We start from the raw sequence: 402,656 nt of genomic DNA, 5'->3' as shown, positions 1-402,656 counted from the left end.
AAAAGTCATCGCACGTCCTCTCTCCGAAAAATCTACAGAACTTATACAACTTTTTTATCAAACTCGACAATCACCCGAAACACCGTTTCTGCAGATTCCGTTATCGAGCGGATCGCGCCGGAAAAACGATCAACGGTGCGGGCGCAAAGCCGGTTTCATCGGCGCCTGATCCCATGTAGCGTCGGCCGCGAATCTCGCCAACGGCCTCGCCTTGCGCAGCGGGCGTCGTCGATGGCAGCGCTCCTCCCACGGGATTCCGACACGATAAAAGAGGTATGTTCATGACGGAAAGCAACCACAGAACCGCCGACCACCCGATCGACACGATGTTCCTGAAGCGCTGGTCGCCGCGTGCGTTCACCCAGGAGGAAATCAGCGAGGAAGACTTGCTCCTACTGCTCGAAGCCGCCCGGTGGGCACCGTCTGCGAGCAATAACCAGCCCTGGCGGTTCGTCTATGCCCGCCGCGGCACAGAGCATTTCGCGCGTCTGCTGGATATCTTGAACGAGAGCAACCAGCGCTGGGCCAAGCATGCCGCCGCGTTGGTGATCGTCATCTCCAAGACCCATACGCAGGCGGCCTCCGGCGAAATGCGGGCCGCCTACACCCATGCCTTCGACACCGGTGCTGCATGGTTCAGCCTTGCGCTGCAGACAACGGTTTCCGGCTGGCACGCGCACGCGATGGCCGGCATCGATCGCGACAAGGCAATGATCACCCTCGGCGTCCCCGAGCACCATCGGGTCGAGGCCGCGGTGGCAATCGGCCGGCTGGCCGACCCCTCGACGCTGCCGGACGATCTGCGCGAACGGGAAAAGCCGAGCCAGCGCAAGCCGCTTGCAGAACTCGCCTTCGAAGGCCGCTTCAAGGCGGAATAAACAAAAAAGATCCCGGTGCCTTGCGGCACCGGGATCTGCGAAGCGATTGCGACAGTCTTTCGATCAGATATCGAGGTTGGCAACGTTCAGTGCGTTTTCCTGGATGAAGTCGCGGCGCGGCTCGACCTCGTCGCCCATCAGGCGCGAGAACAGTCCATCGGCGTCGGTCGCATCGTTCACCCGCACCTGCAATAGCGAGCGCACGTTCGGATCGAGCGTCGTTTCCCAAAGCTGCTCGGCATTCATTTCGCCCAGTCCCTTGTAGCGCTGCATCGAAAGACCCTTGCGGCCTGCCGCGAAGATCGCATCCAGAAGCGCGCGCGGACCGCTGATGTCCTGTGCGCCATCGCGACGGCGAAGCACTGGCGGCGCGGAGTAGATTTCCTTGAGCTTAGACGTCAGCTGGTCGATATGACGGGCGTCGGACGAGCCGATCAGCGCCATGTCGAGGACGGCGACTTCCTTGACGCCACGCACCATGCGCTCGAGCTTGAGGCCACCTTCGGCGGTCACTGCTCCGCTCCAGCCGCGTTCGGTCTCTTCGGCGATGACGTCGAGTCTGCGGGCCACTTCGATCGCGACCTGCGCGTATTGTTCGCGCTGGCCGTTCAGTTCGACATTCAAGGCGCCGGCAATTGCCGCCTGTTCGACAATCGAGCGATTGTAGCGCGAGTGAAGGCCATCCATCAGATTGCGCACGCGAAGCGCATCGTTGATCACTTCGCGCAGGTCCTGACCGGCGCGAACCTCGCCGGATGCCAGTTGCAGCGTCGCTTCCTCGAGACCCATGGAGATCAGGTAATCTTCCAGCGCCTGCTCGTTCTTCAGATACTGGGCGGACTTGCCACGCGTCACCTTATAGAGCGGCGGCTGGGCGATATAGAGATGACCGCGTTCGATCAGCTCCGGCATCTGCCGGAAGAAGAAGGTGAGCAGCAGGGTGCGGATGTGGGCGCCATCGACGTCAGCGTCCGTCATGATGATGATCTTGTGATAGCGCAGCTTGTCGGCGTTGAACTCGTCCTTGCCGATCGACGTGCCGAGCGCGGTGATCAGCGTGCCGATTTCCTGGCTCGAGAGCATCTTGTCGAAGCGCGCGCGTTCGACGTTGAGGATCTTGCCGCGCAGCGGCAGGATCGCCTGGTTTTCGCGCGAGCGTCCCTGCTTGGCCGAACCACCCGCCGAATCACCCTCCACCAGGAAGACTTCAGACTTTGCCGGATCGCGTTCGGAGCAGTCGGCCAGCTTGCCCGGCAGCGAGGAAATGTCGAGTGCACCCTTGCGGCGCGTCAGTTCGCGTGCCTTGCGGGCCGCCTCGCGCGCAGCCGCCGCTTCGACGACCTTGCCGACAAGGATCTTGGCGTCGGAAGGATGTTCCTCCAGCCAGGTGCTCAAGGCTTCGTTGACGAGGCTTTCGACAACAGGACGGACTTCCGAGGAAACCAGCTTGTCCTTGGTCTGCGACGAGAACTTCGGATCCGGCACCTTGACCGAGAGAACGGCGGTCAAGCCCTCGCGGCAGTCGTCGCCGGTCAGCGTCACCTTTTCCTTCTTGGTGATGCCGGATGTTTCGCCATAGGACGTGATCTGCCGGGTCAGCGCGCCACGGAAGCCAGCCATATGCGTGCCGCCGTCGCGCTGCGGAATGTTGTTGGTGAAGCAGAGCACGTTCTCGTGGTAGCTGTCGTTCCACCACATCGCGACTTCGACGGTGATCCCGTCCTTTTCGCCGCGGATCGAAACCGGCTTCTGCACCAGCGGCTTCTTGGCGCGGTCGAGATAGGCGACGAAGGCTTCGAGGCCGCCGTCATACATCATCTCGTCCTGACGCACGTCCGAATGGCGCTTATCGGTCAAGACGATGCGCACGCCGGAATTGAGGAAGGCGAGTTCGCGCAGGCGATGTTCGAGCGTGCCGTAGTCGAAGTCCGTCTTGGTAAAGGTTTCCGTGCTCGGCAGGAACGTCACCTCGGTGCCGGTATCGCTGCCGGCGTCGCCGATCACCTTCAACGGAGCATCAGCCACGCCGTGGGTGAAGCTCATCTCGTGGATCTTGCCCGCCCGACGGATCTTCAGCCGCAGCATCACCGACAGCGCGTTGACCACCGAAACACCGACGCCGTGCAGACCGCCGGAAACCTTGTAGGAGTTCTGGTCGAACTTACCGCCGGCGTGGAGCTGCGTCATGATGACCTCAGCCGCCGAGACGCCCTCTTCCTTGTGGATGTCGGTCGGGATGCCGCGGCCGTTGTCGGTGACCGTCACTGAGCCGTCGGCATTGAGCGTCACCGTGACGATATCGGCGTGGCCCGCCAGCGCCTCGTCGATCGCGTTGTCGACCACCTCATAGACCATGTGATGCAGACCGGAGCCGTCGTCGGTGTCGCCGATATACATGCCCGGCCGCTTGCGTACGGCATCCAGGCCCTTCAACACCTTGATGGAGTCGGCACCATATTCGGCGGCGGCGCCGGTATCGGTTTCAGGAATATCGGTCATTCGGCTTCGGGTCTTTCCAGGTTCTTCGGACGTGGTGATTCGTTGCGAATCACGTCTCGGACGCCTCGCGGACTATAGAAAATTTGTCCACGGTTCCAAATCCCGGACCGCGCGGAGCGGCCGGAAAACAGCTGTTCATCCCCTGTCATTAGCAGGAAATGTGGCTTTTTCCAAAACATCTTCCAGGGCGCGTATCGTGTCGACGGACAAATCGCGGATTTGCCCGCTCAACCGGTTGGCAAAGGCGGTATGTTCCGGTGCCAGCCCCGAGGTATCCAGCACCACTTTCGGTGCGGAGACATGGGCGATCTGGAACAATTCCTCGGCCTCGTCCCAGATGACGTTGAAGTAACCGGCCACGCGCTGCAGGAAATCGAAGCTCGGAGCGCCGCGTTTTCCATGCTCGAGCGCCGAGAGATAGGCGGCCGACACGCCGATCGCCGCGGCCATCTGCTTCTGCGATACGCCCTTCTTGCGACGCAGATCGCGCACCGCCGCGCCGAAGGGGGTCACGTCGGGCTCCCCTTGCGTGCCAGGCGGACATAAAGCGCGCCATCGCCGCCGTGATTGCGCGCAGCCGGCTCGTAACTCGAGATCAATGGCCGGAACTCCGGCAGCGAGAACCAGAGCGGAACGGCACGTTTCAAGGCGCCATCGCTGCCGATCGACGTTCCCTTGCCAGTGATAACGAGAACATGGCGCAGCCCGCGCTCATGGGCTCTCAGAAGAAAATGCAGGAGGAAGCCATGGGCTTGGCTCTGGATCATGCCGTGCAGATCGATCCGCGCTTCGAGAGCCAGATGCCCCTTCGACAGCTTGCGCTTGACGGGTTTTTCAAGCGGATAGTGATGCCGGCCGTTCGAGGTGTTGGCGAGCGCGATTCCCTGCTGTTCACCGGCCCCACCGGCCGGCGACGCCGCTTGCGTCTTTTGCGGCTCATCCTTGGGCGCGGCTGGAACGTCCTCGCCGAGAAACTCCCGGAGATCGTCGAGGCGGCCGGGCATGGGCCTGGTCGTGCGCGCGACCTTTCCCCACAGAATCCGCTCTTCGGCTGAAAGCTTCTTGCCCCTAGCCATTGCCGTATCTTGCCGCAGCCGCACGGGGGATGAAGATGTAGAAATCGGCGTCGTTGCGAACGGCACCCGCAAGCTCGCCTGCCACGTCGCCCGATCCGGTGAAGATGTCGCCGCGAGCCGGACCGACGATCGCCGATCCTGTGTCGAGCGCCAGCATCAGATGTCTAAACGGCTGTCCGGCATCAAGACGCGTCAGGCTGTCACTGGAGATGAAGAACGGTACACCGAAGGTATGGATCAGCCGATCGACGGCAAGCGACCGTCCCGGTTCCAGCGACACCTTGGCGGCGGCGACCGGCCCGAGCCGCTCGTCATGCACATCAGCCTCGCGGAAGAAGATGAAGGAGCGATTGTGCCAAAGCACCTCGTCGACCTGATCCGGATTGGCGGCCAGCCAACCCCGGATGCTCATCATTGAAACGGTAGCGGCATCGATTTCGCCGCGATCGATCAGCAGCTTGCCGATCGGAGAAAAATAGTGGCCGGTCTTGGCGGCATAGGTGATGCGCCGGCGCGAACCGTCGGGATAGACGAGCCGCGCGGCACCCTGGACGTGGACGAAGAACACATCGACCTTGGATCTGGCATAGGCGATCTCCAGGCCGCGCCCCGCCAGAAAGCCCTGCTCGATCGCAGGGCGATCGGGATACTCGCCGACCAGGCCGTCATGCAGGCGGCCGAAGGCGAAATAGGGATCCATGTCCACGGGCCGGTTGGTATCATCGATATCGACGAGATCAATCGGACGGCGGTAGATCGGATATCGGAATGTGTCGTCCGCTGTCGCCTGCACCTCGATCTCGGGCTCATAGAACGCGGTCACGAAACCGGTCTTGCCGGTTTCCGGCCGGATCCTGAAGGCGACGAACTGCTGCTCGAAAAATGCGCGCGCCGCAGCCGCATCGGCGACTTTCACGCTTGCGGCCGAAAATGCCGGCATCAAGTCATCGACGGAAATGCCAAGCGAACCCGTGCGATAGGGCTTCGCCGTCGAGACATGATGATGACAGCGGCGCAGCGCTTCAATCACCGCGGTCGGATCGTCGTCCTGCCACCCCGGTAGATCGGAGAAGGTGACAGGCTCAAGTCGAAGCGTCATGGTCGCACCTTGCCGATCAGTTTTCGGATTCGGTCGCGATCAGCTTCCAGTTCGGATCACGCGAGCGAATGTCGCGCGAGAAGGTCCAGAGATCGTTGACTTCGGCCACCGACTCCGCGTCGCCATCGATGATGGCGCCTTGCTTGTCGTAGGTCGCCGAGATCAGCTGGCTGACGATCCGGATCGTGATGTTTTCTTCGCTGTCCTTGACTTCGGCGTGGACGATGTCGGCCTTCTCGATGCCGACGAAGGTGGACTTCACCACCTCGCCCTTGCGCTCGCGCTCGGCAATCGCGGCGTCGAAGCCTTCATAGACCTCGCGCGACAGAAGGTTCTTGAGCGTCTTGCGGTCGCCGTCGGCAAAAGCCATGACGATCATCTCATAGGCCATCTTCGCGCCGTTGACGAACTCCTTCGGGTCGAAGCCATTGTCGGCGTCGGTCAGCGAACGGAGCTGATCGTTGAGCGGCGTTCCCGCTTTGGCGAAGGCGTCGATTGCAGCGTAGCGCGCCGAATCATCCTCGACATTGTCGCGGCGCGGCAGTTGGACGACTTTGCCATTGTCGGCCTTTTCAGGCCCCTGGCTCATATCCCGCGGCGAATAGGGATCAAACGGTGGTCGTTCGTTGCCGGTCCGGCGACCGAGCACGCTGCGCAACTGCAGGAAAATGACCACTGCGGCGATCAAGAAAAAAAACGTGATGAAGTCGAAAGAGCCCATTTCCACCTGAAACCGCTGTTAGAATTTCTCGTAGCTATTCCATATAGTCCGCAAGGATAGATCATTCAAACCGCGTTGTCGCACCCTTAGATCGGAGGTGACGATGCGAAGACCCTTTCAGGCACCGATAATGCGCTCAATGTTAATTCCCCTGGTCATTCTTGGACTGCCGCTCGCCGAGATTGCCGGCTTCGTCATCGTCGGCCGCGAGATCGGCCTCGCCATGACCCTTTTACTCGTCCTGTTGAGTGCGATCGCCGGGGTCGTTCTACTTCGCGTTCAGGGTTTTGCCGTGATCAGGCGCGTTCAGGAAGCAACGCGCACCGGCAGCGACCCCGGACGCGAGGTCCTCGGCGGCGCCTTGATGTTCGTCGCAGCACTTTTGCTCATGGTGCCCGGCTTCATCAGCGACATCTTCGGCCTGCTTCTGTTCGTGCCACCTGTCCGACAGGCGATCGCCAGCTATCTCCGATCAAGAATGACTGTCGTGACCACCGCTTCGAGCCAGTCCTGGCACGGGCCGAGCCATGCGCCGCAGGAGCGCAGCCAACCACGCGTCATCGACCTTGGCGAGGGCGAGTTCTCTAGGACCGACGACGACGAAACCAACCCGTCCGAAGAGCGCCGGCGGCAATAGCAAAGGCCTGTGGCGCAGGGTTGTAAGCCCTTTGGCGAAATGCTAGATGGCCTCACCGAATTTGAAGTCGAGGAAACCCTTATGACGACTGATACCGCATCCAACGGCAACGGCAGCGCGCAGCAGAGCCCGTCGCTCAACATCCTCGCCCAGTACGTCAAGGATCTCTCTTTCGAGAACCCGGGCGCACCGCGTTCGCTGCAGGCCCGCGACAATGCACCGTCGATCAACATCAACGTCAACGTCAACGCCAACCCGCTTGCCGAGAACGATTTCGACGTCGTGCTCTCGCTGAACGCGGAAGCCAAGGATGGCGAGCGCGTTCTGTTCAACGTCGAGCTCTCCTACGGCGGCGTTTTCCGTGTTGCCGGCTTCCCGCAGGAACACATGCTGCCGCTGCTCTTCATCGAGTGCCCGCGTCTGCTGTTCCCGTTCGCGCGCCAGATCGTTTCCGACGCGACCCGCAACGGCGGCTTCCCGCCGCTGATGATCGATCCGATCGATTTCGCTCAGATGTTCGCCCAGCGCATGGCCGAAGAAAAGGTCCGCTCGCAGGTGGCAAACGCCAACGAGACCGCCAACTGATTTCGCTCAGTCTGGATCGTATTTAGGAAAAAGCCCGGTTTGACCGGGCTTTTTTCATTTCAGCGGATCGTATTTCGCCCAGATCGCCTTCGCTCCCATCTTGGCGACCAGCGCGGCATGCGCCGCCTCATCCGCCTCAGACAAACGGTTTGGCAATGGCCGTGGTCGCTGCGCGACGGCAATCGGTGCATCATCGTGTTCGACGGTTTGCCCCGCACCCTTGTTGCTCGACACCAATCCGAGCGCCGCCTGACGACCGCCGAGCATCTCGATATAGACTTCGGCAAGAAGCTCGGAGTCGAGAAGCGCGCCGTGCTTGGCGCGATGGGAATTGTCGATGCCGTAACGCCGGCAGAGCGCATCGAGCGAGTTCGGACCCATCGGATGCTTGCGGCGGGCAAGAGCAAGCGTATCCGTCACCCGTTCCCCGGCAATGGCGGGAAGCCCGATGCGGCCGAATTCGGCATTGATGAAGCCCATGTCGAAGGTCGCATTGTGCGCCACCCACCGGGCATCGCCGAAGAAATCGATGATCTCTTGGGCGACATCGGCAAAAGGCGGCTTGTCCTTCAGGAACTCGTCGGTGATGCCGTGAATGGCAAGCGCATCCGGATGAACCTTGCGATTGCCGGGATTGATGAAGATGTGCAGCGTGCGGCCGGTCGGAAACTGGTTTTCCAGCTCGACGCCGCCGATTTCGATCACCCTGTCCTCGCGGTTGTCGAGGCCGGTCGTTTCCGTATCGAAGATGATCTCACGCATCGAGCGCTCCATTTTTGGTGAGATCGTCGACGACTGCCCTCACCTGTTGGCGTGTATTGTCGAAGCTGTGGCTGGTATCGACGATGTAATCGGCGCGTTCGCGCTTCTGGCTGTCCGGCACCTGACGCGCCAGGATCATGGCAAATTTCTCTTCGGTCATCCCTGGACGTTTCATCGCCCGCTCTCTTTGAAGGTCGGGTGCGCAGCTGACCACGACCACCCGATCGACACGCGCCTCGGCCCCCGTCTCAAACAACAGGGGAATATCGAGCACGACAAAGGGGACATTGGCCGCGGCATTCCTGTCAAGGAACTCGCGTTCCTTCTGACGAACAAGTGGGTGCACGATGCTTTCGAGCTCGCGCAGCCTTTCCGGTGTTGCCAGGAGCTGACGCGACAGCTCGGCCCGATCGACCGCCCCATCCTTCACCGTTCCCGGAAAAGCTGCCTCGACAGGAGCAACGGCCTCATCGCGATAGAGCGCATGCACCACTTCATCGGCGTCGTTGACCGGCACCCCGAACTCGCGAAACATCTGCGCCGTCGTCGACTTGCCCATGGCGATCGATCCGGTCAGGCCAACGATCATCATGCGTGCGACCCCATGTCATCGATGACGAGTTGCCGAAGGTTGGCATCGACGACAGGCCGGCGGCCGAACCAGCGTTCGAAGCCGGGCACTGCCTGGTGCAGCAACATGCCAAGCCCATCGACGATGGCAAAGCCCTGTCGCTCGGCCTGACGAAGCAAAGGCGTCTTCAACGGCACATAGACGATATCGGTGACCACCGCGCCGCTCGCCAGGACGGTGAAATCGATCTGCGGCGCTTCCTGTCCGTCCATGCCGAGCGATGTCGTGTTGATGAAGAGGCCGGCACCCCTCATCACTTCGCCCAATGCCTCCATCGGATGGGCGTGCACGGTCGATCCAAAACGGTCGGACAGCTCTTTCGCCCTTGCCACCGTACGGTTGACGACATGGATCGTCTTGACGCCTCGGTCGCGCACGGCCTGGATGACGGCGCGGCTGGCGCCGCCGGCGCCGAGCACCACCGCGGTCGAACACTGGTCCCAACCATCAGCGCGCTCATCGAGATTGGCGACGAACCCGCGGCCATCGGTATTGGTCGCGTGAACTTCTCCGGCTTCGATCCACAGCGTGTTGGCAGCGCCGAGTTCCAGACAGAGATCATCGGGGCGGTCTGCCAGACGATGGGCAACCTCCTTGTGCGGAATGGTGACGTTGCCACCGCAAAAGCCCGACGTGCCTTGTTTCAACTCCGCGATGAAGGTGGAAAAATCTTCCGGCTTCACTTCATGTGCGCGATAGCTGCCCTCTATCCCGAGCTGTTTCAGCCAATAACCATGGATCAGCGGCGACCTCGAATGCTTGATCGGGTAGCCGGTGACGAAGGCGTGGTTAACAAATGTTTCACGTGAATCACGCATCGATCGTTCCCAATTCCCGGAGTTTTGCGAGCAGCGGCAGCATCGGAAGACCGAGGATGGTGAAGTAGTCGCCGTCGATCCTGTCGAACAACTGGATGCCTTCGCCCTCCAATTGATAGGCGCCGACGCTGGACAAGGCCTTGCTGCCGACACGCTGCAGATGGCGATCGACGAATTCCGGCGTCAGCGCGCGCACGGACATCTGTGCTGACGAGACGTGGCGCCAGAGAACCGCGTCGTCGCGGATGAGGACGACCGCACTGTTCAGGCGATGGGTCTTGCCCGAAAGCGACAGGAGATGTTGTCCGGCTTCCGCCATGTCCTTCGGCTTGTGGTAGACCCTTTGGCCCAGAGACATGGTCTGGTCGGAGCCGATCACCAATGCTCCGGGGAAATGCCCGGCGACATCTCTCGCCTTGGCTTCGGCGAGCGTCATCGCCACCTCTTCAGGCGCGGCGCCTTCTTCCTCGAGCGGCTTTTCAAGCGCGCGCTCGTCAATCTCGGCAGCGCGTGCGGCAAACACCAGCCCGGCATTTTCCAGAAGCGCGCGACGGAACGGGCTTGCTGAAGCCAGGACGAGTGAAGGTGTCATCATCGAAGTTCCCGAATTGTTCGGATTCGCTCTATCGCAGCCGCGGACGCAGGGCAACAATTGCCGCGGCGGTTTCCTCGATCGAGCGTCGGGTCACATCGATGAGCGGCCAATTGTTGCGCGCGCAAAGCGCGCGGGCATATTTCAACTCCTCGGCGATCGCCGCCCGATCCGTATACTGATCGCCGTGGAAGCCCTGCGTGGTGCCCAGCACCCTGTGTTGGCGAACCTGCGAAATGCGATCGGCGGTCGCGATCAGGCCAACGACCAGCGGCTTGGTGGCCGCCATCAGTCGATCGGGAAGCGGCACGCCTGGGACGATCGGAATGTTGGCCGTCTTGATGCCGCGGTTGGCCAGATAGATCGATGTCGGCGTCTTCGATGTTCGGCTGATGCCGATCAAGACCACATCGGCGTCATCAAAGTCGGCCGGCAGCTGACCGTCGTCATGGTCCATGGTGAAGTTCAACGCGTCGATCCGCGCGAAGTAATCGGCGTCCATCACGTGCTGCGCGCCGGAACGGCGTCGCGACGGCGAGCCGAGATAGGACTGGAACAGTTCGATGATCGGATCGAGCACGGAGACGCACGGCACACCCATCTCACGGCAGCGTTGGTCGATGATGCCGGCCAGCTCGCGATCGACGATTGTATAGAGCACGATGCCGGGCGCGCCATCGATGGCGTCGAGAACCTGCAGCAGCTGCCGGCGATTTCTGATGAGCGGATAGACGTGTTCAAGCGCATGCGACGCCTGGAATTGTGCGGCTGCCGCGCGCCCTGCGGCGATCAGCGTCTCCCCTGTCGAATCGGAGATCAGATGCAGGTGGAAGTAGTTTTTCTTGTTCTCCACGCTATTCTCCGGGTGCTGTTGATAAACCGGGATAAAAACCGCCGATGACGCGCCGTCGGCTCGGGCGACGGGAAAACCTCTGACTTATTCACAATTGGTCCAGCGCGGAAGAAAGCTTCGCGGAGCTTGTGGACAAGACTCATGGCAATGACAAAGTGTCACGTGTTTCCATTCGTTGTCCACAGCTATGCGCGCTTTTTCGAACGCGGCAATCGCCTGATTCCCATCGGCTTTTTGCACTTATCCACGAAATGCGGCCGCAGCTGCGATGCTGGCTCCCGCCCGCCTTGATCCGATCGGGCCGTCGTGGATGACGTGTGGTCATCTTTTAATCCTTGATACCCACCGACTCTAAGAAATAGAAAGAGTCTAAATACCTTTGTTTATATATTGGGAGAGACCATCCGTGGCCGAGACACGAAGGAAAGTTCTGGAGGTTTTGGACGGGAAGACAATCAGTCCCCCTCCCATCTGGCTCATGCGCCAGGCCGGTCGCTACCTTCCGGAATATCGGGCAACGCGGGCCGTTGCCGGAAGCTTCCTCGATCTCTGTTACACGCCGGATCTGGCCGTCGAAGTGACGCTGCAGCCGATCCGACGTTATGCTTTTGATGCAGCCATTCTCTTTTCCGATATTCTCGTGATCCCAGATGCCCTGAAGCGCAACGTTCGCTTCGAGGAAGGGCATGGACCAAGAATGGATCCGATTGATGTCGACGGCATCAAGGCTCTGAAGGCTGACGGTATCTCCAATCACCTGAAACCGGTGTTTGAAACGGTGTCGCGGTTGCGTGCCGAACTCCCCGGGGAAACAACGCTGCTCGGTTTTTGTGGTGCCCCCTGGACGGTCGCGACATACATGATCGCTGGCCATGGAACACCGGACCAGGCCCCCGCCCGGCTATTCGCCTATCGGAACCCGGAAGCATTCGAATGGCTTTTGACGTTCCTCGCCGATGTGTCCGCCGATTATCTGGTCGAGCAGATCGATGCTGGCGCCGACGCGGTGCAGATTTTCGATTCCTGGGCCGGCGTTCTCGGTGAGGAGGAATTCGAGCGTTTTGCGGTCAAGCCCGTTGCCCGAATGATTGCGTCGGTCAGAGCGCGACGCCCGCAGGCGAAGATAATCGCTTTTGCCAAGGGCGCAGGGCTCCTCCTGAAGCAGTATCGCCAGAAAACGGGTGCCGATGCCATCGGGCTCGATTGGACCGTTCCCTTGTCCTTCGCTGTCGATTTGCAGAAGGACGGACCGGTGCAGGGCAATCTCGATCCGATGCGGGTCGTTTCCGGTGGCGTTGCGCTCGATCAGGGTATTGACCGTATTCTCGATGCGCTCGGAAATGGGCCGCTGATTTTCAACCTTGGACACGGGATTACGCCGCAGGCTGATCCGGAAAACGTCTCGGCGCTGGTGTCGCGGGTTCGCGGGAAACGTTGATGAGCGAACGCCAGACGGATAGTGCTCCCGGAAACAGGGCGCGGCTGAGGGCGATGATTGCGCTTGGTGGATTTGCCGCGCTGCTCGTCGGGCTTTTCGTCTGGCAGCCGGAGAGCCTCTACCTCTGGATCAAGGCGCTGCACGTGATTGCCGTGATGTCGTGGATGGCAGCGCTGCTCTACATGCCTAGGCTGTTCATCTACCACACCGATGCAGCGCCAGGCTCCGAACAGTCCGAGACGTTCAAGATGATGGAGCAGCGTCTGCTGAAGGTCATCATGAACCCGGCGATGATGATCTCCTGGGTGCTTGGACTTTACCTCGCCTGGAGCGTCTATGGTTTTCAGGGCGGCTGGCTTCACGCCAAACTCCTGTTCGTGGTGATGCTGACTGTGGTGCATGTGCGCTTCAGCCGGGCGGTACGGGCCTTCCAGCGGGATGAGAACCGCCGCACTGCACGCTACTGGCGCTTGATGAACGAGGCCCCGACGCTGCTGATGATTCTGATCGTCATCATGGTCGTGGTGAAGCCGTTTTGAATTTTATCGATTGCTAATTGTAAGAGTTCTCGCTAATTTTCGACAACCCCTTGCGGCGTTTCACGTGAATCGCTATTTTCTGCCATCTCCTCTTCATGGCTTGTGACAAAGACCAGAGCCTGCCCCCCTGCCGCAGCTCCCTTCAGAAAACACGCCGTCTTCCCATTCCCGTACGAAACATGGATCCTTCATGGCTGAAATGAAGCTACAAGAACTTAAGAACAAGACGCCGACCGATCTTCTGGCCTTTGCCGAAGAGCTCGAGGTGGAAAACGCCAGCACCATGCGCAAGCAGGAGCTGATGTTCGCCATCCTCAAGATGCTCGCTGCCCAGGATATCGAAATCATCGGTGAAGGCGTCGTCGAGGTTCTGCAGGACGGTTTCGGCTTTCTGCGTTCTGCCAATGCCAACTACCTTCCCGGCCCTGATGATATCTACATCTCGCCCTCCCAGATCCGCCGCTTCTCGCTGAAGACCGGCGACACGGTTGAGGGACCGATCCGCGGACCGAAGGAAGGCGAACGCTACTTCGCGCTGCTCAAGGTCAACACCATCAATTTCGACGATCCGGAAAAGATCCGTCACAAGGTTCACTTCGACAACCTGACGCCGCTCTATCCGAACGAACGTTTCAAGATGGAACTCGAGATCCCGACCTCGAAGGATCTGTCTGCCCGGGTGATCGACCTGGTCGCCCCGCTCGGCAAGGGCCAGCGCGGTCTGATCGTCGCTCCGCCGCGCACCGGTAAGACGGTTCTCCTGCAGAACATCGCTCACTCGATCACCGCCAACCATCCGGAATGTTATCTGATCGTTCTCTTGATCGATGAGCGTCCGGAAGAAGTGACCGACATGCAGCGCTCGGTTAAGGGCGAAGTTGTCTCCTCCACCTTCGACGAGCCGGCGACGCGCCACGTTCAGGTTGCCGAAATGGTGATCGAAAAGGCGAAGCGCCTGGTCGAACATGGCCGTGACGTCGTCATCCTGCTCGACAGCATCACCCGCCTCGGTCGCGCCTACAACACCGTTGTTCCGTCATCGGGCAAGGTTCTGACCGGTGGTGTCGATGCCAACGCCCTGCAGCGCCCGAAGCGTTTCTTCGGTGCTGCGCGCAACATCGAAGAAGGTGGATCGCTGACGATTATCGCGACCGCGCTGATCGACACAGGCAGCCGCATGGACGAAGTCATCTTCGAAGAGTTCAAGGGTACCGGCAACTCGGAAATCGTGCTCGACCGCAAGGTCGCCGACAAGCGCATCTTCCCGGCGATGGACATCCTCAAGTCCGGAACGCGTAAGGAAGACCTGCTGGTTCCGCGCCAGGATCTGCAGAAGATCTTTGTTCTTCGCCGGATTCTGGCTCCGATGGGCACGACAGACGCCATCGAGTTCCTTATCGACAAGCTGAAGCAGACGAAGAACAACGGCGACTTCTTCGACTCGATGAACACCTGATACGGTCAGGCCACCTTACCAAGATTGAGACCGGGCAAGATGAATGCCCGGTCTTTTCATTTCTATCCGTTATTTCATTAGCCGGATTCTCTGACTGAAGTTCTTGACGACTGCTTTTCGATTCGTGGTCGCAACGAATTTCGAGCTGCTCTCCCTGAGATGAGCATTCGTCGTGTTTGGTGATTCACGTGAAACACAATCGCCGAGCAGCCTCAGACTTGATCTTTCCCTGACTATTCGGCATAAGCTCCCAACCGCTCTTAACCTCTGCGCTTGCCGGGAAACGCCGATTGTCGCGTCTCATCCCGCAACCGACAAAGAGGGGTCAGAAAAACGCGCCTGAACTCAATTCCAGAGCCGGGCGTGCGCAGAGCGATCAGTCTCATTCGGGCCCAGGTGATAACAATGCCATCCGTGGATACGATTTACGCGCTTTCCAGCGGGGCGTTGCCGGCAGGCGTGGCGGTCATCCGCATCAGTGGACCGAGGACGATCGAAGTCGTTGGGTCGCTGTGCGGCGCCGTTCCGGAACCGCGCGTTGCTTCGTTGAAACCGATTCGTTCCCGCAACGGTTTGGCGATCGACAGCGGCCTGGTCATCTGCTTCCGGGGCCCTGCCTCCTTTACCGGCGAGGACTGCGCTGAACTGCAGGTCCATGGTAGCCGTGCCGTCGTTCAAATGCTGTTGCACGAATTGTCCGGCTTCGATGGCTTGCGTCACGCGGAGGCTGGAGAGTTTTCACGGCGTGCTTTCCAGAACGGCAAGATGGATCTTGTCGAGATCGAGGGTCTGTCGGACCTCATTGTTGCCGAGACGGAGATGCAGCGCCGTCTGGCGCTCGAGCATTCCGAAGGGGGTCAGTCGGAGGTCTATGATAGCTGGGCGAAGCGCCTGATCCATGCGCGGGCGATGATCGAAGCGGAGCTCGATTTTGCTGACGAGGAAGATGTCCCAGGCTCGGTCAGTGAGCGGATCTGGAGCGACATGGAACGGCTGCGCGATGAAATCGACGCTCATATCGCCCAAGCTCCAATTGGAGAGATCATTCGCGACGGCCTGAAGATCGTCATTGCCGGCGAACCCAATGCCGGCAAATCCAGTTTGCTTAATGCACTGGCGAAACGTGATATCGCGATCGTCACCGAAATTGCCGGCACCACGCGTGACGTGCTTTCGGTCGATCTTTCCTTAGCCGGATTCTCCGTCAAGTTGTTCGACACGGCCGGCCTGCGCGAGACTGACGAGACGGTCGAGCGCGAGGGCATTCGCCGTGCCCGTGACGTGATCTCGCGCGCCGATCTGGTTCTTCTCCTGTCGGAAACGAAAACGGGCTTTGATACCCTGCAGGAACTCGATCTCGCCGAGATTCCGGTATTGAAGGTTGCAACGAAGTCCGACAGAGAAGACGGCGATGGCTTTGTTGGTGCCGATGTCGCGATTTCGACCAGGACCGGGGCGGGGATGGACCAGCTCTTGCGTGTGATTGCCAGCTATCTCCCTGATTTAACTGGTGTTACGGCGCTTTCCATCCCCTCGCGGCGCAGGCACGTGGATGCCCTGCGCCAAGCCAGTATCGCGCTATCGGACAGCCTGACACTCGACCAGCACGGGCTGGATATACGTGCGGAGCTGCTCCGCGTCGCTGGTGATGCTATCGGCCGCATTACCGGGCGGGTGGATGTCGAAAACCTGTTGGATGTGATATTTTCCGAATTCTGTATCGGTAAATGACGCTTGACTAAAACAATGCAACGCTAGCGAGTCATGAGACGTGTTTCACGTGAAACGATTCGAACCCGGAATGCGTTTGATCGGAGATAGCAACAATGGTCCATTTTGACGTCATCGTCATAGGTGGTGGTCACGCAGGCTGCGAGGCTGCTGCCGCTTCCGCGCGTCTTGGAGCACGAACCGCTCTGATCACGCACAAGGCGTCAACGATCGGCGTGATGTCCTGTAACCCCGCGATCGGTGGACTCGGCAAGGGGCATCTCGTGCGCGAGATCGATGCCCTTGACGGTCTCATGGGACGGATCGCCGATGCTGCCGGCATCCAGTTCCGCCTGCTCAATCGGCGTAAGGGACCGGCTGTTCGTGGCCCACGCACCCAGGCTGACCGCAAGCTCTATCGCGAAGCGATGCAGCGCGAGATTGCCGCCACTGAGAACCTCAGCGTGATCGAAGGCGACGCCTTTGATCTCATAGAGCACGACGGGAAGATAACCGGGGTCGTCATGAAGGACGGCCGGTCCTTCGGCGCGGCTGGAGTGGTGCTGACGACAGGCACCTTTCTAAAAGGGTTGATCCATATTGGTGATCAAAAGATACCGGCTGGCCGTGTCGGTGAAGAGCCATCACTTGGTCTCTCCGCCACCCTGGCGCGTTATGGTCTTCGCCTGGGACGATTAAAGACCGGGACCCCAGCACGCTTGGACGGCAAGACGATTGATTGGGACCGCGTCGGCCGTCAGGGGCCAGACGAGGATCCTGTGCCCTTCTCGTTCATGACCGATCGGATCACCAATCGGCAGATCGATTGTGGCGTAACGCGCACGACTGACGCGACGCACAAGATCATCGCCGACAATATCGGCAAGTCGGCGATGTACTCCGGGCAGATCGAGGGGGTTGGTCCGCGCTATTGTCCTTCGATCGAAGACAAGATCGTTCGCTTCGGCGAGCGGGACGGCCACCAGATCTTCCTCGAGCCGGAAGGCTTGGATGACGACACCGTCTACCCAAACGGCATTTCAACCTCCCTGCCGGCAGATGTTCAGGACGCGTTCATCCGAACAATCCCTGGTCTTGAAGCAGTGAAGATCCTGCAACCGGGTTATGCAATCGAGTATGATCATGTTGATCCGCGCGAACTGGATGCGACGCTGGCTGTGCGCAAGATGCCGGGTCTGTTCCTCGCTGGCCAGATCAATGGCACTACCGGTTATGAGGAGGCTGGCGCTCAAGGCCTGGTCGTAGGCTTGAATGCAGCGAAAGCGGCGATGGGACGCGAGGCCGTCATCTTCAGCCGCACCGATTCCTACATTGGCGTAATGGTTGACGACCTGACCTCTCGGGGTATCACCGAGCCCTATCGCATGTTCACGTCGCGAGCCGAGTACCGTCTGTCTCTGCGGGCCGACAATGCCGACATGCGTCTGACGCCGAAGGCAATCGAGATTGGTTGTGTCTCTGAGGCACGGAAGGAGCGCTTTGCCGAATGGAAAGCGCAGTTCGACAGCGGACGGGCGTTGCTCAAGCGATTGTCCGTCACGCCCGCCGAAGGGAACCGCCATGGCCTCAAGCTGAACCAGGATGGCCAACGGCGAACCGCATTTGAGATCCTATCCTACCCGGACCAGACAATTGATGCCTTGGTGTCTCTATGGCCCGAGCTGCAGGATATTCCGCGTGCGGTGGTAGAGCCACTTGAGATCGACGCGGCCTACGCCGTCTACATGGATCGCCAGGCATCGGACATTGCCGGTATCCGCCGCGAGGAGACGATGGTCATTCCTGCTGATTTTGACTTTGCGGCCCTCGCTGGTCTATCGAATGAACTGAAGCAGAAGTTGACGACGCAGGCGCCGCGAAATCTGGCGCAAGCGCTCAAGGTCGACGGGATGACCCCGGCCGCGGCGTCGTTGATCCTGGCTTGGTTGAAACGGGTCAACCGCTCTGCGGTGCGAGACGAGAAGGTAAGTGCGCAATGAAAACGAGTCCTTTCGCTGGCTTGAACGGACTGCGTGTTTCACGTGAAACGAATGAACGACTAGAGCACTTCGCTGCGCTGTTCCAGAAATGGGCGAAGTCCATCAATCTCATTGCGCCTTCCACCCTCGAAGATCTTTGGCGTCGCCATATCGTCGATAGCCTCCAGTTGGTGCAACTGTCGCCCGGTCCGAAGACCTGGGTCGATCTTGGCAGTGGTGGCGGATTTCCCGGTGTCATTACGGCCATCTATCTTTCCGAATTCTCCGACGGCTGGGTGCATCTGATCGAGAGCAACAACAAGAAGGCTGCGTTCTTGCGCGTCGCGCTGATGGAAACGGGCGCGCGGGGTTCCGTTCATCCGATTCGAATCGAAGACGCGAGTTCCGTTGCGCCGAAATGTGACGCGATTTCGGCGCGTGCGCTGGCCGACCTTAGCCTGTTGCTTGACTATTCGTCACCCTGGATGATGGCCGAGGGCGGCAAAACAGTCGCTTACTTCCATAAAGGGCGGGATTACCAGCGGGAGATCGACAAAGCCGTTGGCCGCTACGACTTTGATCTGGTAAAACATCCAAGCATTGTCGAGCGAGATTCTGTCGTGCTCGAGATCGCAAATCTTTCGCGAAGAACACAGTGATTGGCGAGCGGAAACATGTTTGGCGCAAAAAACCGGATCATCACGATAGCAAACCAGAAGGGTGGCGTCGGCAAGACGACGACTGCGATCAATCTGGCAACCGCACTGGCGGCCATTGGCGAGAAGGTTCTGATCGTTGACTTGGACCCGCAGGGCAATGCGAGCACGGGTCTCGGCATTCAGCGCCGTGACCGCCATCTGTCGTCCTATGAACTGATGGTTGGATCGCATTCGATCGCCGAGATCGTTCAGCAGACCGCTGTGCCGAACCTCGCCATCGTCCCCTCGACGATGGATCTTTTAGGCGTCGAGATGGAAATCTCAAGGGAAGCCGACCGAGCCTTTCGTCTGCGCAAGGCCTTGGCCAGCCCGGAGGCGCTGGAGTACACCTACGTTCTCGTTGACTGCCCCCCGTCTTTCAACCTTTTGACGATGAACGCCATGGCGGCCGCGCATTCGGTGCTGGTGCCGTTGCAGTGTGAGTTCTTCGCATTGGAAGGTCTGAGTCAGCTGCTGGAGACGGTCGACCAAGTGCGCAGAACCGTTAATCCCAGCCTCGATATCCAGGGTATCGTGCTGACGATGTTCGACTCGCGCAACAATTTGGCTCAGCAGGTGGTGAGTGATGTTCGCACGCACCTGGGGGACAAGGTCTACCATACGCTCATTCCGCGGAATGTTCGTGTCTCCGAGGCGCCGTCCTATGGCAAGCCGGCCATCCTTTACGATCTGAAATGCGCAGGCAGCCAAGCTTATCTTCAGTTGGCATCGGAAGTGATCCAGCGTGAGCGGCAACGCAAGGCCGCCTAATTATTTCGGTACCGGAATTAAAATCGGGTGATACTATGAACGACGATAGCTCGAAGAGAAGGCTTGGTCGCGGACTGGCTGCATTGATCGGCGAGATGGATCAACCGATCCAGGCGGGCGCTGCCCCTGCCCCGGTCAATCCCGATCGACGGGTGCCGATCGAGTTCGTGTCGCGAAACCCGAGAAACCCTCGCCGGCAGTTCGATGAGGGTGAGTTGCAGGACCTCGCCAGCTCTATCCGACAGCACGGCATCGTTCAGCCGGTCGTTGCCCGCACGATTGGCACGGACCGCTACGAGATCATTGCCGGCGAACGCCGTTGGCGAGCAGCGCAGCTGGCTGGTTTTACCGAAATTCCGGTTATCATCCGGGATGTTGACGACCGGACGGCGCTCGAGATTGCCATCGTCGAGAACGTGCAGCGCTCAGACCTCAACCCACTCGACGAGGCTCTGGGCTACGAGCAGCTGATCGCTGAGCACGGCTACACGCAGAACGACCTTGGCGAGATCATCGGCAAGAGCCGTAGTCATGTCGCCAACAGCCTGCGGCTTCTCAAGCTGCCTGAGCCCGTGCGGGACATGTTGTCCGAAGGAAGCCTTTCGGCCGGGCATGCGCGCGCTCTCATCCCGACGTCGGATCCGGCGACGCTTGCCCGAAACATCGTTGCAAAGGGTCTTTCGGTTCGCGACGCCGAACGCTTGGCGCAGAACGATATTCGCGCCCAGAACGACCCCAATTACGCCAAGGCCGCGCGACGGGACGAGAAGGACGCCGATACGCTGGCGCTGGAGCGGACATTGTCCGATAGCTTGGGGCTTGACGTAACCGTCAGCCACAAGGCTTCCGGCGGCCACCTCCGGATTTCCTACAAGACACTGGATCAACTGGAAGAGATCTGCCGTCTGCTCGAGCGTCGCTGAACGCACGGCGTCGGCTTTCCCCATGTTCGGCATGGCCTGATTTAGGCTCGTGAATGCGGGCCGAGTGCGATGGCAATCCTTGAAAAGATGTGTTGCCCGGAGGCTCGTTCAGGTCTCCCTCATTTCGGCCTCGTGCCGGACACCAGGGACCTGACGTCGGCTGCATCAAAGGACCTTACAGCGCAAGGGATTGGGCTTGCTATGCCTGTGGCGGGCACAGCAATTGTCTGCTGTTTTCGTGCTGAAGGCGGCGATGCGACCCCGAAGTGAATACCCCCCGATATCCCCGGGCAGGCGGTCTTTCTGGCAATAGCTCTTGCGCCGGCCTTCATCCGGATCCTGCTGCGCCAGCCTCGCATCGCTTGCTGGCTTGAAGGGACGAGTGCGATGGTCGGCCTGCAGACGCTGCGATGCATCGAGGTCCTGAAGGGATCAACACCATCGTGCATGCTATACACGCGATGCTGATACGCTCACAAACAACTGAGTTGGCAACGGGAACCTGGAGAATGCCGAGCCTTCTCATGCATGGTGCTGACCTTGTCAGCCACCCGAGCCGCGACAGCGATTGTTCAGCGTCTGGCTGATTGCACGGCAATCGCCATCAGGTTCTGCAGCACCATGCTCTCCTCGAGGCTCTGGCGGGTGCGGCTCTGAAAAATCGTATTCTGCAGCCGTGTCAGCTCACGGCGGATCGCCGGCGCCGACCAATGCCGAAGCGCTGCCTCGATGATGGGTTTGCGGCGAAAGTGCAGATGGCGACCCATAGTGGCGATCACCTGACCGGGCTGCTGGCGCGATGAATCCATCTCGGCGCGCATCAGATCGAGCTGCTGAAATTGCCGCAAGCACCCTTGCAAAACAAGGAAAGCCGGTGTTTTCGAGGTGGTTATCTTCTGCATTGCGTGCAGAAGACCGTCAAGATCACCTTTCAACACGGCATCGACCGCATCATCAACGGAGATAGCGCTGGCATCGCCGACGATGTCGGTGACATCTGATTCATCGACGGTCGCCTTGCCGCGGCAATAGAGCGCCAGCTTGCGCACTTCGTTGCGCGAGGCCAGTCGGTCGCCGCCCAGCGCCTCCATCAGTCTTTCCCGTGCAGCCGGTGTTATGCCGAGCTTTTCCTCGCCGAGTTCTTTGTCGATCAGGGCCTGCAGACTGCGGGCATCGTCGCTATAGCAGGCAATGGTCGCGATCGAACGAGCGGTCTCCGCGACCTTGCGCAGCGCCGATCCCTTCTTGAGATCACCCGCTTCGACAAGGACGTAGCTACCGGTCGGAGGTTCGCCGGCGAGGATCTGTAACGCATCGACGAGCGCCTTCTCGTTGGCGGCTCCGCGCACCCAGACCAGCTTTTCACCGCCGAAAAGGCCGATCGAGTTGACCTCGTCGAGAAGCCGGCCGGGGCTCTGCTGCAGATCGCTGGCGTCGAGCTTGGTGATGGAAAAAGGGTCGTCGAGCGGCACGCCACTGAGCGACGCGATCGCCCCTGCCCGCTCCGAGACCAGACCACGGTCTGGCCCGTAGAGGACAAAGAGGCGATAGAGGCCCGCTGACTTCTGAAGGAAAGAGTCGAACTCGTGCGATTTGACTTCGCTCATTCCGCCACCGACCTAGCGGCTAAGGGCCGCGGCGATGTCAGCCCGGATCAGCTCTGCCAGTTCCTTTGCAGCGCGGTTTTCGCCGTCGCGCACGGCGCGAACCTTGGCGAACTCCTGCACCGGGAAGTCGACAAGTGCGACAGCGGTGCGATTGCCCGACTTGATGGTCTCGCCGGTTCCGATCTTGGAGAGGTTGTAGTCGGCCTTGACGACGATACGGCCAGCCCCTGCCCGATCCCGCGCCTGATCGTAAAGTACGCCCATGGTGCGGCTCGCAACCGTCAACGCCAGATGATACTGCGGATTGACTGGTTCTCCCTGGCCGCCGGCGACGAGGAAGATCAGGGCGTTGCGCACTTCCTGCTCGACGCGTTCGTCGGCGTCGGAGATTTCGATCGACGCAAGCGCGGCGGGTGTGCCGACTGCATCGGAATAAAGCGGCCTGACCTGGCAGCCGGCGAGCGCGGTCAACATAAGAACACCAGCCAGCATCGGGATCGACCGCATGCGGGAGCCAGCTCTATCAGACAACGACATTGACGATCCTCTGAGGCACGACGATGATTTTCTTGGGGCTGCTGCCGTTGAGTATGGTCTTGACGGCATCGAGAGCGAGAACTGCATTTTCGATTGCAGTCTGATCTGCATCGCGCGCGATTGTCAAATCCGCGCGCTTCTTGCCGTTGACCTGAACCGGAAGCGTGACTTCATTCTCGACGACGAGCGCGGCATCGAACTTCGGCCAGCCGCTTTCAGCGATCAGGCCCTTGCCGCCGATCGCCTGCCAGCATTCCTCGGCCAGGTGCGGCATCATCGGTGCGATCAGGCTGATCAGGATCGATGTTGCATCCTTGGCGGCCGCCGTCAGTGCCGCATCGGCCTTGCCGGTGGCAACCTGCGTCAGCGGGGCTGCAAGCACGTTGACGAGCTCATAGATACGCGCCACGGCCTTGTTGAAGGCCAGCTTGTCGTAGTCGGCTTCGACTGCGCGCAGCGTCCTGTGGGCCGCTTGCGAGACCGCCAGGCCGGCGCCGTCGTGTGCGGGGGCTGCCTCGACCGTGCGAAGCGTGTCTGCCGCCTCGCCGATCAGGCGCCAGACGCGCTGAACGAAGCGGTGGGCGCCTTCGACCCCGGCCTCGGACCAGATGACGTCACGGTCGGGAGGCGAATCGGACAGGACGAAGAAGCGTGCCGTGTCGGCGCCGTAGGAGGCGATGATGTCGTCCGGGTCGACGACGTTCTTCTTCGACTTCGACATCTTCTCGATCGAGCCGATGGTGATGTCCTCGCCGGTCTCAAGCAGAACGGCGCGGCGTTGTCCATCGACCTCGTCGATGCGGATTTCCGCCGGCGTGATCCATTCGCGCTGAGCGCCTTCGCCGCGGCTGTAGGTCTCGTGCACCACCATGCCTTGGGTGAACAGGCCCTTGAACGGCTCGTCGAGCGCAACGTGACCGGTCGCCTTCATCGCGCGGGTAAAGAAGCGCGAATAGAGCAGATGCAGGATCGCGTGCTCGATGCCGCCAATATACTGATCGACGGGCAGCCAGTGGTTGGCCACCTTCGGATCGGTCGGGTTGTCCTCCCAGGGCGCTGTGAAGCGTGTGAAATACCAGGACGAATCCACGAAGGTGTCCATCGTGTCGGTTTCACGGCGAGCATCCTTGCCGCAATGCGGGCAGGCCACGTGCCGCCAGGTCGGATGGCGATCAAGCGGGTTGCCCGGCTTGTCGAAGGTAACATCCGGTGGCAGGACGACGGGCAGGTCGGCCTTGGGAACGGGAACGACGCCGCAGTCATCGCAATGGATCACCGGGATCGGGCAGCCCCAATAGCGCTGGCGGGAAATACCCCAGTCGCGCAGGCGGAAATTGACCTTGCGTTCGGCGCACGGTGCACCGGCCAGCTGTTCTTTCTCCAGCTTCGACGCCACTTTTTCAAAGGCGTCTTCCGTCGACAGGCCATTGAGGTCGCGCGAATTGATCATGACGCCGTCGCCGATATAGGCCTCGTCGCCGATCGCAAAGCTCGCAGCGTCGCCGTCGCGCGGCATGACCACCGGAACGACCGGAAGGCCATACTTGCGGGCAAAATCGAGGTCGCGCTGGTCGCCCGATGGGCAACCGAAGATCGCGCCGGTGCCATAGTCCATCAGCACGAAATTGGCGACGTAAACCGGCAGCTCCCAGCTTTCGTCGAGCGGGTGCCTGGCGCGGATGCCGGTGTCCATGCCCTTCTTTTCAGCGGTCTCGAGCGCTGCCAGCGACGTGCCGGCGCGGCGGCACTCCTCGCAGAAGGCCTCGATTGCCGGATCCTTTGCCGCAGCTTGCCTGGCGAGCGGGTGATCAGCGGAGATCGCGAGGAAAGACGCACCGAACAGCGTGTCCGGACGGGTGGTGTAAACGGTCAGCTCGGTCGTATCGGCGTCGGCGGTGCCTTCGACGATCTGCCAGCGAATGGACAGGCCTTCGGAGCGGCCGATCCAGTTCTTCTGCATCAGCCGCACTTTTTCCGGCCACTGATCGAGCGTATCCAGCGCGTCCAGCAGCTCCTGGCTGAAGTCTGTGATGCGGAAGAACCATTGCGTCAGTTCGCGCTGTTCGACGAGCGCGCCCGAACGCCAGCCGCGGCCATCGATGACCTGCTCGTTGGCCAGAACAGTGTTGTCGACCGGATCCCAGTTGACCTTGGACTGCTTGCGGTAGACCAGGCCCTTCTCGAGGAAATCGACGAACAGGTGCTGCTGACGCTGGTAGTATTCAGGGTCGCAGGTCGCAAATTCGCGGTTCCAGTCGAGCGACAGCCCCATGACCTTCAGCTGCGCCTTCATCGAAGCGATGTTCTGATAGGTCCAGGTCGCTGGATGCACGCCGCGCTCCATGGCGGCGTTTTCCGCCGGCATGCCGAAGGCATCCCAACCCATGGGGTGAAGCACGTTGAAGCCGCGGGCGCGCTTGTAGCGAGCGACGACGTCGCCCATCGTGTAGTTGCGCACATGACCCATGTGGATGCGCCCGGACGGATAGGGGAACATCTCGAGCACGTAATATTTTTCGCGCGGGTCGTCGTTCTCGGTCTGGAAGACCTGGCCGTTTTCCCATTCCTGCTGCCAACGCGGCTCGGCATCACGCGGATTATATCGTTCGGTAGACATGTCTTTTAGGTGTTCCGGAAGTTCTGCGGGGCAAGGAAGCGCCCTCATGATAGTTGGGGTGACCTTCATCATGAAACCGCTTGATGGTCAAGTTTTCGAAGGGTTTGGCGCGACACTTTGGCGGATTTGAGCCGGCGCGCGCGGCGATGGCCTTGGCAAGGCGCGCAAGTTTGCCTAATCCGCTAAGTCATCGTCCGAAAGGTCGTCATGTCGGAGAACAGGTCCATGGAAGTTCAAGAGCGGTTGCAGGATGTCGTGAGCCGGATTCACGCGGCGGAGAAGGCGGCAAAGCGCCCGAAGCATGCCGTCAGCCTCGTTGCCGTCTCCAAGACATTCGACGCGGATGCGATCCGTCCGGTGATCGAGGCCGGCCAGCGCGTGTTCGGCGAGAACCGCGTGCAGGAAGCCCAGGGCAAGTGGCCGTTGCTGAAGGGCGAGACGCCGGATCTGGTGCTGCATCTGATCGGGCCGTTGCAGTCCAACAAGGCGGCCGAAGCCGTTGCCCTTTTTGACGTCATCGAGACTGTCGACCGCGAGAAGATCGCCCGGGCGATATCGGCGGAAATGAAGCGTCAGGAAAGGACACTTCGTCTCTACATCCAGGTCAACACCGGGCTGGAACCGCAGAAGGCGGGTATTGCGCCGAAGGACACCGTTGCGTTCGTGACCTTCTGCCGCGAGGAACTCGATATGGCGATCGAAGGGCTGATGTGCATTCCGCCGGTCGAGGAGAATCCCGGCCCGCATTTTGCGCTGCTGGCGAAGCTTGGCCGCGAGTGCAAACTCGACCGGCTTTCGATGGGCATGTCCGGCGATTTCGAGACGGCGGTGCAGTTCGGCGCCACCAGCGTGCGCGTCGGCTCGGCGATCTTCGGCTCGCGCTGATACCAAAACGCCGCATTACGCTTTCGTCGGGGTTCACCTTCGTTCTCATTAGCCTATCCTTGTGCATGAGGAGGCCGGGCATTGCCTGGCATGCATTGGGAGGAGAACGGATATGGCGAGCCGCTATTCCGAAGTGTACGGCGCGTGGAAGACGGATCCGGAGGGGTTCTGGTCAGAGGCGGCTGAGGCGATCGACTGGTTCGAGAAGCCGGAGCGGGTCTTCGACACCGAACGGGGCATCTATGGCCACTGGTTTCCCGGTGGGTTGACCAACAGCTGCTACAACTGTCTCGACCGACATGTCGAATCGGGCCGTGGCGAGCAGATCGCCTTTATCTACGACAGCCCGGTTACGTCCAGCATCGAGCGCATCTCCTATGGAGCGCTGCTTGACGACGTCAAGGCGCTGGCCGCCGTCTACCGCAAGCTCGGCGTCGACAAGGGCGACCGCATCATCATCTACATGCCGATGATCCCGCAGGCAGCGGTGGCGATGCTTGCTGCCGCGCGCATCGGCGCCGTGCACTCGGTGGTGTTTGGCGGCTTTGCCGCCAATGAACTTGCCGTGCGCATCGATGACTGCCGGGCCAAGCTCGTCGTTTCCGCGAGCTGCGGCATCGAGCCTGGCCGGACGGTTGCCTATAAACCGCTGCTGGATGCGGCGGTGACAATCGCTGAGCACAAGCCGGCGCATTGCCTGATCTACCAGCGTGACATGCTCAAGGCGGAGATGACGCCGGTGCGCGATGTCGACTATGCCGCGGCCCTGTCAGCGGCAAAGGACGCTGGCGATGAAGTTGGCTGCACGCCGGTTGCGTCCAACGACCCGCTTTATGTGCTCTATACGTCCGGCACCACCGGCCAGCCGAAGGGTGTGGTGCGCGACAATGGCGGCCACATGGTCGCACTCAAGTGGTCGATGCCGAATTTCTTCGGCGTTCAGCCCGGCGAGGTCTTCTGGGCCGCGTCCGACATCGGCTGGGTCGTCGGGCATTCGTTTATCGTCTACGGCCCTCTTCTCAACGGCAACACCTCGGTCCTGTTCGAGGGCAAACCCGTCGGCACGCCGGATCCGGGCACCTACTGGCGAATCATAGCGGAGCATGGCGTGGCCGTGATGTTCACGGCGCCGACGGCGTTGCGCGCCATTCGCAAGGAAGATCCCGACGCCGCGTTGGTGTCGAAATATGATATCTCGGGCTTTCGTGCGTTGTTCCTTGCTGGCGAGCGCGCCGATCCCGATACGATCCGCTGGGCCGAGAGGGCTCTGGGTGTTCCTGTCATCGACCATTGGTGGCAGACGGAAACGGGATGGCCGGTCGCGGGCAATCCGCTCGGGCTCGGGCTTCTACCGGTAAAGTATGGCTCTCCTGCCGTTCCATTACCCGGCTACGATGTCCAGATTCTCGACGATGCCGGTCACCCGGTCGAAGCGGGAACACTGGGCAATGTTGTGGTCAAGCTGCCCCTGCCCCCAGGGTGCCTGCCGACCCTGTGGAACGCCGACCATCGCTTTCGCGCCGCCTATCTCGACGAATTTCCCGGCTACTACAAGACGGCCGATGCCGGCTATCTCGACGATGACGGCTATGTGTTCATCATGGCGCGTACCGACGACATCATCAATGTCGCCGGCCACAGGCTGTCGACGGGCGCCATGGAGGAAGTGTGCGCCAGCCACCCGGATGTGGCGGAGTGCGCAGTCATCGGCATCGCCGACGAACTGAAGGGGCAGATCCCGGCCGGATTTCTCGTCATCAACTCGAATGTTTCACGGGAAACGTCCGAGATCGAGCGGGAGGTCATCAGCCTCGTGCGTGATCGCATCGGCCCGGTCGCTGCGTTCCGCACGGCGATGTGTGTCAAACGGCTACCGAAGACCCGATCCGGAAAGATCCTGCGGGCGACGATCCAGAAGATAGCCGATCGCCAGCCATGGAAGATGCCGGCGACGATCGACGACCCGGCGATTCTCGACGAGATCGCCGCCGTGCTCCATGCCAAGGGCATCGGTATCTGATTGCGTGTCGCAACATCAGCGCATGTCGCTGTCGGGTGCGGTCGATCGCGCAACGACGGAACTGAACCACGCGCTGAACGCGGCGACCGCTTTTCCACGCGCGTTTCTGGTGATGAGAAAATAGCTTTCGTCTTCAAGCGTCGCGACCGTCGAGAGGATGATGAGATCACCCCCGTCGATCTCGCGGCGGAAGACCTCGACCGGGCAAAGCGCAACGCCGTGGCCGGCAATCACGGCTGTTGCCAGCAGGTTGAAGTCTTGAAAGACGGGGCCGCGGGGCGGGCCGGTCATGGGCTGGCCGGTCTTGGCAAACCAGTCACGCCAACGGGTCGCCGTTTCATCGTGGAGCAGGTCGGCAGCTGCAATCGCGTCTGCGGTGTCGAGCGCGCCCTTGCGCTCTATGTAGCGCGGACTGGCAACCGGACGGTTCGCCCGTGAAAACAGGCGGTCGTTCTGCACGCCGTCCGACCCGTCGGCGCCAAGGGTTATCAAGACATCGCAGCCCGTTTCCCGAAGTCGTTGCTCGGCCATCGCATAGATCACCTTCACGTCGATATCAGCGTGCTGTTCGAGAAATTCGTTGAGCGCCGGTATAAGCCACCGCGTGGCGATCGACGGGATGCAGGCGACGGTGATCGCCGACTTGGCGTTTGCCCGCAGCATGTCCGTTTCTGTTGCGATCCGGGCAAAGCACGACGTCAAGGCATCCGCCAGCCGCTCGGCGTCAGGAAGGAGACGGACGCCGCGTTTCTCCCGCCGAAACAGCGGCCTGCCGAACCATTCCTCAAGCAACCGGATCTGGTGGCTGACCGCGGCGTGCGTGACGTGAAGCTCGTCGGCGGCGCGCGAGAAGCTGGCGAGACGGGCGGCGGCTTCGAATGCGCGAAGCATGCCAAGCGGCGGGAGCATCTGTAATTTCTCCTCAACTATCGCCCGAGAAATCGTCGTTTGTCGACGAGGACACCAAGCGAGATAAGGGGTCAAGCATAGCGAATGCGCATTTCGACGCCCGCGATGCAAAAATTTCTCATAGGAGGGCATAGCATATGTTCGTACGCAGTCTGCAGGATATCGAGGCCACCGATCATTTCGTCGAATGGGGAAGCGGTACCAGCCATCGGTTGCTGACCGAAAGGGATGGAATGGGCTTTACGGTCTGCCATACCGTCGTTCGTGCCAACACCGTCTCGTTGCTGGAGTATCGCAACCATCTGGAAGCCTGTTATTGCATCGCCGGGAACGGCGAGGTGGAGGACATGCAGGGCAATGTCTTTCCGATCCGACAGGGCGACATCTACGTGCTCGACCAGCACGACAAGCATTTTCTGCGGGGCGGAAAGGACGAGGATCTGATCCTGATCAGCATCTTCAACCCGCCGCTACAGGGCACCGAGCGCCATAATCTCAGGGATCAGTCCGGTTCGGCCTACTGAAAACAAAAAAAGCCCGGATCGAGCGATCCGGGCTTTTCGTCAGCTCATGACAGGAGGCGATCAGTACTGATCGTCTTCGTCCTCGTCCTTGCGATCCGACTTCAGCGACTTGAGCTTGGCGAAGACGGCATCGGCGTCGATTTCCTTCTCTTCTTCGCGCTCGTAGCTGAAGTTGAGCTTTTCGGTCTCCTGGGCGGCTTCCAGCGTCGCGCCGAGTTCGGCGGCTGTCGGCAGCGGGCGGCCCTTGGCGGCGCGTTCGACCTCGAGGTCGAGATCGATCTGCGAGCACAGGCCCAGCGTGACCGGGTCCATCGGCGTCAGGTTCGTCGAGTTCCAGTGGGTGCGTTCGCGGATCTGCTCGATCGTCGACTTGGTGGTGCCGACGAGGCGGGAAATCTGCGCGTCCTTCAGCTCGGGATGGTTGCGAACCAGCCAGAGAATGGCGTTCGGGCGATCCTGGCGCTTGGAGACCGGCGTGTAGCGCGGGCCTTTGCGCTTGCTATCGGGAACGCGAACTTTCGGCTCGGACAGCTTCAGCTTATGGTTCGGATTTCCCTCGGCGCGGGCGATCTCGTCGCGCGAAAGCTGGCCGGTTGCGATTGGATCTAGACCCTTGATGCCCTGCGCCGATTCACCGTCGGCAATCGCCTTCACTTCGAGCGGATGCAGCTTGCAAAACGTGGCAATCTGTTCGAACGACAGTGCGGTATTGTCAACGAGCCAGACGGCTGTTGCCTTGGGCATAAGCAGTTGCTGAGCCATGGATATAGTCCTTTTGTCCGCCGCGCCGGTGTCGCGGGCCGTGGAGTCTACCACTGATTTCCGGGAATTGAGCGCCTCTATAGCGTCGTTGTCTCAAAATTGCAATTCTCCAGTTCCAAATGTCCTTTTGTCTAATTGCGGCTTGGCTTTGACCTGCTATGTATCGTCGCCGAGGCGGGGTCTCCGGGAGTGAGAACCCCAGACAGGAATGCGCAGGGAGGAAAGAATGTCCGCCAAGATCTATCCGGTGTTGAAGTCTGCCAAGAGCCGGACGCTGCTCGACAACACGACCTATCTGAAGTGGTATGAGGAGAGCATCTCCGACCCGGCCAAGTTCTGGGGCAAGCACGGCAAACGGATCGACTGGTTCAAGCCCTATACCAAGGTCAAGAACACCTCTTTCAAGGGCAAGGTCTCGATCAAGTGGTACGAGGATGGGCTGACCAACGTCTCCTACAACTGCATCGACCGCCACCTGAAGACGCACGGTGAAAAGACGGCGATCATCTGGGAAGGCGACAACCCCTATATCGACAAGAAGATCACCTACAACCAGCTCTACGAGCAGGTTTGTCGTCTGGCCAACGTGCTGAAGAAGCATGGCGTCAAGAAGGGCGATCGCGTCACCATCTACATGCCGATGATCCCTGAAGCATCCTATGCGATGCTTGCCTGCGCCCGCATCGGCGCGATTCATTCGGTCGTCTTCGGCGGCTTCTCGCCTGACGCGCTCGCAGGTCGCATCGTCGATTGTGAATCCACGTTCGTCATCACCTGTGACGAGGGCGTGCGCGGCGGCAAGCCAGTGCCGCTGAAGGAAAACACCGACACCGCCATCGATATCGCTGCCAAGCAGCACGTGATCGTCAACAAGGTGCTGGTCGTGCGCCGCACCGGCGGCAAGATCGGCTGGGCGCCGGGCCGCGACCTCTGGTACCACCAGGAAACGGCGACCGTGAAGCCGCATTGCGAGCCGGCGAAGATGAAGGCGGAAGACCCGCTGTTCATCCTCTACACCTCTGGTTCCACCGGCAAGCCGAAGGGCGTGCTGCACACCACCGGCGGTTACCTCGTCTATGCCTCGATGACCCACGAATATGTCTTCGACTATCGCGACGGCGATATCTACTGGTGCACGGCGGATGTGGGTTGGGTGACCGGCCATTCCTACATCGTCTACGGTCCGCTCGCCAATGCCGCGACCACAGTGATGTTCGAGGGCGTTCCGAATTTCCCCGACGCCGGCCGTTTCTGGGAAGTGATCGACAAGCACAAGGTCAACGTCTTCTACACCGCGCCGACGGCGATCCGCTCGCTGATGGGCGCCGGTGACGATTTCGTCAAGCGCGCCTCGCGCTCGTCGCTTCGCCTGCTCGGCTCGGTTGGCGAGCCGATCAATCCCGAAGCCTGGGAATGGTACTACAACGTCGTCGGCGATCAGAAATCACCGATCGTCGACACCTGGTGGCAGACGGAGACTGGCGGCATCCTGATTACGCCGCTGCCAGGCGCGACCGATCTCAAGCCCGGTTCGGCAACGCGGCCCTTCTTCGGCGTCCAGCCGCAGCTGGTCGACAACGAAGGCAACGTGCTCGAAGGGGCGGCCGACGGCAATCTCTGCATCACCGACAGCTGGCCGGGTCAAATGCGCACGATCTATGGCGATCATGCGCGTTTCGGCCAGACGTACTTCGCCACCTACAAGGGCAAGTACTTTACCGGTGACGGCTGCCGCCGCGATGAGGATGGTTACTACTGGATCACCGGCCGCGTCGACGACGTGCTCAACGTCTCCGGCCATCGCCTCGGCACAGCCGAAGTCGAATCGGCGCTCGTATCGCACCATCTGGTGTCGGAAGCCGCCGTCGTCGGCTATCCGCATCCGATCAAGGGACAAGGCATCTATTGCTACGTCTCGCTGATGGCCGGCGAAATCGGCAATGACGAGCTGCGCCAGGCCTTGGTCAAGCACGTCCGCTCGGAAATCGGACCGATCGCCACACCGGACAAAATCCAGTTCGCCCCAGGCCTGCCGAAGACCCGCTCGGGCAAGATCATGCGCCGCATCCTGCGCAAGATCGCCGAGGACGATTTCGGCGCGCTCGGTGACACCTCGACACTCGCCGATCCGGCGGTTGTGGACGACCTGATCGCCAACCGGCAGAACAAAGCTTAACAAGCGACAGATAGTGAAAAGGGCGGCATCAGCCGCCCTTTTTGATTCATGCTCTCTTCCGACCGCGGCCTTGAACGCGGCCGGAGATCAAATCACCGTCTCGACTTTATGAGCCGGATTCCAATTAAAAGTGTCGAACGAAATCAGGCGTCGCTTGCGGCAGGCCTTGGCTGCTTGCAAGCGGAAGAAGGAAACTGTTCCACAAGCTCAAACGGTGAGATCTCTCAGAAATCGATCGCCCGGCCCTTGATTTCCCAGTCGCCGAAGCGTGCCGGGTCGGCGCCGCCGCGGCCGCCGATCTCCGTTGGCAGCACCTTCTCCGCTTCTGCCTGCCGCCGTTCCTCGGCTTCTTTCAGCGCGCGCAGGGCAGCGGCCGGTAGCGGTTTTTTCGGGTGGTCGGGGGCATTGTCGTTGTCGTTCTGCATCTCGCCAGTATCCGGATTCGTGCATCTGTATTGAAGAACGGGGCATTTGCACCCATCATATAAGGCGCCGTTGCCGCAACGGAAACCCTGATTCACGTGAAACGTAGACGACCCGGAGCCCATCATGAACCTCGTTCGCACCGCCATGCTGCTCGCAGTGATGACCGCCCTGTTCATGGCGGTCGGCTTTGCCATCGGTGGACGTGGCGGCATGATGATTGCCTTCGTCATGGCGGCGGGCATGAATTTTTTCTCCTACTGGAATTCCGACCGCATGGTTCTGCGCATGTATCGTGCGCAGGAAGTCGATGAACGCAGCGCGCCGGAGTATTACGGCATCGTGCGCGATCTTGCCGCCAATGCCGGCCTGCCGATGCCGCGGGTCTATGTGATCGACAGCCCGCAGCCGAACGCCTTTGCGACCGGACGCAACCCCGAGAATGCCGCTGTCGCTGCCTCCACCGGCCTGCTTCAGGCCCTTAACTATGACGAGGTTGCAGGTGTCATGGCGCATGAACTGGCGCACGTCCAGAACCGCGACACCCTGACGATGACGTTGACGGCGACACTTGCCGGCGCGATCTCGATGCTCGGCAATTTCGCCTTCCTGTTCAGCGGCAATCGCGAAAACAACAACAATCCTCTGGGCTTTGTCGGTGTCCTGATCGCGATGATCGTCGCGCCGATTGCGGCGATGCTGGTGCAGATGGCGATCAGCCGCACGCGCGAATATTCCGCCGATCGCCGTGGTGCCGAAATCTGCGGCAAGCCATTGGCTCTGGCTTCGGCTTTGCAGAAAATCGCCGGTGCCGCACACCGGATTCACAACGACGATGCCGAACGCAATCCGGCGACCGCGCATATGTTCATCATCAATCCGCTCTCCGGCGAGCGCATGGACAACCTGTTTTCCACCCATCCGAACACTGAAAACCGGATCGCCGCCCTGCAACAGATGGCGCAGGAGATGTCGATGGGGTCGACGTCGCCGGTTCGGGCTGATAATCCGGTGCGCAAATCGCGCTCTGTTCCCTCTACCGGTTGGGGTCGCGGTGGTTCCGAACCGCCGAAAGGTCCCTGGTCCTGATGTCTGCCGAAAACAACAACGATTCACGTCCGAAACAAAACCGCTCGCACAAGCAGCCGGTCAGGTCGAAAAGGCCTGCACAACAGGAACGCGGCCCAGAAAAGCCCGGTCTGCGCACGCGTCAGGCGGCGGCCAAGATCCTCGGCGCGGTTGTTGATCGCAAGACGTCGCTCGATGGCATGCTCGATCATGAGCATGGCAATCCCGCCTACCGCGAACTGAACGAGGCCGATCGGGCGCTGGTGCGCGCCATTCTCAATTCGGCCCTGCGCCACCTGCCGCGCATCCAGGCGGCGATCGGTTCGATGCTGCAGACCCCACTTCCCGAGGGCGCGCGCGCCCTCGACCATGTTCTGGCCGTGGCCGCCGCGCAGATCCTCTACCTTGACGTTCCCGACCATTCCGCCGTCGACCTTGCCGTCGAGCAGGCACAGGCCGATCCGCGTAACCGCCGGTTTGCCAATCTGGTGAATGCCGTCCTTCGCCGCTTGTCGCGCGAAAAAGACGCGATCCTCGAAAGCCTGCGCACCCTTCCGGCAATGCCGGATTGGTTCTTCGACAGGCTAGTCCAGCGTTATGGGCGCGAGCAGGCCGACCTCATCGCCGAAGCGCAGCTGACGCCGGCGGCGATCGACCTGACGGTCAAGTCGGACGCCAATGGTTGGGCTGAACGGCTCGGCGGCACGGTCTTGCCGACAGGGTCTGTCCGCCTTGCCGAATTCTCCGGCTCCATCCCTTCCTTAGCCGGATTCTCTGATGGCGAATGGTGGGTTCAGGATGCGGCCGCATCGATCCCGGCCCGCCTGTTCGGACCGCTTGCCGGAAAGACCGTTGTCGATCTCTGCGCTGCCCCCGGTGGCAAGACGGCGCAGCTCATCCTCGCCGGCGCAGACGTCACGGCGTTCGATCAGTCCGCAAGCCGCTTGCGCCGCTTGAAGGGCAATCTCGAGCGTCTGGGCCTTCAGGCAGAGATGAAGGAAACCAACATGGCCGATTTTCGGCCTGAGGACCTCTTCGATGCCGCCTTGCTCGATGCGCCCTGTTCTTCGACCGGGACGACCCGCCGCCACCCGGACGTGCTTTGGACCAAGGGGCCGGAGGACATCGAGAAGCTCGCGCTGCTGCAGGAGCGTTTGCTGCGCCACGCGCTGACGGTGGTCAAACCTGGTGGTATCGTCGTCTTCTCCAATTGTTCGCTTGACCCGCGTGAAGGCGAGGAAGTGGTTACCCGGGTGGTAGCTGCCGGCGCTGACTATGAACGCGTTCCGGTTCTGGCCAAGGATTGGCCGGGGCTGGAAGATGCGATCACCCCGCTGGGTGAAGTGCGCACGACCCCGTCGATGTTCCCGCTCGATCCGCCTTTCGCTGGTGGACTCGACGGGTTCTACGCCGCAGTGATTCGCCGCAAATAAGTCTGGAAAAGTCGAATTGCCGTCCGGACAGCCTCGGATGCGGGCTGTTTTGTTGTGTCAATTGACGCTTTAAGGCTGCGAGCCTATCAAAGACGAAATAATTGTTAAAAGTTTAATGATCTTTCCGGCACCATACGGAGTTGACGTTGAGCGCCGCCTGACCGTTCGGACAGACAAGGACGCTCTGACATTTTGAAACGGCGCATGGTGCGTCTCGAAAATCGAATACGGATCTTCGGGGGGGCGCATGCGTTATCGATACTGGCGCGAAGCCGACGCATCCGTTCGACGAACTCGCACGGCTTGCTTCAGGAATGAGGAAACCGGCGGGCGTTGATGGTGTTTTCCGGCAGGCGAAGGCTTTCCTATCTGTATGCGCGTGAAGGCTGGCGCCGCGTGTCGCGCCGGCTTTCGGTCGGCCGCGTCTCGTCGCTGCGCTTTACCGGTTCGACGCCCAGCCGCCTGATCGTGGCGCCAACGGACCTCAGGGCTGTCGATCCCTTCGTGGCCGAGGAAATTCTTGAAGGTCGCTACCCGTTGGCCGGTCGCGTGCTCGACACCGAAGGCGAATCGCCGTTTGAAATCGACCTACCATCGCTTGAATTCGCCGTCCGGCTGCATTCGTTCGGCTGGCTCCGGCATTTGCGGGCCATCCGCGAGGATGCCGGCTTCGTGCGCCTGCGGCAGATCGTCGACGACTGGATCGCCACTCACGGCCGTAATTTGGGTGGCATTGCCTGGGATGCCGACGTCATTGCCCAACGCATCATCGCGTGGCTCTCGCACTCGCCGGTGGTGCTGCGCAATGCGGAGCATGGCTTCTATCGCCGTTTCCTGAAAAGCGTGGCCTTCCAGGTCCGTTATCTCCGACACATCGCCGAAACGGTCAGAGATGGCGAAGCGCGCCTGCGTGTCCGGATGGCGCTTGCCATGGCATCGGTCTCGATGCCGTCGACGCCCTCGGCCATTCGCAAGGCGTCGCGTCACCTCGATTTCGAACTCGACCGGCAGATCCTTGCCGATGGCAGTCATTTTTCGCGCAGTCCGCGCGCCGGCCTGGAGCTGCTGCTCGACCTGCTGCCGCTGCGCCAGACCTATGTCAATCTCGGGCATGACGTGCCGTCACGCCTCATTCCCTGCATCGACCGGATGTATCCGGCCTTGCGCTTCTTCCGCCACCAGGGCGGCGAATTGGCGCTCTTCAACGGTGCCACCTCGGTGCTGGCGCATGAACTGGCCTCGGTGCTGCGCTACGACGAAACAGCCGGTGAGCCGTTCCGCTCGCTGCCGCTTGCCCATTACGAGCGCCTGTCGATCGAAAACACCGTCGTCATCGTCGATACCGGTCGGCCGCTTTCGGTCGATCTGTCGCGCAGCGCCCATGCGGGCTGCCTGTCGTTCGAAATGTCCTCCGGCAAGACGCGGTTCGTGATCAATTCGGGCGCGCCGAAGTTTGCCGGCGAACGGTTCCGCCAGATGGCGCGGATGACCGCGGCGCACTCCACCGTCACCGTCAACGACACGTCGTCCTCTCGCTTTTCGCAGTCACGGTTTCTGGGACCGATCATGACCAGCGGCGTCTCGCGGGTCGTCGTGGAGCGCAAGGACGAACCGGGCCGACTCGAATCCGTCGCGGCCAATCATGACGGCTATCTCTCATCGTTCGGGCTGTTACACGAGCGCGACATCGGCGTGCTCAACGGTGGCCGGATAATCCGCGGGCGCGACCGGCTTTCGCGTGCCGACGGCAGCGATCCCGAGGAAACCAACACCGCCGTGGCGGTCGCCCGCTTCCACATTCACCCGGCCGTCACAATTCGCCAGAACAGCGGCCGCGAGATCTACCTCACCGCACCCGACGGCGAAGTCTGGCTGTTTGCCTGCCAGGACGGCGAACTGGCGGTCGAGGAAGACATTTTCTTTGCCGATCCCTCGGGCATCCGCGCCTCGTCACAGCTGACGGTCACCTTTGCGGTTGCCAGGCAGCCGGAGATCCAGTGGACCTTCTCGCGCACAAACTGAGCTTATTTTAGGATGTGCGCTTGCCGAGGTTCCTTCGGCCGGCAAGCTATGCTAACGGGCAGCCATCCCAATGCCGGAGCATCCTCCCCGCGCGTCCGGCGCCGCCAAAGGAGCATGGTTGATGGCTGTCGCCTCCAAGAAAATTCCCGCCCCGAACGAGGTTCCTGTCCGGACCGCTCTCCTCTCCGTGTCCGACAAGACCGGCGTCGTCGAGCTTGCTCGGGCGTTGCACGAAAAAGGCGTGCGCCTGGTTTCGACCGGCGGCACGCACAAGGCGCTGGCACAGGCAGGTCTTCCCGTCAGCGACGTTTCGGACCTCACGGGCTTCCCTGAGGTCATGGACGGCCGGGTCAAGACCCTTCACCCCGGTGTCCACGGCGGCCTGCTGGCGATCCGCGACGATGCCGAGCACCAGGCGGCGATGTCGGCCCACGGCATTACCGCGATCGATCTGGCGGTGATCAACCTCTATCCCTTCGAGGAAGTCCGTGCGCAGGGCGGCGACTATCCGACGACGGTCGAAAACATCGATATCGGCGGCCCTGCCATGATCCGCGCATCGGCCAAGAACCACGCCTACGTCACCATCGTCACCGATCCGGCTGATTATCCTGTCCTCATCGAAGAGTTGGCGTCGGGTGCCACCACCTATGCGTTCCGCCAGAAGATGGCTGCCAAGGCCTATGCCCGCACGGCCGCCTATGATGCCGCCATCTCCAACTGGTTTGCCGAGGCGCTCGACACGCCGATGCCGCGCCACCGCGTTCTCGGCGGCGTCTTGAAGGAAGAGATGCGCTACGGCGAAAACCCGCACCAGAAGGCGGGCTTCTACGTCACCGGCGAGAACCGTCCGGGCGTGGCGACCGCCACGCTGCTGCAGGGCAAGCAACTCTCCTACAACAACATCAACGACACTGACGCCGCCTTCGAACTGGTGGCCGAGTTCCTGCCGGAGAAGGCGCCGGCCGTTGCGATCATCAAGCATGCCAACCCTTGCGGCGTGGCCACGGCCCCGACGCTGGTCGAAGCCTATCGGCGGGCGCTCGCCTGCGATTCCACCTCGGCCTTCGGCGGCATCATCGCGCTCAACCAGCTGCTTGATGCGGAAACGGCCGAAGAGATCGTCAAGCTCTTCACCGAGGTCATCATCGCGCCTGAGGTCAGCGATGAGGCCAAGACGATCATCGCCCGCAAGCCGAACCTGCGGCTGCTGACCACCGGCGCCCTGCCCGATCCGCGCATTCCGGGCCTTTCGGCCAAGACGGTCTCCGGTGGTCTTTTGGTCCAGACCCGCGACAACGGCATGGTCGAGGACCTGGAGCTGAAGGTGGTGACCAAGCGCGCACCGACGGCGCAGGAACTGGAAGACATGAAGTTTGCCTTCAAGGTGGCGAAGCATGTGAAGTCGAACGCCGTGGTCTACGCCAAGGACGGTCAGACGGCCGGCATCGGCGCCGGGCAGATGAGCCGCGTCGATTCTGCCCGTATCGCTGCGATCAAGGCGGAAGAGGCGGCCAAGGCGCTCGGTCTGGCAACGCCATTGACGCGCGGCTCGGCCGTCGCCTCCGAAGCCTTCCTGCCGTTCGCCGATGGATTGCTCTCGGCGATCGCGGCCGGCGCTACCGCCGTCATCCAGCCGGGTGGCTCGATGCGCGACGAGGAAGTCATTGCCGCGGCCGATGAACATGGCGTCGCCATGGTCTTCACCGGCATGCGCCACTTCCGCCACTGACAGGGCCCGGGGACGACGCTTCACGCCGGCCCCGGATTTTCGCACCTAGCTTGAGACCATCAGAAGCCGTCGCGCCCAAAGGACGCGGCGGCTTTTTTGCGCCCGTCATCCGCCGGATAGGGCGTGCGCAGCAGGATCATGAGGCCGGCGACCAGGAAGGCGATGAGGGCCATCATGCCGATGCGGGCCGAGTCGGTGGCAAGCGTGATCGTGGCGACCGATGCCGGGGCCAGGAACGATGTCGCCCGACCGGAGAGGGCGTAGAGGCCGAAATAACGGCCGGCTTCGTCGATGCTGACACTGCGGGCGAGATAGGAGCGCGACGAGGCCTGCACCGGGCCGAAGGCGATGCCGACCAGCAGGCCGTAGAGGATGTAAGCCTTCTCGGCCGCTGTGCCGAACAGGCCGCCGGAATCGTCAGTCGACAGCGGCATGAGGCCGAACAGAGTGAATCCCGGACCCGTCGAAACAATGCCAAGCGTCGCGATGATGAGACACACGAGGCTCGCGGTAACGATGACCTTGGAGCCGAGCCTTGCATCGAGCCTGCTCGCATAAAGACACCCGCCGATCGCGACGATGTTCAAGATGATGCCGTAGATTCCGAGTTCGAGGGTCTGCCAGCCGAACATGGCGGCGGCGAAGGTACCGCCGAGCGCCAGCAGCCCGTTGACACCATCCTGGAAGATCATGCGCGCGATCAGGAAACGCATGATGCCCGATCGTTGCCGGAGTTCGCCGAGCGTACCCTTCAGTTCCCGCAGGCCCGTGGCGGTCGCCTTGCGCAGCGACATCGTCGCTTTTGTGGCGTCGGGTGTGAAGAGGAACATCGGAATGATGAACACTAGGTACCAGAGCGCCGATATCGGTCCGGTTATGCGTGCGTCCTCGCCCTTGCCCGGATCGAGGCCGAACAGCGGGTCTATACCAGCAGCAGTCTTGCCGGTTTCCGGATTTGCCGCAAGAAGCGCCACGACGGCGATCAGGACGATCATGCCGCCGAGATAACCGAGCCCCCAGGCGATGTTGGAAATGCGGCCGACATCCTTCTCGTCCACCAGCCGCGTCATCATCGAATCGTTGAAGACGATCGAAAATTCGGCAGCGACCGTGGCGAGAACGATGAAGAACGCGGCGTAAATGATCGGTGAACCGGGGGCAGCAAACCAGAGCATCGCCAGGGATGCGATCTTGATGACGGCGAAAAAGCCGATCCAGGGCTTGCGCGGTCCCGTCGCGTCGGCGATCGAGCCGAGCACGGGGGAAAGAATGGCGATGATGATGCCGGAAACGGTGAGCGTATAGCCCCACATCGCCTGACCGACAGCGTGATCCTCTGTCAGCCGCGAGACGAAGTAGGGGCCGAAGATGAAGGTGGTGATGACCGTGAAGAAGGGTTGCGCTGCCCAGTCGAAGAGCATCCAGCCGGCTATGCCCGCGCGTGACGCGCGCGGTCGTTCGTCTGTCCTGTCGGCCGAAATCTGCAAGTGCCCCTCCCGAAAAAGACTGCGCCGCGCATCCCCTCGAACGCGCGGCGCAGACTATCTTCAATCTGATCGTTTCCAAATGGTCCAGAGCGTAATGCAGGCGAAAAAACTGCCCACATTTCTGCTCCCCGGATGATCAGTCCCTAAGAGGCAGGATTACCTCGCCCTTCCGCGTGCCAGGTCATTCAGAAGGCCCGCAGCGACGGTGATCTTGGCAAGCGTGGTTTCACCCTTCTCGGTCAACAGACGCAGCTGGCCCGTTGCTTGGGCGACCCGCTCGCGCTCGTTCTCCTCCCAGGCGGCGACCGGGCTGCGTTCCTTTTTCTGCTCGCGCAGTGCCGCTGCAGTGATATCGCGCCGCGCGGCGGCGATATCGGATACCGCCCGTGAAAGCGCCATCGCCTCGAACTGCTCGGTTGCCGGCACACGATCGGAGGCGGCCAGCAGCCGGTTGATCCGAAGCGTGTCGGTGACGGCGAAGTATCCTTGCGCGGTACGGTTCAGCGTCTCGCCGGTTTCGGCAGAAATCTGCATGATTTCCGGCACCAGCGTCATCAGGGCCAGTTCCGAGATCTCCTCGGCAAGCTTGGCGGGTACGCCGCCCTCGACGAAGGCAGCTGTCTTCACCTGTGCTTCTTCGGCGCTCTCGCCGGAGACCGCGGTCCGCATCGTGCCGCGCAGCTTCTGAAGCCCGTCGCGCAGCCGCGATACGGCCTCGGAAACCGAGCCGGTTGCCGCATGGGTGCGCAGCGCCCGCTCGGTCACGAGCGTGAAGATGCGGCCGACTTCCTGGTAAAGGACGTTCTGCAGCCCGCCGCCGATCTTGGTGTCGAGGGCGTCGATCTCGTCATAGATCCGCGGCAGGTCGAAGCCATCGAGCGCCAGAACGGCCGCCTTGACGACATCCGCCGAGAGGAAACCTGTCGCATCCGTCAAGGTCGATACGAAGGCAGGGCCGCCACGGTTGATGACCTCGTTGGCGAGCACGGTCGCGATGATCTCGCGGCGCAGGCGGTGGCCATGGATGTCGCCGGCATAGGTCTTGCGCATCTTGCCGGGGAAGTAGCGTTCCAGTGTCGCCGTGAAATACGGGTCGTCCGGAAGGTCGCTGGCGATCAGCTCGTCGAACAGAACCAGCTTGGAGTAGGAGAGCAGCACGCCGATTTCCGCACGGGTCAAGGGCTTGCCCGCCTGGTAGCGCTCAGTCATCGCCTGGTCGGTCGGCAGCGTCTCGACCTTGCGGTTGAGATGACCGTCGACCTCCAGCCGCGTCATCAGTCGGCCGAGCGTCGTGCGGTTGCCGGCACCCTGCATGGCGGTCAAAGAGATCGCCAGCGACTGCTCGTAGTTGTTGCGCAGCACCAGATGGCCGACTTCCTCGGTCATCGACGCCAGCAGCGTGTTGCGCTTTGGCCGGGTCAGGCGACCGTCTCGCATGGCGGACGCCAGCGCGATCTTGATGTTGACCTCGACGTCGGACGAGTTGACGCCCGCCGAGTTGTCGATGGCGTCGGAGTTGCAGCGACCGCCATTGAGGCCGAAGCCGATGCGGCCCTTCTGGGTGACGCCAAGGTTTGCGCCCTCGCCGATGACACGGGCGCGGACCTCTTCGGCTGCCACGCGGATCGCGTCATTGGCGCGGTCGCCGACTTCGGCATCCGTCTCGTTGCTGCCACGCACATAGGTGCCGATGCCGCCGAACCAGAGGAGATCCACCTGGCTCTTCAGGATCGCGTTCATGATCTCGAACGGCGTCGCCTTCTGCTTGTCGATGCCGATCGCCGCCATCGCTTCCGGCGTCAGCGTCACCGACTTTTCGGCACGCGAAATGATCATGCCGCCTTCCGACAGCGTCTTGCGGTCATAATCCTGCCAGCTCGAACGCGGCAGGGCGAACATGCGCTTGCGCTCGGAGAAGGACACGTCCGTATCCGGGTTGGGATCGATGAAGATGTCGCGGTGGTCGAAGGCTGCAAGCAGTCGGATCTTTTCCGACAGCAGCATGCCGTTTCCGAAGACGTCGCCCGACATGTCGCCGACGCCGGCAACCGTGAAGGGGGTCGTCTGGATGTCGATGTCCATCTCGCGGAAGTGGCGCTTGACGGTTTCCCAGGCGCCGCGGGCGGTGATGCCCATCTTCTTGTGGTCGTAACCGGCCGATCCGCCCGAAGCAAACGCGTCGTCCAGCCAGAAGCCGGCTTCCTGCGCCAGACCGTTGGCCGTGTCGGAGAAGGTCGCCGTGCCCTTGTCGGCGGCGACGACGAAATAGGGATCGTCACCGTCGCGGCGCAGCGTGTCCACTGGCGGCACGACATCCTGGCCGACGATGTTGTCGGTGACCGACAGCATGGTCCGGATAAAGGTCTTGTAGGCTTCGGTACCGGCCTTGAACACCTCGTCGCGGTTGCCGCCGACCGGCAGTTGCTTCGGATAGAAGCCACCCTTGGCGCCGACGGGCACGATGACGGCGTTCTTGACCTGCTGTGCCTTCACCAGGCCCAGCACTTCGGTGCGGTAGTCCTGTGCCCGGTCGGACCAGCGAAGACCGCCGCGGGCGACCTTGCCGAAGCGCAGGTGCACGCCTTCGACCTCGGTGCCGTAGACGAAGATTTCGCGGAACGGACGCGGCTCGGGCAGGCCGTCGAGCTGCTTGGGGTCGAGCTTGAGGGCAAGCACCGCACGCGGCTTCCCGTCGGCGTCCTTCTGGAAGTAGTTGGTCCTGAGCGTCGCCTCGATGGCGTTGACATAACGGCGCAGGATCCGGTCCTCGTCGAGGCTCGGGACCGACGATAGCGCGGTTTCGATCGAGGCGATGAGCGTGTTGCACTTCTTGGCCCGTGGCTTCTCTTCGAGCGCCGGGTCCATGCGGGTGACGAACAGCTTGAAGATATCGGCGGCAATACCGGGATACTTGTTCAGCGTGTCGGCGATATACCCTTGAGAATAGGTGATGCCGGCCTGGCGAAGGTAGCGGGCATAGGCGCGCAGCACCGTCACTTCACGGGCGTTGAGACCTGAAAGCAGGATCAGCCGGTTGAAGTTGTCGTCCTCGATCGTGCCGTTCCAGGCGGCGAGGAAGGCTTCCTCGAGTGCTGCACCCGACTTGTCGAGATTGAGCGCAAGCCCGTCGCGATGGACGAGTTCCATGTCGTGCAGCACGACGCGGTGCTTGTCCTCGCCATGCTTGCCGACGTTGAGGTCGTAGGTCTGTTCGCTGATGACACGGAAGCCGAGGTTTTCGAGCAGTGGCACGCGGCGCGACAGCGATACGGGCTCGCCGGCATGGAAGATCTTCAGCTCAGCCGTATCCGGTCGGTTGACCGGGCGGTTGTAGTTGTAAAACGAGATCCGGATCGGATCTTCCGCCTTGCAGGCGGCGATGTCAGCGAGGTCCGCATAGGCTTCGGCCGGCGTGAAGAACGACTGGTAGGCGCCGTCGACATCGAGTTCGATGCCGTCCTTGCGGGCAAGCAGGTCGAATCGATCGATCCAGCGCGTGACGATGCCGCGCACGGCCTCTTCGAGCTTGGCCTGCGGGATGCGCGGGGTCTTGCCGCTGGTGCGGCCGATGATGAAATGGACGCGCGCCAGGCCACCTTCCGGGAAGGCCGGATAGTAGGCCGAAACGCGACCGTCATAGGCTGTCTTCAGATAGTCGCCGATCTTCTCGCGCACGTCGGAATCATATTGTTCGCGCGGCACGAAGACGATGACCGAAACGAAACGGTCGAAATGGTCGATGCGTGGCAGAACGCGGATGCGCGGACGGTCGCCGAGCTCATTGATCTGTTCGCAGAAGGCGGCCAGCAGCCCGACGTCGATCTGGAAGAGATCGTCACGCGGGTAGGATTCGAGCGTGTTGTCCAGCATCTTGCCGGAGTGGCTCTGCGGATCGTAGCCGAAATGGTCGACGATCTTCTCGATCTTGTGGCGCAGCAGCGGAATTTCGGCCGCCTGGCGGGTATAGGCCGATGAGGTGAACAGGCCGACGATGCGCAGTTCGCCGGCGACATTGCCGTCGGCATCGAAACGCTTGACGCCAATGTAGTCCATATAGGCGCGGCGGTGCACCACCGATTTCACGTTGGCTTTGGTGACGATCAGGAAATCCGGGCTTTCGAGGAAGGCCAGAATTTCCGGCGTCGTCAGAACCGCGTCCTTGCCCTGGCGCAGCACGCGCACATCGGGGTTGGAAAGGATGCCGAGACCCCTGCCCGTGCCACGCTCGACCGAGGCCTTCCCGCCCTTGCCCGAATAGGTGTACTCGCGCATGCCGAGGAAGGTGAAGTTATTGTCCCGGAGCCAGCGGAGGAAGGCGAGCGCTTCGTCGCGGTCGCTCTTCTTGCGCGAGGCATTGTAGTCCTCAAGTTCCTGCATCGCCTGATCGAGCAGCGTCGTCATCGCCGGCCAGTCGTGCACGGCCTGATGAACCTGTTCGAGCACGTCGCGGATACGGTTGCTCAGCGACTGCGCCTCGACCGGCGTCAACTTGTCCAGATGGATCTGGATATGGCTGACGCGGTGCGCCGGGTCGCTCGGTTCGTCCGGATCGAACAACTTGACGGGCTTGCCCGGCTCCTGGACCAGAATGGGATGGATCGCGAGATGGATGTCGCGGTGCGTGCTCGTCACCTCGCCCATGACCGAATCGTAGAGGAACGGCATGTTGTGTTCGGTGACGGCAATGATCGAAACCTCGGTGCCGCCAGGCGCGACGCCGGGCACCGTTTCAACAGAAACCTGAGGTTTTCCGCCGTCCCAGCGCGCGAGTTCGCTCCTCGCATGGGCCGCCGTCAGTGCCAGCATGTCCGCCGAATAGAGATCGAGGTCGTCGTTGCTGGCCCCGCCGAAGAGGATCTCCGGCGCCAGCGCGTCGGTGCCCAGTTTGATGGCGGCCGCCTTCGCTGCGTCGATGTGTCTGTCCCGCTTCGGATTGTATTTCACGCCCATGAAGTTTCTCCCATTCATGATAGGCTAGACCCTATCAGAACCATGGCTAATGGCGACCGCTTTTTATGACGATTTCGGCAAAAACGAGCCCAAAATCGGAGAATCTCACGTGAAAACAGCTTAAATCCATTTAAATCGAAGGCAAATTGGCGAAAATTGCTCGAATTCCGATGAAAAAGCATGAAAACGCCAGCGGCTTGTGCGGAAGCTCTCTGCCATAGCCTGTTGACATGGCGGTGACAGTCGGTGATCAGAGGTCAAATCGAAGGATTGGACTGGCCGATGCCCGAAATGCCCTCCTTGCCCGGTGCCGTGATCGTCATTTCCAGTCACGTGGTGCGTGGTACCGTTGGCAATCGGGCCGTTGTCTTCGCCCTGGAGACGCTCGGCCATCCCGTCTGGGCACTGCCGACGGTTATCCTCCCTTGGCATCCTGGCCATGGCCGTTCGACGCGAATCACCATCCCGGACGCGGAATTCCAGTCTGTCATCGACGATCTCGCTCAGGCGCCCTGGGCCGGCGAGGTTCGCGCGGTGCTTTCGGGTTATCTCGGATCCGTCGGACAGGCAGACGGCGTTGCCCGGCTGGTGACGACGCTTCGCGCCCGCAACCCCGATCTCGTCTATGCCTGCGATCCTGTGATTGGCGATGCCGAAGGGCTCTACGTTCCCGAAGCGACGGCGACGGCGATCCGTGACCGGCTGCTGCCACTTGCAAGCCTGGCCACGCCCAACCGTTTCGAACTGGCCTGGCTTGCAGGTGCAGCGCTCGAGACCAATGCGGCCATCCTCGATGCGGCGCTCGGGCTTGGCCCATCGCGCATGCTGGTCTCGTCGGCGATCCCGATGATGAATGGCGGCACGGGAAACCTCTATCTCTCCGGCAACCATGCGCTTCTTGCAGAACATCGGCTGATCGAGAACCCGCCGAACGGGACGGGCGACTTGTTGACGGCGGTGTTCCTGGCGCGATTGCTGGAGGGGCTTTCGGAGGAGCGGGCGCTGCAGATGGCGACAGCCAGCGTGTTTGAAATCATCGCGCGCACGGTCAAGCGCGGTGCCGATGAACTGACGCTTGAACAGGACGCGTCCAGTCTCTCGACGCCGATGGCCATGGTGCAGATGCGGCGCCTGCTGCATCCGAGCCAGATGCGCCGGAAATAGAAGAAGCTGTTCACGGTTTGCCGTCGAATGGCTTGGTGGATTGAACTCTCGACTACAGCGGGGTAACCGATGGATATGCAGCGTTTTCCGGACCACCTTCTGAACGGCTATCATAATTTCATGAATGGCCGCTTCAGCGAACAGCAGCAGCGTTACAAGACATTGGCCGACAGCGGGCAGAAGCCCAAGACCATGGTCATTGCCTGTTGTGACTCCCGGGCAGCCCCCGAGACGATCTTCGACAGCGGCCCGGGCGAACTCTTCGTCGTGCGTAACGTCGCCAATCTGATGCCACCCTACGAGCCCGACGGCCATTATCACTCGACCTCGGCGGCGCTTGAGTTTGCCGTGCAGTCGCTGCGCGTCACCGACATCGTCGTCATGGGCCATGGACGCTGTGGCGGCATCAAGGCGGCGCTCGATCTCGACGCCGAGCCTTTGTCGCCGGGCGATTTCATTGGCCGCTGGATGCACCTCTTGAAGCCCTCGGCCGAGCAGATCCAGAGCAACGAAGTGATGACCCAGGCCGAGCGGCAGCGGGCGCTGGAGCGCGTCTCCATCCGCAACTCGATCGCCAATCTGCGCACCTTTCCCTGCGTCCAGATCCTCGAAGCCAAGGGCAAGCTCAACCTGCACGGCGCCTGGTTCGACATTTCGACCGGCGAGCTCTGGGTGATGGACCCGAAGACCGGCGATTTTGCCCGCCCGGGCATGTGATCAAAGTGAAAAAAGAAGCCCGGTCCTTTCGAACCGGGCTCCCCAATCTGCAAATCTCGTAATGCTCGCGGTCAGTCGCCGTCGATTTCGGCGCCGATGATGGCGATGGCCTGCTGGTAGACGCTGGCCGCATTCCAGCCCTGGATCGCGGCGAAATTCGCCTGTCCCTGCTGGTATCCGGCGCCCGGCTGCCAGCCGTGACCACGCAGGAAGTTTGCGGTCGACGCCAGCGCGTCGGCCTTCGAGCGAACCATGTCCACATGACCGTTGCCGTCGCCATCGACGCCGTACTTCAAGACGTTTGCCGGAAGGAACTGGGTCTGTCCGATTTCGCCATGGGCCGCACCCCGGGCATCGGGGCTGAGGTCCCCGCGCTGGACGAGCTGGAGCGCCGCGTAGAGCTGGTTGGTAAAGTAGTCGGAACGGCGGCAGTCATAGGCGAGCGTCGAAACGGCAGAGAGCGTGTGCTCCTTGCCCATGAAGCCGCCGAAGCCGGTTTCCATGCCCCAGATGGCAATCAGCGGGCCCGCCGGCACGCCATAGCGCTGCTCGATGCTGTTGAAGAGCGCCGCATTCTGGGCCTTCATCTTCTTGCCGCGCGAAATGATCGTCTGGCCGCCACGCTTCTGCATGAACTGGCTGAGCGAAAGCTTGAAGCTCTTCTGGCCACGGTCGGCGCGGATCGTCGCCTTGTTGTAGGAGACGTTCGAGAGTGCCTTGTTCAGAACCGCAGGGCTGATGCCGTTGCCGGCGGCTTCCTGCTTGAACTGCGTCATCCAGGCGGCAAAGCCGCTGCCGTCGTTGCCGCACTGTGCCGCGGAAGCGGTCGCTGGAAGCACCGCCGTTGAAATCAGGGCCGCAAGCCCAATCGCTACGCACTTTGCCGTGTGCATGAAAAACCCCGTGATTGCCCGAATCTGGTTGCCGTTACAAAGATGCCAGCCTTCGCCGGCTCTGTCACCCGCCCCTCAATGGCGGAAAATACCTAACGGTTTCACGTGAATCCGATCAAATCTTCACACGGATACGTGAAACAGCAAACCCCGCAGGCCGATAACGGGCCAGGCGGGGTTCTTATTTGTGTCTTACCGTCTGTTTGTTCAGGCGGCCTGCTTCTTGGCGCGGATCAGGCCGCGGTTGATGAGCAGCTCGGCGATCTGGATCGCGTTAAGTGCTGCACCCTTGCGCAGGTTGTCGGAAACGACCCAGATGTTGAGGCCGTTCTCGACGGTTGCGTCTTCGCGGATGCGCGAGATGTAGGTCGCGTCTTCGCCGGCGCACTCGTAAGGCGTGACGTAGCCGCCGTTTTCGTGCTTGTCGACAACAAGGCAACCCGGCGCTTCGCGCAGGATATCGCGCGCTTCGTCAGCAGTGATCTCGTTTTCGAACTCGATGTTGACCGATTCCGAATGGCCGATGAAGACAGGAACGCGCACGGCCGTGCAGGTGACCTTGATCTTCGGATCGAGCATCTTCTTGGTCTCGGCCAGAACCTTCCACTCTTCCTTGGTGTAGCCGTCTTCCATGAAGACGTCGATGTGCGGAATGACGTTGAAGGCGATGCGCTTGGTGAACTTCTTCGATTCGATCGGGTCGGCAACGAAGACCGCCCGGGTCTGGTTGAAGAGTTCGTCCATGCCGTCCTTGCCGGCGCCGGAAACCGACTGGTAGGTCGAGACGACGACGCGCTTGATCTTGGCATGGTCGTGCAGCGGCTTCAGCGCGACGACGAGCTGGGCGGTCGAGCAATTCGGGTTGGCAATGATGTTCTTCTTGGTGAAGAGCGAGATCGCGTCCGGGTTCACTTCCGGCACGATCAGCGGCACTTCAGAATCGTAGCGCCAGGCCGAGGAGTTGTCGATGACGACGCAACCCTGCTGGCCGATCTTCGGCGAATACTTCAGCGAAACCGCGCCGCCGGCCGACATCAGGCAGATATCGGTGTCGGAGAAGTCGTAGTTTTCGAGGTTCTTGACCTTGAGCGTCTTGTCGCCGAAGGAAACTTCCGTGCCCTGGGAACGGGCGGAAGCAAGGGCGACCACCTCATCGGCGGGAAAGCCGCGTTCCGAAAGGATGTTCAGCATCTCCCGGCCGACATTGCCGGTAGCGCCTGCGACTGCAATCTTGAAACCCATGATCTAAGCTCTCTTTTCTGTCTCTCCTCGTCGGGTGGAGGGGGAAACCGCGCGATCCGCCGCGAGGGTTCCTGTCCCCGGCCAAACCGGGGAGAGAGCGGAGGGCCAGAGACGTCAGACGGTTTTCGTCGTCGTTTTGGCCGTTGTTTTGAAGGAAGCTGGGAAACGCATATCCTGCCCGGCGATTTCTGCCAGGATGCTGCTGTCAGCGAAGTTATGTTCGCGGCGAAGCATGGAATGCCTTCCTTTCCGAGGCTCCTAATAATTGTTTCTATCGGCGAGTCAAGCGTACGATGCTTGGGCACCCGCAAACGTGATCGTTATGTCACGTCGCTGTCATCGCCGGGCGTTAGGACCGCGGCATCCGACACCTCAAAGGGACGATCGCCATGCGCACGCTTCTTGTCACCCTCTTCGCCACAACGGTTCTGGCCCATGCGGCCCAGGCCGCAGACGTCTATCCGATTGATCGTGCGACGATTCTCGCCGGCTCGCCGTTCGATTTCAAGGTCGAGCTCAAGGGTGCCGTCAAGGCGGAAGACATCAAGGTGACCGTCAACGGCCAGGATTACAAGGCAGCGCTCGGCGCTGAGGCGGCCTATGTCGCGATGGAAAAGGGCAAGGAAGACAAGGAACTCGGATCGGCCCTACTCTTGCGCAACGCCGTCATCGGCGCGCCGGGCAGCTACAAGGTCGAGGTAACGTCGGGCGAACAGACGAAGACCGTGACCTGGGACGTCTTTGCCACCGCTGAGCAGCCGAAGGCCAAGAACATCATCTTCCTGCTTGGCGACGGCCTTTCGGTCGCCCATCGCACCGCCGCCCGCATCATGTCGAAGGGCATGACCGAGGGGAAGGCCAATGGCCGCCTCAACATGGACGATCTTGAGCGCATGGCCTTCATCGGCACGTCGGCCACCAACTCGATCGACACCGACAGCGCCAACACCATGTCGGCCTACATGACCGGCCACAAGACCGTGATCAACGCCGTCGGCGTCTATGGCGACCGCACGCCCGACAGCCTGGACGATCCGCGGGTCGAAACGATCGCCGAGGCGCTGCGTCGCCAGACGCAAAAGTCGATCGGCCTCGTCACCACCTCGGAAATCGAGGATGCGACGCCTGCCGCCGTCGTCTCCCACACCCGCAATCGCAATGACAAGGCCGAAATCGTCGGCATGATCTACGACGTCAAGCCGGAGGTGATCCTCGGCGGTGGCTCGGCCTATTTCCTTGGTAAGGAAACGCCAGGTTCCAAGCGCAAGGACAACCAGGACTACATCAAGCTGTTCCAGGACGCTGGTTACGCGCTTGCCACCGACAAGACCGAACTTGCCAATGCGCCCGCCGACGGCAAGCTTCTCGGCCTGTTCCACACCGGCAACATGGACGTGACGCTCGACCGCGAGTTCCTGAAAAAGGGCACGGCCGAAAAATTCCCGGGCCAACCGGGCCTCGTCGAGATGACGAAGACGGCGCTCGACCGGCTGTCGAAGAACGAAAACGGCTTCTTCCTGATGGTCGAGGGCGCCTCGATCGACAAGATGAGCCATCCGCTCGACATGGAGCGCGCCGTCGTCGAGACCATCGAGTTCGACCAGGCGATCGGCGTTGCCCGCGAATTTGCCAAGAACAACCCGGATACGCTCATCGTCGTGACCGGCGACCATACCCACGGCGTCTCGCTGCTCGGCATTATCGACGACACCGTCGAGGGCAAGGAAGGTCGCGACAAGGTCAAGACGGGTTCCTCGGCCGGCTTCCCGAACTACACCGACGAAAACAAGGACGGCTTCCCCGACAAGATCGATGCCAGCCGGCGCCTGGCCATGTTCGTCTCCAACTTCCCCGACTACTACGAAACCTTCAGCCCCAAGCTGGATGGCCCGTTCGAGCCAGCGGTGAAGAACGACAAGGACGAGTATGTCGCCAACGAAGCCTACAAGGACATGCCCGGAGCCGTCTTGCGTGTCGGCATCCTGCCGAAGGACGAAAGCACCGGCCAGCACACGGTCGATGACGTGGTTCTGCAGTCGGAAGGCCCTGGTAGCGAGGGCTTCAGGGGTTACATGGAGCAGAGCGACGTCTATCGCGTTCTCGTCGACGCACTTGCGCTTGGCGTGAAGCAGACCAACTGATCGGTCAACGACCTACCTTCCCCCCGGCAACGGGGAGAAGGTTTTGTGCTGACACTTTGTTCCGGCCCCATGTTCATGCGTTGCCGCGACATCAAATGGCGATAAGACGATGCCCCTCGCGAACCCCATTTCCTTGAGCCGTCGCACTATGCTTGGCCTGATCGCCGGCGCGGCCGTTGCGAGCGACGGGCGCGTTGCCCGGGCGGATGCCAGCCTCACCTTCGACGAGCTCTATGGCAAGGTCAGCGTGCTTGGTCTCGAATTCTCGCAGAAGGTCAAAAGCCTTGCCGGCCAGGAGGTACGCATGCGCGGCTTCATGGCACCGCCGCTCAAAGCCGAGGCGGCGTTCTTCGTGCTGACGGAAATTCCGATGGCGCTTTGCCCGTTTTGTTCGTCGGATTCCGACTGGCCCGACAACATCATCGTCGTCTACCTCGGCGAGAAGCAGACGTTCGTGCCGCCCGGCCAGACGATCGAGGTGCGCGGGACACTGGAGGTCGGCTCCTGGACCGACCCGGAGACCGGCTTCGTCAGCCTGCTGCGCCTGCGCTCCTCCGAATTCTATACGGTCTAGCCGTATGCTTGGTCTTCAGCTTCAAGGGATCGATATGCGCTTTCCCGGGCTGGCCGCGCCGGCCCTTGCGATCGATAGCTTGAGCATTCCAGCCGGCAGCCGCGTGGCGCTCACCGGTGCGTCCGGATCCGGCAAGAGTACGCTGATCAGCATCCTGACCGGCCTGGAGCGGGTCGGACAGGGTCGCATCCTCTGGGGCGACGTCGATATCTGCACGCTTTCCGAAGGCGGCCGTGATCGCTGGCGCGGTGCCAATATCGGCCTCGTCCTGCAGAATTTTCATCTTTTTCCGGGTTTGAGCGCGTTCGAGAACGTTCTGCTGCCTGCACGGCTTTCCGGCGCGATGGCCCGTGATATCCGTGCCCGTGCGCAGGATCTGCTGCTGCGCGTCGGGCTCGCCCGGCCGACACAGATGATCGAGACCATGTCGCGCGGCGAGATGCAGCGGGTGGCGATTGCCCGGGCTCTTCTGCGCCGGCCCGGTGTGGTCATAGCCGACGAGCCGACTGCCAGTCTCGACAGCGATGCCGGCGATGCCGTTGGCGACCTGCTGATCGAGCTTTCCCGTGAAAGCGGCTGCACGCTTGTTGTCGCGACGCACGACCCGGCCCTTACCCGACGTCTGGACCGCCGCATCCGGCTTGTCGCCGGGCGCATCGTCGAAGACGGCGTGATCGGGGAGCGTGCGGCATGATCGGCTTTATCCTTGCGGATCTGCGGCGTCTGTGGGCAGGTTCGCTCGTCGTCGTCCTGTTGGTGGCGCTGGCAACGGCGCTCGGTGTTGCCGTCACCTTGCAGGAGCGGGCGCTTCGGCTCGGCAGCGCCCGTGCTGCCGGCAAGTTTGACCTTGTGATTGGTGCCCCCGGCAGCGAGACGCAGCTCGTGCTGTCGTCGATCTTCCTGCAGCCCTCGCCACTGCCTCTGATGGATGGCACGGTCCTGCCGCGCCTTCTCGCCGACCCGCGCGTTGCCTCCGCAGCGCCGGTCGGGTTCGGCGACAGTTTTGGCGGCTATGCGGTGGTCGGCACTTCCTCCGGGCTGGTGCGCGACCTCGAAGCGCTTGCCGAAGGACGTGTCTTCGCCGTCGCCGGCGAGGCTGTTGTCGGCGCTGCCGTCGATCTGCCGATCGACTATGCGGTCAAGCCGACCCATGGGCTGGCCGAGCTTGGCGGCCATGCCCACACCGAGCTTTCCTACCGCATCGTCGGGCGCCTCAAGCCCACGGGAACCGCCTGGGACCGCGCCATACTCGTGCCGATGCAGGCCGTCTGGGCGCTTCATGGAATGGAAGCCGAACACGACGAGGCTGACGCACATCACGACCACACCCATGACGAACACGCGTCCGGTGGCGAAGCGGCTCATCAGCCTATAGAGGCGGACGCGGCGCTCGATGAGGACTGGAGCAAGGTCACGCCCGGCCTGCCGGCGATCCTCGTCAAACCCAAATCGATCGCCGACGCCTACAAGCTTCGCCAGGATTATCGCGACAACGCGACGCTGGCGGTCTTTCCGGGCGAAGTGCTGACCAATCTCTATGCCACGCTCGGCGACGCTAAGAAGGTGCTCGTCGGGGTGACGACGGGCGCCCAGGTTCTGGTTGCCGCCGCGATCCTGCTCGTGACAGTCCTGCATGTCGGCCAGCGCCGGCGGCAGATCGGGGCGCTGCGCGCTTTCGGCGCGCCGCGCCGGGCGGTGTTCGTCATCGTCTGGAGCGAGTTGTTTGCGCTGACAGCATCCGGCGTGCTTCTCGGTTTTTCGCTCGGCTTCGGTGCCGCGAAATTCATAGCCGGATATCTTTCTGCCGAAAGCGGCGTTGCCATGCCCGTCATGTTCGCGGCCGGCGATGGATTTCTTGTCTCGGTCATTCTCGCTTTCGCAGCCGTCCTCGCGGTGCTGCCGGCGATGCTCGCCTACCGGCAACCGCCCGCGGCAGCGCTGCGCTCCTGAAAACCCGGGATTTCTTAGACGAAAGTCATAAGCCCAAAGCATCCCTGCCTGCGGCCCTTCTTTTCTGACATCCTGTGATCAGGCGCACCACGTTCGGACGTTCTTGGGAGGAATGTCCGGACCAGCCAATGGGCGCTCCAATGGGCTGTTTTGGAGTGGAGGATAAACAAAATGGCAAATGTCGCGACTGCGGACGACGCAAAGACGCGTCCGATGACCGGCGAGGAGAAGAAGGTCATCTTCGCCTCGTCGCTTGGTACCGTGTTCGAATGGTACGATTTCTATCTCTACGGTTCGCTTGCCGTTTACATCGGCGCGACCTTCTTCAGTTCCTATCCGGAAACGACGCGAAACATCTTCGCGCTTCTGGCGTTTGCCGCGGGCTTCCTGGTTCGCCCGTTCGGCGCTCTGGTCTTCGGTCGCCTCGGTGACCTCGTCGGCCGCAAATACACCTTCCTCGTGACGATCCTGATCATGGGTCTGTCGACCTTCCTGGTCGGCATCCTGCCCGGCGCTGCCCAGATCGGCATCGCTGCACCGATCCTGCTCATCGTCCTGCGCATGCTGCAGGGCCTGGCGCTCGGCGGTGAGTATGGCGGTGCTGCCACCTACGTGGCCGAGCACGCGCCGCACGGGCGTCGCGGCTACTTCACCTCCTGGATCCAGACCACGGCGACGCTCGGTCTGTTCCTGTCGCTGGTGGTGATCCTGCTCGTGCAGTTCGCTCTCGGCAAGGAAGCCTTTGCCGCCTGGGGCTGGCGCATTCCGTTCCTGCTGTCGTGCGTGCTTCTCGGCATTTCCGTCTGGATCCGCCTGAAGATGAACGAATCCCCGGCCTTCAAGAAGATGAAGGAAGAGGGCAAGGGTTCAAAGGCTCCGCTGAAGGAAGCCTTCGGCCAGTGGAAGAACGCCAAGATCGCGCTTCTGGCTCTGTTCGGCGCCGTGGTCGGCCAGGCGGTTGTCTGGTACTCCGGCCAGTTCTACGCCCTGTTCTTCCTGACGGGCGTGCTCAAGGTGGACGGTCAATCGGCCAACATCATGGTCGCTATTTCGCTGCTGCTCGGTACCGGCTTCTTCGTGTTCTTCGGCTGGCTCTCCGACAAGATCGGCCGCAAGCCGATCATCATGGCCGGCCTGCTGCTTGCCATGCTGACCTACTTCCCGCTGTTCAAGGCGCTGACCTGGGCCGGCAACCCGGCACTCGCAGAGGCCCAGGCAACGGTACGGGCGACCGTGACCGCCGCACCTGGCGACTGCAAGTTCCAGTTCAACCCGACCGGCACGGCGAAGTTCACGACCTCGTGCGACATCGCAACCGCGTTCCTTACCAAGAACTCCGTGCCCTATGACGTGGTCACGACGGCAGCTGCCGGTACACCGGCAACGGTCAAGATCGGCGAAACGACGATCAACAGCTACGACGCTGTTGCCGCAGGCGACGGTGCCAAGGCTGCCAACGGCGCCTTCGAAAAGCAGACCAACATGGCGCTTCACGATGCCGGTTACCCGCTGGTTCGTGGTGCGGCAAAGGTTCCGGAATCCAAGCTGGACGGCTTCGTTGCCGCCAACCCGGAACTGGCTCTCGATGCTGCTGCCGTTCGCGGTGGCGAAAAGACCGTGGTTCCGGCCGACAAGCTCGTCACCGACAAACTGCTGACGAAGGACGAAGTCGGCACCGCTACCGAGATGGCCGTCTACACGATTGCCGGCGGCGGTACCTTTGCGATGGTGGCAGATCCCGCCAACGTCAACTGGACGAAGATCGTCGCGGTCCTGACCGTTCTCGTCATCTACGTGACGATGGTCTATGGCCCGATCGCCGCCCTGCTCGTCGAGATGTTCCCGACCCGCATCCGCTACACCGGCATGTCCCTGCCCTACCATATCGGCAACGGCTGGTTCGGCGGTCTGCTGCCGGCGACGGCCTTCGCAATGAGCGCGGCCCAGGGCGATATCTACTACGGTCTCTGGTACCCGATCATCTTTGCGGGCATCACCTTTGTTATCGGCATGCTGTTCTTGCCGGAAACCAAAGATCGCGACATTCACGCGATGGACTGAAGCATTTCCAGAACAAGGGCGAAGCGGTTCTTCGCCAGGAAATGCGTGACAAGCAAGAGACGGAGCGTTTCTGAGACTCAGGTCTGAGCCGGAAACGCTCCGAAGACTTCCCCGAGAGGCATCACGGCTCTCCTGACTCCGGCGCGGTCTTTTCGCGCCGGCTTTTTTTATGAGCGGGAGCCCGAGCGTTTGGGGATGGGCCAGCCGCCCTCATCGGCGTGGAAAAGCCAGCCGCGTTTGGCAAAGAGAAACGCCACCATCAGCGACGTCCAGAGGCCGAGCAACAGCCCGGCGGCGACGTCGCTCGGATAGTGCGCGCCGACGATGACGCGTGAAACGCCAATCACCAGCGCTAGAGCGAAAAAGAACGGCCGAAGTCTCGGCAGCAGCATGGCAAAGACGCCAAAAAAGGCGCCGGCTGCCGTCGAATGGCCCGATGGAAAGCTCTCGAACAGATTGTCGCCGGTAAAAGGCGTCAAGCTATAGGCGCCGAGATCGACCAGAAGCTCCGGCCTTGCCCGCCCGATCAGGAACTTCAGCGCATGCACCAGCACGCTGGCGGTGCCGATTGTCAGGAAGAAATAGGCGGCAAGGTTGCGCACGGTGCGGGCCCTGCGTTGAAGCGGTGCCTTGCGAACCGCACGCCGCAGAATGAAGGCGACTGCAAGCACCAGGCCGGAGAGGTAGATCATCCAGCCGAACGTGCCGAAGTCGGTGATCAGGCGGTTGAAGGCGACGACGCTCTCAGGCAGGGCCTGCGCCCGCGTCGAGAGAAACGGATCGAGCGGGATGAAAGCAAGCACGAGGATCAGCGTCGTCACGAGGATCCATCCGGTTGATGCGAGCGGTCGATTCATCATTGCCTTCCCAAACGGTCTGCATGCGCAAATGTGGCGCGGTCCTTCTTCCCACCCATGGCTCGCGGCGGATTTGCCTGCATGTGTCGGTTCGGCCGCCAAATTCAAGGTCACCGAACGCAAAACACCTCCGGATCGCTCCGGAGGTGCCTTAAAAAATGCGCCGCCCGCCGGGCGCGCGCTCTTCGCAGGTCAGGCCGACAGTGCCTTGAACTCCGTAAGGATGGCTTCGCCCATCTCGACCGTTCCGACCTGGCGTGCGCCTTCGGCCATGATGTCGCCGGTGCGAATGCCCTTGTCGAGCACGGTGGCGATCGCCTTTTCCAGATTGTCGGCTTCCTTCGTAAGGTTGAAGGAATAGCGCAGGCACATGGCAAAGGACGCGATCATGGCGATCGGGTTGGCTATGCCCTTGCCGGCAATGTCGGGTGCCGAGCCGTGTACCGGCTCATAAAGCGCCTTGCGCTTGCCGGTCACCGCATCCGGTGCACCGAGCGATGCCGAAGGCAGCATGCCGAGCGAACCGGTCAGCATCGCCGCCACGTCCGAGAGCATGTCGCCGAACAGATTGTCGGTGACGATGACGTCGAACTGCTTGGGCTGGCGCACCAGCTGCATGCCGCCGGCATCCGCCAGCATGTGCTCGAGCTGAACGTCGGAATACTTCGCCTTATGCGTCTCGGTCACCACCTGGTTCCACAACACGCCCGACTTCATGACGTTGCGCTTTTCCATCGAGCAAACGCGGTTGTTGCGGGTGCGCGCCAGTTCGAAGGCAACACCGGCGATGCGCTCGATCTCGTAGGTATCGTAGACCTGGGTGTCGATGCCACGCTTCTGGCCGTTGCCGAGATCGATGATTTCTTTCGGCTCGCCGAAATAGACGCCGCCGGTCAGCTCGCGCACGATCAGGATGTCGAGGCCCTCGACCAGTTCCGGCTTCAGCGACGATGCGGCCGAAAGAGCGGGGTAGCAGATCGCCGGACGCAGGTTGGCAAACAGCTGCAGGTCCTTGCGCAGGCGCAGAAGGCCGGCTTCCGGACGGACTTCGTAGGGGACGGCATCCCACTTCGGACCGCCGACGGCGCCGAACAGCACGGCGTCGGCGGCAAGCGCCTTTGCCATGTCCCCTTCCGAAATCGCCTGGCCATGGGCATCATAGGCCGAGCCGCCCACAAGGCCTTCGTCCGTGACGAAGCCGGCGCCGAGCTCGGCGTTCATGTAGGCAATGATTTTGCGGACTTCCGCCATGGCTTCCGGGCCGATGCCGTCGCCGGGCAGAAGGAAGAGATTGCGCACTGTCATGGAAAGTCCTTCTCGCGGGGAAAACTCGCGCGCGTCTTAGCGCAACTTCGTATCGAGGGAAATGATCGTAACGAAAGAATTGTGCGTCACCGTCCCGGTCCGATGCCCGTTCCCGGAGAAACAGCGCGCAACCCGAAAGGATGGAATTCTCACATCCGCGGCCTGAAGCCGCCAACGCCCGAACACCCGGAAGGACCCGGACCATGCGCACTTTCACTCGTGAGATCACCGCGCTTCTCGGCGCCAGCATCAATGCCCTCATCTTCGGCAATCGCCGGAACGATGCGCTCCATCGCTAACATTGTTTCTTCGCGCGACCACTCTGCGGTCGAAGCGCATTTTCGTTTCGACATTCGCCAACGCCTCGCCTTTCCGCTTGACGGAATCGCTGGCGGGGGATCGAATGGCCGGTGAAACAACCGGGGACTTGCCATGTCCGAGACGCTGCTGATCGGTGCCTTTCTCGCCGCCCTTTCCTATACGCTCATTCCCGGGCCAGCCTTTCTCGCCTTGCTCGGCATCGGCGCCGGCCAGGGCCGCAAGGCAGGCGCGCTGTTCATGGGGGGCCATCTCGCCGGCGATATCCTCTGGTCGGCGCTGGCGCTGGTTGCGATCATCGGCGCCCGTTCCGTCGGCACGACGGTCTTCGATATTCTCGGTCTCTTCTGCGGCCTTTATCTCGGCTGGATCGGCTGGACCGCCCTGCGTGCCCGGCCGAAAGGCGACAACAGGGCGCTGGTCACGGTGGAGAAGCCGCTGCGGCGCGGGCTGATCTTCGGCCTGACCAATCCCAAGGGCTATCCGGTGGCGCTCGCCACCTTCACTGCCTTGCTCGCCGGCTCCGCCAACGCACTGGAGTTCGACGCGCTGCCGATGCTGCTCGGCGTCTCGCTCATCGGCTTTCTTGTCGCCGACCTGATCCTGATCGTCATCATCGGCGCTTCGGTGGTGCGGCGCTTCTATCGCCGCCATGAGCTGGCGATCGTCCGGCTATCGGGCCTGTTGTTCATCGGTTTTGCCGTCCAGGCCGTGTGGCATGCCGCCCCCGGTCTTCTCGGTTTGCGCAAGCCTTGACGTCAATGCCTTGACGCCCAAGCCTTGACGGCAGGGACGTTAGCGACCACCTCAAGCTCTTCCGCCCGAGATGCCCTGCGGCTTCCGGGCGCTTCCCTCCCCGGCCTTGGGCCGGCATCCGCATGCGAAAGGATCCTTCATGACCGCCAGCACCCCGCTCAATCCTGCCCTGACGACCTGGACCGGGCATGAGGGCCTGCCTCGCTTCGATCTGGTGAAGGACACGGATTTTGCGCCGGCCTTCGAGGCGGCCTTCAAGGCGCATGAGGTTGAGATCGACGAAATTGCGGGAAATCCTGCGGCGCCGACCTTCGACAACACCGTGATCGCGCTCGAGATTGCCGGGGACGAGCTGTCGCGCATCTCCTCGATCTTCTGGAACAAGGCCGGTGCTGACACCAACGAAACCATCCAGGCGTTGGAGCGTGACATCGCGCCGAAAATGTCGCGGCATTATTCCAAGATCGGCATGAATGCCGCGCTGTTCAAGCGGATCGACACGCTCTGGGAAAACCGCGAAGGCCTCGGTCTCGATCTGGAGGCGACGCGAGTGCTGGAGCGGCACTGGAAGGGGTTCGTCAAATCCGGCGCGAAGCTCGGCAAGGACGAGCAGGAGCGGTTGGCTGCGATCAACGAGACGCTCGCTGGCCTCGGTGCCAAGTTCGGCCAGAACGTGCTCGCCGACGAGAAGAGCTGGGCGCTCTTGCTTCAGAGCGACGAGGACCTGGCCGGCGTTCCCGATTTCTTGCGCGACGCGATGGCCGCCGCCGCCGCTGACCGTGGCGAAAATGGCAAATATGCGGTGACGCTGTCGCGCTCGATCATCGAACCGTTCCTGACCTTTTCCGACAATCGCGAGCTTCGCGAACAGGCGTTCCGCGCCTGGATCGCCCGCGGCGAAAATGGCGGCGAAACCGACAATCGTGGCCTCATCGGCGAAACCCTGGCGCTCAGGGCCGAGAAGGCCAAGCTGCTCGGTTACGACAACTACGCGGCGCTGAAGCTCGACAACACCATGGCCAAGACACCTTCAGCCGTGAACGGCCTGTTGATGCAGGTCTGGGAAAAGGCGGTTGCCCGCGCCCGCGAGGAAGAGGCCGATCTTGCCAAGCTGGTCGCTGCAGAAGGGCGCAATCATGACGTCATGCCGTGGGACTGGCGCCACTATGCCGAAAAGCTGCGCGCCGAAAAATTCAACTTCTCGGAAGGCGAACTGAAGCCCTATCTGCAGCTCGAAAAGATCATCGACGCCTGCTTCGATGTAGCCCAACGGCTGTTCGGTATCACTGCGACCGAGAAGAAGGGCATTGCCGGCTATCATCCTGACGTGCGCGTTTTCGAGATCCGCTATGCCGGCGGAAAGCTGGTGGCGCTGTTCCTCGGTGACTATTTCGCACGGTCGTCGAAGCGGTCCGGCGCCTGGATGAGCTCGTTCCAGTCGCAGCACAAGTTGACCCTCAAGAACGGTGCCGTCGGCGAGCTGCCAATCATCTACAACGTCTGCAACTTCGCCAAGCCCGCCGAGGGCAAGCCCGCACTGCTGTCGCTCGACGACGCGCGCACCCTCTTCCACGAATTCGGGCATGCTTTGCATGGCATGCTATCCAACGTCACGTACCCCTCGGTGTCCGGCACGGGCGTCTCGCGCGATTTCGTCGAACTGCCGTCGCAGCTCTACGAACATTGGCTGACGGTGCCCGATATCCTCAAGCGCTATGCGGTGCATTACCAGACGGGCGAGCCGATGCCGGAGGCGCTGCTCGACAAGGTGCTTGCCGCACGTACGTTCAACTCGGGTTTCGCGACGGTCGAGTTCACCTCGTCCGCCCTGGTCGACATGGCCTATCACACGGCGGAAACGCAGGGCGAGCCGATGGCGCTCGAGGCAGCAACGCTCGACAAGATCGGCATGCCCCAATCTATCGTCATGCGCCACCGCAGCCCGCATTTTCTGCATGTGTTCTCCGGTGACGGCTATTCTGCCGGCTATTACTCCTACATGTGGTCGGAAGTCCTGGATGCGGATGCGTTTGCCGCCTTCGAAGAAACTGGCAATCCCTTCGACCCCGGCATGGCCAAAAAACTCAAGGACTACGTCTATTCGGTCGGCGGCTCGATCGATCCGGAAGACGCCTACAAGCGGTTCCGCGGCAAGCTGCCGAGCCCGGATGCGATGCTCGCCAAGAAGGGTCTGGCGGCCTGAGGCGCGGCGGCGGGTTTATCGCGCCATTTGGCGCGATCGGCCCGCCCAAAGCGCCCGCGCTGTCTCGCAGGCTGCTTCGAAGTCCGCGGCATTGCCGAGGCTGAGAAGGGCTGCCGCTGCCGTGGTGACGATCGTCGTCTCGGCGCGTTCGTCGCGGGCCGCTCCCGTCCAGACCGCTTCCCAGTATTCGCGGGTGCTGAGGCCAGTGCGCGCTTCCGCCGGTGGCGTCGGCAGGGCCGGAATGACGAGATCGGCGGCCTCGCCCCCGACCAGGCGAAACAATGGTGTCTGGCGATAGGGCGTAAACTCCGCATGGTCACGCGTATTGCCGAGGATCGTCAGTTCCTTCACGTCGAGCAGAAGCGCAATGTCGCGGCTCAGGGTTCGGGCTGCGGAATTGGCAACCCCAAGCAGGCACGTGCGCGCGCCTGTGGGGTTGGTGAGGTGCACGGCGGAACCAAGCGGGATGCGCATTTCCATCAGCCCATAGAGGCCGAGCAGGCGGTAGATCTGCGGTGAAAGTGCCGGTAGCGGAAGATAGGCGATCCCGGTTTCTTCCAGCGCCATGTTGGCCTCATCGAGCGAGGAGCAAACGGCTATGCCGGCGCGGGTGGCGGCGATTTCGAGTTTGCCGCGCTCTGCGCCCTCCTGACCATAATGGCCGTGCAGCATGACGCGGTAGCCGGCGCTTGCCACCAGCCTTGCTGCGTGCAGGAACCAAGGTGCGGTCTTCAGCTTCGGCGAGAGATAACACGGCCAGTCGAGGTCAGCCGTGCCCTTGCCGGCCGAAACCGCGCCGACATGGCGGCGGATCGCCCTGACGAAGCCGGCGATCTCTACGGCGGTCGCGCCGCGATATTGCAGCGCCGCCATCAGGGCGCCGACCTGAACAGGATCCGCCTCTCCGGCAAGGATGATTGCCAAGGCATCTTCCGCTTCCGCTTCGCTCAGCGGACGGCTGCGGCCGGCACCGGTGCCGATGGTCGCGATGCTGCGGGCGAGTCGGCGTTGAGGGGCAGCATCGTCGCCGATCCGCGCCAGCTTGGCGGCAAAGGCTTCGGGTGTCGGCTCGCCGTCCAGCATCAGGCTTGGTCGAACTGAGAGCGGCGGCGCTGCGATCAGCCCTGCCCCCTCCCAGCCGCTATGGTCCTCAGGGCTGGCCGCTGTGGCCGGGCCTGCTCGTTCGAAAAGCGCCTCCGTCTCTGCGGCAAGGGCGCGCACCCGCAGTCTCAGCGTTTCAGCAAAAGGCGTTGGTCGCAGCCCGTGTCCTGTGCGCAGGAAAAGCGGATCGCCATACTCTTCGCGCAACTGGGACAGCAGCCGGCTCATTGCGGAGGGCTGCAATCCGACGCCAGCGGCGGCACGGCTGACGCTGTTTTCCCGCAACAGCGCATCGAGCGCCAGTAGCAGGCGCAGCCTGCTCATATCGGTCTGCCGTTCGTGCGAGGGTAAAGACGTCTGCGCTTGAGCCTTCATCACTGTTCGTTCCCTCAAACATGAGTCGGGCATATTCGAAGCCGGTGTTTTGCGCCCGTTCATATTTAGAAGCGTTCTAAAACAGCGTCGTTGTCACCCATGTCGCCAATAACTAAGTGGACTGCAATACTCAAGTTATTTGTGGGGACAGAGATGAGCATTGAGGCACGCGGCCTGGCGGAAAAAGGCATCGAGCGACACACATTCGCGTTACCGGTTTGGCGCAAGTCCGCTCAACGGTCGTCGGGTCGTCGTCGGCGCTTTGTCTACGCCTGCCTTGCCGGCACGGCGCTGACGGTGCCGATGGAAGCGCAGGCGCAGAAAGCCAAGGACAAGGGGAAAGACACGGAGCTCGAACAGATCGTCGTCACTGCGACGGGCTTCGAGCAGAACGTCAAGGATGCCCCGGCGAGCATCACCGTGGTCACCGGCGAAGAGCTGGAAAAAGGCTCGTTCCGCGACCTGACCGATGCGCTGCGCGATGCTCAGGGCGTTGCGGTGACCGGCGTTGCCAATGAGCGCGATATCTTCATTCGCGGCCTGCCGGGGTCCTACACGCTGATTCTCGTCGACGGTAAGCGTCAGAGCACGCGCGACGCCCGCACCAACGGCAACTCCGGTTTCGAACAAAGCTTCGTGCCGCCGGCGGCCGCGATCGAGCGCATCGAAATCGTGCGCGGACCCATGTCGTCGCTCTATGGCTCCGATGCCATGGGCGGTGTCATCAACATCATCACCCGCAAGGTCTCCGACACCTGGAATGGCTCGATCACCACGGATGCGACGATGCAGCAGCATGCGCGCTACGGCAATTCCGGCCAGCTGTCGTTCTATGCCAACGGCCCGATCCTGAAGGATACGCTCGGCATGCAGATCTGGGGGCGCGGGCTGAAGCGCGGCGAGGACACGTTCCTGTCCGGCATCACCGGCGCCCGCGAGCACGACCTGACGGCACGGCTTGCCTATACGCCGAACGAGGACCACGACTTCTACCTTGAGGGAGGCACGGCAAGGCTTCGGCGCGACGCCAATGTCGGCAACACGATCGAGACAGGTCCAAGGGCCGTCAGCACCTACAACGACAATGATCGCGATCACTGGTCGCTTTCCCACACCGGGCGCTGGGGACCGACCACGTCCGATTTCTCGATCCTGCAGGAATGGGCAGAGCGGCGGAACTACAACTACAATGCGACGCAAGGCCGCTTCGACAAGCAACCGCGCGCGCCCGAGGTTCGCAACACCGTCATCGACGGCAAGTTCACGACGCCCTTCGACCTCGGCGGCGGCCACACGCTTGTCACCGGCGGGCAGTATTTCGAGGCGCGTCTGTCAGACCAGAACCCCGGACGGCGCACCGGTCTCACCGAAAAATTCTCGGCGACACAGTGGGCGCTGTTTGCCGAAGACGAATGGCGCATGCTCGACAATTTCGCGCTGACGGGCGGCTTGCGCCTCGACCACCACGAGGAATATGGCTACCACCTCAGCCCGCGACTTTACGGTGTCTGGGACGCGACCGACAGCCTGACGGTCAAGGGCGGCATCTCCACCGGCTTCCGCGCGCCTGATATCCGCAGCATCGCTCCGGGCTATGCCTACACGACCGGCGGCGGCGGTTGCTCCTATGGGCCGGCCGGCACCTGCGGCGTGATCATCGCCGACCCGAACCTGAAGGCCGAGTCGAGCACGAGTTATGAAATAGGTGCGGTCTGGGATAATGGCGACGTTATCCTCGGCGGCACCTATTTCTACACCGACTTCAAGGACAAGATCTCCAACTCGCTGGTGCTCGATGCCGCGGGCAATCCGGTGCGCTGGAGCGAGGACCCGAACTACCGGCTCTGGTACAACTACAATATCGACGATGCCGTCATTCAGGGTGTCGAACTGACGGCGACCTGGAACGCGACGGCGGATCTGACGCTTCGCGGCAGCTACACCCACACGCTGTCGGAACAGATGACCGGAACCTATGCCGGCTTCCCGCTGGCCCGTACGCCGGAGCATATGGCCAATTTCAGGGCTGACTGGTTCACCCCGGTCGAGGGTCTGGAAGCCTGGACCTCGGTCAATTATCATGGCGAGGAGATCGCCGCCGGCGCGCGCATCGGCACCAACGGCAAGCCGGTGACGATCAACGGCCAGCAGGGTCGGAAATACGACGCCTACACCACCGTCGATATCGGCACGAAATATGCGCTCGGCGAAGGTCTGACGCTGAATGCGGCTGTCTACAACCTTCTCGACAAGACGGTTGAGCAGACCGACTTCAACACGGTGATGGAGGGGCGCCGTTTCTGGATGAGCCTGACGGCGACGTTCTGAGGCAATTCGCCGAGGTCCCTGCCCCGGTTACGGACGACGCCCTCGCGGGCGCCGTTTTCGCTTTCAGCCGGCCTGCTCTACGCCAAGGGTCGCGAGAAAGCTCTCCATCCGCTTTACGGCAAGGTCCGGCCGGTCGAGCACATTGGCCTGGTCGGCAAGCCGGAAGATGTCGGCATAGTGAAGCAGGCCACGGGCCGACTGCATGCCTGCCGGCATGGTGAAATGGCTCTGGTGGCCGTTCAGCCAGGCGAGGAAGACGACGCCGGCCTTGTAGTATTGTGTCGGAGCCTCGAAGATCTTGCGCGACAGTGTCACCGTCGGCTCGATCACGCCGCGGAAGGTGGCCACATCGCCCTTGGCCAGGGCCGCGAGCGCCTTGGAGGCCGAAGGTGCCACCGCATCGAATATGCCGAGAAGCGCGTGGCTGTATTTTTCCCCGTCGCCCTCGATCAGTTCCGCATAGTTGAAATCGTCACCGGTGAAGCAAAGCACGCCTTCCGGCAGCCGGTTGCGGAGCACGACTTCTTTCGCGTTGTGGAGCAGCGAGATCTTGATGCCTTCGACCTTGTCTCGGTTGGCATCGATGATCGACAGCACGGCATCGAGCGCCGCATCGAAATCGTCGGCTCCCCAGTAACCCCCAAGCTGTGGATCGAACATGTCGCCGAGCCAGTGCAGCACCACCTTGCCCTTCGTCTGGCGCAGGATATGGCCATAGACGTGACGATAGTCGTCGGGCGAGCGGGCGACGCGGGCAAGCGCGCGGCTTGCCATCATGATGGCGCGGCCGCCCTCACCCTCGACGAAGCCGATCTGTTCCTCATAGGCGGCAATCACATCGTCGAGCGAACGGGCATCGGCCGGTGAAAGGTGATCGGTGCCGGCGCCGCAGGCAAGATCGGCCCCCGGCACGGTTCGGGCTTCTGCGAGCGAACGGCGGATCAGTTGCTGCGCGCCAGGCCAGGCCAGGCCCATGCCGCGCTGGGCCGTGTCCATCGCTTCGGCGATCTTGAAGCCCAGACCCCAGAGATGATGGCGGAAGGCCATCGTCTGCTCCCAGTCGATGGCGGCGTTGCCCCAGGGATCGGCATCGCGAAGCGGATCCGAAACCACGTGGGCAGCCGCATAGGCGATGCGGTTGAAGGTCGGCGTCGCGTGGGGTCGCTCGATCGGGGTGCCCGTCAGCCGGTATTGCTCGAGTGAACCATCTTGGCGTGGCAACGTCAGGCTTGTCATCGGCTTTCGTCTCCTCCTCGGACCGTTGCATTCGAATAATTTAGATCGTTCCAAATTTCAAGCAGCATTTCTCGCCGTCGTCTCGCGAAGCGTGGTCATCGATCAGTGAGAGTGGCCCTAACGTCACGATAAGTCGTTGGAAATAGGCAATGTTATCTTAAATTCCGGCATTCGAAGATTACGGATAATGTCGCGGATGTCCCTGCTTCCCTTGTCAGTCTTCGTCGATAACATCGCGCCAAAAGCAAATTCCTCTTGACGAATTTGGAACGTTCCAATTATGAATGTGAAAAATAGGGCACGTTTGGGAGGATGCTGTGATCAAGGAACGGGTAACGGTGGTCGATATTGCCCGCGCAGCCGGCGTGTCGAAGTCGACCGTGTCGCTCGTCCTGCAGGGCAGCTCGCTGGTCAATGAAGTCACGCGCGCCAAGGTCAATGCGACCATTCGTGAGCTTGGCTATGTCTACAATCGCAGCGCCGCCAATTTGCGCCAATCCAAGTCGAAGATCATCGGCATCGTCGTCAACGACCTGACCAACAGCTTCTTTGCCGAGCTGGCGGTGGGCGTCGATACCGTCGTGCAGTCGGCCGGTTTCGTCCAGTTTCTCGCCAATACCAGCGAAAAGATCGAGCGCCAGCGCGAGGTGGTGGCCTCGATGCGCGAGCATGGGGTTTCCGGGCTGATCATTTCGCCGGCGCGTGGCACCGAGGCGGCCGATCTGGCGCCGCTGGTCGAGAGCGGCATTCCCGTCGTGCTCGTCGTTCGCGATATCGCCGATGCCGGCGTTTCGTCACTCACGTCCGACAATCATGCCGGCGCCATGGCGGCCGTGCGCCACCTGATCGAGCGCGGTCATCGCCGCATCGCCTTCCTTGGAGGCTTTCCCGATACCGCAGTGTTCGAGGCGCGCATGCGCGGATACCGCGAAGCCTTGCTTGAGGCCGGGCTCGATGCGGCCGACGGACTGGTCATCGGTTCGGCGCCATCGCGCGCCGGCGGCGTGACGGCGATCGAACAGGCGATGATGCTTTCCGACAGGCCGACGGCCGCGCTTTGTTTCAACGACGCGGTCGCCTTCGGCGTCTGTGACGGACTGCGGGCGCGGCGGCTGGAGCCGGGCGCCGACTTTGCCGTGATCGGTTTCGACGACGTGATCGAGGCGAAGACCGCGGTGCCGGCGCTGACGACCGTGTCGGTCGATCCGCAGGGCATGGGGCAGCGGGCGGCGGAATTGCTGCTGAAGCAGATCAATGCGGGAAGGGCAGAGGCAGAATCGATCATCGGTTCGGTGCGTCTCGTCGTTCGCCAGAGTTGCGGTGCTGCGATCGAGCGCAAAACGAGGGAGGCATTGTCATGACAGGGTGGGGTCTGATCGGCGCAAGCACGATCGCGCGCGAATGGGTGATCGGCGCAATCCGCGCGACGGGTGGCGAGGTTATCTCCGTGATGAGCACCAGCGCCGAGCGCGGTGCTCTCTATGCCACGGAAAACAGCATCGGTAAGTCGGTGACGTCGGTCGAGGACCTGGTTGGTGATCCCGATGTGAAGGCCGTCTATGTCTCGACCACCAACGAGCTGCACCGCGAGCAGACGCTAGCGGCCATCCGCGCAGGCAAGCATGTGCTGTGCGAAAAGCCCCTGGCGATGACGCTTGAGGATGCGCGCGACATGGTGGTCGCTGCGCGCGAAGCCAGCGTGGTGCTGGCCACCAATCATCACCTGCGCAACGCCGCCGCCCACCGGGCGATGCGGGATGCTATCGCCGAAGGCCGGATTGGCCGGCCGATTGCCGCAAGGGTCTTTCATGCCGTCTATCTGCCGCCGCATCTGCAAGGCTGGCGGCTGGAGCGGCCCGAGGCCGGCGGCGGCGTCATCCTCGACATCACCGTGCACGATGCCGATACCCTGCGCTTCGTGCTCAACGACGATCCGGCCGAAGCCGTCGCCATCAGCCATTGTGCCGGCATGGGCAAGGCGGGGCTGGAAGACGGCGTCATGGGCGTCCTGCGCTTCCGTTCCGGCGTGATCGCCCAGTTCCACGACGCCTTCACCACCAAATTTGCCGAAACCGGGTTCGAGGTGCATGGCACGGAGGGCTCGCTGATCGGCCGCAATGTCATGACGCAGAAGCCGGTCGGCACCGTCACCTTGCGCAACGCCGAGGGCGAAAGCCTGCTGCCGCTCGATCCGGCCAATCTCTATGAGACGGCGCTCGCCGCCTTCCATGCCGCCATCGAAGGCAACGGCCAGCCGTCGGCAACCGGCGAGGACGGTGTCTGGTCGCTGGCAACCGGGCTTGCCGTCGTCAAGGCGGCGGCGACCGGCCACGCCGTGGCGATCGAAACGGGACTTTGAGTTGATGTCGATGAACAAGCATATTTCACCCGCTGAAGCCGCCGCTCTGATCCCCGATGGGGCGGTCGTTTCGGTCTCGTCCTCGAGCGGCCTTGGCTGCCCGGACCTGATGCTGAAGGCAATCGGCGAGCGGTTCGAGGCGACCGGCCATCCGCGCGACCTGACGACGCTGCACCCGATCGCCGCCGGCGACATGAGCGGCATCAAGGGTGTCGACTACATCGCCAGGAAGGGCCTCCTGAAGAAGATCATCGGCGGATCCTATCCGTCGGGTCCGTCGACCGCCGAGCCGCCCTTGATCTGGCAGATGATCGGCGCCGACGAGGTGGCCGCCTACAACGTTCCCTCCGGCATCCTGTTCGACATGCACCGCGAGGCGGCGGCCAAGCGCCCCGGCGTCATGACCAAGGTCGGGCTCGACACCTTCGTCGACCCGTCGCGTGAAGGCTGCGCCATGAATGCTTCCGCCGCAGCCGAACCGGTGGTCAAGAAGGTTTCCTTCGAAGGCGAGGACTGGCTCTACTTCAAGGCGATCGCGCCTCAGGTGGCGATCATCCGCGCGACCACGGCGGACGAGCGAGGCAACCTCACCTATGAACATGAGGGCGCTTATCTCGGCGGTCTCGACCAGGCGCTGGCCGCCCGCAACAATGGCGGCATCGTCATCGCCCAGGTCAAGCGCATCACCAAGGAAGGTTCGTTGAAGCCGCACGACGTGCGTGTGCCGGGCGTGCTCGTCGACTATGTCGTCGTCGACCCCGACCAGAAGCAGACGACGCAGACGCTTTACGATCCGGCGATCTCCGGCGAGATCTTCCGTCCGCTCGATAGCTTCCGGGTGCCGGAATTCAACATCCAGAAGGTGATTGCCCGCCGGGTGGCGCAGGAGTTGCAGACCGGCAGCGCCGTCAATCTCGGCTTCGGCATTTCGGCCAACGTGCCGCGCATCCTGCTGGAAGAAGGGCTGCATGGCGCGGTCACCTGGGTGATCGAGCAGGGCGCCGTCGGCGGCGTGCCGCTTCTTGATTTTGCCTTCGGCTGCGCCTCGAACGCCGACGCCTTCATGCCGTCGCCCTATCAGTTCACCTATTTCCAGGGCGCGGGCTTCGATGCGTCGCTGCTCTCTTTCCTTGAGATCGATCGTAACGGCTCCGTCAATGTCTCGAAGCTTTCCTTCCGCCCGCATGTGACGGCCGGCGCCGGCGGCTTCGTCGACATCACCGCGCGGGCGAAGAAGATCGTCTTTTCCGGCATGTTCAATGCCGGCGCCAAGCTGGCCGTCGAAGGCGGCAGACTGGTGATCGAGAAGGAAGGCAAGCTGAAGAAGCTGGTCAACGAGGTCGAACATGTCACTTTCTCAGGCCGTCGCGGCATCGAGCAGGGGCAGGAAATCACCTATGTCACCGAGCGCTGCGTGATGAAGCTGACGCCCGAGGGTGTGATGCTGACCGAGATCGCGCCGGGCGTCGACCTCAAGGCCCATATTCTCGACCAGTCCGAGTTTCCGCTGATCGTCTCCGATCGGTTGAAGACCATGGAAGCGGCCCTGTTTCACGAAGCACCGATCGGTCTGACATTACCGGCAAAGCCTCCTGCCCGCACCCTTGCAGGAGGCGCCCGTGTCTGAGGAGCGCATCCGGATTGCCATCGACGGCGCAATCGCCACGATGACCGTTGCCCGTCCCGAAAAGCTCAATGCCTTCGACATCGACATGCTGAAGGCTCTGGCTGGCGCCTGCGACACGGTCGAGGCGAACCGCGAGGTCCGCGTGCTGATCCTGACGGGCGAGGGCAAGGCATTTTCGGCCGGCGGTGACATCAAGGCCTGGGGCGGCATGGATGCGGCCGCCTTCGGTCATGACTGGGTGCGCTTCGGCCATCGCGTGTTCGAACGGCTGGCAACGCTCAGAATGCCCGTCATTGCTGCCCTCAACGGCCATGCGCTCGGCGGCGGGCTGGAATTGGCTGCCGCAGCCGACATCCGCATCGCCGAAAGCCAGATCAAGATCGGCCTGCCGGAAACGAGCCTCGGCATGGTTCCCGGCTGGTCGGGGACCCAGCGTCTCGTCACCCGCTTCGGCGCCCAGATCGTTAGGCGCATGGTCCTCGGCGGCGAGATGTTTACGGCCGAGACGGCGAAAGCCGAAGGCCTGGTCGATGCCGTCGTCGAGACCGGCACGGTGATGCAGGCCGCGCGGGACTACGCCGCGCGCGTTGCCAAGCGCGGTCCGGCCGCACTCGAAATTTCAAAGCTGATGATCGCTTGCGCTGACGGCGAGGACAAAGGTGCTGCGGTCGAAGCGCTCGGCTCCATCCTCGTCGCCAAGACCGGCGATCTCAGGGAAGGCGTCGCCGCTTTTACCGAAAAGCGCGAAGCCCAGTTCAAGGGAGAATGGTAATGACGGTTCTGGTGAGGCCCAAGGCACTCAGCGATCACAAGGTGCGCACGTTCCAGATGCTGATCGACGGCAAATGGGTCGACAGCGCTGACGGACGCACGCTCGAACGTGTTGCACCCGGTCACGGCGTCGTCGTCAGCCGTTATCAGGCGGCCTCCGGCGTCGATGCCGAACGGGCGATCGCCGCCGCCCGCCGCGCCTTCGACGATGGTCCCTGGCCACGCATGACGGCATCCGAGCGGTCGCTGGTTCTGCTCAAGGCGGCAGATATGATTGCCGCGCGCGCCGACGAGCTTGCCTTCCTCGATGCGATCGAATCCGGAAAGCCGATCAGCCAGGCCAAGGGTGAGCTTGGCGGCGCTGCCGATATCTGGCGCTATGCCGCAGCCCTTGCCCGCGATCTTCACGGCGAAAGCTACAATACGCTGGGAGACGGCACGCTCGGCGTCGTCCTGCGTGAAGCGATCGGCGTCGTTTCGATCATCACACCGTGGAATTTCCCGTTCCTGATCGTCAGCCAGAAGCTGCCTTTTGCGCTCGCTGCCGGCTGCACGACGGTGGTCAAGCCTTCCGAAATGACCTCCGCCTCGACGCTGGTGCTCGGCGAAATCCTGGAAGCTGCCGGCGTGCCGGCCGGTGTCGTCAACATCGTCACCGGCACGGGTCCGGAGGTCGGCGCGCCGATGACGACGCATGGCGATGTCGACATGATCTCGTTTACCGGCTCGACCGGCGTCGGCCGTCTGACGATGGCCAACGCCGCGCAGACCTTGAAGAAGGTGTCGCTCGAACTCGGTGGCAAGAACCCGCAGATCGTCTTTCCCGATGCCAATCTCGACGAGTTCATCGATGCGGCCGTGTTCGGCGCCTATTTCAACGCCGGCGAATGCTGCAATGCCGGCTCGCGGCTGATCCTTCATCGCGATATCGCCGACGAGGTGACGGCGCGCATCGCGGCGCTCTCGGCCAAGGTGAAGGTCGGCGATCCGCTCGACCCGGAAACCCAGGTCGGGGCGATCATCACGCCGCAGCACCTGGAAAAGATTGCCGGCTATGTTTCTGCCGCATCGAAGGACGGTGCAGCGGTCGCTCATGGCGGCGAAACGCTCGATCTCGGCATGGGTCAGTTCATGGCGCCGACTATTCTTTCTCAGGTTCGGCCCGACATGGCCGTTGCCCGTGAAGAAGTTTTCGGGCCGGTTCTGTCGGTGCTGACCTTCGAGACCACCGACGAGGCCATCCGTATTGCCAATTCGATCGACTACGGTCTTTCGGCCGGCGTCTGGAGCCGCGACTTCGACACCTGCATGACCATCGGCCGCCGGGTGCGCGCGGGCACGGTCTGGATGAACACATTCATGGACGGGGCATCCGAGCTGCCCTTCGGCGGCTATCGCCAGTCCGGCCTTGGCCGCGAACTCGGCCGCCATGCGGTCGAAGACTATACCGAGACCAAGACGCTCAACATGCATATCGGCGCGCGCACCGGTTGGTGGATGCCGCGCTAATCGCGGGATGTGAGGAGACGGATGATGAGGGCACTGATCGCAACAACGAAACGGGACGAGGCGCCATCGCGCGCCGCGGGCCTGCCGTCGTTGTGCGCCTCGGCCCGGTATCTACCAGTTGGCCGGGATCTGCGGAGAAAGCAGCAGCTGCAGCTTGCTGACGTCGGTTTCGCCGCCGATACGCTGCAGCAGCACGCGGCCCATGTCTTCGCCCGTGGCCGTCAGGTCCTCGTAGATCGTCTCCACCTGAGGCTGGATCGCGCCCAGCAAGTGCGACGTCTGCTTGGCGACGATGTCATATTCGTTGCCGAGCGTCAGTCCGCAATCGCTCATGCCGGTAATGGTGGCAAGAGCGCAGACCTCGCCGCCGCACATGAAACTGTCAGGCGGATCAGCCTCGGTATAACGCTGGCGCACACGGTCGCGAATGTTGCCGGCGGGGCTGTCGAGATCGATACCGGAGAGGATTTCGTAGGCGCAGCCCGCCTCGCGCACCGCAGTCATGAAGCCGTGTTGCAGATGGCCGGTGAAGGTGAAGCCGGCCGGGCCGCTGATCAACGCCGGCTTGCGGCGCCCCTTGGCGATCAGGCGGCGGGTTGCCTGATAGGCGAAGGTGAAGTTGTCGTAATCGACATAGGCGTGCGGCGTCGAAAGCTCGGTGCGCCCGTGGGTGACGAACGGAAAGCCGATCTCGGACAACACCATGACACGCGGATCGAGCGGTTCGGTACGCGAGAAGATCACGCCATCGGCCATGCTGTTGCGGGTGATGTAGTTCACCGCCTCGACATTGGTGGTGTTGAGGAAGTTCGGCATGACGATCACGTGGTAGGACGTGCCCTGCAGCGCCTTGGATATGCCGCTCATGATCGAGGTGCCGTAGCCGAGGATTTCCTCGTGCGGGTCGAGCAGAACGGCAATGACGTTGGTGCGGCCGGTCTTCAGCCGCTGGGCGGCGCGGTCGGGCGAGTAGCCGATTTCGATCGCCACCTCGCGCACCCGCCTGCGCGTCTCGGCGGAAATCTGCGGCGCTTCGGCAAGCGCGCGCGAAACGGTGGTGACCGCAAGGCCGGTGATCTCGGCGATCGTGCGAAGGGTCGGCTTGCCGCGTCGGACGGCCAGGCCATTGTCTTCGGAACGGGCGGGCTTGGAGGGATCGGCCAATGCTAGTCATCCTCAAGGCGGTCAAGAGCGGCTTTTGTAACGTGGCACGAACGCTTAGGCAATCGAATCATGAAAACGTTTTAAATCTTGCGTCGCGGCAAGGATTGCTGCACTGCGAAACGTCTGAAGCTGTATATAAGTCAGTAAATTCAATTGCTTCTTGAGGTGGAGAAGCGCACGCGTGCGGAATGCTTGACTTGCTGAATTTATAACGTTTTAAATTGGCCAGCCGCCGCCTTAGGCGGTGCGATATCCGAGGCGGGAGGAGGTTCCGCTTCGATAACTTGCAAACGGGAGGATAACGATGCGCAAGTTGATGACGACGACGGCTGTTGTGGCGCTGATGATGGCGGCCACGGCCGCGCGCGCAGCAGAGAACGTGGAAGTGCTGCACTGGTGGACATCCGGTGGCGAAGCTGCCGCGCTCGACGTCCTGAAGAAGGACCTCGAAGGCAAGGGCATTTCCTGGACCGACATGCCGGTCGCCGGCGGCGGCGGCACGGAAGCCATGACCGTGCTTCGCGCTCGCGTCACCTCGGGCAACGCCCCGACCGCCGTGCAGATGCTCGGCTTCGACATTCTCGACTGGGCCAAGGAAGGCGCGCTCGGCAACCTGGACGAGACCGCATCCAAGGAAGGCTGGGACAAGGTCATCCCGACGGCCCTGCAGCAGTTCTCGAAGTATGACGGCCACTGGATCGCAGCTCCGGTCAACGTGCACTCGACCAACTGGGTGTGGATCAACAAGGCAGCTCTCGACAAGGCCGGCGGCAAGGAGCCGACCAACTGGGAAGAGCTCGTCGCGCTCCTCGACAACTTCAAGGCTCAGGGCATCACGCCGATCGCCCATGGCGGCCAACCGTGGCAGGACGCGACGATTTTCGACGCTGTCGTGCTCTCGCTCGGCACCGATTTCTACAAGCAGGCCTTCATCGACCTCGACCCGGCAGCGCTCGGCGGCGACAAGATGAAGGAAGCCTTCGACCGCATGACGAAGCTGCGCTCCTATGTCGACGACAACTTCTCCGGTCGCGACTGGAACCTTGCTTCGGCAATGGTCATCGAGAACAAGGCCGGCATGCAGTTCATGGGCGACTGGGCCAAGGGTGAGTTCCTGAAGGCGAAGAAGGTGCCTGGTACCGATTTCGTCTGCATGCGCTACCCGGGCACGCAGGGCTCCGTCACCTTCAACTCCGACCAGTTCGCGATGTTCAAGGTTGCCGACGACAAGATCCCGGCTCAGCTGCAAATGGCATCGGCGATCGAAAGCCCGACCTTTCAGTCGGCGTTCAACGTCGTCAAGGGTTCGGTTCCGGCCCGCACCGACGTTCCGGACACGGACTTCGACGCTTGCGGCAAGAAGGGCATCAAGGATCTCGCCGAAGCCAACACCAACGGCACGCTGTTCGGTTCGATGGCCCATGGCCATGCCAATCCGGCTGCCGTCAAGAACGCGATCTACGACGTCGTGACGCGCGAGTTCAACGGTGAACTGACCTCCGACGAGGCAGTCAAGGAACTCGTTGCCGCCGTTGCGGCTGCGAAGTAACGGGCAAGACCCGGTCCGGGACGCGAAACAGGCGTCCCGGACACCCATTCTGACATGCAAGCGTCTTTCAAGCGCCGCGTTTCACCGCGGACGCGAGGAGGCGTTTTGATACCAAGAACCTGCGTGGATGCCGTACCGGGGAGGGTCCCTGATGGCTGAGCGCCAGAAGTGGTGAACGTTCATGGATAACCGCAGTCGCCTGCAGGACCTGATACCGAAACTGGTCCTTGCCCCGAGCTTCGTTATCGTCCTGATCTTTGTTTATGGCTTCATCGCCTATACCGGCTTCCTGTCGATGACGGACAGCAAGATGCTGCCGTCCTACAATTTCGTCGGTTTCAGCAATTATCAGAAGCTCTGGGCCCTGCCGCACTGGTGGCGGGCGGTGAGCAATCTGGCGATCTTCGCCTCGCTCTACATCGTCATCTGCTCGGTGCTGGGGCTTGGACTGGCGATCCTGCTCGACCAGAAGATCCGGGCGGAAGGCTTTTTGCGGCCGATCTATCTCTATCCGATGGCGCTGTCGTTCATTGTCACAGGTACGGCCTGGAAGTGGTTCCTCGATCCCGGCATCGGCCTTGAAAACACGATGCACCTCTGGGGCTGGGAGAGCTTTTCGTTCAACTGGATCAAGGACCGCAACTACGCCATCTACTGCGTGGTGATCGCGGCCGTCTGGCAATCGACCGGCTTCATCATGGCGATGTTCCTTGCCGGCCTTCGCGGCGTCGACAACGAGATCATCAAGGCGGCGCAGATCGATGGCGCACCGACGTCGACGATCTACCGGCGGATCATCATTCCGCTGATGCGGCCGGTTTTTCTTTCCGCCTTCGTCGTTCTCGCGCATCTCGCGATCAAGGCCTACGACCTGATCATCGCGCTGACGGGCGGCGGGCCGGGCCAGGCCACCGAACTGCCGGCGACCTTCATGTATTCCTACACCTTCACCCGCAACCAGATGGGCATCGGCGCCTCGTCGGCCATCATCATGCTGGTGATGATCTTCTCGATCATCGTTCCCTATCTCTACTCCGAAATCCGCGGAGGAAAACGCTCATGAGCGCCCCCAGCCCAGACAATGTCATCTCGCACAACCGCCTGATGCGGGCGCTGATCTACACGATCCTGATCGTCTTTGCGCTTTATTCGCTGCTGCCGCTCTACGTGATGCTGGCCAATTCGCTGAAGCCGCTCGACGAGATCCGCCAGGGCGGCATGCTCAACCTGCCGCAGACCCTGACCTTCGAGCCCTGGCTTCAGGCCTGGTCGAAGGCGCAGATCGGGGTGCAGCCGACGGGCCTGAAGCCGTTCTTTATCAACTCCATCCTGATGGTGGTGCCGGCGGTCGCGATCTCGACGATCATCGGTGCGCTCAATGGCTACGTGCTGACCAAGTGGCGTTTCCCCGGTGCCAACATCTTCTTCGGCATGCTGCTCCTGTCGTGCTTCATCCCGTTCCAGATCGTGCTGATCCCGATGGCGCGCGTGCTGGGGATCATCGGCCTTGCCGGCTCGATCTGGGGCCTGATCTTCGTCCATGTGATCTACGGCCTCGGCTTCACCACGCTTTATTTCCGCAACTACTACGAGGCTTTTCCGACGGAGCTGGTGCGCGCCGCACAGATCGATGGCGCCAGCTTCTTCCAGATCTTCTGGCGGATCATGCTGCCGTCGTCCGGCCCGATCATCGTCGTCTCGGTCATCTGGCAGTTCACCAATATCTGGAACGACTTCCTGTTCGGGGCGTCCTTCTCCGGCGCGTCGTCGACGCCGATGACGGTGGCGCTCAACAACCTGGTTTCGTCGTCGACCGGGGTCAAGGAATACAACGTTCACTTCGCGGGCGCGATCCTCGCCGCCCTGCCAACGCTCATCGTCTACATCGTGTCCGGCCGCTACTTCGTGCGCGGGCTGATGTCTGGCGCCGTGAAAGGATAAGCTCATGTCGTTCCTCAAAATCAGCAACCTGCGCAAATCCTACGGCTCGCTCGAGATCCTGAAGGACATCAACCTGGAGATCGACGAAGGCGGCTTCCTCGTGCTGGTCGGCCCGTCGGGCTGTGGCAAGTCCACGCTGCTCAACACCATTGCCGGCCTGGAGCCGATCACATCTGGCGAGATCGCCATCAACGGCCGCTCGGTCGCCGATCTGCACCCTTCCAAGCGCGACATCGCCATGGTGTTCCAGTCCTACGCGCTCTATCCGAACATGACGGTCGCCGGCAACATCGCCTTCGGCATGGAAATCCGCGGCGTGCCGAAGGACGAACGCGAAAAGGCGATCAAGCAGGTTGCCGACATGCTGCAGATCGGCCATCTGCTGGATCGAAAACCCAGCCAGCTGTCCGGCGGCCAGCGCCAGCGCGTCGCCATGGGCCGTGCGCTCGTTCGCAACCCGCAGGTCTTCCTGTTTGACGAGCCGCTGTCGAACCTCGACGCCAAGCTGCGTGTCGACATGCGCACGGAGATCAAGCGCCTGCACCACCGCATGAAGACGACGATCGTCTACGTCACCCACGACCAGATCGAGGCGATGACGCTGGCAACCAAGATCGCGGTGCTGAAGGACGGCGTGCTGCAACAGTTCGGAACGCCGGCAGAGATCTACAACAACCCGTCCAACATGTTCGTCGCCGACTTCATGGGCTCGCCGGCCATGAACCTTCTGACCGCGCGGATCGAAAAGAACGGCGCCGATGTCGCGGTCACGCTCGCGCGCCCGAATGCCGAGCCGATGAAGCTGACCGTGCCCCATGCCAGCGGCGCGCTCTCGGGCTACGCCGGCAAGGACGTCGTCTTCGGCATCCGTCCGGAAGCCTTGACCGACCCTGACGGTGCCGACCGCAATGCCAAGGCGATCGTCGAAGGCGAATGCCTGATCGAGGTGGTTGAGCCTGCCGGTTCGGACACCTTTGCGGTCACGCGGCTGGGCGGCAAGGAAGTCGTCGCCCGTCTTCGCGCCGATGCGCGCATCGCGCCCGGCCAGACATCGCAGCTCGCCTTCAACCTCGACAAGGCGGTGTTCTTCGACCCCCAGACGCAGCAGCGGATCGCGTAACCAACGATGCATCAGCCGGATATCGTCATCATCGGGTCGGGCATTGGCGGTTCCACCGTGGCGGCGGGGCTTGCCGGCTCCGGCGCGCGCATCGTCATCCTCGAGCGCGGCGAACGACTGCCCGACACTCCGGAAGCGCGCAGCTACAGCTCGATCTTCGTCAAGGGCCATTTCCGGCCGAAGGAGATGTGGCGCGAAGCTGACGGTACCGAGTTCAATCCGGGGAATTTCTATTTCGTCGGCGGCAACTCCAAGCTCTTCGGCGCGGTGCTGTTGCGCTACCGCGCCGAGGATTTCACCGAGATGCAGCATCTCGGCGGCGTCTCGCCGGCCTGGCCCTTTGCCTATGACGAGCTGGAGCCGTGGTACGGCAAGGCCGAGCGATTGTTCGAAGTTCGCGGCGAACTGGGCGACGACCCGACGGAGCCGTTCCATGCCTCGCCCTATCCTCACGGCCCGGTGCCGGACGAGCCGGCCATTGCCCGCGCCCGCACTGAGCTGAAGGCGCAGGGGCTCCATCCGGCGACGCTGCCGCTCGGGGTCGACATCGACACCTGGCTTGCCGGCGGGCGCACGCCCTGGGATGGGTTTCCCAACACCGGCAAGGGCAAGAAGGACGCCGAGACCGCGTCGCTGGCCGCCGCGCTGAACGACCCCAATATCGAGCTGATCACATCGGCGCATGTCGACACGCTGGAGGCAGGTCCGAGCGGCCGGATCGAGGCGATCCACTACACTGAGAGGGGCGAGAAGAAGCAGCTGTCGCCCAAGCTGGTGATCCTGTCGGCGGGGGCGATCAACTCGGCCGCCATCCTGCTGCGCTCCGGCGACGGCAAGGGGCTTGCCAATACCTCCGACCAGGTCGGCCGAAACTTCATGAACCACAATTGCAGCGCCATGCTGGCGATCAATCCGTTCCGGCGCAACGACAGCATCTACCAGAAGACGCTAATGCTGAACGACTATTACTTGACCGGCGGCCGGGACGGCTTGCCGCTCGGCAATGTCCAGCTGCTCGGCAAGATCAACGGCGACATCCTGAAGGCCAATGCGCCGAAGTGGGCGCCGCGTTTCGCCTTGGACTTCATGGCCGGCCACGCGGTCGACTGGTACATGATGACGGAGGACCTGCCGAACCCGGAAAGCCGGATCATGGTCGACGGCCGCGGCATCATCATGCAGTGGCGGCGCTCGAACATGGAGGCGCTGTCCGGGCTCGAAGCCAAGATGCGCGTCCACTTCAAGGCTGCCGGCTATCCGATCGTGCTGTCCCAGGCCTTCGACAAGCGCACGCCGTCGCATCAGTGCGGCACGGTCCGAATGGGCACCGATCCGGCAAAGGCGCCGCTCGACGTCTATTGCCGCGCTTTCGACCATCAAAACCTCTTTGTCGTCGACGCCGGCTTCCTGCCGACCTCGGCCGCCGTCAACCCGGCGCTGACCGTGGCGGCGCAGGCGCTGCGCGTCGCCGACCATATCGTTGCCAAGGAGCTCACATGACGACATCGGCCCGTCCCGTTGCGATCGTGACCGGCGGCCGGCGCGGCATCGGCCTCGGCGTTGCCCGCGCGCTGGCGCGCGACGGTTTCGATATCGCTCTGACCGGCCTTGGCGCCGCCGACCAGACGACGGAAGCGACACTTTCGGAACTGTCGGCTGGGGGAGGCCGCGCCATCTATCTCGAAGCCAATCTCGCCGATGTCGGCGCGCATGCCGGGACCGTCGAGCGTATCCGCAAGGACTTGGGCCCGATCCGCTGCCTCGTCAACAACGCCGGCATCGCCTCCGTCGTGCGCGGTGACTTCCTCGATCTGCAGCCGGAGAATTTCGACACGATCGTTGCCACCAATCTGCGCGGCACGGTGTTCTTCACGCAAGCGGTGCTGCGCTCGATGCTGGCCGACGAGCCCGGCGCGGCGGCACGCTCGATCATCAATATCACCTCGGTTTCGGCGACCATGAGTTCGCCCGAACGGCTCGACTATTGCATGAGCAAGGCCGGTCTTGCCGCCTTCAGCCAGGGACTTGCCCTGCGACTGGCCGACACCGGCATCGCCGTCTTCGAGATCCGGCCGGGTATCATCCGGTCCGACATGACCGCCGGCGTTTCGGCGAAGTACGACGCCCTGATCGACGGTGGCCTGGTGCCGATGAAGCGCTGGGGCGAGCCCGAAGACATCGGCAATATCGCCGCCAGCCTTGCCGGCGGAAAATTCGGTTTTGCCACCGGCTCGGTCATCCAGGCGGATGGTGGCCTGTCGATCGGAAGACTCTAGGAGAAGTGCAGTCATTCATCAGCTCGCACGGGCGAGCAAAGTTCGGGTTTGTCACGTCGGAAATTTGGATCGTTCCAAATGGTCGGGCCGTGGAGGAAGACAGCAAATGACATACGACTACATCATTACCGGCGCCGGCCCCGCGGGCTGCGTTCTCGCCAACCGCCTTTCCGAGGATCCGTCCGTGCGCGTGCTGTTGCTGGAGGCGGGCGGCGGTGACTGGAACCCGCTGTTTCATATGCCGGCCGGTTTTGCCAAGATGACCAAGGGCGTTGCCAGCTGGGGCTGGGAGACCGTGCCGCAGAAGCACATGAAGGGCAGGGTGCTGCGCTATACGCAGGCCAAGGTCGTCGGCGGCGGCTCGTCGATCAATGCCCAGCTCTACACCCGCGGCAATGCCGCCGATTACGACCTCTGGGCATCGGAGGACGGGTGCACCGGCTGGGACTATCGCAGCGTTCTCCCCTATTTCAAGCGCGCCGAAGACAACCAGCGTTTTGCCGACGATTATCATTCCTACGGCGGGCCGCTCGGCGTCTCGATGCCCGTGGCGACACTGCCGATCTGCGATGCCTATATCCGCGCCGGCCAGGAGCTTGGCATTCCCTACAATCACGATTTTAACGGTCGCCAGCAGGCGGGCGTCGGCTTCTACCAGCTGACGCAGCGCAATCGCCGGCGGTCGAGCGCGTCGCTTGCCTATCTCTCGCCGATCAAGGATCGTCGCAATCTGACGGTGCGCACCGGCGCGCGCGTCGCCCGGATCGTGCTCGAGGGCACTCGTGCCGTCGGCGTCGAAGTTGTCACGGCCAAGGGCAGAGAGACCATTCGGGCGGAACGCGAGGTCCTGGTCACCTCCGGCGCGATCGGCTCGCCGAAGCTGCTCTTGCAGTCGGGCATCGGGCCGGCGGATCACCTGAAATCGGTGGGGGTTGGCGTCAAGCACGACCTGCCGGGTGTCGGTGGCAATCTGCAGGATCACCTCGATCTGTTCGTGATTTCCGAGTGCACCGGCGATCACACCTATGATGGCGTCGCGAAACTTCATCGTACGCTATGGGCAGGTCTGCAATATGTGCTCTTCCGCTCGGGCCCTGTGGCATCCTCGCTCTTCGAGACCGGCGGCTTCTGGTACGCCGATCCGGACGCCCGCTCGCCGGATATCCAGTTCCATCTCGGACTCGGCTCCGGCATCGAGGCCGGTGTCGAAAAGCTGAAGAACGCCGGCGTGACCTTGAACTCCGCCTATCTGCATCCGCGCTCGCGCGGCACCGTCAGGCTCTCCGCAGCCGACCCGGCCGCCGCCCCGCTGATCGACCCCAATTACTGGGAAGACCCGCACGACCGCAAGATGTCGATCGAAGGGCTTAAGCTCGCCCGTGAGATCATGCAGCAGGCGGCACTCAAGCCGTTCGTGCTGGCCGAACGCTTGCCGGGCAATAGCGTCGTCTCCGATGAGCAGTTCTTCGATTATGGCTGCGCCAATGCCAAGACCGACCATCATCCTGTCGGTACCTGCAAGATGGGCACCGACGCCATGGCCGTCGTCGGGCTCGATCTGAAAGTGCGTGGGCTCGACGGTCTTCGCGTCTGCGACAGTTCGGTCATGCCGCGCGTTCCCTCTTGCAACACCAATGGGCCGACGATCATGATGGGCGAAAAGGGCGCAGACATCATTCGCGAGCGCCAGCCCCTGCCGCCGGCGATCTTCGCCCATGAACGAAACGATATCAGGCCGCGTGCCCGTGCCGCTATCCGCTGAGGAAAATCATGATCCGACACTGTGTCTTCATTCATTTCCGTCCGGAAATTTCGGCGGAGGAGAAAACGTCGATCTTCGCCGAGATCGCCGGGCTGAAAAGCCGGCTTCCCGGCCTTGTTGCGACCCATGAGGGTGCCAATGTCAGCCCGGAGATCGGTATGGACAAGGGCTATGCCGAAGGCTTCATCGTCGACTTCGCCGATGCCGGCGCGCGCGATGCCTATCTCGCCGATCCGGAGCACCAGAAGACCGGCGCGAAGATCGTTGCAGCCGCAGAGGGCGGTATCGACGGCATCTTCGTCTACGACCTCGAAATCCCGGATTGACGGATATGGCAGATTTCGATGCGCGTGCCTTTCTCACCACTCTTTTCGAGGCGGCCGTGCGCGCTGCCGACCCTTATGAGGCGATCCGTGCGCATCTGCCGGAAAAACCCAAGGGGAGAACGGTCGTCGTCGGGGCTGGCAAGGCCGCAAGCCAGATGGCGGCGGCCTTCGAGAAACTGTGGGATCACCCGCTGACAGGCACTGTCGTTGCCCGCCACGGGCCGATCGAGCCCTGCGAGCGCATTCGCGTGCTGCAGTCGGCCCATCCGGTGCCGGATGAGGCGGGCCTGCGGGCGTCTGAAGAACTGCTGAAGCTGGTGGAAGGCTTGACCGCAGACGATCTGGTCGTTGCGCTGATCTCAGGCGGTGGGTCGTCGCTGCTGCCGGCGCCGCCGGAGGGCCTGACGCTTGCCGAAGAGATCGCCGTCAACCGGGCGCTGCTTGCCTCCGGCGCGCCGATCTCTGCGATGAACGTTGTGCGCAAGCATGTGTCGCGCATCAAGGGTGGGCGTCTGGCTGCAGCCGCCGGTCCGGCCCGTCTCGTCACCCTCGTCGTCTCCGACGTGCCCGGCGACAATCCCGCTTTCGTCGCCTCCGGCCCGACGGTGGCGGACGGCTCGACCGCGAAGGAAGCGCTTGAGATCGTCGATCGCTATGGCATGGTCCTTCCCGAAGGCGTGATGGCGCATCTGCGATCCGAACGAGCGCATGCGCCCGATCCATCGGATGCGATTTTCCGCAGGCACGAATGCCATGTGATCGCTTCGGCGAGCGTCTCGCTGCAGGCGGCCGCGGGCAGAGCTAGAGAGTTGGGCGTCGAGGCCCGCATTCTGTCGGATGCCATCGAAGGCGAGGCGCGGGATATCGGCCGCATGCATGCCGCTCTGGCGCGTGAAGTCGCGCTGCGCAATCGGCCGTTCGAAAAGCCGGTCGTGCTCCTGTCCGGCGGCGAGACCACGGTGACGATAACAGGCAAGGACTACGGCAAGGGCGGCCGCAACAGCGAATTGCTGCTGTCGCTGGCGCTCGACATCGAGGGGCTCGACGGGGTCGACGCTCTTGCAGCGGACACCGATGGCATCGACGGCTCCGAGGACAATGCCGGTGCCTTTGCCGATGGCAAAAGCGTTGCCCGCATGCGGGCTGCGGGCGCCGATCCGCGCGCGCATCTGGCCCGCCACGACGCCTGGTCGGCATTTTCGGCGAGCGGCGATCTGTTCGTACCCGGTCCGACCGGAACCAATGTCAATGACTTCAGGGCGATGCTGATCCGTTAGGGCGCAAGCGCCCCCACCAAGACGGTTAGCCGGATTCTGCGTTGAATCTGAAACAGCGACACCGCCGCCGAGATTTTCGGCGGCGGTGTCGTTTCACGTTACTTGGCGCGCTTCAGCGCATCGCCGAGGATCGAGACGATTTCTCCGAAGTGATTTTCGTCGGCGATCAGCGGCGGCGAGAAGGCGATGATGTCGCCGGTGACGCGGATCAGCAGGCCCTTTTCGAAGCAATCGACGAAGACATCGTAGGCGCGAGCGCCGATGGCGCCGTCGCGCGACTGCAGCTCGATGCCGGCGATCAGGCCGATGGTGCGGATGTCAATGACATAGGGCAGGCCCTTCAGCGAATGCATGGCGTCGTGCCAGGCATCCTGCAGATCGGCGGCACGGGTCATCAGGCCCTCGTCGCGGTAGATGTCGAGTGTGGCAATGCCGGCGGCGCAGGCGGCCGGATGGCCGGAGTAAGTGTAGCCGTGGAAGAGTTCAATCGCGTTTTCCGGGCCATGCATCAGCGCGTCATGCACCTTGCGGCTTGCAAAGACAGCGCCCATCGGGATGGCACCGTTGGTGAGCCCCTTGGCCGCCGTCACCATATCCGGCGTCACACCGAAGAAATCGGTGGCGAAGGCAGCGCCGAGGCGACCGAAACCAGTGATGACTTCGTCGAAGATCAGGAGGATGCCGTGCTTGTCGCAGATGGCGCGCAGCCGCTCGAGATAGCCCTTCGGCGGGATCAGCACGCCGGTCGAACCAGCGACCGGCTCGACGATGCATGCGGCGATGGTCTCGGCGCCATGCAGTGCCACCAGCCGTTCGAGATCGTCGGCAAGCTCGGCGCCGTGCTCGGGCTGGCCCTTGACGAAGGCATTCTTGGCGGGATCGTGGGTGTGGCGCAAGTGGTCGGAACCGGGAAGCTGCGGGAAGACGCGGCGGTTGTTGAGGATGCCACCGACGGAAATGCCGCCGAAGCCGACGCCGTGATAGCCACGCTCGCGGCCGATCAGGCGCGTGCGGGTGCCCTGGCCGATCGCGCGCTGATAGGCGATCGCCATCTTCAGCGCAGTGTCGACCGATTCAGAGCCCGAGCCGGTGAAGAACACGCGATCGAGCTTCTGGCCTTGCGGGCCTGGTGCGATCTCGGCGAGGCGTTCGGCAAAGTCGAAGGCGATCGGGTGGCCCATCTGGAAGGAGGGCGCGAAATCCATTGTCGTCAGCTGGCGTTCGACCGCAGAGGCGATCTGGCGGCGACCGTGACCGGCGTTGACACACCAGAGGCCGGCAGTGCCGTCGAGGATCGTGCGGCCGTCGGTGCTGGTGTAGTGCATGCCTTCGGCGGAGGCGAGCAGGCGCGGGGCCGCCTTGAACTGCCGGTTGGCGGTAAAGGGCATCCAGTAGCTGTCGAGTACCGGGGCGTTGGGCTTGGTGTGCTGGTTCATGGCATCCTCCTGAGGTCGGCGATTGACGCCATGATTTGATTTGCCAAACAAGTCCTTTTCTGCTGTCGTTCAAGCTATTGAATCTTATAGGATGAAGGTTTGGAAATTGCGGTATTCCGAACAACCTGAACACCTGGATGGGTAGCCATGAGCGTCGACATCGGAAACCGGCTTCGTCACCTCCGGCTGATGCACAATCTGTCGCAGCGCGAACTGGCGAAACGGGCGGGTGTCACCAACTCGACAATCTCGCTGATCGAGTCGAACGCGTCCAATCCTTCCGTCGGCGCACTGAAGCGCATCCTCGACGGCATTCCGATCGGGCTGGCGGAATTCTTCTCCTTCGAGCCGGAGCGACCGCGCAAGGCGTTCTATGCGGCAGAGGAACTGGTCGAGATCGGCAAGGGTCCGATCTCCTATCGCCAGATCGGCGAAAACCTCTTCGGCCGCAGCCTGCAGATCTTGAAGGAATGTTACCAGCCGGGCGCCGATACCGGAAAAGTGCCGCTGGTGCATGACGGCGAGGAGGGCGGCATCGTGCTTTCGGGGCGGATCGAGGTCACCGTCGACGACGAGCGGCGGATCCTCGGACCGGGCGATGCCTATTACTTTGAAAGCCGGCGGCCGCACCGGTTTCGCTGCGTCGGGCCGGTGCCCTGCGAGGTGATCAGCGCCTGTACGCCGCCGACGTTTTGAGGGAGCGGAGTTCGGGACCGCCCCTCATCCCGCTGCCGCGACCTTCTCCCCGTTCTGACGGGGAGAAGGGATACGCCGCCCGCGCACGATTCCGTCTCAAGACCTGTGACTATGCGGGAAATGCGTGTGTAAAGCTAACGCGATTGGAAACCGTGTCATTTCAGGTGGAAAGGGGGCAGGTGGAAAAGGAGGCGATGCCGCGTCCTCGACGGCGTTCCCTCTCCCCGCAGGCGGGGAGAGGGCTAGGGTGAGGGGCCCTTCTGAGCTTAGAGGCCCGATGTTGACCGATCAGGAAAGCTTTGCGCAGGCGTCGGCGATGCGCTTCAGAGCTTCCTTCAGTTCCGCTTCCGACGTCGCATAGGAGATGCGGAAGAACGGTGACAGGCCGAAGGCCGAGCCCGGGACGACGGCCACATGGGCATCGTCGAGCAGGTAGGCGCAGAAGTCCGTATCCGTCTCGATCGTCTTGCCCGAAGGCGTGACCTTGCCGAGCATGCCGGCGCAACCCGAGAAGGTGTAGAAGGCCCCTTCCGGAACGCGGCAGTCGAGACCGTCGATGGCATTGAGGCCGTTGACGACCAGGTCGCGGCGGCGCTGGAAGCTGGCGGTGCGTTCCTTGAGGAACTCCTGCGGGCCCGTCAGGGCTGCCACCGAAGCGGCCTGGCTGACTGACGAAGGGCAGGAGGTCGCCTGGCTCTGGACGACGGCCATTGCCTTGATCAGCTCGCGCGGACCACCGGCATAACCGATGCGCCAGCCGGTCATGGCATAGGCCTTGGAGACGCCGTTGACCGTCAGGGTGCGGTCTTTCAGGCGCGGCTCCAGCTGGGCGGGCGTAACGAAGCGGAAGCCGTCATAGACGATATGCTCGTACATGTCGTCGACCAGCAGCCACACATGCGGATGCCTGAGGAGCACGTCGAGCAGCGGCCGGTAGTCGTCGGCGCTGTAGGCGGCACCCGAAGGGTTGGACGGCGAGTTCAGGAGCACCCAGCGCGTCCTGGGCGTGATCGCCGCTTCGAGCTTGTCGGCGGTCAGGCGGAAGCCCGAGGCCGCGTCGCAGGGGATCAGCACCGGCTTGCCTTCGCAGATCTGGACGATATCCGAATAGGAGGTCCAGTAGGGCGTCGGGATGACGACTTCGTCGCCGGCATCGATCGTCGCCATCATGGCGTTGAACAGGATCTGCTTGGCGCCGGTGGCGACCGTGATCTCGTCCTGCTCGTAGGCAAGGCCGTTTTCGCGCTGGAACTTTTCGCGGATCGCCTTCTTCAGTTCCGGCGTGCCGTCGAGGGCGGTGTATTTGGTATCACCGCGCTTGATCGCCGCGCAGGCGGCATCCTTGACATAGTCGGGCGTGTCGAAGTCCGGCTCGCCGGCGCCGAGAATGATGACCGGCTTGCCCTCGCGCTTCATGGCTTGGGCGCGTGCGCCGATTTTCAGGATTTCGGATACCCCAATCGAGGAGATCCGCGAGGCGGGCTTGAAGCCCGCCTCCTTGACCGTTGCGTTGATGGTCATGGTCGATCCTACTCGATGTCGAACGAAACGCCCTGCGCCAGCGGCAGAGCCTTCGAGTAGTTCACCGTGTTGGTGGCGCGACGCATGTAGGCCTTCCAGGAATCGGAGCCCGATTCGCGGCCCCCGCCGGTTTCCTTTTCGCCACCGAAGGCGCCGCCGATTTCAGCACCTGAGGTGCCGATGTTGACGTTGGCAATGCCGCAATCCGAGCCGTCGACCGCCAGGAAGAGTTCGGCTTCCTGCATGTCACGGGTGAAGATCGACGAGGACAGGCCGGCAGCGACCGCATTGTGGTCGGCAACGACGGCGTCGAAGTCGCTGTACTTCATGACGTAGAGGATCGGCGCGAAGGTTTCTTCGAGAACCGGACCGGCCTGCTTGGGCATTTCGACCATGGCAGGCTTGGCGTAGTAGCCGTTGGCATAGCCGAGTTCGACGCGTTCGCCGCCGGTGACGGTGCCGCCATGGGCCTTGGCTTCGCCGATCGCCTTCTGCATGCCGTCAAACGCAGCCTTGTCGACCAGCGGGCCGACGAGGGCAGTGGTTTCGAGCGGGTTGCCGACCGAGACGGAACCGTAAGCCTTCTTCAGGCGCGGAACGAGCTGATCGTAGACGCTTTCGTGCACGAACAGTCGGCGCATGGTGGTGCAACGCTGGCCGGCGGTGCCCATGGCGCCGAAGGCGATGGCGCGCAGCGCCATGTCGAGATCGGCCGACGGGCAGACGATGCCGGCATTGTTGCCGCCGAGTTCGAGGATGGCGCGGGCAAAGCGCTTGGCAAGGCGCGGGCCGACGTCGCGACCCATGCGGGTCGAACCGGTTGCCGAAACCAGCGGCACCTTCGGGTTGTCGACCAGGACTTCACCGACGGTGCGGTCGCCGATCAGAACCTGCGACAGGCCTTCCGGCGCATCGCCGAAGCGGGCAAGCGCACGTTCGAAGATAGCCTGCGATGCAAGCGCGGTGAGCGGGGTCTTTTCCGACGGCTTCCAGACGACGGAGTTGCCGCAGACGAGCGCCAGCGCCGTGTTCCACGACCAGACGGCGACCGGGAAGTTGAAGGCGGAGATGACGCCGACGACGCCGAGCGGATGCCAGGTTTCCATCATGCGGTGGCCGGGACGCTCGGTGGCGATCGTCAGGCCGTAAAGCTGGCGGGACAGACCGACTGCGAAATCACAGATGTCGATCATTTCCTGGACTTCGCCGAGGCCTTCGGAGGTGATCTTGCCGGCTTCGATCGAAACCAGGCGGCCGAGGTCGGCCTTGAAGGCGCGGAGCTCTTCGCCGAGCAGGCGGATCAGTTCACCGCGCTTCGGCGCCGGCACCAGGCGCCAGGCCTTGAAGGCTTCATGGGCCTTGTCGATCTTGGCGGCTGCTTCCGCGGCCGAAACCGTCTTCAGGCTGGCGATCTGCTCGCCGGTAACCGGGCTGAAGGACGGCATGTCGCCGCCGGTGTAGAGTTCCTTGGCGACGCCCATCTTTTCGAGCAACGCTGCTGCTTCCTTGGTGACGTCGATCTTCTTCGTTGCAATGTTCATGGTCTGACTCCCGTTTTCCTGTCTTAGATCATTGGTTAGAGCGGAATGTGGGCGGAAAAGCGCAAACACTTTTCCTCATTCCGCTCGGGCCTATCCGAAGCGCACGCTGCCGAGTTTCCCCGGCGAGGTGAGCGTCTTCAGGCCTGCGGCCATGTCCTTGAGTTTGTCGTTTGTATAAAGGTCGTAATAGGCCTGGTTGCGGCGGCCGATCGCATGTTCCGCGCTGAAACTGCCGTGATACTCCTCGACGGCCACGGCGAAAACCCATTCTCGCAAACGCGGCTCGAAAGTCGGATCGCCGAGAAGCGGGCTGTCCTTCGCCACCACGAGATTGAAGTGTACACCACCATCGCCGATATGGCCGAAGTCGCAGACGGAGACGCCTGGAAACTTGTTCGGCATTTCCGCTTTCATATGGTCGCAGAAGGCCATGATGTCACCCCGGCGGAAGGAGACGTCGAAGGCGATCAGCTTGCCAAGGTGCTTCACACCCTCCGAAAGCGCGTGGCGCAGCGCCCAGATTTCATGCGGCGGACCGACGAAGGCGTCGGCAAGCGGTGCCGTCTCCATCTCCCAGATTTCTGCCAGCACGGTTTCGAGCACGGCGTCGAGCGACTGCTCGCCTTCGCGTGGTGCCCAGCTGCGGCTGATCTCGGCGAGGATGACGTAATCAGGCACATGCCCGCCCTGGAACGGGTTCTTCAGCGACGGCACATGCGCGAATGCCGCCTTGACGGCGTTGCTCGACATGCCCTCGAAGGCCGAGAGATAGGCGCCGAGCCGCTCTTCCATGGCGCGCAGCAGCGGCATCACATGGGCGCCGCTTGCCGGCACCAGCAGCGCCGTTGCCGTCTGTTGCGGCAGGCGCTCCAGATTGAGCACGCATTCGGTGATGATGCCGAAGGCGCCCGACGTGCCGACGAACAGCTGTTTCCAGTCGACGCCGGTGTTGTTCTTGCGCAGGTCGCACTGAAGATCGAGCACGGTGCCGTCTTCATCGGCGAGAACGACGGTCATGCCCAGCACATTGCGGCGCACGTCGCCATATTTCAGGAAGCGCGAGCCGCCGGTGTTGGTTGCGATCATGCCGCCGACGCGCGGATCGGCACCGAGATCGATGGGGAAGAACAGGCCATGTTCTTCGAGCCGGCGATTGAGATCGGACAGTCGGAGCCCGGCATCGATGCGCACCGAACGGTTGTCGAGGTCGAGCGCGAAGGTTTTCGTCAGGCGGTCGAGGCTTAGGATCGCTTCGCTGCCGGATGCGTCCGGGGTCGAGCCGGAGACCAGTCCGGTGTTGCCCGATTGCGGGATCAGGGCGATGCCGTGGCGCACGCAATAGGCAACGGTGGCCGAGGTTTCCTCTGTCGTTGCCGGGCGCAGAACGACCGAGGCCAGGCCGTGATCGTAGCGGGCGCCGGTCTCGTAGGCTTGCCTGTCTTCAGCGCGCGTGACCACACCCTTGTCGCCAAGGATGCCGGTCAGCGCGTCGATGTGTGCCTGTTCGATCATCGGGACGACATCATTCCGCAGCGATGGCTGCGGTCAAGGCCCGCAGGCAGCTTTCGATCGATGCCGCTTCGATGCCGGCATAATGATCGAACTCATTGAGCACGGTAGCGCCGAGGTCGATCTCGAAACGCTTCTGGTTCGGGCTTGCGACAAAGTCCTGCTGCGCGCCGTCGCCGAGATTGGACTGGAAGATGCCCGCGGCACTGACCGGCAGGAAGTCCTCGTAGACGATGGCGTCGAACTGTACGAGGCCGTCGGCGATTAGCCTGTCGAGGTCGCGGCGTTCGGATATGCGTGTGATCCGGCCCCTCTCGGTCAACGAGTAGCTGAAATAGCCGAGACCGGCTTCGCGGATGCCTGCCCAGGTATCCGGGAAGCTTTCAAAGGCCTTGGCCAGTGCCGCCTCGTATTGCCGGGCGTTGGAGCCGTCGGCTGCCGGGCGGACGATCTTGCGCGAGGCTTCCAGCAGCTCGTCATAAAGCGCGCGGCCCTTGGGGGTGAGCGCAATGCCGCGCTGCTCGATCTCGCCGAAGCGGGCGGTGTGCGAGCCGGCCTTCCACTCGCCGTCGGCATCGCGGTAGGACACGGCTTCTTCCAGCGCCTTGAACGAGGTCTGGCGAAGCAGGATCGGGCATTTGCGCGTCGGCGGTCCTTCGACGACGGCCTTCGGGGCGATACCATACTCCGGCATCAGCGCCTGGACCTGGTCGATATCCAGCGTGCGCGGCGTCAGGTGGTTGATGTGTGGGCCCTTGAACGACACGACGTCGGCAATCAGCCGGTGGGCGTCATGCAGGCGCTTGTACATGTCGGCGCTGACATTGGCCTTGTCGTGCCAGCGGAAGGTTTCCAGCACCTCGGAAACGAAGCGTTCGGCGTCGGCCTTGTCGAGGCCGCCGTCCCGCTCGGCCTTTTCGGTGAGCTCGACTGCAACGGGGGTAAAGATCCGGCGCTCGGCAAGAATGGCCGCCGATTCAGCGCGCAGGCTCTCGTCGGCGATCAGGTCCAGGCGCAGAAGCGAGGTGAAGACGCGGAAGGGATTGCGCTTCAAGGCGGCGTCGCCGACCGGGCGGAAGGCCGTCGAATGCACCGGCACGCCGGCGGTCGAAAGATCGTAGTAACCGACCGGGTACATGCCCATGACGGCGTAGACGCGGCGCATCATCGACAGTTCGGCAGGTGTGCCGAGGCGGATCGCGCCGTGGCGCTCCTCGGAGATGCGATCGAGCGAATCCGTCGCATCGAGGCGTTGCTTGAGGGCCGGATCGGCACTGAGCGTATCGTCGTTGACCTTGGCAACCAGCTCCATCAGCGTGCCGTAGGCCGGCACTTCCTCGCGGTACATGACCGACATGGCTGCGGAAAAGGCCGAACGGATGTCATCGGCGGATACGAAACTATTCTCTTTCACTGGGGCTCGCCTCGCGCTATGGGTGAAGGACAAGGTCATTCTCATTTCGGATCATATCTGAAGGAACTGGGCATTGATCGCGTTGCTTGTGACTATGTTGATGCGAGGCTGGAATGAAGTTAAGCCGCAGACTGGTTCCTGACGTTACGACGCTGCAGGCTTTCGAATGCGCGGCCCGGCACGGCAGCTTCACGCAGGCGGCCGCCGAGCTCAATCTCACCCAGAGCGCCGTCAGCCGGCAGATCAAGGATCTGGAAAACCAGCTCGGCGTGCTCCTGTTCGAGCGGGTGCGCCAGCGGGTCATTCTCTCCGAGGCCGGGCAGAAGTTCCTGCCCGAGGTTCGCCGCCTGCTCAACCAGACCGAAGAGCTGATGGTGCGGGCGATGGCCTCGGCGCGCGCCGATTCGACACTGTCGATCGCGTCGCTGCCGACCTTCGGCAGTCGCTGGCTGGTGCCGCGGCTGCCCGATTTCCTTCGCCAGCATCCCGACACGGTGGTCAATATCGCCTCGCGCTCGGCACCGTTCGATTTCGACGAGCAGAACTTCGACATCGCCATCCACTACGGCCAGCCGGTTTGGGCGCACGCGACCTGCAGCTATCTCTGCAGCGAGATCATCGTGCCGGCTGCGAGCCCGAAGCTGCTTGCCGCCAATCCGGTTTCGACATTGGAGGATATCGTCGGCGGTCCGCTCCTGCACCTGGCGACGCGGCCCAAGCTCTGGGCGCAATGGTTCGAGGCCAACGGCATGGACGGCCGCGGTGCTTATCGAGGCAATCGCTTCGACCAGTTCTCGATGGTGATCGAGGCGGCGACCGCCGGTCTCGGTTTCGCCTTGCTGCCCCGCTATCTGATCGAGCAGGAGCTGGCAGCGGGAACATTGCGCATCGTTCTCGACCGGCCGATGCAGACGGAGAACAACTATTATCTCGCCGTTCCGGAAGGCAAACTCGAAAACCCGATCAGCCTCGCCTTCCGTGAATGGATCACCGAACAGGTCGCGTCGGTTCCTGTCGCGTCGACCTGATTGGGGCATTGATCGGAACCTTCCGGAAGCCTCGGCGTTTGGCGACGGACTGCTACCCAGAGATGCGCGGGGAAGGGGCGAAATTGACACGGATATTTGAGGGCACCATCGGCGGGCGCGGACACTTGCGTTTTCGCCCGATGAGAACGTGCGCAATTCATTCAAACTTGCGTCGCCGATCCTTGCAAGCTGTTGGCAGCACGGCTAAAAAATGCCACTTTCATGCATCACGCGGCCTTGAAAACGAATGCGCCGCCGGCTTTGCTTTTTCCGATGCCCAGTTCAGGGGCGGTGCCAGTTTCCGCCAGTTTCCGGTTCTCCGGAAAATGACGGCGGATGGGAGGACACATGACCGTGTCTAGCAACGCGCCGGCCAAGCCTGGAACCTCAGGACCGCAGCCAACCCGGCACAACAACGAGAGCCGGGCCGATCAACCCCGGTTGGATTCAGAACCAGCACCCATGCCCCTTCATAACACGCCGTCCTCCTCTTCTCGCGAACCGGAAGCGAAACAGATCGATTACAACGATTCGATCCGCTCGACCTTTTTCTCGATGGAGGATTTGCGGCAATGCGGCGAGACACTTGCGCTCAAGGGCGCACCGTCTCTGCCGGGCTTCTTCCCGTTCGAATTTCGTCCGCGCCACCGCGAGAATGAAAACGAAATCCTGAGGGTGTATCGGGCGACAGCGGCCGACGTCGAGGCGGGGGCGTCGATCACGCCGGCCGCCGAATGGCTGCTCGACAACCATCACGTGGTCGAGGAAGCCATCCAGGAAGTCCGTCGTGACTTCCCGCGCAAGTTCTATCGCCAGCTGCCGACGCTGTCGGTTTCCGGAACCGTCATTCCGCGCACCATGGCGCTTGCCTGGCTCTATGTCGCCCATACGCACAGCACGGTCTCGCGGGAAAGCATCACCGCGATGGTCGAGGGCTTCCAGAAGCACGACACTTTCAAGATCGGCGAATTGTGGGCTTTGCCCTCGATCCTGCGCTTCGTCCTGATCGAAAACCTCAGGCGCATCGCCATCCGCGTCGAGCGTTCGCGCGGCATGCGGCGCAAGGCCAACGACATCGCCGACCAGATCATCCGTCACAACGACCCGGAAAAGTGCAGGGCGCTACTTGCCGAATCCGAGGCGCTTGCGACCGACAATACCTTTGTTGCCCAGCTGCTCTACCGCATGCGCGATGGTTCGCAGACCTCCGGCTCGGTGATCGCCTGGATCGAGGAACAGCTCGAGAAGCGCGGCAGCGATGTCGAGGACGCGCTGGTCGCCGAGCAGAACCGCCTGTCGTCCGGCAATGCGACGATGAGCAACATCATCCGCAGCCTGCGCGAGATCGACGACACCGACTGGGCCGTCTGGTTCGAAAGCGTCAGCAAGATCGATGCGGCGCTGCGCGACGGCTCCGACTATGCCGCGCTCGAATTCGGCTCGCGTAACAAGTACCGCGATACGATCGAAAAGCTGGCGCGCCGCTCCGGCCACAGCGAATACGAAGTCACCCAGATCGCCATCGAGATGGTAAAGGAAGCGGAAGCGGCGGCGGCCGTCGAGCCGCAGCTTCAGGAGCCGAACGTCGGTTCCTTCCTCGTCGGCAAGCAGCGCAAGGCGCTCGAGCAGAAGATCGGCTACCGCCCGTCCCTGCTGCAGAGCATCATCCGCCTCAGCCGCAAGCTCGACTGGTTCGCGATCGCCGGGCCGAACATCCTGCTGACGATCCTCGCGATGTTCGCCGTCTATTCCTTCGTCAGCCCGATGGATATTCCGAACGGCGCAAAGCTGATCATGCTCTTGCTGTTTGCGCTGCCGGCATCGGAAGGCGCAATGGGACTGTTCAATACGCTGGTCACGCTCTTCGTCAAACCGTCGCGCCTGGTCGGCTACGAATTCCTCGAGGGCGTTCCGGAATATGCCCGCACGCTTGTCGTCGTGCCCTGCCTGATCTCAAAGCGCGATCATGTCGACGAGCTCGTGCGCAACCTCGAGGTCCACTACCTCGCCAACCCGCGCGGCGAGATCTATTTCGCGCTGCTGAGCGACTGGGTCGACAGCAAGCTCGAGGAAACGCCGGCTGATACCGACGTGCTCGACTACGCCCGGCGCGAGGTTGCCGAGCTTTCGGCGCGTTATGCCTATGACGGCAAGACCCGATTCTTCCTGCTTCACCGTCGCCGCCTGTTCAACGAGGCGGAAGGCGTGTGGATGGGCTGGGAGCGCAAGCGCGGCAAGCTGCATGAGCTGAACCTGCTCTTGCGCGGCGATCGCGACACCTCGTTCCTCCAGGGCGCCAACACCGTGCCGGAGAATGTCCAGTACGTCATGACGCTCGATGCCGACACACGCCTGATGCGCGATGCGGTGACGAAGCTCGTCGGCAAGATGTACCACCCGATCAACCGCCCGGTCGTCGACCCCGAGACGCAGAAGGTGATCGCCGGCTATAGCCTGCTGCAGCCGCGCGTGACGCCGTCGCTGACGACGGGCAGCGAGGCATCTGCCTTCCAGCGCATCTTCTCCGCCAACCGCGGCATCGACCCTTACGTCTTCACCGTGTCCGACGTCTACCAGGACATCGCCGGCGAAGGCAGCTTTACCGGCAAGGGCCTCTATCACGTCGATGCCTTCGAGGCGGCACTCAAGGGCCGGATCGAGGAAAACGCCGTTCTCAGCCACGACCTGCTCGAAGGCTCTTATGTGCGCTGCGCGCTTGTGACCGACGTCGAGCTGGTCGAGGATTTCCCGACCCGCTACGAGGTCGAGATGTCGCGTCAGCATCGCTGGGCTCGCGGCGACTGGCAGCTTTTGCCCTACATCTTCAATCCGTCGAACGGCCTGTCGATGCTCGGCCGCTGGAAGATGTACGACAACCTGCGCCGCTCGCTGATCCCCTGCGCATGGCTCGTCGCCTCCGTCATGGGCTGGTACTACATGCAGCCGACCGAGGCGCTGATCTGGCAGATCGTGCTGATCTTCAGCTTGTTCGTCGCCCCGACGCTGTCGCTGATCAATGGTCTCCTGCCACGGCGCAATGATATCGTCGCCCGCGCCCACCTTCATGCGGTGCTGACCGAAGTTCGAGCCGCCAACGCCCAGGTCGCCCTTCGCATCGTCTTCATCGCCCATGGCGCGGCGATGATGGGCGACGCCATCGTTCGCTCGCTCTATCGCACTTTCGTCAGCCGCAAGCTGATGCTGGAATGGCGCACCGCCGCCCAGGTGCAGAGTGCGGGACACGGAAGCATCGGCGACTATTACAAGGCGATGTGGATTGCGCCGGCGCTGTCGGCGATATCGCTGGCGCTGGCTGCCATTTCCGATACCGGCCTGCCCTTTATCGGCATCCCCTTTGCGCTCCTCTGGGCGCTGTCGCCCGCCGTCGCCTGGTTCGTCAGCCAGTCGGCTGAGACCGAGGACCAGCTCGTCGTTTCCGACGAAGCGATCGAGGAAATGCGCCTGATCGCACGGCGCACCTGGCGGTATTTCGAGACCTTCGTCACCGCCGAGCAAAACTTCCTGCCGCCGGACAATTTCCAGGAGACGCCGCAGCCCGTGCTGGCCGAGCGGACGTCGCCGACCAACATCGGCGTCTACCTGCTCTCGGTGATGTCGGCGCGCGACTTCGGCTGGATCGGCTTCGAAGAGACGATCACCCGCCTGGAGCAGACGATCGCCACCATCGACCGGATGCCGAAATACCGTGGGCACCTGTTCAACTGGTACCGCACCAACACGCTCGAAACGATGGAGCCGCGCTACATCTCGTCGGTCGACAGCGGCAACCTTGCCGGCCACCTGATCGCGGTGTCGTCGATGTGTCGGGAATGGGCGGAAGCGCCGTCTGCGCATGTCCAGGGTAGTCTCGACGGTATCGGCGACGTTGTCGCCATCCTTGCCGAAGTGCTGAAAGACCTGCCGGACGACCGCAAGACCGTTCGCCCGCTGCGCCGTTTGATCGAGGAACGCATCGTCGGCTTCCAGAACGCGCTGGCAGCGGTCAAGCGCGAGCATGAATTCGCATCGATCCGTGTGATCAACCTCGCCGTCCTGGCGCGCGACATGCACAAGCTGACCGTCAACCTCGACCACGAGGTGCGCACGGGCCAGAGCAGCGAAGTGACGAAATGGGCAAATGCGCTCGTCACCACCTGCGAAGCGCATATCGCCGATGGCGTGTTCGATCTCAGCGCCATCGAAGCGCTGCGCCAGCGATTGGTGGTTCTGAAGGACCGCGCCCGCGACATCGCCTTCTCGATGGATTTCGGCTTCCTGTTCCGGCCGGAACGCCGCCTGCTGTCGATCGGCTTCCGTGTCAACGCAAACGAGCTCGACGAGGCCTGCTACGACCTTCTGGCGTCCGAAGCGCGCCTGACGAGCCTGTTCGCCATCGCCAAGGGCGATCTGCCGACCGAGCATTGGTACAAGCTCGGCCGCCCGATCGTGCCGATCGGCGCGCGGGGCGCTCTGATTTCCTGGTCCGGCTCGATGTTCGAATATCTGATGCCGCCCCTGGTCATGCAGGAGCGCCAGGGCGGCATCCTGAACCAGACCAACAATCTGGTGGTCAAGGAGCAGATCAATCACGGTCGCCGCCTCGGGACGCCGTGGGGCATTTCGGAAGCGGCTTTCAATGCCCGCGACCATGAGCTGACCTACCAGTACACCAACTTCGGCGTGCCGACGCTCGGCCTCAAGCGTGGCCTCGGCCAGAACGCCGTCATTGCGCCCTATGCCTCGATCCTTGCCTGCATGTACGATCCGAAGGCGGCGCTCGCCAATCTCGGTCGGCTGCGCGAAGTCGGTGCGCTCGGTGTCTATGGCTTCCACGATGCCGTCGACTTCACGCCGACGCGCGTGCCCGAGGGGCAGAAATGCGCCGTCGTTCGCAACTACTATGCCCACCACCATGGCATGTCGATTGCAGCCGTCGCCAATGTCGTCTTCACCGGCAAGCTCAGGGAATGGTTCCACGCTGATCCAGTGATCGAAGCTGCCGAACTGCTGCTGCAGGAAAAGGCGCCGCGCGACATTCCGATCATGAACGCCAAGCGCGAGCCGGAATCGCTCGGCAAGGGACAGGACGACCTGCTGCGGCCGGAAGTGCGGGTCATCGAGAACCCGCTCGCCCAGGACCGCGAAACCGTGTTCCTATCGAACGGCCACTATGCAGTGATGCTGACGGCAACCGGTGCCGGGTATGCGCGCTGGAACGGCCAGTCGGTCACCCGCTGGAAGCCGGACCCGGTCGAAGACCGCACGGGCACGTTCATCTTCCTGCGCGATACGACGACGGGCGACTGGTGGTCGGCGACATCGGAGCCGCGGCGTGCCGTCGGCGAAAAGGTGCAGACGCGGTTCGGCGACGACAAGGCCGAATTCGTCAAGACCGTCGGTGACCTCACCAGCGAAGTCGAGTGCATCGTCGCCACCGAGCATGATGCCGAGGGGCGCCGCGTCATCCTGCTCAACACGGGAACGCAGGACCGCTTCATCGAGGTGACGTCCTACGCCGAGCCGGTGCTTTCGACCGACGAAGCCGACAGCGCCCATCCCGTCTTCTCCAAGATGTTCCTGCGCACGGAAATCAGCCGCCGCGGCGACGTCATCCATGTCAGCCGCAACAAGCGCAGCCCGAGTGATCCGGATATGGAGGTGGCGCATCTCGTCACCGACAATGCCGGCAGCGACCGCCCGACCGAAGCCGAGACCGATCGTCGCCGCTTCATCGGCCAAGGGCGCACGCTTGCCGAGGCCGCCGCCTTCGACACGGACGCGGTGCTTTCCGGAACCGATGGCTATACGCTCGACCCGATCATGTCGCTGCGTCGCGTCGTGCGCGTTCCAGCCGGCAAGAAGGTCAGCGTCGTCTTCTGGACGATCGCCGCGCCGAACCGCGAAGCCGTCGACCGTGCGATCGACCGTTACAGGCACACGGAAACCTTCAATCACGAGCTGATCCATGCCTGGACGCGCAGCCAGGTGCAGATGCGCCATGTCGGCGTCACCTCGCAGGAGGCGGCAAGCTTCCAGATGCTCGGCCGCTACCTTGTCTACCCCGACATGCACCTGCGCGCCGATACCGCGACGGTTCAGGCGGGGCTGGCGTCGCAGTCGACGCTTTGGCCGCTGGCGATCTCGGGAGACTTCCCGATCTTCTGCCTGCGCATCAATGACGACGGCGACCTTGGCATTGCCCGTGAGGCGCTGAGGGCGCAGGAGTATCTGCGCGCCCGCGGCATCACCGCCGACCTGGTGATCATCAACGAGCGGGCCTCGTCCTATGCGCAGGACATGCAGCACGCGCTCGATTCCATGTGCGAGAACCTGAGGCTCCGCGGACTTTCCGACGGGCCGCGCCAGCACATCTTCTCGGTGCGCCGCGACCTGATGGAAGCAGAGACCTGGTCGACGCTGCTGTCGGCCTCGCGCGCCGTCTTCCACGCCCGCAACGGCACGATCTCCGACCAGATCGCCCGTGCCAACTCGCTCTACTCGACGCCGCCGGTGAAGGGCAGCGACAGCAATGTCCCGTTGTTGGCAGCCCCGCTGCAGCCGGCGGATGCGGTCGACGCCGAGATCGTCGGCGACGGCCTCGACTTCTGGAACGGCTACGGTGGCTTTGCCGAAGGCGGGCGCGAATATGTCGTGCGCCTGCGTGGCGGCGAGGCGACACCCCAGCCGTGGATCAACGTCATCTCCAACGAGCAGTTCGGCTTCCATGTTTCTGCCGAAGGTGCGGCCTTCACCTGGAGCCGCAATTCGCGCGACTACCAGCTGACGCCCTGGGCCAACGACGTGGTCGTCAACCGTCCGGGCGAGGCGTTCTTCATCCGTGACATGGCGAGCGGCACGGTGCTGACCCCCTACGCTGCGTTGTCGCGCAGCCGGTCGGTCGTCTTCGAGACGCGCCATGGGCTCGGCTATTCGACTTTCCGCAGCACCCAGGACGATCTCGATATCGAGGCGACGCATACTGTCCATCGGACCCTGCCGGCTAAACTCGTGCGTATCTCGATCCGCAACCGCTCCACGGCTGCCCGCCAGCTCAAGGTCTACGGCCTCGCCGAATGGGTGCTCGGCAACAACCGCGCCCGCATGGCCCCGTTCGTCCTGTCGAAATGGGACGAAGCCTCGGATGCGCTGGTTGCCACCAACCCCTACAGCATCGACTATGCCGGTCGGTCGGCCTTCTTTGCCGTCGAGGGCGGTGAAGGGGTGAGCCATACGGCAAGCCGTCGCGAGTTCCTTGGACGGATCGGCGGCATTCTGGTGCCGCAGGCGGTTCTGGCTGGGGCCGAGCTCTCCGGCTCGATCGATGTCGATGGCGACGCCTGCGCGGCGCTCGCGACCGATCTCGTCATTGAGCCCGGCGCTGAAAAGCAGCTCACCTTCATTCTCGGCGATGCCGACAATGACGAGCAGATGCGCTCGGTGCTCGGCGAGCTGCGCCAGACCGCGTTCGACACGGTCATCGACGCAGCCAAGACTTTCTGGAGCGAGTTCACCGATATCGTGAAGGTGGACACGCCGGATGCGGCCTTCAACACCATGATCAACAACTGGCTGCCCTATCAGAGCCTCGGTTGCCGGATCATGGCGCGCTCGGCCTTCTACCAAGCGAGCGGCGCCTTCGGTTTCCGCGATCAGCTGCAGGATACGTTGGCGTTCCTCATCCATCGGCCGGAACTGGCGCGGGCGCAGATCCTCAACGCCGCTGCGCGACAGTTCGTCGAAGGCGACGTGCAGCATTGGTGGCTCCCGGGCACCGGTGCTGGTGTCCGTACGATGATCTCGGACGATGTCGTCTGGCTTGCCCATGCGGTCACGCATTATTGCGACGTCACAGGATCTGACGACATTCTGGGTGAGAAGATCGCCTTCATCACCGGTCCGGCACTCGAGGAAGGCCAGCACGACAGCTTCTACAAGCCGGAGATCTCCGACGAGATCGCCGACGTCTACGAGCATTGCGCTCGCGCACTCGATCTCGCGATCAAGCGTAGCGGCGAAAACGGGCTGCCGCTCATTCTCGGCGGTGACTGGAACGACGGCATGAACCGGGTCGGCATCGCCGGCCGCGGCACCAGCGTCTGGCTCGGCTGGTTCCTGGCGGGCACGTTGCGCGGCTTCCTGCCGTTTGCCCGCGAGCGCAAGGACAAGGCGCGCGTCGGACAATGGGAGACACATCTTGCTGCCTTGAAAAAGGTGCTCGATGAAGCCGGTTGGGATGGCGATTACTATCGTCGCGGCTACTACGATGATGGCGCGCCGCTCGGCTCTAGCGAAAGCGACGAATGCCGGATCGATTCGATCGGTCAGTCCTGGAGCGTGCTTTCGGGCGAGGGCGACGAACAGCGATCGCAACATGCGATGGATGCCGTGATGGCAGAACTCGTCGATCCCGACCGTCGCATCGTCCGGCTGTTCACCCCGCCGCTCGAAAGAACCAGGCAGGACCCGGGCTATATCAAGGCCTATCCGCCCGGCGTGCGCGAAAACGGCGGCCAGTATACCCATGCAGCAACTTGGGTGGCGTTGGCCTTTGCCGAACAGGGCCGGGCCGAGGAAGCCTGGCGCGTCTTCCAGATGCTGAACCCGGTCTCGCATGCCCTAAACCGAGAAGGCGCCGATCACTACCGTGTCGAGCCCTATGTGGTTGCCGCAGATATCTACGGCGAAGGTGCGCTCGCCGGGCGCGGCGGCTGGACCTGGTACACAGGGTCTGCGGGCTGGCTCTACCGCGCCGGCGTCGAGGGCATTCTCGGCATTCGCCGGCAGGGCGAAAAGCTGGTGATCCGTCCGGTGCTGCCGGAGGCTTGGGATGGCTACTCGGCCGAGGTGACCCTGAACGGAAAGAAACACAGGATTTCGGTCAAGCGCGACGCGAAAAGCCGCCAGCCGATCGTCAGCATCAATAATAGTGTCACAAAAAACGCGCATGAAGGCATTTTGCTGTAACTGCCGGTACTGAATGAACGCTGAAACCGGCTTTGCACCCGAACGGGCAAGGCCGGTTTTTTCTTGCAGATTTGCCGGCGGGCGACCTCTTCACGAGGTCGCGTATCAATCGACGGCATCGGGACGTTCATTGGCCGTGGCGGCTTTGGACATTCCGGCGCCCGTTTCAACAGGGGTGGGGCAGGGGCGCCAGATCCCGGATACCAGAACGCATGCTGCAAAAGACTTTTGGGGGCGGCTCGAACCCGACGATATCCGCCCGCATCGTTCCCAAGGAGCGCGACACGCGCCTCGACGTATTGCGGGCGCTTTGCCTGCTGACGATCTTCGTCAATCACGTTCCCGGGCAATATCTCGAATATCTGACCCACAAGAACTACGGCTTTTCGGATTCCGCCGAGGCCTTCGTCCTGATCTCCGGCCTCTCCGTCGGGCTTGCCTATGGCGGCAAGTTCGTCTCCGGCGCGCGTCTGGCGCTGGCGTTGAAGATCTGGCGGCGGGCGCTGGCGCTCTATGTCGCCCACATCATGACCAGTATCGTCACCCTGGCGATCTTTGCCGGCGGCGCGCTCTATTTCGGCAGGCAGGACCTGATCGGCGAGATCAACATCCGGCCCTTCGTCGAGCAAACCGAACAGGGCATCGTCGCGATGGTGCTGCTCGGGCACCAGCTCGGCTACAACAACATCCTGTCGATGTATGCGGTGCTGTTCCTGATGTTGCCCGGCATTCTCTGGCTGAACGGCATCAGCAGCCGGTTGCTGCTCGTGGTTTCCGCACTGCTCTGGCTTGTCGCCGGCGTGTTCAAGCTGGTGCCCTCCAACTTCCTCGACGAGGGCTACTGGTTTCTCAATCCGTGGTCCTGGCAGTTCCTCTTCGTCATCGGCATCGTCGCGATGACGGCGATCCGAGAGGGCGCAGTGCTGCCGCGCAGACCGCTGCTGATCGCGATCGCAGCAACCTATCTGGGCCTCTCGGCGCTATGGGTGCTGTTTTCCTGGTGGAGCATCGACCTGTCCTTTGGCCTTCCGGCGGTGCTGACGGGTTTCGACAAGACCTTCCTGTCGCTAACGCGCCTGACGCATGTTCTGGCGCTCGCCTATCTCTTCGCCGTGCTTCCGGCCGTCAATCGCCTGGCGCGGCTCGATGCGGACCATCCGCTGGCGATGCTCGGGCGTCATTCGCTGCCGATCTTCATCTTCGGCACGATCCTCGCCATGGTCGGCCAGGTGCTTTTGTTCGTGACCGGCCGGAGCCCGCTCGCCGGCACGCTCTTCGTCATCGTCGGCATCGGCCTGCACTTCGTTTACAGCTATTATCTGGAGTGGCTGAAGGGCCTCTCCAGCGCCAAGCCGGTGCGGGCGGCGTGACCGAAACCGGGTACCGGCAGGAGGTTTGGGTCACGATTGTACTGCCCATCCAGATGCCGGAGCGCCGACTGAGGGAAGTGAGTTCGGGAACCTGCGCAGCCAGAATTTAATCGCCTTGCCATTGGCGAAGGACGGTAATCCCGTCTGCCGAGCCGGGCCAGAGATAGACGGTGTAACGATCCTCACCATCGAGCCCGTATTCGCTGAGGGTGCGAAGTCCAGTCGATACGATCATGGCACCCAGAGCTCCCTTGGGAACGCGAACACGCGCAGCCTCCGGAAGGTAGTCCGTGAGCCCGGCTATGACGATTTCGCCTGCGGTGTGAAGCCGTGCGATCACGACATGATCTGCATTTTCGATGTCGACCTCCGGCTTGTGTTCGCGCAGCTCCACCACAAGCGCAACATCCATGTTTCGGGCGGTCATGACGACAATTGCACCGTCGCCCGCAAGCAGTCGGACGCTCAAGTCCTCGTCCGTCCAGCTTGATGGCAGATCTTCGGCGCGGGACGTGTCTGCGAGATAGAACTGATGGTAATCGGCCATCACCATGCCATCGAACAACACCGTCAATTGAGCCCCCTTGCAAGTATGTTGACCAGCGCCTGCAGCAGATACAAGCGATCGACCGATTGTCGCGAAACCGAAAGACGCGCATGCGACTGGCTGTAGATATCAGGCTAGGCTGATCACCCAATGAGCCGGATTGCAAGGGCCAGCTTGATATGCGCGGCCTGAACGAAAAAGCCCCGGTGACGATCCGGGGCTTTCGTATTGCAAGTGGAATGGGGTGTCTGCTCAGGCGGCCGTGTGGCTCATGCGGACGTCTTCGTCCGTCAGGATGCCGCTGGCGCGCAGCAGAGCGGCGAAGCGGCCGTTGCTCGCGCTGAGCTCGTTGAAGCCGCCCATCTCGACGATCCGGCCCTGATCCATGAAGATCACCAGATCGGCCTCGCGCACCGTCGACAGGCGGTGGGCGATGATGAAGGTGGTGCGATCCTTGCGCAGCGCATCGATTGCATCCTTCACCCGAGCCTCGGTCTCGACGTCGAGCGCGCTGGTCGCCTCGTCGAGCACCAGGATCGGTGCATTCTTGAGGATGGCGCGGGCGATCGCGACGCGCTGGCGCTCGCCGCCCGACAGGCGGTTGCCACGCTCGCCGACGACGGTGTCGTAGCCATTGTTGCGGCTTTCGATGAAGTCGCTGGCGGCAGCCGCTTCGGCAGCAGCCATCACTTCGTCGAGCGACGCGTCGTCACGGCCAAGCCGGATGTTCTCGCAGATCGAGCGGTTCATCAGGCCGGCGTCCTGGAAGACGGTGGCGATAGACCGGCGCAGCGACTTGCGCGTCACCTTGGAGATGTCGACGCCGTCGATCAGGATCTGGCCGTCGCGCGGCTCGTGAACGCGCTGCAGCAGGTTGACGAGCGTGGTCTTGCCGGCGCCAGTCGGGCCGACGATCGCGATCGTCTGTCCCGCCTTGGCCGTGAACGACACGTTGCGCACGCCCTGAGTGGTGTTGGCAAAGTCGAAGGAGATGTCGCGGAATTCGACTTCACCCTTGACGGCACCCAGGTCCGTGGCGCCAGCCGGCTCTTCGCGTTCGCGCACCGAATCCTCCAGCTGGAAGAAATCTTCAAGCTTGGCGCGGGCTTCGAAGATCTGCGTGACAAAGGCCTTCATCTGGTCGAGACGGCCGATCAGCAGGTTGGCAAAGCCGATGAAGGCGATGACTTCGCCGACGCGCAGCTCGCCGCGCTGGACCAGCACCGTGCCGATGACGAGGATCACCATCATCGAGATGGTCGAGGCGACGCGGTTGAGCGCGCTGGCCAGCGCCCACCAGTCGAGGACCGGGAACTGGGCGGAGATCAGGCGTTCGGTGAACTTCTTCAGTTCGCGTGTCTCGGCTTCGATGCGGTTGTAGCTGTGAACGACTGAGACGTTGCTGATGGCGTCGGACACGTGCGAGAAAACCGTGTGGTAGTGGTTTTCGACCGAGGCCTGGCCTTCCTTGGTGCGGCTCATCACCACCTTGCTGATCATGACATAGGCGATGCCGAGCACGACGAGTACCAGCGACAGGCGAACGTCCATGGCAAAGGCAGTCGGGATCAGGAGCATCAGGGCAACGGCAGTCGCCAGATGCTGGCGCATGAATTCGAGCCAGAGGCCGAACAGCGTTTCGCAGGCGCGCAGCAGCGTATGCAGCGCATTCGACGTGCCGCGCTGGGTGTGCCAGGACAGCGGCATCGAAACGATACGCCCGAAGGCCTCCGTCAAAAGCGTGGCACGGCGGCCATGGGCCAGCCGGTCGGCTTCGCGGGCGACGAGAACGAAGGCGACGGTGTTGAACACGCCAAGCGCTGCCCACATCAGGAGCATCGGCGTGACTTCGCCCTTGGAGGAAATGGCGTCGATGATGCGGCCGAACAGGATCGGCTCGGCAATCGTGATGGCGGCGAGCACGACGTTTGCGAGCACGATCGCCGAGACACGGAACTTGTGAACCGCAAGATACTGGAGCGCTCTCGCATACACTTGGAACAATGACACTGTCTCACCCCTTCCGGGTACCGGATTGTGCGCCGCACCAAACATTCGTGCGGCAAATGCGTACGCCTCAACAAACTCCGGCAGCCGGGCACGAGGCTCGATTCTGCCGGCCGTCAAGGCCGCTGTGGGACGATCATTGGCGATATCCTAGGGAAATCAGAAACTTGAGACGGCTTTGACGGCGGAACCCCGTTTGCCCATCGGCGGGCTTGGTGCGGGTATTCATAGTTTGCTATCTTTTCCGTCCAATTCCGATTTCTTGCGATTTCCGCACAAGACCGGGCATGGTATGTCGAATTATCGCGGGTGCAACATGAATGGCCCCTGAACGGCTCATTCATGTCCGGTTTGCGGGCCCCGCACGCCTGTTCTACCTGGAAGGTGATCCATGAATATCACGCTGCTCGTGCAATTTCTTGCGCTGATCGAAGAGATGAAGACGCGCGAAGAAATCGTGCCGGAATTCGAACGGTTGCTCGACCGCTGCGGCTTCGACTTCTATGGTGTCGTCCGGCAGCCGAAGCCGCACGAAAATCCGCTGAGGCTGCTGCTCGCCGGTCGCTGGCCGGAAGGCTGGCCGCAGATCTACATCCGCAAGAAGTATGTGGTGATCGATCCGACCATCCGCTACCTCGGCCACGCCCAGCGCGGTTTCCGTTGGCGCGACACGCTGTTTGCCTTCCGCTCCGATCCGCATCGCAAGCGCATGGAAAGCATGATGATCGAGGGCCGCAACCACGGCCTTCACGATGGCTACATCTTCCCGGTGCACGGCCGCCGCGGCCTGCTCGGCAACCTGACGGTGGGCGGCCGGGTCGTCGATCTCAGCCCCGTCGAGATCAGCCTGTTCGACCAGATCGCCAAGCGCCTGTTCTGGAAGCTGCTCGAACTGACCGACCCGGAGATCTCGGCCGATCTGGCATCCCGCGTCGAAGTACAGATGACGCGGCGCGAAATGGAAGCGCTCAACTATCTGGCCGACGGCATGACCTCGAACGACATCAGCAAGGTGCTCGACATCTCCAGTCACACGGTCGACTGGTACATGAATGGCATCCAGGAGAAACTGAAGGGCAAGAACCGCCATCACGTCGTAGCGATTGCCTTCCGGCTAGGACTGATTTCCTGATCCAATTCTCTCGGATTTCTGCTCGACTCTGAAATTGCGCTTCATTCTGCGACCCGCTAATACTTCATTTCGCGGGTGCAGCATTTCCCGCGTTTCAAGTCTTGAGGAGTCCGACTTGCCCATCTCTAAGATCCTTGTTGCCAACCGTTCTGAAATTGCAATCCGCGTGTTCCGCGCGGCCAATGAACTAGGTCTGAAAACGGTCGCGATATGGGCTGAAGAGGACAAACTGGCGCTGCACCGCTTCAAGGCGGACGAAAGTTATCAGGTCGGCCGTGGCCCGCATCTGGCGCGCGACCTCGGCCCGATCGAGAGTTATCTGTCGATCGAGGAAGTGATCCGCGTCGCCAAGCTTTCCGGCGCGGATGCCATCCATCCGGGTTACGGCCTGCTGTCGGAAAGCCCTGAGTTCGCCGAGGCCTGCGCGGAGGCGGGTATTACCTTCATCGGTCCGAAGCCGGAAACCATGCGCCAGCTCGGCAACAAGGTTGCTGCCCGGAACCTCGCGATCTCGATCGGTGTCCCGGTGGTGCCGGCAACCGAACCGCTTCCCGACGACATGGCGGAAGTCACAAAGATGGCCGAGGCAATCGGTTATCCGGTGATGCTGAAAGCCTCCTGGGGCGGCGGCGGCCGCGGCATGCGCGCGATCCGCGACCCGAAGGATCTCGCTCGCGAGGTCACGGAAGCCAAGCGCGAAGCCAAGGCTGCCTTCGGCAAGGACGAAGTCTATCTCGAAAAGCTGGTCGAGCGTGCGCGCCACGTCGAAAGCCAGGTGCTCGGCGATACCCACGGCAATGTCGTGCATCTGTTCGAGCGCGACTGCTCCATCCAGCGGCGCAACCAGAAGGTCGTCGAGCGTGCGCCGGCGCCCTATCTCAGCGCCAGCCAGCGCGAAGAGCTTGCCGCCTATTCCAAGCGCATCGCCGAGGCGACGAACTATATCGGCGCCGGCACCGTCGAGTATCTGATGGATGCCGACAGCGGCAAATTCTATTTCATCGAGGTCAACCCGCGCATCCAGGTCGAGCACACGGTGACCGAGGTCGTCACCGGCATCGATATCGTAAAGGCGCAGATCCACATCCTCGACGGCTACGCTATCGGCACGCCGGAATCGGGCGTGCCCTCGCAGGAAAACATCCGCCTCAACGGCCACGCGCTGCAGTGCCGCATTACCACGGAAGATCCGGAGCAGAACTTCATTCCGGACTATGGCCGCATCACCGCCTATCGCGGAGCCACTGGCTTCGGCATCCGTCTCGACGGCGGTACGGCCTATTCGGGTGCGGTCATCACTCGCTACTATGATCCGCTTTTGGAAAAGGTGACGGCCTGGGCTCCAAATCCGGACGAGGCGATCCAGCGCATGATCCGCGCGCTGCGCGAATTCCGCATCCGCGGCGTGGCGACGAACCTGACCTTCCTCGAAGCGATCATCAGCCACCCAAAGTTCCACGACAACACCTACACCACGCGCTTCATCGACACGACGCCGGAGCTGTTCCAGCAGGTGCGCCGTCAGGACCGCGCCACCAAGCTGCTCACTTACCTCGCCGACGTCACCGTCAACGGCCACCCGGAAGCCAAGGGTCGGCCGCGTCCGTCGGACGAGATTGCCGCTCCGGTCGTGCCGTTCATCGGCGGCGAGATCAAGCCGGGCACCAAGCAGAAGCTCGACGAGCTCGGCCCGAAGAAATTTGCCGAATGGGTCAGGGCGCAGCCGCAGGTTCTCGTCACCGACACAACGATGCGCGACGGCCACCAGTCGCTGCTCGCCACCCGCATGCGCACCTACGACATCGCCCGTGTCGCCGGCACCTATGCCCGCGCGCTGCCCAACCTGTTCTCGCTCGAATGCTGGGGTGGGGCGACATTCGACGTTTCGATGCGCTTCCTGACCGAAGATCCGTGGGACCGGCTGGCACGCATCCGCGAGGACGCGCCGAACCTGCTCTTGCAGATGCTTCTGCGCGGCGCCAATGGCGTCGGCTACAAGAACTACCCCGATAACGTCGTCAAATACTTCGTCCGCCAGGCGGCACGGGGCGGCATCGACGTCTTCCGCGTGTTCGACTGCCTGAACTGGGTCGACAACATGCGCGTGTCGATGGAAGCGGTCGCCGAAGAGAACAAGATCTGCGAAGCGGCGATCTGCTATACCGGCGACATTCTGAATGCCGCACGGCCGAAATACGACCTGAAGTACTACACCGCGCTTGCCGCTGAGTTGGAAAAGGCCGGCGCCCACATCATCGCCGTCAAGGACATGGCCGGACTGCTGAAGCCGGCCGCCGCCCGCGTGCTGTTCAAGGCGCTGCGTGAAGCGACCGACCTGCCGATCCACTTCCACACCCACGACACCTCGGGTATTGCGGCTGCCACCGTGCTTGCAGCGGTCGATGCCGGCGTCGACGTCGTCGACGCGGCGATGGATTCGCTGTCCGGCAATACCTCGCAGCCCTGCCTCGGCTCGATCGTCGAAGCCTTGCGCGGCTCCGAGCGTGATCCGGGCCTCGATCCCGAATGGATCCGCCGCATCTCGTTCTACTGGGAAGCTGTGCGCCACCAGTACGCCGCCTTCGAAAGCGATCTCAAGGGTCCGGCGTCCGAAGTTTACCTCCACGAAATGCCGGGCGGCCAGTTCACCAACCTCAAGGAGCAGGCCCGCTCGCTCGGTCTCGAAACCCGCTGGCACGAAGTGGCGCAGGCCTATGCCGACGCCAACCAGATGTTCGGCGATATCGTCAAGGTGACGCCGTCGTCGAAGGTCGTCGGCGACATGGCGCTGATGATGGTCAGCCAGGACCTGACCGTCGCCGATGTCGAGAACCCGGCCAAGGACATCGCTTTCCCGGAGTCTGTCGTGTCGATGCTGAAGGGCGATCTCGGCCAGCCTCCGGGTGGCTGGCCCGAAGGCTTGCAGAAGAAGGCGCTGAAGGGCGAGAAGGCCTATGTGGTGCGCCCGGGTTCGCTGCTGGAAGCCGCCGACCTCGACGCAGAGCGTAAGGTCATCGAAGAGAAGCTCGAGCGCGAGGTCAACGACTACGAGTTCGCCTCCTATCTGATGTACCCCAAGGTCTTTACCGACTATGCGCAGGCAGCCGAGACCTATGGCCCCGTCAGCGTGCTGCCGACGCCGGCCTATTTCTACGGCATGGCGCCGGGCGAAGAGCTGTTCGCCGACCTCGAAAAGGGCAAGACGCTCGTCATCCTCAACCAGACCCAGGGCGAGATCGACGAGAAGGGCATGGTCAAGGTGTTCTTCGAACTCAACGGCCAGCCGCGTCCAATCAAGGTTCCCGATCGCAACCGCGGCGCCTCCAGCGCCATCCGCCGCAAGGCGGAGGCCGGAAACGCCGTGCAGCTCGGCGCGCCGATGCCAGGCGTGATCTCGACGGTTGCAGTCCATGCAGGCCAGGCGGTCAAGGCCGGCGACGTGCTGCTGTCGATCGAGGCGATGAAGATGGAAACGGCGCTGCACGCGGAGAAGGACGGCACGGTTGCCGAAGTTCTGGTGCGCGCCGGCGACCAGATCGATGCCAAGGACCTGCTGATCGTCTTTGGCGGCTGACGCTTTCGACGAGATAAGACAAGAACGGCCGGACGCGAGTCCGGCCGTTTTTTTTGCGCGAAGGGAAGAATAGCAACTCCACCCCCACATCCGCCTTCTCCGTCATCCATCTCTTCCTCCGTCATCCTCGGGCTTGACCCGAGGATCCATTGAGACGGCGGCGATAATCCGCGATCGCCCGATGCGTCTCGGGGCGCGACGAAGGCTGGGGTTTGTGGTGTGGATCCTCGGGGCAAGCCCGAGGATGACGATGGAGAGAGGCGGAGAATGACCGGAGGGGAGCTCGCCTCCACCCACCATGCTCCCTGAGGCGCCGCTCAGATATCGTAGCTGTGCGGTGCGCTCAGCGAGGCAATGAACTTCTTGGTGCGCTCGCGCTCGGGCGTCGAGAAGATGGTTTTCGGGGCACCGCTTTCGACGATCACGCCGCCGTCGAGGAACACCACCTTGTCGGCGACGCGCGAGGCTAGCCGGAGGTCGTGGGTCGCCATCACCATGGTCGTGCCTTCGCGGGCAAGCCGGCTCAATACTTCGACCACTTCCTCGGCCAGTTCCGGATCGAGCGCCGAGGTCGGCTCGTCGCAGAGAAGGACGCGCGGCGATGGCGCCAGCGCCCGGGCGATTGCCACCCGCTGCTGCTGTCCGCCCGACAGCGTTGCCGGCCAGGCATCGGCCTTGTGCGCCATGCCGACCTTTTCGAGCAGTTCCATCGCGCGTGCCCGCGCCTTGTCGGCAGGCCATTTCAAGACGGTGACCAAGCCTTCCATGACATTACCGAGCGCGGTCTGGTGCGGGAAGAGCTGGAAATTCTGGAACACCATGCCCGTCTGGCGGCGCAGGCGCTGGATCGCCTGCCAGCCGGTCTTGCGTCCTGGCTGAAAGTCGAGCTTGTCGTCGCCGAGCCGGATCGAACCTGACGTCGGGATCTCCAAGAGGTTGATGCAGCGCAAAAGCGTGCTCTTGCCGCCGCCCGACGGGCCGACCAGCGCCGTCACCGTGCCCTCCGCCAGCGTCACGGAGATGTCCTTCAGCACGAGGTTGTCGCCGAAGCGCTTTTCGATGTGGGAAAGCTCGATCATGTGCGCGCCTCCAGAAAGCCGCCATAGCGGGCGAAGCGGCGCTCCAGTCGCACCTGCAGGGCCGACAGCACCGAGCTCATCGCGAGATAGATCAGCGCCGCCTCGATATAGAGGATCAGCGGCTCATAGGTGGTGGCGACGATGCGCTGGGCCGTCTGGAAAAGCTCTGGCACGGTGATCGCAGCCGCCAGCGAGGTATCCTTCACCAGCGAGATGAAGGTGTTGGACAAAGGCGGCACGGCGACGCGGGCTGCCTGCGGCAGGATCGTGCGCCGCATTGCCTGGCTCCAGCTCATGCCGATGGAATAGGCGGCTTCCCATTGGCCGCGCGGCACAGACGAAATCACCGCGCGGATGATCTCGGAGGTGTAGGCGCCGACATTGAGCGTGAAGCCGATCAGCGCTGCCGGAAAGGCGTCGAGCAGGATGCCCATGCTCGGCAGGCCATAAAAGATCACGAACAGCTGGACGAGCAGCGGCGTGCCGCGGATGACCCAGACATAGAACCGGGCGACGGCGACGACGGGCGCCGGGCCGAACAGGCGGGCGATTGCGGTCGCGAGGCCCAGCGTCAGCCCGAGAATGAAGGAAAGCAGCGTCAGCGGGATGGTGAATGTCAGCCCGGCCCACAGCAGGGACGGCAGCGAATCCAGCATGAGTTGGAGCCAGGTGGGCAAGGGACAGGCCTTTCGAAAAAGCGCGATCCGCCCCGGGGACCGGAACGGATCGCTTTTCATAACCGAGATTGGCCGGCGGAGAAACCGGCGCTGATCTCAGCCCGATGTTACTTCGAGACGTCGGCGCCGAAGTACTTCTGCGAGATTTTCTCGTAGGTGCCGTCGGCCTTGATGTCGACCAGCGCCTTGTTGATGGCTTCGAGCAGTTCCGGCTCGTCCTTGCGGATGATGATGCCGGAATAGTCGGCGTCGGCCTTCTCGGCGGCGATCTTCACGTTGGCATCAGGCTTCTGCTTCTTGAAGTCGAGGAAGGAGAGGCTGTCGTTGATGGTCGCATCGGCGCGGCCGGTGAGCACGAGCTGGATCGACTGGTCGAAGCCGTCGGTGCCGACGAGTTCGGCGCCGGAGGCCTGGGCCAGCTTGCCGAAGTTGCTCGTCAGTGACTGGGCGGACTTCTTGCCCTTGAGGTCGGCAAAGTCCTTGATCTCGGCGTCGTCGCCCTTGACGATCAGCACCGCCTTGGAGGCGATATAGGGCTCGGAGAAGTCGTACTTCTTCTTGCGCTCCTCGGTGATGCCGACCTGGTTGATGACCGTGTCGTAGCGGTTGGCATCGAGGCCGGCGATCAGGCCGTCCCACTTGCCTTCCAGGAACTCGGCCTTGACGCCCAGCTTCTCGGCAACGGCCTGGCCGATCTCGACGTCGAAGCCGACGAGCGCGCCTGACTTGTCGTGGTAGGTGAAGGGCGCATAGGTGCCCTCGGTGCCGATCTTCAGAACGCCGGCGGACTTGATCTGGTCGAGGTTCTCACCGGCCTGAGCGGGCACGAGGGCGGCAACCTGCAGGAGGGCGGCGGTAAAGAGCGTGGGGAGGAGTTTCATCGTGTCTTTCCATCTTTCTAAGTTCCGGCCCGTCGTCCGGATTGAGGGGAGAATCGCACAAAAAAACCGGCGCTTGAGCGCATAAAACTCCAATTCCTGAGCGTTTTGATGAAGATTTTTCCCCGGATTGGGAGAATTTTCATCCAAAATGCGCGCCTGTCGCCAAATCTGGCCGTTTTCGATTTTGTCGCGCCGGTGCAGTTGAAATCGCTTTCAAAATTCGCTATGCACATTTTCATCGATTCATGCACGTTTATGCACGATTGGCGAAATGTCGACAGACCTTCTTCTTCGAGAGCGAAAGACACTGATCCAGGAGCGGCTGAAGGCCGATGGCCGGGTGCTGGCCGCAGACCTTGCTGCAGAGTTTCGGGTGTCTGAAGACACGATCCGGCGCGACCTGCGCGAGATGGCGGCAGCGGGCCTCTGCGAACGGGTCTATGGCGGGGCGCTGCCGCTTGCGCCGAGTTCGCTGACCTTGAGCCAGCGCGTGGCGATGGCGCCGGAGCGAAAGGCTGCCCTTGCCCGCGCCTCGGTTGGCTTCATTGCGCCCGATAGCACCGTGTTCCTCGATGCTGGCTCGGCCAACCTCGCCATCGCACAGCTGATCGCGCCGGACCTGAAGGCGACGATCGTTACCAACACGCCGCTGATTGCCGCCGCCCTGATGGAAAAGCCTGAAATCGACCTGATCCTCGTCGGCGGCCCGCTCAACCGTGCCGTCGGTGCGGCCGTCGGCGCGCGGGCGCAGCGCGATATCGAGCAGCTTCGACCTGACCTGTGCATTCTCGGCACCTGCGGCGCCGATGCCGAGGCGGGCCTGACGGCGATCTATTTCGAGGATGCCGAGTTCAAGCGGCTGGTGGCTTCCCGCAGCCGCGCCCTGCTCGTCGCCGTTACCAACGACAAGCTCGGCACGGCCGCCTCCCATACGGTCGTCGGCATCGACCAGGTGACGACGCTGGTGCTGGAGGCAGATGCGCCGGCGCATCACGTGACCGCCTTCGAACGCTCAGGAACGACCATCATCACAGCGGAGGCAAGCGACCGATGAGCATTGCGCATGTGGCTCTTTGGACGAGGGATCTGGAGGCTGTTGCCGCCTTCTGGTCGAGCTTTCTGGGCGCTGGCGTCGGCGAGATCTACGAAAGTCGCCGTCGGCCAGGCTTCCGCTCCCGCTTTCTGACGCTCGGTGACGGGCCGGCGATCGAGATCATGGAGGGCCCCTGGGTGGCGCCGGCCGATCCCCAAGGCACCGAACGCACCGGTCTTGCCCATGTGGCCCTGTCGCTCGGCAGCGAGGCGGCGGTCGACGCGATGGCGGCCCGGGCGGTTGCCGAGGGCATTCTGGTAGCGCCGGCACGGTGGACGGGAGACGGCTTCTACGAGGCGGTGCTTCGCGACCCCGACGGCAATCTGATTGAAATCACCATTTGAGCCGGCGGCTTCCGGCATAGAGGCATAGATCCATGGACCAACGTTCCCCTTCCACTGCCGTTCGGCAAGGTTACATGACCCGAAACCGGCTCGCCGTGTCGCTGCTGTTCCTGATGAACGGTTTCGTCACCGGAAGCTGGGCCCCGAAAATCCCCGAATTCAAGGATCGCCTGGGCATCAGCGAAAGCGTGCTCGGTCTGCTCATCCTGATGTTCGGTATCGGCTCGCTGGTGCTGATGCCGATCGCCGGCGGCTTCATCGCACGGGTCGGCTCGCAGAAGGTGGTCAAGGTCACCGCCATCCTGCTGTCGCCGCTGCTGCTGCTTTTGACGTTGCTGCCGAATGTCTGGGCGGCCGCCGTCGGCATGTTCCTGCTCGGCGGTTTCGTCGGCGCGATGGACGTGGCCATGAATGCCAATGCGGTGGAGGTCGAAAAGTCGATGCGCCGCGCCATCATGTCCTCCTGCCACGCCTATTGGAGCCTCGGCGGCCTGATTGGCGCCGGCATCGGCGGCTTCCTGATGGCGCGTTTCGGCGTCCTGCCGCATGTCCTCGTCGTAACAGTGCTGTCGCTGACGGTCATTGCCATTGCCTGGCCGATGATTCTTGCCGACAAGCCGCACCCGGCAGCCACCAAGGAAAAACTGCGTCTGCCGATGACACCGCTTCCCTGGCTGATCGGCATCATGGCGCTGTTTTCGATGGTGCCGGAGGGAACCGTGCTCGACTGGGGCGCGCTCTACCTGCGCAACGAACTCGGCGCTTCGGTCGAACTGTCGGGCTTCGGCTTTGCCGCCTTCTCGGCGACCATGGCAACCATGCGCTTTGCCGGCGACCATGTGCGCGATCGTTTCGGCGCCAAGCGCACGCTGCGCATCTGCACGGTGACCGCGCTTGTCGGCATGGTGCTCGCAGGTCTTGCGCCCAATGCCTACATTGCCATCCTTGGTTTTGCGATCGCCGGCATCGGCATCTCCAACATGGTGCCGATCGCGTTCTCGGCCGCCGGCAACATGCCGGGCCTGCAGCCGGGCATCGGCCTCTCGGTCGCAACCTTCATGGGCTATTCCGGCATGCTGTTTGCACCGTCGCTGATCGGCTTTGTCGCCGAGCACACCGGCTTTGCGATCATCTTCGCCTCGGTGCCGGTGTTGTTCATCGTCGTGCTCATGCTGTCGCATCACGCGCACCATGCGGACCACGCAAAGGGGCATTGAGGCCGGGCGCGCGCCATCAAATCGCCGTCAGGGCATGATGTCGCCGTTGACAACGATGCTTTCCTCATCCACCTGATGGACGAAAAGCAACAGTGGGATGGGAAGAAATCCAAGCGGTTTCCGCCTGCATCCCGCGCTGAAACGATAAGACCGGGTCACGACGTGTGACCTGGGGGACCAAGAGGCCTTCATGTCTGCCGCCTTCGATTTTGATCCGCAGCCCCGCCGCGCGTCCGTCGCCGTCGATGTCGGCGGGGTCATAGTGGGTGGGGGCGCGCCGGTGGTCGTCCAGTCGATGACCAATACCGACACCGCCGATATCGACGGAACGGTGGCGCAGGTGGCCGCCCTTCACAAGGCCGGCTCGGAGCTGGTTCGCATCACCGTCGACCGCGACGAGAGTGCTGCCGCCGTGCCGAAGATCCGCGAACGGCTCGAGCGCCTCGGCCTCGATGTGCCGCTGGTCGGCGATTTCCACTATATCGGCCACAAACTGCTTGCCGACCATCCGGCCTGCGCCGAGGCGCTGGCGAAGTACCGCATCAATCCGGGCAATGTCGGCTTCAAGGACAAGAAGGACAAGCAGTTCGCCGAGATCGTCGAAATGGCGATCCGCTACGACAAGCCGGTGCGCATCGGCGTCAACTGGGGTTCGCTTGACCAGGAACTTTTGACGCGGCTGATGGACGAGAACCAGGCGAACGGCTTTCCGCTGACGGCCCAAGAGGTGACGCGCGAGACGATCGTGCAGTCGGCGCTGCTGTCGGCCGAGCTTGCCGAAGACATCGGCCTTGCCCGCAACCGCATCATTCTTTCGGCCAAGGTTTCGGGCGTGCAGGACCTGATCGCCGTCTACGCCATGCTGTCGACGCGCTCCGACCATGCGCTGCATCTGGGGCTGACCGAGGCCGGCATGGGCACCAAAGGCATCGTCGCCTCGTCGGCCTCGCTCGGCATTCTCATGCAGCAGGGCATCGGCGACACCATCCGCATTTCGCTGACGCCGGAGCCCGGCGGCGACCGCACCCGCGAGGTGCAGGTGGCGCAGGAACTGCTGCAGGTCATGGGCTTCCGCCAGTTCATTCCCGTCGTTGCCGCTTGTCCCGGATGTGGCCGCACGACCTCGACGGTGTTTCAGGAACTCGCACAGAAGATCCAGGACGACATCCGCCGCAACATGCCGGTCTGGCGCGAGAAATATCCCGGCGTCGAGGGCCTCAAGGTCGCGGTCATGGGCTGCATCGTCAACGGCCCCGGCGAAAGCAAACATGCCGATATCGGCATTTCGCTTCCGGGCACCGGCGAAACGCCCGCGGCTCCCGTCTTCATCGACGGCCAGAAGGCGATGACGCTGCGTGGCCCCAACATCGCCGGCGATTTCGAGACGTTGGTTTCCGACTATATCGAGAAGCGTTACGGCCAGGGTCAGGCCGCGGCCGAGTAAGCGGTCAGAGCCGTTCCCGCCCGGAAGCGTCAAGGTTCAGATCTACAGCCGCGATGTCAGCAGCTTCAAGCCGGCAAAGGCGAAGAAGCCGGCCATCAGGCTTTCGATCAGGCGTTTCGACTTGAGATAGGCGCGGTGCACCGGCGACAGCGAGAACACGAGTGCGAAGCCGCAGAACGTGATCAGGCCAAGCACCATGCAGCCGCCGATGAAGATGGCAGTGACGCCGACGGGCGCACCCTCGGGCATGCCGAGCGAGACCAGCATGATCCAGGAGAAAATCGCCTTCGGATTGGTCAGGTGAATGCCGAGCCCCTTGAGGTAGAGCCGCTTCAGCGAGGTCTGTGCCTTCGCCACGGCGACGATCTCGTTTCTGTCGCTTCGCATGGCTGCGCGCAGCGCATTGTAGGCGAGCCAGAAGAGATAGCAGGCGCCGGCGATCTTCAGCACGATGATCGCGTGGCCATAGGCGCGGATCAGCGCCGAGAGGCCGGAAGCCGTCAGCATCGCCCAGGTATAACTTCCGGTGAGAACGCCCAAAGCGAGCGCAAGGCCGGCCTTGCGCCCCTCGCTGACCGAGGTGGTGATGATCGCCAGGATCGCCGGTCCGGGCGAAGCGGTCGCGATCAGATAGGCTGTCCAGGCGACGAGAAGTTGCGGCAGGTAGGGCGTCGGGTCGAACATGCGAAAAAGCTCCAGCTCGTTCGCCGGAGGCTAGATCAGTTCTTCCTTTGTTTGAAACGGCGAAATGTGACCGTGACAAGATCTCAGAGAATCTCGTCGAGCGCCTCGATCAGCCTTGTGCATTCGGCATCGGTGCCGATGGTGATGCGCAGGAAATCGCCGATCCGCGGTTTGGCGAAATGGCGCACCAGCACGGCGCGCTCACGCAGCGCCTGCATCAGCGTCTCCCCGGAATGGCCGGGATGGCGGGCAAAAACGAAGTTCGCCTCGGAGGGCAGCACCTCGAAACCGCGCTCGGTAAGCTTTTCGGTAAGGCGCTCACGCGATGCGATGATCTTCTCGCGCGTCGCCTCGAACCACGCCTCGTCCTCGATGGCGGCGGTTGCCCCGGCCTGGGCCGGGCGGCCGAGTGGATAGGAATTAAAACTGTCCTTCACCCGCTCCAGCGCCTCGATCAGCGGCCGCTGGCCGATGGCGAAGCCGACGCGTAGGCCGGCAAGCGCGCGGGATTTGGAGAAGGTCTGGACCACCAGCAGGTTTTCGTATTTCGGCACCAGGGCGATCGCCGACTGGCCGCCGAAGTCGATATAGGCTTCGTCGATGACGACGGGCTGATCCGGATGAGCTGCAACGAGCCGCTCGATCTCGGCGAGCGGCAGGCCGATGCCGGTTGGTGCATTCGGGTTCGGCAGGATGATGGCGCCGCAGGGCCTTTCATAGTCGGAGAGGTCGATGCGGAATTGCGCGTCGAGTGGCACTTCGACGGCGTCTATCGCAAACAGCCGGGCGTAGGTCGAGTAGAAGCTGTAGGAGATGTCGGGGTAGAGAAGCGGAGCGTCGTGCTTCAGCAGGCCCGCGAAGATGTGGGCCAGAACCTCGTCCGAACCGTTGCCGACAAAAACCTCGCTGGCGGTGAGGCCGTGACGGGCGGCGATCGTTTCACGCAGGCGAAGTGCCAGCGGATCCGGGTAGAGCCTGAGATCGCCGTTGGCGGCTGCGGTGACGGCGCTCAGAACCTTATCCGACGGACCGTAAGGGCTCTCGTTGGTGTTGAGCTTGACGAGGTTGGCGATGCGCGGCTGTTCGCCCGGCACATAGGGCTTCAGCGTCGAGACGATGGGCGACCAGTATTTGCTCACGGTTCAGTTCCTGCGATTGGCGATGAAGCGGGCAGTTTCGGCAAGGATCGACGAGCGCGCGCCATAGGGTTCGAGCAGCGCTTCGGCCTCCGCCACCAGTTGTTCCAGCCGGGTTTCGGCCCAGGCCTGTCCGTGCAGCGCAACGAGCGTGCCCTTGCCGCGCGCAGCGTCCTTGCCGGTTGCCTTGCCCATGGTCTCGGCGTCGGCCGTCAGGTCGAGCAGGTCGTCGGCAAGCTGGAAGGCGAGGCCGATCTTTTCGCCGAAGCTGCGCAGACGCTGACGGTCGGTGGCGTCGGCACCGGCGACGATCGCGCCCGCTTCGCAGGCAAAGCGCAGCAGCGCGCCTGTTTTCATCGCCTGCAGCGTAACGATGCCGGCTTCATCGGGAGCGGATTTCTCGGCTGCCAGATCAAGCGCCTGCCCGCCTGCCATGCCGCCATGACCGGCAGCGCGCGAAAGCGCCAAAACGAGTGCGGTCTTCTGCACGTCGGCAAGCGGCGTTTCCGGCGAGGCGACGATGTCGAAGGCGAAGGTCAGAAGGCTGTCGCCGGCGAGAATGGCCGTGGCCTCGTCAAAAGCCTTGTGCACGGTCGGCTGGCCGCGCCTGATATCGTCGTCGTCCATCGCCGGCAGGTCGTCGTGAACCAGCGAGTAGCAGTGTACGCATTCGAGCGCCGCACCCACGCGAAGTGCTGCATCGACGCTGCCGCCCAGGAGATCAGCGCATTCGATCACCAGAAACGGCCGCAGCCTCTTGCCGCCGTTGAGCACGCCATGGCGCATCGCGCCGAGCAGGTTTTCTGGCCGAACGATCTCGTCGGGTTCGGTGCTCAAACCCAAAAGGCGTCCAAGCAGCGTCTCGATTGCGAGCGCGTTGCGCTTCAGTCGGGTCTCGAAGGTCGGTGTTTCCTGTCTCATGCTGCGCTCTTTGGCATGCGCGAAAGCCGCTTTCAACGGGCTTTCGTGTCGCGGTAGTGCGCTTTGTCGAGGACAGAGCTGTGAGTGCCTTGCCTTTTGCCAGAAAGCCCGTTCAACTTTGTGAGCCCATGCACTAAGAGAAACGGATGGACAGAGAGGTGGACAGTCAGGCCGTGGACATCGTTCCCGAGGCGCGTGAGGAGGGCGATATGCCCGCCAGTCGCTGGTCGTCCCTCCGTCGGACGTGGCGCCTGCACCGCCGTCGCATCGTTCTTGCCGTTGTCGGCCTCGTGCTTCTGCCCTATGCGCTGATTGCGCTCTACCTCATCGACTTCATTCGTCCGGTCTCGACGCTGATGCTGCGCGACCTCGTGCTGCTGCGCGGCTACGACCGGCAGTGGGTCGAGTTCGACCAGATCGCGCCGGTCTTGGTGCAGTCGGTGATGATGTCCGAGGACGGACAGTTCTGCATCCACGACGGCGTCGACTGGGGCCAGATGCGCGGCGTGGTGCAAGATGCGCTCGAGGGGGAATCGACGCGTGGCGCCAGCACCATCCCGATGCAGACGGTGAAGAACCTGTTTCTCTGGAACGGCCGCTCCTTCGTTCGCAAGGCGATGGAACTGCCGCTCGCCATCGCCGCCGATTTCGTCTGGAGCAAGCAGCGGATGATGGAGATCTATCTGAACGTCGCCGAGTGGGGTGATGGCATCTACGGTATCGAGGCTGCCGCCCGTCATCATTTCGGCGTTTCCGCCGCCAAGCTTTCCAGGCGCCAGGCGGCCCTGCTTGCCGTGTCGCTGCCCAACCCTAGGGAACGCAACGCCGGCAAGCCGGGGCGCGGACTGAAGCGCCTGGCATCGTTGATCGAGCGCCGTGCCAGCCGGTCTGGCGAATACATCACCTGCCTTTATGATTGAGATGACGTCTATTCATTGGTCCTGATGTTCGCCGTGGCCTAAGGGTTACGACCGGATACACAGGGAGACCCAATGATGGACAAGCTCGTTCTCTACGTCGGCAACAAGAACTATTCGTCCTGGTCGCTGCGGCCGTGGCTGGCGCTGGAGGCTGCCGGCATAACCTTCGAGGACGTGGTGATCCCCTTCGATTTCGCCGCCGGAAACCCGAAGCTGCGGGAAATTTCGCCGACCGGTCGCGTGCCGCTTCTCATCCATGGCGACACGAAGATCTGGGAATCGCTGGCGATCATCGAATATGTCGCCGAGCTCTTTCCGGAAGCTGGCGTGTGGCCGTCAGACCAGCAAGACCGGGCGCGGGCGCGCAGCTATGCCTGCGAAATGCTGTCCGGCTTTCGCGCCTTGCGTGGCGCCTGCCCGATGAACATTCGCCGAAAGAAGCAGGCACTGGCTGTCTCCGACGAGGTGCGCGCCGACGTCGCCCGCATCGAGACGATCTGGGCAGAAGCGCTGGCGCGCTCCGGTGGTCCGTTCCTGTTCGGGTCGTTTACGGCTGTTGATGCGATGTACGCGCCTGTGGTTAACCGCTTCGACGTTTACAATCTCGTTCGCGATCCGACGACTTTGGGGTATATCGAACGGATGAAGGCGCACCCGGCGTTCCGGAAATGGGAAGCGGCCGCACGCGCGGAACCGTGGATCGTTGCCGAGGACGAAGTCTGATTCGATCTTCCTCGAGCGAGGAGTCGAAAAATTGCGCTCGGGGACTGGTCAAGTGGCAGTTCGCCATGTATAAGCGCGCCAAATTTCCGTGATTAACATCTGTTTTATACGGCCATTTCGGCTGCTGAACAGTGTTTTGCCCGATAAGTGGAGAATGAAATGGCTGTACCTAAAAGAAAAACGAGCCCGTCCAAGCGTGGCATGCGCCGTTCTGCCGACGCCCTGAAGACGCCGACCTACATCGAAGACAAGAACTCCGGTGAACTGCGTCGTCCGCACCATATCGACCTGAAGACCGGCATGTACCGTGGTCGCCAGGTTCTGACCCCGAAGGAAAGCGCATAAGCGCTGACATTGGCGGACCGAGTTAAAGGGCTGGCTTTGCCAGCCCTTTTCTTTTGCGGGGCCTGACACCGTATCGACGGAGACGTTGGGTTATAGCAATACCGATTGGTCCTGCAGCGCCGCGCGCCCGTTCAGACGGGCAAGGATCGCTGTGTCACTTTGATTTGCTGCACCATGCAGCAAGCAAGCTGGTGATCTCGGGCGTCACGGGGCGCATGGCGATCACGCATCGAAGAGGGAGCGCATTTTTCCATGCTTGCCGCCATTCCATTGCTGATCCTGCCCTTTGCCATCTACAATCTCGCCATGCTCGGCCTCTTCGGCGGCACGGCCGGGCTTGATGCCGGCGTGATGTCGCTGTCGATGCTGTCCGGCGCGACATGGGCGATGAGCTTCGGCGACCTCCTGATCGTCGTGGCCCTGCTTCTGCTTTTCGCGGAAATTCTGAAAGCGACCCGGACCGGCACGCGGGCACTGATGGACCATCTGCTGTCGATGGTGCTGTTCATCGCGTTTCTGGTCGAATTCCTACTGGTTGCGCCTGCGGCCACCCAGATCTTCTTCATCCTGATGACGATCAGCTTCATTGACGTCATCGCCGGTTTCTCCGTGTCGATGCGCACGGCCGGCCGGGATGTCTCGATCGGTCTTTGAAGTGGACTGAGGAGCGTTCACGCCGCGCATCGATGAGGATTGCGGCGTTGTCGCGACTGGCTTAGCCGAGATTGTCGAGCTTGGTCTGAAGGGCGCGCAATTGCTCCTTCAGTTCGTCGATATCCTTGGCTTCCGCCTTCTTGGTCTCCTTGACCGGAGGCGAAGCGATGAACGGCGAAAACATCTGCATCGCCTGATGGAACATCTCGGTGTTGCGGCGAACCTGTTCTTCGACCAGTTGCAGCGGGGCTTGCAGGTTCTTGCCAAGCGGCGTGTCGCCGAAGGCCTTGTTGATCTGCTCGCGCATCTGCACCTGCTGCTCGGTAAAGGCCTGCATCGAGTGCTCGAGATAGCTCGGTACGACCATCTGCATCTGGTCGCCATAGAACGAAATCAGCTGGCGCAGGAACGAGATCGGCAGCAGCGTGTTGCCGGTCTTGGATTCCTGCTCGAAGATGATCTGCGTCAGGACCGAGTGGGTGATGTCTTCGCCTGATTTGGCGTCCTGTACGGTAAATTCGTCGCCCTTCTTCACCATCACTGCCAGGTCGTCGAGCGTGACGTAGGTGCTGGTCCCGGTGTTGTAGAGCCGCCGGTTCGCATATTTCTTGATTACGATCTGGCCGTCATTCTTCGCCATCAGGCTCTCCTCAATTACCCGCGGTCCGTCTTTTTCTACTTTTCAGAGTATCCGCAAACGAACACCGCTGACAATGTCTTTGTGCGATGCGACGACGCAAGTGCGAAATCTCACGGTCGGCGCGCCATGACGGTTTTGCGGCAGTGCATCAAGGCGTTTGACTTGCGCTCCGCGCTTTGCCAGTCTGCTGCCTGACCGCAAGAAAATCTGAGGAAACGTCCCCATGAGCAATCCCTCCATCGTGATCGCCAGCGCGGCCCGTACCGCCGTCGGATCCTTTAACGGTGCCTTTGGCAACACGCCGGCCCACGAGCTTGGCGCCGCCGTCATCAAGGCGGTGCTCGAACGCGCCGGCGTCGAGGCAAGCGACGTCGACGAAGTTATCCTCGGACAGGTGCTGCAGGCAGGCGAAGGCCAGAACCCGGCCCGCCAGGCCGCGATGAAGGCGGGCATTCCGCCGGAAAAAACCGCCTGGGGCATGAACCAGCTCTGCGGTTCGGGCCTGCGCGCCGTCGCGCTCGGCATGCAGCAGATTGCCAACGGCGATGCCGATATCATCATTGCCGGCGGCATGGAGTCCATGTCGATGGCGCCGCATTGCTCGCATCTGCGTGGCGGTGTGAAGATGGGCGACTTCAAGATGGTCGACACGATGATCAAGGACGGCCTGACGGACGCCTTCTACGGCTACCACATGGGCATCACGGCAGAGAATGTCGCGCGCCAGTGGCAGCTCACCCGCGAGGAGCAGGACCAGTTCGCGCTCGCTTCGCAGAACAAGGCCGAGGCCGCCCAGAAGGCCGGCCGCTTCGCCGACGAGATCGTTCCCTTCGTGGTCAAGGGCCGCAAGGGCGACGTCGTCGTCGACCAGGACGAATATATCCGCCACGGCGCCACGCTCGACCAGATGACCAAGCTGCGCCCGGCCTTCGACAAGGAAGGAACAGTGACCGCCGCTAACGCGTCCGGCCTCAATGACGGTGCGGCCGCCACCCTGCTGATGACCGAGGCCGAGGCTGCCAAGCGTGGCATCAAGCCGCTCGCGCGCATCGTTTCCTGGGCAACGGCCGGCGTCGATCCGCAGGTGATGGGAACGGGCCCGATCCCGGCATCGCGCAAGGCGCTTGAGAAGGCCGGTTGGGCAATTGGCGACGTCGAGCTTGTGGAAGCCAACGAAGCCTTCGCGGCCCAGGCCTGCGCAGTCAACAAGGACCTCGGCTGGGATCCGTCGATCGTCAACGTCAACGGCGGCGCGATTGCGATCGGCCATCCGATCGGCGCCTCCGGTGCCCGCGTTCTCAACACGCTGCTGTTCGAGATGAAGCGCCGCGGCGTTTCCAAGGGCCTTGCGACGCTCTGCATCGGCGGCGGCATGGGTGTTGCCATGTGCGTCGAGCGCCTCTGACCGGCCGCCGCATGCGTCATGTCAGCGGATTGATCCTTTCAGTCCCGTTCGTCGCCTCTTCGACGGCTCATGCGTTTGCGGCGTCCTCGCCGTTCGACCAGGAAAAGGTGGTTCAGTGCATGCTGGACCACACGACGGCCGACGACGAAACCGTGTTCAAGAACCTGCTGGTTGCGGCGCTCAACGACGACACCGGCGGCGTCAAATCGCATATCGTGCAGGTGAGCAGCCTGTTGATGAACCTCGCGCTGACCAAGTGCGAGGTCGCAATGTCCATGCTTGCCGATCCGCAGTTTCAGGCCGCAGCCGCGACCTACGGGCAGCATCTGGGCGAAAAATTGATGAAGAAGGCCTTTGATAAACTGAATTAATCAAGCGGGAGGCGAACATGAGCAGGGTAGCATTGGTTACGGGCGGGTCACGCGGCATTGGCGCTGCGATTTCCATCGCGCTGAAGAATGCCGGATACAAGGTTGCTGCCAACTACGCCGGCAATGACGAGAAGGCAGAGGCCTTCAAGGCGGAGACCGGCATCCCGGTCTACAAGTGGGACGTCTCCAACTATCAGTCCTGCGTCGAGGGCATCGCGAAGGTCGAAGCCGACCTCGGACCGGTCGAGGTGCTCGTCAACAACGCCGGCATCACCCGAGACGCCATGTTCCACAAGATGACGCCGGAGCAATGGGGCGAGGTGATCAACACCAACCTGACCGGCCTGTTCAATATGACCCACCCTGTCTGGACGGGCATGCGCGACCGCAGCTTCGGTCGCGTGATCAACATCTCGTCGATCAATGGCCAGAAGGGCCAGATGGGACAGGCGAACTATTCCGCCGCCAAGGCCGGCGATCTCGGCTTTACCAAGGCGCTCTCCCAGGAAGGCGCTGCCAAGGGCATCACCGTCAACGCGATCTGCCCGGGTTACATCGGCACGGAGATGGTGCGGGCGATACCGGAAAAGGTCCTCAACGAGCGGATCATTCCGCAGATCCCGGTCGGTCGCCTCGGCGAGCCGGAGGAAATCGCTCGCTGTGTGGTTTTCCTCGCATCCGACGATGCCGGTTTCATCACCGGCTCGACGATCTCTGCCAACGGCGGACAGTTTTTCGTCTGATCCGCGCGATCGCTCACAATTTCGACGGCGCTCCGACGGGGGCGCCGTTTTGTTTTTCAGCGGCTACCGCAGGCAACGTTGGAAGGTTAACGGCACACAGGAATTCCATCCGAGATTGGGAGAAAAGTGGTCCTGGGCCTGTTGCTCGCCATGGCACTGGATACTATATCTTGTGGAGAACAAAAGTCGAACGTTGGGATGTCAGCGATTCGTCGCCGATTCGTTCCGGCTTTGGTCGATGTGTTAACGCAGCGATTCCCATTCCTTGAATCCGACGAATCAGTCGGATTCTTCGGTTAAAATTTCCTAAACTTTCCAGAGTCTTGGATTCCGAATCCTTTGCCTCTTTTAACGCTTCGGCAGTACAGATTAACGCCTGCCACACGCTCGGCACACCCCGTTGGCGAAGTGATTCAGCATCTGGTGCGACATTGGCAGTTGAAATCTATATGTAGCCGTGAACATACAGTGAATCGACTGGAGTCAGCGATTCGTCGCCGATTCGTTCCGTTGCTGTTCCAGACCTTAATTTCGTACGTCCAGATATGGTGGTGCGGACTGGTTCTGATTTGTCTGGAAATGGTTTTAGTTGTCGGCGCCCCTTGCGTTTGCTGCGGTGCGTGGGCATGTGTTTGCCGCCGGCGCGTAAAGGCGCCTCTTATGTTTCTGAATGCCCGGGATCGATGACGTGTCCGTTCACCCCATGATCCTGAGCGGCCGCGGTGTCACCGCGGTGCTCGGGCCAACCAATACCGGCAAGACGCATTATGCGATCGAGCGCATGATCGCGCACGACAGCGGCGTCATCGGGCTGCCGCTGCGCCTTTTGGCGCGCGAGGTCTATACGCGCCTGGTCGAAAAGGTCGGTCATCACAACGTCGCGCTGATCACCGGCGAGGAAAAGATCACCCCGCACCGTGCCCGCTATTCGGTCTGCACCGTCGAGGCGATGCCGCGCGAGACGACGGCATCTTTCGTCGCCATCGATGAAGTGCAGCTTGCCGGCGATCTCGAGCGTGGCCACATCTTCACCGACCGGCTGCTCTATCTGCGCGGCCGCGGCGAGACGTTGCTGCTCGGGGCTGCAACGATGCGGCCGATCCTCGAGCAGCTGTTGCCGGGCATCACCGTCGTCGAGCGCCCGCGCATGTCCCAGCTGCTCTATGCCGGATCGAAGAAGATCACCCGCCTGCCGCCTCGTACGGCGATCGTCGCCTTCTCGGCCGACGAGGTCTATGCGATCGCCGAGCTGATCCGCCGCCAGCGCGGCGGTGCTGCCGTCGTGCTCGGGGCGCTGTCGCCGCGCACGCGCAACGCCCAGGTCGCGCTCTACCAGGAAGGCGACGTCGAATTTCTGGTGGCGACAGACGCGATCGGCATGGGCCTGAACCTCGATGTGGACCATGTCGCCTTTGCGCAGGACCGCAAGTTCGACGGCTACCAGTTCCGGAACCTCAATCCGGCCGAGCTGGCGCAGATCGCCGGACGCGCCGGGCGGCATCTGCGCGACGGTACCTTTGGCGTCACCGGCCGGGTCGATCCGTTCGACAACGAACTGGTGCACCGCATCGAGGCGCATGAATTCGATCCGCTCAAGGTGCTGCAGTGGCGCACCAAGGCATTCGACTATGCGTCGCTCGCCGCCCTGAAGCGTAGCCTCGATGCCGCGCCGACAATTCCTGGGCTTGCGCGCGCACTACCTGCGGTGGATCAGCAGGCGCTCGAACATTTGTCTCGCTATCCCGAAGTGGCGGATCTCGCGACCACGCCGGACCGGGTCGAGAAATTGTGGGAAGTCTGCGCATTGCCGGATTATCGCCGCATTACACCGGCTCAACACGCCGATCTGATCTCGACGATCTATGCCGATCTCGTTCGTCGCGGTACCGTGAACGAGAATTTCATGGCCGAACAGGTCAGGCGGGCGGATTTTACCGATGGCGAGATCGACACACTTTCGGCGCGAATCGCGCAGATCAGAACCTGGACTTATGTGTCGAACCGGCCCGGTTGGCTTGCCGATCCGACACACTGGCAAGAAAAGACGCGGGAAATTGAAGATCGATTGTCCGACGCACTACATGAACGGTTGACGAAACGCTTTGTTGATCGCAGGACATCTGTGCTCATGAAGCGCCTGAGAGAGAATGCTATGCTGGAAGCTGAAATCAGTGTGAATGGTGACGTCTTCGTTGAAGGCCATCACGTAGGACAACTAACCGGTTTCCGGTTTACGCTGGCGACCGGCGGAGACGGACCGGACGCCAAGGCTGTGCAGGGTGCTGCGCAGAAGGCGCTGGCGCTCGAGTTCGAAGCGCGTGCGGCGCGTCTGCACGCCTCCGGCAATGGCGACCTTGCGCTGTCGTCCGACGGCCTCGTGCGTTGGCTCGGAGATCCCGTGGCCCGGCTGACCGCCAGCGACCACGTCATGCGTCCGCGCGTCATCCTGCTTGCCGACGAGCAGCTGCAGGCCAATGCACGCGAGCATGTCGTCGCCCGTATCGAGCGCTTCGTGAACCATCATATCGGCACCGTGCTGAAGCCGCTCGACGATATCTCGCGCGCCGAGGATCTCGAGGGCCTTGCCAAGGGCCTGGCCTTCCAGCTCGTCGAAAATCTCGGTGTGCTGTTCCGTCGCGACGTCGCCGAGGATGTGAAGTCGCTGGACCAGGACGGCCGCGCTTCGATCCGCAAGTACGGTGTCCGCTTCGGCGCCTACCACATCTTCCTGCCCGCTCTGTTGAAGCCGGCTCCGGCCGAGCTGATCACCCTGCTCTGGGCGTTGAAGAATGACGGCCTCGACAAGGCGGGCTACGGCGACCTGATTCCGATGCTGGCTGCCGGTCGCACGTCTGTTGTCACCGATCCCTCGTTCGAGCGGACCTTCTACAAGCTCGCGGGTTTCCGTTTCCTCGGCAAACGTGCCGTTCGCATCGATATCCTCGAGCGTCTGGCTGATCTCATCCGTCCACTGCTGCAGTGGAAGCCGGGTGCGCAGCCGCGTCCGGAAGGGGCCTATGACGGACGCCGCTTTACCGCGACCACCTCGATGCTCTCCATTCTCGGCGCAACGCCTGACGATATGGAAGAAATCCTCAAGGGTCTTGGCTACCGTGCAGACAGCGTGAAGGCCGAAGACGCAGCCGCGTTCCTGGCAAGCCAGGGCGGCGCTGTCGCCGCTCAGGCAGAGCCTGCTGCCGAAGTGGCTGCCGATCACGACGATGCGGATGCAAGCGCAGACGCCGAGCCGGCGGCCGAAGCAGAGGCATCAGCCTCTGCCGAGCCTGCGGCCGTCGAAGGCGAAGCGGTCGCTGTTCAGGCGCCCGCGGAAGACGGGGCCGAGGCTGTCGAAGCCAAGCCGGTACTCCTCTGGCGTCCAGGCACCCGCCAGGACAACCAGCGTCAGGGTGGCCGTCCTCAGGGCGATCAGCGCCGTGGTGGCGGTCCGCGCCAGGGCCAAGGTCAAGGCGAAGGACGTGAAGGACGCGAAGGCGGCGGCCGCAAGGGCGGTGCACCCGCTCGCGGCAAGCGCCACGACGGCAAGCCCGAGGGTGGCCAGCGGCAGGATCGCCACGATCGTCACGATCGCGGCGGCAAGCCCAACGCTGCCAAGTTCGAAGCCCGGCCGCCGCGCAAGGAGAAGCCTATCGATCCGGATTCGCCCTTTGCCAAGCTTGCTGCTCTCAAGGAGCAGATGAAGAAGTAGGATCGCCATGGAGAAACAGTCAGCGTCCAACCCGGCATCACGCCAGCGTCTCGACAAATGGCTGTTCTTCACGCGCCTCGTGAAGTCCCGCTCGCTCGCCCAGAAGGCGATCGAGGCGGGGCATGTCACCGTCAATGACGAACGGGTCAAGCAATCCTCCGCCCAGGTGAAGGCGGGCGATATGCTGACCCTGTCTCTCGAGCGCCGCGACGTGATCGTGCGCGTGCTTCTGCCCGGCGAGCGCCGCGGTCCTTACGAGGAGGCGCGGTTGCTCTACGAGGACCTGACGCCGAACGAGCCGCGGGAAAAGCTGTCGGCTTTCGACCTGGCGACGCGCGAGCCTGGGGCCGGGCGCCCCACCAAGAAAGAGCGGCGTGAAATCGACCGGCTGAAGCCTGGTTTCAATCCGCTCGACGATTAGAAAACTCTGCCTTCAGCGCGGCGTTTCGCGCATTGAATATTCTTGCAAAGGGTCCATAAAGCCTTTACCTGACAACCCACGTTGGGTGCATCGGTCCTGCTTCGGCAGCTATGCGCGCCGGACATTCCTAGCATGCGCGGACACGAGCATCACCATTGATTGCGGTCTGCCATCAAACGTGAGCATTGGCTGGAGTACCTCATGACGTATGTCGTGACCGACAATTGCATTCGCTGCAAGTACATGGATTGCGTTGAAGTCTGCCCCGTGGACTGCTTCTACGAAGGCGAGAATTTTCTCGTCATTCACCCCGACGAATGCATCGATTGTGGCGTCTGCGAGCCGGAATGTCCCGCCGAGGCCATCAAGCCGGATACCGAGCCGGGCCTTGATATGTGGTTGAAAGTGAACGCTGATTTTGCCACCAAGTGGCCGAACGTCACCATCAAGCGCGATGCGATGCCGGAAGCCAAGGAAATGGACGGGGTCGAGGGCAAGTACGAGAAGTACTTCTCTGCCGAACCCGGCCAGGGCGACTGAGGCGTCCGGTTCCGGCCCGCTGATCGGGCGTGACGGAACCAAGACGGCCCCGGCGTCAAATCTGGGGAAAATCACACTCCGCCCTCGCAGATGCGAGAATGGCGGCTTGATGGCTGCCCTGCAGCAAATTATTGATTTCCGCAGTTTTTTGTGATAGGGTCCTTCTACTGATCCACACAGGGTGTTTTTGCGCGCCCGAAAACCTCACGAAAGCAAACGTTCTCCACACCGCGGCTTTTCTAGATACGCACCGTTGCGTTTCTCTTTTGTGACCGCGTTTGATGGGATTGTTTGCGTTCTTGGACGGACCAGGATGGACCCACCCGGCGGTATCCCCGTCTATCCCGGGCCTCACTGACCCGGCCCCGGCCAACAATGGCCGGGTGCGAAACAGGGAGTTTTTGAAACGAATGACGACCCAGCAGAAAAAATCTTCGACACGCCACGGCTTCAAGACCGGTGAATCGATTGTCTATCCGGCCCATGGCGTCGGACAGATTGTTGCTATCGAGGAGCAGGAAGTTGCCGGCATGAAGCTTGAGCTTTTTGTCATCGATTTCGAAAAGGACAAGATGCGCCTGAAGGTGCCGGTCGCAAAGGCCGTCAGCATCGGCATGCGCAAGCTCTCGGAGACCGATTTCGTCGATCGCGCGTTGAAGGTTGTGCAGGGCAAGGCTCGCGTGAAGCGGACCATGTGGTCGCGCCGCGCACAGGAATACGATGCCAAGATCAACTCCGGCGATCTGATCTCGATCGCAGAGGTTGTGCGCGACCTCTACCGCGCAGAAAACCAGCCGGAACAGTCCTATTCCGAACGCCAGCTCTATGAAGCTGCGCTCGACCGCATGGCGCGCGAAATCGCGGCCGTGAACAAGATGTCGGAGACCGAGGCGGTTCGCCTCGTCGAAGCCAATCTTAACAAGGGTCCGAAGCGAGGCAAGGCGATCGAAGAAGACGACGCACAGGACGAGGCAGCTTAAAGAGCGCCAGTCCTTCCCACCACGACAAGAAAAAGCCCGGCCATCGCGCCGGGCTTTTTCGTTCTCAGCGTTATCGCTCGCAGCTTTCTCGGCCGGGCGAGGGAACTTTTTCCGCCGCCGCGCATTTACCAAGGCCGGCAGGGATGCGCCGCCTTCCTGCCGGGGCGATCTGGGTCCTGTGATCTTTTGTCAGAATTCAGCTTCGTAGTTTGGAAGTAGGGCGCCTCACCGTTTCTTCAAGTTTCGGTGTCGCCGCATACGCCGCCGCCGGCGCCGGTAGGGTTTGCCCCCGTCCGGCCCTTGGACTTCACCCGAAAGCGGCGTCCAGGCGCCCGCCATGGAGCGATCGATGAGGACTCTCACAGCAGACAGGCGCATGATCAAGATTGCGATGGAGGCACCTTATCTCGAGCGTGAAGAAGAGCACGCCCTGGCAAAGGCTTGGCGCAACGATCATGATCAGGACGCCCGCAACAAGATCGCCATGTCGCATATGCGGCTGGTCATCTCCATGGCGGCAAAATTCCGCAATTTCGGCCTGCCGATGGGCGACCTCGTCCAGGAGGGGCATATAGGCCTGCTCGAAGCCGCAGCGCGCTTCGAACCCAGCCGCGAAGTCCGCTTCTCCACCTACGCCACCTGGTGGATTCGCGCCTCGATGCAGGACTACGTGCTGCGCAACTGGTCAATCGTTCGCGGCGGCACCAGTTCGGCGCAAAAGGCACTGTTCTTCAATCTTCGCAGGCTGCGCGCGCGGCTGGCGCAAGGGGATCGTCAGCTGACATCGCAGGCGATGCATGAGGAAATCGCCGTGGCACTCGGCGTCAGTATCGCCGACGTGCAGACCATGGATGCCCGCCTGTCCGGCAGCGACACGTCGCTGCAGGCGCCTGTCGGCGGCCCGGATTCCGATGGCGGAGAGCGCCTCGACTTTCTTGCAAGCGATGCGCCCCTGCCTGACGAACAGGTGAGCGAGATGATCGACGGCGAGCGTGCCCGCATCTGGCTTCATGACGCCATGGGTGCGCTGACCGAGCGCGAGATGAGGATTATTCGCGCGCGGCGCCTGTCGGAAGAGGGGGCCACGCTGGAAGAGCTCGGTCTCGATCTCGGCATCTCCAAGGAGCGGGTCCGCCAGATCGAGACGCGGGCACTCGAGAAGCTGCGGGCGGCACTGGCAACCAAAGCACCGGCGCTGACATCGGTCGTGCATTGAGGCATTTCCGGAAGTTTCCAGGCGGCCCTCCGTCAGCGACGGATGGCGCATGCGAGGCAAGGCTCGTGGTTGCGGCTGGACGCGAACGCGAAACGGCAGTGTGCGCAGCTCAAATGCATCTTCACGGCAATGACATGGGACGACGTCGAACCTGAGATGGGTGCGGCGCCGTCTGCGTCTATTCGGAAATGATCTTGACCCGATCGCCCGGCTTGATCGTCGAGGTGACCTGCATGGCGTTGATCAGCCGGAACAGATCGAGCTTGCGGTCGGTGCCCATCATCCGGGCGGCCAGGGTGGCGATCGTTTCTCCGGGCTTGACCACGGCGACGCGGATACGCAGCGGCTTCAGCGACTGGGCTTCAGCCGGGGTCATCTTGCGGAACGAGGTGCGCAGTTGGTTGGCTGTCGGCTCCAGCGCACGTGATCCCTTCGGAACGGCGGTCAGGAAGCGGTAGATGCGGTTGTCGATGCGTACCACGGTCACGTCGAAGTCCCAGCGATCGGCGGACGCGCGCGCCGTTGCGGCCTCAAGGCCATTGACGCTGATCGGGCGGATGGTTTCGGGTTGCAGGCCCGTTACCCAACCGCTGGCGATATAGTCCGTCAGGCTCTTGCGGGCCGTGTCGGCAATGCCGTCGAACCGGACCGCCACGTCGCCGGGGCCTGTTGCCAGGACAGCCTCCGCCTTGTTGTCGATCTGGAAGCCGGCCGGCACATCGAAGCGGATGCCGAGCTGCCCGTGCATGAAAGTCTGGCCGCGGACATAGCCCTCCTGCGGGCTGTCGCCATAAAGCAGTCCGTCAATGCCGGCGAGGTAATAATCGCGCCCGCGGTCACCGCTGGTGCCCTCGGCGCCAAAGGCGCGCGCGTGTCGGCGCGCGAGATCGACGCGCTGCGGCGCATTCGGGTGGCTCGAGAGGAAGTCGAGGCTCTGGTCGGCTTCCGGATCAACGGCGGAGAAGCGGCTGTAGGCGGCCATCGAATCGAGGAAGCGCGCCGCCGCATAGGGGTCGTAGCCCGCCTCTCCGAGCATGCGCACGCCGATGACGTCGGCCTGGAGCTCCTGGTTGCGGGAGAAGGCGGCCAGCCGCAATTTGCCCCGTGCCAGCGCCTGCTTGCCGGCGAGATCCGAGGAGAGCACTTCGGAGACGACGCGGCTGGCGATGACTTCCGCCTCCTCGCGTTGCTGGCGCTCGATGCCGTGATTGGCGGTGACGTGTGCCATTTCATGCGACAGCACGGCTGCAACTTCGGACGCGTCATTGGCGAGCGCTAGCAGGCCGCGAGTGACGTAGAGATAGCCACCGGGCAGCGCAAAGGCGTTGATCGCCGGAGAATTGAGAATAGTGATGCGGTAGGACTGCTGCGGATTTTCCGAAACGGCCGTCAGCGCGCCGGCGATGCGGGCGACCAGCCGCTCCGTCTTTGCATCCTTGTACTCTCCGCCGTAGCTGGCGACGATGCGCGGGTGTTCGCGCGCGCCGAGCTGGGCACGGGGGTCGTTCTTCTGGACTTCGTCGACGATCTGCGGATTGGAGGACGGCGATACGGTCGGCTCGTAAGTCTGCTCGATCACTGACTGGCAGGCGGAAAGCAGCGTTGTCGCGAGCAATGCAACCACAGCACGTGTCCGGAGGCCTCCGCGCTTGGGCGGGAACCGGTCGTTTCTGACTGTATGACTTTCCATGCCTCAGCCCGTTTCCCGTCCAACGCCACTCCACCCTGGGAACTCTGTGGCGTTGAAAGTCTTACTTTTTCAGCCGGATAGGTCCGCTCCGGCACGCGTATTCCAGCCCAGGTCTTGCTGTATCCATTTCAGCGCCACCTGCCTAGTTTACCCCGACAGAAATAGTTGCCCCGTGGTATCACGGCAACGGATACGCGAATATTCGTGCCTCGTGCGCCGGATAATCCGCGCGTCGCATGGCGCGACGGTCAAATTGTGGCGAAGTGCCTCGTACGGCACGATTCTAAGCCGCATTACTCGTTGCCGAGAAAGCGGTTGATCGCCGCCATGTCGCGACGCTCGAGGAAGCGTTCGACCGGATCATGGGCGATGATACGCCCCTGGTCCAGAAAAAGCACGCTATCGGCCAGCGCCCTCACGTCATCGGGATGGTGCGTGATCATCAGGATCGTATTGTTCTCCTGGCGATGCAGGTCCCGCAGCAGCGCCCGCATGCCGGCCCTCATGCCGGGATCGAGAGCGGCAAAAGGCTCGTCCAGCAGCAACAGCGGGCGATGTCGCACCAGGGCGCGGGCGAGCGCCACACGCTGACGTTCGCCGCCGGACAGTGTCGGCGGCAGCCGCTTGCCGAAACCGTCGAGCCCGACGCGGCCAAGGGCATCATCTATCCGCGCCCGATCACCCGCGGAAAGGCGAAGCGAGGGGCTGATGCCGAAACCGACATTGGTGGCGATGTCGAGATGTGCAAACAGGTTGTTGTCCTGGAAGATGACGGATACCGGCCTTTCCGACGGTGCCTGTTCCGACATAGTCTTGCCGAGAATGCGAACCTCGCCCCGATCCGGATCCTCGAAGCCGGCGATGACGTGAAAGAGCGTCGACTTTCCGGACCCGGACGCGCCGGCGACCGCGACGATGCCGCCTGGCGCAACGGTGCAGTCGAAGTGAAGCGCCGTTGTGTCGTAGAGGATATCGACGCCGACGAGCTCGACCGCGCTTTCCGGGTTCATGCGTTACGTCCTTCCGGCACGCGCCTGTCGCCGGCCGTGCCGAGCATGGTGAAGACCAGGCAGAGCAAGCCGAGGAATAGCGCCAGCCCGGCTGCATCCGCTGTGCGATAGCTGCCCATCCGGCTATAGAGCAGCCATGGCAGCGTGATCATGTCCTGCGAGCCGAATAGCGCCACGGCGCCAAGGTCGCCGAGGGATAGCGCCATGGCGAAGGAAAAGGCCATCAGCAATGGTTTCTTCAGCGGCGGCAGATCGATCCATCGCAGGCGATGGAGGCCGCGGATGCCGAGGCTTGCTGTCAGCCTGTCGGTGCGCGCCGCATGGGTTGCCATCGCCGGGGCCAGGATCCGATGGACGAAGGGCAACGCCATCAAGCCATTGATGGCAACAACGATGGCGGGGGCAAAACGGGCGACATCGCCGAAGGGGCGCAGAAACAGGAACCAGCCCGCTCCAAGCACGACCGGCGGCACGAGCAGAACCAGGGAGGTGCTGGCCGTGACTGCGCCTGCAAAAAACCTTGCCAAGGTGGGTGCGTGGCGACCCGCCGTGACGGTACCAGCGGCCCGGATCATCGCGGCGGCGATACCGACACAAAGCAACGCCGAGCCGACAGCAATGGCGATGCTGGTGATGAGGGCGCGATGCACGGTCGGATCGCCCGCCAGCTTCGCCAGGTCGGCGCGCAGGCCGGAACCGACAACGGCGGTCAGTGGCGCACCGATGAAGACAAGCGCGAACAGGATCCAGCCGGTATCGGACAGGCGGGAGAGGCCGGTGTCTGCATCGTACCGCATTGAGGCTCGACCGCCGGTGACGCTTTGCGCCGGCTCCGTCGCGACACGGGCGAGGACCAGGAGCAGCGCGCCGGTCATGACAATCTGCAGGGCAGAGAGTGCAATCGCCCTCTGAGGATCGAAGTCGAAGCGTAGCGCCTGATAGATTGCCACCTCGATGGTGCTGGCGGCCGGCCCGCCACCGAGCGTCAGCACCAGCGTGAAGCTGGTGGCGCAAAGCATGAAAACGAGGCCGGCGGCACCTGGCAGCAATCCGCGCAGGATCGGCCACTCGACAAAGCGGAAGAGTGCGGCGGGCGGCATGCCAAGATTGGCGGCGGTTCTCCAGTATTCCGAGGGGATGCGCTCCAGCCCGGCAAGGAAGAGGCGTGCGACCAGCGGCATGTTGAAGAAGACGTGAGCAAGCAGGATGCCGAAGAGGCCGTAGATGCTGACAGGCTGTTGAAGCCCGAGCCCGGCCAGAGCCGTATTGAGCACACCCTGCCGGCCCCAGATCTCGATTAAGCCCAGGGCGCCGACCAGAACAGGAAGGCCGAGCGGCAGGGCCATGAGCCGCAGCACCCAGACGCGGCCGGGAAAACGCGCCCGACGCGCCAGTGCGCGGGCGATCGGAATGGCGAGCAGAACCGAGAGCAGCGTCGAAAGGCTCGCCTGCAGCAATGTGAAGCGCGTGACCCGCCAGATATAGGCATCGAACAGCACGCCATTGCCGAAGCCGCCGGCCTGGAACAGAAGCGCTGCGACCGCCAGACAGACGAACAGAAGGATGCCGCCGAGACTTAAAGTCCCGGCGGTGATCGTGATCCTGTTTTCGGCAGGCGCAAACAAGCTCGCCTCAGTTCTTGCTCATGGCTGCGAGCCATTCGTCGATCCAGGCCTTGCGGTTTGCCGCCACGTCTTCCGACGGCAGCAGGAAGGTCTTGGCCGGATTGACCAGCTTGCCGAAGGCTTCAGGCAGCGGCTCCTTGGTGGCGGCGACAGGCATCATCCAGTTGGTGGTCGGGATGATCGACTGGAACTCCGGACCGGTCATGAAGCCGAGAAACTGCTTGGCAAGCTCCGGCTCCTTGGCGCTCTTGGTCATGCCGGCGACTTCGATCTGGATGTAGTGGCCTTCCGAGAATTCGGCCGCCTGGTAGCGGTCGGTGTTCTCAGCCACCATGTGGTAGGCGGGAGACGTGGTGTAGGAGAGCACCATCGGTGCTTCGCCCTTGGTGAAGAGACCATAGGCTTCCGACCAGCCTGGCGTCACGGTCAGAACCCGATCCTTGAGCTTGGCCCAGGCGGCACCGGCTTCGTCGCCATAGACGGCCTTGACCCACAGGAGCAGGCCGAGACCCGGCGTCGATGTGCGCGGATCCTCGATGACGATCTTCTGCGACGGGTCGCCTTCGACCAGGTCCTTCAGGCTCTTCGGCGGGGTCTTCAGGGTCTGGGTGTCGTAGACGACGGCGAAATGGCCGTAATCATAGGGAAGGAAGGTGTCGTCGGTGAAGTCGCCGGGCACCTTGACGTCCTTGGCCTCGATGCCGTGCGGCGCGAAGAAGCCGGTGGCCTTGGCTTCGGCGACGAGGTTGGTGTCGAGGCCAAGCACGATGTCAGCCTTGGAGGCAGCACCCTCGAGTTTCAGGCGGGTCAGAAGCTCGACGCCATCGGCGACGCCGACATAGGTGACCTTGCATTCGCAGGTCTTCTCGAAGGCTTCGGCGACCTTGGCGCCCGGGCCCCATTCGGTGATGAAGCTCTCATAGGTGTAGACGGTCAGAGTCTTGTCTGCGGCAGACACGCCGGTCGTAAAGACAAGGCTGGCGGCAGCGGCAAGCGCTAGCCGGCTAAGGAACTTCAGTTGCGATGATTTGGACATGGCAGGCACCTCTCCCTAAAAATAATGTTGCATGGGAAAAGGGCGTATCGATCCGATCGCGTCTAATCCCTCCGCCGGTATGAGCCGGATCAGGTTCCGCGGGTTGGCGTTAAACGCCTCTCAGCCTTCGGCCAGCATGTGGTCGGAAGGCACCCCGTTAGAGCGGGTAGAGATTTACCGCCGTGACGGTTTGATGGCAAGCGGAGTTTGAACGCGGTATCCAGCAGCCCGACGCCCGCCGATGCTGCCAAGCCTGATGACATCAACGCAAAATCGCCGGATCGCCCCCTCGTTCGGTTTTCTTGCTTTTCCTTGGCAGTGCCTTTGCGCTATGGGCTTTGCCATGGCCCGATCCACCTTCACCATTCTGCTCGGCGGTGCACTGACCCTTACCGATCGCCTTGCGCGCCAGCTTGCCGGCAGCCGCTTCGTTGCGGCCGATGGCGGCATGCGGCATGCGCGCACCCTGTCGGTGATCCCCGATGTCTGGGTTGGCGATTTCGATTCGACCGAGGAGACGCTGCTTGCCGAGTTTGCCGGCGTCCCGCGCGAACCCTATCCCGCCGCCAAGGCTGCAACCGATGGTGAAATCGCCGTCGAGGCTGCGCTTACGCGCGGTGCGGGAGCCCTGATCTTTGCCGGTGCGCTCGGAGGATCCCGCAGCGATCATGCCTTCCTGCACCTGCTTCAGGCCGCTTCGCTGGCCGAACGCGGCTTGCCGGTGTTCATGACGTCGGGCGAGGAAGAGGCCTATCCGCTGCTTTCAGGCGAGATCGAGATCGATCTGCCGAAGGGCAGTCTGTTTTCGATCCTCGGACTGACCGATCTCTTCGGCCTGACGATCGTCAATGCGCGCTATCCGCTGACCGATTTCACCTTGCCGTTCGGGTCGTCCCGCACCGTTTCCAATGTTGCGGAGGGTCCCCTTCGCATTTCCCTCGACACCGGCCGGGCGATTGTTCTCGCTCGCCCCTATGACCTTTCCGGAGCCTGAGCCTTGGCGCCTCCCATTCTGAAACTCGACGATATCTTCCTCACCTTCGGGGGCACGCCGCTTCTGGCCGGCGCCAACCTGCAGGTGGAGCCGGGTGATCGCATCTGCCTTGTCGGGCGCAACGGTTCCGGCAAATCGACGCTGATGAAGATCGCTGCCGGTCTTGCCGAGGCGCAATCGGGTGAGGTGTTCCGCCATCCGTCCTCGACGGTCCGTTACCTGCCCCAGGCACCGGATTTCGAAGGCTACGACACGGTGCAGGCCTATGCGGAATCGGGTCTTGGTCCGAGCGACGATCCGTACCGCGTCGCCTATCTGCTGCAGCATCTGGGCCTGACCGGCGAAGAAGACCCGTCGCGCCTTTCCGGCGGCGAGGCGCGCCGCGCAGCACTTGCGCGCGTGATGGCGCCGGAGCCGGATATTCTTCTGCTCGACGAGCCGACCAACCATCTCGACCTGCCGACGATCGAATGGCTCGAAGACGAGCTGACCCGCAGTCGCTCGGCCCTGGTGCTGATCTCGCACGACCGGCGCTTCCTGGAAAAGGTATCGACCGCGACGGTATGGCTCGATCGCGGCCAGTCGCGCCGGCTCGACCGGGGTTTCGGCCATTTCGAGGCCTGGCGCGACGAAGTGCTGGAGGCCGAAGAACTGGAACAGCACAAGCTCGGCAAGGCGATCGAGCGTGAGGAGCACTGGCTGCGCTACGGCGTCACCGCCCGGCGCAAGCGCAACATGCGCCGTCTCGGCGAGCTGCAGGACATGCGCTCGCGCCATCGCGGCCACAAGGGGCCGCAGGGCTCCGTCCAGGCGACTGCGTCGGACGCCAAGGAATCCGGCAAGCTGGTCATCGAGGCGGAAAAGATCACCAAGGCTTACGGCGAACGGACGATCGTCGCGCCGTTTTCGATCCGTGTGCATCGCGGCGACCGGATCGGCCTCGTCGGTCCAAACGGTGCCGGCAAGACCACGCTGTTGAAGATGCTGACCGGGCAAATCGAGCCGGATACCGGCACTGTGAAGCTCGGCACCAACCTGGAGATGGCGACGCTCGACCAGAAGCGCGAGGATCTGAACCTCGAGGACACGCTGGCCCATTACCTGACCGACGGACGCGGCGAGAGCCTGATCGTCAACGGCGAGCAGCGCCATGTGACCGGCTACATGAAGGATTTCCTGTTCCAGCCGGAGCAGGCCCGGACCCCCATCCGCGAGCTTTCGGGCGGCGAGCGCGCCCGGCTGATGCTGGCGCGCATTCTTGCCCGCGCCACCAACTTGCTGATCCTTGACGAGCCGACCAACGACCTCGACATCGAAACGCTCGACCTGCTGCAGGAAGTCGTCGCCGGCTTTGCCGGAACCGTCATCCTCGTCAGCCACGATCGTGACTTCCTCGACCGCACTGTCAGCTCGACCATCGCGCCGGGCAATCCGGAAGCGCCTGATGGTCGCTGGATCGAATATGCCGGCGGCTATACCGACATGATGGCGCAGCGCAAGGGCGCGATCGAGGAGCGACGCAAGGCCGAGAAGGCGGAAAAGGCGAAGGTGTCCGACGCCGCGGCCCCTGCAGGCGAAACGTCGAAGGCCAAGGGCAAGCTCTCCTACAAGCAGAAGTTCGCGCTTGAAAACCTGCCGAAGGAGATCGCCAAGGCCGAAGCGGAGGCTGCCAAGCGCGAGGAGCGGATGGCTGATCCCAATCTCTTTGCCAAGGATCCGAACACGTTTGCGAAGCTGGCGCAGGAGCTGGAGAAGCTTCGCGGCGATCTCGCGCGCATGGAAGAGGAATGGCTGGAGCTGGAGATGCTGCGCGAGGAACTGGAAGGCTGAGGCTCACCGGCCCCCCGCGTTGAAAGTTGGCAAGGAGTATGATAAGGAAAGCTTATTATATCTCTTGTGAACGATCCTGATGCCGACAAAACTCGAATCTGAAACCATCGGCATGTTGCTGACCGATGTCTCCCGCCTTCTGCGCGGCGCCTTTGACCGCAAGGTCAACGCGCTCGACCTCGGCATCACACCAGGCGAAGCCCGCACACTGATCCAGGTGGCGCTGACCGAGGGCATCAAGCAGGCGGAAATCGCCACGCGCATGGGCATAGAGCCGATGACGCTGTCGGCCTATCTCGACCGGCTGGAGGCAATGGAGCTTGTGGCCCGGATGCCCGACCCGGCCGACCGCCGGGCCAAGAACGTTGTCATCACCGACAAGGCGGATCCGCTGCTCGCCGAGCTGATGGCGGGCCTGCGTGAAATGATGAATGCCTATACGGCTGGGCTCGACGAGGCGACGCGCGAGATGCTGCGCGGCAACCTGCGCATCCTGCGTGACAATCTGCGCCGCCTCGACCCCTGCGTCGCCGGCAAGGAGAAGGGTGCAAAGGAATGACGCGTCGCATGAGCGAACGGCGCACCAGCATCATCGGTGCCTTCCTGGTGGCGCTCGGCCCCGTTTCCATGGCGCTCTATACGCCGGCGATGCCCGAACTGGTGCGGGCCTTCTCCTCCAGCGAGGCGGCAATCAAGATGACGCTGTCGCTCTATTTCGCCGGCTTCGCCTTCGCGCAGCTGGTATCGGGCACGCTTTCCGACGTCATCGGCCGCCGGCGCACGACGCTGATCTTCATGGCCATCTACCTTGCCGGCAGCCTGATGGCGGCCTTTGCGCCGTCGGTTGCGGTTCTGCTTGCCGGGCGCCTGGTGCAGGGCATCGGCGCCTCGGTGGGCATGACGGTTGCGCGCGCCATCGTGCGCGACCAGTTTACCGGCCTGCAGGCAGCAAGGATCATGAACATGATCGGCATGATGCTGGCGATCGGCCCGGCGGTGTCGCCGACGCTCGGCGGCCTGGCGCTCGGCCTCTTCGGTTGGCAGTCGATCTTCTTCCTGATGGTCGGCTTTGCGCTGATGGCCTGTGTCAGCGTTCAGTTCTTCATGGCCGAAACCGCGACGCCCGATCCGGCGAAGGGGCATCTGCGCCCGATCCTTGCCGCCTATCGCGAGCTTGTGACCGACAGCCGCTTCGTCTCCTCGACCCTTGTGATCGCCGGTGCCGTCGGTGCGCTCTATGCCCAGGCGACCATGCTGCCCTTCGTCCTGATCGGGACGGTCGGGCTGACGCCCACCCAGTTTGGCGTCGGCATGCTGATGCAATCCGGTTTCTTCTTCTCGGGTACCGTCACGGTCAGGCTGCTGATGCGGAAATTCACGCCGCAAGCGCTGGTGCCGGCGGGGCTTTGTTTCATTGCCATCGGCAGCGTGGCGCTTGCCTACACCATGCATGCGCTCGAGCCGAGCTTCCTGTCGGTGATGGCGCCGGTCGGCGTCTATGCCTTCGGCATCGCCTTCGTCATGCCTTACATGATGACGGCGGCCATGGCGCCTTTCCCGCATATTGCCGGCACGGCCTCGGCGATGATGGGGTTCATCCAGATGGGCGCCGGCCTTCTCGGCGGTGCCCTGGCGGCCGTCGTCGGCGTACCGGTGCTGGCGCTCGGCACGATCATACCGAGCTTCGGCCTTCTCTGCGTGCTCAGCTATCTCTGGTACCGCCGCACCGTCCGCCTGGCGCCAGCGGCGGCGCCGGCCGATGGCAAGCAGGCCCTGCCGGAGGCGGCTGAGTAACAACGGCTCTGCCTGAACAGGACGCATAAAAAAGCCTCCGCGACCCAGGTCGCGGAGGCTTTGTATTAGGCTCTCGCAGTTTAGCGGTTGCGCGCGGCCAGCGTGCGCAGACGCAGCGCGTTGAGCTTGATGAAGCCGGCTGCATCCTTCTGGTCGTAGGCGCCCTGGTCGTCCTCGAAGGTGACCAGCTTGTCGGAATAGAGCGACTTGGCGCTTTCGCGGCCGGTAACCATGACGTTGCCCTTGTAGAGCTTCAGTGTCACTTCGCCTTCGACATGTTCCTGGCTCCGGTCGATCGCCGCCTGCAGCATTTCGCGCTCCGGCGAGAACCAGAAGCCGTAATAGATCAGCTCGGCGTAGCGCGGCATCAGCTCGTCCTTGAGGTGGGCAGCACCTCGGTCGAGCGTGATCGATTCGATCGCGCGGTGGGCGGCAAGCAGGATAGTGCCGCCGGGGGTCTCGTAGACGCCGCGCGACTTCATGCCGACGAAGCGATTTTCGACGAGGTCGAGGCGGCCGATGCCATTGTCGCGGCCATAGTCGTTGAGCTTGGCCAGCAGGTTTGCCGGCGACAGGCGCTCGCCGTTGATCGAGACGGCGTCGCCGCGCTCGAAGCCGACCTTGATGACGGTTGCCTTGTCGGGGGCCGCTTCCGGCGAGATCGTGCGCATGTGCACGTACTCAGGAGCTTCCTGCGACGGATCTTCCAGAACCTTGCCCTCGGACGAAGAGTGCAGCAGGTTGGCGTCGACGGAGAAGGGCGCCTCACCCTTCTTGTCCTTGGCAACCGGGATCTGGTGCTTCTCGGCGAATTCGAGCAGGTCGGTGCGGCTCTTGAACGACCAGTCGCGCCAGGGCGCGATGATCTTGATGTCGGGGTTCAGCGCATAGGCCGACAGCTCGAAGCGGACCTGGTCATTGCCCTTGCCGGTGGCGCCATGGGCGATGGCGTCAGCGCCGGTCTTCCTGGCGATATCGATCAGGTGCTTGGAAATCAGCGGCCGGGCGATCGAGGTGCCGAGCAGGTATACGCCTTCGTAAACGGCGTTGGCACGGAACATCGGGAAGACGAAATCCCGGACGAATTCCTCGCGCACGTCCTCGACGTAGATTTCCTTGATGCCGAGCATCTCGGCCTTCTTGCGCGCCGGTTCCAGTTCTTCGCCCTGGCCGAGGTCGGCCGTGAAGGTGACGACTTCGGCGCCGAGTTCGGTCTGCAGCCACTTCAGGATGATCGAGGTGTCGAGACCGCCCGAATAGGCGAGAACGACCTTTTTCACGTCTTTATGCGATGCCATGGTTTCCGTCCGTCTGGTCTTGGGAGAGGGCGGCGTGCCGCCTTGGAAATTCTGCGGCACTTTATCCAGAACACGCCTGGATACAAGCGGAACAACGCTGCAACAGGCGAATCCGCTCGCAAAAGCCGACGAGGCGGAATAGACCGGGCGACCGAGTGTTCCGGGGATCGCATACATGAACTTCCTTCCCAGCCTGCCAACGCTGTTCGGCTTCGCCGCAGCCACGCTTCTGCTTGCGGCAACGCCCGGTCCCGACATGACGCTGTCGATCAGCCGGGCGCTGTCGCAGGGCAAGAAAGCGGCGATGTTCGTGGTGCTCGGGACAAGCTTCGGCATTGTCGTCCATACGTTGCTCGTTGCCTTCGGCATCTCGGCGCTGATCACGGCCTCGCCGACGGCGTTTCTGGTGCTGAAGACCGGCGGTGCCGCCTATCTGCTCTGGCTTGCGGTGCAGGCGATCCGGTATGGATCGACGCTCTCGGTCAAGACGGTCGATAGCGCGGCGGTCACTGCGCTTTCCAACATCTCCTCGGGTTTCTGGGTGAACCTGCTCAACCCCAAGGTCATCATCTTCTTCATGACCTTCCTGCCGCAGTTCGTCAGCGCCGGCGATGCGTCGGTGACAGGCAAGCTTCTGTTTCTCGGCGCGCTGTTCATCGTCATCGGCATGCCGGTGAACATGCTGGTGGTCTTGACCGCCGACTGGCTGTCCGCCTGGCTGCAACGCAACAAGGCTTTCATGCGGGCGCTCGACTACAGCTTTGCCGGCGTCTTCTCGGTCTTTGCCGCGAAGATTTTTATGGCGACGGCACGATAGGTTTCAGCAAAGAGACCGCCCCTCATCTGCCTGCCGGCATCTTCTACCCGCCTGCGGGTGAAGAGCGTTTGCCGCATCGTTTGGCGGCAACAGCGGTCGCTGGAACAGCGTCGGGGGGAACGGCCTTTGGGTGCGCAACCTACGCCATTGGCCGGAGAGGGCTGAGAGGTCGCCACGTGTCTCTTCTCCCCGTATTGACGGGGAGAAGATGCCGGCAGGCAGATGAGGGGCAGGCAATGACGCCGAGGCTGACCGGATCAGCCGATCAGCAGAGCGTCGTCGTCGAGCGTCTGGCCTCGGATGCGGCGGAACATGGCGATGAGGTCCTCGACCTGCAGTTCCTTGCGGCTGTCGCCGGCAACGTCGAGCACGATCTCGCCACCGTGCAGCATGACGGTGCGGTGTCCATAATCGAGCGCCTGGCGCATCGAGTGGGTGACCATCATCGTCGTGAGCTTGCGTTCCGACACGATCTTCTGCGTGAGGTTCATGACGAACTCGGCCATGCCGGGGTCAAGGGCTGCGGTATGCTCGTCGAGCAGCAGCACTTCGGAGCCGGCAAGCGTCGCCATCACCAGCGAAACCGCCTGGCGCTGTCCGCCGGAAAGCAGATCCATGCGGTCGCCCATGCGGTTTTCAAGGCCGAGATTGAGTTCGGCGATGCGCTCGCGGAAATGCTCGCGGCGCTTGGGCCCGAGCGCTGCCATCAGCCCGCGCTTCTCGCCGCGCTTGGCGGCAAGTGCCAGGTTTTCTTCGATCGACAAGGCGCCGCAGCTGCCGGTCAACGGATCCTGGAACACGCGGGCGACGAGGCCGGCGCGGGCGGCGGTGCCCTTGCGGGTGACATCGGTCTTGCCGATCGTCACCTGGCCGGCGCTCGGCAGCACGTCGCCGGCGAGAACGCCGAGCAGCGTCGACTTGCCGGCACCGTTGGAGCCGATGACGGTGACGAAGGAGCCTTGCTCGATCGTCAGGTCGACGCCGTTCAGCGCCTGCTTCTGCAGTGGCGTTCCCTTGCCGAAGACGACCTGGATGTTCTTGACGCTGATCATGCCGCACCTCCGCGACGAAGACGGGGAAGGATGAGGGCAAAGGTCACGAGCACGGCAGTGACGAAATTGAGGTCGGATGCCTGCAGGCCGAGCATGTCGGTCGACAGCGCCAGCTGGATGGCGATGCGGTAGAGGATCGAGCCGAGCACGCAGCCGATCAGCGCAATCAGGATGCCGCGCGCGCCAAGCAACGTCTCGCCGATGATCACCGCGGCAAGACCGACGACAATGGTGCCGACGCCCGAGGTGACGTCGGCAAAACCGTTGGTCTGGGCAAAGAGAGCGCCGCCGAAGGCAACGAGCGCATTGGAGATCGCCATGCCCAGATAGATCTGCTTGTTGGTGTCGACGCCCTGCGCGCGGGCCATGCGGGCATTGGCGCCGGTCGCGCGCATCGCAAGGCCGGCATCGCTTTCAAGGAAGCGCCAGACAACGATGACGGCCACGAGAACGAGCACGCCGATGAAGAGCGGGCGAACGTAGAACTCACGCAGACCCAGTCCGAAGAACGGCGAAAGCATGGTATCGGCGTTGATCAGTGCGACGTTGGGTTTGCCCATGACGCGCAGATTGACCGAGAACAGCGCAATCATCGTCAGGATCGAGGCCAAGAGGTTGAGGATCTTGAAGCGCACGTTGAGCATGGCCGTGACGATGCCGGCGGCAGCCCCTGCCACCATGGCAACGCCGGCCGCGATCCACGGATTGACGCCGGCGATGATCAACACAGCGGTAACCGCAGCACCGAGCGGAAAAGACCCGTCGACTGTCAGGTCAGGGAAATCGAGAACCCGGAATGCGAGAAAGACGCCGATGGCGACGAAGGCGTATACCAGCCCCAGCTCGACGGCTCCCCATAAAGCGATTTGACTCAAATCCCCGACCCTCTTTTCCTGCCGCCCGCCCCAAGCTTCTTATATCGGCGCGGCGTCCCCGGTTGGCGCATGACGCCCGAAGATCCGGCGTCGGCGCAGTTTCAAACTGTCTGAGCGTATCTTGCGTAGCGCAAGGCAACCGCAGCGCTCCAATAACGAACCGCCCTCGTATGGAACGAGGGCGGCCAAAACGCAATAAACTTGAACCTGAAAAGGCTCTAAGCCTTATTCTACAACGCGTGTAGCGCGCTTGACGACACTTTCCGGAAGGGTGACGCCCATCTTTTCAGCGGCCTTCTTGTTGATCACCAGGTCGGAGCCGGCGGCAACCTTGACGGCGATATCACCCGGGTTTTCGCCCTTGAGGATGCGTACGACGATTTCGCCGGTCTGCTTGCCGACGTCATAGTAGTTGAAGCCGAGGGCTGCGAGCGAGCCGCGCGAGACCGAATCCGTATCGGCGGTGAAGAGCGGCAGCTTGGCTTCTTCGGCCACGGAAACCGCACCTTCAAGTGCGGAGATGATGGTGTTGTCGGTCGGAACGTAGATCGCGTCGGCACGGCCGACGAGCGCGCGGGCAGCGCCCTGGACTTCAGCGGACTTCGTCGCTGCGGACTCGACCACTGTCAGGCCGGCCTTTTCGGCTTCCGTCTTCAGTACCGCCAAAAGCGATACCGAGTTGGCTTCGCCGGAGTTGTAGAGATAGCCGATCGACTTGACGTTTGGCAGGATCTCCTTGATCAGCGCCACGTGCTCGGCGACCGGAGACATGTCGGAAAGGCCGGTGACGTTGCCACCCGGCTTGTCCATGTCCTTGACCAACTGCGCGCCGATCGGGTCGGACACGGCGGTGAAGACCACGGGAATGTCACGCGTCGAGGAAACGACGGCCTGGGCCGACGGGGTGGAGATCGGGACGATGACGTTCGGCGCTTCGCCGGCGAACTGGCGGGCGATCTGTGCGGCGGTTGCCGGGTTGCCCTGGGCCGACTCGTAGAGGAACTTGAGGTTCTCGCCTTCCTTGTAGCCGGCGGCCTTCAGCGCATCCTTCACGCCGTCGCGCGCAGCATCGAGAGCCGGATGCTCGACGATCGCGGTTACGGCGACAGTCACCTCATCGGCGCGCGCGGGCAGGGTAAATGCCACCGTGGCGGCAAGGGCGATGAGAAGTGAGCGCATGGGTGTCCTCCTAGATTGATTGCCCGCTTTCTTAGGAAACCGGGACCATGAAATCAATCGATAGGAATTGCATCACCCATCAAAGTTCTTCATCGATCCCGACATGCCTGTGGTTGATGCCGGGGATCGCTGCAATCTTTGGGCGTCGCAAGGCGCTGCAGGGGGGAGATGTCAGGTGCGGCGGGAAAAGCGCGCCACACTCATCGGTCCCTCAATCCTCGCCGTGATTGGCGATCATCATCGCTTCGAAGGCGAGGCGGTCGACCTTGCGCATGCGCTCGGATTCGGACTTCAGCTGGCCGCAGGCGGCAAGGATGTCGCGGCCGCGCGGCGTGCGGATCGGCGAGGCATAGCCCGCTTGGTTGATGAAGTCGGCAAACTTCTCGATCTGCTCCCAGTCGGAACACTGGTAGTTGGTGCCCGGCCAGGGGTTGAACGGGATGAGGTTGATCTTCGCCGGCACGCCCTTCAAGAGCTTGATCAGCTCCTTGGCGTCCTCGAGGCTGTCGTTGACGTCCTTCAGCATCACATATTCGAAGGTGATGCGGCGCGCATTCGACAGGCCCGGATAGGCGCGGCAGGCGTCCATCAGTTCCTTCAGCGGGTACTTCTTGTTGATCGGCACTAGCATGTCGCGCAGGTCGTCGCGCACGGCATGCAGCGAGATCGCCAGCATGACGCCGATCTCTTCGCCGGTCCGGTAGATTTCAGGCACGATGCCGGAGGTCGAAAGCGTGATGCGGCGCTTGGAGAGCGACAGGCCCTCGCCGTCGGAGGCGATCAGAAGCGCGGTCTTGACCTCTTCGAAATTGTAGAGCGGCTCGCCCATGCCCATCATGACGATGTTGGTGATCTTGCGGCCTTCGGCCGGCACGATCGCGCCCTGGGGCGTGTCGCGCTCCGGGAAGTCACCGAGCCGGTCGCGCGCCAGAAGCAGCTGCGCCAGGATTTCCTCGGCCGTCAGGTTGCGCACCAGCTTCTGCGTGCCGGTGTGACAGAACGAACAGGTCAGCGTGCAGCCGACCTGGCTGGAAATGCACAGCGTGCCACGGCCTTCCTCGGGAATATAGACCGTTTCGATCTCGACCGGACGGCCGGCGCCGCGAGCGGGAAAGCGCAGCAGCCATTTGCGGGTGCCGTCGCCCGAGGTCTGTTCCTCGACGATCTCAGGCCGGGCAATGGTGAAATGCTGCTTCAGCATCTCGCGCATGTCCTTGGACACGTTCAGCATCTCGTCGAAATCGGAAACGCCGCGCACATAGAGCCAGTGCCAGAGCTGGCTGACCCGCATCTTGACCTGACGCTCGGGCACGCCCTTTTCGACGAGCGCCTTGGCCATGTCCTCGCGCAACAGCCCGATCAGGGAAGGCTTCTCGGCCTGCGGGGCGATGCGCGCCTGCGGTGCCCTGACGGTATCCACCCGGTTCAAGATTTCAGTGGCTGCCATGCTGTGGTGTCCTGTCGTACAGAAAACGCCCGTCCGGAGAAGGGGTCCGGAGATTGTCCTGATGCTCGAATTGAAATCGGTCGAGCCTTCAAGCGCAGCCATTGGGGGCGCGGGGCTCTGAATTTTCCGGGGCTTTAGCATTGTTTTGGCCCGGAGTCACGCGCAGTCGATCCTGAATGCAAAAAGGCCGGCGTCGAGCGCCGGCCTTCGACTTTGCCTCAAAGGCGAAAGCTTACTTGCAGGCTTCGATCTGCTTCAGTGCAGCCGAAATGCCCGACAGAGAATAGGCGTAGGTGGTCGTCGTGCCCTTGCGGGATTTGGCGTTGACCGACATCGCCTTGCCGGTTTTCATCGCCGCGACGAGCGCCGGCTCTTCGGCCGCGTTCTCGACCCAGGCGGAGTTGCCCTTGGTGAACATCACGAAAGTGCGGCCGTCGATGACGACGTTGACCTTGGAGTTCTCCTGCAGCGGATAGCCCATCATCGCCTGCGGCTCATAGCTGATGTTCTGGCCGGGGCGCTGGGAAACCAGGAAGAAGATGTCGCCGTGGTCGACGCCGGCCGGGCTCTTTTCCTTCGGAACCGACAGGACATAGCAGACCTTGCCGCCGCCGGAATTGTAGGAATAGGCGCCCCAGGCATTGAACTGCTGGATGCGCGTCGGCGACTGGGCGGCAGCCATGCTGGCGGTTGCCAGAACGAGTGCGATTGCAGTTGCGATCTTTCTTACAAACATGAGGTCCTGCCGCTTTTCTTGCTTTTCGATCACCCGAAACAGGTCAGACGGGCGACGCGTAGTCATGATTTCATTTGTTGTGACTTAATTCAGGTTACCAAACCGTCAACGAAGGCCAAAATCCGCTGATTCCAGCCCCGAAACGAAGCATTTGTGGCCTTCGCTCCGGCGTCGCCAGATCTGCCGTCCATTCATCTATCCAGCGCTCTGCTGGCTTCGAATGCTCGGCGCCTCGGGCCGTTGTTCCGGATTGTTTACCGCCTAAACCATTTCAGACGACGCCCGTCTCGACGAAGACGTCCCAACGCGCGCTGTTCTCAAATGTCTATGCCACAAAGATTCGGGCAAGAGTTTGACTTTTGGGCAGGAATACGGCGCGGTTGCGGATATGCTGCGTTTCCCTCGGTCAATCCTGCGGATTGTCGGCCAGCGTTTCGTCGGCCTTGAGATAGTGGGCTTCCTTGATCTGCCCGCTGATGGCGGCGAAGGCGGCGGTCAGAACCGCGACGTCATCGGAAAAGCCGACGACGGCGAGAAAATCGGGAAGGAAGTCGAGCGGCAGCACGAAATAGGCGAGCGCCGCCAGCAGGATGCCGCGTGTGCGCGTCGGGGTCTTCGGGTCGATGGCGCAATAATAGGCGGCGACGAGTTCGCGGCTGAACGGTATCTGACGGGCGGCGCGGCGGAAGGTCGGCCAGAAGCGCCGCTTGACGCGCTTTTCCCTGCGCTCCTGTTCGGATTCTTCGCCGGGCAGGAGAATTTCACCAATCTTTACGTCGTCCATCGCCTCTTTCCGATGTTGCAACGCTCACAATATGGGACGTGCCGGCGTTATTTCAAATGGTCGGGCATGCGACCCGCCGCTGCCTTGTCCATCCTGGCGGCCAGCTTGAAGTCGAGATCTGTCAGGCCGCTGGCGTCGTGCGTCGTCAGCGTGACGTCGACGCGATTGTAGACGTTGAACCATTCCGGGTGGTGATCGAGCTTTTCGGCAACGATCGCCATCTCCGTCATGAAGCCGAAGGCTTCGACGAAATTCTTGAAGCGAAAAGCCTTCCAGATGGAGGCGCCGTCCTCGGCCCTGACCCACCCTTCCATCTTGTGCAGCTGTTCGGCGATCGTCGCCTCGTCGAGTTTCTCCGGCCTCATCCGTTCCTCCCAACTCAATCCCTGTTCGAAGGCTGCATGGCCGCGTATATGTCGACCTGCCCCTATCTCCTTGAAATGGATAGCATGAAACCGATCCGAATTCTTTTTGTTTGTCTCGGCAATATCTGCCGTTCACCGCTGGCCGAAGGCGTGCTTCGCGAATGCGCCGCACGGCAAGGGTTGGCGTCGCAGATCACCGTCGATTCGGCGGGAACGGGCGCATGGCATATTGGCGATCCGCCGGACCGCCGGTCGATCGATGCGGCGCGCCGCCACGGTATCGATATTGCGGGGCTTCGCGGGCGCAAGGTATCGAAGGCCGACTTCGAGGCTTTCGACCTCATTCTCGGCATGGACGGAGAAAACGTCAGCACCCTTCGCCAGATCGCGCCGGCCGGTCTGGCCGGCAAAATTGACCTGTTTCTCGCTTACGCTTCGGGGCGGGACCAGGACGTTCCTGATCCCTATTATGACGGCCCTGAAGCATTCGAACGGCTTTACCAGATGTTGGAAGCCGGATGCTCGTCGTTGCTCGACAGGCTCGAAGAGCGGGCTTCGTGAAGCGGAAATACCTCTTCGGTGAGGTAGGGGCCACCGCCGACCGAATCGCGCGACGACAAGAGCACGAAGCGTGAAACGGTGAAGGGCGAGGCCATGAAGTTGCCGCGGCCGGAGAGATATTCGACTACATCCTCGACGCGGCTGGAGCGCAGCCTTGCAAGCGTGACATGCGGCGTGAACTTGCGCGGATCCGCCGGCAGCCTGAGCCTCTGGCAGATGCGCTCGATTTCGGCCTGCAGCGCGTACATTTCCGGATGGTTGCTGACCCCGGCCCAGACGGAGTGCGGTTTCTTCGAGCCGAAGGCGCCGGTGCCGGTGAGCTGCAGCTGGAACTCCGGTCTTTCGATCCGGTCGAGCTTGTCGATGATCTCGTCTGCGGTGCGCCAATCGACGTCACCAATAAAGCGCAAGGTGATGTGGTAGTTCTCCACATCGATCCAACGAGCTCCGGGAAGACCTCCGCGCAGCAATGAAAGACTCATCGCAACATTGCGCGGAATTTCGAGGGCGGTGAATAGTCTCGGCATGGCGAGCTCCCCGAATCTCTTGCAGATGTCTCAGCGAATCACGCATCGAGTCTGCAGGCAACTACTATTTGACGCTTGCGAATATTAACACTCTCTTAACTGTGGATGATTTGTTCACTCCGCCTTTCCCAGTGTTGCGATGAAACGTTCGACGGTGGGCAGCGCCTTTTCGACAATGATGCCGACGCCGTTGCCGTTCGGGTGCATGCCGTCTTCAAGCTTGAGTGCCGCGTCGGTTACGACGCCATCGAGGAAGAACGGGTAGAGCTCCAGCCCGTATTTCTCTGCAAGGTCCGGATAGATCGGGTTGAAGCGGGCGGCATAGTCGGCGCCCATGTTCGGCGGAGCCATCATGCCCGCGAGCAGGACAGCGATGCCGCGCTCCTTCAGCCGCGCGATCATCGCCTCGATGTTCTTGCGGGTTTCCTCCGGCGGGATGCCGCGCAACGCGTCGTTGGCGCCAAGCTCAAGGATCACGCCCTTGGTGCCGTCGGGGATCGACCAGTCGATGCGCGCGAGCCCGCCGGAACTGGTGTCGCCGGAAACGCCGGCGTTGGCCACGGTGACGTCGAGACCCTTTTCCTTCAGCGCCTTTTCAAGCCGCGCCGGGAAGGCATCCTCGGGTGGCAGCTGGTAGCCCGCCATCAGGCTGTCGCCGAAGCCGACGAGGCTGATCGTTTCCGCCCGTGCGGTCGCCGATAACGCAATTGTCATTGCGAGCCCCAAGAAAAACCGTTGAAAACCTTTTAATGCCATGGGTCTGTTCCTAAATCGCGGGAGCCGTTTTCTTTTTCTCTTTCCGTTTCATATAGGGTTATTTCGCTTGGCCAGTACCATCATCGAGCTCAAAAATGCCGACCTCACCCTGGGCGAGGCCGCAGCCTCGGTGCATGTGCTGAAAGGCATGAGCCTGACCATCGATGCGGGAGAGTCCGTCGGCATCGTCGGGCCCTCCGGTTCGGGCAAGTCGACGCTGCTGATGGTGTTGGCCGGTCTCGAACGTTTGGACCGTGGCGAAATCGTCATCGACGGCACGCCGTTGCACCGGCTGAACGAGGACCGGGTCGCCGATTTTCGCGGCCGCAACATCGGCATCGTCTTCCAGTCCTTCCATCTCATCCCCAATATGACGGCGCTCGAAAACGTCGCCGTGCCGCTCGAGCTTGCCAACGTTCCCGGCGCCTTCGACATCGCGCGCAAGGAACTCGTCGCCGTCGGCCTCGGCGAGCGGCTCAGCCACTATCCCGGCCAGCTCTCAGGCGGCGAGCAGCAACGCGTGGCGATTGCGCGCGCGCTTGCGCCGTCGCCGAAGTTGCTGATCGCCGACGAACCGACCGGCAATCTCGATGCCGAGACGGGCCGGCAGATCGCCGACCTGCTTTTCGCCGAACAGCGTGACCGTGGCATGACACTCGTGCTGGTGACCCATGACGCGGCCCTGGCGGCCCGTTGCTCGCGGCAGGTGCGGGTGCGCTCCGGCGAGATCATTTCCAGTGGCGCGCTCGAATCCGTCGTTGAAGCACAGCGACAGGAAGCGGCATCCGCATGAGTGAGGCTGCTCCGATCCGTTTGCGTCCTCTGCTTGCCCTCCGGCTGGCGCTGCGCGAAATGCGCGGTGGCCTCAAGGGGTTTTACATCTTCCTCGCCTGTATCGCGCTCGGCACGGCGGCGATCGCCGGGGTCAACTCGCTGTCGCAATCGATCACCGCGACGATTGCGTCTCAAGGTCGCGAATTGCTTGCCGGCGACATTCGCTTCGAACTCAACAATCGTGTGGCGACGGTAGAGGAGCGGGCGTTCCTCGACGGGCTCGGGCCGGTCTCGGTTTCCGCCGGGCTGCGCTCGATGGCCCGTTTGCCTGACGGTTCCAACCAGGCGCTCGTCGAATTGAAGGCTGTCGATGCGGCCTATCCGCTCTATGGCAAGCTCGAAAGCCAGCCGGATCAGCCGCTTGGCAGTCTGCTGGCGCGCCAGGGCGGCGGGTTCGGCGCGGTTGCCGCACCCTTGCTGCTCGACCGTCTTGGCATTTCCGTCGGCGACGACATTCTGCTCGGCAATGCCCGCATCAGGATTTCAGGCACGATCCTGCGCGAGCCGGATGCACTCTCCGATGGTTTCGGCTTTGCGCCGCGGTTGATGGTGTCTGCCGAAGCGCTCGACGCCTCGGGTCTTGTGCAGACGGGAAGTCTGGTCGAGCACGGCTACAAGGTGAAGATCAGTGATCCCACACAGGTGGCCGCTGTGCGCACCGATGCCGAGAAACGTTTTCCCGCCGCCGGCTGGTCGATCCGTACCAGCTCCAATGCCGCGCCGTCGCTGACGGCCAATATTACCCGCTTCTCGCAATTCCTGACGCTTGTGGGCCTGACGGCCCTGATCGTCGGCGGCGTGGGTGTTGCCAATGCCGTGCGCGCGTATCTCGATCAGAAACGCAGCGTCATCGCCACCTTCAAGTGCCTCGGCGCGCCCGCCTCGCTGGTGGCCATGATCTATCTCGCGCAGATCCTGCTGATCGCGCTGATCGGCATTGCGATCGGGCTTGTTCTCGGCGCGCTCATCCCCTTCGTCGCCGCGCAGTTCCTGGCCGATCTGCTACCGATTTCGACCGAGTTCCGCCTCTATCCGGGCGCGCTTGGCATCGCCGCTCTTTTCGGTGTGCTGACGGCGCTTGCCTTTGCCATCCTGCCGCTCGGCCGGGCACGCGGCATTCCGGCAACGGCGCTCTTTCGCCAGCAGGGCTTTGATCCCTCGGGCTTTCCCGCCTGGCCCTATCTCACCGGTGCGCTCGCCTGCCTTGGAGCGCTTGCGGGGCTTGCCATCTTTACCGCCTATGACCGCTACATCTCGCTGGTCTTTCTGGGCGCGATCGCCTTTGCCTTCATCGTGCTGCGGCTCGTTTCGCTGCTGATCTCCTGGCTTGCGCGCCGCAGTCCGCGGGTGAGTTCGCCGGCGTTGCGGCTGGCGATCGGCAACATCCATCGGCCAGGGGCGCTCACGCCCTCGGTGGTGCTGTCGCTCGGCCTCGGGCTTGCGCTCCTCGTCACGCTTGCGCTGATCGACGGCAATCTTCGGCGCGAACTGACCGGCAGCATGGCAGAGCGTGCGCCCAATTTCTTTTTCGTCGATATCCAGGGAAGCGAAATCGAAGGGTTCCGTACGCTGCTTGAGGGCGCGATGCCGGACGGCAAGGTCATCGAAGTGCCGATGCTGCGTGGCCGGATCATCGCCTTTAACGGTGAGGACGTGAACGCCCGGAACGTGCCGCCGAGCGGCCAGTGGGTGCTGCGCGGCGACCGCGGCATTACCTATGCCAAGAACAAGCCCGAGAATTCGACGCTGGCCGAGGGTACTTGGTGGGCGCCCGACTACAGCGGCGAGCCGCTGGTGTCGTTCTCGGCCGAAGAGGCGGGTGAACTCGGGCTGAAGATCGGCGACAAGGTCACCGTCAACGTGCTCGGCCGCAACATCACCGCCAGGATCGCCAATTTCCGCAATGTCGAGTGGGAATCGCTGTCGATCAACTTCGTCATGGTGTTCTCGCCCAACACCTTTGCCGGTGCGCCGCATGCGTGGCTGGCAACGGTGATCGATCCGGGTGCCACGCCCGAGGAGGAGGCGACAGTGCTGAAGGCGGTCACGAACGCCTATCCGACGATCACCAGCGTTCGGGTGAAGGACGCTCTCGACATTGTGAACGCGCTTCTCGGGCAGCTGGCAACGGCGATCCGTGCCGCGGCGGCCGTGGCCCTGCTGGCGTCCGTGCTGGTGCTGGCCGGCGCGCTCGCCGCCGGCAACAGGGCACGCATCCACGATGCCGTGGTGCTGAAGACACTCGGCGCCACGCGCACCACGCTGATCCGTGCCTTCAGCTACGAATACATCATCCTAGGCCTTGCAACCGCGGTTTTTGCGCTGTTTGCCGGCGGTGTTTCCGCCTGGTTCGTCGTCAGCCGGATCATGAAGCTGCCGTCAAGTTTCCTGCCGGATGTCGCGGTTGCGACCGTTGTCATCGCACTGGTGATGACGGTCGGCATAGGGCTTGCCGGTACCTGGCGTGTGCTGGGCCAAAAGGCGGCGCCGGTTCTGCGGGAGCTTTGAGCGACGAAGTTAACCGTAAATCCCTGTCCTACAAGGCCATAAACGCTAAGGCTGTACCGAATCAGGGGGCCAAAGGTCTTGTACCCAAAGGCTTTCGGCATCATATTTATCCACAGGCATGCTGGAGCCCCGCAGCGGCGCCTGGGCATGGGATGGCGACCTCTCGTTGGGTCTGAGGTCATCCGCCCGACACCGTAAGTTCAACCGGGGCTTAAATGAGGAAACAATGGCTGATCTGAGAAACTACCAAACCCGAATGTCGCCTGCCGGCGCGCAGGCGGGTGCCATGATCGACGAAGGCCTTCGCACCTACATGCTGAAGGTCTACAACCTGATGGCCCTGGGCCTGGCGATCACCGGCCTGGCAGCTTACGGAACATTCGCGCTTGCCGTCTCCAATCCGGCATTCGCCCAACTTCTTTATGCGTCGCCCCTGAAATGGGTCGTCATGCTCGCTCCTTTGGGTCTCGTGTTCTTCATGAGCTTCCGCATCAATAGCATGAGCGTTTCTGCCGCGCAGATGACGTTCTGGGTCTATGCGGCGCTGATGGGCGTTTCGCTGTCGTCGATCTTCATGGTCTTCACCGGCCAGAGCATCGTGCAGACGTTCTTCGTGACCGCGGCTTCCTTCGGTGCGCTGTCGCTCTACGGCTACACCACGAAAAAGGACCTGTCCGGCATGGGCTCGTTCCTGATCATGGGTCTGTTCGGCGTCATCATCGCGTCGATCGTCAACATCTTCCTCGCCTCTTCGGCGCTCGGCTTCGCGATCTCGGTGATCGGCGTGCTGATCTTCGCAGGCCTTACCGCCTATGACACGCAGAAGATCAAGGAAATGTACTACGATGCCGATGACAGCACCGTTGCCGGCCGCAAGGCGATCATGGGCGCCCTGACGCTCTACCTCGACTTCATCAACCTGTTCATGTTCATGCTGCAGTTCATGGGCAACCGGAACAACTAAGCTTTGACTGGATTGACGGAAAAGGCGGCTTCGGCCGCCTTTTTTGTTGCCCGGAAAAGGCTTGATCCACGGCTGCGATCCGTGTGACTGAATGGAAAACCGGACCTTCAAGATCTTCCCATGCCATTGACCTTGCGCGACGCCACCGTTTCCGATCTGCCCGCCATCACCGAAATCTATCGCGAATCCGTTCTGAACGGTGTGGCGACCTACGAGATCGTGCCTCCCTCGGAGGTGGAGATGACGACGCGCTTCGCGACCATCGCCAGCCACGGTTATCCCTACATCGTTGCGACTGACGCGGCGGGCACGATCGTCGGCTACGCCTATGCCTCCGCCTTTCGCACGCGCGCTGCCTACCGCTTCCTGGTCGAGGATTCGATCTATCTGGCGCCGTCGGCGCGGGGGAAGGGAGCCGGCAAGATGCTGTTGGTCGAGCTTGTCCGTCGCTGCACAGAACTCGGGTTTCGCCAGATGGTGGCGGTCATCGGCGGCGCTCATCCCGCATCGATCGCGGTCCACCGCTCTGTCGGTTTCGAAGATCAGGGGTTGATGAAGGCGACAGGCTTCAAGCACGGGCGCTGGCTCGATACAGCGATCATGCAGCTGGCGCTTGGCGATGGCTCGACGAGCGACCCCTCTGCGGGCGTCTACCCGGATACGCTTTACCAGGGCTGAGAACGGGCGTCAGGAAGCGCGCGAGGCAATTCCTTCGGGAAATGGCTTGAAAACATGCGGCCGCCGCACTTTCGGGACATTGTCGAAGGAAGCGGATGCCAGTGCATCCAACCTCGGCTGGTTGCCCCCGCTCGCATCTCCGATCGGCTTGGAACCGGTCTCTCAGGTTTCGATCAGCTTCAGAACCTTGTCAAAAACCTTCAGCACCTGCCCGAGTTCGTGTCCACGCTTCAGGATCGTCCCGTGCACGTTGAGAACGCTGAAGGCACCCTGCTTGGCAGCGAGTTTCGGGTTTTTCTCGATGCGGTAGAGCGGCATCTCGCCCGATCGCTTGAATACGGAGAAGACGGCCCGATCCTTCAGGTGGTCGATGGCGTAGTCGCGCCATTCGCCTTCGCCGACCATGCGGCCATAGACCCACAGGATCTGGTCGAGTTCGCGGCGATGGAAGGTGATGGGAGGAGCGTTCCGGGCGTTCTTGTATTCCGAGAGATCAACGACCACTTCGGACGCGGTCTGGCGCTGATGTCGCGCCTCGCCTCGCGGCAAATCCGGCTCATCGGTCATCGGCAATCCGGCCTTCTGTTGTGACAGAACGATAACAGTTTGCCTGACACGAGCCGAAAAGCAAGCCGGAAGCAGCCAGAGCCTCTGGGCGCAGACGGCATTTCTTGCCTCCGCCCCATTTCAGTCAAATCGGCGCCCCAATTCACCGCAAAACTCGCGGGCGCTGACGGACAGAGTCGTTGCCACCGTATGTCCGTTCAGATCGTCATGCTGCGTGACCTTCAAAGAACGCAGTCATGGCCGGTTCGGTCCGGTAACTTCGAACCCTCAGCCCCAGCCCCTCGATGCTGCCGGGCCGAACCACCCCTTATGGCTTTAGGCGCTACCTTCGGCGCCGTGAAGCCGGTACGGCACCTTCGTCTTTCTGCTGGTATTCCTTGAACCGCTCGCGGCCCCAGACGCTACGCCGTTCGCTAGAGCTTGCCTTGAGGGCCTGCGAGCACGGCCGTGGCTCCGATGATCGGACCCGGGGTTTCGGCATCCTTCATCGACTGCAACAGCACCGCGCAGCCGCTTTTGCCACGCTGCTCCGTCAGCACCGTTGCAGGCAGGGTAAAGGTCGCGGGCTTGCCATCCCACATGCCGATGGTCTGGATGTCGCGCACCGCGTGCCAGTAGGAAATCTTCTTGCCGATGTTTTCGCCCTTCTCGACATCGACGACCTTCGCCCGGTCGAAGTAGACGACGACGACATTCGCCTTGCCGTCACCCGCCCCGACCTTGATCGAGATCTCCTCGCCGTTGATCTTCGCCTCGACCGGAACGGCCAGCCCCTTGCCGGCGGCTTTCATCGTGTCGAGCCGGGATCTGATCGCCTGCAGGTTGGCGCCGTTGACATGGTCGCGGCCGTTGAGGATCGCCTGTGGCGTGTAAACGCCGTTGCGACCCAGCATGCGGGCATAGGCATATTGTCGGTCGGTGTTGTCGCTCGAGGCGAGCGTGTCCTTCCAGCCGAGATAGTTCCAGTAGTCGACGTGATAGGACAGCGCCACCACGTCGCCGTCATCCACCAGCTTCTTCAAGGCGGCATCAGCTGGTGGGCACGAGGAGCAGCCCTGACTGGTGAAGAGTTCGACGACGCCTTTGATAACCTTGCCGTCTTCCGCCATCGCCGGAACCGACGCTGCCGCAAAGAGCCCGAAAGCCAGTGCAACAGGGCGAAGGAAATATCTGTCTGCGAATGTCATGGCGTCACTTCATTGGCGGCCGACAGGCCTACTTCACGGGGAAGTCCATTACATACGACGCCGTTGCTTCAACGGGAAGTCACGTTGGAGTGAGGATATGGACAGGCAACCTGCAGGAAACGTGAAAGGGCCGGGACACCTTGCGGTATCCCGGCCCCTCTATGCCTCAGGCAAGCTGAACGATCAGGCGGCGAGGTCGCGCAGAACCGTCTGCAGGATGCCGCCGTTGTTGACGTAGGTCACTTCGTCGAGCGTATCGATGCGGCAGACCAGCGGAACGTCCTTCACGGTGCCGTCGCCATAGGTGATCTTGGCGACGCGCTTTTCGCGCGGCTGGACCTTGGCGAGGTTGTCGATCGTGACGATCTCGTCACCCTTCAGGCCAAGCGATTCCCACGTCGTTCCTTCTTCGAAGACGAAGGGGATGACGCCCATGCCGACCAGGTTCGAGCGGTGAATACGCTCGAAGGACTGGGCGATCACGGCCTTGACGCCGAGCAGGTTGGTGCCCTTTGCGGCCCAGTCGCGCGACGAACCGTTGCCGTATTCGACGCCGGCGAAGATGACGAGCGGAACGCCTTCTTCCTTGTACTGCATGGCAGCGTCGTAAATCGACATCTCTTCCTTCGACGGGTAGTGGATGGTGTAGCCACCTTCCTTGCCGTTCGGGCCGAGCATGTGGTTGCGGATGCGGATGTTGGCAAAGGTGCCGCGCATCATCACCTCATGGTTGCCGCGACGCGTACCGTATTGGTTGAAGTCGGCAACGCCAACGCCATGACCGATAAGGTATGCACCGGCCGGCGAGGCAGCCTTGATCGAACCGGCCGGCGAGATGTGGTCGGTGGTGATCTTGTCGCCGAACAGGCCGAGGACGCGTGCGCCCTTGATGTCGGAGATGCCCGAGCCGGACTTGCCCATGCCAACGAAGTAGGGCGGGTTCTGCACGTAGGTCGAACCGTCGTCCCAGGCGTAGGTCTGGCCCGGGGGAACCTGAACGGCCTGCCAGTTTTCGTCGCCCTTGAAGACGTCGGCATACTTGCTCGCGTAGAGTTCGCGCGTGACGTACTTGAAGATGAACTCCTGGATCTCCTTGGAGGTCGGCCAGATGTCCTTGAGGAAGACCGGGTTTCCGTCCTTGTCTTCGCCGAGCGGCTCGTTGGTCAGGTCCTTCTGGACCGTACCGGCAAGCGCGTAGGCGACGACGAGCGGCGGCGAGGCGAGGTAGTTCGCCTGGACATCAGGCGAGATGCGGCCTTCGAAGTTGCGGTTGCCGGAGAGAACACCGGCGGCAATCAGGCCCTTGTCGTTGATCGTCTTGGAGATCGGCGCCGGCAGCGGACCGGAGTTGCCGATGCAGGTGGTGCAGCCGAAACCGACCAGGTTGAAGCCGAGCGCGTCGAGGTCCTTCTGCAGACCGGACTTTGCCAGGTATTCGCCGACGACCTGCGATCCCGGTGCAAGCGAGGTCTTGACCCACGGCTTGGATTTCAGGCCCTTGGCAACAGCGTTGCGGGCGAGAAGGCCGGCAGCGATCAGAACCGACGGGTTGGAGGTGTTGGTGCACGAGGTGATCGCAGCAATGGCAACGTCGCCATGGCCGAGATCGAAATCGGTGCCTTCGACGGCGTAGCGGTTAGAAAGCTGGCCCGGCTTCTTGTAGTCGCCTTCGAGCGCGGTCGCGAAGCCCGATGCGATGTTTTCGAGCGGGATGCGGCCTTCCGGACGCTTCGGGCCAGCCATGGCGGGCACGACGTCGCCGAGGTCGAGTTCGAGCGTGTCGGTGAAGACGAGCTCCGAGCCGTCACCGTCGCGCCACATGCCCTGTGCCTTGGAGTAGGCTTCGACGAGTGCGATGCGTTGCTCTTCGCGGCCCGACATGGTGAGGTAGTTGATGGTTTCGCTGTCGACCGGGAAGAAGCCGCAGGTGGCGCCGTATTCCGGACCCATGTTGCCGATGGTGGCGCGGTCGGCGAGCGTCATGTTGTCGAGGCCTGGGCCGAAGAATTCGACGAACTTCGAGACGACGCCCTTCTTGCGCAGCATCTGCACGACCATCAGCACGAGGTCGGTCGCGGTGACGCCTTCCTTGAGCTTGCCGGTCAGCTTGAAGCCGATGACCTCAGGCAGGAGCATGGAGACCGGCTGGCCGAGCATGGCCGCTTCAGCCTCGATGCCGCCGACGCCCCAGCCGAGAACGCCCAGGCCGTTGATCATCGTGGTGTGGCTGTCGGTGCCGACGCAGGTGTCCGGGTAGGCGGTGATTTCGCCGTCTTCTTCACGGGTCCAGACGGTCTGGCCCAGATATTCCAGATTGACCTGGTGACAGATGCCGGTGCCGGGCGGTACGACGCGGAAGTTCTTGAATGCCTGCTGGCCCCACTTCAGGAAGCGGTAGCGCTCGCCGTTGCGCTCGTATTCGAGCTCGACGTTGCGGGCAAAGGCGGTCGGCGTGCCGAATTCGTCGACGATGACGGAGTGGTCGATGACGAGGTCGACAGGCACGAGCGGGTTGATCTTTTCCGGATCGCCGCCGAGCGAGACCATGGCGTCGCGCATCGCTGCGAGGTCGACGACGGCGGGAACGCCGGTGAAGTCCTGCATCAGAACGCGGGCCGGGCGGTAGGCGATTTCGTTTTCGGCGGTGCCCTTGTCGTTCAGCCAGGCGGCGACGTTCTCGATGTCCTTCTTGGTGACGGAGCGACCGTCTTCGTTGCGCAGCAGGTTTTCGAGCAGCACCTTCATCGAGTAGGGCAGCTTCGAAACGCCGGCGAGACCGTTCGCCTCAGCCTTGGGCAGGCTGTAATAGACGTAGTCGACACCGTTGACGGTGAGCGTGGAGCGACAATTAAAACTGTCTAGGGATTTGGACACTGGATAATACCCCGTTTCCGTCTGATCGCCAAAAACTGACGTACGAACGCCCGAGCGCAATGAAGCGCGAATTGGGATGCGGGTGCGGCCATTTCCGCTGTCCGTACGTGGAAATTCATTCCATGTTCGGCGCTAGGATGAAATTCACGCCGACCGCTGGCGTGTTGGCCGCCTTATAGATAATTTCTCCAAATCGTGCCAGACCAACCAAGGTCCAATCGGGACTTTTTTTTGCCTTGCGGCAAAGAGCGTAAAGGGAAGCTGAAAATTGATGCGCCTGCTGGCTGAAGGTCTGAGTGCGAGGCGAGGCGAGGATTTGATTTTTAACGATATTTCCTTTGCGCTCGGTGCCGGTGAAGCCCTTGTGGTGACGGGCCAGAACGGGTCTGGAAAGTCGACTTTGCTGCGTGTTCTGGCCGGTCTTCTGATGGCGGAAAAGGGCAGTCTCAAACTTGAGAATGGCCCTCCTGAAATCCGTCACCCATCGGAGCTCAGCCACTATCTCGGCCATCGAAATGCGATGAAGCGCGAGCTGACCGTCGCGGAAAATCTTTCCTTCTGGAAAAACTTCATGGGTGATTCGCCCGGCGGCTCGGGCAGAGATCTTGTCGAAGCGGTGGAGGCCGTCGGCCTTCCCGGTATTGCGCATCTGCCCTTCGGCTACCTGTCAGCCGGCCAGCAGCGCCGCATGGCAATGGCCAAGCTCATCGTCGCCTACCGCCCGATCTGGATCCTCGACGAACCGACGGCAGCACTCGATGCCGGCGCCGACAGGCTTTTTGCCGGCCTGGTCAATGCGCATCTCGACAAGGGTGGCATCGTCATCGCGGCGACACACCAGCCGCTCGGGCTCGAGCGTACCAAGGAATTGCGCATGACCGGCTTTACCGGCGTCGGCGGAGGCTTGTGGCATGACGCGTGATCTGGCGGCCGCGGGCAGAGACATGAAGGGACCGTGCAAGTGATCGCGCTTTTCCTCCGCGACCTCAAGCTGTCCGTTCGCGCCGGTGGCGGTGCGATGATCGGCGTCCTCTTCTTCATGACGGTCGTCGCCGTCATTCCCTTTGGTGTCGGCCCCGACCTCAACCTGCTCGCGCGGATCGGGCCTGCGATCCTGTGGATCGGAGCCCTGCTCGCATCGCTACTCGGTCTCGACCGCCTGTTCCAGGCGGAGCGCGAAGACGGCTCGCTCGATCTGATGCTGATGCAGGAAACGCCACTGCTGGTCACCGTGTTCGTCAAATGCGCCGCCCATTGGACGGCCACCGGACTGCCGCTGGTCATCGCCGCGCCCCTTCTTGGCCTGTTCATGAACATGGACGAGCTTGCGATCGGCGCGACCATGTTGACGTTACTTGTGGGAACGCCGGCGATCACCTTCATCGGCGCGGTCGGTGCGGCCGTTGCCGTGTCGCTGCCGCGTGGCGGCCTGCTGGTATCGATCCTGGTGCTGCCGCTTGCCATTCCCGTGCTGATCTTCGGGGTCAGCGCCGTTTATGCGGCGATCGAAGATCCCGCTCCGTTCCTGCCGCCACTGATGATCCTTGCGGCAATCACCCTGTTTTTTGCCGTCATCGGACCCGTCGCTGCCGCAGCGGCGCTTCGTCATGCGTCCGACTGACGCGGATCAGGTGGAATAAGGATAAACTGTTTGCGGTTTTCGGACGTGTTCCGCTCTAACCCTTTAATATCGAAGATGTTTATGGCGGATGAGCCGACAGGACGCCAAACTCATCGTGATCGGGGTGTTTGACGGGGATCAATTGCAGCAACAGGCCTTAAGCGTTAAAGAGCGATCATGAGCGAAAACAGCCTTGCCATCCGCAAATTCAGCGATCTCGCCAACCCGACGCGGTTCCTGGCGCTGGCCGATCGCGTGCTGCCGTGGCTTGCCGTGGTGACGGCACTTTTCTTCGTCGTCGGCCTGTGGCTGTCGTTCACGACGGAAGGCGATTATCAGCAGGGCGAGACGGTGCGCATCATGTATGTGCATGTGCCTGCCGCCTGGCTGTCGATGATGTGCTACTCGGTGATGGCTCTCGCCGCCCTCGGCACGCTCGTCTGGCGGCACCCGCTTGCCGACGTGTCGTCGCGGGCAGCCGCCCCGATCGGTGCCTGCTTCACCTTTCTGGCGCTTGTCACCGGCTCGCTCTGGGGCAAGCCGATGTGGGGCGCCTGGTGGGTCTGGGACGCGCGGCTGACGTCCGTCTTCGTGCTGTTCCTGATGTATCTCGGGCTGATGGCGCTGAACCGCGCCATGGACGATCCGGCGCGCTCGTCGCGGGTCTCGGCGGTGCTGGTGCTGGTCGGCTTCGTCAATATTCCGATCATCAAGTTTTCGGTCGAATGGTGGAACACGCTGCACCAGCCGGCAAGTGTTTTGAGGCTCGACGGCCCGACGATCGACCCGGAGTTTCTCCGCCCGCTCGTCGTGATGGCAATCGCGTTTACGCTGCTGTTCTTCACGCTGCATATCGCCGCCATGCGCAACGAGATCTGGCGCCGGCGCGTGACGTCGCTTCGCCGTCTTGCAGCCCGCAGCGCCGGCCGGGAGGTGTGATCTGATGATGAGCCATGCGGCCTATGTTTTTGCCAGCTATGGCATTGCGACGCTGACAGTCGTCGGCCTCTGTCTCTGGGTGATCACCGACGGGCGGGCGCGCCAGCGCGAATTGCGCGAACTCGAAGCGTCGGGCGTGCGCCGACGCTCGGCGGAAGCATCAAACGGAGAGACACGATGACGAGCACGCCCGCGCCCGGCAGCGAGGAGCGCAAGCCGGGGCTCTTGCGCGTCGGGCTTGCCCTTCTACCGCTCGCGATCTTCGCAGCCCTTGCGGCCATCTTCTGGAGCCAACTCAACTCGGGCAAGGATGTGAGCGAAATCCCCTCGGCGCTGATCGGCACAAAGGCGCCAACACTCGACATGCCGCCACTTGAAGGTGCTACGCGAAACGGCCAGCCGATGCCGGCGCTGACGGATGCGGCAATCAAGGGCAAGCTGACGCTGGTCAATGTCTGGGCCTCCTGGTGCGTGCCGTGCCGGCAGGAGCATCCGTTCATTCTCGAACTGTCGAAGGACGAGCGGCTGACGGTGGTCGGCATCAACTACAAGGACCAGAACGAAAACGCGCTGAGGTTCCTGGGCGAACTCGGCAATCCCTTTGCCGCCGTCGGCGTCGATCCGCGCGGCAAGGCGGCGATCGACTGGGGCGTCTATGGTATCCCCGAATCCTACCTCGTCGGTGCCGACGGTACGATCCTCTACAAGCGCGTCGGGCCGTTCGACGAGAGGAGCGTGAAGGAAGGGCTGATGCCGGCGATCGAAAAGGCTACTGCCGGGTCGTAAGAGCCTAAGCGCTGTCGTCGGAAAATGCCCCTCATCCGGCCTGCCGGCCACCTTCTCCCCGCATGCGGGGCGAAGGCTACTCGCGGGATCTGCCTGCCCAAATCTCGTCCGCTATGCACCAAGACGATGCGCCAAGTTCTTTCTGCTCAAGTGTGAGGAGGAGGGTAGCGGGTGACCCAAGTTCCTTCTCCCCGCTCGCGGGGAGAAGGTCGAGGCAGCGGGTTGAGGGGCAGCGGCGAACTCTGAAATTCCGTTAAATCCCCGCCTGCCACTCGCGGACCGCATCGAGCGGCCAGACGAGCATCAGCACATTGAGCGTGAGATTGTCGCGGATCAGCCAGCCGGTGAACAGTTCGAAGCCGATGGCAATCAGCACCGTCAGCCAGACGGGCATGCGGGCCGCGAACATAAAGCCGGCGACCATCGCCAGCGTATCCATCGTCGAGTTGAGGATGCTGTCGCCGAAATAGTCGAGCGAGATCGTCGCCGAGCGATAGCGATTGATGATCATCGGCGTGTTTTCGGCAATCTCCCAGGCGGATTCGATGACCATCGCGAGGAACAGCTTGGCGGTCAGCGGCTTACCGCGCAGAAGCAGGTGGCTGAGGCCATAGAACAGGAAGCCGTGGATGATGTGGGACGGCGTGTACCAGTCGGCGATATGTTGGGAGTTGCCGCTGGATTTGACGACGGGTTCGAACAGTTTGACGTAGCCGCAGTCGCAGATCCAGATCCGGCCCATCAGATGCTGGGTGATGACCTGGATCGCGAGAACGCCGATGCAGGCTATGAACCAGAGGAGCGCATGCCGGTTCTGACTGTCGTTGCCGTCGATGGCTGTGCTCACTTGGCGTTATCCTGATCGAGCGAATGCTTCATGATCAACGGCATCTGCGCCAGTGTAAACAGGATGGTGATCGGCATCGTGCCCCAGACCTTGAATGCGACCCAGAAATCGGTGGAGAACGAGCGCCAGATAACCTCGTTGAGCACGGCGAGCACGAGGAAGAAGAAACCCCAGCGCAGTGTCAGCTTGCGCCAACCGTCTTCGTCGAGCTTGAAGGCGGAGTGGAAGACGTAGCCGAGCAGCGACTTGCCGAAGAGCAGGCCGCCGAGCAGGATCGTGCCGAACAGCGTGTTGACGATCGTCGGCTTCATCTTGATGAAGGTGTCGTTCTGCAGCCAGAGCGTCAGCGCGCCGAAGACGAGGACGACGATACCCGAAATCAGCGGCATCATCGGCAGCGTGCGGGTCAGCATCCAGGAAACGATGAGCGCGATGGCGGTGGCCGCCATGAACAGGCCGGTCGCGATGAAGATCGGGCCGCCGAGTTCGGAGAGCGTCGGAAAATGCCCGGCCAGCCACTCGCCGCGGGAGTTGGCGAAGAAGAAGACCATCAGCGGTCCCAGTTCCAGCACCAGCTTCAACAGCGGGCTGACTTCCTTCTGCGGCTTTGTAGCCTCGATCGTCGACATCTGGGGATCCTGTTTTTGCATCTGCCTGCCGCTCATAACACCAGCTTTGCGGCAAAACCATATCAAGGCAGCCAGCTTGCGCAAACGCTTCCAGACGATTCCGTAAATCGGAGACGATTTACGGACAGATCATAGGTCGCCGTGTGGCGGTGCGCGTCGTGTGGCGCGCGCGAAGATCTGGCGTCAGGCGGCAACGCCCGCGATCGCCTCGGCGAAATCCTTGGCCTCGAAAGGTTCGAGATCGTCGATGCCTTCGCCGACACCGATGAAATAGACCGGCAGCTTGTGCTTGGCGGAGATGGCGACAAGAATGCCGCCCCGCGCCGTGCCGTCGAGCTTGGTCATGATCAGCCCACTGACGCCGGCGACGTTGCGGAAGATCTCCACCTGCTGCAGCGCGTTCTGGCCGGTGGTGGCGTCGAGCGTCTGCAACACCGTGTGCGGCGCATCCGGGTCGAGCTTGCCGAGCACGCGCACGATCTTTTCGAGTTCCGCCATCAGCTCGGTCTTGTTCTGCAGCCGGCCGGCGGTATCGATGATCAGAACGTCGGCCTTCTTTTCGCGTGCCTGCTGAAATGCCTCGTAGGCAAGGCCGGCGGCATCGGCGCCGAGCTTGGAGGAAACGATGTCTGACTTGGTTCGCTCGGCCCAGATCTTCAGTTGTTCGATTGCCGCGGCGCGGAAGGTATCGCCGGCGGCGAGCATCACCTTGAGGCCGGCACCCGACAGCTTCGCCGCGAGCTTGCCGATCGTCGTGGTCTTGCCGGTGCCGTTGACGCCAACCACGAGAATGACGTGCGGCTTGTGGCTGAGATCGAGTTCCAGCGGCTTGGCGACGGGCGACAGCACCTTGGTGATTTCGCCGGCCATGATGCGCGAGACGTCCTCGCCGGAAACATCCTTGCCGTAGCGCTCGGAGGCGAGCGTATCGGTGATGCGCATGGCGGTCTCGACGCCGAGGTCGGCCTGGATCAGCAGATCCTCCAGATCCTGCAGCGTCGCCTCATCGAGCTTGCGCTTGGTGAAGAGGCTGGCGATCTGGCCGGTCAGTTGCGACGAGGTGCGGGCAAGGCCGCGACGCAGGCGCTGGTACCAGGTGAGCTTGGCCTGTGGCGCGGCAACCGGCTCTTGCCCGGCGCGCTCGGCAGCGCTGGCAAAACCCTTTGGCAGGCTGGTTGCTGCGGGAAGTTCGGAAACAGGAGTTTCGAGGGCTGGCTCTTCGAGAGCCGGCGTTTCGACGACTGGCGCCTCGGAAGCATCGTCGATTGCCGCGGCGACGTCCTCGATCGGCTCGGCGTCGGCGGCCGGTGTAGCGCTCGTTTCGTCGCTAACCGGTTCGGCTTCCACGGCTGCGATTTCTGCCTGCTCGGCCAGCGCTTCCGGCGTGATATTCGGCTCTTCGGGGGCAGTTTCCTGAAGCGCTGCGTAGGTGTCGAGCGCTTCTTGCGCGGCCTCAGAGAGCACTTCCGGCTTCACGGCTGCTTCGACAGGCGCTGCTGCGTCTTCGTCGGTCACGGGCGTGTGGCGGTGGGCGTCGTCCGGTGCTGGTCCGCCTGCGGTCTCGATCTCGGCCGGCCGGATCGGGTCCTCGGCCGCAAGCGGCAGCGCTTCGATGTCAGACAACGGCTCAAGCAGCTCTTCGGAGGCTTCTTCGGCGCTCGGCTGCTCGGCAACGGGCTCATCGACGGCGACGTCGACCGGGGCGATCTCCTCGGCGAGGGCCGGCTCCGGAGCGGGCAGCGCTTCGGCGGCAACCGCAGCTGCGATCTCCGCTTCCGGCGCGGCATCCTGCGGCTTGGCTTCCTCGACAGTGCCCTTGCCGAAGTTGAAGATCTTCTTGATGAAACCGATTGCCATTCAGGGATTCCGCATGAGTCAGGCCGCAGCCATCTGTTTTACCTGCATCGTCAGGTGCTTGCCATTGTGGCCGGTGATCGTGACCGGCACAAGCGCACGGGATTTTAGACCGGCGGCATCGACGAGCGTGAAATTTTCGGTGTGGGCGAGGCCGTTGTTTTCGACCAGCAATGTCTGTTCGCTGCCAACCATGCCGTCGAGGTGGCGGGCATGCAGCGCCGCGCCCGTAGCGCGAAGCCGCGCGGCGCGATCCTTGACCAGCGCCCGGTCGAGCTGCGGCATGCGCGCGGCCGGCGTGCCGGGGCGGGGGCTGTAGGGAAAGACGTGCAGATGGGCGATGCCGCAATCCTCGGCCAGCCGCATCGCATTCTCGAACATCTCTTCGGTTTCCGTCGGGAAACCCGCGATCATGTCGGCGCCAAGGCTGATCTCCGGGCGAAGGCGCCGGACCTGATCAGCAAAGGCGCGGGCGTCGGCGCTCGAATGGCGACGCTTCATGCGCTTCAGGATCATGTCGTCGCCATGCTGCAGCGACAGGTGCAGGTGCGGCATGAAGCGTGTTTCGCCGGCGATCAGATCGAACAGATGGCTGTCCGCCTCGATGCCGTCGATGGAGGAAAGGCGCAGACGACGGATATCCGGAACCTGCTTCAGCAGTGTCTTTGCCAGCAACCCCAGTGTCGGCGTTCCCGGCAGGTCGGCGCCGTAGCTGGTGGCATCGACGCCGGTCAAAACGATCTCGCAGTATCCGCCATCGACGAGCTTGTGCGCCTGGTCGACCACGGCCCCCATCGGCACCGAGCGTGAATTGCCGCGGCCGTAGGGGATGATGCAGAAGGTGCAGCGGTGATCGCAGCCGTTCTGGACCTGGATGAAGGCACGCACGTGGCCGTCGATATGCTTGACCATCTGCGGCGCGGTGGCGCGCACACTCATGATGTCGTTGACGCGCAGTTTTTCTTCTGCCGAGACGCCGAAATCGGGCAGCGATCGATAGGAGGCGCTTTTCAGCTTCTCTTCGTTGCCGAGCACGGCGTCGACCTCGGCCATGCCGGCGAAGGTTTCCTTCTCCGTCTGCGCGGCGCAGCCGGTGACGATGATGCGGGCATGCGGGTTGTCGCGGCGGGCACGGCGGATGGCCTGGCGCGCCTGGCGCACGGCCTCACCGGTCACCGCGCAGGTGTTGACGAGGATGGCGTTATTCAGCCCCGCCTTTTCGGCTTCCGCCCGCATCACTTCGGATTCGTAGGTATTGAGACGGCAGCCGAAGGTTATGACCTCGACGCCGCTCAAAGCGCCCGGGCCTCGGCGGTTCCCGGTTGGGTCTCGTCGCGTTGCCACGCGCCGGTTGCCGGATCGACGGTTCCAGACCATTCCCATTCGGCAGGTCCGGTCATGACGACATGGTCGTCGTCGCGCCACTCAATTGTCAGCCGGGCCGGCGCGGGGGCGGAGGCCACGTCGATCGCCACCTTGCGACCGGTGCGACCGGTGCGCGCGGCACTGACGGCAGCCGCACAGGCGGCCGAGCCGCAGGCAAGCGTCAGTCCGGCGCCGCGTTCCCAAGTGCGAGTGCGCAGCGACGAGGGCGAAAGCAGCTGTGCCAGCGTGATGTTGGCGCGCTCGGGGAACATCGGATGGTTCTCGAGGAGCGGGCCGAACCGATCGAGGTCGAAGGACATCGGGTCCTTGTCGACCCAGAAAACCGCGTGCGGATTGCCCATCGACATGGCCGACGGCGAATGCAGGACGGGACTATCGATCGGCCCGATCTGCAGTTCGATACGGCTGGTATCGGCAAACTCCTCGGCAAGCGGGATCCTGTCCCAGGCAAAGACCGGCTTGCCCATATCGACGGATATCGTGCCGTCCTCGTGTTCCCGGGCGTTCAGGATGCCGGCGATGGTCTGGAAGGTGAATGCCTTCTTGCCGGTCTCGGCGGCGAGCGCCTGGACGACGCAGCGGGTGCCGTTGCCGCAGGCCTGCGCCATCGAGCCGTCGCAATTGACGATATCGATCCAGGCGTCGGTGCCGGCAGCCTTGGGATCGTGGATCGCCATGATCTGGTCGAAGGCGGTTGCAGGGTCGGCGTTGAGCGCGATGGCTGCGTGCGGCGTCACGCGGTCTCGGCGGCCGCGCATGTCGACGACCAGGATCTTGTTTCCAAGCCCGTTCATTCTGGCAAATTGCACGTTGTCGGCCATGTCGCGATTGTCCAAACCGGCCTCGCCAAGCGGAGGCACCCTTCATTCGGGCTGTATATGGCGGAAAAGCCCGGAAATTACCAGTGCCGGCTTCCCTGTGTCGGCTTCATTGGCCCGTGAGTGGAGAGGGCGGTACATCGAAGATTTCGCCGGGGCGCAGGGCCCTGAAGCGGGTGCGCGCAATTTCGGCTTCATCAAGCGCCTGCTCGAGGGCGCGCACCGGAGCATCGACACCCTCGTCTGTCAGGCGGAACGTTCCCCAGTGGTGCCCGGCCACATGTTCGGCAGCGCAGTCGAGCATACCCTGGACCGCCTCCTCCGGATTCTGGTGATGATCTTGCATGAACCAGCGCGGCTCGTAGGCGCCGAAGGGCAGGTTGGCGAGACGGAAGCCGCCATGTTTTTCGCGCGCTGCGCGATAGTTGATGCCGCCGTGAAAGCCGGTGTCGCCGACATGGTAGATCTTGCCGACCGGCGTTTCGATGACGAAGGCCGCCCACAGCGCCATGCGGCGGTCGCCGGAGCCGCGCGCCGACCAGTGATGGCAGGGCTCGGCATGGATCACGAGCTCGTCTTCGAGGCCCAGCCGGCCACCCCAGTCGAGAACCGATATGTTGGCGTCCGGTGCTGCGCGGCGGATGATCGTATCGTTTCCGAGCGGCGTGACGATTAGCGGACTGTGCTCCTCGTTGAGCGCTGCCAGCGTGTCGAGGTCCAGGTGGTCGTAGTGGTTATGGGTGACGAGCACGAGATCGATCGGCGGAAGATCGTCCATCTCGATGCCGGGCGGATTGCGCCGCGATGGGCCGACAAGGGCAAAGGGGCTCGCCCTGTGCGCCCAGACGGGGTCGGTCAGGATGTTGAAGCCGTGCACCTGGATGAGCAGCGTCGCATGCCCCACCATCGTCACCCGCAGGCGGGCGGCCTCGACGCTCAACTCCGGTTTTGCCTGCTGAAATGGGCTTGGATAATGTGCCGGCCACTTCACCTTGCCGCGTCCGAGCTGCCAGCGCAGGAGGTCGGCCATGCCCCGCGGCTGCCGGCCGTTGGGGTTGAAGAATCGCGTTCCGTCGAAGTGGTCGGAGGTGGGTCCCCGATAATAGGCATTGACCTTCGGCATCGTCGTTCTCTCGGCGATTGTTCGGTAGCTTTCGATGGAAAAAGATAGGCGCTTTGAAGCCGTCGTCACAGGGTGCAGGCGAAGAGCTTAAGAATTTCTTGAATAGAGCAACTCGATTGCTATTGTTCCCTATGCTTGTTCGCTTCGACAAACAGGAACGTCTCTACAAGGCCATCAAACTGGTTCGGCCGATCCATCTCAATGTGCACCGTTCGATCGAACGCATGCTGGAAGGTTCGGGCATATCGGTTGCCGAAAGAGCGGTGCTCGAGCTTCTCTGCGGGGAGCCGCTGACGGTGCCGGAAGCGGCCCGGCGATTGTCGATGAAACGGCAGTTCGTGCTGCGCGTCGTCGTCGGCCTCTTGGAAAAGGGACTTCTGGAAAAGCGACCCAATCCGGAACATCGACGTGCCTATTTCTGTGCGCCGAGCGCTGCCGGTCGCGACCTGTTCGAGGCGATCCACCGGCGGGAACTCGAGTTGCTGCACGCGGTTCTGGGCGATATCAACCAGACCGAAGTGGTGGCGGCGCTCAGGGTCATGACGCGCGTCGCGACTGCCTTTGAAGACCTGGCGCGCGAACTCGCGGCACCGGACACCGACGAAGGCCCATGATCGCGGCTCTGCTGGCTTGGTGCGGTCGTAACCGGCACCGCTGACGCCAATGTGTGAAGTCGCTGCTCAGGGATTTGCCCGCCGTTCTTGACTTTTCGGCCGCTTTCCTGTTTATCGCGGCAAATTCCTTCGCAAGTGATGACTTCGAAGCCACCGACCCGGCCCCGTAAAGGTATAAAGAGAGCCAGGAGGTCAACATCCGACAGCGCGTTGCGCCCTCGGGTGGTTTTTGGCTTTGCGCCTTGTTTTTCAGGCGAAGGAACCCACGTTTCCGGCTAGTTTGCATGCTACCGGAAACCAGAAGGAAGTGAGAATGTTCGAGAGCCTCCAGGACCGCCTTGGTTCCATATTGAATGGACTGACCGGCCGCGGCGCATTGTCGGAAGCAGATGTTTCCGCGGCGCTTCGCGAGGTTCGCCGTGCGTTGCTCGAAGCCGACGTCGCGCTCGACGTCGTGCGCTCCTTCACTGAAAAGGTTCGCGAGAAGGCGGTTGGCGCCGAGATCCTGAAATCGATCAAGCCTGGGCAGATGGTCGTCAAGATCGTCCATGACGAGCTGGTCGACATGCTGGGCTCCGAGGGCGTCACCATCGACCTCAATGCACCGGCTCCGGTCGTCATCATGATGGTCGGTCTGCAGGGCTCGGGCAAGACGACGACCACCGGCAAGATCGCCAACCGGATGAAGACGCGGGACAAGAAGAAGGTCCTGATGGCTTCGCTCGACACGCGTCGTCCGGCCGCTCAGGAGCAGCTTCGCCAGCTCGGCGTCCAGACCGGCGTCGATACGTTGCCGATCATTGCCGGCCAGTCGCCGACCGATATCGCCGCGCGCGCCGTGCAGGCCGCCAAGCTCGGCGGCCACGACATCGTCATCCTCGACACCGCTGGCCGCACGCATATCGACGAACCGCTGATGATCGAGATGGCGGAAATCAAGCGGAAGTCCAATCCGCATGAAATCCTGCTGGTCGCCGATGCGCTGACCGGTCAGGACGCCGTCAATCTTGCCCGCAACTTCGACGAACGCGTCGGCATCACCGGCCTCGTGCTCACCCGTATGGACGGCGACGGCCGCGGCGGTGCAGCGCTTTCGATGCGCGCCGTCACCGGTAAGCCGATCAAGCTCATCGGCGTCGGCGAAAAGATGGGCGAACTCGAAGAGTTCCATCCGCGCCGCGTCGCCGACCGCATCCTCGGCATGGGCGACATCATCTCGCTGGTCGAGAAGGCTGCCGAGAACATCGACGCCGAAAAGGCGGCGGCCATGGCCGCCAAGATGGCCAAGGGCAAGTTCGACCTGAACGACCTCGCCGACCAGCTGCGCCAGATGCAGAAGATGGGCGGCATGGGTGGTATCATGGGCCTGATGCCCGGCATGGCCGGCATGAAGGACAAGATGGCGTCGGCCGGTCTCGACGACAAGCTGTTCGGACGCCAGATCGCCATCATCTCCTCGATGACCAAGGCCGAGCGCGCCAACCCCGACATGCTCAAGCATTCCCGCAAGAAGCGCATCGCAGCCGGTTCGGGCACCGATGCCGCCGACATCAACAAGCTTCTGAAGATGCACCGCCAGATGGCGGACATGATGAAGATGATGGGCGGCAAGGGCAAAGGCGGCATGATGAAGCAGATGATGGGCGGCCTTGCCAGCAAGATGGGCCTCGGCGGCCTTGGCGGCGGCGGCATGCCCGATCTGTCGAGCCTCGACCCCAAGCAGCTTGAAGCACTTCAGAAGCAGGCGGAAGCGGCCGGCCTCAAGCCCGGTGGCATGCCGGGCCTTGGCGGCGGTGGCCTTCCCGGTCTCGGCGGCGCCAAGCTTCCGGGCCTTGGCGGTTTCCCCGGCCTTCCCGGCCTGCCGAAGAAGAAGTGAGGATCGGTGAGAGATGATTGATCCCGAGATCAAACGAGAATTGGCGGGTTACCGGCAGTCGATCGACAACATCGATGCCGCGCTCGTCCACATGCTGGCCGAACGGTTCCGCTGCACCCAGGCGGTCGGCGTTCTCAAGGCCAAGCACAATCTGCCGCCGGCCGATCCGGCGCGCGAAGAATACCAGATCGAACGTCTTCGCCATCTGGCGAAGGATGCCAATCTGGATCCGGATTTCGCCGAGAAGTTCCTGAACTTCATCATCAAGGAAGTCATCCGGCATCATGAAGCCATCGCCGCCGATCGCACGCAGTCCGCGGGCACCGTCGGCACCACCCATTCCGCTTGAACGAAGCGGTCAATAAAGCCTGCAAGGAGTTACTCAAATGGCACTGAAAATTCGTCTCGCCCGTGGCGGTTCCAAGAAGCGTCCTTACTACCAGATCGTCGTTGCCGACGCCCGCAGCCCGCGTGACGGCCGCTTCCTCGAGAAGATCGGTTCCTGGAACCCGATGCTCGGCAAGGACGACGAAAAGCGCGTCGAGCTGAACGCCGAGCGCATCAGCCACTGGATCGCCCAGGGCGCCCAGCCGACCGACCGCGTTCTGCGCTTCCTCGACCAGGCTGGTATCGCCCAGCGTCCGGCTCGCGCAAACCCGAACAAGGGCCTGCCGGGCAAGAAGGCTCAGGAGCGCGCTGCTGAAGCCAAGCAGAAGGCCGAAGACGCCGCTGCTGCTGCTGCCGCAGAATAAGTTCCGGTAAACGGATGAAGGAAACGGGCGGCATTTCCATGCCGCCCGTTTTCCGTTATGTGCACGCTGAAATCCCGAAACGGATGCGGATGATGAGCAAAATCGAAAACCCGGTTCTGATGGCGACAATCGGTGCGGCCCAAGGCCTGCGCGGCGAGGTCAGGGTGAAGTCGTTCACCGACGACCCGACGGCACTCGGCGACTATGGCCACCTTCATAGCGCCGACGGGCGCGTGTTCGAGGTGCTGGAAGTCCGCGAAGCCAAGAACGTGGTCGTCGTCCGCTTTCGCGGCGTCAACGATCGCAACGCCGCGGAGGCGCTCAACGGTCTCGAACTGTTCATCGACCGGGACAATCTGCCCGACGACGATCTCGACGAAGACGAATTCTTTTACGCCGACCTTGAGGGCCTGGAAGCCGTCGACGGCAGCGGCAAGAGCTATGGCACCGTGACCGGCGTGTTCGATTTCGGTGCCGGCGACCTGCTCGAGCTCAAGGGGCCGGGCAAGCGTCCCGTGCTCATCCCCTTTACCGAATGGTCCGTTCTGGAAATCGACCTTGAAGGCGGCAAGCTGCTGGTGGATCCGCTGGCCGCTGGTCTCATCGACGACAAGGACGAGCCCGGCAGCCCGTTTTCGGCCAAGCGCAAGTGAGCGGCAAGGCAATGTCCTTCCGCGCAACGGTGCTCACGCTTTATCCTGAAATGTTTCCCGGCCATCTCGGCGCCTCGCTTTCCGGCCGGGCGCTGGAGCGCGGCCAGTGGTCGATCGATGCCGTCCAGATCCGGGACTTTGCTGAAGACAAGCATCGCACAGTCGACGATACGCCGGCCGGCGGCGGCGCCGGCATGGTGTTGAAGCCCGACGTTCTCGCCCGCGCGATCGACGCGGTGTCCAGGGACGATCATCGCCCACGACTGTTGATGAGCCCGCGCGGAAGGCCGTTGACGCAGAAGCGCGTGCGCGAACTTGCCGATGGCCCCGGCGTGGTGATCGTCTGCGGCCGGTTCGAAGGCGTCGACCAACGCGTCATCGACGGGCGCGAACTCGAGGAAGTGTCGATCGGCGATTACATTCTTTCGGGCGGCGAGCCGGCGGCGCTGACACTGCTGGATGCCGTCGTTCGCATCCTGCCAGGGGTGATGGGCAACGAGCTGTCCGGCGTTCACGAAAGCTTCGAGGGCGGACTGCTGGAGCATCCGCACTATACCCGGCCGCAGGTTTTCGAGGGCCGGGAGATCCCGCCGGTTCTGACCTCCGGCAACCACGGCGCCATCGCCAAATGGCGCGAGATTGAGGCGCGCCGGCTGACCGAAGAGCGTCGGCCTGATCTCCTTGTTCAACCCGTGAAGAAATAGTAGGCGGCGAGCAGCAACCCGATCGCCACGACCAGGGCCCGGATCACCGCCTGCGGCACACGCCGTGCCGCCCAGACGCCGATGTAACCGCCCAGGGCCGCGCCAGGAACCATGACCGCTGCGTGCAGCCACGACACGACGCCGCCGGCAGCAAAGACGACGATAGCGATGGTGGCGATGACGATCGAGATGAAGTTCTTGAGGGCGTTCAGGCGGTGATAGCCGCCGCCGGTGGCAAGGCCGAGCACCGCCAGCATCATGATGCCCATGCCGGCGCCGAAGAAGCCGCCATAGATCGAGGTTACGAACTGGCTGACGATGCCGGCCGGACTGATCGCATGCTCGTCTATGCGCGCCTTGGGCTTCAGCAGTGGTCCGGCGGCGAAGATCGCCGTTGCGGCGATCAGCAGCCACGGGACGAGCGCGCGAAACGAGGCGTTCGAGAGCGAGATCAGCAGCACGGCGCCGGCGAGCCCACCGACCGCCGAGATGATGCCGAGCTGGATCGCCTGGCGGCGATCGGCGCGGATCTCCTTGGCATAGGCAAGCGCCGAGGTGATGTAGCCGGGAAGCTGGATGATCGACGAGGTCGCATTGGCGACAATCGGCGGCAAGCCGCCAAGGGTCATGGCGCCGAAGGTAAGGAAGGTGCCGCCGCCGGCAATCGCATTGACCATGCCCGACAGGAAACCGGCGACGAAAAGCAGAAGTATTTCGAAGAACTGCATGGTCTCCCCCCACTACCCAGCCCGGCATAGCCCGCAGGCTTTGCGGCCGCAAGCCCGCGTTCGCCTGCGTTTCCATGCGCGTTCTTTCGAAATCTCTGATAGAATTCGCGCCGAACGCCTCCATGGCCCGGAAAATATGGCTTTCGGGGATGACAAGCGGAGTTTCTTCGTGTAAGTGCCGCCCCGGTTCGGGTTTTTGCCCGTCGACCACCAACAAAGAATGGTGAATTCGCTCCTGCCGGGTCCGGCAACATCTGAAGGCATGTCCGACAGGTCGATCGAGAGCGCTCTGGCTGTTTCAGAAGAACTTGAAAGGTTAACCCGATGAACATCATCCAGCAGCTGGAAGCCGAACAGGCCGCCAAGATTGCCGCCAAGCGCACGCTCCCCGATTTCTCCGCAGGCGACACGCTGCGCGTCAACGTCCGCGTTGTCGAAGGCTCGCGTACCCGCGTTCAGGCTTATGAAGGCGTTTGCATCGCTCGTTCGGGCGGCGGCATCAACGAAAGCTTCACCGTTCGCAAGATCTCCTACGGCGAAGGCGTCGAGCGCGTATTCCCGGTTTACTCGCCGCTCGTCGAGAGCGTTGAAGTGGTTCGCCGCGGTAAGGTCCGTCGCGCCAAGCTTTACTACCTGCGCGATCGTCGCGGCAAGTCGGCTCGTATCGTGGAAAACACCGGTACGCGCGCTCGCAAGCTGAACGACGCCGAGCGCCAGGCCGTTGCCGAGGAAAAGGCACGCATCGAAGCTGAAAAGATCGCAGCAGCTCAGGCTCTGGCCGCCGAAAAGGCAGCAGCCGAAGCCGCAGAAGCCAAGGCAGCAGCAGAAGCCGCCAAGGCAGCAGAAGCTGCAGCGGAATAAGATTTCAATCCTTTCGGATTGTTGGAAAGGCGGCCTTGGGCCGCCTTTCTTTTTTGGTACTATGCGCTTGTCTTTTCTCCACAATCCGTGACATTTTTCGCTGCCACACTTTTCGGGAGTTCTTCCAATGACAATCCGTCGCCATGTGCTTGCGGGCATCGCAGCCGCACTTGCCGTTCCATTTGCTTTTTCTGCATCGGCTTTCGCCAGCGACCTGCCGGATCTCGGCGGCAAGACGGTTGTCGTCGTCACGGAAAACGCCTATCCGCCGCTGCAGTTCGTCGATCCGAAGACCGGCGAGGCGATCGGCTGGGAATACGACGCGATGAACGAGATCGCCAAGCGTCTCAATTTCAAGGTCGAATATCAGAACACCAGCTGGGATGCGATGATCCAGGCGGTTCATGACGGCCAGTACCAGATCGGCATGACCGGCATCACCATCAAGGACGACCGCAAGGAGAAGGTCGACTTCTCCGACCCCTATATGCGCTCGCAGCAGTTCATGCTGGTACGCGGCGACGAGGCTCGCTTCAACGACGGCAAGAGCTTCGGCGCCTTTGCCGACGGCCTGGTTGGTGCGCAGCCGGGCACCTCGCCGTTCTACACCGCCGTCTACGAAATGCTCGATGGCAACGAGCAGAACCCGCGCGTCAAGCTGTTCGAAACCTTCGGTGCGACCGTGCAGGCATTGAAGGCCGGGGACGTCGATGTCGTTCTCACCGACAGCGTTGCCGCCAAGGGCTATGTCGATTCGTCGGAAGGCAAGCTGAAGGTCGTCGGCGGCCCGCTCGGCACTGAGGATTTCGGCTTCATCTACCCGAAGGGTTCCGATCTGGTCGCTCCGATCAACGCCGCGATCAAGGCGCTGAAGGCGGACGGAACCTTCGACGCCTTGGACAAGAAGTGGTTCCTCGATTACAAGATGGGCGGCTGATCGCAGGCAATGGCCTCCCCAAATTCTTCTGACATGTCCGCAAAGGGCGACTATCCCTGGTGGCTGGTCGCCCTTCTCGTGATTGCCGTGGCGCTCGCCGCCGTTATCGTCACCAATGATATCTATACCGAGGTCTTCAACGTCGTCCTCAAGGGCATCGGCGTCACCGTTTTCGTGACCCTGATGGGCTTCGTGCTGGCGACGACGCTCGGCCTCGGCATCGCACTGATGGCGCTGTCGGAGCATGCGGCCCTTCGCCAGATCGCACGCTTCTACACCGAAGTCATTCGCGGCGTGCCGATCCTTGTCCTCCTGTTCTACATCGCCTTCGTCGGCGCGCCGGCGCTCGTCGTGGTCGCGAATTTCATCACCGCGCCGCTGATTTCGGCGGGCTGGATGGAGCCGGTGGTGGTGCGCGACATCTCGCTGATGTGGCGGGCGATCATGGCGCTGATGATCGGTTACTCCGCCTTCATCGCCGAGGTCTTTCGCGCCGGCATCCTCTCGGTCGACAAGGGCCAGGTCGAGGCGGCCAAGGCGCTGGGGCTGACGCGTTACCAGCGGTTTCGCCTGGTGATCTTTCCGCAGGCAATCCGCGTGATCCTGCCGCCGCTCGGCAACGATTTCGTCGCCATGGTCAAGGACTCATCGCTGGTCTCGGTGCTCGGCGTTGCCGACATCACCCAGATGGGCAAGGTCTACGCTTCCGGTTCCTTCCGCTTCTTCGAGACCTATTCGATCGTTGCCTATGTCTACCTGGTCCTCACCATCGGCCTGTCGTTGGGCCTGAGGGGGGTCGAGCGGCGTTTGCGACGCGCCGAGCAGCGTTGAGGCCGCTTCCACCGATTGCCGAAGTGTCAAAAAATTGATATGTACGGCCTCATGGAATCCAAGTTCGGATGTCGAGAGCAGAAAATCGTCGTGCTGCAGGACCACAAGCGTCTGCCGGCACGCTTTTTCGCGCGCGTATCCGGGGCGCTGACAAGCCTCCTATCCTGATCCCTTGATCAGCGTTTCCGGCCGCCCTGCTGCCGGCTTTTCCCTTCTTTACGAAAATTCGATGGATATATCGCCATGAGCGCACCGCGTACTCTCTATGACAAGATCTGGGACGACCACCTGGTCAACAGCCAGGACGATGGAACCTGTCTTCTCTACATCGATCGTCATCTCGTTCACGAGGTGACGAGCCCGCAGGCATTCGAAGGTCTGCGCATGGCCGGCCGCAAGGTCCGTGCTCCGGAAAAGACACTCGCCGTCGTCGACCACAACGTGCCGACCTCGCCTGATCGCCACCTCGGTATCAAGAATGAGGAAAGCCGCATTCAGGTCGAGGCGCTCGCCACCAATGCGGCCGAGTTCGGGGTTGAATACTACTCCGAAAACGACAAGCGCCAGGGCATCGTGCATATCGTCGGCCCCGAGCAGGGCTTTACGCTGCCCGGCATGACCATCGTCTGCGGCGATAGCCACACCTCGACGCACGGCGCCTTCGGTGCGCTGGCACACGGCATCGGCACGTCCGAAGTGGAGCACGTGCTGGCGACCCAGACGCTGATCCAGCAGAAGGCCAAGAACATGCTGGTGCGTGTCGACGGCCAGCTGCCGCCTGGCGTCACCGCCAAGGACATCATCCTTGCCATCATCGGCGAAATCGGCACTGCCGGCGGCACCGGCCACGTCATCGAGTTTGCCGGCGAAGCCATCCGCGCGCTGTCGATGGAAGGTCGCATGACCATCTGCAACATGACGATCGAAGGCGGCGCCCGCGCCGGCCTGATCGCGCCTGATGAGACGACCTTCGAATACATCAAGGACAAGCCGCGCGCGCCGAAGGGCAAGGCGCTGGAGATGGCGATCGACTATTGGAAGACGCTGCACACGGACGAGGGCGCACACTTCGATCGCGTCGTCGTGCTCGACGCGGCCAATCTGCCGCCGATCGTCTCCTGGGGTTCGTCGCCCGAGGACGTCATTTCGGTTCAGGGCATCGTCCCGAACCCGGATGAAATCCCGGAAGAAAACAAGCGCACCTCCAAGTGGCGCGCGCTCGACTATATGGGCCTGAAGCCCGGCACCAAGATCACCGACATAGCGATCGACCGCGTCTTCATCGGCTCGTGCACCAACGGTCGCATCGAGGACCTTCGCGCCGTTGCCGCCGTCGTCGAGGGCCGCAAGGTCGCGTCGACGGTTTCGGCGATGATCGTTCCGGGCTCCGGCCTCGTCAAGGAGCAGGCGGAAGCCGAAGGCCTCGACAAGATCTTCCGCGAAGCCGGCTTCGACTGGCGCGAGCCGGGCTGCTCCATGTGCCTGGCGATGAACGACGACCGGCTGAAGCCGGGCGAGCGTTGCGCCTCGACCTCCAACCGCAACTTCGAAGGACGTCAGGGCTTCAAGGGACGCACGCACCTGGTGTCGCCGGCAATGGCGGCAGCCGCTGCGGTCGCCGGACATTTCGTCGACATTCGCGAGTGGAAATGATCGGGCGCGCGCGGAAATAATCCCGCGCGCGTGGACATAAGCCGGTTCTTGAGCTTTTCCGGCGTTGATGGCCGCCCTTCGGGGCGGCCTTTTTTATGGTCCACTCTTGCCGGGACAAAATGGCGGTGTGATGCCAGAATAACCCGATACCTGTCAGTGAGGATCGCACGTCGTTGCGAGGGAGGACGTAATGGCCAGGGATCACAGGACGCAGACATACCGCCTGATGCTGTTGCGCCACGCCAAGTCCGCCTGGCCCGAAGGTGTTCCTGACCACGATCGACCGCTTGGCGAGCGCGGCCGCAAGGCGGCGCCGCTGGTCGGCGCCTACATGGAGCGAAAAGGGTTGATCCCCGGACTGGCGATCGTTTCCACGGCGCGGCGGGCTCGGGAAACCTGGACGCTGGTCAAGGGTATCCTGCCGCCGCCAATCCCTGCCCGTGAGACACGCGACATCTACGAAGTTGCAGCACCGGCCATTCTGGCCACCATTCGTGCGGTCGACCCGGCCATCCGCAACCTGCTTGTCGTCGGGCATAATCCGGGCATGGAGGATCTCGCCCTTCAGCTTGCCGGTTCGGGTAGGCAAGAAGCGCTTGCGCGCATGCAGCAGAAATTTCCGACGGCGGCGCTTGCCGTGTTCGAGTTCGACGGCTCCAGCTGGGAGGACCTGGCTGCAGGCGGGTGTCGTCTCGTCGATTTTGTCACGCCGCGTCAGCTGGGCTGAGAAGACTGCCCGGCTCGGATCTTTCGCATCACAAGCTTTTGCACCAGGGCGGCCGGCAGGCGCCTTGCCAAGGCCTTGGCCATCGGTTGCAGTCGCGCCAGGACGAGCGCGCGCAGCAACCGGCCGCGCCAGGAATATGCGAAGGCATAGTCCCTGATGGCCACAAGCCCGTCGGCATGCTGCATCTTGTAGCAGTCCGCCGGCGCCAGCAGATCAAAGATCGTGTTGCCACGGTGGGCGGCCGCCGCGAATGTTCGATGGATGAGCAACCGTCCGAGGCCCTCGCGCTCGTAGCCAGGGTCGGTTGCCAGCACGTGGCCGAAGGTGTGGCCCTTGCAGTCGAAGGACAGGTCGACGCCGATCACTCTCCCGTCGCGGGTGATTGCCGAGACGTGCAGGCCCGTCGCGAGATCGCCGGCAAGATCTTCGAAGAACGCCTGGAAGCGGCTGTCCATGACGGTCGGCGACAGGATCGCGTTTTCGAGCAGCCAGTTTTTCTTGATGGCGATTGCGGTCGTGACCGCTGCCTCGGCTGCCGGGCCCGAACCGGGCTCGGAGAAGCGGATGTCGCCGCGTTCGCGGAGCCTTCGCAATCGGCGCCGGTAGTTCGATCGCTCGCGCGCGGAATAGGCGATGCCCGGACCATCGGCCGTCACCCGACGCGACAGGCATGCGAACGGCGCCTGCACGTCGCCCGGCAGGCACGCGCCGACCGCGATGGCTGATCCGCAGAGGGCGGCGTCTGACCGCACCCGGCGGGCCCAGAACATGTCGGCACCGAGCGCTTCCACGGCATTCCAGCCGGCTTCGAGCAAGGCGTGTCCGGTATCGCCGGCTTCCACGAGCACGTCGCCGAACTGCGCCACCGGCGCGCCCATGAAGCCGAGCGTGTCGATGCCGAGCTCGCGACGACGCACCAGCGGCCAGACGGTGACAAGGCGTCCGTCGATACGGCCGGTGAGAATAGAGAGCTGCGTCTTTGCGTCGAGATAGTGCCGTGTCCAGTAGCGCAGGAAGATATGGCGCTGGAAGACCTGCTGAGGTGCTGCCGCTCGCTCGAACAGATCGTCCCAGTCCCCCTGCAAGGCCATGAAGCCTTCGAGGCTTGTGACGACACTGATTTCAAGGTCGTCTCCCAAACGGCCGAGGATCGGACTCCGTTCGATTGTCTCGGCGATCGGCGACGTCGCTCGGCCGGGCATGGCTCAGCGGCTTCGGAAGTGATTGACGAGCCGCCGCGTTCCCTTGATCGGGAAACGGGCGAGATAGGCAACCATGAGAGCGGGATGGAGCGCGGCAAACGGGGCGTCGTTTTCGACCAGATGCCGGATCGCCAGAACCGGCATCGGCGAGCGCAGCGGCCGGAAGTCCGGATTCCACAGGCCGCGATCCTCGGAACCTGCATGCATCATGCCGATCATCCGGGCGCGCGCGAGCGAGTAGAACCGGTGCCGCCGCTGGATCCGCTTCAACATCGCGATCCCGTCCTGATCGGCGCAATCCGGAAAGCCGACGATGACGGTGCGGAAATGCTTCATCGCGGGCTTGCAGGGGATGGCTTCAAGCGCGCCGAACGCACCACGGATAAGGGCGAAAGCGTCGTCTTCGTCACCGGGGCGCGCGCGGGAAATCGCGAGGCGAACCGTATCGATCTTGGCGGCCTGGCGGGTAAAGGGGCAGACGGCGCCGGCTCGTCCGAGATCGGGATGACTGTTCATCAGATAGGATTCGACCCAGTCGAGCAGCCGCGCAATATCGGGCCCTTGCAAGGGGCCGTCCGCGAGATCGCGAACCTCCCCTATCCCGAAGAAGCGTCCATCGGTCACCGGTATCGCTTTGGCCATCGTCGTCAGCATCGGCTGCACTCGCCCTGCAAATCTTGCCCTGCAAATCTTGCTTGTGGCTACATAGATGTCAGAGCTTGCGGAAGTGTTTATGGTTGTGCGCGACGAGATTTCTCGTTCGGGTTATGCTTTCCGAATTCTCATGTCGAACGCCGATATGGGGGCATATTGGCGCAGATGCGGAAGGGTTACAGAACCTTGACGATGGTGCCGCGACGCAGGTGCGGGATCAACCGGCGCATGGAGGCCAGGCTGATGGCGACACAGCCCTGGGTCGGCTCGTAGCCGGGACGGATGAGGTGAAAGAAGATCGCCGACCCGGCATGACGGCGGCGGCTGGTCATGTTCCAATCCATCACCAGGCAGACGTCATAGAGCCCATCGTCACGCATCATCTCCTCATGGCTCGGCGCGAACGGCGCCTTGGCCGGGCGATTGTAACAGGCATGATCGGGAGCATCGCACCAGAGCATTCCCTGGCGCGTTGCCATTGTCGGCAGTGACGTCGGCGGCAGCACGATCCTGTCGCGCCTGACATAGCCGCCGACGAGCTTCATCGCTGCGCGTGGCGTCGCGCCGTCGCCCTCGCGCTTGCGGCTGGTGATGCCGCTGCGGCCGATGGCGGCTTGCTCCGTGCGGCCATCGAAGGTAACCAGTGCACGCCTGCGATCAAGCGGGGCAGGTCGGACGGTGATGACGGATTTGACTGGCCTTCTTCCCGACGTTTTCTTGCGCATCTCTCTCACAGATTTTTGAATTGTCCGTGATTTGGCGGGCACCATAAGCACGGTTGCATATATAACGCGGTTCCAAAACCGGTTCGCTTGCCAACACGGGCATTTGAGTTAGTTTGAAACCGGAAGCAAACAGGAATTGTCCCATGGCGACCCGTACCATTCTTCTTGTCGATGACGACAATGACCTGCGCGAAACGTTGGTCGAGCAGCTTTCGCTCTACGAAGAGTTCGATCTTCTCCAGGAAGCCTCTGCCGGCAAGGGTGTACAGGCGGCGCGCGCCCAGCAGGTCGACCTGTTGATCATGGATGTCGGGCTGCCCGACATGGATGGGCGTGAGGCGGTCAAACTCCTGCGCAAGGGTGGCTTCAAGGCGCCGATCATCATGCTTACCGGCCACGATACCGATTCCGATACGATCCTGGGTCTCGAAGCCGGTGCCAACGATTATGTCACCAAGCCATTCCGCTTTGCCGTGCTGCTCGCGCGCATCCGCGCGCAGCTACGCCAGCACGAGCAGAGCGAAGATGCGACGTTCAGCGTCGGTCCCTATACGTTCAAGCCCAGCCAGAAGCTGCTGACGCTCGAAAACGGCCAGAAGATCCGCCTGACCGAAAAGGAAGCGGCGATCATCCGCTACCTCTATCGTGCCGACCAGAAGGTGGTGACGCGCGACGTGCTGCTCGAGGAAGTCTGGGGCTACAATTCCGGCGTGACGACGCACACGCTCGAAACGCATGTCTACCGGCTTCGCCAGAAAATCGAGCGCGACCCTTCCAATGCCGAGATTTTGGTGACAGAGAACGGCGGCTACAAGATCGTTCCGTGAGGCGGCGACGTCGGATGATTTTCCGTATGTCAGTCGCTCCAGACTATTTGCATCGATTGCGATGCTCTTGGGTACCGAGCCCGAAAGCGTCGTAATTCAGGGAGGTTAGCCGCTTGGCGCTCAACGACGACATCGTTCTTCTGTCCAACGTGCCGCTTTTTGCCGATATCAGCGAGGACAAGCTGAGGCTGATCGCCTTTGGTGCGGAGCGTCGCCGGGTGTTCAAGGGGCAGGAGCTGTTTCGCGAAGGTGCGCCGGCCGATTGCGCGTTTGCCATTGCCAGCGGCAGTCTCTCGCTTTCGAAGGCCAATGCCGATGGCGCGATGGAAGAGATCACCACCGTCGGTCGCGGCGCGCTTCTGTCCGAGCTGGCGCTGATCTCGATGGTGGAGCGCAAGTTCACCGCGACCGCCGACGAAGACAGCGAAGTAATCCGCATCAATCGCCCGCTCTTCCGGCGCATGCTGGAAGAGTATCCGGAAGTTGCCGCCCTCGTCGAGGCGCGCATCCGTGAGAACTTGCAGGCGATGATCAGGCGCGCTGGGGCGCTCGCCGGCCGCTTCGCCTGACGGTCATCCAGTCAACGGTCTGACGCCAGGCGCTTTTGCCCGCCACCGTATTTGCGCGCATGCGGGCGCTGCGCCCGGCCGGCGACCCGACAGCCGTCGGCGATCCGGAGGCTAGATATCGAAATGCGCGATCACCGGCACATGGTCCGACGGCCGCTCCCAGCCGCGTGCCTCACGCAGGATGTCCACCTGTGTGAGCGTCGGTGCGAGGTCGGCCGACGACCAGATATGGTCGAGGCGCCGGCCGCGGTCGGCCGCCTCCCAATCCTTCGCGCGGTAGCTCCACCAGGTATAGAGCTTGGTCGGTGATGGTGCATGCTGGCGCATCAGATCGACCCAGGCGCCGCCGGTCATCACCGAGGTCAGGCCTTCGGTTTCGATCGGCGTGTGGCTGACGATCTTCAGGAGTTGCTTGTGCGACCAGACGTCGTCTTCAAGCGGAGCGATGTTGAGATCGCCGACGAGGATCGACGAGATGCCGGCCTCGGCTTCGGCGTGCAGCAGCTTCATTTCATCGACGAAATCGAGCTTGTGGCCGAACTTCGGATTGATCGAGCGGTCCGGTTCGTCGCCGCCGGCCGGAACGTAGAAATTGTGCAGACGGATCTTCTTGCCGCCCGCTTCAAATACCACCGAGAGGTGGCGCGCATCGCCGACGCCACAATAGTCGCGGCGATCGCTGAGTTCGTGCAGCGGCAGCCGCGAGATCGTCGCGACGCCGTGATAACCCTTCTGGCCGTGCATTTCGATATGGTTGTATCCAAGCGCCTTCAGCGGCTTCGACGGAAACTGGTCGTTGGGGCACTTGGTTTCCTGCAGGCAGAGAATATCGGGCTGCCAGGTCTTCAGGAGGTGTTCGACCAGCGGCATGCGCAGGCGAACGGAGTTGATGTTCCACGTGGCGACGGAAAGGGCCATTGCGCATTCCCCATGATCGGGTGGGTCCGGGCGTTCGACCAATGGGAAGCCGGCTCAGGACGGGTGTATTCTCGATGTCCGAGCGGTTTAAGCAGGTCCGGCGGCCGGCGACAAGGAAGGCATGAAAAAGGCCGCCAGAAGGCGGCCGATGTCCACAAGCACGGCTACGGAAAAGGCCGTCAGCGGCCCTTGTTGCGCACTTCGTCGTAGGGGATCTTGAATACCTTGTCGTCCAGCGCCATGCCCGTCTGGACGTTGAAGATCATCACCGAGGTGTCCTTTTTCTGCGCATCGGTGATCGTCCACTGGCGCAGGTCGTAGGTCTTCGGGTCGAACATCATGGTGATGGTCGAATCGCCGAAAATCGAGCGATCGCCGAGCACGATGGTGATGAGGTCGGATTCTTCCTTGACGCCGCGCACCATCTTGCCGGTCAGGTCGATCCGTTCGCTGAGCAACAGGTTCAGCGGCGTCTTCGACAGCGGATAGATGTCCCAGGTCTTCAGCTTCATGTTGCCGATGACCACCGACTTGCCGTCGGCGATCACGCGCATGGGCGAAGGCGCCTCGTAGTTGAAGCGGATGCGGCCAGGGCGGCGGATGTAGAACTTGCCACCGGTCTGCTCGCCGCGCGGCCCGAATTGCACAAATTCCCCGGCCATGGTTTTGACGGACGAGAAATGGTCGGCGATCTTCTGGGCGGAGCCCGTGGCCTGCGCAAAGGCCTTCGTGATGTCGAGACCGGCACCACCCATGCCCGCAAGCGCCGCAAGGCCACCAACGAATACACGGCGCGACATCGCGGGATTGTTGCCTTGGGTGGTTTTCGTCTCTGTCATCGCAGTCTCCTTCATTTCCTTGATCATCTGGAGCGCAAGTGCGGCACCTTCAAGGCGTTTTTCATGGCCTTCGGCGGGCCGCGCTCTCACATGACCGTTACCGGGCTTTGAACACCGCCCGTGACAGGAGCCGGGTTTACCGGCCGGTGATATCCGCTTCCGTGGGCACGAGGATTTCTCGTTTGCCGGCGTGGTTCGCCGGGCCGATGATGCCTTCCTGCTCCATGCGCTCGATCAGCGACGCGGCCCTATTATAGCCGATCCCGAGGCGACGTTGCACGTAGGATGTGGAGGCCTTGCCGTCACGCAGGACGATCGCCACGGCCTGGTCATAAGGGTCGTCGGAATCGGCAAGATTGGACGTGCCGGCCGGGCCGCCGCCATCACTGTCCTCGTCGTCATCTTCGGTGATCGCGTCGAGATACTGCGGCGTGCCCTGGGTCTTGAGATAGGCGACGACTTCCTCGACTTCGGTGTCGGACACGAACGGCCCGTGCACGCGCTGGATACGCCCGCCGCCGGCCATATAGAGCATGTCGCCCATGCCGAGCAGCTGCTCGGCGCCCTGTTCGCCAAGAATGGTGCGGCTGTCGATCTTCGAGGTCACCTGGAAGGAGATGCGGGTCGGGAAGTTGGCCTTGATCGTGCCGGTGATGACGTCGACCGAGGGGCGCTGCGTTGCCATGATCACATGGATGCCGGCGGCGCGCGCCATCTGCGCCAGCCGCTGCACAGCACCTTCGATGTCCTTGCCGGCGACCATCATCAGGTCGGCCATTTCGTCGATGATGACGACGATATAGGGCATCGGCGACAGATCGAATTCTTCGGTCTCGTAGATCGCTTCGCCGGTCTGGCGGTCGAAGCCGGTCTGCACCGTGCGGGTGATCGCGTCACCCTTGGCGAGCGCCTGCTCGACGCGGGTGTTGAAGCCGTCGATGTTGCGCACGCCTATCTTCGACATCTTCTTGTAGCGCTCTTCCATCTCGCGCACCGTCCACTTGAGCGCGACGACCGCCTTTTTCGGGTCGGTCACGACAGGCGAAAGCAGGTGCGGAATGCCGTCATAGACGGAGAGTTCGAGCATCTTCGGGTCGATCATGATCAGGCGGCACTGGTCGGGACGCAGGCGGTAGAGCAGCGACAGGATCATGGTGTTGATCGCCACCGACTTGCCCGAGCCGGTGGTGCCGGCAACCAGCAGATGCGGCATCTTGGCGAGGTCGGCGACCACGGGTTCGCCACCGATGGTCTTGCCGAGCGCCATGGCCAGGCGCGCCTTCGAGGTCTCGAAGTCACGCGAGCCGATCAGCTCGCGAAGGTAGACGGTTTCGCGGCGCTGATTCGGCAGTTCGATGCCGATGGCGTTGCGGCCGGGAACGACGGCGACGCGGGCAGCGATCGCGCTCATCGAGCGGGCGATGTCGTCGGCAAGGCCGATGACGCGGGAGGACTTGATGCCCGGCGCCGGTTCCAGTTCGTAGAGGGTGACGACCGGACCGGGGCGGACGTGGATGATCTCACCCTTGACGCCGAAGTCCTCCAGCACGCCTTCCAGCATGCGGGCGTTCTGCTCCAGCGCATCGGCGGAGAGCGAGGCGTCGCGGGTGACGTTCTTCGGCTCGGCGAGAAAATGCATCGGCGGCAGCGCGAAATCGCCGTCGTCGTCCTCGACGAAGGAGCGCTGCGCTTCGCGTTCGAGCCGCTGGCTGGTTTTCGGGCGAGGCGGTGGCGTGGCAACACGCGAACCGGCCTTCGCCAGGCCCTGCTTCGGCGGTGCGGCTTTTGGTGCCCAATCGGATGCGACGTCGTCATCCTCGTCATCGGGCAGAATGCCGGCAGGGCGACGCTCATCCATGAAGGGCATATCGTCATCATCGTCGGCCATGATCGGTGGCGGTGTGACGATGCGGCGTTCGGAGCGGTCGAGCGACGGTTCGATGCGGTCGCCGGCAGCCATCGGCTTCGGCCGGGCCGGCTCGTTCAGCGTGCCGAATTCGTCATTGTTGAAATCGTAGGGTTCGTCGTACTGGCGCTTGGTCGGGGTGCGGGTGCCGCTCATGCCGAAGATACGGCGAACGCGCGCCTGCACGGTGTAGCGCATATGCGCGAAGGAGCCCATCAGCAGCGTGAAGGGACCTTCGCTGTCGTCCTCGTCCAGTTCGTCGCGCACGGTGCGCGCCTTGCTCGGCGTCGGTTCCTCGATCTCGTCTTCGTCCTCTTCCTCGCCGACACCGATCAGGCCGGCGCTGTAGATCAGGCACCAGGCGGCAGGGGCGGCAAAGATGCAGGCAAGGACGGTGGCAAAGGTGCCGGTCGGGAAGGAGCCGATGAACAGAGCGGGAAAACGCAGGATCATGTCGCCGAAGACGCCGCCGAGGCCATTGGGCAGCGGCCAGGTGATCGGCGCCGGAACACAGCTCAAGGCAGCGCCGGCAAGCACCGATCCGACGAACCAGAGGGCGAGGCGCTTGACGATCTTGTCGAAGCGCTTGCCACCGATCAGCACCAGTGCCCAGGCAACGGCCGGGAGCAGGGCGACGACGCTGGCAAGCCCGAAGAACTGCATGAAGATATCGGCGAACGCTGCGCCTGCATAACCAAGCACGTTGGTCGGTTCGTCCGATGTGGCGTAGGAGAAGCTCGGATCGGCAACGTTCCATGTCGACAGCGCAGCGATGGCCAGCGCCAGCGCGCCAAACAGCGCGAAGCCCGCCAGCGACGCGATCTGTCGCCAAACGAATGTTGTTAGCACGAACCGGTTGGAACGGCTGTCAAGCGCTGCCGGATTGCTTCTGCTCATGTTGCCTGCTGCCCGTCTCGATCTTCTAGGCACATTGCGCGCCATGGAATCAACCTAAGCGAAGCACGGTTAATGCGACATTAACCATGCGCGTGTGCCGCTAAAATACCGGTGGGCGGAGGCCCGCAAGCGCTGAAATTCAGCAAAAAAGCCCGGATCTCTCGATCCGGGCCAAAGGCGATCCGCATCAGACGGACCGCGACGGGACGGTGAGCGGCGCCTGTTGACGGCGCCGCGATTGGCTTAGCTGTGGTAGGCGGCTTCGCCGTGGGACGAGAGGTCGAGACCTTCGCGTTCGGCTTCGACCGAAACCCTAAGACCGACGATCGCATCGACCACCTTGTAAAGGATGGCCGAGACGACGCCGCACCAGACGATGGTGATGGCAACGGCGGTGAGCTGGGTCATGAACTGGCCGCCCATGGTGACGCCGTCGGCATAGCCGATGCCGCCGAGCGAGGACGAGGCGAAAATGCCGGTTGCCAGCGCGCCGAAGAAGCCACCGACGCCATGGACGCCGAAGACGTCAGCGGTGTCGTCGTAACCGAACTTGTTCTTCACCACCGAGACGAAGAAGTAGCACAGCGGCGAAACGATCAGGCCCATGACGATTGCGCCCATCGGGCCGGCAATGCCGGCAGCCGGCGTGATGGCGACGAGGCCGGCGATCATGCCCGAGGCGGCACCCAGCATCGAGGCCTTGCCGCGGGTGAAGGTTTCGACGACCGACCAGGAGAGGATGGCCGCTGCGGTTGCAAGGAAGGTGTTGACGGTTGCGAGCATCGCGCCGCCGGATGCCTCGAGGTTGGAGCCGGCGTTGAAGCCGAACCAGCCGAACCACAGCATCGCCGCACCGACGAGCGTCAGCGTCATCGAATGCGGTGCCATCATGTCCTTGCCGAAGCCGGTGCGCTTGCCGACCATGATTGCGCCGATGAGGCCAGCGACGCCGGCATTGATGTGAACGACGGTGCCGCCGGCAAAATCGAGAGCGCCCATGCCGAAGAGCAGGCCGTTGCCGTCCCAGACCATGTGGGCGATCGGGAAGTAGACGAAGGTTGCCCAGAGAACGGAGAAGAGCACGGCTGCCGAGAACTTGATGCGCTCGGCAAAGGCACCGATGATGAGGGCCGGCGTCAGCGCCGCGAACGTCATCTGGAACAGCATGAAGATGTATTCCGGAATGACCACGCCTTCTGAGAAGGTGGCCGACGTGCTGTCAGTCGAGACGCCTGCCAGGAACATCTTGGCAAAGCCGCCGAAGTAGGGGCTGGTCGAGCCGCCGAAGGCGAAGGAATAGCCGTAGACGACCCAGACGATCATCATCGTTGCGCCGATGACCGTGCACTGCATCAGCACCGACAGCATGTTCTTGGCGCGCACGAGGCCGCCATAAAACAGCGCGAGGCCTGGGATCAGCATGAAGAAGACGAGCAGGGTGGAGATGAACATGAAGGCCGTGTCGGCCTTATCGGGAACGGGGGCTGCGGCGGTGGCAGCGGCTGCTGCCGGTGCGGCTTCCTGGGCAAAGGCGACGACCGGCGAAAGAAGGGCGGCAGAGGCTGCGCCGATCCTGACCAGAGAGGTAGAAAGTTTGCTTGACGACATCGAAATAGTGCTCCCTGAACGGCGTGGCTTACAACGCTTCTGAATCGGTTTCGCCGGTGCGGATGCGCACGGCATGGTCAATCGAATAGACAAAGATCTTGCCGTCACCGATCTGGCCGGTCTTGGCGGCGGCGGCGATCGCTTCCACGGCCCTGTCGACGACTTCCGAGGGGACTGCGATCTCGATCTTCAGCTTTGGCAGGAAGCTCACGGCGTATTCGGTGCCGCGATAGATTTCGGTATGTCCCTTCTGGCGGCCGTAGCCTTTGACCTCGGTTACGGTCAGGCCCTGGATGCCAACAGCAGTGAGGGCTTCACGAACCTCATCGAGCTTGAACGGCTTGATAATGGCCATCACAATTTTCATCGGTTTCCCATCCTTGTTCGCCTCCGGCCGGAGGCCATCTCTCCTTGCTGCGAACGCTAAAAGCGCCTTGCAACCGGACAGCTACATTCAAGGGGCGTGCCAGATTCGTTGTGATGAGCTAAGACTATGAAAAGGCATGGAAAAATTATCACGCGCGGCATGTGTGCCGCGACGCGCTAAAAAATCGTCATTTTAGAAGATTAAAAAATAGGCAGAAAAGATTAAGCGCCTTATTTTTGTTCAGGTGCCTTTTTCCGGATCAGGCCTTCCTGCGCCACCGAGGCGATCAGAACGCCGGAACGATCAAAAAGGCTGCCACGGGTCATGCCGCGGGCACCATGGGCGCTGGGGCTGTCCTGGGTGTAGAGCAGCCAGTCGTCCATCCGGCAGGGGCGATGGAACCACATGGCGTGATCGAGGCTTGCAACCTGCAGGTTGCGATCGAACACCGATGTGCCATGGGCATAGAGCGAGGTGTCGAGCAGCGTCATGTCGGAGAGGTAGGCAAGTACGGCCGCCTGCAGGTGACGTTCGTCGGGCACGTGACCGACGGCCTTGACCCAGACGTCCTGTGTCGGCTTGCCGTCGTTGCGCGCAAAATAATGGCTGAGCGAGACCGGGCGGATCTCGATCGGCCGCGGCCGCTCCCAATAACGGCGGATCGCTTCGGGCGCATGCGCCAGGAACTTGTCCTTCAGTTCCTGCTCGCCCGGCAGGGTTTCCGGCATCGCCACGTTGGGGATGTCGATCTGATGTTCGAAGCCGTCCTCGTCGTACTGGAAGGATGCCGACATCGAGAAGATCGCCTTGCCGTGCTGGATGGCGACGACACGGCGCGTGGCGAAGCTGGAGCCGTCGCGGATCCGGTCGACCTCGTAGATGATCGGCACCGAGGGATCGCCGGGGCGCATGAAATAGGCGTGCAGCGAATGCACGTAGCGACCCTCGTCGACGGTGCGCTGGGCTGCCACCAGCGCCTGGCCGATCACCTGGCCGCCGAAAACGCGCTGCCAGCCGACCTGGGGACTGCGGCCACGAAACAGGTTCTCCTCGAGCTTTTCGAGGTCGAGTGTGGCAAGCAGCGCATCCATGGGCGTTGCGGTCTCAGTGGGGCGCGACATTTCGGCTGTCTCCAAAGGTAGGAACGGCGATGGCATTGATCTATATAGGCATGAAACGATGCTCAAGTGCGACGGGAGAAAGCGGATGATCGATGTGTTGATTGCCGGTGGCGGCTATGTCGGCCTTTCGCTCGCGGTATCGCTGAAGAAGGCGGCGCCGCATCTTGCGGTCTCCGTCATCGACGGCGCGCCGGAAGGGGCCTGGAAGCGCGACGAGCGTGCCTCGGCCGTCGCTTCCGCCGCCGAACGCATGCTCGACGTTCTCGGCGTCTGGCAGGCGATCGCACCGGAGGCCGAACCGATCCGACGTATGGTCATCACCGATTCGAAGACGTCGGATCCGGTGCGCCCCGTGTTTCTCACCTTCGACGGCGAAGGCGAAGAGGGCAGGCCCTTTGCCCATATGGTGCCGAACACCGCCATGGTCGGCGCGCTGCGCGCCGCCTGCGAGGAATTTGGCGTGACGGTGCGTCAATCGACGATGGTCGAAACCTTCGAGAGCGGCGATCATGCGGTTGCGGTCACGCTTGCCGGCGGCGAACAGCTGGAAGCCCGGCTGCTGGTTGCCTGCGACGGCGTGCGCTCGAAGCTGCGCGATGCCGCCGGTATCAAGACGGTCGAGTTCGACTACGGCCAGTCGGGCATCGTCACCACCGTCGAGCACGAGCGCCCGCATGAGGGTACGGCCGAGGAGCATTTCCTGCCAGCCGGCCCCTTCGCGACGCTGCCGCTCAAGAACAACCGTTCGTCGCTGGTGTGGACCGAGCGCACCGCCGATGCCGAGCGGCTGGTCAAGGGCGACGATTTCCTGTTCGAGGAGGAACTCGAGCGTCGCTTCGGCCACCGGCTCGGGCATCTCAAGGTCGTCGGCGGCCGGCGCGCGTTTCCGCTCGGCCTGACGCTGGCGCGCGATTTCGTAAAACCGCGGTTTGCGCTTGCGGGCGACGCCGCCCACGGCATCCATCCGATCTCCGGCCAGGGCCTCAATCTCGGCTTCAAGGACGTGGCGGCGCTGGCCGAGACGATCGTCGAGGCCGACCGCCTCGGGCTCGACATCGGTTCGCTGGCCATTCTCGAGCGCTACCAGAGCTGGAGGCGCTTCGACACGTTCCGCATGGGGGTGACGACTGATGTGCTCAACCGGCTGTTTTCGAACGACATCACGCCGGTCCGGATCGCCCGCGATTTCGGCCTTGGGCTCGTCGACCGACTGCCGTCGCTGAAAAGCTTCTTCATCCGCCAAGCAGCCGGCATCGCCGGCGACGCGGACCCGCGGCTGCTTTCCGGCCAGCCGATCTGATCCGCAAAGCGCGGCATTCCTGGGTTTGCCCCCTCACCCTAGCCCTCTCCCCGCAGGCGGGGCGAGGGGATTTGGTTGCGTGCGCGGCGATGGCGCCACATCCAAGAGAAGAGACTTGGCACCGAGCGTGCGGCGGATTTCCTTCTGCCCGCTTGCGGGAAGAAGGTGGCCGGCAGGCCGGATGAGGGGTCGTTGGGCGTATTGGGCGCTTGGCCGGCAGCCTAGCGTCAGTCTTCGATCTTGCGCGCCTCGGAGATCAGCATGATCGGCACGCCATCGCGGATGGGGTAGGCGAGCCGCGCCTTTTCCGAAATCAGCTCGCCCGCTTCGGCGTGGTAGCTGAGCCGGCCCTTGGTCAGCGGGCAGACGAGCAGCTCGAGCAGTTTCGGATCGACCTTGCTGGCGTTGACGTCCACGAGCCCTCGCTTACTGCAGGATATTGTCGACATCGCCGAAATTGCGCGCGAGCACGATCTCGGTAATGGCGATCAGCGTTTCGGCGCGGGTCTTGAGGTCGGGTGCTTCCAGCAGCGCCTGTTTCTCGGCCGGCCCGTAGGGGGACATCATTGCCATCGAGTTGACCAGCGTGCGGTTGCTGGCGCGCTCCACACTCTCCCAGTCGGCCTTCAGCTTGTTGGCCTCCAGATAGGCCCTGAAGGCTGCCAGCAGCGCCGAACGGTCGACCAGGCTCTCATCGTCGCGGTTTTCGAGATCGGCGGTGAACGGGCCGATGCGGAAGCGGCGGTAGCCGCGCGTGCCGGCGACTTCGTTGAACAACCGGTAGCGGCACACGCCCGTCAGCGAGGTGATGTAGCGGCCGTCGCCGGTTTCGGCAAAGGAAGTGATGCGGCCGATGCAGCCGACCTGACAGAGTGCTGGAACCGGCCCGACGCCGATATCGTTGCGGCCTTCGCAGAAGGAAGGCTGCACGATCCCGATCAGCCGATTGCCGGAAAGGGCATCGTCGAGCATCGCCAGATAACGCGGCTCGAAGATGTTGAGCGGCAACTGGGCGCCAGGCAAAAGCAGCGCGCCGGTCAGCGGAAACACCGGAATGATCTCCGGCAAGTCCTGCGGACCTAGATAACGTGCATTTCCGACATGCATTCCGATCGACCTTGCAGATGTCCGGTCTCGCCCCCGCCACACATCGCTGCGTGGCCAACCAGATCAAGAAATGGTGCGCCCCCTGAAAATCTCAAGGGAAAAACGCACCGATCTTGCTGCATGGCTCAGGAAAACAGGATCGACGACAGCTTGCGGCGGGCGGCGATCGTCGCCGGGTCTTTCGGACCCCAGACTTCGAAGAAAGAGACGAGCTCACGCCGTGCGCCGTCATCGTCGAAAGCCCGGTCGCGTTTCATGATCGTCAACAGGTGATCCGCCGCGCCATTGCGGTCGCCTTCGACGTTGCGGATCTTGGCCAGCATCAGGCGGGCTTCATGGTCGTCAGGGTTTACGGCCAGGCGCTGTTCCAGAGCATTGGGATCGCCGAGCTTGCGGGCTTCCTCGATCTGGTCGAGCTTCTTGGCAACCGCGCTGATGCCGGCATCCTTGGCAAGATCTTCCGGCAGGCTCGAAAGCGCTTCGCGCGCTTCGGCGATCTGGCCGAGGGTGATCATGCAATCGACCATGCCGGCAATCGCCACCACATTCTCCGGATCTGCCTGCAGCACCGCGCCGAAGAGGCCGGCGGCGTTCTCGGCATCGCCCGTCTCCAGCAGAGCCTTGGCGTCGGCGAGCACGGCCTCGATCTCGGCCTTGCTGTCGTCGACGGCAGGGCCGGCGACCTTTTCGATGAATTGCTTGATCTGGCTCTCAGGCACCGCCCCCATGAAGCCGTCGACCGGTCGCCCGCCGACGAAGGCGATGACGGCCGGGATCGACTGGATGCCGAGCTGTCCGGCAATCGATGGATGGTCGTCGATGTTCATCTTGACGAGCTTCACGCGGCCGGCAGCTTCCGTCACGACCTTTTCGATCACCGGGGTCAGCTGCTTGCACGGACCGCACCAGGGCGCCCAGAAATCGACGAGAACAGGCTGCTGGCGCGACGCGTCGAGCACATCCTTGGCGAAGTTGGCGGTCGTCGTTTCCTTGATCAGATCGCCGCTTGGGGGCGCGGCTGCGGCCGGCTGGCCGCCAAAGGAAGCCGAAGCGGTCATCTGGTTGCCGAAGGACCCTGCATAGGGATTGTCGTTGCCCGTCATTCTTCTCTCCTCGCCGGCTCTTGATCCGGCTTCCTGCATTCGCGCCAAAGATCGTATGTCAGGCTGTCACTTTCAAGACAAGCGGTTCATGTCCCGTGGCTTCCATGAAGCGCAACAGGTCCTTCGAGCCGATCGAGGTCGTCGCGTCGTTGGACAGCGGGTGGCAGTTGATCACATCGAATGCCATCAGCTCCTCGTCGATGATCACCTTGACGTTGCCGCCGGTATCGTTGATCGCGCCGAGTGCCGTGACCGCTCCCGGGATGACGCCGAGATACTCCATCAGCTTCTCCGGCTTGCCGAAGGAAACCTTGCTGGCTGCGCCGATGACCTGGTGCACCGTCTTCAGATCGACGGTCGCGTGCTCCTCGACGGTCAAAAGGAAGTAGTTGTCCTTCTTGTCCTTCACGAACAGGTTCTTGGTGTGGCCGCCGGGAATTTCGTCACGCAGCGCCACCGATTCGGCCACGGTGAACACGGGCTCGTGTTTTTTTGTGCTGTGCTCGATGCCGAGATCGTCGAGAAAGCGGAAAAGGTCGTCCGCGGTCTTCGGTTGCGCGTCGTTCATCGGGGTGATTCTCCTGGCGATCGATTTTTTTCCAGTCTGCTTTAGGGGAAAACGGCCGCGGCGTGCAATCTCACAGACGCCGGTGGGGCGCGAAAACGCGGCATTTGCGGGCTTCCTGAGGAGGCTCCCAAAAAATATTCGATTTCTCGACATTTCCCTGTTGCATTCCAAAATCGCTTAGGCCATATAGCGCCCGTCGCCGCAAGTCAGCGGCACCCACGGTCCACCGACTACCCCCGGACCGAGGTAATGAGCGGGTGTAGCTCAGGGGTAGAGCACAACCTTGCCAAGGTTGGGGTCGGGCGTTCGAATCGCCTCACCCGCTCCAATTTTCCCAACCGATTGTAATATAATTATTCTTCGCCTCGGGCGAAGAGCCTGGATATGTAGGCCAAGCCGCAGCCGTGATGGCTTACGTTCGCGGCAATGCACGCGTCACCGATGGTCTCGGCAAAAATTCTCAGCTCTTCATGAAGACATAATCCGTTTCCTGGCGACGGATTTCGCCCGGGCGCAGAACCGCGTTCGGAAAGCCCTCGTGATTGACGGCATCCGGCCACACCTGGGTTTCCAGGCAGAAGCCGGCAAAAGCGCCATAGCGACGTCCTTCGAGACCGGGCACCGGTACGTCGAGCTTGAAGCCGGTATAGAGCTGGACGCCGGGCTCCGTCGTCAGCACTTCCATCGTCACGCCGGAATTGAGACTGCGGGCAAGGGCGACCGAGTGTTTCGCCATGCGTTCCCGCGAGAGGCAGAAATTATGGTCGTAGGCGATGCGTTCGCCCTCGGCCTGGCGCTTGAGCGAGGTCATTTCCCTGAGATCGAAAGCGGTGCCTTCGACCGGGCGGATTTCTCCCGTCGGCACCTGGCGCTCGTCGGTCGGCAGATAATGGTCGGCGGCAATCATGATGTCGTGGCCGAGTGCATCCGCGCCGCCATCCAGATTGAAATAGCTGTGCTGACAGACGTTGGCGAGCGTCGGCCTGTCGCTCTTAGTCTCGTAGACGACACTGAGCAGGCCGCCGGGCTTCAGCTGGTAGGTGCAGCGGATCTGGCAGTTACCCGGATATCCGGCGCGGCCATCCGGATCGGTGATCTCCAGCGTGGCGCTGTCGCGCGTCCGCTCGACGATCGTCCAGTTGCGCTTGCCGATGTTGTCGCTGCCGCCATGCAGGTGCGTCACGCCCTTTTCGTTGCATTCGAGCTGGTGGCTCTCGCCATCGAGGGTGAAGCGACCGCCGCCGATGCGGTTGGCACAGCGGCCTGGCGTCGCGCCGAAATAAGGAGAATGGGCGACATAGCTCTCGAGATCGGTAAAGCCGAGTACCAGCGGCGGCTCATGGCCATCCAGCCGCAGGTCCTGGATCACGCTTCCCCAGGTAAGAATATGGGCGGTCAGGCCTCCACCGGAAAGCACGACACGATGAACCGGCTCACCTGATGGCAGGTGTCCGAAGATTTCCGTGTCCGCATGCTTGTCCATCGTCTGGTTCTCCCCGTCCTTGCGGCAAGCAACCTGCGTCATTTCCTGGGGATCGGCAACCGGAAATCGAGATTTTCTGCGGTAGATTCAGCGCGATAGTTGTTTCGTCGCGTCCTGCAGTCCGCTGAGCGTCAACGGAAACATGCGGCCCGCGAAGAGGCCTCTGATCATGGCGATCGACTGGGTATGGCCCCAGTGCATTTCGGGGACCGGATTGAGCCAGATGGAACGGGGAAAGTGGGCGGCGATGCGCGACAGCCAGAGCCCGCCGGCCTCGTCGTTCCAATGCTCGACCGAGCCCCCAGGGTGGCTGATCTCATAGGGGCTCATCGATGCGTCGCCGACGAAGATCGCACGGTAGTCGCCGCCATAGGTGCGCAGCAACTCCGTCGTGCGGGTGATGTCGGCCCGTCGGCGGCGATTGTCCTTCCACAGGCCTTCGTAGACGCAGTTGTGGAAGTAGAAGTGCTCCATATGGCGGAATTCGCCGCGTGCGGCGGAAAACAGTTCCTCGACGATGCGGATATGATCGTCCATCGAGCCGCCGACGTCGAAGAACATCAGGAGCTTGACGGCGTTGCGCCGTTCCGGCCGCGTCACGACATCGAGATAGCCGTGTTCGGCGGTAGCGCGGATGGTGCCGGAAAGGTCGAGTTCGTCGGCCGCCCCCTGGCGCACCCAGCGCCTGAGCCGTTTGAGCGCCACCTTGATGTTGCGCGTGCCGAGCTCGACCGTGTCGTCGTAATCCTTGAACTCGCGCCGGTCCCAGACCTTGACGGCGCGACGGTGGCGCGAGCCGTCCTGGCCGATCCTGATACCTTCGGGGTTATAGCCATAGGCGCCGAAGGGCGAGGTGCCCGCGGTGCCGATCCATTTGGAGCCGCCCTGGTGACGCCCCTCCTGTTCGCTGAGCCGCTGGCGCAAGGTCTCCATCAGCGTTTCGAAACCGCCGAGGCTCTCGACCAGGCGTTTTTCTTCTTCCGTCAGGTACTTCTCGGCCAGCTTGCGCAGCCATTCCTCGGGAATGGCCGCCTGTTCGAATTCATCAGGGGGATTGATGGCCACGAGGCCGGAAAAACAATGCCGAAAGACGCCGTCGAAGCGGTCGATATGGCGCTCGTCCTTCACCAGCGCCGTGCGCGCGAGAAAATAGAACGCCTCGATATCGAAGGTCGCGATGCCGGCCTCCATGCCCTCGATCAGGGACAGGAATTCCCGGAGTGTCACCGGGATCTTCGCAGCCTTCAATTCGAGGAAGAAGGGGATGAACATCGCAGCCTCTGATCCCTAGCTTTCGCCCCGGCCGATCAGGTCCATGTCGTAGGGCGTTGTCTGGTACATCTCGTTGATCCAGTTGCCGAAGAACAGATGCGCGTGGCTGCGCCAGCGGTTCTGTGGCGGCAGGGTCGGATCATTGTGCGGAAAGTAGTCGTGCGGCATCTTGATCGGCACGCCGGCGTCCACGTCCCGGAAATATTCGTCCGACAGCGACGTGGAATCATACTCCACGTGGTTGAACATGTAGAGGCGCTTGCCCCTCTGCTCGTGTACAAGGCAGACGCCCATCTCCTTCGATTCCATCAGGATCTCTAGGTCGGCCACGCCATTGATGTCGGCGCGGCGCACTTCGGTCCAGCGCGACACCGGCACGGCGAAATCGTCGGAGAAGCCGTTGAGATAGACGGAGGAGGGCTGCAGGTTCTGGTGGCGGTAGACGCCGAAGGCCTTCTCCTTCAGCGGATATTTCGGCACGCCATGGAAATGATAGATCGCCGCCATCGCGCCCCAGCAGACATTCAGCGTCGAATGCACGTTGGTCGTCGTCCAGTCGAGGATACGCTTCAGCTCGTCCCAGTAGGTGACGTCCTCATAGTCCAGCGTTTCGACGGGGGCGCCGGTGATGATGAAGCCGTCGAACTTGCGGGCCTTCACCTCTTCCCAGGTCTCGTAGAAGGCGAGCAGGTGTTCTTCCGACGTGTTCTTTGCCCGGTGCGCGCCGATGCGGATCAGCGACAGCTCGACCTGCAGCGGCGAGGCGCCAATGAGGCGCGCCATCTGGATCTCGGTCTTGACCTTGTTGGGCATGAGGTTGAGGAGCCCGATCTGGAGCGGGCGGATGTCCTGACGGATCGCCACGGTCTCGGTCATCACCCGCACACCCTCGGTCGCGAGGGTTTCGAAGGCGGGCAGCGTATCGGGTATCTTGATGGGCATGGGGCTTCCACTCGATCAATACAAAAAAACCGGCGGCGATTGATCGCGACCGGTCCTCGGAAAATCCACGTTTCCTCGGCCCTTTAGCGATTTGTTTAACGTGGCTGCAAGCCGGCCGGCCAAATCACCACGGATTATTTGATAGCGCGGCAAGGGCGCGGGGGTCAATGAAAAACGATTCGCCGGCTAAATGGCCCCTCATCCGGCTGCCGCCACTTTCTCCCCGGCAGGCGGGCAGAGGGTTAGTCCTCGGGTTAAACCCGAGGAGAGGGGCTGAGGCTTTGGGCTAGCAAAAAGTCCAGAGCGTCTTGCATACCATAGCCGAGCCGGGGCGCAGCCTCGTCAAAACCAAGCCAGAAGAAGCGAAAGCGGATCGGCGGGCCGCCGCCGTCCGGCGTCATTTCGAAGTGCAGCCAGGTTTCCTTTTGTTCGCCGGAAAGCTGCGCATGGAAATAGTGCCGGCGGTGCCAGATCGGGTGGCCATCCTTGGTGAAGCGATAGTCCTGCGTTGCAAGCGGCAGCAGTGATGCCGGCGGCGCCAACCCTGTCTCCTCGACAAACTCTCTGACTGCCGCGACCTCAGGGCTTTCGCCAGGTTCCATCGTGCCGCCCGGGACCTGCAGGTCGATTTCAGGAAAATCTGGCTCGTTGAAGACCAGCAGCTGCTCCCGCCAGGTGGCGTAGATCAGCACCTTGTGGGCGTCGGGTGTCATTGGTCGCGGCGCGCCATGAAGGCCAGGCGTTCGAAGAGATGGACGTCCTGCTCGTTCTTGAGCAGGGCACCATGCAGCTTCGGCAGCATGGTTTTCGGATCGGCGCGCAGGTCGGCCGGATCGATCTCGTCGGCGACGAGCAGGCGGATCCAGTCGAGCGCTTCGGAGGTCGAAGGCTTCTTCTTCAGTCCCGGCACCTGGCGGATGTCGTAGAAGGCGGCAAGGGCGGCCGAAAGGAGGGTCTTGCGGATGCCGGGATAGTGCACCTCGACGATGCGGGCGAGCGTGTCGGCGTCGGGAAAGCGGATATAGTGGAAGAAGCAGCGGCGCAGGAAAGCGTCCGGCAGCTCTTTCTCGTTGTTGGAGGTGATGATGACGATCGGCCGCTGGCGGGCCTGGATCATCTCGTTGGTCTCGTAGACGTGGAACTCCATGCGGTCGAGTTCCTGCAGCAGGTCGTTCGGAAACTCGATGTCGGCCTTGTCGATCTCGTCGATCAAAAGCACGACGCGTTTTCCGGCCTCGAAAGCCTGCCAGAGCTTGCCCTTGCGAATGTAGTTCCTGACGTCGTTGACGCGCGCGTCGCCGAGCTGGCTGTCGCGCAGGCGCGAGACGGCGTCATATTCATAGAGCCCCTGCTGCGCCTTGGTCGTCGACTTGACGCTCCACTCGATCAGCTCGAGCTCGAGGGCTGCGGCGATCTGGCGGGCAAGTTCGGTCTTGCCGGTGCCGGGCTCGCCCTTGACGAGCAGCGGCCGTTCCAGCCGGATCGCGGCGTTGACCGCGATCATCAGGTCCTTGTCGGCGATATAGTCGGCGGTGCCTTCGAATTGCATGGGGCTTCTTCCGGTCATGGGGATGCGGGCGACGGCTCTGGCAAGAGCCCGTCGTCCTACCTCTGCAGTAGCGCATAAGCGGGGCGGCTGCCAATGCCGTGCCGGCGGCAGCCCGCCAGAGGTCAACCGCGGAAGGCGGTGACCTCGATCTCGATCAGCATTTCCGGTCGGATGAGATCGCAGACGATCATGGTGGCGGCTGGCCGGATGTCGCCGAACATCTCGCCGAAGATCGGAAACACCCGGTCGGCGAAGCTGGCATCGGTGACGTAGTAGTGGTTGCGCACGACATCTGCGAGCGAGAAGCCCGCTTCCTTCAGCGCGCCCTCGATCGTCTTCAGGCAATTGCGTGCCTGCTCTTCCACCGTTTCCGGCATGGTCATGGTGGCGTAGTCGTAGCCGGTGGTGCCGGAAACAAAGCACCAGTCACCCTTGGCGACGGCACGCGAATAGCCTGCCGTCGTCTCGAAGGGTGAACCGGAGGAGATGAGCTTGCGCGTCATCCCTTCAGCTCACGCCCAGGGGCGCGAGGCGGCAGTCGACTTTTCGAAGGTGTCGATGGCTGTTGCCTTCTCCAGCGTCAGGCCGATGTCGTCGAGGCCGTTCAGCAGGCAGTGGCGCTTGAAGGCATCGATCTCGAACTTGACAGTGCCGCCGTCCGGGCCGGTGATTTCCTGGGATTCCAGGTCGATCGACAGGATGGCGTTGGAGCCGCGCGAGGCGTCGTCCATCAGCTTGTCGAGGTTCTCCTGGCTGACGACGATCGGCAGGATGCCGTTCTTGAAACAGTTGTTGTAGAAGATGTCGGCAAACGAGGTCGAGATCACGCAGCGGATGCCGAAGTCGAGAAGCGCCCACGGCGCATGCTCGCGCGAGGAACCGCAGCCGAAGTTGTCGCCGGCGACCAGGATCTTGGCGTTCTGGTAGGCGGGCTTGTTGAGCACGAAATCCGGGTTGACCGAGCCGTCTTCGTTGTAGCGCGCTTCGGCGAAAAGTCCGGTGCCGAGGCCGGTGCGCTTGATCGTCTTCAGGTAATCCTTCGGAATGATCATATCCGTGTCGACGTTGACGACGGGGAGGGGAGCGGCGACGCCGGTGAGCTTGACGAACTTTTCCATAACTTCAGGCCTTCGATTTCAGCGAAATGTTGCGTAAGCGTTTAGATCAGTTTTGTGCCGAAATGAAGGAAAATCTATCCTGAAGGCAGCTGCCGGGCGGGTGAAATCACCTACCCGGCCGCGGTCATAGCGGTTGTTGTCTGCGTTGGAGCGCCCTGGCCGCTCGGCTTGGCGGACGTCGGCCGGATTCTGGTGCCGGTTTCAACCTGCCTTGAGCCTAGCCTGCCTTGGCTTAGCCTGCCTTCGTCGGTGCGTTCAGCGCCCAGAGCACGCCGAAGGGGTCGCGCAACTGCCCATAGCGATCGCCCCAGAACATCACCTCGATCGGCATCACCACTTCGGCGCCGGCGGCAACCGCCTTGCTCCACCACGCGTCGATGTCGTCGACCGGCAGCATCAGGCTGAAGGCCTGCGGCTTTTCCAGGGGATGGCCGTATTCCGGATAGGCGTCGCTCAACATCAGGGAACTGCCGTTGATGTGGAGATGGATGTGCATCGTCCGTCCCTGATCGTCGACCGGTTGCCGATAGGCTTCCTTGGCGCCGAAGGCGCGCTTGTAGAATTCCGCAGCCTTGGCGGCGCCTTCGACCTGCAGATAGGGTACCAGCCCGTTCAGGGCCTGCGGCAACTGGTTTGCGTCTGTTTTCTGCGTCGTGCTGTCCATGTCATGCTCCTATTGAGGAATGATAACCTGGCCATGGTCTTTGCTGGCCTGATCCAAGGACGAACGCAGAGGGGACTTGCCGACAGGGGTATCGCAAAAAAAAGTCGCACGGGGGTGAGCTGCCGCGCTGGACAACGCTTCGGCGCGTCGAGCAATCGCGAAGCGATTTTCCGTCAGGAATGTGCAGAAGCAACAAGTTGGAGCGCTTCCGTGCCTCGGCCTGAACCAAGCCGGAAACGCTCTTTGGGGGCAGCGATTGGGGGACCGCGATCCCTAGAGATCGATGATCGTGCCGCGGCCGTCGTTCCAGATGCGCATTTCGCGCGGGGCGGGGCCGGAGGTCGGGCGTGCCGTTGCACGGGCTGCCTTGAAGTTCAGCCGGGCGGCAATGGCGCTGCCGATCGCGACAACGGCGGCGATGCCGGCGAGCGCGAGCGCAAGCGACGCGGTGAACACGAAGGCTGCCAGCGTGATGGTGATGGCTACAGCCGTAAAAAGAACAGAACGTATGCTTTGCATGATCGTCACCTTTCTGGTCCCGATGTGGGTGTTGCTGTCGCCGCTTGCAAGAGGGGTGCGGCCGTTCGCCTCGCCTTGCGGAAAAAATGAAAGGCGGGCACAACTGCCGCATGACAAAACCGATCGAACATCACCCCGTTCGCCTGCGCCGTTCGGTGCTCTGCGTACCGGCAGACAATGTCCGCGCGCTCGCCAAGGTTTCACAACTGGCCGCCGATGCCGCTATCTTCGATCTCGAGGATGCGGTGGCGCCCGAGCGCAAGGCCGAGGCGCGCGACGAACTCGTCCGCCATCTCACCGAAAGCCGGCCGGACTGTGAGATCGTCATCCGCATCAATGCGCTGGGATCGGGTTTCGGCCAGCAGGATCTGGCGGCGGCTCTCCAGGCAAAGCCCGATGCGATCCTGTTGCCCAAGGTCGAAAGCCCTGCCGATATCCAGATCGCCGCCGACTGGCTAGCGGACAACGACGCGCCGGAGAGCTTGCGTCTCTGGGCGATGATCGAGACGCCGCGCGGCGTCGTCAATGCACCCGCGATCGCCGAGACCGGCCGCACCTTCGGCGGCAGGCTCGATTGTTTCGTCGTCGGCCTCAACGACCTGCGCAAGGAAACCGGGGTTCCCGACCGGCCGGGCCGGCCTTACCTGATCCCCTGGCTGATGCAGATCCTGCTTGCCGCCCGCGGCAGCGGCCTCGACGTCATCGATGCGGTGTTCAACGATTTCCGTGACACCGACGGTTTCGACGAGGAGTGCCGGCAGGGACGCGACATGGGCTATGACGGCAAGATGCTGATCCATCCGTTGCAGATCGGTCCGGCCAACGAGCGCTTCGGCGTCGAGCAGGCCGCCGTTGATGAGGCGCGTGCCATCATCGCCGTCTTTGCGCTGCCGGAGAACGCCGACAAGGGCGTCATCAGTCTTCATGGCCGGATGATCGAGCGGCTGCATCTCGACCAGGCCCTGAAGCTCGCCGCCAAGGCGGACACGATTGAAAAACGAAAGGCAAGATTTTGAAACTTTACCGCTTCCTCACCGGCCCCGACGATGCGTCCTTCTGCCATAAGGTGACGGCGGCGCTGAACCAGGGCTGGTCCCTGCACGGCTCGCCCACCTATGCTTTCAATGCGGATACGCAGCATATGCAATGCGGACAGGCCGTATTCAAGGAAGTCGAAGGCAAGGATTATAATCCCGACATCAAGCTGTCGGAGCAGTAAAGCGGGCCGTCAGACACGTTTGGCCCTCACCCTAGCCCTCTCCTCGCCAAGCGGGAGAGGGGACGCGGGCGAAAGCTCCGTCGTCACTTGGTGTCGTCCCTCTGCGGAGAGGATTTCAGAGAAGCGAGCGGGTGCCGCAAGTTCCTTCTCCCCGCTGGCGGGGAGAAGGTGGCCGGCAGGCCGGATGAGGGGCAAGCTTGAAGGAAGGCGAGTTCGTTATCCGCCCACGTGCTCGACGCTCGCCTCGATCCGCTCCATGTCGTCGTCGGAAAGACCAAAATGGTGGCCGATCTCGTGGATCAGCACATGGGTGATGATGTCACCCAGCGTTTCCTCGTTTTCCGCCCAGTAATCGATGATCGGGCGGCGATACAGCGTGATCCGGTTCGGAAACTCGCCCGTCTCCATGGTGAAACGTTCGGTGATGCCGCGCCCCTCGAACAGGCCGAGCAGGTCGAACGGCGTTTCCAGCGCCATGTCCTCGAAGACGTCGTCGCTGGGGAAATCGGCAACCTCGATGATGAGGTCGGTCGTCAGCTTGCGGAATTCCTGCGGCAGGTGGCCATAGGCTTCCACTGCAAGCTGTTCGAATGTCGTGAGCGTCGGTGCATGGCGTTCCCGCCAATCATCGGTCTGGTCAATGCGGGCCATAGGCACTCCTTGTTGTCCTCCATATAGCGATTTTGCCTTTGTTTTTCGAGTGTTGAATTCCTGATGCAAGGGCCAAGGAATAAATTCTTAAATTTGACTGTTGACTCCTCCTGGCAGCTCTGGAATCTATAAGAACATAACAGGAACATCTTATATGGGAGTTGACCGTCATGGCCGAGAACGCCGTGCAGCGGGAGACCGTTCTTTCGCTTCGCGAAACCATAGCCCGGATCGAGAACCGCAGGCTTGCGGGGGTCGTGAAGACGGTCAAGGCGGCGGATCCAGCAGGCTTCCGGTGCAGGCAAGAGGGTAGCCAGTCCTCCGGCCGCAAGGTCCTGCCGCTCGGCATTCCCGAACTCGACGCTATCCTCGAGGGCGGGCTGCCGCTCGAAGGCATGACGGAAATCCGCAGTTCCGAGACGCGCGATGCCGGCGCTGCTGCCGGGTTTGCAACCGCGCTTGGTGCCCTCTGTCAGCAGGCGCGCCAGCAAAAGGGCGATGCGGCGGCACCCGTTCTGTGGATCAGCCAATCGCTGGCCTCGACCGAGGCAGGCCTGCCCTATGGTCTTGGTCTCAAGGCTTATGGGCTCGACATTCGAAGCCTGATCCTCAGCCTGCCGCGCACAGTGAAGGACGCGCTCTGGATTGCCGAGACGGCGCTTTCCGTTTCGGCCTTCTGTGCCGTCATTCTGGAAATTCGCGGCAATCCCGCCTCGTTGGCCTTGAGTGAAAGCCGGCGCCTGCATGTTCGTGCCCGCGCCGGCCGTATTCCGCTTCTGCTTCTGCGCCAGTCCGGCCACGAGGAGGCGAGCAGCGCCTTCTTCCGGCTTCATATCGAACCGGCGCCCGCTCGCGAGCGCCCCCTCCCTGACGGCTCGATGCTTTGCGGCAGCATCGGCCATCCTGTCTTTCACGTCATTGCCGAAAAAAGCAGGTCTCCTGCTCCCGTCGGCCTCTTCCTGGAGTGGAACCCCCATGACCGCCGCTTTTACCCCGTCGAACCCCTACCAGTCGCTGCTGCGGCAGATCCAGAACCAGCGCATTCTGTCGCTCGACTTTCCGCATCTTCCAGCCGACCGGGTGGCGCGGACACGATGGGGCACCTCCTGGCTTTCCCGCGGGCGTCCTGAGCATCCGCCCATCGTCTTTGCCGATAGGGTCAGGAATGCCATGCGCCTCGTGGCGCTCGATGGCCTTGCCGAAAAATCAGGGTTCCAGCTGGGCCAGGGCGTTGCCGAGGCGCGGGCCATGTGTCCCGAGGTCGATGTGCTGCCGTCTGACCGGGCGGCGGATCGCGCCCTTCTCGAAGGGCTTGCGGACTGGTGCAGCCGCTATACGCCGCTGGTGGCGCTCGACGGCGAAACTGGCCTTTATCTCGACATTACCGGCTGCGCCCATCTTCTCGGCGGAGAGAAATCGCTTCTCGACGATCTTCTGGCCCGGCTCTTTCATCTGGGCATCGAGGCCCGTGCGGCGATCTCGTCTTCAGCCGGGCTCTCCTGGGCCGTGGCGCGCTTCGGCGCGCAAAGCGTGATTGCTCCAGAGGAAGCCGCGCGCGTGCTTTCGCCGCTGCCGATGGCGGCCCTCAGGCTTCCGGCCGACATGATCGAAACGCTCGGACGGGTCGGGCTCAAGCAGGTCGGCGACATCATCGAGGCGCCGCGGGCGCCGCTTGCCCGCCGCTTCGGATCCATGCTGCTCCTGCGCCTCGATCAGGCCATGGGGCTGGAAGACGAGCCGCTTTCGCCGCGGCTTCCCGTTGCCAGCCTCTCGGCCGAGCGCCGGCTTTCGGAGCCGGTCCAGGGCGAGGACGATATTTTTGTTCTCACGCAGGAGCTGGCGGCACGGCTGAAGCCGGAATTGGAAAAGCGTGGTGAAGGCGGGCGGCTGTTCGAGCTGCTGCTCTTTCGTGTCGACGGCCGGGTCTTTCGCATCGCTGCGGGAACGTCTTCGCCATTGATCGAACCGGGTCGCATCGCCGGCCTTTTCCGCGAGCGGTTGCAGGCGGTCCATGACGATCTCGATGCCGGTTTCGGCTTCGAGATCCTGCGGCTGTCGGTTCCCAGAAGCGAAAAATACGAGGTGATGCAGGAGGATTTTTCGGGCACGCCGGATCGAGAGCGGCCGCTTGCTGCCTTTGCTGACAGGGTCATGGCGCGGCTGGGCGCGGAAAGCCTGTTTGTGCCCGTGTTGTCCGAGAGCCATATGCCGGAGCGTGCAGCGGTGTTTCAGCCGCTTGCGGATGTGGGAATGCTGAAGACCCTGGAGGCCGCCGTCTGCGCTGTTCCAGCGGCGCTTCTGGCGGCCTCCGTTCGGCCGCAGCGGCTGTTTCAAAGTCCGGAACCGGTGGAAGCGGTGGCCGAGGTGCCGGAGGGGCCGCCCAGAAGCTTTCGCTGGCGGCGCAGCCTGCACCGCATTGCGCGCGCCGAAGGCCCGGAACGGATCGCGGCCGAATGGTGGGTCGATGGCGAAAAGGCGGCCGAGCGGGATTATTTCCGGGTGGAGGATGAGAGAGGCCGGCGCTTCTGGCTGTTTCGAGAAGGCCATTATGGCGGGCCGACGCAGCCGCGCTGGTTCATGCATGGGGTCTTCGCATGACGACGCCCTATTTCGAGATCGGCGCCTGGTCGAATTTCTCCTTTCTTGAAGGAGCGTCGCATCCGGGTGAAATGATCGTTGCCGCCAGCCGGCTTGGGATCTCAGGCCTCGGGATCGCCGATCGCAACACGGTGGCGGGCGTGGTGCGCGCCCATGCGCAGGCGAAGGTGGAGGGGTATTCCTTTCAGCCCGGCGCCCGGCTTTCTTTTGCCGAGGATATCCCGGATGTGCTCGCCTATCCGCGCAACCGCCGCGGCTGGGGCAATCTCTGCCGCATGCTGAGTGCCGGAAACCTCCGGTCGACAAAGGGCACCTGCACGCTTCATGAAGCTGATCTCGTCGAATGGGGCGAGGATCTCCTTCTTGCCGTCGTGCCCGATCCGGTGATCGGTGCGCCGGAGGCCAACAAGCTTTCGGCGTTCCTGAAGCGGCTGAAGCCGCAGTTCACCGATCGGCTCTATCTGGCGCTGGTGCCACGCTATGATGGTTTCGACCAGCTGGTCTTTGCCGGGTTGGCCACCATCGCGCGCAATGCGGGCACGCGGCTGATTGCCACCAACAGCCCGCTGTTCCACGGGCCGGCGCGCCGGCCGCTCGCCGATATCGTCACCGCCATTCGCGAGCATGTGACGGTGGCGCAGGCAGGGTTCCGGCTTCAGGCCAATGCCGAACGCCATCTGAAACCGTCGGGGGAAATGGCGCGCATCTTTCGCGACTACCCGGAAGCGATCACCAATACCGGGCATTTTTTCCGCCGGTTGGATTTCACCTTGGCGCAACTCGAATATCAGTATCCCGACGAGAGCTTTGCCGGCGAAACGACGACTGAGACCCTCAGGCGACTGACGATGGAAGGCGCCCATCGACGCTATCCCCGCGGTATTCCCGAGAAGGTCTCGAACCAGATCGAATACGAGCTCGATCTGATCGCCAGCAAGCGCTACGAGCCCTATTTCCTGACCGTGCGCAACATCATGGACTATGCGCGAAGCGTCGACATTCTCTGCCAGGGGCGCGGGTCGGCGGCGAATTCCACCGTCTGCTATTGCCTTTCCATCACCGAAGTCGATCCGCTGTCGACGACCCTGCTCTTCGACCGCTTCCTGTCGACCGAACGTGACGAGCCGCCGGATATCGACGTCGATTTCGAGCACGAGAAGCGGGAAGAGGTCATCCAGCATATCTATCGGACTTACGGCAAGGAGCATGCGGGGCTGACGGCCGCCGTCATCAGCTACCGGGCGCGCTCAGCCGGGCGCGAAACGGCAAAGGCCTTCGGCTTTTCGGAGGACGTGCAGTCGGCGCTTGCCGGTTCGGTCTGGGGCTGGTCCGCCGCCGACCTGTCGGAGCGGGAGGCCAAGGCCGCCGGCCTCGACGTCAAGGATCCGACGACGGTGCGGGTGCTCGACTATGCCACCGAGCTGATGAGCTTCCCCCGCCATCTCTCCCAGCATGTTGGCGGCTTCGTCATCACCCGCGACCGGCTCGACGAAGTGGTGCCGATCATGAACACGGCGATGCCCGACCGCTACATGATCGAATGGGACAAGGACGATCTCGATACGCTGAAGATCCTGAAGATCGACGTTCTGGCGCTCGGCATGCTCACCTGCATCGCCCGGGCCTTCAAGCTTCTCGACCGGCATTACGGCGTGAAAACGGACCTGCATACGCTCTACAAGGATCATCAGAAGGCCGTCTACGACATGATCTGCCGGGCCGATACGATCGGCGTCTTTCAGATCGAAAGCCGGGCGCAGATGAGCATGCTGCCGCGGCTTCGGCCCCGCATCTTCTATGACCTCGTCATCGAGGTGGCGATCGTGCGGCCGGGACCGATCCAGGGCAACATGGTGCATCCCTATCTGAAGCGTCGGGAGCAGCGTGATCGCAACATCCCGATCGAGTATCCGAGCAAGGAACTGGAAGCGGTTCTGGAGCGGACCCTGGGCGTGCCCTTGTTCCAGGAGCAGGCGATGCAGATCGCCATCACCGCGGCGAAGTTCACGCCTGGGCAGGCCGATCAGCTCAGGCGGGCGATGGCGACCTTCAAGCGGACCGGCACCATCCACACCTTCCAGCAAAGGATGGTCGAAGGCATGGTCGACAATGGCTATGACCGGGACTTCGCCGAACGTTGCTTCAAACAGATCGAGGGCTTTGGCGAATACGGCTTCCCGGAAAGCCATGCCGCATCCTTCGCGCTGCTTGTCTATGTCTCTTGCTGGTTGAAGACCTATTATCCCGATGTCTTCTGCGCGGCGCTTTTGAACTCGCAGCCAATGGGCTTTTACGCTCCCGCCCAATTGGTGCGGGATGCGCGCGAACATGGCGTGCGGGTGCTGCCGGTCGATATCAATCATTCGGATTGGGACGCGGACCTTGAGCAGGGCCTTCTCGACCACAAGGCAATCGAGCCGCGGCACCGAGAAATGGCGGATGTGATCCTGACGAAAAAGGCCATCCGCCTCGGGTTCAATCAGGTCAAGGGGCTTCGGGAGAAGGAGATCGTCGACAAGCTCGTCGCCCATCGCGGTGCCGGCTATATCTCGGTTCGCGATCTCTGGCTGCGTTCGGGACTGCCGCGCTCCGTGCTGGAAAAGCTTGCCGATGCGGATGCTTTCCGCTCGATCGGGCTCGACCGCCGCAACGCGCTTTGGGCGGTCAAGGCGCTGGACGAGAAAAGTGCTGCCGAGCGGCTGCCGCTGTTCGAGCAGGCGACACAGGACGAGTTCCAGCTGGAGCCGGCGGTGTCGCTGCCGGTGATGCTGGAGGGTGAGCAGGTCATCAATGACTACCGCTATCTCTCCTTCTCGCTGAAGGCGCATCCCGTTTCCTTCCTGCGGACGGAGCTTGCGGCGCAGGGACTGGTCGAAAGCCGCGCTCTTGCCACGGCACCCGTCGGCCGAAGAGTGACGGTTGCCGGGCTGGTGCTCGTTCGCCAGCGTCCGGGCTCGGCCAAGGGTGTCATCTTCATGACGATCGAGGACGAGACCGGCGTCGCCAACGCCATCGTCTGGCCGAAGGTCTTCGATCAGTATCGGCCGGTGATCATGGGTGCGCGTCTGGTCAAGATCCGTGGCCGGCTTCAGCGCGAAAGCGAGGTCATCCATGTGGTGGCGGAATATATCGAAGACATGACCCCGATGCTCGGACTGTTGCGCAAGGAAGCGCGGCACTTCGGGTCCAACGACCGTGCCGACGAGGTGCTGCGGCCAACGGCCGACGCAAGGGAGAAAAAGGTGCTGAAGGACCTGCGCCTGGCGGCCGCCCGCCGTGCCGCCGGTGCCGATCAGCAGGCAGTTGCGACCGAGGTTGCCGACGTCATGCCGAAGGGGCGTAATTTCCACTGACACAGGGGCATGGGTTCGGTTCGAGCCATGCTGCTCGCAACCGGCAGCGGCTCTTGCGCGTGACTGCGCGCAGGACAAAGGGAGTGGTAGTCCAGGGTATGACAGCTGTGTTCAAGACGCATTTTCAGCGCTCAACCCAGCTGGCGATCGTCAGGTCGAAAACATCACCTAAAGGCTGCGTGAAAATGTCGCAGCCGCCCGACAGAGTCGCATAGAAATCCACAGCCGGAGGAGTCGATGCGGCAGAGCTAATATTCTGAAAATACGATGTTTTTTGTCATGTTTAGATTCGTTCTAATCGGCGTACAACTTCCACTCGCGGAGTTTTTTGTTGACAATAAATATCCTCTTTTGCTTTATGAGCGAATTCAGGACGTTGCGTATCACAGGCAAGACGACATGCTGGTTTGCAGCTGCAATTTCATCACGGAAAAAGACATCGAGGATACGATCGTAGCCCTCCTCGATGAGGACTGTTGGCAGCTGATCGTGCCGGCGAAGGTCTATCACGCGATGGAGAAACGCGGTCGCTGCTGCGGTTGCTTCCCCAACGTCGTCGACATCATCATTCGTACCACCGAGCAATATCACGGCCGTCGCGACTCGACGGACGTCGAGATATTTGATTTCATGGCCCGCCTCAAACAATTCCATGAGGATAACCGGAGGGCGGATCTTGAAAGGCGACAAAAAGGTCATCGAGCAGCTTAACGAAGCGCTCTATCTCGAACTCGGTGCCGTCAACCAGTACTGGCTGCATTTCCGCCTTCTCGAAGATTGGGGCTACACGCTCCTTGCCAAGAAGGAGCGTGCCGAGTCGATCGAAGAAATGCATCACGCCGATAAGCTCGTGGCGCGCATCATCTTCCTCGAAGGTCATCCGAACCTGCAGACGGTCGGTCCGCTGCGCATTGGCCAGAACGTCAAGGAAGTGCTGACGGCGGATCTTGCCGGCGAATACGATGCCCGCAAGGCGTACAAGAAATCCCGCGACATCTGTCACGAGGCCGGAGACTACGTCTCCATGAAGCTGTTCGAAGAGTTGCTGGCGGATGAGGAAGGTCACATCGATTTCCTCGAAACCCAGCTCGAACTGCTCGAGAAGATCGGCGAAGAGAAGTACGGCCAGCTCAATGCCGCACCGGCCAACGAAGCCGAAGTCGACTGAGCACCGCGCACCCTTCAAGCAAAAGGCCGCCGATCACCCCGGCGGCCTTTTCTTTTTAGGCTCAGGCGAGGGAGATCTTTGATGCGCCCGCCGCCGATGGTGTTCAAGGGATGGATGCGCAGGCTGCTGGTTGCCGCGGAAGTGGCGCATCCCGATAAACCTGATTAGCGTTTGCGAGACCTGATCGGGTGCATCCATCCTTCGACCTTCAAATGGTATTGTGGCCCTGCGCACAACCGGTCCGGCTCGAACAAGCCCGGCGCCCGTGCCAACCTCTGCACTGCCAATGACGTCTTGCGCCATCTGCGGCTTGTCTTCCCGGTAACGACAAAGCCGCAACCGGGGTCAAGCGGTTCTGGGGGATTGCAGAAGTCACAAGGTGGCAGGACGTCGTCTCTTCCAGTGGTTCGTCCGCAGGCGACCGGAGGCGGCAATCCTCGGCTGATGGAAAGATATCGCTCCTCGCCGGCAGACGGTCCGACGCAAGAGGTCACCGGCGCAGGTTGGTATCACCTCGCGCCGGTCAGCGCCCGGTCAACAAGGCGGAGTTACGGCGCCAGGTGGGCGAAGGCGGCGACGACCTCCTCGTAGACCTTGCGCTTGAACGGAACGATCATCTCGGGCAGGTCGCGCATCGGCTTCCAGTCCCAGGCGTCGAATTCCGGCTCGTGTCCGCCGGGCGGCGGGTTGATGGCGATCTCATCTTCGTCGCCTTCGAAGCGGAAGGCATACCAGCGCTGCGTCTGGCCACGAAACTTGCCCTTGAGGCCGATGCCGATCAGGTGCGAGGGCAGATCATAGTTGATCCAGCCCGGGGCTTCGGCAAGCAGTGAGACCGTGCGCATGCCGGTTTCTTCGTAGAGCTCGCGATAGGCGGCCTTCAGCGGATCCTCGCCCTTGTCGATGCCGCCCTGCGGCATCTGCCATTGTTGCGGCGAGCCGTCATATTCGGAATTGCCGACGGCAATCCGGTGGCCGGCCCACACGAGGCCGGCGCGGTTCAGCACCATGACGCCGACACAGGGGCGATAGGGCAGGTCTTCCGGCCTGAGGGTCTTGTCGTTGTGTTTGCTCATCCGCTGTCCTCTCCTGGCTCACGGCGCAACGCGACCGCTTGGTCGCAATCCAGCGCCGCCCTGAAATGTTCGAACCGTTTCGATGTCTCATCGCACCCCGGTTCCGGGTCCGCAATGGTTTCTTGCGGTTCGCCATCAGCGCCGGGCTTCCGGCCAACGTCTCTCCTATCCGCCGGATCCAGGAAACTCCGCACCCGCCGCTCGATCACCAGCCGGTTTGGCGGCCACGCCCTCGCTCCGCACCTATCTCTCCTGCGGATCCCTGACGAGCGCCGAGACGCCGACGATCTCGATGCCGCGTCCCTGTGCTTCGCCCGCCCATTGCGCGATCGCAGCGACGCTTTCGTCGAAGGCCGAGGCAACGCCGATAGCCGTGCCATTGCGCCGCGCGATGCGTTCCAGTTCATCAAGCTTCTTCAGGATGGCATTGCGGCTGAGCTCGCTGTCGACTGTCATGTCGGCAAAGCCGTGCGGAACATCGAAGGCGTCGGCGAGCTTGCCCGACAGCGATTGGGCCGATGTCCCGTCGTCGAGGAAAAGCACGCCGCGCTTGCCGAGGTCGCGCATCACCGGCTCCAGCGCATCGGCATCGGAGAGAAAGCGTCCGCCGAGATAGTTCATGATGCCGGTATAGTTGGTGATCTGCGCCATGTTCTTGTGCAAGGCGGCCAGGTTCTTCGGCGCGCTGAGCGAGAGCCGCAGCGCGTTCGGCCCCGGGTCGTTGTCGGGGTAGTCGAACGGCTCCATCGGGATCTGCAGCAGGACCTCGTGACCGCTGCGCCTCGCCTCCTGCATCCAGCGTTGCAGGCTGTTGCCGGCGGCGGCAAAGGCGAGTGTCACGTCCGGTGGCAGGTCGCGGATGGCCTTCTGCGTGCCGGTCTGGCTGAGCCCAAGGCCGCCGACCACAAGGGCGATGCGGGTGCCGCGCGCGCCCGACCAGGGGCGGGCATATTGGTCCATCGGCCGAAGTCCGTCGGCGCCGGTGATCGGCAGGCGGCCCTCGGCACTGTCTTCCAGCAGGTCGTCATTCGGAAGGGCAGCCATGCGCGGGTCCTGGCCGCGGATCGGCCCGACATTGATCAGCGCAGGTCCGCTGCCGTCACGCTGGCGCGGCGTGAACTTGGTGACGGTGGTGCCGTCGTTCGTCAGGGTTTCCTCGACATGGGCGCCGGAAAAGGCGGTGCCCGGCTTTAGCGTGCCACCACTGGTGTTTGATGCTTGCCCGCTTGTTGGATTGGGTGTTTTGCCTGTTGTTTGTGCCGTTTCCGGCGCAGCCTCGCCTTGCGTTGAGGTTTGCCTGCGCAATCCGTCGGGAGAGATGGCGTTCCAGGCGGAAAGGCCGATTACGCAAACAGCGATAATGCCGACAACGCAATAGCTGAGAAGGCGACGACGGTCGCGTTTTGTCGCGGGCTTTCCCCGGCGGTTCTGGCCAAGGGGGGCATTGAGATCTGTTCCCAAACGGAGCCTCGGTCGACCTGAAGGAGAGTTGCCGGGTGAGGATGCGCCGTCTTTGGAGAATCAGCGGTTTCCGGCAGCACCTGCTGCCCACATAGTATAAAGGCGCCGGGTTGACCAGCCCGGCGCCTTCAATGGCTTACTTCTTGAGTTCGGCCTGTTCCGGGCTTGCCGGGAAGGACGGATCGCTCTTCTTGCCGCGCAACAGGTCGAGCGCGTAGTTGAGCTGCAGGTCGTCCTTGGTCTCCGGCGGCACATAGGCGACAGAGCCGGAACCTTCGTCGGTTTCGCTCTGTCCCTGGATGTGGCCACGCAGATCGGATTCGCCCTGGGCTTCGACCTTGCCGAGCAGTTCCGGCGGCAGCGGCTGTTCGACCTTGATGTCGGGCGTGATGCCCGTACCCTGGATCGATTTGCCCGACGGCGTGTAGTAGAGCGCCGTCGTCAGGCGCAGAGCGCCTGCTTCACCAAGCGGAATGATCGTCTGTACGGAGCCCTTGCCGAACGAACGCGTGCCGAGAACGGTCGCGCGCTTCAGATCCTGCAATGCGCCGGCAACGATTTCCGATGCGGAAGCCGAACCGCCGTTGACGAGAACGACCACCGGCTTGCCGTCGGTCAGATCGCCAGGCGTGGCGTTGAAGCGGCGGGTCTCATCCGGATTGCGGCCACGGGTCGAAACGACCTCGCCACGCTCCAGGAAGGCATCCGAAACGTTGATCGCCTGATCGAGCAGGCCGCCCGGGTTGAGGCGCAGGTCGAGGACATAGCCCTTGAGCTTGTCGGCCGGCACTTCGGACTTGATCTTCTCGATGCCCTTCTTCAGGTCGTCGTAGGTCTTCTCGGTGAACGAGATCACGCGGAGATAGCCGACGTCGCCTTCGGTGCGGAACTTGACGGCGCGAACAGCGATCACGTCACGCACGATCGACAGTTCGATCGGCTTGTCGGCGCCCTTGCGCAGGATCGTCAACTTGATCGGGGTGCCGACGGCGCCACGCATCTTTTCGACCGCATCCTCGAGCTTCAGGCCACGAACGTCCTGGCCATCGATCTTGGAAATGAAGTCGCCGGCGAGAACACCGGCGCGGGCGGCCGGCGTGTCGTCGATCGGGCTCGTCACCTTGACGAGGTCGTCTTCCATCGTCACTTCGATGCCGAGACCGCCGAATTCGCCACGGGTCTGGGTGCGCATGTCCTCGGCGTCTGTCGAGTTCATGTAGCTCGAATGCGGATCAAGCGACGAGAGCATGCCGTTGATGGCGTTCTCGATGAGCTTGTCATCCTGCGGAGGGGTGACGTATTGCGCGCGTACGCGCTCGAACACGTCGCCAAAAATCGCCAGCTCGCGATAGGTCGAGGTATTGGCCGCAACGGCTGGAACGACAGCCGAGTAAACGACGCCCATAGCGGTCGCACCCATCAGCGCCCCGACCAGAACAAGTGAAGCCCTACGTATCATTTCGCGCCTTTCCAACCTCAGCTGCGGTCCACCACGGTCGGGAATCAACCGGTTTTCCGTCTTTTCGGAATTCAATGTAAAGCGTCGGCCGGTCCGTTTCCAGCGCCAAGGCCGCAGCACTTGCGACTCTTTTTGCCCCCATCGTCGCAAGCGGTTCTCCCGCCACGACAAATTGCCCGGTCTGCACGCTCACTGTCTCCATCCCCGACAGCACCACATGGTAACCGTCGCCCGGATTGAGAATGATCATCTGCCCATAGCTGCGGAAATTGCCTGCATAGACGATCCAGCCATCTGACGGCGCAGTCACCAGCGCGCCGGGGTTGGTTTCCAACATGATCCCTTGCAGGGAGTGCCCTGTACCATCGGCATCACCGAACTTTCGCAAAAGCGATCCCGCGGCCGGATAGGCAAGCTTATTCCTCAGCTCCGAGAAGACATATGCTGGCGCAATGCGGTTTTTGTCAGGCACGGCGCTCCGCGCCAGCTCGCGCGCCGCTTCGCGCTCGGCCTCGCTCATGCGCAGGCGCTCTTCCTCCTGGGCGCGGGCAGCGGCCGCCGCATCGCGCACCGAGGCGATTTCGTTTTCGAGCGATCCGATGAGGCCTTCGAGATTGGTCGCCTGGGAGGCGAGCTCCTGGGCTTTTCGCTGCTCGGCAGCAAGTTCGACCGCACTCTTCTGGCGCAGCTTTTCTTTTTCCGTGACGAGCATCGACATGCGACGCTCCTCCTCGACATTGGCCGTCATCGCTGCCGTCAGCTCTTCACGCTGCTTGCCGATGCCGGCGCGGATCTCGGCAAGCGCCTTCAGGTCGGCGACGAGGTTATCCGTTTCCTCGCGAATGCCTGGCACGACGGCGCCGAGCAGAATGGCGCTGCGAACGGAGCCGAGCGCGTCCTCGGGTGTCACCAGGATCGCCGGCGGCGGGTTGCGACCCATGCGCTGCAGGGCTGCGAGCACTTCAGCCAGAACACCGCGCCGGGCGCGCAACGAGCGGCGCACAGTGTCTTCCTTGGTGCGTAGGTCACTCAGCTTCTTTTCGCCGTCGACGATCTGCTGTTCCAGATCCTGCCGTTTCTTGGCGGAATCGACGATGGCGCTGCGCAGCGCCTCATTGCTCTTGTCGATCTCGGCAATGGTTGTCGCCAGCTCGTCGGCACGCTCCTGAGACAGCGTGATCGTTTTCGACAGCGCATCGAGTTCGCTGCGGGTGCTGTCGCGACGAAGAGTAAGGTTTGCTGCCGGATCAGGTGGCCCCTGCTGCTGATCCACGCCAGAGGTGCCAGGCGTCGCCGGGGCATCCTGAGCGAAAGCGGGAAGTGCGACAGCAAGCCCGAGCGCCAGCAGCGCCGCAGCGCGGGCGGGCCGCCGTGCATCGCCACCGATTTTTTCGAAAGCGCTCATCATGCTTCGGCGCGTCATTCGTCCCTAGGCGTCCAGCCGGAAATACCTGCGCACGTATCCGCGAGCCGGAACCTCGTAACGGAAAGCGTCATGCGCAGTTTCAATGCCTCTGAGCGTTTGCCCGGCAGTGTTGCCGCGCGTGAAACGCTCTTGCCAAAAAGCCTAATCTGATTTGCGGGGTGCGACCAACACATATTCTCGTTATCGCGCGCTGCGCGGGCCCATGTCTCAGACACGGTGGTAGGGATGCCCGGAAAGGATGGTCACGGCGCGATAGAGCTGCTCGGCGATCAGAATGCGCACCAGTTGATGCGGCCAGGTCATCTTGCCGAGATTAAGCACGGCGTCGGCGCGCGCATGAAGGCTCGGGTCGAGCCCGTCGGCGCCGCCGATGGCGATCATCAGGTCGCGTTTGCCACTGTCGCGAAAGGTGCCGAGCAGCGATGCGAAGCCTTCGGAATCAAGCGCCTTGCCGCGTTCGTCGAGCAGCACCAAGAGGCTGCCGTCGGTCAACGCTTTTTCCAGCTGCGTGGCTTCGTCGCGCTTGCGCGTGTCGGCGTTGGATGCGCGGCTTTCGTTGACTTCGACCACGCGGGAAAGCTCAAGCCCAATTGCCGGACCGGCCTTGGCGAAACGATCGAGGTAGCGGGCCGCAAGGTCCTTTTCCGGCCCCGCCTTGAGGCGGCCGACTGCGAAAAGTCCGATACGCATGACCCAATCGTCTCCGTCTGCGCTGGACCGCGCGTTGCACACCTCCTGAAACCGGGATCGATTCAAGGAGAAGATCATGCAGCGCTCTAGAGCCTGACAGCGACCTTCGCGCGTCATACCAGACGGGCGGCGCTGCAGCTACGATCAGTCGCAACAATCATCTCGGCTGTGATGCGCCGTTTCGGCGATGACAGCCACATTCCCAACATGCATGACCGCAACCCGGCTCGCGCGACGGCTCAGACGTCCGACGAACCCGACGGTCTCAATGCAGCGTGCCGTCCTCGATTTCCGGTGTCGCCCACATCTTCTCGATGTTGTAGAACTCCCGGATTTCCGGCCTGAAGATGTGAATGATCACATCGCCGGTATCGATCAGCACCCAGTCACCTGTTTCCAGACCTTCGACGCGGGCGTTGCCGAAGCCCTCGTCCTTCAGATCCGTGGTCAGATGGTCAGCAATCGCCGCGACATGCCTGCTCGATCGCCCGGAGACAACGACCATGAAGTCTCCCAGCGCCGACTTGCCGGCAATGTTGATGGTGACGATATCTTCTGCCTTCGAGTCCTCTAGGCTTTCGAGGACCAGGTTAAGCGCACGGACAGCGGCTTCGTCGCTAGATCCCGTGCTGCGTGGGAACGCGGAGGCCGCATATCCCTTGGCGTGTGCTGTTGTCAGGGTCTTTCCTTTCCAAGTGAACAGAACAGGCACTTCCGATTCGACTGTTTCGCTCGAACCGTCAGTAAATGTAGTCATCAAACCAGAACGGTTTCAAGACGCGAGAATGAATCATTCGATTTCACGCCGTCCTGGCCGACCGAAGGGCGGTCGAACTCATGGAAGAGCGCGGCCCGTGGATGAAGGTCCAGGCGGGTGCCCGGTGAAAAGCAAGGCGCCGAGCGTCGTCCTCGTCAATGCGGGCGTAGTCGAAGGTCTTTGCCATGCGCGAGGACAGATAAGCAAGCGTTGAGCCCGGCCGATCGATGACGGCGATCGGAAACGTGCGGGCGATTTTATGCCAGTTCTGCCAGCGGTGAAAGCTCTTGAGGTTGTCGGCACCCATGATCCAGACGAAGCGAATATCGCGGTTGCGCGCCTGGACCATCGCAAGCGTGCGGGCGGTATAGCTCTGTCCCAGCGCCTTTTCGAAGGCGGTCACCTTGATCCGTGGATCGCGCGCGATCTTTTCGCTGAGTGCGATGCGGTCGGCAAGCGGCGCCAGATTATTGTGGTTCTTCAGCGGGTTTCCTGGCGTGACCATCCACCACAGCTGGTTGAGGCCGAGGCGCTGGATCGCCGTTTCGGCAACCAGCACATGCCCCTCGTGCGGCGGATTGAACGAGCCGCCGAACAGGCCGACCACCATGCCGCTTTCGACATGGGGCATGCGCAGGTAACGGCCGTTCACGTCCGAAGATGTCACGTCAGGGCCTGACCTGACCGGCGCCGCGCACGCGATATTTGAACGACGTCAGTTGCTCGACGCCCACAGGGCCGCGGGCGTGCATCTTGCCGGTGGCAATGCCGATCTCGCCGCCCATGCCGAATTCGCCGCCGTCGGCAAACTGGGTGGAGGCATTGTGCAGCAGGATGGCGGAATCGATTTCGGCGAAGAAGCGTTCGACGACATCGGCATTCTCGGCGATCACTGCCTCGGTGTGTGCCGAGGACCAGGTGTTGATGTGCTCGATCGCGCCGGAGACGCCGTCCACCAGCCGGACGGAGATGATCGCGTCGAGATATTCCGTCGACCAGTCGGCGTCGGTCGCCGGTTTCAATCCGTCGATGCTGCCAGCCAGCTCCTTCGACACCCGCACTTCGCAGCCGGCCGAAAGCAGTGCCTGAAGCAGCGGCTTTGCCAGTCTGTCCGCAGCATTGCTGTCGATCAGCAGCGTCTCGGCCGCGCCGCAGATGCCGGTGCGGCGCATCTTGGCATTGACGACGATCCTTTCGGCCATGGCGAGATCGGCCGATGCGTCGACATAGATGTGGCAGAGGCCTTCGAGGTGGGCAAACACCGGCACGCGCGCCTCGTTCTGGACCCGGCCGACGAGGCTCTTTCCGCCGCGCGGAACAATGACGTCAATGGTGCCGCCGAGGCCCGAAAGCATGGCGCCGACGGCGGCGCGGTCGGCGACCGGCACCATCTGGATCGCATGTTCCGGCAGGCCGGCAGCCTTCAATCCCTCGACAAGGCAGGCATGGATGGCGCGCGAGGAGTGGAAGCTGTCGGATCCACCGCGTAGGATAACGGCGTTGCCGGCCTTCAGGCAGAGCGCACCGGCGTCTGCCGTCACGTTGGGCCGGCTCTCATAGATCACGCCGATGACGCCGAGCGGCGTGCGAACGCGCTCGATGTGCAGGCCATTGGGGCGGTCCCATTCGGCGATGACGTCGCCGACCGGATCTTTGAATTCGGCAATCGCGCGAATGCCGTCGGCCATGTCGCGGATGCGGCCTTCCGTCAGCGTCAGGCGGTCGATGAAGGACGCAGCGACGCCGGACTGACGGGCGTTTTCAAGGTCGATGGCGTTGGCGGCGAGAATTTCGTCGCGGCGATTGACGACCGTCTCGGCCATGGCGATCAACGCCGCACGTTTGCGTTCGGCGGTGGCGACGGCGAGCGGCCGGCTTGCAGCTTTCGCGCGGCGGCCGATCTCCAGCATGACGCTTTCGACGTCATCGGTTTTCCTGACTTCATCAAGCATGGACTTCATCCCTCCGGCCGTCCTTCTCGTCGGCGCGCTTGCCGGTCATCACCAGATCGTCGCGGTGCACCATGGCGGCGCGGCCGGCGTACCCGAGGATCGCAGCGATCTCGGCGGATTTCTTGCCGGCAATCTGGCGGGCCTCGTCGGCATCGTAACCGGCAAGCCCGCGCGCGATCTCGCGGCCTGCGGCGCCGAGAATAGCAATGGTGTCGCCGCGGCTGAACGTACCCTTCACCTCGCGCACGCCGGCGGGTAGCAGGCTCTTGCCGGAGCGCAGGGCGTCTTCAGCGCCGGCGTCGATGGAAAGCGTACCGGCCGGCAGCAACTGCCCGGCGATCCAGGTTTTTCGCGCGGTCACCGGCGAGCCCGATGGGGCGAACCAGGACGAGCGGGCGCCATTCTCGATCGCCGCCAGCGGGTGATCGGGCTTGCCCGAGGCGATGATCATGGCGCAGCCGGCAGTGGTGGCGATCTTGCCGGCATCGATCTTGGTGCGCATGCCGCCACGCGACAGTTCGGACGCCGCACCGCCCGCCATCGCCTCGATCTCGGGCGTGATCTCGGCGATCGTATCGAGGAAGCGGGCGTCGGGGTCGAGATGCGGCGGTGCCGTATAGAGACCGTCGATATCGGACAGCAGCACGAGTAGATCGGCGCCGACCATGGTGGCGACGCGGGCGGCCAGCCGGTCGTTGTCGCCGTAGCGGATCTCGGTGGTGGCGACCGTATCGTTCTCGTTGATGATCGGCACGGCGCCGAGCTTCAGGAGCTGGTTGATCGTGGCGCGGGCATTGAGATAGCGGCGGCGCTCCTCGGTGTCGCCGAGCGTGAGCAGCACCTGGCCGGCGACGATGGCGTCGGTCGAAAGGCTCTCCGACCAGGCGCGGGCAAGCGCGATCTGGCCGACGGCGGCGGCTGCCTGGCTCTCTTCAAGTTTCAAGGCACCTGCCGGCAGCTTCAGCACCGTGCGGCCAAGCGCGATGGCCCCGGAGGAGACGACGAGAACGTCGATACCTTTGGACCTGAGGGCGGCGATATCGGCGCACATGGCGTCGAGCCAGGCCTTTTTCAGCCCGGTCGCGCGATCGACCAACAGCGCCGACCCGATCTTGATGACGACCCGGCGATACTTTTGAAGCGGCTTGCGGGTCTTCGTCATGTCAGGCGCTTTCTTCTCCGGACTTTGCTGCGACAATGATGGTGCGCAACGCCCGCAGTGCCTCGGTCATGCCCTTGCTGGTGGCGGCCGACAGCAGAAGGGGCTGCTCGCCGCAGGCCTTTGCCAGTGCTTTGGCCTTCACCTTCAACTCGTCTTCGTCGAGCACGTCGATCTGCGACAGGGCGACGATCTCTGGCTTGTCTATGAGCCCGCCGCCATAGGCTTCGAGCTCGTGCTTCACGGTCTTGTAGGCCTTGGCGACGTCTTCTTCCTGGGCGGAAACGAGATGGAGCAGCACGCGGGTGCGCTCGACATGGCCGAGGAAACGGTCGCCGATCCCCACACCTTCATGCGCACCTTCGATCAGGCCGGGAATGTCGGCGATGATGAACTCATTGCCGTCGATGGTGGCGACGCCGAGGTTCGGATGCAGGGTGGTGAAGGGGTAATTTGCGATCTTCGGCCGTGCCCGGGTGCAGGCGGCAAGGAAGGTCGACTTGCCGGCATTGGGCAGGCCGACGAGGCCGGCGTCGGCGATCAGCTTCAGCCTGAGCCAGACGGTCTTTTCTTCGCCTTCGAGACCGGGATTGGCCCAGGTTGGCGCCTGATTGGTGGCCGACTTGAAATGGGCATTGCCGAAGCCGCCGTTGCCGCCGGCGGCGAGCCGGTAGCGCTGGCCTTCGGCGACCATGTCGACGATCAGCGTCTCGCTGTCTTCCTCGAAGATCTGGGTACCGACCGGAACCTTGAGCGTCACGTCGCCGCCACCGGCGCCGGTGCGGTTGCGGCCCATGCCGTGGGTGCCGGTCTTGGCCTTGAAATGCTGCTGGTAACGGAAGTCGATCAGGGTGTTGAGGCCGTTGACGGCCTCCACCCAGACGTCGCCGCCGCGGCCGCCGTCGCCACCGTCAGGTCCGCCGAATTCGATGAATTTTTCGCGACGGAACGACACGGCGCCTGCGCCGCCGTCGCCGGAGCGTATATAGACTTTCGTTTCGTCGAGAAATTTCATGGGTCTGCCATCTGTTTTGTGTATTTGCGCGGTCGTATTTTGCCGCCATCGATATAGGCGGTTCATCCGGAGGTCAAAGAATATCGTGCGTTTTGCCAGCTACAACATCCAATACGGCATCGGTCTCGACGGCCGGTTTGACCCCGAGCGCATCGCTGCGTCGCTCGACGGCGCCGACATCATCGCGCTGCAGGAAGTGACGCGCGGTTTTCACCGCAACGGTCACGTCGATCTGGTTGCCCGTTTCGAAGCGCTCTTCCCCGGTCACTTCGCCACCTTTCATGCCCCATGCGACATCGATATCGGTTCTTCGGTCGAGGACGGGCGCGCCGTCAGCCGACGTTTCCAGTTTGGCAACATGATCCTGTCGCGCTGGCCGATCCTGTCGACCCGGCTGATCTCGCTGCCCCGCACCCGCACCATCAGCCCGATGAACCTGCAGCGTGGCGCCACCGAGGCGCTGATTGCCACGCCGGATGGGCCGCTGCGCGTCTATTCCGTGCATCTCGACCACGTTCTTCCCGCCGAACGCATCGCCCAAATCCGCTTCCTCAAGGAACGGCTGCTCGGCTATCCGCTCGAGGGCGGCGGCATTACCGGAGCTTCCGATTTCGGTTTGGCCGAGCCGCCGCATCCGGAAGATTTCGTCGTCATGGGCGATTTCAACATGCAACCGGAGACACCGGAATACTGTGCGATGGTCGGGTCGCGCGACGCTTATTACGGACGCTCGCTCCGGCTCGAAAATCCGGTCGATACACTCGCCCATCTCGGTCGGCTGACGCCGGAAAGCTATAGCTGGGTTCATCCCGAGGACCCTAAAAAGCGCATGCATCTCGATTATGCCTTCGTCAGCGCGGGCCTGGTGCCGCGGCTGAAGGATGCCTGGACCGGCTATGACGCCAAGGGCTCCGATCATCTGCCGATCGGCTTCGAACTCGAATGAGCAAAGCCCCCCGCCAAGGCATGCCTCGCGGGGGGCATTTCTTTTCAATGTGGACGGCGCAGATCTGCCGCGGTCAACCGTGTCTCGATATGGGCGACCATGGCGTTGCGGGCGAGCGCATAGACCTGGCTGCATCCGGTGATCTGGAAGCCGAGCTTCTCCTGGACCTTGAGCGACCCCGGATTGTCGGCGAAGACGCCGGAATGCAGGGTCGTCTCCGGCATGCGCCGGAAAAAGCGCTCGATCGCCGCATAGGCCGCCTCGCTCGCCAGGCCCTTGCCCCAGTAGAACCGGTTCAGCCAGTAGCCGACATGCCACTGGCCGTGCATCAGCTCGATGCCGATGCAGCCGATGTGTACGTCGTCGCCGGTGGTGATCGCCAGTGTCCAGTCAGGGGTGAGCCCGGAGGTCTGGCGTGTCAGCCAATCGAACGCATCCTGCTGATCGTAGGGTGCCGGCACGCGCGCGAGCATGCGCGCTACCTGGAAGTCGGCCAGCGACTGGGCGATCGCCTCGGCATCATCCAGCCGGTGTGGTCTGAGCACCAGGCGCCCGGTCTCGATGACAGGGCACGGGCCGGGACCGGGGCGAACGGCGGTGTGCGACCGGTCGGAGGTCAGCGCGTTCATCGCATGCCTCCCCAGCTTCTGAGCGAAACCCAGGTCTTGCGGTCGAGCCGGTACCATTCGACCGAGATCGATCCGCCGAGTGCCAGGCTGCCGACCATGCCGCTGCCCTGGAACTGGAAGCCGCACTTCTGGATGACACGGCGCGATGCCAGGTTCATGACCCTGCAGCGCGCGTCGATCTGGTCGATGTCGCGGGTGCGGAAGGCCATGTCGGTCAGCGCCTGGGCGGCTTCCGTGGCATAGCCCTGGTTCCAATAGGGTTCGCCCAGCCAGTAGCCGAGTTCGGCCGTCTTGCCATCGGGATGCGGCTCGATACCGCAACAACCCAAGAATGCGCCATTGTCCGCTTTGGTAATTGCGTAGACGCACTTGCCAATCGTGCCGGCTTTCGCGCGTCGCACGAAATCGGCGGCGTCGGCCGTCGTATACGGGTGCGGCATGCGCGAGACCATGGTCGCGACATTGGCGTTGTTGGCAAGATGGGCAAGGGCGTCGATATCGTCTTCATGGGGCGCGCGCAGAACGAGCCGGGGTGACAACAATATCGGGCAATCGGTCCTTGACCTCTGGGGCCTCAGCCTTTGTTCGGGAGACCGTGATTGGTCTTCCCTCAACAGTTCGGTTTGCATGGTTCGTCCTCCAGAACGAGAAAAAGGGGAGTTGGGTATTGCCCCATCTCCCCTTTTCAGGTCTGGCTTGGAACCATCAGGTGCGCCAGCCGGGTCGATGAGACGCCGGCTGTTTTAGAGCGCTACCGGCTTATTCCGCTGCTTCCGCTTTCGGCATTACAGACACGTACACGCGGCCATTGGCCTTCGTACGGAAGTCCACGTTACCCGCCGTAAGCGCAAAAATCGTATGGTCCTTGCCGAGGCCAACATTGGCGCCCGGATGCCACTTGGTGCCGCGCTGACGCAGAATGATGTTGCCGGCGATGACCTTCTCGCCGCCGAACTTCTTCACGCCAAGGCGCTTGGACTCAGAATCGCGACCGTTGCGCGACGAACCGCCAGCTTTTTTGTGTGCCATTGGTGTTCTCCTTTAAACCTTCGATCCCAAAACTCAGTTTGCAGCTTCAGCGGCGGCTTCAGACTTCTTGGAAGCCTTCTTTGCCTTGCCACCGGCAGCAGCGATGTCCAGGATGCGGACGGTCGTCTGGTGCTGGCGGTGACCGCGCGAGCGCTTGGAGTTCTGGCGGCGACGCTTCTTGAAGGCGATGACCTTCTTGGCGCGGCCCTGTTCAACGACTTCGGCGCTGACGACAGCACCTTCGACAAACGGAGCGCCGATGGTTGCATCGGCGCCGACGCCGACCATCAGGATCTCGGTGAATTCAATCTTGTCGCCTGCTACGCCTTCCAGCTTTTCGATGGTTACGACGTCGTTGGCTGCCACGCGGTACTGCTTACCGCCGGTCTTGATGACTGCGAACATTCTTTATCCTTTCATGTTCGGGCCGGCTCTTTACCCCCAGGGGGCAAGGCCGTCTTTTTGTCAGTCGACATTTTGAGCAGGATTTTCGGGATCATTCCCGAGGCCCTGCCGGTGAATGGGCGCAAATCACACCCGCTGCGGTGAGGGCAAGCCACACCACTTCCATTGCGCGAATTAAGGGAAACGCTCCCTTCTGTCAAGAAGAAGCCACGCGCCACATTGGATAATCTTCAGCGAGGCACTTGCCAGCACCCGAATCTGCCGCTATGAACCCGACCGCGCCGAACAAGCGCCGACCGACTATGCGGAGAGGTGGCAGAGTGGTCGAATGCACCGCACTCGAAATGCGGCATACCTGCAAGGGTATCGTGGGTTCAAATCCCACCCTCTCCGCCATCGGGACTTCGATCCTGCCTTAGCCCAAATTTTTTCCGGCTCGCCAGAGCTAACTCAGGCGACGGCTGGCTGTTGGCCGCATTGATGTTCAAGCGCGGTTCCGAACGGAAGCGCGAACGTTCGATTTCCTTGTTTCGGCCTGTGCGGACGGAAACCCGCTTCGCGCTTCCTGAACGGACGTCAGGCGACTTTCAGTGCCGTTGATATTTCCGACAGGGTCGCCTTCTCCGCGTCGCTCACCGCCACGCCTCCGAAGCCGAGGAAACCGCCTTCCTTCGCCGCTTCGGCGACCCGTTGGCTGATCTGGTAGAGCCATGCGGTGAAAGCGGCGGCATCGCCGGGGGCTTTGGCCTCGACGGTCGTGCGGGCCAGTTGCAACGTTTCGATGCACCGGGCCTTCATCTCCTCGGGCTTGGCGCCTTTCAGTTTTGTCTGCAGGCCGTCGCGGGCCGTGGTTCGACCTTGCGAGGTCTCGAAATCGGCGACCAGTGCCTTGACCAGCGGATTTGCCGCGGCGTCGGTCTTTGCCTGCAGCAGTGCGCTGCTGTTGGCGAGGCCTTCCTTCAGCATGCCCCAGAGGCCGCTCGGTTCCGCTGCGGTCACGGCTATGCCCGCCATCATCACGCTCTCCAGAAGCAGCGTCCATTCGTCCGGGGTGAATGTCGATTTGTCAGCCATGGCTGAGCCTCCATCGTTCGATGTCTTGAGAAGGACAGGGATTGCCGGTGCCCCGAGGGGGCGCCGGCTTCGCGCGGTTGCTTGCGTGGTCAGGCCGAAAGAGCTGCGAGCTTCGTCTTCAGCCCGTCGATCGTGGGTTTCAGGATGTCCGAAACGCCGGGAATGGCGAGCACCTTGTCGAACAGGCCATTGAGCGTCGACATCATCGGGGTGACGAGGGCGCCAAGTGCCGCCTTCTGCTCGGCCGAGAGCTGCCCGGCCACGCCGGTGACCTTGTCGAGCCCGGTCGAGACGTCCTCGAGCTTCGGAAGGGCGGCGGTCGCGGACGCGGCGTCGGTAACGCCTGTCAGCGTCGTCTGCAGGTTGGCCAAGCCGTCCCGCACCTGCTGGCCGACATCGATGCCGCCCACGGTCAGGTTCGGCTCAGGCGTAGCGGCCTGCGGCGTGACCTGCTCGGGTGTCGCCGCCTGAGGCACGACCTTTTCGCCAGGCCGGCCGAAGAGGTAGAAAAGCAGGCCCGCCAGCACAAGCGCCGCGATCACCCAATAGAGCCAGTTGCGCGACGAGGCCGGAGCCGCGGCCGCTGCCGCGCGTTGGCTGGTGGCGCTTGCCGCGGCGGCCGAGGCGGTGGCGCTGCGGGCAGCCTGGTTGGCCGCTTGGGTGGCGGAGGCGGCAGCGGACTGCGCCGATGCGCCAAGCGAGCCGAGTGAACCGAGTAGGCCCGTGCCTCCAAGCATCTCCCGGACGCCCGCCGGCAACGCGGCGGCGATGTTGTCCTTCTGGCTGGCGAGCAACCCGGCAATGCCGTTGGCGCTGAGGTCCCCGCCGCTTTGCCGGGCGAGACCGCCCATGACGAGGGGGGCAAGTGTTGCAAGCAGCGAGCCGCTCGCTCTTTGATCAATGCCGGAAGCGCCGCCGATGGCGTTTGCAAGCGCACTGCCGTCCTTGGCACCAAACAGCGATGAAATGATCTGTGATCCGCTCTGGGCCAGCGATGTCTGGTCGCCGCCTGCGAGCATTCCCATGAGATTGTCGAGCGATCCGCCTTGCTGCTTGGCGGTATCGGCGATTTTTTGCGCGCCGCCCGGTTGGGAGGCTACGCCGGTCAGTCCGGCGAGCACAGCCGGCACGGCAGCGACGACAGCGCCCTGCACCTTGCTGCTATCGAGGCCGAGTGCGGCGGCGATGCGTGCGATCATGTCAGGGGTAAGCATCTGCGCGATGTAGGAAACAAGATTGCTGGCCATTGGCTTTTCCTCCACGTTGATGTCGTCGAAAAACGACTCTGCACATCGAGCGGGGCTCGACGGCGCGGCAATTGGCTGCAAGCAATTCGCGTTTATGTGATTATCGACTGCGAGATTTGTTTGCCAGGAACCCTAGGCGCCAAAATATTAGCACCTGTGGATGTATTGCGCCAGTTCTTGGCAACCTTTGGAAACAGAGGACCGCCGCCAATGCGAAAGGGCGCCTGCATTGCTTCGCCGCTACTGCCTGTCCGCCTCTTTTCTCAGAGGTCCGCCACAGAACGATGCTCCGGAACATTTGCAACCGGTTTTGGCGGGGCGTCATTTGCTCCCCTCTGCCTATCGACGACATATTTCAACGCACAGACAGCTGCGCCGGGCTCACCCGAGGTTCAACGACCGGTAATAAACGCGTGCCAGATCCCGGCGCCAGGCCTCGATGTCCAGGTCAGTCTTCATGCGTGCGCAGCCATGCCTCCAGTCCGGCAATCACCGCGAGCCTCAGGCTTGCGTTTTTGGCAAGGGCCCGGGCGAGGGATTGCCCGTCGGACAAAAAGCCCATCTCACCCATGACGTCGTCGGGCTTCAGCCGGCGTTTCGCCATGATCGCCTTGATGCGCGTGATCGTGGAAGGAAGCAGATAACGGCCACTGGCGATGGGGGCTCCTGCCGGGAGCGGGGGAAGAGAAGCAGTGTCGGCGACCGGCGATTGAGAGGCCGTGGGCAGCACGCCTGATATCGTCAGCCATGTGAGGAAGCCCTCGCGCTCGCCGGGTGTCGCCTTTGCCCACGAATTCTTCAGTTTCTCCAGGCGGGTGCGCTGCGGCTTCAGGCCGGCAATGACAAGCGCCTTGCGCAAGGAGGAGATCCTGCCCGCCAATACGTCGCCGTAGATGTCGGGAAATTCCGCCTTCAATCGCTGCTCGTAATGGGCGTTATCGCGCTTCGGCTTCTTCGACATTTTCAGTTCCGACGTTCATCTCCCGCGTCCTCTAGCGCGCCGCGGGGGGCAAGGGCGAGCAAAAAAGGCGATACCCCGTGTCGCGTAGGGCAGCTTGCCTGCTTCTGAGAGGCTGTGAGTGCCTGAAACAGAGGCGATTGGGCGGAAATGCGCGAAGTCGCCGAGCAGCGCGTGAGGCACCGGTTGGTTCGTCCAGCTTTGCACAAGTCGACCCCCATACCATCGCGCCAAGAGCCGGGATGTGACACGGCGAACAAAGGACAATGATATGTCAAACGATGTCGAGCACTATGCCGATCCGCAGGATGCGGCTGTTGCCCTCTTCCTCACCAACAATGACGGCGAAGAGCTGACCAATGTGCTGGTTGCAGCGCTCGAAGATGCGTTCCGCATCCTTCGCGATGAGGTTTCCGGCGAAACGATGCACTGAGGCGAGGCGAAAACCTTCGCTCGTCACCAAAGCTCCACCGCTGCACTCAGTCGGTGGAGGCTGTCCGCAAACGGTCGCAACCAGAAGAGGTTCGTCGGCTACATGTCAGGCGGATACCGCAAGAGCGGCCTCATGTCGGCCGCCCCAACCGTTGCACTCTTGCCTTGACTCTGGCCGCCTCAGTTGCCCTGCAACAGCGTTTCCACCGAGGCAGCAGTCGCCAGCAGCGTCCTGTCCGTTCCATTCCTGCCCACCAGCATCAGCCCTGCAGGGCGGGTCAGTCCCGGCATCGGTAGCGTTATGGCAGTGAGGTCGAACTGGTTTGCGACCTGGCAGTTGCGCAAGAGCAGGCCTTCGACGCGATCATATTCCGTCTCATTCGTCTCCACCGAGGCGATCGACACTGCGGCGATCGGCGTCGTCGGCAAGACGATTAGGTCGTAGGCTGAAAGCCGTTCGTCCATGGCGCGTGCCAAACCTGCTCTCGTTTCCAGCAGCGCATCGAGTGCGGCCTGCGGTGTCAGCAAACGGCGCCGGAGCGTCAACGAAACCCTGGTATCGACGGGTGCCGCCTCATCCGAAAGCCAGTCGGCATGCACACGGCTTGCCTCGAGGCCAGCGATCGAGCCGATCGCGGTTGCTTGCCGCAAGCGGTCGATCAGATCGTCGATGCTGCATTCGACAAGGTCGGCCCCAGCGGCAGCGAGGCGGTCGAGGCTGGCCTCGAAGGCCGCGGCAATCGCGGTGGAGAGGTCGGCCAGAAGCTGGCCGCGCGGCACGCCGATGCGCAGGCCGGCCACCGGTCGGGCTACAAGCGTTGTCGCCGTTTCGCCGGCCATAATGGCATCGGCCGCTGCACAATCGGCAACGCTGTAAGCCAGTGGGCCGATCGAATCGAGGCTGGGGGCAAGCGGGAATGCGCCGTCAAGGGAGACGCGGCTGGCGGTCGGCTTGAAGCCGACAAGCCCGTTCAACGCCGCCGGGATACGCACGGAGCCGCCGGTGTCGGAGCCGATAGCGATGTCGCAGGTGCCTTCGGCGGCTGCAACCGCAGCACCCGAGGACGAGCCGCCGGGGATCAGGCTTTCATCGGTCGCGTTGCCGGGCACCGGATAATGGGGGTTGAGGCCGACCGCGGTGAAGGCGAATTCGGTCATATGGGTCTTGCCGACGATCACGGCGCCGGCGGCACGTAATCTCTTGACGATGACGGCGTCCTGTTGCGGCACGGCTGCCGTGCGCTTGATGATCGAGCCGGCGAGCGTCGGTTCATCGGCGATGTCGAAGAGATCCTTAATCGAAACGATCCTGCCGTCGAGCGGGCCAAGGGTGGCGCCGATCTGGCGGCGGCGATCGGCGGCATCGGCCTCGGCGCGGGCACTTTCGGCGTAGAGTTTGACATAGGTCTTCTCGTTATCCCGGCGGGCATCGAGCCTCGCCAGGATTTGTTCGAGATGGTCGCGTACGGGAGTTGTCGATTGGGACACGATGAGGAACCTGCCGGTATCTGACGTCGCCGGGCGGCGAGTTGATTCTTTTCGTCCGGTCCACGGCGCAAGATTGGCCGTCAGCCAAGACGGCAATCTTCATAGCAGGGCTTTCGGCAAATGCCATGCGGTTGCTGGCGTGCTGCCCGTGCAACCCGGCCATTCAGCCGGGCTTGTACGCGCAGACAATGAACCGGCGATAGACGAAGGTGCGCAGGCGGTTGCGCAGGTTTGCGGTTTTACGCTGTGCGGCCGCGATCGGCTGATGGGATGCGTGCTCGATGGTCTGGAAGCCGGCCGATTTCATCATCGGCATCAAGGTTTCGACCGTCAGGCCGTCGCCGAAGGGCAGGTTCTGCATGATCGTTGCATGGCGATCGCTGAGCGCACCGTCGTAGTGATTGTCGGGACCGATCACCCGATCGATCTGGCGGATCGCAAAGGTCGCCAAGCGCCCAACCGCGGTCGGCTTCGCCCAGTCGCCGTCAAAAACCAGCAGCTTGCCGCCGGGCTTCAGCAAGCGGAACCATTCGCCAAGCGTCGCCTGCGGCTCGGTCAACGTCCAGACCAGATGGCGGCAGACGATGGCGTCATAGCGCTCGTCCGGCTCCATGGTGTTTTCCGCATCGGCAAGCAGGAAGCGCAGGCGTGGTTTGCCCGCGTGCTTTTTCCGGGCGACGGCAAGCATCGCCTCGGAGAAATCGAGCGCCGTGACGTCGTGGCCGAGGTCGTGGATCAGCCGCGTCACCTCGCCGGTGCCGCAGGCGAGTTCGAGCACGCGCAGCGGCTCATCCCCGAGAAAGGCGCGCACCGGTTGCTGCCAGGCGGCAAATTCCGGACCCGGCGGGATGCGATGGCCGAAGGCGAGGTCGAAGGTTTCGGAACGCTTCGACCAGTAGTCGCGGATCTCATCCTTGAGGTCGAAATTTCTTCGAAGGTCGGGTCCGGTTGCCTCAGCCGCTGGGTTCATTGCGCTGCCTTGGCCTGGTCCATGCGGGCGAAGATCGCGTCGAAACGGCCGCGCGCGCGGCCGGGGACTTCGGCCTTGCGGAAGGCTTCGGTCAGTTCGACCTCGCCGACCTTGATCAGCATCACCATGCCCATGGCGAAATGCGGCGAGCACTTGATGCCGTAGAAGCCCGTCGTGTCGAAGGTGACCTCAATCTCCTCGTTGATCTGGCCCTTGAAGCCGGCGTAGCCGTCAGGGACCATGCCCTCGATCGAGGCGGCGTTGTGGCTCTTATGCCCGACCCGAAACTTGATGCTGTCGCCGGGCTTCAGCTCGACATAGTCGGGCTCGAACACCATCGAGCCATTTTCGCCGCGATTGAGCATCCTGACCTCGATGGTTTCGGCGAAGGCCGGAGCGGCAGCAAGCCCGAAGGCAATAAGGACGGCGGCGAGTTTAACGCGCATTGTCATGTCTCTTCATCGTGTCGGATATCAAATGCAGTTTTGGTCGCGGGCGCCGGTAGCGCACAAAGCACGAGCCGTCCTCGTCGTGCTCGACCGTCGCGGCGACCCCGAAGACCGTGAAGATGCGGTCTTCCGTCAGGATCTCCGTCGGGGTGCCGAGGGCCACGATGCGGCCGCGATCCATGACGGCGATGCGGTCGCAGAAGACGGCGGCGTGGTTGAGATCGTGCAGGGCGGCCACGACCGTCAGCGGCTGCCCACGCACGAGCTCGAGCAGACCGATCTGGTGGTGAATGTCGAGGTGATTGGTCGGCTCGTCGAGCAGCAGGATCTGTGGCTGTTGCGCGAGAGCCCGGGCGATGTGCAATCGCTGGCGTTCGCCGCCGGAGAGTGTGTGCCACATGCGGCCGGCAAAATCGCTCATGCCCACATGCGCAAGCGCGCGGTCGACGATATCGGTATCGCTGATCGACCAGGGCGAAAGCGCGCCGAGATGCGGGGTGCGGCCAAGCTCGACCGCCTGGCGGGCGGTGATGCGTTCGGTGGTTTCCGCCTGCTGTTCGACCAGCGCGATGCGTTGAGCAATGTCTCGTGGCGTCGTCTTGGCAAACGGCCGCCCTTCGAGGCTGACACTGCCGGATTTCGGCGGGCGGATGCCGGCGAGCAGCGAGATCAGGCTGGTCTTGCCGGATCCGTTCGGACCGATGATCCCGAGGAATTCTCCGGGCATCACCTCGAGATCGACGGCATCGACGATCACGCGGCCGCCGGCCGACCAGGAGACGGTTTCGGCCTTGAGGCTCATGACGCGGCCCTGCCGCGACTGAGGATGAGGGCGAAGGCCGGCGCGCCGACGAGGGCCGTGATTACGCCGATCGGCAGCACCTGGCCGGGAATGATGACCCTCGACAAGATGTCGGCGGCTATCATGAAGATCGCTCCAGTGAGCGCTGCTGCCGGCAACAGCAGGCCGTGGCGCACGCCGACAAGGAAGCGCGCGGCATGCGGGATGACGAGGCCGACGAAGCCGATGGAGCCGACGATGCTGACCATGACCGCCGTCATCAGCGCGGTTGCCGAAATCAGGATGATGTAGACCCGCTTGACCGGGATGCCGAGCGAGGCGGCCGATTCGGCGCCGAAGGTGAAGGCGTCGAGCGCGCGGGCGTGCCAGAGGCAGACAAGCAGGCCGCCAATGGCCACCGGCAGCGCCAGCGCCGCATCCGGCCAGCGTACGCCCGAGAGGTTGCCGAGCAGCCAGAACATGATGCCGCGGGCCTGCTCGGCATTGGCTGATTTGGTGACGATGAAGGAGGTGAGCGCGTTGAAGAGCTGCGAGCCGGCAACGCCGGCCAGAATGATGGCGCCGGTGCCGCGGCCGGCTCGGAGCGCCAGGAGAGATACGAGCGCGAAGGCGAACGCCGCGCCGAAGAAGGCGCCGAGCGACAGCGTCAGCATACCTGCGCCGATGCCGAGAATGGCGACGGCGACGGCACCAGTCGATGCGCCGGCGGAGATGCCGAGGATATAGGGATCGGCCAGGGAATTGCGCAGCAGCGCCTGCAGGACGACGCCGCAGAGCGAAAGTGCCGCGCCGCAGCAGGCGGCCACGACAGCGCGGCTGAGGCGATAGTTCCAGACGATGCCCTCGTCGATCGCATCGAGCGGGTAGCCGGCGCCCCAAAGACGGTTGGCGACGGTTTTTCCCACGACGTCGAGAGGGATGGCGGTCTCGCCGATGGCGGCACCAAGGGCGAGCGCCAGGAAAAGCAGTGCGAGCGCCGTCGAAACGGCGCCCGCGCGGTTGATCGCTGGAGGTGTTGACCTCACTTCGCCAGGCCGGCTTTTTCGACCGCGTCGGCCAGCACCTCGATGCCCTCGATCGTGCGGATCGTCGGGTTCATCGCCTGTGCGTCCATGACGACGATATGGTCGGCCTTGACCGCCGGCATCAGGCTGATGACCGGGTCGGACTTCAGGAACTTCATCTTCAGCTCCCAGTCGTCGGCCGGGAAGCGGCGGCGATCCATTTTGCCGATGACAACGATCTTCGGATCGGCCTTGGCGATGGTCTCCCAGCCGATGGTCGGCCACTCCTCTTCGGTGGACACGACATTCTTGATGCCGAGCGCAGACATGATGTAGCCGGGCGCGCCGTTGGTGCCGGCGACATAGGGATCGATGTCCATTTCGGCGCTGGAGAACCAGAAGACGGCCGACAGCTTGCCGTCGGCATTGGCGATCTTGCTGCGGGCAGCTTCTTCGCGGGCCTTCAGCTTGGCGACCAGGGCCTGCCCACGATCCTGCACATCGAAGATTTCGGCGAGCTCAGTGATCTCCTGGTAGATCAGGTCCATCGAAAAGGCATTGTGGCGTACGCCGTCGCCACCGGCGGAATTGTCCTTGGCGGCGCAATCGGCCGGCGAGACATAGACGGGGATCGACAGTTCGGCGAATTGCTTCGGCGTTGCGACAATGCCCTCCGGCCCGACATGCCACTGGAACTGCGCGGTCACCAGATCCGGCTTGGTGGCAACGACGCTTTCGAAGCTCGGGTCGTTATCGGCAAGCCGCGGCACCTTGGCGTTGACGTCCTCGTAGCCGTCGATAACAGGGCCGATCCACACGGCTGTGCCGACGACCTTGTCCGCGAGGCCGAGAAGATAAAGAATTTCCGTGGTGCTCTGACCGATAGAGGCGGTGCGCGTCGGCGCCGCCTTAAAGGTAACCTCCTGGCCGCAATTCTTTAAGGTCAGGGGGTAGCTCGTCGCGGCCGCAAGAGCGGTCGTGGGAGCGACGGTCAAAAGCAGGGACACGGAAACGGCAAGGGATGGGCAATAGCGCCCGACGGCATTGAAAATGGCTTTCAAGGGAATTCTCTCTTCTCGTGAGCTTGCGAAGGGTCAGCCGAAGCGGCGACAGCCGGCCGGTCGGATTTCGGGAGACAAACGATCGCAAACGTCGAGAAGAACGGGAAAAGAGGGCGCAAAGCCGCCGGGTATGCGGATCATGGACAACTCCTGTTCCGGGCAACCCCGCCCGTGACGTTGGATCTTCTGCTTGACGGCAGGTCTCCTGGCTCGCGGATCAAGCGCCTTCCACCTGCCTTCCCGCAACGCGTCTGACGCGATCGCAGTGGCATGGCGCGCTGTCGCGCCACTTGGGTGTCCGGCATTCCGCTTACAGTTGCGGGGGCAGCCACGGTCTCGGTCCCTATTGGGTCGTCCTCACCGTGTTCCCTATTAATCCCCGTTAGAGTCATCCTTCGGGGAACCGTCGGCGCTACCCTTAGTGTTCCAGCCGGCGTTACGTCAAGACGAGAGGTTGTCGAAATGGCGCCGCCGTGAAGGTGCCGGGGCGGCTTACCGTTAAGCGCTGCAAGGCAGACTTTCACCGAATTGTCGCGAAACCGTTCAAATTGTTTCATGCCTCTGTCAACGCGCTGACATGCGGGCAGCCAAAGGTCCGACACGCGAAATTCGCTTTCGCGAGGCTCGAACCGGAGGCTTGTTTGGCCGAAATCCTCACCACGCTGTCCCGTCGTTCCTTTCTTTTATCCGCCGGTGCCGCCGGCCTTGTCGCGTCCTCCGGTCTTGCGACACCGTTCTATGCCCGCGGTTACGGCCGGCCGGAATTCATCCATGGTGTCCAGTCGGGGGATGTCGACACACGCTCCGGCATGGTGTGGACGCGGGTCGACCGGCCGTCGCGGGTAAGCCTGGAGTACTCGACGACCGAAAGCTTTTCCAATCCGGTTCGTCTCGCCGATCTCACCGCGACACCGCAGACGGATTGCGCGGTGAAGTGTTCGCTCGACGATCTCCTGCCCGACCAGGACATCTTCTACCGCTTCACCGCGACCGATCTCTACGACGTCAACCGGGTGTCCGAGCCGGTGATCGGCCGGTTTCGCACAGCACCCTTGCGCAAGCGCTCGATCCGCTTCGTCTGGTCCGGCGACACGGCCGGCCAGGGCTGGGGCATCGACGACGTCGGCATGAAGACCTATTCGACGATGCGTCTGCACGAGCCGGATTTCTTCATCCATTCCGGCGACACGATCTATGCCGACAACCCCATTCCCGACGAGATACCCTTGCGCGACGGTGGCATCTGGAAGAACCGGGTGGTGACGCATGAGAAGCGCGACGTGGCGCGAACGCTCGAAGAATATCGTGGCCAGTGGAAGTACAATCTTCTCGACAGCCATGTGCGTGACCTCAACGCCGTCTGCCCGACCTTTTATCAATGGGACGACCACGAGGTTTTGAACAATTGGTCGGCGTCGACGGACCTCAGAGACGATCCGCGCTACCAGGAAAAAGACGTGGCCGTCTATGCGGCCCGCGCCGGCCGGGCGTTCAACGAGATGACGCCGATCCGCAACGTCCCGACCCAGCCCGGCCGCATCTTCCGCAAGATCGCATACGGTCCGCTGCTCGATGTCTTCTTCGTCGATCTCCGCTCCTACCGCGGCCCCAACCAGGGGGAGGGGGATGGCGGCCTGTTCGGCTGGCGCCAGGCGGACTGGCTGAAACGGGAGCTTGCCGCCTCGCGGGCCGTCTGGAAAGTGATCGCCTGCGACATGCCCATCGGCCTCGTCGTCTGGGACGACTATGCCAACCGGCGCGGCTCCGATGCCATCGCCAACGGCGACAATGGTCCGCCGACCGGACGCGAAACCGAATTCGCAGACCTGCTGCGCTTCATCAGGGACAATGCCATCGACAACCTCGTCTGGCTGACGGCGGATGTGCATTACACCGCTGCGCATCACTACGATCCGTCGCGGGCGGCCTTCAAGGATTTCCTGCCGTTCTGGGAGTTCGTCTCCGGTCCCTTGCATTCCGGAACCTATGGTCCAAAGGAGCTGGACATGACGTTCGGCCCTGATGTCCGCTTCATCAAGGCATCGGGCGGAGGCGCCGACAGCAACCTGCCGCCGTCGGCCGGCCTGCAGTTCTTCGGCATCGTCGATATCAATGGCCAGACGAAGCAGATGACCGTGCGCCTGATGGATCGGCAAGACCAGGAACTGTGGCGCGTGACGCTCGATCCGGCCGCTGTCGCATGACCGTTCTGGCTTTGACTGATCCCTTTCCAGAGCCGGTTGGCGCGACCCTTTCCGGTTGCAAACCCATGGCCTGTCGGGGCTTCGGCGCCGGTCTCTTGCGCACGCCCCCCTTTCGCAATCGCAAAAAAACCTGTATGAGCCCGACCATTGAAAAAGCGGCGTGGCCCATTGGGGCGTGCCCTAAACCTTCCGAGACGAAAAATGAGCATTCGTAACATCGCGATTATCGCGCACGTCGACCATGGGAAAACGACCCTTGTCGACGAGCTTCTGAAGCAGTCGGGCTCGTTCCGCGAAAACCAGCGCGTTGCCGAACGCGTCATGGACTCCAACGACATCGAAAAAGAGCGCGGCATCACCATTCTCGCCAAGGCGACGTCGGTCGAGTGGAAGGGCGTGCGCATCAACATCGTCGACACCCCCGGCCACGCCGACTTCGGCGGCGAAGTCGAGCGCATCCTGTCGATGGTGGACGGCGCCATCGTTCTCGTCGACGCCTCCGAAGGCCCGATGCCGCAGACGAAGTTCGTCGTCGGCAAGGCGCTGAAGGTCGGCCTGAAGCCGATCGTCGCGATCAACAAGATCGACCGCCCTGACGGACGCCACGAAGAAGTCATCAACGAAGTCTTCGACCTCTTTGCAAACCTCGACGCTTCCGACGAGCAGCTCGACTTCCCGATCCTCTACGGTTCGGGCCGCGACGGCTGGATGAACGTAGCGCCTGAAGGTCCGAAGGACCAGGGCATGGCACCGCTCCTCGACCTCGTGCTCAAGCACGTTCCCGAGCCGACGGTTGCCGAAGGCCCGTTCCGCATGATCGGCACGATCCTCGAAGCAAACCCCTTCCTCGGCCGCATCATCACCGGCCGCATCCATTCGGGTTCGCTGAAGCCGAACCAGCCGGTCCGGGTTCTCGGCCAGGACGGCAAGCTGCTTGAAACCGGCCGCATCTCGAAGATCCTCGCTTTCCGCGGCATCGAGCGCCAGCCGATCGAAGAAGCGCATGCAGGTGACATCGTCGCCATCGCCGGCCTGACCAAGGGCACAGTCGCCGACACCTTCTGCGACCCGACGGTCACCGAAGCGCTGACGGCACAGCCGATCGACCCGCCGACCGTCACCATGTCCTTCATCGTCAACGATAGCCCGCTTGCCGGCACCGAAGGCGACAAGGTCACGAGCCGCGTCATCCGCGACCGCCTGTTCAAGGAAGCTGAAGGCAACGTTGCGCTGAAGATCGAGGAATCCTCCGAGAAGGATTCGTTCTTCGTCTCCGGTCGCGGCGAATTGCAGCTCGCAGTTCTGATCGAAACCATGCGTCGTGAAGGCTTCGAACTTGCCGTTTCGCGTCCGCGCGTCGTCATGCACAAGGATGACAACGGTCAGCTGCTCGAGCCGATCGAAGAAGTGGTCATCGACGTCGACGAAGAGCATTCGGGTGTCGTCGTTCAGAAGATGTCCGAGCGCAAGGCCGAGATGGTCGAGCTGCGTCCGTCCGGCGGCAATCGCGTCCGTCTGGTGTTCTTCGCTCCGACCCGTGGCCTGATCGGCTACCAGTCGGAACTCTTGACGGATACGCGCGGCACGGCGGTCATGAACCGCCTGTTCCACGCCTACCAGCCGTACAAGGGCGAGATCGGTGGCCGCGTCAACGGCGTGCTGCTCTCCAACGATGCCGGTGAATCGGTCGCCTATGCCATGTTCAACCTGGAAGACCGCGGCCCGATGATCATCGAAGCCGGCGAAAAGGTCTATGCCGGCATGATCATCGGCATCCACACGCGCGACAACGACCTCGAAGTCAACGTGTTGAAGGGCAAGAAGCTCACCAACATGCGCGCATCGGGCAAGGACGAAGCCGTCAAGCTGACGCCGCCGATCCGCATGACGCTCGAGCGGGCGCTGTCCTGGATCCAGGACGACGAGCTGGTCGAAGTCACGCCGAAGTCGATCCGTCTTCGCAAGATGTACCTCGACTCGAACGACCGCAAGCGCTTCGAGAAGTCGCGCACGGCTGGCGCTGCTTAAGCCCTTCCGACAAAAACCAGCAATTTTCAAAACCCCGGAGCGATCCGGGGTTTTTTGCTGTGTGTGCCAGCGGGGGGCGGCTTGCGGATAAAGTTAAAAAGGCGTTAACCTTCCACAGGATGCCGTTAAAGTTGCCTGTGGGTTAACGCGACGCGGCTCCCGGGCGGGATTCCTGTTCGCCCTGTGTGTGTTTAGAGTCGTGAGTCATGAAGACTGTTTCGATCGAGGTCAGGCCTGGAGAACCGCAAGAGGCGGCGGCAATTGCCGACGTGCATCGCGTTTCATGGCTGCAGACCTATGGCGGCATCATTCCGCACCGCCCGCTGATCCAGATGGTCAATCGTCGAGACGAAGTCTGGTGGCGCAAGGCGACGCGCGGTCCGGCGACCCTGCTGGTCGTGGACGTCGCGGGAACGATTGCCGGCTATGCCACTCTCGGCCTCAGCCGCGCCAAGGCGCTGCCGCAGGAAGGCGAAATCTACGAGATCTACCTGCGTCCGGAATACCAGGGCATCGGCCTTGGACGGGTTCTGTTCGGCGAAGCCAAGAGCCTGCTGCGCTCGCTCGGCTGCCAGGGACTGGTCGTCTGGTGCCTGGAGGACAGCGATCACGCCTATCAGTTCTTCCAGGGCGCCGGCGGCAGCGATATTGCCGAAGGCATGGAAGATTTCGGTGACAAGCACCTCAAGAAGGTCGGCTTCGCCTGGAACTGACGCCGAAAGCGCAGGGCCTTGGGGGCTTTTGCGGTAGCGGCACCTTCCAACATCATTCCGGCAGTTCGTTGTTGGTTTCGGCGGCCTTGTCGCCGCGCTTGCCGTGGAATTGCGCCTTATCGACGCCGCAGCGAAATGTCGGCGCAACCTCGTCGGCGATCCTGCGGGCGATCGCGTTGGGATCAGGGTTGGCGAGCGCATCGACATAGCCGGCGACGCAGCCCTTGCCGTTATGCTTCTCGGCCACCTTGGAAATGACGAGAACCTGCCCTTCCAGCGCGGGGACCGATTCCCCGGTCTTCGGATCCGGGTTTTCGATGATCCAGCGCAGGATCGTCGCAACCGCAGCGCCGCCCTTGGCGACGCGCCATTCCACGATTGTGCCCGCGTGGTTGAAGGGGATGAAGCTCTCGAATGCCCCGTCGAGGTATTCCTTGCCGATATGGCCGAAGGAGAAGCTCTGACGAACGTCAATCTCCTTGAAGTGGACGGGATAGTCGCCGTAACCCGGGCAGGTCATCAGGGCGTACATGCCCGGCTCCTCGGCGATCGTCTTGCACTTGTCGCGGCTGACGTCGACATAGACGCTGTCATTGGCAATGGCTGATCCGGCAGACAGCAGGACCAGCAACAGGCACGCAATCTTTCCGTTCATCATGACCTCCCTTCGGCAGGATTTGTCGACCTGTCCCGGCCATTCGACCACGACAAAACCACCGGCTGAATCTGCGCTGCGGACGAAAGTTATATTGCATCGCGGCATGTTTCCCTTTATCCGACGGGCAAACGTCCCAACTGACCCTGGAGTAGTCCATGCGCATTGACGCGATTTCCATCGGAAAGAATCCACCAGAAGATGTCAACGTGATCGTTGAGGTTCCCGTCGGTGGCCATCCCATCAAGTACGAGATGGACAAGGAAGCCGGCACGCTCGTCGTCGACCGTTTCCTCTACACGCCGATGCACTATCCGGGGAACTACGGCTTCGTGCCGCACACGCTTTCCGACGACGGCGATCCGATCGACGTCCTGATCTGCAACACCCGTCCGCTCGTTCCGGGCTGCGTCATCAACGTCCGCCCGATCGGCGTGATGATGATGGAAGACAACTCCGGCAAGGACGAAAAGATCATCGCGGTTCCGTCGGGCCACCTGACGCAGCGCTACGACAAGGTGCATGAATACACCGACCTGCCGGAAATCACGCTCAAGCAGATCGAGCACTTCTTCGAGCACTACAAGGATCTGGAGCCCGGCAAGTGGGTCAAGATTTTTGGCTGGAAGGATGCCGCCGTCGCCAAGCAGCTGATCAAGGAAGCTGTCGAGCGCGCCGCGAACGAAAAGAAGTAAGCTTTCGGCTCATTTGCCGGCCAATTCGGCAAGTCGCTCTAAAACATCCTCCGGGTCGGCATCGATCCGGAGGATTTTTTTTCGCTGAGTTTCGCCTGAAATGAAGGAAATGCGGTTCTTGGCGACGCCGATTTCCTTGGCGAGAACGGCGATCAGGGCCTGGTTGGCCTTGCCCTTTTCCGGGATGGCGCGCACGCGGACCTTGAGATGGTCCTGCCCGTCGGCGCCACTCTCCACCCCGTCGATCCCGTCGCGTCCGCCGTTCGGTGTCAGCCGGACGGTGACGCGCACGTGATCGCCGTGGGCGGTAAACGCTTGGCCCGTCAATGGATCAGCGCAGCAGCGCCGGCGCGATCGTCGTGTTCAGGAACAGCTGGATGAAATAGAGGATCACCAGCACGACCAGCGGCGAAAGATCGACGCCGCCCATGTTGGGCAGGACCCGGCGGATCGGACGATAGAGCGGCTCGGTCAGCTGGTAGAGCGAGCGGCCGATCATGTTGATCGCCTGGTTGTTCACGTTGATGACGTTGAACGCGTAGAGCCAGGAAAAGATGGCGGACGCGATGATCAGAAACCACGCGATGTTGATAATAAAGTTCAAGGTGCCGATGACAGCAATCATGCCGGTCTCCAAATCGTTATTGACAGACATGTAGACATTGAGACCTAAACGAGCAAGTACGCCGATTTGCCGTGCGCGATCATGTTTAATAGAGGTCGCTCAAAGATCGGTACCGTCGAGGAGCGTTTCCCCCATGTCTGCCGTTCATACCACGCACCGCTTCGCCGCCTTTCGGCATGTCGGCTATCGTCGTTATTTCTTCTCGCGCTTCCTCGCCTACTTCGCCATCCAGATCATCTCCGTCGCGGTCGGCTGGCAGATCTACGATCTGACGCGCGATCCGTTCGATCTCGGCTTGATCGGGCTTTTCCAATTCCTGCCGTCGCTGGTGCTGATCCTCGTCACCGGCTCGGTTGCCGATCGCTACAACCGGCGCATGATCATGGGCATCTGCATGGCCGTCAGCACGCTGTGCGCCATCGCGTTGCTGATGCTGACGGTCACCGGGCTTTTCTCGCCCTGGCCTGTTTATGCGATCCTGATCGTCTTCGGCATCGAGCGGGCGTTTCTCGCGCCCGCTTCCCAGTCGCTCGCACCCAATCTGGTGCCGCCGGAAGACCTGCCCAATGCGATCGCCTGGAATTCGACATCCTGGCAGACGGCGATGATCGTCGGCCCGGTTGCCGGCGGCCTGATCTATGGCTTCGGTTCGGTTGCACCCTATGCTGTCGGCGTCTGCTTCTTCGCGGCGGCGGCGCTGATGGTGTTTGCCATTCCGAAGCCGGCAGCCCGCTCCAAGGCCCCAGTGCAGAGCTGGGAGACGATCACCGCCGGCTTTCGCTACATCAAGGCGGAGAAGGTGGTGCTGGGCGCGATCTCGCTCGATCTCTTCGCGGTGCTGCTCGGCGGCGCCGTTGCGCTGATGCCGGTGTTCGCCCGCGACATCCTCGATCTTGGCCCCTGGGGCCTGGGGCTGCTGCGCGCCGCCCCCGGCGTCGGCGCGGTCGGCATGGCGATCTGGCTGGCCGCCCACCCCATCCGCCACCGTGCGGGCATCCTGATGTTCACCGGCGTTGCGCTGTTCGGTCTCGGCACCATCGTCTTCGGCCTGTCGGCAACGCCGTGGCTGTCGATCGCAGCGCTGGTGATCATGGGCGCTGCCGACATGATCTCGGTCTATGTGCGCGAAATCCTGATCACGCTGTGGACACCGGACGAGCTGCGCGGTCGCGTCAATGCGGTCAACATGGTGTTCGTCGGCGCCTCCAACGAGCTTGGCGAATTCCGTGCGGGCATGATGGCGTCGGGCTTCGGCGCGGTCTTTGCCGTCGCGTTCGGCGGCGCAGGCACGCTGCTGGTGTCAGTGCTCTGGGCGCTCGGCTTCCCGCAACTGCGCAAGATCGACACGCTCGACGTGCCGGAGCATCGTCGCTAGCGGTGGGGTTTGCCGCTATGCGGCCTCTCTGACGCCCGCCTGCAGGAAGATGAGGTCGAGGAAATTCTCCATCCAGGTGCGCAACGGCCCGTCGTGCTGCATGCGCCCGTCGAGATGGGCCTTGCCGATCTGTGCGCCCGGCATTTCAAAGCGATGGGCGCCGTGTACCACCCAGCGATGCATCATGGCGCGCGTCAGCTCGCCATGAAACTGGATGCCCCAGGCGTTGTCGCCATAGCGGAAGGCCTGGTTCGGATAGGTGTTGCCGGTTGCCAGAAGCTCGGCGCCCGCAGGCAGGTCGAAGCCTTCGCGATGGAAATGATAGACCATGTCAGGCCAGTCCATCAGCGCCCGGCCGGCGTCGGTGGCAACCAGCGGATACCAGCCGATCTCCGTCATGCCTTCATGGTGCGGCGCGACCTTGCCGCCGAGATTGCGCGCCAGCATCTGGGCGCCGAGGCAAATGCCGAGATAGGGTTTGTTTTCCTTCAGCGGCACCGACAGCCAGTCGATCTCGCGCCGGACGAAATCCTCCTCGTCGTTGGCGCTCATCGGGCCGCCGAAGATGATCGTGCCGCCATGGTGTTCCAGCGTCGGCGGCAGCTCGTCGCCAAGCGCCGGACGACGGATGTCGAGGGAAAAACCCTTCTGGGTGAGGATCTGGCCGACACGGCCGGCGCTCGATCGCTCCTGGTGCAGGACGATAAGGATGGGCTTCCTGTCGGTTTCGGCGGCTATTGGCATGTCAGCTTTCCTGTCGCGGTTCGCCTTCTTCCTCCGCATCGATCCTTGCCGCAACCTCCCGTCGCTTCAACACGCGGTCTCGTCCGGAAACACCCAAGAGATCGGCGATCCGCCAGATCACGTGGTCTTCCATCTCGCTGCGCTCGCCGTCGGCATAGACAACCTCCCAGAGCATGCCGATGAGTTCGATGCGCTGCTCTTCGGAAAGGTGGCGCTTCACTTCGGCGGTGAACTGATAGAAGTCGATCGCTTCGCTTTCGGCCGACTGGCCTGCCTCGACCAGCGCGTCGAGCGCCGCATCGTCAAGTGCATAGTGCTGCTTGATGATGGCGCGCATCTTGCGCTGTTCGGAGGCAAGGATCTTGCCGTCCGCCTCCATCACCTGAATGCAGAGTGCGATGACCGCCACGCGCGGATCGCCCCTCTCGATCCGTGTCGTCGGGCCGGTCAGGCCCTCGAGAAACGTCCGGAAGCGTTCAAACATGGTTGTGTCCACAGCCCCTTACAAAACTCAGAACAATCGGAAACTGGTCTTTTCCGGCAGCTTCTCGCCGGCAGCCGGTTCCCGCACGCCGGGATCATCGGGGGCACGGCCGAAGAACGGGTCGGCGACCGGCTCGCCATTGGAGGCGCCATCTTTTTCGCGGGGCTTTTCGACGACCGAGGCCGGTTTTCTGGCTTCCGCAACCTTGATCGGCTCCGGGCGCTCCCGCGGAGGTTCGGATACCGCTTCGAAGATCACGGGCGCATCGACAACCTGTTTCGCTGGAGCCGTGCCATGGGGCACCGGATGGTGCTCGGCCAAGACTGGCGGCAAGCTGCGGATCGCTTGATCGGCGTTCAGATGGCCGTCCTCGACCTGTGTGGCAAGCTGCAGCGACGGTGCCTTCCATTCGAATGCATCGAGCCGTCCGCTGACCGGCGAGACCGGCAGCCAGGTCGGCGAGGTCACGCCATCGGCCGTCCAGGCAGGGTCGCGCGGGCTCTTCAGGGCCTGGGCCATCCAGTGGCGGATACGGCCCTCGTCGCCGGTGTCGGCCTCCTCGATATCGGCAAGCAGCAGAAAGATGCTCTCGGTCGGCTCCAGCCGTGCGGCCGCCTCCGCCTTGGTGCGGGCAAGCAGAAGCTCGCGGGCTTCCAGCGCCGCCTCGGCAACGGCGGCCATGGCAACCGCGTTGTTCGGGCGGAGCGATTCGAGTTTTCTCGCGCGCTTCAGCCGGTCGACCGCCGTGTCGCCGCCCCGTGCCCTGACATAAAGGCGGGCGATGTCGGGATGCGGTTCATGCTTCCACGCTTTTTCGAGGATCGATGCGCCCTTGCGCAGGTTGTCCTCGCGAAACAGCGCCTTTGCCGCGATGAGTGCTGCCGGCACAAGGTTTTCGTCTAGCTTGAGCGCTGCAAGCGCGTCATCGCGAGCCGTCTTGGCATCGCCGTCGAGACGGGTCATGGCGCGGGCGGTCAGGAGCACGGCCTTCTTGCGGTCGGCGTCCTTGCGCTCCAGCACGTGAGCGGTCCGGCTCTGGTCGAGGAGGCGCAGTGCGTCGTCCCATTGTCCGGCCTGGCTCTGGCTGTCGAGCGTTGCCAGCGTTGCCCAGGGCAGGTGCGGCGCCTTCTCCGCCGCGCGTTCGGCATATTGGCGGGCCGCTTCGTGGGCGCCCAGGCGCTTGGCCTCGAGATAGAGACCGCGCAGGCCGAGTTCCCGCGTTTCCGGGTCGTCGGCCATCAGTTCGAATTTCTTGCGGGCGTCGTCGTATTTGCCCTCGATCAGGAAGGTCTGGGCTTCGAGCAAGTGGATCAGCGGCTCCTGGTCGGCGCTGATCAGGCCGCGGGTGCGCGCCGTCATCTTGCGCGCCTGGTTGGCGTCGCCGGCACCGGCGGCAATCAGGCCGGTCGACAGCGCCTGGTAACCCCTGTCGCGTTTGCGGGCGCGGAAATAGCGGGTGACGGTGTGCGGCGACAGCCAGATGGTACGCACCAGCCAGATGGCGATCAACACCGCGGCGACCAGTGAGATCAGCAGCGACGCCGCACGCATCAGGCTCATCTCGATGAGCTGGCCTTGCCAGACGAGCGACAGTTCGCCGGGCCGATCCGCGAGCCACGCGAAGCCGAGGCCGAGGCCGAGCACGATCAGGATGAAGATCAAAATGCGGATCATATCTGTCTTCCTCAGCCTTCGGTGGCGGTCTTGTTCATCGTTGCAGCGACCGCCGCATCGATGATGCCCTCGACCCGCAGACGCTGGTCAAGCTTGACCTTGAACGCTTCGCCGGCAGTCTTGGCGGCTGCAGGCAGAGCATCCCACTCCAATGCCGCGCCCTTGAGATCGCCGTTGTTCAGCTTGTCCTCGATGCGGGCGACGACGGCTTCCGGCGTCTCGCCTTCGACGCTGCCGACGGGGCGCACGCGAATGCCCGACATGGCGCTGGAAACGAGGCGGTCGAAGATGCCCTCGTTCGGATCCGGTTGATCGAGCGTATCGAGCATCGTATCAGCCGCGGCTGCAAAATCGCGCCGAAGGTCGGCCCGCGTTGCCACGCCTGTCGTTGCATCCTGGGCGAGGCCGGTTACTGCCGTCTCGTCCGGCGCGATGCTGCGAAGTGCGTCGAGTTCGGCCAGGAACGGTCCGCCGCGGTCGATCGCGCTCTTGAGCGCCGTCACGGCGACAGCCTTTGCGACCTGGATGTCATTGGCGGGCTCGTTGAGTTTCTGCTCGGCGGTGTCGATGCGGCTTGCCAGTTCGGCCCTCGCCGCCGTCGCCGATTGCTGCGCGTCAGCGAGGCCCGATTTCAGCGCGGCGATCTCCTTGGTCAGGTTCGTCACTTCGGCTTGCAGAGCCGTCACCTCGGCAGCCGGCGCCCCGCTGGCAGCCGGTTGTGCCGCAGTCTGCTCCAGGGCTGCGAGGCGGTTCTCGAGCGGCGTGATGTCGATGGTCGCAGTCGGTGCCTGAATGCCGGCCACCTGGTCGCGCAGCGCCTGGACCTCGCTCGAAAGCGTGAGCTCCGCGGTCGACGCGCCTCGGTCGGGGCCAAGCCCCGGTATATAGCCGGCATATTGCAGCACGCCGAAGCCGGCGAGCGTGACGAGGCCGCCGAGGATACCCGCGGCCAGCGCGCCGGCGCTCGAAGGCGGTTTCTGCACCACTGTCGCCTCGGGCGTGCGACTGATATGCGGCGGCTCTTCGGTGAAGACGGCGGCGGCCGCATCGGCGCGCTGCTCCTCGATCTCCTCTTCGAGGCGCGCTTCCGCAGCGCCATCGGCTTCGGGGGGCTCGGTCGGCTCATCGGCAGCTGCTGCGTGGCTCGCGGTTGCCTCGGTGTTTTCCGTCACGGGCTTTTCCGCTTCAAGGTCGATCGTCAGCGGCTCTTTCTCGGCTTTCGAGCGGCGCGGCGGGTTTTCCGATACCATGGTGACCTCCTACCGTTGTTGCCTGTCGGTTCTCGCAACAAACCTAGTCAGGCTGACCGGTGAGGGAAAGCCCCCCTTGTTCCGTTTTTGATCGAAATAGCATTAGAGGAGGCTGAAAAGGCTTTCCTCGTCGGGTCTTGCGGCGATCTCGACCGGTGCTCCTTCCGGTAGAGCCGCGGCAACCGCATCACTCAGGCAGAGGTAGCGCGGTGAGAAGGCGGCGGCTTCAAGACCCACGTCGACCAGCAGCGCTGCGAAGCGCCGCGCCGTGTCGTTGGAATAGAGCAGCACGGCATCTGGCCGACCGGCGGAAAGCAGGCGTGTCAATGCGTCCGGTGGATGGGTGATCGGCTGCATCCGGTAGCATTCGACGGTGACATGATCGATGTGAAGCTGCCGAAGCGTCGCTTCAAATCCTTTGGAGCGGGGGGAGCCTGCGAGATAGAGGAGCGGTCGTTCGGATCGAGAAGGCGTGGCCGCGATCAGCTCCGCAAGGCTCTTTCCGGTGCCCTCTGCCGGGTGGACCTGGGTGAAGCCAAGTGCGCGCGCCGCGCGCGACGTCGCTTCGCCGACGCAAAAACAGGGTTTGGCCTTATGCGGTGTGAGATCGGCCTCAAGTTCGGCCAGCACCCGAACAGCTTCGGCGCTCGTCAGCGCGATCGCGTCATGCGGCGTTTCGAGTGCTGTTCGCGCGGCCTGCGGCAAATGTTCCGCCTGCGCCAGCGGCAGCAACTGGGGCCGGTGACCCAAGCGCTCCAGCCGGCGGGCCGTAGCCTCCGCAGCGGGTTGCGGCCGGGTCACGAGCAGCCGCATGATTCAGATCCAGCTCGAGAAGAAGCCCGGTCCCGCGTCGGCGCGGATCTGTTCGCCGGCCTTTTGCCCAAGTGCCATGGCGTCGGCCGCCTTGCCTTCGATCGTAACCCGGTGATGGGTGCGACCGTCGGGCGTCAGGATCATGCCGGAGAAGCGCAGATGCGTGCCGTCCGAGATCGCCAGGCCGGCGATCGGAGTGCGACAGGAGCCGTCGAGTGTCGCCAGGAAGCCGCGTTCGCAGGCGACGGATTCATGGGTTCTGGCATCGTCGATGGCCGCGAGCAGGTCATTGACGCGGCTGTCGCCGATCCTGCTCTCGATACAGATCGCACCTTGTGCCGGTGCCGGCGGAAATTCTTCCGGATCGAGCAGTTCGGTCGGCACGTCGGTCATGCCGAGCCGCTTCAGGCCGGCATAGGCGAGCAGCGTCGCATCGACCTGGCCTTCGGAAAGCTTGCGCAGCCGCGTCTCGACCTGGCCGCGATAGGTGATGACATTGATGTCGGGCCTAAGCCTTCGGATCAATGCCTGGCGGCGCAGCGACGACGAGCCGACGGTCACGCCTTCCGGCAATTCCATCAGCTTGGGTGCCGTGCGGCCGATGAAGGCGTCGCGGATGTCCTCGCGCGGCAGGAAGGCGGAGAGGAACAGGCCATCAGGAAGTCTGGTCGGCATGTCCTTCGAGGAATGCACGGCGAAATCCAGTTCGCCCGAGAGCAGTTGCTGCTCGATTTCCTCGGTGAAAAGGCCCTTGCCGCCGATCTCGGCGAGCGAGCGATCGGTGATGCGGTCGCCCTTGGTGGACAGGATGACGACCTCGAACATTTCCGGCGACAGACCATGCGCGGCGACAAGGCGATCGCGCGTTTCATGGGCTTGAGCGAGCGCCAGCGGGCTGCCGCGCGTGCCGATCCGGAAAGGTTTTGTTTGCATCAAAGGCTATCCATTGTTACCGGAGTTCCGTGTACCCACCTTTCGGTGCGACCGCAATCTTTGAGTAGTTCCTGATGTCCTCGCCCATGCGCATCCTCGGCATAGAAACAAGCTGCGACGAAACCGCGGCTTCCGTCGTGCTGCGCGACGAAAACGGTCAAGGAAGCATCCTCGGCGACGTCGTCTTGAGCCAGCTGGAAGAGCATAGCGCCTATGGCGGCGTGGTTCCGGAGATCGCTGCGCGTGCCCATGTCGAGGCGCTCGACACGCTGATCGAGGAGGCGCTTTTACGCGCCGGCGTCACGCTTGACGACATCGATGCCATAGCTGCGACAAGTGGTCCCGGTCTGATCGGCGGGCTGATCGTCGGCTTGATGACCGGCAAGGCGATCGCCCGGGCGACCGGCAAGCCGCTTTATGCCGTCAACCATCTCGAGGGGCATGCGCTCACCGCGCGGCTGACAGATGGTTTGACGTTTCCCTATCTGATGCTGCTCGTCTCGGGCGGTCACACCCAGCTTATCCTGGTCAAGGGCGTCGGCGAGTACGAGCGCTGGGGCACGACGATCGACGACGCGCTCGGTGAAGCCTTCGACAAGACGGCAAAGCTCCTCGGTCTTCCCTATCCCGGCGGCCCTGCCGTCGAGCGCGCGGCGCTCACCGGCAATGCCGAGCGGTTTGATTTTCCGCGGCCGCTGGTGGGCGATGCCAGGCTCGATTTCTCCTTCTCCGGCCTGAAGACGGCGGTACGGCAGGCGGCCCAGTCGCTGGAGCCGGTGACCGACCAGGATATCGCCGACATTTGCGCCTCCTTCCAGCGCGCGATCTCGCGCACGCTCAAGGATCGGATCGGCCGCGGCTTGAAGCGGTTCAAGACGGATCATGCGTCCGTCGAAAAGCCGGCGCTTGTCGTTGCCGGCGGCGTTGCCGCCAACCAGGTGCTGCGGGCGACGCTCCAGGACCTCTGCAACGAGAACGGATTCGATTTCATCGCGCCGCCGCTTCAGCTTTGCACTGACAATGCCGCGATGATCGCCTGGGCGGGTGCCGAGCGGTTTGCCGCCGGCTTGCCGGCCGACGGTCTCGACGTCGCGCCACGCTCGCGCTGGCCGCTCGACCAACAGGCGCAGACCTTGCTCGGTTCCGGCAAGCGTGGCGCCAAGGCATGACGGAAATCAGCCAGGGCATGATGGACAGACGATGAACACCAATCCCAAGATCGTGGTGGTCGGCGCCGGTGCCTTCGGCACAGCGCTTGCTGCCGTTGCCGCATCTGCCGACGGCAGCGACGTGACCCTGCTCGCCCGCCGGAAAGAGACGGCGGAAGAATGCCGGCGGACCGGCCGCAACGAGCAGGCGCTTCCCGGCATCGACCTGCCGGCAGGCCTCAAGCACAGCGCCGATGTCGCGGTGCTTGGCGATGCCGAGATCGTCCTGTTCGTCATGCCGTCGCAGGCGCACCGCGAAGCCGCGCGCCAATACGGCCCATCGATCAATTCCGCGGCAACGATCGTCACCTGTGCCAAGGGCATGGAGCAGGCAACCGGCCGCCTCCTGACCGACGTGCTTCTGGAGGAATTGCCGGGACACGGCATCGGCGTGCTCTCCGGTCCCGGCTTTGCGGCCGACATTGCCAAGGGCCTGCCGACGGCGATGGTGGTTGCCGCCGCGGAGAATTCCACGGCAACGCTGCTTGCCGAAGCGCTGTCCGGCCCGACCTTCCGTCTTTATCCTTCTGAAGATCGCATCGGCGTTCAGCTCGGCGGCGCGCTGAAGAATGTGCTTGCCATCGCCTGCGGCATCGTCGAGGGCGCCGGGCTCGGCGATAGCGCCCGGGCGGCGCTGATCTCGCGCGGTCTTGCGGAAATGTCCCGCTTCGTCGTCGCCGAAGGCGGCGATGCCGATACGGTTCGCGGTCTCTCGGGCCTCGGCGATTTGGTGTTGACGGCAACCAGCCACCAGTCGCGCAACCTGCGCTTCGGCATCGCGCTCGGCAAGGATGGCCGCGCCAGCGGGCGCCAGGGCGAACTCGTCGAGGGCGCATTTGCCGCCTCGGTGGCCGCCCGCGTCGCTCGCGAGCTCGGCGTCGAGATGCCGATCACCGAGGCGGTTGCCGCGATCATCGACGGCAGGCTCGATGTGCGCACCGCCCTTGAACAATTGATGTCCCGTCCGATCACCCAGGAATGAACCGGTCGGCGGGATGAGGAAAAGTGCCAGGCGGTTTTCCGCTCGCATCCCGCGCCAAACGAAAACCTAAGGAGGAAGCATGCTTTTCGCACTTCAATGCACCGACAAATCAGGCGCGCTGCAGCTTCGGCTCGACACGCGCCCGGATCACGTCGCCTATCTCAACGACCTCAATGCCAAGGGCATCCTGAAGATGGCCGGTCCCTTCCTCGGCGACGACGGCAAGCCGACCGGCAGCCTGGTGATCGTCAAGGCCGAGACGATCGACGATGCGCGCGCTATCGCCGAAGCCGATCCTTATGCCCAGGCCGGCCTGTTCTCCAACGTCGAAATCAAGGCCTTCAACTGGGTCTTCAACAACCCCGAGGCTTGAGATACGAATGGCGTTCTGGCTTTACAAATCCGAGCCCTTCAAGTGGTCCTGGCAGATGCAGAAGGATGCCGGTGCGAAGGGCACCGAGTGGACCGGCGTTCGCAATTATCTCGCGCGCAACAACATGCGGGCGATGCAGATCGGCGACAAGGGCTTCTTTTATCACTCGAACGAGGGGCTCGAAATCGTCGGGATCACCGAGGTCTGCGCGCTGTCGCACCCCGATTCGACCGCCGAGGGCGACGCCCGCTGGGACTGCGTCGACATCCGTGCTGTCCGCGACGTGCCGCGTCCGGTGACGCTGAAGGAAATCAAGGACAACCCCAAGCTTTCCAACATGGCGCTGGTTACCAGCATGCGCCTGTCGGTCCAGCCGGTTACCGAGGACGAGTGGATCGAGGTCTGCCGCATGGCCGGGCTCGATACGCCGCCGCGTTAGCCTTGTTTTCCGCGTGATCCGGCCGAAAGCCTCTCTCCTCAATTCGGACCACGCACGGAGCATTTCTTGAAGACCGATCCCGAAAGCTTCATCCGCGCCAACACCGGCGTTCTGTCGCCGCCGCATGTACCGGAAGTCCGGCTGCATCTGGCGACGGAAGCGCACGAACTCTGGCTGAAAACGGAAGAGGAGCTGGAGGAGATCGGCCTGCCGCCACCGTTCTGGGCCTTTGCCTGGGCCGGCGGGCAGGGGCTAGCGCGTTACGTCCTCGATCATCCGGAGGTCGTGCGCGACCGGCACGTCGTCGACTTCGCCTCTGGATCCGGGCTGGTCGCAATCGCTGCGATGAAGGCGGGGGCGGCCTCGGTGCTTGCCGCCGATATCGATCCGTGGGCCGAGACGGCGGTGCGGCTGAATTCAGACCTCAACGGCGTCGAGATCGCCTACACGGCCGACGACATCACCGGCCGCGATCTGGCCGCTGATCTCTACCTCGCCGGTGACGTCTTCTACGACAAATCCTTTGCCGAGCGCCTGCTGCCCTGGTTCACGGCGCTGGTCTCCGGCGGTGCGACTGTCATCGTCGGTGATCCCGGTCGCTCCTATTGTCCGCGCGACCGGATGACGGCGCTCGCGACTTATGAGGTGCCGGTGACAAGGGCGCTTGAGGACAGCGAGGTCAAGCGCACGACAGTCTGGCGGTTCGAGCGACCGAAGGCTGACGCCATAAAGGACTGACAAACGCTTCGGCTGCGTTTTCGTCGATCGGTCGGTAGCGCCTGCGACGATGTCGCGATGATCGGCAACGTGAAGGTGGCGTGGCCCGACGGGTGCCCCCAAGCGTACGCGCGAGCGCTAGAGCGTTTCCGATTTAGACGGAAACACAGAAACGCTCTATCTCTCTGTTTTTACGCATTTCCTGACGGAAAACCGCTCCGCACCTTTCCTGGAAATGCTTTAGCGCCGGATGACGCAGACGCCATGCTCGAAGGCACAGGCGCGATTGAACGTTCTCGGTGACACGACGATGATCTTTGCGCGGTTTACCTTTGGTGGTGGCGCGAACTGCCCGTCGTCATAATAGCGGTAGTTGCCTTCCTGACTGAAATAGATGCCGTTGCCCGGATCGCGATAGGCCGAGATGCCGCCGGCATAGGTGCCGATGCTGCCGATCGTATCGGGAAAGCCGTCGCCGCCGTAGCTGTCCGGGCGGCGATTGTAGCGGTCGCCCGATGTCCAGATCGTGCTCACCGAGCGCTCGCGCGCCCAGCCGTCGCGATAGCGCAGACGCTCGCCATAGTGCCCGGGATACGAACGATACTTGGGAAGCCGGATGTGTCGCACGCGGCTATTCACGTCCGGCAGCCCATTCTGCGCAGTCCAATCGTTGCGCGGTATCGAATTGCCGCCGCGCATGGAGCGATAGCCCATGCGGTCGAATTCGTGGCGGCTGAAGGAGCGATGCGAATCGAGCCGGACGTGTCGGCCTCGAGACTGCACTTCCAGCGAGTTACCCCAGTCTCCTGCCTGGACCGGCAGGCAGGCGGTGGCGACAAGAAGGCCCGCAAGTGCTAAAACTTTGGTCGCATGGATCGCTCGAAACAGAAACATTCTGTCCGCCCTCCGCAAAACGCTTAACAAATCGTTAAATGCACTTTGTGGCAATTTCGCCGGAAAGTCACGGATTTGGTTGTGGTTTTCATGCGTATCGTTAATTGGGCACCATGTCTCGGTCGGACCTGAAAATGGCGCTTTTCGTCTAATCGATTAAATTGATTTTGCACTGCAAACACACTTGTCGTTAAGCAATATGGTGATTAAAGGTCCGAAGGACTGAATTGCGCACAATCAGGTGCGATACCGGACTAAAATCGTCCACTTTTTGGGCGGAAATCCGGGCATTTCCGTGAGGTTCCGATGACGGATGTCACAAGAAGCCGGCCGCTGTCGCCGCATCTTCAAATCTATAAACCTATCCCGACGATGGTGATGTCCATTGTGCATCGCATTACCGGCGGCGCGCTCTACTTCGGCACCATTCTCGTTGCCGCCTGGTTGATCGCCGCCGCATCCGGCGAGGCGTCCTACGACTCGGTGAGCTGGCTGTTCGGCACGCTTCTCGGCAAGCTGGTGCTGTTCGGCTATACCTGGGCGCTGGTGCATCATATGCTCGGCGGCCTGCGCCACTTCATGTGGGACCTCGGCTACGGTTACGAGAAGCACTTTGCCACCAAGATGGCGAAGGCAACGATCGTCGGCTCGGTGGCACTGACCGTGCTGATCTGGGTCGTCGGCTATCTCGTGCGGTACTGAGGGGACACGACCATGAACATGCGCACACCTCTCAGCAAGGTCCGCGGCTACGGCTCCGCCAAGGAAGGCACCGATCACTTCTGGCGCCAGCGCGTCACGGCGGTCGCCAACGTGCCACTCTTGATCTTCTTCGTCATCTTCCTCGTTCGCTACGCTGGCGCGCCCTACGCGGAGGTCGTCTCGGCTCTGTCGAACCCCTTCGTTGCCGTCATCATGGGGCTGGTCCTGCTCTCGGGCCTGATCCATATGAAGCTCGGCATGCAGGTGATCATCGAGGACTACGTGCACGGCGAAGGCGCGAAGATCGCCCTTCTCATGCTCAACACATTTTTCGCGATCGTGGTTGGCGGGCTCTGTCTTTTCGCCATCCTGAAGATCGCTTTTGCAGGGTAATTTCGTCATGGCATCGAACAGTTCACCCGCTGCAAACGGCAAGGCCTACCAGTATGTCGATCACGCCTTCGACGTGGTCGTCGTCGGCGCCGGCGGCGCCGGCTTGCGCGCCACGCTCGGCATGGCGGAGCAGGGTCTGAAGACGGCCTGCATCACCAAGGTCTTCCCGACGCGCTCGCACACGGTTGCGGCCCAGGGCGGCATCGCCGCTTCGCTGCAGAACATGACACCGGACAGCTGGCAGTGGCACCTCTACGACACCGTCAAGGGCTCCGACTGGCTCGGCGACGTCGACGCCATGCAGTATCTCGCCATGGAAGCGCCGAAGGCGGTCTATGAGCTCGAGCATTACGGCGTGCCGTTCTCGCGCAACGCGGAAGGCAAGATCTACCAGCGGCCGTTCGGCGGCCACATGCAGAACTATGGCGAAGGCCCGCCGGTGCAGCGCACCTGTGCTGCCGCCGACCGCACCGGTCACGCCATCCTGCATACGCTCTACGGCCAGGCGCTGCGCAACAACGCCGAATTCTTCATCGAGTATTTCGCGCTCGACCTGATCATGTCGGATGACGGTCGCTGCACCGGCGTCGTCGCCTGGAACCTCGACGACGGCACCATCCACCGCTTCTCCGCCAAGATGGTGGTGCTGGCGACCGGCGGTTACGGCCGCGCCTACTTCTCGGCAACCTCGGCTCATACCTGCACCGGCGACGGCGGCGGCATGATCGCGCGCGCCGGCCTGCCGCTGCAGGACATGGAATTCGTCCAGTTCCACCCGACCGGCATCTACGGCGCAGGCTGCCTGATCACCGAAGGCGCGCGCGGCGAAGGCGGCTATCTCGTCAACTCCGAAGGCGAGCGCTTCATGGAGCGCTATGCGCCGTCGGCCAAGGACCTTGCGTCGCGCGACGTCGTTTCGCGCTGCATGACGATGGAAATCCGTGAAGGCCGCGGTGTTGGCAAGAACAAGGACCACATCTTCCTGCATCTCGACCATCTCGATCCGGCCGTGCTGCACGAACGCCTGCCGGGTATCTCGGAATCGGCGAAGATCTTTGCCGGTGTCGACGTGACCCGCGAGCCGATCCCGGTTCTGCCGACCGTGCACTACAACATGGGTGGCGTGCCGACCAACTACTGGGGCGAAGTCTTGAACGCCGACAGCCAGAACCCCGAGCGCATCGCGCCCGGTCTGATGGCCGTGGGCGAAGCCGGCTGCGCCTCGGTGCACGGCGCCAACCGCCTCGGCTCCAACTCGCTGATCGACCTCGTGGTCTTCGGCCGCGCCGCCGCCATTCGCGCCGGTCAGGTCATCGATCGCAACGAAGCGGTGCCGGCGCTCAACGTTGCTGCCTGCGACAAGATCATGGCCCGTTTCGACGCCCAGCGTCATGCCAACGGCTCGACGCCGACGGCGGTGCTGCGCGAAAAGATGCAGCGCGCCATGCAGGAAGACGCCGCCGTGTTCCGCACCCAGGAATCGCTGGAATCGGGCTGCAAGCGCATCTCGGCGATCTGGAAGGAACTGCCCGACGTCAAGGTCACGGATCGTTCGATGATCTGGAACTCCGACCTCGTCGAGACGCTGGAGCTGCAGAACCTGATGGCCAACGCCATCACCACGATCTACGGCGCCGAAGCGCGCAAGGAGAGCCGTGGCTCGCACGCCCGCGAAGACTATACCGGCGGCGCGCTCGGCGGCCGTGATGACGTCAACTGGCGCAAGCACACGCTGGCCTGGGTCAACGAGGCCGGCGACGTCAAGCTCGACTACCGCCCCGTTCATACCGACCTGATCGCCGAAGGCATCGATCCGAAAAAGATCGAGCCCAAGGCACGCGTCTACTGATCTTGAGGAACTAGCACATGGTTGAACTCGCTCTCCCCAAGAACTCGCAGATGACCGAAGGCAAGGTCTGGCCGAAGCCGGCAGGCGCGACCAATGTCCGCGAATACCGCATCTATCGCTGGAACCCTGATGACGGCGCCAATCCGCGCATCGATACCTTCTATATCGATATCGACGATTGCGGCCCGATGGTGCTCGACGGTCTGCTCTATATCAAGAACAAGATCGACCCGACGCTGACGTTGCGCCGCTCCTGCCGCGAAGGCATCTGCGGCTCCTGCGCGATGAACATCGACGGCACCAACACGCTTGCCTGCACCAAGGGCATGGATGAGGTCACCGGCGCGGTGAAGGTCTATCCGCTGCCGCACATGCCCGTCGTCAAGGACCTGGTGCCGGATCTCACTCACTTCTACGCCCAGCACCGCTCGATCGAGCCGTGGCTGAAGACGGTGACGCCGACGCCCGCCAAGGAATGGAAGCAGAGCCACGAGGATCGCCTCAAGCTCGACGGTCTCTATGAGTGCATCCTGTGCGCCTGCTGCTCGACCTCCTGTCCGAGCTACTGGTGGAACGGTGACCGTTACCTCGGTCCGGCTGTTTTGCTGCAGGCCTATCGCTGGCTGATCGACTCCAGAGACGAAGCGACCGGCGAACGCCTCGACAATCTCGAGGATCCCTTCCGGCTTTATCGCTGCCACACGATCATGAACTGCGCCCAGGCCTGTCCGAAGGGTCTCAACCCGGCGAAAGCGATCGGCGAGATCAAGAAGATGCTGGTCGAGCGTCGGGTCTGATCCGCAGTCTGGCAAAAGCGATCGCATATTGCGGCGGGCCCTGTGCCCGCCGTTTGCGTTTCCCGTCCGTTTAGTGAAGCCAGATGGTCGGGAACGACCTTGTTTGTCTTCGGCAATCGTTGATTGTGCCGGTGCAAGACAGTCATTCCGCTCACCCGAAGCAGCAGCCGGGCGGGCAAGAATTTGCGATTGTGCCGTTCCCGCAGACGTTTCAATCCTGCAACAGGTGTCATTGAATCGTCGTCCCTTGATTTGACAGGTGGATTTGCTGTATTTCGGCCTATATTATCGCGTTGCATCATGGTTCGCGGAACACATCGGGAGTAAAGATATGCGGGTTATTCATGCGGCGGCGGGGCTGGCGGTTGTGCTTGCGCTGACCGGATGCCAGCGGACATCCATGGGTGGCTTCAGCTCCCAGGATTCTTCACCTGCTCCCCTCCAGGCCCAGCCCGTGCCTTCGGTCTCGTCGAACCAGCTTCCCGATCCGACAGGCAACACGTCACAATTCCCGGCTGCACCGACCGCTGGAACGGCGGTTGCCGGTGGCGCACAGCCGGCCGGCACGCAGGTTGCTGCCGCCGGCGGCGGGCTCGACGTGACCAAGGAATCGATGGTTGGCAACTGGCGCGTTTCGAGCGCCGGCAGCTCCTGCGACATGTTCCTGACGCTCACCAACCTCGGCAGCGGTTCGCGCGGCGGCACGCGTGGCTGCGCCGGCGAGCTGACGGCCATGGGTTCCTGGGAAGTGGCCGGCAAGCAGGTCGTCCTCAAGGACCGCACCGGCAACGCGATTGCCCGTCTCTACAAGACGGCCGACGCGCGCTTCGATGGCTCGACCAACGGCGGCCAGCCGGTCAGCCTCAGCCGTTAATGACCTGGTTCAGCCCGGCCAACCGCCGGGCTTCCCGTTTTCCGGTCCAGCTCGGGTGAGACGTGCTCAATCCTGACGACAGCATCCACCGCAAGCTCGAAACACTCGTTCAGGGCGGCGAGCGAAAACGCGATCCCGCTCAGTTCGCGATAGCGCGACGATTCGATCATCTTTCGGCCGAGCTTCTGGCAAGCAGGCCGTCGCGCAAGACCAACGCGCTCGGTTGGCTCTTCGCCTCGCGCAAGAAGGATCATCCGCCGGTCAAGGGCCTCTACATCCATGGCGGCGTCGGCCGCGGCAAGACCATGCTGATGGATATGTTCTTCGAGGCGGTGCCGATCCAGCGCAAGCGCCGGGCGCATTTCCACGAGTTCATGGCCGATGTGCATGAGCGGATCTACAAGCATCGGCAGAAGTTGAAGAACGGCGAGACGAAGCAGGCTGATCCGATCCCGCCTGTCGCTTCGGAACTCCTAGGCGAGGCGCGGCTTCTCTGCTTCGACGAGTTCACGGTGACCGATATCGCCGATGCGATGATCCTCGCCCGGCTGTTCAGCGAGCTCTTCGCCAAGGGCTGCGTACTCGTGGCGACCTCCAACGTGGCGCCTGACAATCTTTATCGCGACGGTCTCAACCGCGGGCTCTTCCTGCCGTTCATCGATCTCCTGAAGGCGAACACCGAGATCATCTCTCTCGACACTGATACGGACTACCGCCTGATGAAGACGGACGGGAGCCCGGTCTGGATTTCTCCGCTCGGACCCGACGCCGACGCGGCGATGGCGCAGGCCTGGAGCCGGCAGACGGCAGGCGCTGCCGTCGCGCCCGCCGAGGTGCCGCGCAAGGGGCGCAAAATCCCGGTGCCGGCGGCGGCCGGAAAGGCCGCCCGTTTCACGTTCACCGACCTTTGCCAGCAGCCGCTGGGTGCCGCTGACTATCTGGCGATCCTCGAGCGCTATTCGACCCTGTTCGTCGACCACGTGCCGCATCTCGGGCCGCATATGCGCAACGAAACCAAGCGCTTCATCCTGCTGGTCGATACGCTCTACGACAATGGCGCCCGTCTCTTTGCCTCGGCCGCAGCCGAACCGCAGCACCTTTTGACGCTGAAGAAAGGCACCGAAGGCTTCGAGTTCGACCGCACCGTATCGCGGCTGATCGAGATGCAGAGCGCGGAATATGCGGCAGAACATCCTGAAAATATTGCGGTTTCGTGACGCGCGCATGACGGAAATTCTTACGTTTACGTAAGAATTTTGTCATCTAACCGATTGAAATTGTTCCATCCAAAAGTATCGATTGATATTTTAACGATTGCCGTTTAATGGCTTCCGGCGAAGGTTTGGCGTTTGCGGCGTTTCAGGCCTCGATCAGTTTGGGATCACAAAGGAAGCACTTTCATGGCGCGCAACAAGATCGCACTTATCGGTTCAGGGATGATTGGTGGCACGCTGGCGCATCTCGCCGGCCTGAAGGAACTGGGCGACATCGTCCTCTTCGACATCGCCGACGGCATCCCCCAGGGCAAGGGTCTCGACATCGCTCAGTCCTCGCCGGTCGAAGGCTTCGACGTGAACCTGACGGGTGCTAGCGACTATTCCGCCATCGAAGGCGCTGACGTGTGCATCGTTACCGCCGGCGTTGCCCGCAAGCCGGGCATGAGCCGCGACGATCTGATCGGCATCAACCTCAAGGTCATGGAACAGGTTGGCGCGGGCATCAAGAAATATGCCCCGAACGCCTTCGTCATCTGCATCACCAACCCGCTCGACGCCATGGTCTGGGCGCTGCAGAAGTTCTCCGGCCTGCCGAAGAACAAGGTCGTCGGCATGGCCGGCGTTCTCGACAGCGCGCGCTTCCGCCTGTTCCTCGCCCAGGAATTCAACGTCTCGGTCCAGGATGTCACCGCGTTCGTTCTCGGCGGCCACGGCGACACCATGGTGCCGCTCGCCCGCTACTCGACCGTTGCCGGCATTCCGCTGACCGACCTCGTGCAGATGGGCTGGGTCACCAAGGAACGCCTCGAAGAAATCATCCAGCGCACCCGTGACGGCGGCGCCGAAATCGTCGGCCTGCTCAAGACCGGCTCTGCCTACTACGCACCGGCCGCTTCCGCGATCGAGATGGCCGAAGCCTACCTCAAGGACAAGAAGCGCGTTCTGCCTTGCGCTGCGCACCTGACCGGCCAGTACGGCGTCAAGGACATGTATGTCGGCGTTCCCACCGTCATCGGTGCCGGCGGCGTCGAGCGCATCATCGAGATCGATCTCAACAAGGCCGAGAAGGAAGCTTTCGACAAGTCCGTCGCTTCCGTTGCCGGTCTTTGCGAAGCCTGCATCGGCATTGCGCCGAGCCTGAAGCAGTAATCGCCTCCCGTCGAGCGGGTGCTTGCATCCACTCGACCTCTTTGTTTTTGCCGCATTGGTGCGGGCAGGTGCCCCACCTGCCCGCACAATGCTCCAGACAGGAAAAACACCATGAACATTCATGAATATCAGGCCAAGGCTCTCTTGAAGAGCTATGGCGCGCCGGTCGCGGAAGGTGTCGCGATCTTCTCCGCAAACGAGGCAGAAGCTGCTGCCAAGGCGCTCCCGGGCCCGCTCTACGTCGTCAAGAGCCAGATCCATGCCGGCGGTCGCGGCAAGGGCAAGTTCAAGGAACTTTCCGCCGATGCCAAGGGCGGCGTTCGTCTTGCCTTCTCGATCGATGAAGCCAAGGCTCATGCCAAGGACATGCTCGGCAATACGCTGGTCACGGCGCAGACCGGCCCTGCCGGCAAGCAGGTGAACCGCCTCTACATCGAGGATGGCGCCGACATCGAACGCGAACTCTATCTGTCGCTGCTCGTCGACCGCTCGGTCGGCCAGGTTGCCTTCGTCGTTTCGACGGAAGGTGGCATGGACATCGAAGCAGTTGCGCACGACACGCCGGAAAAGATCGTCAACGTCGCGATCAACCCGGAAGCCGGCGTCACCGCCGCTGACCTCGCCAAGCTCACCTCGGCCCTGAAGCTCGAAGGCGAAGCCAAGGCTGACGCCGAAAAGCTCTTCCCGATCCTCTACAAGGCCTTTGTCGAAAAGGACATGAGCCTGCTCGAGATCAACCCGCTGATCGTCATGAAGAACGGCCGCGTGCGCGTTCTCGATGCCAAGGTCTCGTTCGACGGCAACGCGCTCTTCCGCCACGACGACATCAAGGCGCTGCGCGACGAAACCGAAGAAGACGCCAAGGAAATCGAGGCCTCCAAGTGGGATCTCGCCTATGTGGCGCTCGACGGCAACATCGGCTGCATGGTCAACGGCGCGGGCCTTGCCATGGCGACGATGGACATCATCAAGCTCTACGGCAAGGAGCCGGCGAACTTCTGCGACGTCGGCGGCGGCGCCGGCAAGGAGAAGGTTGCGGCAGCCTTCAAGATCATCACGGCCGACCCGAAGGTCGAGGGCATTCTCGTCAACATCTTCGGCGGCATCATGAAGTGCGACGTCATCGCTGAAGGTGTCGTTGCCGCCGTGCAGGAAGTCGGCCTCAAGGTTCCGCTGGTCGTGCGTCTCGAAGGCACGAATGTCGAACTTGGCAAGAAGATCCTGAACGAATCCGGCCTGGCGATCACCGCCGCCGACGATCTGGACGACGCTGCCAAGAAGATCGTTGCCGCGATCAACGGCTAACTGAAGGACCAGACCACATGTCGATTCTCGTCAACAAGAACACCAAGGTCCTCGTTCAGGGCCTGACCGGCAAGACCGGCACCTTCCATACCGAACAGGCGCTTGCCTACTACGGCACGCAGATGGTCGGCGGCATTCACCCGAAGAAGGGCGGCGAAACCTGGACCGGTTCCAAGGGCGAAACCCTGCCGATCTTCGCGTCGGTTGCCGAAGGCCGTGACAAGACCGGTGCGGACGCATCCGTGATCTACGTTCCGCCGGCAGGTGCCGCGGACGCGATCATCGAGGCGATCGATGCGGAAATCCCGTTCATCACCTGCATCACCGAAGGCATCCCGGTTGCCGACATGGTGCGCGTCAAGGCTCGTCTCGACCGCTCCAAGTCGCGCCTGCTCGGCCCGAACTGCCCCGGCATCCTGACGCCGGAAGAATGCAAGATCGGCATCATGCCGGGCTCGATCTTCCGCAAGGGTTCGGTCGGTATCGTCTCGCGCTCCGGCACGCTGACCTATGAAGCCGTGTTCCAGACCTCCAACGAAGGCCTCGGCCAGACGACGGCTGTCGGCATCGGCGGCGACCCGGTCAAGGGCACCGAGTTCATCGACGTGCTCGAGATGTTCCTCGCCGACGAAGCCACGACCTCGATCATCATGATCGGCGAAATCGGCGGCTCGGCCGAAGAGGATGCAGCGCAGTTCCTCATCGACGAGGCCAAGAAGGGTCGCAAGAAGCCGATGGCCGGCTTCATCGCGGGCCGTACCGCGCCGAAGGGCCGTACCATGGGTCACGCCGGTGCTGTCGTTTCCGGCGGCAAGGGCGATGCGGAATCCAAGATCGCCGCGATGGAGCAGGCGGGCATCCGCGTGTCGCCGTCGCCGGCACGCCTCGGCAAGACGCTGGTCGAAGTCCTCAAGGGCTGACCTTACATAAGCGCCGTCGGGGCTGGTCGTGTGAGCCGGCCCCGACGACCGCAGTTATGACGCATGCAGGGTGCACAAGAGGCGCCCGATAATGATGAACGACCGGGAAAACCCGGCATCCCAACTTAAGTCAGGAGGCGGACCAAAACGTCCGCGAGAACCCATGGCAAGGCAAGAGGCCAACGAGCAATTCCAGCTCACATCGTTTCTGGACGGCGCGAACGCCGCCTATATCGAGCAGCTCTATGCACGCTACGAAACGGATCCATCGTCCGTCTCGGCTGAGTGGCAGGCCTTTTTCAAGGCGCTGGCCGACAAGCCGGAAGATGTGGTGAAGGCTGCCAAGGGCGCCTCCTGGAAGAAGCCCAACTGGCCGATCGTCGCCAACGGCGAACTCGTCTCCGCACTCGACGGCGACTGGGGTACGGTCGAAAAGGTCATCGAGAAGAAGGTCAAGGCGAAGGCAGAAGAAGCCGCAGCCGCTACCGGCACCGCGGCGAGTGCTGCTGATATCCATCAGGCGACGCGCGATTCGGTTCGCGCCATCATGATGATCCGCGCCTATCGCGCCCGTGGCCACCTGCATGCCAAGCTCGATCCGCTCGGCCTTGCTGCGCCGGTCGATGACTACAACGAGCTTTCGCCCTCGAACTACGGGTTCGAGGACAAGGATCTCGACCGCAAGATCTTCATCGACAACGTGCTCGGCCTCGAATACGCGACCATTCGCGAAATGGTCGAAATCCTCGAGCGCACCTACTGCTCGACGATCGGCGTCGAATTCATGCACATGTCCAACCCGGAAGAGAAGGGCTGGATCCAGGAGCGCATCGAAGGCCCGGACAAGGGCGTCGACTTCACGCCCGAGGGCAAGAAGGCGATCCTGCAGAAGCTGATCGAGTCGGAAGGCTTCGAACAGTTCATCGACGTCAAGTACAAGGGCACCAAGCGCTTCGGTCTCGACGGCGGCGAATCGCTGATCCCGGCGCTCGAGCAGATCATCAAGCGCGGCGGCCAGGAAGGCCTGAAGGAAATCGTTCTCGGCATGGCCCACCGCGGCCGTCTGAACGTGCTTTCCCAGGTCATGGCAAAGCCGCACCGCGCCATCTTCCACGAATTCAAGGGCGGCTCCTACGCCCCTGACGACGTCGAAGGTTCCGGCGACGTGAAGTACCATCTCGGCGCTTCCTCCGACCGTGAATTCGACGGCAACAAGGTTCACCTGTCGCTGACGGCCAACCCGTCGCACCTGGAAATCGTCAACCCTGTCGTCATGGGCAAGGCCCGCGCCAAGCAGGACCAGATGGCGACCGTGTTCGAAGGCGACATCATCCCGCTGCGCGAACGCGCCAAGGTCATGCCGCTCCTGCTGCACGGCGATGCGGCCTTTGCCGGCCAGGGCGTGATTGCCGAAATCCTCGGCTTGTCGGGCCTGCGCGGTCACCGCGTTGCCGGCACGGTCCACTTCATCATCAACAACCAGATCGGTTTCACCACCAATCCGGCCTTCTCGCGCTCTTCGCCCTATCCGTCGGATGTGGCCAAGATGATCGAGGCGCCGATCTTCCACGTCAACGGCGACGATCCGGAAGCGGTGGTCTACGCGGCCAAGATCGCTACCGAATTCCGGATGAAGTTCCACAAGCCTGTCGTCATCGACATGTTCTGCTACCGCCGCTTCGGCCACAACGAAGGCGACGAGCCGGCGTTCACGCAGCCGAAGATGTACAAGGTCATTCGCGCCCACAAGACGGTCGTCCAGCTCTACTCCGACCGTCTGGTCGCCGAGGGGCTGATGAGCGAAGGCGAAGTCGAAAAGATGAAGGCCGACTGGCGCGCCCATCTCGAGCAGGAGTTCGAGGCTGGCCAGTCCTACAAGCCCAACAAGGCCGACTGGCTTGATGGTGTCTGGTCGGGCCTGCGTTCGGCCGACAACCAGGACGAACAGCGTCGCGGCAAGACCTCGGTGCCGATGAAGCAGCTCAAGGAAATCGGTCGCAAGATCGCCGAGATCCCGGCCGGCTTCAATGCCCACCGCACGATCCAGCGTTTCATGGAAAACCGCGCCAACATGGTGACAACAGGCGAGGGGATCGACTGGGCGATGGCCGAAGCGCTGGCGTTCGGCACGCTCTGCGTCGAAGGCACCAAGATCCGTCTGTCCGGCCAGGACTGCGAACGCGGCACCTTCTCGCAGCGCCATTCGGTTCTCTATGATCAGCAGACCGAAGACCGCTACATTCCGCTCGCCAACCTCGCACCCACCCAGGCCCGCTACGAAGTCATCAACTCGATGCTTTCGGAAGAGGCCGTGCTCGGCTTCGAATACGGCTACTCGCTGGCCCGTCCGAACGCGCTGACCCTCTGGGAAGCCCAGTTCGGCGACTTCGCCAACGGCGCGCAGGTCGTGTTCGACCAGTTCGTCTCTTCGGGCGAACGCAAGTGGCTGCGCATGTCGGGCCTCGTCTGCCTGCTGCCGCATGGCTATGAAGGTCAGGGTCCGGAGCATTCGTCCGCCCGCCTCGAACGCTTCCTGCAGCTCTGCGCGGAAGACAACATGCAGGTCGCCAACGTCACCACGCCGGCGAACTACTTCCACATCCTGCGCCGCCAGGTGAAGCGCGACTTCCGCAAGCCGCTGATCCTGATGACGCCGAAGTCGCTGTTGCGCCACAAGCGTGCGGTTTCGAGCCTTTCGGAAATGGCCGGCGAAAGCTCGTTCCACCGCCTGCTGTGGGATGACGCCGAGGTCATCAAGGACGGCCCGATCAAGCTGCAGAAGGATTCCAAGATCCGTCGCGTCGTGCTCTGCTCCGGCAAGGTCTACTACGATCTGCTCGAAGAGCGCGAGAAGCGCGGCATCGACGACGTCTACCTGCTGCGCGTCGAGCAACTCTATCCGTTCCCGGCCAAGGCGCTGATCAACGAGCTCAGCCGCTTCCGCAACGCGGAAATGGTCTGGTGCCAGGAAGAGCCGAAGAACATGGGCGCCTGGTCGTTCATCGACCCGTACCTGGAATGGGTGCTCGCCCATATCGACGCCAAGTATCAGCGCGTGCGCTACACCGGCCGTCCGGCTGCCGCATCGCCGGCAACGGGCCTGATGTCGAAGCACATGGCGCAGCTGGCCGCCTTTCTCGAGGACGCGCTGGGGGGCTGATGCCCCCCTGGCGACGAGCCAATCGATAGAAACAGATATCTGATCAACGGAACAAAAATCATGGCAACAGAAATCCGCGTTCCCACCCTTGGCGAATCCGTCAGTGAAGCGACCGTCGGCACCTGGTTCAAGAAGGTCGGCGATGCCATCAAGGCAGACGAGCCGCTGCTCGAACTGGAAACCGACAAGGTAACGATCGAAGTTCCGGCACCTTCGGCCGGCGTTCTCACCGAAATCGTTGCCCAGGCCGGCGAGACCGTCGGTCTCGGCGCGCTGCTCGGCCAGATCGCCGCCGGCGCTGGCGCTGCTGCCGCCGCTCCGGCTGCCGCTGCCGAAAAGAAGGCCGAGCCGGCTGCCGCTCCGGTTGCCCAGCCCGCCGCTGCTGCGGCGGCTGCCGCCTCCTCGATGCCGCCGGCGCCGTCCGCCGGCAAGCTGCTTGCCGAAAACAACCTCTCCGCCGACCAGGTCGACGGTTCGGGCAAGCGCGGCCAGGTCTTGAAGGGTGACGTGCTTGCTGCCGTCGCCAAGGGCATTTCGGCACCGGCCGCTTCCGAACCGGTCAAGGTCCAGGCCCGTGCGCCGTCGACCACCGAAGACGTCGTTCGCGAAGAGCGCGTCAAGATGACCCGCCTGCGCCAGACGATCGCCCGCCGCCTCAAGGACGCGCAGAACACTGCCGCCATGCTCACCACCTACAACGAGGTGGACATGAGCGCGGTCATGAGCCTGCGCAACCGCTACAAGGACATCTTCGAGAAGAAGCATGGCGTGAAGCTCGGCTTCATGGGCTTCTTCACCAAGGCCGTCACCCACGCGCTGAAGGAAATCCCGGCCGTAAACGCCGAGATCGACGGCACCGACGTCATCTACAAGAACTTCTGCCACATCGGCGTCGCCGTCGGCACGGACAAGGGCCTTGTCGTTCCGGTCGTTCGCGATGCCGACCAGATGTCGATCGCCGAGATCGAGAAGGACATCGGCCGTCTGGGCAAGCTTGCTCGTGATGGTCAGCTGTCGATGGCCGACATGCAGGGCGGCACCTTCACCATCTCCAACGGTGGCGTCTACGGTTCGCTGATGTCCTCGCCGATCCTGAATGCGCCGCAGTCGGGCATCCTCGGCATGCACAAGATCCAGGACCGTCCCGTTGTCGTCGGCGGTCAGATCGTCATCCGTCCGATGATGTATCTGGCGCTGTCCTATGACCACCGCATGGTCGACGGCAAGGAAGCGGTTACCTTCCTCGTCCGCGTCAAGGACAGCCTCGAGGATCCGGAACGTCTGGTTCTCGACCTCTAAGGGCTCGATCTCTAAGACAATGGCGGGGGCGCAATCGCAGCCCCCGCTTCTTTCTCGGGCTCGTTCATTCCGGATCGCACGATGTCGCTGGAACTGACCTATCTGCTCTGGAGCGCTGTGCTCGCCATCGTCTATGTGATGGCGCAGGCGGGCGCCTATCGGCTGCAGAACGGCATCATCGAGGCCGATACCAACCGAGATGTGACGTCCGAGCCGAACGTCTTTACGGGGCGGGCCACAAGGGCACTGCGCAACTTCCATGAGACCTATCCGGTCTTCATCGCGCTTGCCGTGGTGATCGAGCTTTCGGGCCGGAGCGATGCGCTGACCCAGTGGGGCGCGATGCTCTGGTTCTGGGCAAGGGTTGCCTATCTGCCGATCTATATCGGCGGTCTCGGCCTCACTCGCTCGGCCGTGTGGACGGTGTCCGCCGCCGGGCTGGTACTGATGCTGGCAGGCATTCTTGCCTAACTAGTTTTTATGCATTTCCTGACGGAAAACCGCTTCGCACTTTTCCTGGAAATGCTCTGGACGGAGACGCACGACATGGCATTCGGGACCGACGTACCGCCCATCCAGGCCCATATCTGCGTCAGGGACGGGCTGGCGGCCATCGCCTTCTACGAGAAGGCCTTCGGCGCGGTGAACACCTTTCACCAGATGGCGGAAGACGGCCAGCGGGTGATGCACGCCAACCTCGCGCTGTTTCGCGGCGAAGTGATGCTGCATGATGAGTTTCCCGAATTCGGCGGCAGCGTGCTGTCGCCGCTGACCATCGGCGGCACTGGCGTGGCGATCAGCGTCAACCTGCCCGAAGCCGTCGATGTCGATGCGGCCTATGCGCGGGCGACGGCAGCCGGGGCATCGACAGTGCTGGAGCCGCAGGATACGTTCTGGCAGGCGCGGTATGCGCGCATCAAGGATCCCTTCGGCCACGTCTGGGCCTTCAACGCACCGGTCGCACACTCATGAGCCAATATCTTCTCGAACTCGCATCGCTGATGGCGATCTTCTCCTTCGCCATCGTCTCGCCCGGCGCCGATCTGGCGATGGTCATGCGCCAATCGATCGTCCATGGCCGCCGCCCGGCGATCATCACGTCGTTCGGCATCGGCACCTCGCTGATGTTCCACGTCACCTACACGATCCTCGGGCTCGGGCTGATCATTTCGCAGTCGATCTACCTGTTCAACATCGTCAAATGGTGCGGCGTCGCTTACCTGATCTATATCGGCATCAAGGCGCTCAGGGCCGGACAGACGGAGATTTCCGTTGATGCCGCCCCATCGGGCGAGCCGGCGAAGAGCCAGTCCGCGGTCAAGGCCTTCGGTCTCGGCTTTGCCGCCAACGCGCTCAATCCGAAGCCGGTGTTCTTCTTCCTGTCGATCTTCTCGACTGTCGTTCATGCCCACACGCCGATCATGATCAAGTTCGGCTACGGCCTTGTCATGGCGACCTGTCTGATCGCGTGGTTCGTTGGCGTCAGCCTGTTCATGACCACGCCGCGCATGCGAGCCGCCTTCACCCGCGCCAGCAAGTGGATCGACCGCGCCAGCGGCCTGGTCTTCATCGCGCTCGGCGTCAAGCTCGCGACGGAGAAGGCTGCCTGATCATGGTCATTGCCCGTTCCCTGATCGTTGCTGTACTTGGCGCCGTGACTGCCACGCCGGCGCTTGGCGCGGAATGCAGCCAGGCGCGCGCCATCTATGGCGATCGCGACGGGGGATACGAGCTGCGCTTCGAGCCGGTGGGATCGGAAAGTGCGGTGACGAGCAATCATTTCAAGATCGCGGTGCTGAAACCGGGCCTGCTGCTCGATGGCGTTGTCATGCCCACAGGCGAACCGGAGCGCGCCACCGGCATCGTCATGCACAATTGCCCTACCGGCGACGTCACCGGCGAGGAGCTTCGTGCCTGCACCGTCTGGCAGGGGCCGGTCTATTCCGTCGACAAGGCCGGCGCGATCACTGAGATCCCGCCCGAAACCGCGCCGGCGGCACACCAGATCCTTTTGCCCGATTTTGGTCCCGCCCTTCGCGCTTCAAGCGCCTGGGGCAAGGGCAAGGCCGAGACGGACAGCTGGGACGCCTTCACCCTCAAGGGGTGCGCCGCATGAGGGAAGCGCCCGTCGTTCTCGTCACCGGCGGCAGCCGCGGCATCGGGGCAGCCGTCTGCCTTGGCGCTGCCAAAGCCGGCTGGTCCGTCGTCGTCAACTACGCATCGAACGCTCAAGCCGCCGACGCGGTCGTCGCCGCGATCAGGCAGGGCGGTGGCTCGGCGATCGCGGTCAAGGGCGACGTCGGGTCCGACGCGGATATCAAGTCGATCTTCGCCGCCGCCGACAAGGCCTTCGGCCGGCTCGATGGGCTGGTCAACAATGCCGGCATCGTCGGCCCGACCCAGCGCGTCGACGAAATGTCGGTCGAGCGGCTCGAGCGGATGTTCCGCATCAACGTCACCGGTTCCATCCTCTGCGCAGGTGAGGCGGTTCGACGGATGTCGACGCGCCATGGTGGCAAGGGTGGAGTCATCGTCAATATCTCGTCGGTCGCAGCCGAACTCGGCTCGCCGGCGCAATATGTCGACTATGCTGCCTCCAAGGGCGCGATCGACACATTCACGATCGGTCTTGCGCGCGAAGTCGCCAACGAAGGCGTGCGCGTCAATGCGGTTCGCCCAGGGATCATCGATACCGAAATCCACGCGTCCGGCGGTCTGCCGGACCGGGCACGCGATCTCGCGTCAACCATCCCCGTCCAGCGACCCGGCACGGCCGAGGAAGTGGCGGATGCGGTTCTTTACCTCCTGTCCGATAAGGCGACTTACGTGACGGGAGCCATTCTCAATGTCAGCGGCGGACGGTAACCGTCCCTGAAGGAAGGATAATCCAATGGCTTATGATCTTATCGTTATCGGCAGCGGCCCGGGCGGCTATGTCTGCGCTATCAAGGCGGCCCAGCTCGGCCTGAAGGTCGGCGTCGTCGAAAAGCGCGCCACCTATGGCGGCACCTGCCTCAACATCGGCTGCATCCCGTCGAAGGCGCTGCTGCACGCTTCGGAAATGTTCCACCAGGCCGGCCATGGTCTGGATGCGCTCGGCGTCGAAGTCGCAGCCCCGAAGCTCAACCTCGGAAAGATGATGGCGCACAAGGACGCGACCGTTAAGGCCAACGTCGAGGGCGTTTCCTTCCTGTTCAAGAAGAACAAGATCGACGGCATCCAGGGCACCGGCAAGGTGCTTGGCCAGGGTAAGGTCTCGGTGACCAACGACAAGGGCGAGGAACAGATCCTCGAAACCAAGAACATCGTCATCGCCACCGGCTCCGACGTTGCGGGCATTCCGGGCGTGCAGGTCGATATCGACGAAAAGGTGATCATCTCGTCGACCGGCGGCATTGCGCTCGAAAAGGTTCCGGCGAACATGATCGTCGTCGGCGGCGGTGTCATCGGTCTCGAACTCGGCTCGGTCTGGGCCCGTCTCGGTGCCAAGGTGACCGTGGTCGAATATCTCGACGCGATCCTCGGCGGCATGGACGGCGAAGTCTCCAAGCAGTTCCAGCGCATGCTGGCCAAGCAGGGCATGGAGTTCAAGCTCGGCGCCAAGGTGACCGGCGTCGTCAAGGACGGCAAGGGCGCCAAGGTGACGTTCGAACCGGTCAAGGGTGGTGACGCCGTCACGCTCGACGCCGACGTCGTTTTGATCGCCACCGGCCGCAAGCCTTACACCGAAGGCCTCGGCCTTGCCGAAGCCGGCGTCGTCATGGACCCGCGCGGCCGCGTCGAGATCGACAATCACTTCCAGACGAGCGTGACCGGCATCTATGCCATCGGCGACGTCGTGCGCGGGCCGATGCTGGCGCACAAGGCCGAAGACGAAGGCGTTGCTGTTGCCGAAATCCTCGCGGGCCAGGCCGGCCACGTGAACTATGACGTCATCCCCGGCGTCGTCTACACCCAGCCGGAAGTGGCTTCCGTCGGCAAGACCGAGGAAGAGCTGAAGGCTGCGGGCATTGCCTACAAGGTCGGCAAGTTCCCGTTCACCGCCAACGGCCGCGCGCGGGCGATGCAGGCGACCGACGGTTTCGTCAAGATCCTCGCCGACAAGGAAACCGACCGGGTTCTCGGCGGCCACATCGTCGGCTTCGGCGCCGGCGAGATGATCCACGAGATTGCCGTGCTGATGGAATTCGGCGGCTCGTCGGAAGATCTCGGCCGTACTTGCCACGCACACCCGACCATGTCGGAAGCGGTCAAGGAAGCGGCGCTGTCGACCTTCTTCAAGCCGATCCATATGTGACGATTTGGCAGGGGGCTGCGACAAGCGGCCCCCTGTTCCGCGCCTTCATTCGGCGCGATCATCGACCCCATGGGCATGCGACCGAAAACCGTCGCTCTCAGCCATTGCGTAATCCCGGACCTTTCCTGGAACTGCTTGCTGCCGCCACGAGGGATCATGAAACCTAGACCCACCACCGTTGTTCTGCCGAGCCCGCATCTGCCGGATGCCGATTGGGCCGATCGCTTCGAGCTTGCCCTCAACGGAAAAGGGCTGACGGCTGTTGAAGCGGCCGAGCGCTCGCTTGGAAATTCGCCCGGTTGGGTCAGCGCCCTGCTCAAGCTTCGCAACCGGGTGGTATCTCTGGTCGGCCTGAAGACTGAAGCGCCCTTTCCGGGCAAGTATGGCCTGATCGGCCCGTTCCCGGTGCTGTCGCGAAACGACGACGAGGTCGTGCTCGGCTTCAACGACGCTCATCTCGATTTTCGCATCGTCGTTGATGTCAGGGCTGGGTCGGCCGTCAACCAGATCGTCGGCATGACGACGCTGATCAGGCGCCACAACACGCTTGGGCGCGTTTACCTGGCGGCAGTCATGCCGTTTCACAAAGTGATCGTGCCGACGATGCTGGCGGGTGCGGCAGGCCGCCAGGATTGAGAGCATCAGCTTTGGCCGGGGGCTTTCAATCCGGACAGTAGCAGATCGAGATTGGCGATGGCCCTGGCGAGGCGCGGGGCCGGATCATCCGCCTCGACAATCCAGAGTGCCGCATCGACAAGGGCGCCGTTGATCATGTGCGCCAGCGTCTCGGCGTCCCCCCCGCGGACCACGCCATCTGCCATCATCACCGCAAGCCTTGCGGTCAGTGAGATATGGCACGCGCGCCTGCTTGTCTCCAGATAGTCAGACCCGAGGAATGTCGGAGCGTCCTTCAGGACAATCCTCTGAATGTCAGGTTCGAGTGCCGTCTCGAGATAGAGCCGGCATCGCCCGACGAAGCCGGCCCAACGGTCCGGCGTCGCGGATGCGGCGTTGAGCCTTTCATCGATCTCGGCGTCCATGGCGGAAACCACGGCGCGCAGCAGGCCCTTCTTGTCGCCGAAATGATGATGAAGCGCGCCGCGTGTCAGGCCCGCCGTGGCCGTCAGGTCGTCCATCGAGGTGTCGGCGTAGCCTAGCCGGCCGAAGGCTTCGCGCGCGGCGGCAACCAGCTTGCCTCGCGTTTCCTCGATCATTTCGCTGCGCGCCCGCCGTGCCATTGCTCATCCCCCAGTTTGCATACGTCCCGTATGTCAATTGACATGCGAAGCGTATGTGAATATCTCTCGCATACATCGCGTATGTCAATACTGGCGCCGGTCACGGCGCTTCGCTGGAGTTTTCATGGCAAACCCTTATGGACAGATCTTCGCTGTTCCCGGCACGACCGGCTTCACGCTGGCGGGCCTGATTTCGCGCCTGCCATTGTCGATGATGGCGATCGGCATCATCACCATGCTGGCCCAGGCGCGCGGGTCCTATGGTCTCGCCGGCGGCGTCGCGGCGGTCTTCACGCTGGCCTTGGCCCTCGTGGCGCCGCAGGTTTCACGGCTTGTCGATCGGTTTGGCCAAGGTCGCGTCCTGCCGATTGCTGCTGCGCTCAGCATCCTTGGCACCGCAGGTCTGCTGATCGCAACCCATTGGAAAGCGCCGGATTGGACGCTGTTCGCCTTCGCGCTCGTCGCCGGTTCCGCACCCAGCATGTCGGCCATGACCCGGGCGCGATGGAGCGAGATCTACCGCGGTCGTCCCGAACTGAAGACGGCATTCTCACTGGAATCGGTGTTCGATGAAGTGTGTTTCATCGTCGGTCCGCCCATTGCGGTGGGTCTCAGCGTCGGGTTGTTCCCGGAGGCAGGCCCCCTTGCCGCAGCGGTATGTCTTGCCATCGGCGTTACGGCGTTCGTGCTGCAGAAAGGCACCGAGCCGCCGGTCCGCCCACCCGAAACCATCGTCGCGGGTTCAGCGCTTCGTTATCCCGCCTTGCATGTCCTGATCCTGGCGCTTGCCGGCATGGGCGTGATCGTCGGTACGATCGACGTCGTCAGCGTCGCTTTTGCCGAAGCGGATGGCCAGCCGGCTGCAGCGAGCGTGGTACTTTCCCTCTACGCGCTTGGCTCCTGCATCGCCGGCCTCACCTTCGGTGCCGTCAGGATCGGCTTGCCGCTGCCGAAGCTCTTTCTGATCGGCGCGGGGATGACGGCCGCCAGCACCTTGCCCTTGTTGCTTGTCGGTGGCGTCACCAGCCTTGCCGTCATGATGTTCCTGTCCGGCGTGTTCTTCGCGCCGACGATGATCGTCGCTTTGAGCATGGGGGAGATGGTGGTGCCGCCGGCCAAGCTGACCGAAGGGCTGACCTGGCTGACGACGGGCCTTGGGATCGGGGTTGCCGCGGGTGCGGCCGCAGCCGGCGCGGTGGTGGCGCGCTTCGGGGTGCAGGCCGGCTTTGTCATCGCCGTTGCAGCTGGTGCCCTGATCCTTGTCGCGGCACTCTCCGGCTATCGTCGTCTGTCGAGGATCGAGGCTGCTCATGTCCCGGAGGCAGACGTCGCGCTGGATTCTCGCGCCAGCGTCGGCGCCTGAGATCGATGGCCGGCAGGCACTACCGGCCAAATTGCCTCAGTTGGCGCGGGTGACGGAGAAACCCTGGCGCTTGAGCAGTTCGACCAGGCCTTCGTCGCCGGCAAGATGCAGGGCGCCGACCGCCATGAAGGCGTTGCCGCGGCCGAGGATCGGCTCGGCGCGGGTCGCCATCGTCTTGTTGCGGTCGATGATGATGCGCTGTTCGAAGTCGGCGTAGCTGGCGTCCTCGCTGGCCACATCCTCGGACACGGCCTTCATCATCGGCATGATCATGCCGGTGTCGCCGGAAAGGTAGAGATCGGTGGTGGTGGCAAGCACGTCGTCGATGGTCTTGCCGAGCGCCAATGTCTCGATGAGGGCGCGCAGGTGCAGTTCCGTCGGCAGCGAATCCATCGCGGCCAGCTGTTCCACAAGGCTTTCAAGCCCCTTCAGCGTCTTGCCCTGGCTGACGGCGTCTTCGGCGAGCTTCTTGTCGAGGAACGAGGCGCCGGCGGCCTTGCGGGTCATCTCGCAGGCCGGCAGCGCCACGAAGCTCGCAATCATCCACGGCTTCATCTTGGCGACCAGCGTCAGCGGGATGCCGCGCGCCTTGAGGCCCTGTTCGAGCTGCGCGCGCTCGTCTGCATCGAGGAAATCGTTGATGGTCTTGTTGTCGGCAAACATGGTGAGGTCCGGGCGCATCAGGATCGCGGCGGCCGACTTCTTTTCATCGATGATCTCATCCGATTCGACGATGACGGTCGTGGCCGTGGCAAAGGCTTCCGAAGCGCCTTCGGGCATGGCGAGCACGCGCGGGTCGGTCACGTGCATGGTGCCGAGCAGCCAGGAGGGCGCGATGCCGTCCTTCTCGATCTTCCAGAAAATGCCTTTGCCGTTGGGGATGGCGTCCGCTTCCGCCTTCAGCCTGGCGAGTTTCGCGGGATCGGTTTTCTCGAAGCCGGCAATGAGGTTCGTGCCGCCACAGACGGTGTCCGTTGCCGCCGCAGCATCCGAGACCGAAACGATCGCCGCAATGAGGCTTGCCGCGAGCAGCAGATGGATGAGCGAGATCAGCCAGAGGGCGATATCGGCGGCCCTGGCCGCGAGCTGACGGACGGGCTTGGCGATCGAATACATGATCACTTCCTAATTATATGCCGAGTTCTGCGGACCCTACGCTTCGTCGGTCACGGCTTCCTTAATGGACATGGTTAATGCGCGTCTCTGCCCAAATTCAGGCGCTGGCCAAATTCAGTCGCGGGCCAAAATCAGGCACGGGGGTGTGCCCGGTCGTAGATCTCCAGGAGCCGTGTTGAATCGACGCCTGTGTAGACCTGGGTGGTCGACAGGCTGGCATGGCCGAGCAGTTCCTGGATCGTCCTGAGATCGCCGCCGCCGGCAAGCAGATGGGTGGCAAAGGAGTGGCGCAGCGCGTGCGGCGTCGCCGTGTCCGGCAGGCCGAGTGCGCCGCGCAGCTTCTGCATCTCGCGCTGAATGATCGCCGGTTGAAGTTTTGCTCCACGGGTGCCGCGGAACATCGGCTGGTCAGCGCCGGCATGATAGGGGCAAAGCCTGAGATAGGTCGCGACCGCGTCGCGCGCGACGGTCATCAGCGGCACGATGCGGGTCTTGCCGCCCTTGCCGGTGATGCGCAGCGACGTTGGCGTTCCGGCGAAGTCGCCTGGGGTCAGATCCAGCGCTTCGGAAATGCGCAGGCCGCAGCCATAGAGCAGCGTCAGCACGGCGGCGTTGCGCGCGGCCACCCACGGCTCCTCGGCAAGCTGCGCATCCTGCGTCACGACATTGAGCGCCTCACGGTCCGTCAGTGGCTTCGGCAGGGATTTCGGTTGCTTCGGTGAACGGATGGCGGCGGCACCGGCGGCATTGGCAAGGCCGTTGCGTTCGAGATAGCGAAGGAACGAGCGCAAGCCGGCAAGGCCGCGCCCGAGCGTGCGTGCGCCGGCGCCGCCCTTGCGACGCTGGGCGAGGAAACCGCGGAGGTCGGCGGGCCGCAATGTGCTGATGTCGGAAAGACGCGGAGGGCCGGCGAGATGGCCGGTGAGAAATGTCAGGAATTGCCGCGTGTCGCGCTCATAGGCATCGACCGTGTTGTCGGACAGGCGACGCTCCTGCAGCAGCCCTTGCAGCCATCGCTGGCGCTCTGCAAGCAGGTCCGGATGGCCGATGACGATGAGCTCGTTCATTGTCGCTTTCCAAGATGGTCGGTCATCGACAATGCCCTTGCGCCTCTTATGTTTTTGCTAACGCACGCTTGGAATCTGTCATCCCTAGATCATATTGAATTGCGATGTTCAGCCGCAAAGAATCGGGTGAGGCCATGGCGGGACGGGCGGCGGTGAACGGGATCGCGCATTATGCTGAAGTGATTGCCCTGGTCTCGCAAGGGCAGCCCGGCCACATCGTCGATACCCTTATTGCCGAGCGTGGCCAACGGATCGTCAGGAGCCCGATGTGGCCCGTTATCCGGCCCTTTCTCTACACGCTTCTCAACTATCGAAAGGCGCTGGAATTCGCCGATGCCGTTGCCAACGTGCCGGGGTTTCAGGCTTTCGAACATCTGAGTTCACTCCTATCGCTCGACATGCGCGTCGACCGGCCGGAGCGCATTCCTGACAAGGGCGGGTTCCTGCTGGTCAGCAATCACCCGACCGGCATTGCCGACGGCATCGCCGTCTTCGATCTCCTCAAAGACCGGCGACCGGACATGATGTTCTTTGCCAATCGCGACGCGATCCGCGTCAATCCGCGCTTCGTCGAGATGGTCATCCCGGTGGAATGGCGCGAGGAGCACAAGAGCAAGCTGAAGGCCCGCGAAACGCTGGAGGTCACCAACCGGGCGATCGGCGAAGGCAAGGCGACGGTGCTGTTTCCTTCAGGCCGTATCGCCTACTGGGCCGACGGCCGGCTGAACGAGCGACCCTGGAAGACGTCGGCTGTGGGGTTCGCGCGCAAATACGGCCTTCCGATCCTGCCGGTGCACATCAGCGCACGCAATTCCGGCCTGTTCTACTGGTTTGCCAAGTGGTCGACCGAGCTGCGCGACATGACGGTGTTTCACGAGCTGCTCAACAAGAAGGGCGACCTCTTCGATTTCCGCATCGGCAATCTCATCGCGCCCGAGGCTCTTGATGGTGACGCAGTCGAGGTGACGAAGGCCCTGGAACGGCACACGGTGTCTGATCTGGCACGCGACGCCGATGCCGCGTTTCGGCCGGTGGCACGCGCGTCCGTCGCCGCCTGATCCCTTCATGTCACTGAGGGAATAGGCTAAAGCAACAGCCATGCTGCTTCGCTCGATGTTTGCCGAAAATTACCGCTCGCTGAAGTCGATCCGCATGGATCTGACCGGCGTCAACCTGTTCATCGGCGAGAACGGGGTGGGCAAGTCCAACCTCTACCGGGCGCTGCAACTGGTGCAGGCCGCCGTGCGCGGCAGCCTTGCCCATGAGATCGCCCGGGAAGGGGGCATGTCCTCGGCGCTCTGGAGCGGCCGCAGGCGCGCCGACAAGCCGGCGCGTATCCGGCTTGAGACGGAGCTGATGGATGAGGAGCGCGCCATCACCTTCCGCTACCGGATCGAGGCGGGATTGCGCCCACCGCTCGCTTCGGCAGGTTTCGCCTTCGAACCGCAGGTCAAGGAGGAGGAGCTGAGCGTCGAGACCGGGCGGCGGCCGGTGACGATGATGAAACGCTCCGGTCCCGGCATCTTCGTGCGCGGCGAGCGCGGACGCATGGAAGACTATCCCGAACAGGCGCTGCAATCGGAGACGGCGATCGCGCTCTTGGGCGATGCCGGGCATTATCCCGAGATCGGCACCTTCCGCCGGGCCGTCGATCAGTGGCGGTTCTTTCACGGCTTTCGCACCGATCGCGATTCGCCGCTGCGGCTGCCGTGCCTGGCGGTCACGGCGCCGATGCTCGACGAGGACGGCACCAACATGGCCGCGGTATTTGCGACGCTGCGGCACACGCGGCAAGATACGGTCGATCTCGATCGCGCCATCGCCGATGCGTTCGGCGGGGCTCATCTCGAGGTTCCCGATCCCGGCCAGTTCGCCGAGTTCTCACTGGTTTTCCCGGACTTCCCGCAGCGGCCGTTTTCGGCGCGCGAGCTGTCCGATGGGCAGATGCGGTTCCTGGCGCTGGCCGCTGCGCTGTTGTCCTATCGTCGCCCGCCCTTCATTGCGCTCAACGAGCCGGAAACCAGCCTGCATCCGGATATGTTGCCGGCACTCGCCGACATGATCGCCAGTGCTGCGCGCGACAGCCAGATCTGGATCGTCACCCATTCCGAGCGCTTGGCCGAGGCCATCCGCGAGCGCTGCGGCGCTCGTGCGCGCCGGGTGATCCGCAAGGACAGCGCCACCTGGATCGACGGCATGCGGCTGACCGGCCTGATGGACGACGATGACGCATAAAAAAGGCCCCGCATCGCTGCGGAGCCCTCGAATGTCTATCGCGGAAAAATCAGGCGATCTTCTGGCCGGTCTTCGCCCAGTCGGCGAGGAAGGTTTCGAGGCCCTTGTCGGTCAGCGGGTGCTTGACCAGTGCCTTCAGCGTCGCCGGCGGCGCGGTGATGACGTCAGCGCCGATGAGGGCGGCTTCCTTGACGTGGTTCACGGTGCGGATCGAGGCCGCGAGGATTTCGGTCTCGAAGCCGTAGTTGTCGAAGATGTGGCGGATTTCGCGGATCAGGTCCATGCCGTCGAACGCGATGTCGTCGAGGCGGCCGACGAAGGGCGAAACGAAGGTCGCGCCGGCCTTGGCGGCGAGCAGTGCCTGGTTGGCCGAGAAGCACAGTGTCACGTTGGTCTGGTGACCGTCCGACGTCAGCGCCTTGCAAGCCTTGAGGCCGTCGAGAGTCAGCGGCAGCTTGATGCAGATGTTGTCGGCGATCTTCGACAGAACGGCCGCTTCCTTCATCATCTCGGCATATTCGGTCGCGGTCACTTCGGCCGAAACCGGGCCTTCGACGATGCCGCAGATTTCCTTGGTGACTTCGGTGATGTCACGGCCCGACTTGAGGATCAGCGAAGGGTTGGTGGTGACGCCGTCGAGGAGGCCGAGATCGTTCAGCTCGCGGATTTCCTTGACGTCGGCGGTATCAACGAAAAATTTCATGGGGTCACTCCCTTGGGGCACGATTGCCGTTCGGGCGCATATCTACCGGGAGGAATTCCTTTGGCAGAGATCGCGCGCGTTGAAACTCTGGTGGAACCGTGAGAAACCCTGCGCCGGCAAGGCTGCGGTTCGCAGCGCAGTTTTCTTTAACCGAAACACGTGGCAAGGTCACGGCAAAATGACTCGCGATTCAACCGATTTATTCGGGCCTGTTTCCGCCCGTCGCGTCGTTCCAGTTCTGGTGCCGATGCCGGCGTCGAAGGCCTATTCCTACGCGGTGCCGGATGGCATAGCGGTCGAGCCCGGCTCGATCGTTCAGGTGCCGCTCGGCCCCCGCCTGGTCGTGGGCGTCGTCTGGGATGGCGACGACGACAGCAGCGTCGATCCGAAGAAGCTGAAGTCGATCGCGAAGGTCTTCGACTGCCCGCCTTTGACGCCCGACATGCGCACATTCCTCGACTGGGTCGCGACCTACACGGTGACGCCGCCGGGGCTGGTCGCGCGCATGGCGCTGCGTGCTCCCGCCGCCTTCGATCCTGAACCGATGGTGGAGGCACTGCGGCTGACCGACATGCGGCCGGAGCGCATGACGACGGCGCGCGAGCGTGTGATTGCGGCTGCCGGCGACGGTTTTGCCTGGACTCGCTCAGGCCTGGCGCACGCGGCCGGCGCCTCGTCGAGCGTCATCGACGGTCTCGCCCAGCAGGGCGTGTTCGAGACCGTGTTCATGGCGCCGCCGCCCGTGGTGGCGCCGCCCGATCCCGAGTTCACCGCCCCCAGGCTCGAAGGGCCGCAGAAGGATGCGGCCGCCGATCTTTTGGCTGCCGTCGAACAGGGCGGGTTTTCGGTCTCGCTGATCGACGGCATCACCGGCTCGGGCAAGACCGAGGTCTATTTCGAGGCGATTGCGGCGACGCTTCGCGCCGGCAAGCAGGTGTTGATCCTGCTTCCCGAAATCGCCTTGACCGCGAGCTTCCTCGAGCGCTTCCAGGACCGCTTCGGCTCCAAGCCGGCCGAATGGCACTCGGACCTTGCGCCCAGAACGCGCGAAAAAGTCTGGCGGCAGGTGACGATGGGCACGGTGCGCGTGGTCGCCGGCGCCCGCTCGGCGCTGTTTCTCCCCTTCGAGGAACTGGGTCTCATCATCGTCGATGAGGAACACGACCCGGCCTACAAGCAGGAGGACCGGGTGTTCTACAATGCCCGCGACATGGCGGTCGTGCGCGGGCGCATTACCGGCTTTCCGGTCGTTCTGGTTTCGGCGACGCCTTCGGTCGAAAGCCGGGTCAATGGCGAGGTCGGGCGCTACAAGCCGATCCATCTGCCCACACGTTTTGGCGATGCGGCGCTGCCGCGGCTCGGCGTCGTCGACATGCGCCAGCACCCGCCGGCCCGCGGCGGGTTCCTTTCGCCTGTGCTCATCAACCAGATCGGCAAGGCGGTCGAGCGTCGCGAGCAGGCGCTGTTGTTTCTCAACCGGCGCGGTTATGCGCCGCTGACGCTCTGCCGCGTCTGTGGTCATCGCTTCCAGTGCCCGGATTGTTCGAGCTGGCTGGTCGAGCATCGCTTCCGCGGCCAGATCCAGTGCCACCATTGCGGCTATGCGGAAAAGACACCCGAGGCCTGTCCGGAATGCGGCACCTTCGATCACCTCGTTGCCTGCGGCCCGGGGGTCGAACGCATCGCCGAAGAAGTGGAGCGCCATTTTCCGGAGGCCCGCACGATCGTGCTTTCCTCCGACCTGATGGGCGTCAAGCGGCTGCGGCTGGAGCTGGAGGCGATTGCGCGCGGCGAAGCCGATATCGTCATCGGCACGCAGCTCGTCGCCAAGGGCCACAATTTCCCGCTGATGACGCTGGTCGGCATCATCGACGCGGATCTCGGGCTTGCCAATGGCGATCCGCGCGCGGCCGAGCGCACGTTCCAGCTGTTGTCGCAGGTGACCGGACGTGCCGGCCGAACCGGCCTGAAGAGCCTCGGCCTGTTGCAGACCTACCAGCCGCAGCACCCGGTGATGCAGGCGATCGTCTCGGGCGACGCCGATGCCTTCTACGACCGCGAGATCGCCGAGCGCGAGAAGGCGCTGCTGCCGCCGTTCGGCCGGCTGGCGTCGTTGATCGTGTCGGCCGACACCCGTCAAGATGCCGAGACACACGCCCGCGGACTTCGCAGTGCCGCGCCGCGTACGGACGGCATTTCGATCCTCGGCCCGGCCGAGGCGCCACTGGCTTTGATCCGCGGACGTCACCGCTTCCGGCTCCTGGTGCACGGGCGGCGCAACAGCGACATGCAGGCCTTCGTCAAGGCGATGATTGCGGCAGGCCCGAAGGAGCGCGGCTCGATCAGCGTCCAGCTCGATATCGATCCCCAGAGTTTCCTGTAATCGCGGTGGTTAACGAAACGTGGACGATTCACAACCGCTGCGACTTGCGCTAGAGGTCTGAGACGCGTCGCGCCAAGGCAAGGACCTCACGGCGAGGCGATCGAGATCGGCGCTCATCTGCGGGAACGGGCATGGAGTTCTACATTCCGACGGAAACCGGCGAGTTTCTCGCCTTCTGTGCGGCGGCGGCAGCGGCGCTGATCGGCGTCGTCATGCTGTTTGCGCCGCGCCTTACCTTTCGCGCCGTTGGCATCGGTATTACCGAGGGTCGCCGCGGGGGGCTCGCCGAGGCGCGTTCGACCATGGGCGGCATGCATGCCGGCCTTGGCCTTGCCGCCATCCTGCTCGCGCAGCCGATGGTCTATCTCGCCGTCGGTGCCGCTTTTGCGCTTGCCGCTTTCGGTCGGATCCTGTCGATGATGAGCGACAACGGCGCCACGCTTTGGAACTGGGTGGCACTTCTGGTGCAGGCCGCCCTTGCCATTCTTCCGCTCGCCTATGTGTTTGGAATGATCTGACTGCCGCCCCCGCGTTTTCGCGATTCACATCCTCAGGAACGAATTTACGGCAAAATTCGGCCAAACCGGGTCGACTTATGCCGCATTCCTGCCGTTCGCGTGTTGCGAGTCCAAACTTCCTATGCTAGACGAACCGCGAATTGCGGGGGAAGTGGGTCGCCAGGCCTCGATAGCCCGCAAATTATTGCAGCAAATTCAGGACGTTAAGTTGACGGCTCGCCGCCACTCCCGTTCTTGGATGAAATTGAGAGAAGCTTGTGCCCGTGGCAGACACATCCCAGCTTATTTCCGGTGTTGCAGAAAGGTATGCGTCCTCGCTTTTTGACCTCGCTCTCGAAGCGGGTTCCGTCGAGGCGGTCGGTGCGGATCTGACCCGCGTCCAGGCCCTGATCGACGGCAGCGATGACCTTAAGCGGCTGATCGTAAGCCCCGTCTTTTCTGCTGACGACCAGTTCAAGGCCATTTCGGCGATCGTCGCCAAGGCCGGTATTTCTGGTCTCGTCGGTAACTTCCTCAAGGTCGTTGCGCGCAATCGCCGCCTGTTTACGCTGCCAGGCATGATCAAGGCCTTCCGCCTGATCGCCGCGCGTCACCGGGGTGAAATTTCTGCCGATGTTACGTCGGCCCATGCGCTCACCGCAGCGCAGGAAAACGAATTGAAGGCGACGCTCAAGAGCGTCACCGGCAAAGACGTGGCGGTCAACGTCACCGTCGACCCGTCTATTCTTGGAGGTCTGATCGTCAAGGTTGGGTCCCGCCAGATTGACACTTCCCTTCGCACCAAACTCTCTACCCTTAAGCTTGCACTGAAAGAGGTCGGCTGATGGATATCCGCGCCGCGGAAATTTCCGCAATTCTTAAAGATCAGATCAAAAATTTCGGCCAGGAAGCAGAAGTCTCCGAAGTCGGTCAGGTGCTTTCCGTCGGTGACGGTATTGCCCGCGTCTACGGCCTCGACAATGTTCAGGCAGGCGAGATGGTCGAATTCCCGGGTGGAATTCGAGGCATGGCGCTGAACCTCGAAGCCGACAACGTCGGCGTCGTTATTTTCGGTTCTGACCGTGACATCAAGGAAGGCGACACCGTTAAGCGGACCGGCGCCATCGTGGACGTTCCGGTTGGTCCGGAACTGCTCGGCCGCGTCGTCGACGCGCTCGGCAACCCGATCGACGGCAAGGGCCCGATCAACGCAAAGCAGCGCTCGCGCGTTGACGTCAAGGCTCCTGGTATCATTCCGCGCAAGTCGGTGCATGAGCCGATGTCGACCGGCCTCAAGGCCATCGACGCCCTCATCCCGGTTGGCCGTGGCCAGCGCGAGCTCGTCATCGGCGACCGCCAGACCGGCAAGACCGCGATCATTCTCGACACGATTCTCAACCAGAAGGCCATTCACGACAATGGTCCGGAAGGTGACAAGCTGTATTGCGTCTACGTCGCAATCGGCCAGAAGCGTTCGACGGTTGCCCAGTTCGTGAAGGTTCTGGAAGAGCGTGGCGCTCTGCAGTACTCGATCATCGTTGCTGCTACCGCATCCGACCCGGCTCCGATGCAGTACCTCGCACCGTTCGCCGGTTGCGCGATGGGCGAATACTTCCGTGACAACGGCAAGCATGCCCTCATCGGCTACGACGACCTGTCGAAGCAGGCTGTTTCCTACCGTCAGATGTCGCTCCTGCTGCGCCGCCCGCCGGGCCGCGAAGCTTACCCGGGCGACGTTTTCTACCTGCACTCCCGCCTGCTCGAGCGCGCTGCAAAGCTCTCGGACGACAATGGCGCCGGTTCGCTGACGGCTCTGCCGGTCATCGAAACGCAGGGCAACGACGTTTCCGCGTTCATTCCGACCAACGTGATCTCGATCACCGACGGCCAGATCTTCCTTGAAACCGACCTGTTCTACCAGGGCATCCGTCCGGCCGTTAACGTCGGTCTGTCGGTTTCGCGCGTCGGTTCCGCTGCGCAGATCAAGGCGATGAAGCAGGTTGCCGGCTCGATCAAGGGTGAACTCGCTCAGTACCGCGAAATGGCGGCCTTTGCGCAGTTCGGCTCGGACCTCGATGCCGCTACCCAGCGTCTGTTGAACCGCGGTGCACGCCTGACCGAACTCCTGAAGCAGCCGCAGTTCTCGCCGCTGAAGACGGAAGAGCAGGTCGCTGTGATCTTCGCTGGCGTCAACGGTTACCTCGACAAGCTGCCGGTCAACCAGGTTGGCAAGTTCGAGCAGGGCCTGCTTTCGTACATGCGTTCGGAAGGCAAGGATATCCTGGAAACCATCCGCAAGGACAAGGCGATCTCCGACGACGTCAAGGGCAAGCTGAAGGCTGCAATCGACAGCTTCGCCAAGTCTTTCGCCTGAGCGGATTTCATTTAGGACGGATAACGGATGCCTTCACTTAAGGATCTGAAGAACCGGATCGCCTCCGTCAAGGCGACGCAGAAGATCACCAAGGCGATGAAAATGGTCGCCGCGGCGAAGCTTCGGCGTGCGCAGGAGGCGGCCGAGGCCGCCCGGCCTTACTCGCAGCGCATGGCTGCCGTTCTCGCCAACATCGCTCAGGCGGTTGGCGCGGACGACGGTGCACCTGCGCTGATGACGGGCACCGGCAAGGACGACACGCACCTGCTGGTCGTCTGCACGGCTGAACGCGGCCTTTGCGGCGGCTTCAACTCGCAGATCGCCCGCCACGCTCGCGACCACGTTCGCAAGCTGCTTGCCGCTGGCAAGACGGTGAAGATCATCTGCGTCGGCAAGAAGGGCTTCGATATTCTGCGTCGCGAATACGCGTCGCTGATCATCGACCGTGTCGACCTGCGTGAGGTCAAGAAGATCGGCTTCCAGAACGCCGACCAGATTGGCCACAAGGTCATCGCGCTCTTTGAAAAGGGCGAGTTCGATGTCTGCACGCTGTTCTATTCTGAGTTCAAGTCCGTTATCGCCCAGATTCCGACGGCACAGCAGCTGATCCCCGCTTCGGCCGGCCCGGTCGCAGTGGAAGCATCGGATGCTTCGGCCGTCTACGAATATGAGCCGGACGCGGGCGCGATCCTGAGCGATCTCATTCCGCGCAACATTTCCGTGCAGATCTTCCGGGCCCTGCTCGAGAACGTCGCCGGCGAAATGGGCGCAAAGATGAGCGCGATGGACAATGCAACGCGCAATGCTGGTGACATGATCAACAAGCTGACGCTGAGCTACAACCGTCAGCGCCAGGCTCAGATCACCAAGGAACTCATTGAAATCATCTCGGGCGCGGAAGCGCTCTAAGGTTACGAGAAGAGGGTAAGGATTATGGCTAAGGCAGCTACCCCGAAAGAAACCGCAGCGGCGAAGAAGCCGGCTGCACCGAGGAAGGCAGCTTCCGCCAAGACCGCAGTTGCGGCAGCTGGCGCTGTCGGTCGCGTAACGCAGGTCATCGGCGCCGTCGTCGACGTTGCGTTCGAAGAAGGCCAGCTTCCGCTGATCCTGAACGCACTGGAAACCGACAACAACGGTAACCGCCTCGTTCTCGAAGTCGCGCAGCACCTCGGCGAAAACGCCGTCCGCACGATCGCCATGGACTCGACCGAAGGTCTCGTCCGCGGTCAGCCGGTCACCGACACCGGTGCACCGATCACGGTACCGGTTGGCGACGAAACGCTCGGCCGCATCATGAACGTCATCGGCGAGCCGGTCGACGAAGCTGGTCCGCTGGTTACGTCGGGCAAGCGCGCCATCCACCAGGACGCTCCGTCCTACGTCGAGCAGTCGACGGAAGCGCAGATCCTCGTCACCGGCATCAAGGTCGTCGACCTTCTCGCGCCTTACGCAAAGGGCGGCAAGATCGGCCTCTTCGGCGGCGCCGGCGTCGGCAAGACCGTTCTCATCATGGAACTGATCAACAACGTCGCCAAGGCGCACGGTGGTTACTCGGTGTTCGCAGGCGTGGGTGAACGTACCCGCGAAGGCAACGACCTCTACCACGAAATGATCGAGTCCGGCGTTAACAAGCACGGCGGCGGCGAAGGCTCCAAGGCTGCGCTCGTATACGGCCAGATGAACGAACCGCCGGGCGCCCGCGCTCGCGTCGCTCTGACCGGTCTGACGATCGCTGAAGACTTCCGCGACAAGGGTCAGGACGTTCTGTTCTTCGTCGACAACATCTTCCGCTTCACCCAGGCAGGTTCCGAAGTGTCGGCTCTGCTCGGCCGTATTCCGTCGGCCGTGGGCTACCAGCCGACGCTGGCGACCGACATGGGTCAGATGCAGGAACGCATCACCACGACGAACAAGGGTTCGATCACCTCGGTTCAGGCCATTTACGTTCCGGCCGACGACTTGACCGACCCGGCGCCGGCTACCTCGTTCGCCCACCTGGACGCAACGACGGTTCTGTCGCGCTCGATCGCCGAAAAGGGCATCTATCCGGCCGTTGACCCGCTCGACTCCACGTCGCGCATGCTCGACCCGATGATCGTAGGCGAAGAGCACTACGAGATTTCGCGCAAGGTCCAGACGACCCTGCAGCGTTACAAGTCTCTCCAGGACATCATCGCCATCCTCGGCATGGACGAACTGTCGGAAGAAGACAAGCTGGCGGTTGCCCGCGCTCGTAAGATCGAACGCTTCCTGTCGCAGCCGTTCTTCGTGGCCGAAGTCTTCACCGGTTCGCCGGGCAAGCTGGTCGCTCTCGAAGACACGATCAAGGGCTTCAAGGGCCTCGTCAACGGCGACTACGACCATCTTCCGGAAGCCGCCTTCTACATGGTCGGCTCGATCGAAGAAGCGGTCGAAAAGGCCAAGAAGCTGGCTGCTGAAGCCGCTTGATAGCACTGTTAAGCCTCGGCGCAGCGATGCGCCGAGGCTTTCATCCTGCGTTCCGCCCGGTGCGGAGCAGGGAAGACATGCACAGCCTGCCACCTCAGGTGGCGCGCCCACGAGAAGTGAATGGTCATGGCCAACAGTTTCAATTTTGAGCTTGTTTCCCCCGAGCGCCTGCTCCTCTCCGAGCAGGTGACGGAAGTCGTCATTCCGGCGACCGAGGGCGAGATGACCGTGATGGCCAATCATGCCCCGACAATGACGACGATCAAGCCTGGCATCGTTACCGTGAAGACGGCCGACGGTAAGGCCGATCGCTTTGTCGTGTTCGGTGGCTTCGCCGATATCCTGCCGACCGGCTGCACGCTGCTGGCTGAATCCGCCGTGCACGTCGACGAACTCGACCGCACCGCGCTTGAAAAGCGCATCGATGCCGCCCGTGCGGAGCTCGACGGTGCCGGCGACGAGAAGAAGACGCGCGTCGATCAGTTCATCGCTGAACTGACGAAGCTCGGGGAAATCGTGATCCCGGCCTGAAAGGGACATCCCGACGGGATAAACCAATGAAAAAGCCCCGCCTTCGAGCGGGGTTTTTTGTGTTCAGGCGTCGGCTGCAACAAGGCCGCCCGATCTTTGTGACGGCGCGAATTGACACGACGTAAAGGTGACGGGGCCGGCTCAGCCTTATCCTAAGTGTGGGGCATACCTCGCCTTTGGTGCGGTTTGTTTGGATCTCCGGCTTCAGGCATTCTTTAGCATCGGTCCTGTATGGATGGACTATCACTTGATGCACGCAGAGGCTTGGCATGACGTCTAAGATCGTCCCCGTAATCATGGCGGGTGGAAAGGGTACGCGCCTCTGGCCGCTGTCGCGCTCTGGCGCGCCGAAGCAATTCCTGCAGATCCTCTCCGATCGGTCGCTGTTCCAGCAGACGCTGGAGCGCGTCAGCGACAACAGGCTTTACGAGCCGGCGATCATCGTCACCAATAGCGATTTCCGCTTCATCGTCGCCGAACAGGCGCGCGCCGTCCATGCTCCGCTCAGCGATATCCTGCTTGAGCCCGTTGCTCGCAACACGGCGCCCGCATTGGCGGCCGCGGCCTTCGTTGTCCTCGCCAGGTTCGGTGAGACGGCGATCATGCAGGTGCTGGCCTCCGATCACGAAATTGATGCCGGAGCGGTCTACATCGATTGCATGCTCCGCGCGCAGCAGGCCGCCGAGGCCGGCGAACTGGTCACCTTCGGCATCACGCCGACGGAGCCGGCGACCGGCTACGGCTATATCGAGCTCGGCGAGGCGCTTGCGGCAGGGGCAAACAGGGTCGCCCGCTTCGTCGAAAAGCCGGATCGCGCCAAGGCGGAAGCGATGCTTTCGACCGAGCGTTACCTCTGGAACTCCGGCATGTTCATGCTGCCGGTCAAGGCGTTCCTCGACGAAATGCTGCTTTATGCGCCCGAGGTTCATGCCCGTACGAAGGCGGCCGTCGAGGGTGCCAGCAAGGATCTCGATTTCAGCCGGCTGGAGGCGAAGGCCTTTGCCGCAGCGCCTGACATTTCGGTCGACTACGCCGTTTTCGAAAAGACGGCGCGGGCCGCCGTCGTTCCTTCCTCCTTTGCCTGGTCGGATCTTGGCAGCTGGGATGCCGTGTGGAAGACCGGCCGCAAGGATGCCGACGGCAATGTCGTCACCGACAGGGCGACGGTGTCGAATACCCGCAACTCGCTGGTGCTCTCGCGCGATATCCACCTCGCGGTACAGGGCCTTGACGATATTGCGGTGATTGCCAGCGAAGACGCCGTCTATGTCGGGCGCCTGGAAGATAGCCAGAGCGTCGGCAACATCGTCAAGCTGCTCGCCCGCGCGCCGGCAACGGCGGAGCTGACGAAGGAGCACCCGACGTCCTACAGGCCCTGGGGAGCCGTTTCCTCGGTTTCCAGCGGCGAGCGCTATGAGGTGAAGCGGCTGAAGGTCAGCCCCGGCAAAAAGATCTCGCTGCAGAAGCATCATCACCGCGCCGAGCACTGGATCGTGGTGCGGGGCACGGCCGAGATCACCATGGCCGGCGAAACCCGGCTGCTGCATGAAAACGAGTCCGTCTATATCCCGCAAGGAACGGTCCACCGGCTGCACAATCCCGGCAAGATCCCGCTGGAACTGATCGAGGTGCAGACCGGGTCCTATCTCGGCGAAGACGACATCATCCGCATCGAGGATGAGTTCGGCCGGACATAGCTCCCCATAATCGATTTCTGTGAGGCGGAGCGCTCAAGGGGTTATCGTACCCTCTCGCCGGGGTTGCGACGCGTGCCGCGGCCGATTCAGAATATCCTGCAGCCAGCATAAAAAAATGCCCGGGAAAACCCGGGCATTAAAGTCAGCGCAATCGAGCCGAGTGGTCTCAGCCGGCGACGCGCTCTGCCTCGCCCTTCTGGGCGTAGTAGTGGCCAAAGCGGTTTGCGAGGAAGGTATCGAGAGAGATGTCTTCCTGGCGAACGAAGCCCTTGGATGCGATCTTGCCATTGGCCAGCAGATCGAGCACGGCGCAGATGCTGCCGGCGGTGGTGATCTGGATGCCGCTCTGCATGCGACCGGCGACGACGCCGCTATAGACCTTGTTGGCGTAGGTTTCCTGGATCAGGCGACCTTCGCGGAAACCCGAAACCGTGACGAAGATCACGACGACGTCCTGGGTGGTGGTCGGCAGCGCGTTTTCGAAGATGTCTTTCAGGACTTCGCGGCGGTGACGCAGGCCGAGGTCGTTGAGAAGCGCCTTCATGATCGCGGCGTGGCCGGGGTAGCGGATCGTCTTGTAGTTCAGCGTGCGGACCTTGCCCTTCAGCGATTCGCAGAGCGTGCCGAGGCCGCCGGACGTGTTGAAGGCTTCATAGGTGACGCCGTCGAGCGAGAATTCTTCGCGCTCTTCCATCGCGGGAACTTCGATCAGGCTGCCTTCGACGATCGCTTCGCAGGGCTCGATGTATTCGTTGATGACGCCGTCGGTGCTCCAGGTCAGGTTGTAGTTGAGAGCGTTCGACGGGTACTGCGGCAGGGCGCCAACGCGCATGCGCACGTTTTCGAGCGTCTCGAAGCGGCTTGCGAGATCATTGGCGACGATCGAGATGAAACCCGGCGCAAGGCCGCACTGGGGGATGAAGGCGGTGTTGGCCTTGGCGGCGATCGCCTTGACCTGGCGGGTGGATTCGACGTCTTCGGTGAGGTCGAGGTAGTGGATGCCGGCTTCTGCGGCGGCTTCAGCGATGGCAACCGTCAGATGGAACGGTGCGGCGCTGAGAACGGCGAACTTGCCGGAGAGAAGCGAAACGAGCGCCTTCTTGTCGCCGATGTCGACGGCGGCCGTGGTGATGGCGTCGTGCTTCTCGATCTGGCTCAGCTGATCGGCGCTGCGGTCGGCAACGCAGACGCTGTAGTCACCGGTGTGCGCGAGCATGCGCGCAATGGTGGAGCCGATCTTGCCTGCTCCGATGACGACGATGTTTTTCATGAGTTTCCCCCAGGGTATGAAATGCGTTTCAGGCTCTATTGTCTGGCGGAGAGCTGTTGATTTGAAGCGCTGATATGACTAAATCGCCTATAGATATTCGGCAGATTGCCCAGATGGACCGACGAAATGCAGATCACCGACAAGGATCGCGAACTTCTCGCCGTGCTCAGCGAAAACGCCCGCATGCCGACGGCGACGATTGCCCGCAGGCTCGGCCTGTCGCGTACGACCGTGCAGGCCCGGATCGAGCGGCTGGAGCGCGAGGGGGTCATCGCGGGCTACGGTGTCCGTCTGTCGGAGAGTTATGAAAAGGGTCTCGTCAGGGCGCATGTGCTGATCACCATCGCGCCGCGGGCGCTGAGCCGCGTGACGCCGGAGCTTGCCGCCATCCGCGAGATCCGCATGCTCCACTCCGTCAGCGGGAGCTTCGACCTGATCGCGGTCGTTGCGGCGGCCTCGATCAATGAACTCGACCTGCTGATCGATCGCATCGGCGAAATCGACGGCGTCGACCGGACGCTGTCGTCGATCATTCTCTCGACGCGGATCGATCGCTGAGCTCAGGTCAGGGTTTTGTGTTGAGGTCGGTCTTTTCCGGCCCGGCATTCTCGGCCGAGCCCGTTTCCGTTTCGCCGCTCGCCGGCACCTTGGCCGGCCCGTTCCACGCCGTCGGACCGAGAACGAAGCTGCGGGCTTCGTCCGTGCCATAGGGGAGCCACTTCTCCCGGTCGAAGTAGACTTCGGCAATGGTCTTCGGGCGGGCACGCGCCGGCTGGTTGGCGAGGAAATTGTAGCGTGCCGTCGCCTCGTCCGTTTCGCGCTTGAACTGCACGCGGCTGCCGAAGCGCTTGACGTCGAACTCCTTCAGCGCCTGGATCTGCAGCGCGATACCGCCGCCATCGGCCCAGCGGACATGATCGAGGAAGACCGATGCCGCACGTGCGGCACTTGTTGTCACCACCTGCGCATCCTCCGGACGCTCGATGTTGAGCTTGACGCGAAACGAGGTGATCTCTTCCTCGCCGCTGCCCTTGATGAAAATGAAGATCGACGAGGTCTTGTCGACCCCTGGTCGCGGGAAGGACACCAGCGACGAGCATTCCCATTGGCCCCGTTCGCCGGCACTCGACTTCCATTCGAGTTCGCGGAACCCTGCCTCGCGCAGTTCGTCGCAGAGCGCGCGCGGATCGCTGCGCAGCACGCGCAGAAACTGCTGCTCCGGCGTGTGCAGATCCTGGAAGGTCCAGACCGGCAAGGCGATGCGTGGTGGCTTTCGCTTGACTTGTGCCGGCGGCTCCGGGCGCTTCGCCTTTTCGAGAAATGTGGTTGGAAGGTCGAGCGCCCTGAGCAACCGTTTCAGGTTTCGCTGTTCGTTGGCAAGCAGCACCGTCGCCGCTATTGCCGTGACGATCACCGCCAAGGCAAAGAGGAAGAAGGCCACGCCGGTGCGGCTTGGCTGTTTCGGCGGTGGCATCGCCTTGGCGCGTCCGCTGCTCATGTCGACTTTGCGAGTGCGGCGTGTAGGCGCAGCACCTCGTCCCTCGATGGCCGATTGCGGGGCAGGCCGAGATAGTAGCCATAGCCGGTGGCGAGCGTCTTGCCGCCGAGAACGATGAGCCTGCCGTCGTCGATATGTTCGCTGAGCAGCCCAAGGCTGCCGAGCGCGACGCCATCGCCGCGAAGGGCGGCATCGACGGCCATGACATAAGTCGAGAACGTGTATCGGGGCCGCAGCCTGTATCCGCGCGCGCCCGCACCGGTGCGCTCGAACCATTGCTGGAAGGAGATCCAGTTGGCGTTGAAGCGGTCATAGTCGATGAGATCGAGCGCAGCGAGCGCCTGCGGCGTCAGCATCGCCGCATCGAGCCCGCGCGAGGCGAGGTAATCAGGCGATGCGACCGGCGCCAGTTCTTCCGCCATCAGCGGCGTCAGGTGCCAGCGGGGATGATCGCCGGTCGAATAGAGGATGACGAGGTCGTTGTTTTCGGATGCCAGCTCCGAGGGACTGTCGGAGGTCAGCAGCCGGATGGAAATGCCGGGGTTCTCCTTGCCGAATTCGCGCAGCCTGGTGCCGAGCCAGAGGTGGGAGACCGAGCCGCTGGCCGCAATCGAGATCGCCTGGCCGGTCGCGCCACGGAAGGGTTCCAGGCTTTCCTCGAGATAGTCGAGCGAGGCCCGCACGCGCTGGGACAGCCGTTCGCCCTGTGGCGTCAGTTCCAGGTTCTTGCCGCGACGGCTGAAAAGCGGGCTGCCGAGATGATCCTCGAGCGTCTTGATGCGCCGGCTGACGGCGGCCTGGGTGATGTTGAGCTCGCGACCGGCACGGGAAAAATTCATATGCCGGCTGGCGGCGTCGAACACGCGAAAAGCCTCCAGCGGGATACGGTCGAGCAGCCGGTGTTCCATGATCTCAGGTTATCAAAAAGGCCGAAAATTGCATGGATTTGAAAATATCAGATTGTGATGCAGGGTAAAGCGATCATCCCGCGGCGACAGGAAGACGACCTTGTCCTTCTCCACTTCCTTCATTCCCGAAATCCGCCTGGCAGACAATATCCATACGACCATCGGCACGGCCGCAAAAGCGCAGGGCGCTGCCGCGGCAACGATCGTCATCGACGGTTTCCTCGCCCAGTCCGGTCTTGCCGGCCGCATCGTCGACAGCCTCGACCATGAGGGTGTTGCAACGCGGGTGTTTTCCGATTTTGCCGGCGAGCCGAAACTCGCGCATGTGCGCGCAGCCACGAAATCCGCCGTCGGCTCAGACCTCGTGATCGGCATCGGCGGCGGTTCGGCGCTGGATATCGCCAAGATCGCCGCCTGCTGCGCTGCCTCCGGCGAAGATCCGATGTTTTATGCGCTTGCCGCCAATGCGCTGCCGAAGACACCCCTGAAGAAGATCATGGTGCCGACGACGGCCGGAACCGGCTCCGAGACGTCGGCGACTAACATCTTTGCCGGGCCCGAGGGCAAGAAGCTCTGGATCTGGGGGGCGGAAACCAAGGCCGATCTGGTGCTGCTCGATCCGGTGCTGACGACGACGCTGCCGGCACATCTGACCGCCTGGTGCGGCCTCGACGCCTTCATCCATGCCTTCGAGGCGGCGACGAACCGCAACACGCACCGCGGCGCGCAGTTCTATGCACATGAGGCCCTGCGCCTGCTGACGGCATCGCTGGAGACGGCGGTGCGCGAGCCCGGCAATCTGCAAGCCCGCGCCGACGTTTTGCTCGGCTCCTGTTATGCCGGCATCGCCATCGACAATTGCGGCACTGCCGTCGCCCACAATATCAGCCATGCGCTCGCGGGATTGGCGCCAGTTCACCATGGCCTTGCGACAGCGCTCGGTTTCGAGGCGACGCTCGATTGGCTTGTCGATGCCGACACAGTCGAGCTTGAGGCCGCTGCGAGAGCTTGCGGCTTTTCCCGTGCCAGCGACCTTCCGGACTTCGTTTCGCGCCTCATGGACCGCTGCGGCCTTGTGAGGGCGCTTCCTGCTACCTTCGAAACCTTCGGAGCCGGCGATCTGGCCGCAGAAATGAAAGCGCCGGAAAACCAGCCGATGCGGCGATCGACGATCCGCCCGATCGACGACGCGGATATCGATCGGTTTGCGGCGACAATCATGGCTCTGCCAAAGACGATGTAAGCGAAGGACGACACGAAATGAGCAAGGTCTTTACGCGCGACTATTGGCAAGACGTTCTTTCGGCGTTGAAGCCGGAGGGTCGGCATTTCATCGACAGCGAACATCGTGCCAGCGCGTCGGGCGAAACGTTCATCCGCGCCCGGCCGATGGACGGCAAGCCGGGGCCGGCAATCGCGCGGGGCAATGCGGCCGATATCGATACGGCGGTGACGAGCGCGCGGACCGCCTTCGAGAGTGGCATCTGGCGACGGAAGGAGCCGCTTGAGAAAAAGAAGATCATGCTCAAATGGGCCGATCTCATCCGGACCCATGGCGAGGAACTCGCCATGCTCGAAACGCTCGATGTGGGCAAGCCGATCATGGCGTCGCTCAATGTCGACGTCCGGCTCTGCGCCGACGGCATCCAGTTCTACGGCGAGATGATCGACAAGCTCTATGATGAGATCGCGCCGACCGGCCCGAACGCCCGGGCGCTGGTGCGCAAGGTGCCGCTCGGCGTCGTCGGTGTGATCACGCCCTGGAACTACCCGATGATCATCGACGCCTGGAAGCTAGGGCCGGCGATCGCGGCCGGCAATTCCGTCGTGCTTAAACCGGCCGAGCAGTCGTCGCTCACCGCCATTCGCCTTGCGAGCCTCGCCGTAGAAGCCGGGCTGCCAGCCGGCGTGTTCAACGTCGTTACCGGCTATGGTGAAGAGACCGGCAAGCCGCTGGCTTTGCATATGGACGTCGACATGATCGCCTTTACCGGCTCGACGGAGGTCGGCAAGCTGATCATGGGCTATGCGGCGCAGTCGAACGTCAAGCGGGTGGCCCTCGAACTCGGCGGCAAGTCGCCGCTGGTGGTCTTCGAAGATGCCGATCTCGATGCAGCGGCTTCGGCTGTTGCCTGGGGCTGCTTCTACAATTCCGGCGAGACATGCCATGCCTCGACCCGGCTGATCGTGCATCGCTCGGTTCAGGACGCGCTGATCGCAAAGATCGAGGCGGTGACGAAGAGCGACATTGCGCTTAGGCATCCGCTCGACCCGACAGCCCAGATCGGTGCGCTGATCGAAGAGGCGCACCTTGAAAAGGTGCTGTCGCTGGTGGCAGTCGGCGAGAAGGAGGGCGCACGCCGCGCCTTTGGCGCCGAGCGGGTGATGACCGAGACTGGCGGTTACTACGTCTCGCCCGGCGTCTTCGTCGACATGACCAACGACATGAGCTTGGCGCGCCAGGAGATCTTCGGCCCGGTGCTGGCCGCCATCGCCTTCGATACGGAGGAGGAGGCGCTGCGGATCGCCAACGATACGATCTACGGGCTGGCGGGTGCCGTCTTCACGAAAGACATGGATCGGGCGCATCGGTTTTCCGAGGCGATCCATGCCGGCACGGTCTGGATCAACACCTATGACATGTCTAACTTTGCGACCCCCTTCGGCGGCTTCAAGCAGTCGGGCTTCGGCCGCGACCGCTCCGTGCATGCGATCGACAAATATTGCGACTACAAGACCATCTGGCAGCAGTTCGGCTGAGCCTTCGGGGGAGAGACCATGAGCAAGATCGCATCCATCGAGATCAGCCACCATCGCCTGCCGCTCGATCCGCCGTTCAAGGCGAGCTGGGACGGGCGGCCGCGCCGACAGTTCGACGCCACCATCGTGCGCGTCCGGGACGACGAGGGGCGCGAGGGTATCGGCTCCGGCGACCTGATGAAGGGGTTCGAGGGGCACGAGGACCTGTTCATCGGTGAGGATCCGCGCCAGCTCGAGCGCCACTACGAGGTGCTCTCGCACATCAATTTCCACTATGGCCGTTGCTGGCCGATGGATCTGGCGTTGTGGGACCTCTCCGGCAAGATCACCGACGAGCCGGTCTGGCGACTGCTCGGTGGCCGGTCGGATCGGGTGCGCCTCTATGCCTCCTCGGGCGTGCTGCGCGATCCCGGCGCCATGGCCGCGCAAGCGGAAAGCTATGTCGACGAAGGCTTTCCGGCAATGAAGGTGCGCTTCTCGTCATCGTCCGGCGGTCGCGGCACCTGGCGCGACGACGTGCGCGCGCTCGAAGCGATCCGTGCCCGCGTCGGCGATCGTCTCGACCTGATGGTCGACTGCAACCAGGGTTGGCGCATGCCCTGGGATACGACGCTCTCCTGGACCTTCAAGGATGCGCTGATGGTGGCGCGCGAGCTGGAGCGTCTTGGTATCTACTGGATGGAGGAGCCGCTGCACCGCTCGGACCGCAAGGGCATGCGGCGGCTTTCGGATGCGACGTCGCTGCGCATCGCCGGCGGCGAGATGACCCGCGAGCTCTACGAGTTTCGCGATATCATCGAGGACCGTGCCTTCGACGTGATCCAGCCTGATGTGGCGCTCGTCGGCGGCATCACCGGTTGCCGGCGTCTCGCCTTCCAGGCGCGCGAGGCCGGCTTGATGATGACGCCGCATTCCTGGACCAACGGCATCGGCGTGCTTGCCAACGCCCACCTGACGGCCGGTGTCGGCGATGCGCCCTGGCTCGAATATCCCTATGACAATCCCGAATGGAGCGAGATGCGCCGCGATTTTCCGATGAAGGCGCCGCTGCGTCATGCGGGCGGCTGGCTCGACCTCGGCGAAGCTCCGGGGCTCGGCGTCGTGCTCGATGAAGACAGGCTGAAGGCGATGCGGATCGGCTAAGGCGGCTGGTGTCGCTCGGGCGGCGACGTTGCGATCAGATGGCGATCGGCTAAAACAGGCGTCCTGACTCTGGCGAGGCGCTTGTTTCGATATGTCCGACCAATCGACGATCATCCCCACCATTGATGCGGCGCTGGTCCGGCGCCTGATCGCCGCGCAGTTTCCGCAGTGGGCCGGGCTCGACATCGCCCCCTTGCTTCCAGGCGGCTGGGACAACCGTACCTTTCATCTCGGGCAGGACATGACCGTACGGCTGCCAAGTGCTGCATCCTATGCGCTGCAAGTGGAAAAGGAGCAGGTCTTCCTGCCGAAGCTGGCGCCGCACCTGCCGCTGCCGATCCCGGTGCCTCTCGCAAGGGGTGTGTCCGGCGGGGGTTATCCATGGCCGTGGTCGGTCTATCGCTGGCTGCCGGGCGAGACGGCGGCGGATGAACGCATCGGCGACCTCACGATCTTTGCCGAGGACCTTGCCCGTTTTCTCGTCGCCTTGAGAGAGGTGGATGCGAGCGGCGGGCCGCTACCGGGTGCGCATAATTTCTTTCGCGGTGGGCCGCCCGCTCACTATGACGCGGAGACCCGCCGTGCGCTCGCGGCGCTTGAGGGACGGATCGATACGGAGGCGGCACGTAAGGTCTGGGAGGCGGCGCTTTCGGCTGACTGGCAGGGGGCGCCGGTCTGGTTCCACGGCGATATCAGTTGGGGCAATCTGCTCGTGGAAGACGGTCGCTTGAGCGCGGTGATCGATTTCGGCACCTCCGGCATCGGCGATCCCGCCTGCGATCTCGCCATCGCCTGGACGCTGCTTCGTGGGGAAAGCCGGGAGGCGTTTCGCGCCGGGGTCGCGCTCGATGCCGGCACCTGGGCGCGCGGCCGCGGCTGGACGCTGTGGAAGGCGCTGATCGTCTATGCCGGTCTCCCTGGCACGAATTCGGCCGAAGCCGACAAGAGCCGCTGCGTGATCGAAGAGGTGCTCGCCGACCACCGGGATTTTGGCTGAACCTCGGTCGGCTGAACCATCCGATGCCGACGCCACCCCGCTATCCCAGGGTGCGTGTCGGCTTGACCTCGCCGACATTTGCCTCTAGGTCAGGCGCACGCGGGACGACCCGCGTCGATGCTTCGCCTGGGGACGGCCCCACTATCTCGATACTCGAGATAATGGAGTCGATCGCATCATGCAGCATTCTGGCCTGCGGCACGTCCGCGTGAGCTTTTCCTTCCTGACAGAGCCGGCCGTTTGCTTCGGGCGCCAACGCGCCCCGTCGCGAGATCGGCTTACGCCCGTTTTCTCCACAAATTGATGCGCCAGCGGCCGCCGCCGGCGCGCCGTGGTTGCTTCCTTGCCAACGCACGAGGTTCATGATGGCCGGACCCATCGAACAATTCGAGATCAAGTCGCTCTTCCATATCGCCGAGGTCGGCGGACACGACATCAGCTTTACCAATTCGTCCGTCTTCATGATCGTGACGGTGGCGATTGCCAGCCTTTTCCTGATCCTGTCGACGCGGCGGCGCGGCCTGGTGCCGAACCGGGCGCAGTCGGCGGCCGAAATTCTCTATGAGTTCGTGTCGAAGACATTGCGGGAGAATGCCGGCGAGCACGGCATGCGTTTCTTCCCGCTGGTGTTCTCGCTGTTCATGTTCATCCTGGTCGCAAACCTGATCGGCATGTTCCCCTATGCCTTCACGGTGACGAGCCATATCTCGGTCACCTTCGCGCTGGCGGCTCTGGTGTTCCTGACCGTGACGATCTACGGCCTGATCAAGCACGGCTTCGGCTTCCTTCGGCTGTTCATGCCGTCGGGCGTGCCGCTGGTGCTGGCGCCGATCATCATCCCGATCGAGGTCGTGTCCTACATCTCGCGCCCGGTCAGCCACTCCGTTCGTCTTTTCGCCGTCATGCTTGCCGGCCATATCACCTTGAAGGTGTTTGCCGGCTTCGTCGTCAGCCTCAGCGGCTTCGGCGCGCTCGGCATGCTCGGCGCGGTCATGCCGCTGATGATGACCGTGGCGCTGACGGGTCTGGAACTGCTGATGTCGGTCATCCAGGCCTATATCTTCACCATGCTGACCTGCATGTATCTCAACGACGCGCTCCATCCGAGCCATTGAGACGACAGTGTCGAAGCTCCCTTCCCGCGGAAGGGAGCTTCGTCCTTATTCAACCGTCGTCCGCTGTGCCTCGATGCGGGCCGTCCGCCAGGACGACCAGAGGAAAGCGGCGAGGAAGATCACCGTCATCAAGAGCACGATGGTCGGTGCCGGGGCGCTGTCGATGAAGAACGAGAGATAGACGCCCGAGAACGAGGCGACGGTCGCGACCAGCACGGCAACGATGAGCATGCTGCCCATGGTGCGGGTGATCAGGAACGCGATGGCGCCGGGGGCAATCAGCATGGCGATCGCGAGGATCAGGCCGACGGCCTTCAGCGCACCGACGATCGTCAGCGACAGGATCGCCAAGAGCCCATAGTGCAGCCAGTTGACGCGCAGGCCAACCGCCTTGGCCTGGGCCGGGTCGAAGGCATGCAGCAGGAAATCCCGCCACTTCACCGCCAGGATAGCCGTCGCCACCAGCGCGATCAGGCCGGTCTCGATGATATCGGGCCAGCCGATGCCGAGCATGTCGCCGAAGAGGATGTGGTCGAGATGCACGTCGCTCTGGATCTTGGTGTAGAGCACGAGGCCGAAGCCGAACATGCCGGAAAAGACCACGCCCATGACAGTGTCCTGCTTGATGCGGCTGTTTTCTTTCAGATACCCCGTCAGAAGCGCGCAGGACATGCCGGCGGCAAAGGCGCCGACCGCAAGCGGCAGGCCGACGATGTAGGAGATGACGACGCCCGGGAAGACCGCATGCGAGATGGCGTCGCCCATCAGCGACCAGCCCTTGAGCACGAGGAAGCAGGAGAGCAGCGCCGTCGGGATCGCCACCAGAACCGAGATCAGCAGCGCGTTGCGCATGAACTCGAATTCGAAGACCGCAAGCAGAAGATCGAGCGAGATCATGGCGTGGCCTCCAGGGCTTCGGCGCTGCGCCGGCGCGCCGCCAGCAATCCGTGCTTGGGTGCGAAAACGAAGGCTGCGAGGAAGATCAGAGTCTGCAGCACGATGATGATGCCGCCAGTGGCGCCATCGAGGAAGTAGCTGAAATAGGCGCCGAAGAAGCTGGTGAGCGCGCCGATCGCGACACTGATGACGATCAGCCGCGGAAAGCGATCGGTGAGCAGGTAGGCGGTGGCGCCGGGTGTCACCACCATGGCGATGACCAGGAAGGCGCCGACCGTCTGCAGCGCTGCGACGGTACAGGCCGACAGCAGCGTGAAGAACAGGATTTTCAGGAACGTCGTCGGGATGCCGATCGAGCGTGCATGGCTCTCGTCGAAGAAGGTGACCATCAGGTCCTTCCACTTCGCCGTCAGGATGAGAAGCGAGATGATGCCGATCAGCGCAAGCTGCAGCGTGTCGGCAGGCGTGATCGCGAGGATGTTGCCGAGAACGATCGTCTGGATGTTCACCGAGGTCGGTGACAGCGACACCATGAACAGGCCGAGGCCGAAGAACGAGGTGAAGATCAGCCCGATGATGGTGTCTTCCTTGAGCCGGGTGCGCTGGTTGAGAAACAGCATGGCGCCGGCTGCAAGACCTCCGGAGAAGAAGGCGCCGAGCGAGAAGGGCAGGCCGAGCATATAGGCGCCGGCGACGCCCGGGACGATCGAGTGCGAGAGCGCGTCGCCGATCAGCGACCAGCCTTTCAGCATCAGATAGGACGACAGGAAGGCGCAGACGGCGCCGACCAGGGCGCTCACCCACATGGCGTTGACCATGTAATTGTAGGTGAAGGGCTCGAGGAACGTGGCGATCATTTGCCTGCTGCCTCCGGGTCGGTCTCGGGCTTGGCCGGCTGCGACACCATCTGCCCCTTGGCGCCGTACATCACCAGCGGCCGCTCGTCGTCGGTGATGACAGACAGTTGCCGCGGATCGGCGTCGTCATGCAGGCTGTCGCCGCCGAGCACAAAATGCCGGAGCACGCCGCCGAAGGCGAGTTCGAGGTTTTCGCGGGTAAAGGTCGTTTCCGTCGGGCCGTAGGCGAGCACGGTGTTCTTCAGGAGAACGGTGCGGTCGCAGAATTCCGGTACGCTGCCGAGATTGTGGGTCGAGACCAGCATGACGCGACCTTCGTCGCGCAAGCCCATCAGCAGCCGGATGATGGCGTCTTCCGTCTTGACGTCGACGCCGGTGAAGGGCTCGTCGAGCAGGATGACGCGACCATCCTGGGCGAGGGCGCGGGCAAGAAACACGCGCTTCTTCTGGCCGCCGGAAAGCTCGCCGATCTGGCGCTTGCGGAAGTCGCTCATGCCGACACGGGCAAGGGCTGCCGACACCGCCTCATGGTCGGCCTTTTTCGGGATGCGCAGCATGTTCATGTGGCCGTAGCGGCCCATCATCACCACGTCCTCGACCAGAACAGGAAAATTCCAGTCGACTTCTTCTGCCTGTGGGACATAGGCGACGAGGTTCTTCTTCAGAGCCTCGGGCACCGACAATCCGAGGATCGAGATCTCGCCCTTGGCCAGCCGGGCAAAACCCATGATCGCCTTGAAGAGGGTCGACTTGCCGCTGCCGTTGACGCCGACAAGGGCGGTGATCGTGCCGGTCGGGATCTCGAAGGAGGCATCGCGCAGGGCACGGTGGCCGTTTCGATAGGTCACCGTCGCGCCGGAGACACGGATGCCGCTGCCAATATCTCCGGTGCCGGCCGTCGGGCGGGCACCGGTCTTTACCTGAAGGTTCATTGCGAAAGGCCTTTCGCGATGGTTTCGGACGTGACGCGCAGCAGGTCGATATAGGTCGGCACCGGACCGTCCGCCTCGCTCAGCGAATCAACATAGAGCACGCCGCCGTATTTGGCGCCGGTTTCCCGCGCCACCTGCTGCGCCGGGTCGGGCGAAATCGTACTTTCGGAGAAGACGACGGGGATGTTGTGCGCCCGCACGGCGTCTATGACCTTGCGCACCTGCTGTGGCGTGCCCTGCTGGTCGGCATTGATCGGCCAGAGGTAAAGCTCCTTCAGGCCGAAGTCGCGGGTGAGGTAGCTGAAGGCGCCTTCGCTCGAAACCAGCCAGCGCTTGTCCTCCGGGATCTTGCCGATCTCGGTCCGGATCGGGGCAATCGCCGCCTCGATCTTCTGCTTGTAGGCTTCGGCGTTGGCCTTGTAGGTCTCGGCATTATCAGGGTCGTACTTCACGAATGCGTCGCGGATGTTGTCGACATAGATCAGTGCTGCCGAAGGCGACATCCAGGCATGTGGGTTCGGCTTGCCGCTATAGGGACCTTCGGCGATGCCCATCGGCTCGACACCTTCAGAGACGACCACGCCTGGAACTTCGTCGAAGTTCTGGAAGAACTTTTCGAACCAGAGTTCGAGATTGAGGCCGTTCCAGAGGATCAGCTTGGCATCGTGTGCCTTCAGGATGTCGCGGGGCGTCGGCTGGTAGTTGTGGATTTCCGCACCGGGCTTGGTGATGGATTCGACGATGGCCGCGTCGCCCGCGACGTTCTTGGCCATGTCGGCAATCACCGTGAACGTCGTAACGGCCTTGAACTTTTCCTGCGCCAGAGCGGTGCCCGGAACGAGCGCGAAGGCTGCCAATGCGGTTGCTGCAACCAGGATCGCGCGTCTCGTCTGATCGATCATTCCATACTCCCCGATGTTGTCTTGCACAGGAGTAGGGGAATGATTTGCATAAGTCAATGCAAATGAGAAGCATTCGCAACTGGCTATTTTCAAACTAACCGGGCTTGGCTAGTGTAGCGCCATGAAACAGAACAAGAATCGCGTTGAAGAGCTGGAAGGCGTGCTTCGGGACGGCGGCGTGCGCGTAACGCGGCAACGCGCGGCAATCCTGAAGATACTCGCGACAGCCGAAGACCACCCGGATGCGAGCGAATTGCACCGCCGCGCCAAGGAAATCGATGCGACCGTTTCGCTGTCGACCGTCTACCGGACGCTGTCGGCGCTGGAGCAACAGGGCGTCGTGCAGCGCCACGCCTTCGAAAGCGCAACCGCCCGTTTCGAGACGGCCGACGCGCCTCACCACGACCACCTGATCGACATCGACACCGGGGCCGTGATCGAGTTCCGCTCCGACAAGATCGAGCAGCTGCAGGCGGAGATCGCTGCCGAACTCGGTTACGATCTGGTTCGCCACAGGCTCGAGCTTTATTGCCGCAAGCGCAAGGACTGAGCGACATTGCTTCGTAACGTCGAAAAGGCGCAGCGGGCGATCGCTGCGTCTTTTCTGTTTTGCCGCTGATGTTGCCTTAGCTCCGCTCAATGATGACAGCGCTCGTCCGGCGCGCCGGGATGGTCATGGCGGCAACGCCGATGACGACACAGGCAAGGCCGATCCAGATTGTGTCCGACAGGCGTTCGCCGAGGAAGAGAACGCCGATGCCGACGCCAACGGGTACGCGCAGATAGGCCTGCGCCGTGGCGCCGACCGAGCCGAGCGTCTGGATCAGCCGGAAATAGATGGCGAAGGCCAGCGCTGTCGAAAATACGGAAAGGCAGACGAGCGCCATCACCGACGGGGCGGAAGGGGCAAGCGTCCACGGCTGGTCGATCACCAGGCTTGCAGGGATGAGAAGCACGGCGCCGGAAAGAAGCGAGCCCGCGGCAGGTACCATCGGGTCGAGGCCCCTGAAGTTCTTTCCGAAGATAGCAGCGCCAGCATAGCATACGGTGGCAAAAACCGCGGCAAACTGCGGCAGCAGCTGGTCGCCGATACCGCCAAAAGCCTCGACGCCGATGATCAGGCTGATGCCGGCCATGCCTGCGATCACGCCGATCAGCTTTCTTGGCGTTGCCGCCTCATGGCGGGTGATCAGCGCCGTCAGCAGGAAGGCAAAGATCGGGGTGGCGGCATTGAGGATCGAGGCGACGCCGGCATCGATCGTCTGTTCCGCCCAGGCAATGAGCGTGAAGGGGAAAACGCTGTTGAGGCAGGCCTGGAACAGGAAGCGTTTCCATGTGGCCGCGTCGCGCGGCAGCCTGACGCCGCGCATGCGCAGGACCACGAGCAGGATAGTGCCGGCGATCAGCGTACGGGCTGCGATCAGCGTCACCGGCGGGATGGTTTCGACGCCGATCTTGATGAAGGTGTAAGACGCACCCCACAGCGTTGCGAGCAAGGCGAGCAGCAGAAGCTCGAGGGTGAGATTGGTCTTGGCCATGATGGTCGGATCCTTCGGGGCGTTTTCGTTGCCTCGTTTTACCGTGTCGGCGCGGGCAGATGCTTCGCCCGTGATCGAAGTGTCGAGGTTATTCTGGCGCTGGAACGACAAAGCCCCGGCCTCCTTGCGAAGGCCGGGGCTGATGGTCTTGAGCCGGCTCAGTGGCTGTCGGCGAGTCTTGCCGCATTGATCGAGGCGGAGCGTTCGACGCGCAGGCCGTTGAAGAAGGCGTTGAGCACGACCGCCGAGATCGAGGCGAGCACGATGCCCGATTCGATGATCGGGTGGATCGCATGCGGCATCCACATCAGGAAGTTCGGTGCGATCAGCGGGATCAGACCGAAGCCGACAGAGACGGCAACGACGAACAGGTTGTTGCGCGACGATTTGAAGTCGACGGTCGACAGGATGCGCACGCCGGTGGCGGCCACCATGCCGAACATGACAAGGCCGGCACCGCCGAGCACGAAGGTCGGCACCGCCTCGACCAAGGCACCCATCTTCGGGATCAACCCGAGCACGATCATGATCGCACCACCCATGACGCAGACATAGCGGCTCTTCACGCCGGTGACGCCGACAAGGCCGACATTCTGCGAGAAGCTGGTATAGGGGAAGGTGTTGAACAGGCCACCGATCATTGTGCCGATGCCGTCGACGCGAAGGCCGGCGGTCAGCTGCTGTTGCGAGACTTCCCTGTTGGTGATCTCGCCGAGCGCCAGGAACATGCCTGTCGATTCGATCATCACAACGATCATCACCAGCGACATGGTGGCGATCAGCACCGGATCGAAGATCGGCATGCCGAAGCGCAAGGGCGTTACGACGGCAAACCAGCCGGCATCCGCCACCCGGTCGAAATGCATCATGCCGAGGCCGGCGGCAAAGACGCAGCCGATGACGATGCCGGTCAGGACCGCAATGTTGCTGATCAGCCCACGGCCGTAGCGCGCAATGACGAGGATGGAGATCAGCACGAAGGCGGCGAGCCCGACATGGCTCGGCTCGGCATAGATGGGGTTCGGGACGGTGGCACCCAACACGACACCATCAGGAACGGCTGGGCCGCCGGTGCTGGCGAGTTTTTTCAGTTCGGCCAGCCATTCGGCGTGGGTCGGATCGACCAGCTTCGGTGCCGTCGGTCCGAAGGGGTTGCCGAAGATCCAGTTGACGCCGACGCGCATCAGGGTCACGCCGATGACAAGAATGATGGTGCCGGTGACAATGGGCGGGAAGAAGCGCAACAACCGCCCCATGATCGGGGCGAGCAGCAGCGCGACAAGGCCTGCGCCGATGATGGCCCCGAAGATCAGTCGTGCGCCTTCGTGGCCGGGCGTCATCGTCGCCATCGACACCATCGGCCCGACGGAGGCGAAGGTCACGCCCATCATCACGGGAAGGCGGATGCCGACGCTGCGGGTGATGCCGAGCGACTGAATGATGGTGACGAGGCCGCAGACGAAAAGATCGGCCGAAATCAGGAAGGCGACATCCTGAGGGCTGAGCTGCAAAGCCCGGCCGACGATCAGCGGAACCGCGACGGCGCCGCCATACATGACGAGAACATGCTGGATCCCAAGGGTCGCTAGCTTGCCGACAGGCAGCTTCTCGTCCACCGGGTGTATGCTGGATGCGTCGCTCATGGTTACTCCTCCCATCACGTCGACCAGTCCGCTCCCCCCGTCCTCCAACAGGGGCCCCGTCTTTCAACAGGGGAAAGGCATCTTTGGTGCCGGGACAGAATGCCGCAAGGACAACCCAGGAGTAAACACTTTCGGGAATTCGGGGGAAATGGGCATCAACAATGGGAACTGCCGGACCGCAACACTGGCGGAAAACGGCGGAACAGATGCAACGTTACCGCAATGAAGCGCAGGCAATCTCGACCGGTATCAAGGCGAACGCTCGCCTCCGGGTTTCCATGGGATTGCAGCAATGAAATCTTCGTCGCCTGCTGGCACGTTTCACCGATTGGTCGGCGTCCTGATCGCCATTGTCGTGGTGTTGTGGCCGTTTGCCGCCAACGCCGAGACCGCGGATTTCCCTGGGCAGTGGCGGCAAATGGTGTCGAACGCCGGCACCTGCGACACCTGTTGGCTGGCGATCAAGCAGCACGGGCCGATCCTGAAAGTGTCTTCCAGCAGCGGCTGGTTCGCATTTGCCCATGCGGACCTGAAGACGCGCACCGGGACCGCGAACGGCATCGGCCGCTGGAGCGAGAAGGCCAGCGGCCATTATGGCGGCAAACCGTTCGACGTCCGCTTTGTTATCGTCGACAGACAACTCTATCTGGACATGGTCGTGCTGATGGGTGACGGCACGAAGCAGGCGATCCGGGCGATTTTCGACAAGGACCGGCCGGGCAAGACCGCACGCCGGGTGCTGGCGAAATCGTAGGCCCGGTTTCCTGTCAAAGCGGGCTCGACGAGCCGCCATTTGCCGGGAAGAGATTGGCGGCCATGAAGTCGACGAAGACGCGCAGTTTCGGCGCGAGATGCCGGCTCGAGGGCCAGAGGATACGGTAGGTGCCGCAACGGCGCAGCCGGTTTTCGAGAACCGGTACAAGTGTTCCCTCGCGCAACTGCCGCCCGACGGTGAAATCCGGAAGGCAGGCGATGCCGAGCCCGTCCTCGGCCATGTGGATCAGCGGTTCCAGCGCGTTGGAGACGGCTGTTATCGGCAGGTCGACAGTGAGTACAACGCCATCCTGCACCAGCGGCCAGGGCTCTAGCTTGCCTGTCGAGGGAAAGCGATGATGCAGGCAATGATGGTGTTCAAGGTCCGCAGGCGTCTCCGGCACGCCATGTTGCTCGAAATAGGCGGGTGAAGCGACCAGGTAGGGGTGGAACGTGCCGAGCTGGCGCGTCATCAGACGGGAATCGCCGAGCTCGCCGCTGCGGATCACGGCATCAAAACCTTCCTCGATGACGTCGACCATGCGGTCGGAGAAATCGAGATCGATCTCGACCTCAGGATAGGCGCGCATGAAGGCGGTAAGCGTCGGCATCAGCAGCATGCCGGCCATTGGCAGGCTGACGCGCAGCTTGCCGCGCGGGGCTTCCTGGCTCTGTACCAACTCGGCTTCCGCCGCTTCGATCTCGCAAAAGATTCGCCGGCAGCGTTCGAGAAAAAGCGTGCCTTCCGGTGTCAGCGTGACGCTGCGGGTGCTGCGATGAAAGAGGCGAACGCTCAATCGCTCCTCCAGGCGGGCAATCGCCTTGCCAACGGCGGAGGGGGAAACGCCGAGCTGGGCTGCGGCCTCGGTAAAGCTGCGGGCGTCTGCCGCCTGCACGAATGCATTGAGTGCCCCAAGGCTGTCCATTTTTCGTCCTCGTCCGTTCTTCGGGATTGTAGATATTCTTGTCCGATATCTTCGGAGCTGTAGCGTATTTTTCCCTGATTGGAAGCTCGCCATAGTCCGCCTGGCCGACACAGCGCGTTCGCTGCGCAACAACAGCGTCGGCAAAAGAATGGAGAACACATGCAAGAGACACTTGTGGCCGGTTTCCGCGGAAACCCCGAACCCACCGTCTTCATCGTCAATGTCATCCACGCCCACGAGGGCAAGCAGGAAGAGGCGTTTGGCCTGATCCAGGACGTGGTCCACTATGTGGCCGAGCGCAAGGAAGGCTTTCTCTGGAGCAACCTCTCAAAGAGCACCGACGGCAAGACCGTGGTCAACATCGAGGCGATAGCCGGCGAAGGAAATGTCGAGGAGTTCTTCAGCGACCCGGTTTTCCTCGAGAAATTCAGGGCGCTGGATACGGTCTCGACCAGCGAGTTCCACACCTATCGCGTCGATGATCTGGTGCTGCGCAGGCGTGCAGCACGCGCAGCATCGGCATAGGCGAGATCGCCGCCGGCCTCAGCCGGTGGCGAACGCCTCGTGCGTCTTTCCCGCGCCCTTTGAGACCGACGGTCCCGTCGGCCATCCCGAGAGATAAACGTCATGCAATCCAACGACTGCGCGCTTTTACCTTCGCAGGAAACATTATCTATGCCTGCCGCCGGCGCCCGGCTGCCTCTTTCCGCGCTGCTGGCGCTCGCGACCGCTGGCTTCATCACCATCCTCACCGAGGCACTGCCGGCCGGGTTGCTCACGCAAATCGGCGGCGACCTCGGCGTCTCACAATCCCTCGTCGGGCAGATGGTGACGATCTATGCGATCGGTTCGCTCGTCGCCGCCATTCCGCTGGTGGCCCTGACGCGGACCTGGCGGCGGCGGCCGCTGTTGATCACCGCGATCTCCGGTTTTGCCGTGGTCAACACGGTGACTGCGCTTTCGCACGATTATGCCCTGACCATGGCGGCGCGCTTTTTCGCCGGTGTGTTTGCCGGGCTGCTGTGGGCGCTTGCCGCCGGCTATGCCATCCGCATGGTGGCGCCGCACCAGCAGGGGCGGGCGATTGCCATCGCCATGCTCGGCGCGCCGGTGGCGCTGTCGATCGGCATTCCAGCGGGGACGCTGCTCGGGGCCGCGGCGGGATGGCGCCTGACCTTCGGTCTTCTCAGCGTCGCGGCAATCCTGCTCGTCGGCTGGAGCCTGTGGGCACTGCCCGATTTTCCGGGCCAGCGCGGCGAACGCCGCCAGCCGCTGTCGTCCGTGTTCCGGCTGCCCGGGATCCGGCCGGTGCTGTTTGTGATGTTTGCCGTCGTTCTCGCCCACAATATTCTCTACACCTACATCGTGCCGTTCCTGCAGCCGTCGGGTCTCGATGGCGAAGCTGACAGGGTCCTGCTTGTCTTCGGCATCGCCTCGCTCGTGGTCATTCCGATCATCGGGGCGCTGGTCGACAGGCATTTGCGCCGGCTGGTTCTGGCGAGCATGATCCTGTTTGCGGCAGCATCGCTATTGCTCGCCTTCTCGCCCGATCTGTCGGTCGCGATTTACACCGGGGTTATCACCTGGGGGCTCGCTTTCGGCGGCGCAGCGACGCTGTTTCAGACCGCTTCGGCAAAGGCAGCCGGCATGGAAGCGGATGCGGCGCAGTCGATGGTCGTCACGACCTGGAATGCGGCAATGGCAGGTGGCGGATTGGTTGGCGGTCTGCTGCTGGACAGTGTCGGTGCGGGTGTTTTTCCAGTTGCGTTGCTGGTTATCCTGCTTCCGGCCCTGGTGGTGGCGTGGCTTGGGCGGCAGGGATTTCCGCGCCACTCTCCATGATCTTCCTTAAGGCAACGAAAAACCGGGGCCGTTGCCGACCCCGGTGCCGCATCTCCTGGTCCTCGGCCGCCCGTTTGCACGGGCGGCCGTCGTCTTGGGGATGTTACTTCTGCCAGCTCTTGACCAGTTCGTCGTAGTTGACGGTCTGGGGCTTTTCCTTCTCGTTCTCGACCTTCAGCTGCGGAGCGAGGTTGCCCTTGGAAACGGCATCCTTGTTCCAGTATTCGAGGTCGTGTTCCTCGGCGAGCTTCGGACCGATATCGCCCTGGATGCCAGCGCGTTCCAGGCGCTGCATCACCTTTTCCTGTTCGGCGCAAAGCGAATCCATGGCTTCCTGGGCGGTTTTCGCGCCGGAGGAAGCATCGCCGATCGCCTGCCACCAAAGCTGTGCGAGCTTCGGATAGTCAGGAACGTTTGTGCCGGTCGGCGACCACTGCAGGCGGGCCGGCGAACGGTAGAACTCGATCAGACCGCCGAGCTTCGGTGCACGGTCGGTGAAGCTCTTGTGATCCAGCGTCGACTGGCGAATGAAGGTCAGGCCGACATGGCTCTTCTTCACGTCGACGGTCTTCGAGGTCACGAACTGCGCGTAGAGCCATGCGGCCTTGGCGCGATCGTCAGGGGTGGACTTCAGCAGCGTCCAGGAACCGGCGTCCTGGTAGCCGAGCTTCATGCCGTCCTTCCAGTAGACGCCGTGCGGGCTCGGAGCGAAGCGCCACTTCGGGGTGCCGTCCTCGTTGACGACGGGCAGGCCCGGCTTGACGAAGTCGGCGGTAAACGCCGTGTAGGTGAACATCTGCTGGGCGATTTCGCCCTGCGACGGCACCGGTCCGGATTCCGAGAAGGTCATGCCCTGGGCAGCAGCCGGTGCATAGGCCTTCATCCAGTCGAGGTACTTCTGGATGGAGTAGACGGCAGCTGGGCCGTTAGTGTCGCCGCCGCGGGCAACGCATGAGCCGACAGGACGCGAATTCTCGTCGACCTTGATGCCCCACTCGTCGACCGGCTTGCCGTTCGGGATGCCCTTGTCGCCGTTGCCGGCCATCGACAGCCAGGCGTCGGTGAAGCGCCAGCCGAGCGACGGGTCCTTCTTGCCGTAGTCCATGTGACCATAGACTTTCTTGCCGTCGACTTCGCGGCCGGTGAAGAACTCGGCGATATCCTCATAGGCCGACCAGTTCACGGGAACGCCGAGGTCGTAGCCGTACTTCGCCTTGAAGTCCGCCTTGTTCTTCTCGTCGTTGAACCAGTCGTAGCGGAACCAGTAGAGGTTCGCGAACTGCTGGTCGGGCAGCTGGTAGAGCTTGCCATCCGGTGCTGTTGTGAAGGACTTGCCGATGAAGTCGTCGATGTCGAGGTTCGGGTTGGTGACGTCCTTGCCTTCGTTGGTCATCCAGTCCGTCAGGTTGCGGGCCTGCTGGTAGCGCCAATGGGTGCCGATGAGGTCGCTATCGTTGATGTAGGCGTCATAGACGTTTTCGCCCGACTGCATCTGCGTCTGGAGCTTTTCGACGACGTCGCCTTCGCCGATCAGGTCGTGAGTGATCTTGATGCCGGTGATGTCGGTGAAGGCCTTGGCCAGCGTCTTCGATTCGTATTCATGGGTGGTGATCGTTTCGGAAACGACCTTGATGTCCATGCCGGCAAAAGGCTTTGCCGCATCGACGAACCACTGCATTTCCGCTTCCTGGGCGGCGCGGTCGAGAGCGGACATGTCGCCGATCTCGCTGTCGAGGAACTTCTTGGCCTCGTCCATGCCGGCAAAGGCCGAGCCGGTGAAAGCCAGCAGCATGACTGCCGTCGTTGTCAAAAGGTGCCGTCGCATAATTTCCTCCCTTTGGGTTTTGCGATTGCGTTCCATTGCAGTTTCGAGGGCCCTTCCCGCCCCTCAGTCCGTTCACCTCACACGTAGCGGAAGACGCCGATGGCATAGACCACTGAGAGGGCGAGAGCCCACCAGAGGTTCGGTCCGCCAAGGCCGAGCCACGCGAGGTGAATGAAGGCGCTGCCGAGCAGCGATACGAAAAGCCTGTCGCCGCGCGTCGTCTCGAAGCGCAGGATGCCGACGCGCGGATTGCCGCCCGGCGAGACATATTCCCACACGGCCATGCCGACGAGCAGCAGCGCGATGGTGATGAAGAACAGCGCCGTCGGCAGCGTCCATGCCATCCATGAGAAATTCATGACGAAGCTCCTTTAGACGCGGCCCAGGGCAAAGCCCTTGGCGATGTAGTTGCGTACGAAGTAGATCACCAGCGCGCCGGGGATGATGGTGAGCACGCCGGCTGCCGCCAGCACGCCCCAGTCGAGGCCGGAGGCCGAGACCGTGCGGGTCATGATCGCGGCGATCGGCTTGGCGGCCGTGGTCGTCAGCGTGCGGGCCAGCAGCAGTTCAACCCAGGAGAACATGAAGCAGAAGAAGGCCGCGACGCCGATGCCCGAGGCAATCAGCGGCGTGAAGATCTTCACGAAGAACCGCGGGAACGAGTAGCCGTCGATATAGGCGGTCTCGTCGATCTCCTTTGGCACGCCGGACATGAAACCTTCCAGGATCCAGACCGCCAGCGGCACGTTGAACAGGCAGTGAGCGAGCGCGACCGCGATGTGGGTGTCGATCAGGCCGAAGGCCGAATAGAGCTGGAAAAACGGCAGCGCGAAAACGGCCGGCGGCGCCATGCGGTTGGTCAGCAGCCAGAAGAACAGATGCTTGTCGCCGAGGAAGCGATAGCGCGAGAAGGCGTAGGCCGCCGGAAGCGCCACCGAAACCGAGATCACCGTGTTCATGACGACGTAGATGATCGAGTTGATATAGCCCTTGTACCAGGACGGGTCGGTGAAGATCACCATGTAGTTGCGCAGCGTCGGGTTCTGCGGCCACAGCGAAAACGTGCTGAGGATCTCGCTCGTTTCCTTGAAGCTCATGTTGACGAGCCAGTAGATCGGCAACAGCAGGAAGACGATGTAGATCGTCGGAACCAGCCAGGACAGGCGTTGCGAAAGCGGTGCTTTGGTCGTGTTCATTGGTCTCTCCTCCCTCCCGGTTCAGCTCTGCGCGTCGCTCGTGGTCATCACGGTGTAGAAGATCCACGAGAGCAGCAGGATGATGAGGAAGTAGATGATCGATAGGGCTGCCGCCGGACCGAGGTCGAACTGGCCGATGGCCATTTTTACGAGGTCGATCGACAGGAAGGTGGTGGAGTTGCCCGGGCCGCCGCCGGTGACGACGAAGGGTTCGGTGTAGATCATGAATGAGTCCATGAAGCGCAGCAGGAAGGCGATCAGCAGCACGCGCTTCATCTTCGGCAGCTGGATGTAGCGGAACACGGACCAGCGCGACGCGCCGTCGATCTTGGCGGCCTGGTAGTAGGCGTCCGGGATCGAGACGAGACCGGCATAGCAGAGCAGCACCACGAGGCTCGTCCAGTGCCAGACGTCCATGACGATCAGCGTGACCCAGGCGTCGATTGGGTTCTGCACGTAGTTGTAGTTGATCCCCAGCGCTTCCAGCGTGTGGCCGAGCAGGCCGATGTCGACGCGTCCGAAGACCTGCCAGATGGTGCCGACGACGTTCCACGGGATCAGGAGCGGCAGCGCCATCAGGACGAGGCAGACCGGCACGCCCAGGCCCTTCTTCGGCATGTTGAGCGCGATGATGATGCCGAGCGGGATTTCGATCGCAAGGATGATCGCCGAGAAGATCAGGTTGCGGGTGAGCGCGTCCCAGAAGCGGTCGGAGGTCAGGACGTCGACATACCAGTCGGTGCCGGCCCAGAAGAACTCGTTGTTGCCGAAGGTGTCCTGAACCGAATAGTTGACCACGGTCATCAGCGGGATCACCGCCGAGAAGGCGACGAGCACCAGCACCGGCAGAACCATGAACCAGGCTTTGTTGTTCCAGGTCTTTTCCATGATCAGGCCTCCCCGCCGACGCGCCAGGAATCGGCGTAGATGTTGATGGCCTTCTGGTCGAAGGCGATGCGTGGATCGGCAGGGATCTCGCCATCCTCGTCGAGGATGATCGAGATCGGCTGGTCGGCAAAGCGGGCGCGCACGATCTTGTGACGGCCGATATCCTCGACCTTGGTGATCGCAACCGGCATGCCCTCGCGGCCGATCGACACGAACTCCGGGCGGATGCCGAGTTCGGTCTTGGCGCCGGACTTGATCTCGGGTCGGAAGTTGAGCGCAATGCTCTCGCCGCCGACCTGGGCGGTGCTGCCGTCGATTTTTGCCGGCAGAACGTTCATGCCCGGCGAACCGATGAAATAGCCGACGAAGGTGTGGCGCGGCCGTTCGAACAGTTCTGCGGGCGTGCCGATCTGCACGATCTGGCCGTCATACATGACGACGACCTTGTCGGCGAAGGTGAGCGCTTCGGTCTGGTCATGGGTGACGTAGACCATGGTGAAGCCGAACTGCTTGTGCAGCCGCTTGATCTGCGAACGCAGCACCCATTTCATTTCCGGATCAATGACGGTCAGCGGCTCGTCGAACAGGATGGCGCTGACGTCGGAACGCACGAGGCCGCGGCCAAGCGAGATCTTCTGCTTCTGGTCGGCCGTCAGGCCTTGCGCCTTCTTGCCCGCCCAGCCGCCAAGGCCGATCATCTCGATGATCTCCTTGACGCGGCGGTCGACCTCGGTCTCCGGCACATGCCGGTTGCGAAGCGGGAAGGCGAGATTGTCGTAGACGGTCATCGTGTCGTAGATCACCGGGAACTGGAACACCTGGGCGATGTTGCGGTCCTGGGTGGACAGATGCGTGACGTCCTTGCCGTCGAAGAGGATGCGTCCTTCCGACGGATTGATGAGGCCCGAAATGATGTTGAGCAGCGTGGTCTTGCCACAGCCGGACGGTCCGAGCAGCGCATAGGCGCCGCCGTCGTTCCACTCGTGGTGCACTTCCTTGAGCGCGTAGTCGTTTTCCGACTTCGGCTTGGCGCCATAGGCGTGGCGGATATGTTCGAGATCGATGCGTGCCATTGTCTTTCCTCCCAGCGCCCCCTCAGGCCGTCTTGCCGATCGCGCGCCCATCCGGCCCGAAGGCCATCAGGTGGCGGATGTCGACGAAAACCTCGAGGGTTGCGTCCGGTTCGATGTCGTGGATGCCCGGCGCCAGCATGACCCAGCGCGCACCGGAAAAGCCGACGTGGATGAAGCTTTCGGAGCCTGCGATTTCAGAGATTGCCGTCTTGACCGTCAGCGGTGTCGCGCCGTCGAAAGGACGGTCGAACGACAGGTGGTGCGGCTGGAAGGCGACCGTGCAGGGGCCGTCCGGCAGCGCCGAAAGGTGGACGGGAACAGACAGAACGTGCTTGCCGTCGAACGTGAAGATCGCGCCCGACTTGATGAGTTCGATCGTGTTCAGCGGCGGATCGGCGAAGGTTCGTGCTGTCACCAGGTCGACCGGGCGACGGAAGACGTCGATGGTCTTGCCGAACTGGGTGATGCGGCCCTGGCTAAGCGTAGCGGTATTGCCGCCGAGAAGCAGGGCTTCGGAAGGTTCGGTGGTCGCATAGACGAAGATCGCGCCCGATGCCGCGAAGAGCTTCGGCAGTTCCTCGCGCAATTCTTCGCGCAGCTTGTAGTCGAGGTTGGCGAGCGGTTCGTCGAGAAGCACGAGATCGGCGTTCTTGACGATGGCGCGCGCCAGCGCCGTGCGCTGCTGCTGGCCGCCGGACAGGCTGAGCGGCGTGCGATCGAGATAGGGCGTGAGCTTCAGCAGTTCGGCGGCCTTGCGCACCTCGCGGTCGATCGTGGCGGCGTCCGAACCCCTGATGCGCATCGGCGAGGCGACGTTGTCGTAGACGGTCATCGACGGGTAGTTGATGAACTGCTGGTAGACCATGGCCACGGAACGTTTCTGGACCGGCAGGCCGGTGACGTCGGTGCCGTCGAAGATCAGCGAACCGGAGGCAGGCTTGTCAAGGCCGGCCATCAGCCGCATCAACGACGTCTTGCCGGAAAGGGTTGGGCCGAGCAGCACATTGAGCGTCCCCCTCTGCAGCACAAGATCGGTCGGGTAGATATGCGTCTCCCCACCCACGACCTTGGATATCTTCTTCATTTCAAGCATTGAATTCTCCGGTGTTCCACCCAGCCATCGGCATTCCAGTATGCGGGGATCCTCAGGCGGCGGCGTTCGCCGCGCCCCGCATGTATTCCTCCAGTGCTGCCGCCTCGCCGGGCGTCAGCTTCAATCCCAGTTTGGTGCGCCGCCACAACACGTCCTCGGCGTGCCGGGCCCACTCCTCCTTGATCAGCCACTTCACTTCCGCCTCGTAGAGGTCGGCGCCGAAATGGCGGCCAAGGCCAGCCTCGTTCGATGCCGATCCGAGCAGCGCTGAGGCGTGCGTGCCGTAGAGGCGGACCAGCCGGCGCACATGGCCTGCGGCAAGGAAGGGATATTTCTTGTGAAGCTTGGCGACCTCGTCAGCATAGCCCGTGGCCGGGAAATCCCCGCCCGGCAGGTTCGAGCCAGCCGTCCACTTGGCGCCCTTGACGCCAATGGCCTCGCCGATCTTTTCGAGCGCGGATTCGCTCAGGCGACGATAGGTCGTCAGCTTGCCGCCGAAGACATTGAGCAGCGGTGCCGTCGTCCTGTCGCCCTCGACCCGAAGAACGTAATCGCGGGTCGCCTCCTGCGCCTTGCTGGCGCCATCGTCAAACAGCGGGCGGACGGCGGAATAGGTCCAGACGATGTCGTCCTTCTCCACCGGCTCGAGGAAATACTCGCTCGCTGCCTTGCAGAGGTAGTCGACCTCCGCATCGCTGATGCGCACGTCTGCCGGGTTGTCGGTGTAGTCGCGATCGGTGGTCCCGATCAGCGTGAAATCGTCCTCGTAGGGAATGGCGAACATGATCCGGCCATCCGGATTCTGGAAGAAGTAAGCACGAGGATCGTTGAACTTCTTGCGCACGACGATGTGGCTGCCCTGGACCAGGCGCACGTTGTGAACATCGTTCTTCCCGAGCGCACTTGCGAGCACCGCATCGACCCACGGGCCTGCCGCATTGACCAGCATGCGCGCCCGCGTCTGCCGGCGCTCGCCGGTTGCGGTGTCCTCGGTTTCGATCGTCCAAGTGCCGTTGTCGCGTTTTGCCGAGATCACCCGGGTGCGCGCCATGATCCTGGCGCCGCGGTTGGCCGCGTCGCGGGCGTTGAGCACAACCAGACGCGCGTCGTTGACCCAGCCGTCGGAGTATTCGAATGCCTTGGTGAACAGCCGCTTCAACGGCTTTCCGGCCGGGTCGCGCGTCATGTCGAGCGTTGCTGTCGCCGGCAGGAGCTTGCGGCCGCCGATATGATCGTAAAGGAACAGGCCGAGGCGGATGAGCCAGGCCGGGCGCGGGCCACCCTTGTGGTAGGGCAGAACGAAGCGCATCGGCCAGATCACGTGTGGCGCCATCGCCCAGAGCACTTCGCGCTCCATCAGCGCTTCGCGCACCAGGCGAAATTCGTAATGTTCGAGATAGCGCAGGCCGCCATGGATGAGTTTGGTCGAGCCGGACGACGTGCCGGAGGCAAAGTCGTTCATCTCGGCAAGGGCAACCGAATATCCCCGACCGACCGCATCACGCGCGATGCCGCATCCGTTGATGCCGCCGCCGATAACGAAGACGTCGAAGATTGCCTGCTCTGCCACTGCTTTTCCCCTCCCACATTTCGCAATGCACAAATTGGTGCAATCGCGAAAGTGAAATCAGTTAAAGCGAAAATATATCGAATGTCAAACGAATGTTGGGCGAATCTCAGGATCGTCTAAAAAAGCGCTTTTCAGGCCTCGGTTTCGATCAGGCGAACGTCCTGTTCGGCGCAGATTTTGCGCACGTTATCAACGAGACAGCGATCGGTGATGAAGGTCTGGACCTGGGAGATATGACCGATGCGAACGGGGGCCGTTCTTTCGAATTTGGTCGAGTCGGAAACGAGGATGACGTGGCGGGCATTGGCGATGATCGCCTGGGCGACTTTCACTTCGCGAAAATCGAAATCGAGCAGTGCGCCGTCATGGTCGATGGCCGAGGCGCCGATGACGGCGAAGTCCACCTTGAACTGCTTGATGAAGTCGACAGCCGCCTCGCCGACGATGCCGCCGTCGGAGCCGCGAACCACCCCGCCGGTGATGACCACCTCGATCGACGGGAAGACGCGCAAGTGGTTGGCGACGTTGATGTTGTTGGTGATGACCATCAATTCCTTGTGGTCTAGCAGCGCTTCGCCCACGGCCTCCGTCGTCGTGCCGATATTGATGAACAGCGAGGCGTTGTCGGGGATGAGGGCAGCGGCAGCCCTGCCGATCGCCTGCTTCTCCGGTGCGGCGATCTGGCGGCGGGCATCGTATTTGACGTTTTCCTTGCCGCTCGGGAAGATCGCGCCGCCGTGAATCCGGTTGAGGATCTTGGCGTCGCAGAGGTCATTGAGGTCCTTGCGAATGGTCTGCGGCGTCACCGAAAAGCGCTGCGCCAGCTCCTCGACCAGCACGCGTCCTTCGTTCTTCGCCAGTTCCAGGATTTCCGCCTGCCGCCCTGTCAGATACATTCCGAAACCTCCCCGTTTTCGTTTTTTTTCATAATATGCAAAAACGAAAGCTGTGCAATTTCAGAAATCGTCGTTTGTCGCGATTCTGCTTTCGTCGGCGGCATGTGAATTGCGCGCGTTGCAATCACCCCGGCGATAGGCGACTTTGGCAATGACGGGAAGAGGGAAAAGACATGTTTCATCCGGCCTTGTTCAAAGGCATGACTGTAGTGGTGACCGGCGGTGGACGCGGCATCGGACTTGAAGTGGCGCGCCAGTTTCTCGATTGCGGCGCGCATGTGTTCGTCCATGCCGGGCGGACGATTGGCGATCTTCCGGATTTCCTGGAGACGGCTGCGACCGAGGGGCGGGCGCATGTGGCGGCAGCCGATTTCCTGGCAGAGGGTGGCGTCGAGGCACTGGCGGATGCCGTCCGCAGCCGGTTCGACAGCGTCGACATCCTCGTCAACAATGCCGGCACCATGGTTGGCCGCTTTCCGGCAGCCGAGCTGACGGACGAGCAGTATCGCACCGTCGTCCAGCTCAACCAGACCTCCGTGGTCGAGATGACGCGGGCGCTGTTGCCGCTGTTGCGCAAGGGCACCCATCCGGCAATCGTCAACACCGTGTCGATTTCGGCGCTGACCGGCGGCAGTGCCGGCTCGTCGATCTATTCGGCCACCAAGGCGTTCGTGTCCACCTACTCCAAGGCGCTGGCGCGCGAACTGGCGCCCGAGGGCATCCGGGTCAACTGCGTCTCGCCCGGCACCATCACCACCGAGTTTCACGAGCGCTACTCGTCGCCGGAAAAGCTGGAGGCGACGCGCAAGACGATCCCGATCGGCAGGCTCGGCACGGCCGAGGACTGCGCGCCGGCCTATCTCTTCCTCGCCTCCCATGCGCTGTCCGGCTACATCACCGGCCAGGTGCTGGAGGTCAATGGCGGCCAGCTCATCACGTGAGTACAGCAGGTGTAGATGGCCGTGGCGGTCAAGCCCCTCATCCGCCTGCCGGCGCCTTCTCCCCGCGAGCGGGGCGAAGGAACATGCGGCGCGCTCCGCTGTCTTCTGAACGTCTGCGGAGCGTAAGATCTTGCGGCGGCCCTGACATTCTTTCGCCGGCATCACCCTTCGGCAGGGATCGGGGCACGTCCCCTCGCCCCGCTTGCGGGGAGAGGGTTAGGGTGAGGGGCAAAGCCAAGGACTCCGAAGGTTCGGGATGATCGACAAGCTGGAAATGTTTCTGGTGCTGGCCCGCGAAAAACACTTCGGCCGGGCAGCGCTTGAATGCGGGGTGACGCAGCCGACGCTATCGGCGGCAATTCGCCAGCTCGAAGGCCAGCTCGGCGTCATGCTCGTCAGCCGCGGCTCGCGCTTTCAGGGGCTGACGCCGGAAGGGCAACGGGTGCTCGAATGGGCGCGCCGCATCGTCGGCGATGCCCGCACCATGCGCGAGGAGATGCGCACGGCGCGCAAAGGCCTCTCCGGGCATATCCGGCTGGCGGCGATCCCGACGACGCTGGCCATGGTGCCGATGATCACCGCGCCCTTTCAGGAGAAGCATCCCGACGTGACTTTCTCGGTGCTGTCGACCACGTCGCTGCAGATCCTGGCGCTGCTCGAAAACCTCGAGATCGATGCCGGTCTCACTTATCTGGAGAACGAACCACTCGGGCGCGTCACCAGCGTCCCGCTGCAGATCGAGCGCTACCACCTCGTAACGGCTGCGGGAACGCCGCTTTCCGATCGCGAAAGCGTGACGTGGAAGGAGGTTAGCGCCATTCGGCTTTGTCTATTGACCGCCGATATGCAGAACCGGCGGATCATCAACCAGCATTTCTCCGAGGCTGGCGTCGTTGCCGCTCCGACGCTCGAATCGAATTCGATGATCGTGCTTTTCTCCCATGTGCGCACCGGTCGTTGGGCCAGCATCATGCCCTTCAACGTCGCGAAATCATTTGGTTTTCACGAAGACATCAAGATGATCCCGATCATCGAGCCGGATGCCCACCACACCGTTGGCCTGGTTGCGACGCATCGTGAACCATTCACGCCGCTGGTGTCGGCGCTTTTGCACGAAGCGCGCATTCTCGGCGAGAGAAATCAGGTTCAATAGATTTTTTCTATCAACCAACGGAACAGCCTTATTGACCCTTCCGCCCAGAAGCGCGAAGCTTTTCGTTCATGGGAATGGACGTGGAGGAAGCGGCCTTCCCAGGCGATGCCAATTCGAGCTGGGCGTGGTCCGCAAAAGGGCCGCTACAGCCGCGAGCCGGGAGGGCTCCCCGAGTGAATATTCACCAGCCGCGTGGAGATGTATCCGGGCGCACGCTTGCGATCGTCGAGGAACTGAAGGGGCTCGAAGGGCCGCTGCTGCCGATCTTTCATGAGATCCAGCACGAATTCGGTTATGTGCCGCAGGACTGTCTGCCGGTCATCGCGCGTGAACTCAACCTGTCGCGCGCCGAGGTCTACGGCGTCTTTTCGTTCTATCATGACTTTCGCGAACATCCGGCCGGCCGCCATGTGCTGAAGCTCTGTCGTGCCGAGGCGTGTCAGTCGATGGGTGGCGATGAACTGGCCGAGCGCGCCAAGAGCCTGCTCGGCATCGACTTCCACGAAACGACACCCGACGGCGCGGTGACACTGGAGCCGGTCTACTGTCTCGGGCTCTGTTCCTGCGCACCCTCCGCGATGTTCGACGGAGAGGTGCATGCCCGGGTCGATGCCGACGATCTCGACGCCCTCGTTTCGGAGGCGCGCCGATGACCACGAAGATCTACATTCCCCGCGATGCCGCAGCCCTGGCGCTCGGTGCCGACAAGGTGGCGAAAGCGATGGCAGACGCGATTGCCATGCGCGGCCTCGATGTTACGATCGTGCGTAACGGCTCGCGCGGCCTGCACTGGCTGGAGCCGCTGGTCGAGGTGGAAACCCCGGAAGGTCGCGTTGCCTATGGGCCGGTCAAGGCGCGCGATGTCGCGTCTCTCATCGATGCCGGCCTTGTTGATGGCGGCAACCATGCGCTCTGTCTCGGGAAGACCGAGGAGATCCCATTCCTGAAGCAGCAGACGCGGCTGACCTTCGCGCGCTGCGGCGTCATCGACCCGCTGTCGCTCGATGATTACCGCGCGCATGGCGGTCTTCGCGGACTGGAGAACGCCATCTCCATGGAGTCGATGGCTATCGTCACGCAGGTGACGGAGAGCGGTCTTCGCGGCCGCGGCGGCGCCGGTTTCCCGACCGGCATCAAATGGAAGACGGTTCTGGAAGCCGCGGGCGAGCGGAAGTACATCGTCTGTAACGCCGATGAGGGCGACAGCGGTACCTTTGCCGACCGGATGATCATGGAGGGCGATCCCTTCGTATTGATCGAGGGCATGGCGGTGGCAGGCCTTGCGACCGGCGCGACCAAGGGCTTCATCTATACGCGTTCGGAGTATCCGCATGCGATCGCCACCATGGCGCAAGCGATCGAGATCGCGCGCCGAGCCGGCGTGCTCGGGCAATCGGTGCTCGGCTCGGGACGTGCCTTCGAAATGGAAGTGCGCACCGGCGCCGGCGCCTATGTCTGCGGCGAGGAAACAGCGTTGCTCAACAGCCTCGAGGGCAAGCGCGGCATCGTGCGCGCGAAGCCGCCGCTCCCCGCCCACAAGGGCCTGTTCGACTGTCCGACCGTCATCAACAACGTGATCTCGCTCGCCTCCGTCCCCATCATCATGGACAAGGGCGCGGCGTTCTACCGAGACTTCGGCATGGGCCGCTCGCGCGGGACGATCCCGATTCAGATCGCCGGCAACGTCAAGCACTCGGGCCTGTTCGAAACCGCCTTTGGCCTCGCGCTCGGCGAGATCATCGATCACATCGCTGGCGGTACGGCGAGCGGCCGGCCGGTCAAGGCCGTGCAGGTCGGCGGCCCGCTCGGCGCCTATTTCCCGCGTGCGCTGTTCGACACGCCGTTCGACTATGAAGCCTTTGCCGCCCGGGACGGCTTGATCGGCCACGCCGGCATCGTTGTCTTCGACGATACCGCCGACATGCTGAAGCAGGCACGTTTCGCCATGGAGTTCTGCGCGATCGAAAGCTGCGGCAAATGCACGCCCTGTCGCATCGGCTCGACCCGTGGCGTCGAGGTGGCCGACAAGATCGCCGCCGGCATCGAGCCGGAAAAGAACCGCGAACTGCTCGCCGATCTCTGCAACACCATGAAGTTCGGCTCGCTCTGCGCGCTCGGCGGGTTCACGCCCTATCCCGTCGTCAGCGCGATGACGCATTTTCCGGATGATTTCAAACCGGCTCCGCTTGTCGAAGCGGCGGAGTGAGGAGGAAGACCATGTCTCTCATTCATGAAATCGACTATGGGACCCCGGCCTCCCGCTCCGAAACCATGGTGACGCTGACCATCGATGGGCGCGAAGTGACGGTGCCGGAAGGAACCTCGATCATGCGCGCGGCGATGGATGCGGGCATCGAGGTGCCGAAGCTCTGTGCCTCCGACATGATGGACGCCTTTGGCTCCTGCCGGCTCTGTCTCGTCGAGATCAAGGGTCGCGGCGGTATGCCCGCCTCCTGCACCACGCCGGTGGCGCCGGGGCTCGAAGTGTCGACCCAGACGCCACGCCTGAAGGACGTTCGCCGCGGGGTGATGGAGCTCTATATCTCCGACCATCCGCTCGACTGTCTGACCTGTGCCGCCAATGGCGACTGCGAGCTGCAGGACATGGCCGGCGCCGTCGGCCTTCGCGACGTTCGCTATGGCTATGAAGGCGATAATCACGTCAAGGCGCGCAACAATGGCGATATCAACGCCAAATGGTTGCCGAAGGACGAGTCCAATCCATACTTCACCTATGATCCGGCGAAGTGCATCGTCTGCTCGCGCTGCGTGCGTGCCTGCGAGGAAGTGCAGGGCACCTTCGCGCTGACGATCGGCGGCCGTGGTTTCGACAGCCGCGTTTCCGCCGGCATGGCCGAAGACTTCATGTCGTCTGAATGCGTGTCCTGCGGCGCCTGCGTCCAGGCCTGCCCCACGGCGACGCTCACCGAAAAATCCGTGATCGAGATCGGTCAGCCGGAGCATTCCGTCGTCACCACCTGCGCCTATTGCGGTGTCGGCTGCTCCTTCAAGGCGGAAATGCGCGGCGAAGAACTGGTGCGCATGGTGCCGTGGAAGGATGGGCAGGCGAACCGCGGCCATTCCTGCGTCAAGGGTCGGTTCGCCTATGGTTATTCGACCCATAAGGACCGCATCCTCAACCCGATGATCCGCGAGAAGATCTCTGATCCCTGGCGCGAAGTGACCTGGGAGGAGGCCTATGCGCATGTGGCCGCCGAATTCCGGCGCATTCAGTACCAATATGGCCGTGATTCCGTCGGCGGCATCACCTCGTCGCGCTGCACCAACGAAGAAACCTATCTGGTGCAGAAGCTGGTGCGCGCCGGCTTCGGCAACAACAATGTCGACACCTGCGCCCGTGTCTGCCACTCGCCGACCGGCTACGGTCTCGGCCAGGCCTTCGGCACGTCCGCCGGCACGCAGAATTTCGATTCGGTCGAGTTCACCGACGTCGCCGTCATCATCGGCGCCAACCCGACCGATGGCCATCCGGTCTTCGGCTCGCGTCTGAAGAAGCGGCTGCGCGAAGGCGCCAAGCTGATCGTCATCGATCCGCGCCGCACAGACATCGTGCGTTCACCGCATGTGGAAGCGTCCTATCACCTGCCGTTGAAGCCGGGCACCAATGTCGCGATCCTGACCTCGATCGCGCATGTGATCGTCACCGAAGGGCTCGCCAACGAGGCCTTCATCCGCGAGCGTTGCGACTGGTCTGAATACGAGGACTGGGCAGGTTTCGTCGCAGAACCCTATCACAGCCCCGAGGCGACCGAAGCCTATACCGGCGTTCCCGCCGATCTCGTTCGCGGTGCCGCGCGGCTCTTTGCCACCGGCGGCAACGGCGCGATCTATTACGGCCTCGGGGTTACCGAGCACAGCCAGGGCTCGACCACGGTCATGGCGATTGCCAACCTTGCCATGGTCACCGGCAATATCGGCCGGCCTGGTGTCGGCGTGAACCCGCTGCGCGGCCAGAACAATGTGCAGGGCTCCTGCGACATGGGCTCGTTCCCGCACGAACTTCCGGGTTACCGCCATGTCTCCGACGATGCGACGCGCGAGACCTTCGAAAAACTCTGGGGTGTCGAGATCTCCAGCGAGCCGGGCTTGCGCATACCGAACATGCTCGATGCCGCCGTCGACGGTACCTTCAAGGGCATCTACATCCAGGGCGAGGACATCCTGCAGTCGGATCCCGACACCAAGCACGTGGCCGCCGGCCTTGCGGCGATGGAGTGCGTCGTGGTGCACGACCTCTTCCTCAACGAGACGGCCAACTATGCCCACGTGTTCCTTCCGGGCTCGACCTTCCTGGAAAAGGACGGCACCTTCACCAATGCCGAACGCCGCATCAACCGCGTGCGCAAAGTCATGACGCCGAAGAACGGCTATGCCGACTGGGAAGTCACCCAGAAGTTGGCGCAGGCCATGGGGATGAACTGGAACTATCGCCATCCTTCCGAAATCATGGACGAGATCGCCGCGACGACACCGAGCTTCGCGCTGGTCTCCTACGATTATCTGGAGAAGATGGGCTCGGTGCAGTGGCCATGCAACGAGAAGCATCCCGAGGGATCGCCGATTATGCATGTCGACGGCTTCGTGCGCGGCAAGGGCAAGTTCATCCGCACCGAATATGTGGCGACCGACGAACGCACCGGCCCGCGCTTCCCGTTGCTTTTGACCACCGGCCGTATTCTCAGCCAATACAATGTCGGCGCCCAGACGCGGCGCACCGACAACGTCGTCTGGCATGCGGAGGACCGGCTGGAAATCCACCCTCATGACGCCGAACAGCGCGGCATCCGCGATGGCGACTGGATCAGGCTCGCCAGCCGCGCCGGCGAGACGACGCTTCGCTCTCTGATCACCGATCGGGTGGCGCCGGGTGTCGTCTACACCACCTTCCACCATCCGACGACGCAGGCAAACGTCATCACCACCGACTTCTCCGACTGGGCGACCAATTGCCCTGAGTACAAGGTGACGGCGGTTCAGGTGATGCCGTCTAACGGACCATCGGACTGGCAGCAGGATTACGATGAGCAGGCGCGGCAATCGCGTCGGATTGCCGGCAAGCTGGAGGCTGCGGAGTAGTCGCGATGCCCGGGCCATCCATGCCGAAATTTCAGGTGTCGAAGACCGTGCCGGAGACCGCCCTGCGCGCAGGAATCTTGAGGGACGGCGCTCGTGCTGTCCCGGAAGAGACGCCTGTCGCATTCACCTTCGGGGGCTCGACCCACGCGGTGATGATGGCGACGCCAGGCGATCTCGAGGATTTCGCCGTCGGCTTCAGCCTGACCGAGAGCATCATCGCTGAGCCCGGCCAGATCGAAGCGGTCGAGGCGATCGCCGACGAGGTGGCGGGAAATCTCGGCATCGACCTGCAGATCACGCTGAAGGACGAGCAGAACGATATGCTGCGTCTGCGCCGCCGTCATATGGCGGGGCCAGTCGGCTGCGGTCTCTGCGGCATCGAATCGATCGAGCAGGCCGTGCGGCCGACGCCCGACGTTTCCGCTTCGACATTGCGGCTTTCACAGGAGGACGTGGTCAAGGCCGTCGCGCTGCTCAACGGCCAGCAGCCTCTGCATTTCGAAACGCGCGCCGTGCACGGTGCTGCGTTCTACGTGCCGGGCAAGGGTCTGATTGCCGTGCGCGAAGATGTCGGCCGTCACAATGCGCTGGATAAACTTGTGGGAGCGGCGGCCCGTGCCGGTTTCCGCGGCAGCGACGGCGCCGTGATCGTCACGAGCCGTGTTTCCGTCGAGATGGTGCAGAAGACGGCAATCGTCGGCAGCCCCGTCATCATCGCCATCTCGGCGCCCACGGCGCTCGCGATCCGAACGGCGGAAGCCGCAGGCATGACGCTGATCGCCCTTGTGCGCGGCGACGAATTCGAGATCTTCACCCATGCCGAACGCATCAAGTCCGGAGCCATCGCCGATGTCGCATGACACCAATGCCAAGCTGATCTACATGGCAAACCAGATCGCCACCTTCTTCAAGAGCCAGCCGCAGGACGAAGCCGCCCAGGGCGTTGCGACGCATATCAACAAATATTGGGAGCCGCGCATGCGGCGGCAGCTGTTCCAGCATATCGATGGCGGTGGCGAGGGCCTGAGCCCGCTGGTGCTGGAAGCCGCTTCGAAGATCAAGCGCCCGCAGGCGGCTTGAGGACTGCGTCGATCGACGCGGCATGATCGGATCTTTTCGGAAAATATGCGGGAAGGCGGCGACCGGTCGCCGCCTTCCCCTATTCCTGAGCGCGGGGTGCAGGGATTGCGCTCAGAAATTCTGCCATCCGTCGTTCGACGGGGCGGCGGCAAGGGCTTGTCGTTGTCCGCCGCGCATGCCGCGGGCGGTGGCGTGCAGGCGGGTTGCCTGCTGGCGCTCGTCGGCGTGTCGTTCAACCGGCACCGTCTCCTGGCCGATCTGGAACTGCCTGAGCAGGGCATGGAGGGCCTCGGCTTCCCGCGACATGTTGTGGCTCGCGGCGGTGCTTTCCTCGACCATTGCGGCATTCTGCTGGGTCGCCTGATCCATGGAGTTGACCGCCTGGTTGATTTCCTTCAGCCCCGTCGCCTGCTCGCGGGCTGCCTCGACGATGGCCGAGACGTTGATGTTGATCTCCTGAACCTGGACCAGGATTTCTTCCAGCGCTGCCCCCGTCTGCCCGACAAGCGATACGCCGTTCTTGACGTGGTCGCTGGAGGTGGTGATCAGCGCCTTGATCTCCTTGGCGGCCTGGGCCGAGCGCTGGGCGAGCTCGCGGACCTCCTGGGCGACGACGGCAAAACCCTTGCCGGCCTCGCCGGCCCGCGCCGCTTCGACGCCGGCATTCAGTGCCAGGAGGTTGGTCTGGAAGGCAATGTCGTCGATGACACCGATGATGTTGGAGATCTCGCGTGAGGATTGCTCGATCTGGTCCATCGCACCGATGGCGCTTTTGACGACGCTGCCGGAGCGTTCGGCTCCCGCCTTGGTCTTGGCGACCAGCCCGCCGGCCTCCTCGGCGCGGCGGCTGGAGTCGGCGACTGTCGTGGTGATCTCATCGAGGGCGGCTGCGGTTTCTTCCACCGAGGCGGCCTGTTGCTCCGTGCGTTTGGAGAGATCGTCTGCGGCCGAGCGGATTTCGCGCGCTCCGGACGCGATGGCGTTGGCGTTGTCGCCGACGGTTTGCATCGCCCGACAGAGCCGATCGATTGCGTCGTTGAAATCGGTGCGCACCGCTTCCATGCTGGGAACGAAGGGCGTCGGCAGGCTGTGGGTGAGATCGCCTTCGGCAAGCGCCTGAAGGCCGACGCCGAGCGCCTTGATCGCGCCCATGCGCTCGCTGACGTCGGTTGCGAACTTGACGACCTTGTAGACCTTGCCGTTCGTGTCGCGGATCGGATTGTAGGCCGCCTGGATCCAGATCTCCTTGCCGCCCTTGCCGTAGCGCACGAATTCGTTGGAGATGAACTCGCCGGCGGCCAGCTTCTTCCAGAACTCGGCATATTCACTGCCTTGCACGTAGGTCGGGTCGCAGAACATGCTGTGATGCCTGCCTTGAATTTCCTTCAGACTGTAGCCGAGTGCGTTGCAGAAGTTCTCGTTGGCCGTGACGATTTCACCTGAGGGGGTGAATTCGATCACTGCCTGCGATTTCGAGATGGCATCGAGCTTGCCGCCATCCTCATTCGCTTTGATCTTGGCGGCGGTGATGTCACTTGCAAATTTCACGACCTTGTAGGGTTTGCCGTTGTGAAAGACGGGGTTGTAGGTCGCCTGGATCCAGATTTCGCGGCCACCCTTGGCAAAGCGCCTGTAGGCATTGGCGTCGTACTCACCCCGTCCGAGCCGGGTCCAGAAATCACGATACTCTTGCGTCTGCACATAATCGGGTGCGCAGAACATGCGGTGGTGCTGGCCAACGATCTCTTGCAGAGTGTAGCCGAGTGCCTGGCAGAAGTTTTCGTTGGCCGTCAGAATTTTTCCCGTGAGATCGAACTGGATCATGGCCTGCGACTTTGACAGCGCGGCGACGATCTGGCGTGAATCCAGGCTCTGTCCGAAAGAGAACATGATTACCCTCTGATTTGGTTCTTGTTGTTTCAAGCGGAAAGCCGGGACTCGTTGCTTGCGGTGTCGACAGGGCATGCGGGGCCGAAAGCGGCGCAGGCTCCGGGGACAAGGACAAATGCCGGCATGCCGAAAATTGTCTGGTCCGTCGTCCGCCGGCCCAATCGGGGTCAGCGTTTTCTTGCTGCGAGGGGAGTTCGAACTCGTGGGCGTTCATGCCCATGACGTCTTGCTGATGCAATCTACGTTAGTATTATGGTTATTAAGTAGATGTTAAAATAGCAATTATCAGTTTTTAGTTGTGAAAATTCGCATACTATTTCTGGGTTGAATTAGCAACTTGTCGTTTACGAATCTCCCGCGGCGACTTTGAAGTCGGACCAAGCGGACAAAAAAAGCCGCCTTGCCCAGCGGCAAAGCGGCTCCGATACGGTGACCTGCCTGTTGCTTAGGCGGCCATTTCCTCGACTTCGCGTTCCTTGAACATGCGGGCGAGGTTGAGGAAGCAGATCATGCCGTTTTCGTTGGCGATGATGCCCTCGGCAAAGCTCTTGTCGAAGGAGGCGGTAACTTCGGGAACCGGTTGCACCTGGTTGCCCTGGACGGTGAGGATGTCGGAAACGCGGTCGACCACCAGGCCGATCACCATGTTGTGGACTTCCGCAACGACGATGGCGCTGCGCTCATTGGCCGTGGTCGATTTCATGCCGAGCTTGTGGGCAAGGTCGATGATCGGGATCACGGTGCCGCGCAGGTTCATCACGCCGATGACCTCAGGCGGCGAATGCGGGATCGGGGTCGAGGGGGCCCAGCCACGGATCTCGCGGATCGTGGTGGTCTTGACGCAGAATTCCTGATCGTGGAGGCGGAACGCGATGATTTCCAGCGTTTCGCCGTCGAAACCAGCCGTCCTGAGTGCGCTTGTCATCGAAGGTCCTTCCAGCTTTCCGGTCGACGCCTTAAGGCGCGACACCGCCAAACTCGTTACATCTCCGTGCGGTGCGGTCGCGGCTGGCGCGGCCATTGAGCCGATGGGGAGCGTTTTCAAAAGTCCGCCGACGACATCCGGCGGGGCGCAGCTGCATCATGCGCGGAGGAACCGCTTTGCGCTTTGGGAAGGGACTATAGGCCGGGATTCGTTAAGACTTGCTTTTGCAAGTGCTTAAAGACATTGCGCCCCGGTCGATGCCGGGGCGCAAGGAAAAGCGAATTCGGTAGGAAGGGATCAGGCCGAGGCGAGGACCGTTGCGAACTGTTCGACGGCCCAATCGACCTGCTCGGCGGTGATCACCAGCGGCGGCGCGATACGGATCGTGTCGCCATGGGTGTCCTTGGCAAGGATGCCGAGTTGCTTCAGCGCTTCGCAGTACTTGCGGGCGCCACCGGCTTCCGGCACCAGCTCGACCGCCAGCATCAGGCCGCGGCCGCGCACTTCCTTGATGATGTTCGACCGGATGTCGGTCAGACCCTTCTGGAAGCGGTCGCCCATGCGCGCCGAGTTCTCGATCATGCCCTCTTCTGTCAGGGCCTTGAGCGCCGCGCGGGCAATGGCGCAGGCAAGCGGATTGCCGCCGAAAGTCGAGCCATGCTGGCCGGGCTTCAAGACGCCGAGCACTTCCGAATTCGAAAGCACGGCCGAGACCGGATAGAAGCCGCCCGAAAGCGCCTTGCCGATCAGCGTCACGTCGGCCTCGATGCCCTCATGTTCTTCGGCAAGAAGCCTGCCGGTGCGGCCGAGGCCGGTCTGGATCTCGTCGAGGATCAGCGTGATGCCATGCCTGGTGCAGAGCTCGCGTACCGCCGGGAAGTAGCCGGGCGTCGGGACCAGCACGCCGGCTTCGCCCTGGATCGGCTCGACCAGGAAGGCGACGGTGTTCTCGGTGATTGCCGCGCGGAAGGCGCCGATGTCCCCGAAGGGCACGACCTTGAAGCCGGGCGCGAACGGGCCGAAGCCGGTGCGCGCGTCCGGGTCGGTCGAAAACCCGACGATACCCATGGTGCGGCCATGGAAATTGTTGGAGCAGACGATGATCTCGGCCTTGTTTTCGGCCACACCCTTGACCTCGTAGCCCCACTTGCGCACGGCCTTGACGGCGGTCTCGACGGCTTCGGCGCCCGAGTTCATCGGCAGCACCTTGTGCGAGCCGGTGAGCGCTGCGATCTCTTCATAGAAATGCGCGAGCTGATCGTTGCGGAAGGCGCGCGAGGTCAGCGTCAGCTTCTGCGCCTGCTCCATCATCGCCTGGAAGATTTTTGGATGGCAGTGGCCCTGGTTGACGGCGGAGTAGGCCGAGAGGCAGTCGAGGTAGCGATTGCCTTCCATGTCCCAGACATAGACGCCTTCGCCGCGCGAAAGCACGACGTCGAGCGGCTTGTAGTTGTGTGCGCCGAGCCGGTATTCGGTTTCGATCAGGTCTGCCGTGGTGTTCATCCGTCGTCCTCCGTTATTTTTCTACAGCGCCGCGCGTCTAATCGGACGCGCAAAGGTCGCTGTAGCACTTTGATTTTCTGCATAATTTTTCCTTGAAACCATTTCGTTTCAAGGAGTTCTGCAGGGGCTCAGGCGCTGCGGGTCGGGCGGTCAAGGACGCGGCGGCCGAAAAGGCTCGCGGTCAGCTCGACCAGGACGCGCGCGCTCTTGCCGCGATCGTCGAGGAAGGGGTTGAGTTCGACGACGTCGAGGGAGGAGACGAGATCGCTTTCCCAGAGCATTTCCATGATCAGGTGGGCTTCGCGGAAGGTGGCGCCGCCGGGAACGGTAGTGCCGACACCCGGTGCAAGCTCGGGATCCATGAAGTCGACGTCGAGGCTGACATGCAGGAGGCCGTTGGCCGAGCGGACTTCATCGAGGATATGACGCATGATGTGCGCCATGCCGAGTTCGTCGACCGCGCGCATGTCGTAGACGCGCACGCCGTGTTCGGCGATCTCTTCGCGCTCGCGGTCATCGACCGAGCGGATGCCGACCTGGAAGACCTTGGTCGGATCGACCATCGGCCGGTCCGCCGGCAGGATCGGGGTGAATTCTGCCTGGCCGCAGAAGAAGGCGACCGGCATGCCGTGCATGTTGCCGGACGGCGACGTTGCCGGAGAGTTGAAGTCGGCATGGGCATCGAGCCAAAGCACGAACAGCGGGCGGCCGACTTCGGCGGCGTAACTCGCCATGCCGGAAACGCTGCCCATCGAAAGCGCGTGGTCGCCACCCAGGATGATCGGGAAATGGCCCTTGCGAACGGTGTCGTGGACGGAATCGTGCAGAGCGCGGGCGAAGGCGGCGACGATCTGCAGGTTGTTGGCGCCTGCATGATTGGCGAGGTCGCGCGCCGGCAGCGGCTTGACGTCGCCCTCGTCGTAGACCGTGTGACCGAGGTCGCGCAGAACGGTGTCGATACCGGCAATGCGAAGCGCCGTTGGGCCCATGGCCGCGCCGCGTCGTCCAGAACCTTCTTCGATGGGTGCGCCGATCAGCGTGATGGTGGTCATATCAGCCCGTTCCTTCCTGGTGATTCCCGTGAGTTGCGCGGATTATCGTCAAAATGCGTGACAGCAAAAAGATGGAAAACTGTCGAATAGAAGGATAAGATTGGCATATTGCCAAGTCCGATTTTACAAAGTGAGAGCTATGGACGACCTCGATCAGGCGCTGATCAGCGCCTTGCGGCAGAATGCGCGCTTGCCGGTTTCGACGCTTTCGGCGCGCACCGGCGTGTCGCGCGCAACCGTTGCAGCCCGCATCGACCGGCTGGTTGCCAATGGAACGATCGCTGCCTTCACCATCCGCACCGGATCCGAAATCCCGGCCTCCGGGGTGCGCGCCGTGGTGATGATCGAGGTCCACGGCAAGATGGCCGACCGGGTCGCCGAGCAGTTGCGCGGCCTGCCGCAGGTCAGAGCGCTGCACAGCACCAACGGCCGCTGGGACTTCATCGCCGAACTCGAGGATCGGGACCTGGTGTCGTTCGACGAGACCTTGAGACGGATCCGGCTGATCGACGGCATCACCGTGACGGAAACCAACATCCTGTTGAAAACGAGCAAGCTGACGGGTGCATTCTAGCCGTTTTGGGCACGCCAGGCGGCATGCGAAAAGCATCGCCGCGAGTCAATTGTTCTTGCTTTGTTCTCATGTTTGTATATGATGTGCGCCTCACCCGAGATTGGAGGATGTCATGGTCATCAATGGCGGCAGGCTGGCCGATCGGCAGATCTGTGTGAAGCTTTTTGTCAGGCATGGCGATGAGGACCGCGCCATTGCCTTTTATCGCGATGTGCTGGGCGCCGAACTGGTCCAAAGGCATGAATGGCCGAGCGGCATCCTGACAAGTGCCGATCTCAGGATCGGCGAATCCGTCTTCCGGATTGCCGGTGCCAATCCGCGCCGTGACGCCGAGCCGAAGCTTGGCGGGCCAAGGTCGCCGCACGCGCTTGGCACCACGGCAGTCATTCTCGAACTTCATGTCAAGGACGTCGACCGGGTCATCGGCCGGGCGATCGGGGCGGGGGCTGCACTCAGGAACCCGGCCGAGACGCTGTCGACCGGCGACCGCGTCGGCGCTTTCATCGATCCGTTCGGCCATATCTGGGCACTGTTCAACGCCCTTGAAGATATCGATTTTGGGGATGCCGATATCGTCGATCTGAACGTTGAGGCCCGCGACGCCGCATAGGCGGCGCGGGCCATGCCGCGTTTGTTTTCGGTGCGTTCAGAAGAACTCGTCGAGAAGGCAATAGAAGTCGAGTTTCTCGGGATCGGCGCGACGGACGCCGTAAAGATCGAGAAACGGCTGGACCCATTCTTCCCCGAGATTATGAGCAATGCTGCGGCAGGTGAGCGCAAGATCCTGATAGGGATCGGCAACGCCCAGACGACTGCAGTCGATGAAGCCGGCGAAGCGACCGTCCCGGGCGATGACGTTTGGCAGGCAGGCGTCGCCATGGGTGACGACGAGTTTTCCTTCCTGCGGGATTTTGGCCTGAAGCTCGACAAACAATTCTTCAGCGGTCTTGCCAAGCCGCGCCTCATCGAAATCGGTCACATCGACCAGGTCCGCCTCGGCGCGCAGCCTGGCGATCGCGACGCGTGCGCCGACCCGGTGATCGAAGGGGCACGCTTCGGCGTCAAGCGCATGCATGCGACGCACAGCTTCGGCAAGCAGGACGACCTGTTCTGACGCAGCAAGGGTGCTCGAGGCGAGGTCGACGCCGTCGACCGCCTCCATCAGCAGCCAGTTCCGGTCTGCGTACACCTCGCGGGCGATGACGCGCGGACAAGGCATGCCCTGCTTGCCCAGCCATTCGAGCCGCGAAGCCTCGTCGACGAGCTCGTCGAAGGGACTGGACTGCTCGACCTTCAGAACCAGAGGAGGGCGAGCTTCGGCGTCGAACAGGAAGACGCTCGATGCCGACTGGCCAAGGCTGTCCATTCGCCAGGAATAGCCATTGAGCAGCGGTGCGAAACCTGGCGGAAGATCGATATCGGGAAGCTGAAAAGACAAGAAACACCTGAAATCATGCGTTGTGCTGAAAATACAGAGGAGAGCTCTGCGCGTCCTCTCGGACGTACGGAGGTCTTCGTAGCATCGTGAAACTGCGCATGTTTTCAACGCTAAACCCGATTGGGCTCAAGGCATGAAAACATGCAACGGTGGCGGGAGGGCATGTAGGGACGGGATTGTGCAAAATCCATGTCGGCCGGGTCGGAATGGGTTCATTCTTGCCGCACTCTCGATGCAACCCGCACAAAATACCGCTTGAGCCGAACCTAAGGTCATACCTTAGAAGACGATTGCAGGAGGCTTTCATGAGCGACAAGCGAAACCGTGACCACCTTTTGACCGCTGCCGAATGCGCCGAACGTCTCGGCCTGACGGTCAGGGCGCTGCGCGTCTATGAAGACCGCGGTCTGATCGCGCCGCGCCGGACGGAAAAGAACTGGCGGCTCTATGGCGGTGCGGAGATTGCACGGTTGACCGAGATCCTCGCCCTGAAGCGTCTCGGCCTCAGCCTGACCCGGATCACCATTCTGCTTGCCGGCACCACGCCGGATCTCGGCCAGACGCTGACGATCCAGCAATCCGCGCTCGTCGATCTGCGCGACGGGGTCGAGCACAGCCTGTCGCTGGTCGGCGCTGCGCTCAAGAAGATATCGAGCGGCCAGGCGGTCTCGATCAGCGAACTCATCACGCTTGCCAAGGAGACCAGGATGACCGACCTATCGCCCGACACCGTCGCATGGCGGCGCTACGAGCAGGCACGGCCGCGGACGGAAGTTCGCTTCGAGCCCGAAAAACACGGCTCCGTTGTCGGCGACTTTCAGTTCGAGACCGGCGACGTGCTTAGCATCACCCGGCGCGACGGCGGGCTGTTGGCTCAACTGACCGGACAGAGCGCGATCGAGATCTATCCCGAAGCGGACGACCTGTTTTTCTACCGGGTCGTCCAGGCGCAACTTTCCTTCACCCGTAACGACCGGGGTGACGTGGAAGGCGTGGTCCTGCATCAAGGCGGTTACGAGCAGACGGCGAAGCGCATCGACGAGAGAAGGGCGCGCGCTGTTGCCGACGACCTGGAGAAACGGGTGAAGGACAAGATCCCTTTTCCCCACAGCGAGGCATTGCTTCGCCGCGTCATTGCCGAGCATCAGCGCGGCGAGCCTGACTATGACGCAATGTTGCCGGAACTTGCGGCAGCGGCGCGTGAACAGGCACCGATCGTCACGGCAGAACTCGCCCGCCTGGGGGCGTTGCGGAGCGTCGCGTTCAAGGGTGTGCTGCAGGAGGGTTCCGACGTCTATGATGTGCGGTTCGAAAAAGGAACGCTCGAATGCGGCCTGACGCTCGCCCCCGATGGCAAGCTCAGCGGTATCTACTTTCGCCCCGGGCTCTGACGCTCGGTCGGCAGCATCATCGTCCGATGACGAAAGGCACCAATGAACAAACCCGCGGATCGATAGCGAACCGCGGGTTTGTTCATTGGTGGTGAAAGCAGGCGCAGCTACAGCCGAGGCGGCGTCGGTGACGTGCCGCCTCAGTATTCCTTTTCGAAGAAGATACCGCCTGATGCCGAGCCGTCGCCGGCGGCGGAGCCCTTGAGCTTGACGCCCTTGCCAACATCGAGATTGATCACAGCCTTGCTGGAGCCTGAGTCCGAACCCTGCTGCAGTTCAATGTAGGTGCGGTCGTTGAGATATTTGCCGGCCCTGACCGAGGCGCCGCCGTTCTCGTCGGTAGTGACGTCAAGATCGTCGACGCCGAGCTTGTTGCGCAGACCGTCGAGCAAGGAGGTCGAACCGCCACCTGCCAGCTGGCTGACGGCGGAGGCAAGCTGAGCGATCTGGAAGGCCGAGAGATTGGACAGCGAGCGGTTGAAGATCAGCTGCGCCAATATTTCATCCTGGGGCAGGGCGGGTGAGGACGAGAAGGTGATCTGCGGGTTGTTGGCAAGACCGGCGACATTGACGGTGATAGTCGTCGCGCCGGAGGTCGAGGTCGCCTTGAGATCGAGCGTCGGAATCAGGTCGCCACCAAAGCCGATGGTGCCGTCGGTAAAGGTCAGCCGCTTGCCGAGAATTTCGAGGCGGCCGCGGCGCATCTCGAAACCGCCAGATATCGTCGGCTGCACGGCTGTCCCGCGGATGGTCAGATCGCCTCCGAGTTCGGCATCGATGCCGCGGCCGCGCACGAAGACCTGGTTGGCGGTGACGCCAAGGTTGAAGGCAATGACGCCGCTGGCATTGGCGCCTGCCGGCCGCTCGTCCCTGCGCAGGTCCCTTGCCATCTGCTTCACCTTGGGCGGAGCATTCCTGTGCTTGATGTCGATGGCCGAGAGCGAGGTCGGCAGTTTCTCCGGAATGGTGATCGCCGCCCTGCGGATCGTTACCCTGCCGCCGAGCGTCGGCGTGGCGACCGGTGGACCCGTCAAGGTCATCTCGCCGGCGAGCTGGGCGTTGAACAGCGTGCCGTCGACATAACTGGCGTTGTTGAGCCGGATCGTCAGGTTGGCCGGGAAGCCGGAGCCGGCAACGGTACCGACTGTACCGGTGACCTCGACCGAACCGCCGCTTGCAAGGTTGGCGGAAAGCCTGGAGATCGTTGCCTGCCTGCCATCGAGCGCCACATTGGCCGTCAGATTGTTGAGTGCAAGGTTGCGCCGGACGTCGACGAGGCGTCCGCCCGACGTGGCGATCGTGCCGGCTATCTGCGGCGCCCTGGCCGAACCTGATATCGTGAGATCGACGGTGGCCTGGCCGGTCAGCGTGAAGCCCTGTTCGGCCATCAGGTTGGCAATGAGCGCGAAGGGTACGTTGCCGTTGAACCTCATTGATATCGGCATGTTGCCGCCGATGTCGACGTTGCCGCCGCCCCTGAAGGAGAGACCGCCGGCGCCTGACAGCGTGGTGTCGAGCGTCACGCGATTGTTGACGAACCTGCCGTCGGCCGAAATATCGAAGGCGCCGACGCCTGCGCTGCGTGCCGCGGCCAGCGAAGCGCCTGACCATTTCAGGTTATAGGCGACGACCGGCGCTGCTGTCGTTCCGTCGACGTCGACGGTGCCGGCGATCGTGCCGTCTGCGCCGAGATTTGGGGCAAAGGCGTTGACGAGGGCAGCCGGCAGGGCGTTGAGTTTCGCGGTGATATCGAGCCTTTCGCCGGCGGTGCCGCTGACCGCGATCGTGCCCCTCGATGCCTGGACCGTTAGAGCATTCAGGCGCACGGTGCCCTTCTCGATCGCAATCACGGTCGGTGCCGCGAGCTTCAGGGCAATCTGCCTCGGCGTTGCGCCGAAGGAGGAAAGACGGATTTCCGTGCGGCCGTTCGAACTCGTCAGATCGCCCTTGGCCGTCAGCGGTCCGCCGTCATATCTGCCGTCGATGGCAAAGCCGGTCTTGCCCGCCTGCTGGGTGAAGTCGAGGCTCAAGTCGGAAACCCGGTTGGGCCCTTGCGCAATCGTCTCCGCCCGCACACTACCTCTGATCGCCAGCGCCGAGAGATCGGCAATGGTGATGTCGGCCGTCGGCTTGGCGATCGTCAGATCGTTGCGCTTGATGCCGCTGCCACCGGCCTTGAGCACGATGGAGGTGATGCCGTTGGTCGTCTTGATCGCGGCCGATCCGGAGAGATCGCCGGACGCCTTCTGGCCCGCCATGGCGGCAAGCAATCCGAGATCCGGAAGCTTGAACTCGACGGTGCCATCCGGCTTGAAATCCGGCGTGAAGCTGATGGCGCCGTTGAGCGTGTTCTCACCGATCCTGGCTTCTAGCACCGGGATCGATGTGCGACCGTCCTTCGATACGACGTCGGCGCGTACGTCGATCGGCTGGCCGTCGAGCGCACCGGTTGCGGTCAGCTTGGCCTGCGGGCTGCTCTGGTTCGCGGTGGCGTCGGCCTTGATCGTCAGGTCGCTCAGCGTGCGACCGGCGAGTGTCGCGCCGCTCGAGGTCAGTTCCGCCTTGATGCCGAGTTCGGAAAGCGGTCCGGTTACGGCGGCGGTGAAGTCGGCCTTGCCCTTGGCATCGGCGAGCAGCTTGCCGAGATCCGGCAGGGCGCCCTTGAGGTCCGCGGTCAGGTTGCCACCGGCGAGCGCCACGGAGCCTGTGGCTTCGATGGTCCCGGATTTCAGGTCGATGTTTTCGACCGTGACGCTGCCGTCGGCACCGGTCGTGAGACTGCCCGCAAGCGCGATCGTGCCGTCGAACTTCGCTGCGGCTGCCGGCGGCAGGGCGCTTGGCACCGTGAAGAGCTTGAAGGTGGCAGCGACCGTGTTGGTTTCACGGGAGAAGGCGCCCTCGACCGTACCGCCGACGCCGGGGCTTTCGATCGTCACCGGATTGAAGGCGATGCTGTCCGTGGCAACAGCGATGTCACCGACGATCTTCATCGGCGCCTGGACCAGTCGTGCGAGATCGGCATTGTCGAAGCCCGCCTGGCCGACCTCGACGGTCGTCTTGATCGGGCCCGTCTGGGTCGCGAGGTTGAAGCCGTCGCTTTGAGCAGAAAGCTTGACCGCGCTCAGCGCCACCTCCGGCAGTGCGACGGAGGCGACATCGGCGGCGATGTCAAGGATTGCCGACTGCGCGTCGCCGATCAGCGACAGGTTGACGGTGTTGATCAGCGCGCGGGCTTCGCCCTTTTCCAGCGGCCAGCGGAAATCGATCGCGCCGTTGGTGCCGGCAAGGTTGGCCTGCAGATTGTTGTCGCCCTTGCTGTTGAACGTGCCCGACGCGCTAAGTGCGAGCGCGCCGGTCGAGATGGTGCCCTTGTCGACGCGCACCATTCCCTTGCCGTCGAAGGCGGTGGCAAGATCGATGCTGGTGCTGCCCTCGAACATTGGCCGAAGCGCCGGCGGCATCAGCGAACCGAAGCCGCCGCCACCGGCGAGCGTCAGCGTGTGCATGCCGTCGGTCGTCTGCACGTGGCGACCATCGAGCTTGAGGATCTCGGTGCCGTTGAGCGCCGCCGTTCCAGTCCCGGCCCAGTCCGAAAGGGGGCCCTCGCCTGTGACCGTTATGTTGACGGCGGGTTCGTTCGGCAGACGCAGGAGCTTGGCCAGAACGCCGTTGGCGGGCTCGTTGACCGTTGCTTCCAGTTTCAGCTCGTTGCCGGCCGGATTGAACACGATGTCGGCCACGGCGCGGGCGTCCGGCCGATCGCGCTGCGCCGCGGTTATCGCGAGTGCGATGCTCTCGTTGGTGGCATTCACCTTGCCGCTGGCCGTCAGGAACTGGTCCTCGCCGGCGATCGCCTTGCCGATGACGATTTCCCTGAGGTCGATCGCGTCGATCTTGACGTCGACCGGCAGCGCGAAGGTCGAGCGCACTTCCTTGGTTTCCGTCGAAGGCACAGGCAGGCGCTCGACGCGGATGGAACCGGCCGAGAGCGCCGCGGCGTCGAAGCGGAAGGAGAGAAGGGCCGCGGGCGACCAGTTGAGCGAGAGGTCTCGAACCTCCGCGTAAATGCCCTCGCCGTCGAACAGCGTCACGCTGCCGGCGGTGAACTTCCCTGTCAACAGCGGGCTCGGGTCGGAAATCCGCACGATCTGGTCGGGAGTGGCCGCATACTTTTCGATCGCCCAGGCGACAAGGCGGGCGCCGGGTGTCGTGAAGCCGACGAAGGCGACGAGGAGAAGGGCTGCGACCGCGAGAGCGCCAAGCACGTAAAGGCCATAGCGCAGCGTCGCGCGAAGAAAGCGGACGACCTGATTCATGAACTACCCATAACGCAACTTGCGTCGCTGCGGAATCTTTGCCGGCGGAAACTCCGGGCGATCGGGCTAAATTTACCGCCCACGCATAGAAATCGGTCGAAACCGCCTGGATTCAGAAGGACTGACCGATACCGGCATAGATGCCGTAGGTCGTGCCGCCAGGATATTTGTTGAGCGGCATGGCCACATCGAGACGGATCGGCCCGAACGGCGTCTGGTAACGAAGGCCGATGCCGGCGCCGGCGCGAATGTCGGAGAAGTCGGGCGTGGTGCTCGCCGATACCGTACCGGCATCGATGAAGGGAACGATGCCGATCGTGTCGGTGATGGCGATGCGTGCCTCCACCGAAGCGTTGACATAGGAGCGTCCGCCGGTCAGGTCGTTGCTGGCATTGCGCGGGCTGATCTCCTGATAGGAATAGCCACGCACAGAGCCGCCGCCGCCGAGATAGAAGCGGCGGTTGGCGGGAATGTCGGCCAGGCCGTCGCCGCCGACCAGAACGCCCGCGCCGATCTTGCCGGCGAGAACGAACCGCTTCTCGTCACCGAGAGCGTGATAGCCCGAAGCGGTTGCCTCGAAGGATGAGAAGAAGGTCTGGCCCTTGATCTCGTAGCTCGGCTTGGCGTTGATCAGCGCACGGTAGCCTTCGGTCGCGTTCAGCTTGTCGTCGCGGGTGTCGCGCACGTATTCGAGCGGAACGGCGGCCGTCAGGTAGGAGTTGGAGCCGAAGGCGTCGTCGACATCCGCCCAGCTGAGCTCACCGCCACCAGAAATCGTATCGGTCGGCGACAGTTCGAATGTTGCCCCGGCCGCACCGGTCAGGATCTTGGCGCGATAGGCATCCGGATCCTGAATGTTGGCCTTGAGGCTGGCGGTGAAGGTCGAGGTCGGACCGAAGGCGCCGGGCTTGGCAAAAAGTATGCCGGCGGAATAGTCGAGCTTGTCGAACTCTTGGGTCTCGCCGATACGGTCGATCGAGCCCTCGATACGCAACGATTCGGCTCGGCCGAACAGATTGCGGTGTCCCCAATAACCGGAAAGTCCGAGGCCGTCCGTTGTCGAGACCTGGGCGCCGAAGCCGAAAAAACGGTGCTTGCCCTCCGACACCTCGATCTTCATCGGGATCGAGCCATCGGGCGAAAGGGTGCCCGCTTCTTTGATGGTAACGCTCGAGAACACGCCGAGCTGGCGCAGCCGCTCGGAGGCTCTGCGGATGTCCTCGGGCGAATAGGGCCGACCTTCGTTGAGCCGCGAAAAATCGCGCACGAAGCCTGGATCGACGGTCTTGGTTCCGGAAACGCTGACTTCGCCGACCGGTGCGACCGGCCCACCTTCCGCTGATATCACCACGTCGACTGTCGAATCTGCATGGTCGGCAACGACGCTGCGCTCGGTCAGCTTGGCAAACGGCCGCCCCTGTTCGCGCAGGTCGTTGACGACTTTTTCACCGGCCCTGATGATCAGCGTCGAATCTGCGCGTGCGCCAGGTACGAGATCGTAGTCGGCGGGATTGAGGCCGGCGGCATCACCATCGAACTTGACCGAACCGAGCGTAAACACAGGGCCCGGTTTAACGGTCACAGTGACGGGTACGGGCTGGCCGTTGGGGAAGGAGGGATCGGGCGGCAGGCTGTCAAGGTTCTGGCCGTTGATCTGGATCGCCACGGTGCCGCCGTAGCGCGCCTTCTCGTAGAGTGCCGCCAGCAGGCGGTCGCGGTCGTCGCGGGCGCGGATCGCAAGGCCAAGGTCGCCGGAAACCGGTTTTTCCTGGCCCTGAACCAGCTGCGAGCTGTTCTCCAGCGCCTCTTTCAGTTCCTTGTCATCGGTGCCTGGGTCGAAGGTGAGGGTGTAATTAACGGGGTCGATGACCTGCGCCTCGTCCTCGTCGCCCTCGAAAAACTTCATGCCGAAAATCTTGAACGCGTAGGCTTTGCTCGCGGACATGGGGCCAAGCGCGCACGAGGCGGCAACTGCGAGCGCAGTCGCTGCCTTCCAGTACGCAATACTCGACCGTGGTGGGGACATTCGCTTCCGCATCCCGTCTTAAGGCGACCCAATACAAACTGCCTTCAATATGCGGCGGGGTCACTATTGCATGCCTAAGGTTTTCCATCTGTTAACGATGACGGCGCTCGGCATCCACCCCTGAGGCCCAGATTCCGGGTCGATTTCGTTGAAAAAGACCTGGAATGTTGTCAGCGCAGCACAAAAACCAGGTGCCGTAGCCGAGATGGCGGTTGCCGTGGACGTCTGTCGGGCGATGCTTGCCGTGCATCGGACGGTCGCATCGAGGCAACACGACAGGGTCAAGCCGGTTCAGGCAGCGCCCGTAACCTCGGAACCTGCGAGGCGATGATGACAAGAAACTGGATGAAGAAACCCACTGTTGCGACCGCCAGGCAAGCCTCGACACCATAGTGGGTGGCGACGATGGCGCCAAGCGCTGCGCCAACCGGCCTTGCGCCGAATGTCGCCGTGGTGATGAAGGCTGAAACTCGACCCAGCATCGCGTTCGGGGTGATGGCCTGCCGGAGCGTCAACGTGGCGATCGACCAGAGAACCGGTCCCGCACCGAACAGAAAGAAACTCAATCCGGCAAGCGCGCCATGGGGGAACCAGATCGTCAGCAGCATGACGACGGCTGCGAGCAGACCGCCAAGCGGACCGAGCGCGATCATGACGCCGAAGGGAATACGGCGCGCAATGGCAGGCGCGGCATAGGCGCCGATCATCATGCCGGCTCCATAGATGCCGAGCGTCACGCCGACACCGGTTGCCGTCAATCCGAGTGTGCGGACGGCATAGGCGACATAGACTGCCTGCAGCACGAACCAGGATGTGTTGAAGACGATTGCGGTCACGAGGATTGGCCGCAGCAGCGTATGGCCGGCAAGGAAACGCGCGCCTTCAACAAGGTCATGAAGCAGATCGCGCCGTGATCGCGCCGACGGCTTCTGTTCGCTGAGGCCGGCAAGCAGGACGACGGCGAGAAGGGAAAGCGTGGTCGCCGCGACATAGGCAAGCGACGCGCCGGTCCAGGCGACGATCGCCCCGCCGATCGCCGGCCCGCCGGAATAGGCGAGGCTGCGGGCAAGCTCCAGCCAACGATTGGCATCGGCAAGCTGCGCGCGTGGGACGATCGCCGGGATCAGTGCCGGTGCGGCAACATTGTAGCAAACCGTTCCGATCGCCCCGACGAAACCCATGATCGCCAGAAGTGGCAGCGTGAGGAGGCCGCTTGCCATCAAAACCAGGGTGGCGACCAGCGACAGGGCGCGCAGCATTTCCGAAAGCACCATGAGCGTTCGCCGCGAGGCGCGATCGACGAGCAGGCCAGCCGGAATGGACAGCAGCAGAAACGGCAGCGTCTGGGCCATCTGCAGCCAGCCGGTTTCGGCAGGGCCGGCCGAAAGCAGAAGGACGGCGGCAAGCGGCGCTGCCGCCAAGGCGATTTGCTCGGAGAATTGGGCAAAAAGGTTGGACCAACCGATGTGTTTGAACGCGGAGGGTAGGGCGGCGGCAGGCGGTTTGGGCATGGAGAGGTCCTCGAACATGGTGTTTCGAGGCACCTGACAGAATTGCGTTGCCGCCGGCCACCCGGTTCCTGCGCCAGCACGTTTGATGGGTTGCCGGGCGAGAAAATGGTCTGCAGATCGACGATAGGGGCAGAAACGAAAAACCCCTCATGGCGGGAACCATGAGGGGTGATGATGTTACGCCCTGACGGTCATTCGACGTAGGGCATCTTGTCGATGCGATCGACCGTCCGTGCGGCTTAGCGCGGGCAGGAGTCGATGTAGCGGCGGCCGTAACGGTCGCGGTAGTAGCACTGGCCCGGCTGTTCGGTGACATTGCCGATGACCGCGCCGGAGACGCCACCGATGGCAGCGCCGACAGCTGCACCACGGACGTCGCCAGTGATCGCGCCGCCGATGATCGCACCCGAGACGGCGCCGATGCCGGCACCCTTTTCAGTCTGGGTGCAGCTCGCAACCGACAAGGCAACCAGCACAAGTGCGATGGCTTTCTTCATTGTTCTCTCCGATCTCTACGGATCTCAGCCTGTCGCCTCGTCCGTCCCTTGAGTGATTGGCAAAAAGACGGCTGTCTTTCTCCACCTGAACTTGCAATTGCAGAAAATAAACCGGCCGCTGTGAAAGTCTACAGAAGGTCCGGCGGATTCTCTTCGCCGCCAACATAATGATATCGTTCCTGAACGGGACATGAAGGCCTCATTCCCGCGAACGCAACCATCACGGAAATTTTTTATCGTGGCCGGCCTTCGGGCGGTTGCGACATTCCAAAAAAAGACAATGATACAGACAAGCCACGGGGACGCGGAGGAGCGGGCCACGAGGCGAAGGGCATCGATAGCAGTTGGCGCGTTTCCAGAAGTCGCGTGAACAGATCATCACCCGGCTTCCCGCGCTCGTGTTGGCATTGACCCACCCGGAGGAGCGAAATGGCGAAAATTACAATGACGGTCAACGGCCGTCAGGTGAGCGGTCAGTGCGATGACCGAACGCTGCTGGTGCATTTCATTCGCGAGAACCTTGGACTGACCGGCACCCATGTCGGCTGCGACACGTCGCAATGCGGCGCCTGTGTCGTCCACATGGATGGAAAATCGGTCAAGAGCTGTTCCACCCTCGCCGCGCAGGCGGCGGGCTCTGACATCACCACCATCGAAGGCCTTGCTGCAAACGGCGAGCTGCATCCGGTGCAGGCGGCCTTCAAGGCCAATCACGGCCTGCAATGCGGCTTCTGCACTCCGGGCATGGTGATGACGGCCGTCGACATGATCCGCCGGCATGGCGGGCAGCTCGACGAGGCGACCGTTCGCGCCGAGCTCGAAGGCAATATCTGTCGGTGCACCGGCTACCACAACATCGTCAAGTCGATCCTGGCGGCTGCCGCCGAAATGGGCGGTGCCCGCGTCGCTGCCGAATGACATCCGGCCCGCGGCGATGACATGTCGCCGCGATCACATTTCACCGCAGGAGTTTCGCTGGATATCTCGGGAGGAGATCGGCAATGGGCGTTGAAGGTATTGGCGCGCGGGTGGCGCGCAAGGAAGACAAGAGGTTCCTGACCGGCAAGGGACGCTACACGGACGACATGTCGGTGCCCGGCATGAAATATGCGATCTTTGTGCGCAGCCCTTATGCGCATGCGAAAATCAGGTCTATCGACGCGACTGCGGCCAAGGCCATGCCCGGGGTGATCGGCGTGCTCGACGGCAAGCAGCTGCTCGCCGACGGCATTGGCAATCTCATCTGCGGCTGGATGATCCATTCCAAGGACGGATCGCCGATGAAGATGGGCGCCTGGCGGCCGCTTGCCCATGAGACGGTGCGTTATGTCGGCGATGCAGTCGCCATCGTCGTTGCCGACAGCGTCGCCGAGGCGAAGGATGCGGCCGAGGCTGTCGTCGTCGACTACCAGGAGCTGCCCGTCGTCACCGACGCGACAAAGGCGCTGGAACAGGGCCAGCCGCAGCTGCATCCGGAAGCGCCAAACAACCTGATCTTCGACTGGCAGATCGGCGATCCCGCCGCCACCGACAAGGCGATTGCTTCTGCGGCCCATGTGACCGAGATCACCATCCACAACAACCGCCTGTCGCCGAACCCGATGGAGCCGCGCGCCACGCTCGGGATCTATGACGGCGGCGACGAGCACTACACCTGCTACACCACCAGCCAGAACCCGCATGTGGCGCGGCTGGTGATGAGCGCGTTCTACAATGTTGCCCCGGAAAACAAGCTTCGTGTGATTGCGCCCGATGTCGGCGGCGGCTTCGGCTCGAAGATCTACATCTATCCCGAAGAGATTGTCTGTCTCTGGGCCTCCAAGCGCACCGGCGTGCCGGTGAAATGGACGTCCGACCGGACGGAAGCGTTCCTGACCGACGCCCATGGCCGCGATCACCTTTCGAAGGTGAAGATGGCATTCGACGCCAACAACCGGATCATTGGGCTGAAGGTCGACACGGTCGCCAATCTCGGCGCCTACATGTCGCTGTTCTCCTCGGCGGTGCCGACCTATCTCTATGCGACGCTGCTCTCAGGCCAGTACGACATCCCGGCAATCCACGCCAATGTGCGCACGGTCTATACCAACACCGCCCCGGTCGATGCCTATCGCGGCGCAGGCCGGCCGGAAGCGACCTATCTCCTGGAACGCACCATGGAGACGGCGGCGCGCGAACTCGGGGTCTCGCCGGCGGACCTGCGGCGGATCAACTTCATCCGCTCATTCCCGCACCAGACGCCCGTGATCATGAACTACGATGCCGGCGACTACGACGCATCGCTCGATGCGGCGATGAAGGCGGCCGACTGGAACGGCTTTGCTGCCCGCAAGGCGGAAGCAGCCGGACGCGGCATGAAGCGCGGCATCGGCATGAGCTGCTATATCGAGGCCTGCGGCATCGCGCCGTCGGCGGCTGTCGGCTCGCTCGGCGCTGGCGTCGGCTTGTGGGAATCGGCCGAGGTCCGGGTCAATGCCGTCGGCACGATCGAGGTGTTGACCGGCTCGCACAGCCACGGGCAGGGGCATGAAACCACCTTCGCCCAGCTGGTCGCTGATCGTTTCGGCGTGCCGATCGACAGCGTCAACATCGTGCACGGAGACACCGACAAGGTGCAGATGGGCATGGGCACTTACGGCTCGCGCTCGGGTGCCGTCGGCATGTCGGCAGTCGTCAAGGCGCTCGACAAGGTCGAAGCCAAGGCGAAGAAGATCGCCGCCCACCTGATGGAGGCGGACGAAAGCGACATCATCATCGAGAACGGTGAGCTCAAGGTCGCTGGTACCGACAAGACGGTGCCGTGGTTTCAGATGGCGCTCGCCGCCTATACCGCCCACAACCTGCCGCCGGGCATGGAGCCGGGGCTGAAGGAGGGCGCCTTCTATGATCCGGCCAACTTTACCTTCCCGGCCGGCTGCTACATCTGCGAAGTCGAGGTTGATCCGGAAACCGGCGTGACGAAGATCATCCAGTTCGTTGCGGCCGATGATTTCGGCAACATCATCAACCCGATGATCGTCGAGGGGCAGGTGCATGGCGGGCTGGCGCAGGGTATCGGCCAGGCGCTGCTCGAGAACGTTCACTACGACCCGGAAAACGGCCAACTGCTGACGGCGAGCTACATGGACTACGCCATGCCGCGCGCCGACGATCTGCCGTCGTTCAAGGTCTCGACCTCGAACACGCCCTGCCCGAACAATCCGCTCGGGATCAAGGGCTGTGGCGAGGCCGGCGCCATCGGCTCGCCGCCGGCGCTGATCAACGCCATCACCGATGCCATCGGCAACAACCGGTTGACGATGCCGGCGACGCCGCAGAAGGTGTGGGCCGCCGCCCACGCCGCCAACTGAGCGGGAGGACGCGTCATGTACGAGACCCATTATCACCGGGCGTCTTCCATCCAGGATGCCGTCAAGCTTCGGCAGGCCGCAGGTGAAGGCAAATATCTCTCCGGCGGGATGACGTTGATACCGACGATGAAGCAGCGGCTTGCCGCACCGACCGACCTCGTCGATGTCAGGCAGGTCCCGGAAATGAAGGGCATCACGGTGTCCGGGAGAACTGTGAGGATCGGAGCGGCGACGACGCATTTCGAGGTGGCGTCCTCGGCCGAGCTTGCGGCCGTCTGTCCGGCGATCGCGGGGCTTGCCAGCCACATCGGCGACCCGCATGTGCGCCACATGGGCACAATCGGCGGCTCGATCGCCAACAACGATCCGGCAGCCGACTACCCCTCGGCGATGCTGGCGCTCGATGCGACCATTGTCACCGACCGGCGGGAGATTGCCGCCGGCGATTTCTTCACCGGTCTTTTCGAGACGGCACTCGAAGACGGCGAGTTGGTGACGGCGGTCACTTTCGAAGCGCCGGCAAAGGCCGGTTACCAGAAGTTCGCCAACCCGGCCTCGCGCTACGCCATGACCGGTGTCTTCGTGGCTAGGCGGGACAATGGCGACGTCCGCGTCGCGGTGACTGGGGCCGGGTCGAACGGTGTCTTTCGGCACAAGGGCATGGAGGCAGCACTTTCCGCCAACTGGTCGCCGGACGCACTTGCCAATGTGACGGTCGATGCGTCCGGCCTGCTGTCCGATATCCATGCGGACGCCAGCTATCGCGCCAATCTGGTGAAGGTGATGGCAAAACGCGCAGTGGCAGCGGCATGAGCGGATTGAACCCGTTCTGATGCGACAAAAAGGGCGGTTTCGGCCGCCCTTTTTTCGTCCAAGCTTGACTTCGATCAAGCTTGGAGGGATTTACATGCGCTAAGGCTTTCTTTGGAACGGTTCAAAACTAGAGGCCTTTTGCCGCAGGCGGCGGGCGCATCGCATTGCGGGGTTGACCCCCGATCGCTTTGAATCAAAAAAAAGCGACCGGGCACTGGAGAAGATGATGGATTTCGAGAATTTCTTTAAAACCGAGCTGGATGGGCTGCATCAGGAAGGTCGCTACCGGGTTTTCGCTGATATCGCTCGCCATCGCGGCAACTTCCCGAAGGCCGCGCGCCACACGGCTGAAGGCATCCAGGAAGTCACCGTCTGGTGTTCCAACGACTATCTCGGCATGGGCCAGCATTCCATCGTCACTGAGGCGATGAAGCGTGCCATCGACGAATGCGGCGCCGGTGCCGGCGGTACCCGCAACATTTCCGGCACCAACCACTACCATGTGCTGCTCGAGCGCGAGCTCGCAGATCTGCATGGCAAGGAATCGGCGCTTCTGTTCACCTCGGGTTACGTGTCCAACTGGGCAGCGCTCGGAACGCTCTGTTCGAAGATTCCCGGTGTCATCGTCTTTTCGGACGCCGGGAATCACGCTTCGATGATCGAGGGGATCCGTCATTCCAAGTGCGAACGCGTCATCTTCAAGCACAATTCGGTAGCAGACCTCGAAGCCAAGCTGGCTGCAGCCGATCCGCGCGCGCCAAAAATCATCGCGTTTGAATCCGTCTATTCGATGGATGGCGACATTGCCCCGATCAAGGAGTTCTGCGATCTCGCCGACAAATACGGCGCGATGACCTATCTCGACGAAGTGCACGCCGTCGGCATGTACGGCCCGCGCGGCGGCGGCATTGCCGAGCGCGAAGGTTTGATGCATCGCCTGACTGTCATCGAAGGCACGCTGGGCAAGGCTTTCGGCGTCATGGGTGGCTATATCACCGGTTCGACGGCGCTTTGCGATTTCATCCGCTCGTTTGCATCCGGCTTCATCTTCACCACGGCGTTGCCGCCGACGCTTGCGGCCGGTGCGCTCGCTTCCATCCGTCACCTGAAGGAAAGCCAGGTCGAACGCTTCGCCCATCAGGAGCGCGTGCGCCGGTTGCGCTCCATGCTCGATCAGCGCGGCATCCCGCATATGCCGAATCCGAGCCACATCGTGCCGGTCATGGTTGGCGATGCCGCCAAGTGCAAGTGGATCTCCGACCTGCTGCTCGACCATTTCGGTGTCTATGTGCAGCCGATCAACTATCCGACGGTGCCGAAGAAGACCGAGCGCCTGCGCATTACGCCGACGCCGCTGCATTCGGATGCCGACATCGACCATCTGGTCGGCGCGCTGCATTCGCTGTGGTCGCGCTGTGCGCTGGCACGGGCTGTCGCCTGATACCAGGCGCTGATTGCTTGCGGGTGCGGTGGCACCCGTCGAAAGCCAAGACTTACTGAAGAAGCCCGGCCGCCAGTTGCCGGGCTTTTTCGTCGGCGGCAAAAACATCGTCCATGGTGACGGCCGCAGGCAGGTCCGACAGTCTGTCCATCACCTGTTCGACGATCTCGGCCATGGCAAGGAACCCGGTGTTCCCGGCGATGAAGGCCTCCAGCGCCGTCTCCTTGGCGCCGTTGAGCACAGCCCCCTGTACCCCGCCCTCTTCCATGGCGCGGCGCGCCAGCCGGATCGCCGGGAAACGCACTTCATCGGGCGCTTCGAAATCCAGCCGCGACAGCTTGGCGAAATCGAGCCGTTCGATCGGCAGGTCGCAGCGGCTGGGATAGGAAAGCGCATAGCCGATGGCGGTGCGCATATCAGGGCAGCCGAGCTGCGCCAGCACCGAACCGTCGGTGTAGCCGACCATCGAGTGGATGACCGACTGCGGGTGCACGATCACCTCAATCTGCTCCGGCTTCAGCCCGAACAGATGCTTCGCCTCGATCATCTCCAGCGCCTTGTTGAACATCGAGGCACTGTCGATCGAGATTTTCAGACCCATCGACCAGTTGGGATGGGCGCGGGCGACATCGGCGGTCACGTGCCGCATCTCGTCGAGCGACTTGGTGCGGAACGGCCCGCCGGAGGCTGTCAGGATGATGCGTTCGACGGCGTGACGCTGATGCTCTTCCAACACCTGAAAGATGGCGTTGTGTTCGCTGTCGACTGGCAGCAGCCGGCCGCCGCCCTTTTTCACCGCTTCAATGAACAGGCTGCCGGCTGAGACCAGGCATTCCTTGTTGGCAAGGGCAATATCGGCCCCACGGCTCGCGGCGGCGAGCGTCGGGGCGAGGCCGGCATTGCCGACGATGGCCGCCATCACCCAACCGGCGTCGCGTTCTGCTGCCTCGATCAGGCCGCTGCGGCCGGAGGCGGCCGCGATGCCGGTGCCGGCAAGCGCTGCCTTGAGGCTGGCGTACTGGCTGTCATCGGCGGTGACGGCAAGCTCGGCGCCGTGAGCGACCGCTTGGCGCGCCAGAAGCGGGATGTTGCCGTTGCCGGTGAGTGCGACGATCTCGAAGGCGTCGCGACCGCCCAGCCGCTCGACAACATCCAGCGTGTTGGTGCCGATGGAGCCGGTCGAGCCCAGGATCGTCAGTCGGCGCTTCGCGTTTTCGCGGGGTGCCATGCCAATTCCCATATTCTTGTTCGCTCTTCCAGCGTTCCAGCGGGGGCGCAAGCGCCCGGTGGGGCGTGCCACGTTCGCTCCGACGGAGGGAAGCCGCGTTTTGGTTTTGCCGAAAACCGATGCCGATGTTTCGGGGTATGCGCTAGGCTCTACAGGCGAAATCGACGTGCAACAAGGGCGCGGTCTTCAATCCGACGTGTGATCGGGTTAAGAATCGGGTCACGAGTCGAAGCGCCAAGGAGTTCCCGATGCTGAAAGTCGCTACAGCCCTTTCCTGCGCCTGCGTGCTGATCGAAATGGCCTCGATGCAGACGGTTGCTGCCGAAAACGTGCCGCAGGCGCTGGTCGGCACCTGGCTTGCCGAAGATATCGCCGGCCGCGGGGTCATCGACAATCTTCAGTCGACCTTGGAGATCCGCGACGACGGCACCTATGGCGGCATGGCGGGTTGCAACCACTTTACCGGAACCTTCAGCCTTTCCGGCGCGAAGATCACCTTCGGACCGTCCGCCTCGACCCGCAAGATGTGTGTGCCGGCGGTGATGGACCAGGAACGCAAGTTCCTGGATGCGCTGCGCACCGAGCTCACCTGGACAGTCGAAGGCTCGAAGCTGATGCTCAGCCGATCCGCCGGCACCCCGGCGCTCACGCTCGCATCTATGGCGGCAGGCGGTTCCAGCAGCGTCGATATCGCGATTTCCGTGCCGGGTGCCGAAACGGTCGACCGCCAGCAGGTGCGGTATGACTGCGGTGGCCAGACGGTTGACGCCGAATACATCAATGCCGGCCCGGTCTCGCTGGTCACGTTTACCATCGACGGCAACTTCACCGTCGCTTCCAACGTGATTGCCGCATCGGGTGCAAAGTATGTCGGCGGCCAGTACATATGGTGGACGAAGGGCGATGAGGTGACATTCTACGATGCGACGAAGGGCGACAACGACGCCGGGACCGTCTGCAAGGTGGCGAGCTGAGATCTCGTGCCTCGTCGCAGAGGGCTGCACGGGATAATCAGCGCCTGACGGCGACTGCTGTCGCCGCCGACCGGGCTCTGGTTTCAGCGCCAGCCAACGTCATATCTTGCGGCCGCCAAGCCCGTCGAACGGGGCCTCGATCTAAATAAGTGTTTGCCGATACTGGAACTTTTCGGCTCGCCTCATAGTTACAACTCTGACGACTTCGCGTCGCCTTACAAAGGGAGTTTGTCTATGGGGCTTCTCATCAGCATTTTGATCACGTTCCTGGTTATCGTGCTCGTGCTTTATCTGGTCCAGCGCCTGCCGATCGACGGCCGCGCCAAGCAGATCGTCCAGGCGATCGTGCTCATCATCGGCATCATTTCGCTGTTGAAGTACCTGGCCGTCTTCTGACGCAGCCTCTTGTACCAAACGGCTGGAATGGTTTGACAAGGCCGCCGGCTCCCTGATCGGACGGCGGCTTTTTCGCGCCCGGCCCGTTTCTATGCTGACAGAAACTGACAGTGGCGTCCGCTAGCCAGCGATCATCTGACAATGGAGATGATCGACGATGCTGAGCCCGAACCTCATCCTGCTTTACGTGGAAGATCCTCAAGAGAGCGCCGCTTTCTACACGCGGCTGTTGGGCCGCGAGCCGGTTGCGGCCTTTCCGAACTACGTCGCCTACGCGTTGGAAAACGGCCTGACCTTCAGTCTGTGGTCAACCCATGCTGCCAACTTCGTATCCTCCGGCACCGGCCATCGCATGGAGGTTGCCTTCATGGTCAAGGACGATGCCGAGGTTGAGCGGCTCCACGCGGAATGGCGCAAGGCCGGCGTGCCGATCGAGCAGGAGTTGGCGACCGCCGTCTTCGGCCGCACATTCGTCGCGCTCGATCCGGACGGCCATCGCCTGCGTGTCTGCACGCCGGACAAGTGATCTTCACCCCACGCACCGGACAGTTCCACCATCGTCGTGTGGCTGTCGAAGCGCACCGATGGCGGAAGTCCGCTGGCTTTCTGATCTCCGGCTTGGTATTGCCGCCTGAAATCCCAGCGGTTAGGGCGTTGAATGCGATATCGTGCAGATATAGACGGCTTGCGCGCAGTTGCCGTCGTTCCGGTGCTGTTTTTCCACGCCGGCTTCGGCTTTTTCGAAGGGGGCTTCGCCGGCGTCGATGTGTTCTTCGTGATCAGCGGCTTTCTGATTACGTCGCTAATCTACGACGAGATCGCCGACGGCCGCTTCAGTCTGATTTCGTTCTACGAACGACGCGCACGGCGCATTGCGCCGGCGCTGCTGCTCGTCTGCCTGGCCTGCATCCCTTTCGCCTGGTTCTGGATGTTGCCGGAAGAAGCCAATGCGTTCGGAAAGAGCCTCTATTTCGTCAACCTGTTTGCCTCGAATTTCCTGTTCTGGGACGAAGCGGGCTATTTTGCCGCCAGCAACGAGCTCAAGCCGCTGCTGCACACCTGGTCGCTGGCGGTGGAAGAGCAATTCTATCTGCTGTTCCCGCTGCTCCTCTGGGGCCTGAGGACCCGGTCCAGGCGGACGGTTCTCGTCGTCGTCGCGTCCTTCTCCGCCGTCAGTTTCGCGACGACGCAGGTTCTCCCGCTGTTCGATCCGGTTGCCAATTTTTACCTGCTCCCGAGCCGGTTCTGGGAACTCGGGGCCGGTTGTCTTCTGGCAATTGCCGCACCTGATATGGCCCGCATCGGCGCCAGATACGGCAGTGGCCTGGCTGCCGCGGGCCTGTTGACGATCCTTGCGTCCTACCTGTTCGTGTCCGGCTCGTCTCAATATCCGGGATGGTCGACGGTGCCGGTCGTTGTCGGAACGGTTCTGGTGCTGGCATTTTCCGACGGCACCAACTGGACGGGGCGAATTTTGAGCTTTCGCCCGCTGGTCGTGATCGGCCTCGGGAGCTACAGCCTCTATCTCTGGCATCAGCCGGTGTTCGCGTTTGCGCGCCTGCGCTCGATGCAGGAACTGTCGCCGATCACGTACCTGCTGCTGATCGCGCTGACGTTTGGTCTGGCTTACATCAGCTATCGCTATGTCGAAACGCCCTTTCGCAATCGGCGGCGTGTCAGCGGGGAGGCGATCTTCAAGTCGACGGCTGCCGTCGGTGTCGTGGTGATGGCGGTCGGCGCGACGTTCGATCACACGAACGGTCTGCCACAGCGCGCGCACGATCTCGACCTGATGACGGAGCTGAGCTCCGGCCTGGCCGAGCGCTGCAACGGTTCCATTCTCGCCGAATGCCAAACAAGCGAAACGCCCGAGGTTGCGGTCTGGGGCGATTCTCTCGCGATGCACCTGGTCGATGGCATCATCTCCTCGAACCCGTCGGTCAAGCTGGTCCAGCTGAACAAGAATGATTGCGGACCGTTCCTCAACATCGCTCCGATGCCGTCCTGGCGCTCGGCCGCCTGGCCGCAATCCTGCCTCGATCGGAACGAGGAGGTTCGCCAGTTCATTTCGACGACGCCGTCGCTGCGTTATGTTGCCGTCGCCTTTCGTCCCACACAGTATTTCGTCGACGGAACCATCCTGGTGCGCGGGAAGGGTGTCGTGGCATCGCACGACGACGTCGTGCTCGATGACTTCAGGAAGACGATGGATTGGCTTCGAGGCCTCGGGCTCCAGCCGGTGGTTTTCAGCCCGCCTCCACAGGATGGGCGCGATCCGGGCATTTGCGTTGCCCGTTCCCGTCTGATCGGGGCTGCGCTCGAACAATGCGACCTGCCGGCTGAACGTGTCGCGGAGTACGACCGGCACGCACGGCAACTGCTCGAAGCCATTTCCCGGGATTATCCGGTTGTCGACCTGGCCAGCTATCTTTGTGACAGTCGCTACTGTCGCGCCTCCGAGGGTGGCAGGGGCCTCTACAAGGACGCTGCACATTTCTCGCGCCAGGGTTCGCGTTATCTCGGGCAGCAATTGGATTTCTACCACGCCATCCGGACTGCCGCGGATCGTGGTTGCGCGCCGGTGGGAAGCGAGCAGGTCCTGCCTCCTCGCGGCCTTTGTGTCCTGTCTCAAGGTGGGCGGCTCGACTTGAAAGTTGGCAACCAGGTGTCCTCGATCAAGTGAGACATTGGATCGGTCGCCGATCCGATGTCTTTCCGGAGACAGCTGCTACACCTGCACGAAGTGTTCGGCCGAAATCTGGCGGTATTCCCGGGCGGAGACGACATAATCCGGTGCCCGCATCGGGCTCTTGATCTCGTCGCTTGCGACATTGCGCCTTGTGTGCCGCCGGGTCGGGTCGGCGATCGGAACGGCGGCCATCAGCTTACGGGTGTAGGGATGCTGCGGGTTTTCGAAAATGTCGGCGCGCGGGCCGATCTCGACGATCTCGCCGAGATACATCACCGCTACGCGGTGGCTGACGCGCTCGACCACCGCCATGTCGTGCGAGATGAACAGATAGGCAAGGCCGAGGCTCGCCTGCAGTTCGAGCAGCAGGTTGATGACCTGCGCCTTGATCGAGACGTCGAGCGCCGAAACAGACTCGTCGGCGACGATGACCTTCGGATCGAGTGCCAGAGCCCGGGCAATGCAGACGCGCTGGCGCTGGCCGCCGGAGAATTCGTGCGGATAACGCGCCGCCATGTCGGCCTGCAGGCCGACGCGCTCCAAGAGGTCGGCGACCTTTTCGCGGGCCTGGTTCGGCGTGCCGAGCTTGTGTTCAAGATAGGGCTCGGCAATCGCAGCGCCTACGGTCATGCGCGGATTGAGGCTGGCGAAGGGATCCTGGAAGATCATCTGCATGGTGCGGCGCATTTCGCGCAGCGCCTTGCGGTCCATGGCGAGCACATCCTGGCCATTCAGAACGACCGATCCGCTCTGCGGCTCGATCAGACGCATGATGGCGCGGCCGGTGGTTGACTTGCCGCACCCGGATTCGCCGACCAGCGACAAGGTCTCGCCGGGCTGCAGGCTGAAGGAGACGTTTTCGATGGCGTGCACGCGTCCCTGCAACCTGCCGAGCAGGCCGGCGTGGATGTCGAAGCGCTTGACGAGGTTCTTGACCTCGAGGATCGGACGGGTCTCGGCGACCGTGCTTGCGCCTTCGACCGGCGTATCCGGCAGGCCGGTGGTGCTGTCGATGATGGGAAAACGCAGCGGTTGCGGCTTGCCCTTCATCGAGCCGAGCATCGGCACGGCCGAGAGCAGCGCGCGGGTATAGGGATGTTTTGCCCGCAGGAAGATGTCTTCCGTCTGGCCGGTTTCGACCGCCTCGCCGCGGAACATCACCACGGTGCGGTCGGCGATCTCCGCGACCACGCCCATGTCGTGGGTGATGAACAGGACGGAGGTTCCTTCTTCCTCCTGCAGCACCTTGATCAGGTCGAGGATCTGCCCCTGGATCGTCACGTCGAGCGCCGTCGTCGGCTCGTCGGCGATCAGCAGCTTCGGGCGGCTGGCAAGCGCCATGGCGATCATTACGCGCTGGCGCATGCCGCCCGAGAAGCGATGCGGGTATTCGTCGAAACGGGATGCCGCCGAGGGGATGCGGACCTTGTCGAGCAGGCGAATGGTTTCGGCCTTCGCCTCCGCCTTGCTCATCGGCCGGTGGCAAAGCAGTGCCTCGGAAATCTGGTCGCCGATGGTGAACAGCGGATTGAGGCTGGTCATCGGTTCCTGGAAGATCATTGCCACGTCGTTGCCGCGCACGCGGCGCATGTCGCTTTCCGGCAGGTTGAGAACATTGCGGCCGCCGAGCATGACCCGGCCCTCGGTGCGGCTCATGTCCTTTTGCAGGAGGCGCATGATCGACAGAGAGGTCACGCTCTTGCCCGAACCGGATTCGCCGACGATCGCCACCGTCTCCCCCGGCATGACCGAGAAGGAAATGTCCCGCACCACCGGCTTCCAGGCGCCGTCGACCAGAAACGAGGTCGTCAGGTTCTCGACCGAAAGCACGGGGTCTTTCGACGGATTGGTGGCAGCGTCGGTGCGGGTCATGTCGTCCATTCCTTGTCGTTCGGCACGGGGGCTAAGGGTCAGTCTCAGTCGGGCCAGCGCAACAGGCCGGCAAAGCGGCGGGTGTTGCGCTCGTGGAGCGGCGTGGCGATGATCTCGTTGGAGCTGCGCGCCTTCGTCAGTTCCTCGGCAAGGCGGTTTGCCACGACGGTTTCCTGGCCGGGGTGCAGGTTGCAGGGGTCGAGGTAGAAGTAATTGTGCTCGACCTCGTGGTCGCGCACGATGATCGGCGGCGTGCCGCGCGCCAGCGCATCGGCGAGATCCCAGGCGGTGATATGGGCTTCCTGCGGATCGATAGTGACGCGCAGGCGGTCGAGCGGATTGCCGGTCGGATCGGCCTCGATCACCGGCTTGATGCCGGGACGGCTTTCGAGCGTGTCGCGCCACAGGTTCAGATAGCCGGCCTCGCGGTCGCGGATTCCCTGGTGGTCGCGGCTTTCCCAGGCGATAAGGGCCGCCATGACGCCGAGCATGCTTTCCTTGCCGACCTTCATGCCACGGCCGATGCCAAGGTTCTGCAGGAAGGCGTTACGCACCAGCGTCTTTTCGCCGGCGACGATGCCCGAGGTCGGACCGCCCAGGAACTTGTGGCCGGAATAGAGAACGATGTCGGCGCCCTGCTCGAGGAAGATCTTCAGGTCGTATTCGGACGCGGCATCGACGATGACGGGAACGCCCTTGGCATGGCAGGTCTCGGCGAATTCCTTCAGGCCCACGAGGCCATACTGCACCACGTGGTGGGAGATGACATAGACGGCGGCCGCCGTGCGCTCATTGATGGCGCCTTCGATGTGATAGCGGTAGGCCGACGTCGCCTGGCCGACCAGCACCGGCTTGCCGCCGGCAATACGAATTGCCTGGTCGACGGGTGCGCCATAGCTGACGACATGGCCCATCTGGATGATGACTTCGTTCTTCAGTCCCGTTGCGTCGGGCAGGCGCTCGATCGCGGCAAGATCGCTGCCGGTCATGGTGCCGGCGACGGCAAGGCTGATGCCGGCCGAGCAGGAGGCGGTGATGAAGCCGGCCTCCGCACCGGTCAGGCGGGCGATCACCGGGCTGATCTTGCGCTGCAGGTCGTTGATCTCGACGAATTGCGGCAGTATGCCTGTCATCGCGGCGATCGCTTCCGGGACCACGATCGACGCGCCGAGGCCCGTCATCGTGCCGGATACGTTGATAACGGGGCGAAGTCCGAGAGCTTCGCGGATGTCGCGGTCAGGCATGGTGGTCTCCATATGATTTTCTGGCAGTCGAAACCGGCAGGCTATTCCGTTTTCGCGGAATCTCTACCATAGTAATGAGATATGAGCCGGCTGTTTCGGATCGACGAACTGGCCGTTGTGGTGAGTGAGGCGGAAAGCCGTTGCTCACCGCCCAACTGTTGCGAATTTCGAATTGCACGGGAGCAGACCCTTGGACAAGACGACGATTGCCGCCGAGCCCGGCGAGGACATGGAGCCGGCCGGCAAGACCCGCCGCTCGCGCGTGAGCGGCATGGACCGTGCACTGCAGGTGCTCGACTTCCTCTACGAAACCGGCTCGCCGAGCGGCGTCTACGCGATTGCCAAGGCGGTCGGAGCGCCGCTGTCGACCGCCTATGTCATCGTCGACGACATGGTCGAAAAGAACCTGCTCAGCCGCGATACCGACGGCCAGGTCTGGCTTGGCGACCGGCTCTACCACTACGGCCTTGCCTATGCGCGCTCGCTCGATTTCCTCGGCGTCGCAACGCGGGAGATGCACGACCTCGGTCGGGAAGTTGCCGAAACCATCCAGCTCTGCGGTCGCGACGGCGACTACATGCAGGTGCTCGCCATGGCCGACGGCCCCGGCCATTTCCAGGTGACATCCAGGGTCGGCACCCGCGTGCCGCTCAACTGGACGGCATCCGGACGATTGCTGGTCGGTCATCTGCCCTCCGACGAACGGCTGGAACTGTTCCGCCGCTGCGCCCGCACGTCGCCGACCGGTCGGGCGGATATCGATCCGGCCGCCCTGTCGGCCCAGGCAGAGACGGCGCTTGCCGCCAAGCTCTCGATCCAGGCCGGCGAGTCCGACTATGCGGTTGCCTGCGTCGCCGCCCCGATTCTCGACGACAAGGGCGGCTGCGTCGCGACCATCTCCATCGTTCTGCCCGAGCAGAAGATCCTCGACGATCGCAACTTCTATGCCGATCACGTCAGGGTTTCCGCCGAGCGGATCGAGAAGATGATGGGCTGGCGCAGCCATTGATCCGACCTTCCTCTGACCGTCAGTCGTGAAGCGAGACGATCGCTTCGATCTCGACGGTGATGTTGCCGGGAAGCGAACCGAAGCCGACGGCCGAGCGGGCATGTTGTCCCGCTTCGCCGAAGACGTCGATCATCAGGTCCGAGCAGCCGTTGATCACCTGCGGGTGATCGGCGAAATCCGGTACGGCGTTGACCATGCCGAGCAGCTTGACGACGCGCTTGACGCGACCGAGATCGCCGAGCGCATCATGCATGACAGCCAGCAGATTGATGCCCGTTAATCGCGCGTGCTCATAGGCGCTTTCGACGTCGACATCGGCGCCGACCTTGCCGGCGTGCAGTTGGCCGTCGACCTCGCGCGGGCCCTGTCCTGAGAGGTACAGAATGTTGCCCTCCAGCACGTGGGTGACGAAATTGGCGATCGGCGGCGGTGCCGGCGGCAGGTCGATGCCGAGCGCTGCGAGCCTCTGGTAGGGCGAAGCCGGCGCACGGCCCTTGGTCTTATGGTCCAAACTGTTCACGCGATATCCTGCCAGTTTCTGTGTTCTGTGATGGTTCAGCGGTAGCTGTAGCCGTGGCTGTGGTCGGGGCACTCCACATGCGGCGGCTGGTATCGGTTTGCCGCCACGACATTGGTGCCCATGACGGCATAACGCGGCTCGAAGAGGCGGTTGAGATGCGCTTCGGTGCCGAGCGAATCGAAGACGCGCAGCTCGGAATCGACCAGATCGAAGAGGGTGAATTCCGCGCGTGCACCGACGCCAAGCAGATTGTCCATCGGCAGGCGAATGACCGAGGCAGGTGCCTGGGTCACGGCTTCGACGACCTTTTCGAACGGCATGCCGACGCTGAGCAGCTTCGACATGGTGGTGCCGAGGTCCCAGACCGACTGGTTCATGCTGCGCAGGTGCACATCGGTCGAAATCGAGAACGGCAGCAGGCCGCGGGCGATGGCGACTTCGGCGACGCGGAACGAGAAGGATGCGCCGCCATGGCCGATGTCGAGCCGGATGCCTTCGCCGGCACAGCGCTCGGCGAGCTCGAACAGATCCTCGTCCTCGATGATGCTCGATCCGGCCTTGCCGTTGAAGCAATGGGTGACGATGTCGCCGGGGCCGAGGATTTCCAGAACTTCGTCGTAAAGCGCCGGCGGTTCGCCGACATGCACCATCATCGGGATCTTCAGGATCTTGGCGATCTTCTTGCCGAGCTTGACAGGGGTTACGCCCCAGGAACCGGTGATCACATGGCTGGCGCGCACTTTCAGGCCGACGATATGCTCGCGGTTTTCCTGGTAGCAGGCGATGATGCGGTCGATGTCGATCGAGCGGATGTCGCTGAGTTCGCTGACGCGGTTGCAGGCGACGAGGCCGATGGAGCCGAGATTGAGGAAGGCCTTGATGCGCTCGCGCGCCGGCTCGATGATGTATTCGCGGAAGCCATGGAAGTTGGCTTCGCCGGCCGAGCCGGCGTCGACGATGGTGGTGACGCCGCGCTCCATGCCGCAGAGCTGCGGCCGGACGGAGATATCCGTGCCGCCGTGCCAGACATGGGCGTGCAGGTCGATCCAGCCGGGCGAGATCCAGCCACCCTTGCCGTCGATACGCTCAGCACCTTCAGGCGCTGTCAGGCCATTGCCGATGGCGGCAATGGTGCCGTCGCTGCCGATGAGGATATCGACCGTTTCGGAGGATGCCGCCATGCCGAAGGCGACGGGTTTCACGTTGCTGATCAGCACGGGGCTGGTGCTACGGGTTGCGGTGGGCATGGATCACAGGTCCTTTCTGAGGCGGGGATCGAGCATGTCGCGCAATCCGTCGCCAACCATCTGCAGGGACAGGACCGAAAGTACGATGGCGATGCCGGGAAACAGCGTCACCCAATCGGCCTGTCCGATATATTGCCGGCCCGAGGCGATCATCGTGCCCCAGGTCGGGATTTCAGGGCTGACGCCGACGCCGAGGAAAGAGAGCCCGGCTTCGGCGAGCATCGCATGGGCAAACAGGAACGTGCCCTGCACCAGGATCGGTGAGAGCAGGTTGCGCAGCACATGCCGGGTCATGATGTGCGGTGTCGAGATACCGAGCGCGCGGGCTGCCTCGACATAGGGCAGTTCGCGGATGACGAGCGTGGAGGCGCGCACCACGCGCGCCAGCCTTGGTGCATAGACGACACTGAGCGCGATGATGACCGTCGTTAGCGAAGGCCCAAGGGCGGCGACGAGCGCGATTGCCAGCAGGATGTCGGGAAAGGCCATCATCGCGTCGATCAGCCGGGCGATCGGGGCGTCGAGCTTCGGGAAATACCCGGCAAGCAGCCCCATGACGACGCCGACGATGGTCGCGAGCGTGACGACGGCAGCTCCGACCAGCAACGACAGCCGGCCGGCATAGAGCGTGCGTGAAAACACGTCGCGGCCGAATTCGTCCGTGCCGAACAGCCATTGCAGGCTTGGTGGCGACAGGCGGTTGACGATCGACAGCTTGCCAGGCGCATAGGGCGCGATCAGCGGCGCGAACACCGCAAGCAGCACGAAGGTCACGAGAATGAACAGACCGAAGGCAACGGTCTTGCGCTTCAAGAGGCGGCGCAGGAACTTGGCGCGCTCGCTGACGACGGGGGGTGATACGGCGACGGTCATCAGTAGCGAACCCTTGGATCAACGAGGAGATAGAGCATGTCGATCGCGAAATTGATCAGCACGTAGAGCGCGGCAATCACCAGCAACGCGCCCTGGATCACCGGATAGTCGCGCCTGAGCACGGCCGAGACGACGAGGTTGCCGACGCCTGGAAGGCCGAAGACGGTTTCGGTGACGACGGCGCCGGAGATCAGCACGGCGGCGGTGAGCCCGACGATCGTCAGGATCGGGATGAGGGCATTCTTCAGGGCGTGTTTCATCACCACGCGGCGTTCGCCCAAGCCCTTGGCGCGGGCGGTGCGGATGAAGTCGTCGCCGAGCACGTCGAGCATCGACGCGCGCGTGAAGCGCAGGATCAGCGCCGAGGAGACGACCCCGAGCGCAATCGCCGGCAGGGTCAGATGGTACATGCGCTCCATAAAGGAGGAGCCCGGACCGCCGTAGCCGGAAACCGGAAACCAGCCGAGGCGCACGGCGAGGAACTGAATAAGGATCAGGCCGAGCCAGAAGCTCGGAATACTGGCGGCAAGCATGGCCAGCGTGGTGGCGGCCTGGTCGACGAAGGAGCCGCGCCGGTAGGCTGCGTAAATGCCGATCGGCAGCGCGATGCCGCTGGCGATCAGGATCGAAAACAGGGTGAGGAAGAATGTCGGCTCGGCCCGCTCGGCAAGTGCTGAGGTGACCGGCTGGTTGAGGAAGATCGACTGGCCGAGATCGCCCTGCAGCAACTGCCCGATGTAATAGACATATTGCAGGCCGAGCGACTGGTCGAGACCAAGCTTGCTGCGCAGTTCGGTGATGTCCTGCTGCGTCGCCTCGGGTCCGAGCATGACGGCTGCGGGATCGCCGGGCGTCACGCGCACGATGACGAAGACAATGGTGACGACAAGCGCCATGACCACGATCATGCCGAACAGGCGCTGGAGGATATAGCGTATCATGGATGCCTCGAACTTCTTCCGCACGGGCACTGGCAAAGCAGCTCCGGGCTATCCAGCGGGCAGAAATCCCTCAAAGGGAGACCGCCCGCCGGAGGCTTCAAGTGGATGAAAGCTTACTTCTTGATCGAAGCGTTCCAGAAGTAGGGCCACGGCGCAGGCGAAACGCCGTCAAGCGTCTTGGTCTTGGCCGACAGGGCGTTGAAATCGCCGATCTTGATGAACGGCACTTCCTCGTAGATCACCTTCTGCACGTCGGCCCAGAGCGTGACGCGCTTGCCGGCATCCGATTCTGCGTTGAAGGCGTCGACGGCCTTGGCGCGGGCCGGCGTGTCCCAGTTGCCCGGTGCCTTGGTCGACATCATGCCGATCAGCGCAGGCTCCGGCAGGAACGGGCTGTGGGTGATGTAGATATCCCAGAGCGTCGGGTCGGCGCGGCGCTGGGTGAGCGTCGCCCAATCCACCACCTGCAGGTCGACGGTGAAGCCGGCGAGCTTCAGATATTCGGCAGCGACCTGTGCCATCTTGTAATGGAATTCGTACTGACGGCTGGTCAGGATGCGCAACGGCTCGCCCTTGTAGCCGGCGGCCTTCAACAGTTCGCCCGCCTTTTCCGGGTCGGCGACATTGTAGCCACCTTCCGTGCCTGCTTCGGTGCGCCAGACATATTGCGCCGGATAGAGGGCGGCATCGAGCGCGTAGAAGTCGGTGCTGCCGAAGGCAGCCGCCATCATGTCTTCCATGCTGAGCGCGGTGCGGATCGCCTTGCGCAGCTCCAGGTTCTTGGTCATGCCGTTGCCTGAGTTCAGGACGAAGACCGGCCAGCCGAAGGGCTGCAGCATGACGGGCTCGGAAGCCGAAGAGCCTTTCACCCGCTCGAAGGATTCGACCGGAATGGAATCGACGTAGTCATACTGGCCGGAGACGGCTGCCTCGACGCGGGTGTTCGGATCGGGAACCGGTACGAAGCGGATCTCATCGGCATACTGGTGGCGCGCGCCACCGTAGCCGTTGCTTTCGCCTTCGGGCGAGACATAGCCGTCGTAACGCTCGAGCTGGATGTACTGGTCGGCCTTGCGCTCCTTGAGCTTGTAAGGGCCGGTGCCGACGAAATCGACCATCGGCTCGGCCTGCTTTTCCGAAGGCAGCACGATCGCCGCGGAATTGTTGAAGGCGAGCAGCGAGACCAGCGGCGCATAGGGGGTGTTGAGCGAAATCTTGACCGTGGTGGCGTCGACGGCTTCGATGCCGGCGATCGTCGTTGCCGTCTGCTTGCCGCGCGAGGCCGTCTTCGTCCAGCGCTCGAGCGAGGCGACGACGTCGGTTGCGTCCATGTCGGTGCCGTCATGGAACTTGACGCCGGAGCGCAGCTTGATGGTGTAGGTTTTGCCGTCGGCGCTGATTTCCGGCATGGCCGCGGCCAGAAGCGGGGCCGGCTTCCAATCCTTGTCGAAGGTGTAGAGCGTCTCGAACATGTGCTGCGAGACGATGCCGACGAGGTCGGCCGTCGAGGCCATCGGGTCGAGTGTCGGCGGCTCGCCGACCGTGGCGACGTTGATGACGCCGCCCTTCTCCTGCGCGAAGGCAAATGATGCGGAGGCGACCAGCGCCGTTCCCAGAAGCAGTGCAATCCTTGCTGATTTCATCTTATGTTCCTCTCTTTTTTGTTATTGCATAATTATGTATTACGCTACTTTATATTGGAATGATAAGATCAGGCTTACGGAGATGTCAAGCCGCTGCCACACGCCAGGATCGAAATGGCAGCGGCGAAGGGAAAACGGCTCGTGGAGGGTAAGGAAAGAGGAGGGGAGTGAGGGTTGCCCGGAGCAGGCGCGCGGTGATCAAGCGCAGCCCTATGTTTGGGGCTGATCGCAGAGGAACTCATGTTCAATATCTGGAAAAATTGTTTTCTTACAATCGCTTGAGATTGGAAGCCCGCCGCATCGAGGCGGCGGGGTTTTATAAACAAATGTTAGCGATAGGGCGAGTAACAGACCCGGCGCGCACCGTAATAGGGCTGGAAGGTATTGTCCCATGCCCGATACGAGCGGTAGCGACTTTGGCACCAGCTCGCATGGGAGCCGCCACCGTAATACCGTCTCGGCTGGGCATTCATCAATCCGCCGATGATGGCGCCGGCGGCAAGTCCGCCGATGATGGCACCGACGCGGTCGTCATGATCGTCATCCCAGTCCCGGTGACGATAATATCGCCGGTCGCCACGCCATCTGTAGTCATCACCGCCGCGATACCAGCGGCGATTGTAGTATTGTACGGTTTCGACGTCCGAGATGCTTGCCTTCATGGGTATGACCGACGGGAATGCCTGTGCCGGGGCTACGCTGGAGAAGGCCGATGCCAGCGAAAGCGCGACAATTGCCAGCTTTTTCATTGGCTTCACCATTTCCTTTCATTGGGGAAATGGATGAACGCGCGTTTTGTGCCGTGATCGCGGTCGCAGCTCACGGCAACGTGAACGGGATTCATGCAGTTTCTACTCGCTGACCTCTTCGTGCTTCCTGTCGAAAACCGAGAAGCCGGCGCGGCGATAGGTCTCCTGCGCCTTGGCGTGATCCCACTCGTCCGTGTGCAGCCAGACGCGATCAGGCGCCCGATCCCAGATAGCACGCAGCGCGCCGTTCAGGAGATATGGCCCAAGCCTTCTGCCCTGCATCTCCGGGATCAGGCCGAAATGGGTGAGTTCGATATCGGCTGTGTCGACGCGATGGAACTCGCAAAGCCCAACCGGCTGGCCCTCGATCCGCAGGACATAAATCGCGGTCGATGGGCTGTGCAAAAAGGCGTCGAGATCCGCTGCAGGCATGCACAGCCGCTGATCCCAACGTAACGGTTCGCCGACGGCGCGATAGAGCGAAAGAAATTGCTCTGCCTCCAGTCTTTCAAGCGCCAACACCGCGTTTTCGACGGGCGAGGGCAGCGGCTCGCCGGCGGGCCTTACGTTCATTTCCATATAGGTGACGAGGAGCTGAACCATGATCGCTTGCATCGTTGCCGGGAGGTCGCGTCCCACCCGGAGGGCCGGAGCGCTCCGCGTTGATTTGGTGACGAGGAAGATGGTGATCCCGACGCGATTCGAACGCGTGACCCCCAGATTAGGAATCTGGTGCTCTATCCTGCTGAGCTACGGGACCACTTGGATAGCACCCATACAAAAGCAAGGCCTGTTCGCCAAGTGTTTTTGCGGGGTGGGCTCGCAAAATAGGGCGTGGCACTGCGTAGCGATCAATGAGGAGGGGGCGGATGTTGCCGGCCGGACACGGCGCCATCCCCTACCGAGGCGTGCCGAAATCGGGGGCTGGCGTTTTCAGTCTTTCGAATGCTAAGCAGTCATTAGCGCCGGCTTGAGGAGGCTTGCGCTCCTTCATTCGACCTTCACCCAGAGACCTGATCCAGCATGTTCATCGGAATTGATTGGGGCGGCACGAAAATGGAAGTCATCGCGCTCGATCGCGATGGCGAAACGCGCGCCCGCCATCGCGTCGCCACCCCGACCAGCGGTTATGACGATTGCATCCGCGCCGTTCTCGACCTCGTTGCCGCCGCAGAACAGACGGCCGGCGAAGAGGGCTCCATCGGCATCGGCATTCCCGGTAGTCCCAATCCGCGCACCGGTATCGTGCGCAACTCCAACGCCGTGCTGATCAACGGCAAGCCGCTCGGGCGCGACCTCGAGCAGGCGCTCGGCCGCAGGGTGCGCCTTGCCAACGACGCCAATTGCCTGGCGGTGTCGGAGGCGGTCGACGGTGCCGGCAAGGATGCGCAGACCGTGTTCGGCGTGATCGTCGGCACCGGCCATGGCGGCGGGCTTGCGATCGGCAAGAAGGTGCATGCCGGCTACCAGGGTGTCGCCGCTGAAATCGGGCACTATCCGCTGCCCTGGATGACGAAGGACGAATACCCCGGCCACAAATGCTGGTGCGGCAAGCACGGCTGTCTCGACATGTATGCCTGCGGTACGGGCGTCGAGCTCGACTATCGCCTGACGACGGGCGTCGAAAAGCGCGGCCGCGATATCATCGAGGCGAAGCGGGCCGGCGATCCGGTGGCGACCGGCGTCTATGATCGCTTCGTCGACCGGCTGGCGCGCAGTCTTGCGCTTCTGACCAACATCGTCGACCCCGACGTCTTCGTGCTTGGCGGCGGCATGTCGAATGTCGACGAGATCTATGAGGACGTGCCGCCGCTGGTGGTCGACTATCTCTTTGGCGACAGTTTCGAAACGCCGGTTCGCAAGGCGCTGCACGGAGATAGCTCCGGCGTGCGCGGTGCGGCCTGGCTCTGGAAGGATTGAGCGGAGGCTTCATGAACATCGACAAGGATCTCAAGCGCATCGGCGAGCAGGAGCGTGAACTGCAATTCGACAGTTTCGATCTGGAAGCCGCATGGCAACTGGGCTCGACGCTGCGGCGCATGGCGGCCGAGCGCAAGCTCGGCGTCGTCATCGACATCACGCTGTTCTCAATGCAGGTGTTCTATGCCGCGCTTGAAGGTGCAACGCCTGACAATCCGAACTGGGTGCGCCGCAAGCGTAACACCGTCTTCCGCCTGTTCAAGAGCAGCTATTCGACCGGCCTCGGGCTGTTGAAGCAGCAGACCAATCTGCAGGCAAAGCTCGCCCTTCCCGATGCCGACTATGCCGCCCATGGCGGCAGCTTCCCGATCGTGGTCAAGGGTACCGGCTGCATCGGCGCGGTGACCGTATCCGGCCTGCCGCAGCGCGAGGACCACAATATGGTGGTCGAGGCGCTGGCCGAGTTGCTCGGCAAGAACCATGATGACCTGAAGCTTGAGGGCTGAACCGTTGCCGCAGGATATTTTTTCGCAATCCGCGACGCTGTCGGCATGGCTGGCTGAAAAGGCTCTGCCGCTCTGGCGCCAGAAGGGCGTCGATGCTGAGGGCGGCGGTTTCGTCGAGACCATCGACATGACTGGCGAGCCGACGCGCGCCAATCGCCGGGCGCGGGTGCAGCCGCGCCAGGTCTATTGTTTCGCCGAGGCCGGCAGGCGCGGCTGGAGCGGCGACTGGCAGAGTGCTGCCGAGGGCGGGCTTGCCTATTTCGATCGTGTCTATCTGCAGCCGACAGGCTTTTACGGCTCGCTTGCGGATGCCGATGGTACGCTGATCGATGCCTCCTTCGATCTCTATAATCAGGCTTTTGCGCTTTTGGCCTTTGCATACCTGGCTGAAGTCTTCCCGCATCGAAAGCCGGAGATGATCGAGCGCAGCAACCGCCTGCGCCAGGGCCTCGAGGCCCATTGCAAACATCCGCTGATCGGCTTCGAGGAGGACGATCCGTCACGGTTGCCGCTCTGCTCCAATCCGCACATGCATCTGTTCGAAGCATGCCTTGCCAGCGAAGAGGTCGATGGCTTCGATCAGGTTGCCTGGTTCAACCTTGCCGACGAGATCGCCCATCTGGCGATGGATCACTTCATCGACGGCCATACCGGCGCGCTGCGGGAGTTCTTCGATCACGACTGGGCGCCGTTCCCCGGCGACAAGGGGCGTATCGTCGAACCCGGCCATCTGTTCGAGTGGGCCTGGCTGCTTCTGCGCTGGGCCGAGCGGCGCGGCAATGCCGAGGCCATCGTCAAGGCCCGCCGGCTGTTTGCGATCGGCGAGGCGCATGGCATTTGCGCCACCCGCAATGTCGCGGTCATGACCCTGCTTGACGATTTCTCGGTCGCCGACCCGATTGCCCGGTTGTGGCCGCAGACGGAATGGCTGAAGGCTTCGGTCCGGTTCGCGGCGCTGACCGACGGGGCGGAGCGTGAGCGTTATCTCGGTTCGGCGGCGCGGGCGGCGGCGGCACTCGGCTTCTTCCTGGAGACGCCGGTGGCCGGCCTGTGGCACGACAAGCAAATGGCCGACGGCTCTTTCGTCGAAGAACCGGCACCGGCGAGCAGCTTCTATCATATCCTTTGCGCCATCTATGAAACCGAGGACTGCCTCGCTCGCCTCTGAGTTTTTTGCTCTGACGGCATGCCCATGGCTCGTCGCACGCGCGGCGGGCCATTTTTGTTTGTGCTCCCTTTTCATCCGAAAAGCCGAATCGTCTTTCTGATGCGCCTGTGCGCAGACTGAAACGGTGCGCGCAGGCGCTGAAGCCAGTCTCATCGAGGCAAATTAAGTCCTTTCATATGTTGACATAAAGATATCTTTATGTGATTGACTTGGCTATTGTTTGTCGTTTTCAGAACGGGAGATTTCCCATGTCCGCCATCGACGCCCTTTTCGGCGACCTTTCCTCCAAGCCGGATGGCTCCGAAGTCATGCGGGCGCTGAAGCAGGCGGCCAGCGAGCGCATCCTGATCATGGACGGCGCCATGGGCACCGAGATCCAGCAATTGGGTTTCGTCGAGGATCATTTTCGTGGCGATCGCTTCGGCGGCTGTGCCTGTCACCAGCAGGGCAACAACGACCTTTTGACGCTGACGCAGCCGAAGGCGATCGAGGATATCCACTATTCCTACGCCATCGCCGGCGCCGACATCCTGGAAACGAACACGTTCTCCTCGACCCGCATCGCCCAGGCGGACTACGGCATGGAAGACATGGTCTACGACCTCAACCGCGACGGCGCCCGGCTGGCGCGTCGGGCGGCAAAACGTGCCGAAGCGCATGACGGCCGTCGCCGCTTCGTTGCCGGCGCGCTTGGCCCGACGAACAGGACCGCGTCGATTTCGCCCGACGTCAACAATCCTGGTTATCGGGCGGTCAGCTTCGACGATCTCCGGATCGCCTATGCCGAACAGATCCGTGGCCTGATCGACGGCGGCGCCGATATCATCCTCATCGAAACCATCTTCGACACGCTCAACGCCAAGGCGGCGATCTTCGCCACCAAGGAAGTGTTTGCCGAGAAGGGCATCGAACTGCCGGTGATGATCTCCGGCACGATCACCGATCTTTCCGGCCGCACACTCTCCGGCCAGACACCGACGGCGTTCTGGTATTCGGTGCGTCATGCCGAGCCCTTCACCATCGGTCTCAACTGCGCGCTCGGCGCCAACGCCATGCGCGCGCATATCGACGAGCTTTCCGGTGTCGCCGATGCCTTCATCTGCGCCTATCCGAATGCCGGTCTGCCGAACGAGTTCGGGCAGTATGACGAGACGCCGGAGCAGATGGCGGCCCAGGTCGAAGCCTTTGCCCGCGACGGCCTTCTCAACGTCGTCGGCGGCTGCTGCGGCTCGACGCCGACCCATATCAGGGCGATTGCCGAGGCCGTTGCCAAGCATCCGCCGCGCCGGATCCCCGATGTCGCGCCGCTGATGCGGCTTTCGGGCCTCGAGCCCTTCACGCTGACCTCGGACATTCCCTTCGTCAATGTCGGCGAGCGCACCAACGTCACCGGCTCGGCCAAGTTCCGCAAGCTGATCACCGCCGGCGACTATTCGGCAGCGCTCGATGTCGCTCGCGACCAGGTCGCCAACGGCGCGCAGATCATCGACATCAACATGGACGAGGGCCTGATCGATTCGAAGCAGGCGATGATCGAGTTCCTCAATCTCATCGCCTCCGAACCTGATATCGCCCGCGTGCCTGTCATGATCGACTCCTCGAAGTGGGAGGTGATCGAGGCTGGCCTGAAATGCGTCCAGGGCAAGCCGCTGGTCAATTCGATCTCGATGAAGGAAGGCGAGGAGGCGTTTCTGCATCACGCCAGGCTTTGCCGCGCCTACGGCGCCGCCGTCGTCATCATGGCCTTCGACGAAGTCGGGCAGGCCGATACCAAGGCGCGCAAGGTCGAGATCTGCACCCGCGCCTACAAGCTGCTGACGGAACATGCGGGGTTCCCGCCCGAAGACATCATCTTCGACCCGAACATCTTTGCGGTGGCTACGGGGATCGAAGAGCACAACAACTATGGCGTCGACTTTATCGAGGCAACGCGCGAGATCATCCAGACACTGCCGCACGTTCACATCTCCGGCGGCGTCTCCAACCTGTCATTCTCCTTCCGCGGCAACGAGCCGGTGCGCGAGGCGATGCACGCGGTGTTCCTCTACCATGCGATCCAGGTCGGCATGGATATGGGCATCGTCAATGCCGGTCAGCTCGCCGTCTATGACGCGATCGATGCGGAGCTGCGCGAGGCCTGCGAGGACGTGGTCTTGAACCGCCGCGCCGATTCGACAGAGCGCATGCTTGAAATCGCCGAGCGCTATCGCGGCCAGGGCGGCGCCCAGGCCAAGGAGAAGGATCTCTCCTGGCGGGAATGGCCGGTGGAAAAGCGGCTTGAACATGCGCTGGTCAACGGCATCACCGAATATATCGAGGCCGACACCGAAGAAGCCAGGCTTTCGAGCGCGCGGCCGCTGCATGTGATCGAAGGCCCGCTGATGGCCGGCATGAATGTCGTCGGCGACCTCTTCGGTTCCGGCAAGATGTTCCTGCCGCAGGTGGTGAAGTCGGCGCGTGTGATGAAGCAGGCGGTCGCCGTTCTGCTGCCGCACATGGAAGCCGAGCGGCTTGCCGCCGGCGGCGAGGGCGAGCGCCAGAGCGCCGGCAAGATCCTGATGGCGACGGTCAAGGGCGATGTGCACGACATCGGCAAGAACATCGTCGGCGTCGTGCTCGCTTGCAACAACTACGAGATCATCGACCTCGGCGTCATGGTGCCTTCAGCCAAGATCCTGCAGGTGGCCAAGGAGCAGAACGTCGATATCATCGGTCTTTCCGGCCTGATCACGCCATCGCTCGACGAGATGGTGCATGTCGCCTCGGAACTCGAGCGCGAGGGCTTCGACATCCCGCTGTTGATCGGCGGCGCGACGACGAGCCGGGTGCATACGGCGGTCAAGATCAATCCGCGCTACGATCGCGGCCAGACGGTCTACGTCACCGATGCGAGCCGCGCGGTCGGCGTTGTCTCCAGCCTGCTGTCGCCGGAGGCGAAGGATTCCTATGTCGCGACAGTCCAGGCGGAATACCGCAAGGTCGCCGACGCCCATGCCCGCAACGAGGCGGAAAAGCGCCGCCTGCCGTTGTCGCAGGCGCGCGCCAATGCCCACAAGGTGGATTGGAGTGGCTACCAGGCGAAAGCGCCCTCGTTCCTCGGAACACGGGTGTTTCAGGGCTGGGAGCTGGAGGAGCTCGCGCGATACATCGACTGGACGCCGTTCTTCCAGACCTGGGAACTGAAGGGCGTCTACCCCAAGATCCTCGACGATGAGAAACAGGGACAGGCTGCCCGCCAGCTGTTCGACGACGCGCAGGCGATGCTTGCCAAGATCATCGAGGAGAAGTGGTTCGCGCCGAAGGCGGTCGTCGGCTTCTGGCCGGCGGGAACCATCGGCGACGACATCCGGCTGTTTGCCGATGAAGCGCGCAATGGTGAGCTTGCCACCTTCTTCACGCTGCGCCAGCAACTGAGCAAACGTGACGGAAGGCCGAACGTGGCGCTGTCGGATTTCGTCGCACCTGTCGACAGCGGCAGCAGAGACTATCTCGGCGGCTTCGTCGTGACGGCCGGTATCGAGGAAGTGGCGATTGCCGAACGCTTCGAGCGCGCCAACGACGACTATTCGTCGATCATGGTCAAGGCGCTCGCAGACCGCTTTGCCGAGGCTTTTGCCGAGCGCATGCACGAATATGTACGCAAGGAACTCTGGGGCTATGCCGCCGACGAGACCTTCTCACCGCAGGATCTGGTCGGCGAACCCTATGCGGGTATCCGCCCGGCGCCGGGCTATCCGGCCCAGCCCGACCACACGGAAAAGGAAACCCTGTTCCGGTTGCTCGATGCCGAACAGACCATCGGCGTGACCTTGACTGAGAGTTTTGCCATGTGGCCGGGCTCGTCCGTCTCCGGCCTCTATATCGGCCATCCCGAGGCCTATTACTTCGGTGTCGCCAAGGTCGAGCGCGATCAGGTCGAGGATTACGCGTCGCGCAAGCGCATGCCGGTGCGCGAGGTCGAGCGCTGGCTGTCGCCGATCCTCAACTATGTGCCTATGCCCGAAGCAGAGGCAGCCGAGTAATCTCGGCAATCCAACAATAGCACTGGCGGGCGATCAAGCCCGCCAGTGTCGCTCTCGACGCGAGGTTGTCTGCAGGGCCGGTCCCGCGGCGAAACCGTCTTTCCCACTTGCTTCAATACAGGATGAAACTGGGTCGGGTGGTTCGGGATACCGTCACTTGCCGTTTTGGCGCCCTCTATGCTTCGCTCAACTGGGCTATAGTTCTGCATTCGTGGTTTATCGTCGAAGGCGAAGATATATTTCTTGGCGCGTCCAAAAATAACAGGATGGAAATTCCGAAAGGATTCCAATCGAAACACGCTTGAACCAACGTTGTTTTTCGGTGGCGCCGTTGCATTTCGAGCGGTTTTCCAAATGAAACATTGAAAATCTCGAAAAAAGAATTATATGGGTGCAATCGAATATTGCTTGCGACCTTTGTCAAAGCGCTGAAAAGCGTAGTCAGATTTCCTCTCAACATCGACACGGCCCGGCGAATACCCGTCGAGCGAAATCAACGATTGAAAGGAGATCGTTATGAATTCAGGCACAGTCAAGTGGTTCAATGGCACCAAGGGTTTTGGCTTCATCCAGCCGGATGACGGCACGACTGACGTGTTTGTTCATGTTTCCGCTGTAGAGCGTGCAGGCATGGGCTCGCTGGCGGAAGGCCAGAAGGTCACCTACGACATCGTCCGCGACCGCAAGACCGGCAAGAACTCTGCCGACAATCTGCGGGCGGAATGAATCGTCATCTGCCTCCCCCGACCACGGATGTACTGGCTGGGGACGTTTGATTGACGGGAAGAGGTCGGGTGAAGCCCGGCCTTTTTGCGTCCGGACCCTGCACCGCCGGGGAAGGAAACTATCATGACCCGCAGAATTTGTGCCGTTGGCGACACGGTGACCGTAAGGGCCGATTTCACCAAGCTGGCACCCGCCGTCAGGACGTGCCGGATCATCGGTGTTCTGCCCGCCGACCACGGCGAGACCCAATATCGCGTCCGTTTCGACGGCGAGAATTTCGAACGTCGCATCGTTGCAAGCGACGTCGAGACCACTGAGGCGGCCTCTCCCATCGAAGAGGGACCGTCGCGCATCATTGCCAAGGGGGAACCCTGGCTGAAACCGTCGCGCATCCGGATCGGAAGATAGCTTAAGGCAATTTCGGTCCGCCGGTGTGCGGCCACGAACCAAAGGGAAGGATATACCTTGCAGGTACTCGTTAGAGATAACAACGTCGACCAGGCACTTCGCATTCTCAAGAAGAAGATGCAGCGCGAGGGACTGTTCCGCGAATTCAAGGCGCGCAGCGCCTACGAAAAGCCGTCGGAAAAGCGCGTTCGCGAAAAGGCCGAAGCCGTTCGTCGCCAGCGCAAGCTTGCGCGCAAGAAGCTGCAGCGCGAAGGCCTGCTGCCGGCGCCGAAGAAGGCCGTCCGCACCCGCTAAATCTGAGGCACCGATGCCGATTTCGGCATCGGTCCACGCCCGAGCGAGGAGGTACGCATGACGTCGACGAAGAAAGATCTTTTCAAGCCCGAGCGCTTGTCGGCAGCCGACAAGGCTGCGGCGACCGACCATACGGCTCGCGGTATCGTTGCTGCTGAAAAGCTGGCGCGCGAGAAGAAGACCGAAAAGCTCAAGGCTCAACGGCTCCTGCAGGAGGCTGACGCCGAACCTGTGGTCCCGGCGCCGAAGCGCCAGCCGGCGCGCAAGCGTACCCCCGCCTGATTTCCCTCATCATTGCACGACCTGGAGCGTTTCCGGTCTAAACCGGCTTGCGGAAGCGCTCTCCATCTCTTTTCTTCCGTCTCTCCTGGCGGAAGGCCGTCTCGCGTTTCTGCCGGAAACGTCTTGCGCGTTGGAATGCCGTGCGGCCAGGCAAGCGCCGATGATAGCTCGCGCTCGTTATGCCCGCCGCACCTCAACCCGATGCCTGGTCAGCCATTGCTCCCGGCTAGTTGACGGGACTCGGCTCCGGAAACTGCCACTTTCCATCTAGTATTTCCTGCCTTGGACGATAGAGGCGCACGGTGTAATTCCAGCCCTTCGTGGTCGGCAGGCAATTTTCTATCTTGCCGTCACAGCCACCGAACTGGATGGCGATCGTGCCATCAGCGCCTTTCTTCGCGGTGATGTCGTTGAGTGCGTAGGCGTCGTACGGGTTCTTCTCGTAATAGCCCGCCGCATCGTAGACGCTCACCGACCAGAAGGCATCGACCGGAACATCCTTCACATCGAGCTTGTAGACCGTTGCACCATCATTTTTGGCCGGTGTGATGTTGAGATAGACAGCATCCTTGTCCGGATTGCCGCCCCATCCGGTAGCTGTGCCGATCAGGTGGCGGACGGGGTCGACTTCGTCCTTGGTGCCGAAGGCCTTCTTGAAGTCCGGCATGGTCGAGCCGAGCACGAGCAGGGCTTCGCGCACCGTCTTCTGGCTCGCCGGGTCCCAGGCGGGGATCTCGAATGTGCCAATGCTCTTCTGACTGACCTTGATCGCGTCCTGCAAAGCATGGACGTCCTCGACGTCCTTGGGATCGGCTGGATCCACCAGTGTGCGGACGCCGACAACGACATAGCGCGTCCCGACACCCTCCCTTGTCAGCGTGTGCTCGCCGGCATCATAGGTCACCTGCGGCACGTAGTGGTCCTCGTTGACCACTTGCATCGACATGAACCGCTTTCCGGCATCGGGCATCGTTATCGTGACCGGCCCGGCATCGAGGTCGAAGACCGCCGAGGAATAAAGCGTGTCGCGATTGAGGCGAATGACGGTCTGATTGTCGATCGAAGCCGGCTCGCGGCGATGCAGGAACTTGCCCAGGCCCGCGTCCTTGACCATCGAGCTGATGTACATGTCGCTCTCGGCCCGGACGAAATTGTCGACACCGACGATGACAGGGTCTGCTGCTACGGCCGGTAACGGGCTGAACCCGGCGAGAGCCGCTGCCATAGCGAAGGTGATACGAGATAGGGTCATGTCACGATCCTCAATGTTCAGTTGACGTGTTGCAGGGGTGGGGCTTTCCATTTGCCGTCGAGCGCATCGGGCTTGGGCCAATAGAGCCGCATGACTACGAAGAATGGTCCCTTCGGTGCGGGCAGCCAATTGCTTTCCCGATCAGCGCCCGGGCTCTCGTTCTGGACATGAAGGGTCATGCCGCCGTCGGCGTCTTGCTTGAGGCTCGGGAGCATCGGCGAATTGATGAGATAGCGATCGAGCGGGTTGGCGTAGAGCAGGCTTTCCGGCAGCTGGTAGAGCGTCAGCGACCAGAAGGCGTTGACAGGTGGCAGTTGGCCGGGCTCGAAACGCAGGGCGTACCTGCTTGCGCCGGAGAGCGGCTTTTGCTGGTCATCGGTAAAATAGGCGGGGTAAAGGGCTTCGTCTTTCGAGTTGCCGTAGATGCCTAGCACTGCGCCCGACATGCGCTGCATGTAATCATTCTTCAGGAATTCGCGGGTGCCGAATGCATCGGCGCTCGACGCCTTGCCGGTGTCGATCATCGTCTCCTTGTGTTCCTTGAACGCGGCCCAGGCATCCGCCATGCCGTCGGTGATCGCTTTCTGGACATCCGGCGGGAAGGCATCGAGGTCGAATGTCTTGCCTCCGCCGATATTCAAGTCGGCGAAACGCTGCATCAGCGCCGTCTCGGACGGGTGCGTGGGGCAGAACTGCAGGATGAAGTCGAGCACTTTGAAGAAATCGGGCGATGTCTTTTCGTCGGCCGCGCTCAAGGGCGCGATGAAGTCGATGACAGGGACCGGGGCCGGTGCCGGCTGGCCGAGAAATTTCGACAGCGGCTCGACCCGATAGCCGGCCTGGATCTTCTTGACGTTTTCGATGTCACCGGGGTTGAAGAGCTGCGTGCGGTAAAGCACGAAGGCGAATTCCGTTTCCGAGCGGATAACGGCCTTGATGCCGGGCGGCGTTTCGCCTTTCCAATTCGGCCCCGCAAGCAGGTAGCTGCCTGCCTCGTTGCCCGTGGCGCGGCTGCCGATATAGGCGAAGTTGAAGGTGTAGAGGTCGATGAACTGCAGCGAGTAGTAACGCTCCTTCTCGATCGCCGGCACGGTGAACACCAGGGGCTCGGCTCTCAGATCAGCGCCGACATAGGAGTAGGGCGTATCGGAGTTCGGGGTCTGGATCGCCTTGTCGTCCGGCGTATAGACCCGTGCATTGTTGACGAGTTCGTTCCAGGGGGCCTTGAACTCCGGTCCTCCGGTGTCGACGAAATAGGAATGCTGGACGCGGTAATTGTCGACCAGCGGAAAACCGTAGATCGTCGCTTCCTTGGCGATTGCCCGTGCTTCGTCTGGTTTGAGCGCCACATCGGCGGCAACGGCACGCAGGGCCGTCAACGGGGGCAGCGTGGCAGCAAGCGCGCCATAGATCAGAAGGGTTCGTCGTCCGAGCATGCGAAGTCCTCCAGATGAATGCGTGTGGCGCAGGCAGTCGACGGCACCCGTAAAGCCGTGCGGAACCAAGACGATCTCGATGCTGAGCGACCGGCGGAAAACCGCAAGTACGTAACAGTTACGACGGCGCCACCATCATGGCTGTCGACTCGATGGCGGCGCCTGACGACCTGCGGTAACATCGCCCGTGGAATACATCGTAGGTAAAGAGACCGTCGATGGAGCGCCGCCTCGCAGCCGTCCTGATCGCCGACGTCGCCGGATACACTCGCCTGAGCCGGCTCGACGAGGAGGGAACGCGCGCCCGATTCCAGAGTGACCTGCACGACATTCTGGAGCCGCAGTTTGCCGAACACCACGGACGACTGGTCAAGACGATGGGCGACGGCCTGCTGGTGGAGTTTCGCAGTGTGGTCGATGCGCTTCGCTGCGCGGTGGAAATCCAGCAACGCAAGGCCGAGCAGGCCGACAAGGTCGCAGCCGATCGCCGTCTCGATTTCCGCATCGGCATCAATCTCGGCGATATCATTGTCGAAGGCGACGACATTCACGGCGATGGCGTCAATACGGCCGATCGGTTGCAAGGGCTCGCTGAGCCCGGCGGCATAGCCATTTCCGGCACCGCCTATGATCAGGTGCGATCGAAGATTTCCGTCGGCTTTGCCTCGCTTGGCGAGCAGACGGTGAGGGGCATTGCCGAGCCCATTCGCGTGTACCGCGTGCTTCTCGATCCTGATGATGTCGGCAAGACCATCGTCAAGGCGACGACACACCATCCCGCACGAAAAAGCATCCTCATTGCTGGTGGCCTCATGCTGATCCTCGCACTTGCTGCCGCCTGGTGGCAGCCGTGGACGCTCATTCTGCCGGAGACCTCGACGGAGCGCATTGCCTATCCCTTGCCCGACCAGCCATCCGTCGCCGTCCTGCCTTTCATCAATGTCAGCGGCGACCGGGATCATGACCATCTGGCCGAAGGACTAACCGACGACCTGATCACCGAGCTGTCGAAAGTCTCCGGACTGTTCGTGATTGCCCGCCATTCCGTCTTTGCGATGAAGGACAGCGCTTCGAAAATCCAGGACGTGGCGGCGGAACTGGGCGTTCACTACATTCTCGAAGGCACGCTGCAGCGGGCGGACCAAAGGTTGCGCATCAACGTCAAGCTGATCGATGCGATGAGCGGCCTGTCGCTTTGGGCGGAGCGCTACGACCGGCAATATGCCGATCTCTTCGCCGTGCAGGATGATGTCATCGGTAAGATCATCGCGGCGCTCGAGGTCAAGCTCAGCGAAGGAGAGCGCGACCAGCTTGCCCGCATTCCGACCGACAATCTCGAAGCCTACGACTATTACATGCGCGCCGAGCAGCAGGGGCTGATCTACAGCGATGTCGACACCTATCGTCAGACCCTGGCCTTCTATCAGAAGGCGATAGACCTCGATCCGCAATTCGCCGATGCCCATGCCGGGATCGCGCGCGTCGCCGTCGATGTCTGGCGCAACGACTACAACTCTCTCTGGTCGGCGGCCGTCGCCCGCAAGATCGCCTATGACGCTGCCGGCCAGGCCCTGAAGCTCGACGCCAACAATGCGCGCGCCCACACGGTGCTGGCATTGCTGCAGCTCGTCGACGGCCGCGAGACGGAAGCGCGGCAATCGGCGGCAAGGGCGGTCGCAGCCCAACCGAGCGATCCCGAAGCCTATGCCAATCAGGCGCTGATCCTGGCCCAGACGGGAGATCATCAGCAGGCGATCGCCGATCTGGAGCGGGCACTTCGGCTCGATCCGTCGCCATCCGCCAGTCTTCGGCTGCTGGCGGGCATCGTCTACTACACAGCGCGGGATATCGACCGGGCGATTCCGCTCATCGAGGTCGCAGGCGAGTCCCTGCCCAATGCCGAGGCTGCCCGTGAATATCTGGCGTCCGCCTATGCGCAGCGCGGCGATCGGGCCCGCGCGGTTGCGGAAGGGGAGGCGCTGCTAAAACTCTTTCCCGACACCAATCTCACCTATTACGGCTATCTCTATGATTACTGGCGCGAGGAGGACTTGAACCGCCACCTCTATGGTCTGCGCACCGCCGGCATTCCGGAGTGGCCCTTCGGTTTCGTCGGAGCGGCCGCCGACCGGCTGGGACCTGCGCAACTCGGTGCGCTTATCAGCGACAAGACCTGGAGCGGGCAGCACAAGAACGGCACCAGTTTCATGCAGTTCTTCGACAAGGCGGGTAACACCGCCTATCGCAGTGCCAACACCAACATCACCGGCCGCATCGAGGTGAAGGGCAATCAACTCTGCGAGAGGTTTGACGGTTATTTCCTCGACCGCATGGTCTGCGGCTATGTCTATCGCAACACGGCCAAGGGCGAACGCAGTGCCGACTTCATTCATGTGACGCCGCAGGCGCTGAAGTTTTTCTCGATCGAGCAATGACGGCGGTTGGAATGGAAAAGTCTTAGCGCGCCTTCTGCCAGGTGGTACCAAGCTTTTCCGAAACAAGCGTGTTTTCCACTTCGGACCAGTGTTTCTTGGAATCGACCAGCTTGTTCGGGTTCTTCTCAAAACCTTCCGCTGCACCCGGATCATAGCTCAGGAACAGCTTGCCCTCGATGATCCGCCAGGCCTTTGGATCGATGTTGGTGGTCACCGTTCCGAACGAGACGCCATCGGCACAGTAGCCGCCATATTGTGGAGCGTATCGGGTGGGTTCGCGGATGAACAGCTCGCGGTTTTCGGCGCTGGCAAACTGCCAGTTCGCCCCGAGCCAGCGATAGGAAATCTGCGGCGAGCCTTCCAGCGCCTTGCTTTCGGTGAAATAGGCGACCGGGTCGTAGCCCTTGATGGCGACATCACCGAAATAGCCGGTATTGACCAGATCTTCCGCCATCGTTGGCGCGGACAAGGCGAGAAACGCCGTGGTCGCGAGACCGAAGGCGCAAGCGTATCGATGGTATGACATTCCTCTTCTCCGATTTCCGGATGCGGTTGGCGCGCGCTCAGGCATCACTTCCGCTTGGTGCATTCGGTGTAGAGCCAGTCGCCGACGAGCTCGGCCTTCTGGCAGGTGGCGCCGGCTTTGAGCAGAAGCTCGGCTGCGTCCCAGTGCGAACGCCAGCCGGCCTGTGTCAGCGGTGTATAGCCGTTGCGTTCCTTCGCCTCGATCTCGGCCTTTTGTGCCAGCAGCACTGCCACGACGTCGGCGTGGCCTTCCTCGGCTGCCGCGTGCAGAGGCGACATATGGTAGAAGTTCTTGCTGTCGTTGACGTCGGCGCCCTTGGCGACGAGCAATTTGACGGTGTCGAGATTACCGCCATAGGCGGCCGCGTGCAGGGCGGTCAGCCCACCCTTGTTGCGGATCTCGATGTCGCAGCCGCGGTCGAGCAGCAGAGCGACCACTTGCGGTCGTCCGGCAAGGGATGCGACCAGCAAAGCGGGTTCACCGGCCATATCCGGCTCGGTGATGTCGGTTCCCTGATCCAGCAACAGTGTGACGCGCCCGATGTCGCCGTCTCTTGCCGCGTCATGCAAGGGACCTGCAAATGCCGCCGAGGTGAAGAACGCCAGCCCGGCGACAGAAGCACACAGATAGTTCATTGCGCCACCTCCGCCCCAGCTTCGGTTTTGCATGTAAGGACACTCGAAAATATCACAGAGTCCTTGCCGGCAACAAGGTCAATTGCCGGTTGGGGCAGAGCCCGAGCTTTTACGAGGGGGCGTCGCTTGGAGCCGGAGCCAGATAGAGTACGCTGAAATTGCGGGTCAGGCGTTGACCCGCATCAGGTCGAGCACGCGCTCCACCGCGCAGGGGATGGGTGCGATGATCGGCGTCGCAAAATGCGGCTGCAACTGTTCTGCCGCCTGGCCGAGCGGGCCGCCGCCGATGATGACGGCCTCGGCACCGTCGAGCTCGATGCATTGCCGCACCGCTTCGCCGAGCGCTTCCCGCAATCGCTTTTCATCACCGGCAAGGGCGAGCGGGTCGCCCGGCGTACAGCGGATGCCGGTGTACTGGCCGACAAGGCCGAGGTCGCGGGCACGATCGTCGATTGCCTCGATCAGCTCCGGCGTCGTGGTTGCGACGCCGAATTTGCGGCCGCCCCGCGCGGCCTCGATCATCGAGGCCTCGCAGATGCCGACGACCGGAATGTCGACCCCGGCTTTCAGGTCGGCGAGACCCGGGTCGCCGAAGGCGCTGACGATGATGCCGAGGCAACTGTCGTCGTGCGCCGCGCCGATCTCGATGACCTCGTCGGCCGCAGCGGTCAATTGCTGCGGCGTGACGATCATCGGCGGGTTCCGCTTGGCCGTGGCGACTGCCACGGCCAAGCGTCCGGTGACAGCCCGCTCGGCGATGGCGAGCATCATGCTGCTTGTCGCCTGCGAGCTGTTCGGGTTGATCAACAGGATATGCGCGGTCACGTTCTAACTTCCATGCCGACATTGATCTTGTTCGGTTCAGCCTTGGCGAGGTCGGCATCCGCCGGCTGGTCCAGGTCTTCCATCGACATGCCATAGGTCTCGGGGCCGAGCTGGATGCAGAAAGCGAAGACCGCATACATGCCGGCTGCCAGACCGAACACCCCGACCATGCCGTAGGTGTCGAACAGCATGCCGGAGATGGTCGGCACGAAGGAGCCAGCCGCCGATCCGGTCGCCAGGATGAGCGCGACGCCGAAGGCGCGGATGCGGGTCGGGAAAAGCTCAGGCGCGTAGATCCAGATCGAGGTGTTCAGCAAAAGCACGAAGAACTGGAAGATCGCTCCGAACATCAGGACGAGATAGATGTTGGTGCCGAGATAGGCGATCGAAATCGCTGCAAGGCAGGCAAAGACAGCACCTGTTGTCAGCACCTTCTTGCGCGGGAAGTAGTAGCCGAACATCGAGGCGGCGATGGCGCCGAGCACGCTGCCGCTCTGGATGATCATGCTGTAGAGCAGACTGCCCTGCAGCGTGTAGCCCATCGACACGAAGATGATGGGCATCAAGGTCAGCACCGACAGCTGCGCGCCGTAGCTCATGAGGATGGCGATCGCGACGGGAATGGTCCGGCCGATGAACGGTGCGCGGAAGAGCTCCTTCCAGTCGCTCTTGGCCGGTGCTTCGTCCTGGAGATGCTCCTTGGTCAGGTACTCCTCGACCTTGAGGTTGCGCGGCCGCAGCGACCCGGAGGCGAGAATCGACAGCACCTTGTTGGCCTCGTCGATCTTGCCTTGGGAGGCGAGGAAGCGCGGCGTCTCCGGCACGAAGCGGCGATAGAAGACCACCAGCAGCGCAGGCAGGGCCAAGGCTGCGAACAACCAGCGCCAGCTGTTTTCACCCGGGAAGAGCGTGAAGATCAAAAGGCCGAAGGCCGGCGCCAGGAAATTGCCGAAGCCGCCGGCACCGACATTGACGAGGCCGGCTGCGGTGCCACGGAATTTCGGCGAGCAGAATTCCGACAGCATCGTCACGGCGGTGGAGATCTCGCCGCCGACACCGAAGCCGACGATGGCGCGGGCAAAGCACAGCGCTGTGAAATTCGGCGCGAGCGCGCAGGCGGCCGAGCCGATGGTGAAGAGCAGGAGGTTGATCGTCAGCATCACGCGGCGGCCGTAGCGATCGCCGAGAATGCCCGACAGCAACCGGCCGAGAGCGGCGCTGCCGAAGGTGATGGTGTTGAGGAAGCCGATGTCGGTGCCGGTCAGGCCCCAATGTTCCTTCAGGATGGGACCGGCGACGCCGATGGTGTTCTGCTCGAAGCTGTCGAACAGGCAGCCGATCAGGACCAGGGCGATGATCTGCTTGTGGGCGCCGGTGACGCCGATCTTGGTGAAGGCTGATTCCAACTGTCGAATGACCGGCGAAGACTTGCCGGAAGGCACCATATTTTCCGCTGCCATGGTTTGTTCCCCTTTATGGCTTAACTGGCGTGAAAACTTAGTTTCATGATGTTACATCAAGAAATCATGGTTTCATACTGGAAATTTGCTTTGGAGCCGACGAACCGGACGTTTCACGCCTGACGAGCGCTGCTACCGTCCAGTACAATTCTTCTTCACAGCAATGCCATTGAGGAATGCAGATTTCGTGCCAGAGTAAAAGAAATCACAGTTTCGCTTTTATAATCAAATATATGAGCTTCTGTTCGCTCGCATTGCATCGATGAAATTATGATTTCACCTGATCGAAGAATGGACTGCTGTTTCAAGCAGGTGCCTAAACAACGGTCACAACTCTTCGAGCGCGTCGTTCAGCGCTTCGATGCCGCGCAGGCGGTTCCGGCCGGTGACACCGGCGGTTTCGATGCAGCGCGTTGTCAGGAGATGGCAGAGCGCCATGACGGAGACGTGGTTGAAAAGAGGGCCAGGGGCGAGCGTCTGGCAGCGGAAATGCCACTCGGCCTGGCTGAGGAAGGGCACGCCTTCGTCAGTGATGTAGAGCAGGCGTGCGCCGGACCTTTCCACTTGGCCGAGGAGCGTGTCCATCAGGGCGATGCGGCGGCGCAGGCCGAAGACGATGACCACGTCGTCGGGCGTGAAGCTGACGAGATGTTCCCCGAGCGTCTGGCCGCCGCCGGGAATGGCCGCGATGTTCTCGATCACCTGGGTCAGCTGCCATTGCAGATAGGTGGCGAAAGAATGGCTGGCGCGAAAGCCGATGACCCAGACTTTTCGCGCCTTGAGCAGCGCTGCCGACGCGGCGTTGATCTGCGTTTCGGAAATCGCCAGGAACGTCGCCTCGATGTTGGCGACGCCTTGGGCCACATGGGCGGTGACGGATTGTTCGCCGGCGGTATCGGCGCTTGTCGCCAGGAACAGCCGCGATCCCGTCTGCTTGTCGGCGCGCGCGTGGCGGCGCGCCTCCTCGTAGTTGTCATAGCCGAGCCGCTGGATGAACCGCGACACGGTTGCCTTCGACACATGCGCCAGAGCCGCCAGCTCCTGGGCGGAGTAGCTGGCGACCTCTCCAGGAAAATCGCAGAGAAAGTCTCCCAGGCGCCGCTCTGCCGGATGCAGTTCCGGCAGCACTTGGCGGACGCGGGTGAGGAAGGATCGCTCTTTGGGACTCATTACCAATTCCATGAAACCGTCGTTTCACGGACTGTCCGATTTCCGCGGAGTGTTGGCAAGGGCGCGAGGTCGCAAAGATACGGCCTCGCGCCCAGAGGCTTCAATACTTTGATGGCACGTAAAGTTCCGACGGCAGAACCTTGCGCTCATAATCCGGATTGAACACCCGCTCCGGCAGGGTGATCTCCTCGTGCGGCACGTCTTCATAGGGGATCTGCTGCAGCATGTGATCCATACAGTTCAGCCGCGCCCGCTTCTTGTCGTTGCCTTCGACGATGTGCCACGGTGCCTCGGGAATGTTGGTCCTGGCGAAGGTCTCTTCCTTGGCCTTGGTGTAGGCTTCCCAGCGTACGCGCGACTGCAGGTCCATCGGCGACAGCTTCCACTGCTTCAGCGGATCGTGGATGCGCACCAGGAAGCGCATCTGCTGCTCCTCGTCGGTGATCGAGAACCAGTACTTGACCAACCGGATGCCGGAGCGCACCAGCATGCGCTCGAATTCCGGAACGTCGTTGAAGAATTGCTCGACCTGGTCTTCGCTCGCAAAGCCCATGACGCGCTCGACGCCGGAACGGTTGTACCAGGAGCGGTCGAACAGCACGATCTCGCCGCCGGCCGGCAGATGCGGCACGTAGCGCTGGAAATACCATTGCGTCTTTTCACGGTCTGACGGGGCGGGCAGGGCTGCGACCCGGACGACACGCGGATTGAGGCGCTGGGTGATGCGCTTGATCACGCCGCCCTTGCCGGCCGAATCGCGCCCCTCGAAGATCACCACGACCTTCTCCTTGTGGTACACGACCCAGTCCTGCAGCTTGATCAGCTCGGACTGAAGCGCGATCAGCGCGCGAAAATAGTCGATGCGCGGCAGCGATGGCGGATGGCTCTTGCGGTAGATCTTGCGGATCTCTTCCGAAAGCGCCGGCTCGGAAAGCTCGAGCTCGTAGTCTTCGTCGAGCGTATCGGCGAGTTCCGCCTCCAGCCAGTCCTGCCCGTCGAAGTCGCCATTTGACCTGTTCATCACATCCCTCCAGCGCACAAGCGCGCAACCCGGTCGCACCGCGGCATGATGCGACCGTCCCTGGGCTTATTCCATAGCAGCATGAAGGGAATTTGACGCCGCCCTCTGTGGCCGGCGCCGCTGCTTGCGAGGCGCGCTATGCCTTGATGTACCAGCCCCAGGGCTCATCGGCGTCGAAGCTGGTGATCTGCTTGGTCTCAAGGTAGTTGGAGAGGCCCCAGCGGCCGAGCTCGCGGCCGATGCCCGACTGTTTGTAGCCGCCCCAGGGCGCCTCGGTGAAGGTCGGTTGCGAGCAGTTGACCCAGACGATGCCGGCGCGCAACGCACGGGCGACACGTTCGCAGCGTGCCTTGTCTGCCGACATGACGGCTGCGGCAAGGCCGAAGCGACTGTCGTTGGCCATGCGCACCGCATCCGCTTCGTCTGCAAACGGCTTGACGCAGACGACCGGCCCGAAGATTTCCTCGCGCCAGACATAGCTGTCTTCGCTCATGTCGGTCAGAACCGTCGGCTCGATGAAGTAGCCGCTGTTGAAGCCGGCCGGCCGGCCGCCGCCTGCCGCGATGGTCGCGCCGTCCTGGCGGGCGCGGTCGATGGCGGTCAGGATCTTGTCATACTGCCCCTTGGAAACGATCGGCCCGAGCAGCGTGCCGTCGTCGAGGCCATTGCCGATCTTGATCTTGGCCACCTCTTCGCAGAGCCGCTTCACGACGGCCTCGTAGATCGGCTCCTCGACGAGCACGCGCGAGGTTGCCGAGCAGACCTGCCCCTGGTTCCAGAAGATACCGAACATGATCCATTCGACGGCTCTATCGATATCGCTGTCGGCAAAAACCACGAAGGGCGACTTGCCGCCGAGCTCGAGGCTGATGTTCTTGATGTCCTGGGCGCCGGCCATCATTACCTTTCGCCCTGTTGGCACCGAGCCGGTGAAGGCGAGCTTGTCGACCAGCGGATGCTCGGTCAGCGGCTGGCCGGCATCCTGCCCGGTGCCGGTGATGATGTTGAGCACACCCGGCGGAAGCTCGATCTCCTCGGCAATGGCGCCGAGTTCCAAAGCCGTCAGCGGCGTCAGTTCCGACGGCTTGAGCACGATGGTGCATCCGGCGGCAAGCGCCGGCGCCACCTTCCAGGAGACCATCAGCAACGGATAGTTCCAGGGCGTGATTGCGCCGACGATCCCGAGCGGCTCGCGAATGGCGCGAGCGGTGAAGCGGTTGTCGCCGACGGCGATCGTTTCCTCGGGGTTGGCGTCGAGTTCTTCGGCAAGGCCTGCATAATAGCGAAAGCAGCCGGCGGCATCGTCGATATCCCAAAGCGCTTCCGGCAACGGCTTGCCGTTGTCGGTGACCTCAAGACGCGCCAGCGCATGGCGTCGTTCCTCGATCTTCTCGGCAATGGCCCGCAGATAGACCGCCCGCTCGGTGCCGGTGAGCTTCGGCCATGGGCCACTGTCGAAGGCGATGCGGGCAGCTTTGACGGCGCGGTCGATGTCGTCATAGGTGGCCGCCGGCGCGCGGTGGATGACCTCCTCGGTCGCCGGATCGATCACGTCGAGCGTCCCACCGCGCCGCGGCTTTTCCCATTTTCCGTCGATGAACAACTTGTCCCGCATGCCAGTCCCCTCATTTCAGCCCGGCAGAGTATGGCCCTAGCGGTGGCCGTCGCGCCAGCCGCCGGTCGTACTTTTTTCGGCAATCTTGCTTTCTGCGTCGGGACTTAGGTCCTCGAGCGTCGTTTTGACACGCGGCCTCCACACCAGGAACGGAAGAACGGGAAGTATGGCGCCGGCACTGGCAGCGAACCAGAATTGTTGCAACGTCATCCAGCCGGCGCTGTGCAATATTCCGGTGAGGACACCCGCCACCATGAACAGGTCCATCAACGGCAGGCTCAGCGCATAGAAGACCGCCTGGCGCTCGAGGCTCAGCCGCTGCTGGATGATCGTGAAATAGGCGGCAAAGGCCACCATTTCGGGGATGCCGCCGACAATCAGCATCGCCGCCGCCAGTGCATGGCTCGGGGCGAAAACCAGCGCAAGTGTCGTCACCCCTTCAAGAAGACTTGCGACGAGATAGGCGGTCAGCAGCGACGGCGTACCGATCAACGTTCTCGCCAGGTGGCTTGAGACGAGTGCGCCGAGAACAGCGCCGGCCCCTTGCGCTGCCAACAGCACAGTCCACATGGACGGACCAAGCCCGAACTGGTCGTGATTGAGCCAGAAGAGAAAGGGTTGCAGCGCTCCGAGGGAGATCATGTAGCCGAGAGCGGGTAGAACGAGCGCCAAGAGTATCGGGTTTTCGCGCAACGTTGCGGCCGCTACCCGGAAAAGGCCGGTTGTGTGTGCCGGATCCGGCGCGAGCCGCTTTTGCCCTGCTGCCACATTGCCCCAACCAAGGGCAATTGCCGCCAAGAGGTGGCCGATGGCAAGTGCCGGAAAAGCCAGGGCAGGGGACGCGATGGTTAGCACGAGGCCTGCGGCCGGCGGACCGAAAATCTTGGCCAGCCGGTCGATCGTCTGAAACGCGGTGTTTGCTTCCATGTTGCGGCCGGCGGGTACGACCGCGGCGCGCAGCGCCAACAGGCCGGGGACAACAACAGTGTCTGCGAGGCCCATGATCAGAACCATGATCTGCAGCGTACCCGCGTGCTCGAAGGCGGCGACAACGACAAGGCACAGTGCAGTGACGATGAGCCCGGTGCCAACGGCTGTGTGTGGACCGGCGCGTCGGATCAACCCGGCGGCAACCGGCGCGAACAGAATGCGCGGCGCGAGCCTGAGCGCGAGGCTGCCGACAAGTTCTGCGCCGGTGCCGAACCGTTGCGCGACGAGAAGCGGCAGCGCCGCGACCAACATCCAGGAGCAGAATGAATAGAAGGCAAAAGCGAAGCCGACGCGCCGGAAGGCGCCCGATTTCCAGAGAGATGGAGAATTCATGATGAGCCCGATTGGCAGTCGATAGCCTCGTGCTCCCGACAATCGCGGCAACCGCTTTTGGCGGGCAGCGAATTCAGGAGAAGGAGATCAATCGAACAACAGAAACCAGCCCGTGGGACACGGGCGACTTTGGGCTCGTTGCAACAAGCCCCGCCTTGCGGGGCTCGTCACGCCATCAGGTGTGGTTCGCTCGACATGGGCACTGACTAGCATCATTGCGGCGACAGCGGCAAGAATTACGGTGGCAGGTGTACACGATCAACGGGTCTGGCTTGCGAGTGCCGGTAGGGCGCTTGCAAGCTGCGTGATCACCATTCCGCCGACGATCAGCGCAACGCCGATCAGACGGGCGACACTGGCAGGTTTTTCCGGGAAGCCCATCAGGCCGAAGTGGTCAATGACAATTGAGACCGCCATCTGACCGGCAATGACGGCAACGATGAAGCTGGCGGCGCCAAGTTTCGGAGCGAGCAGCAGAGCGGCGGTGATGTAGATGACGCCGGCCGCGCCGCCGATCCAGATCCACCAGGGACCCTTCATGGTTTCGCCGAGCGTTGGCATCGGCACACGGAATGCGATCATGATGGGAATGATGAGAGCGAGGCTGACACCGAGCGAAACGACAGTGGCCCATAGGGGGTGGCCGATGAGGCGGCCGAGCATGGCGTTGGCGCCGGCCTGGAACGGCACGACCGCTCCGGCGAAGACGGCGGCGAGGATGAGGAGGAGGGACCCAGCATTTGGCATGACGATATTCCGATCTGTTTGACGGCTTGATGCTCCATCATTCGAAACAGGAATGGAAATTCTGATCTTGCACAGTCTATATTCGCAATATGAATAGTTTGGCCGGAATCGACCTGAACCTGCTCGTCGTGCTCGATGCCCTTCTGGCCGAGCGCCACGTGTCGCGTGCCGCCCTGCGCCTCAACAAGAGCCAGCCTGCGGTCAGCCACGCACTGGCGCGCCTGCGCCATCTTTTCGATGATCCCCTGCTGGTGCGGCATGGCGGACGGTTGGAGCCGACCCTGCGGGCGCTCGAAATCGCGCCGCAACTCACTGACGCTATGGGCAGGATGCGGTCGTTGCTGACGCCGGCAGGTTTTGATCCGGCAACGGAGCGGCATGTGTTCCGGCTGGCGATGTCGGACTATGGCGCGGCGGTGCTGCTGCCGAAGCTGATGGCGACCTTACGGATCGAAGCGCCGCACGTCGACCTGATCGTCAGTCAGGCGAGCCGCGAGGTCATGGCCTCGCAGGTCACCGAAGGCGAGATCGATCTGGCGCTCGGCGTCTTTCCGACCCACGGCGAAGGTATCCGGTCATCGTTGCTGTTCACTGAAAGCTTTGCCTGCCTTGCAGATGCGTCGCAGCTTGCCGGATTGCCGGCCATGGACCTTGGCGACTATCTCGCCCGACCGCATGTGCTGGTGTCGTTGCGCGGTGATGTCGGCAACGAGATCGACCTTGCGCTGGCAATCACAGGAAAGTCGCGCCGCATCTGTCTTGCTATCCCCCACTGGAGTGTTGCGCCCGGCCTGGTGCGTGGGACGGATCTCGTCCTGACCGTGGCACGCCGTATCCTGCCGCAGGGGGATGGCCATGGCCTGGCCGTTTTCGAGCCGCCCTTTGCCATTCCGCCGTTCGACTTCGAGCAGATCTGGCATCGGCGCCGCGATGGCGATCCCGGGCATCGCTGGTTGCGGGGGCTTGTCTCTCGCATTCTCGGTGATGTGGGGCCGACTGCCGATCATTGACGCGGGTGGCGCTCGCCGCCCTTGTCTCGGGGACCGACTGATCCGCATATCCCCCGCGCCGTCGCCGGTACGTGCAGGTCAAAAAAAGACCCGGTCGGATGGGCCGGCCGGGTCTCAAAGGTTTAGCGTGCTGATTTTGTCATGCGTGTCCGACGCCCTGGATCGCCGAGACCTGCCATTCGCCGTTGGCCTTGCGCACGAAGGTCCAAAGCTCGACGGCTTCCGTCAGATTGTCCGGATCGCCGCTGATCACCTTGCCGGTCGTACGGTCGCGCATCACGTCGATGCTCTCGTAGCGCATCGCGACCGTCGCGAAGTCGGTGCCGTTTTCCGACCAGGCTTCGGCGACATCGCCCTGCACGAGATGGACGTCGGTGACGTCGTTCTTGACGCCGCTGGTGGCGTTGTCGCTCAGTTCCTCGGCGAGGTAGGACATGGCTTCCGGTGTCGTCAGGCGGCGCAGGGTGCCGTAGTCCTCGGCAGCATAGGCCGCCTGGACGTCCTTCAGCATCTTCTCGAACTGTTCGAGGTCCGACTGGCCGATGCCGATTTCATCGGCCGGGCCTTCCGCTGTGGCGGCCGGTGTCGGTGCGACGTTCGGGCGGGTGTTCACCTGCCCATTTGCCTGGCCACCGCCGATGCTCGGGATCTTGAACGACGGCATGCCGCTCGACGGCGACTGGGCCGACGACCGCTCGGACGGGCCGGCATAGGCCGTCTGCTGACGGTTGCGGCCGAAGAAGCGCATGGCGAGCATGATCACGCCGCCGATCAGGAGCATCTGCACGATCAGGCCGAGGAAGCCGGCAGCACCGCCGAAGCCACCGCCCATCAGCATGCCGATGAGGCCGCCGACCATGAGGCCGCCGAGAAGGGAGCCGCCGAAGCCGCTGAAGAAGCCGGGGCGAGCGTTGGGCGTGTTGGCAGCGCCTGGACGCGTCTGGGCGGCGCCCGGTGTGGCCGTCGTCGGGCCGGCGTCCTGGCGCGGCGTCATCGAGCGGTCGATCGGTGCCGCGTTGGTCGGCGCGGTGCGGGTGACGGGCGGCTGCGAAAAGGTGCGTGTCCCGCGGCTGCCGAAGCCGCCGCCGGAGCGCCGTGCCTCGGCGACATCCACAACCGTGAGCCCGACCGTGAGACCAATCGCCATCATCGCCAGAGCTCGTCCAAAACGCTGCATTGCCATTCAAACCCCTTATAGTGCTTGGGCCCGATGAGGGCCGTTGCTGGTTCATATAGAGGTTCCGGTCCCGGATTTTAAGGTTTTCGCGTCGCTTTTGGTCCGCTTTACCGTAATCGCGACCGCGAATTCGGCCCGAACAAGCCCTCAGCGGTTGGATTCGAGGATCATCGCCGCTGCCTTCTCGGCAATCATGATCGTCGGCGAATTGGTGTTGCCCGAGGTGATCGTCGGCATGATCGAGGCATCGGCAATCCTCAAGCCCTGCAGCCCGCGCAGGCGCAATTCCGGATCGACGACGCTTGCCGGGTCCGTGCCCATCCGGCAGGTGCCGACCGGATGGAAGATCGTCGTGCCGATATCGCCGGCGGCGCGACGCAGATCCTCGTCGTTCTCATAGGACGGCCCCGGCTTGAACTCGACCGGGTTGAAACAGTTGAAGGATGGTTGGGCGACGATGCGGCGCGTCAGGCGAATGGAACGGACCGCGACATCGCGGTCGGCCTCGGTCGACAGATAGCGTGGGCGGATGTCGGGCGCTGCGGCAAAATCCGGTCCCTTCAGGTGCACCGAGCCTCGGCTTTCAGGCCGCAGATTGCAGACGCTGGCGGTGATCGCCGGGAAGGGATGAACCGGCTCGCCGAACTTTTCGAGCGACACCGGCTGGACGTGATATTGCAGGTCCGGTGTTTCTTTCTCCGGGCCGGACCGGGTGAAGATGCCGAGCTGGCTCGGTGCCATCGCCATCGGGCCGGAGCGCCTCGCCAGATATTCAAGGCCGATCGCCGCCTTGCCGAACAATGTGCTTGCCTTCTCGTTCAACGTCGGCACGCCGGTCACCTTATAGGCGAGGCGCAGTTGCAGGTGATCCTGCAGGTTTTCGCCGACGCCTGCCATCTCGTGCCGGACCTCGACGCCGTTGTCCAGCAGGACATCTCCGCGGCCGATGCCCGAGAGCTCCAGGATCTGCGGCGAGCCGATGGCGCCGGCGGAAAGAACGGTTTCGCGCCGACAGCGCGCCCGCTTGACCCCGCCGTCGTGCTGGAATTCGACGCCGGCGATACGCCCTTCCTCGATCACCAGCCGGCGAACATGCGCCTTCGTCAGAACAGTGAGATTGCGCCGGTTGCGGGCGGGCCGAAGAAACGCCTTGGCGGTGTTCCAGCGGATGCCGGAGCGCTGGTTGACGTCGAAATAGCCAGATCCCTCATTGTTGCCGCGGTTGAAATCGGCGGTTTCCGGGATGCCGGCCTCGGTCGCCGCCTTCTGGAAGGCGTCGAGCACCGCCCAGCGCACACGCGCCTTTTCCACCCGCCATTCGCCGCCGGCGCCATGCATCTCATCGGCGCCGCGATAGTGGTCTTCCGACTTGCGGAAATGCGGCAGGACATCGTCCCAGCCCCAACCGGTGCAGCCCAGCTGGCGCCAGTGATCATAGTCGCGCGCCTGGCCGCGCATATAGATCATGCCGTTGATCGACGAGCAGCCGCCGAGCACCTTGCCGCGTGGATAGCCGAGCGCCCGGCCATTCAGCCCCTCTTCGGCGGCTGTGGTGAAACACCAATCGGTGCGGGGGTTGTTGATGCAATAGAGGTAGCCGACCGGGATGTGGATCCAGTGATAGTTGTCGCTGCCGCCGGCCTCGAGCAGCAGGACGCGGCGGTCCCGGTTTTCGGAAAGGCGGTTCGCCAGAACGCAGCCGGCGCTGCCCGCTCCGACGACGATATAGTCGAACGTGTCCATGGGCTCACTCTTCCTGTCGATGCCCGGTCCGGCCGAAGGCGGGGACCGGGCCGGCTCGCTTGCCCGAGGGCCTTAGTGCCGATGCTCAAAGCCGAGCTTGCGACCCAGCCTTGAATTGTAGAACTCGCCAACGATGCCGCGCCGGAACAGAAGCACGCAGACCATGAAGACCAGGCCGGTGATGATGGTGACCGGGAATTCGGAGGTGGCAAGATAGTTCTGCAAGGTCACGACCAGACCGGCGCCGAACAGCGGTCCGATCAGCGTGCCGATACCGCCGAGCAGGGTCATGAGGATGACCTCGCCAGACATCTGCCAGCTGACATCAGTCAGCGTTGCGAACTGGAAGACCAGCGCCTTGACGCCGCCGGCAAGGCCGGTGAGGGCGGCCGACATGACGAAGGCGGCGAGCTTGTAATTGCGCACGGAATAGCCGAGCGACACGGCGCGTGTCTCGTTCTCGCGGATCGATTTCAGGATCATGCCGAAGGGCGAATGGATGATCCGCCAGATGATGGCGACGCCGATGATGAACACGCCCAGCACGAAGTAGTACATGTTCGTCGACTGGCTGAGATCGATGAAGCCGAAGAGATGGCCGCGCGGCACGGACTGGATGCCGTCCTCGCCCTTGGTGAATTCGGCCTGCAGGCAGAAGAAGTAAAACATCTGCGCCAGCGCCAGCGTGATCATGGCGAAATAGATGCCTTGCCGGCGAATGGCGAGATAACCGATGATCGCGCCGAGAAACGCCGCCCCGGCGACACCGACCAGAATGCCGAGTTCCGGCGGCAGCCCCCATTCCTTCACCGCATGCGCGGTGAAATAGGCGGCCCCGCCGAAGAAGGCCGCATGCCCGAACGAGAGCAGGCCGGTGTAGCCGAGCAGCAGGTTGAAGGCGCAGGCAAACAGTGCGAAGCACAGAAGCTTCATCAGGAAGACGGGATAGAAGAACAACGGTGCGAGGACCAGCAGCGCCAGACCGGCCGCCAGGATAATCGTCTGCACGACGACCGGCTTCTTTTCGCTTGGCTTATCGATATCGAGTGTCAGTGTCATATCAAACATCCCGGCCGAAGAGGCCTGCAGGCCGTATCAGGAGAACGATGGCCATGATCACGAAGATCACGATGTTGGAGGCTTCGGGGTAGAACACCTTGGTCAGGCCCTCGGCGACGCCAAGCAGGTAGCCGGTGACGATCGCGCCCATGATCGAGCCCATGCCACCGACCACCACCACGGCGAAGACGACGATGATGATGTTGGAGCCCATCAACGGCGAGACCTGGTAGATCGGGGCGGCAAGCACGCCGGCAAGGGCGGCCAAGGCAGCGCCGAGCGCATAGGTCAGCGTCAGCAGGAACGGCACGTTGATGCCGAAAGACTGGACGAGGATGGGGTTTTCGGTGGCGGCGCGCAGATAGGAGCCGAGCTTGGTCTTCTCGATCACAAGCCAGGTGCCGATGCACACGACGAGCGAGAAGGCGATCACCCAGCCTCGATAGATGGGCAGGAACATGAAGCCGAGATTGGTGCCGCCGGCAAGGGCTGCCGGCGTCGCATAGGGCTGGCCCGAGGCGCCATAGAGATAGCGGAACGTGCCTTCGATCGTTAGCGCCAAGCCGAAGGTGAAGAGCAGGCCGTAGAGCGGATCGAGCGTATAGAGCCGCCGCAACATCGTACGTTCGATGATCGCGCCGACAACGCCGACGGCAAGCGGTGCGATAACGAGCGCCGGCCAGTAGCCGATGCCGAAATAGGACAAAAGCAACCAGGCGAAGAAGGCGCCAAGCATGTATTGCGCGCCATGGGCGAAGTTGATGACGCGCAACAGGCCGAAGATGATCGCCAGGCCGAGGCTCAGGAGCGCATAGAACGAGCCGTTGATAAGGCCGATGAGCAGTTGGCCCAGGAGGGCCTGCAGCGGAATTCCAAAAATCATGGTCATGGCTCAGACCCCCAGCACATCGTGCAGCATGTCCATGCGGGCGGAGAGTTCCGAAACGGGAAACTCGCCGACCATGCGGCCATGGTCCATCAGGTAGAAACGGTCGGCAACCTTGCTGGCGAAGCGAAAGTTCTGTTCGACCAGCAGAACGGTCATGCCGCGCGCCTTCAAGGTCTTCAGCACGTCGCCGATGCGCTGGACGATGACGGGGGCAAGGCCCTCGGTCGGTTCGTCGAGCAGCATCATGCGCACGCCGGTTCTCAAGATCCGGGCGATCGCCAGCATCTGCTGCTCGCCGCCGGAAAGCTTGGTGCCGGGGCTGTTGCGGCGCTCGTGCAGGTTAGGAAAGAGCTCGAAGATTTCGTCGACGGTCATGCCACCCTTGGCGACCGCCGGTGGCAGCAGCAGGTTTTCGTAGACGGAGAGCGTCGAAAAGATGCCGCGCTCTTCGGGGATGAAGCCGAGGCCACGGTGGGCGACCCGGTGCAGCGGCACCTTGATCAGGTCTTCGCCGGCGAAATCGATCGTTCCCTTGCGATTGCGGACGATGCCCATGATCGAGCGCAGGGTGGTGGTCTTGCCGACGCCGTTGCGTCCGAGCAGGGTGACCATCTCGCCTTCGCCGACGGTCATGTCGACGCCGTGAAGGATGTGACTTTCGCCGTACCAGGCGTTGAGGCCGGAGACTTTCAGAAGTGGTTTCATCTCAGGCCTCCTCGGTGCCCATATAGGCGGTGCGCACCCGCGGATCGGCCGATACTTTTGCGTAGTCGCCCTCGGCCAGGATCTCGCCGCGTTGCAGCACCGTGACGTGATGGCAGAGCGTCGAGACGACGGAGAGATTGTGCTCGACCATCAGCACGGCGCGTTCACGCGCCACTTCGCGGATGATCTCGGCGACCATGCCCACATCCTCGTGGCCCATGCCGGCCATCGGCTCGTCGAGCAAAAGCACCTTCGGGTCGAGCGCCAGGGTCGTGGCGATCTCAAGCACCCGCTTGCGGCCATAGGACAGATCGGCGGCGACCGCATTCCTCTCCTTGTCGAGGCCGACGGAGCGGATCAGTTGATCGGCCTTGGCGATGAGACCGTCGAGTGCCGACATCGGCTTCCAGAACTGGGTCGCAAGGCCGTTCGGCCGCTGCAGCGCCACGCGCACATTGTCGAGCACGCTCATGTGCGGAAACACCGCCGAGATCTGGAACGAGCGCACCAGGCCCATGCGCGCCACCTTGTCGGGCGCCATGCGGGTGATGTCTTCGCCCAAGAGCGTGATCGTACCACCGGTCGGCTGCAGGAACTTGGTCAGGAGATTGAAGACCGTCGTCTTGCCGGCGCCGTTCGGGCCGATCAGTGCATGCACGCGGGCATGGTGGACGTCGAGGTCGACGTTGTTGACGGCGGTAAAGCCGCCAAAATCGCGACGGAGACCGCGGGCGGACAAAACCACCCGCGGCGCTCCATTCTGTTGTGGCAAGGCGGCGGTCATCGCGATCCGACCGCTCACGACTTCACGAGGTCGCAGCCGCTCTTGGCCGGATCGATGAAGGCTTCCGAACCGGGGATGGTGGCGAGCACCTTGAAATAGTCCCAGGGCTCCTTGCTTTCGTCCGGCTTCTTCACTTCCAGCAGGTACATGTCATGGATCATCCGGCCGTTCTCGGCGACCTTGCCGTTTTCGGCAAAGACGTCGTTGACGGGCAGCGCGCGCAGTTCCTTGGAAACGGCATCGCCGTCATCGCTGCCGGCCTTCTCGATCGCCTTCAGATAGGACAGCACGGCCGAATAGGTACCGGCGTGAACCATGTTCGGCATCTTGCCGGTGCGCTCCATGAAGCGCTTGCCGAACTTTGCCGTTTCTTCGTTGCGGTTCCAGTAGAAGCCTTCGGTGAGCGTCAGGCCTTGCGCCGCCTCGAGGCCGAGGCCGTGGACTTCGGCAAGCGTGAACAGGAGCGCCGCCAAGCGCTGGCCGCCCTGGACGATGCCGAATTCGGCCGCCTGCTTGATGGCGTTGGAAGTGTCGAGGCCGGCATTGGCAAGGCCGATCACCTTGGCGCCCGACGACTGCGCCTGCAGCAGGAACGAGGAGAAGTCGGTGGTCGCCAGCGGATGGCGGACGGACCCGACGACGGTGCCGCCGTTTTCCTTGACATAGTTGCCGGTGTTTTCCTCGAGCGAATAGCCGAAGGCGTAGTCGGCGGTCAGGAAGAACCAGCTGTCGCCGCCCTGTTTGACCAGCGCGCCGCCGGTGCCGACGGCCAGAGCATGGGTGTCATAGGCCCAGTGGAAACCATAGGGCGAGCACTGCTTGCCGGTGAGTTCGGTGGTGGCAGCGCCGGTGTTGATGGTGATCTTCTTCTTTTCCTTCGACAGCGCCTGGACGGCGAGGCCGACAGACGAGCTTGTCAGCTCCATGATGCTGTCGACCTGCTCGGTGTCATACCATTGCCGGGCGATGTTGGAGGCGATGTCGGCCTTGTTCTGGTGGTCGGCGGTAATCACTTCCACGGGAACACCCAGAACCTTGCCGCCGAAGTCCTCGACCGCCATCAGCGCGGCCTCGTAGGAAGACTTGCCGCCGAAGTCGGCATAGACGCCGGACTGGTCGTTCAGGATGCCGATCTTGACCTTGCCGTCGGATGCGTCGGCGAATGCGGCCGTGCTGCCGGCAAGCATCATGGCGAATGCGGTGAGCAGTTTCTTCGTCATCGTGTCCTCCTCCAAGGGTCAGCAGGCAGGGACTGGCAACACGAAATGGCGTGTCGCTCCGGCAAAGCGCGTGGCATTGCCGGACCGTCAGTCCCGTTCTGTTCAAATTTGGCCAGACATGCTCCTCAGATGTCGGCTCCGGCGTTACAATCCGGAAAAAACCGCTTGGATGCAAGCGCTGTCGCCCGTAAATTGCAAACAGGGTCTGTTCATTTTCGAACAGATGGGGGCAGCGAGATGAATCCGAACTTCACCTGGGACGATCTGCAGTTCTTTCTGGCGGTCGCGCGCACCGGGCAACTGTCGACGGCGGCGCGAAGGCTCAGAACCAGCCATGCGACCGTGTCGCGGCGCATCGACCGGCTGGAATTCGCCCTCAAGGTCAAGCTGTTCGAGCGCAATCCGCGCGGCTACGTGCTGACGGCGATCGGCCAGCGCTTCGTCGAGACCGCCGAACGCATCGAGCGCGAGACCGAGCAGCTTCAGCTCGACATCAGCGACGGTCTGACGGCGCAGCGCGGCGTGGTGCGGCTGAGCACGCTCGAAGGGTTCGGCAACTTCTTCCTGTCGGATCGGCTGTCGAGCTTTGCCGCGACCTATCCGAACATCTCGCTGGAACTGGTGGCGATCCAGCAGATCATGTCGCTGTCGCGCAAGGAGGCGGACCTGTCGGTGGCGCTGACCGCGCCGAAGGCCGGTCCCTATCACTCCGAGGTGCTGACGCCCTATACGCTGCATGTCTATGGCTCGCGCAGCTATCTTGCCAGCCACCCGCCGATCAGGAGCCGCAACGATCTCGCCGCCCATCGCTTCGTCGGCTACATCGAAGACATGATTTTTGCGCCCGGGCTCGATTATCTCGGCGAGATCCAGCCGGGCCTCAGGGCGCATTTCCAGAGCTCGAGCATCCTCACGCAGTTGAAGGCCGTGCGCCAGGGGCTGGGTCTGTGCGTGTTGCCGCATTTCATGGCGCGCGACGAAAAGGACATCGAGATCGTACTGCCCGACGAGGTCGAGCTGAAGCGCACCTACTGGATGATCTGCCACCGCGATCTGGTCGCCGTGCCGCGGGTGCGTGCGGTGCGCGAGTTCCTGATGCAGATCGTGCGGGAGAACTGGGGCCATTTCAGCCGCGAAAGGCCGCTCGCGGCAGCGCCGGTGGGCCAGATCCTGCAGCCGCGATAGAGCGCCCAGGCTACCCCTCATCGTTTTCTGCCGTGTTCGGTGATGTGAGCGCCGAAATCTGCAGAGGATTTGGATGTCGTTCGCCCTGTTGATAACTCCCTCATGAATTTCCTTTGTATTTTCAGTT

At 62.6% G+C, this 402,656-nt stretch carries 359 protein-coding genes, 3 tRNA genes, 1 pseudogene and 3 riboswitches; of the genes and pseudogenes, 184 read left to right on the top strand and 179 right to left on the bottom strand.

From position 1 onward, the window contains the following. Nucleotides 1–281 precede the first annotated feature (281 nt). The gene (locus tag AC1Q80_RS19575; RefSeq protein ID WP_173418471.1) at nt 282–878 is read left to right on the top strand and encodes a nitroreductase family protein; all 597 of its coding nucleotides are present in this window, start codon (nt 282–284) and stop codon (nt 876–878) included. Nucleotides 879–941: 63 nt separating this feature from the next. Here the strand turns inward: AC1Q80_RS19575 and gyrB are convergent, their stop codons facing one another. The 5 genes from gyrB to AC1Q80_RS19550 form a co-directional block, all read right to left on the bottom strand. After that, nucleotides 942–3,377: a DNA topoisomerase (ATP-hydrolyzing) subunit B gene (gene gyrB, locus AC1Q80_RS19570; protein WP_173418470.1), complete on the bottom strand. Its 2,436-nt coding sequence runs from the start codon at nt 3,375–3,377 to the stop codon at nt 942–944. 135 nt (nt 3,378–3,512) lie between these two features. Continuing rightward, on the bottom strand, nt 3,513–3,890 hold the full coding sequence (locus AC1Q80_RS19565; protein ID WP_173418469.1) for a helix-turn-helix domain-containing protein: 378 nt from the start codon (nt 3,888–3,890) through the stop codon (nt 3,513–3,515). Continuing rightward, a complete protein-coding gene (locus AC1Q80_RS19560; RefSeq protein WP_492361502.1) occupies nt 3,887–4,453 on the bottom strand; it encodes a Smr/MutS family protein in 567 nt (188 codons plus the stop codon). The genes AC1Q80_RS19565 and AC1Q80_RS19560 overlap by 4 nt, the downstream gene beginning before the upstream one ends. Beyond that, a complete protein-coding gene (mltA, locus tag AC1Q80_RS19555; RefSeq protein WP_492361501.1) occupies nt 4,446–5,552 on the bottom strand; it encodes a murein transglycosylase A in 1,107 nt (368 codons plus the stop codon). The genes AC1Q80_RS19560 and mltA overlap by 8 nt, the downstream gene beginning before the upstream one ends. A gap of 16 nt (nt 5,553–5,568) precedes the next feature. After that, a complete protein-coding gene (locus AC1Q80_RS19550) occupies nt 5,569–6,273 on the bottom strand; it encodes a Tim44/TimA family putative adaptor protein (protein ID WP_173418466.1) in 705 nt (234 codons plus the stop codon). 130 nt (nt 6,274–6,403) lie between these two features. On the opposite strand from AC1Q80_RS19550, the gene AC1Q80_RS19545 reads away from it, so the two are divergent. Both AC1Q80_RS19545 and secB read left to right on the top strand, forming a co-directional pair. Continuing rightward, on the top strand, nt 6,404–6,910 hold the full coding sequence (locus AC1Q80_RS19545; protein WP_492361500.1) for an FxsA family protein: 507 nt from the start codon (nt 6,404–6,406) through the stop codon (nt 6,908–6,910). An 81-nt stretch (nt 6,911–6,991) separates the two neighbouring features. Then, nucleotides 6,992–7,495, top strand: coding sequence for a protein-export chaperone SecB (secB, locus tag AC1Q80_RS19540; RefSeq protein WP_173418464.1), 504 nt, complete (start codon nt 6,992–6,994; stop codon nt 7,493–7,495). A gap of 54 nt (nt 7,496–7,549) precedes the next feature. Here secB and dnaQ read toward each other — a convergent pair whose 3' ends face one another. From dnaQ to AC1Q80_RS19515, 5 genes are read right to left on the bottom strand one after another with little or no spacing between them, the layout of a single operon-like run. Continuing rightward, a complete protein-coding gene (gene dnaQ / locus AC1Q80_RS19535) occupies nt 7,550–8,257 on the bottom strand; it encodes a DNA polymerase III subunit epsilon (RefSeq protein WP_173418463.1) in 708 nt (235 codons plus the stop codon). Then, the gene (gene coaE, locus AC1Q80_RS19530; protein ID WP_492361499.1) at nt 8,250–8,849 is read right to left on the bottom strand and encodes a dephospho-CoA kinase; all 600 of its coding nucleotides are present in this window, start codon (nt 8,847–8,849) and stop codon (nt 8,250–8,252) included. Before coaE ends, dnaQ begins: the two co-directional genes overlap by 8 nt. Further along, complete coding sequence (locus AC1Q80_RS19525; protein WP_492361498.1) at nt 8,846–9,706, bottom strand: shikimate dehydrogenase; 861 nt, start codon at nt 9,704–9,706, stop codon at nt 8,846–8,848. The genes coaE and AC1Q80_RS19525 overlap by 4 nt, the downstream gene beginning before the upstream one ends. Next, complete coding sequence (locus tag AC1Q80_RS19520; RefSeq protein ID WP_209790338.1) at nt 9,699–10,298, bottom strand: Maf-like protein; 600 nt, start codon at nt 10,296–10,298, stop codon at nt 9,699–9,701. The genes AC1Q80_RS19525 and AC1Q80_RS19520 overlap by 8 nt, the downstream gene beginning before the upstream one ends. 31 nt (nt 10,299–10,329) lie before the next feature. Further along, complete coding sequence (locus AC1Q80_RS19515) at nt 10,330–11,151, bottom strand: pyruvate, water dikinase regulatory protein (protein WP_077504721.1); 822 nt, start codon at nt 11,149–11,151, stop codon at nt 10,330–10,332. Between the two features lie 406 nt (nt 11,152–11,557). Between AC1Q80_RS19515 and hemE the strand changes: the two genes are divergently transcribed. From hemE to AC1Q80_RS19475, 8 genes are all read left to right on the top strand, one after another. Continuing rightward, the gene (hemE, locus tag AC1Q80_RS19510; RefSeq protein WP_492361497.1) at nt 11,558–12,589 is read left to right on the top strand and encodes a uroporphyrinogen decarboxylase; all 1,032 of its coding nucleotides are present in this window, start codon (nt 11,558–11,560) and stop codon (nt 12,587–12,589) included. After that, nucleotides 12,586–13,128 carry a protoporphyrinogen oxidase HemJ gene (hemJ, locus tag AC1Q80_RS19505; RefSeq protein ID WP_173418458.1) on the top strand — a complete coding sequence of 181 codons (543 nt, stop codon included), beginning with the start codon at nt 12,586–12,588 and terminating at the stop codon, nt 13,126–13,128. Before hemE ends, hemJ begins: the two co-directional genes overlap by 4 nt. 190 nt (nt 13,129–13,318) lie before the next feature. Next, nucleotides 13,319–14,584, top strand: a complete 1,266-nt coding sequence (gene rho / locus AC1Q80_RS19500; protein WP_115418875.1) for a transcription termination factor Rho — start codon at nt 13,319–13,321, stop codon at nt 14,582–14,584. A gap of 405 nt (nt 14,585–14,989) precedes the next feature. Continuing rightward, a complete protein-coding gene (gene mnmE, locus AC1Q80_RS19495) occupies nt 14,990–16,315 on the top strand; it encodes a tRNA uridine-5-carboxymethylaminomethyl(34) synthesis GTPase MnmE (protein ID WP_492361496.1) in 1,326 nt (441 codons plus the stop codon). 95 nt (nt 16,316–16,410) lie between these two features. Further along, the gene (gene mnmG / locus AC1Q80_RS19490) at nt 16,411–18,294 is read left to right on the top strand and encodes a tRNA uridine-5-carboxymethylaminomethyl(34) synthesis enzyme MnmG (RefSeq protein WP_492361495.1); all 1,884 of its coding nucleotides are present in this window, start codon (nt 16,411–16,413) and stop codon (nt 18,292–18,294) included. Further along, nucleotides 18,291–18,932, top strand: coding sequence for a 16S rRNA (guanine(527)-N(7))-methyltransferase RsmG (gene rsmG, locus AC1Q80_RS19485; RefSeq protein WP_492361494.1), 642 nt, complete (start codon nt 18,291–18,293; stop codon nt 18,930–18,932). Before mnmG ends, rsmG begins: the two co-directional genes overlap by 4 nt. Before the next feature lie 15 nt (nt 18,933–18,947). Beyond that, nucleotides 18,948–19,742, top strand: coding sequence for a ParA family protein (locus AC1Q80_RS19480; RefSeq protein ID WP_492361493.1), 795 nt, complete (start codon nt 18,948–18,950; stop codon nt 19,740–19,742). 35 nt (nt 19,743–19,777) lie between these two features. Then, nucleotides 19,778–20,665 (top strand): ParB/RepB/Spo0J family partition protein, encoded by an 888-nt coding sequence (locus tag AC1Q80_RS19475; protein ID WP_077504727.1) that lies wholly within the window; start codon nt 19,778–19,780, stop codon nt 20,663–20,665. 572 nt (nt 20,666–21,237) lie between these two features. Here the strand turns inward: AC1Q80_RS19475 and holA are convergent. From holA to leuS, 3 genes are read right to left on the bottom strand one after another with little or no spacing between them, the layout of a single operon-like run. Continuing rightward, the gene (holA, locus tag AC1Q80_RS19470) at nt 21,238–22,272 is read right to left on the bottom strand and encodes a DNA polymerase III subunit delta (protein ID WP_492361492.1); all 1,035 of its coding nucleotides are present in this window, start codon (nt 22,270–22,272) and stop codon (nt 21,238–21,240) included. Between the two features lie 12 nt (nt 22,273–22,284). Further along, nucleotides 22,285–22,809 carry an LPS assembly lipoprotein LptE gene (lptE, locus tag AC1Q80_RS19465; RefSeq protein WP_173418451.1) on the bottom strand — a complete coding sequence of 175 codons (525 nt, stop codon included), beginning with the start codon at nt 22,807–22,809 and terminating at the stop codon, nt 22,285–22,287. Continuing rightward, the gene (leuS, locus tag AC1Q80_RS19460; RefSeq protein ID WP_492361491.1) at nt 22,796–25,426 is read right to left on the bottom strand and encodes a leucine--tRNA ligase; all 2,631 of its coding nucleotides are present in this window, start codon (nt 25,424–25,426) and stop codon (nt 22,796–22,798) included. The genes lptE and leuS overlap by 14 nt, the downstream gene beginning before the upstream one ends. Nucleotides 25,427–25,651: 225 nt before the next feature. Between leuS and AC1Q80_RS19455 the strand changes: the two genes are divergently transcribed. Together AC1Q80_RS19455 and AC1Q80_RS19450 are read left to right on the top strand one after the other, a co-directional pair. Beyond that, entirely contained in the window at nt 25,652–26,311 is a 660-nt protein-coding gene (locus tag AC1Q80_RS19455; protein ID WP_209790346.1) for a YggS family pyridoxal phosphate-dependent enzyme, read from the top strand. Nucleotides 26,312–26,423: 112 nt separating this feature from the next. After that, nucleotides 26,424–28,331 carry an AMP-binding protein gene (locus AC1Q80_RS19450; protein WP_492361490.1) on the top strand — a complete coding sequence of 636 codons (1,908 nt, stop codon included), beginning with the start codon at nt 26,424–26,426 and terminating at the stop codon, nt 28,329–28,331. A gap of 15 nt (nt 28,332–28,346) precedes the next feature. Here AC1Q80_RS19450 and AC1Q80_RS19445 read toward each other — a convergent pair whose 3' ends face one another. Then, on the bottom strand, nt 28,347–29,240 hold the full coding sequence (locus AC1Q80_RS19445) for a LysR substrate-binding domain-containing protein (protein ID WP_492361489.1): 894 nt from the start codon (nt 29,238–29,240) through the stop codon (nt 28,347–28,349). 137 nt (nt 29,241–29,377) lie between these two features. Between AC1Q80_RS19445 and AC1Q80_RS19440 the strand changes: the two genes are divergently transcribed. After that, complete coding sequence (locus AC1Q80_RS19440; RefSeq protein ID WP_209790349.1) at nt 29,378–29,764, top strand: ectoine synthase; 387 nt, start codon at nt 29,378–29,380, stop codon at nt 29,762–29,764. 60 nt (nt 29,765–29,824) lie between these two features. Here AC1Q80_RS19440 and AC1Q80_RS19435 read toward each other — a convergent pair whose 3' ends face one another. After that, on the bottom strand, nt 29,825–30,526 hold the full coding sequence (locus AC1Q80_RS19435; RefSeq protein ID WP_112810452.1) for a DUF1013 domain-containing protein: 702 nt from the start codon (nt 30,524–30,526) through the stop codon (nt 29,825–29,827). 226 nt (nt 30,527–30,752) lie between these two features. Here AC1Q80_RS19435 and acs point away from each other — a divergent pair, with 226 nt between their 5' ends. Then, nucleotides 30,753–32,702, top strand: coding sequence for an acetate--CoA ligase (gene acs / locus AC1Q80_RS19430; RefSeq protein ID WP_173418445.1), 1,950 nt, complete (start codon nt 30,753–30,755; stop codon nt 32,700–32,702). Nucleotides 32,703–32,926: 224 nt separating this feature from the next. On the opposite strand, the gene AC1Q80_RS19425 is transcribed toward acs, so the two are convergent. Next, nucleotides 32,927–33,127 carry a DUF1674 domain-containing protein gene (locus AC1Q80_RS19425; protein ID WP_492361488.1) on the bottom strand — a complete coding sequence of 67 codons (201 nt, stop codon included), beginning with the start codon at nt 33,125–33,127 and terminating at the stop codon, nt 32,927–32,929. Between the two features lie 124 nt (nt 33,128–33,251). On the opposite strand from AC1Q80_RS19425, the gene htpX reads away from it, so the two are divergent. The 4 genes from htpX (at nt 33,252) to purH (ending at nt 39,380) form a co-directional block, all read left to right on the top strand. Further along, nucleotides 33,252–34,214, top strand: a complete 963-nt coding sequence (gene htpX, locus AC1Q80_RS19420; RefSeq protein WP_492361487.1) for a zinc metalloprotease HtpX — start codon at nt 33,252–33,254, stop codon at nt 34,212–34,214. Next, entirely contained in the window at nt 34,214–35,626 is a 1,413-nt protein-coding gene (locus tag AC1Q80_RS19415; protein ID WP_492361486.1) for an RsmB/NOP family class I SAM-dependent RNA methyltransferase, read from the top strand. Before htpX ends, AC1Q80_RS19415 begins: the two co-directional genes overlap by 1 nt. Nucleotides 35,627–35,962: 336 nt before the next feature. Next, nucleotides 35,963–37,648: a heparinase II/III family protein gene (locus tag AC1Q80_RS19410; protein ID WP_492361518.1), complete on the top strand. Its 1,686-nt coding sequence runs from the start codon at nt 35,963–35,965 to the stop codon at nt 37,646–37,648. 121 nt (nt 37,649–37,769) lie between these two features. Beyond that, nucleotides 37,770–39,380, top strand: a complete 1,611-nt coding sequence (purH, locus tag AC1Q80_RS19405) for a bifunctional phosphoribosylaminoimidazolecarboxamide formyltransferase/IMP cyclohydrolase (protein ID WP_492361485.1) — start codon at nt 37,770–37,772, stop codon at nt 39,378–39,380. 59 nt (nt 39,381–39,439) lie between these two features. Here purH and AC1Q80_RS19400 read toward each other — a convergent pair whose 3' ends face one another. Together AC1Q80_RS19400 and AC1Q80_RS19395 are read right to left on the bottom strand one after the other, a co-directional pair. Continuing rightward, the gene (locus AC1Q80_RS19400) at nt 39,440–40,867 is read right to left on the bottom strand and encodes an MFS transporter (protein ID WP_492361484.1); all 1,428 of its coding nucleotides are present in this window, start codon (nt 40,865–40,867) and stop codon (nt 39,440–39,442) included. Between the two features lie 156 nt (nt 40,868–41,023). Then, nucleotides 41,024–45,817: an NAD-glutamate dehydrogenase gene (locus tag AC1Q80_RS19395; protein WP_492361483.1), complete on the bottom strand. Its 4,794-nt coding sequence runs from the start codon at nt 45,815–45,817 to the stop codon at nt 41,024–41,026. A 282-nt stretch (nt 45,818–46,099) separates the two neighbouring features. Here AC1Q80_RS19395 and pdxY point away from each other — a divergent pair, with 282 nt between their 5' ends. Further along, nucleotides 46,100–46,981, top strand: a complete 882-nt coding sequence (gene pdxY / locus AC1Q80_RS19390; RefSeq protein WP_173418438.1) for a pyridoxal kinase PdxY — start codon at nt 46,100–46,102, stop codon at nt 46,979–46,981. Nucleotides 46,982–47,050: 69 nt separating this feature from the next. After that, nucleotides 47,051–47,698 carry a carbonic anhydrase gene (locus AC1Q80_RS19385; RefSeq protein WP_173418437.1) on the top strand — a complete coding sequence of 216 codons (648 nt, stop codon included), beginning with the start codon at nt 47,051–47,053 and terminating at the stop codon, nt 47,696–47,698. A 71-nt stretch (nt 47,699–47,769) separates the two neighbouring features. On the opposite strand, the gene AC1Q80_RS19380 is transcribed toward AC1Q80_RS19385, so the two are convergent. Together AC1Q80_RS19380 and AC1Q80_RS19375 are read right to left on the bottom strand one after the other, a co-directional pair. Then, on the bottom strand, nt 47,770–48,591 hold the full coding sequence (locus AC1Q80_RS19380) for a lytic murein transglycosylase (protein WP_173418436.1): 822 nt from the start codon (nt 48,589–48,591) through the stop codon (nt 47,770–47,772). Between the two features lie 207 nt (nt 48,592–48,798). Then, nucleotides 48,799–49,833 carry an aspartate-semialdehyde dehydrogenase gene (locus AC1Q80_RS19375; RefSeq protein ID WP_209790357.1) on the bottom strand — a complete coding sequence of 345 codons (1,035 nt, stop codon included), beginning with the start codon at nt 49,831–49,833 and terminating at the stop codon, nt 48,799–48,801. A gap of 389 nt (nt 49,834–50,222) precedes the next feature. On the opposite strand from AC1Q80_RS19375, the gene AC1Q80_RS19370 reads away from it, so the two are divergent. The 5 genes from AC1Q80_RS19370 (at nt 50,223) to AC1Q80_RS19350 (ending at nt 56,559) form a co-directional block, all read left to right on the top strand. Further along, entirely contained in the window at nt 50,223–51,974 is a 1,752-nt protein-coding gene (locus AC1Q80_RS19370) for an alkaline phosphatase (RefSeq protein ID WP_492361482.1), read from the top strand. A gap of 109 nt (nt 51,975–52,083) precedes the next feature. Beyond that, nucleotides 52,084–52,548 carry a hypothetical protein gene (locus AC1Q80_RS19365; protein ID WP_492361481.1) on the top strand — a complete coding sequence of 155 codons (465 nt, stop codon included), beginning with the start codon at nt 52,084–52,086 and terminating at the stop codon, nt 52,546–52,548. Nucleotides 52,549–52,552: 4 nt separating this feature from the next. Beyond that, a complete protein-coding gene (locus AC1Q80_RS19360) occupies nt 52,553–53,242 on the top strand; it encodes an ABC transporter ATP-binding protein (RefSeq protein WP_492361480.1) in 690 nt (229 codons plus the stop codon). Then, nucleotides 53,239–54,498 (top strand): ABC transporter permease, encoded by a 1,260-nt coding sequence (locus AC1Q80_RS19355; RefSeq protein WP_492361479.1) that lies wholly within the window; start codon nt 53,239–53,241, stop codon nt 54,496–54,498. Before AC1Q80_RS19360 ends, AC1Q80_RS19355 begins: the two co-directional genes overlap by 4 nt. Nucleotides 54,499–54,669: 171 nt before the next feature. Next, on the top strand, nt 54,670–56,559 hold the full coding sequence (locus tag AC1Q80_RS19350) for an MFS transporter (protein ID WP_209790362.1): 1,890 nt from the start codon (nt 54,670–54,672) through the stop codon (nt 56,557–56,559). Nucleotides 56,560–56,726: 167 nt separating this feature from the next. Here the strand turns inward: AC1Q80_RS19350 and AC1Q80_RS19345 are convergent, their stop codons facing one another. Both AC1Q80_RS19345 and leuB read right to left on the bottom strand, forming a co-directional pair. Further along, complete coding sequence (locus AC1Q80_RS19345) at nt 56,727–57,416, bottom strand: phosphatase PAP2 family protein (protein WP_492361517.1); 690 nt, start codon at nt 57,414–57,416, stop codon at nt 56,727–56,729. A 192-nt stretch (nt 57,417–57,608) separates the two neighbouring features. After that, nucleotides 57,609–58,721, bottom strand: coding sequence for a 3-isopropylmalate dehydrogenase (gene leuB / locus AC1Q80_RS19340; protein ID WP_173418428.1), 1,113 nt, complete (start codon nt 58,719–58,721; stop codon nt 57,609–57,611). Between the two features lie 432 nt (nt 58,722–59,153). Here leuB and AC1Q80_RS19335 point away from each other — a divergent pair, with 432 nt between their 5' ends. Both AC1Q80_RS19335 and AC1Q80_RS19330 read left to right on the top strand, forming a co-directional pair. After that, nucleotides 59,154–59,795 (top strand): LysE family translocator, encoded by a 642-nt coding sequence (locus AC1Q80_RS19335; protein WP_173418427.1) that lies wholly within the window; start codon nt 59,154–59,156, stop codon nt 59,793–59,795. Nucleotides 59,796–59,934: 139 nt separating this feature from the next. Then, nucleotides 59,935–61,998, top strand: a complete 2,064-nt coding sequence (locus tag AC1Q80_RS19330) for a M3 family metallopeptidase (RefSeq protein ID WP_492361478.1) — start codon at nt 59,935–59,937, stop codon at nt 61,996–61,998. A gap of 15 nt (nt 61,999–62,013) precedes the next feature. Here the strand turns inward: AC1Q80_RS19330 and AC1Q80_RS19325 are convergent, their stop codons facing one another. Then, nucleotides 62,014–63,423: a glycosyl transferase family protein gene (locus AC1Q80_RS19325; protein WP_492361477.1), complete on the bottom strand. Its 1,410-nt coding sequence runs from the start codon at nt 63,421–63,423 to the stop codon at nt 62,014–62,016. A 354-nt stretch (nt 63,424–63,777) separates the two neighbouring features. Here AC1Q80_RS19325 and AC1Q80_RS19320 point away from each other — a divergent pair, with 354 nt between their 5' ends. Beyond that, nucleotides 63,778–65,802, top strand: coding sequence for a TonB-dependent receptor domain-containing protein (locus tag AC1Q80_RS19320; RefSeq protein WP_492361516.1), 2,025 nt, complete (start codon nt 63,778–63,780; stop codon nt 65,800–65,802). 63 nt (nt 65,803–65,865) lie between these two features. Here the strand turns inward: AC1Q80_RS19320 and AC1Q80_RS19315 are convergent, their stop codons facing one another. Continuing rightward, nucleotides 65,866–67,038 (bottom strand): dihydrodipicolinate synthase family protein, encoded by a 1,173-nt coding sequence (locus AC1Q80_RS19315; protein WP_492361476.1) that lies wholly within the window; start codon nt 67,036–67,038, stop codon nt 65,866–65,868. Nucleotides 67,039–67,355: 317 nt separating this feature from the next. Between AC1Q80_RS19315 and AC1Q80_RS19310 the strand changes: the two genes are divergently transcribed. Genes AC1Q80_RS19310 through AC1Q80_RS19290 form a run of 5 tightly spaced genes read left to right on the top strand, consistent with a single transcriptional unit; the run spans nt 67,356 to nt 73,304 of the window. Beyond that, nucleotides 67,356–68,399 carry a LacI family DNA-binding transcriptional regulator gene (locus AC1Q80_RS19310; protein ID WP_492361475.1) on the top strand — a complete coding sequence of 348 codons (1,044 nt, stop codon included), beginning with the start codon at nt 67,356–67,358 and terminating at the stop codon, nt 68,397–68,399. After that, nucleotides 68,396–69,397, top strand: a complete 1,002-nt coding sequence (locus AC1Q80_RS19305) for a Gfo/Idh/MocA family protein (protein WP_209790368.1) — start codon at nt 68,396–68,398, stop codon at nt 69,395–69,397. Before AC1Q80_RS19310 ends, AC1Q80_RS19305 begins: the two co-directional genes overlap by 4 nt. A gap of 4 nt (nt 69,398–69,401) precedes the next feature. Further along, the gene (locus AC1Q80_RS19300) at nt 69,402–71,024 is read left to right on the top strand and encodes an acyl CoA:acetate/3-ketoacid CoA transferase (RefSeq protein WP_492361474.1); all 1,623 of its coding nucleotides are present in this window, start codon (nt 69,402–69,404) and stop codon (nt 71,022–71,024) included. 40 nt (nt 71,025–71,064) lie between these two features. Continuing rightward, entirely contained in the window at nt 71,065–71,796 is a 732-nt protein-coding gene (locus AC1Q80_RS19295) for an enoyl-CoA hydratase/isomerase family protein (protein ID WP_492361515.1), read from the top strand. Continuing rightward, complete coding sequence (locus AC1Q80_RS19290) at nt 71,796–73,304, top strand: aldehyde dehydrogenase family protein (RefSeq protein WP_492361473.1); 1,509 nt, start codon at nt 71,796–71,798, stop codon at nt 73,302–73,304. The genes AC1Q80_RS19295 and AC1Q80_RS19290 overlap by 1 nt, the downstream gene beginning before the upstream one ends. Nucleotides 73,305–73,415: 111 nt before the next feature. Here AC1Q80_RS19290 and AC1Q80_RS19285 read toward each other — a convergent pair whose 3' ends face one another. Further along, nucleotides 73,416–74,468, bottom strand: a complete 1,053-nt coding sequence (locus tag AC1Q80_RS19285; RefSeq protein ID WP_492361472.1) for a LacI family transcriptional regulator — start codon at nt 74,466–74,468, stop codon at nt 73,416–73,418. Nucleotides 74,469–74,784: 316 nt separating this feature from the next. On the opposite strand from AC1Q80_RS19285, the gene AC1Q80_RS19280 reads away from it, so the two are divergent. The 9 genes from AC1Q80_RS19280 (at nt 74,785) to AC1Q80_RS19240 (ending at nt 84,719) form a co-directional block, all read left to right on the top strand. Then, nucleotides 74,785–76,017 carry an ABC transporter substrate-binding protein gene (locus AC1Q80_RS19280; protein ID WP_412728368.1) on the top strand — a complete coding sequence of 411 codons (1,233 nt, stop codon included), beginning with the start codon at nt 74,785–74,787 and terminating at the stop codon, nt 76,015–76,017. Nucleotides 76,018–76,198: 181 nt separating this feature from the next. Beyond that, nucleotides 76,199–77,080: a carbohydrate ABC transporter permease gene (locus AC1Q80_RS19275; RefSeq protein ID WP_173418415.1), complete on the top strand. Its 882-nt coding sequence runs from the start codon at nt 76,199–76,201 to the stop codon at nt 77,078–77,080. Next, the gene (locus tag AC1Q80_RS19270; protein WP_173418414.1) at nt 77,077–77,958 is read left to right on the top strand and encodes a carbohydrate ABC transporter permease; all 882 of its coding nucleotides are present in this window, start codon (nt 77,077–77,079) and stop codon (nt 77,956–77,958) included. The genes AC1Q80_RS19275 and AC1Q80_RS19270 overlap by 4 nt, the downstream gene beginning before the upstream one ends. Before the next feature lie 4 nt (nt 77,959–77,962). Beyond that, complete coding sequence (locus AC1Q80_RS19265) at nt 77,963–79,078, top strand: ABC transporter ATP-binding protein (RefSeq protein ID WP_115418910.1); 1,116 nt, start codon at nt 77,963–77,965, stop codon at nt 79,076–79,078. 6 nt (nt 79,079–79,084) lie between these two features. Next, complete coding sequence (locus tag AC1Q80_RS19260; RefSeq protein ID WP_492361471.1) at nt 79,085–80,578, top strand: GMC oxidoreductase; 1,494 nt, start codon at nt 79,085–79,087, stop codon at nt 80,576–80,578. Beyond that, nucleotides 80,575–81,354, top strand: a complete 780-nt coding sequence (locus AC1Q80_RS19255; protein WP_209790375.1) for a 3-ketoacyl-ACP reductase — start codon at nt 80,575–80,577, stop codon at nt 81,352–81,354. Before AC1Q80_RS19260 ends, AC1Q80_RS19255 begins: the two co-directional genes overlap by 4 nt. 106 nt (nt 81,355–81,460) lie before the next feature. Beyond that, entirely contained in the window at nt 81,461–83,116 is a 1,656-nt protein-coding gene (locus AC1Q80_RS19250; RefSeq protein ID WP_492361470.1) for a GMC family oxidoreductase, read from the top strand. Nucleotides 83,117–83,124: 8 nt separating this feature from the next. Then, nucleotides 83,125–83,442 (top strand): Dabb family protein, encoded by a 318-nt coding sequence (locus tag AC1Q80_RS19245; protein ID WP_492361469.1) that lies wholly within the window; start codon nt 83,125–83,127, stop codon nt 83,440–83,442. A 5-nt stretch (nt 83,443–83,447) separates the two neighbouring features. Next, nucleotides 83,448–84,719, top strand: coding sequence for a glycerate kinase type-2 family protein (locus AC1Q80_RS19240; protein WP_492361468.1), 1,272 nt, complete (start codon nt 83,448–83,450; stop codon nt 84,717–84,719). 98 nt (nt 84,720–84,817) lie between these two features. On the opposite strand, the gene aptA is transcribed toward AC1Q80_RS19240, so the two are convergent. Continuing rightward, nucleotides 84,818–86,155 carry an omega-aminotransferase AptA gene (gene aptA, locus AC1Q80_RS19235; protein ID WP_173418408.1) on the bottom strand — a complete coding sequence of 446 codons (1,338 nt, stop codon included), beginning with the start codon at nt 86,153–86,155 and terminating at the stop codon, nt 84,818–84,820. 147 nt (nt 86,156–86,302) lie between these two features. Between aptA and AC1Q80_RS19230 the strand changes: the two genes are divergently transcribed. Beyond that, nucleotides 86,303–86,851, top strand: coding sequence for a cupin domain-containing protein (locus AC1Q80_RS19230; RefSeq protein ID WP_065794728.1), 549 nt, complete (start codon nt 86,303–86,305; stop codon nt 86,849–86,851). Between the two features lie 288 nt (nt 86,852–87,139). Here the strand turns inward: AC1Q80_RS19230 and AC1Q80_RS19225 are convergent, their stop codons facing one another. From AC1Q80_RS19225 to hglS, 4 genes are all read right to left on the bottom strand, one after another. After that, entirely contained in the window at nt 87,140–88,372 is a 1,233-nt protein-coding gene (locus tag AC1Q80_RS19225; RefSeq protein WP_492361467.1) for a pyridoxal phosphate-dependent aminotransferase, read from the bottom strand. 8 nt (nt 88,373–88,380) lie between these two features. Continuing rightward, a complete protein-coding gene (gene amaB, locus AC1Q80_RS19220; RefSeq protein ID WP_492361466.1) occupies nt 88,381–89,913 on the bottom strand; it encodes an L-piperidine-6-carboxylate dehydrogenase in 1,533 nt (510 codons plus the stop codon). Between the two features lie 90 nt (nt 89,914–90,003). After that, nucleotides 90,004–91,425: an FAD-binding oxidoreductase gene (locus tag AC1Q80_RS19215; protein ID WP_492361465.1), complete on the bottom strand. Its 1,422-nt coding sequence runs from the start codon at nt 91,423–91,425 to the stop codon at nt 90,004–90,006. 10 nt (nt 91,426–91,435) lie between these two features. Next, nucleotides 91,436–92,836, bottom strand: a complete 1,401-nt coding sequence (hglS, locus tag AC1Q80_RS19210) for a 2-oxoadipate dioxygenase/decarboxylase HglS (RefSeq protein ID WP_492361464.1) — start codon at nt 92,834–92,836, stop codon at nt 91,436–91,438. 113 nt (nt 92,837–92,949) lie between these two features. On the opposite strand from hglS, the gene AC1Q80_RS19205 reads away from it, so the two are divergent. The 3 genes from AC1Q80_RS19205 to AC1Q80_RS19195 all read left to right on the top strand — a co-directional run bounded on the left by AC1Q80_RS19205 (nt 92,950) and on the right by AC1Q80_RS19195 (nt 104,198). Beyond that, nucleotides 92,950–93,864: a LysR family transcriptional regulator gene (locus AC1Q80_RS19205; RefSeq protein WP_209790383.1), complete on the top strand. Its 915-nt coding sequence runs from the start codon at nt 92,950–92,952 to the stop codon at nt 93,862–93,864. A gap of 348 nt (nt 93,865–94,212) precedes the next feature. Then, nucleotides 94,213–102,828: a cyclic beta-(1,2)-glucan synthase gene (ndvB, locus tag AC1Q80_RS19200; protein WP_492361463.1), complete on the top strand. Its 8,616-nt coding sequence runs from the start codon at nt 94,213–94,215 to the stop codon at nt 102,826–102,828. A 212-nt stretch (nt 102,829–103,040) separates the two neighbouring features. Beyond that, nucleotides 103,041–104,198: an OpgC family protein gene (locus AC1Q80_RS19195; protein ID WP_492361462.1), complete on the top strand. Its 1,158-nt coding sequence runs from the start codon at nt 103,041–103,043 to the stop codon at nt 104,196–104,198. Nucleotides 104,199–104,304: 106 nt separating this feature from the next. Here AC1Q80_RS19195 and AC1Q80_RS19190 read toward each other — a convergent pair whose 3' ends face one another. Continuing rightward, nucleotides 104,305–104,772, bottom strand: coding sequence for a hypothetical protein (locus tag AC1Q80_RS19190; RefSeq protein ID WP_492361461.1), 468 nt, complete (start codon nt 104,770–104,772; stop codon nt 104,305–104,307). A gap of 225 nt (nt 104,773–104,997) precedes the next feature. Continuing rightward, nucleotides 104,998–106,755, bottom strand: a complete 1,758-nt coding sequence (locus AC1Q80_RS19185) for a glucan ABC transporter ATP-binding protein/ permease (RefSeq protein ID WP_173418399.1) — start codon at nt 106,753–106,755, stop codon at nt 104,998–105,000. A gap of 388 nt (nt 106,756–107,143) precedes the next feature. Between AC1Q80_RS19185 and AC1Q80_RS19180 the strand changes: the two genes are divergently transcribed. Further along, a complete protein-coding gene (locus AC1Q80_RS19180) occupies nt 107,144–107,884 on the top strand; it encodes a helix-turn-helix transcriptional regulator (RefSeq protein ID WP_112806667.1) in 741 nt (246 codons plus the stop codon). Nucleotides 107,885–107,999: 115 nt separating this feature from the next. Continuing rightward, on the top strand, nt 108,000–111,458 hold the full coding sequence (pyc, locus tag AC1Q80_RS19175) for a pyruvate carboxylase (RefSeq protein WP_492361460.1): 3,459 nt from the start codon (nt 108,000–108,002) through the stop codon (nt 111,456–111,458). A gap of 317 nt (nt 111,459–111,775) precedes the next feature. Here the strand turns inward: pyc and AC1Q80_RS19170 are convergent, their stop codons facing one another. The 3 genes from AC1Q80_RS19170 to AC1Q80_RS19160 all read right to left on the bottom strand — a co-directional run bounded on the left by AC1Q80_RS19170 (nt 111,776) and on the right by AC1Q80_RS19160 (nt 114,095). After that, nucleotides 111,776–112,537 (bottom strand): amino acid ABC transporter ATP-binding protein, encoded by a 762-nt coding sequence (locus AC1Q80_RS19170; protein ID WP_492361459.1) that lies wholly within the window; start codon nt 112,535–112,537, stop codon nt 111,776–111,778. Next, nucleotides 112,534–113,214, bottom strand: coding sequence for an amino acid ABC transporter permease (locus AC1Q80_RS19165; RefSeq protein WP_077500952.1), 681 nt, complete (start codon nt 113,212–113,214; stop codon nt 112,534–112,536). The genes AC1Q80_RS19170 and AC1Q80_RS19165 overlap by 4 nt, the downstream gene beginning before the upstream one ends. A gap of 107 nt (nt 113,215–113,321) precedes the next feature. Continuing rightward, nucleotides 113,322–114,095, bottom strand: a complete 774-nt coding sequence (locus AC1Q80_RS19160; RefSeq protein ID WP_173418396.1) for an amino acid ABC transporter substrate-binding protein — start codon at nt 114,093–114,095, stop codon at nt 113,322–113,324. Nucleotides 114,096–114,366: 271 nt separating this feature from the next. Here AC1Q80_RS19160 and AC1Q80_RS19155 point away from each other — a divergent pair, with 271 nt between their 5' ends. The 4 genes from AC1Q80_RS19155 to ispG all read left to right on the top strand — a co-directional run bounded on the left by AC1Q80_RS19155 (nt 114,367) and on the right by ispG (nt 118,193). Continuing rightward, nucleotides 114,367–115,149 carry a DeoR/GlpR family DNA-binding transcription regulator gene (locus tag AC1Q80_RS19155; protein ID WP_209790390.1) on the top strand — a complete coding sequence of 261 codons (783 nt, stop codon included), beginning with the start codon at nt 114,367–114,369 and terminating at the stop codon, nt 115,147–115,149. Then, nucleotides 115,146–115,532 (top strand): VOC family protein, encoded by a 387-nt coding sequence (locus AC1Q80_RS19150; RefSeq protein WP_492361458.1) that lies wholly within the window; start codon nt 115,146–115,148, stop codon nt 115,530–115,532. Before AC1Q80_RS19155 ends, AC1Q80_RS19150 begins: the two co-directional genes overlap by 4 nt. Nucleotides 115,533–115,564: 32 nt before the next feature. Then, on the top strand, nt 115,565–116,749 hold the full coding sequence (locus AC1Q80_RS19145) for an MFS transporter (RefSeq protein WP_492361457.1): 1,185 nt from the start codon (nt 115,565–115,567) through the stop codon (nt 116,747–116,749). Nucleotides 116,750–116,939: 190 nt separating this feature from the next. Beyond that, nucleotides 116,940–118,193, top strand: a complete 1,254-nt coding sequence (gene ispG / locus AC1Q80_RS19140) for a flavodoxin-dependent (E)-4-hydroxy-3-methylbut-2-enyl-diphosphate synthase (protein ID WP_173418392.1) — start codon at nt 116,940–116,942, stop codon at nt 118,191–118,193. A gap of 42 nt (nt 118,194–118,235) precedes the next feature. Here the strand turns inward: ispG and AC1Q80_RS19135 are convergent, their stop codons facing one another. The 3 genes from AC1Q80_RS19135 to AC1Q80_RS19125 form a co-directional block, all read right to left on the bottom strand. Continuing rightward, nucleotides 118,236–118,877: a LysE family translocator gene (locus AC1Q80_RS19135; RefSeq protein WP_492361456.1), complete on the bottom strand. Its 642-nt coding sequence runs from the start codon at nt 118,875–118,877 to the stop codon at nt 118,236–118,238. A gap of 83 nt (nt 118,878–118,960) precedes the next feature. Next, on the bottom strand, nt 118,961–120,016 hold the full coding sequence (hisC, locus tag AC1Q80_RS19130) for a histidinol-phosphate transaminase (RefSeq protein ID WP_492361455.1): 1,056 nt from the start codon (nt 120,014–120,016) through the stop codon (nt 118,961–118,963). Nucleotides 120,017–120,019: 3 nt separating this feature from the next. Then, complete coding sequence (locus AC1Q80_RS19125) at nt 120,020–120,934, bottom strand: polyprenyl synthetase family protein (protein ID WP_209790395.1); 915 nt, start codon at nt 120,932–120,934, stop codon at nt 120,020–120,022. A 173-nt stretch (nt 120,935–121,107) separates the two neighbouring features. On the opposite strand from AC1Q80_RS19125, the gene mtgA reads away from it, so the two are divergent. The 4 genes from mtgA (at nt 121,108) to AC1Q80_RS19105 (ending at nt 123,576) form a co-directional block, all read left to right on the top strand. Next, nucleotides 121,108–121,854 carry a monofunctional biosynthetic peptidoglycan transglycosylase gene (mtgA, locus tag AC1Q80_RS19120; RefSeq protein WP_492361514.1) on the top strand — a complete coding sequence of 249 codons (747 nt, stop codon included), beginning with the start codon at nt 121,108–121,110 and terminating at the stop codon, nt 121,852–121,854. A 75-nt stretch (nt 121,855–121,929) separates the two neighbouring features. After that, entirely contained in the window at nt 121,930–122,577 is a 648-nt protein-coding gene (locus tag AC1Q80_RS19115; protein ID WP_492361513.1) for a glutathione S-transferase family protein, read from the top strand. A 159-nt stretch (nt 122,578–122,736) separates the two neighbouring features. Continuing rightward, nucleotides 122,737–122,922 carry a 50S ribosomal protein L32 gene (rpmF, locus tag AC1Q80_RS19110; RefSeq protein WP_025425225.1) on the top strand — a complete coding sequence of 62 codons (186 nt, stop codon included), beginning with the start codon at nt 122,737–122,739 and terminating at the stop codon, nt 122,920–122,922. Between the two features lie 252 nt (nt 122,923–123,174). Next, complete coding sequence (locus tag AC1Q80_RS19105) at nt 123,175–123,576, top strand: hypothetical protein (RefSeq protein WP_173418388.1); 402 nt, start codon at nt 123,175–123,177, stop codon at nt 123,574–123,576. Nucleotides 123,577–123,637: 61 nt separating this feature from the next. Here the strand turns inward: AC1Q80_RS19105 and phaR are convergent, their stop codons facing one another. After that, on the bottom strand, nt 123,638–124,216 hold the full coding sequence (gene phaR, locus AC1Q80_RS19100) for a polyhydroxyalkanoate synthesis repressor PhaR (RefSeq protein WP_077500885.1): 579 nt from the start codon (nt 124,214–124,216) through the stop codon (nt 123,638–123,640). A 223-nt stretch (nt 124,217–124,439) separates the two neighbouring features. Between phaR and AC1Q80_RS19095 the strand changes: the two genes are divergently transcribed. The 8 genes from AC1Q80_RS19095 (at nt 124,440) to AC1Q80_RS19060 (ending at nt 133,598) form a co-directional block, all read left to right on the top strand. Further along, entirely contained in the window at nt 124,440–125,621 is a 1,182-nt protein-coding gene (locus AC1Q80_RS19095; protein ID WP_173418387.1) for an acetyl-CoA C-acetyltransferase, read from the top strand. Between the two features lie 119 nt (nt 125,622–125,740). After that, complete coding sequence (locus AC1Q80_RS19090) at nt 125,741–125,992, top strand: hypothetical protein (RefSeq protein WP_492361454.1); 252 nt, start codon at nt 125,741–125,743, stop codon at nt 125,990–125,992. Between the two features lie 17 nt (nt 125,993–126,009). Further along, the gene (locus tag AC1Q80_RS19085; protein ID WP_209790397.1) at nt 126,010–126,735 is read left to right on the top strand and encodes a beta-ketoacyl-ACP reductase; all 726 of its coding nucleotides are present in this window, start codon (nt 126,010–126,012) and stop codon (nt 126,733–126,735) included. A gap of 703 nt (nt 126,736–127,438) precedes the next feature. Further along, on the top strand, nt 127,439–130,441 hold the full coding sequence (locus tag AC1Q80_RS19080; protein WP_492361512.1) for a helicase-related protein: 3,003 nt from the start codon (nt 127,439–127,441) through the stop codon (nt 130,439–130,441). A gap of 7 nt (nt 130,442–130,448) precedes the next feature. Continuing rightward, on the top strand, nt 130,449–130,862 hold the full coding sequence (locus tag AC1Q80_RS19075) for an RNA-binding S4 domain-containing protein (protein ID WP_173418384.1): 414 nt from the start codon (nt 130,449–130,451) through the stop codon (nt 130,860–130,862). 201 nt (nt 130,863–131,063) lie between these two features. Then, nucleotides 131,064–131,402 carry a ferredoxin FdxA gene (gene fdxA, locus AC1Q80_RS19070; protein WP_025425217.1) on the top strand — a complete coding sequence of 113 codons (339 nt, stop codon included), beginning with the start codon at nt 131,064–131,066 and terminating at the stop codon, nt 131,400–131,402. A gap of 410 nt (nt 131,403–131,812) precedes the next feature. After that, nucleotides 131,813–132,382 (top strand): CarD family transcriptional regulator, encoded by a 570-nt coding sequence (locus AC1Q80_RS19065; RefSeq protein ID WP_025425216.1) that lies wholly within the window; start codon nt 131,813–131,815, stop codon nt 132,380–132,382. A gap of 349 nt (nt 132,383–132,731) precedes the next feature. After that, the gene (locus tag AC1Q80_RS19060; protein WP_173418383.1) at nt 132,732–133,598 is read left to right on the top strand and encodes an RNA polymerase factor sigma-32; all 867 of its coding nucleotides are present in this window, start codon (nt 132,732–132,734) and stop codon (nt 133,596–133,598) included. A 178-nt stretch (nt 133,599–133,776) separates the two neighbouring features. On the opposite strand, the gene AC1Q80_RS19055 is transcribed toward AC1Q80_RS19060, so the two are convergent. The 4 genes from AC1Q80_RS19055 to thiB form a co-directional block, all read right to left on the bottom strand. After that, a complete protein-coding gene (locus AC1Q80_RS19055; protein ID WP_173418382.1) occupies nt 133,777–135,288 on the bottom strand; it encodes a M48 family metalloprotease in 1,512 nt (503 codons plus the stop codon). A gap of 293 nt (nt 135,289–135,581) precedes the next feature. Continuing rightward, nucleotides 135,582–136,298 (bottom strand): thiamine ABC transporter ATP-binding protein, encoded by a 717-nt coding sequence (locus AC1Q80_RS19050; protein WP_492361453.1) that lies wholly within the window; start codon nt 136,296–136,298, stop codon nt 135,582–135,584. After that, on the bottom strand, nt 136,295–137,899 hold the full coding sequence (thiP, locus tag AC1Q80_RS19045; RefSeq protein ID WP_492361511.1) for a thiamine/thiamine pyrophosphate ABC transporter permease ThiP: 1,605 nt from the start codon (nt 137,897–137,899) through the stop codon (nt 136,295–136,297). Before thiP ends, AC1Q80_RS19050 begins: the two co-directional genes overlap by 4 nt. 31 nt (nt 137,900–137,930) lie before the next feature. After that, nucleotides 137,931–138,959 (bottom strand): thiamine ABC transporter substrate binding subunit, encoded by a 1,029-nt coding sequence (gene thiB / locus AC1Q80_RS19040; RefSeq protein WP_492361452.1) that lies wholly within the window; start codon nt 138,957–138,959, stop codon nt 137,931–137,933. A gap of 49 nt (nt 138,960–139,008) precedes the next feature. After that, nucleotides 139,009–139,126: riboswitch (TPP riboswitch) on the bottom strand. A gap of 176 nt (nt 139,127–139,302) precedes the next feature. Between thiB and AC1Q80_RS19035 the strand changes: the two genes are divergently transcribed. The 4 genes from AC1Q80_RS19035 to AC1Q80_RS19020 all read left to right on the top strand — a co-directional run bounded on the left by AC1Q80_RS19035 (nt 139,303) and on the right by AC1Q80_RS19020 (nt 143,577). Beyond that, entirely contained in the window at nt 139,303–139,953 is a 651-nt protein-coding gene (locus tag AC1Q80_RS19035) for a thiamine diphosphokinase (protein WP_173418379.1), read from the top strand. 3 nt (nt 139,954–139,956) lie between these two features. Further along, nucleotides 139,957–141,783: an ABC-F family ATP-binding cassette domain-containing protein gene (locus tag AC1Q80_RS19030; RefSeq protein ID WP_492361451.1), complete on the top strand. Its 1,827-nt coding sequence runs from the start codon at nt 139,957–139,959 to the stop codon at nt 141,781–141,783. Nucleotides 141,784–141,862: 79 nt separating this feature from the next. Next, the gene (locus AC1Q80_RS19025) at nt 141,863–142,342 is read left to right on the top strand and encodes a MarR family winged helix-turn-helix transcriptional regulator (protein WP_492361450.1); all 480 of its coding nucleotides are present in this window, start codon (nt 141,863–141,865) and stop codon (nt 142,340–142,342) included. After that, nucleotides 142,339–143,577, top strand: a complete 1,239-nt coding sequence (locus AC1Q80_RS19020) for a multidrug effflux MFS transporter (RefSeq protein WP_173418376.1) — start codon at nt 142,339–142,341, stop codon at nt 143,575–143,577. The genes AC1Q80_RS19025 and AC1Q80_RS19020 overlap by 4 nt, the downstream gene beginning before the upstream one ends. A gap of 80 nt (nt 143,578–143,657) precedes the next feature. On the opposite strand, the gene AC1Q80_RS19015 is transcribed toward AC1Q80_RS19020, so the two are convergent. Beyond that, a complete protein-coding gene (locus AC1Q80_RS19015) occupies nt 143,658–144,875 on the bottom strand; it encodes an argininosuccinate synthase (protein ID WP_173418375.1) in 1,218 nt (405 codons plus the stop codon). A gap of 175 nt (nt 144,876–145,050) precedes the next feature. Here AC1Q80_RS19015 and AC1Q80_RS19010 point away from each other — a divergent pair, with 175 nt between their 5' ends. Further along, entirely contained in the window at nt 145,051–145,692 is a 642-nt protein-coding gene (locus AC1Q80_RS19010; RefSeq protein WP_492361449.1) for a LysE family translocator, read from the top strand. 257 nt (nt 145,693–145,949) lie between these two features. Here the strand turns inward: AC1Q80_RS19010 and AC1Q80_RS19005 are convergent, their stop codons facing one another. From AC1Q80_RS19005 to AC1Q80_RS18975, 7 genes are all read right to left on the bottom strand, one after another. Beyond that, a complete protein-coding gene (locus AC1Q80_RS19005) occupies nt 145,950–146,744 on the bottom strand; it encodes an ABC transporter ATP-binding protein (protein ID WP_053251658.1) in 795 nt (264 codons plus the stop codon). Further along, entirely contained in the window at nt 146,741–147,619 is an 879-nt protein-coding gene (locus tag AC1Q80_RS19000; protein WP_173418373.1) for an ABC transporter permease, read from the bottom strand. Before AC1Q80_RS19000 ends, AC1Q80_RS19005 begins: the two co-directional genes overlap by 4 nt. Before the next feature lie 225 nt (nt 147,620–147,844). After that, nucleotides 147,845–148,798 (bottom strand): ABC transporter substrate-binding protein, encoded by a 954-nt coding sequence (locus AC1Q80_RS18995; protein ID WP_492361448.1) that lies wholly within the window; start codon nt 148,796–148,798, stop codon nt 147,845–147,847. 211 nt (nt 148,799–149,009) lie between these two features. Then, nucleotides 149,010–150,245, bottom strand: a complete 1,236-nt coding sequence (gene rlmN / locus AC1Q80_RS18990; protein WP_173418371.1) for a dual-specificity RNA methyltransferase RlmN — start codon at nt 150,243–150,245, stop codon at nt 149,010–149,012. A gap of 232 nt (nt 150,246–150,477) precedes the next feature. Continuing rightward, a complete protein-coding gene (locus AC1Q80_RS18985) occupies nt 150,478–150,981 on the bottom strand; it encodes an invasion associated locus B family protein (RefSeq protein WP_025425200.1) in 504 nt (167 codons plus the stop codon). A gap of 406 nt (nt 150,982–151,387) precedes the next feature. Next, entirely contained in the window at nt 151,388–151,765 is a 378-nt protein-coding gene (locus AC1Q80_RS18980; protein ID WP_173418370.1) for a YkvA family protein, read from the bottom strand. 47 nt (nt 151,766–151,812) lie between these two features. After that, nucleotides 151,813–152,130, bottom strand: a complete 318-nt coding sequence (locus tag AC1Q80_RS18975; RefSeq protein ID WP_173418369.1) for a 4a-hydroxytetrahydrobiopterin dehydratase — start codon at nt 152,128–152,130, stop codon at nt 151,813–151,815. 84 nt (nt 152,131–152,214) lie between these two features. On the opposite strand from AC1Q80_RS18975, the gene AC1Q80_RS18970 reads away from it, so the two are divergent. After that, a complete protein-coding gene (locus AC1Q80_RS18970) occupies nt 152,215–152,691 on the top strand; it encodes a low molecular weight protein-tyrosine-phosphatase (RefSeq protein ID WP_492361447.1) in 477 nt (158 codons plus the stop codon). Here AC1Q80_RS18970 and thpR read toward each other — a convergent pair. After that, nucleotides 152,628–153,218 (bottom strand): RNA 2',3'-cyclic phosphodiesterase, encoded by a 591-nt coding sequence (gene thpR, locus AC1Q80_RS18965; RefSeq protein ID WP_077500866.1) that lies wholly within the window; start codon nt 153,216–153,218, stop codon nt 152,628–152,630. The two genes, AC1Q80_RS18970 and thpR, sit on opposite strands and share 64 nt — an antisense overlap. Nucleotides 153,219–153,332: 114 nt before the next feature. Beyond that, nucleotides 153,333–153,974 (bottom strand): arylesterase, encoded by a 642-nt coding sequence (locus AC1Q80_RS18960; protein ID WP_492361446.1) that lies wholly within the window; start codon nt 153,972–153,974, stop codon nt 153,333–153,335. Nucleotides 153,975–154,041: 67 nt separating this feature from the next. On the opposite strand from AC1Q80_RS18960, the gene AC1Q80_RS18955 reads away from it, so the two are divergent. The 4 genes from AC1Q80_RS18955 (at nt 154,042) to AC1Q80_RS18940 (ending at nt 158,958) form a co-directional block, all read left to right on the top strand. Further along, entirely contained in the window at nt 154,042–154,767 is a 726-nt protein-coding gene (locus tag AC1Q80_RS18955) for an ABC transporter ATP-binding protein (RefSeq protein ID WP_173418366.1), read from the top strand. After that, entirely contained in the window at nt 154,764–157,316 is a 2,553-nt protein-coding gene (locus AC1Q80_RS18950) for an ABC transporter permease (RefSeq protein ID WP_492361445.1), read from the top strand. The genes AC1Q80_RS18955 and AC1Q80_RS18950 overlap by 4 nt, the downstream gene beginning before the upstream one ends. 226 nt (nt 157,317–157,542) lie before the next feature. Beyond that, nucleotides 157,543–158,280, top strand: coding sequence for a Bax inhibitor-1/YccA family protein (locus AC1Q80_RS18945; RefSeq protein ID WP_077500863.1), 738 nt, complete (start codon nt 157,543–157,545; stop codon nt 158,278–158,280). A 120-nt stretch (nt 158,281–158,400) separates the two neighbouring features. Next, on the top strand, nt 158,401–158,958 hold the full coding sequence (locus AC1Q80_RS18940) for a GNAT family N-acetyltransferase (protein WP_492361444.1): 558 nt from the start codon (nt 158,401–158,403) through the stop codon (nt 158,956–158,958). Between the two features lie 162 nt (nt 158,959–159,120). Here the strand turns inward: AC1Q80_RS18940 and AC1Q80_RS18935 are convergent, their stop codons facing one another. From AC1Q80_RS18935 to acnA, 3 genes are all read right to left on the bottom strand, one after another. Further along, the gene (locus tag AC1Q80_RS18935; protein ID WP_173418363.1) at nt 159,121–159,525 is read right to left on the bottom strand and encodes a DUF2794 domain-containing protein; all 405 of its coding nucleotides are present in this window, start codon (nt 159,523–159,525) and stop codon (nt 159,121–159,123) included. Nucleotides 159,526–159,938: 413 nt separating this feature from the next. Further along, entirely contained in the window at nt 159,939–160,712 is a 774-nt protein-coding gene (locus AC1Q80_RS18930; RefSeq protein WP_492361443.1) for a DUF1223 domain-containing protein, read from the bottom strand. Nucleotides 160,713–160,895: 183 nt separating this feature from the next. Next, a complete protein-coding gene (gene acnA, locus AC1Q80_RS18925) occupies nt 160,896–163,586 on the bottom strand; it encodes an aconitate hydratase AcnA (RefSeq protein WP_492361442.1) in 2,691 nt (896 codons plus the stop codon). A gap of 271 nt (nt 163,587–163,857) precedes the next feature. Between acnA and ccmA the strand changes: the two genes are divergently transcribed. The 5 genes from ccmA (at nt 163,858) to AC1Q80_RS18900 (ending at nt 166,932) form a co-directional block, all read left to right on the top strand. After that, on the top strand, nt 163,858–164,508 hold the full coding sequence (gene ccmA, locus AC1Q80_RS18920; RefSeq protein ID WP_492361441.1) for a heme ABC exporter ATP-binding protein CcmA: 651 nt from the start codon (nt 163,858–163,860) through the stop codon (nt 164,506–164,508). A gap of 39 nt (nt 164,509–164,547) precedes the next feature. After that, nucleotides 164,548–165,207 carry a heme exporter protein CcmB gene (gene ccmB / locus AC1Q80_RS18915; RefSeq protein WP_492361440.1) on the top strand — a complete coding sequence of 220 codons (660 nt, stop codon included), beginning with the start codon at nt 164,548–164,550 and terminating at the stop codon, nt 165,205–165,207. A 177-nt stretch (nt 165,208–165,384) separates the two neighbouring features. Next, nucleotides 165,385–166,146 carry a heme ABC transporter permease gene (locus AC1Q80_RS18910; RefSeq protein ID WP_173418358.1) on the top strand — a complete coding sequence of 254 codons (762 nt, stop codon included), beginning with the start codon at nt 165,385–165,387 and terminating at the stop codon, nt 166,144–166,146. A gap of 4 nt (nt 166,147–166,150) precedes the next feature. Next, nucleotides 166,151–166,327, top strand: coding sequence for a heme exporter protein CcmD (gene ccmD / locus AC1Q80_RS18905; RefSeq protein ID WP_492361439.1), 177 nt, complete (start codon nt 166,151–166,153; stop codon nt 166,325–166,327). After that, complete coding sequence (locus AC1Q80_RS18900; protein ID WP_492361438.1) at nt 166,324–166,932, top strand: DsbE family thiol:disulfide interchange protein; 609 nt, start codon at nt 166,324–166,326, stop codon at nt 166,930–166,932. Before ccmD ends, AC1Q80_RS18900 begins: the two co-directional genes overlap by 4 nt. Before the next feature lie 253 nt (nt 166,933–167,185). Here the strand turns inward: AC1Q80_RS18900 and AC1Q80_RS18895 are convergent, their stop codons facing one another. The 6 genes from AC1Q80_RS18895 to AC1Q80_RS18870 all read right to left on the bottom strand — a co-directional run bounded on the left by AC1Q80_RS18895 (nt 167,186) and on the right by AC1Q80_RS18870 (nt 173,589). After that, on the bottom strand, nt 167,186–167,779 hold the full coding sequence (locus AC1Q80_RS18895; protein ID WP_209790413.1) for a DUF2585 domain-containing protein: 594 nt from the start codon (nt 167,777–167,779) through the stop codon (nt 167,186–167,188). After that, complete coding sequence (locus AC1Q80_RS18890; RefSeq protein WP_173418354.1) at nt 167,776–168,408, bottom strand: septation protein A; 633 nt, start codon at nt 168,406–168,408, stop codon at nt 167,776–167,778. The genes AC1Q80_RS18895 and AC1Q80_RS18890 overlap by 4 nt, the downstream gene beginning before the upstream one ends. Nucleotides 168,409–168,591: 183 nt before the next feature. After that, nucleotides 168,592–170,265 (bottom strand): signal recognition particle-docking protein FtsY, encoded by a 1,674-nt coding sequence (gene ftsY / locus AC1Q80_RS18885; protein ID WP_209790414.1) that lies wholly within the window; start codon nt 170,263–170,265, stop codon nt 168,592–168,594. Between the two features lie 18 nt (nt 170,266–170,283). After that, the gene (mtaB, locus tag AC1Q80_RS18880) at nt 170,284–171,558 is read right to left on the bottom strand and encodes a tRNA (N(6)-L-threonylcarbamoyladenosine(37)-C(2))-methylthiotransferase MtaB (RefSeq protein WP_492361437.1); all 1,275 of its coding nucleotides are present in this window, start codon (nt 171,556–171,558) and stop codon (nt 170,284–170,286) included. Further along, entirely contained in the window at nt 171,555–172,469 is a 915-nt protein-coding gene (gene dapF / locus AC1Q80_RS18875) for a diaminopimelate epimerase (RefSeq protein ID WP_209790416.1), read from the bottom strand. The genes mtaB and dapF overlap by 4 nt, the downstream gene beginning before the upstream one ends. A gap of 106 nt (nt 172,470–172,575) precedes the next feature. Further along, nucleotides 172,576–173,589 carry an MBL fold metallo-hydrolase gene (locus tag AC1Q80_RS18870; RefSeq protein ID WP_173418350.1) on the bottom strand — a complete coding sequence of 338 codons (1,014 nt, stop codon included), beginning with the start codon at nt 173,587–173,589 and terminating at the stop codon, nt 172,576–172,578. A 131-nt stretch (nt 173,590–173,720) separates the two neighbouring features. On the opposite strand from AC1Q80_RS18870, the gene AC1Q80_RS18865 reads away from it, so the two are divergent. The 6 genes from AC1Q80_RS18865 to trmD all read left to right on the top strand — a co-directional run bounded on the left by AC1Q80_RS18865 (nt 173,721) and on the right by trmD (nt 178,188). After that, the gene (locus tag AC1Q80_RS18865; RefSeq protein ID WP_492361510.1) at nt 173,721–174,203 is read left to right on the top strand and encodes a MarR family winged helix-turn-helix transcriptional regulator; all 483 of its coding nucleotides are present in this window, start codon (nt 173,721–173,723) and stop codon (nt 174,201–174,203) included. A gap of 313 nt (nt 174,204–174,516) precedes the next feature. Beyond that, on the top strand, nt 174,517–176,079 hold the full coding sequence (gene ffh, locus AC1Q80_RS18860) for a signal recognition particle protein (RefSeq protein ID WP_173418349.1): 1,563 nt from the start codon (nt 174,517–174,519) through the stop codon (nt 176,077–176,079). 13 nt (nt 176,080–176,092) lie between these two features. Further along, complete coding sequence (locus AC1Q80_RS18855) at nt 176,093–176,428, top strand: chorismate mutase (protein ID WP_173418348.1); 336 nt, start codon at nt 176,093–176,095, stop codon at nt 176,426–176,428. A gap of 37 nt (nt 176,429–176,465) precedes the next feature. Further along, nucleotides 176,466–176,831, top strand: coding sequence for a 30S ribosomal protein S16 (gene rpsP, locus AC1Q80_RS18850; RefSeq protein WP_173418347.1), 366 nt, complete (start codon nt 176,466–176,468; stop codon nt 176,829–176,831). 92 nt (nt 176,832–176,923) lie between these two features. After that, nucleotides 176,924–177,484 (top strand): ribosome maturation factor RimM, encoded by a 561-nt coding sequence (gene rimM / locus AC1Q80_RS18845; protein WP_173418346.1) that lies wholly within the window; start codon nt 176,924–176,926, stop codon nt 177,482–177,484. A gap of 11 nt (nt 177,485–177,495) precedes the next feature. Beyond that, nucleotides 177,496–178,188: a tRNA (guanosine(37)-N1)-methyltransferase TrmD gene (trmD, locus tag AC1Q80_RS18840; protein WP_173418345.1), complete on the top strand. Its 693-nt coding sequence runs from the start codon at nt 177,496–177,498 to the stop codon at nt 178,186–178,188. Here trmD and AC1Q80_RS18835 read toward each other — a convergent pair. Then, nucleotides 178,170–178,916 (bottom strand): sulfite exporter TauE/SafE family protein, encoded by a 747-nt coding sequence (locus tag AC1Q80_RS18835; RefSeq protein ID WP_173418344.1) that lies wholly within the window; start codon nt 178,914–178,916, stop codon nt 178,170–178,172. The genes trmD and AC1Q80_RS18835 overlap by 19 nt on opposite strands. A 324-nt stretch (nt 178,917–179,240) precedes the next feature. On the opposite strand from AC1Q80_RS18835, the gene rplS reads away from it, so the two are divergent. The 5 genes from rplS to AC1Q80_RS18810 all read left to right on the top strand — a co-directional run bounded on the left by rplS (nt 179,241) and on the right by AC1Q80_RS18810 (nt 183,925). Next, nucleotides 179,241–179,777 carry a 50S ribosomal protein L19 gene (gene rplS / locus AC1Q80_RS18830; protein WP_173418343.1) on the top strand — a complete coding sequence of 179 codons (537 nt, stop codon included), beginning with the start codon at nt 179,241–179,243 and terminating at the stop codon, nt 179,775–179,777. A 127-nt stretch (nt 179,778–179,904) separates the two neighbouring features. After that, nucleotides 179,905–180,714, top strand: coding sequence for a transporter substrate-binding domain-containing protein (locus AC1Q80_RS18825; protein ID WP_173418342.1), 810 nt, complete (start codon nt 179,905–179,907; stop codon nt 180,712–180,714). A gap of 9 nt (nt 180,715–180,723) precedes the next feature. Continuing rightward, nucleotides 180,724–181,545, top strand: coding sequence for an amino acid ABC transporter permease (locus AC1Q80_RS18820; protein WP_173418341.1), 822 nt, complete (start codon nt 180,724–180,726; stop codon nt 181,543–181,545). Between the two features lie 243 nt (nt 181,546–181,788). Then, a complete protein-coding gene (gene leuC / locus AC1Q80_RS18815) occupies nt 181,789–183,198 on the top strand; it encodes a 3-isopropylmalate dehydratase large subunit (protein ID WP_173418340.1) in 1,410 nt (469 codons plus the stop codon). A gap of 190 nt (nt 183,199–183,388) precedes the next feature. Next, nucleotides 183,389–183,925 carry a SixA phosphatase family protein gene (locus AC1Q80_RS18810; protein ID WP_492361436.1) on the top strand — a complete coding sequence of 179 codons (537 nt, stop codon included), beginning with the start codon at nt 183,389–183,391 and terminating at the stop codon, nt 183,923–183,925. Here the strand turns inward: AC1Q80_RS18810 and AC1Q80_RS18805 are convergent. From AC1Q80_RS18805 to AC1Q80_RS18795, 3 genes are all read right to left on the bottom strand, one after another. Further along, nucleotides 183,913–185,127 (bottom strand): GNAT family N-acetyltransferase, encoded by a 1,215-nt coding sequence (locus tag AC1Q80_RS18805; RefSeq protein WP_492361435.1) that lies wholly within the window; start codon nt 185,125–185,127, stop codon nt 183,913–183,915. The genes AC1Q80_RS18810 and AC1Q80_RS18805 overlap by 13 nt on opposite strands. Before the next feature lie 3 nt (nt 185,128–185,130). Beyond that, nucleotides 185,131–185,781 (bottom strand): DUF6875 domain-containing protein, encoded by a 651-nt coding sequence (locus AC1Q80_RS18800; RefSeq protein WP_492361434.1) that lies wholly within the window; start codon nt 185,779–185,781, stop codon nt 185,131–185,133. 176 nt (nt 185,782–185,957) lie between these two features. Beyond that, nucleotides 185,958–186,506, bottom strand: coding sequence for a L,D-transpeptidase family protein (locus AC1Q80_RS18795; protein ID WP_492361433.1), 549 nt, complete (start codon nt 186,504–186,506; stop codon nt 185,958–185,960). 143 nt (nt 186,507–186,649) lie between these two features. Between AC1Q80_RS18795 and AC1Q80_RS18790 the strand changes: the two genes are divergently transcribed. Together AC1Q80_RS18790 and AC1Q80_RS18785 are read left to right on the top strand one after the other, a co-directional pair. Further along, nucleotides 186,650–187,333 (top strand): response regulator transcription factor, encoded by a 684-nt coding sequence (locus AC1Q80_RS18790; protein WP_492361432.1) that lies wholly within the window; start codon nt 186,650–186,652, stop codon nt 187,331–187,333. A 113-nt stretch (nt 187,334–187,446) separates the two neighbouring features. Continuing rightward, nucleotides 187,447–187,902 carry a cyclic nucleotide-binding domain-containing protein gene (locus AC1Q80_RS18785; RefSeq protein ID WP_077500838.1) on the top strand — a complete coding sequence of 152 codons (456 nt, stop codon included), beginning with the start codon at nt 187,447–187,449 and terminating at the stop codon, nt 187,900–187,902. Nucleotides 187,903–188,013: 111 nt separating this feature from the next. Here AC1Q80_RS18785 and AC1Q80_RS18780 read toward each other — a convergent pair whose 3' ends face one another. The 6 genes from AC1Q80_RS18780 to tesB all read right to left on the bottom strand — a co-directional run bounded on the left by AC1Q80_RS18780 (nt 188,014) and on the right by tesB (nt 195,558). Further along, on the bottom strand, nt 188,014–188,820 hold the full coding sequence (locus AC1Q80_RS18780; protein WP_209790426.1) for an exodeoxyribonuclease III: 807 nt from the start codon (nt 188,818–188,820) through the stop codon (nt 188,014–188,016). Between the two features lie 179 nt (nt 188,821–188,999). Then, nucleotides 189,000–189,659, bottom strand: a complete 660-nt coding sequence (locus AC1Q80_RS18775) for an outer membrane lipoprotein carrier protein LolA (RefSeq protein WP_173418333.1) — start codon at nt 189,657–189,659, stop codon at nt 189,000–189,002. A gap of 136 nt (nt 189,660–189,795) precedes the next feature. Beyond that, complete coding sequence (locus tag AC1Q80_RS18770) at nt 189,796–192,462, bottom strand: FtsK/SpoIIIE family DNA translocase (RefSeq protein WP_173418332.1); 2,667 nt, start codon at nt 192,460–192,462, stop codon at nt 189,796–189,798. Nucleotides 192,463–192,705: 243 nt separating this feature from the next. Beyond that, the gene (locus AC1Q80_RS18765; protein ID WP_173418331.1) at nt 192,706–194,070 is read right to left on the bottom strand and encodes an ammonium transporter; all 1,365 of its coding nucleotides are present in this window, start codon (nt 194,068–194,070) and stop codon (nt 192,706–192,708) included. A gap of 28 nt (nt 194,071–194,098) precedes the next feature. Then, nucleotides 194,099–194,437 (bottom strand): P-II family nitrogen regulator, encoded by a 339-nt coding sequence (locus AC1Q80_RS18760; RefSeq protein ID WP_053249175.1) that lies wholly within the window; start codon nt 194,435–194,437, stop codon nt 194,099–194,101. Nucleotides 194,438–194,667: 230 nt separating this feature from the next. Next, entirely contained in the window at nt 194,668–195,558 is an 891-nt protein-coding gene (gene tesB / locus AC1Q80_RS18755; RefSeq protein ID WP_173418330.1) for an acyl-CoA thioesterase II, read from the bottom strand. Nucleotides 195,559–195,643: 85 nt separating this feature from the next. On the opposite strand from tesB, the gene AC1Q80_RS18750 reads away from it, so the two are divergent. Continuing rightward, a complete protein-coding gene (locus tag AC1Q80_RS18750) occupies nt 195,644–196,858 on the top strand; it encodes a ubiquinone biosynthesis hydroxylase (RefSeq protein WP_173418329.1) in 1,215 nt (404 codons plus the stop codon). Nucleotides 196,859–197,085: 227 nt separating this feature from the next. Here AC1Q80_RS18750 and AC1Q80_RS18745 read toward each other — a convergent pair whose 3' ends face one another. The 4 genes from AC1Q80_RS18745 to AC1Q80_RS18730 form a co-directional block, all read right to left on the bottom strand. Next, nucleotides 197,086–197,274, bottom strand: a complete 189-nt coding sequence (locus tag AC1Q80_RS18745; protein WP_077500831.1) for a Trm112 family protein — start codon at nt 197,272–197,274, stop codon at nt 197,086–197,088. A gap of 10 nt (nt 197,275–197,284) precedes the next feature. Continuing rightward, on the bottom strand, nt 197,285–197,965 hold the full coding sequence (locus AC1Q80_RS18740) for an LON peptidase substrate-binding domain-containing protein (protein ID WP_176354365.1): 681 nt from the start codon (nt 197,963–197,965) through the stop codon (nt 197,285–197,287). Between the two features lie 125 nt (nt 197,966–198,090). After that, entirely contained in the window at nt 198,091–199,068 is a 978-nt protein-coding gene (trxA, locus tag AC1Q80_RS18735) for a thioredoxin (protein ID WP_492361431.1), read from the bottom strand. Between the two features lie 58 nt (nt 199,069–199,126). Continuing rightward, entirely contained in the window at nt 199,127–199,636 is a 510-nt protein-coding gene (locus AC1Q80_RS18730; protein ID WP_173418326.1) for a prolyl-tRNA synthetase associated domain-containing protein, read from the bottom strand. Nucleotides 199,637–199,889: 253 nt separating this feature from the next. On the opposite strand from AC1Q80_RS18730, the gene AC1Q80_RS18725 reads away from it, so the two are divergent. Further along, nucleotides 199,890–199,964 (top strand) — tRNA-Gly (locus tag AC1Q80_RS18725). Nucleotides 199,965–200,096: 132 nt separating this feature from the next. On the opposite strand, the gene AC1Q80_RS18720 is transcribed toward AC1Q80_RS18725, so the two are convergent. The 9 genes from AC1Q80_RS18720 to AC1Q80_RS18680 all read right to left on the bottom strand — a co-directional run bounded on the left by AC1Q80_RS18720 (nt 200,097) and on the right by AC1Q80_RS18680 (nt 207,183). Beyond that, nucleotides 200,097–201,119 carry an aldose epimerase family protein gene (locus AC1Q80_RS18720; RefSeq protein WP_492361430.1) on the bottom strand — a complete coding sequence of 341 codons (1,023 nt, stop codon included), beginning with the start codon at nt 201,117–201,119 and terminating at the stop codon, nt 200,097–200,099. A gap of 87 nt (nt 201,120–201,206) precedes the next feature. Next, the gene (locus AC1Q80_RS18715; RefSeq protein ID WP_492361429.1) at nt 201,207–202,391 is read right to left on the bottom strand and encodes a vWA domain-containing protein; all 1,185 of its coding nucleotides are present in this window, start codon (nt 202,389–202,391) and stop codon (nt 201,207–201,209) included. 15 nt (nt 202,392–202,406) lie between these two features. Next, nucleotides 202,407–203,333, bottom strand: coding sequence for a homoserine O-acetyltransferase MetA (gene metA, locus AC1Q80_RS18710; protein ID WP_173418323.1), 927 nt, complete (start codon nt 203,331–203,333; stop codon nt 202,407–202,409). 63 nt (nt 203,334–203,396) lie between these two features. Then, a riboswitch (SAM riboswitch) is annotated at nt 203,397–203,474 on the bottom strand. 113 nt (nt 203,475–203,587) lie between these two features. Then, nucleotides 203,588–204,046 carry an NUDIX hydrolase gene (locus tag AC1Q80_RS18705; RefSeq protein WP_492361428.1) on the bottom strand — a complete coding sequence of 153 codons (459 nt, stop codon included), beginning with the start codon at nt 204,044–204,046 and terminating at the stop codon, nt 203,588–203,590. After that, entirely contained in the window at nt 204,043–204,882 is an 840-nt protein-coding gene (locus tag AC1Q80_RS18700; protein ID WP_173418321.1) for an AAA family ATPase, read from the bottom strand. Before AC1Q80_RS18700 ends, AC1Q80_RS18705 begins: the two co-directional genes overlap by 4 nt. Nucleotides 204,883–205,004: 122 nt before the next feature. After that, the gene (locus AC1Q80_RS18695) at nt 205,005–205,385 is read right to left on the bottom strand and encodes a RidA family protein (protein WP_492361427.1); all 381 of its coding nucleotides are present in this window, start codon (nt 205,383–205,385) and stop codon (nt 205,005–205,007) included. A gap of 9 nt (nt 205,386–205,394) precedes the next feature. Continuing rightward, nucleotides 205,395–206,000: a 3-isopropylmalate dehydratase small subunit gene (leuD, locus tag AC1Q80_RS18690; RefSeq protein WP_173418319.1), complete on the bottom strand. Its 606-nt coding sequence runs from the start codon at nt 205,998–206,000 to the stop codon at nt 205,395–205,397. 232 nt (nt 206,001–206,232) lie between these two features. Continuing rightward, nucleotides 206,233–206,664 carry a VOC family protein gene (locus tag AC1Q80_RS18685; protein WP_173418318.1) on the bottom strand — a complete coding sequence of 144 codons (432 nt, stop codon included), beginning with the start codon at nt 206,662–206,664 and terminating at the stop codon, nt 206,233–206,235. Between the two features lie 273 nt (nt 206,665–206,937). Beyond that, a complete protein-coding gene (locus AC1Q80_RS18680; protein ID WP_173418317.1) occupies nt 206,938–207,183 on the bottom strand; it encodes a hypothetical protein in 246 nt (81 codons plus the stop codon). A gap of 110 nt (nt 207,184–207,293) precedes the next feature. On the opposite strand from AC1Q80_RS18680, the gene AC1Q80_RS18675 reads away from it, so the two are divergent. Both AC1Q80_RS18675 and AC1Q80_RS18670 read left to right on the top strand, forming a co-directional pair. Continuing rightward, nucleotides 207,294–208,199, top strand: a complete 906-nt coding sequence (locus AC1Q80_RS18675) for an HpcH/HpaI aldolase/citrate lyase family protein (RefSeq protein WP_492361426.1) — start codon at nt 207,294–207,296, stop codon at nt 208,197–208,199. Continuing rightward, complete coding sequence (locus tag AC1Q80_RS18670; protein WP_173418315.1) at nt 208,196–208,402, top strand: DUF1737 domain-containing protein; 207 nt, start codon at nt 208,196–208,198, stop codon at nt 208,400–208,402. The genes AC1Q80_RS18675 and AC1Q80_RS18670 overlap by 4 nt, the downstream gene beginning before the upstream one ends. 216 nt (nt 208,403–208,618) lie before the next feature. Here the strand turns inward: AC1Q80_RS18670 and AC1Q80_RS18665 are convergent, their stop codons facing one another. After that, nucleotides 208,619–209,053, bottom strand: coding sequence for a metallopeptidase family protein (locus AC1Q80_RS18665; RefSeq protein WP_173418314.1), 435 nt, complete (start codon nt 209,051–209,053; stop codon nt 208,619–208,621). Between the two features lie 170 nt (nt 209,054–209,223). On the opposite strand from AC1Q80_RS18665, the gene AC1Q80_RS18660 reads away from it, so the two are divergent. From AC1Q80_RS18660 to bfr, 5 genes are all read left to right on the top strand, one after another. Next, entirely contained in the window at nt 209,224–210,183 is a 960-nt protein-coding gene (locus AC1Q80_RS18660) for an ImuA family protein (RefSeq protein WP_492361425.1), read from the top strand. Continuing rightward, nucleotides 210,134–211,651: a Y-family DNA polymerase gene (locus tag AC1Q80_RS18655; RefSeq protein ID WP_492361509.1), complete on the top strand. Its 1,518-nt coding sequence runs from the start codon at nt 210,134–210,136 to the stop codon at nt 211,649–211,651. The genes AC1Q80_RS18660 and AC1Q80_RS18655 overlap by 50 nt, the downstream gene beginning before the upstream one ends. Further along, nucleotides 211,648–215,004, top strand: a complete 3,357-nt coding sequence (locus AC1Q80_RS18650) for an error-prone DNA polymerase (protein WP_492361424.1) — start codon at nt 211,648–211,650, stop codon at nt 215,002–215,004. Before AC1Q80_RS18655 ends, AC1Q80_RS18650 begins: the two co-directional genes overlap by 4 nt. Nucleotides 215,005–215,403: 399 nt before the next feature. Beyond that, complete coding sequence (locus AC1Q80_RS18645) at nt 215,404–215,715, top strand: (2Fe-2S)-binding protein (RefSeq protein WP_173420914.1); 312 nt, start codon at nt 215,404–215,406, stop codon at nt 215,713–215,715. Then, nucleotides 215,681–216,172, top strand: a complete 492-nt coding sequence (gene bfr, locus AC1Q80_RS18640) for a bacterioferritin (protein ID WP_176354378.1) — start codon at nt 215,681–215,683, stop codon at nt 216,170–216,172. Before AC1Q80_RS18645 ends, bfr begins: the two co-directional genes overlap by 35 nt. A gap of 548 nt (nt 216,173–216,720) precedes the next feature. On the opposite strand, the gene AC1Q80_RS18635 is transcribed toward bfr, so the two are convergent. From AC1Q80_RS18635 to obgE, 10 genes are all read right to left on the bottom strand, one after another. Continuing rightward, on the bottom strand, nt 216,721–217,248 hold the full coding sequence (locus AC1Q80_RS18635; RefSeq protein ID WP_492361423.1) for an RNA pyrophosphohydrolase: 528 nt from the start codon (nt 217,246–217,248) through the stop codon (nt 216,721–216,723). A 243-nt stretch (nt 217,249–217,491) separates the two neighbouring features. Next, nucleotides 217,492–218,709, bottom strand: a complete 1,218-nt coding sequence (locus AC1Q80_RS18630) for a divergent polysaccharide deacetylase family protein (protein WP_492361422.1) — start codon at nt 218,707–218,709, stop codon at nt 217,492–217,494. A gap of 136 nt (nt 218,710–218,845) precedes the next feature. Then, nucleotides 218,846–220,168, bottom strand: a complete 1,323-nt coding sequence (locus AC1Q80_RS18625) for a S41 family peptidase (protein WP_077500808.1) — start codon at nt 220,166–220,168, stop codon at nt 218,846–218,848. After that, entirely contained in the window at nt 220,158–221,576 is a 1,419-nt protein-coding gene (locus AC1Q80_RS18620) for a murein hydrolase activator EnvC family protein (protein ID WP_492361508.1), read from the bottom strand. Before AC1Q80_RS18620 ends, AC1Q80_RS18625 begins: the two co-directional genes overlap by 11 nt. 225 nt (nt 221,577–221,801) lie before the next feature. Beyond that, nucleotides 221,802–222,284, bottom strand: coding sequence for a 23S rRNA (pseudouridine(1915)-N(3))-methyltransferase RlmH (gene rlmH, locus AC1Q80_RS18615; protein WP_209790438.1), 483 nt, complete (start codon nt 222,282–222,284; stop codon nt 221,802–221,804). A 265-nt stretch (nt 222,285–222,549) separates the two neighbouring features. Further along, on the bottom strand, nt 222,550–223,041 hold the full coding sequence (gene rsfS / locus AC1Q80_RS18610; RefSeq protein WP_173418305.1) for a ribosome silencing factor: 492 nt from the start codon (nt 223,039–223,041) through the stop codon (nt 222,550–222,552). Between the two features lie 43 nt (nt 223,042–223,084). Continuing rightward, nucleotides 223,085–223,693 (bottom strand): nicotinate-nucleotide adenylyltransferase, encoded by a 609-nt coding sequence (locus AC1Q80_RS18605; protein WP_173420913.1) that lies wholly within the window; start codon nt 223,691–223,693, stop codon nt 223,085–223,087. Nucleotides 223,694–223,709: 16 nt separating this feature from the next. Continuing rightward, on the bottom strand, nt 223,710–224,993 hold the full coding sequence (locus AC1Q80_RS18600; RefSeq protein ID WP_492361421.1) for a glutamate-5-semialdehyde dehydrogenase: 1,284 nt from the start codon (nt 224,991–224,993) through the stop codon (nt 223,710–223,712). Continuing rightward, nucleotides 224,986–226,155 (bottom strand): glutamate 5-kinase, encoded by a 1,170-nt coding sequence (proB, locus tag AC1Q80_RS18595; RefSeq protein WP_492361420.1) that lies wholly within the window; start codon nt 226,153–226,155, stop codon nt 224,986–224,988. Before proB ends, AC1Q80_RS18600 begins: the two co-directional genes overlap by 8 nt. A 1-nt stretch (nt 226,156) precedes the next feature. Then, nucleotides 226,157–227,167 (bottom strand): GTPase ObgE, encoded by a 1,011-nt coding sequence (obgE, locus tag AC1Q80_RS18590; protein WP_173418302.1) that lies wholly within the window; start codon nt 227,165–227,167, stop codon nt 226,157–226,159. A gap of 85 nt (nt 227,168–227,252) precedes the next feature. On the opposite strand from obgE, the gene AC1Q80_RS18585 reads away from it, so the two are divergent. Then, a complete protein-coding gene (locus AC1Q80_RS18585; RefSeq protein WP_492361419.1) occupies nt 227,253–228,113 on the top strand; it encodes an endonuclease/exonuclease/phosphatase family protein in 861 nt (286 codons plus the stop codon). 44 nt (nt 228,114–228,157) lie between these two features. On the opposite strand, the gene AC1Q80_RS18580 is transcribed toward AC1Q80_RS18585, so the two are convergent. From AC1Q80_RS18580 to rplU, 4 genes are all read right to left on the bottom strand, one after another. Further along, nucleotides 228,158–228,742 carry a GNAT family N-acetyltransferase gene (locus AC1Q80_RS18580; protein ID WP_492361418.1) on the bottom strand — a complete coding sequence of 195 codons (585 nt, stop codon included), beginning with the start codon at nt 228,740–228,742 and terminating at the stop codon, nt 228,158–228,160. Further along, nucleotides 228,739–229,371 carry a GNAT family N-acetyltransferase gene (locus AC1Q80_RS18575; protein WP_025425120.1) on the bottom strand — a complete coding sequence of 211 codons (633 nt, stop codon included), beginning with the start codon at nt 229,369–229,371 and terminating at the stop codon, nt 228,739–228,741. Before AC1Q80_RS18575 ends, AC1Q80_RS18580 begins: the two co-directional genes overlap by 4 nt. A 130-nt stretch (nt 229,372–229,501) precedes the next feature. After that, entirely contained in the window at nt 229,502–229,771 is a 270-nt protein-coding gene (gene rpmA / locus AC1Q80_RS18570) for a 50S ribosomal protein L27 (RefSeq protein ID WP_025425119.1), read from the bottom strand. Between the two features lie 33 nt (nt 229,772–229,804). Beyond that, on the bottom strand, nt 229,805–230,176 hold the full coding sequence (gene rplU / locus AC1Q80_RS18565; RefSeq protein ID WP_025425118.1) for a 50S ribosomal protein L21: 372 nt from the start codon (nt 230,174–230,176) through the stop codon (nt 229,805–229,807). Between the two features lie 306 nt (nt 230,177–230,482). Here rplU and AC1Q80_RS18560 point away from each other — a divergent pair. Beyond that, nucleotides 230,483–230,572: transfer RNA gene (locus AC1Q80_RS18560), tRNA-Ser, on the top strand. A 180-nt stretch (nt 230,573–230,752) separates the two neighbouring features. Here AC1Q80_RS18560 and AC1Q80_RS18555 read toward each other — a convergent pair. From AC1Q80_RS18555 to AC1Q80_RS18545, 3 genes are all read right to left on the bottom strand, one after another. Then, nucleotides 230,753–231,250 (bottom strand): hypothetical protein, encoded by a 498-nt coding sequence (locus AC1Q80_RS18555; protein ID WP_173418299.1) that lies wholly within the window; start codon nt 231,248–231,250, stop codon nt 230,753–230,755. A gap of 89 nt (nt 231,251–231,339) precedes the next feature. Further along, complete coding sequence (locus AC1Q80_RS18550; protein ID WP_492361417.1) at nt 231,340–232,497, bottom strand: DUF937 domain-containing protein; 1,158 nt, start codon at nt 232,495–232,497, stop codon at nt 231,340–231,342. A 448-nt stretch (nt 232,498–232,945) separates the two neighbouring features. Continuing rightward, a complete protein-coding gene (locus tag AC1Q80_RS18545; protein ID WP_173418297.1) occupies nt 232,946–233,458 on the bottom strand; it encodes a hypothetical protein in 513 nt (170 codons plus the stop codon). Between the two features lie 268 nt (nt 233,459–233,726). On the opposite strand from AC1Q80_RS18545, the gene AC1Q80_RS18540 reads away from it, so the two are divergent. Continuing rightward, nucleotides 233,727–233,888 (top strand): hypothetical protein, encoded by a 162-nt coding sequence (locus AC1Q80_RS18540; RefSeq protein WP_171986807.1) that lies wholly within the window; start codon nt 233,727–233,729, stop codon nt 233,886–233,888. A gap of 179 nt (nt 233,889–234,067) precedes the next feature. On the opposite strand, the gene AC1Q80_RS18535 is transcribed toward AC1Q80_RS18540, so the two are convergent. The 6 genes from AC1Q80_RS18535 to AC1Q80_RS18510 form a co-directional block, all read right to left on the bottom strand. Further along, entirely contained in the window at nt 234,068–235,375 is a 1,308-nt protein-coding gene (locus AC1Q80_RS18535) for an amidase (protein ID WP_492361416.1), read from the bottom strand. Nucleotides 235,376–235,538: 163 nt separating this feature from the next. After that, entirely contained in the window at nt 235,539–236,345 is an 807-nt protein-coding gene (locus tag AC1Q80_RS18530; RefSeq protein ID WP_492361415.1) for a class I SAM-dependent methyltransferase, read from the bottom strand. Beyond that, nucleotides 236,342–236,791 (bottom strand): pseudoazurin, encoded by a 450-nt coding sequence (locus tag AC1Q80_RS18525; protein WP_492361414.1) that lies wholly within the window; start codon nt 236,789–236,791, stop codon nt 236,342–236,344. Before AC1Q80_RS18525 ends, AC1Q80_RS18530 begins: the two co-directional genes overlap by 4 nt. Beyond that, a complete protein-coding gene (locus AC1Q80_RS18520) occupies nt 236,781–237,596 on the bottom strand; it encodes an ABC transporter ATP-binding protein (protein WP_492361413.1) in 816 nt (271 codons plus the stop codon). Before AC1Q80_RS18520 ends, AC1Q80_RS18525 begins: the two co-directional genes overlap by 11 nt. After that, nucleotides 237,593–238,621: a FecCD family ABC transporter permease gene (locus tag AC1Q80_RS18515; protein ID WP_492361412.1), complete on the bottom strand. Its 1,029-nt coding sequence runs from the start codon at nt 238,619–238,621 to the stop codon at nt 237,593–237,595. The genes AC1Q80_RS18520 and AC1Q80_RS18515 overlap by 4 nt, the downstream gene beginning before the upstream one ends. Next, nucleotides 238,618–239,607, bottom strand: coding sequence for an ABC transporter substrate-binding protein (locus AC1Q80_RS18510; protein ID WP_492361507.1), 990 nt, complete (start codon nt 239,605–239,607; stop codon nt 238,618–238,620). Before AC1Q80_RS18510 ends, AC1Q80_RS18515 begins: the two co-directional genes overlap by 4 nt. Before the next feature lie 232 nt (nt 239,608–239,839). After that, nucleotides 239,840–240,084: riboswitch (cobalamin riboswitch) on the bottom strand. Nucleotides 240,085–240,302: 218 nt separating this feature from the next. On the opposite strand from AC1Q80_RS18510, the gene AC1Q80_RS18505 reads away from it, so the two are divergent. From AC1Q80_RS18505 to AC1Q80_RS18495, 3 genes are all read left to right on the top strand, one after another. Further along, complete coding sequence (locus AC1Q80_RS18505) at nt 240,303–241,865, top strand: alkaline phosphatase D family protein (RefSeq protein ID WP_492361411.1); 1,563 nt, start codon at nt 240,303–240,305, stop codon at nt 241,863–241,865. 201 nt (nt 241,866–242,066) lie between these two features. Continuing rightward, nucleotides 242,067–243,893, top strand: coding sequence for a translational GTPase TypA (typA, locus tag AC1Q80_RS18500; RefSeq protein WP_173418289.1), 1,827 nt, complete (start codon nt 242,067–242,069; stop codon nt 243,891–243,893). A 206-nt stretch (nt 243,894–244,099) separates the two neighbouring features. Next, nucleotides 244,100–244,606, top strand: a complete 507-nt coding sequence (locus tag AC1Q80_RS18495) for a GNAT family N-acetyltransferase (protein ID WP_173418288.1) — start codon at nt 244,100–244,102, stop codon at nt 244,604–244,606. Between the two features lie 52 nt (nt 244,607–244,658). Here the strand turns inward: AC1Q80_RS18495 and AC1Q80_RS18490 are convergent, their stop codons facing one another. After that, on the bottom strand, nt 244,659–245,261 hold the full coding sequence (locus AC1Q80_RS18490) for a hypothetical protein (protein WP_492361410.1): 603 nt from the start codon (nt 245,259–245,261) through the stop codon (nt 244,659–244,661). A gap of 158 nt (nt 245,262–245,419) precedes the next feature. Between AC1Q80_RS18490 and ppa the strand changes: the two genes are divergently transcribed. Further along, complete coding sequence (ppa, locus tag AC1Q80_RS18485; RefSeq protein WP_077500789.1) at nt 245,420–245,956, top strand: inorganic diphosphatase; 537 nt, start codon at nt 245,420–245,422, stop codon at nt 245,954–245,956. 9 nt (nt 245,957–245,965) lie between these two features. Here the strand turns inward: ppa and AC1Q80_RS18480 are convergent, their stop codons facing one another. Together AC1Q80_RS18480 and AC1Q80_RS18475 are read right to left on the bottom strand one after the other, a co-directional pair. Beyond that, nucleotides 245,966–246,283, bottom strand: coding sequence for a DUF167 domain-containing protein (locus AC1Q80_RS18480; RefSeq protein ID WP_492361409.1), 318 nt, complete (start codon nt 246,281–246,283; stop codon nt 245,966–245,968). Nucleotides 246,284–246,287: 4 nt separating this feature from the next. Further along, nucleotides 246,288–246,581 (bottom strand): YggT family protein, encoded by a 294-nt coding sequence (locus AC1Q80_RS18475; protein ID WP_025425107.1) that lies wholly within the window; start codon nt 246,579–246,581, stop codon nt 246,288–246,290. Between the two features lie 133 nt (nt 246,582–246,714). Between AC1Q80_RS18475 and AC1Q80_RS18470 the strand changes: the two genes are divergently transcribed. Next, nucleotides 246,715–247,956: an MFS transporter gene (locus AC1Q80_RS18470; RefSeq protein WP_173418285.1), complete on the top strand. Its 1,242-nt coding sequence runs from the start codon at nt 246,715–246,717 to the stop codon at nt 247,954–247,956. Between the two features lie 15 nt (nt 247,957–247,971). Here the strand turns inward: AC1Q80_RS18470 and AC1Q80_RS18465 are convergent, their stop codons facing one another. From AC1Q80_RS18465 to hemC, 6 genes are all read right to left on the bottom strand, one after another. Continuing rightward, complete coding sequence (locus AC1Q80_RS18465; protein ID WP_209790452.1) at nt 247,972–248,700, bottom strand: glutamine amidotransferase; 729 nt, start codon at nt 248,698–248,700, stop codon at nt 247,972–247,974. Between the two features lies 1 nt (nt 248,701). After that, a complete protein-coding gene (locus AC1Q80_RS18460; protein ID WP_492361408.1) occupies nt 248,702–249,184 on the bottom strand; it encodes a tellurite resistance TerB family protein in 483 nt (160 codons plus the stop codon). Nucleotides 249,185–249,211: 27 nt separating this feature from the next. Beyond that, nucleotides 249,212–250,858 (bottom strand): heme biosynthesis protein HemY, encoded by a 1,647-nt coding sequence (locus AC1Q80_RS18455; RefSeq protein ID WP_209790454.1) that lies wholly within the window; start codon nt 250,856–250,858, stop codon nt 249,212–249,214. An 11-nt stretch (nt 250,859–250,869) separates the two neighbouring features. After that, nucleotides 250,870–252,108, bottom strand: a complete 1,239-nt coding sequence (locus AC1Q80_RS18450; protein WP_492361407.1) for a COG4223 family protein — start codon at nt 252,106–252,108, stop codon at nt 250,870–250,872. Nucleotides 252,109–252,210: 102 nt separating this feature from the next. Then, nucleotides 252,211–252,921 (bottom strand): uroporphyrinogen-III synthase, encoded by a 711-nt coding sequence (locus AC1Q80_RS18445; protein WP_492361406.1) that lies wholly within the window; start codon nt 252,919–252,921, stop codon nt 252,211–252,213. Nucleotides 252,922–252,924: 3 nt separating this feature from the next. Next, the gene (gene hemC, locus AC1Q80_RS18440) at nt 252,925–253,854 is read right to left on the bottom strand and encodes a hydroxymethylbilane synthase (RefSeq protein WP_492361405.1); all 930 of its coding nucleotides are present in this window, start codon (nt 253,852–253,854) and stop codon (nt 252,925–252,927) included. Between the two features lie 74 nt (nt 253,855–253,928). On the opposite strand from hemC, the gene tsaD reads away from it, so the two are divergent. The 5 genes from tsaD (at nt 253,929) to AC1Q80_RS18415 (ending at nt 257,594) form a co-directional block, all read left to right on the top strand. After that, nucleotides 253,929–255,023 carry a tRNA (adenosine(37)-N6)-threonylcarbamoyltransferase complex transferase subunit TsaD gene (gene tsaD, locus AC1Q80_RS18435; RefSeq protein ID WP_492361404.1) on the top strand — a complete coding sequence of 365 codons (1,095 nt, stop codon included), beginning with the start codon at nt 253,929–253,931 and terminating at the stop codon, nt 255,021–255,023. A gap of 31 nt (nt 255,024–255,054) precedes the next feature. Continuing rightward, a complete protein-coding gene (locus tag AC1Q80_RS18430) occupies nt 255,055–256,044 on the top strand; it encodes an NAD(P)H-dependent glycerol-3-phosphate dehydrogenase (protein ID WP_209790459.1) in 990 nt (329 codons plus the stop codon). A 79-nt stretch (nt 256,045–256,123) separates the two neighbouring features. Further along, nucleotides 256,124–256,417: a YciI-like protein gene (locus AC1Q80_RS18425; RefSeq protein ID WP_173418276.1), complete on the top strand. Its 294-nt coding sequence runs from the start codon at nt 256,124–256,126 to the stop codon at nt 256,415–256,417. 7 nt (nt 256,418–256,424) lie between these two features. Next, the gene (locus AC1Q80_RS18420; protein ID WP_173418275.1) at nt 256,425–256,856 is read left to right on the top strand and encodes an EVE domain-containing protein; all 432 of its coding nucleotides are present in this window, start codon (nt 256,425–256,427) and stop codon (nt 256,854–256,856) included. 66 nt (nt 256,857–256,922) lie between these two features. Further along, the gene (locus AC1Q80_RS18415; RefSeq protein WP_209790460.1) at nt 256,923–257,594 is read left to right on the top strand and encodes a class I SAM-dependent methyltransferase; all 672 of its coding nucleotides are present in this window, start codon (nt 256,923–256,925) and stop codon (nt 257,592–257,594) included. A 219-nt stretch (nt 257,595–257,813) separates the two neighbouring features. On the opposite strand, the gene AC1Q80_RS18410 is transcribed toward AC1Q80_RS18415, so the two are convergent. Then, nucleotides 257,814–258,467 (bottom strand): hypothetical protein, encoded by a 654-nt coding sequence (locus AC1Q80_RS18410; RefSeq protein WP_173418273.1) that lies wholly within the window; start codon nt 258,465–258,467, stop codon nt 257,814–257,816. 306 nt (nt 258,468–258,773) lie between these two features. Between AC1Q80_RS18410 and sdhC the strand changes: the two genes are divergently transcribed. The 18 genes from sdhC to AC1Q80_RS18320 all read left to right on the top strand — a co-directional run bounded on the left by sdhC (nt 258,774) and on the right by AC1Q80_RS18320 (nt 277,065). Beyond that, on the top strand, nt 258,774–259,169 hold the full coding sequence (gene sdhC, locus AC1Q80_RS18405) for a succinate dehydrogenase, cytochrome b556 subunit (RefSeq protein ID WP_173418272.1): 396 nt from the start codon (nt 258,774–258,776) through the stop codon (nt 259,167–259,169). A 12-nt stretch (nt 259,170–259,181) separates the two neighbouring features. Next, the gene (sdhD, locus tag AC1Q80_RS18400) at nt 259,182–259,562 is read left to right on the top strand and encodes a succinate dehydrogenase, hydrophobic membrane anchor protein (RefSeq protein ID WP_077500773.1); all 381 of its coding nucleotides are present in this window, start codon (nt 259,182–259,184) and stop codon (nt 259,560–259,562) included. 7 nt (nt 259,563–259,569) lie between these two features. Beyond that, nucleotides 259,570–261,411 (top strand): succinate dehydrogenase flavoprotein subunit, encoded by a 1,842-nt coding sequence (gene sdhA / locus AC1Q80_RS18395; protein ID WP_173418271.1) that lies wholly within the window; start codon nt 259,570–259,572, stop codon nt 261,409–261,411. Nucleotides 261,412–261,428: 17 nt separating this feature from the next. After that, nucleotides 261,429–262,208 carry a succinate dehydrogenase iron-sulfur subunit gene (locus AC1Q80_RS18390; RefSeq protein WP_173418270.1) on the top strand — a complete coding sequence of 260 codons (780 nt, stop codon included), beginning with the start codon at nt 261,429–261,431 and terminating at the stop codon, nt 262,206–262,208. Between the two features lie 331 nt (nt 262,209–262,539). After that, entirely contained in the window at nt 262,540–263,082 is a 543-nt protein-coding gene (locus tag AC1Q80_RS18385) for a protease inhibitor Inh/omp19 family protein (RefSeq protein WP_492361403.1), read from the top strand. A gap of 62 nt (nt 263,083–263,144) precedes the next feature. Continuing rightward, on the top strand, nt 263,145–264,299 hold the full coding sequence (gene zapE / locus AC1Q80_RS18380; protein ID WP_492361402.1) for a cell division protein ZapE: 1,155 nt from the start codon (nt 263,145–263,147) through the stop codon (nt 264,297–264,299). Between the two features lie 183 nt (nt 264,300–264,482). After that, nucleotides 264,483–265,448 (top strand): malate dehydrogenase, encoded by a 966-nt coding sequence (mdh, locus tag AC1Q80_RS18375; RefSeq protein ID WP_077500769.1) that lies wholly within the window; start codon nt 264,483–264,485, stop codon nt 265,446–265,448. A 111-nt stretch (nt 265,449–265,559) separates the two neighbouring features. After that, nucleotides 265,560–266,753 (top strand): ADP-forming succinate--CoA ligase subunit beta, encoded by a 1,194-nt coding sequence (gene sucC, locus AC1Q80_RS18370; protein ID WP_492361401.1) that lies wholly within the window; start codon nt 265,560–265,562, stop codon nt 266,751–266,753. 17 nt (nt 266,754–266,770) lie between these two features. Beyond that, nucleotides 266,771–267,673: a succinate--CoA ligase subunit alpha gene (gene sucD, locus AC1Q80_RS18365; protein ID WP_173418267.1), complete on the top strand. Its 903-nt coding sequence runs from the start codon at nt 266,771–266,773 to the stop codon at nt 267,671–267,673. 163 nt (nt 267,674–267,836) lie between these two features. Further along, nucleotides 267,837–270,833, top strand: a complete 2,997-nt coding sequence (locus AC1Q80_RS18360; RefSeq protein ID WP_209790464.1) for a 2-oxoglutarate dehydrogenase E1 component — start codon at nt 267,837–267,839, stop codon at nt 270,831–270,833. A 60-nt stretch (nt 270,834–270,893) separates the two neighbouring features. Further along, on the top strand, nt 270,894–272,132 hold the full coding sequence (gene odhB / locus AC1Q80_RS18355; RefSeq protein WP_492361400.1) for a 2-oxoglutarate dehydrogenase complex dihydrolipoyllysine-residue succinyltransferase: 1,239 nt from the start codon (nt 270,894–270,896) through the stop codon (nt 272,130–272,132). Between the two features lie 81 nt (nt 272,133–272,213). Then, complete coding sequence (locus tag AC1Q80_RS18350) at nt 272,214–272,603, top strand: MAPEG family protein (protein WP_173418264.1); 390 nt, start codon at nt 272,214–272,216, stop codon at nt 272,601–272,603. A 75-nt stretch (nt 272,604–272,678) separates the two neighbouring features. Beyond that, nucleotides 272,679–273,104, top strand: a complete 426-nt coding sequence (locus AC1Q80_RS18345; RefSeq protein WP_492361399.1) for a VOC family protein — start codon at nt 272,679–272,681, stop codon at nt 273,102–273,104. Next, nucleotides 273,101–273,742 (top strand): LysE family translocator, encoded by a 642-nt coding sequence (locus tag AC1Q80_RS18340; RefSeq protein ID WP_209790467.1) that lies wholly within the window; start codon nt 273,101–273,103, stop codon nt 273,740–273,742. The genes AC1Q80_RS18345 and AC1Q80_RS18340 overlap by 4 nt, the downstream gene beginning before the upstream one ends. Before the next feature lie 2 nt (nt 273,743–273,744). Continuing rightward, the gene (locus tag AC1Q80_RS18335) at nt 273,745–274,248 is read left to right on the top strand and encodes a hypothetical protein (protein ID WP_492361398.1); all 504 of its coding nucleotides are present in this window, start codon (nt 273,745–273,747) and stop codon (nt 274,246–274,248) included. Further along, entirely contained in the window at nt 274,245–274,997 is a 753-nt protein-coding gene (locus tag AC1Q80_RS18330) for an SDR family oxidoreductase (protein ID WP_492361397.1), read from the top strand. Before AC1Q80_RS18335 ends, AC1Q80_RS18330 begins: the two co-directional genes overlap by 4 nt. A 25-nt stretch (nt 274,998–275,022) precedes the next feature. Further along, on the top strand, nt 275,023–276,429 hold the full coding sequence (gene lpdA, locus AC1Q80_RS18325) for a dihydrolipoyl dehydrogenase (protein WP_209790469.1): 1,407 nt from the start codon (nt 275,023–275,025) through the stop codon (nt 276,427–276,429). 156 nt (nt 276,430–276,585) lie between these two features. Continuing rightward, nucleotides 276,586–277,065, top strand: a complete 480-nt coding sequence (locus AC1Q80_RS18320) for a DUF2867 domain-containing protein (protein ID WP_492361396.1) — start codon at nt 276,586–276,588, stop codon at nt 277,063–277,065. A gap of 5 nt (nt 277,066–277,070) precedes the next feature. Here the strand turns inward: AC1Q80_RS18320 and AC1Q80_RS18315 are convergent, their stop codons facing one another. Continuing rightward, nucleotides 277,071–277,667, bottom strand: a complete 597-nt coding sequence (locus AC1Q80_RS18315; protein WP_492361395.1) for a TetR/AcrR family transcriptional regulator — start codon at nt 277,665–277,667, stop codon at nt 277,071–277,073. A gap of 124 nt (nt 277,668–277,791) precedes the next feature. Here AC1Q80_RS18315 and AC1Q80_RS18310 point away from each other — a divergent pair, with 124 nt between their 5' ends. Beyond that, nucleotides 277,792–279,030 carry an MFS transporter gene (locus AC1Q80_RS18310; protein ID WP_492361394.1) on the top strand — a complete coding sequence of 413 codons (1,239 nt, stop codon included), beginning with the start codon at nt 277,792–277,794 and terminating at the stop codon, nt 279,028–279,030. A 36-nt stretch (nt 279,031–279,066) separates the two neighbouring features. Here the strand turns inward: AC1Q80_RS18310 and AC1Q80_RS18305 are convergent, their stop codons facing one another. Both AC1Q80_RS18305 and AC1Q80_RS18300 read right to left on the bottom strand, forming a co-directional pair. Beyond that, the gene (locus AC1Q80_RS18305; RefSeq protein WP_492361393.1) at nt 279,067–280,146 is read right to left on the bottom strand and encodes a TraB/GumN family protein; all 1,080 of its coding nucleotides are present in this window, start codon (nt 280,144–280,146) and stop codon (nt 279,067–279,069) included. A gap of 131 nt (nt 280,147–280,277) precedes the next feature. After that, nucleotides 280,278–281,213 (bottom strand): tyrosine recombinase XerC, encoded by a 936-nt coding sequence (locus tag AC1Q80_RS18300; protein ID WP_492361392.1) that lies wholly within the window; start codon nt 281,211–281,213, stop codon nt 280,278–280,280. A 134-nt stretch (nt 281,214–281,347) separates the two neighbouring features. Between AC1Q80_RS18300 and AC1Q80_RS18295 the strand changes: the two genes are divergently transcribed. After that, on the top strand, nt 281,348–282,271 hold the full coding sequence (locus AC1Q80_RS18295) for a GNAT family N-acetyltransferase (RefSeq protein WP_492361506.1): 924 nt from the start codon (nt 281,348–281,350) through the stop codon (nt 282,269–282,271). 40 nt (nt 282,272–282,311) lie between these two features. Next, on the top strand, nt 282,312–283,448 hold the full coding sequence (locus AC1Q80_RS18290) for an AAA family ATPase (RefSeq protein ID WP_492361391.1): 1,137 nt from the start codon (nt 282,312–282,314) through the stop codon (nt 283,446–283,448). A 49-nt stretch (nt 283,449–283,497) separates the two neighbouring features. Here AC1Q80_RS18290 and fsa read toward each other — a convergent pair whose 3' ends face one another. Continuing rightward, nucleotides 283,498–284,151 carry a fructose-6-phosphate aldolase gene (gene fsa, locus AC1Q80_RS18285; protein ID WP_173418252.1) on the bottom strand — a complete coding sequence of 218 codons (654 nt, stop codon included), beginning with the start codon at nt 284,149–284,151 and terminating at the stop codon, nt 283,498–283,500. Between the two features lie 178 nt (nt 284,152–284,329). On the opposite strand from fsa, the gene AC1Q80_RS18280 reads away from it, so the two are divergent. The 8 genes from AC1Q80_RS18280 (at nt 284,330) to AC1Q80_RS18245 (ending at nt 294,081) form a co-directional block, all read left to right on the top strand. Beyond that, nucleotides 284,330–286,534: a primosomal protein N' gene (locus AC1Q80_RS18280; RefSeq protein WP_492361390.1), complete on the top strand. Its 2,205-nt coding sequence runs from the start codon at nt 284,330–284,332 to the stop codon at nt 286,532–286,534. A gap of 131 nt (nt 286,535–286,665) precedes the next feature. Then, the gene (locus AC1Q80_RS18275; protein WP_173418250.1) at nt 286,666–287,052 is read left to right on the top strand and encodes an AGROH133_08824 family phage infection protein; all 387 of its coding nucleotides are present in this window, start codon (nt 286,666–286,668) and stop codon (nt 287,050–287,052) included. Between the two features lie 257 nt (nt 287,053–287,309). After that, a complete protein-coding gene (locus AC1Q80_RS18270) occupies nt 287,310–287,876 on the top strand; it encodes a F0F1 ATP synthase subunit delta (RefSeq protein WP_173418249.1) in 567 nt (188 codons plus the stop codon). Then, a complete protein-coding gene (gene atpA / locus AC1Q80_RS18265; protein ID WP_057255020.1) occupies nt 287,876–289,405 on the top strand; it encodes a F0F1 ATP synthase subunit alpha in 1,530 nt (509 codons plus the stop codon). Before AC1Q80_RS18270 ends, atpA begins: the two co-directional genes overlap by 1 nt. 27 nt (nt 289,406–289,432) lie before the next feature. Then, complete coding sequence (locus AC1Q80_RS18260) at nt 289,433–290,314, top strand: F0F1 ATP synthase subunit gamma (RefSeq protein WP_173418248.1); 882 nt, start codon at nt 289,433–289,435, stop codon at nt 290,312–290,314. A gap of 24 nt (nt 290,315–290,338) precedes the next feature. Further along, a complete protein-coding gene (gene atpD, locus AC1Q80_RS18255; protein ID WP_492361389.1) occupies nt 290,339–291,853 on the top strand; it encodes a F0F1 ATP synthase subunit beta in 1,515 nt (504 codons plus the stop codon). A gap of 126 nt (nt 291,854–291,979) precedes the next feature. Continuing rightward, the gene (locus AC1Q80_RS18250; RefSeq protein ID WP_173418246.1) at nt 291,980–292,384 is read left to right on the top strand and encodes a F0F1 ATP synthase subunit epsilon; all 405 of its coding nucleotides are present in this window, start codon (nt 291,980–291,982) and stop codon (nt 292,382–292,384) included. Between the two features lie 269 nt (nt 292,385–292,653). Further along, on the top strand, nt 292,654–294,081 hold the full coding sequence (locus tag AC1Q80_RS18245; protein ID WP_173418245.1) for a mannose-1-phosphate guanylyltransferase/mannose-6-phosphate isomerase: 1,428 nt from the start codon (nt 292,654–292,656) through the stop codon (nt 294,079–294,081). A 166-nt stretch (nt 294,082–294,247) separates the two neighbouring features. Here AC1Q80_RS18245 and AC1Q80_RS18240 read toward each other — a convergent pair whose 3' ends face one another. Further along, nucleotides 294,248–295,351, bottom strand: a complete 1,104-nt coding sequence (locus tag AC1Q80_RS18240) for a saccharopine dehydrogenase family protein (protein WP_492361388.1) — start codon at nt 295,349–295,351, stop codon at nt 294,248–294,250. Between the two features lie 126 nt (nt 295,352–295,477). Between AC1Q80_RS18240 and AC1Q80_RS18235 the strand changes: the two genes are divergently transcribed. Continuing rightward, on the top strand, nt 295,478–295,909 hold the full coding sequence (locus AC1Q80_RS18235; RefSeq protein ID WP_209790478.1) for an Lrp/AsnC family transcriptional regulator: 432 nt from the start codon (nt 295,478–295,480) through the stop codon (nt 295,907–295,909). A gap of 7 nt (nt 295,910–295,916) precedes the next feature. Here the strand turns inward: AC1Q80_RS18235 and AC1Q80_RS18230 are convergent, their stop codons facing one another. Together AC1Q80_RS18230 and AC1Q80_RS18225 are read right to left on the bottom strand one after the other, a co-directional pair. Next, on the bottom strand, nt 295,917–296,849 hold the full coding sequence (locus tag AC1Q80_RS18230; protein WP_234941822.1) for a DUF6030 family protein: 933 nt from the start codon (nt 296,847–296,849) through the stop codon (nt 295,917–295,919). Beyond that, nucleotides 296,846–297,757, bottom strand: coding sequence for a LysR substrate-binding domain-containing protein (locus AC1Q80_RS18225; protein WP_492361387.1), 912 nt, complete (start codon nt 297,755–297,757; stop codon nt 296,846–296,848). Before AC1Q80_RS18225 ends, AC1Q80_RS18230 begins: the two co-directional genes overlap by 4 nt. A gap of 100 nt (nt 297,758–297,857) precedes the next feature. Here AC1Q80_RS18225 and AC1Q80_RS18220 point away from each other — a divergent pair, with 100 nt between their 5' ends. The 5 genes from AC1Q80_RS18220 (at nt 297,858) to AC1Q80_RS18200 (ending at nt 303,772) form a co-directional block, all read left to right on the top strand. Continuing rightward, a complete protein-coding gene (locus tag AC1Q80_RS18220) occupies nt 297,858–299,000 on the top strand; it encodes an iron-containing alcohol dehydrogenase (RefSeq protein WP_209790479.1) in 1,143 nt (380 codons plus the stop codon). Nucleotides 299,001–299,017: 17 nt separating this feature from the next. After that, nucleotides 299,018–300,517, top strand: coding sequence for an aldehyde dehydrogenase (locus AC1Q80_RS18215; RefSeq protein WP_492361386.1), 1,500 nt, complete (start codon nt 299,018–299,020; stop codon nt 300,515–300,517). An 18-nt stretch (nt 300,518–300,535) separates the two neighbouring features. Then, the gene (locus tag AC1Q80_RS18210) at nt 300,536–301,660 is read left to right on the top strand and encodes a mandelate racemase/muconate lactonizing enzyme family protein (protein ID WP_492361385.1); all 1,125 of its coding nucleotides are present in this window, start codon (nt 300,536–300,538) and stop codon (nt 301,658–301,660) included. Nucleotides 301,661–301,751: 91 nt separating this feature from the next. After that, nucleotides 301,752–302,657, top strand: coding sequence for an aminoglycoside phosphotransferase family protein (locus tag AC1Q80_RS18205; RefSeq protein ID WP_492361384.1), 906 nt, complete (start codon nt 301,752–301,754; stop codon nt 302,655–302,657). A 365-nt stretch (nt 302,658–303,022) separates the two neighbouring features. Then, nucleotides 303,023–303,772 (top strand): F0F1 ATP synthase subunit A, encoded by a 750-nt coding sequence (locus AC1Q80_RS18200; protein WP_492361505.1) that lies wholly within the window; start codon nt 303,023–303,025, stop codon nt 303,770–303,772. A 45-nt stretch (nt 303,773–303,817) separates the two neighbouring features. Here the strand turns inward: AC1Q80_RS18200 and AC1Q80_RS18195 are convergent, their stop codons facing one another. The 4 genes from AC1Q80_RS18195 to AC1Q80_RS18180 are packed head-to-tail and all read right to left on the bottom strand — an operon-like array spanning nt 303,818 to nt 307,360. Next, nucleotides 303,818–304,669 carry a metal ABC transporter permease gene (locus AC1Q80_RS18195; protein WP_176354450.1) on the bottom strand — a complete coding sequence of 284 codons (852 nt, stop codon included), beginning with the start codon at nt 304,667–304,669 and terminating at the stop codon, nt 303,818–303,820. Next, nucleotides 304,666–305,526, bottom strand: coding sequence for a metal ABC transporter permease (locus tag AC1Q80_RS18190; protein WP_492361383.1), 861 nt, complete (start codon nt 305,524–305,526; stop codon nt 304,666–304,668). The genes AC1Q80_RS18195 and AC1Q80_RS18190 overlap by 4 nt, the downstream gene beginning before the upstream one ends. Continuing rightward, on the bottom strand, nt 305,523–306,458 hold the full coding sequence (locus AC1Q80_RS18185) for a manganese/iron ABC transporter ATP-binding protein (protein WP_210264327.1): 936 nt from the start codon (nt 306,456–306,458) through the stop codon (nt 305,523–305,525). Before AC1Q80_RS18185 ends, AC1Q80_RS18190 begins: the two co-directional genes overlap by 4 nt. Continuing rightward, a complete protein-coding gene (locus AC1Q80_RS18180) occupies nt 306,455–307,360 on the bottom strand; it encodes a metal ABC transporter substrate-binding protein (RefSeq protein WP_173418235.1) in 906 nt (301 codons plus the stop codon). The genes AC1Q80_RS18185 and AC1Q80_RS18180 overlap by 4 nt, the downstream gene beginning before the upstream one ends. A 121-nt stretch (nt 307,361–307,481) precedes the next feature. Here AC1Q80_RS18180 and AC1Q80_RS18175 point away from each other — a divergent pair, with 121 nt between their 5' ends. Beyond that, a complete protein-coding gene (locus AC1Q80_RS18175) occupies nt 307,482–307,910 on the top strand; it encodes a Fur family transcriptional regulator (protein ID WP_173418234.1) in 429 nt (142 codons plus the stop codon). 76 nt (nt 307,911–307,986) lie between these two features. Here the strand turns inward: AC1Q80_RS18175 and AC1Q80_RS18170 are convergent, their stop codons facing one another. After that, nucleotides 307,987–308,898 (bottom strand): DMT family transporter, encoded by a 912-nt coding sequence (locus AC1Q80_RS18170; RefSeq protein WP_492361504.1) that lies wholly within the window; start codon nt 308,896–308,898, stop codon nt 307,987–307,989. A 158-nt stretch (nt 308,899–309,056) separates the two neighbouring features. Further along, complete coding sequence (locus AC1Q80_RS18165) at nt 309,057–310,541, bottom strand: nucleobase:cation symporter-2 family protein (RefSeq protein ID WP_492361382.1); 1,485 nt, start codon at nt 310,539–310,541, stop codon at nt 309,057–309,059. Nucleotides 310,542–310,833: 292 nt separating this feature from the next. Here AC1Q80_RS18165 and AC1Q80_RS18160 point away from each other — a divergent pair, with 292 nt between their 5' ends. After that, entirely contained in the window at nt 310,834–311,295 is a 462-nt protein-coding gene (locus AC1Q80_RS18160; protein WP_492361381.1) for a hypothetical protein, read from the top strand. A gap of 13 nt (nt 311,296–311,308) precedes the next feature. Here the strand turns inward: AC1Q80_RS18160 and AC1Q80_RS18155 are convergent, their stop codons facing one another. After that, nucleotides 311,309–312,220 (bottom strand): LysR family transcriptional regulator, encoded by a 912-nt coding sequence (locus tag AC1Q80_RS18155; RefSeq protein ID WP_492361380.1) that lies wholly within the window; start codon nt 312,218–312,220, stop codon nt 311,309–311,311. 159 nt (nt 312,221–312,379) lie between these two features. Here AC1Q80_RS18155 and AC1Q80_RS18150 point away from each other — a divergent pair, with 159 nt between their 5' ends. Continuing rightward, nucleotides 312,380–312,745: an antibiotic biosynthesis monooxygenase gene (locus AC1Q80_RS18150; protein WP_492361379.1), complete on the top strand. Its 366-nt coding sequence runs from the start codon at nt 312,380–312,382 to the stop codon at nt 312,743–312,745. A gap of 150 nt (nt 312,746–312,895) precedes the next feature. Then, nucleotides 312,896–314,062 carry an MFS transporter gene (locus tag AC1Q80_RS18145; RefSeq protein WP_492361378.1) on the top strand — a complete coding sequence of 389 codons (1,167 nt, stop codon included), beginning with the start codon at nt 312,896–312,898 and terminating at the stop codon, nt 314,060–314,062. A gap of 103 nt (nt 314,063–314,165) precedes the next feature. Here AC1Q80_RS18145 and AC1Q80_RS18140 read toward each other — a convergent pair whose 3' ends face one another. The 8 genes from AC1Q80_RS18140 to AC1Q80_RS18105 form a co-directional block, all read right to left on the bottom strand. Next, nucleotides 314,166–315,887: an ABC transporter substrate-binding protein gene (locus AC1Q80_RS18140; RefSeq protein ID WP_209790490.1), complete on the bottom strand. Its 1,722-nt coding sequence runs from the start codon at nt 315,885–315,887 to the stop codon at nt 314,166–314,168. Nucleotides 315,888–315,964: 77 nt separating this feature from the next. After that, nucleotides 315,965–316,246, bottom strand: a complete 282-nt coding sequence (locus tag AC1Q80_RS18135) for a DUF2160 domain-containing protein (RefSeq protein WP_112805408.1) — start codon at nt 316,244–316,246, stop codon at nt 315,965–315,967. Between the two features lie 12 nt (nt 316,247–316,258). After that, entirely contained in the window at nt 316,259–317,083 is an 825-nt protein-coding gene (locus AC1Q80_RS18130; RefSeq protein WP_173418227.1) for a carbohydrate ABC transporter permease, read from the bottom strand. Nucleotides 317,084–317,104: 21 nt separating this feature from the next. Beyond that, nucleotides 317,105–317,971: a carbohydrate ABC transporter permease gene (locus AC1Q80_RS18125; protein ID WP_065780770.1), complete on the bottom strand. Its 867-nt coding sequence runs from the start codon at nt 317,969–317,971 to the stop codon at nt 317,105–317,107. A 2-nt stretch (nt 317,972–317,973) separates the two neighbouring features. Beyond that, nucleotides 317,974–319,044, bottom strand: coding sequence for an ABC transporter ATP-binding protein (locus AC1Q80_RS18120; RefSeq protein ID WP_173418226.1), 1,071 nt, complete (start codon nt 319,042–319,044; stop codon nt 317,974–317,976). Nucleotides 319,045–319,066: 22 nt separating this feature from the next. After that, entirely contained in the window at nt 319,067–320,137 is a 1,071-nt protein-coding gene (locus AC1Q80_RS18115; RefSeq protein WP_209790491.1) for an ABC transporter ATP-binding protein, read from the bottom strand. Nucleotides 320,138–320,189: 52 nt separating this feature from the next. Next, nucleotides 320,190–321,707: a glycerol-3-phosphate dehydrogenase gene (gene glpD / locus AC1Q80_RS18110; protein ID WP_492361377.1), complete on the bottom strand. Its 1,518-nt coding sequence runs from the start codon at nt 321,705–321,707 to the stop codon at nt 320,190–320,192. A 131-nt stretch (nt 321,708–321,838) separates the two neighbouring features. Beyond that, nucleotides 321,839–322,603: a DeoR/GlpR family DNA-binding transcription regulator gene (locus AC1Q80_RS18105; protein WP_173418223.1), complete on the bottom strand. Its 765-nt coding sequence runs from the start codon at nt 322,601–322,603 to the stop codon at nt 321,839–321,841. Nucleotides 322,604–322,776: 173 nt separating this feature from the next. Between AC1Q80_RS18105 and AC1Q80_RS18100 the strand changes: the two genes are divergently transcribed. The 7 genes from AC1Q80_RS18100 to AC1Q80_RS18070 all read left to right on the top strand — a co-directional run bounded on the left by AC1Q80_RS18100 (nt 322,777) and on the right by AC1Q80_RS18070 (nt 330,874). After that, the gene (locus AC1Q80_RS18100; RefSeq protein ID WP_173418222.1) at nt 322,777–323,544 is read left to right on the top strand and encodes an SDR family NAD(P)-dependent oxidoreductase; all 768 of its coding nucleotides are present in this window, start codon (nt 322,777–322,779) and stop codon (nt 323,542–323,544) included. Between the two features lie 256 nt (nt 323,545–323,800). Continuing rightward, nucleotides 323,801–324,697: a LysR family transcriptional regulator gene (locus AC1Q80_RS18095; protein WP_492361376.1), complete on the top strand. Its 897-nt coding sequence runs from the start codon at nt 323,801–323,803 to the stop codon at nt 324,695–324,697. 173 nt (nt 324,698–324,870) lie between these two features. Next, on the top strand, nt 324,871–325,350 hold the full coding sequence (locus AC1Q80_RS18090; protein ID WP_492361375.1) for a formate dehydrogenase subunit gamma: 480 nt from the start codon (nt 324,871–324,873) through the stop codon (nt 325,348–325,350). Next, nucleotides 325,347–326,903 carry a formate dehydrogenase beta subunit gene (locus AC1Q80_RS18085; RefSeq protein WP_492361374.1) on the top strand — a complete coding sequence of 519 codons (1,557 nt, stop codon included), beginning with the start codon at nt 325,347–325,349 and terminating at the stop codon, nt 326,901–326,903. Before AC1Q80_RS18090 ends, AC1Q80_RS18085 begins: the two co-directional genes overlap by 4 nt. A gap of 11 nt (nt 326,904–326,914) precedes the next feature. Continuing rightward, nucleotides 326,915–329,794, top strand: coding sequence for a formate dehydrogenase subunit alpha (gene fdhF / locus AC1Q80_RS18080; protein WP_492361373.1), 2,880 nt, complete (start codon nt 326,915–326,917; stop codon nt 329,792–329,794). A gap of 5 nt (nt 329,795–329,799) precedes the next feature. After that, nucleotides 329,800–330,654 carry a formate dehydrogenase accessory sulfurtransferase FdhD gene (gene fdhD, locus AC1Q80_RS18075; RefSeq protein ID WP_492361372.1) on the top strand — a complete coding sequence of 285 codons (855 nt, stop codon included), beginning with the start codon at nt 329,800–329,802 and terminating at the stop codon, nt 330,652–330,654. Next, nucleotides 330,644–330,874, top strand: a complete 231-nt coding sequence (locus AC1Q80_RS18070; RefSeq protein ID WP_112805380.1) for a formate dehydrogenase subunit delta — start codon at nt 330,644–330,646, stop codon at nt 330,872–330,874. The genes fdhD and AC1Q80_RS18070 overlap by 11 nt, the downstream gene beginning before the upstream one ends. A 111-nt stretch (nt 330,875–330,985) precedes the next feature. On the opposite strand, the gene AC1Q80_RS18065 is transcribed toward AC1Q80_RS18070, so the two are convergent. The 4 genes from AC1Q80_RS18065 to rocF form a co-directional block, all read right to left on the bottom strand. After that, complete coding sequence (locus AC1Q80_RS18065) at nt 330,986–332,764, bottom strand: methyl-accepting chemotaxis protein (RefSeq protein WP_492361371.1); 1,779 nt, start codon at nt 332,762–332,764, stop codon at nt 330,986–330,988. Nucleotides 332,765–333,209: 445 nt separating this feature from the next. Continuing rightward, entirely contained in the window at nt 333,210–333,689 is a 480-nt protein-coding gene (locus AC1Q80_RS18060) for a chemotaxis protein CheW (protein WP_492361370.1), read from the bottom strand. Between the two features lie 297 nt (nt 333,690–333,986). Then, nucleotides 333,987–335,192, bottom strand: a complete 1,206-nt coding sequence (gene rocD, locus AC1Q80_RS18055) for an ornithine--oxo-acid transaminase (protein WP_492361369.1) — start codon at nt 335,190–335,192, stop codon at nt 333,987–333,989. Nucleotides 335,193–335,320: 128 nt separating this feature from the next. After that, complete coding sequence (gene rocF, locus AC1Q80_RS18050; RefSeq protein WP_492361368.1) at nt 335,321–336,244, bottom strand: arginase; 924 nt, start codon at nt 336,242–336,244, stop codon at nt 335,321–335,323. 139 nt (nt 336,245–336,383) lie between these two features. Here rocF and AC1Q80_RS18045 point away from each other — a divergent pair, with 139 nt between their 5' ends. Both AC1Q80_RS18045 and AC1Q80_RS18040 read left to right on the top strand, forming a co-directional pair. Continuing rightward, entirely contained in the window at nt 336,384–336,818 is a 435-nt protein-coding gene (locus tag AC1Q80_RS18045; protein WP_065780784.1) for an Lrp/AsnC family transcriptional regulator, read from the top strand. Nucleotides 336,819–336,930: 112 nt separating this feature from the next. Continuing rightward, nucleotides 336,931–337,428: a VOC family protein gene (locus AC1Q80_RS18040; protein ID WP_492361367.1), complete on the top strand. Its 498-nt coding sequence runs from the start codon at nt 336,931–336,933 to the stop codon at nt 337,426–337,428. A gap of 36 nt (nt 337,429–337,464) precedes the next feature. Here the strand turns inward: AC1Q80_RS18040 and AC1Q80_RS18035 are convergent, their stop codons facing one another. Beyond that, nucleotides 337,465–338,256, bottom strand: a complete 792-nt coding sequence (locus AC1Q80_RS18035) for an APH(3') family aminoglycoside O-phosphotransferase (protein WP_492361366.1) — start codon at nt 338,254–338,256, stop codon at nt 337,465–337,467. Between the two features lie 305 nt (nt 338,257–338,561). Between AC1Q80_RS18035 and AC1Q80_RS18030 the strand changes: the two genes are divergently transcribed. Further along, nucleotides 338,562–339,647, top strand: a complete 1,086-nt coding sequence (locus AC1Q80_RS18030; RefSeq protein WP_492361365.1) for a MerR family transcriptional regulator — start codon at nt 338,562–338,564, stop codon at nt 339,645–339,647. A gap of 140 nt (nt 339,648–339,787) precedes the next feature. On the opposite strand, the pseudogene AC1Q80_RS18025 reads toward AC1Q80_RS18030, so the two are convergent. The 4 genes and pseudogenes from AC1Q80_RS18025 to AC1Q80_RS18010 all read right to left on the bottom strand — a co-directional run. Further along, nucleotides 339,788–342,625: pseudogene (locus AC1Q80_RS18025) on the bottom strand (translocation/assembly module TamB domain-containing protein); the annotation flags it as partial. 1,450 nt (nt 342,626–344,075) lie between these two features. Next, the gene (locus AC1Q80_RS18020) at nt 344,076–345,989 is read right to left on the bottom strand and encodes an autotransporter assembly complex protein TamA (RefSeq protein WP_492361364.1); all 1,914 of its coding nucleotides are present in this window, start codon (nt 345,987–345,989) and stop codon (nt 344,076–344,078) included. A 281-nt stretch (nt 345,990–346,270) separates the two neighbouring features. Then, the gene (locus AC1Q80_RS18015) at nt 346,271–347,500 is read right to left on the bottom strand and encodes an MFS transporter (RefSeq protein ID WP_492361363.1); all 1,230 of its coding nucleotides are present in this window, start codon (nt 347,498–347,500) and stop codon (nt 346,271–346,273) included. Nucleotides 347,501–347,739: 239 nt separating this feature from the next. Beyond that, nucleotides 347,740–347,997, bottom strand: a complete 258-nt coding sequence (locus tag AC1Q80_RS18010) for a YMGG-like glycine zipper-containing protein (protein WP_065780791.1) — start codon at nt 347,995–347,997, stop codon at nt 347,740–347,742. Between the two features lie 429 nt (nt 347,998–348,426). Here AC1Q80_RS18010 and AC1Q80_RS18005 point away from each other — a divergent pair, with 429 nt between their 5' ends. The 4 genes from AC1Q80_RS18005 (at nt 348,427) to hemA (ending at nt 353,601) form a co-directional block, all read left to right on the top strand. Further along, nucleotides 348,427–348,915 carry a (2Fe-2S)-binding protein gene (locus AC1Q80_RS18005; RefSeq protein ID WP_173418208.1) on the top strand — a complete coding sequence of 163 codons (489 nt, stop codon included), beginning with the start codon at nt 348,427–348,429 and terminating at the stop codon, nt 348,913–348,915. A gap of 83 nt (nt 348,916–348,998) precedes the next feature. Continuing rightward, nucleotides 348,999–351,347, top strand: coding sequence for a xanthine dehydrogenase family protein molybdopterin-binding subunit (locus AC1Q80_RS18000; protein WP_492361362.1), 2,349 nt, complete (start codon nt 348,999–349,001; stop codon nt 351,345–351,347). A gap of 15 nt (nt 351,348–351,362) precedes the next feature. Then, on the top strand, nt 351,363–352,160 hold the full coding sequence (locus tag AC1Q80_RS17995) for an FAD binding domain-containing protein (RefSeq protein ID WP_492361361.1): 798 nt from the start codon (nt 351,363–351,365) through the stop codon (nt 352,158–352,160). Nucleotides 352,161–352,386: 226 nt separating this feature from the next. Further along, nucleotides 352,387–353,601, top strand: a complete 1,215-nt coding sequence (gene hemA, locus AC1Q80_RS17990) for a 5-aminolevulinate synthase (protein ID WP_173418205.1) — start codon at nt 352,387–352,389, stop codon at nt 353,599–353,601. Nucleotides 353,602–353,653: 52 nt separating this feature from the next. Here the strand turns inward: hemA and dxr are convergent, their stop codons facing one another. Beyond that, nucleotides 353,654–354,829, bottom strand: a complete 1,176-nt coding sequence (gene dxr, locus AC1Q80_RS17985) for a 1-deoxy-D-xylulose-5-phosphate reductoisomerase (protein WP_492361360.1) — start codon at nt 354,827–354,829, stop codon at nt 353,654–353,656. 248 nt (nt 354,830–355,077) lie between these two features. Here dxr and AC1Q80_RS17980 point away from each other — a divergent pair, with 248 nt between their 5' ends. From AC1Q80_RS17980 to AC1Q80_RS17965, 4 genes are all read left to right on the top strand, one after another. Then, the gene (locus tag AC1Q80_RS17980; protein WP_492361359.1) at nt 355,078–355,803 is read left to right on the top strand and encodes an META domain-containing protein; all 726 of its coding nucleotides are present in this window, start codon (nt 355,078–355,080) and stop codon (nt 355,801–355,803) included. Between the two features lie 234 nt (nt 355,804–356,037). Beyond that, on the top strand, nt 356,038–356,199 hold the full coding sequence (locus AC1Q80_RS17975; protein WP_112805350.1) for a Thivi_2564 family membrane protein: 162 nt from the start codon (nt 356,038–356,040) through the stop codon (nt 356,197–356,199). 157 nt (nt 356,200–356,356) lie between these two features. Then, a complete protein-coding gene (locus AC1Q80_RS17970) occupies nt 356,357–356,725 on the top strand; it encodes a VOC family protein (protein WP_492361358.1) in 369 nt (122 codons plus the stop codon). A gap of 132 nt (nt 356,726–356,857) precedes the next feature. After that, nucleotides 356,858–358,882, top strand: a complete 2,025-nt coding sequence (locus AC1Q80_RS17965) for an acyltransferase family protein (RefSeq protein WP_492361357.1) — start codon at nt 356,858–356,860, stop codon at nt 358,880–358,882. Nucleotides 358,883–358,927: 45 nt separating this feature from the next. Here AC1Q80_RS17965 and AC1Q80_RS17960 read toward each other — a convergent pair whose 3' ends face one another. Together AC1Q80_RS17960 and AC1Q80_RS17955 are read right to left on the bottom strand one after the other, a co-directional pair. Then, nucleotides 358,928–360,760, bottom strand: a complete 1,833-nt coding sequence (locus AC1Q80_RS17960; RefSeq protein ID WP_492361356.1) for an ABC transporter ATP-binding protein — start codon at nt 360,758–360,760, stop codon at nt 358,928–358,930. 44 nt (nt 360,761–360,804) lie between these two features. Then, on the bottom strand, nt 360,805–362,004 hold the full coding sequence (locus AC1Q80_RS17955) for an aminotransferase class V-fold PLP-dependent enzyme (protein WP_492361355.1): 1,200 nt from the start codon (nt 362,002–362,004) through the stop codon (nt 360,805–360,807). A 229-nt stretch (nt 362,005–362,233) separates the two neighbouring features. On the opposite strand from AC1Q80_RS17955, the gene AC1Q80_RS17950 reads away from it, so the two are divergent. Then, nucleotides 362,234–363,013, top strand: a complete 780-nt coding sequence (locus AC1Q80_RS17950; RefSeq protein WP_492361503.1) for an IclR family transcriptional regulator — start codon at nt 362,234–362,236, stop codon at nt 363,011–363,013. 19 nt (nt 363,014–363,032) lie between these two features. On the opposite strand, the gene AC1Q80_RS17945 is transcribed toward AC1Q80_RS17950, so the two are convergent. The 8 genes from AC1Q80_RS17945 to AC1Q80_RS17910 all read right to left on the bottom strand — a co-directional run bounded on the left by AC1Q80_RS17945 (nt 363,033) and on the right by AC1Q80_RS17910 (nt 369,746). Next, entirely contained in the window at nt 363,033–363,524 is a 492-nt protein-coding gene (locus AC1Q80_RS17945; RefSeq protein WP_234902830.1) for a RidA family protein, read from the bottom strand. A 44-nt stretch (nt 363,525–363,568) separates the two neighbouring features. Then, nucleotides 363,569–364,780 carry an amidohydrolase/deacetylase family metallohydrolase gene (locus AC1Q80_RS17940; protein ID WP_492361354.1) on the bottom strand — a complete coding sequence of 404 codons (1,212 nt, stop codon included), beginning with the start codon at nt 364,778–364,780 and terminating at the stop codon, nt 363,569–363,571. Between the two features lie 3 nt (nt 364,781–364,783). Continuing rightward, on the bottom strand, nt 364,784–365,653 hold the full coding sequence (locus AC1Q80_RS17935) for an ABC transporter permease (protein ID WP_492361353.1): 870 nt from the start codon (nt 365,651–365,653) through the stop codon (nt 364,784–364,786). After that, nucleotides 365,653–366,594 (bottom strand): ABC transporter permease, encoded by a 942-nt coding sequence (locus AC1Q80_RS17930; protein WP_492361352.1) that lies wholly within the window; start codon nt 366,592–366,594, stop codon nt 365,653–365,655. Before AC1Q80_RS17930 ends, AC1Q80_RS17935 begins: the two co-directional genes overlap by 1 nt. Nucleotides 366,595–366,707: 113 nt before the next feature. Beyond that, nucleotides 366,708–368,237, bottom strand: coding sequence for an ABC transporter substrate-binding protein (locus AC1Q80_RS17925; protein ID WP_492361351.1), 1,530 nt, complete (start codon nt 368,235–368,237; stop codon nt 366,708–366,710). Between the two features lie 329 nt (nt 368,238–368,566). Further along, complete coding sequence (locus AC1Q80_RS17920) at nt 368,567–368,986, bottom strand: BA14K family protein (RefSeq protein WP_173418195.1); 420 nt, start codon at nt 368,984–368,986, stop codon at nt 368,567–368,569. Nucleotides 368,987–369,088: 102 nt separating this feature from the next. Continuing rightward, entirely contained in the window at nt 369,089–369,589 is a 501-nt protein-coding gene (locus AC1Q80_RS17915; protein WP_492361350.1) for a GNAT family N-acetyltransferase, read from the bottom strand. Between the two features lie 80 nt (nt 369,590–369,669). After that, nucleotides 369,670–369,746 (bottom strand) — tRNA-Arg (locus AC1Q80_RS17910). A gap of 263 nt (nt 369,747–370,009) precedes the next feature. On the opposite strand from AC1Q80_RS17910, the gene AC1Q80_RS17905 reads away from it, so the two are divergent. The 8 genes from AC1Q80_RS17905 to AC1Q80_RS17870 all read left to right on the top strand — a co-directional run bounded on the left by AC1Q80_RS17905 (nt 370,010) and on the right by AC1Q80_RS17870 (nt 378,312). Continuing rightward, the gene (locus AC1Q80_RS17905; protein ID WP_209790571.1) at nt 370,010–370,906 is read left to right on the top strand and encodes an ROK family protein; all 897 of its coding nucleotides are present in this window, start codon (nt 370,010–370,012) and stop codon (nt 370,904–370,906) included. 11 nt (nt 370,907–370,917) lie between these two features. Beyond that, nucleotides 370,918–371,412, top strand: a complete 495-nt coding sequence (locus AC1Q80_RS17900) for a heme-degrading domain-containing protein (RefSeq protein WP_492361349.1) — start codon at nt 370,918–370,920, stop codon at nt 371,410–371,412. A gap of 4 nt (nt 371,413–371,416) precedes the next feature. Further along, nucleotides 371,417–372,580, top strand: a complete 1,164-nt coding sequence (locus tag AC1Q80_RS17895; protein WP_492361348.1) for an AGE family epimerase/isomerase — start codon at nt 371,417–371,419, stop codon at nt 372,578–372,580. A gap of 248 nt (nt 372,581–372,828) precedes the next feature. After that, the gene (gene metH, locus AC1Q80_RS17890) at nt 372,829–376,602 is read left to right on the top strand and encodes a methionine synthase (protein ID WP_492361347.1); all 3,774 of its coding nucleotides are present in this window, start codon (nt 372,829–372,831) and stop codon (nt 376,600–376,602) included. 516 nt (nt 376,603–377,118) lie between these two features. Next, a complete protein-coding gene (locus AC1Q80_RS17885; protein ID WP_025424998.1) occupies nt 377,119–377,328 on the top strand; it encodes a cold-shock protein in 210 nt (69 codons plus the stop codon). A gap of 123 nt (nt 377,329–377,451) precedes the next feature. Further along, nucleotides 377,452–377,736, top strand: coding sequence for a hypothetical protein (locus AC1Q80_RS17880; RefSeq protein ID WP_025424997.1), 285 nt, complete (start codon nt 377,452–377,454; stop codon nt 377,734–377,736). A gap of 57 nt (nt 377,737–377,793) precedes the next feature. After that, nucleotides 377,794–378,030, top strand: a complete 237-nt coding sequence (gene rpsU, locus AC1Q80_RS17875; protein ID WP_025424996.1) for a 30S ribosomal protein S21 — start codon at nt 377,794–377,796, stop codon at nt 378,028–378,030. 57 nt (nt 378,031–378,087) lie between these two features. Beyond that, nucleotides 378,088–378,312: a hypothetical protein gene (locus tag AC1Q80_RS17870; RefSeq protein WP_173418189.1), complete on the top strand. Its 225-nt coding sequence runs from the start codon at nt 378,088–378,090 to the stop codon at nt 378,310–378,312. A gap of 226 nt (nt 378,313–378,538) precedes the next feature. On the opposite strand, the gene AC1Q80_RS17865 is transcribed toward AC1Q80_RS17870, so the two are convergent. Beyond that, on the bottom strand, nt 378,539–379,564 hold the full coding sequence (locus AC1Q80_RS17865; protein ID WP_209790574.1) for a DUF1254 domain-containing protein: 1,026 nt from the start codon (nt 379,562–379,564) through the stop codon (nt 378,539–378,541). Between the two features lie 17 nt (nt 379,565–379,581). Beyond that, on the bottom strand, nt 379,582–381,000 hold the full coding sequence (locus AC1Q80_RS17860; protein ID WP_492361346.1) for a DUF1254 domain-containing protein: 1,419 nt from the start codon (nt 380,998–381,000) through the stop codon (nt 379,582–379,584). Between the two features lie 218 nt (nt 381,001–381,218). On the opposite strand from AC1Q80_RS17860, the gene AC1Q80_RS17855 reads away from it, so the two are divergent. Beyond that, nucleotides 381,219–383,435 (top strand): adenylate/guanylate cyclase domain-containing protein, encoded by a 2,217-nt coding sequence (locus AC1Q80_RS17855; protein WP_492361345.1) that lies wholly within the window; start codon nt 381,219–381,221, stop codon nt 383,433–383,435. 22 nt (nt 383,436–383,457) lie between these two features. Here AC1Q80_RS17855 and AC1Q80_RS17850 read toward each other — a convergent pair whose 3' ends face one another. From AC1Q80_RS17850 to AC1Q80_RS17810, 9 genes are all read right to left on the bottom strand, one after another. After that, nucleotides 383,458–383,961, bottom strand: a complete 504-nt coding sequence (locus tag AC1Q80_RS17850) for a YHS domain-containing (seleno)protein (protein ID WP_412728366.1) — start codon at nt 383,959–383,961, stop codon at nt 383,458–383,460. Nucleotides 383,962–384,005: 44 nt separating this feature from the next. Further along, nucleotides 384,006–384,596: an ankyrin repeat domain-containing protein gene (locus tag AC1Q80_RS17845; protein ID WP_492361344.1), complete on the bottom strand. Its 591-nt coding sequence runs from the start codon at nt 384,594–384,596 to the stop codon at nt 384,006–384,008. A 165-nt stretch (nt 384,597–384,761) separates the two neighbouring features. Beyond that, nucleotides 384,762–385,421, bottom strand: coding sequence for an aspartate/glutamate racemase family protein (locus tag AC1Q80_RS17840; protein WP_209790577.1), 660 nt, complete (start codon nt 385,419–385,421; stop codon nt 384,762–384,764). Continuing rightward, the gene (locus tag AC1Q80_RS17835; protein ID WP_173418183.1) at nt 385,418–386,881 is read right to left on the bottom strand and encodes an MFS transporter; all 1,464 of its coding nucleotides are present in this window, start codon (nt 386,879–386,881) and stop codon (nt 385,418–385,420) included. Before AC1Q80_RS17835 ends, AC1Q80_RS17840 begins: the two co-directional genes overlap by 4 nt. A gap of 327 nt (nt 386,882–387,208) precedes the next feature. Beyond that, nucleotides 387,209–388,051 (bottom strand): MurR/RpiR family transcriptional regulator, encoded by an 843-nt coding sequence (locus AC1Q80_RS17830; protein WP_173418182.1) that lies wholly within the window; start codon nt 388,049–388,051, stop codon nt 387,209–387,211. Nucleotides 388,052–388,151: 100 nt separating this feature from the next. Then, the gene (gene ppk2 / locus AC1Q80_RS17825; protein ID WP_492361343.1) at nt 388,152–389,072 is read right to left on the bottom strand and encodes a polyphosphate kinase 2; all 921 of its coding nucleotides are present in this window, start codon (nt 389,070–389,072) and stop codon (nt 388,152–388,154) included. A 136-nt stretch (nt 389,073–389,208) separates the two neighbouring features. Then, nucleotides 389,209–390,687: an aldehyde dehydrogenase family protein gene (locus tag AC1Q80_RS17820; protein ID WP_209790579.1), complete on the bottom strand. Its 1,479-nt coding sequence runs from the start codon at nt 390,685–390,687 to the stop codon at nt 389,209–389,211. A 36-nt stretch (nt 390,688–390,723) separates the two neighbouring features. After that, nucleotides 390,724–392,010, bottom strand: a complete 1,287-nt coding sequence (locus AC1Q80_RS17815; protein WP_492361342.1) for an MFS transporter — start codon at nt 392,008–392,010, stop codon at nt 390,724–390,726. Nucleotides 392,011–392,268: 258 nt separating this feature from the next. Continuing rightward, nucleotides 392,269–392,757, bottom strand: a complete 489-nt coding sequence (locus AC1Q80_RS17810) for a DMT family transporter (RefSeq protein ID WP_209790581.1) — start codon at nt 392,755–392,757, stop codon at nt 392,269–392,271. 89 nt (nt 392,758–392,846) lie between these two features. On the opposite strand from AC1Q80_RS17810, the gene AC1Q80_RS17805 reads away from it, so the two are divergent. Then, nucleotides 392,847–393,767: a LysR family transcriptional regulator gene (locus tag AC1Q80_RS17805; protein ID WP_492361341.1), complete on the top strand. Its 921-nt coding sequence runs from the start codon at nt 392,847–392,849 to the stop codon at nt 393,765–393,767. Between the two features lie 139 nt (nt 393,768–393,906). On the opposite strand, the gene AC1Q80_RS17800 is transcribed toward AC1Q80_RS17805, so the two are convergent. The 7 genes from AC1Q80_RS17800 to AC1Q80_RS17770 form a co-directional block, all read right to left on the bottom strand. Then, nucleotides 393,907–394,950, bottom strand: a complete 1,044-nt coding sequence (locus tag AC1Q80_RS17800; protein ID WP_492361340.1) for a Tim44 domain-containing protein — start codon at nt 394,948–394,950, stop codon at nt 393,907–393,909. Nucleotides 394,951–395,091: 141 nt separating this feature from the next. Then, entirely contained in the window at nt 395,092–396,687 is a 1,596-nt protein-coding gene (locus AC1Q80_RS17795) for a GMC family oxidoreductase (RefSeq protein ID WP_492361339.1), read from the bottom strand. A 72-nt stretch (nt 396,688–396,759) separates the two neighbouring features. Beyond that, the gene (locus tag AC1Q80_RS17790) at nt 396,760–397,755 is read right to left on the bottom strand and encodes a branched-chain amino acid ABC transporter permease (protein ID WP_492361338.1); all 996 of its coding nucleotides are present in this window, start codon (nt 397,753–397,755) and stop codon (nt 396,760–396,762) included. Beyond that, complete coding sequence (locus AC1Q80_RS17785; RefSeq protein ID WP_173418174.1) at nt 397,748–398,635, bottom strand: branched-chain amino acid ABC transporter permease; 888 nt, start codon at nt 398,633–398,635, stop codon at nt 397,748–397,750. Before AC1Q80_RS17785 ends, AC1Q80_RS17790 begins: the two co-directional genes overlap by 8 nt. A gap of 3 nt (nt 398,636–398,638) precedes the next feature. Continuing rightward, on the bottom strand, nt 398,639–399,340 hold the full coding sequence (locus AC1Q80_RS17780; protein ID WP_492361337.1) for an ABC transporter ATP-binding protein: 702 nt from the start codon (nt 399,338–399,340) through the stop codon (nt 398,639–398,641). A 1-nt stretch (nt 399,341) separates the two neighbouring features. Beyond that, the gene (locus AC1Q80_RS17775; RefSeq protein WP_492361336.1) at nt 399,342–400,124 is read right to left on the bottom strand and encodes an ABC transporter ATP-binding protein; all 783 of its coding nucleotides are present in this window, start codon (nt 400,122–400,124) and stop codon (nt 399,342–399,344) included. 14 nt (nt 400,125–400,138) lie between these two features. Continuing rightward, complete coding sequence (locus AC1Q80_RS17770; protein ID WP_173418171.1) at nt 400,139–401,344, bottom strand: ABC transporter substrate-binding protein; 1,206 nt, start codon at nt 401,342–401,344, stop codon at nt 400,139–400,141. Nucleotides 401,345–401,581: 237 nt separating this feature from the next. On the opposite strand from AC1Q80_RS17770, the gene AC1Q80_RS17765 reads away from it, so the two are divergent. Continuing rightward, on the top strand, nt 401,582–402,529 hold the full coding sequence (locus tag AC1Q80_RS17765; protein ID WP_173418170.1) for a LysR family transcriptional regulator: 948 nt from the start codon (nt 401,582–401,584) through the stop codon (nt 402,527–402,529). Nucleotides 402,530–402,656 lie beyond the last annotated feature (127 nt).

The organism is Ensifer sp. GW823-FHT05D09, assembly GCF_058795755.1.
The sequence above is the reverse complement of the archived record's forward strand: the minus strand, read 5'-3'. Positions and strand labels throughout refer to the sequence as shown.

Excerpts from the sequence above, each read along its gene's own strand:
- AC1Q80_RS19575 (WP_173418471.1), top strand. The coding sequence starts at position 282 with ATGACGGAAAGCAACCACAGAACCGCCGACCACCCGATCGACACGATG.
- gyrB (WP_173418470.1), bottom strand. The coding sequence starts at position 3,377 with ATGACCGATATTCCTGAAACCGATACCGGCGCCGCCGCCGAATATGGT.
- AC1Q80_RS19560 (WP_492361502.1), bottom strand. The coding sequence starts at position 4,453 with ATGGCTAGGGGCAAGAAGCTTTCAGCCGAAGAGCGGATTCTGTGGGGA.
- mltA (WP_492361501.1), bottom strand. The coding sequence starts at position 5,552 with ATGACGCTTCGACTTGAGCCTGTCACCTTCTCCGATCTACCGGGGTGG.
- AC1Q80_RS19550 (WP_173418466.1), bottom strand. The coding sequence starts at position 6,273 with ATGGGCTCTTTCGACTTCATCACGTTTTTTTTCTTGATCGCCGCAGTG.
- AC1Q80_RS19545 (WP_492361500.1), top strand. The coding sequence starts at position 6,404 with ATGCGCTCAATGTTAATTCCCCTGGTCATTCTTGGACTGCCGCTCGCC.
- secB (WP_173418464.1), top strand. The coding sequence starts at position 6,992 with ATGACGACTGATACCGCATCCAACGGCAACGGCAGCGCGCAGCAGAGC.
- dnaQ (WP_173418463.1), bottom strand. The coding sequence starts at position 8,257 with ATGCGTGAGATCATCTTCGATACGGAAACGACCGGCCTCGACAACCGC.
- coaE (WP_492361499.1), bottom strand. The coding sequence starts at position 8,849 with ATGATGATCGTTGGCCTGACCGGATCGATCGCCATGGGCAAGTCGACG.
- AC1Q80_RS19525 (WP_492361498.1), bottom strand. The coding sequence starts at position 9,706 with ATGCGTGATTCACGTGAAACATTTGTTAACCACGCCTTCGTCACCGGC.
- AC1Q80_RS19520 (WP_209790338.1), bottom strand. The coding sequence starts at position 10,298 with ATGACACCTTCACTCGTCCTGGCTTCAGCAAGCCCGTTCCGTCGCGCG.
- rho (WP_115418875.1), top strand. The coding sequence starts at position 13,319 with ATGGCTGAAATGAAGCTACAAGAACTTAAGAACAAGACGCCGACCGAT.
- mnmE (WP_492361496.1), top strand. The coding sequence starts at position 14,990 with ATGCCATCCGTGGATACGATTTACGCGCTTTCCAGCGGGGCGTTGCCG.
- mnmG (WP_492361495.1), top strand. The coding sequence starts at position 16,411 with ATGGTCCATTTTGACGTCATCGTCATAGGTGGTGGTCACGCAGGCTGC.
- rsmG (WP_492361494.1), top strand. The coding sequence starts at position 18,291 with ATGAAAACGAGTCCTTTCGCTGGCTTGAACGGACTGCGTGTTTCACGT.
- AC1Q80_RS19480 (WP_492361493.1), top strand. The coding sequence starts at position 18,948 with ATGTTTGGCGCAAAAAACCGGATCATCACGATAGCAAACCAGAAGGGT.
- AC1Q80_RS19475 (WP_077504727.1), top strand. The coding sequence starts at position 19,778 with ATGAACGACGATAGCTCGAAGAGAAGGCTTGGTCGCGGACTGGCTGCA.
- holA (WP_492361492.1), bottom strand. The coding sequence starts at position 22,272 with ATGAGCGAAGTCAAATCGCACGAGTTCGACTCTTTCCTTCAGAAGTCA.
- lptE (WP_173418451.1), bottom strand. The coding sequence starts at position 22,809 with ATGTCGTTGTCTGATAGAGCTGGCTCCCGCATGCGGTCGATCCCGATG.
- leuS (WP_492361491.1), bottom strand. The coding sequence starts at position 25,426 with ATGTCTACCGAACGATATAATCCGCGTGATGCCGAGCCGCGTTGGCAG.
- AC1Q80_RS19455 (WP_209790346.1), top strand. The coding sequence starts at position 25,652 with ATGGAAGTTCAAGAGCGGTTGCAGGATGTCGTGAGCCGGATTCACGCG.
- AC1Q80_RS19450 (WP_492361490.1), top strand. The coding sequence starts at position 26,424 with ATGGCGAGCCGCTATTCCGAAGTGTACGGCGCGTGGAAGACGGATCCG.
- AC1Q80_RS19445 (WP_492361489.1), bottom strand. The coding sequence starts at position 29,240 with ATGCTCCCGCCGCTTGGCATGCTTCGCGCATTCGAAGCCGCCGCCCGT.
- AC1Q80_RS19440 (WP_209790349.1), top strand. The coding sequence starts at position 29,378 with ATGTTCGTACGCAGTCTGCAGGATATCGAGGCCACCGATCATTTCGTC.
- AC1Q80_RS19435 (WP_112810452.1), bottom strand. The coding sequence starts at position 30,526 with ATGGCTCAGCAACTGCTTATGCCCAAGGCAACAGCCGTCTGGCTCGTT.
- acs (WP_173418445.1), top strand. The coding sequence starts at position 30,753 with ATGTCCGCCAAGATCTATCCGGTGTTGAAGTCTGCCAAGAGCCGGACG.
- AC1Q80_RS19425 (WP_492361488.1), bottom strand. The coding sequence starts at position 33,127 with ATGCAGAACGACAACGACAATGCCCCCGACCACCCGAAAAAACCGCTA.
- htpX (WP_492361487.1), top strand. The coding sequence starts at position 33,252 with ATGAACCTCGTTCGCACCGCCATGCTGCTCGCAGTGATGACCGCCCTG.
- AC1Q80_RS19415 (WP_492361486.1), top strand. The coding sequence starts at position 34,214 with ATGTCTGCCGAAAACAACAACGATTCACGTCCGAAACAAAACCGCTCG.
- AC1Q80_RS19410 (WP_492361518.1), top strand. The coding sequence starts at position 35,963 with ATGGTGTTTTCCGGCAGGCGAAGGCTTTCCTATCTGTATGCGCGTGAA.
- purH (WP_492361485.1), top strand. The coding sequence starts at position 37,770 with ATGGCTGTCGCCTCCAAGAAAATTCCCGCCCCGAACGAGGTTCCTGTC.
- AC1Q80_RS19395 (WP_492361483.1), bottom strand. The coding sequence starts at position 45,817 with ATGGGCGTGAAATACAATCCGAAGCGGGACAGACACATCGACGCAGCG.
- pdxY (WP_173418438.1), top strand. The coding sequence starts at position 46,100 with ATGCCCGAAATGCCCTCCTTGCCCGGTGCCGTGATCGTCATTTCCAGT.
- AC1Q80_RS19385 (WP_173418437.1), top strand. The coding sequence starts at position 47,051 with ATGGATATGCAGCGTTTTCCGGACCACCTTCTGAACGGCTATCATAAT.
- AC1Q80_RS19380 (WP_173418436.1), bottom strand. The coding sequence starts at position 48,591 with ATGCACACGGCAAAGTGCGTAGCGATTGGGCTTGCGGCCCTGATTTCA.
- AC1Q80_RS19375 (WP_209790357.1), bottom strand. The coding sequence starts at position 49,833 with ATGGGTTTCAAGATTGCAGTCGCAGGCGCTACCGGCAATGTCGGCCGG.
- AC1Q80_RS19370 (WP_492361482.1), top strand. The coding sequence starts at position 50,223 with ATGCGCACGCTTCTTGTCACCCTCTTCGCCACAACGGTTCTGGCCCAT.
- AC1Q80_RS19365 (WP_492361481.1), top strand. The coding sequence starts at position 52,084 with ATGCCCCTCGCGAACCCCATTTCCTTGAGCCGTCGCACTATGCTTGGC.
- AC1Q80_RS19360 (WP_492361480.1), top strand. The coding sequence starts at position 52,553 with ATGCTTGGTCTTCAGCTTCAAGGGATCGATATGCGCTTTCCCGGGCTG.
- AC1Q80_RS19355 (WP_492361479.1), top strand. The coding sequence starts at position 53,239 with ATGATCGGCTTTATCCTTGCGGATCTGCGGCGTCTGTGGGCAGGTTCG.
- AC1Q80_RS19350 (WP_209790362.1), top strand. The coding sequence starts at position 54,670 with ATGGCAAATGTCGCGACTGCGGACGACGCAAAGACGCGTCCGATGACC.
- AC1Q80_RS19345 (WP_492361517.1), bottom strand. The coding sequence starts at position 57,416 with ATGAATCGACCGCTCGCATCAACCGGATGGATCCTCGTGACGACGCTG.
- leuB (WP_173418428.1), bottom strand. The coding sequence starts at position 58,721 with ATGACAGTGCGCAATCTCTTCCTTCTGCCCGGCGACGGCATCGGCCCG.
- AC1Q80_RS19335 (WP_173418427.1), top strand. The coding sequence starts at position 59,154 with ATGTCCGAGACGCTGCTGATCGGTGCCTTTCTCGCCGCCCTTTCCTAT.
- AC1Q80_RS19330 (WP_492361478.1), top strand. The coding sequence starts at position 59,935 with ATGACCGCCAGCACCCCGCTCAATCCTGCCCTGACGACCTGGACCGGG.
- AC1Q80_RS19325 (WP_492361477.1), bottom strand. The coding sequence starts at position 63,423 with ATGAGCAGGCTGCGCCTGCTACTGGCGCTCGATGCGCTGTTGCGGGAA.
- AC1Q80_RS19320 (WP_492361516.1), top strand. The coding sequence starts at position 63,778 with ATGGAAGCGCAGGCGCAGAAAGCCAAGGACAAGGGGAAAGACACGGAG.
- AC1Q80_RS19315 (WP_492361476.1), bottom strand. The coding sequence starts at position 67,038 with ATGACAAGCCTGACGTTGCCACGCCAAGATGGTTCACTCGAGCAATAC.
- AC1Q80_RS19305 (WP_209790368.1), top strand. The coding sequence starts at position 68,396 with ATGACAGGGTGGGGTCTGATCGGCGCAAGCACGATCGCGCGCGAATGG.
- AC1Q80_RS19300 (WP_492361474.1), top strand. The coding sequence starts at position 69,402 with ATGTCGATGAACAAGCATATTTCACCCGCTGAAGCCGCCGCTCTGATC.
- AC1Q80_RS19295 (WP_492361515.1), top strand. The coding sequence starts at position 71,065 with ATGACCGTTGCCCGTCCCGAAAAGCTCAATGCCTTCGACATCGACATG.
- AC1Q80_RS19290 (WP_492361473.1), top strand. The coding sequence starts at position 71,796 with ATGACGGTTCTGGTGAGGCCCAAGGCACTCAGCGATCACAAGGTGCGC.
- AC1Q80_RS19280 (WP_412728368.1), top strand. The coding sequence starts at position 74,785 with ATGACGACGACGGCTGTTGTGGCGCTGATGATGGCGGCCACGGCCGCG.
- AC1Q80_RS19275 (WP_173418415.1), top strand. The coding sequence starts at position 76,199 with ATGGATAACCGCAGTCGCCTGCAGGACCTGATACCGAAACTGGTCCTT.
- AC1Q80_RS19270 (WP_173418414.1), top strand. The coding sequence starts at position 77,077 with ATGAGCGCCCCCAGCCCAGACAATGTCATCTCGCACAACCGCCTGATG.
- AC1Q80_RS19265 (WP_115418910.1), top strand. The coding sequence starts at position 77,963 with ATGTCGTTCCTCAAAATCAGCAACCTGCGCAAATCCTACGGCTCGCTC.
- AC1Q80_RS19260 (WP_492361471.1), top strand. The coding sequence starts at position 79,085 with ATGCATCAGCCGGATATCGTCATCATCGGGTCGGGCATTGGCGGTTCC.
- AC1Q80_RS19255 (WP_209790375.1), top strand. The coding sequence starts at position 80,575 with ATGACGACATCGGCCCGTCCCGTTGCGATCGTGACCGGCGGCCGGCGC.
- AC1Q80_RS19250 (WP_492361470.1), top strand. The coding sequence starts at position 81,461 with ATGACATACGACTACATCATTACCGGCGCCGGCCCCGCGGGCTGCGTT.
- AC1Q80_RS19245 (WP_492361469.1), top strand. The coding sequence starts at position 83,125 with ATGATCCGACACTGTGTCTTCATTCATTTCCGTCCGGAAATTTCGGCG.
- AC1Q80_RS19240 (WP_492361468.1), top strand. The coding sequence starts at position 83,448 with ATGGCAGATTTCGATGCGCGTGCCTTTCTCACCACTCTTTTCGAGGCG.
- aptA (WP_173418408.1), bottom strand. The coding sequence starts at position 86,155 with ATGAACCAGCACACCAAGCCCAACGCCCCGGTACTCGACAGCTACTGG.
- AC1Q80_RS19230 (WP_065794728.1), top strand. The coding sequence starts at position 86,303 with ATGAGCGTCGACATCGGAAACCGGCTTCGTCACCTCCGGCTGATGCAC.
- AC1Q80_RS19225 (WP_492361467.1), bottom strand. The coding sequence starts at position 88,372 with ATGACCATCAACGCAACGGTCAAGGAGGCGGGCTTCAAGCCCGCCTCG.
- amaB (WP_492361466.1), bottom strand. The coding sequence starts at position 89,913 with ATGAACATTGCAACGAAGAAGATCGACGTCACCAAGGAAGCAGCAGCG.
- AC1Q80_RS19215 (WP_492361465.1), bottom strand. The coding sequence starts at position 91,425 with ATGATCGAACAGGCACACATCGACGCGCTGACCGGCATCCTTGGCGAC.
- AC1Q80_RS19205 (WP_209790383.1), top strand. The coding sequence starts at position 92,950 with ATGAAGTTAAGCCGCAGACTGGTTCCTGACGTTACGACGCTGCAGGCT.
- ndvB (WP_492361463.1), top strand. The coding sequence starts at position 94,213 with ATGACCGTGTCTAGCAACGCGCCGGCCAAGCCTGGAACCTCAGGACCG.
- AC1Q80_RS19195 (WP_492361462.1), top strand. The coding sequence starts at position 103,041 with ATGCTGCAAAAGACTTTTGGGGGCGGCTCGAACCCGACGATATCCGCC.
- AC1Q80_RS19180 (WP_112806667.1), top strand. The coding sequence starts at position 107,144 with ATGAATATCACGCTGCTCGTGCAATTTCTTGCGCTGATCGAAGAGATG.
- AC1Q80_RS19170 (WP_492361459.1), bottom strand. The coding sequence starts at position 112,537 with ATGATCGAGCTTTCCCACATCGAAAAGCGCTTCGGCGACAACCTCGTG.
- AC1Q80_RS19160 (WP_173418396.1), bottom strand. The coding sequence starts at position 114,095 with ATGAAACTCCTCCCCACGCTCTTTACCGCCGCCCTCCTGCAGGTTGCC.
- AC1Q80_RS19155 (WP_209790390.1), top strand. The coding sequence starts at position 114,367 with ATGTCGACAGACCTTCTTCTTCGAGAGCGAAAGACACTGATCCAGGAG.
- AC1Q80_RS19150 (WP_492361458.1), top strand. The coding sequence starts at position 115,146 with ATGAGCATTGCGCATGTGGCTCTTTGGACGAGGGATCTGGAGGCTGTT.
- AC1Q80_RS19145 (WP_492361457.1), top strand. The coding sequence starts at position 115,565 with ATGGACCAACGTTCCCCTTCCACTGCCGTTCGGCAAGGTTACATGACC.
- ispG (WP_173418392.1), top strand. The coding sequence starts at position 116,940 with ATGTCTGCCGCCTTCGATTTTGATCCGCAGCCCCGCCGCGCGTCCGTC.
- AC1Q80_RS19135 (WP_492361456.1), bottom strand. The coding sequence starts at position 118,877 with ATGTTCGACCCGACGCCCTACCTGCCGCAACTTCTCGTCGCCTGGACA.
- AC1Q80_RS19125 (WP_209790395.1), bottom strand. The coding sequence starts at position 120,934 with ATGAGACAGGAAACACCGACCTTCGAGACCCGACTGAAGCGCAACGCG.
- AC1Q80_RS19115 (WP_492361513.1), top strand. The coding sequence starts at position 121,930 with ATGGACAAGCTCGTTCTCTACGTCGGCAACAAGAACTATTCGTCCTGG.
- rpmF (WP_025425225.1), top strand. The coding sequence starts at position 122,737 with ATGGCTGTACCTAAAAGAAAAACGAGCCCGTCCAAGCGTGGCATGCGC.
- AC1Q80_RS19105 (WP_173418388.1), top strand. The coding sequence starts at position 123,175 with ATGCTTGCCGCCATTCCATTGCTGATCCTGCCCTTTGCCATCTACAAT.
- phaR (WP_077500885.1), bottom strand. The coding sequence starts at position 124,216 with ATGGCGAAGAATGACGGCCAGATCGTAATCAAGAAATATGCGAACCGG.
- AC1Q80_RS19095 (WP_173418387.1), top strand. The coding sequence starts at position 124,440 with ATGAGCAATCCCTCCATCGTGATCGCCAGCGCGGCCCGTACCGCCGTC.
- AC1Q80_RS19090 (WP_492361454.1), top strand. The coding sequence starts at position 125,741 with ATGCTGGACCACACGACGGCCGACGACGAAACCGTGTTCAAGAACCTG.
- AC1Q80_RS19085 (WP_209790397.1), top strand. The coding sequence starts at position 126,010 with ATGAGCAGGGTAGCATTGGTTACGGGCGGGTCACGCGGCATTGGCGCT.
- AC1Q80_RS19080 (WP_492361512.1), top strand. The coding sequence starts at position 127,439 with ATGATCCTGAGCGGCCGCGGTGTCACCGCGGTGCTCGGGCCAACCAAT.
- AC1Q80_RS19075 (WP_173418384.1), top strand. The coding sequence starts at position 130,449 with ATGGAGAAACAGTCAGCGTCCAACCCGGCATCACGCCAGCGTCTCGAC.
- fdxA (WP_025425217.1), top strand. The coding sequence starts at position 131,064 with ATGACGTATGTCGTGACCGACAATTGCATTCGCTGCAAGTACATGGAT.
- AC1Q80_RS19065 (WP_025425216.1), top strand. The coding sequence starts at position 131,813 with ATGACGACCCAGCAGAAAAAATCTTCGACACGCCACGGCTTCAAGACC.
- AC1Q80_RS19060 (WP_173418383.1), top strand. The coding sequence starts at position 132,732 with ATGAGGACTCTCACAGCAGACAGGCGCATGATCAAGATTGCGATGGAG.
- AC1Q80_RS19055 (WP_173418382.1), bottom strand. The coding sequence starts at position 135,288 with ATGGAAAGTCATACAGTCAGAAACGACCGGTTCCCGCCCAAGCGCGGA.
- AC1Q80_RS19050 (WP_492361453.1), bottom strand. The coding sequence starts at position 136,298 with ATGAACCCGGAAAGCGCGGTCGAGCTCGTCGGCGTCGATATCCTCTAC.
- thiB (WP_492361452.1), bottom strand. The coding sequence starts at position 138,959 with ATGTCCAAATCATCGCAACTGAAGTTCCTTAGCCGGCTAGCGCTTGCC.
- AC1Q80_RS19035 (WP_173418379.1), top strand. The coding sequence starts at position 139,303 with ATGGCCCGATCCACCTTCACCATTCTGCTCGGCGGTGCACTGACCCTT.
- AC1Q80_RS19025 (WP_492361450.1), top strand. The coding sequence starts at position 141,863 with ATGCCGACAAAACTCGAATCTGAAACCATCGGCATGTTGCTGACCGAT.
- AC1Q80_RS19020 (WP_173418376.1), top strand. The coding sequence starts at position 142,339 with ATGACGCGTCGCATGAGCGAACGGCGCACCAGCATCATCGGTGCCTTC.
- AC1Q80_RS19015 (WP_173418375.1), bottom strand. The coding sequence starts at position 144,875 with ATGGCATCGCATAAAGACGTGAAAAAGGTCGTTCTCGCCTATTCGGGC.
- AC1Q80_RS19010 (WP_492361449.1), top strand. The coding sequence starts at position 145,051 with ATGAACTTCCTTCCCAGCCTGCCAACGCTGTTCGGCTTCGCCGCAGCC.
- AC1Q80_RS19005 (WP_053251658.1), bottom strand. The coding sequence starts at position 146,744 with ATGATCAGCGTCAAGAACATCCAGGTCGTCTTCGGCAAGGGAACGCCA.
- AC1Q80_RS18995 (WP_492361448.1), bottom strand. The coding sequence starts at position 148,798 with ATGCGCTCACTTCTCATCGCCCTTGCCGCCACGGTGGCATTTACCCTG.
- rlmN (WP_173418371.1), bottom strand. The coding sequence starts at position 150,245 with ATGGCAGCCACTGAAATCTTGAACCGGGTGGATACCGTCAGGGCACCG.
- AC1Q80_RS18985 (WP_025425200.1), bottom strand. The coding sequence starts at position 150,981 with ATGTTTGTAAGAAAGATCGCAACTGCAATCGCACTCGTTCTGGCAACC.
- AC1Q80_RS18980 (WP_173418370.1), bottom strand. The coding sequence starts at position 151,765 with ATGGACGACGTAAAGATTGGTGAAATTCTCCTGCCCGGCGAAGAATCC.
- AC1Q80_RS18975 (WP_173418369.1), bottom strand. The coding sequence starts at position 152,130 with ATGAGGCCGGAGAAACTCGACGAGGCGACGATCGCCGAACAGCTGCAC.
- AC1Q80_RS18970 (WP_492361447.1), top strand. The coding sequence starts at position 152,215 with ATGAAACCGATCCGAATTCTTTTTGTTTGTCTCGGCAATATCTGCCGT.
- thpR (WP_077500866.1), bottom strand. The coding sequence starts at position 153,218 with ATGCCGAGACTATTCACCGCCCTCGAAATTCCGCGCAATGTTGCGATG.
- AC1Q80_RS18960 (WP_492361446.1), bottom strand. The coding sequence starts at position 153,974 with ATGGCATTAAAAGGTTTTCAACGGTTTTTCTTGGGGCTCGCAATGACA.
- AC1Q80_RS18950 (WP_492361445.1), top strand. The coding sequence starts at position 154,764 with ATGAGTGAGGCTGCTCCGATCCGTTTGCGTCCTCTGCTTGCCCTCCGG.
- AC1Q80_RS18945 (WP_077500863.1), top strand. The coding sequence starts at position 157,543 with ATGGCTGATCTGAGAAACTACCAAACCCGAATGTCGCCTGCCGGCGCG.
- AC1Q80_RS18940 (WP_492361444.1), top strand. The coding sequence starts at position 158,401 with ATGCCATTGACCTTGCGCGACGCCACCGTTTCCGATCTGCCCGCCATC.
- AC1Q80_RS18935 (WP_173418363.1), bottom strand. The coding sequence starts at position 159,525 with ATGACCGATGAGCCGGATTTGCCGCGAGGCGAGGCGCGACATCAGCGC.
- AC1Q80_RS18930 (WP_492361443.1), bottom strand. The coding sequence starts at position 160,712 with ATGACATTCGCAGACAGATATTTCCTTCGCCCTGTTGCACTGGCTTTC.
- ccmA (WP_492361441.1), top strand. The coding sequence starts at position 163,858 with ATGCGCCTGCTGGCTGAAGGTCTGAGTGCGAGGCGAGGCGAGGATTTG.
- AC1Q80_RS18910 (WP_173418358.1), top strand. The coding sequence starts at position 165,385 with ATGAGCGAAAACAGCCTTGCCATCCGCAAATTCAGCGATCTCGCCAAC.
- ccmD (WP_492361439.1), top strand. The coding sequence starts at position 166,151 with ATGATGAGCCATGCGGCCTATGTTTTTGCCAGCTATGGCATTGCGACG.
- AC1Q80_RS18900 (WP_492361438.1), top strand. The coding sequence starts at position 166,324 with ATGACGAGCACGCCCGCGCCCGGCAGCGAGGAGCGCAAGCCGGGGCTC.
- AC1Q80_RS18890 (WP_173418354.1), bottom strand. The coding sequence starts at position 168,408 with ATGTCGACGATCGAGGCTACAAAGCCGCAGAAGGAAGTCAGCCCGCTG.
- ftsY (WP_209790414.1), bottom strand. The coding sequence starts at position 170,265 with ATGGCAATCGGTTTCATCAAGAAGATCTTCAACTTCGGCAAGGGCACT.
- dapF (WP_209790416.1), bottom strand. The coding sequence starts at position 172,469 with ATGGCCGACAACGTGCAATTTGCCAGAATGAACGGGCTTGGAAACAAG.
- AC1Q80_RS18870 (WP_173418350.1), bottom strand. The coding sequence starts at position 173,589 with ATGCCGAAGGTCAATGCCTATTATCGGGGACCCACCTCCGACCACTTC.
- AC1Q80_RS18865 (WP_492361510.1), top strand. The coding sequence starts at position 173,721 with ATGCTTGTTCGCTTCGACAAACAGGAACGTCTCTACAAGGCCATCAAA.
- ffh (WP_173418349.1), top strand. The coding sequence starts at position 174,517 with ATGTTCGAGAGCCTCCAGGACCGCCTTGGTTCCATATTGAATGGACTG.
- AC1Q80_RS18855 (WP_173418348.1), top strand. The coding sequence starts at position 176,093 with ATGATTGATCCCGAGATCAAACGAGAATTGGCGGGTTACCGGCAGTCG.
- rpsP (WP_173418347.1), top strand. The coding sequence starts at position 176,466 with ATGGCACTGAAAATTCGTCTCGCCCGTGGCGGTTCCAAGAAGCGTCCT.
- rimM (WP_173418346.1), top strand. The coding sequence starts at position 176,924 with ATGAGCAAAATCGAAAACCCGGTTCTGATGGCGACAATCGGTGCGGCC.
- trmD (WP_173418345.1), top strand. The coding sequence starts at position 177,496 with ATGTCCTTCCGCGCAACGGTGCTCACGCTTTATCCTGAAATGTTTCCC.
- AC1Q80_RS18835 (WP_173418344.1), bottom strand. The coding sequence starts at position 178,916 with ATGCAGTTCTTCGAAATACTTCTGCTTTTCGTCGCCGGTTTCCTGTCG.
- rplS (WP_173418343.1), top strand. The coding sequence starts at position 179,241 with ATGAACATCATCCAGCAGCTGGAAGCCGAACAGGCCGCCAAGATTGCC.
- AC1Q80_RS18825 (WP_173418342.1), top strand. The coding sequence starts at position 179,905 with ATGACAATCCGTCGCCATGTGCTTGCGGGCATCGCAGCCGCACTTGCC.
- AC1Q80_RS18820 (WP_173418341.1), top strand. The coding sequence starts at position 180,724 with ATGGCCTCCCCAAATTCTTCTGACATGTCCGCAAAGGGCGACTATCCC.
- leuC (WP_173418340.1), top strand. The coding sequence starts at position 181,789 with ATGAGCGCACCGCGTACTCTCTATGACAAGATCTGGGACGACCACCTG.
- AC1Q80_RS18810 (WP_492361436.1), top strand. The coding sequence starts at position 183,389 with ATGGCCAGGGATCACAGGACGCAGACATACCGCCTGATGCTGTTGCGC.
- AC1Q80_RS18805 (WP_492361435.1), bottom strand. The coding sequence starts at position 185,127 with ATGCCCGGCCGAGCGACGTCGCCGATCGCCGAGACAATCGAACGGAGT.
- AC1Q80_RS18800 (WP_492361434.1), bottom strand. The coding sequence starts at position 185,781 with ATGCTGACGACGATGGCCAAAGCGATACCGGTGACCGATGGACGCTTC.
- AC1Q80_RS18795 (WP_492361433.1), bottom strand. The coding sequence starts at position 186,506 with ATGCGCAAGAAAACGTCGGGAAGAAGGCCAGTCAAATCCGTCATCACC.
- AC1Q80_RS18790 (WP_492361432.1), top strand. The coding sequence starts at position 186,650 with ATGGCGACCCGTACCATTCTTCTTGTCGATGACGACAATGACCTGCGC.
- AC1Q80_RS18780 (WP_209790426.1), bottom strand. The coding sequence starts at position 188,820 with ATGGCCCTTTCCGTCGCCACGTGGAACATCAACTCCGTTCGCCTGCGC.
- AC1Q80_RS18775 (WP_173418333.1), bottom strand. The coding sequence starts at position 189,659 with ATGACAGAGACGAAAACCACCCAAGGCAACAATCCCGCGATGTCGCGC.
- AC1Q80_RS18770 (WP_173418332.1), bottom strand. The coding sequence starts at position 192,462 with ATGAGCAGAAGCAATCCGGCAGCGCTTGACAGCCGTTCCAACCGGTTC.
- AC1Q80_RS18765 (WP_173418331.1), bottom strand. The coding sequence starts at position 194,070 with ATGTCGTCAAGCAAACTTTCTACCTCTCTGGTCAGGATCGGCGCAGCC.
- AC1Q80_RS18760 (WP_053249175.1), bottom strand. The coding sequence starts at position 194,437 with ATGAAAATTGTGATGGCCATTATCAAGCCGTTCAAGCTCGATGAGGTT.
- tesB (WP_173418330.1), bottom strand. The coding sequence starts at position 195,558 with ATGTCGCGCCCCACTGAGACCGCAACGCCCATGGATGCGCTGCTTGCC.
- AC1Q80_RS18750 (WP_173418329.1), top strand. The coding sequence starts at position 195,644 with ATGATCGATGTGTTGATTGCCGGTGGCGGCTATGTCGGCCTTTCGCTC.
- AC1Q80_RS18740 (WP_176354365.1), bottom strand. The coding sequence starts at position 197,965 with ATGCATGTCGGAAATGCACGTTATCTAGGTCCGCAGGACTTGCCGGAG.
- trxA (WP_492361431.1), bottom strand. The coding sequence starts at position 199,068 with ATGACGGGCAACGACAATCCCTATGCAGGGTCCTTCGGCAACCAGATG.
- AC1Q80_RS18730 (WP_173418326.1), bottom strand. The coding sequence starts at position 199,636 with ATGAACGACGCGCAACCGAAGACCGCGGACGACCTTTTCCGCTTTCTC.
- AC1Q80_RS18720 (WP_492361430.1), bottom strand. The coding sequence starts at position 201,119 with ATGGACAAGCATGCGGACACGGAAATCTTCGGACACCTGCCATCAGGT.
- AC1Q80_RS18715 (WP_492361429.1), bottom strand. The coding sequence starts at position 202,391 with ATGTTCATCCCCTTCTTCCTCGAATTGAAGGCTGCGAAGATCCCGGTG.
- metA (WP_173418323.1), bottom strand. The coding sequence starts at position 203,333 with ATGCCCATCAAGATACCCGATACGCTGCCCGCCTTCGAAACCCTCGCG.
- AC1Q80_RS18705 (WP_492361428.1), bottom strand. The coding sequence starts at position 204,046 with ATGACACCCGACGCCCACAAGGTGCTGATCTACGCCACCTGGCGGGAG.
- AC1Q80_RS18700 (WP_173418321.1), bottom strand. The coding sequence starts at position 204,882 with ATGCAATTCGAAGGCACCGCCGACTATATCGCCGACAAGGACCTGATG.
- AC1Q80_RS18695 (WP_492361427.1), bottom strand. The coding sequence starts at position 205,385 with ATGACGCGCAAGCTCATCTCCTCCGGTTCACCCTTCGAGACGACGGCA.
- leuD (WP_173418319.1), bottom strand. The coding sequence starts at position 206,000 with ATGGAAAAGTTCGTCAAGCTCACCGGCGTCGCCGCTCCCCTCCCCGTC.
- AC1Q80_RS18685 (WP_173418318.1), bottom strand. The coding sequence starts at position 206,664 with ATGGACAGCACGACGCAGAAAACAGACGCAAACCAGTTGCCGCAGGCC.
- AC1Q80_RS18680 (WP_173418317.1), bottom strand. The coding sequence starts at position 207,183 with ATGCAAAGCATACGTTCTGTTCTTTTTACGGCTGTAGCCATCACCATC.
- AC1Q80_RS18675 (WP_492361426.1), top strand. The coding sequence starts at position 207,294 with ATGACAAAACCGATCGAACATCACCCCGTTCGCCTGCGCCGTTCGGTG.
- AC1Q80_RS18665 (WP_173418314.1), bottom strand. The coding sequence starts at position 209,053 with ATGGCCCGCATTGACCAGACCGATGATTGGCGGGAACGCCATGCACCG.
- AC1Q80_RS18660 (WP_492361425.1), top strand. The coding sequence starts at position 209,224 with ATGGCCGAGAACGCCGTGCAGCGGGAGACCGTTCTTTCGCTTCGCGAA.
- AC1Q80_RS18650 (WP_492361424.1), top strand. The coding sequence starts at position 211,648 with ATGACGACGCCCTATTTCGAGATCGGCGCCTGGTCGAATTTCTCCTTT.
- AC1Q80_RS18645 (WP_173420914.1), top strand. The coding sequence starts at position 215,404 with ATGCTGGTTTGCAGCTGCAATTTCATCACGGAAAAAGACATCGAGGAT.
- AC1Q80_RS18635 (WP_492361423.1), bottom strand. The coding sequence starts at position 217,248 with ATGAGCAAACACAACGACAAGACCCTCAGGCCGGAAGACCTGCCCTAT.
- AC1Q80_RS18625 (WP_077500808.1), bottom strand. The coding sequence starts at position 220,168 with ATGATACGTAGGGCTTCACTTGTTCTGGTCGGGGCGCTGATGGGTGCG.
- AC1Q80_RS18620 (WP_492361508.1), bottom strand. The coding sequence starts at position 221,576 with ATGATGAGCGCTTTCGAAAAAATCGGTGGCGATGCACGGCGGCCCGCC.
- rlmH (WP_209790438.1), bottom strand. The coding sequence starts at position 222,284 with ATGCGTATCGGACTTTTCGCAGTCGGCCGCCTCAAGGCGGGGCCGGAA.
- rsfS (WP_173418305.1), bottom strand. The coding sequence starts at position 223,041 with ATGACTACATTTACTGACGGTTCGAGCGAAACAGTCGAATCGGAAGTG.
- AC1Q80_RS18600 (WP_492361421.1), bottom strand. The coding sequence starts at position 224,993 with ATGCTTGATGAAGTCAGGAAAACCGATGACGTCGAAAGCGTCATGCTG.
- proB (WP_492361420.1), bottom strand. The coding sequence starts at position 226,155 with ATGACGAAGACCCGCAAGCCGCTTCAAAAGTATCGCCGGGTCGTCATC.
- obgE (WP_173418302.1), bottom strand. The coding sequence starts at position 227,167 with ATGAAATTTCTCGACGAAACGAAAGTCTATATACGCTCCGGCGACGGC.
- AC1Q80_RS18580 (WP_492361418.1), bottom strand. The coding sequence starts at position 228,742 with ATGAACGCGCTGACCTCCGACCGGTCGCACACCGCCGTTCGCCCCGGT.
- AC1Q80_RS18575 (WP_025425120.1), bottom strand. The coding sequence starts at position 229,371 with ATGCAAACCGAACTGTTGAGGGAAGACCAATCACGGTCTCCCGAACAA.
- rpmA (WP_025425119.1), bottom strand. The coding sequence starts at position 229,771 with ATGGCACACAAAAAAGCTGGCGGTTCGTCGCGCAACGGTCGCGATTCT.
- rplU (WP_025425118.1), bottom strand. The coding sequence starts at position 230,176 with ATGTTCGCAGTCATCAAGACCGGCGGTAAGCAGTACCGCGTGGCAGCC.
- AC1Q80_RS18555 (WP_173418299.1), bottom strand. The coding sequence starts at position 231,250 with ATGGCTGACAAATCGACATTCACCCCGGACGAATGGACGCTGCTTCTG.
- AC1Q80_RS18550 (WP_492361417.1), bottom strand. The coding sequence starts at position 232,497 with ATGGCCAGCAATCTTGTTTCCTACATCGCGCAGATGCTTACCCCTGAC.
- AC1Q80_RS18545 (WP_173418297.1), bottom strand. The coding sequence starts at position 233,458 with ATGTCGAAGAAGCCGAAGCGCGATAACGCCCATTACGAGCAGCGATTG.
- AC1Q80_RS18540 (WP_171986807.1), top strand. The coding sequence starts at position 233,727 with ATGTCAAACGATGTCGAGCACTATGCCGATCCGCAGGATGCGGCTGTT.
- AC1Q80_RS18530 (WP_492361415.1), bottom strand. The coding sequence starts at position 236,345 with ATGAACCCAGCGGCTGAGGCAACCGGACCCGACCTTCGAAGAAATTTC.
- AC1Q80_RS18525 (WP_492361414.1), bottom strand. The coding sequence starts at position 236,791 with ATGCGCGTTAAACTCGCCGCCGTCCTTATTGCCTTCGGGCTTGCTGCC.
- AC1Q80_RS18520 (WP_492361413.1), bottom strand. The coding sequence starts at position 237,596 with ATGAGCCTCAAGGCCGAAACCGTCTCCTGGTCGGCCGGCGGCCGCGTG.
- typA (WP_173418289.1), top strand. The coding sequence starts at position 242,067 with ATGAGCATTCGTAACATCGCGATTATCGCGCACGTCGACCATGGGAAA.
- AC1Q80_RS18495 (WP_173418288.1), top strand. The coding sequence starts at position 244,100 with ATGAAGACTGTTTCGATCGAGGTCAGGCCTGGAGAACCGCAAGAGGCG.
- AC1Q80_RS18490 (WP_492361410.1), bottom strand. The coding sequence starts at position 245,261 with ATGAACGGAAAGATTGCGTGCCTGTTGCTGGTCCTGCTGTCTGCCGGA.
- ppa (WP_077500789.1), top strand. The coding sequence starts at position 245,420 with ATGCGCATTGACGCGATTTCCATCGGAAAGAATCCACCAGAAGATGTC.
- AC1Q80_RS18475 (WP_025425107.1), bottom strand. The coding sequence starts at position 246,581 with ATGATTGCTGTCATCGGCACCTTGAACTTTATTATCAACATCGCGTGG.
- AC1Q80_RS18470 (WP_173418285.1), top strand. The coding sequence starts at position 246,715 with ATGTCTGCCGTTCATACCACGCACCGCTTCGCCGCCTTTCGGCATGTC.
- AC1Q80_RS18465 (WP_209790452.1), bottom strand. The coding sequence starts at position 248,700 with ATGCCAATAGCCGCCGAAACCGACAGGAAGCCCATCCTTATCGTCCTG.
- AC1Q80_RS18460 (WP_492361408.1), bottom strand. The coding sequence starts at position 249,184 with ATGTTTGAACGCTTCCGGACGTTTCTCGAGGGCCTGACCGGCCCGACG.
- AC1Q80_RS18455 (WP_209790454.1), bottom strand. The coding sequence starts at position 250,858 with ATGATCCGCATTTTGATCTTCATCCTGATCGTGCTCGGCCTCGGCCTC.
- AC1Q80_RS18450 (WP_492361407.1), bottom strand. The coding sequence starts at position 252,108 with ATGGTATCGGAAAACCCGCCGCGCCGCTCGAAAGCCGAGAAAGAGCCG.
- AC1Q80_RS18445 (WP_492361406.1), bottom strand. The coding sequence starts at position 252,921 with ATGCGGCTGCTCGTGACCCGGCCGCAACCCGCTGCGGAGGCTACGGCC.
- hemC (WP_492361405.1), bottom strand. The coding sequence starts at position 253,854 with ATGCAAACAAAACCTTTCCGGATCGGCACGCGCGGCAGCCCGCTGGCG.
- tsaD (WP_492361404.1), top strand. The coding sequence starts at position 253,929 with ATGTCCTCGCCCATGCGCATCCTCGGCATAGAAACAAGCTGCGACGAA.
- AC1Q80_RS18430 (WP_209790459.1), top strand. The coding sequence starts at position 255,055 with ATGAACACCAATCCCAAGATCGTGGTGGTCGGCGCCGGTGCCTTCGGC.
- AC1Q80_RS18425 (WP_173418276.1), top strand. The coding sequence starts at position 256,124 with ATGCTTTTCGCACTTCAATGCACCGACAAATCAGGCGCGCTGCAGCTT.
- AC1Q80_RS18420 (WP_173418275.1), top strand. The coding sequence starts at position 256,425 with ATGGCGTTCTGGCTTTACAAATCCGAGCCCTTCAAGTGGTCCTGGCAG.
- AC1Q80_RS18410 (WP_173418273.1), bottom strand. The coding sequence starts at position 258,467 with ATGTTTCTGTTTCGAGCGATCCATGCGACCAAAGTTTTAGCACTTGCG.
- sdhC (WP_173418272.1), top strand. The coding sequence starts at position 258,774 with ATGACGGATGTCACAAGAAGCCGGCCGCTGTCGCCGCATCTTCAAATC.
- sdhD (WP_077500773.1), top strand. The coding sequence starts at position 259,182 with ATGAACATGCGCACACCTCTCAGCAAGGTCCGCGGCTACGGCTCCGCC.
- sdhA (WP_173418271.1), top strand. The coding sequence starts at position 259,570 with ATGGCATCGAACAGTTCACCCGCTGCAAACGGCAAGGCCTACCAGTAT.
- AC1Q80_RS18390 (WP_173418270.1), top strand. The coding sequence starts at position 261,429 with ATGGTTGAACTCGCTCTCCCCAAGAACTCGCAGATGACCGAAGGCAAG.
- AC1Q80_RS18385 (WP_492361403.1), top strand. The coding sequence starts at position 262,540 with ATGCGGGTTATTCATGCGGCGGCGGGGCTGGCGGTTGTGCTTGCGCTG.
- mdh (WP_077500769.1), top strand. The coding sequence starts at position 264,483 with ATGGCGCGCAACAAGATCGCACTTATCGGTTCAGGGATGATTGGTGGC.
- sucC (WP_492361401.1), top strand. The coding sequence starts at position 265,560 with ATGAACATTCATGAATATCAGGCCAAGGCTCTCTTGAAGAGCTATGGC.
- sucD (WP_173418267.1), top strand. The coding sequence starts at position 266,771 with ATGTCGATTCTCGTCAACAAGAACACCAAGGTCCTCGTTCAGGGCCTG.
- AC1Q80_RS18360 (WP_209790464.1), top strand. The coding sequence starts at position 267,837 with ATGGCAAGGCAAGAGGCCAACGAGCAATTCCAGCTCACATCGTTTCTG.
- odhB (WP_492361400.1), top strand. The coding sequence starts at position 270,894 with ATGGCAACAGAAATCCGCGTTCCCACCCTTGGCGAATCCGTCAGTGAA.
- AC1Q80_RS18350 (WP_173418264.1), top strand. The coding sequence starts at position 272,214 with ATGTCGCTGGAACTGACCTATCTGCTCTGGAGCGCTGTGCTCGCCATC.
- AC1Q80_RS18345 (WP_492361399.1), top strand. The coding sequence starts at position 272,679 with ATGGCATTCGGGACCGACGTACCGCCCATCCAGGCCCATATCTGCGTC.
- AC1Q80_RS18340 (WP_209790467.1), top strand. The coding sequence starts at position 273,101 with ATGAGCCAATATCTTCTCGAACTCGCATCGCTGATGGCGATCTTCTCC.
- AC1Q80_RS18335 (WP_492361398.1), top strand. The coding sequence starts at position 273,745 with ATGGTCATTGCCCGTTCCCTGATCGTTGCTGTACTTGGCGCCGTGACT.
- AC1Q80_RS18330 (WP_492361397.1), top strand. The coding sequence starts at position 274,245 with ATGAGGGAAGCGCCCGTCGTTCTCGTCACCGGCGGCAGCCGCGGCATC.
- lpdA (WP_209790469.1), top strand. The coding sequence starts at position 275,023 with ATGGCTTATGATCTTATCGTTATCGGCAGCGGCCCGGGCGGCTATGTC.
- AC1Q80_RS18320 (WP_492361396.1), top strand. The coding sequence starts at position 276,586 with ATGAAACCTAGACCCACCACCGTTGTTCTGCCGAGCCCGCATCTGCCG.
- AC1Q80_RS18315 (WP_492361395.1), bottom strand. The coding sequence starts at position 277,667 with ATGGCACGGCGGGCGCGCAGCGAAATGATCGAGGAAACGCGAGGCAAG.
- AC1Q80_RS18310 (WP_492361394.1), top strand. The coding sequence starts at position 277,792 with ATGGCAAACCCTTATGGACAGATCTTCGCTGTTCCCGGCACGACCGGC.
- AC1Q80_RS18305 (WP_492361393.1), bottom strand. The coding sequence starts at position 280,146 with ATGTATTCGATCGCCAAGCCCGTCCGTCAGCTCGCGGCCAGGGCCGCC.
- AC1Q80_RS18300 (WP_492361392.1), bottom strand. The coding sequence starts at position 281,213 with ATGAACGAGCTCATCGTCATCGGCCATCCGGACCTGCTTGCAGAGCGC.
- AC1Q80_RS18295 (WP_492361506.1), top strand. The coding sequence starts at position 281,348 with ATGGCGGGACGGGCGGCGGTGAACGGGATCGCGCATTATGCTGAAGTG.
- AC1Q80_RS18290 (WP_492361391.1), top strand. The coding sequence starts at position 282,312 with ATGCTGCTTCGCTCGATGTTTGCCGAAAATTACCGCTCGCTGAAGTCG.
- fsa (WP_173418252.1), bottom strand. The coding sequence starts at position 284,151 with ATGAAATTTTTCGTTGATACCGCCGACGTCAAGGAAATCCGCGAGCTG.
- AC1Q80_RS18280 (WP_492361390.1), top strand. The coding sequence starts at position 284,330 with ATGACTCGCGATTCAACCGATTTATTCGGGCCTGTTTCCGCCCGTCGC.
- AC1Q80_RS18275 (WP_173418250.1), top strand. The coding sequence starts at position 286,666 with ATGGAGTTCTACATTCCGACGGAAACCGGCGAGTTTCTCGCCTTCTGT.
- atpA (WP_057255020.1), top strand. The coding sequence starts at position 287,876 with ATGGATATCCGCGCCGCGGAAATTTCCGCAATTCTTAAAGATCAGATC.
- AC1Q80_RS18260 (WP_173418248.1), top strand. The coding sequence starts at position 289,433 with ATGCCTTCACTTAAGGATCTGAAGAACCGGATCGCCTCCGTCAAGGCG.
- atpD (WP_492361389.1), top strand. The coding sequence starts at position 290,339 with ATGGCTAAGGCAGCTACCCCGAAAGAAACCGCAGCGGCGAAGAAGCCG.
- AC1Q80_RS18250 (WP_173418246.1), top strand. The coding sequence starts at position 291,980 with ATGGCCAACAGTTTCAATTTTGAGCTTGTTTCCCCCGAGCGCCTGCTC.
- AC1Q80_RS18245 (WP_173418245.1), top strand. The coding sequence starts at position 292,654 with ATGACGTCTAAGATCGTCCCCGTAATCATGGCGGGTGGAAAGGGTACG.
- AC1Q80_RS18240 (WP_492361388.1), bottom strand. The coding sequence starts at position 295,351 with ATGAAAAACATCGTCGTCATCGGAGCAGGCAAGATCGGCTCCACCATT.
- AC1Q80_RS18235 (WP_209790478.1), top strand. The coding sequence starts at position 295,478 with ATGCAGATCACCGACAAGGATCGCGAACTTCTCGCCGTGCTCAGCGAA.
- AC1Q80_RS18230 (WP_234941822.1), bottom strand. The coding sequence starts at position 296,849 with ATGAGCAGCGGACGCGCCAAGGCGATGCCACCGCCGAAACAGCCAAGC.
- AC1Q80_RS18225 (WP_492361387.1), bottom strand. The coding sequence starts at position 297,757 with ATGGAACACCGGCTGCTCGACCGTATCCCGCTGGAGGCTTTTCGCGTG.
- AC1Q80_RS18215 (WP_492361386.1), top strand. The coding sequence starts at position 299,018 with ATGAGCAAGGTCTTTACGCGCGACTATTGGCAAGACGTTCTTTCGGCG.
- AC1Q80_RS18210 (WP_492361385.1), top strand. The coding sequence starts at position 300,536 with ATGAGCAAGATCGCATCCATCGAGATCAGCCACCATCGCCTGCCGCTC.
- AC1Q80_RS18205 (WP_492361384.1), top strand. The coding sequence starts at position 301,752 with ATGTCCGACCAATCGACGATCATCCCCACCATTGATGCGGCGCTGGTC.
- AC1Q80_RS18200 (WP_492361505.1), top strand. The coding sequence starts at position 303,023 with ATGGCCGGACCCATCGAACAATTCGAGATCAAGTCGCTCTTCCATATC.
- AC1Q80_RS18195 (WP_176354450.1), bottom strand. The coding sequence starts at position 304,669 with ATGATCTCGCTCGATCTTCTGCTTGCGGTCTTCGAATTCGAGTTCATG.
- AC1Q80_RS18190 (WP_492361383.1), bottom strand. The coding sequence starts at position 305,526 with ATGATCGCCACGTTCCTCGAGCCCTTCACCTACAATTACATGGTCAAC.
- AC1Q80_RS18185 (WP_210264327.1), bottom strand. The coding sequence starts at position 306,458 with ATGAACCTTCAGGTAAAGACCGGTGCCCGCCCGACGGCCGGCACCGGA.
- AC1Q80_RS18180 (WP_173418235.1), bottom strand. The coding sequence starts at position 307,360 with ATGATCGATCAGACGAGACGCGCGATCCTGGTTGCAGCAACCGCATTG.
- AC1Q80_RS18175 (WP_173418234.1), top strand. The coding sequence starts at position 307,482 with ATGAAACAGAACAAGAATCGCGTTGAAGAGCTGGAAGGCGTGCTTCGG.
- AC1Q80_RS18170 (WP_492361504.1), bottom strand. The coding sequence starts at position 308,898 with ATGGCCAAGACCAATCTCACCCTCGAGCTTCTGCTGCTCGCCTTGCTC.
- AC1Q80_RS18165 (WP_492361382.1), bottom strand. The coding sequence starts at position 310,541 with ATGAGCGACGCATCCAGCATACACCCGGTGGACGAGAAGCTGCCTGTC.
- AC1Q80_RS18160 (WP_492361381.1), top strand. The coding sequence starts at position 310,834 with ATGAAATCTTCGTCGCCTGCTGGCACGTTTCACCGATTGGTCGGCGTC.
- AC1Q80_RS18155 (WP_492361380.1), bottom strand. The coding sequence starts at position 312,220 with ATGGACAGCCTTGGGGCACTCAATGCATTCGTGCAGGCGGCAGACGCC.
- AC1Q80_RS18150 (WP_492361379.1), top strand. The coding sequence starts at position 312,380 with ATGCAAGAGACACTTGTGGCCGGTTTCCGCGGAAACCCCGAACCCACC.
- AC1Q80_RS18145 (WP_492361378.1), top strand. The coding sequence starts at position 312,896 with ATGCCTGCCGCCGGCGCCCGGCTGCCTCTTTCCGCGCTGCTGGCGCTC.
- AC1Q80_RS18140 (WP_209790490.1), bottom strand. The coding sequence starts at position 315,887 with ATGCGACGGCACCTTTTGACAACGACGGCAGTCATGCTGCTGGCTTTC.
- AC1Q80_RS18135 (WP_112805408.1), bottom strand. The coding sequence starts at position 316,246 with ATGAATTTCTCATGGATGGCATGGACGCTGCCGACGGCGCTGTTCTTC.
- AC1Q80_RS18130 (WP_173418227.1), bottom strand. The coding sequence starts at position 317,083 with ATGAACACGACCAAAGCACCGCTTTCGCAACGCCTGTCCTGGCTGGTT.
- AC1Q80_RS18125 (WP_065780770.1), bottom strand. The coding sequence starts at position 317,971 with ATGGAAAAGACCTGGAACAACAAAGCCTGGTTCATGGTTCTGCCGGTG.
- AC1Q80_RS18120 (WP_173418226.1), bottom strand. The coding sequence starts at position 319,044 with ATGGCACGCATCGATCTCGAACATATCCGCCACGCCTATGGCGCCAAG.
- AC1Q80_RS18115 (WP_209790491.1), bottom strand. The coding sequence starts at position 320,137 with ATGCTTGAAATGAAGAAGATATCCAAGGTCGTGGGTGGGGAGACGCAT.
- AC1Q80_RS18105 (WP_173418223.1), bottom strand. The coding sequence starts at position 322,603 with ATGTATCTGACAGGGCGGCAGGCGGAAATCCTGGAACTGGCGAAGAAC.
- AC1Q80_RS18100 (WP_173418222.1), top strand. The coding sequence starts at position 322,777 with ATGTTTCATCCGGCCTTGTTCAAAGGCATGACTGTAGTGGTGACCGGC.
- AC1Q80_RS18095 (WP_492361376.1), top strand. The coding sequence starts at position 323,801 with ATGATCGACAAGCTGGAAATGTTTCTGGTGCTGGCCCGCGAAAAACAC.
- AC1Q80_RS18085 (WP_492361374.1), top strand. The coding sequence starts at position 325,347 with ATGACCACGAAGATCTACATTCCCCGCGATGCCGCAGCCCTGGCGCTC.
- fdhF (WP_492361373.1), top strand. The coding sequence starts at position 326,915 with ATGTCTCTCATTCATGAAATCGACTATGGGACCCCGGCCTCCCGCTCC.
- fdhD (WP_492361372.1), top strand. The coding sequence starts at position 329,800 with ATGCCCGGGCCATCCATGCCGAAATTTCAGGTGTCGAAGACCGTGCCG.
- AC1Q80_RS18070 (WP_112805380.1), top strand. The coding sequence starts at position 330,644 with ATGTCGCATGACACCAATGCCAAGCTGATCTACATGGCAAACCAGATC.
- AC1Q80_RS18065 (WP_492361371.1), bottom strand. The coding sequence starts at position 332,764 with ATGTTCTCTTTCGGACAGAGCCTGGATTCACGCCAGATCGTCGCCGCG.
- AC1Q80_RS18060 (WP_492361370.1), bottom strand. The coding sequence starts at position 333,689 with ATGACAAGCGCACTCAGGACGGCTGGTTTCGACGGCGAAACGCTGGAA.
- rocD (WP_492361369.1), bottom strand. The coding sequence starts at position 335,192 with ATGAACACCACGGCAGACCTGATCGAAACCGAATACCGGCTCGGCGCA.
- rocF (WP_492361368.1), bottom strand. The coding sequence starts at position 336,244 with ATGACCACCATCACGCTGATCGGCGCACCCATCGAAGAAGGTTCTGGA.
- AC1Q80_RS18045 (WP_065780784.1), top strand. The coding sequence starts at position 336,384 with ATGGACGACCTCGATCAGGCGCTGATCAGCGCCTTGCGGCAGAATGCG.
- AC1Q80_RS18040 (WP_492361367.1), top strand. The coding sequence starts at position 336,931 with ATGGTCATCAATGGCGGCAGGCTGGCCGATCGGCAGATCTGTGTGAAG.
- AC1Q80_RS18030 (WP_492361365.1), top strand. The coding sequence starts at position 338,562 with ATGAGCGACAAGCGAAACCGTGACCACCTTTTGACCGCTGCCGAATGC.
- AC1Q80_RS18020 (WP_492361364.1), bottom strand. The coding sequence starts at position 345,989 with ATGTCCCCACCACGGTCGAGTATTGCGTACTGGAAGGCAGCGACTGCG.
- AC1Q80_RS18015 (WP_492361363.1), bottom strand. The coding sequence starts at position 347,500 with ATGCCCAAACCGCCTGCCGCCGCCCTACCCTCCGCGTTCAAACACATC.
- AC1Q80_RS18010 (WP_065780791.1), bottom strand. The coding sequence starts at position 347,997 with ATGAAGAAAGCCATCGCACTTGTGCTGGTTGCCTTGTCGGTTGCGAGC.
- AC1Q80_RS18005 (WP_173418208.1), top strand. The coding sequence starts at position 348,427 with ATGGCGAAAATTACAATGACGGTCAACGGCCGTCAGGTGAGCGGTCAG.
- AC1Q80_RS18000 (WP_492361362.1), top strand. The coding sequence starts at position 348,999 with ATGGGCGTTGAAGGTATTGGCGCGCGGGTGGCGCGCAAGGAAGACAAG.
- AC1Q80_RS17995 (WP_492361361.1), top strand. The coding sequence starts at position 351,363 with ATGTACGAGACCCATTATCACCGGGCGTCTTCCATCCAGGATGCCGTC.
- hemA (WP_173418205.1), top strand. The coding sequence starts at position 352,387 with ATGGATTTCGAGAATTTCTTTAAAACCGAGCTGGATGGGCTGCATCAG.
- dxr (WP_492361360.1), bottom strand. The coding sequence starts at position 354,829 with ATGGCACCCCGCGAAAACGCGAAGCGCCGACTGACGATCCTGGGCTCG.
- AC1Q80_RS17980 (WP_492361359.1), top strand. The coding sequence starts at position 355,078 with ATGCTGAAAGTCGCTACAGCCCTTTCCTGCGCCTGCGTGCTGATCGAA.
- AC1Q80_RS17975 (WP_112805350.1), top strand. The coding sequence starts at position 356,038 with ATGGGGCTTCTCATCAGCATTTTGATCACGTTCCTGGTTATCGTGCTC.
- AC1Q80_RS17970 (WP_492361358.1), top strand. The coding sequence starts at position 356,357 with ATGCTGAGCCCGAACCTCATCCTGCTTTACGTGGAAGATCCTCAAGAG.
- AC1Q80_RS17965 (WP_492361357.1), top strand. The coding sequence starts at position 356,858 with ATGCGATATCGTGCAGATATAGACGGCTTGCGCGCAGTTGCCGTCGTT.
- AC1Q80_RS17960 (WP_492361356.1), bottom strand. The coding sequence starts at position 360,760 with ATGACCCGCACCGACGCTGCCACCAATCCGTCGAAAGACCCCGTGCTT.
- AC1Q80_RS17955 (WP_492361355.1), bottom strand. The coding sequence starts at position 362,004 with ATGCCTGACCGCGACATCCGCGAAGCTCTCGGACTTCGCCCCGTTATC.
- AC1Q80_RS17950 (WP_492361503.1), top strand. The coding sequence starts at position 362,234 with ATGGAGCCGGCCGGCAAGACCCGCCGCTCGCGCGTGAGCGGCATGGAC.
- AC1Q80_RS17940 (WP_492361354.1), bottom strand. The coding sequence starts at position 364,780 with ATGCCCACCGCAACCCGTAGCACCAGCCCCGTGCTGATCAGCAACGTG.
- AC1Q80_RS17935 (WP_492361353.1), bottom strand. The coding sequence starts at position 365,653 with ATGACCGTCGCCGTATCACCCCCCGTCGTCAGCGAGCGCGCCAAGTTC.
- AC1Q80_RS17930 (WP_492361352.1), bottom strand. The coding sequence starts at position 366,594 with ATGATACGCTATATCCTCCAGCGCCTGTTCGGCATGATCGTGGTCATG.
- AC1Q80_RS17925 (WP_492361351.1), bottom strand. The coding sequence starts at position 368,237 with ATGAAATCAGCAAGGATTGCACTGCTTCTGGGAACGGCGCTGGTCGCC.
- AC1Q80_RS17920 (WP_173418195.1), bottom strand. The coding sequence starts at position 368,986 with ATGAAAAAGCTGGCAATTGTCGCGCTTTCGCTGGCATCGGCCTTCTCC.
- AC1Q80_RS17915 (WP_492361350.1), bottom strand. The coding sequence starts at position 369,589 with ATGGTTCAGCTCCTCGTCACCTATATGGAAATGAACGTAAGGCCCGCC.
- AC1Q80_RS17905 (WP_209790571.1), top strand. The coding sequence starts at position 370,010 with ATGTTCATCGGAATTGATTGGGGCGGCACGAAAATGGAAGTCATCGCG.
- AC1Q80_RS17900 (WP_492361349.1), top strand. The coding sequence starts at position 370,918 with ATGAACATCGACAAGGATCTCAAGCGCATCGGCGAGCAGGAGCGTGAA.
- metH (WP_492361347.1), top strand. The coding sequence starts at position 372,829 with ATGTCCGCCATCGACGCCCTTTTCGGCGACCTTTCCTCCAAGCCGGAT.
- AC1Q80_RS17885 (WP_025424998.1), top strand. The coding sequence starts at position 377,119 with ATGAATTCAGGCACAGTCAAGTGGTTCAATGGCACCAAGGGTTTTGGC.
- AC1Q80_RS17880 (WP_025424997.1), top strand. The coding sequence starts at position 377,452 with ATGACCCGCAGAATTTGTGCCGTTGGCGACACGGTGACCGTAAGGGCC.
- AC1Q80_RS17870 (WP_173418189.1), top strand. The coding sequence starts at position 378,088 with ATGACGTCGACGAAGAAAGATCTTTTCAAGCCCGAGCGCTTGTCGGCA.
- AC1Q80_RS17865 (WP_209790574.1), bottom strand. The coding sequence starts at position 379,564 with ATGACCCTATCTCGTATCACCTTCGCTATGGCAGCGGCTCTCGCCGGG.
- AC1Q80_RS17860 (WP_492361346.1), bottom strand. The coding sequence starts at position 381,000 with ATGCTCGGACGACGAACCCTTCTGATCTATGGCGCGCTTGCTGCCACG.
- AC1Q80_RS17855 (WP_492361345.1), top strand. The coding sequence starts at position 381,219 with ATGGAGCGCCGCCTCGCAGCCGTCCTGATCGCCGACGTCGCCGGATAC.
- AC1Q80_RS17850 (WP_412728366.1), bottom strand. The coding sequence starts at position 383,961 with ATGTCATACCATCGATACGCTTGCGCCTTCGGTCTCGCGACCACGGCG.
- AC1Q80_RS17845 (WP_492361344.1), bottom strand. The coding sequence starts at position 384,596 with ATGAACTATCTGTGTGCTTCTGTCGCCGGGCTGGCGTTCTTCACCTCG.
- AC1Q80_RS17835 (WP_173418183.1), bottom strand. The coding sequence starts at position 386,881 with ATGGCAGCGGAAAATATGGTGCCTTCCGGCAAGTCTTCGCCGGTCATT.
- AC1Q80_RS17830 (WP_173418182.1), bottom strand. The coding sequence starts at position 388,051 with ATGAGTCCCAAAGAGCGATCCTTCCTCACCCGCGTCCGCCAAGTGCTG.
- ppk2 (WP_492361343.1), bottom strand. The coding sequence starts at position 389,072 with ATGAACAGGTCAAATGGCGACTTCGACGGGCAGGACTGGCTGGAGGCG.
- AC1Q80_RS17820 (WP_209790579.1), bottom strand. The coding sequence starts at position 390,687 with ATGCGGGACAAGTTGTTCATCGACGGAAAATGGGAAAAGCCGCGGCGC.
- AC1Q80_RS17815 (WP_492361342.1), bottom strand. The coding sequence starts at position 392,010 with ATGAATTCTCCATCTCTCTGGAAATCGGGCGCCTTCCGGCGCGTCGGC.
- AC1Q80_RS17810 (WP_209790581.1), bottom strand. The coding sequence starts at position 392,757 with ATGCCAAATGCTGGGTCCCTCCTCCTCATCCTCGCCGCCGTCTTCGCC.
- AC1Q80_RS17805 (WP_492361341.1), top strand. The coding sequence starts at position 392,847 with ATGAATAGTTTGGCCGGAATCGACCTGAACCTGCTCGTCGTGCTCGAT.
- AC1Q80_RS17800 (WP_492361340.1), bottom strand. The coding sequence starts at position 394,950 with ATGGCAATGCAGCGTTTTGGACGAGCTCTGGCGATGATGGCGATTGGT.
- AC1Q80_RS17795 (WP_492361339.1), bottom strand. The coding sequence starts at position 396,687 with ATGGACACGTTCGACTATATCGTCGTCGGAGCGGGCAGCGCCGGCTGC.
- AC1Q80_RS17790 (WP_492361338.1), bottom strand. The coding sequence starts at position 397,755 with ATGTTTGATATGACACTGACACTCGATATCGATAAGCCAAGCGAAAAG.
- AC1Q80_RS17785 (WP_173418174.1), bottom strand. The coding sequence starts at position 398,635 with ATGACCATGATTTTTGGAATTCCGCTGCAGGCCCTCCTGGGCCAACTG.
- AC1Q80_RS17780 (WP_492361337.1), bottom strand. The coding sequence starts at position 399,340 with ATGAAACCACTTCTGAAAGTCTCCGGCCTCAACGCCTGGTACGGCGAA.
- AC1Q80_RS17775 (WP_492361336.1), bottom strand. The coding sequence starts at position 400,124 with ATGACCGCCGCCTTGCCACAACAGAATGGAGCGCCGCGGGTGGTTTTG.
- AC1Q80_RS17770 (WP_173418171.1), bottom strand. The coding sequence starts at position 401,344 with ATGACGAAGAAACTGCTCACCGCATTCGCCATGATGCTTGCCGGCAGC.
- AC1Q80_RS17765 (WP_173418170.1), top strand. The coding sequence starts at position 401,582 with ATGAATCCGAACTTCACCTGGGACGATCTGCAGTTCTTTCTGGCGGTC.